General features: G+C 62.4%; 382 protein-coding genes, 2 tRNA genes, 1 rRNA gene and 14 pseudogenes (2 of these 399 running past the window's edge). 236 read left to right on the forward strand and 163 right to left on the reverse strand.

Annotated elements, in window-relative coordinates:
* The 16 genes from GV035_RS02285 to GV035_RS02360 all read left to right on the forward strand — a co-directional run.
* Positions 1-730: the 3' portion of an FAD-dependent oxidoreductase gene (locus GV035_RS02285; protein WP_159832988.1), read on the forward strand. Its footprint begins 950 nt before the window's first position; only the last 730 of its 1,680 coding nucleotides appear in the window; its start codon lies off the left edge, out of view; its stop codon occupies positions 728-730.
* Positions 727-1,632 carry a fumarylacetoacetate hydrolase family protein gene (locus tag GV035_RS02290; RefSeq protein WP_159832990.1) on the forward strand — a complete coding sequence of 302 codons (906 nt, stop codon included), beginning with the start codon at positions 727-729 and terminating at the stop codon, positions 1,630-1,632. The genes GV035_RS02285 and GV035_RS02290 overlap by 4 nt, the downstream gene beginning before the upstream one ends.
* A gap of 47 nt (positions 1,633-1,679) precedes the next feature.
* The gene (locus tag GV035_RS02295; protein ID WP_159832992.1) at positions 1,680-2,618 is read left to right on the forward strand and encodes a cupin domain-containing protein; all 939 of its coding nucleotides are present in this window, start codon (positions 1,680-1,682) and stop codon (positions 2,616-2,618) included.
* Positions 2,619-2,642: 24 nt separating this feature from the next.
* Positions 2,643-3,785: an acyl-CoA dehydrogenase family protein gene (locus tag GV035_RS02300; protein ID WP_159832994.1), complete on the forward strand. Its 1,143-nt coding sequence runs from the start codon at positions 2,643-2,645 to the stop codon at positions 3,783-3,785.
* A 32-nt stretch (positions 3,786-3,817) separates the two neighbouring features.
* Positions 3,818-5,317: an aldehyde dehydrogenase family protein gene (locus GV035_RS02305; RefSeq protein WP_159832996.1), complete on the forward strand. Its 1,500-nt coding sequence runs from the start codon at positions 3,818-3,820 to the stop codon at positions 5,315-5,317.
* A gap of 30 nt (positions 5,318-5,347) precedes the next feature.
* Complete coding sequence (locus tag GV035_RS02310) at positions 5,348-6,214, forward strand: enoyl-CoA hydratase-related protein (protein ID WP_159832998.1); 867 nt, start codon at positions 5,348-5,350, stop codon at positions 6,212-6,214.
* Positions 6,211-7,374, forward strand: a complete 1,164-nt coding sequence (locus GV035_RS02315; protein ID WP_159833000.1) for a CaiB/BaiF CoA transferase family protein — start codon at positions 6,211-6,213, stop codon at positions 7,372-7,374. The genes GV035_RS02310 and GV035_RS02315 overlap by 4 nt, the downstream gene beginning before the upstream one ends.
* Positions 7,375-7,401: 27 nt before the next feature.
* On the forward strand, positions 7,402-8,640 hold the full coding sequence (locus GV035_RS02320) for an NAD(P)/FAD-dependent oxidoreductase (protein ID WP_201303887.1): 1,239 nt from the start codon (positions 7,402-7,404) through the stop codon (positions 8,638-8,640).
* Positions 8,641-8,664: 24 nt separating this feature from the next.
* The gene (locus GV035_RS02325; protein WP_159833002.1) at positions 8,665-8,976 is read left to right on the forward strand and encodes a 2Fe-2S iron-sulfur cluster-binding protein; all 312 of its coding nucleotides are present in this window, start codon (positions 8,665-8,667) and stop codon (positions 8,974-8,976) included.
* An 11-nt stretch (positions 8,977-8,987) separates the two neighbouring features.
* Positions 8,988-9,860 carry an acyl-CoA thioesterase gene (locus tag GV035_RS02330; RefSeq protein ID WP_159833004.1) on the forward strand — a complete coding sequence of 291 codons (873 nt, stop codon included), beginning with the start codon at positions 8,988-8,990 and terminating at the stop codon, positions 9,858-9,860.
* Positions 9,861-9,959: 99 nt separating this feature from the next.
* The gene (locus GV035_RS02335; RefSeq protein ID WP_236572396.1) at positions 9,960-11,558 is read left to right on the forward strand and encodes an ATP-dependent acyl-CoA ligase; all 1,599 of its coding nucleotides are present in this window, start codon (positions 9,960-9,962) and stop codon (positions 11,556-11,558) included.
* Positions 11,559-11,723: 165 nt separating this feature from the next.
* Entirely contained in the window at positions 11,724-12,419 is a 696-nt protein-coding gene (locus GV035_RS02340; RefSeq protein ID WP_159833006.1) for an SDR family NAD(P)-dependent oxidoreductase, read from the forward strand.
* A gap of 87 nt (positions 12,420-12,506) precedes the next feature.
* Complete coding sequence (locus tag GV035_RS02345) at positions 12,507-13,682, forward strand: cytochrome P450 (protein WP_236572397.1); 1,176 nt, start codon at positions 12,507-12,509, stop codon at positions 13,680-13,682.
* 43 nt (positions 13,683-13,725) lie between these two features.
* On the forward strand, positions 13,726-13,986 hold the full coding sequence (locus GV035_RS02350; RefSeq protein ID WP_159833010.1) for a ferredoxin: 261 nt from the start codon (positions 13,726-13,728) through the stop codon (positions 13,984-13,986).
* The gene (locus GV035_RS02355) at positions 13,973-15,217 is read left to right on the forward strand and encodes an NAD(P)/FAD-dependent oxidoreductase (RefSeq protein WP_236572398.1); all 1,245 of its coding nucleotides are present in this window, start codon (positions 13,973-13,975) and stop codon (positions 15,215-15,217) included. The genes GV035_RS02350 and GV035_RS02355 overlap by 14 nt, the downstream gene beginning before the upstream one ends.
* A gap of 23 nt (positions 15,218-15,240) precedes the next feature.
* Positions 15,241-16,428, forward strand: a complete 1,188-nt coding sequence (locus GV035_RS02360) for a CaiB/BaiF CoA transferase family protein (protein ID WP_159833014.1) — start codon at positions 15,241-15,243, stop codon at positions 16,426-16,428.
* Positions 16,429-16,433: 5 nt separating this feature from the next.
* Here GV035_RS02360 and GV035_RS02365 read toward each other — a convergent pair whose 3' ends face one another.
* From GV035_RS02365 to GV035_RS02375, 3 genes are all read right to left on the reverse strand, one after another.
* Positions 16,434-17,393 (reverse strand): LysR substrate-binding domain-containing protein, encoded by a 960-nt coding sequence (locus GV035_RS02365; RefSeq protein WP_159833016.1) that lies wholly within the window; start codon positions 17,391-17,393, stop codon positions 16,434-16,436.
* Positions 17,394-17,468: 75 nt separating this feature from the next.
* A complete protein-coding gene (locus GV035_RS02370) occupies positions 17,469-17,633 on the reverse strand; it encodes a hypothetical protein (RefSeq protein ID WP_159833018.1) in 165 nt (54 codons plus the stop codon).
* 14 nt (positions 17,634-17,647) lie between these two features.
* Entirely contained in the window at positions 17,648-18,445 is a 798-nt protein-coding gene (locus tag GV035_RS02375; protein WP_159833020.1) for an SDR family NAD(P)-dependent oxidoreductase, read from the reverse strand.
* A 144-nt stretch (positions 18,446-18,589) separates the two neighbouring features.
* Between GV035_RS02375 and GV035_RS02380 the strand changes: the two genes are divergently transcribed.
* The 4 genes from GV035_RS02380 (at position 18,590) to GV035_RS02395 (ending at position 22,365) form a co-directional block, all read left to right on the forward strand.
* Positions 18,590-19,522 (forward strand): AraC family transcriptional regulator, encoded by a 933-nt coding sequence (locus GV035_RS02380; protein WP_159833022.1) that lies wholly within the window; start codon positions 18,590-18,592, stop codon positions 19,520-19,522.
* 167 nt (positions 19,523-19,689) lie between these two features.
* A complete protein-coding gene (locus GV035_RS02385) occupies positions 19,690-20,697 on the forward strand; it encodes a 2-dehydropantoate 2-reductase (RefSeq protein WP_159833024.1) in 1,008 nt (335 codons plus the stop codon).
* Positions 20,694-21,851 carry a CaiB/BaiF CoA transferase family protein gene (locus tag GV035_RS02390; protein ID WP_159833026.1) on the forward strand — a complete coding sequence of 386 codons (1,158 nt, stop codon included), beginning with the start codon at positions 20,694-20,696 and terminating at the stop codon, positions 21,849-21,851. The genes GV035_RS02385 and GV035_RS02390 overlap by 4 nt, the downstream gene beginning before the upstream one ends.
* A 37-nt stretch (positions 21,852-21,888) precedes the next feature.
* Positions 21,889-22,365, forward strand: coding sequence for an acyl dehydratase (locus GV035_RS02395; protein WP_159833028.1), 477 nt, complete (start codon positions 21,889-21,891; stop codon positions 22,363-22,365).
* 474 nt (positions 22,366-22,839) lie between these two features.
* On the opposite strand, the gene GV035_RS02400 is transcribed toward GV035_RS02395, so the two are convergent.
* From GV035_RS02400 to GV035_RS02435, 8 genes are all read right to left on the reverse strand, one after another.
* Positions 22,840-23,664: a 3-keto-5-aminohexanoate cleavage protein gene (locus tag GV035_RS02400; protein WP_159833030.1), complete on the reverse strand. Its 825-nt coding sequence runs from the start codon at positions 23,662-23,664 to the stop codon at positions 22,840-22,842.
* 126 nt (positions 23,665-23,790) lie between these two features.
* Positions 23,791-24,852 carry a maleylacetate reductase gene (locus GV035_RS02405; protein ID WP_159833032.1) on the reverse strand — a complete coding sequence of 354 codons (1,062 nt, stop codon included), beginning with the start codon at positions 24,850-24,852 and terminating at the stop codon, positions 23,791-23,793.
* Between the two features lie 77 nt (positions 24,853-24,929).
* Positions 24,930-25,820 carry a sugar phosphate isomerase/epimerase family protein gene (locus GV035_RS02410; RefSeq protein ID WP_159833034.1) on the reverse strand — a complete coding sequence of 297 codons (891 nt, stop codon included), beginning with the start codon at positions 25,818-25,820 and terminating at the stop codon, positions 24,930-24,932.
* A gap of 113 nt (positions 25,821-25,933) precedes the next feature.
* Complete coding sequence (locus GV035_RS02415) at positions 25,934-27,286, reverse strand: amidohydrolase family protein (RefSeq protein WP_159833036.1); 1,353 nt, start codon at positions 27,284-27,286, stop codon at positions 25,934-25,936.
* Positions 27,287-27,367: 81 nt separating this feature from the next.
* Positions 27,368-27,946 carry an NADPH-dependent FMN reductase gene (locus GV035_RS02420; protein WP_159833038.1) on the reverse strand — a complete coding sequence of 193 codons (579 nt, stop codon included), beginning with the start codon at positions 27,944-27,946 and terminating at the stop codon, positions 27,368-27,370.
* A 115-nt stretch (positions 27,947-28,061) separates the two neighbouring features.
* Complete coding sequence (locus GV035_RS02425; RefSeq protein ID WP_159833040.1) at positions 28,062-28,358, reverse strand: YciI family protein; 297 nt, start codon at positions 28,356-28,358, stop codon at positions 28,062-28,064.
* 54 nt (positions 28,359-28,412) lie between these two features.
* Positions 28,413-28,781, reverse strand: a complete 369-nt coding sequence (locus GV035_RS02430; protein WP_159833042.1) for a Dabb family protein — start codon at positions 28,779-28,781, stop codon at positions 28,413-28,415.
* Positions 28,778-29,662 carry an intradiol ring-cleavage dioxygenase gene (locus tag GV035_RS02435; protein WP_159833044.1) on the reverse strand — a complete coding sequence of 295 codons (885 nt, stop codon included), beginning with the start codon at positions 29,660-29,662 and terminating at the stop codon, positions 28,778-28,780. Before GV035_RS02435 ends, GV035_RS02430 begins: the two co-directional genes overlap by 4 nt.
* A 113-nt stretch (positions 29,663-29,775) precedes the next feature.
* Here GV035_RS02435 and GV035_RS02440 point away from each other — a divergent pair, with 113 nt between their 5' ends.
* The 16 genes and pseudogenes from GV035_RS02440 to GV035_RS29900 all read left to right on the forward strand — a co-directional run.
* Complete coding sequence (locus tag GV035_RS02440) at positions 29,776-30,696, forward strand: LysR family transcriptional regulator (RefSeq protein WP_159833046.1); 921 nt, start codon at positions 29,776-29,778, stop codon at positions 30,694-30,696.
* Between the two features lie 312 nt (positions 30,697-31,008).
* The gene (locus tag GV035_RS02445; protein ID WP_159833048.1) at positions 31,009-31,725 is read left to right on the forward strand and encodes an SDR family NAD(P)-dependent oxidoreductase; all 717 of its coding nucleotides are present in this window, start codon (positions 31,009-31,011) and stop codon (positions 31,723-31,725) included.
* Positions 31,726-31,872: 147 nt separating this feature from the next.
* Complete coding sequence (locus GV035_RS02450) at positions 31,873-33,036, forward strand: Gfo/Idh/MocA family protein (RefSeq protein ID WP_159833050.1); 1,164 nt, start codon at positions 31,873-31,875, stop codon at positions 33,034-33,036.
* Positions 33,037-33,238: 202 nt separating this feature from the next.
* Positions 33,239-34,162, forward strand: a complete 924-nt coding sequence (locus GV035_RS02455) for an ABC transporter substrate-binding protein (RefSeq protein WP_159833052.1) — start codon at positions 33,239-33,241, stop codon at positions 34,160-34,162.
* Positions 34,163-34,253: 91 nt separating this feature from the next.
* Entirely contained in the window at positions 34,254-35,798 is a 1,545-nt protein-coding gene (locus tag GV035_RS02460; protein ID WP_442859512.1) for a sugar ABC transporter ATP-binding protein, read from the forward strand.
* A gap of 120 nt (positions 35,799-35,918) precedes the next feature.
* Positions 35,919-36,842, forward strand: a pseudogene (locus tag GV035_RS02465) (ABC transporter permease subunit); the annotation flags it as partial.
* 430 nt (positions 36,843-37,272) lie between these two features.
* Complete coding sequence (locus GV035_RS02470; protein ID WP_159833058.1) at positions 37,273-38,457, forward strand: porin; 1,185 nt, start codon at positions 37,273-37,275, stop codon at positions 38,455-38,457.
* Positions 38,458-38,611: 154 nt separating this feature from the next.
* Positions 38,612-38,932, forward strand: coding sequence for a DUF4148 domain-containing protein (locus tag GV035_RS02475; protein WP_159833060.1), 321 nt, complete (start codon positions 38,612-38,614; stop codon positions 38,930-38,932).
* A 250-nt stretch (positions 38,933-39,182) separates the two neighbouring features.
* On the forward strand, positions 39,183-39,611 hold the full coding sequence (locus GV035_RS02480) for a hypothetical protein (RefSeq protein WP_159833062.1): 429 nt from the start codon (positions 39,183-39,185) through the stop codon (positions 39,609-39,611).
* 147 nt (positions 39,612-39,758) lie between these two features.
* Entirely contained in the window at positions 39,759-41,258 is a 1,500-nt protein-coding gene (locus GV035_RS02485; RefSeq protein WP_159833064.1) for an aldehyde dehydrogenase family protein, read from the forward strand.
* 89 nt (positions 41,259-41,347) lie between these two features.
* Positions 41,348-42,289, forward strand: coding sequence for a helix-turn-helix domain-containing protein (locus GV035_RS02490; RefSeq protein WP_159833066.1), 942 nt, complete (start codon positions 41,348-41,350; stop codon positions 42,287-42,289).
* Between the two features lie 184 nt (positions 42,290-42,473).
* Entirely contained in the window at positions 42,474-43,922 is a 1,449-nt protein-coding gene (locus GV035_RS02495; protein WP_159833068.1) for an APC family permease, read from the forward strand.
* Positions 43,923-44,047: 125 nt separating this feature from the next.
* Positions 44,048-45,232, forward strand: coding sequence for a porin (locus GV035_RS02500; RefSeq protein WP_159834925.1), 1,185 nt, complete (start codon positions 44,048-44,050; stop codon positions 45,230-45,232).
* Positions 45,233-45,328: 96 nt separating this feature from the next.
* On the forward strand, positions 45,329-46,630 hold the full coding sequence (locus GV035_RS02505) for an NAD(P)/FAD-dependent oxidoreductase (protein ID WP_159833070.1): 1,302 nt from the start codon (positions 45,329-45,331) through the stop codon (positions 46,628-46,630).
* A 29-nt stretch (positions 46,631-46,659) separates the two neighbouring features.
* Positions 46,660-47,028 (forward strand): cupin domain-containing protein, encoded by a 369-nt coding sequence (locus tag GV035_RS02510; protein WP_159833072.1) that lies wholly within the window; start codon positions 46,660-46,662, stop codon positions 47,026-47,028.
* 560 nt (positions 47,029-47,588) lie between these two features.
* Positions 47,589-47,744 (forward strand): annotated as a pseudogene (locus GV035_RS29900) (ISNCY family transposase); the annotation flags it as partial.
* An 817-nt stretch (positions 47,745-48,561) separates the two neighbouring features.
* Here the strand turns inward: GV035_RS29900 and GV035_RS02520 are convergent.
* Together GV035_RS02520 and GV035_RS02525 are read right to left on the reverse strand one after the other, a co-directional pair.
* Positions 48,562-48,843, reverse strand: a pseudogene (locus tag GV035_RS02520) (transposase); the annotation flags it as partial.
* Between the two features lie 99 nt (positions 48,844-48,942).
* Positions 48,943-50,460, reverse strand: coding sequence for an MDR family MFS transporter (locus tag GV035_RS02525; RefSeq protein WP_159833076.1), 1,518 nt, complete (start codon positions 50,458-50,460; stop codon positions 48,943-48,945).
* 344 nt (positions 50,461-50,804) lie between these two features.
* On the opposite strand from GV035_RS02525, the gene GV035_RS02530 reads away from it, so the two are divergent.
* The 7 genes from GV035_RS02530 to xth all read left to right on the forward strand — a co-directional run bounded on the left by GV035_RS02530 (position 50,805) and on the right by xth (position 57,887).
* A complete protein-coding gene (locus GV035_RS02530; RefSeq protein WP_159833078.1) occupies positions 50,805-51,170 on the forward strand; it encodes a hypothetical protein in 366 nt (121 codons plus the stop codon).
* Between the two features lie 96 nt (positions 51,171-51,266).
* Positions 51,267-52,460, forward strand: coding sequence for a DNA polymerase IV (dinB, locus tag GV035_RS02535; RefSeq protein WP_159833080.1), 1,194 nt, complete (start codon positions 51,267-51,269; stop codon positions 52,458-52,460).
* Between the two features lie 112 nt (positions 52,461-52,572).
* A complete protein-coding gene (locus tag GV035_RS02540) occupies positions 52,573-53,469 on the forward strand; it encodes a TauD/TfdA dioxygenase family protein (RefSeq protein WP_159833082.1) in 897 nt (298 codons plus the stop codon).
* Positions 53,470-53,511: 42 nt separating this feature from the next.
* The gene (locus GV035_RS02545) at positions 53,512-54,531 is read left to right on the forward strand and encodes an ABC transporter substrate-binding protein (protein WP_159833084.1); all 1,020 of its coding nucleotides are present in this window, start codon (positions 53,512-53,514) and stop codon (positions 54,529-54,531) included.
* A 111-nt stretch (positions 54,532-54,642) separates the two neighbouring features.
* Positions 54,643-55,467, forward strand: a complete 825-nt coding sequence (locus GV035_RS02550; protein ID WP_159833086.1) for an ABC transporter ATP-binding protein — start codon at positions 54,643-54,645, stop codon at positions 55,465-55,467.
* A complete protein-coding gene (locus GV035_RS02555; protein WP_159833088.1) occupies positions 55,464-56,348 on the forward strand; it encodes an ABC transporter permease in 885 nt (294 codons plus the stop codon). The genes GV035_RS02550 and GV035_RS02555 overlap by 4 nt, the downstream gene beginning before the upstream one ends.
* A 738-nt stretch (positions 56,349-57,086) precedes the next feature.
* The gene (gene xth / locus GV035_RS02560; protein WP_159833090.1) at positions 57,087-57,887 is read left to right on the forward strand and encodes an exodeoxyribonuclease III; all 801 of its coding nucleotides are present in this window, start codon (positions 57,087-57,089) and stop codon (positions 57,885-57,887) included.
* 13 nt (positions 57,888-57,900) lie between these two features.
* On the opposite strand, the gene GV035_RS02565 is transcribed toward xth, so the two are convergent.
* From GV035_RS02565 to GV035_RS02575, 3 genes are all read right to left on the reverse strand, one after another.
* Positions 57,901-58,527 carry a phasin family protein gene (locus tag GV035_RS02565; protein ID WP_159833092.1) on the reverse strand — a complete coding sequence of 209 codons (627 nt, stop codon included), beginning with the start codon at positions 58,525-58,527 and terminating at the stop codon, positions 57,901-57,903.
* A gap of 184 nt (positions 58,528-58,711) precedes the next feature.
* Complete coding sequence (locus tag GV035_RS02570) at positions 58,712-59,545, reverse strand: alpha/beta hydrolase (protein WP_159833094.1); 834 nt, start codon at positions 59,543-59,545, stop codon at positions 58,712-58,714.
* Positions 59,546-59,570: 25 nt separating this feature from the next.
* Positions 59,571-60,950, reverse strand: a complete 1,380-nt coding sequence (locus GV035_RS02575) for a nucleobase:cation symporter-2 family protein (RefSeq protein WP_159833096.1) — start codon at positions 60,948-60,950, stop codon at positions 59,571-59,573.
* Between the two features lie 395 nt (positions 60,951-61,345).
* On the opposite strand from GV035_RS02575, the gene GV035_RS02580 reads away from it, so the two are divergent.
* The 11 genes from GV035_RS02580 to GV035_RS02630 all read left to right on the forward strand — a co-directional run bounded on the left by GV035_RS02580 (position 61,346) and on the right by GV035_RS02630 (position 73,201).
* A complete protein-coding gene (locus tag GV035_RS02580; protein WP_159833098.1) occupies positions 61,346-62,263 on the forward strand; it encodes an STAS domain-containing protein in 918 nt (305 codons plus the stop codon).
* Between the two features lie 52 nt (positions 62,264-62,315).
* The gene (locus GV035_RS02585; protein ID WP_159833100.1) at positions 62,316-62,675 is read left to right on the forward strand and encodes an STAS domain-containing protein; all 360 of its coding nucleotides are present in this window, start codon (positions 62,316-62,318) and stop codon (positions 62,673-62,675) included.
* A gap of 22 nt (positions 62,676-62,697) precedes the next feature.
* Positions 62,698-63,138: an anti-sigma regulatory factor gene (locus GV035_RS02590; protein ID WP_159833102.1), complete on the forward strand. Its 441-nt coding sequence runs from the start codon at positions 62,698-62,700 to the stop codon at positions 63,136-63,138.
* The gene (locus tag GV035_RS02595) at positions 63,123-64,196 is read left to right on the forward strand and encodes an ATP-binding SpoIIE family protein phosphatase (protein ID WP_159833104.1); all 1,074 of its coding nucleotides are present in this window, start codon (positions 63,123-63,125) and stop codon (positions 64,194-64,196) included. Before GV035_RS02590 ends, GV035_RS02595 begins: the two co-directional genes overlap by 16 nt.
* A complete protein-coding gene (locus GV035_RS02600) occupies positions 64,196-65,950 on the forward strand; it encodes an ATP-binding response regulator (protein ID WP_159833106.1) in 1,755 nt (584 codons plus the stop codon). The genes GV035_RS02595 and GV035_RS02600 overlap by 1 nt, the downstream gene beginning before the upstream one ends.
* Positions 65,947-67,860: a hybrid sensor histidine kinase/response regulator gene (locus GV035_RS02605; protein WP_159833108.1), complete on the forward strand. Its 1,914-nt coding sequence runs from the start codon at positions 65,947-65,949 to the stop codon at positions 67,858-67,860. Before GV035_RS02600 ends, GV035_RS02605 begins: the two co-directional genes overlap by 4 nt.
* 637 nt (positions 67,861-68,497) lie before the next feature.
* The gene (locus GV035_RS02610; protein ID WP_159833110.1) at positions 68,498-68,845 is read left to right on the forward strand and encodes a DUF4148 domain-containing protein; all 348 of its coding nucleotides are present in this window, start codon (positions 68,498-68,500) and stop codon (positions 68,843-68,845) included.
* Positions 68,846-69,225: 380 nt separating this feature from the next.
* Positions 69,226-69,564, forward strand: a complete 339-nt coding sequence (locus GV035_RS02615) for a glycosyltransferase (protein WP_268892224.1) — start codon at positions 69,226-69,228, stop codon at positions 69,562-69,564.
* A gap of 78 nt (positions 69,565-69,642) precedes the next feature.
* Complete coding sequence (locus tag GV035_RS02620; RefSeq protein WP_159833114.1) at positions 69,643-71,109, forward strand: oligosaccharide flippase family protein; 1,467 nt, start codon at positions 69,643-69,645, stop codon at positions 71,107-71,109.
* Between the two features lie 52 nt (positions 71,110-71,161).
* Positions 71,162-72,847: a hypothetical protein gene (locus GV035_RS02625; RefSeq protein ID WP_159833116.1), complete on the forward strand. Its 1,686-nt coding sequence runs from the start codon at positions 71,162-71,164 to the stop codon at positions 72,845-72,847.
* A 90-nt stretch (positions 72,848-72,937) separates the two neighbouring features.
* On the forward strand, positions 72,938-73,201 hold the full coding sequence (locus GV035_RS02630; RefSeq protein ID WP_159833118.1) for a hypothetical protein: 264 nt from the start codon (positions 72,938-72,940) through the stop codon (positions 73,199-73,201).
* A 75-nt stretch (positions 73,202-73,276) separates the two neighbouring features.
* Here GV035_RS02630 and GV035_RS02635 read toward each other — a convergent pair whose 3' ends face one another.
* A complete protein-coding gene (locus GV035_RS02635; RefSeq protein WP_201303888.1) occupies positions 73,277-74,485 on the reverse strand; it encodes a carboxylate--amine ligase in 1,209 nt (402 codons plus the stop codon).
* A gap of 614 nt (positions 74,486-75,099) precedes the next feature.
* Between GV035_RS02635 and GV035_RS02640 the strand changes: the two genes are divergently transcribed.
* The 10 genes and pseudogenes from GV035_RS02640 to GV035_RS29235 all read left to right on the forward strand — a co-directional run.
* Positions 75,100-75,984, forward strand: a complete 885-nt coding sequence (locus GV035_RS02640) for an aldo/keto reductase (RefSeq protein ID WP_159833120.1) — start codon at positions 75,100-75,102, stop codon at positions 75,982-75,984.
* A gap of 65 nt (positions 75,985-76,049) precedes the next feature.
* Positions 76,050-76,484 carry a hypothetical protein gene (locus tag GV035_RS02645; RefSeq protein ID WP_159833122.1) on the forward strand — a complete coding sequence of 145 codons (435 nt, stop codon included), beginning with the start codon at positions 76,050-76,052 and terminating at the stop codon, positions 76,482-76,484.
* 1,199 nt (positions 76,485-77,683) lie between these two features.
* The gene (locus tag GV035_RS02650) at positions 77,684-79,543 is read left to right on the forward strand and encodes a sulfatase-like hydrolase/transferase (protein WP_159833124.1); all 1,860 of its coding nucleotides are present in this window, start codon (positions 77,684-77,686) and stop codon (positions 79,541-79,543) included.
* Positions 79,544-80,078: 535 nt separating this feature from the next.
* Positions 80,079-81,782 (forward strand): alpha-amylase family glycosyl hydrolase, encoded by a 1,704-nt coding sequence (locus tag GV035_RS02655; protein ID WP_159833126.1) that lies wholly within the window; start codon positions 80,079-80,081, stop codon positions 81,780-81,782.
* A 593-nt stretch (positions 81,783-82,375) separates the two neighbouring features.
* Complete coding sequence (locus GV035_RS02660; protein WP_159833128.1) at positions 82,376-83,251, forward strand: tyrosine-type recombinase/integrase; 876 nt, start codon at positions 82,376-82,378, stop codon at positions 83,249-83,251.
* 8 nt (positions 83,252-83,259) lie between these two features.
* Positions 83,260-84,447, forward strand: coding sequence for an IS91 family transposase (locus GV035_RS02665; protein ID WP_159833130.1), 1,188 nt, complete (start codon positions 83,260-83,262; stop codon positions 84,445-84,447).
* Between the two features lie 527 nt (positions 84,448-84,974).
* Positions 84,975-85,851 (forward strand): annotated as a pseudogene (locus GV035_RS02670) (tyrosine-type recombinase/integrase).
* 20 nt (positions 85,852-85,871) lie between these two features.
* The gene (locus tag GV035_RS02675) at positions 85,872-87,038 is read left to right on the forward strand and encodes an IS91 family transposase (protein WP_159833132.1); all 1,167 of its coding nucleotides are present in this window, start codon (positions 85,872-85,874) and stop codon (positions 87,036-87,038) included.
* Positions 87,039-87,458: 420 nt separating this feature from the next.
* Positions 87,459-88,322: pseudogene (locus GV035_RS02680) on the forward strand (IS110 family transposase); the annotation flags it as partial.
* Between the two features lie 284 nt (positions 88,323-88,606).
* Positions 88,607-88,807: pseudogene (locus tag GV035_RS29235) on the forward strand (IS110 family transposase); the annotation flags it as partial.
* Between the two features lie 320 nt (positions 88,808-89,127).
* Here the strand turns inward: GV035_RS29235 and GV035_RS29240 are convergent.
* Complete coding sequence (locus tag GV035_RS29240) at positions 89,128-89,379, reverse strand: hypothetical protein (RefSeq protein ID WP_268892234.1); 252 nt, start codon at positions 89,377-89,379, stop codon at positions 89,128-89,130.
* 385 nt (positions 89,380-89,764) lie between these two features.
* Entirely contained in the window at positions 89,765-90,856 is a 1,092-nt protein-coding gene (locus GV035_RS02690) for a lipopolysaccharide biosynthesis protein (protein WP_159833134.1), read from the reverse strand.
* 1,102 nt (positions 90,857-91,958) lie between these two features.
* Here GV035_RS02690 and GV035_RS02695 point away from each other — a divergent pair.
* From GV035_RS02695 to GV035_RS29680, 4 genes are all read left to right on the forward strand, one after another.
* Positions 91,959-92,150 carry a hypothetical protein gene (locus GV035_RS02695; RefSeq protein WP_159833136.1) on the forward strand — a complete coding sequence of 64 codons (192 nt, stop codon included), beginning with the start codon at positions 91,959-91,961 and terminating at the stop codon, positions 92,148-92,150.
* A 269-nt stretch (positions 92,151-92,419) separates the two neighbouring features.
* The gene (locus tag GV035_RS02700) at positions 92,420-93,115 is read left to right on the forward strand and encodes a phosphatase PAP2 family protein (protein ID WP_159833138.1); all 696 of its coding nucleotides are present in this window, start codon (positions 92,420-92,422) and stop codon (positions 93,113-93,115) included.
* Between the two features lie 339 nt (positions 93,116-93,454).
* Positions 93,455-93,733, forward strand: coding sequence for an HU family DNA-binding protein (locus GV035_RS02705; protein ID WP_159833140.1), 279 nt, complete (start codon positions 93,455-93,457; stop codon positions 93,731-93,733).
* 679 nt (positions 93,734-94,412) lie between these two features.
* Positions 94,413-94,535, forward strand: coding sequence for a hypothetical protein (locus tag GV035_RS29680; protein ID WP_268892225.1), 123 nt, complete (start codon positions 94,413-94,415; stop codon positions 94,533-94,535).
* A gap of 2,113 nt (positions 94,536-96,648) precedes the next feature.
* Here GV035_RS29680 and GV035_RS02710 read toward each other — a convergent pair.
* The 3 genes and pseudogenes from GV035_RS02710 to purF form a co-directional block, all read right to left on the reverse strand.
* A complete protein-coding gene (locus GV035_RS02710) occupies positions 96,649-98,547 on the reverse strand; it encodes a potassium transporter Kup (RefSeq protein WP_159833142.1) in 1,899 nt (632 codons plus the stop codon).
* 327 nt (positions 98,548-98,874) lie between these two features.
* Complete coding sequence (locus GV035_RS02715; RefSeq protein WP_159833144.1) at positions 98,875-99,498, reverse strand: ParB-like protein; 624 nt, start codon at positions 99,496-99,498, stop codon at positions 98,875-98,877.
* A 258-nt stretch (positions 99,499-99,756) separates the two neighbouring features.
* Positions 99,757-101,299, reverse strand: a pseudogene (gene purF / locus GV035_RS02720) (amidophosphoribosyltransferase).
* Positions 101,300-101,539: 240 nt separating this feature from the next.
* Between purF and GV035_RS02725 the strand changes: the two are divergent.
* Positions 101,540-102,832 carry an NRAMP family divalent metal transporter gene (locus tag GV035_RS02725; protein ID WP_159833146.1) on the forward strand — a complete coding sequence of 431 codons (1,293 nt, stop codon included), beginning with the start codon at positions 101,540-101,542 and terminating at the stop codon, positions 102,830-102,832.
* A 578-nt stretch (positions 102,833-103,410) separates the two neighbouring features.
* On the opposite strand, the gene GV035_RS02730 is transcribed toward GV035_RS02725, so the two are convergent.
* Positions 103,411-104,586: a glycosyltransferase gene (locus GV035_RS02730; protein ID WP_159833148.1), complete on the reverse strand. Its 1,176-nt coding sequence runs from the start codon at positions 104,584-104,586 to the stop codon at positions 103,411-103,413.
* Positions 104,587-105,046: 460 nt separating this feature from the next.
* Here GV035_RS02730 and GV035_RS02735 point away from each other — a divergent pair, with 460 nt between their 5' ends.
* Entirely contained in the window at positions 105,047-105,916 is an 870-nt protein-coding gene (locus GV035_RS02735; protein ID WP_159833150.1) for an ATP-grasp fold amidoligase family protein, read from the forward strand.
* Between the two features lie 318 nt (positions 105,917-106,234).
* Here the strand turns inward: GV035_RS02735 and GV035_RS02740 are convergent, their stop codons facing one another.
* A complete protein-coding gene (locus GV035_RS02740; RefSeq protein ID WP_159833152.1) occupies positions 106,235-107,665 on the reverse strand; it encodes a tyrosinase family protein in 1,431 nt (476 codons plus the stop codon).
* A gap of 1,103 nt (positions 107,666-108,768) precedes the next feature.
* Here GV035_RS02740 and GV035_RS02745 point away from each other — a divergent pair.
* The 3 genes from GV035_RS02745 to GV035_RS02755 all read left to right on the forward strand — a co-directional run bounded on the left by GV035_RS02745 (position 108,769) and on the right by GV035_RS02755 (position 110,327).
* Positions 108,769-109,029 (forward strand): hypothetical protein, encoded by a 261-nt coding sequence (locus GV035_RS02745; RefSeq protein ID WP_159833154.1) that lies wholly within the window; start codon positions 108,769-108,771, stop codon positions 109,027-109,029.
* 159 nt (positions 109,030-109,188) lie between these two features.
* Complete coding sequence (locus tag GV035_RS02750; RefSeq protein ID WP_159833156.1) at positions 109,189-109,602, forward strand: CidA/LrgA family protein; 414 nt, start codon at positions 109,189-109,191, stop codon at positions 109,600-109,602.
* On the forward strand, positions 109,599-110,327 hold the full coding sequence (locus GV035_RS02755) for an LrgB family protein (protein WP_159833158.1): 729 nt from the start codon (positions 109,599-109,601) through the stop codon (positions 110,325-110,327). Before GV035_RS02750 ends, GV035_RS02755 begins: the two co-directional genes overlap by 4 nt.
* Before the next feature lie 350 nt (positions 110,328-110,677).
* On the opposite strand, the gene GV035_RS02760 is transcribed toward GV035_RS02755, so the two are convergent.
* Together GV035_RS02760 and GV035_RS02765 are read right to left on the reverse strand one after the other, a co-directional pair.
* On the reverse strand, positions 110,678-111,457 hold the full coding sequence (locus tag GV035_RS02760; RefSeq protein WP_236572399.1) for a spherulation-specific family 4 protein: 780 nt from the start codon (positions 111,455-111,457) through the stop codon (positions 110,678-110,680).
* Positions 111,458-111,501: 44 nt separating this feature from the next.
* Positions 111,502-112,044: a GAF domain-containing protein gene (locus GV035_RS02765; RefSeq protein ID WP_159833162.1), complete on the reverse strand. Its 543-nt coding sequence runs from the start codon at positions 112,042-112,044 to the stop codon at positions 111,502-111,504.
* Positions 112,045-112,213: 169 nt separating this feature from the next.
* Between GV035_RS02765 and GV035_RS02770 the strand changes: the two genes are divergently transcribed.
* On the forward strand, positions 112,214-114,019 hold the full coding sequence (locus tag GV035_RS02770) for a methyl-accepting chemotaxis protein (protein WP_201303889.1): 1,806 nt from the start codon (positions 112,214-112,216) through the stop codon (positions 114,017-114,019).
* Positions 114,019-115,500, forward strand: coding sequence for a chemotaxis protein CheW (locus GV035_RS02775; RefSeq protein ID WP_159833164.1), 1,482 nt, complete (start codon positions 114,019-114,021; stop codon positions 115,498-115,500). The genes GV035_RS02770 and GV035_RS02775 overlap by 1 nt, the downstream gene beginning before the upstream one ends.
* Before the next feature lie 483 nt (positions 115,501-115,983).
* Here GV035_RS02775 and GV035_RS02780 read toward each other — a convergent pair whose 3' ends face one another.
* Together GV035_RS02780 and GV035_RS02785 are read right to left on the reverse strand one after the other, a co-directional pair.
* Positions 115,984-116,727 (reverse strand): SDR family oxidoreductase, encoded by a 744-nt coding sequence (locus GV035_RS02780; RefSeq protein WP_159833166.1) that lies wholly within the window; start codon positions 116,725-116,727, stop codon positions 115,984-115,986.
* Positions 116,728-116,855: 128 nt separating this feature from the next.
* On the reverse strand, positions 116,856-118,010 hold the full coding sequence (locus GV035_RS02785) for a GGDEF domain-containing protein (protein ID WP_159833168.1): 1,155 nt from the start codon (positions 118,008-118,010) through the stop codon (positions 116,856-116,858).
* A gap of 194 nt (positions 118,011-118,204) precedes the next feature.
* Between GV035_RS02785 and GV035_RS02790 the strand changes: the two genes are divergently transcribed.
* Entirely contained in the window at positions 118,205-120,361 is a 2,157-nt protein-coding gene (locus GV035_RS02790) for an EAL domain-containing protein (protein ID WP_159833170.1), read from the forward strand.
* A gap of 328 nt (positions 120,362-120,689) precedes the next feature.
* The gene (locus tag GV035_RS02795; protein ID WP_159833172.1) at positions 120,690-122,276 is read left to right on the forward strand and encodes a sensor domain-containing diguanylate cyclase; all 1,587 of its coding nucleotides are present in this window, start codon (positions 120,690-120,692) and stop codon (positions 122,274-122,276) included.
* A gap of 528 nt (positions 122,277-122,804) precedes the next feature.
* Here GV035_RS02795 and GV035_RS02800 read toward each other — a convergent pair.
* Positions 122,805-124,019, reverse strand: a complete 1,215-nt coding sequence (locus GV035_RS02800) for an MFS transporter (protein ID WP_159833174.1) — start codon at positions 124,017-124,019, stop codon at positions 122,805-122,807.
* Between the two features lie 109 nt (positions 124,020-124,128).
* Here GV035_RS02800 and GV035_RS29250 point away from each other — a divergent pair.
* Positions 124,129-124,221 (forward strand): annotated as a pseudogene (locus GV035_RS29250) (metal-sensing transcriptional repressor); the annotation flags it as partial.
* A gap of 60 nt (positions 124,222-124,281) precedes the next feature.
* Positions 124,282-124,624: pseudogene (locus tag GV035_RS02810) on the forward strand (CDF family Co(II)/Ni(II) efflux transporter DmeF); the annotation flags it as partial.
* A 1,663-nt stretch (positions 124,625-126,287) separates the two neighbouring features.
* Here the strand turns inward: GV035_RS02810 and arsB are convergent.
* From arsB to GV035_RS02830, 4 genes and pseudogenes are all read right to left on the reverse strand, one after another.
* On the reverse strand, positions 126,288-127,358 hold the full coding sequence (gene arsB, locus GV035_RS02815; protein ID WP_159833176.1) for an ACR3 family arsenite efflux transporter: 1,071 nt from the start codon (positions 127,356-127,358) through the stop codon (positions 126,288-126,290).
* 21 nt (positions 127,359-127,379) lie between these two features.
* Positions 127,380-127,568, reverse strand: a pseudogene (locus GV035_RS02820) (hypothetical protein); the annotation flags it as partial.
* The gene (locus GV035_RS02825; protein WP_159833178.1) at positions 127,516-127,776 is read right to left on the reverse strand and encodes a hypothetical protein; all 261 of its coding nucleotides are present in this window, start codon (positions 127,774-127,776) and stop codon (positions 127,516-127,518) included. The pseudogene GV035_RS02820 and the gene GV035_RS02825, both read right to left, overlap by 53 nt.
* On the reverse strand, positions 127,764-128,087 hold the full coding sequence (locus tag GV035_RS02830; protein WP_159833180.1) for an ArsR/SmtB family transcription factor: 324 nt from the start codon (positions 128,085-128,087) through the stop codon (positions 127,764-127,766). The genes GV035_RS02825 and GV035_RS02830 overlap by 13 nt, the downstream gene beginning before the upstream one ends.
* A 1,104-nt stretch (positions 128,088-129,191) precedes the next feature.
* Here GV035_RS02830 and GV035_RS29255 point away from each other — a divergent pair.
* From GV035_RS29255 to GV035_RS02870, 10 genes and pseudogenes are all read left to right on the forward strand, one after another.
* A complete protein-coding gene (locus GV035_RS29255) occupies positions 129,192-129,752 on the forward strand; it encodes a CYTH domain-containing protein (RefSeq protein WP_236572400.1) in 561 nt (186 codons plus the stop codon).
* Positions 129,753-129,807: 55 nt separating this feature from the next.
* On the forward strand, positions 129,808-130,332 hold the full coding sequence (locus GV035_RS29685) for a CHAD domain-containing protein (protein WP_268892226.1): 525 nt from the start codon (positions 129,808-129,810) through the stop codon (positions 130,330-130,332).
* Positions 130,284-130,736, forward strand: a complete 453-nt coding sequence (locus tag GV035_RS29690) for a CHAD domain-containing protein (RefSeq protein ID WP_268892227.1) — start codon at positions 130,284-130,286, stop codon at positions 130,734-130,736. Before GV035_RS29685 ends, GV035_RS29690 begins: the two co-directional genes overlap by 49 nt.
* Before the next feature lie 408 nt (positions 130,737-131,144).
* Entirely contained in the window at positions 131,145-133,934 is a 2,790-nt protein-coding gene (locus GV035_RS02840; protein WP_236572401.1) for a bifunctional YncE family protein/alkaline phosphatase family protein, read from the forward strand.
* 103 nt (positions 133,935-134,037) lie between these two features.
* Positions 134,038-136,236: a TonB-dependent receptor gene (locus GV035_RS02845; protein WP_236572402.1), complete on the forward strand. Its 2,199-nt coding sequence runs from the start codon at positions 134,038-134,040 to the stop codon at positions 136,234-136,236.
* Positions 136,237-136,892: 656 nt separating this feature from the next.
* Positions 136,893-137,069: pseudogene (locus GV035_RS02850) on the forward strand (IS3 family transposase); the annotation flags it as partial.
* Positions 137,070-137,073: 4 nt separating this feature from the next.
* Positions 137,074-137,187: ribosomal RNA gene (gene rrf, locus GV035_RS02855) — 5S ribosomal RNA — on the forward strand.
* Positions 137,188-137,351: 164 nt separating this feature from the next.
* The gene (locus GV035_RS02860; RefSeq protein ID WP_159833184.1) at positions 137,352-137,996 is read left to right on the forward strand and encodes a hypothetical protein; all 645 of its coding nucleotides are present in this window, start codon (positions 137,352-137,354) and stop codon (positions 137,994-137,996) included.
* A gap of 47 nt (positions 137,997-138,043) precedes the next feature.
* Positions 138,044-139,042 (forward strand): LacI family DNA-binding transcriptional regulator, encoded by a 999-nt coding sequence (locus GV035_RS02865; RefSeq protein WP_159833186.1) that lies wholly within the window; start codon positions 138,044-138,046, stop codon positions 139,040-139,042.
* Between the two features lie 104 nt (positions 139,043-139,146).
* Complete coding sequence (locus GV035_RS02870; RefSeq protein ID WP_159833188.1) at positions 139,147-140,931, forward strand: IlvD/Edd family dehydratase; 1,785 nt, start codon at positions 139,147-139,149, stop codon at positions 140,929-140,931.
* Positions 140,932-140,940: 9 nt separating this feature from the next.
* Here GV035_RS02870 and GV035_RS02875 read toward each other — a convergent pair whose 3' ends face one another.
* The gene (locus GV035_RS02875) at positions 140,941-141,207 is read right to left on the reverse strand and encodes a hypothetical protein (protein WP_236572535.1); all 267 of its coding nucleotides are present in this window, start codon (positions 141,205-141,207) and stop codon (positions 140,941-140,943) included.
* A gap of 401 nt (positions 141,208-141,608) precedes the next feature.
* Here GV035_RS02875 and GV035_RS02880 point away from each other — a divergent pair, with 401 nt between their 5' ends.
* Positions 141,609-142,694 (forward strand): MBL fold metallo-hydrolase, encoded by a 1,086-nt coding sequence (locus GV035_RS02880; RefSeq protein ID WP_442859513.1) that lies wholly within the window; start codon positions 141,609-141,611, stop codon positions 142,692-142,694.
* A gap of 76 nt (positions 142,695-142,770) precedes the next feature.
* On the opposite strand, the gene GV035_RS02885 is transcribed toward GV035_RS02880, so the two are convergent.
* From GV035_RS02885 to GV035_RS02900, 4 genes are all read right to left on the reverse strand, one after another.
* Positions 142,771-142,932, reverse strand: a complete 162-nt coding sequence (locus GV035_RS02885) for a DUF1328 family protein (protein ID WP_008352793.1) — start codon at positions 142,930-142,932, stop codon at positions 142,771-142,773.
* Between the two features lie 225 nt (positions 142,933-143,157).
* Positions 143,158-143,325 (reverse strand): hypothetical protein, encoded by a 168-nt coding sequence (locus tag GV035_RS02890; RefSeq protein ID WP_159833192.1) that lies wholly within the window; start codon positions 143,323-143,325, stop codon positions 143,158-143,160.
* A gap of 305 nt (positions 143,326-143,630) precedes the next feature.
* On the reverse strand, positions 143,631-144,245 hold the full coding sequence (locus GV035_RS02895) for a LysE family translocator (protein WP_159833194.1): 615 nt from the start codon (positions 144,243-144,245) through the stop codon (positions 143,631-143,633).
* 96 nt (positions 144,246-144,341) lie between these two features.
* Positions 144,342-145,370: an aldo/keto reductase gene (locus tag GV035_RS02900; RefSeq protein ID WP_159833196.1), complete on the reverse strand. Its 1,029-nt coding sequence runs from the start codon at positions 145,368-145,370 to the stop codon at positions 144,342-144,344.
* 130 nt (positions 145,371-145,500) lie between these two features.
* Here GV035_RS02900 and GV035_RS02905 point away from each other — a divergent pair, with 130 nt between their 5' ends.
* The 3 genes from GV035_RS02905 to GV035_RS02915 all read left to right on the forward strand — a co-directional run bounded on the left by GV035_RS02905 (position 145,501) and on the right by GV035_RS02915 (position 149,320).
* Complete coding sequence (locus GV035_RS02905; RefSeq protein WP_159833198.1) at positions 145,501-147,894, forward strand: VTT domain-containing protein; 2,394 nt, start codon at positions 145,501-145,503, stop codon at positions 147,892-147,894.
* Positions 147,891-148,649 (forward strand): endonuclease/exonuclease/phosphatase family protein, encoded by a 759-nt coding sequence (locus tag GV035_RS02910; RefSeq protein ID WP_159833200.1) that lies wholly within the window; start codon positions 147,891-147,893, stop codon positions 148,647-148,649. The genes GV035_RS02905 and GV035_RS02910 overlap by 4 nt, the downstream gene beginning before the upstream one ends.
* A 203-nt stretch (positions 148,650-148,852) precedes the next feature.
* Positions 148,853-149,320 (forward strand): HU family DNA-binding protein, encoded by a 468-nt coding sequence (locus GV035_RS02915; protein ID WP_159833202.1) that lies wholly within the window; start codon positions 148,853-148,855, stop codon positions 149,318-149,320.
* An 86-nt stretch (positions 149,321-149,406) separates the two neighbouring features.
* On the opposite strand, the gene GV035_RS02920 is transcribed toward GV035_RS02915, so the two are convergent.
* Positions 149,407-150,309, reverse strand: coding sequence for a LysR family transcriptional regulator (locus tag GV035_RS02920; RefSeq protein ID WP_159833204.1), 903 nt, complete (start codon positions 150,307-150,309; stop codon positions 149,407-149,409).
* A gap of 131 nt (positions 150,310-150,440) precedes the next feature.
* On the opposite strand from GV035_RS02920, the gene GV035_RS02925 reads away from it, so the two are divergent.
* On the forward strand, positions 150,441-151,184 hold the full coding sequence (locus tag GV035_RS02925; protein WP_159833206.1) for an SDR family oxidoreductase: 744 nt from the start codon (positions 150,441-150,443) through the stop codon (positions 151,182-151,184).
* Here GV035_RS02925 and GV035_RS02930 read toward each other — a convergent pair.
* Positions 151,181-152,749 (reverse strand): 3'-5' exonuclease family protein, encoded by a 1,569-nt coding sequence (locus GV035_RS02930; RefSeq protein WP_159833208.1) that lies wholly within the window; start codon positions 152,747-152,749, stop codon positions 151,181-151,183. The genes GV035_RS02925 and GV035_RS02930 overlap by 4 nt on opposite strands.
* A 192-nt stretch (positions 152,750-152,941) precedes the next feature.
* On the opposite strand from GV035_RS02930, the gene GV035_RS02935 reads away from it, so the two are divergent.
* Positions 152,942-153,811: a proteasome-type protease gene (locus GV035_RS02935; protein ID WP_159833210.1), complete on the forward strand. Its 870-nt coding sequence runs from the start codon at positions 152,942-152,944 to the stop codon at positions 153,809-153,811.
* 4 nt (positions 153,812-153,815) lie between these two features.
* On the opposite strand, the gene GV035_RS02940 is transcribed toward GV035_RS02935, so the two are convergent.
* From GV035_RS02940 to GV035_RS02950, 3 genes are all read right to left on the reverse strand, one after another.
* A complete protein-coding gene (locus tag GV035_RS02940) occupies positions 153,816-154,778 on the reverse strand; it encodes a glycerophosphodiester phosphodiesterase family protein (RefSeq protein ID WP_201303891.1) in 963 nt (320 codons plus the stop codon).
* Between the two features lie 159 nt (positions 154,779-154,937).
* Positions 154,938-156,125 carry a porin gene (locus GV035_RS02945; RefSeq protein WP_159833212.1) on the reverse strand — a complete coding sequence of 396 codons (1,188 nt, stop codon included), beginning with the start codon at positions 156,123-156,125 and terminating at the stop codon, positions 154,938-154,940.
* A 309-nt stretch (positions 156,126-156,434) separates the two neighbouring features.
* Positions 156,435-157,739, reverse strand: coding sequence for a YihY/virulence factor BrkB family protein (locus GV035_RS02950; RefSeq protein ID WP_159833214.1), 1,305 nt, complete (start codon positions 157,737-157,739; stop codon positions 156,435-156,437).
* 336 nt (positions 157,740-158,075) lie between these two features.
* Here GV035_RS02950 and fdnG point away from each other — a divergent pair, with 336 nt between their 5' ends.
* The 9 genes from fdnG to GV035_RS02995 all read left to right on the forward strand — a co-directional run bounded on the left by fdnG (position 158,076) and on the right by GV035_RS02995 (position 170,216).
* Complete coding sequence (gene fdnG, locus GV035_RS02955) at positions 158,076-161,144, forward strand: formate dehydrogenase-N subunit alpha (protein WP_159833216.1); 3,069 nt, start codon at positions 158,076-158,078, stop codon at positions 161,142-161,144.
* Between the two features lie 10 nt (positions 161,145-161,154).
* Positions 161,155-162,087 carry a formate dehydrogenase subunit beta gene (gene fdxH, locus GV035_RS02960; RefSeq protein WP_159833218.1) on the forward strand — a complete coding sequence of 311 codons (933 nt, stop codon included), beginning with the start codon at positions 161,155-161,157 and terminating at the stop codon, positions 162,085-162,087.
* On the forward strand, positions 162,074-162,724 hold the full coding sequence (locus GV035_RS02965) for a formate dehydrogenase subunit gamma (protein ID WP_159833220.1): 651 nt from the start codon (positions 162,074-162,076) through the stop codon (positions 162,722-162,724). Before fdxH ends, GV035_RS02965 begins: the two co-directional genes overlap by 14 nt.
* 217 nt (positions 162,725-162,941) lie before the next feature.
* A complete protein-coding gene (gene fdhE, locus GV035_RS02970; RefSeq protein WP_159833222.1) occupies positions 162,942-163,967 on the forward strand; it encodes a formate dehydrogenase accessory protein FdhE in 1,026 nt (341 codons plus the stop codon).
* Positions 163,968-163,972: 5 nt separating this feature from the next.
* Complete coding sequence (gene selA, locus GV035_RS02975; protein ID WP_201303948.1) at positions 163,973-165,415, forward strand: L-seryl-tRNA(Sec) selenium transferase; 1,443 nt, start codon at positions 163,973-163,975, stop codon at positions 165,413-165,415.
* Complete coding sequence (selB, locus tag GV035_RS02980) at positions 165,412-167,337, forward strand: selenocysteine-specific translation elongation factor (protein WP_159833226.1); 1,926 nt, start codon at positions 165,412-165,414, stop codon at positions 167,335-167,337. The genes selA and selB overlap by 4 nt, the downstream gene beginning before the upstream one ends.
* Before the next feature lie 43 nt (positions 167,338-167,380).
* The gene (locus tag GV035_RS02985; RefSeq protein ID WP_159833228.1) at positions 167,381-169,384 is read left to right on the forward strand and encodes a VTT domain-containing protein; all 2,004 of its coding nucleotides are present in this window, start codon (positions 167,381-167,383) and stop codon (positions 169,382-169,384) included.
* A 43-nt stretch (positions 169,385-169,427) separates the two neighbouring features.
* Positions 169,428-170,048, forward strand: a complete 621-nt coding sequence (locus tag GV035_RS02990) for a DedA family protein (protein ID WP_159833230.1) — start codon at positions 169,428-169,430, stop codon at positions 170,046-170,048.
* 72 nt (positions 170,049-170,120) lie between these two features.
* Positions 170,121-170,216: transfer RNA gene (locus GV035_RS02995), tRNA-Sec, on the forward strand.
* 190 nt (positions 170,217-170,406) lie between these two features.
* On the opposite strand, the gene GV035_RS03000 is transcribed toward GV035_RS02995, so the two are convergent.
* A complete protein-coding gene (locus GV035_RS03000; protein WP_159833232.1) occupies positions 170,407-171,702 on the reverse strand; it encodes an NRAMP family divalent metal transporter in 1,296 nt (431 codons plus the stop codon).
* A 530-nt stretch (positions 171,703-172,232) separates the two neighbouring features.
* Between GV035_RS03000 and GV035_RS03005 the strand changes: the two genes are divergently transcribed.
* The 3 genes from GV035_RS03005 to GV035_RS03015 all read left to right on the forward strand — a co-directional run bounded on the left by GV035_RS03005 (position 172,233) and on the right by GV035_RS03015 (position 174,325).
* Positions 172,233-173,324, forward strand: a complete 1,092-nt coding sequence (locus tag GV035_RS03005; protein ID WP_236572404.1) for a peptidyl-alpha-hydroxyglycine alpha-amidating lyase family protein — start codon at positions 172,233-172,235, stop codon at positions 173,322-173,324.
* A 94-nt stretch (positions 173,325-173,418) separates the two neighbouring features.
* Complete coding sequence (locus GV035_RS03010) at positions 173,419-173,622, forward strand: hypothetical protein (protein ID WP_159833236.1); 204 nt, start codon at positions 173,419-173,421, stop codon at positions 173,620-173,622.
* A 181-nt stretch (positions 173,623-173,803) separates the two neighbouring features.
* The gene (locus GV035_RS03015; protein ID WP_236572405.1) at positions 173,804-174,325 is read left to right on the forward strand and encodes a histidine phosphatase family protein; all 522 of its coding nucleotides are present in this window, start codon (positions 173,804-173,806) and stop codon (positions 174,323-174,325) included.
* Between the two features lie 6 nt (positions 174,326-174,331).
* On the opposite strand, the gene GV035_RS03020 is transcribed toward GV035_RS03015, so the two are convergent.
* The 4 genes from GV035_RS03020 to GV035_RS03035 all read right to left on the reverse strand — a co-directional run bounded on the left by GV035_RS03020 (position 174,332) and on the right by GV035_RS03035 (position 177,827).
* Positions 174,332-174,892, reverse strand: a complete 561-nt coding sequence (locus tag GV035_RS03020) for a DUF4337 domain-containing protein (protein WP_159833240.1) — start codon at positions 174,890-174,892, stop codon at positions 174,332-174,334.
* 480 nt (positions 174,893-175,372) lie between these two features.
* Positions 175,373-176,149, reverse strand: coding sequence for a MipA/OmpV family protein (locus GV035_RS03025; protein WP_159833242.1), 777 nt, complete (start codon positions 176,147-176,149; stop codon positions 175,373-175,375).
* On the reverse strand, positions 176,146-177,027 hold the full coding sequence (locus GV035_RS03030; RefSeq protein ID WP_159833244.1) for an alpha/beta hydrolase: 882 nt from the start codon (positions 177,025-177,027) through the stop codon (positions 176,146-176,148). Before GV035_RS03030 ends, GV035_RS03025 begins: the two co-directional genes overlap by 4 nt.
* 2 nt (positions 177,028-177,029) lie before the next feature.
* Entirely contained in the window at positions 177,030-177,827 is a 798-nt protein-coding gene (locus tag GV035_RS03035; RefSeq protein WP_159833246.1) for a DUF4118 domain-containing protein, read from the reverse strand.
* Between the two features lie 759 nt (positions 177,828-178,586).
* Between GV035_RS03035 and GV035_RS03040 the strand changes: the two genes are divergently transcribed.
* The 3 genes from GV035_RS03040 (at position 178,587) to GV035_RS03050 (ending at position 184,626) form a co-directional block, all read left to right on the forward strand.
* Positions 178,587-179,702: a YncE family protein gene (locus GV035_RS03040; RefSeq protein WP_236572406.1), complete on the forward strand. Its 1,116-nt coding sequence runs from the start codon at positions 178,587-178,589 to the stop codon at positions 179,700-179,702.
* Between the two features lie 349 nt (positions 179,703-180,051).
* Positions 180,052-181,698, forward strand: coding sequence for a methyl-accepting chemotaxis protein (locus GV035_RS03045; RefSeq protein ID WP_442859543.1), 1,647 nt, complete (start codon positions 180,052-180,054; stop codon positions 181,696-181,698).
* 288 nt (positions 181,699-181,986) lie between these two features.
* The gene (locus GV035_RS03050; protein ID WP_201303892.1) at positions 181,987-184,626 is read left to right on the forward strand and encodes an excinuclease ABC subunit UvrA; all 2,640 of its coding nucleotides are present in this window, start codon (positions 181,987-181,989) and stop codon (positions 184,624-184,626) included.
* 246 nt (positions 184,627-184,872) lie between these two features.
* Here the strand turns inward: GV035_RS03050 and GV035_RS03055 are convergent, their stop codons facing one another.
* Positions 184,873-185,241, reverse strand: a complete 369-nt coding sequence (locus GV035_RS03055; protein ID WP_159833254.1) for an NUDIX hydrolase — start codon at positions 185,239-185,241, stop codon at positions 184,873-184,875.
* Between the two features lie 243 nt (positions 185,242-185,484).
* Here GV035_RS03055 and GV035_RS03060 point away from each other — a divergent pair, with 243 nt between their 5' ends.
* Positions 185,485-186,396 (forward strand): CHAD domain-containing protein, encoded by a 912-nt coding sequence (locus GV035_RS03060; RefSeq protein ID WP_236572536.1) that lies wholly within the window; start codon positions 185,485-185,487, stop codon positions 186,394-186,396.
* 321 nt (positions 186,397-186,717) lie between these two features.
* Here GV035_RS03060 and GV035_RS03065 read toward each other — a convergent pair whose 3' ends face one another.
* On the reverse strand, positions 186,718-187,779 hold the full coding sequence (locus tag GV035_RS03065; protein WP_159834932.1) for a DMT family transporter: 1,062 nt from the start codon (positions 187,777-187,779) through the stop codon (positions 186,718-186,720).
* A gap of 118 nt (positions 187,780-187,897) precedes the next feature.
* On the opposite strand from GV035_RS03065, the gene GV035_RS03070 reads away from it, so the two are divergent.
* From GV035_RS03070 to GV035_RS03080, 3 genes are read left to right on the forward strand one after another with little or no spacing between them, the layout of a single operon-like run.
* Positions 187,898-188,878, forward strand: coding sequence for a chromate resistance protein ChrB domain-containing protein (locus GV035_RS03070; RefSeq protein WP_159833258.1), 981 nt, complete (start codon positions 187,898-187,900; stop codon positions 188,876-188,878).
* Positions 188,879-188,896: 18 nt separating this feature from the next.
* Positions 188,897-189,937 (forward strand): YncE family protein, encoded by a 1,041-nt coding sequence (locus GV035_RS03075; RefSeq protein ID WP_159833260.1) that lies wholly within the window; start codon positions 188,897-188,899, stop codon positions 189,935-189,937.
* 39 nt (positions 189,938-189,976) lie between these two features.
* Positions 189,977-190,336, forward strand: coding sequence for a COG4315 family predicted lipoprotein (locus GV035_RS03080; RefSeq protein ID WP_159833262.1), 360 nt, complete (start codon positions 189,977-189,979; stop codon positions 190,334-190,336).
* A gap of 87 nt (positions 190,337-190,423) precedes the next feature.
* Here GV035_RS03080 and GV035_RS03085 read toward each other — a convergent pair whose 3' ends face one another.
* Positions 190,424-191,755: a cytochrome-c peroxidase gene (locus GV035_RS03085; RefSeq protein ID WP_159833264.1), complete on the reverse strand. Its 1,332-nt coding sequence runs from the start codon at positions 191,753-191,755 to the stop codon at positions 190,424-190,426.
* A gap of 235 nt (positions 191,756-191,990) precedes the next feature.
* On the opposite strand from GV035_RS03085, the gene GV035_RS03090 reads away from it, so the two are divergent.
* A complete protein-coding gene (locus tag GV035_RS03090; RefSeq protein WP_159833266.1) occupies positions 191,991-193,553 on the forward strand; it encodes an acid phosphatase in 1,563 nt (520 codons plus the stop codon).
* Positions 193,554-193,813: 260 nt separating this feature from the next.
* Here the strand turns inward: GV035_RS03090 and andR are convergent, their stop codons facing one another.
* Complete coding sequence (gene andR, locus GV035_RS03095; protein ID WP_159833268.1) at positions 193,814-194,773, reverse strand: anthranilate 1,2-dioxygenase regulatory protein AndR; 960 nt, start codon at positions 194,771-194,773, stop codon at positions 193,814-193,816.
* A gap of 167 nt (positions 194,774-194,940) precedes the next feature.
* Between andR and andAc the strand changes: the two genes are divergently transcribed.
* Genes andAc through catA form a run of 7 tightly spaced genes read left to right on the forward strand, consistent with a single transcriptional unit; the run spans position 194,941 to position 200,679 of the window.
* Positions 194,941-196,212, forward strand: a complete 1,272-nt coding sequence (andAc, locus tag GV035_RS03100; protein WP_159833270.1) for an anthranilate 1,2-dioxygenase large subunit AndAc — start codon at positions 194,941-194,943, stop codon at positions 196,210-196,212.
* A gap of 15 nt (positions 196,213-196,227) precedes the next feature.
* Positions 196,228-196,701, forward strand: coding sequence for an anthranilate 1,2-dioxygenase small subunit AndAd (gene andAd, locus GV035_RS03105; RefSeq protein ID WP_159833272.1), 474 nt, complete (start codon positions 196,228-196,230; stop codon positions 196,699-196,701).
* Positions 196,702-196,710: 9 nt separating this feature from the next.
* Positions 196,711-197,034 carry an anthranilate 1,2-dioxygenase ferredoxin subunit AndAb gene (gene andAb, locus GV035_RS03110; RefSeq protein WP_159833274.1) on the forward strand — a complete coding sequence of 108 codons (324 nt, stop codon included), beginning with the start codon at positions 196,711-196,713 and terminating at the stop codon, positions 197,032-197,034.
* Positions 197,024-198,247 (forward strand): anthranilate 1,2-dioxygenase system ferredoxin--NAD(+) reductase, encoded by a 1,224-nt coding sequence (gene andAa / locus GV035_RS03115; protein ID WP_159833276.1) that lies wholly within the window; start codon positions 197,024-197,026, stop codon positions 198,245-198,247. The genes andAb and andAa overlap by 11 nt, the downstream gene beginning before the upstream one ends.
* A gap of 15 nt (positions 198,248-198,262) precedes the next feature.
* On the forward strand, positions 198,263-199,399 hold the full coding sequence (locus GV035_RS03120) for a muconate/chloromuconate family cycloisomerase (RefSeq protein ID WP_159834933.1): 1,137 nt from the start codon (positions 198,263-198,265) through the stop codon (positions 199,397-199,399).
* Positions 199,400-199,412: 13 nt separating this feature from the next.
* Positions 199,413-199,703, forward strand: a complete 291-nt coding sequence (catC, locus tag GV035_RS03125) for a muconolactone Delta-isomerase (protein ID WP_159833278.1) — start codon at positions 199,413-199,415, stop codon at positions 199,701-199,703.
* 40 nt (positions 199,704-199,743) lie between these two features.
* Complete coding sequence (catA, locus tag GV035_RS03130) at positions 199,744-200,679, forward strand: catechol 1,2-dioxygenase (protein WP_159833280.1); 936 nt, start codon at positions 199,744-199,746, stop codon at positions 200,677-200,679.
* A gap of 62 nt (positions 200,680-200,741) precedes the next feature.
* On the opposite strand, the gene GV035_RS03135 is transcribed toward catA, so the two are convergent.
* From GV035_RS03135 to GV035_RS03165, 7 genes are all read right to left on the reverse strand, one after another.
* Positions 200,742-201,917, reverse strand: a complete 1,176-nt coding sequence (locus tag GV035_RS03135) for a porin (protein WP_442859515.1) — start codon at positions 201,915-201,917, stop codon at positions 200,742-200,744.
* Positions 201,918-202,135: 218 nt separating this feature from the next.
* Entirely contained in the window at positions 202,136-203,371 is a 1,236-nt protein-coding gene (locus GV035_RS03140) for a dienelactone hydrolase family protein (protein WP_159833284.1), read from the reverse strand.
* Between the two features lie 25 nt (positions 203,372-203,396).
* Entirely contained in the window at positions 203,397-204,119 is a 723-nt protein-coding gene (locus GV035_RS03145; RefSeq protein WP_159833286.1) for an SDR family NAD(P)-dependent oxidoreductase, read from the reverse strand.
* A 22-nt stretch (positions 204,120-204,141) separates the two neighbouring features.
* A complete protein-coding gene (locus GV035_RS03150) occupies positions 204,142-205,266 on the reverse strand; it encodes a cupin domain-containing protein (protein WP_159833288.1) in 1,125 nt (374 codons plus the stop codon).
* A gap of 130 nt (positions 205,267-205,396) precedes the next feature.
* Complete coding sequence (locus tag GV035_RS03155; protein ID WP_159833290.1) at positions 205,397-206,542, reverse strand: aminotransferase class V-fold PLP-dependent enzyme; 1,146 nt, start codon at positions 206,540-206,542, stop codon at positions 205,397-205,399.
* A gap of 9 nt (positions 206,543-206,551) precedes the next feature.
* The gene (locus GV035_RS03160) at positions 206,552-207,853 is read right to left on the reverse strand and encodes an MFS transporter (protein ID WP_159833292.1); all 1,302 of its coding nucleotides are present in this window, start codon (positions 207,851-207,853) and stop codon (positions 206,552-206,554) included.
* A gap of 50 nt (positions 207,854-207,903) precedes the next feature.
* On the reverse strand, positions 207,904-209,292 hold the full coding sequence (locus GV035_RS03165; protein WP_159833294.1) for a M20 family metallopeptidase: 1,389 nt from the start codon (positions 209,290-209,292) through the stop codon (positions 207,904-207,906).
* A gap of 120 nt (positions 209,293-209,412) precedes the next feature.
* Here GV035_RS03165 and GV035_RS03170 point away from each other — a divergent pair, with 120 nt between their 5' ends.
* Complete coding sequence (locus GV035_RS03170; protein ID WP_159833296.1) at positions 209,413-210,351, forward strand: LysR family transcriptional regulator; 939 nt, start codon at positions 209,413-209,415, stop codon at positions 210,349-210,351.
* A gap of 26 nt (positions 210,352-210,377) precedes the next feature.
* On the opposite strand, the gene GV035_RS03175 is transcribed toward GV035_RS03170, so the two are convergent.
* Entirely contained in the window at positions 210,378-211,415 is a 1,038-nt protein-coding gene (locus GV035_RS03175) for a LacI family DNA-binding transcriptional regulator (RefSeq protein ID WP_159833298.1), read from the reverse strand.
* A 169-nt stretch (positions 211,416-211,584) separates the two neighbouring features.
* On the opposite strand from GV035_RS03175, the gene GV035_RS03180 reads away from it, so the two are divergent.
* Positions 211,585-213,012, forward strand: a complete 1,428-nt coding sequence (locus GV035_RS03180) for an MFS transporter (RefSeq protein ID WP_159833300.1) — start codon at positions 211,585-211,587, stop codon at positions 213,010-213,012.
* A 110-nt stretch (positions 213,013-213,122) separates the two neighbouring features.
* The gene (gene gudD / locus GV035_RS03185) at positions 213,123-214,472 is read left to right on the forward strand and encodes a glucarate dehydratase (protein WP_159833302.1); all 1,350 of its coding nucleotides are present in this window, start codon (positions 213,123-213,125) and stop codon (positions 214,470-214,472) included.
* Positions 214,473-214,496: 24 nt separating this feature from the next.
* Here gudD and hmpA read toward each other — a convergent pair whose 3' ends face one another.
* Positions 214,497-215,711: an NO-inducible flavohemoprotein gene (gene hmpA, locus GV035_RS03190; RefSeq protein ID WP_159833304.1), complete on the reverse strand. Its 1,215-nt coding sequence runs from the start codon at positions 215,709-215,711 to the stop codon at positions 214,497-214,499.
* Between the two features lie 261 nt (positions 215,712-215,972).
* Between hmpA and GV035_RS03195 the strand changes: the two genes are divergently transcribed.
* Complete coding sequence (locus GV035_RS03195; protein ID WP_159833306.1) at positions 215,973-216,365, forward strand: cupin domain-containing protein; 393 nt, start codon at positions 215,973-215,975, stop codon at positions 216,363-216,365.
* A gap of 202 nt (positions 216,366-216,567) precedes the next feature.
* Positions 216,568-218,163 (forward strand): histidine kinase famiy protein, encoded by a 1,596-nt coding sequence (locus GV035_RS03200; protein WP_159833308.1) that lies wholly within the window; start codon positions 216,568-216,570, stop codon positions 218,161-218,163.
* Positions 218,164-218,222: 59 nt separating this feature from the next.
* On the opposite strand, the gene GV035_RS03205 is transcribed toward GV035_RS03200, so the two are convergent.
* From GV035_RS03205 to GV035_RS03215, 3 genes are all read right to left on the reverse strand, one after another.
* Positions 218,223-218,771: a carboxymuconolactone decarboxylase family protein gene (locus GV035_RS03205; RefSeq protein WP_159833310.1), complete on the reverse strand. Its 549-nt coding sequence runs from the start codon at positions 218,769-218,771 to the stop codon at positions 218,223-218,225.
* A gap of 109 nt (positions 218,772-218,880) precedes the next feature.
* Positions 218,881-219,717 carry a helix-turn-helix domain-containing protein gene (locus GV035_RS03210; protein WP_159833312.1) on the reverse strand — a complete coding sequence of 279 codons (837 nt, stop codon included), beginning with the start codon at positions 219,715-219,717 and terminating at the stop codon, positions 218,881-218,883.
* Positions 219,718-220,171: 454 nt separating this feature from the next.
* A complete protein-coding gene (locus GV035_RS03215) occupies positions 220,172-220,375 on the reverse strand; it encodes a hypothetical protein (RefSeq protein ID WP_159833314.1) in 204 nt (67 codons plus the stop codon).
* Between the two features lie 207 nt (positions 220,376-220,582).
* Between GV035_RS03215 and GV035_RS03220 the strand changes: the two genes are divergently transcribed.
* The 3 genes from GV035_RS03220 to GV035_RS03230 all read left to right on the forward strand — a co-directional run bounded on the left by GV035_RS03220 (position 220,583) and on the right by GV035_RS03230 (position 226,176).
* Entirely contained in the window at positions 220,583-221,617 is a 1,035-nt protein-coding gene (locus GV035_RS03220; RefSeq protein WP_159833316.1) for a methyltransferase, read from the forward strand.
* A 241-nt stretch (positions 221,618-221,858) separates the two neighbouring features.
* The gene (locus GV035_RS03225; protein WP_159833318.1) at positions 221,859-224,027 is read left to right on the forward strand and encodes an ATP-binding protein; all 2,169 of its coding nucleotides are present in this window, start codon (positions 221,859-221,861) and stop codon (positions 224,025-224,027) included.
* Positions 224,028-225,084: 1,057 nt separating this feature from the next.
* Entirely contained in the window at positions 225,085-226,176 is a 1,092-nt protein-coding gene (locus GV035_RS03230; protein WP_159833320.1) for a lipopolysaccharide biosynthesis protein, read from the forward strand.
* 72 nt (positions 226,177-226,248) lie between these two features.
* On the opposite strand, the gene GV035_RS03235 is transcribed toward GV035_RS03230, so the two are convergent.
* Complete coding sequence (locus GV035_RS03235; protein WP_236572407.1) at positions 226,249-227,205, reverse strand: ATP-grasp fold amidoligase family protein; 957 nt, start codon at positions 227,203-227,205, stop codon at positions 226,249-226,251.
* Between the two features lie 704 nt (positions 227,206-227,909).
* Here GV035_RS03235 and GV035_RS03240 point away from each other — a divergent pair.
* The gene (locus tag GV035_RS03240) at positions 227,910-228,830 is read left to right on the forward strand and encodes a glycosyltransferase (protein WP_236572408.1); all 921 of its coding nucleotides are present in this window, start codon (positions 227,910-227,912) and stop codon (positions 228,828-228,830) included.
* A 272-nt stretch (positions 228,831-229,102) separates the two neighbouring features.
* Here GV035_RS03240 and GV035_RS03245 read toward each other — a convergent pair whose 3' ends face one another.
* Positions 229,103-230,293, reverse strand: coding sequence for a GGDEF domain-containing protein (locus GV035_RS03245; protein WP_159833324.1), 1,191 nt, complete (start codon positions 230,291-230,293; stop codon positions 229,103-229,105).
* A gap of 427 nt (positions 230,294-230,720) precedes the next feature.
* On the reverse strand, positions 230,721-231,740 hold the full coding sequence (locus GV035_RS03250) for an alcohol dehydrogenase (protein WP_159833326.1): 1,020 nt from the start codon (positions 231,738-231,740) through the stop codon (positions 230,721-230,723).
* 519 nt (positions 231,741-232,259) lie between these two features.
* Here GV035_RS03250 and GV035_RS03255 point away from each other — a divergent pair.
* The 8 genes and pseudogenes from GV035_RS03255 (at position 232,260) to GV035_RS03290 (ending at position 243,232) form a co-directional block, all read left to right on the forward strand.
* The gene (locus tag GV035_RS03255; RefSeq protein WP_159833328.1) at positions 232,260-233,348 is read left to right on the forward strand and encodes an HlyD family secretion protein; all 1,089 of its coding nucleotides are present in this window, start codon (positions 232,260-232,262) and stop codon (positions 233,346-233,348) included.
* 10 nt (positions 233,349-233,358) lie between these two features.
* A complete protein-coding gene (locus GV035_RS03260) occupies positions 233,359-234,933 on the forward strand; it encodes a DHA2 family efflux MFS transporter permease subunit (protein WP_159833330.1) in 1,575 nt (524 codons plus the stop codon).
* Between the two features lie 7 nt (positions 234,934-234,940).
* Positions 234,941-236,380, forward strand: coding sequence for an efflux transporter outer membrane subunit (locus GV035_RS03265; RefSeq protein WP_159833332.1), 1,440 nt, complete (start codon positions 234,941-234,943; stop codon positions 236,378-236,380).
* Between the two features lie 196 nt (positions 236,381-236,576).
* Entirely contained in the window at positions 236,577-237,683 is a 1,107-nt protein-coding gene (locus GV035_RS03270; RefSeq protein WP_236572409.1) for a glycosyl hydrolase, read from the forward strand.
* A gap of 241 nt (positions 237,684-237,924) precedes the next feature.
* Complete coding sequence (locus tag GV035_RS03275; RefSeq protein WP_159833336.1) at positions 237,925-238,227, forward strand: DUF4148 domain-containing protein; 303 nt, start codon at positions 237,925-237,927, stop codon at positions 238,225-238,227.
* Between the two features lie 1,010 nt (positions 238,228-239,237).
* Positions 239,238-241,337 (forward strand): annotated as a pseudogene (locus GV035_RS03280) (two-partner secretion domain-containing protein); the annotation flags it as partial.
* Between the two features lie 804 nt (positions 241,338-242,141).
* Positions 242,142-242,420: a hypothetical protein gene (locus tag GV035_RS03285; protein WP_159833340.1), complete on the forward strand. Its 279-nt coding sequence runs from the start codon at positions 242,142-242,144 to the stop codon at positions 242,418-242,420.
* A gap of 119 nt (positions 242,421-242,539) precedes the next feature.
* A complete protein-coding gene (locus GV035_RS03290) occupies positions 242,540-243,232 on the forward strand; it encodes a phosphatase PAP2 family protein (protein WP_159834935.1) in 693 nt (230 codons plus the stop codon).
* A 46-nt stretch (positions 243,233-243,278) separates the two neighbouring features.
* Here GV035_RS03290 and GV035_RS03295 read toward each other — a convergent pair whose 3' ends face one another.
* The 5 genes from GV035_RS03295 to GV035_RS03315 form a co-directional block, all read right to left on the reverse strand.
* Positions 243,279-244,157, reverse strand: coding sequence for a c-type heme family protein (locus tag GV035_RS03295; RefSeq protein WP_159833342.1), 879 nt, complete (start codon positions 244,155-244,157; stop codon positions 243,279-243,281).
* Positions 244,158-244,214: 57 nt separating this feature from the next.
* Positions 244,215-245,168 carry a hypothetical protein gene (locus GV035_RS03300; protein ID WP_159833344.1) on the reverse strand — a complete coding sequence of 318 codons (954 nt, stop codon included), beginning with the start codon at positions 245,166-245,168 and terminating at the stop codon, positions 244,215-244,217.
* A 186-nt stretch (positions 245,169-245,354) separates the two neighbouring features.
* The gene (locus GV035_RS03305) at positions 245,355-246,389 is read right to left on the reverse strand and encodes a caspase family protein (protein WP_159833346.1); all 1,035 of its coding nucleotides are present in this window, start codon (positions 246,387-246,389) and stop codon (positions 245,355-245,357) included.
* A 137-nt stretch (positions 246,390-246,526) separates the two neighbouring features.
* Positions 246,527-246,871 (reverse strand): effector-associated constant component EACC1, encoded by a 345-nt coding sequence (locus GV035_RS03310; protein WP_159833348.1) that lies wholly within the window; start codon positions 246,869-246,871, stop codon positions 246,527-246,529.
* A 630-nt stretch (positions 246,872-247,501) separates the two neighbouring features.
* Positions 247,502-248,629 (reverse strand): aminotransferase class V-fold PLP-dependent enzyme, encoded by a 1,128-nt coding sequence (locus GV035_RS03315; RefSeq protein ID WP_159833350.1) that lies wholly within the window; start codon positions 248,627-248,629, stop codon positions 247,502-247,504.
* Between the two features lie 670 nt (positions 248,630-249,299).
* Here GV035_RS03315 and GV035_RS03320 point away from each other — a divergent pair.
* Positions 249,300-250,154: an oxidoreductase gene (locus tag GV035_RS03320; RefSeq protein WP_159833352.1), complete on the forward strand. Its 855-nt coding sequence runs from the start codon at positions 249,300-249,302 to the stop codon at positions 250,152-250,154.
* A gap of 28 nt (positions 250,155-250,182) precedes the next feature.
* Here GV035_RS03320 and GV035_RS03325 read toward each other — a convergent pair whose 3' ends face one another.
* Positions 250,183-251,790 (reverse strand): hybrid sensor histidine kinase/response regulator, encoded by a 1,608-nt coding sequence (locus tag GV035_RS03325; RefSeq protein WP_159833354.1) that lies wholly within the window; start codon positions 251,788-251,790, stop codon positions 250,183-250,185.
* 1 nt (position 251,791) lies between these two features.
* Positions 251,792-252,460 carry an MEDS domain-containing protein gene (locus GV035_RS03330; RefSeq protein ID WP_159833356.1) on the reverse strand — a complete coding sequence of 223 codons (669 nt, stop codon included), beginning with the start codon at positions 252,458-252,460 and terminating at the stop codon, positions 251,792-251,794.
* Positions 252,461-253,136: 676 nt separating this feature from the next.
* Here GV035_RS03330 and GV035_RS03335 point away from each other — a divergent pair.
* The gene (locus GV035_RS03335) at positions 253,137-254,489 is read left to right on the forward strand and encodes an MFS transporter (RefSeq protein ID WP_159833358.1); all 1,353 of its coding nucleotides are present in this window, start codon (positions 253,137-253,139) and stop codon (positions 254,487-254,489) included.
* Positions 254,490-254,524: 35 nt separating this feature from the next.
* Here the strand turns inward: GV035_RS03335 and GV035_RS03340 are convergent, their stop codons facing one another.
* On the reverse strand, positions 254,525-255,589 hold the full coding sequence (locus GV035_RS03340) for an Ldh family oxidoreductase (RefSeq protein WP_159833360.1): 1,065 nt from the start codon (positions 255,587-255,589) through the stop codon (positions 254,525-254,527).
* Positions 255,590-255,726: 137 nt separating this feature from the next.
* On the opposite strand from GV035_RS03340, the gene GV035_RS03345 reads away from it, so the two are divergent.
* On the forward strand, positions 255,727-256,677 hold the full coding sequence (locus tag GV035_RS03345; protein WP_159833362.1) for a LysR family transcriptional regulator: 951 nt from the start codon (positions 255,727-255,729) through the stop codon (positions 256,675-256,677).
* A gap of 16 nt (positions 256,678-256,693) precedes the next feature.
* On the opposite strand, the gene GV035_RS03350 is transcribed toward GV035_RS03345, so the two are convergent.
* Positions 256,694-258,997 (reverse strand): PAS domain S-box protein, encoded by a 2,304-nt coding sequence (locus GV035_RS03350; RefSeq protein ID WP_159833364.1) that lies wholly within the window; start codon positions 258,995-258,997, stop codon positions 256,694-256,696.
* A gap of 672 nt (positions 258,998-259,669) precedes the next feature.
* On the opposite strand from GV035_RS03350, the gene GV035_RS03355 reads away from it, so the two are divergent.
* From GV035_RS03355 to GV035_RS03375, 5 genes are all read left to right on the forward strand, one after another.
* Positions 259,670-261,112, forward strand: coding sequence for a toll/interleukin-1 receptor domain-containing protein (locus GV035_RS03355; RefSeq protein WP_159833366.1), 1,443 nt, complete (start codon positions 259,670-259,672; stop codon positions 261,110-261,112).
* 75 nt (positions 261,113-261,187) lie between these two features.
* Entirely contained in the window at positions 261,188-261,664 is a 477-nt protein-coding gene (locus tag GV035_RS03360; RefSeq protein ID WP_159833368.1) for an RT0821/Lpp0805 family surface protein, read from the forward strand.
* Positions 261,618-262,436 (forward strand): S1 family peptidase, encoded by an 819-nt coding sequence (locus GV035_RS03365; protein ID WP_236572411.1) that lies wholly within the window; start codon positions 261,618-261,620, stop codon positions 262,434-262,436. The genes GV035_RS03360 and GV035_RS03365 overlap by 47 nt, the downstream gene beginning before the upstream one ends.
* An 87-nt stretch (positions 262,437-262,523) precedes the next feature.
* The gene (locus tag GV035_RS03370) at positions 262,524-264,470 is read left to right on the forward strand and encodes a hypothetical protein (RefSeq protein WP_159833372.1); all 1,947 of its coding nucleotides are present in this window, start codon (positions 262,524-262,526) and stop codon (positions 264,468-264,470) included.
* Positions 264,467-264,889 carry a PGDYG domain-containing protein gene (locus GV035_RS03375; protein ID WP_159833374.1) on the forward strand — a complete coding sequence of 141 codons (423 nt, stop codon included), beginning with the start codon at positions 264,467-264,469 and terminating at the stop codon, positions 264,887-264,889. The genes GV035_RS03370 and GV035_RS03375 overlap by 4 nt, the downstream gene beginning before the upstream one ends.
* A gap of 49 nt (positions 264,890-264,938) precedes the next feature.
* On the opposite strand, the gene GV035_RS03380 is transcribed toward GV035_RS03375, so the two are convergent.
* Complete coding sequence (locus GV035_RS03380; protein ID WP_159833376.1) at positions 264,939-267,338, reverse strand: hybrid sensor histidine kinase/response regulator; 2,400 nt, start codon at positions 267,336-267,338, stop codon at positions 264,939-264,941.
* 367 nt (positions 267,339-267,705) lie between these two features.
* Between GV035_RS03380 and GV035_RS03385 the strand changes: the two genes are divergently transcribed.
* The 4 genes from GV035_RS03385 to GV035_RS03400 all read left to right on the forward strand — a co-directional run bounded on the left by GV035_RS03385 (position 267,706) and on the right by GV035_RS03400 (position 271,503).
* Entirely contained in the window at positions 267,706-268,680 is a 975-nt protein-coding gene (locus tag GV035_RS03385; RefSeq protein WP_159833378.1) for a sulfonate ABC transporter substrate-binding protein, read from the forward strand.
* Between the two features lie 65 nt (positions 268,681-268,745).
* Entirely contained in the window at positions 268,746-269,894 is a 1,149-nt protein-coding gene (ssuD, locus tag GV035_RS03390) for an FMNH2-dependent alkanesulfonate monooxygenase (RefSeq protein WP_159833380.1), read from the forward strand.
* A gap of 8 nt (positions 269,895-269,902) precedes the next feature.
* Complete coding sequence (ssuC, locus tag GV035_RS03395) at positions 269,903-270,697, forward strand: aliphatic sulfonate ABC transporter permease SsuC (RefSeq protein WP_159833382.1); 795 nt, start codon at positions 269,903-269,905, stop codon at positions 270,695-270,697.
* A gap of 5 nt (positions 270,698-270,702) precedes the next feature.
* Positions 270,703-271,503 (forward strand): ATP-binding cassette domain-containing protein, encoded by an 801-nt coding sequence (locus GV035_RS03400; protein ID WP_159834936.1) that lies wholly within the window; start codon positions 270,703-270,705, stop codon positions 271,501-271,503.
* Positions 271,504-271,516: 13 nt separating this feature from the next.
* Here GV035_RS03400 and GV035_RS03405 read toward each other — a convergent pair whose 3' ends face one another.
* Complete coding sequence (locus GV035_RS03405) at positions 271,517-272,203, reverse strand: NAD(P)H-dependent oxidoreductase (protein WP_201303894.1); 687 nt, start codon at positions 272,201-272,203, stop codon at positions 271,517-271,519.
* A 146-nt stretch (positions 272,204-272,349) separates the two neighbouring features.
* The gene (locus GV035_RS03410) at positions 272,350-272,664 is read right to left on the reverse strand and encodes a DUF4148 domain-containing protein (protein WP_159833386.1); all 315 of its coding nucleotides are present in this window, start codon (positions 272,662-272,664) and stop codon (positions 272,350-272,352) included.
* Positions 272,665-272,974: 310 nt separating this feature from the next.
* Between GV035_RS03410 and GV035_RS03415 the strand changes: the two genes are divergently transcribed.
* Complete coding sequence (locus tag GV035_RS03415) at positions 272,975-273,175, forward strand: hypothetical protein (protein ID WP_159833388.1); 201 nt, start codon at positions 272,975-272,977, stop codon at positions 273,173-273,175.
* Positions 273,176-273,238: 63 nt separating this feature from the next.
* On the opposite strand, the gene GV035_RS03420 is transcribed toward GV035_RS03415, so the two are convergent.
* Positions 273,239-274,150 carry a sterol desaturase family protein gene (locus GV035_RS03420; RefSeq protein ID WP_159833390.1) on the reverse strand — a complete coding sequence of 304 codons (912 nt, stop codon included), beginning with the start codon at positions 274,148-274,150 and terminating at the stop codon, positions 273,239-273,241.
* Positions 274,151-274,371: 221 nt separating this feature from the next.
* Here GV035_RS03420 and GV035_RS03425 point away from each other — a divergent pair, with 221 nt between their 5' ends.
* The 3 genes from GV035_RS03425 (at position 274,372) to GV035_RS03435 (ending at position 278,338) form a co-directional block, all read left to right on the forward strand.
* A complete protein-coding gene (locus GV035_RS03425; RefSeq protein WP_159833392.1) occupies positions 274,372-275,595 on the forward strand; it encodes a PepSY-associated TM helix domain-containing protein in 1,224 nt (407 codons plus the stop codon).
* Between the two features lie 207 nt (positions 275,596-275,802).
* Positions 275,803-278,001: a TonB-dependent receptor gene (locus GV035_RS03430; protein ID WP_159833394.1), complete on the forward strand. Its 2,199-nt coding sequence runs from the start codon at positions 275,803-275,805 to the stop codon at positions 277,999-278,001.
* A 118-nt stretch (positions 278,002-278,119) separates the two neighbouring features.
* Complete coding sequence (locus GV035_RS03435; protein WP_159833396.1) at positions 278,120-278,338, forward strand: hypothetical protein; 219 nt, start codon at positions 278,120-278,122, stop codon at positions 278,336-278,338.
* Between the two features lie 86 nt (positions 278,339-278,424).
* On the opposite strand, the gene GV035_RS03440 is transcribed toward GV035_RS03435, so the two are convergent.
* Positions 278,425-278,501 (reverse strand) — tRNA-Val (locus GV035_RS03440).
* Positions 278,502-278,707: 206 nt separating this feature from the next.
* Between GV035_RS03440 and GV035_RS03445 the strand changes: the two genes are divergently transcribed.
* On the forward strand, positions 278,708-281,101 hold the full coding sequence (locus GV035_RS03445; protein ID WP_159833398.1) for a putative bifunctional diguanylate cyclase/phosphodiesterase: 2,394 nt from the start codon (positions 278,708-278,710) through the stop codon (positions 281,099-281,101).
* Between the two features lie 35 nt (positions 281,102-281,136).
* On the opposite strand, the gene GV035_RS03450 is transcribed toward GV035_RS03445, so the two are convergent.
* Entirely contained in the window at positions 281,137-281,901 is a 765-nt protein-coding gene (locus tag GV035_RS03450) for a ParA family protein (protein ID WP_159833400.1), read from the reverse strand.
* A 989-nt stretch (positions 281,902-282,890) separates the two neighbouring features.
* Between GV035_RS03450 and GV035_RS03455 the strand changes: the two genes are divergently transcribed.
* Positions 282,891-283,655 carry a bestrophin-like domain gene (locus tag GV035_RS03455; protein WP_159833402.1) on the forward strand — a complete coding sequence of 255 codons (765 nt, stop codon included), beginning with the start codon at positions 282,891-282,893 and terminating at the stop codon, positions 283,653-283,655.
* Between the two features lie 60 nt (positions 283,656-283,715).
* Here the strand turns inward: GV035_RS03455 and GV035_RS03460 are convergent, their stop codons facing one another.
* On the reverse strand, positions 283,716-284,468 hold the full coding sequence (locus tag GV035_RS03460; protein WP_159833404.1) for an SDR family NAD(P)-dependent oxidoreductase: 753 nt from the start codon (positions 284,466-284,468) through the stop codon (positions 283,716-283,718).
* A gap of 119 nt (positions 284,469-284,587) precedes the next feature.
* On the opposite strand from GV035_RS03460, the gene GV035_RS03465 reads away from it, so the two are divergent.
* Positions 284,588-285,538 carry a LysR family transcriptional regulator gene (locus tag GV035_RS03465; RefSeq protein ID WP_159833406.1) on the forward strand — a complete coding sequence of 317 codons (951 nt, stop codon included), beginning with the start codon at positions 284,588-284,590 and terminating at the stop codon, positions 285,536-285,538.
* Between the two features lie 45 nt (positions 285,539-285,583).
* Here GV035_RS03465 and GV035_RS03470 read toward each other — a convergent pair whose 3' ends face one another.
* Positions 285,584-287,206, reverse strand: a complete 1,623-nt coding sequence (locus tag GV035_RS03470; protein WP_159833408.1) for an acyl-CoA synthetase — start codon at positions 287,204-287,206, stop codon at positions 285,584-285,586.
* Positions 287,207-287,493: 287 nt separating this feature from the next.
* Between GV035_RS03470 and GV035_RS03475 the strand changes: the two genes are divergently transcribed.
* The 3 genes from GV035_RS03475 (at position 287,494) to chrA (ending at position 290,383) form a co-directional block, all read left to right on the forward strand.
* Positions 287,494-287,964 (forward strand): ribonuclease, encoded by a 471-nt coding sequence (locus GV035_RS03475; RefSeq protein ID WP_236572412.1) that lies wholly within the window; start codon positions 287,494-287,496, stop codon positions 287,962-287,964.
* 330 nt (positions 287,965-288,294) lie between these two features.
* On the forward strand, positions 288,295-289,059 hold the full coding sequence (gene arsH, locus GV035_RS03480) for an arsenical resistance protein ArsH (protein WP_159833412.1): 765 nt from the start codon (positions 288,295-288,297) through the stop codon (positions 289,057-289,059).
* Between the two features lie 76 nt (positions 289,060-289,135).
* On the forward strand, positions 289,136-290,383 hold the full coding sequence (gene chrA, locus GV035_RS03485) for a chromate efflux transporter (protein WP_159833414.1): 1,248 nt from the start codon (positions 289,136-289,138) through the stop codon (positions 290,381-290,383).
* Positions 290,384-290,505: 122 nt separating this feature from the next.
* Here the strand turns inward: chrA and GV035_RS03490 are convergent, their stop codons facing one another.
* The 8 genes from GV035_RS03490 to GV035_RS29015 all read right to left on the reverse strand — a co-directional run bounded on the left by GV035_RS03490 (position 290,506) and on the right by GV035_RS29015 (position 304,157).
* On the reverse strand, positions 290,506-295,530 hold the full coding sequence (locus tag GV035_RS03490; RefSeq protein WP_159833416.1) for a cellulose synthase subunit BcsC-related outer membrane protein: 5,025 nt from the start codon (positions 295,528-295,530) through the stop codon (positions 290,506-290,508).
* Positions 295,524-296,675 (reverse strand): cellulose synthase complex periplasmic endoglucanase BcsZ, encoded by a 1,152-nt coding sequence (bcsZ, locus tag GV035_RS03495; RefSeq protein WP_159833418.1) that lies wholly within the window; start codon positions 296,673-296,675, stop codon positions 295,524-295,526. Before bcsZ ends, GV035_RS03490 begins: the two co-directional genes overlap by 7 nt.
* Position 296,676: 1 nt before the next feature.
* Positions 296,677-299,166 carry a cellulose biosynthesis cyclic di-GMP-binding regulatory protein BcsB gene (bcsB, locus tag GV035_RS03500; protein WP_159833420.1) on the reverse strand — a complete coding sequence of 830 codons (2,490 nt, stop codon included), beginning with the start codon at positions 299,164-299,166 and terminating at the stop codon, positions 296,677-296,679.
* The gene (gene bcsA, locus GV035_RS03505; RefSeq protein WP_159833422.1) at positions 299,166-301,382 is read right to left on the reverse strand and encodes a UDP-forming cellulose synthase catalytic subunit; all 2,217 of its coding nucleotides are present in this window, start codon (positions 301,380-301,382) and stop codon (positions 299,166-299,168) included. The genes bcsB and bcsA overlap by 1 nt, the downstream gene beginning before the upstream one ends.
* Positions 301,379-302,167: a cellulose biosynthesis protein BcsQ gene (gene bcsQ, locus GV035_RS03510; RefSeq protein WP_159833424.1), complete on the reverse strand. Its 789-nt coding sequence runs from the start codon at positions 302,165-302,167 to the stop codon at positions 301,379-301,381. The genes bcsA and bcsQ overlap by 4 nt, the downstream gene beginning before the upstream one ends.
* On the reverse strand, positions 302,164-302,856 hold the full coding sequence (gene bcsP / locus GV035_RS03515; RefSeq protein ID WP_159833426.1) for a cellulose biosynthesis protein BcsP: 693 nt from the start codon (positions 302,854-302,856) through the stop codon (positions 302,164-302,166). Before bcsP ends, bcsQ begins: the two co-directional genes overlap by 4 nt.
* Positions 302,857-302,978: 122 nt before the next feature.
* The gene (gene bcsD / locus GV035_RS03520; protein ID WP_159833428.1) at positions 302,979-303,434 is read right to left on the reverse strand and encodes a cellulose biosynthesis protein BcsD; all 456 of its coding nucleotides are present in this window, start codon (positions 303,432-303,434) and stop codon (positions 302,979-302,981) included.
* Positions 303,435-303,851: 417 nt separating this feature from the next.
* Positions 303,852-304,157 (reverse strand): hypothetical protein, encoded by a 306-nt coding sequence (locus GV035_RS29015; protein ID WP_201303895.1) that lies wholly within the window; start codon positions 304,155-304,157, stop codon positions 303,852-303,854.
* Positions 304,158-304,207: 50 nt separating this feature from the next.
* Here GV035_RS29015 and GV035_RS29020 point away from each other — a divergent pair, with 50 nt between their 5' ends.
* Positions 304,208-304,567 (forward strand): molybdopterin cofactor-binding domain-containing protein, encoded by a 360-nt coding sequence (locus tag GV035_RS29020; protein WP_201303896.1) that lies wholly within the window; start codon positions 304,208-304,210, stop codon positions 304,565-304,567.
* Between the two features lie 17 nt (positions 304,568-304,584).
* Here the strand turns inward: GV035_RS29020 and GV035_RS03530 are convergent, their stop codons facing one another.
* From GV035_RS03530 to GV035_RS03550, 5 genes are all read right to left on the reverse strand, one after another.
* Complete coding sequence (locus GV035_RS03530) at positions 304,585-305,445, reverse strand: ATP-grasp fold amidoligase family protein (RefSeq protein WP_159833430.1); 861 nt, start codon at positions 305,443-305,445, stop codon at positions 304,585-304,587.
* Between the two features lie 141 nt (positions 305,446-305,586).
* Entirely contained in the window at positions 305,587-306,864 is a 1,278-nt protein-coding gene (locus tag GV035_RS03535; protein ID WP_159833432.1) for a glycosyltransferase, read from the reverse strand.
* A 251-nt stretch (positions 306,865-307,115) separates the two neighbouring features.
* Entirely contained in the window at positions 307,116-308,435 is a 1,320-nt protein-coding gene (locus GV035_RS03540; RefSeq protein ID WP_159833434.1) for an SUMF1/EgtB/PvdO family nonheme iron enzyme, read from the reverse strand.
* A gap of 138 nt (positions 308,436-308,573) precedes the next feature.
* Positions 308,574-309,296: a helix-turn-helix domain-containing protein gene (locus tag GV035_RS03545; protein ID WP_159833436.1), complete on the reverse strand. Its 723-nt coding sequence runs from the start codon at positions 309,294-309,296 to the stop codon at positions 308,574-308,576.
* 103 nt (positions 309,297-309,399) lie between these two features.
* Positions 309,400-309,873: a universal stress protein gene (locus tag GV035_RS03550; protein WP_159833438.1), complete on the reverse strand. Its 474-nt coding sequence runs from the start codon at positions 309,871-309,873 to the stop codon at positions 309,400-309,402.
* Between the two features lie 298 nt (positions 309,874-310,171).
* Here GV035_RS03550 and GV035_RS03555 point away from each other — a divergent pair, with 298 nt between their 5' ends.
* The 3 genes from GV035_RS03555 to GV035_RS03565 all read left to right on the forward strand — a co-directional run bounded on the left by GV035_RS03555 (position 310,172) and on the right by GV035_RS03565 (position 314,398).
* Positions 310,172-311,689, forward strand: coding sequence for an MFS transporter (locus GV035_RS03555; protein ID WP_159834937.1), 1,518 nt, complete (start codon positions 310,172-310,174; stop codon positions 311,687-311,689).
* Positions 311,690-311,801: 112 nt separating this feature from the next.
* Positions 311,802-313,379, forward strand: coding sequence for an aldehyde dehydrogenase (NADP(+)) (locus GV035_RS03560; protein ID WP_159833440.1), 1,578 nt, complete (start codon positions 311,802-311,804; stop codon positions 313,377-313,379).
* Positions 313,380-313,459: 80 nt separating this feature from the next.
* On the forward strand, positions 313,460-314,398 hold the full coding sequence (locus GV035_RS03565; protein ID WP_159833442.1) for an SMP-30/gluconolactonase/LRE family protein: 939 nt from the start codon (positions 313,460-313,462) through the stop codon (positions 314,396-314,398).
* Here the strand turns inward: GV035_RS03565 and GV035_RS03570 are convergent.
* The 3 genes from GV035_RS03570 to GV035_RS03580 all read right to left on the reverse strand — a co-directional run bounded on the left by GV035_RS03570 (position 314,395) and on the right by GV035_RS03580 (position 316,024).
* The gene (locus tag GV035_RS03570; RefSeq protein ID WP_159833444.1) at positions 314,395-314,820 is read right to left on the reverse strand and encodes a GNAT family N-acetyltransferase; all 426 of its coding nucleotides are present in this window, start codon (positions 314,818-314,820) and stop codon (positions 314,395-314,397) included. The genes GV035_RS03565 and GV035_RS03570 overlap by 4 nt on opposite strands.
* 49 nt (positions 314,821-314,869) lie before the next feature.
* Positions 314,870-315,469, reverse strand: a complete 600-nt coding sequence (locus GV035_RS03575) for a short chain dehydrogenase (protein WP_159833446.1) — start codon at positions 315,467-315,469, stop codon at positions 314,870-314,872.
* Between the two features lie 87 nt (positions 315,470-315,556).
* Entirely contained in the window at positions 315,557-316,024 is a 468-nt protein-coding gene (locus GV035_RS03580) for a hypothetical protein (protein ID WP_159833448.1), read from the reverse strand.
* 171 nt (positions 316,025-316,195) lie between these two features.
* On the opposite strand from GV035_RS03580, the gene GV035_RS29025 reads away from it, so the two are divergent.
* Positions 316,196-316,351, forward strand: coding sequence for a hypothetical protein (locus GV035_RS29025; protein ID WP_201303897.1), 156 nt, complete (start codon positions 316,196-316,198; stop codon positions 316,349-316,351).
* A gap of 42 nt (positions 316,352-316,393) precedes the next feature.
* On the opposite strand, the gene GV035_RS03585 is transcribed toward GV035_RS29025, so the two are convergent.
* Entirely contained in the window at positions 316,394-316,987 is a 594-nt protein-coding gene (locus tag GV035_RS03585) for a DUF3005 domain-containing protein (RefSeq protein WP_159833450.1), read from the reverse strand.
* 280 nt (positions 316,988-317,267) lie between these two features.
* Here GV035_RS03585 and GV035_RS03590 point away from each other — a divergent pair, with 280 nt between their 5' ends.
* Both GV035_RS03590 and epsC read left to right on the forward strand, forming a co-directional pair.
* Positions 317,268-317,501, forward strand: a complete 234-nt coding sequence (locus tag GV035_RS03590; protein WP_159833452.1) for a hypothetical protein — start codon at positions 317,268-317,270, stop codon at positions 317,499-317,501.
* A 164-nt stretch (positions 317,502-317,665) separates the two neighbouring features.
* Complete coding sequence (epsC, locus tag GV035_RS03595) at positions 317,666-318,661, forward strand: serine O-acetyltransferase EpsC (protein ID WP_236572414.1); 996 nt, start codon at positions 317,666-317,668, stop codon at positions 318,659-318,661.
* A gap of 47 nt (positions 318,662-318,708) precedes the next feature.
* On the opposite strand, the gene folE is transcribed toward epsC, so the two are convergent.
* The 3 genes from folE to GV035_RS03610 all read right to left on the reverse strand — a co-directional run bounded on the left by folE (position 318,709) and on the right by GV035_RS03610 (position 320,370).
* Entirely contained in the window at positions 318,709-319,359 is a 651-nt protein-coding gene (gene folE / locus GV035_RS03600; protein ID WP_159833454.1) for a GTP cyclohydrolase I FolE, read from the reverse strand.
* Between the two features lie 112 nt (positions 319,360-319,471).
* Positions 319,472-319,924 carry a VOC family protein gene (locus GV035_RS03605; RefSeq protein WP_159833456.1) on the reverse strand — a complete coding sequence of 151 codons (453 nt, stop codon included), beginning with the start codon at positions 319,922-319,924 and terminating at the stop codon, positions 319,472-319,474.
* Positions 319,925-319,947: 23 nt separating this feature from the next.
* Complete coding sequence (locus GV035_RS03610; protein WP_159833458.1) at positions 319,948-320,370, reverse strand: YybH family protein; 423 nt, start codon at positions 320,368-320,370, stop codon at positions 319,948-319,950.
* Positions 320,371-320,500: 130 nt separating this feature from the next.
* Here GV035_RS03610 and GV035_RS03615 point away from each other — a divergent pair, with 130 nt between their 5' ends.
* From GV035_RS03615 to GV035_RS03635, 5 genes are all read left to right on the forward strand, one after another.
* Positions 320,501-321,136: a TetR/AcrR family transcriptional regulator gene (locus GV035_RS03615; RefSeq protein ID WP_159833460.1), complete on the forward strand. Its 636-nt coding sequence runs from the start codon at positions 320,501-320,503 to the stop codon at positions 321,134-321,136.
* A 119-nt stretch (positions 321,137-321,255) separates the two neighbouring features.
* Positions 321,256-323,133, forward strand: coding sequence for an ABC transporter permease (locus tag GV035_RS03620; RefSeq protein ID WP_159833462.1), 1,878 nt, complete (start codon positions 321,256-321,258; stop codon positions 323,131-323,133).
* Positions 323,130-323,915 (forward strand): ABC transporter ATP-binding protein, encoded by a 786-nt coding sequence (locus GV035_RS03625; protein ID WP_159833464.1) that lies wholly within the window; start codon positions 323,130-323,132, stop codon positions 323,913-323,915. The genes GV035_RS03620 and GV035_RS03625 overlap by 4 nt, the downstream gene beginning before the upstream one ends.
* Positions 323,912-324,619 carry an ABC transporter ATP-binding protein gene (locus GV035_RS03630; protein ID WP_159833466.1) on the forward strand — a complete coding sequence of 236 codons (708 nt, stop codon included), beginning with the start codon at positions 323,912-323,914 and terminating at the stop codon, positions 324,617-324,619. The genes GV035_RS03625 and GV035_RS03630 overlap by 4 nt, the downstream gene beginning before the upstream one ends.
* Positions 324,620-324,650: 31 nt before the next feature.
* Positions 324,651-325,856, forward strand: coding sequence for an ABC transporter substrate-binding protein (locus GV035_RS03635; protein WP_159833468.1), 1,206 nt, complete (start codon positions 324,651-324,653; stop codon positions 325,854-325,856).
* Here the strand turns inward: GV035_RS03635 and GV035_RS03640 are convergent, their stop codons facing one another.
* Positions 325,857-326,441, reverse strand: coding sequence for a DNA-3-methyladenine glycosylase (locus GV035_RS03640; protein WP_201303898.1), 585 nt, complete (start codon positions 326,439-326,441; stop codon positions 325,857-325,859). It abuts the gene before it with no gap.
* A gap of 487 nt (positions 326,442-326,928) precedes the next feature.
* On the opposite strand from GV035_RS03640, the gene GV035_RS03645 reads away from it, so the two are divergent.
* The 16 genes from GV035_RS03645 (at position 326,929) to GV035_RS03720 (ending at position 342,214) form a co-directional block, all read left to right on the forward strand.
* Positions 326,929-327,123, forward strand: a complete 195-nt coding sequence (locus tag GV035_RS03645) for a Flp family type IVb pilin (RefSeq protein ID WP_159833472.1) — start codon at positions 326,929-326,931, stop codon at positions 327,121-327,123.
* Positions 327,124-327,183: 60 nt separating this feature from the next.
* Positions 327,184-327,693: an A24 family peptidase gene (locus GV035_RS03650; protein WP_159833474.1), complete on the forward strand. Its 510-nt coding sequence runs from the start codon at positions 327,184-327,186 to the stop codon at positions 327,691-327,693.
* A gap of 12 nt (positions 327,694-327,705) precedes the next feature.
* A complete protein-coding gene (cpaB, locus tag GV035_RS03655; RefSeq protein WP_159833476.1) occupies positions 327,706-328,668 on the forward strand; it encodes a Flp pilus assembly protein CpaB in 963 nt (320 codons plus the stop codon).
* A gap of 47 nt (positions 328,669-328,715) precedes the next feature.
* Positions 328,716-330,281, forward strand: coding sequence for a type II and III secretion system protein family protein (locus GV035_RS03660; protein ID WP_159833478.1), 1,566 nt, complete (start codon positions 328,716-328,718; stop codon positions 330,279-330,281).
* Between the two features lie 10 nt (positions 330,282-330,291).
* Entirely contained in the window at positions 330,292-330,666 is a 375-nt protein-coding gene (locus GV035_RS03665) for a CpaD family pilus assembly lipoprotein (protein ID WP_159833480.1), read from the forward strand.
* A 46-nt stretch (positions 330,667-330,712) separates the two neighbouring features.
* Positions 330,713-331,933: an AAA family ATPase gene (locus GV035_RS03670; RefSeq protein ID WP_159833482.1), complete on the forward strand. Its 1,221-nt coding sequence runs from the start codon at positions 330,713-330,715 to the stop codon at positions 331,931-331,933.
* A 1-nt stretch (position 331,934) separates the two neighbouring features.
* Positions 331,935-333,338 (forward strand): CpaF family protein, encoded by a 1,404-nt coding sequence (locus GV035_RS03675; RefSeq protein ID WP_159833484.1) that lies wholly within the window; start codon positions 331,935-331,937, stop codon positions 333,336-333,338.
* Positions 333,335-334,315 carry a type II secretion system F family protein gene (locus tag GV035_RS03680; protein ID WP_159833486.1) on the forward strand — a complete coding sequence of 327 codons (981 nt, stop codon included), beginning with the start codon at positions 333,335-333,337 and terminating at the stop codon, positions 334,313-334,315. Before GV035_RS03675 ends, GV035_RS03680 begins: the two co-directional genes overlap by 4 nt.
* Complete coding sequence (locus GV035_RS03685; protein WP_159833488.1) at positions 334,312-335,274, forward strand: type II secretion system F family protein; 963 nt, start codon at positions 334,312-334,314, stop codon at positions 335,272-335,274. The genes GV035_RS03680 and GV035_RS03685 overlap by 4 nt, the downstream gene beginning before the upstream one ends.
* A complete protein-coding gene (locus GV035_RS03690) occupies positions 335,271-336,128 on the forward strand; it encodes a tetratricopeptide repeat protein (RefSeq protein ID WP_159833490.1) in 858 nt (285 codons plus the stop codon). Before GV035_RS03685 ends, GV035_RS03690 begins: the two co-directional genes overlap by 4 nt.
* Positions 336,125-336,607 carry a TadE/TadG family type IV pilus assembly protein gene (locus GV035_RS03695; RefSeq protein WP_159833491.1) on the forward strand — a complete coding sequence of 161 codons (483 nt, stop codon included), beginning with the start codon at positions 336,125-336,127 and terminating at the stop codon, positions 336,605-336,607. Before GV035_RS03690 ends, GV035_RS03695 begins: the two co-directional genes overlap by 4 nt.
* A complete protein-coding gene (locus tag GV035_RS03700; protein WP_159833493.1) occupies positions 336,604-337,293 on the forward strand; it encodes a TadE/TadG family type IV pilus assembly protein in 690 nt (229 codons plus the stop codon). The genes GV035_RS03695 and GV035_RS03700 overlap by 4 nt, the downstream gene beginning before the upstream one ends.
* 11 nt (positions 337,294-337,304) lie before the next feature.
* Positions 337,305-339,116 carry a TadE/TadG family type IV pilus assembly protein gene (locus GV035_RS03705; RefSeq protein ID WP_236572415.1) on the forward strand — a complete coding sequence of 604 codons (1,812 nt, stop codon included), beginning with the start codon at positions 337,305-337,307 and terminating at the stop codon, positions 339,114-339,116.
* A 66-nt stretch (positions 339,117-339,182) separates the two neighbouring features.
* On the forward strand, positions 339,183-339,848 hold the full coding sequence (locus tag GV035_RS03710; RefSeq protein ID WP_159833495.1) for a methyltransferase family protein: 666 nt from the start codon (positions 339,183-339,185) through the stop codon (positions 339,846-339,848).
* Between the two features lie 61 nt (positions 339,849-339,909).
* Complete coding sequence (locus tag GV035_RS03715; protein ID WP_159833497.1) at positions 339,910-340,413, forward strand: DUF6496 domain-containing protein; 504 nt, start codon at positions 339,910-339,912, stop codon at positions 340,411-340,413.
* Positions 340,414-341,080: 667 nt separating this feature from the next.
* The gene (locus tag GV035_RS03720; protein ID WP_159833499.1) at positions 341,081-342,214 is read left to right on the forward strand and encodes a succinylglutamate desuccinylase/aspartoacylase family protein; all 1,134 of its coding nucleotides are present in this window, start codon (positions 341,081-341,083) and stop codon (positions 342,212-342,214) included.
* Positions 342,215-342,245: 31 nt separating this feature from the next.
* Here GV035_RS03720 and GV035_RS03725 read toward each other — a convergent pair whose 3' ends face one another.
* Positions 342,246-344,237 carry a glycoside hydrolase family 28 protein gene (locus GV035_RS03725; RefSeq protein ID WP_159833501.1) on the reverse strand — a complete coding sequence of 664 codons (1,992 nt, stop codon included), beginning with the start codon at positions 344,235-344,237 and terminating at the stop codon, positions 342,246-342,248.
* Positions 344,238-344,542: 305 nt separating this feature from the next.
* Here GV035_RS03725 and GV035_RS03730 point away from each other — a divergent pair, with 305 nt between their 5' ends.
* From GV035_RS03730 to GV035_RS03745, 4 genes are all read left to right on the forward strand, one after another.
* Positions 344,543-345,436 carry an alpha/beta fold hydrolase gene (locus GV035_RS03730; protein WP_159833503.1) on the forward strand — a complete coding sequence of 298 codons (894 nt, stop codon included), beginning with the start codon at positions 344,543-344,545 and terminating at the stop codon, positions 345,434-345,436.
* Between the two features lie 177 nt (positions 345,437-345,613).
* Entirely contained in the window at positions 345,614-351,424 is a 5,811-nt protein-coding gene (gene uvrA / locus GV035_RS03735; RefSeq protein ID WP_159833505.1) for an excinuclease ABC subunit UvrA, read from the forward strand.
* Positions 351,424-351,828 (forward strand): ACT domain-containing protein, encoded by a 405-nt coding sequence (locus GV035_RS03740; RefSeq protein ID WP_159833507.1) that lies wholly within the window; start codon positions 351,424-351,426, stop codon positions 351,826-351,828. The genes uvrA and GV035_RS03740 overlap by 1 nt, the downstream gene beginning before the upstream one ends.
* 40 nt (positions 351,829-351,868) lie before the next feature.
* On the forward strand, positions 351,869-353,149 hold the full coding sequence (locus GV035_RS03745) for a DUF445 domain-containing protein (RefSeq protein ID WP_159833509.1): 1,281 nt from the start codon (positions 351,869-351,871) through the stop codon (positions 353,147-353,149).
* 2 nt (positions 353,150-353,151) lie between these two features.
* Here the strand turns inward: GV035_RS03745 and GV035_RS03750 are convergent, their stop codons facing one another.
* Positions 353,152-354,429: a hypothetical protein gene (locus GV035_RS03750; protein WP_159833511.1), complete on the reverse strand. Its 1,278-nt coding sequence runs from the start codon at positions 354,427-354,429 to the stop codon at positions 353,152-353,154.
* 537 nt (positions 354,430-354,966) lie between these two features.
* On the opposite strand from GV035_RS03750, the gene GV035_RS03755 reads away from it, so the two are divergent.
* The 5 genes from GV035_RS03755 to pdxR all read left to right on the forward strand — a co-directional run bounded on the left by GV035_RS03755 (position 354,967) and on the right by pdxR (position 362,268).
* Complete coding sequence (locus GV035_RS03755; protein ID WP_159833513.1) at positions 354,967-355,443, forward strand: nuclear transport factor 2 family protein; 477 nt, start codon at positions 354,967-354,969, stop codon at positions 355,441-355,443.
* A complete protein-coding gene (locus GV035_RS03760; RefSeq protein WP_159833515.1) occupies positions 355,440-357,356 on the forward strand; it encodes an amylo-alpha-1,6-glucosidase in 1,917 nt (638 codons plus the stop codon). Before GV035_RS03755 ends, GV035_RS03760 begins: the two co-directional genes overlap by 4 nt.
* An 88-nt stretch (positions 357,357-357,444) precedes the next feature.
* Positions 357,445-360,180 (forward strand): MGH1-like glycoside hydrolase domain-containing protein, encoded by a 2,736-nt coding sequence (locus GV035_RS03765; RefSeq protein WP_159833517.1) that lies wholly within the window; start codon positions 357,445-357,447, stop codon positions 360,178-360,180.
* Between the two features lie 141 nt (positions 360,181-360,321).
* Positions 360,322-360,753 carry a hypothetical protein gene (locus GV035_RS03770; protein WP_236572416.1) on the forward strand — a complete coding sequence of 144 codons (432 nt, stop codon included), beginning with the start codon at positions 360,322-360,324 and terminating at the stop codon, positions 360,751-360,753.
* 63 nt (positions 360,754-360,816) lie between these two features.
* Positions 360,817-362,268, forward strand: a complete 1,452-nt coding sequence (gene pdxR / locus GV035_RS03775) for a MocR-like pyridoxine biosynthesis transcription factor PdxR (RefSeq protein ID WP_159833521.1) — start codon at positions 360,817-360,819, stop codon at positions 362,266-362,268.
* 9 nt (positions 362,269-362,277) lie between these two features.
* Here the strand turns inward: pdxR and GV035_RS03780 are convergent, their stop codons facing one another.
* The 3 genes from GV035_RS03780 to GV035_RS03790 all read right to left on the reverse strand — a co-directional run bounded on the left by GV035_RS03780 (position 362,278) and on the right by GV035_RS03790 (position 367,735).
* Positions 362,278-363,396: a TAXI family TRAP transporter solute-binding subunit gene (locus GV035_RS03780; protein WP_442859544.1), complete on the reverse strand. Its 1,119-nt coding sequence runs from the start codon at positions 363,394-363,396 to the stop codon at positions 362,278-362,280.
* A gap of 135 nt (positions 363,397-363,531) precedes the next feature.
* The gene (locus GV035_RS03785) at positions 363,532-365,535 is read right to left on the reverse strand and encodes a zinc ribbon domain-containing protein (RefSeq protein WP_159833525.1); all 2,004 of its coding nucleotides are present in this window, start codon (positions 365,533-365,535) and stop codon (positions 363,532-363,534) included.
* Between the two features lie 616 nt (positions 365,536-366,151).
* Entirely contained in the window at positions 366,152-367,735 is a 1,584-nt protein-coding gene (locus tag GV035_RS03790; protein WP_159833527.1) for an aldehyde dehydrogenase (NADP(+)), read from the reverse strand.
* A gap of 150 nt (positions 367,736-367,885) precedes the next feature.
* Here GV035_RS03790 and GV035_RS03795 point away from each other — a divergent pair, with 150 nt between their 5' ends.
* The gene (locus GV035_RS03795; protein ID WP_159833529.1) at positions 367,886-368,821 is read left to right on the forward strand and encodes a LysR family transcriptional regulator; all 936 of its coding nucleotides are present in this window, start codon (positions 367,886-367,888) and stop codon (positions 368,819-368,821) included.
* A 7-nt stretch (positions 368,822-368,828) separates the two neighbouring features.
* On the opposite strand, the gene tam is transcribed toward GV035_RS03795, so the two are convergent.
* Positions 368,829-369,632: a trans-aconitate 2-methyltransferase gene (gene tam / locus GV035_RS03800; protein WP_159833531.1), complete on the reverse strand. Its 804-nt coding sequence runs from the start codon at positions 369,630-369,632 to the stop codon at positions 368,829-368,831.
* A gap of 229 nt (positions 369,633-369,861) precedes the next feature.
* Here tam and GV035_RS03805 point away from each other — a divergent pair, with 229 nt between their 5' ends.
* Positions 369,862-371,091 (forward strand): sensor histidine kinase, encoded by a 1,230-nt coding sequence (locus GV035_RS03805; protein ID WP_159833533.1) that lies wholly within the window; start codon positions 369,862-369,864, stop codon positions 371,089-371,091.
* Between the two features lie 68 nt (positions 371,092-371,159).
* Here the strand turns inward: GV035_RS03805 and ahpF are convergent, their stop codons facing one another.
* Entirely contained in the window at positions 371,160-372,746 is a 1,587-nt protein-coding gene (gene ahpF / locus GV035_RS03810) for an alkyl hydroperoxide reductase subunit F (RefSeq protein ID WP_159833535.1), read from the reverse strand.
* Between the two features lie 150 nt (positions 372,747-372,896).
* Entirely contained in the window at positions 372,897-373,460 is a 564-nt protein-coding gene (gene ahpC, locus GV035_RS03815; RefSeq protein ID WP_159833537.1) for an alkyl hydroperoxide reductase subunit C, read from the reverse strand.
* A gap of 197 nt (positions 373,461-373,657) precedes the next feature.
* On the opposite strand from ahpC, the gene GV035_RS03820 reads away from it, so the two are divergent.
* Together GV035_RS03820 and ribA are read left to right on the forward strand one after the other, a co-directional pair.
* Complete coding sequence (locus GV035_RS03820) at positions 373,658-374,353, forward strand: NADPH-dependent F420 reductase (protein WP_159833539.1); 696 nt, start codon at positions 373,658-373,660, stop codon at positions 374,351-374,353.
* Positions 374,354-374,495: 142 nt separating this feature from the next.
* Positions 374,496-375,164: a GTP cyclohydrolase II gene (gene ribA, locus GV035_RS03825; RefSeq protein ID WP_159833541.1), complete on the forward strand. Its 669-nt coding sequence runs from the start codon at positions 374,496-374,498 to the stop codon at positions 375,162-375,164.
* 18 nt (positions 375,165-375,182) lie between these two features.
* Here the strand turns inward: ribA and GV035_RS03830 are convergent, their stop codons facing one another.
* The 3 genes from GV035_RS03830 to GV035_RS03840 all read right to left on the reverse strand — a co-directional run bounded on the left by GV035_RS03830 (position 375,183) and on the right by GV035_RS03840 (position 378,895).
* Positions 375,183-375,944 carry a 2OG-Fe(II) oxygenase gene (locus GV035_RS03830; protein WP_159834940.1) on the reverse strand — a complete coding sequence of 254 codons (762 nt, stop codon included), beginning with the start codon at positions 375,942-375,944 and terminating at the stop codon, positions 375,183-375,185.
* A 91-nt stretch (positions 375,945-376,035) separates the two neighbouring features.
* Positions 376,036-376,527 (reverse strand): hemerythrin domain-containing protein, encoded by a 492-nt coding sequence (locus GV035_RS03835; protein ID WP_159833543.1) that lies wholly within the window; start codon positions 376,525-376,527, stop codon positions 376,036-376,038.
* Between the two features lie 58 nt (positions 376,528-376,585).
* On the reverse strand, positions 376,586-378,895 hold the full coding sequence (locus GV035_RS03840; protein WP_159833545.1) for an ATP-dependent DNA helicase: 2,310 nt from the start codon (positions 378,893-378,895) through the stop codon (positions 376,586-376,588).
* A 98-nt stretch (positions 378,896-378,993) separates the two neighbouring features.
* Here GV035_RS03840 and GV035_RS03845 point away from each other — a divergent pair, with 98 nt between their 5' ends.
* Together GV035_RS03845 and GV035_RS03850 are read left to right on the forward strand one after the other, a co-directional pair.
* Positions 378,994-379,131, forward strand: a complete 138-nt coding sequence (locus GV035_RS03845; protein WP_159833547.1) for a hypothetical protein — start codon at positions 378,994-378,996, stop codon at positions 379,129-379,131.
* 69 nt (positions 379,132-379,200) lie between these two features.
* A complete protein-coding gene (locus GV035_RS03850) occupies positions 379,201-379,575 on the forward strand; it encodes a DOPA 4,5-dioxygenase family protein (protein ID WP_159833548.1) in 375 nt (124 codons plus the stop codon).
* Between the two features lie 12 nt (positions 379,576-379,587).
* Here the strand turns inward: GV035_RS03850 and GV035_RS03855 are convergent, their stop codons facing one another.
* Entirely contained in the window at positions 379,588-380,163 is a 576-nt protein-coding gene (locus GV035_RS03855; protein ID WP_236572418.1) for a phasin family protein, read from the reverse strand.
* Between the two features lie 545 nt (positions 380,164-380,708).
* Here GV035_RS03855 and GV035_RS03860 point away from each other — a divergent pair.
* Positions 380,709-380,888: a helix-turn-helix domain-containing protein gene (locus GV035_RS03860; protein WP_236572419.1), complete on the forward strand. Its 180-nt coding sequence runs from the start codon at positions 380,709-380,711 to the stop codon at positions 380,886-380,888.
* Positions 380,889-380,915: 27 nt separating this feature from the next.
* On the opposite strand, the gene GV035_RS03865 is transcribed toward GV035_RS03860, so the two are convergent.
* Complete coding sequence (locus tag GV035_RS03865; protein ID WP_236572420.1) at positions 380,916-381,779, reverse strand: DMT family transporter; 864 nt, start codon at positions 381,777-381,779, stop codon at positions 380,916-380,918.
* 86 nt (positions 381,780-381,865) lie between these two features.
* Here GV035_RS03865 and GV035_RS03870 point away from each other — a divergent pair, with 86 nt between their 5' ends.
* Positions 381,866-382,126: a hypothetical protein gene (locus tag GV035_RS03870; protein ID WP_159833556.1), complete on the forward strand. Its 261-nt coding sequence runs from the start codon at positions 381,866-381,868 to the stop codon at positions 382,124-382,126.
* A gap of 34 nt (positions 382,127-382,160) precedes the next feature.
* A complete protein-coding gene (locus GV035_RS29265; RefSeq protein WP_236572421.1) occupies positions 382,161-382,385 on the forward strand; it encodes a hypothetical protein in 225 nt (74 codons plus the stop codon).
* A 19-nt stretch (positions 382,386-382,404) separates the two neighbouring features.
* Here the strand turns inward: GV035_RS29265 and GV035_RS03875 are convergent, their stop codons facing one another.
* A complete protein-coding gene (locus GV035_RS03875; RefSeq protein WP_159833558.1) occupies positions 382,405-382,890 on the reverse strand; it encodes a hypothetical protein in 486 nt (161 codons plus the stop codon).
* 282 nt (positions 382,891-383,172) lie between these two features.
* Between GV035_RS03875 and GV035_RS03880 the strand changes: the two genes are divergently transcribed.
* Complete coding sequence (locus GV035_RS03880) at positions 383,173-383,556, forward strand: hypothetical protein (RefSeq protein WP_159833560.1); 384 nt, start codon at positions 383,173-383,175, stop codon at positions 383,554-383,556.
* Between the two features lie 11 nt (positions 383,557-383,567).
* Here GV035_RS03880 and GV035_RS03885 read toward each other — a convergent pair whose 3' ends face one another.
* Positions 383,568-383,735 (reverse strand): hypothetical protein, encoded by a 168-nt coding sequence (locus GV035_RS03885; protein ID WP_159833562.1) that lies wholly within the window; start codon positions 383,733-383,735, stop codon positions 383,568-383,570.
* Positions 383,736-384,387: 652 nt separating this feature from the next.
* Here GV035_RS03885 and GV035_RS03890 point away from each other — a divergent pair.
* Both GV035_RS03890 and GV035_RS03895 read left to right on the forward strand, forming a co-directional pair.
* Positions 384,388-384,635: pseudogene (locus tag GV035_RS03890) on the forward strand (type VI secretion system baseplate subunit TssF); the annotation flags it as partial.
* A 216-nt stretch (positions 384,636-384,851) separates the two neighbouring features.
* A complete protein-coding gene (locus GV035_RS03895; protein ID WP_201303899.1) occupies positions 384,852-385,739 on the forward strand; it encodes a hypothetical protein in 888 nt (295 codons plus the stop codon).
* A 306-nt stretch (positions 385,740-386,045) separates the two neighbouring features.
* Here GV035_RS03895 and GV035_RS03900 read toward each other — a convergent pair whose 3' ends face one another.
* Entirely contained in the window at positions 386,046-386,885 is an 840-nt protein-coding gene (locus GV035_RS03900; protein ID WP_201303900.1) for an acid phosphatase, read from the reverse strand.
* A gap of 229 nt (positions 386,886-387,114) precedes the next feature.
* On the opposite strand from GV035_RS03900, the gene GV035_RS03905 reads away from it, so the two are divergent.
* Positions 387,115-387,630 (forward strand): hypothetical protein, encoded by a 516-nt coding sequence (locus GV035_RS03905; protein ID WP_159833564.1) that lies wholly within the window; start codon positions 387,115-387,117, stop codon positions 387,628-387,630.
* A gap of 432 nt (positions 387,631-388,062) precedes the next feature.
* On the opposite strand, the gene GV035_RS03910 is transcribed toward GV035_RS03905, so the two are convergent.
* The 3 genes from GV035_RS03910 to GV035_RS03920 form a co-directional block, all read right to left on the reverse strand.
* Complete coding sequence (locus tag GV035_RS03910) at positions 388,063-389,097, reverse strand: S1C family serine protease (protein WP_159833566.1); 1,035 nt, start codon at positions 389,095-389,097, stop codon at positions 388,063-388,065.
* Positions 389,098-389,167: 70 nt separating this feature from the next.
* Entirely contained in the window at positions 389,168-390,064 is an 897-nt protein-coding gene (locus tag GV035_RS03915) for an ATP adenylyltransferase family protein (protein WP_159833568.1), read from the reverse strand.
* Between the two features lie 701 nt (positions 390,065-390,765).
* Complete coding sequence (locus tag GV035_RS03920; RefSeq protein WP_159833570.1) at positions 390,766-391,296, reverse strand: Lrp/AsnC family transcriptional regulator; 531 nt, start codon at positions 391,294-391,296, stop codon at positions 390,766-390,768.
* Positions 391,297-391,430: 134 nt separating this feature from the next.
* Here GV035_RS03920 and mdeB point away from each other — a divergent pair, with 134 nt between their 5' ends.
* A complete protein-coding gene (gene mdeB / locus GV035_RS03925; RefSeq protein WP_159833572.1) occupies positions 391,431-394,145 on the forward strand; it encodes an alpha-ketoglutarate dehydrogenase in 2,715 nt (904 codons plus the stop codon).
* Here mdeB and GV035_RS03930 read toward each other — a convergent pair.
* On the reverse strand, positions 394,142-394,789 hold the full coding sequence (locus GV035_RS03930; RefSeq protein WP_159833574.1) for a phosphoribosyltransferase: 648 nt from the start codon (positions 394,787-394,789) through the stop codon (positions 394,142-394,144). The two genes, mdeB and GV035_RS03930, sit on opposite strands and share 4 nt — an antisense overlap.
* 631 nt (positions 394,790-395,420) lie before the next feature.
* The gene (locus GV035_RS03935; protein ID WP_159833576.1) at positions 395,421-395,618 is read right to left on the reverse strand and encodes a hypothetical protein; all 198 of its coding nucleotides are present in this window, start codon (positions 395,616-395,618) and stop codon (positions 395,421-395,423) included.
* Between the two features lie 437 nt (positions 395,619-396,055).
* Here GV035_RS03935 and GV035_RS03940 point away from each other — a divergent pair, with 437 nt between their 5' ends.
* Positions 396,056-396,670, forward strand: a complete 615-nt coding sequence (locus GV035_RS03940; protein ID WP_159833578.1) for an NAD(P)-dependent oxidoreductase — start codon at positions 396,056-396,058, stop codon at positions 396,668-396,670.
* Positions 396,671-396,704: 34 nt separating this feature from the next.
* On the opposite strand, the gene GV035_RS03945 is transcribed toward GV035_RS03940, so the two are convergent.
* From GV035_RS03945 to GV035_RS03970, 6 genes are all read right to left on the reverse strand, one after another.
* Entirely contained in the window at positions 396,705-397,169 is a 465-nt protein-coding gene (locus GV035_RS03945; protein WP_159833580.1) for a DUF3331 domain-containing protein, read from the reverse strand.
* Positions 397,170-398,477: 1,308 nt separating this feature from the next.
* Positions 398,478-399,866 carry an FAD-binding oxidoreductase gene (locus GV035_RS03950; protein ID WP_159833582.1) on the reverse strand — a complete coding sequence of 463 codons (1,389 nt, stop codon included), beginning with the start codon at positions 399,864-399,866 and terminating at the stop codon, positions 398,478-398,480.
* Positions 399,867-400,018: 152 nt separating this feature from the next.
* Complete coding sequence (locus tag GV035_RS03955; protein WP_159833584.1) at positions 400,019-400,903, reverse strand: anti-sigma factor family protein; 885 nt, start codon at positions 400,901-400,903, stop codon at positions 400,019-400,021.
* Positions 400,900-401,418: a sigma-70 family RNA polymerase sigma factor gene (locus GV035_RS03960; RefSeq protein ID WP_159833586.1), complete on the reverse strand. Its 519-nt coding sequence runs from the start codon at positions 401,416-401,418 to the stop codon at positions 400,900-400,902. The genes GV035_RS03955 and GV035_RS03960 overlap by 4 nt, the downstream gene beginning before the upstream one ends.
* A gap of 28 nt (positions 401,419-401,446) precedes the next feature.
* Positions 401,447-402,142: an anti-sigma factor family protein gene (locus tag GV035_RS03965; protein WP_159833588.1), complete on the reverse strand. Its 696-nt coding sequence runs from the start codon at positions 402,140-402,142 to the stop codon at positions 401,447-401,449.
* A gap of 97 nt (positions 402,143-402,239) precedes the next feature.
* Positions 402,240-402,551, reverse strand: coding sequence for a DUF4148 domain-containing protein (locus GV035_RS03970; RefSeq protein WP_159833590.1), 312 nt, complete (start codon positions 402,549-402,551; stop codon positions 402,240-402,242).
* Between the two features lie 155 nt (positions 402,552-402,706).
* Between GV035_RS03970 and GV035_RS03975 the strand changes: the two genes are divergently transcribed.
* Positions 402,707-403,786: a catalase family peroxidase gene (locus GV035_RS03975; RefSeq protein ID WP_442859516.1), complete on the forward strand. Its 1,080-nt coding sequence runs from the start codon at positions 402,707-402,709 to the stop codon at positions 403,784-403,786.
* Positions 403,773-404,315 carry a cytochrome b gene (locus GV035_RS03980; protein ID WP_159833592.1) on the forward strand — a complete coding sequence of 181 codons (543 nt, stop codon included), beginning with the start codon at positions 403,773-403,775 and terminating at the stop codon, positions 404,313-404,315. Before GV035_RS03975 ends, GV035_RS03980 begins: the two co-directional genes overlap by 14 nt.
* Before the next feature lie 30 nt (positions 404,316-404,345).
* On the opposite strand, the gene GV035_RS03985 is transcribed toward GV035_RS03980, so the two are convergent.
* The 5 genes from GV035_RS03985 to xylA all read right to left on the reverse strand — a co-directional run bounded on the left by GV035_RS03985 (position 404,346) and on the right by xylA (position 411,169).
* Positions 404,346-405,491, reverse strand: coding sequence for a 3-deoxy-D-arabino-heptulosonate 7-phosphate synthase (locus GV035_RS03985; RefSeq protein ID WP_328698903.1), 1,146 nt, complete (start codon positions 405,489-405,491; stop codon positions 404,346-404,348).
* A gap of 314 nt (positions 405,492-405,805) precedes the next feature.
* Positions 405,806-407,008 (reverse strand): sugar ABC transporter permease, encoded by a 1,203-nt coding sequence (locus GV035_RS03990; RefSeq protein ID WP_159833596.1) that lies wholly within the window; start codon positions 407,006-407,008, stop codon positions 405,806-405,808.
* Positions 407,005-408,576: a D-xylose ABC transporter ATP-binding protein gene (xylG, locus tag GV035_RS03995; RefSeq protein WP_159833598.1), complete on the reverse strand. Its 1,572-nt coding sequence runs from the start codon at positions 408,574-408,576 to the stop codon at positions 407,005-407,007. The genes GV035_RS03990 and xylG overlap by 4 nt, the downstream gene beginning before the upstream one ends.
* A 62-nt stretch (positions 408,577-408,638) precedes the next feature.
* Positions 408,639-409,667: a D-xylose ABC transporter substrate-binding protein gene (gene xylF, locus GV035_RS04000; RefSeq protein WP_159833600.1), complete on the reverse strand. Its 1,029-nt coding sequence runs from the start codon at positions 409,665-409,667 to the stop codon at positions 408,639-408,641.
* 185 nt (positions 409,668-409,852) lie between these two features.
* Entirely contained in the window at positions 409,853-411,169 is a 1,317-nt protein-coding gene (xylA, locus tag GV035_RS04005; RefSeq protein ID WP_159833602.1) for a xylose isomerase, read from the reverse strand.
* 222 nt (positions 411,170-411,391) lie between these two features.
* Here xylA and GV035_RS04010 point away from each other — a divergent pair, with 222 nt between their 5' ends.
* Both GV035_RS04010 and GV035_RS04015 read left to right on the forward strand, forming a co-directional pair.
* Positions 411,392-412,579 (forward strand): XylR family transcriptional regulator, encoded by a 1,188-nt coding sequence (locus GV035_RS04010; RefSeq protein WP_159833604.1) that lies wholly within the window; start codon positions 411,392-411,394, stop codon positions 412,577-412,579.
* A gap of 22 nt (positions 412,580-412,601) precedes the next feature.
* Positions 412,602-413,696 carry an aldose epimerase family protein gene (locus tag GV035_RS04015; RefSeq protein ID WP_159833606.1) on the forward strand — a complete coding sequence of 365 codons (1,095 nt, stop codon included), beginning with the start codon at positions 412,602-412,604 and terminating at the stop codon, positions 413,694-413,696.
* 6 nt (positions 413,697-413,702) lie between these two features.
* On the opposite strand, the gene GV035_RS04020 is transcribed toward GV035_RS04015, so the two are convergent.
* The 5 genes from GV035_RS04020 to GV035_RS04040 form a co-directional block, all read right to left on the reverse strand.
* Positions 413,703-415,505: an alpha/beta hydrolase gene (locus GV035_RS04020; RefSeq protein WP_159833608.1), complete on the reverse strand. Its 1,803-nt coding sequence runs from the start codon at positions 415,503-415,505 to the stop codon at positions 413,703-413,705.
* A 191-nt stretch (positions 415,506-415,696) separates the two neighbouring features.
* Complete coding sequence (locus GV035_RS04025) at positions 415,697-416,194, reverse strand: hypothetical protein (protein WP_236572422.1); 498 nt, start codon at positions 416,192-416,194, stop codon at positions 415,697-415,699.
* A gap of 645 nt (positions 416,195-416,839) precedes the next feature.
* Positions 416,840-417,241 carry a DUF427 domain-containing protein gene (locus GV035_RS04030; protein WP_159833610.1) on the reverse strand — a complete coding sequence of 134 codons (402 nt, stop codon included), beginning with the start codon at positions 417,239-417,241 and terminating at the stop codon, positions 416,840-416,842.
* Between the two features lie 128 nt (positions 417,242-417,369).
* Positions 417,370-417,699: a DUF4148 domain-containing protein gene (locus GV035_RS04035; protein WP_159833612.1), complete on the reverse strand. Its 330-nt coding sequence runs from the start codon at positions 417,697-417,699 to the stop codon at positions 417,370-417,372.
* A gap of 90 nt (positions 417,700-417,789) precedes the next feature.
* Positions 417,790-418,683: a ketopantoate reductase family protein gene (locus tag GV035_RS04040; RefSeq protein WP_159833614.1), complete on the reverse strand. Its 894-nt coding sequence runs from the start codon at positions 418,681-418,683 to the stop codon at positions 417,790-417,792.
* Positions 418,684-419,107: 424 nt separating this feature from the next.
* On the opposite strand from GV035_RS04040, the gene GV035_RS04045 reads away from it, so the two are divergent.
* Together GV035_RS04045 and GV035_RS04050 are read left to right on the forward strand one after the other, a co-directional pair.
* Entirely contained in the window at positions 419,108-419,818 is a 711-nt protein-coding gene (locus GV035_RS04045) for a FadR/GntR family transcriptional regulator (RefSeq protein WP_159833616.1), read from the forward strand.
* 97 nt (positions 419,819-419,915) lie between these two features.
* Complete coding sequence (locus tag GV035_RS04050) at positions 419,916-420,389, forward strand: ferritin-like domain-containing protein (protein WP_159833618.1); 474 nt, start codon at positions 419,916-419,918, stop codon at positions 420,387-420,389.
* Between the two features lie 61 nt (positions 420,390-420,450).
* On the opposite strand, the gene GV035_RS04055 is transcribed toward GV035_RS04050, so the two are convergent.
* Positions 420,451-421,107, reverse strand: coding sequence for a peroxiredoxin (locus GV035_RS04055; protein ID WP_159833620.1), 657 nt, complete (start codon positions 421,105-421,107; stop codon positions 420,451-420,453).
* 330 nt (positions 421,108-421,437) lie between these two features.
* Here GV035_RS04055 and GV035_RS04060 point away from each other — a divergent pair, with 330 nt between their 5' ends.
* Complete coding sequence (locus GV035_RS04060; protein WP_159834945.1) at positions 421,438-422,946, forward strand: amino acid permease; 1,509 nt, start codon at positions 421,438-421,440, stop codon at positions 422,944-422,946.
* Here GV035_RS04060 and GV035_RS04065 read toward each other — a convergent pair.
* From GV035_RS04065 to GV035_RS04075, 3 genes are all read right to left on the reverse strand, one after another.
* Positions 422,943-424,973: an acyl CoA:acetate/3-ketoacid CoA transferase gene (locus tag GV035_RS04065; RefSeq protein ID WP_159833622.1), complete on the reverse strand. Its 2,031-nt coding sequence runs from the start codon at positions 424,971-424,973 to the stop codon at positions 422,943-422,945. The two genes, GV035_RS04060 and GV035_RS04065, sit on opposite strands and share 4 nt — an antisense overlap.
* A gap of 111 nt (positions 424,974-425,084) precedes the next feature.
* A complete protein-coding gene (locus GV035_RS04070) occupies positions 425,085-425,804 on the reverse strand; it encodes an anti-sigma factor family protein (protein ID WP_159833624.1) in 720 nt (239 codons plus the stop codon).
* Complete coding sequence (locus tag GV035_RS04075) at positions 425,794-426,429, reverse strand: RNA polymerase sigma factor (RefSeq protein ID WP_159833625.1); 636 nt, start codon at positions 426,427-426,429, stop codon at positions 425,794-425,796. The genes GV035_RS04070 and GV035_RS04075 overlap by 11 nt, the downstream gene beginning before the upstream one ends.
* A gap of 199 nt (positions 426,430-426,628) precedes the next feature.
* On the opposite strand from GV035_RS04075, the gene GV035_RS04080 reads away from it, so the two are divergent.
* Together GV035_RS04080 and GV035_RS04085 are read left to right on the forward strand one after the other, a co-directional pair.
* Positions 426,629-427,609, forward strand: a complete 981-nt coding sequence (locus GV035_RS04080; protein ID WP_159833627.1) for a metallophosphoesterase family protein — start codon at positions 426,629-426,631, stop codon at positions 427,607-427,609.
* Positions 427,606-427,977: a cupredoxin domain-containing protein gene (locus GV035_RS04085; protein WP_159833629.1), complete on the forward strand. Its 372-nt coding sequence runs from the start codon at positions 427,606-427,608 to the stop codon at positions 427,975-427,977. Before GV035_RS04080 ends, GV035_RS04085 begins: the two co-directional genes overlap by 4 nt.
* A 24-nt stretch (positions 427,978-428,001) precedes the next feature.
* Here GV035_RS04085 and GV035_RS04090 read toward each other — a convergent pair whose 3' ends face one another.
* From GV035_RS04090 to GV035_RS04100, 3 genes are all read right to left on the reverse strand, one after another.
* On the reverse strand, positions 428,002-429,111 hold the full coding sequence (locus tag GV035_RS04090; RefSeq protein ID WP_201303901.1) for a 4-hydroxyphenylpyruvate dioxygenase family protein: 1,110 nt from the start codon (positions 429,109-429,111) through the stop codon (positions 428,002-428,004).
* A gap of 140 nt (positions 429,112-429,251) precedes the next feature.
* Positions 429,252-429,500, reverse strand: coding sequence for a hypothetical protein (locus tag GV035_RS04095; RefSeq protein WP_159833633.1), 249 nt, complete (start codon positions 429,498-429,500; stop codon positions 429,252-429,254).
* Positions 429,501-429,511: 11 nt separating this feature from the next.
* Positions 429,512-430,042 (reverse strand): lecithin retinol acyltransferase family protein, encoded by a 531-nt coding sequence (locus GV035_RS04100; protein ID WP_159833635.1) that lies wholly within the window; start codon positions 430,040-430,042, stop codon positions 429,512-429,514.
* Positions 430,043-430,428: 386 nt separating this feature from the next.
* Between GV035_RS04100 and GV035_RS04105 the strand changes: the two genes are divergently transcribed.
* Positions 430,429-430,719, forward strand: a complete 291-nt coding sequence (locus tag GV035_RS04105) for a hypothetical protein (protein ID WP_159833637.1) — start codon at positions 430,429-430,431, stop codon at positions 430,717-430,719.
* 79 nt (positions 430,720-430,798) lie between these two features.
* Complete coding sequence (locus tag GV035_RS04110) at positions 430,799-431,569, forward strand: PP2C family protein-serine/threonine phosphatase (RefSeq protein ID WP_159833639.1); 771 nt, start codon at positions 430,799-430,801, stop codon at positions 431,567-431,569.
* A gap of 11 nt (positions 431,570-431,580) precedes the next feature.
* Here the strand turns inward: GV035_RS04110 and GV035_RS04115 are convergent, their stop codons facing one another.
* From GV035_RS04115 to GV035_RS04160, 11 genes and pseudogenes are all read right to left on the reverse strand, one after another.
* Entirely contained in the window at positions 431,581-432,882 is a 1,302-nt protein-coding gene (locus GV035_RS04115) for a sigma-54 interaction domain-containing protein (protein ID WP_159833641.1), read from the reverse strand.
* The gene (locus GV035_RS04120; protein ID WP_159833643.1) at positions 432,879-435,938 is read right to left on the reverse strand and encodes a peptidase domain-containing ABC transporter; all 3,060 of its coding nucleotides are present in this window, start codon (positions 435,936-435,938) and stop codon (positions 432,879-432,881) included. Before GV035_RS04120 ends, GV035_RS04115 begins: the two co-directional genes overlap by 4 nt.
* A 15-nt stretch (positions 435,939-435,953) precedes the next feature.
* On the reverse strand, positions 435,954-436,706 hold the full coding sequence (locus GV035_RS04125) for a peptidylprolyl isomerase (RefSeq protein ID WP_159833645.1): 753 nt from the start codon (positions 436,704-436,706) through the stop codon (positions 435,954-435,956).
* Between the two features lie 17 nt (positions 436,707-436,723).
* A complete protein-coding gene (locus tag GV035_RS04130) occupies positions 436,724-438,097 on the reverse strand; it encodes an HlyD family efflux transporter periplasmic adaptor subunit (RefSeq protein WP_159833647.1) in 1,374 nt (457 codons plus the stop codon).
* On the reverse strand, positions 438,075-439,481 hold the full coding sequence (locus GV035_RS29810; protein ID WP_328698914.1) for a hypothetical protein: 1,407 nt from the start codon (positions 439,479-439,481) through the stop codon (positions 438,075-438,077). Before GV035_RS29810 ends, GV035_RS04130 begins: the two co-directional genes overlap by 23 nt.
* A gap of 483 nt (positions 439,482-439,964) precedes the next feature.
* Positions 439,965-440,588: pseudogene (locus GV035_RS29815) on the reverse strand (FHA domain-containing protein); the annotation flags it as partial.
* Between the two features lie 195 nt (positions 440,589-440,783).
* Entirely contained in the window at positions 440,784-442,187 is a 1,404-nt protein-coding gene (locus GV035_RS04140) for an efflux transporter outer membrane subunit (RefSeq protein WP_159834946.1), read from the reverse strand.
* Positions 442,188-442,420: 233 nt separating this feature from the next.
* Positions 442,421-442,699, reverse strand: a complete 279-nt coding sequence (locus GV035_RS04145) for a hypothetical protein (protein ID WP_159833651.1) — start codon at positions 442,697-442,699, stop codon at positions 442,421-442,423.
* A 35-nt stretch (positions 442,700-442,734) separates the two neighbouring features.
* Positions 442,735-443,019 carry a hypothetical protein gene (locus GV035_RS04150; protein ID WP_159833653.1) on the reverse strand — a complete coding sequence of 95 codons (285 nt, stop codon included), beginning with the start codon at positions 443,017-443,019 and terminating at the stop codon, positions 442,735-442,737.
* A gap of 215 nt (positions 443,020-443,234) precedes the next feature.
* Positions 443,235-443,693, reverse strand: coding sequence for a DUF4399 domain-containing protein (locus tag GV035_RS04155; RefSeq protein WP_159833655.1), 459 nt, complete (start codon positions 443,691-443,693; stop codon positions 443,235-443,237).
* Positions 443,694-443,755: 62 nt separating this feature from the next.
* Positions 443,756-444,193: a DUF4399 domain-containing protein gene (locus GV035_RS04160; RefSeq protein ID WP_159833657.1), complete on the reverse strand. Its 438-nt coding sequence runs from the start codon at positions 444,191-444,193 to the stop codon at positions 443,756-443,758.
* Positions 444,194-444,456: 263 nt separating this feature from the next.
* Between GV035_RS04160 and GV035_RS04165 the strand changes: the two genes are divergently transcribed.
* A complete protein-coding gene (locus tag GV035_RS04165) occupies positions 444,457-446,247 on the forward strand; it encodes an SUMF1/EgtB/PvdO family nonheme iron enzyme (RefSeq protein ID WP_236572423.1) in 1,791 nt (596 codons plus the stop codon).
* Between the two features lie 6 nt (positions 446,248-446,253).
* On the opposite strand, the gene GV035_RS04170 is transcribed toward GV035_RS04165, so the two are convergent.
* Complete coding sequence (locus GV035_RS04170) at positions 446,254-448,098, reverse strand: DUF3857 domain-containing transglutaminase family protein (protein ID WP_236572424.1); 1,845 nt, start codon at positions 448,096-448,098, stop codon at positions 446,254-446,256.
* Between the two features lie 189 nt (positions 448,099-448,287).
* On the opposite strand from GV035_RS04170, the gene GV035_RS04175 reads away from it, so the two are divergent.
* The 3 genes from GV035_RS04175 to GV035_RS04185 are packed head-to-tail and all read left to right on the forward strand — an operon-like array spanning position 448,288 to position 451,665.
* Positions 448,288-449,433, forward strand: coding sequence for an HPP family protein (locus GV035_RS04175; RefSeq protein ID WP_159833661.1), 1,146 nt, complete (start codon positions 448,288-448,290; stop codon positions 449,431-449,433).
* Positions 449,434-449,455: 22 nt separating this feature from the next.
* Complete coding sequence (locus tag GV035_RS04180) at positions 449,456-449,866, forward strand: MarR family winged helix-turn-helix transcriptional regulator (RefSeq protein WP_159833664.1); 411 nt, start codon at positions 449,456-449,458, stop codon at positions 449,864-449,866.
* A gap of 29 nt (positions 449,867-449,895) precedes the next feature.
* On the forward strand, positions 449,896-451,665 hold the full coding sequence (locus GV035_RS04185) for a chloride channel protein (protein ID WP_159833666.1): 1,770 nt from the start codon (positions 449,896-449,898) through the stop codon (positions 451,663-451,665).
* On the opposite strand, the gene GV035_RS04190 is transcribed toward GV035_RS04185, so the two are convergent.
* Positions 451,662-452,909, reverse strand: coding sequence for a glycosyltransferase family 9 protein (locus tag GV035_RS04190; protein ID WP_159833668.1), 1,248 nt, complete (start codon positions 452,907-452,909; stop codon positions 451,662-451,664). The genes GV035_RS04185 and GV035_RS04190 overlap by 4 nt on opposite strands.
* 256 nt (positions 452,910-453,165) lie before the next feature.
* Between GV035_RS04190 and GV035_RS04195 the strand changes: the two genes are divergently transcribed.
* From GV035_RS04195 to acuI, 7 genes are all read left to right on the forward strand, one after another.
* Positions 453,166-453,732: a hypothetical protein gene (locus tag GV035_RS04195; RefSeq protein WP_159833670.1), complete on the forward strand. Its 567-nt coding sequence runs from the start codon at positions 453,166-453,168 to the stop codon at positions 453,730-453,732.
* 246 nt (positions 453,733-453,978) lie between these two features.
* Positions 453,979-454,332, forward strand: coding sequence for a winged helix-turn-helix domain-containing protein (locus GV035_RS04200; RefSeq protein ID WP_159833672.1), 354 nt, complete (start codon positions 453,979-453,981; stop codon positions 454,330-454,332).
* Positions 454,333-454,399: 67 nt separating this feature from the next.
* The gene (locus tag GV035_RS04205) at positions 454,400-455,335 is read left to right on the forward strand and encodes an aldo/keto reductase (protein ID WP_159833674.1); all 936 of its coding nucleotides are present in this window, start codon (positions 454,400-454,402) and stop codon (positions 455,333-455,335) included.
* Positions 455,336-455,359: 24 nt separating this feature from the next.
* Positions 455,360-455,782 (forward strand): DUF1810 domain-containing protein, encoded by a 423-nt coding sequence (locus tag GV035_RS04210; protein ID WP_159833676.1) that lies wholly within the window; start codon positions 455,360-455,362, stop codon positions 455,780-455,782.
* Between the two features lie 59 nt (positions 455,783-455,841).
* Complete coding sequence (locus tag GV035_RS04215; protein ID WP_159833678.1) at positions 455,842-456,057, forward strand: DUF2945 domain-containing protein; 216 nt, start codon at positions 455,842-455,844, stop codon at positions 456,055-456,057.
* Between the two features lie 130 nt (positions 456,058-456,187).
* The gene (locus tag GV035_RS04220) at positions 456,188-456,625 is read left to right on the forward strand and encodes a PRC-barrel domain-containing protein (RefSeq protein WP_159833680.1); all 438 of its coding nucleotides are present in this window, start codon (positions 456,188-456,190) and stop codon (positions 456,623-456,625) included.
* Positions 456,626-456,711: 86 nt separating this feature from the next.
* Positions 456,712-457,695 carry an acrylyl-CoA reductase (NADPH) gene (acuI, locus tag GV035_RS04225; protein WP_159833682.1) on the forward strand — a complete coding sequence of 328 codons (984 nt, stop codon included), beginning with the start codon at positions 456,712-456,714 and terminating at the stop codon, positions 457,693-457,695.
* A 640-nt stretch (positions 457,696-458,335) separates the two neighbouring features.
* Here acuI and GV035_RS04230 read toward each other — a convergent pair.
* Entirely contained in the window at positions 458,336-460,036 is a 1,701-nt protein-coding gene (locus tag GV035_RS04230) for a methyl-accepting chemotaxis protein (protein WP_159833684.1), read from the reverse strand.
* A gap of 235 nt (positions 460,037-460,271) precedes the next feature.
* On the opposite strand from GV035_RS04230, the gene GV035_RS04235 reads away from it, so the two are divergent.
* On the forward strand, positions 460,272-461,373 hold the 5' portion of the coding sequence (locus GV035_RS04235) for an aminotransferase class V-fold PLP-dependent enzyme (protein ID WP_159833686.1). It continues 158 nt past the right edge of the window; the window shows 1,102 of its 1,260 coding nt (coding positions 1-1,102); the start codon lies at positions 460,272-460,274; the stop codon falls past the right edge of the window.

Consider the following 461,373-nt stretch of genomic DNA (forward strand, 5'->3'; position numbering starts at 1 on the left):
CTTCGGCATGAACATGGGGATTCAGGACGCCGTGGACCTCGGCTGGAAGCTGCAAGGCATGGTCGAAGGCTGGGGCGGTCCGCATCTGCTCGATACCTACGAATTCGAGCGCCGGCCCGTTGCCATCCGCAATGTGAACGAGGCGACCAACAACCTCAAGCTGATGCTCACGCCGCGCAAGAACCTGAGCCCTGCCGTCTTCGAGCCGGGCCCAGAAGGCGACGAAGCGCGCCGCATCTTCGGCGATTCTTATACCGCGATGATGAAGCGCGAGTGGTTCACGATCGGCATCCATCTCGGCTTTCGCTACGAAGGTTCGTCGATCGTCGTGCCGGACGGCACGCCCGAACCCGAAGACACAGTCAGCACGTATGAGCAGACGTCGCGCCCCGGTCATCGCGCACCGCACGTATGGCTCGCGCCGGACCGTTCGACGCTCGATTTGTTCGGCCGCGGCTTCGTGTTGCTTCGCTTCGATGCATCGCTTGACGTGGACGCGGTGCGTGATGCGGCGAAAGCGGCCGGCGTCCCGTTCACGGTGGTCGACATTGGCAACGACGCGGCGCGTGCCGCTTACGAACGCGCACTCGTGCTGGTCCGTCCCGACGGACACGTCGCCTGGCGTGCCGACGCCGCGCCTGAAGACGCGCAGGCGCTCATCAACGTGATCCGCGGCATGTATCCGGTGAAACCCGAGGCGGCCGCCACCGCGGAGGTGCTCACGCGATGAAACTCGTCACTTTCGACCAGGGCCGCATCGGCATTGTGAACGACGCTCGCGTGATCGACATCACTGATCTCGCGGGCGCACAGCCGGGAACATGGCCGCCCGTCGGCATGGTTCGGCTAATCGCGGACTGGCAGCAGCGGCAGCCCGCGCTGCTCGACGCCCTCGCCACGCGTAAAGGCGTCCCGCTCGGCGATGTGCGGCTGGAGGCACCGGTGCAGTGGCCGAACAAGGTCATCGCGTTTCCCGCGAACTATCACGCGCACATCGATGAGATGAAGCATGGCACCGCCAGCGGCGTGATCTCGACCTTCAAGGCCAGCGGCCAGGGCTTTTTCCTGAAGGCGAGTTCGAGCCTCAGCGGTCCGGCGGACGACATCGTGTTGCCGCCGCTCGCTGGCCGCGAGATTCATCACGAGTGCGAGCTTGGCATCGTCATCGGCAAGCGCGGTCGCGGCGCTTCGCGTGCCGAACACCGCGACTACATATTCGGCTTCACTTGTCTGCTCGACATGGTCGTGCGCGGCAAGGAAGAGCGCGTGATGCGCAAGTCGTTCGATACTTTCTGCCCGACCGGACCGTGGATCGCGACCTCAGACGAAGTCGCTGATTTCGGCAATATCGACATGCGCCTTTTCGTCAACGGCGAGGAACGGCAGCGGGCCTCGACGCGCGATCTGATCGTCGATATTCCCGAGATGATCGCGATGTCCTCGGCCGTAATGACGCTCGAACCGGGCGACATCATCGCGAGCGGCACACCGGCGGGCGTGGGGCCGGTCGTGGATGGCGACGTGCTGGAGATCGTGATTGACGGCATCGGGTCGATGACGCTGCGCGTGCGTCAGGGCGAAGTCGGCGCGCATGCCGTGTGGGACGAAGCAAAGACCGGTCTCGCGGTGTGACGCGCGCCATGCAATCGGACCAACGGACCAACGAACAGAGGACAGCAATGTCACACACGCTCACTCAGACGCCCGCCGCGCCTGAAGGTTACTTCGAGGAACTGCAGGCCCGCGCCTTGTCGCCGGGCTGGGCGAAGAAGGTGCCGCAGATGTGGCCCACGCCGCGCCCGCGCTACGTGCCCGCCGTGTGGCGTTATGCCGATGCGCGCGCCGCGCTCGATGCCGCCTGCGATTTCGTCTCGCCGGAGCATGCGGAGCGGCGCAATCTCATCATGGTCGATCCGATTGCGGACAACATCTATCCGACCTGCCGCAACCTCGTCGCCGCGTATCAGCTCGTGTTGCCGGGTGAGACCGCGCGTTCGCATCGTCATTCGCCCAATGCGCTACGGCTCATTCTCGATGCGGGCGAGCGCACCTTCACCATCGTCAACGGCGTGCAGATCGATGTGGCGCCCGGCGATGTCGTGTTGACGCCATCGTGGCACTGGCACGGCCACAGCAATTTCGGCGATGAACCGGCCTTCTGGATCGACTTTCTCGATGTGCCGCTCGTGCAGAACCTCGAATGCATGTTCTTTGAGGACCATCCGCAGCGCAACGAGCCAGTGACCGCACATGAGCCCGATTCGCCAATGCGCCACAAGGGCGCCGATCTCGAACACGCCGCGCGCGAACAGGGCACGTTCGACGTGGCCGCGGATTGCCTGAAGACCATCGGCGTGCAGTCGAACGGCCTCAAGCGCGGTTCGCCGCACGCGCAGCCGCCGCGCATCGACAACAACCTGTACACCGTGATGAGCGGCCAGGTGCGCCTGACGGTCGAGCCGCTCGGCACCATCGAGATGACGCGCGGCGATGTCGTCGCGGTGCCGTGCTGGCATGCGTTCGAGTTCGAGAGCGTGTCGGATGCAGCGCAACTGATTCGCGTAAGCGACGAGCCCGCGATGCGCGCGCTTGGCTTTTGCGACGTGACGCGGCTCTGACGCGCCACCTACGAGGAGAACGAAGTGAAGTTCAGCGAAGAACAGGAGATGTTGCGCGACATGGTTCGCCGCGTCGCCGACGAACAAGTGCGGCCGCTGGTAGCCGAGATGGAGGAGACGCGCGATTTTCCGGAGAGCCTCGTCGAGGTGTTCGGCGATCTCGGCCTTCTGCAAATGTGGGTGCCCGAAGAATACGGCGGTCCCGGCGGCGATCTGACGTCGGTGTGTATTGCCAAGGAAGAGATCGGCAAGGTGTCGCTCGCGGCTTCGACCTTGTGCGCGAACAATTCGATCGGACTCATTCTGCCGCTGCTGCACTTTGGCACCGAGGCTCAGAAGGCGCGCTATCTGCCGGAATCCGCGAAGGGACGCACGATTTCCTGCGTCGCGATCACGGAGCCGGAAGCAGGATCGGATGTCTCCGCGATCCGCACGACCGCGCGCCGCGACGGCGATTCGTATGTCATCAACGGGCAGAAAAGCTGGATCACGTGGGCCGCGCAAGCGCACACCATGCTCGTTTTCGCCCGCACGGCGGAAGGGCGCGGGCATGAGGGCATCAGCGTGTTCCTCGTCGATACCAACACGCCGGGCCTTCAGGTCGGCCGCAAGGAAGTGAAGATGGGTCGGCACGGCTCGCCGTCCTATCAGGTGTTCTTCGAAAATATGCGCGTCGATGCCGACTGCCTGCTCGGCGAGGAAGGCAACGGTTTCAAGGCCTGCATGAAGATTCTCGATCTGAACCGGCCGTCCGTCGCGGCGTCGTCGCTCGGGCTCGCGCAGGCGGGGCTGGACGAGTCGGTGCGCTATGCGAAGGAACGCCGCCAGTTCGGCAAGCGCATCGGCGATTTTCAGGCGATCCAATTCAAGCTCGCCGACATGGCGATGAAAATCGAGGCCGCGCGCACGCTGCTCTACACGAGCACGCAGGAGATCGACGCGGGCGACACGAGCCGCCTCACGCTGCTGTCGTCGATGGCGAAGTGCTACGTCACCGACGTCGCGATGGAAGTCGCGCTCGAAGCGGTACAGGTACACGGCTCGTACGGCTACTCGACCGAATATCCCGTCGAACGTTTCATGCGCGATGCGAAGCTCAATCAGATTCTCGAAGGCACGAACGAAATTCATCGGCTGATCATCGCCCGGCAACTGCTCGGCAAGTGATGCGCGATCACGACATTGACAAGGAAACTGACATGACGACGAATTTTCATCCCGCGCTGGGCGAAGCGGCGAGAGGCTTTCTGTCGCGCGAGCATCAACTGCTGATCGACGGCCAGGGCGTCGCATCCGATGGCGAGAAGCGCACCGACATTCTCGATCCCGCGACAGGCGACGTCATTGCGACCGTCGCAGAAGCCACGGCAAGCGATGTGGATCGCGCGGTGGCGGCGGCTCGGCGCGCGCTCGAAGGGCCGTGGAGCAAGGTCACGCCGTCCGCGCGTACGCGGATGATGCTGCGCTTCGCAGATCTCATCGAGGCGAACGGCGACGAACTCGCGCAACTGGAATGCATCAACAGCGGCAAGCCGTTGCCGTTCTGCCGCAATGGCGATGTGGTCGGCATTGCCGAGATGCTGCGCTACATGGCCGGCTGGACCACGAAGATGGGCGGCGAAACGCCGAACGTATCGCTTCCCGGCGAGTGGCACGCGTACACGGTGCGCGAGCCGGTCGGCGTGGTAGGGCAGATCATCCCGTGGAACTTCCCGCTCAACATGGCGATGTGGAAGATCGCGCCCGCGCTCGCAGCGGGCTGCGCGGTCGTGATGAAGCCGTCCGAGCAGACGCCGTTGACTGCGCTCAGACTCGGCGAACTCGCGCTGGAAGCGGGCATTCCTGCGGGCGTGCTCAACATCGTGACGGGCTTCGGCAATCCGGTCGGCTCGGCGATCGCGGCGCATCCGGGCATCGACAAAGTGGCGTTCACCGGCTCGGGCGAAACGGGGCGGCGCATCCTGCAAGCGGCGAGCGGCAACCTCAAGCGCGTCTCGTTGGAACTGGGCGGCAAGTCGCCCGTGATCGTTTTTCCCGACGCAAACCTCGAAGCCGCCGCCGCAGGCGTGTGCTCGTCTATCTTCTTTCACGCGGGGCAGATTTGCGCGGCCGGTTCGCGGCTATACGTTCATGAGCGCGCGTTCGAACCGCTGCTCGAACTCATCGCAAAGCGCGCGAACGGCATGAAGATGGGCCACGGTCTCGATGCCGGCACCGACATGGGCCCGGTCATCTCGCGCCGCCAGCTCGACCGCGTGGCCGGCTATATCAATAGCGGGCAGGAGGAAGGCGCGAGGCTTTACGCCGGCGGCGGCTCGTCGGGCGAACACGGGTTCTTCGTGCAGCCCACCGTGCTCACGGGCGTGAAGCCCGGCATGAAGGTACACGACGAAGAGATCTTCGGACCGGTGCTTTGCGCGATGTCCTTCGCCGACGACGACCTCGACCAAATCGCGGCCACCGCGAACGCATCGACCTATGGACTTGCGGCGAGCATCTGGACGAAGGACATCGGCCGTGCCCACAAGATGGCGCGCCGCATGCAAGCGGGCATCGTCAATGTGAATGCGCTGTCGTCGCCCGATGCGACCTTGCCCTACGGCGGCTACAAGCAGTCGGGTTGGGGCCGCGAGCGCGGCTTCGAGGCGATCGAACTCTATACGGAAGTCAAGGCGGTTGCGATCAACCTGAACAACTGACGCGCACGGCTCGAACACAGGAGACGGGACATGACAGGCAGCATCGATTATCTGGCGAAGGATGGCCGGGCGTATATCACGATCAATCGTCCGGAGAAGAAGAACGCGATGACGAGCGCCATGCTCGATCAACTCATGGACGGCTACGATCGCGCGGAAGCCGACGACGACGTGCGCGTGGTCGTGCTGCGCGGCGCGGGCGAGGACTTCAGCACCGGACATGATCTTGCCGAGGTCGGCACCGAATACGGCGCAACGACCATCGACGAGAAAGGCCGTCCGCGCAAGCCCAGTCAGCGCGCGCGCCTGTTGCACGACAAGCGTTATATCGAACGCTTCGAGCGCATCTTCAAGTTTCTCAAGCCGACGCTGTCGCTCGTGAAAGGCTATTGCCTCGGCGGCGGCTTGTATCTGGCCGAAGCCTCGGATCTCGTGATCGCGGCCCACACCGCGAAGATGGGGCATCCGGAGCAGAAGCTCGGACTGTCCGGCGCCGCCTATTTCGCCGCATGGGAAATGATGACGCTCGGTCCGCGCAAGGCGCGCGAACTGCTGCTGATGGCGGACGTCTGGAACGCAGAGACGTGTCTCGCCAATGGCCTCGTCAACAAGGTCGTGCCGCGCGCATCCCTCGACGAGGCGGGCGAGGAGTGGGCTGAGCGCATCGTGCGCTTGCCGCGTGACGGCATCGTGATGGGGAAGGCCGCCACGAACCTGGCGATGAATGCACTCGGTATCGACGCGCAATTCTCGTACGGTCACGTTCTGCATGCGCTCGCGACAAACGTGCGCTACGAAGCGGACGAATACAACTTCATGAAGCAGCGCCGCGACAAGGGCGTGCGCGCGTCGAATCATGAACGCGAGGCGTTCTACACCGATAAGGAGAAAGCATGAAGGCCGCGCTGCAAGGTCTGAAAGTGCTCGACTTCACGCAGATGATGACGGGCCCCTTTGCCACGATGATGCTCGGCGATTGCGGCGCGGACGTCATCAAGGTGGAGCAGCCGGAAGGCGATCCGTTTCGTCGCTCCGGTGAGACGACGCTCAACGGCGACGGCGCGTTCTTTCTCGGCGTGAATCGCAACAAGCGCGGCATCGTGCTCGATCTGAAGACGGAGCAGGGGCAGGCCGCCGCGCGTGCCCTCGCCGCCGAAGCGGACGTGCTGGTCGAGAACTTTCGGCCGGGATTTACGGAGCGCGTCGGCATCGGCTACGAGGCGCTGCGCGAACTGAATCCGCGTCTCGTCTATTGCTCGATTTCCGGATTCGACCGCAACGGACCAGACCGCAATCGCCCCGCGCTGGACATGATCATTCAGGCGATTTCAGGCGTCATGCAAGTGACGGGCACGGAGGAATCGGGACCGCTCAAGACGGGCTTTCCGTTCTCGGACCTCGTGACCGCGCTGCTTGCCGCCATCGGCATGCTCACCGCGTTGCAGGCGCGCGAACGCACGGGCGAAGGCCAGCGCGTCGATCTGTCGATGCTCGACGCGAGCATTTTCAGCCAGGTGCCGCGCGACGTGTACTTCGATCTGACGGGAAAGACGCCTTTGCGCATGGGCAATCAGCACTGGGACATCGTGCCGAACAACACGTATGCGACGTCCGATGGCCGCGACATCATGATCATCACGATCAATGACAAGTTCTGGCAAAAGCTCTGCGACGCGCTGGACGCGCCCGAACTGAAAACCGATGAACGTTTCGCGACCAAAGCCGCGCGCCTTGCGAATCGCGCGCTTGTGAACGAGCGGCTGGCCGAAATATTCGCGACGCGCGACCTCGAAACGTGGGAGCAGGCGCTCTCGGCAGCGGGCGCGATCTACGGCGCAGTGCGGACGTGGCCCGAAGTGTTCAGCGACCGGCACGTCGTCGATCATCTGCTGAAGACGTTGGTGCATCCGAAGGGCGGCGAGTTCAAGATCATCAACAACCCGCTGAACTTCTCCGGCACGCCCACGCGCATCGACCGCTCGCCGCCCATGCTCGGCGAACACAACGAAGAAGTGCTCGCGCGCCGTGACGGCGCGTGGCCGGTGGCGCGCGCCTGACGCAGTTGAGGAACAAGGAGAGGCATCGTGGAGCGAACCTGCATCATCGTCGGCGCGAGCCATGCGGCGGCGCAACTGGCGCCGAGCCTGCGGCAGGAAGGCTGGGACGGGCGCATCGTCGTGATCGGCGATGAACCGCACTTGCCTTATCACCGGCCGCCGTTGTCCAAGGCGTACCTGCTGGGCGAAAAGAACAGCCATGACCTGCTGATCCGCACGGAAGACGCGTATCACAAGGTCGGCGTCGAATTTTGTCTGGGCGAGCGGGTCATCGCCATCGATCGCGCGTGCAAATCCGTGACGTTGCAGGACGGCGCGACGCTCATTTACGACAAGCTCGCGCTCTGCACCGGCACGCGCGTGCGCACCGTGGCGCTTCCGGGCGCGCAGCTCGAAGGCGTGCATTACCTGCGCGGTATCGCGGACATCGATCGCATTCGCCGGCACGTCCAGCCGGGCGCACATGCGGCCATCGTTGGCGGCGGCTACATCGGACTCGAAACGGCGGCGGTGCTCAGAAAGCTCGGCATGCACGTCACCGTGTACGAAATGGCGCCGCGCGTGCTCGCGCGTGTCACCGCGCCGGAAGTCTCCACGTTCTTCGAGCGCGTGCATCGCGAAGAGGGCGTCGATATTCGCACCGGCGTGGCGGTCGCGGGCTTCGAAGGCAATAAGCACGTCGAGCGCATCCTGCTCGGCGACGGAACGGCGCTGCCCGCGAGTCTCGTCGTGGTCGGCGTGGGCGTGTTGCCGAACGTCGAACTCGCGCAAGCGGCGGGGCTCGAGGTGGACAACGGCATCGTCGTCGATGCCTGCGCGCGTACATCTGATCCGGACATTGTCGCGGCGGGCGACTGCACCATGCATCCGTCGCCGTACTACGGCCGCATCCGCCTGGAATCAGTGCCGAATGCGACCGAGCAAGCGAAAGCCGCCGCGGCTGCGGTGTGCGGGAAGGACAAGCCGTATCGCGCGTTGCCGTGGTTCTGGTCCGATCAGTTCGATATCAAGCTGCAGATCGCGGGCCTCAACGCCGGTTACGACGAAGTGGTCGTGCGCGGACCGCGCGACACGGGCCGCAGCTTCAGCGTGTTCTATTTGAAGAGCGGCCGGTTGCTGGCGGCGGACTGCATCAACCGCGCGCAGGAATTCATGTTGTCCAAGCGTCTGATAGCGGAGGGCGTTCCAGTCGATGCCGAACAGCTGTCGGACGAAGCGTTCTCGCTGAAGTCGTTGTTCGATACGACCCGGCAGCAATCCGTTTGATCCGAAGTCAGAGAGAGGTGTGAAATGCCAGTCATCAAATACGTTCAGAATAGCGGCGAAACCACGGAAGTCGATGTGCCGCTCGGCAGTTCCGTCATGCAGGGCGCCGTGGACAACATGATTGCGGGCATCGTCGCGGAGTGCGGCGGTGCGTGCAGTTGCGCGACCTGCGAGGTCTATGTCGATGAAGCGTGGATCAGTGCTGTCGGAGAAGCATGCGATATCGAGCGCGACATGCTCGAAGGCATGGGCACGCCGCGCAGCAACAGCCGCCTCAGTTGCCAGATCGAGATCACGCCGGAACTGGATGGCCTCGTCGTCGCGATTCCCGGCTGATGGGAGGGCGCATGGCACTGACGGTGAATGACCTGCTGTCGGTCTTGCGCGTGCGCGAGGAGCGTCGTCACGTATTCACGGGCGAGTCGATCAGCGACGGCGCGCGCCGTATTTATGGCGGGCAGCTTCTCGCGCAGTCCATCATGGCGATGGGGCGCACGGTGCGCGATTCTCATGCGCTGCATTCGATGCAAGGCTATTTCGTCCATCCCGGCGATGTGACCAAACGCATCCGCTTCGATGTGCAGCCAGTGCGCGACGGCAAGACCTTCAGCACGCGTCAGGTGACCGTCATGCAGGAGGAGCGGGTCGTGTTCATCGGCGCGGCTTCGTTTCAGGCGGCCGAGGGTTCGCATGAACGTCTTGCGCCGATGCCGCCTGTTCCGCCGCCCGACGACATGCCTGCCGAAGCCGATTTCTTCGCGCACGAGGCGCATCTGCTGGAAAGCCGCCGTTCGCATGTATCGACGATCATGCAGCTATTCGAGCGGCGCAGCGACATGTGGCGGCCGTGGCTCGACCCCGGCGTCACGCCGCCCGTCAACGGGCTATGGTGCCGTTTGCGCGCGCCATGCGGCGACGACCCGCTGCTTTGTCATGCCGTGCTCGCCTACGCGTGCGATCTCGACCTGATGACCACGGCGATGCGTCCGCGCGGCCACGGCACGATGGATCGGCGCGCGCGCTCCGCAAGCCTGGATCATGCGATGTGGTTCCACGCAGCCGTGCGCCCCGACGACTGGTTCTTTTACGACATGACCGGGCCATGCGCGGTGAACAATCGCGGACTGGGCGCGGGCGCGCTGTATCAGGATGGCCGGCGCGTCGCAACCGCGATGCAGGAAGGGCTGATGCGCGTCGTCGATGATGAAGGTCTCGCGTGACGCCGTCGCGCGGCCGAACGCCGAATCAGGGTGAGCAACACGATGGGTCAGTGGAACGACAAATTCGAACGCGCGGCACGAAGATGGTCCGAGTGGACCATGCATGACTATGCGCAGACGGATCGCGTGATTGGGAAGATCATCGAGGACAAGGCCCGGCGTCATCCGCATCATGAGGTGTTCCGCTTTCGCGATGAAACGATCACCTTCGAGGCGCTGAACGCACTGTCGAACCGTGCGGCGAACGGCTTTCGGACGCTGTCTGTCGGCGCGGGCGACAAGGTCGCCCTGATGTTGTCCAACCGTGTGGAGTTTCTGCTTGCGTGGTTCGGGTTGAACAAGATCGGCGCGGTGTGCGTGCCGATCAACGTGGCGTTAAAGGGCGATGGCCTTGCGTACCAGATCGATCACGCCGATTGCGTTGCGCTCGTCGTCGAACAGGCTCATGCGGACGCGGTGGGTGCGGTCGCGGATCGGCTGCCGCAAGTGCGTCACACCATCGTGCTCGATGCCCGCACGCTGCCGCTGCTTACAAGCTGGCCCGGACGCGAAGCCCTGCATTTCGACGAACTCATGTCACGCCCGGAGACCGCGCCCGGCGTGACGGTCGACTTCAGAGACTTATCGACCATTTCGTACACGTCGGGCACGACGGGGCGCTCGAAAGGCGTGCTCATCAGCCATCACTACTGGTACGAAATCTGGTCGCAGGCGGTGATGTACGCGCGCTATACAGACGAAGACGTGCTCTATACCGGCCTGCCGTTCTTTCACACGAGCGCGCACGGCACGACTGGTCCAGCCATGCTCGCGGGTGCGCAGGCCGTGTTCGTCGAACGTTTCTCGGCGAGCCGCATGCTCGACGACTGCCGTAGATGGAACTGCACATCAGCGAAGTTCATTGGCGGCATGTTGTCGATCCTGATGAAGCAGGCGCCTTCGCCGCTCGACGCCGACAATCCGCTGCGCCTGATGGTGGGCGCCGCCGCGCCGCCGCATCTGTGGCATGCGTTCGAGGCGCGCTTCAATACGCGGCTGCTCGAGCTGTACGGCATGACCGAATGCAGCAGTTGTCTCGTGAATCCGTACGAGGACCGTCGCGCGGGCGCGTGTGGCAAGGCGATCACGGGTTACGACGTGCGTGTCGTCGATGACTACGACAACGAAGTCCCGCGCGGGCAGACTGGCGAACTCATCGTCAGGCCGCAGCGGCCGTTTCTCGGTACGAGCGGCTACTACAAGAATCCTGAGGCGACGCTAGAGCTCGTCCGCAACCTGTGGATCCACACCGGCGATCTCGCGAAGCAGGACGACGACGGCTATTTTTATTTCGTCGACCGCAAGAAGCAGGCGTTGCGAAGGCGCGGCGAGAACATCTCGTCTTTCGAGGTCGAGGCGGTGATCGGATCTCACCCGGCCGTGCTTGAATCGTGCGTGGTCGGCGTGCCCTCCGAACTCGGCGAAGACGAGGTGAAGGCCGTGATCGTGCTCAAAAGCGGTCAACAGCTTTCGGAAGTCGAGCTTATTCGCTGGTGCGAGCCGCGTCTCGCGTACTTCGCCATTCCGCGTTACGTCGCCTTCCGCGAGAGCTTGCCTAAGACGCCGAGCGAACGGGTCGAGAAGTATCGGCTGCGTGCGGAAGGCGTGACCAGCGACTGCTGGGACCGCGAAAGCGCGGGCATCGTCGTCCAGCGTTGATGCGTCCCTGACGGCCTCAGCAACGATAGGAATTTGGTCTCACGATCCAGCAAAACAGTATTGGACCTGCGCTTCGAACCGCGCGAATCTTGAGCCTGAGACGCTCGAACAAAGCGAGCATTCAGATGATCCGGTTCAAGACCATATCGTGAGAAGAGGTGACGCATGACAACCAACGTTGCAGTCGTAACGGGCTCGAACGGGCTGACGGGCCAGGCCATTTGCAAGAACCTGAGAGAGCGCGGCTATACGGTCGTCGGCCTCGACGTCGCGGAGTCCGGCAAGGGCGACTACGCGTATCGCAAGTGCGACGTGACCGATATCGAGCAGATTCGCGCCGCCGTTGAGGATATCGACGCAAAGTACGGCACGATCCGCGTGCTCGTCAACAACGCGGGTGTCTGGCACGGCAAGACGTTCTTCGACATTTCGCCCTCCGACTACGACTTCACTTATGGCGTCAACGCACGCGCGCCGTTCTTTCTCAGCCAGGAAGTGGCAAAGCGTCTCGTGAAAGCGGGCGGCGGCGGTGTCATCGTCAACCTGGCTTCGATCGTGGCGACGACGGGCAGTGGCGTGACCGACTACGGTGGCTCGAAAGCGGCCGTCATTAATCTCACCAAGAGTCTTGCCAAGCCGCTGGGGCCGCATGGCATCCGTGTCGCGGCGGTGTCGCCCGGCACGATCAATACGGCGATGGGCGAAAAGGTGCCGAAGGAAATCCGCGACAAGCTGATCGCTGGTTCCGGCCTGCAACGCGCGGCGGAGCCCGAAGAAATCGCATCGGTCGTCGGCTTCCTCGTGAGCGACGATGCCCGCTACGTGACGGGCGCGACGCTCGACGTCAACGGCGGTCTGTGAGATTCGCCCCGACATGAACTCGATCATTCAACGGGTATTAGGGGAGGCATGATGTCTGGGTGTCCTTTTAGCAAGCCGACGTTTCCAATGCCGCGCCAATGTCCGTTCGTTCCGCCGGCCGAATATCGTGATTTCCAGGCGCAGCCGGGGCCGGTGAAGGTGCAGATGTGGGACGGCAAGGATGCGTGGCTTTTCACGCGCTACGACGACGTGCGCGCCGTGCTCGGCGACAACCGCTTCAGCGGCGATCCGCAGGTGAGCGGCTTTCCGAGCCTGTCGCCTGCGCGAAACGCGGTGCTCGATCTCGAACCCGCGTTCATTCGCATGGACCCGCCTCAGCACGGCCACTATCGCCGTATGTTGACGAAGGAATTCATGATCAAGCGCGTGAGCGAAATGCGTCCGCGTATCGAATCGATCTTCAACCGGCTCATCGACGAACTGATTGAAAAAGGTCCGCCCGCCAATCTGGTGGAAGACCTGTTTCTGCCGCTGACCTCGGAAGTGATTGCGGGCTTGCTTGACGTACCGGCGTGCGATCACGGGTTCTTTCAGGAGCAAAGCCGCCTTAAGGTTCTGCTCGATGTCGATCCGTCGATTCCAAAGGAAGCGTCCGATCGCATCCTGTCGTATCTGGACCGCTTGATTACGGAGCGCGAAAAGGACGCCGAGAACCGCACCGACCTGTTGAGCCGGTTGATCGTCGAGCAGGTAAGGCCGGGGCATCTCACGCATCGCGAACTGGTCATCATGGCCGAGCTGTTGCTGATGGCCGGCCACGAAACGACTGCCAATCAGATGGCGCTGGGCGTCTTCAGCTTCCTGACCAATCCGGACCAGTTGCGCTTGTTGCGGGAGACGCCGACGCTCTTGCGCAATGCCGTGGAGGAGATGCTGCGTTTTCATACCATCGTGCATTACAACGCGTTCCGCGTGGCGACGGAAGACGTCGAGGTCGCGGGACAGGTGATTCGCAAGGGCGAAGGCGTGATCGCGCTGATATCCGGCGCGAATCACGATGTCACGGCGTTCGAGCATCCGGAACGCTTCGACATCACGCGCAAGGCGGATCATCACGTCGCGTTCAGCTACGGCATTCACCAATGTCTTGGACAACCGCTTGCGCGCGTCGAGTTGCAGGTGGTGTTCGGGACGCTGTTCGAACGCATGCCGAATCTGCGCTTCGCCGTTCCGGTCGAACAGATCAAGGGCAAGGGCGATCACTTCGTGCAGGGCCTCGAAGCCTTGCCGGTCACCTGGTAATCAACGGCTGCGCGACTCATGCAGCGATGAAGGAGAGTAGGGCATGGCAAACGGAAACTTCAAACTGCGCGTGGCCGTCGATCAGGATGTGTGCGTCGGTGCTGGCCTGTGCGTGCTGTCGACGGCTGAGGTATTCGATCAGCGCGACGAGGACGGCGTGGTCAAGCTGCTCACGTCAGAGCCGGACGAGACCCAATACGAGAAAGTGCTCGGCGCTGCGCGCAAGTGTCCCGCGAAGGCCATCAAGGTCGAGAAGATCATGGACGATGCGCCGGCGCAGGAGAGCGGCAGTGAGCACGCCTGAAACCATTGTGATCGTGGGCGCGGGGCAGGCCGGGCAGCAGGTCGCGGCTTCCCTGCGCGACGAAGGCTACACAGGCGCGATCCGGCTTATCGGCGATGAAGCGAGCCTGCCGTATCAAAGGCCGCCGTTGTCCAAGAGCTTCCTGACCGGCGACGTTTCGGCGGACGAACTGACGCTCGAAGAATCGCCCTGGTTCGATGCCGCGCAGGTCGAGCACATTGCGGGCGAAAGCGTCGGCGCGATCGATCGCCGGCGGCAGCGTCTGTCGCTCGCGTCAGGTCGGATTGTGCCGTACGATCGGCTCGTGCTCGCGACGGGTTCGCGCAATCGCGTGCTGCCGTGTCAGACACAACCGATGCACGGCGTCGTGTCGCTGCGCTCTGTGTCCGATGCGCAGTTGCTGAAGACATACCTTTCGGAAGCGCAGCGCGTGGTGGTGGTCGGCGCGGGCTTCCTCGGTCTGGAAGTGGCCTGCATCGCTGCCGCGCGCGGATGCGACGTGCATGTGGTCGAATCCGTCGATCGCGTGATGAAGCGCGCGATCTCGGCCGAGATGTCGTCGGCGTGCACGGCGCACCATTGCACGGCGGGCATTCGGTTTTCTTTCGATGCACGCGTCGAACGTATCGTGGGAGAAGGCGATCGTGTTCGCGCGGTCGAACTCGCCGACGGCACCCGTCTTGAGGCAGACGTTGTGCTGGTCGCGGCTGGCGTCGTGCCGAACAGCGAACTCGCGGCCGCGTGTGGCTTGTCCGTGTTCAACGGCGTCATCGTCGATGCGCTCCTGCGCACGTCGGACCCGGCGATTTTCGCCATCGGCGATTGCGCGGCATTCCCCTACGCATTCGACGGCGGCGACATGCTGCGGCTAGAGTCCGTGCAGAACGCCGTCGATCAGGCGCGCCACGTCGCGCGCGCGCTGCTCGGCGATGCGACACCGTATGACCAGACGCCCGTGTTCTGGAGCGATCAGGGCAGCGCCCGTTTGCAGATAGCGGGCGTGGCGCGCAGGCTCGACAGCAGCGTCGTGCGGGGCGATCCGGCGTCCGGTGCGTTCTCCGTGTTCCGATACCGGCATCATCGGCTGACGGGCGTGGAGTCGTTCAATCGCCCGGCCGATCACATGGCGGCGCGCAAGCTGCTGCAACGGCGGATCAGTCCGTCTCGCGAGCAGGCCGCCGATCCCACGTTCAATCTGAAGCTATTGCTTACGCTCGAAAAAGCGGTTTGATACCCGCCGCGGGGACCTGACTCATGGCTGCATCGGCGATTCTCGACGGCGTGCGTATTCTCGATATGACTTCGGTGATCTTCGGTCCGTATTGCACGGCGACGCTGGCCGAGATGGGCGCGGACGTCATCAAGATCGAGCCGCTCGCAGGCGACGAGATCCGGCGCGTCGGGCGGCCCGCGAAAACGCGCGGCATGGGACCGGCGCACATGACGCTCAATCGCGGCAAACGGTCGGTCGTATGGGACTTGAAGACGCCGCGCGGCAAGGCGGCGCTGCTGCGCCTGCTTGGACGCTGCGACGTGTTCATCCATAACCTGCGGCATGATGCCATCGAGCGGCTCGGGCTTGGCTACGATGCCATTTGCGCTCAGCATCGTCGGCTCGTGTATGTGCATTGCACGGGGTTCGGCGAAGAAGGTACTTACGCCGGCCGTCCCGCTTACGACGACATCATTCAGGCGGCATCCGGTGCCGCGAGTCTGTTGCCCCGGACCGATGGCAATCCCGCGCCGCGCTATCTGCCGATGGCGATGGCCGACAAGGTCGCAGGACTCCATGCGACGTATGCCGTGCTCGGTGCATTGTTGCATCGCGAACGGAGCGGGCAGGGGCAGTCCGTCGAAGTGCCGATGTTCGAGAGCTTCACGCACTTTCTGTTGCAGGAACATCTGTATGGACGTGCGTTCGTTCCGCCGACCGAACCTGCGGGTTATCCGCGCCAGCTCGATCCAGACCGTCAGCCGATGAAGTGCCTCGACGGTTACATCGCCGTTGCCCCTTATACGGACGATCGCTGGGTGCGCTTTTTTCAGGTAACGGGTCACGGAGATTTCCTCGAACGCGAGAGACTGAGCACGGCGCGCGAGCGGTTCAATGCGCTGGACCGGATGCACGCGGAGATGGCACGCATTGTGGCGAGCCAGCCGCTGCAGTACTGGCTGATGCTCTTTGCCGAATGCGATATTCCGGCTTCCGAGGTGCGCGATCTCGAAGGCGTGCTCGCGGACCCGCATCTCGCATCGGTGGAATTTTTTGAGCGCAGAACGCATCCGTCGGAAGGCCACTATTTGCAGATGCGTCTGCCGGTGCGCTTTCACGGCGCGCGGACGACAGAGATGCGTCCCGCGCCGCTGCTCGGCGAGCACAGCGATGAAGTCGAGGGCTGGTTATCGGATGAACGCGCGAACGAACCCGAAAAGCCGTGCTGAGTCGATCAGGCCGCCGCCGCTTCGAGATGCTGCGACGTTGAAGTATCGATGAAATATTGCGGGTGGCGTGCGATCAACTGCGCCGCGTTGGCGCGCGCGGCTTCGCGCCACGCGTTGAGCAGCGGCGGCACGCGATCCTTATGCCAGGCAAGCGACAGCGAAACGCCCGGCGTGTCGGCTGCCAGCGGCCGATACGCCACGCCGTGCGGCTGCATCAGCTGCATGATCGCCGGCACGACCGCCACGCCCACGCCCGCCGCGACGAGACACGCGGACGTGTGCATGTCGTGTGCCTCTTTCGCGACGTTCGGCCGCAGGCTGGCGTCCTCGAATATGTCGAGAATTTTGTCGCCGTAGCCGCGTTCCGTTGCCGTGCCCCTCGCGACCGCGATCAGCGGCCATTTCGCGAGATCTTGAAGATTGACCGGCCCCGGAACGTCATACTCGCTTCCGGCTGGCACGGCCACCACGAGCAATTCGCGATACAGCAACTCGGTCACGATGTTGTGATCGAAGACGTGCCCGCGCACAAGTCCCACTTCGATGAGCCCTTCCTTGAGACCGGCGATCTGCTGCGAGATCGTCATCTCCTGAAGACTCACATCAGAGTTGGGGGCGAGCGCGTTGAACAGCCGCAGCGTGTTGGGCAGGAAGCAATAGATCGCCGTATAGATGGAGCCGACGATGAGATGCGCCTGCGCGCCGCGTCCCGATGCACGCACCGCGGCAATCGCCGCCGACGCCGTGTTCAGTACGCGCTGGGCGTGCTCGACGAGAATTTCGCCGGCTGGCGTCAGCAGCACCTTGCGCTTTTCGCGCGTGAAAAGGGCCGTGCCGAGTTCGTCTTCCAGCGCGATGATTTGCGCGCTCAATGCGGGCTGCGCGATGTTCACCCGTTCCGAGGCGCGCGTGAAGTTCAGCTCGGCGGCCACGGCGAGAAAGTATTGAAGTTGGCGCATGTTCATGGTTGCGATCCTCCTATGCTGTTTGCGTGAAGCCGCCTCGGAGACGGGCCTGCGAGGTTGATTCCTGTCTTTGGCTCAGACGGCGCGGTCCGTGCCCGGCGAAGTACGTGGCTGCGTTGTGCCCGAATACTCGGCAATGAGCCGCGTATCGGCGGCGTAACGAATCGGGTCCGTCATGTAGAGCGCGAGGAGCACGATCTGCGTCCAGTGGCGTCTGAGCTGCTTTGTTCTGGCGGACATGGCGTCACCGCGATTCAGTGAACACCGCGCCAAGCAAGCGTGCCGGCATCGATGTGGAAGACGCTGCCGGTTGAAAAAGACGCTTCTTCGGATGCGAGAAAGCAGACAAGCTTCGCCACTTCCTCTGGCCGCCCGAGACGTTGCAGCATATGGGTGCCCCATAGACGCCTGCGCGCCTTCTCGCGGTCGGGCGCATTGTCGACACTGTGGCTCAGCATCGGGGTGTCGATCGCGCCCGGCGCGTAGGCGTTGCAGCGAATGCCTGCATTGGCGAGATCGAGCGCAGTGGCCTTGGTCAGCATGACGACGCCGCCCTTGCTCGCGGCATACGCGGGCAAACCCGGATACGCGACGCTGCTCGCAACCGACGCGCCGTTGACGATGGCAGGGCTTTTCGTGGAACGGCGCAGCCAGGGCGCGGCGAATTTGCTCGCCAGCCACATCGCCTTGAGGTTGACGTTCATGACCGTGTCCCAGACTTCCTCGGGCAGGTCTTCGATGGTCGGCGCGCGATGGGTGAGGCCGTCGTCGGTAACGCCTGCGTTGTTCACGAGCAAGTCGATGCCGCCCGCAAGGCGCGCGGTTTCGTCGATCATGCGGCGAATGTCGCTCGACGAAGACAGGTCGGTACGGATAAAACGGCTTCTGGCGCCGGCCTGCTCGACCTCGTTGGCAACGTTCGCGCCTTGATCCTCTTTGATGTCCGCGACTGTCACCCAAGCCGCGCCCTCACGCGCCGCTTCGATCGCAATCGCGCGACCCATGCCCTGCGCCGCGCCGGTGATCACGACGATTCGTTCCTTCAGCTTCATGCATGTCTCCGATCTTTTACCCGTTTGGGGCGTCTTCGCCGGCTTGAACTGCTGAATCCCAGACCGGCTGATGACAATAAGGTAATCCGCGGAAACGAGTTAATCTATACGGCGTCGTCTCAAAAACTTTACCGATCGTCTCTAATGGACATTCTGACCGATATCATCAGCCTCATGCGACCGCGAGCAATTAGCTGGAGAACGGTCGAAGCGCACGGGCGATGGGGGATGAGCGTGCCTTGCCGCGATATTCCCGTGTTCTGTCTCGTTTTGGCCGGTCAATGCTGGTACGTGCCGATGCATGGGGCGCCGCTATTGTTGAAGCAGGGTGACTATCTGCTCATGCGTGCAACGGCTCGTTACTGCCTTGTCAGCGATCTCGATGCAAGCGGCACCTTGCGCTCCCTGGAAGCCGGCGTTGCCAACGACGAGTACGTGCGCTGGGATGAAGGTGCCGGCGGAGAGGAAACCCGGTTGGTCGGTGGATATTTCGAGATCGGACCGGAACATTCAGCACTGTTCCTGGAGATGCTCCCCGACTTCCTTCATATTCGATCATCGGACGAAGAGGCGGGTCGCCTCACGCGCCTTATTGCAATAATCGGCGAGGAGTCAGGTTCCGATCTTCCGGGCCACGATCTGGTGATGAGCCGGCTTGTCGAAGTCATGCTGGTAGAAGTGTGGCGGCGTCCGCTTAACGGAATTGATAGCCGCGAGGTCGGCTGGTTTAGCGGTATGGCCGATCCACACATCCATCTTGCGCTGCGCAGAATGCACGGAAATGTTGCTTATCACTGGACCGTTGATGGCCTTGCAAAGGACATCGGCATGTCACGAGCGGCCTTTGCGCGGCGCTTCACAGAGCGCGTGGGGGTGGCGCCCGGAACATACTTGTCCAATTGGCGCATTGCGCTTGCGAAAGAAGCGTTGATCAATAGCGAACGTTCGATTGCAGACATTGCGCTTTCCATCGGCTATCTCTCAGACAGTGCCTTCAGTACGGCTTTCACTCGCGTGGTTGGCGTTGCGCCTGCGGCGTTCCGACGTACGTGCCGTAGCGGGCAACGTAAGACGTGAATCTGACGCTTCTGCTATACGCCGATCCGCTTGAATAATCGTTTTTTAGTATTTCCCTACTTGCCGGGGTCACCCGTATCGTGTGCCCATCCCGAACGCTTTTTGAGCGTCGGCGTTAAGCGGTGCATGAAGCGGGGCACTCATCCAGTTTGGCAAGAGAGCGCAATATGCTAAAGGTATGTATTTTCGGAGGCGGGGCGATTGGCGGCTATCTTGCGGCGCACCTGGCACGTGCCGGTCAATGCGACGTCAGTGTCGTCGCACGCGGCAGGACGCTGAGCGCCATCCGTTCCGACGGCCTGCGTGTCAGAACCGCCAGCGAAGATTTCAGCGTGCCCGTGCGGGCGACTGCGAATACCCGCGAGCTCGGCGTACAGGACTACGTATTCATCACGCTCAAGGCGCATCAGGTCGATGCCGCTCTCGATGACATTGCGCCTTTGATCGGCCCGCGGACCACAGTGCTGCCGCCGACAACGGGCATTCCCTATTACTTCTTTCACGCGTTTCCCGGACCGTTCGAGGGCAGACAGTTGCCCGCGCTCGATCACGAAGGACGGCAATGGCGCACCATTCCGCCAAATCAGGTGCTGGGTTGTGTCTACTGGATTGGGGCGCATACGAGTGGACCCGGTGTGGTAGTGCAGGACGGCGCGAAGGCCGGTTGTCCGATTGGCGAGCTCAACGGCAGCGACTCCGAGCGGGTGCGCACGCTCAGTGAAGTGCTATGCGCAAGCGGCATCGACGCGAAGGTGAACAAAGATATTCGCTCGGCCATCTGGGTGAAGTTCGTCAACAGCTTGTCCTTCAATCCTGTTGCGCTGCTCACGCAGGGAACGCTTGGCGAAATGGCCACAGCGGAGGGCGTACTGCCTGTCGTCAAAGCCATGATGCTGGAAGCGGATGCCATTGGTGCCCAATTAGGGCTTGCGATCGGTCCGACGCCCGACAAGCGAATTGCAATGACCGTCAGCGCGGCGCATCACAAGATGTCGATGCTTCAGGACCTCGAAGCTGCACGTCCGCTCGAACTCGATCCCTTGAGCCGGTCGATCCGTGCGCTGCGTGAACTGACGGATGTAGCCACTCCAACGCTTGACGCAGTGCTTGCGATGGCCCAACTGCGCGCATCGACGGCAGCCCACGCAATTGAAAAACAGGAGCAACACGTATGAAAGACGCATCCACGACGGCCACGCAAAACGATGAAGACACGTTCAAGCGCCCGCTCGCAGGCGTGAAGGTGGTCGAAGCGTGCAGCTATATTTCGGGGCCGTTCGGCGCTCAGATGCTCGCCGATCTTGGCGCGGATGTCATCAAGGTGGAACCGCCGACAGGCGATCCGTATCGCAACTTTGGTCACGCGTGGGAAGGCGTCGGAACGGTCTGGACGAACGCGAATCGCGGCAAGCGTAGCGTCGCGCTGGATCTCAAGTCCTCCGACGACCTGGCCAAGTTCAGGACGCTTTTGCGCGATGCCGACTTGTACATCGAGAACTGGCGTCCGCACGTATCGGCGTCGCTCGGCCTGAGCTTCGAAGCGGTGAGCGAGCTCAATCCGCGCATCGTTCAGCTCTCGATCACGGGATATGGACCTGACGGCGATCTCGCGGCTGAGCCCGCCTTCGACGCGCTGATTCAAGGACGAACCGGCTTACTCAGCTACGAGGCAGCCGGGGGGACGCCGCGCGCAACGAATACGTTTGTCGCGGACAAGGTCGCAGCGTTGTTTGCCGCGCAAATGGCATTGTCGGGACTGATTGCGCGGGACCGGGAGCAGAAAGCAATCCATCTGGAAACGTCCATGCTGGATATGCTTTCGTATTACAACTTTCCGGACATGTTCCACAACCGCGCATTTGTCGACGATGACTCGCCGCCGACCCTCGCTCCTCAACCTGTGCTTGCGACGCGCGACGGCTATCTCGTCGTCTCGCCAGTGTCGGGTAAGCAACTGAGCCGCACTCTCGACGCGGTCGGTCATCCCGAATGGAAGGAAGAACTCAAGAAAATCACCAGCAAGAAAGAAATGACGCACACATTCTTCGAGCGCATTGCGGAGCCGCTCCGCGAGAAGACGACTGAACAATGGCTGGCTCGATTTCGCGAACTCGACGTACCTGCGGGTCCAGTCAACCCGCCAGATGCACACCTGAACGACCCGCAGGTAGTGCATAACGAACTATATTCGACACTCGAAACACCGACGGGCACAATCCGCGCGGTTCGCTATCCGGCTCGCTTCAATGGCCATCTGCTCAAGCCTTTGCAGTCGGCGCCCGCGCTCGGGGAAGGCAACGCACATTTCTTTCGCCATGAGTCCCGGTAGCAGACGCTTAGTCCGATAGGAGGAGAAGGTGCCAATAATGTTGAATGGCGTGCAAGGCATTCGCGCATGTCTTGGCCTCTATCTCGGGCATAGCGACTGGCTTGAAGTCGATCCTGCAACGATTAAGCGGTTCGAATCGTTGCCTGACGCTGACTTCGGCGAGCAAGCCGATGCCTTCGGCTCCGACGTTATCCCTAGTCGTGTCGCATTGGGGTTAGTGGTTCACCTGGTTCAGCAGGTGTATGTACTGGAAAATGCCAGCAATGTCGCACACCACGCAGTCCAGTGCATCGAACTCCTATCCCTGCCGACGATAGGTTCTGCCGTGCGCGTAGGTGCGACAGTGAAGGGACTGCGACCAATAGGTGAGCGGTGGGAAGTGCAACTGGCCTGCGTAATGGAGTGTGACGCGACAAGCGAACCGGTGCTCCGAGCGGATGTGCTTCTGCGATTCAAGCCGAGACCGGAATCAAGCGGTTCCAATCTAAGACTCGTCAGAAGCTGTCTGCTCTGATTGAAGTTTTCTGCGCCTTCGCTGCCATGCAATGCATGTCTAGTCGATAGAGCGTTTCAGCGCGGCGCGGGCCCTCACCTGTCAGCCGAAACACGGAGCCAGAGACTAAATGAAACCACTAAAACCGAGACGTATCCTTATCGACATCAATTCGATGTTCGATTCGTTGGTTATTTTCTTTGCGAACTTGGCTGACACCGCATGGTAGCAGCCTGTTTCCAAGGCTGACCAACATTGCGAAAGCTAGAAGAGCAGTCCACGGTCCGTGCAAGATGCGCTGTCTTGCTTACCAGACGACAGGCAAAAGGAATGCAGGGAGCAGTACGGCGATCGGCGCCGACGTTACCCATCTCCGTCTGCGCCCTGAAGGGTGGCGACATGTGCCTTACAACCGCACAAAGGCGCGATTGGCGCAGTGAAATGCCGACGGTGGCCACCGACACACACCGTCCGCTTTACCTGAGGAAATGCTGTTTAACGCAAACTTAACATCTCGCGAGCTTGAGCCGCCGTTGCGACCGGGCGACCATACTCCTCGCATAGATCTGCAACCTGGCGCACAAGCGCGGCATTGGACGGGGCAAGGGTTGCCTTGTCCATCCGCACGTTGTCCTCCAAGCCGGTGCGGCAGTGCCCCCCGAGTTCGAGGGACCAGCGAGCCATGGTCAGTTGATTGCGACCGATGCCGGCCCCGGTCCATGTCGCGTCCGGCGAAAGGCGCTTGAGCGTACGAACGTAGAATTCAAGGACTTCGCGATCGACAGGCATTGCATTCTTGATGCCCATGACAAACTGAATGTGCAGAGGACCGACAATCTCGCCCGTCCGTTGCAGATCGGCAGCTTGGAAGATCATCGATAAGTCAAAGGCCTCGACTTCCGGCTTGATGCCGTAAGCTTTCATCTCGGCGGCGAGCCAGTGGACCAGGTCCGGCGGATTGTCATAGACCCGGGTTGGGAAATTGACCGAGCCGGTTGCCAAGGACGCCATGTCAGGCCGAAGCGACAGCATGGCACCTCTCTCATTGCCTGCCCCGGAGCGACCGCCGGTAGAGACCTGGGTGATCATGCCCGGCGCGTGCTTTCGAATGCCTTCAAGCACCAGTGCGAAGCGATCGGGATTTGACGTGGGAGTTTCATCGTCGTTACGAACGTGAAGATGGACCAGAGTGGCCCCGGCTTCGAATGCAGCATGCGTCGACTCTACCTGCTCGTTCACCGTGATCGGAACAGCAGGATTGTCTTTCTTGCGCGGCAGTGATCCCGTAATCGCAACAGAAATGATGCAAGGCTTATTCATGCTCGTTTCACTATGTTATGTAGGTTCGTGCCGCAGTTGGCGAATACTGCCGCTTTTTCACCAGATTATCGCTGCATCAGCGACCGCCGGTCCGTCGTCGGTGATCTGGTTTCGCGAAGGCAGCAATCACACGCGGGGCGGTTGTCCATTCCAGGCATCCTGCAGTAAAGACCGAAGCGGCTCGCGTTCGATCGGGCGTGGATTCCAATACGGGTTAGACAGTGCGATGTCGCATGCCCGGTCGAGATCGGATTCTTGCATCCCTATCTCGCGCAACCCGGACGGAATATTCAGTTCGCGTCCCAGTTCGAAGACTCCGAGCGCGGCGTTTTCGCTTCCGAGTGCTCGTGCGATTCGCATCATGGCATCCGGTGCTGCGCCACTGTTGTACGCCAACGCGTGCGGCAAGACGATCGCATGTGTCTCCGCGTGGGGGAGATTGAAGCTTCCTCCCAACGTATGGCAAAGCTTATGGTGGAGCGCCATTCCGACATGGCCCAGTACGCTGCCGCACAACCATGCGCCGTAGAGACAGTCGCTGCGAGCCGAAAGGTTTTGTGGATCCTTCTTCAGGCCCCTCAGCCCTGTCGCCAACGCGCGGATTCCGTCCTCCGCCATGAGCGACATGACGGGATTGCCGTCGCGCGCATACAGACCCTCGGCCGCGTGCGCGATAGCGTTGAGGCCGCTCACGAACGACAAGCCGAGCGGCAGGCTCGATGAAAGCATGGGATCGTAAATAACGGTCTTTGGCAGCACACGCGCGTCGCGGCCGGTGCGCTTCAATCCATCCTCGGTGAGGCCATAAATCGGCGTCATCTCAGAGCCGGCGTACGTCGTCGGAATCGCGATGATCGGCAAGCTCGATTCCAGAGCGATGGCTTTACCCAGGCCGACGGTGGATCCTCCGCCTATCGCCACAGCGCAATCGGCACCAACGCTTCGTGCATGGTCACGGGCGCGTCTTGCCGTTTCAATTGGAACGTGCATCTTCGCTTCGGCGAAGACACCTGCGCTGAGCGGTCCCAACAGTTCAGATACAGCCGTTGCTTGTGCTTCTTGCTCCGGAGTGCACAGAACAAGGGCCTTTTCTGCGCCGAGTGCGCGAACTTCTTCGCCGACGCGGGCAAGTGCGCCAGCGGCGAAGATCACTTTCGAAGGCTGCGAGGTGTAAGTGAAGTCGTACATCGAAGGATCCTTACCTATCGGTATGCGCATTGGGTGTCGGACGTGGGTTATCCGATCTGCCCGTGTCTCGCGATGGTTCAAGCACTGACTTTTTGTCGCCGTGCTTCAACGTCGCGGAACTGCTGCATGGTTGTTTCGAACGAACTGATGGCCATTTGCTCCAGCGGCAGCTTGCGATATTCGGTCGAGATGATTTCAACGCCGTACCATTCGCCATTGAATCCCGCTTCCTGCACCGCTTCTATGAAGCCCGGACAGTCGAATTCACCTTCACCGCAAAGCTTGCGTCGAAAGACGGTGTCTTCCAGCAAGGTTCCCTCGATGGTCGAACTGGCGTCGTCAAGTTCAATCGCTTTGATGAATTGCGGCGGGACCTTTGCAATTTCACTGAAGTCGATTCCTCCGCGAACCATGTGCCAGATATCGAGGAGGAGGCCACCGTTTGGCTGGTTCGCCTTCTGAACAATGGCGAGCCCGTCCTCAAGCGTTTTGATGATAGAGAACGGCATGACTTCGATCGACACGTTCGAACCGACCTGAGCCGCCTCCTGGCATAGCGTGGCGAATTCATCCGCCATTCGAGCGAAGTCTGGCGTTCGCTGATCCAACGCGCTGGCGGCGATCTTCACGTTCTTCATGCCAAGCTTCGCCCCTAGCTCAAGAATCACGCGACGAGCACGGTCGGACACCTGGCGCTCTTTGCCGTCCCTGTACCAGTCAACGAGAAACTCAAGCTCAAAGTGTTTGATGCCGTTGTCTTCGAGAATGTGCTTGACCGTATCCAGGCCGATCTTCTCGATGGTCGCAACCAGATCCTCATGGATGACGCCAATGCCTCGCCAGCCTGCTTTCGAAGCCGCTTCGACGCGAGCTTGAAAAGAGTAAGGACTGATCGAAGGCTGGAGCGGATCGACGTCTCCAGCAAGGGTCCAATAGGCGGCCAGCAGGTCAATGTCAGGGTTGCTCAATTGGTGTACTCCAGAAGCACTTCGAATCTTTGATAGAGCGACTTTAGCGAGGCTCTCAGAAAGTGCAGAAGCAAGAGCCGCCCGAGTGTGTTTGTCCACGCGACAGAGAACGGTTAGGCAGGAGCGATCTCTGCAAAACGCTCGCTGATACGGCGGCCGGATGCATCCAGTTCGTCAAGCCGTTGCTCCAGATTCCGATAGAGCAGCTTTCCGTCTCGCTTCTTGAACTCGCCTGCTACCAACACCGTATCGACGTTAGCTGCGCTGGCCTGCATCAGCACGGCCGACACCGGATCATGTACGGGCCGCATACTCAATCCGTCTGCGCGAATCAGAACGACATCGGCTTGCTTCCCCGGCGTCAGCGAGCCGACGCGGTCCTGAAGGCCCAACGCCTCTGCACCGCGGATCGTGATCCAACTGAGCGCATCCGATGTCGATATCGTGGAACGAGCCGGCAACTGTCCGGTATCGGCGCGGGCTTGCGCGTTGTCCAACGCACGTTGCGACGCCAGCGCGACCCGCGCCACTGTGAACATATCGCCGGCAATGGCCGACTCTAGATCGACGCCGAGGGAAGGCGCGCTGCCCGCGTCACGCAGACGGCCAGTAATTGGATGACCGTGCCCTTGCGTCATTTCGGTCTCGGGCGCCACGGAGAATGTCACGCCGCGATCGACCATCATCCGAAGCTGAGTGTCGGTCAGGTTGTTCCCATGCACGATGTTGGTCGTCTTGCCTAGCAAGTTGCGCTCGGCGAGACGTTCCCACCCATCCGGTGTCTTCGGCTCCAGTCCCGCACAATGCATGCTGGCGATCAAGCCGAACTCCGCAGCCAGTAGGAAGTCATGCTCGGACACTTCGTAGGTGGAGTAATGCGGCCCGAGAATCGCCATCCCAAGCGTGACCTTGGCGTCGCGGCTCGGGAATCTGTCCTTCAGTAATCGCTCGATCTCGCTACGAGGATGGGGAATCTCGCTGAAGTGCTTCTGTCCGGGCTTGGGATCCGGCTTGGGAGAGCCGTGGAAATAAACTGCACGAATACCGGACTCGACAAGTCCGTCGATCGCGCGATCCGTGTAGTCGGGCGCTGGATTGTTGTGACACCAGTCGCCGAGCGTCGTAGTCCCGAGGTTCAACTGGTTCAGTGCGCCCACCAGCGTACCGATGTAGAGATCATTCGGTTGAAAACATGTCGCTAATCCCGCGTGAACGCTGCGGAAGTAGGTAGGCAATGTCCAGTCCGCCGTCACTCCGCGCAATGCGGTCTGCCACGTGTGCATGTGCGCGTTGATGAGGCCCGGGATGACAATGCAGCCGGACGCATCGAGCTGTTGTGCATCGTGTGCCTGAACATTGGGTCCCACCTCGACGATCCGGTCGTTCTCAATCAATACGTTGAAGCGGCCATTGCCGATGGCCGGATCCATGGTAATGACTTGACCGCCTGTGATCAGCAGCTTCATCAACGCATCTCCCTTGTTATGTATGGAATGCCTGGTCGTCGAAGGTCATGCGTCTCACGTTCCCGCGACGTTGAAGCGAGATTACTTGTTCAGTAGTTTGCGCTGCTGGGCGAAAAGCGCGAACGCCTTCAACTGCGCGGAGACGATCTCGCGGGTTTGCGGGTCGGTGATCGTTTTGCCTTCAACATCGACCTTGCTCGCAGCGCCGCCAACCATCACTTCGGGCTTGTTGAGTACCTGTGCATCGAGGAACACCATGCTTTGACGCAGATGATATTGCGCGCGGGCGCCGCCGAAAATGCCGGGCGATGCGGACTGAATCGCAACGGGCTTGCCAACGAAAGGCGGCGTCGGAAGGCGCGAAAGCCAGTCCAACGCGTTCTTGAGCACACCGGGAACGGAATAGTTGTACTCGGGCGTCACGATGATGACGCCGTCTGCTTCGCTGATCGCATTGCCGAGATCGAGCACCGACTGCGGGAAGCCTTCCGCCTGTACATCCGCGTCATAGTGGGGAAGCAGTCCAACGGACGGCAGCTTCGTCACGCGCACGTTCTCAGGCGCGAGTTCCTGCAGCGAGTCTGCGATTGCCGCATGGAACGAAAGACGACGCAGGCTGCCGACGAGCGTAACGAGGCGCAGCGAGTTTTGATCAGACATGAAATTTCCTTTGAAAGTTGTTTGTGCGGCGGTCGAAAGACCGTCTAGACCTAAAGTCGTTTAGCGTGCTGCATCACCGTTGGCGGGGCGACTAGCACTGGCGTCGTACATTTAATCAAGCGGGCGCGCTCAAGGTATCGACGCGCTTCAAGAACTGTTGAACATCGACGGTTTTCCAGATCCCGGCTTTGTTGAACGGGTCTTCGTTGACGAAACGGAGAAGCACACCGTTATCGTCGGCTTCGTACAGAAAGAAGCTGCCGATCATCGTTTCGCCGTCGGAGTCCAACAACGGGCCGGAAATGAGCGTCTTGATCGGGGCTGTCTTCAGATAAGCCTTGTGATCGTCGTAGTGCTGTAGACGACGCTCAACCATGCCCGGATGATCGAGGCAATAGACGGTGAAATGCATGCAGCCTCCTGCCTACCGCCTGAAGACGGCACTGAAAGTTGTTACGAACCACGCTCAAACGCTCGCTTGGCGCAATCCTTGGCCTGCTGCAACGCTGTCTTGCGTTTCGGAGTCGGCTTGCGCGTCAACCTGGTAGTCAACCTGGAAGCGCGCTGTCCTGATGTTGCCGAGTCTCTCTCGCACTCGCAGGTGCTCGGGATGAGTCGCATACCCGTCGAGCGCGGCTTGCGAGTCGAAGTCTGTAACTAACACGACGTCGCAGGCGTAGTCCACCGCACTCGAATCAAGTCCTACTTCCAGGTTGAGCATGCCGGGGATCACGCCACGCAGCCCTTCGAAGCTCTGTTTGACGAGATGGCGTGCTTCGTGACGTTCGACCGGTGTCTCGCCGCGGACTCGCCACATGACGATATGTCGGATCATGCAGTCACCTCGGCCGGATTCAATACGAAGTCGTACTCGAGCGAATAGAACGGTGTTCCCATTTTCGAACCGTCAGGAGCGACACCGCTATCGTGTTTGACCCATTGGGTGATCAGCGTCGAACGCACGCCAAACACCGCGTCCGAATCGAGATACTGATCGCCATCGCGGAATACATGAGTGATCAGCGTCTCGTATCCCGGCGCCTTGATCAAGAAATGCAGGTGAGCGGGACGCCAGGGATGACGGCCGAGCGCCTCAAGCATGCGTCCCACGGGTCCGTCGTGAGGAATCGGGTAGGCTTCGGCGAGAATTGAGCGGAAATGAAACCGCCCGTCGCGATCGCTACGCAGTCGTCCACGCGCCTGAGGCTCCGAGGCGCCCGCGTCTTCTGACGACTTCTGCACGTCGTAGAACCCGTCCTCGTCAGATTGCCAGACGTCGATCTGCGCGCCGGCCAGCGGCGTGCCGTCCAGGCCGCGGATCTGACCGCTCACGAAGCAGGGCTCGCCACGCGCGCCGTTGGCGATGTCGGCGCCGTTCTCATACTCGGGCGCACCTTCGACATAGAAAGGACCGAACACCGTTGCCTCGGTGCATTCGGCCGGCTTTTTGTTGTTCTGCGCCATCACGAGCATCGAAAGGCCAAGCGTGTCGGACAGCAGGATGAACTCCTGTCGCTTGTCGTCAGTGATATGCCCGCACTCCGTCAAGAACTGAATGGCCTTGAACCATTCGTCCTCGGTGAGCTTGACGTCCCTGGCAAAACTATGGAGATGCTGCACCAGGCTGGTAAAGATGGTGCGAAGTCGTGGATTGCAGCGATCGTCCATTGACGCAAGTACCGCTTGCGTAATGGTGTCTTCGTTGATGTTGCGCATCGCTCTTGTCTCCTAGTGCGCGTATGCATTAGACGACAGAGTAATAGGCCCGCTAAAGGAAAAAAATGCGCTATAGTGAAATGACATTTCCGCTAGGTGGATAAATCGCGAGCATGGACCGCTGGACTCAGATCGAACTTTTTGTCCTGACGGCTGAACTCGGCAGCCTGTCGAAGGCAGCGGAACAACTCGATATGTCGAACGCCGCAGCGAGCCGTACCTTGAGCGCGCTCGAGGAACGGCTAGGCACCCGCCTGATTGAGCGCACCACGCGCAGGCAATGGCTCACGGACGCGGGTGAGGCGTACCGGCGCAGCTGCGTTGCCGTGCTCTCGGAGATGGCCGAGGCGGAGGCGGCGGCAAGCGATGCGACGCTGCGGCCAAGCGGGGTCTTGCGAGTGACCAGTTCCGTCTCATTCGCGACCATGCACATCGCGCCATTCCTCACCGAATTCAATCGACGGTATCCGAGCATTTCCGTGCAGGTCATCGCGGCGAACCGCTACCCTGATTTCATTGAAGCCGGGATCGACATTGCAATTCGCACGCGGGAGCACGAAGGCGATTCGGGAATCACGGTCCGTAAGCTGGCGGAAACCTCCCGTATTCTTGCTGCGTCCCCGGCTTATCTCACCGAGCACGGCCGCCCCGCTAAACCAGAGGATTTATGCCAGCATCGCATGCTGGTGTACAACCTCGCTGTCGATCCCTACCTCCTTCATTTCCGGCGTGGCGAGGAAACGTCTGACGTTGCCATTACCAGTGTGCTGGATTCCAATGAAGGCCAGGTGATCGTCGCTGCGGGCCGGGCGGGCTTAGGGATCGTGATTCAGCCGCTCTATATCATTCACGATGACATCGTGGCTGGGCGTCTCGTGCCCGTGCTCGAGGACTGGCAGTTACCCCGCCTCACCATCAATCTTGCTTATCAAAGTCGCCGCTATCAGCCGGCGAAGATAAGGGTATTCACCGAATTCCTTATCGAATGGACCGAGAGGCGACAACTCGCGGCCAAGTGGCGCGCGGTCCGATAGCAAGCGAGCTATCTCCCTCGAAAAACTGCCATATCAGCGGCCCGTTTCGGGGAAATTCCTTATGGACTTTTCCGGTCGGCGTCGCCCCGTAAAGCATATTTCCGCCTACTGGAAATATGATTTCGCGGAGGCGCATATTTCTTTAGGGCGCGTTCGAATAGTCTACAGCCATGACGTGATCGAGAAGACGCTGAGCGCCGATGATCAAACGGTAAGCGCGGGCTTCAGGCTGAGACGTTGACGGCATTCGTGTTATCGGCGCCCGACCCGCGAAGTAAAGCAGCGAGAGCAAATACTAGATAGGAGATAGCAATGGATCGACTCAAAGGAAAAGTCGCTTTGATTACCGGAGCCGCACAAGGCATCGGATTGACCGTAGCCCAAACGTTCGCACGCGAAGGCGCGACGGTTATCGCGGCTGACATCAAGGCGAGCGACTCGAAAGAATTCGACATTGAACAGCTTGATGTCTCGTCCCCGGCGGACTGGTCGCGTGTCGTCGAATCGGTCATCGCCAAACACGGGCGCATTGATGTGCTCGTCAATAACGCGGGCATCGTCTACTGCTATGAAACGCTGGATGGCACTGACCTGGATAGCTGGCAGAAAGTGCTGTCGGTGAACCTCACGGGAAGCTTCCTCGGCATCCAGGCCGTGCTGCCCTCGATGCGCGGCATGCGCAAGGGTTCCATCATCAACTTCTCGTCGATGTGGGGCATCGTAGGGACGGCCGGCGCAGCCGCATATGCAGCAGCCAAGGGCGGCGTGCGCAACATGACCAAGAACGCGGCCGTGACATACGCGCCCGAGAACGTCCGGGTCAATTCCGTGCACCCTGGCTTGATCAGAACGCCGCTCGTGACGAGTCAGTCAGACGATCTGAACGGCGAGATCATCGCCAAGACGCCGATGGGACGCATGGGCACGCCCGAGGAAGTCGCGAACGTGTGCCTCTTCCTGGCCAGCGACGAATCTTCGTTCATGACAGGTGCGGAACTCGTGATCGACGGCGGATATCTGGCGCAGTAAGCCCGCGCAAACAGTCGCGCTGAACGCGCAGCCCAGTCTTCAGAAAGCGCAGTGCCTCTATCGACGCCAGCCGGTGCATTCTGTACGCGGTTGGTGAAACTCCAAACAGCCTCAGCTCGTTCTGCAGGCGCAAAGCAGGTGAAACGCATGTCTACTGACCTTCTTTCCCAATTCGGCCGACGCGTGCGAGTGGGCCTTGTCGGCGGCGGAAAAGATTCCGTCATCGGTCGCACCCATCTCATTGCCATGCGAACCGACGGACTTTACGACGTTGTCGCTGGCGCGATGTCGATCGATCCCGAGATCGCGAAAGCCTCAGCGCGGGCCGAGTTGATCGACGAAGACAGGGCCTACACCGATTTTCGGGTCATGGCAGAACGTGAAGCAGCGCGCGAAGACCGCATCGACGCAGTCGTCATCGCCACGCCCCCGCAGTTGCACTACGAGGTGGCGCACGTCTTCATGGAAAAAGGAATCGACGTCATCTGCGAGAAGCCGCTGACGCGCGATCTCGCCGAGGCGCAACGCCTCAATGATCTCGTCAAGCAACATGACCGGCTTTTCCTCCTCACGCATTGCTACACCGGCTACCCGATGGTCCGGGAAGCGCGCGCGCTCGTCGCGTCGGGTGCCCTTGGCAAGATCCAGTGCATTGAAGGCGAGCTGTGCGCGGGATTCGTGGTTGACCCAGCGAACCCTGATCGCCATTGGCGCTTCCGCGAATCCGCGATGGGCAAGGGCGTTCTCCTGGGCGAAGTCGGCTCTCACGCTCACCACATCGTTTCGTACATCACGGGGCTTCGCGTCGAGCAAGTGTCCGCAGAGATGAACACGTTCGCTGAAGGCCGGGAAGTGTACGACAACGCCTATCTGACGGCACGCTTCGAGGGCGGCGCTCGCGGCCGCTTGTGGGGAAGCTACGTTGCAACCGGCAACGATCACGGCCTGTCTTTCCGCATCTTTGGCGAAAAAGGCAGCCTCACCTGGGTTCAGGAAGAACCGGAAGTGCTCTGGTTCAAACCGCCGGGCGCGCCGGCCCAACGTCTGGCTCGGGGCTATGCAAGCAACTCTCCGCAAGCAGCTGCTGCAACGCGCTTCACGGCCGGACACCCGGAAGGGTACGCCCTCGCTTTTGCGAATCTGTACTCCGATTTCGCAAAGGCCTTGATGGCGAAGCGTCTTGAGTTGCCGTATCAGTCGTACCTCGACGGCATTCCGGGCATTGCGGATGGCGTGGACACGATGTCGTTGATCGACGCCGCAGTGCGTTCCGCGGAACACGACGGCGCCTGGACTACCCTCACTCGGTAGATCGCTCTTGAATAAAGCTGAGTTCGGATCGCGTCCACGATCCGAGCTCTATTGAAACCCATTAGGGTTCCTTATTGAAAGGCACGAACAACGCAATCTGACTGCCCAAAGGCAGTTCGTTCGCAAGCTTTTCGAATCCGACGCGCGCTTTCGTGCGACGCCCCCGGTTCACAGTGTTTTCATATCATAATTGGAGACAGTAATGCTCAAGAAAATCGTGCTTGGCCTTGCAGCAAGCGGTCTGTTGGCAAGCGCCGTATCCGCCAAGGAAGTCAACTCCGTCGGCGTCGCAATTTATTCGCTCGGTGATCCGTTCCAGAACGCCATCTCCAAGGGCGTGACGGATCGCGCAAAGCAGAACAATCCGAACGCCAAGGTCATGACCGTCGCGTCGGACTACGACCTTAACAAGCAATTCTCGCAGGTCGACAATTTCATTTCTGCGAAGACGGATCTCATCATTCTGACCGCTGATGATCCGAAGGCGATCCTTCCGGCTATTAAACGGGCCGACGCAGCCGGCATTCCCGTCATCGCAGTGGACGTTTCGGCGGACGGCGCGGCGGCCACCGTGCAGACCAACAACTTCAAAGCTGGCGAGATGGCATGCCAGTACATGTCCGACAAACTCGGTGGCAAAGGCAAGGTCGTCATCCTGAACGGACCGTCTGTTTCGTCGATTCAGGATCGCGTCAAGGGTTGTCAGTCGGTTTTGAGCAAGGGCAAGTTCGAGATCCTCTCCGACAATCAGAACGCAAAGGCGACGCGTGAAGGCGGTCTGACGGTCATGCAATCGCTGTTGACGCGCTTTCCGAAAGTCGACGGCGTCTTCACGGTGTGCGACCAGGAAGCCATCGGGGCGGATTTGGCCGCAAAGCAGTTCAATCGGAAGGACTTCCTGATCGTCAGCGTCGACGGGTCGCCCGAAGTGACGTCGCTTTTGAAGTCGCCGTCGGCGATTCAAGGCACGGTTGCGCAGAGCCCGTATTCGATGGCGCAAACCGCATTCGATATCGGCAACGACATGCTGTCGAAGGGAAAGAAGCCTGCGAACCCCGTGATCCTGCTCGACCCGAAACTGGTCACGCGTGACAACGTTAGTTCGTACAAAGGCTGGGGTGGTTGAACTCGCGCCACGATGAATGCAGCGTAAATGATGCAGCAGTGGGGCGCGTACCGCATCCGCGTGCGCGCCCGCGAGCAGCACATAGGGAGACATGATGGCTACAGATGATCGGATTCCGCTTCTCGAGATGCGCAACGTCAGCAAGACGTTCGTCGGCACCAAGGCGCTCGATAACGTCGAACTGCGGGCGTGGGGCGGTGAAGTGCTCGCCCTTATGGGAGAGAACGGCGCAGGCAAGTCGACGCTGATGAAAATTCTATCGGGTGCCTATGAGGCCGACGCGGGTAGCGAGATCCTCATCGACGGCCAGCCGATAACCATCGGCGATCCGCTAGAGGCGAAGAGATACGGTGTTTCGATTATCTACCAGGAGCTGAGCCTCGCACCCAATCTCTCCGTGGCCGAAAACATCTATCTGGGGCGGGAGCTTTCCGTTCGCGGCGTGGCGAATCGGCAGGCAATGTACGCCGGCTGTCGAGAGGTACTGGAACGCCTCGACGTTCCTTTCACTGCCCGTACCCTCGTCGGGACGCTTTCCATCGCGGAGCAGCAGTTGGTGGAAATCGGCCGGGCACTGCACGCAAAGTCGAGGATTCTGGTACTCGACGAGCCCACCACGGCGTTATCGTCCCGGGAAAGCGAGCGGCTATTCGCGTTGATCCGTCAACTGCGCTCGGAAGGTATCGCCATCATTTACATCAGTCACCGAATGGAAGAGGTCTATGACCTGTCCGACCGTGTGTCCGTGCTGCGAGACGGTCGGTATGTGGGAACCATTGACCGCGCCGAGCTCTCTGCTCAGGCGATCGTGAAGATGATGGTTGGCCGGGACCTGTCGACGTTTTATATGAAGGAACATGACGCGCACGGCAGCCGCGGTCCTGTCGTCTTTGAAGCGAAGGACATCTCCGATGGCGACAAGATCAAACCGTGCAGTTTCCAGGTCCACCAGGGCGAGGTACTGGGCATTGCGGGCCTCGTCGGATCGGGACGCACTGAGTTGGCCAGGTTGATCTATGGGGCCGACGAGAAGGCGAGCGGAACGGTCTTCATCAACGGTCAGGAAGTGAACATTCGCCAACCGTCCGACGCCATCAAACACGGGTTGGCTTATCTCACGGAAGATCGCAAAGCACTGGGCCTCTTCCTCGATATGTCGTGCGCCGAAAACATCAATCTGGGCGTCATTGTCCCAGATGCACGCCCGGGCGGCTTCCTCAACTTGTCGAAAGGCAAGAAGCGCGCGAGCTCCGCGTTTGAGCAACTACGTGTGCGGGCGGCAAGCCCTATTGTCAACGTTGGGAGCCTTTCCGGCGGAAACCAGCAAAAGGTGCTGCTGTCGCGCTGGCTCCAGATTGGCCCAAAGGTGCTGATTCTCGACGAGCCCACCCGAGGTGTTGACATCGGCGCTAAATCCGAGATTTACCGCCTCATCGACGACTTGGCGCGTCAAGGAATCGGTGTGGTCGTGATTTCCAGCGAACTCGCGGAAATCATTGGAGTCTGCGATCGCACACTCGTCATGCGTGCAGGCCAGATCGTCGGCGAAGTCGGCGGGCCCAACAACGACGCAATTACGCAAGAAAACATCATGGCTCTCGCGGCAGGAGCGGATGCAACCCTCGATGCCGCTTGATAAACAGATTTGGAGACAATCATGGACAAGTCAACGCTTCGTAGTCCTGTCGTAAAGGGAAAGACAAACGACGCGGTCGGAATGTCGGCGCATAAGGTGCATGTCCGTCGGCTGATTAGTGCAATCGGTATGCTGCCGGTGCTGATCCTGCTTTCCGTCGCATTCAACTTCGCTACTCAAGGAACGTTCTTCACCGGCCAGAATATCTCGATCGTCGCACAGCAGGCCGCGATCAACACAGTCCTGGCTGCAGGGATGACGTTTGTCATTCTGACAGGTGGCATCGACCTGTCGGTGGGTTCAATGCTGGCGACTGCGGCAATGACCTCGATGATCTGTTCACTCGACCCCTCGTTCGGTGCCTTCGCGCTTCCGGTCGGGCTGGTGACGGGCATCGTTCTCGGCGCGATAAACGGCCTGCTCATCGCGTACCTCAGGCTTCCGCCGTTCATCGTCACGCTTGGATCTCTTACGGCAGTGCGGGGCCTTGCACGCTTGATTGGAAACGACGGTACGGTGATGAACCCCAATCTGGGATTTGCGTGGATCGGCAACGCGAGCGTCCTCGGGGTCCCGGTTTTAGCGATCATCGCGCTCGCCGTCATCGTGATTTCGTGGATCGTCCTTCGCCGTACTGTGTTGGGCATCTGGATCTATGCAATGGGTGGAAATCCGGCGGCCGCGCGTCTTTCCGGCATCAAAGTCAGCCTCATTCTGCTGTTTGTTTATGCCGTTTCCGGTTTGCTTTCCGGCCTCGGTGGTGTGATGTCTGCCGCCCGACTTTATGCCGCGAACGGTCTTCAGATCGGCATGGGATATGAACTGGACGCGATTGCCGCAGTTATTCTCGGCGGCACGAGCTTTGTGGGCGGTGTTGGCTCGATCTGGGGGACTCTGGTCGGTGCGTTGATTATCGCCGTGCTCTCGAATGGCCTTGTCATTCTTGGCGTCTCCGACATCTGGCAGTTCATTATCAAGGGCCTCGTGATTATCGCCGCCGTGGCACTCGATCGTTTCCGTCGCAGTGGTGAGAATCGCACCTGATCACCAATATCTGTAGTGGAGCGCAACAGTAGCTCGCGTTTCCATTCTTGTCTTATCCCGCTCCGGTCGACGCGAGTCTTAGCGGAAGCACAGCTAGCGTCGACTAATGAGTGCAGCAAGCCAGCGCGCATGACGATCCTGCTCATTGAGCGGCGCGTACGGCCGACCGAGAAGTGTCTGGTTTCTAGCGAAGACCGTTACGACGCGACGCTAATTCAACCTAGCGCGTTGGTGTCTGCGCGCCTATGAGGCGTATCAATTCAGACGTGCAGGGAAGCGCCATCCGCCCATGCCGTCGTATTGATGTGGTTACTGCATCAGACCAGGACAATGCAGAATGAGTAAGCCCCACGAACCTGAGATTTACGGGTCGTTAGCATGACGAAACGCGAATAAGTTTTGAATCACGATTTGGAGATAGGAGAAAACAATGAAGCGGATAATTCTGGGATCGGTGGCAATGGGTTTTGCCGTTGCTGCGAGCGCACAAAGCAGCGTTACGCTGTACGGCCTCGTGGATAACGGTGTGCAGTTCGAGACTGGCTTGCCGAAAGGTCATCGCTGGGCGGCCGAGTCAGGCAATTGGGCTGAATCGCGGTTTGGTTTGAAAGGACTCGAGGACATCGGCGGCGGCACCTTCGTGACCTTCCAGTTAGAGTCTCGACTCAACACGCAGAACGGAACGTACGCGAACGGGTCGTTCTTCGAGGGGCAGGCGACCGTCGGAATGAGCAACCCGACTTACGGGTCATTCAGAATGGGCAACTTCGGAGCGAGTGAACTGCTTCAGTACGCCGGCATTCTCGATCCTCAACAGACGCAGAAGTACTCGTTCGGCACGCTTGTAAGAGGCCGCATGTTCCCTCAGGCAGCCAACGGATTCGAGTATCTATCTCCGAGCTTTGGCGGATTCACGGTGCAAGGTCAGTACAATCTGACGAACTCGACGACGTGGAACGCAGGTAACCCCGGCAGTGCTCCTAGCCAACTCGGAACAACGGCGGGACTGGGAAGTTCGCAGGGCCGGGATGACGGCATCAAACTCGAATACGCCGCACATAACCTCGATGTGCAAGCGATTTACGACGAAATCCGCGATGGCAACGGTAAGTTCAGCAACGTTTATCTTGCTTCACGTTCCATCTTCACGGGCGGCTCTTACGTCTGGGGTCCGGTGACGGTCTACGTGGGATATCAGCACTTGAGCGCGCCAGATGCGTCCAACGCAGGCTTCTACGGCACGGCGAATGCTTCGGCGTTGCCCGCAGGCGTGTCCTTGCCGACGAAGGTCGATCATGAGTGGGCCGGCGCGCGTTGGGCGGTAACACCGGCGACGTTCCTGACCGGCGCGGTGTATCACGCCAACGCGAACAACGGAAATGGGAACGCGACGTTGTACACGCTTTCCGGGGCTTACCAGCTTTCGAAGCGCACTCGCGTTTATACCGAACTCGGCTATTTGCATAACAGTGCGACATCCAACCTCGGTCTAAACGGTGGACTCTACGGGGCAAACACGAACGACGATCCGATAAACGGCAATCCGGCCAGCACGAACCCGAATTATGGCCACAGCCAGTTCGGTGCTTTCGCCGGCATCGCAACGCAGTTCTGACGTCGCGGATTAACGGCGGCGGCACCCGTGAGCGCCGCCGTGGAACTTTTGCGAACAACGCCCGGGCCTGGTCAGGCGTTTGCCGACAAGCGCGAGCGAAAGCGTTGCGCGCACCGGACTATTCCCGATCATCATCAATTTCTTGGAGACGCAAATGACTTCTGGACGAATCAAGGCGCTTTCATTGGGCTTGACCTGCTCACTCTTCCTGCTTTCGGTCGCGCAGGCACAGCCTGCCAGCGATCAAGCGTCAACGATGGACGATTCGAGCACGTCCAAACAAGCGCAGAAGGCAACAAAGAAGGCGGAGCGGAAAGCGCGCCATGAAAAGAAAAATGCCGAGTTGAACAAACTCGAGAAGAACGGCTACAACCCGTCTGGCGATCAACTTCGATACCCGCAGAACGTTCAGAACGCAGAGAAGAAAGCCAACCCCCAAGGCCCCGGCGTAGCGGTGCCTGCTTCAGCACCTTGAGGCTTGATTCTGGCATCGCTGAAGTCAACACGACGCTGGGTTGGCAACAGCGATCTTGCCAGCATTGGGAGCGCACACTGGCGGGATCGCTCGCCATGAGCGGCATCGCATTGCTCGCGGGCGTGCGCTCCAGCGATCCCAAGGCGCCCTGACACGGACGCTTGCTGATTCGTGCTATCGGCCGAACGCGGGCATCGCCTAATCTTGCTCACAATCGAGCCGTCACGGGCTCAGTGCGAGGAGACAGGCGATGACCGAAGCTGTTGCTGCCGACGAGACAAGACTGGGCCCAAGCAGTGGCGAAATGCTGCTGTTCGCGCTCGCCGCCATGCCAGTCGAGCGCGCGCCCCGAAGCGGCTGGTTCCAGCCCGAACGCCTCGCGACGGCTCGCGTGATCTCCCGCACCGAAGACGTGTCCGACGTCTTATTGCGCTTGCCGCAGAGCTGGAACATCGTCGAAGGAGCGCGCTGCATCGGCTTGCATGACGATGAAGACATCATCACCGCCGATCCGCGCTTTCATCGCGGCTTCGATCCGCGCAACTTCGCGATCGTGGGGCAGGGGGGCGGCGAACGCTTCGCGCTGCTCATGCTCATCAACGCCGCCGAAGCGGCGCTGTTGCCGGAGCGGCTTTTTGCCAGGAACCAGGCGTTCGAACGCTGCGTGTTCGCTGCATGACGCATGCAGCATGCAGCATCCACGTATACCCGCGCCTTCGAGCCGGCTGCCAATTTGCGCTAACGCTGCCACACCTCGCTCCATAAAGTCGATACGACGAGCCGGGCATGTCGCATCGGCTGAACACGAGACAAGCGAGTACGGACTATGACCAGCGAAACGAAGATCGAAATCGATGTGCGTGTGCGCGCCTTTCTTGACCGTGAACTCGGTCTCTTTATCGACGGTGCCGCGCGCCCGGCGCATTCAGCGCGGCGGCTCGATGTCTTCGATCCCTCGACCGGCGAGGTCCTGACGACCGTGCCCGATGCCGATACCGCCGACGTCGATCGCGCGGTCACGAACGCGCGCGAGACCTTCGACCAGCGTGTCTGGAGCGGCTTGCGTCCCGCGGAGCGCGAACGGATCCTCCTGCGTCTGGCCGATGTCATCGAGGCGCACGGAGAAGAACTCGCGCAACTGGAGACGCTGAATCAGGGCAAGTCGATCGACATCGCGCGGGCGATCGAGGTCGGCGCGACCGTCGAGTACGTGCGCTACATGGCCGGCTGGGCGACCAAGATCACCGGCGAGACGCTCGACGTGTCGATCCCGTTTCCGCCCGGCGCGCGCTATACCGCTTTCACGCGCAAGGAACCGGTCGGCGTCGTGGCGGGCATCGTGCCGTGGAACTTTCCATTGATGATCGCGGTGTGGAAGCTCATTCCCGCGCTCGCGGCGGGCTGCACCATCGTCATCAAGCCGTCGCCGGAAACGCCGCTCACGGCATTGCGTCTCGCCGAACTCGCCGTCGAAGCGGGCGTTCCGGCGGGCGTGTTCAACGTCGTGACGGGCGGGCGGGAATGCGGCGCGGCGCTGGCATCGCATACGGGCATCGCGAAGATATCGTTCACGGGTTCGACGCCAACGGGCAAGCTGATCGGCGCGGCCGCCGTGCAGAACATGACGCGCTTTTCGCTCGAACTCGGCGGCAAGAATCCCGCCGTGATGCTCGCCGATGTCGATGCCGATCAGGCCGTGCAGGGCGCGCTGGCGGGCGGCTTCCTGAATCAGGGGCAGGTGTGCGCGGCGGTGTCGCGCATCTATGTTCATCGCAGCAAGTACCGGCAGATCGCCGACGGACTCGCCGATATCGCGCGCTCGATGACGCTCGGCCCCGGTCTCGATCCGGCCGCGCAGGTCAATCCGCTCGTGTCGGCGCATCATCGTGCGCGCGTCGAGGAACATATCGCCCGCGCCAAAGCCGATGGTCTGCGATTTCTCGCGGGCGGCTCGCCCGTCGAAGAGAAAGGCTACTACGTGAAGCCGACCGTGATCGCAGACGTGCCTTTCGATGCCGCGCTCATCCGCGACGAAGTCTTCGGCCCGGTGCTGGCACTCGTTCCGTTCGACGACCCGAAGGAAGCCTTGCGCCTCGCGAACGATTCGCCCTATGGCCTCGCCGCGAGTCTCTGGACCAACGACCTGCGCGCTGCGATGAACCTCGTTCCACAAATGGAAGCAGGCACGGTCTGGGTCAACTGCCATGTGCCGCTCGATCCGTCGATGCCCTTCGGCGGATACAAGCAGTCGGGCATCGGCCGAGAGTTCGGCAAGTATGCAGTCGAGGGCTTCACTGAAACGAAGTCCGTGTGCATCGCGCATTAGTGAGGCACTGCGCACGCGAGCGATGTTTCTGACACAAGCCCCCGACACTGCGATCTTGCTCTAAGATTCACCAGATCAGGAGAGAGTCGATGGACTTCATGGTCAGCTCGCTCGCCGATGTGCACGACCATTCGCTTGCCGTCGCCGGCTGGGAGCAAATCTACCGGCAGATGACGCCCGGACGTTTCGAGAGCAGGCTCGTGCAGGCGAAGTCGGCCGAGTTTCAAATCTTTCGCGAATCGACCAACCGGCGCATCGTGCAGGCAGGCGTTTCGCCGGCCGGCTTTGCGTCGATCGCCGTCCCGTTGTCCGCACCGCTTGCGGCCACGTTCCAGGGACACAAGATCGACGACTACGCGCTCATGCTCCTGAGCCCCGGCGAAGAATTCCGCTTCCATACTCCCGAGGCCATGCAGTACGTCGGCGTGAGCCTGCCCGTCGATGCAATGCGCGAACTCGTCGCCGCCACCGTCGGGGAAGAGGGCGTGCGGCAGTGGAAGCGCAACGTGCTGCCGCTTTCGACCGAAGCCGCGCTCGTTCTTCAGCAGCGTCTCGTTCCTTTGCTCGATGCCGCCGAATCTAGTCCGGCCGCGTTGCGCGAGCCCGCACCCATCAAGCGATTCCAGGACGAGGTGTTGAGCGTGCTGCTCGGCCTGCTCGAAAGCGCGACCGGTGCAGCGGACAAAGACCTCACGCATGCCACCTACAGCGATATCGTCAGGCGATGCGAACGCATTGCCAGCGAGACCGCGCTCGAACCCGTTACCGTGCTCGATTTATGCCGCACGCTGCGATGCAGCCGGCGCACGTTGCAAACGAGCTTCCAGCGTGTCGCGAACGTCACGCCCGTCGAATACTTGCGCGCGCTCCGGCTCAATGCAGTGCGACGCCTCTTGCGTTCCACGAGCGCGGACGAACTGCTCATCGGCGACGCAGCGGCGCGCCATGGCTTCTCGCATCTGAGCTACTTCGCGCGTGAGTATCGCGAGTTGTTCGGCGAACTTCCATCCCAAACGCGGCGGCTTTTCTGAGCGATCGCTTTCAGTTTCCTTTTGATTCGATGCGCAATGACGGCATCGCATAGGCACATACCCTAGCGCGTCTGCGCGTTGCCAATTTGTGCTGCCGGTCCGCTATTTTGGCTTTCTAAATTCTCCAGTAACACGAGGCCGCGATCCGCGGTCCGGCCAATGCCGCAACATCTGGAGAGAACCAATGAGCGTCGCCATGGAACCCACGCCCTCGACCGAACTGCGCAAGGGCGCGCTAGGACTGGGCTTTATCGTTTTCTTCGTCATCTCGGCGGCGGGACCGCTCGTCGCGATCGCGGGCGGCTATCCGCTCGGCATCATGCTTGGCAATGGCGCTGGCACGCCCTCGCTGCTCGTCGCGACCGTCGCGATTCTCTTGCTATTCGCGGCGTGCTACACGGCCATGGCGCGCCACGTGACGAACGCGGGCGGGTTCTACGCGTTCACCGCGCGCGGACTAGGCGGGACGGCGGGCGGGGCGGCGGCATGGATCGCGCTGCTCGGCTACAACACGATGCAGATCGGGCTTTACGGCATGTTCGGCGCGGTGTCGGCCGGCTTCATGTCGACGCACTTCGGCATCGATGCGCCGTGGTGGGTGTATTCGCTCATCGCGCTCGTCAGCATCGCGGTGCTCGGTTACCGTCAAATCGACCTGTCGGCCAAGGTGCTTTCGCTGCTCGTCATGGGTGAGTATGTCGTCGTGCTGCTGCTCGACATCGCGATCCTGCGCAGTGGCGGGGCGCACGGTATCGACCTGACTTCTTTCTCGCCGCGCGTCTTCACGAGCGGGACGCCGGCAATCGGCTTTCTCTTTTGCTTCGCGACGTTTATCGGCTTCGAAGCCACCACGATCTACAGCGAAGAAGCCAAGGATCCGCAGCGCACCGTGCCGCTTGCAACGTATATCTCCGTGCTGCTGATCGGCGCGTTCTACTGCTTCTCCGTGTGGTGCATGATCGTCGGCGCGGGCGCGAACGATATCGTCAAGACGCTGACCGCACTCGCCGATCCGACGACCTTTCTCTACTCGCTGTCCGATCACTACGCGAACCATGCGCTGACCACGGCCATGAGCGTGCTGTTCATCACGAGCGTCTATGCCGGGCTGCTCGCGTTCCATAACTCCGCGTCGCGTTATTTCTTCGCAAGTGGCCGAGAAGGTCTGCTGCCGAAGGCGCTGGGCCGCACGCATGTCCGTCACGGCAGTCCGCATATCGGGTCGATCGCGCAGTCGGCGGTGGCGCTGGTTGTGGTGGTCGCGTTCATCGTGCTGCGCGCGGACCCGGTGCTCACGCTCTTTTCATGGCTCACCAATGTCGCGACGCTTTGCATCATCGCGTTGATGGCGCTTTCGTCCGCAGCGGTGTTCGTGTTCTTCAAGCGCCTGCCTTCACGCGATGAAAGCGTGCTGCGCGTGGCGGTGTTTCCGGTGATATCGGGCCTCGCGCTTGCCGTCGTGCTGGTATTGGCCATTGTGAACTTCCCGCTGCTGACGGGCGCGGGCGCGACGCTCTCCTATGCGTTGACCGCGCTGCTGCCGATCTTCGCCGTCGCCGGCATTCTCGCTGCCCGGAGCCTCAAGCGCCGCGACCGCGCTTCGTACGAGCGGCTTGGCAGTTCCCGCATCTAACTCTCCGCTCAACCACAACCCTCTGCTTGACCCGCATGTTGGCACGCGGTCGGGCAACGCATGTCCATAGAAAACACATCATGAGAAAGAACCGGTACTTTCAGTGCACCTGTTTGACGGCGGCGATGATCGGCGCGGGCTTGATTCACGCAACCGACGCCCGGGCGCAAAGCAGCGTGACGCTCTACGGCACCGTCGATGCAGGCGTCGTCTATACGACGAATCAGCAGGTCACGCAAGCGGGCGGCACCGTGACGAGCGGCCACGCCGTCCAGATGAGCGGCGGCAACCTCGTGCCCTCGCGCTGGGGCTTGATTGGAACCGAAGACCTGGGCGGTTCGCTCAAGGCGGTCTTCTATCTTGAGAATCAGTTCCTGACGGGCACGGGGACCATGCTGCAAAGCGGCGCGCTCTTCAGCCGTCAGGCGTGGGTCGGCATGCGCGACGATCGCGTCGGTACCCTCGGCTTTGGACGCCAATACGATTCGTACTCGGACTTCCTGGGCGTGTACGCATCCAGCAATAGCTGGGCGACGATGTTCGGCGCGCACTTCGGCGACGTCGACAACCTGAACGAAGCCTTCAACATGAACAACGCGATCAAGTTCACGAGCGCGGACTTCAGTGGCTTCACGTTTGGCGGAACTTTCAGTCTGGGCGGTCAGGCGGGCAATTTCTCCACGCGGCGCGGCTATGCAATGGGCGCGGCTTACGCCCGTGGTCCGGTATCGATCAGCGCGGGCTACATGACGCTCAACGATCCGCTCAATGCCGCGCTCGGTGGATCGACGGGCTACATCGGCGACTTCGCTTGTTCCAATCCGTCCGCGAACTACTGTCAGCTTCAGAACGCACGGACGATCAAGACGTATGGCGCAGGCGGATCAATCGCGTTAGGCGATGCAACCATCGCCACCGTCTACACGCATACGAGACTGGAAGGCAGCCAGTATTTCGCCGATGCAGCATCGCCCGGCGGACGCGACGTGTCGTTCGATATCGCCGAACTCAACGTGACGTATGCGCTGACGCCTTTCTGGAACCTCGGCCTGGCCTACATCTATAACAACGTGAAACCGAGCGGCAGCGCGTCGACGCATTTTCATCAGATGAATCTGGGCGCCAACTATCTGTTGTCGAAACGCACTGCGCTCTATGCGCTGGCCATCGCGCAGGAAGCGGGCGGCGCCGGGCTCGGCATCGATCCGGCGAGCGGCGGCAGCGCGAACTACGCTCAAATACCCAACCTCGTGAACAGCAATTCGAATCGGCAACTGGCCGTATTGGCGGGCATCAGAGTGAACTTCTGATGCTTTGCCGATCCGTGCTCACGACGACTCGACAAGCGCACGGACAATCAAGACTCGGCAATCGTTCGCGATTGCCAAACGAATCAAGGAACGACGATGCACGCGGACGAAACGGCTACGTACTACACCGCCACGAAAAAGTACGACCTCAGCTTTCCTTCTCTGGAAGAGCATGTGAATGCGGATGTGGTGATTATCGGAGGCGGCTTTTCTGGCATTCACACCGCGCTCGAACTCGCGGAGAACGGCGTCACGGATGTCGTCGTGCTCGAAGCGCGCTATCTCGGCTACGGCGGCACCGGGCGCAACGGCGGTCAGGTGATGGCAGGAATCGGTCACGACCTGGACGCCATCAAGAAGGATGTGGGCGAAGAAGGCTTGCGCGCGATCTTCGCGCTGAGCGACCTCGGGCCGCAGATCATGCGCGAGCGCATCGAGAAGTACGACATCGATGCGGACTTCTGCAGCGGCTACGGCTATATGGCCTACAACGCGCGTCAGGCGAAGACCCTGCGAAGCTGGGAGAAAGACTTCAAGTCGCTAGGTTCGCCCTATGAGATCCGCTACGTCGAAGGACGCGATGTGCAGCAGCTCGTCGGCAGCGAGGTGTATCACGCCGGTCTGCTGCATATGGGCGGCGGGCACGTGCATTCGCTGAACCTGTTGCTCGGCGAGGCGAAGGCCGTTAGCGAACGTTATGGCGTACGTATCTTCGAGTACAGTCCTGCACTGGATATTGCGTATGGCGATCGCATCCGCGTTCGCACAGCGAAGGGCAGTGTGACGGCGAAGAAACTCGTATGGGCCTGCGACGGTTTCAATAACGGCATCGAACCGGAACTGCATCGCAGCACCATCAACGTGTATGCGTTCAACTCGATGACCGAGCCGCTAAGCGACGAAGTCATTCGACGCATTAGTCCGATTCACGGCGCGTATAGCGACATTCGGCCCGTCATCAACTACTACCGGGTGACGAACGAAAACCGTCTGCTGTTCGGATCGTCCACGTCGCTTATCGAGCATATTCCGAGCGACCTCAAGGAGTGGAACCGTCGCCTGATGGTCGAAGTGTTCCCGTATATGAGCGACGTGAAAATCGATCTGGCGTGGGGGGGCCCGATGGCCTCCACGCTCAATCTGTTCCCGCAGATCGGCACGTTGCCGGATCGTCCGAATGCGTTCTTTGTGCAAGGGTATTCGGGCTTCGGCGTGACGCCGAGTCAGATCATCTGCAAGATTCTCGCGGAGGGCGTCCTCGGAGGCTCGGAACGCTATCAGTTGGTCAGCTCTATTCCTCGCGCGACCATTCAGGGCAAGGACAAGTATCGCAACGTGCTCGTCACGCTCGGCAAGGTCATGCATCAAACGTCCGGCTATTGGCATGGACGCCGCTAATTCTCTGACTCTTATTGGGAGCATTACTCATGAGCCTTACTGCAATTCAATTCGGCACGACGCTTTCTCAACTCGATTCGTGGGGCAGTTTGACAGGCATCGGAGGAGAGATTCTCGAGGGCGGCGACGTGCAGGCCTTCGGCAAGATGACGCACGGCGCGCCTACCGACGCTGTTTCGGCTGGCTACTTCGGCACGCCTAAGGGCAAGTTCAGGCTTGTTTATCCCTTCAGCGAGCAGGCGACGATCGTGACCGGCGAGGTGACGATCACCGATGAATCGACAGGCGAATCGCGCACGTTCAAAGCGGGCGATACGTGGTTCGTGTCGAAAGGGACGGCGACCGTGTGGGACGTGGCGGGCGAGCAGGTCGTTAAGCACTATCTCGCGTTTGCTTGACAGCGGTACCGAGCAGAGAGGGCGTAATTAGGTCGAGGTTGTAGCGTTCCACATTGCTAGTGACTTCTCGAGTTAGCGCGACGGCGACGTTGCCGGACGCGGCAATGGCACGGTCAATCTCCTGCTCGCGGCTCATCGCGAGCATACATAGCGTCAGGATCGCCACAGTCGCACTAATCACGCTGCCAAGCCAGCCAACGAGCATGGGCGTTCTCGCGAACGACCGGACGTACACTAGTGCATGAAGTGACCAGAAATCGATGAAGCGGCGTTGCATCAGGGTTGGCTTCCTTATTAGCAGGAAGAGTCAGCCCTATGTGATTCAGCCGTTCACCGTGGAGGCCGATTAATGCAAGCGAGAGTGCATTCAAAAGACCTGTAAGCGACGAGGCTTACTGACGGGTGCGAAGGCAGCGTCGTGATCCCTACTTGACATAAAGCTAATTAGCGCATTCTATGTATGTAGCGGCTATATCCTAATGTCGTGTTCTGGCTATTTACAGATGTCGGGTTTCAACCGGTGGCAAGCTGGCAGTTGGTCATCCAGCGGGAGCTCAGCCATGTCACCGAACCCACCTGTGAGCTTGACCATGCGCGAATGGGACAGACTGAAGGTTATCGAAGCGATTGTCGAGACGGGTTTGAAGCCCGGACGCGCCGCTGAGCGCTTGGGTCTGACGGTACCCCAGATCGAGCGGCTGGTGGCGAGCCGTCGGCGAGCGTCGCGCCTTTGTGCCGCTAGTGCTTACGGAATCCGAGTATGCCTGCCGGAATCTCGTGGAAGCGTCGAGCTCAGTCATAGTCGACGCTTCCGGGTACGCAAGGAGTGCGTTACCGTGTGTGTTTGGCGCTGTTAGCGCCAGGCGACCGGTGTCCGCGCGAACGTCGCGCTGCGCAACCTTCGGTAAAATCGCCCGCGCCTCATCGTCAAACTCCGCGTGACCGCTGAAAATCACATGAATTTCTAGGCTGATAGGCATATCGTTGAACCACAGCGGACGTCGCGCTGTGCAATGCAAGTGCAAGGAGTTAGCCATGAAGCTCTCTATCATGACAGCGGCAGTAGCATCAGCGGCGCTGTCGCTCGCAGGCTTGGCGCAAGCTCAACAGTCCTCGGACACGTTGCAGTCCATGCCCCCGCAAGCTCAACAAAGTGGACAGACGTCGCCTGGAGATACCGCATACGGTGGCGCGGTTTCCACTGGCGTCGCGAGCGGAAGGTCGTCGACGCTGCCGACGAATTGCTCGCCGCAGCCGTTCTGCAACATCTACTCGGGAGGGCAATAGGCCGAGGCATCCCGCGGCCGAAGGCTCCGGCCTACGTCCGCTCTGCCCTGACCGCAGGGCCCAACGCGCGAAAAGCCGCGTAGCAGCATTCGGAGTCCCGTTGGTTTTCACGAACGGGACTCTTTGCGTTCTGGACCACGCGAGCAGCGATGGGCATGTTGCACGCGCAGTCCACGCTCGTCCCGCTCAGCATCACTTGAAATGGACCTGTCCGAAATCTTGTGTGCCGAGGCCGGTTAAGAAATCTCAGCTGATGGCGCTGGTGAATCGCTCGCCAAACAGAATAGCGAATTGAGCAACGGCTTGTCGCCAGGTGATAGGTGGCATCTTCCAGTCCTTCTCGATGTTGCGCAAGGCCAGATACAGCAGTTTGCTGGCCGCCTCGTCGCTCGGGAAGTGGCCGCGGTTCTTGACAATCTTGCGCAGCTGCATGTGCATGCTCTCGATCGCATTGGTTGTGTAGACGATTCGACGCACCTCGGGCGGATAGGCGAAAAAGGGAATCACCTGTTCCCATTGGCGCTGCCACAGCGGGGACGCGAGCGTATCCAGGGACAAGCAGGATAGCCCGCTCATTCAGGCGCAGGACTAAGACTGAGCGCGCCATGCATCGACGCTTGCGCAGATTCAAGCGTCGATGCCGATATGCTTCGAAGCTTCGTTCGCACCGACCGTCTCCACGGTCTGACGCACCCGCCCGATCTCGACAGCAGGCATGAACAGCATCGAAATCACCGCGCCCAGCGCGATCACGAACATCGACGTGAACGTCAGATGCAGGGCATGGTGCAACGCCAGACGAATCTCCGCGTTGCTCTCGAAGTGACCGGGCACCGCCGATAACAGGCGCTTCAATTGATCCGCGCTGACAGCGGGCAGGCCGCCGCTCGCATGCGTCAGGCCATAGTTCTGCACCGCGCCGAACACCGCAGCGCCGAGCGTGTTGCCGAGATTGCGTGCGAAGAGATTGGACGCCGTGGCGCTGCCGCGCTCCGACACCTTGACGATTTCCTGTATGAGGATAAGGCACGACACGCTCAGGATGCCCATGCCGAAGCCCATGACAGCCGATCCGACGCCGGCCCATACGGGACTGGCTTGCGGCGTCAGCAACACGAAGGGAATCGCGCCGAGCGGAATGAACACGGTCCCGCCGATCAACAAGCGGCGCAGTCCGATGCGGCTAAACGTGCGCGATGTGAACGTGGCGCCGCTGGGCCATCCGAGCATCATCATCGTGAGTGTGAGTCCCGCTTCGACCGGCGAGCGATGCATGACGCCTTGCACATACATCGGCAGGAACGTGGTGAGTCCCATCAACGCCATGCCCGCGAGCAGCGTCGCCGCGTTGCCGGCCGCGATCGGGCGATGCGCCCACAAGCCGAACGAAATCATCGGATCGGCGGCGCGCTTTTCCTGCATGACGAAGAGCACGCCCGCCACGATGCATATCGCAATTTCGACGCCGGCGCGCGTGCTATTTGCGCTGCCTGCATCGGTCAGCGCCATCATCAGCGAAGCGACGGCCGCCGTGAAAAGGAGCGCACCGGCAAGGTCGATCGCCGGGCGTTCGTGACGCTTCTCCTCGTGTAGGAAGAGCACGAAGAGTATCGCGGCGAGCACGCCGATCGGTACGTTGATCCAGAAGATCCATGCCCACGAAAGATGGCGGATGAGCAGGCCGCCGACCATCGGCCCGAGTACGGCGGACACGGCCCATACGCTTGCAAGGTAGCCCTGCACCTTGCCTCGTTCGCGCGCCGGATAAAGATCTCCGACCACCGTCAGCGCAACCGGCAGGATCGCTCCCGCGCCGACGCCCTGCACCAGTCGAAAGACGATCATGGCGGGCATCGACCACGCAAACCCCGCGAGTATCGACCCGAAGAGGAAGATGGCAATGCCGGCCAATATCGCGGGCTTGCGGCCATACAGATCCGCGAGCTTGCCGAATACGACGGTGAGCGCGGTTTGCGTCAGCAGAAATGACGAGAACACCCAGCTATAAAGATTCAGGCCGCCGAGCTGAGTCGCGATTTGCGGCATGGCGGTCGAAACGATGGTGGCTTCGATTGCCACCATGGCCATGGACGCCATGATGGCGGCGATGACGAGGGGACGGACGGTTTGCTTGAGCTGCGGCATGCGATTGCGGGGTGATGAGAAGGATGCCACCCGCAGCGTCAGTCGCCATGCGGAAGACCCGTCATGGTATCCCGGCGCGTGAAACGCTGCTTGCGTCGCCGTTTTCGCGGATTCTTCCTTGACGCGTTTGGAGCATGTGTCGACTCTTCTGCACCCGATATCGCTCATGCAAGCGAAGGCGTGAGGAAAGCGGCTTCAATGCGTTCGTCAGCACACGATGCCTTCTTCGACATGCACTGCCGCGGCGCACCATCCCGTGCTATCGTTGTTTCATACGGATTTCATACGCAACGCAGCGCGTCTGCTTCCGTATCTCTCGTCGAACGTCTTTCGTGAGCGCCGCCATGAACGATGTGCCTCGTATTCTCAGTGCTCGTGATCGCGTCGAGTTGCTTTGCTGGCTGACATGCGGCAGCCTCGGCGCGTTCTATCTGAATGGTGATTGGCCGGCGGCGGCTTTCCATGTGCAGGCAGCGCACAAGTGGCTCGACAGGCATGAACGGCTCGCGGACTGGCTAACGGTCGCGAAGCTCGCTGCCATTGCGCGTGATCTCGCCGCGCGTCATTGCGCGCTGCTGGAGGCGGATTGGGCACGCGATGCCGTCGAAGAAATTCTCGACAGTGAAGACCTGAATTATCAGTCGGACATCGTCAGGCAGGTCTTCGACGATTGCCGTCGTGCATTAGCGGAAAAGCGCGCGGCGGAATAGCCGCTCAAGGCTCGGTGGCGAAACTCACTGTATGGATGTACAGTAACCCATTTTCGACTTCGGCCCGGTGCGCCTGGCGCCCGCCTTTCGCCGTCGATGGACGCTTCACTACCTTCATCGCTTGCCGCTCACCACGCGCCGCGCCGCATCGCGCATCTCGACATGGATGCGTTTTTCGCGTCGGTCGAGCTTCTGCGCTACCCCGAGTTGCGCGGCGAGCCCGTGGTTGTCGGCGGCGGGCGCAATGCCGCGCCCGAGACGCTTGCGGACGGCACGCGCCGTTTCAAGCGGCTGCGCGATTACGCGGGCCGTGGCGTCGTGACGACATCCACTTACGAAGCGCGCAAGTTCGGCGTCTTTTCCGCCATGGGCATGATGAAGGCCGCGCAACTCGCGCCCGACGCCATTCTCTTGCCAACGGACTTCGAGTCTTATCGGCATTATTCCCGTCTCTTCAAAGCGGCCATCGCGACATTCACCGCGCAAATCGAAAATCGCGGTATCGACGAGATTTATATCGACGTCAGCGACTTGCCCGGCAATTCCGCCGATATCGGTCAGCGCATGAAAGACGCGGTGCGTGACGCAACCGGACTCACCTGCTCTATTTGCATCGCGCCTAACAAGCTGCTTGCGAAAATCGGCTCGGAACTGGATAAGCCCGACGGCCTCACCATTCTCACGATGGACGACCTGCCCACGCGCATCTGGCCGCTGGCGGCGCGCAAGGTGAACGGCATCGGGCCCAAGGCGAACGACAAGCTCGCGGCACTCGGCATCGTGACGGTGGGCGACATCGCGGCCGCCGACCTCGGGCTCTTGCAAACGCACTTTGGTCCGACTTATGCCGCGTGGCTCGCGCGCATTGCGCAAGGGCAGGACGAGCGGCCTGTCGTCGTGAGTTCCACGCCCAAGTCGATGAGCCGCGAGACCACGTTCGAGCGCGATCTTCATCCCAGGCACGACCGAGCGACGCTGTCGGCGGAATTCACGGGTCTTTGCAAGCGCGTCGCCGACGATCTTCAACGCAAAGGCTACGTGGGGCGCACGGTCGGCATCAAGCTGCGTTTCGACGACTTTCGCACCGTCACGCGTGACCTGACGATTCCCGTCGCCACCGCCGATGCATCCGAGATCCGTCGTGCAGCCACCGAGTGTCTCAAGCGTATCGTCCTCGACAAGCGGCTCAGGCTGCTCGGCGTGCGCGTGAGCGCGCTCGAGTCCGCTGACGAAGCCGGCGGTTTCGTGACGCCGGTACAGGTGGAACTGCCTTTCGATGCGGTCGAGTAATAAGCGGCTCACGCCTTAGCGTCGCGGCAGATAACCAAATCGCGCATCGTTCGTTGCCGCGCGTGCGGCGCGGGCGTAGATTATTCGTCTCTCTGCCGCTTCTGACCACACCGTGACCCTTCTTTCGCCGACTCACGACGCCGCCGAGGCCGTCGGGCAACACATCGTCATTCGTCCCTTCGACGGCCCCCTTGGCGCGGAAGTCCTCGGGCTAGACCTGTCGCAACCGCTGTCCAAAGCGGAGTTCGCGCGCATTCATCGCGCTCATCTCGATCATCACGTCCTCGTGTTTCGTGAGCAGCACATCACGCCCGCGCAGCAGGTCGCCTTTAGCAAGCAGTTCGGGCCGTTGCAAATCCATGTGCTGAATCAGTTCGGACTTGCCGGTTATCCCGAAGTGCTTGTCGTGTCGAACATCATCGAAAACGGCAAGCCGATTGGACTCGGCGACGCCGGTCATTTCTGGCATTCGGACCTCTCGTACAAAGAGAAGCCGAGCCTCGGCTCGATGCTTCACGCGCAAGAATTACCGTCGACAGGCGGCGACACGCTGTTTGCGAATCAGCATCGTGCGTGGGACGCTCTGCCGGCGCATCTGAAACGCGCGGTCGAGGGGCGCTTCGCGGAACACACCTATCTCGCGAGATACGCTGAATTGCAGAAGCGAAGCCCGTGGCGTCCCAACCTCACGCCGGAGCAGATCGCGCAAGTGAAGCCCGTCGTGCATCCCATCGTGCGGACGCATCCGGAGACGGGCCGCAAGTCGCTTTTCGTGAGCGAGCACTTCACCACGCGTATCGTCGACATGCCGGACGACGAAAGCCGCGCATTGCTCGACGAAATCTTTGCGCACAGTGTGCAGCCCGAATTCGTTTATCGCCATGCATGGCGCGATCACGACATGGTGTTCTGGGACAACCGCTCGGTCATGCACTTGGCGGCGGGCACGCCGGACGATCAGCGCCGCAGGCTGTATCGCACGACCATCGAAGGCGATACGCCTTTCTAAGCCAAGTCAAAACACAGACAGCCTAAAAACACGGGGTTTTTGATGCATTCTCGGAAAGGGAAGGGCGCTTTGCGCGCGTTAATCGGTGCTTTAGTGCTTGCGCTCGGCGGCACCGGCAGCGCCTTCGCGGAAGGCACGATACGCATCGCGGAGCAATACGGCGTGGTTTATCTGCTGCTGAACGTGGCGCGCGACCAGAAGTTTATCGAGCAGGAAGGCAAGAAGCAGGGCATCGATATCAAGGTGGACTGGGCCAAACTCTCCGGCGGCGCAAGCATCAACGATGCGCTGCTTTCCGGTTCCGTGGATATCGCGGCGGCGGGCGTGGGACCGCTACTCACGATCTGGGACCGCACGCACGGACGTCAGAACGTGAAGGGCGTCGCTTCGCTCGGCAATCTGCCGTATTACCTGATATCGAATGATCCGCGCGTGAAGACGATTGCCGATTTCACCGAGAAGGACCGCATTGCCGTGCCTGCGGTGGGCGTCTCGGTGCAATCGCGCATTCTGCAATATGCGGCTGCCAAGAAGTGGGGCGACAAAGAATACGACCGCCTCGACAAACTGACGCAGGCGGTGCCGCATCCGGATGCAGCCGCCGCGATCATCGCGGGCGGAACGGAAATCGACGCGCATTTCGCCAACCCGCCGTTTCAGCAGCAAGAGTTGGCCGGCAACGCGAAGGCGCACATCGTACTGAGCTCTTATGACGTGCTCGGCGGACCCAGTTCGGCGACGGTGCTTTATGCGACCGAAAAATTCCGCAACGATAATCCCAAGACCTATCGCGCTTTTGTCGATGGGCTTGCCGACGCCGCGCGCTTCGTCACGCAGCATCCCGACGAGGCCGCTGATATTTATCTGCGCGTCAATCAGGCGAAGATAGACCGCGAGTTGCTCGTCAAAGTCATCAAGGACCCTTCCGTGCAGTTCAAGATCGCGCCACAGAACACCTTCGCGCTTGCGCAGTTCATGCACCGCGTGGGCGTCATCAAGAACGAGCCCAAGTCGTGGCAAGACTATTTCTTCAACGACCCTGCCACGCGTGACGGCAGCTAAATGCATAAGACGCGCGCTTATCCGCGATGCTGCATTGGATATGCGCATTCATTGGTTAGTCGGCGAAACGCGCGCCGGTATGGTGGTGGTTTGCACTCAAGCATTGCAACCATGGCTGCCAATCCTCATGTGCTGTATCCGGTCGAAAGCAACAGGTCCGTTGCAACGACCAGCAAGCTGCTCAGCGCGCGCAACGTCACGCTCGAATACCGTACGCCCGAGCGGCTGGTGCGCGCGACGCATGACGTCAGTTTCGATGTCTACGGCGCTGACCGCTTCGTGCTCCTCGGGCCTTCGGGCTGCGGTAAATCTACCTTGCTGAAGGCCGTCGCGGGATTCATCGAGCCGGTGGCGGGCGACATCGAAATAGACGGGGAGCGCGTGAGCGGGCCGGGCGCCGACCGCATTGTCGTGTTTCAGGAATTCGATCAGCTTCCGCCCTGGAAGACGGTCCTGCAAAACGTCGCGTTTCCGTTGCGAGTCGCGCGCAAGCTGAGCCGCGCCCAAGCGCGTGAACGGGCGCTGCACTATCTGGACAAGGTCGGCCTTGCGCACGTCCCTGACGCCTATCCTCACACGCTTTCGGGCGGCATGAAGCAGCGCGTCGCCATTGCGCGTGCGCTTGCCATGCAACCGCGCGTGCTTCTCATGGACGAGCCCTTCGCCGCCCTCGATGCGCTCACGCGCCGCCGCATGCAGGAAGAATTGCTCCGCCTCTGGAACGACGAACGCTTCACGTTGCTGTTCGTGACGCATTCGATAGAAGAGGCGCTCATCGTCGGTAATCGCATCTTGTTGCTGACGCCGCATCCCGGCCGCGTGCGCGCGGAGTTGAACAGTCATCAGTATTCGCAGGAAAGCGTGGGTCGCGGCGACTTTCAGCAAAGCGTCGCGCGTATTCATCGCCTGCTGTTCGAAGAGGAGGCCGCGCAATGAGCACGCCGCAGTTGATCGAGCCGCCGGTGCGGCCGGAGTTCGAACGGATGCCGCCCGCGCCCGCAGCCGACGCTAGGCGGCACGATGCGACGATACCGCTTGCAAAGCGTGTTCTAGATGACGCGTGGCTGCGCAAGACGCTGATTGCGCTCGTGCTGATCGCGTTATGGGAATGTGCCGCGCGCATGGTCGATAACGACTTGCTGCTGCCGACCTTTAGCGCGACGTGTGTCGCCTTCGTTCAAGTCGTTGTTTCTGGCGAGTTGATCGAGAAGACCGCGATATCCCTGTCCGTGCTGCTGCGCGGGTATCTGCTGGGCGCGGCGCTTGCGTTCGTGCTGACGTCGCTCGCTGTATCGACACGCATCGGTCGTGACATTCTTTCGATGCTCACAGCCATGTTCAATCCCTTGCCGTCCATTGCATTGCTGCCGCTCGCCTTGCTATGGTTCGGGCTGGGGACGGGCAGTCTGCTTTTCGTGCTCGTGCATTCGGTGCTGTGGCCGCTCGCGCTCAATACCTATGCGGGCTTTCAGGCGGTGCCCTCGACGCTGCGCATGACCGGCCGCAACTATGGGCTCACGGGATTGCGGCACGTCGTGCTGATTCTCGTGCCCGCCGCGTTGCCTTCCATTCTTGCGGGCTTGCGCGTGGGTTGGGCGTTTGCCTGGCGCACGCTGATCGCCGCAGAACTCGTGTTCGGTGCGAGTTCGGGCAGGGGCGGACTGGGCTGGTACATCTTCCAGAACCGCAACGAACTCTATACGGACCGCGTTTTCGCGGGGTTGGCCGCGGTGATCGTGATTGGTCTTGCGGTCGAGCATCTCGTCTTCGATACGATCGAACGCGTGACCGTGCGGCGCTGGGGCGTTCAGTCGTAACGCGCGGCGTGCGATAGCGAAGTATCTGAGCTATGCGCCGCTTTAAGCCGCTCGCGAGCGGCTTCTGTGACATGACCGATGTATGGCGCGGGGGTGAATTGGTTGCGGCGGCGTCGGGCGCGCTATGACGCACTATGGTCATGATCGCGGCCCGGTCCTATACCCGTCTTACAGCGCCGCGCCATCAGTTGCGCGTCGGTTAAACCAACGTCTGCGGACAACGCAACGCAACGAACAATACGCCCACGCGCGGCACGACGAGTCTTCCCGCCATTATGCGATGCGACGCTTAGGCTCTGAGATTCGCCGACGCCTCCGGTCGCCCGACGCGCTACACGATGCCGATGAACGACATCGTGATCGCGGTGCCAACGCTCGCGCGAATTAACATGGGCTTTCGCCGAACCTATCCGCGAACCGTTCTTGAAGCGGCGCCTCGATCCGCCGCAACCAAACTCCCGCCGAACGCAACGCGAAACCAGACTGCGCATCTAACTGCTACAGGTGAAGCGGCACGAACAGCAGCAGCAAGGTCATAGCCATGATCGTGGCGAACAAGCCAAAGACGCACACGTAGCCATCACGCTGTCCACGAACGCAGCGTTCTACGTATGGCGAGGCAGAAGGAAGCGACGCGCACACGAATCGACTGGCACACGTCATCACGAGGCGGCACGCATCCTGCATTGCGTGTACGATCGACGGCGATCAAACGCCATGACCGATGGAGACCGCAGAATGAAAATCGCGACCTTCAATATCAACGGCATACGCTCGCGTCTCGATGCCTTGCTTGCATGGCTCGAACGCGAAGCGCCGGATGTCGTCTGCTTGCAGGAACTCAAGGCGACCGACGCCCAGTTTCCCGTTTCGGCCATACGAAGTGCAGGCTACGGCGCGGTCTGGCACGGACAGGCATCGTGGAATGGCGTGGCGATTCTGGCTAGAGACACGGAGCCGGTCTTGAGCCGTCGCGGCTTGCCCGGCGGCGAGGACGACACGCATAGCCGTTATATCGAAGCGGCGGTGCATGGCATTCTGATCGGCTGTCTCTATCTTCCTAACGGCAATCCGCAGCCCGGCCCGAAATTCGACTACAAGCTCGCATGGTTCGAACGCTTCAACGCGCATGCAGAGGCGCTGTTCAAAAGCGGCCATCCGGTGGTGCTCGCGGGCGACTATAACGTCGTGCCGACCGACGAAGACATCTATAACACGCGCTCATGGCTGAAAGACGCGCTGCTTCAGCCCGAAAGCCGCGCCGCTTACGCGAAGCTGCTCGCGCAGGGCTGGACGGATGCGCTGCGCAAGAAACATCCCGATGAACGCATCTACACGTTCTGGGATTATTTTCGTCAGCACTGGCAGACGAACTCCGGGCTGCGCATCGATCACCTTCTGCTCAGCAAGGACTTGGCGACTCGACTTCAGGATGCCGGCGTCGATAAATGGGTGCGCGGCGAGCCGCACGCGAGCGATCATGCGCCCGCGTGGGTCGTATTGAAGGAGCCGCGCACGAAGAAGAAAGCCGCCGACTGATACCTGCTCGTCCCTAGCTCTGGCGTCGCGACGACGAACGCGGCGCCTTGACCGGCGCGCCTTCCGGATTGTCCGCAGGCAGAATCAGGGGCTTCGCTTGGTCGGCGGACTCGTTGGTGGACTGTTCAGCGGACTCCTTGGCCGTTTCGTTGGCAATCTCGCCGCTTGCATCGAGAATCACGCCGCTCGTGTTCTCCGCTGCTTCGCTCGCCGTTTCCGCGAGATTGGTGACGACGAGGCTCGTCGTTTCCGTCGTCTCTTGCGTCGCCTGCGCGCCGCTATCGGCCAAGCCCTTCAGCGTGATGCCGTTGCGTTCATATTGACTCCGCACTTCGCCGATGATGTCCGCTTCGGTCGACGTGATGATCGACAGCACGTGCTGACTATAGGAAGCCGCCTTTTGCGGCAACTGCGCGAGCATCACGGACTGCCAGCCGAGCACCACGCCGGGGGTCGTATCGTCGCCGGTGCGCAGCAGCGTATTGCTTTCCTCGATGACTGTACGCACGGTCTGCACATTCAGCTCTGTCAGCGCGTGCAGGGCGCTCGCGAAACGTTCGCTGGCGTTCAGGAATGCCTGAAGATTGGCGCGCGCGATGGACGGCATCTGATAGGCGATGAAACCGGGATACTGAAACATTGACCGCTCCTTTCGTAAGCCGAATGACTATCGGTAAATGACGAACGCGGGGCGGGCAAGCCACACACTCATTTCGCATTCAGCGCGAAGTGAAGCGGCGCGGCCCGCGCCTTATGAGTTGATTCAGACGAAGCAAAGGTATCCCGGTTCCCATTGAAACCCCGAATTTTTCAAGCACGACCGGTCACGTCGCGCTGTACATCTTTGCCGGTCGCGCGTGCTCAAGCGACGCCAAAAATTGCATGACGTGCGCGCGTCCCCCGTTGCGCCACGCGTCGAGATGATCGGCGTCTTCGATCATCGCAAGATGCTTGTCGCCTCGGGCAGCATCGAAAAGACGCTGGAAATGGACCGGCGGCACCACGAAGTCCCGCGTTCCGCCGTAGATGAGCACGGGCGCGCGCACGCAGGCGATCTTCGAAAGATTGTCGTAGCGGTCGCGAGCCAGGGCGCGAACCGGAAAGAACCGAAAGCGGGCCGCCGCGACATCGACGATGCTCGTGAACGGCGCTTCAAGTATGAGCGCATCGATGCGCGCTTCGCTTGCAAGCTGCACGGCCACGCCGGAGCCCAGCGAATAGCCGTGCAGCACGATAAACGGCGAGCGCGCGGCGGCGTAGGCGTAGGCGGCGCGTGCATCGGCATAGAGCCCTGCCTCGTGCGGCTTGCCGGGATTGCCGCCATAGCCGCGATATTCCGCAAGCAGCACGCCGTAGCCGGCTTCGATCAGTTCCAGCGCAATGTGCCCGCGTTGCGTCAGGTCTTCTCCGTTGCCATGAAAAAGCAGCACGGTCGCTGAATGCGCGTCAGGCGGCGCGCGATAGCGTGCCTGCAATCGCAAGCCGTCTTGCGTGTCGAGCGTAATGACGTCGGTTCTATCTTCCAGCGTCGCATCGACGAAAGCCTGTATCTGTTCCAGCGGATACACGAGCCGCCCTTGCAGCCAGTACAGTGCGGCGAGTGCAAAGAGATAGGCCAAAGCGACGGCCGCAAGAAGAACGCATAGTGCTTGAATCATGAGTGGCCGCAACGCATGTCGTTCCTCATTCGCGCGGGCGGATGCCGGCGTCATCGCCTTGACGCAAGCTCAAAGGCATTTCCGCCGCTATTTCGCGCTGTACGTGGTCCGTGGATTGTCCGCGATTGAAGAGCGCGTTCAGGCAAATCGCGAAGATCGCGGCCAGTGTAATGCCGCTATGCGTAAGCGGGCCGGCCCACGCGGGCATTTGGCTAAAGAATGTCGGCGCCGCGAGCGGAATGACGCCCACGCCAAGACTGATCGCAATGATGAGCAGGTTGTTTTTGCTTTCGAAGTCCACCTTGCTCAGAATCTTGACGCCTGTCGCCGCGACCATGCCGAACATCGCGATGCCCGCGCCGCCCAATACGACGACCGGTATCGACGCAATGAGGTTCGAGAGCTTCGGCAAAAGCCCGAGCAACATCAGGATAACGCCCGATACCGCGACGACCCAGCGGCTTTTTACACCCGTGATGCCGACGAGCCCGATGTTCTGCGAAAACGACGAATGCGGAAACGTATTGAACACGCCGCCGATGACCGTGCCGAGTCCGTCCGTGCGCAGGCCGCGCGTGGCATCGGCGCGCGTGACGGGGCGCATCGTCAGATCGCCGAGCGCGAGAAACATGCCGAGCGATTCGACCATGATCACGATCATCACGAGGCACAGCGACGCAATGGCCGCGATGTCGAAGGTCGGCAAGCCGAACGCGAACGGGCGCACCGGCGCGAACCATGCGGCACGCCCGACGCCCGAAAAGTCCACTACGCCCATCGGCAACGCGACGAGAAAGCCGATCGCCATGCCGAGGAGCACCGAGATATTCGCGATGAAGCCCTTCAGATACTTGTTGATGAGGAGAATGGCCAGCAGCACGATGCCCGCGATCATCAGGTTCTTCGGCTCGCCGAAATGCGGTGCGCCGTGTCCGCCGCCGGCCCAGTTGATCGCAACGGGAAAGAGTGTCATGCCGATGGTCAGGATGATCGTGCCGGTCACGATAGGCGGGAAGAAGCGCATCAGCCGCCCGAAAAACGGCGCGATGAGGATGGCAAACACGCCTGCGGCAATCGTCGCGCCGAATATCGCCGGCAGCCCCGCGCCTGACGATGCCATGGCGACCATCGGCCCGACCGGGGCAAAACTCACGCCCATGATGACGGGCAGCCGGATGCCGAACTTCCATATGCCGATGCACTGAATCAGCGTGACGATGCCGCAAGCAAAGAGATCCGAACTGATCAGAAACGCCACCTGATCCTTCGGCAGCTTGAGCGCCGCGCCGATAATGAGCGGCACGGCGATTGCCCCCGCATACATGACAAGCACGTGCTGAATGCCGACGGCGAGCATCTGTCCTGAGGGCAGCACTTCGTCGACGGGATGGTGGGTTTGTGCCATGTGCGCTCCGGGCAATGTGATCGCGTGATGTGCGACCGAGTATTGCACCCGCCGGCGCGCAAAAAAATATTCGTGCCGCTATAAGCGGGATCGCATCTCAGCGATTCTTGGCAAGGACATATGACCGCTTTTTGTCCATCCACCGACGAACGCCCGGCATATTTTCCCGCGCCCTAAATAAAGGGCAGTGAATCTTCGCAAGAATCGCGATAACTCTTGCGACGCAAGGCCAAGCGTACTGTTGAATTTCAAGATGGCGTGCTACATTCCGAGCGCCTTTGTGTTGCGCGGGGACGGGCGCGGCCTGCGCGCCCTCATGCTTTCAACGCAAAGGAACAGCGACATCCGGGGCTTTTGGCGCCCATAAAAATCATCATTCGCACAGGGATCTCGGCATGGAAATGGTCGGCGGAACGCGACTCGCCCAACTCTTCACTTCGAATCAGGCGGAACTGCTCGCCGAATGGATCACCCAGCAGCATGCAATCGCGTCGCGGCGCGGGCTTGTCGGGGAAGCCGAGCTTCGCAATCAGTTCGGACAGTTCGTCTCTTTGCTGCTTGCCGCGCTCGCAGCGTCGGATCGTGTCGATTTCAAGGCGTCGAACTGGCAGGAAGTGCGCGCATTTCTCGCGGATATGTCGGGGCAGCGCGCCCGTCAGGGTTTCTCGCCGGTCGAAACCGCCATGTTCGTGTTCTCGCTGAAGCAACCGCTCGTCGCGCGTCTGCGTCTGCAACTGGCGAGCGACCCGGTCGCGCTCGCGGATCTCACGTGGACCGTCAGCTCGCTCTTCGACGAACTCGGCCTTTACACCACCGAGGTGTTCCAGGCGAGCCGCGAGCAGGTGATCGTGCGCCAGCAGCAGGAACTGCTCGAACTCTCGACGCCGGTTGTGCAACTGTGGGACGGCATTCTCGCGCTGCCGCTCATCGGCACGCTGGATTCCGCGCGCACGCAAGTCGTGATGGAGAACCTGCTGCAGAAGATCGTCGAGACCGGCGCGGCCATCGCGATCATCGACATCACGGGCGTGCCGACCGTCGATACGCTCGTTGCGCAGCATTTGCTCAAGACGGTCGCGGCGGCGCGGCTGATGGGCGCGGACTGCATCATCAGCGGCATTCGTCCGCAGATCGCGCAGACCATCGTGCATCTGGGCGTGAACCTGTCGAACGTGACGACGAAAGCGTCGCTCGCGGCGGCGTTCATCGTCGCGCTGCAACGCACCGGCAAGTCGGTGACGGCGGCAGGCGCGCAGGAAAACGCTGCGCGCAACGGCGTCGGCGGCATGCACGATTCGTCGCAGCCGGAATGACGGCGCGCGAGATCTTCAACCGCATGCACCGCGACTGAACAGGGCCCAAGCGATGGATCGCATTCCAATTCTCACGATGGGCAAGCTGCTGCTCGTCACCATTCAAGTGGACATGCACGACCGCCTTGCGCTCGCGCTGCAGGACGATCTGACGAGCCGCATCGTGAAGGACGGCGCGAAGGGCGTCTTGATCGACATTTCGTCGCTCGACGTGGTCGATTCGTTCATCGGACGCATGATCGGCAACACGGCGGCGATGGCGCGCGTGCTCGACGCGCAGACGGTCGTCGTCGGCATGCAGCCTTCGGTCGCGATCACGCTCGTGGAACTGGGGCTCACGCTCTCCGGCGTTCGCACGGCGCTCAATGTGGAAAAAGGCATGGCGCTGCTTACCGGGGGCGGCGCGGGCTGACGGCCGCGAAGCGAACCATTCCATGATCACCTTCGATTCCTCGGCAGCGCGCGCTGCCTCTTCACCGGCCGAGACGCTGCCGATCCGCTCGGACGAGCAGATCGTGCGGCTGCGCCAGTTCGTGCGCGAGAAGGCAGTGGCGCAGGGCTTGTCCCTCATCGATCAGACCAAGTTCGTGACGGCGGCAAGCGAACTGGCACGCAACACCCTCATCTACGGTGGCGGCGGCGACGTGCATTGCACGCTCGTCGAGCGCAATGGCCGCCGTGGCCTCAAACTGGAATTCGTCGATACGGGGCCGGGCATTCCCGACATCCCCCGCGCGCTCTCGGACGGCTACACGTCCGGCAGCGGCCTTGGCCTCGGCCTCGGCGGCGCGAAACGCCTGTGCGACGAATTCGATATCCGCTCTGCGCCGGGTGAAGGCACGCACGTCTCGATCACGAAATGGAAACCGTTCTAAAGGAGTCGATGGCGGCGCAACAGCGCCACGAGATCGCCGAGGCGACCCAGATTGCCTCTGCGCGACGCTCCATCGGCGAGCTTGCGCGCGGGCTCGGTTTCAACGAGACCATTGCGGGCGAGCTCGCGATCGTCGTCACCGAATGCGGCACCAATCTGCTCAAGCATGCCGGCAGCGGCGAGCTGCTCGTGCGTCCGCTCATGGACGCGGGCGAGCGTTACGGCATCGAGATTCTGTGCGTCGATAGCGGGCCCGGCATCCACGATCTGTACCGCTGCTTCGAGGACGGCTACACGACGGCGGGCAGCCCCGGCAACGGCATGGGCGCGATCCGGCGTCTCTCCGGCGAACTCGACATCTGGAGCATGCCGCAACAGGGCACCGTGATGCGCGTCGTCTGCTGGAACCGCGCGGCCGCGCCTGTCGCCGCCGATCCCGCCGCGCCTGCGCGCGTGACGTATGGCGTCGTCAACCTGCCGCTTCGCACCGAGACCGTCTCCGGCGACGCGTGGTCCTGCAGCGCGGGCGATAACGGCTTCACCGTGCTCGTCGCGGATGGCCTCGGCCACGGACCGCTCGCCAACGTCGCGGCGGTCGAAGCGGCGCGCGTGCTCGGCTCCCACGGGGACGCGCCGCTCGAACGCATCATGGAGATCGCGAACGAAGCCTTGCGTCCCACGCGCGGCGCGGCGGTCGGCATCGCGCGCATGCCGACGCTGGCGAGCACGGCATCGGCGAGCGGCGCGAAGGTCGCGTTCACTGGAATTGGCAACATCGCGGCGAGCGTGTGGACGGAAAGTTCGCACCGGCATTTGGTGTCGCACAGCGGCATCGTCGGGCATGGCGCGCGGCGCGTGCAGCAATTCGACGTGCCGTATCCGCCCAGTGCGCTCGTCGTGCTGCACTCGGATGGAATCGGTTCGCGCTGGGATCTCGCGCGCTATCCGGGCCTGAGCGCGCGGCATCCGGCGCTCGTCGCAGCGGTGCTGTATCGCGACTTCTCGCGTGGCCGCGACGACGTCACCGTGTTCGTCGCCCGCGCGGCCGGGGGCGCGTGATGAGCTTCTCGCTCTACTCGATGCAGATCGACGGCGAGCGCGATATCGTCGCGGCCCGCCGCAAGGCGCGCGAGGCGAGCGCCGCGCTCGGCTTCTCGGCGCAGGACCAGACGCGCATCTCCACGTCGGTGCTCGAAGCCGCGCGCACGGTGCTGACCGCCGGCCCGCACGCGCGGGCGGATTTCCTGCTGGACGACGCGACGTATCCGCCGCGCTTCGTCGTGCGTTTTCTGGCGTGCGCGAGCGCGGGCGAGCGGCTTCGCGCGATAAAGAACGACGATTCGCAAGCCGCGCTCGGCCTGCTCGCGGCGCAGCGCCTGATGGACCAGTGCGCGATCGCCGACGAAGCGGGCGGCGGCACGGCCATCTCGCTCGCGAAGGCGCTGCCCGACAACGCGCCGTTCGACGCGAACGCGGCGCAGGCCATTTCCGCGACGCTGTCGAGCCAGGACAGCGAAGATTCGACGACCGAACTGGCGCGCCAGAACCGCGAACTGATCGGCGCGCTCGCCGACTTGCGCGAGCGGCAGGAAGAACTGACGCGCCTCACGCGCGAACTGGAAGACACGAATCGCGGCGTCGTCGCGCTGTACGCCGAGCTCGACGCACGCGCGGATCATCTGCGCCGCGCGGATGAATCGAAGTCGCGGTTCTTGTCGAACATGAGCCACGAATTTCGCACGCCGCTTTCGTCGATCCGCGCGCTCTCCAAGCTGCTGCTCGACCGCATCGACGGCGAGCTAACGGAGGAGCAGGAAAAGCAGGTGCGCTTCATTCGCAAGGCGGCGGAGGATCTCTCCGAAACGGTCGACGACCTGCTCGACCTCGCGAAGATCGAAGCAGGGAAGATCGAAGTGCGCGCCGCGCAATTCGAAGTCGATACGCTTTTTTCCGCGCTGCGCGGCATGCTGCGTCCGCTCACGCCGGGCGGCGCGGTGGAACTGATCTTCGATTCGTGCGAAGGTCTGCCCCCCGTTTGCACCGACGAGGCCAAGGTCGCGCAGGTGCTGCGCAATTTCGTGTCGAACGCGCTCAAGTTCACCGAGCGCGGCGAAGTGCGCGTGTCGGCGAGCTATGACGAAGTGCGCCGTCTGATCACCTTCTCGGTGACGGACACCGGCATCGGCATTGCGCCCGAGCATCAGCACGTCGTGTTCGAAGAGTTCGGACAGGTCGAGAACCGGCTGCAGCAATATGTGAAGGGCACGGGACTCGGCCTGCCGCTGTGCAGAAAACTCTGCAAGCTGCTCGGCGGCGATGTGTCGCTAGAGAGCGAACTCGGGCGCGGCTCCACGTTCATCGCGACGATTCCGGCGGTCTATGGCGCCTCCGACAGCGCGCAGGCCGCGGACGGCGACGCGCGCCCGATGGTGCTGGTCGTCGCGAGCAATCCGATCGAGCGGCTCGATTGCGAAGCGGCGCTCAAGGCTTCGCCGTATCGCACGGCGAGCGCCGCGACGCTCGAGGAAGCGAGCCGTGCGCTCGCACGCACGCCGCCCGCCGCGCTGCTGCTCGCGGTGCGGCCCGCGGCGTCCGAAGCGTGGATCTGGCTTGCCGCGCTGCGCGCGCAGGCCGCGACGCGCAATGTGCCGGTCGTCGTGCTCGGCGAGGCCGAGGATCGCAATGAGGCCGAGGCGCTCGGCGCTGCCGCGTTCATCCAGAAGCCGATCTCCGGCGGCGAGCTGGCCGGCGTACTCGAAATGGTGTCGAACGCGATGGACGGCTTGCGTCGCGGGGAAGGGCTGGCGACATGAGAAGCGACTGGAGCGAGGTGCTGATCCTCAACGTCGACGACAACGACGGCGCGCGCTATGCGAAGACGCGCATTCTGTCGCGCGCGGGCTTCAACGTGATCGAGGCGGGCACGGGCACGGCGGCGCTCGAACGCGTGCGCGCGGAATCGCCGGATCTCGTGCTGCTCGACGTGAAACTGCCCGATATCAACGGCCTCGAAGTGTGCCGGCAGATCAAGGCGTCGGCGGAAACGGCGGGCACGCTCGTGCTGCAAACATCGGCGGCGGCAGTGCATAGCCTCGATCGCATTCGCGGTCTCGAAGGCGGCGCCGACAGCTATCTGACCGAGCCGGTGGAGCCAGCCGAACTCATCGCGCACGTGCGCGCGCTGTTGCGCGTGCGGCTTGCGGAAAACGCGCTGCGCGAAAGCGAAGAGCGATTCCGCCAGCTTGCCGAGAATATCGACGACGTCTTCTGGATGCTCGATCCCGCCGCGAACCGCCTGCTCTATGTCAGTCCCGCTTACGCGCGGCTCTGGGATTCGGACGAAAGCGCGGCGACGCCCCAGCCGGGCCCGGATCACTGGTCGGGCGACATTCATCCGCTGGATCGCGAGCATGTCGCGGCGGCGTATCGGCAATTGCTGGCGAGTGGCGCGCCGTATCAGGTGGAATACCGCATCGCGCGCGCGCAGGGCGAGCCGCGCTGGGTGGCTGAACGCGCGTCGCTGGTGAAAGGCACGCAGGGGCGGCCAGCGCGCATCGCGGGCATCGTCAACGATATCTCCGAGCGCAAGGCCGCCGAGATACTGCTGCGCGACGCGGACCGGCGCAAGGACGAATTTCTCGCGATGCTCGCGCACGAACTGCGCAATCCGCTCGCGCCGATTCGCAATGCCGTGGACCTGCTCGACCCCGGGCGCGCGCCCTCGGCGCAGCATTTCTCGACCGTGCGCGCGATCATCGACCGGCAGGTGCGGCATCTCAGCCGGCTCGTCGACGATCTGCTCGACGTCGCGCGTATCACGCAGGGCAAGATCACGCTGCGGCAGGAAGCCGTGGATATCGCGGCGGCCGTGGAAGCGGCTATCGAAACGGCGCAGCCCGCGCTGGAAAGAAAGCGCCATCGCCTCACGACGAAGTTCGCGGATAAGCCGCTCTTTATCATCGGTGACAGTGTGCGGATCGCGCAGGTGTTTGGCAATCTGCTGTCGAACGCATCGAAGTACAGTCTCGAAGACGGCGAGATCGCCATCGAGACCGAGCAGGCCGGCGACGAAGTTCGTATTACCGTGCGCGACAAGGGCATAGGCATCGCGGCGGACATGCTGCCACATATCTTCGATTTGTTCGTGCAGTCGGAGACATCGCTCGAACGCTCGGAAGGCGGGCTCGGCATCGGCTTGCCGCTCGCGAAGACGCTTGTCGAATTGCAGGGCGGGCGTATCGACGCGCATTCGGCGGGACCCCAGCAGGGCAGCGAGTTCGTCGTGTGGCTGCCGCTCGCGAAGGAGGCGGAGGTTGCGCCGCGTCCCGTCGAGCATGTGCCGGCCCACGTGAGCGGCGGCAAGCGCGTCTTGCTCGTCGATGACAGCGTGGACGCCGCCACCGCGATGTCCTTGCTCCTCGAAGCCGATGGCTTCGATGTCCGCACCGCGCACGATGCGACCACCGCGCTCGCGATCAGCGATATGTTCGCACCGCAGATCGTTCTGCTGGACATCGGACTGCCGGGAATGGACGGTTACACGCTCGCGGCCGAAATGCGTTCGCGTCCCGCCACGCAGGATGCGCTGATGATTGCCGTGACCGGATACGGGCAGGCGAATGATAGACAGCGATCCAAGGAAGCGGGCTTCGATCATCATCTGGTGAAGCCGGTGGCGTTCGCGGAGATTCTGAAAGCCGTGCTCGGCCGGTTTGGGGCGTAGCGGTTCTTTGTCGTGTGCGGTTTGCGTTGCGTGGGCGCTTGTCGGCGTTCGGGCTGCTGGTAAGCGATCGGTGCATCGAGCACGTCGAGAAGCGTTGCGCCAGATCGTTCGAGCGCGGCGTGTTTGCTCACTTGTAGCGACGAGCCGACGACAAAAAAATTGCCCTAGAAGTGGGCTTGGAAAGAAGGCTTGTCATCATGCGACCACGCTGCTGACAGCGTGGTCAAGCGACCTTAATAGATTGGATTACTAATTAAAAGAAGATGGATTGCTCCGTTGGTTCCTCTTGATTGGTAACGTGTGAGTTCGTGCCAATACGAAGCGTCGAGGCTTTGGGCAACGTGGTGACTATCGCAACAGTGGGCGTGGACACGTCGGTGCGTTGAAGCCAGCCCGTAAGCGACGCGGTCGCATAGGCGGTTAGCGTTCGCGGTTGGACATGCGAAGCATTAAGTGACACATGTACATCGTGCGCCGGTTCTACGAACGCCCGTTTCGCTCTGACGACTCATGGAATAGAACGCCATGTGTCGCGGTTAACCATTCGAAGCCTCAATGCTTGGAACCCGGGCCGAGCGAGGTTTGCGGATCGGAATCGATCCATGTCAACCTAATCTCGTCGGAGTTTGCATTCACCATGAATACCATCGCTAGCGTTGTACTGTCGGTCGCTGTTGCTATCGCGCCGACGGCTGTGTTCGCGCAGAACGAGGGCGCCCCGCTGACTCGTGCGCAGGTCAAGGCCGAACTCGTCCAGCTGGAGAGAGCAGGCTACTCGGCGGCATCCGGGGAAAACGCGACCTATCCTGCCGACCTTCAGGCTGCGGAGGCCAAGGTGGCAGCGCAGAACTCGCAAGAGGCGTATGGCGGTATGCAAGCGGGAGCCGCTGCGTCCGGGGCCGTGCAGCGCGGTGGACCGTCGGGTTCGGTTGCGTCGAACTGCGTCGGGCCGGCGGCGTTTTGCGTGCCGTACTTCGGGAACTAAGCGCCGGCATAGAGTTGGCGGCGGCGCGCCATGCAGAGTGCTCGCATTGTCTCTGACGCACCGGCGCGCTTTTCCTCTGCTCTTTTTCCGGCGTTCATCGTCAGAAAAAATAATTTCGAAAAGGGGTTGACCCAAGTGTATTGCGCCAGTCATAATTCGCCTCCCGTTGAATGACGGCGCGCAAGAAAGCAAGCGAATAAGCGAAGCGAACCTTGTGCGATGCTCTTTAAAAACTAACAGCCGATAAGTGTGGGCGCTTGATGGCGAGTGCGGTTGTGGTGCTTAGGCGCTGCAGCAAAAGCAACAGTATCAAGAGTCTCACACGAAGTATCAGAGGAAGGTTTTTTCATCTTAGGATGGAATAAATCATCGTCAGTACGTTGAGTGAGCGACCGGTTTCTAACGGAACCGAAAACAGTAACGGCTTACCGATAGTCGAGAGCATGGCTTGCGGAACCCCGGTTGTGACGTCGAACTGTACGGCAATGCCAGAAATTGCGGGCGGCGCAGCCATACTCGTGGATCCCGTATCTGTTGAAGAGATTTCGATGGCAGCAAAGCGGCTTTTGGAAGACTCCCAACTGCGTCGCACCCTTGCCGAGAAGGGCGTAATTCGCGCTAAGGAGTTCAAATGGTCAGACGTTGCGGCAAAGGTCGAAACCGTTCTGACGATGCTAGATGTAACAGCCGAACTAGCGCAAGGTCACCGCGTGTCATGAGTCGGCGAGCGCATCATTCGTCGCCCAACGGCATGAGCCCAAAAATGGTTGTACTGCCGAAAAGCAAGTCCTTATTCCATGGATAGCCGCATCGTCAAAAACACGGCGATTAATTTCGCAGGCCTGTTGCTGCCGACGTTTGTATCACTTGCTACCGTGCCAGCGTACGTGCATCTGCTAGGGCTGGAACGCTTCGGGGCTGTCGCGCTGATATGGGTGCTAATCGACTATTTCAACGTCCTAGGCTTTGCGATGAGCGTGGCGACGCAGAACCAAATTGCTCCAGCTTTTTCAAGTGATGACCTAGTCACGTGTCGCGACCTGCTCTGGAGCGCCTTCTGGTCAAACCTTGCAGCCAGCCTAGTGATTGGCATTGCGGTATATATCTGCGGATGGGCCTATAGCAGGTACTGGATGGATCCAACCGCAACGCTAACGCAAGAGGTGAGAAATAGTCTGCCTTTACTGGCGTTAGCTGTTCCTGTCGCGAGTGGTTCTTGCGTCTTCTCGGCCGCTTTAGCTGGCGCTGAGCGCTTTACCGCGTTCAACATGATTCAGACTTCTGGCACCATTTTATTTCAGCTGGTTCCGCTTTTTTCAGTGTGGTTATTCGGTCCGACTGTCGGGATTGTTCTGGGTTCGGCAATGATTGTTCGCTCGCTGACAGGTCTGCAACTCCTTGTCGAATCGTCCCGTGTACTCAAGTTTCGCAAGATGTGCCGGCCAAGGTTGGACACCGTTCGGCGATTGTTGAATTTCGGTGGTTGGATGCTCGTAACGACAGTCGTAACTATGGTGACGGATTCGATTGATCGGCTTGTCGTTGGGGCGACATTTGGAGCTCGGACCGTCGCCTGCTACACAGTGCCTAAGAACCTTGTGACGCGGCTAAACATCGTGTCGATCGCGCTCGGGCGGACTTTGTTTCCGCGGCTCTCGGCAGCGAGCCGAGATCAGGCGAGGATTCTCACGCAACAGTCCCTAGGGCTCCTTGTGGCAATATTCACGCCGCTATCGATAATGGCGATGACTGCGGTCGGCCCGTTCTTGCAGGCATGGGTGGGCGGCGACCTAGCCTTGATTGCGGCTCCTATTGGGCGCGCACTGATCATCGCTATGTGGTTAGGCGGCCAAGCGGACGTCACCCGAATTCTCATCCAGTCGCAGGTCAGTGCAGCCAGCGCCGCAAGAGCATCGCTTCTGCAATTATGTCTGTACATGCTCATCCTTTATATCGCGATCAATCGGTTTGGGCTGATGGGGGCGGCCGTCGCAGCGGTATTGCGAGCCATGTTTGAATATCTCCTCTTGGTTTACGTGTCGCGCGTGCAAGCATGGCCTACGATACTTTGCATGCTTTCCCAGTTCCCGTTTTTGTTGGCCGATCTATGGCTTACCACTTTATCGCTTGGAAACTTAATGGAGCTGGCGTTGGGCGCAGTACTTGTTGCGGCCAGCTTCGGGCTGTCCTTTAGCACATCTTTGACGTTTCAAGGTTTTGTGCGGTCCTCTTGGCAACGGCTGTCGCCAAGAAGCGGACTATGACTCAGAGGAATGCTGCCATCATCTCCCCGCGAACCAATGAGCGACTATTCACATGAGGCAACTCAAAGAGTCGAGACGCAGGCTGCTTGCCTCTCTGAAGGCGACCGCCGCATTCGCAGTGTTATCAAGCGCTGGTATGCGAATGCGCGCCGCGCCCACGAATGGCACAAACGCCGTTCGGGCACCGGCCGTGCCAGCGGCGTTCGGAGCGATAGCCGATGGACTATCGCATCCATTGTCGACGCGCTTCGCCACACTCGCTGCCGCACGTGCGGTGTACCCATTCGCAAGCGGACTACACCATGAGATCGACTGGTGTGCCATTCAAGCCGCCATCATATCGGGCACGCCGGTTAGACTGGCGGCTGGCCATTATCGCATTGACGATACGCTGAGACTCAAGAGCGGCAGTACGTTGGTAGGGGCAGGGGACGCTACCGTTCTCCAGTGGACTAAACCAGTTCTCGGCACAGTCTTTTCAATTTTTGCGGCCGAACGCGTTGCGGGTTTCCGACTCGAGAATTTCTCTGTTGTCGATTCGAGCGGCTCAATGACTGGATACGTACTCGCCGGATATAACGTGAAACAGGCATCCGTCGCACGGCTGTCGGCCAAAGGAATAGCGATCGCCGCGTTTTTGCCTGCTCGAGAAGCCGACGATAAATACCATCGAGTAACCATAGAGCCCAGCGATGCCGCATTCAATGGTAGTGCCTATTTGAGCGTCACTGGATGCACCGCAGAAGATGTGGCGTCGAGCCCAGACGCGCGAGCGGCCGTTCTCTTTAGGTATTGCGTGCACTGGTCAGTGACGGATTGCAGCTTTGCAAACGTTCCGTTCGGAGTGCAATGGTGGGGGGGCGATTCTGACCCTGCAGTCGACGGTGCGATAGGGAACCGGCGCAAGTGTATAGATGGAAAGGTAACGAACGTCAAGGCGGTCAACTGCATCGCGGGGGTTTGGGGTTCCATGGGCGACGACGTCCACGTCGTGAGGTGCGAGGTTGATGCCGCCTCGGATGTTGGTATTGACTTTGAAGGATGCGTCGACTGCTCGGCAAGTCAGAACCGAGTGAGCCATTGCAAGAACGGCAACTTGACAATCTTTTGGTGGAACGTGGGTATCTCGTTCGTCGAAAATCTATCTCGACAGGCTCGCGCAGACTATCCGCATGTTCGCGTATACAACGCTGCTCAGGACATTGAGAATCGATCCCTCATTGTCAAGAGCAATAAATTTTCGACTGAAGGCGCAATAGGCGTCATCGATACTAGTTCGGGATGTGTCGAATCGCTGACGTTCGAAGGGAACGAGCTCCTTGACACTCGCATCAATTTTGTCGCAAATAATCTTCGGTACGTGAACGTAATGAGCAACAGCACCGTATTTACTCGCCCGCTGTTACCGCCCTATTATGCCATGCAGATCGGGCAACTCCACAACGGCGGCCGAGCGGTGGTAGCTGCAAATACTTTGGTAATGACGGTTGACCAAAGAAGCCTGTCTATTGCGATCTACTTGTGGTCAGATGACTACAATTCGGACGCAAAGTTCACCGTTGTGGACAATTCTATACAAGGATTCCGGATTAGCCTCGCGACGGACAACTTCGGTAGGAATCCGGGGAAAACGAGCATCTTTATGATCGAAAATAATGATTTCGGGTCGGGCGTTTATAGGAAGTTGGATCACGGTTCAAGGGCGAGTCAATCATTTTTGCGCGGCAACCGTCCGTGAACGGCTAGGCACCCCCATTCCCGTCACGGGTGATGCAATGACATCGGTTCGACCTGCTCGAACCTCCACTTAAGCATACGGAGCGCTGACATGCATGCAAGACCGAAACCGAAACCTTCCGAGGAAATCTGTGTCGAACGCGTCAATGCTTTGGTCGAGCGAGCGGACGCGTTGCGAATGCACTTTGCAGCTGTTCCGGTAAAGGACCTTGTTATCATCCTGAGAACGTATCAAGCCGCCCACAAGCAAGTCAAAAGGGTGCCCGTGGGAGATCCCGGTATCCCCGCTGCTACCGATGAACCGGACGTCGAGGACGTCGCTATGCCGCGCGAGATGAGCAGTTCCGATTACTAAACCGTCGCTGCTAATGAGATGCTCTCGTGAAGCGCCTCACCTGCGCGGAACGTTCAGCGTTCGTCGTAGCTTCTGCTAACCGGCGACCTTTCTGCCCGGGCTATCGCCGGATGGATCGAAACCTGTCTTGCTTTTCCATCGTTTCAATATATGACGGATTGGGTTGACCAGGCAGTAGTGCTGCAGAGCGGGCAGCGGATCGTCCCACCGGAAATACCCGTCGAAGACTCGCATGGGCCCAGTTCGCAAGTGACGAGGGACGCGGTCGGCAATTGAAGCGCGCCAAGCCACACCTGTTACTTCCGCGTCATCCCGCGCCGGCGGCAAGCCGACTTCGTGCCTGAAGGCGGCTGCGGGAATATTCGTGCCGCAAAGCGTGGCAATTTCTTCCTGCCAATCCGTCCTTCCGACCGTGGGCTCGATCATCATGAATTTTTTGTAGTTCTCGTCCCACTTGTATTCCATGCTTCCCATGCCTTCGAAACCGGCGCGTTCCGCAAAGTCCATTGTCATTGGTTCGAGCATTCTACGGACTTCAGGTGCCCCCACACATACGGCCGTGCTTCCGACTTGACGAGGATAGCTAAGCAGCTTACGGCCCGTGAAGGCAGACACATTCCGTCCGCTAGCGCCCCGATAGAAAAGGGTAAAGTATATGTTCGAGTCGGGTCCCTCAATCCATTCCTGGGCGATTACCTTGATCCCAGCGGTCAAGGTCGAGCGCGCCTGCTCCTGAGCGTCGACCAAGGAGGACGCAAGCACTGCCCGGTCTACACTTCCCACCAGAACTTTGCGCTTGTCGTCAGGCTTAAGGACGCAAGGAAACTGTAGCTGCGATAGCTTTTCAAGGTCGTTCTCCGTCTCAAGGACAACGGAGCGTGGGACTGGAAAGCCGTGTCCGGAGGCGAACTCGTGAAATTTGGACTTGTCGCTTAAAATCTTGACGGAGTGATCGTCGGGCAGGCGAATGCGAAACCATTTAGACAGCCGTTCGCGACCTTCTGACACTGGATGGACGCACTCTTCAAGCGTCAAAAAAAGGATGGGGCGGCGAGTGAACGTCTTGCCTAGTTCGATCATATCCTCTATGAACGGCTCGCCGGTAAAGCCTCTGATGAGATGCGCTGAAGCGTGACGAGACCATAGCGCGGCACCAGTGTATCTGGTGCCGACCGCGGTAACATTTATGCCGGCACGTACCAAGGAACGAGCGACACCAAGTCCATTGAGCGAACATCCCACGACTACGGCCTCTGTTTCGCCTGATTTCGTCACTGTTCGCATGGATGTCCGTAGGGTTGCTTATAATGTCGGTAGGTCGAATAAACCTGTTGGCATGCTTGACCGCATCGTCATGCGGTTGAAGCACGGCGCCAACGAGGTTTCAAGAGCATGTTGACATTGTTAGGGGATGACTTCTGCAGGCAATTGCAGAGGCCTTCTGCATAAGCCATGACTGATCCGGGCAGTTACCGCGCCATCCCGGGGGAGAGTGGTACCGGAATGACTTGATAGGAAGACTATGCGAAAAGAGACTGACGGTGTGGGACGTACAACTCGCTATGTGGCGTAGCGCACATGCAGTGCAAAGGCCATCGCGAAGGCTGCGCCCGCGCATATGTCTTCCGGCGCCTGAATTTCGACACCGTGATAGAGCGATGGTTGATGCAACTCAGTGCCCTCTGCTGACCAAAGTTTGGTCTTGCGCGGGGGCATGGCTCGACGACTAGTTGCCGCGCCTGTAACGTTAGCATCTGCGATGCCGGCCTCGACAGTTGCGCATGATTGTTAGATAAAGGCTGCTCACGCTGCGCTAGTGATGGGGCTTGAGCGCGACAGTGAGAAATTCGCGTCGGGAAATGACAAACTCATCAAGCGACTTTGGACGAAGGATGACCATGTCTGTGGAATTGCAGAGAGCGGTCTTGCCACTCAAGCATGGATGCGGTGACATGCCCGTTGTTGGTTTCGGCCCACTCATCGCTGGTGCATCCTCGACCAACAGCGCGATCCGCGAAGCACTCAGCGTGGGCTATCGGCACTTTGACTGTGCGCAGCGATTTCAAAATGAGCGTGGGGTGGGTAGGGCGTTGCGTGACAAACTGTTGGGCACAGAGGTTCGTCGTGAAGAAATCTTTATTACGACGCGAGTTTGGACTCGCCGGCGACAGCTCATCCGACCGGCAATCGACGCGAGTCTTGGAAGATTACAGGCTGACTATCTCAATCTGTACCTTATGCATCTTCCGTTCGCTGGTCTTCCGGCAGGTGAGCAGCATCGGCGGGATCCAACCGGGAAGATTCTGCTGTTCAGGCACGCGATGCTGCACGACGCGTGGAGAGGGATGGAAGACCTGGTCGACAGCGGGAAATGCCGTGCGATCGGTCTGTCCGACATCGGTCTTGATGAACTGAGGCATCTTTATGAGTCGGCGCGGATTAAGCCGGCGGTCGTTCAGGTCGAGGCCCACCCGTATCACCCGAGGACCGAACTTTTGGCGTTTTGCAAGGCGCACGAAATCGCTTTGCTGACATCCTCGCCGTTAGGCCGCGGAGTCAAACCGGGTCCGCTGGACGACGGCGTCATACGCGCCATCGCCGCCCGATTGAACCGGACGCCCGCTCAAGTGCTGCTTGCCTGGGCTGCCCAACGAGGTACGGCATTCCTAACAACGCCTGAGACTGGACAGCGGGCAAAAGAAACCTGGACCAGTGCGGTGCTCCCGAACGAGGCATTTGAACAAGTAGACGCTATCCACATGAGCCTAAAAAACGCGCGTTGAGCGTTTGGTGTTGGCGTTTCCGGCGGGGCACTGTCAGTGTGTTGGCTCCCATCGCACGCACTGTCATGGTCATGCTGTATCGCGACGAACTGCGCCGTTATAAGCCGAAACTATTGGTGGATAACGTCCAAGGCCAGACGCCCATCAATCCAGCAAATGGTTTGCCGATGTTAGGCGGCCATGGGAGCGTCGACGTGCACGTAACACGTACGGTACAAATACCAACGACTTTCACGCGCCGATGCAACAAAGCGGATTTGGAGACCCCAACAGCGGGTTCTAATTCTTTTGAATCACCCGGCCGACATGCCTCGCATGTCGGCTTTCTTATCGGTTTTGAAAAGCCTTGGTTGCGGGCTTTAGCTCGTACGATCGATCGAGACTCTCCCACCAACGCTGCGCCCGGGAGGGAAGTTATGGATTCTGGCGGCGAACTTGCCACGTTCTTGAACGACAATCCGGAGCTCGGCATTGACGCGGGAATTCTCGAACGCGCATAGCGGCCTGAGAATCTTGCAGCGTTGGCCGCCGCACGGGATGCAGGGATTGCATCTCTGGTCCACGATCTTCCCGAACTTACGAAGGACACCTAGGCCGTGCGAGAAAAGCATGCGTCGGTGCACGCGGCGCGCCGCCGAACTGGCGAAGGCGATCGCTGCCAGCTAATATCACCTCTCACTCAGCTGTTTAAGTCGGGACGTCATCGGCCAAACACCGTCCGATCCGGTGAAGGTTGCAATGCACGTGGCGAAAGTCGGCACCCGACCCACCGCGGTCAGACGGCTCTCCACGAAGCGGTCACTCAGTCGAATCGAGGTTTTGCGAACCGGCGTGCCATAAAGGGCTGTTGGCGACCTCACCCAATCGGCCATAACCAGGCGTTCGAGATATGTACTGCGCGACCATTCCCCCGTCAGCAGCACCTCGCAAAGCGGTCTTCCGATGAATACTGTTACTAACGTTCCGCGGACTCAAGGTGACGACCATGCAGCGTTCCGCGACGACTTGCGTTGTACTTCCCAGCCTGAAGGCTTCGGCGTTTCGTTGTTGTCGGTCATACCGGTTTGCACTTCAAGACGTCGGGGGCCAAGGGCAGGCCGAACAATTACCGGGACGATCAGGAGCGGCACGCCCTGTGCCGGACGACCCAGACTATGTCCTTGATAGGAGCGTTCAGCGTTCGGCGCGGACAGACGCCCCCGCGAGGCTACCAGCGGCAGACTGACTGGCAAGTATCCGCTAACCAGTCAGTGGCTGCACGCCGCTTTTTGCTTCAAAGACGCGCTAGCGCGGCGACGCAGATATGTTGCCCACCGAACATTCGCGCTGAGGAAAGATAATCCGCGATCTGCCGATCGCCTATAAATAGGTGGCCTTGAAAGAGCCTGGGGCCGGCATCAGGACAACTTTTGATCTCCATCATACAAGGGGGAAGGCGAAAGTTCAGTATCGTCCCTGTCGCCCGACACTCCGGTGTCGCTCCTTAAAAGCGCTGTCGACATCAACCGAGCCGCCGTGGACTTGATGCCAAACTTGTGTCGCTCTTTATCGATGACTAGCGAGCACACCGATCACTATTTCGATGTCATGGACGACTGACTACAGTAAATCAAGGTGGTTAGCCGACAATTACCTTCCAGAACGCCGCACCCCCTAAAACAAACGAGTCACTTTACCACATTCCATTAGGAGAACTACAGTGGATAGGCGGAACTTTATCAAAAAGACAACGGCTGTCAGTGCGGCCATCGCATCGACAAACTTGGCCGCGCGGAATACCGGGAGCCCTCATGGCGGCAAGCCGAACATCTTGTTTATTCTTTTGGACGAAATGCGCTTTCCCCGCGTTTTCCCGGAAGGCGTTCGCGATGCGGGCGAGTTCCTCAAGGCATTTATGCCCGAAACATTCGATCTGTGGAAACGGGGAGTCAAGTTCTCCGCCCACTACACCGCTGCCTCGGCATGTAGTCCGGCGCGCGCCGCTCTCATCACGGGGCTCTACACTCACCAAAATTGGCTTCTTACCACCATTCTGGACTCGCCGGATACCAAGGTTTCTATACAACCGGTGCTGAACCGCCAGTTTCCAACCTATGGCAAGATTCTGCAGTCACTCGGCTATATCACGCCGTATATAGGAAAGTGGCACCTGTCGATCGTGCACAAAGGGCCGAGTCCCCTCTCACTATATGGCTTTGAAGCGTTGACTTACCCCGACCCCACTGGCAGTAATCTGCAGGGCACGATCGGAGATCCGGGGCAAGGCTACTTGAGCGACACGAACATTGCCGATCAGGCAACCCAGTGGTTGGAGCGGCGCAGGCCGACTGACTCGCCGTGGTGCCTTACTGTTGGCTTCATCAACCCGCACGACAAGGAGTTCTTTCCTGCGGGCACGGAGTTTAAGCGCTTTACCGACCTTTTTCAATCGAGCAAGTACAACCCGAACGGCTATTCGCAGTGGATCGATTACACGGCAGGGCCACCTACCTACAACTGGGAGCTCAATCCTCTGCGACACCCGCCGCGGTACGGATATCCGGCAACTGCGCCGAATTGGGAGTCTGGTTCGCAGCTCTCGGCCAACAAGCCGCCGATGCAGACTTTCAACCGCACGATCCAAGAAGCGGTTTGGGGTGGCGTGCAGGACACGCCGGGTACGGATTTCCAAATCTCGGCGTATCCGGTCAATCCGAACTTGCCGCCGCCTTCCGACACGAAGGGCATCGCAAAAGCGCCTTTCCATTACTGGAGGCGCGGCCTTGACTCCTATACGCAGATTATGTCGCTAGTCGATGCGAAGATAGGAGCCGTTGTAGATGCGTTGCCACCCGAGGTCGCCAAAAAGACGATCATCGTGCTGAGCGCGGACCATGGGGACTACGCGGGCGCCCATGGCATGATTTCGGGCAAGACCGGGACCTGCTACGAGGAGGCGTTCAACGTCCCGCTCATCGTCGTCGATCCCACCGGCGAGTACGACGGAGATCGCGAAGTGGTTCGCTGCGGGCTGACCTCGTCAGTCGACATCCTTCCGCTGTTGGCGACTATCGCTAACGGAGGCACCCGGAGCTGGATGATCGGAGACTATGTCCAGATGTACGGGAATCGCCATGATTTGCTCCCGATGCTGAAGAGCGCGAGCGCGCCGGGCCGACCCTACGTTGTTTTCGCGTCTGATGAAACCGTGCCTGACGCATTCAACTTCAATTCGTCGGCATCGCACATTATTGGCGTAAGAACCGACGACGGCAAGCTCGGGACGTACTCCGACTGGGCGCCATCGACGACGAGCATTACCGGCAGCAGCGACCTCGAGTACTACGACTATGCAACCGAGCAAGGTAGGCTCGAATTGGACAACCGGTATCGTTCGCCGGCCGCGCAGAGCATGTATGAGCGAATGATGACGGACATCATTCCAAATGAGCTGCAGGCTCCATTACCGGGCAATCTCGTTGCGGCTCAAGATACGGCGCAGGCGCGTTATTTGGAGTATGTCAGGCTGATCAATAGCGGAGGGGATTTTGAGCTGCCGTTCAGGATAGGCGACGTCTGAGCATCGGCGGTAGGGCGGTGATGAAAGCAAACGCCGGCGACGCGCGACCGAATGCCGCGAAAGAATCTTGCGAGGATCACTTGCGCGCGTCATACCTGTTACCGTATGCAAAGACGGAAAGGCGTCTTGCCCATGAATCACCTGCCGAAATACATTGCAGTTGCCGCAGCGCTGGGCGCCGTCAGCGGCGGTACGCTCGCGAGGGGACCTGGGATGTCTGTGGGTGAACTGCCGGAACGACTCGTGAGAGTGCCCCGAGATTTGGCAAAGCTGAATCGCTAGAATTTGCCGAGCTCGGTGCATGAATGTCCGAGCTCGTCACTTTCCGCCGAGGGTTCGCTTCTTTGTAGTCGGGCGCTGCCAAGCTCAATTAGGGCAGCGCGTAAAGGAAACTTCGAATGTTACGGGCGCTTGCTAGCCGCATCAAGGAATGTGAACCTTGCTTGCTGCAGCCGACGCACTACTGGCGAACGCGAAGCTGACCGGCGGGCGTGTCGGTCGCTCACTTTGCACAGCTTGATAAGCGGCGAGGCCGATGATGCGATACATATATGTTCGTTTGGGCTCGGCCATCCTCGCCGCGATCGTAAGCTGCTGCATTTCTGCATGCGGGTCTTCCGACAGCTCAGATCAACTGGCTCTTCAAGTGCCCTCGCCGGAGTGGCAGGACCAGATCATCTATTTCATCCTGACCGACCGCTTCAATGACGGCGATTCGAGCAACGATAATCAGGGCGCGGGAGAATTCGATCCGACAAATAATGCCAAGTACAGCGGCGGCGACATTCGCGGCATCGAACAGAAAATAGCTTATATCCAGGGGTTGGGGGCGACGGCGGTCTGGTTGACGCCGCCAGTCGCGAACCAGTGGTGGGACCCGCTTGTGAACTACGGCGGGTATCACGGCTACTGGGCTTCGAATTTCGAAGAGGTCGACAAGCATATGGGCTCCCTCGACGACTATCGGAAGTTGTCGAGCGCCTTGCACAAGGCCCGGATGTATCTGATACAGGACATCGTCGTGAACCATACCGGCGACTTCTTCGTTTACGACAAAGCATGGAACGCTAACAATCCCGCGCTCGGCTGGTCGCGCAATTCTGCGTCTGTTCCGGTGACGGCGCCGACGCAATCACCCTTCAATATGGACGACCCAACGGATCCCACGCAGCGTGCTGCGGGTATCTACCATTGGACTCCCGACATTAGCGACTTCGGCAATGCTGACCAGTTGTTGAACTATCAGCTCTACGGGCTTGATGATCTCAACACAGAGAATCCAGTCGTGCGCGAGGCGCTGAGAAGCAGCTATGGATATTGGATCTCAACGGTCGGCGTCGATGCGTTTCGCATCGACACAGCTTTTTACGTGCCGCAGGCCTTTTTCAGCGATTTCATGTACGCAACCGATCCTTCAGCTCCCGGGATCCGTCAGGTGGCGCTTTCGAAAGGAAAAGCTAGCTTCCTCGCGTTCGGCGAGGGCTTCGTCACAGACGCCCCCTATCAAAACGCAAGTTCTGTAAAGATCGAGTCATACATGGTCGATCCGAGCGGCGCGGACGTCCTTCCTGCGATGCTCAACTATCCGCTGTACGGCACGCTCTGGGACGTCTTGACTCAGCAGCATCCCACGGCGGAACTCGGCTATCGGATTCAGGACATGATGCAGGTGTTCAAGCGCCCGTATCTAATGCCCACCTTTCTTGACAATCATGACGTTGACCGCTTCCTCGCTCATGGAACGATCGCCGGGTTGCAGCAAGGGCTGCTGCTCATCATGACCTTGCCGGGCATACCGGTAATCTATTACGGGACTGAGCAGGCTTTCACGGAGCAACGAGGCGCAATGTTCGCGAACGGCTATGCATCGGGTGGCGACGACCATTTCGATACAGCCGCGCCGCTCTATCAGTTCATCGCGCAGATGGCCAAGTTGCGCAAGAGCAACAAGGTTTTCTCGCGCGGCACGCCGGCAATTCTGGACCAGAACAGTGCAGGGCCAGGGGCTTTCGCGTACAAGATGTCGTATCAGTCGACGGTTGCGATCGTCGCCGTTAATACCTCGGACACGGCCGCTGCGACGAGAACTTTCGCCACTGGTTTGCCTCAGGGGACGATGCTTAAGGGTTCTGCGTCGGTCGGCGCATCGTCTCCGCCCTCGCTCGTGGTCGGCGCGGATCGAACCGTGACAATCGTTATGCCGCCGCGCTCTGCTTTTGTGTGGCTGACACCGACGTAGTCCGACTGCGCCCGTCGAGGCTCGGGCAAGGAAGCTGAGCGTCGCGACGCGATACCGGTGCCCTGCGCCGCCCGACGCAGGAGCGCGAGCCCAGAGGGCTATCAAGGCGTCCGAGACCGGAGCCGGCGGGGTGCCGTCTGTCGACGCTTGGTGCGCGCATCAGCTCCCCCGGGCTTGCTCGCCGCTTGACTGTGCGCACTGTGAGTGGAGCGCTATTTCGAATGACGACGCCGTTGCACGCGCCTGACGTATAACGACGTTTCCCAATGGCAATAGACCGTTCACAGTTCCATCGGCCGGCGGTCCAGGACTTAAGACGCGTCCGCGCTGCTGAGCCGACGTCGCCGGCATCGCATCGTCAACGAGGCAAGCTGACATCCAGCGGCCGCACGGCGCGTAGCCCAGGTGCGTGCGCTGCGGCCGAGGACGAGGCGATAGCTGAAGGTTCGGTATGTCCAATCCACTCCATGGGACTAAACCGCTCGCGCGGTATGTGCTCCGTTCAAAGTTATTGGTTGGGAAAGGGTAAGACTCTCAGTTTCCTATGTTGAGTGATGAGGCGATCCGCCTCGTTACCCAGGAGGAACCGGGCCATGACATCCCCCACCCAGGTTATTAGTCCGTTGCGTCAGCGCATGATGGACGACATGCGCATGCGCCGCCTCGCACCAACCACACAAGCTAATTATCTTCGTGTGGTACGAGAGTTCACCATCTTCCTCGGACGCTCACCCGACACTGCCACTGTCGAAGACCTGCGTCGCTATCAACTGCATCTGGTTGACCACGGCGTGTCGCCAGTTTCTTTGAACGCAGCGATCACCGGCCTGAAGTTCTTCTTCGGCACGACGCTCGCTCAAGACGCGTTGATGGCTAAGATGCGACCGATCTATCTCCCGCGTACGTTGCCCGTCATACTCAGCCGCGAAGAAGTCGGGCGGCTGATCGCTGCGGCGACCAACCTGAAGCATCAAACGGCGCTAGCGCTCGCCTACGGAACGGGATTACGCGCCAGCGAGGTAACTGCCCTTAAGGTCGGTGACATCGATAGCGAGCGTATGACGCTGCGCGTTGAGCAGGGCAAAGGCCAGAAGGACAGATATGCCATGCTCTCGCCGATCCTGCTCGAGCGTTTGCGGGTCTGGTGGCGGGTCGCACGAGCCCAGGGCAAGATGCTCGACGGAGGCTGGCTGTTTCCCGGACTTAACCCGATCGAACCGCTCAGCACCCGCCAGCTCAACCGGGCGGTTCATGCTGCCGCCGAGGCTGCGGGAATCGACAAGCGCGTGTCCATGCAGACCTTGCGGCACAGCTTTGCCACGCATCTGCTGGAACAGAAGGTCGATATCCGGGTGATCCAGGTCATGCTCGGGCACAAGAAGCTTGAGACCACAGCGCTTTATGCCCAGGTTGCCACTGATATTCTGCGCGAGGTGGTCAGCCCTCTTGAGAGTTTGCGTACTGAGTAGCTCTCATCGTGGCGCATTGCGCGCTTGAGATCGCAGACGTCTTCCGCTCCCTTGGTCCAGCGTGGCATCGATCCGCTAACCTGAGCCTCGGGCAACTGAAGGTCATGTCCGCAATCGAACAGTGCCGCACCGCGGCGCTGGGAGGGCACCTGCTGCGCTGTGAAGGATGCGCGGCGATCGAAGTCGCCTACAACTCGTGCCGCAACAGACATTGCCCACGGTGCCAGGCTGGCGCGGCGCGTCGCTGGCTGGAAGCGCGTGAGGCCGATCTCCTGCCCGTAGAGTACTACCACGTGGTCTTCACGCTACCCGCTGCGATCAGCGCGATTGCGTATTACAACAAGGCCGTTATCTACGGACTGCTGTTCAATCTCGCGGCCGAAACGTTGCGCACTATTGCCGCTGATCCGAAGCATCTTGGAGCGCAGATCGGCGCCACGCTCGTCTTGCATACGTGGGGCTCGGCGCTCACGCATCATCCCCATGTGCACGGCATCGTTCCCGGTGGCGGTTTATCGCCGGACCGAAGCCGGTGGATAGCCTGCAGGCGAGGCTTCTTCCTTCCGGTGCGCGTACTCTCGCGGCTGTTTCGCCGGCGCTTCCTCGAAGAACTTGAAGCGACCTATCACCGAGGGCAGTTGCGGTTCTTTGGCGAATACGCCGAGCTCAACGATCTCGCAGCCTTTGCCAAGTGGCTCGCGCCAATGCACGCATCCGAGTGGGTCGTGTATGCCAAACGCCCGTTTGCGGGGCCTAAAGCGGTGCTCGCCTACCTGTCGCGTTACACCCACCGCGTCGCGATCTCCAACCAACGCCTGGTCGCGCTCGACGAAGACGGCGTTACCTTCCGCTGGAAGGACTACCGCGTAAACGGACGCACCCGCAACAAGACCATGACCCTCGAAACAGGTGAATTCACGCGTCGCTTCCTGTTACACGTATTGCCTGGCGGTTTCCACCGCATCCGCCATTACGGCCTGCTCGCCAACCCATCGCGGCGCGCGAATCTCGCGAAGATACGCGAGTTGCTGGGCGCAGCGTCTGCCACTATCGGCTGCAGTGCGAACGATCTCGCTACAGTCGCAGCGTCGCCAGCGTTCGTTTGCCGGCACTGTGGCTCGCCGATGATCATCATCGACCTACTCCAGCGCAGCAGACCTATCCGGGCACCGCCTGTTGAGCGAGCCCACGCATGAATGCCATCGCGTCAGGATGCACACATCAACTGTCGGCTCTTCGGCAAAGAGAGCTCATAGGGGACGCTTGCGCCTACGACTCCCGACAGGCAGTCTGGTGCTGGTCGGCCCGGCATATAGCAACGCCTAGAAGCGTCGCTGATGCGATCGCGGTAGCCCAAGCTCTGATTCGCCCGCGTTTATTTCCGCCGTGCCTTCGATGGGACTGAACGAATCGCCATAGCGGTGAAAGGTTCAGGCCACGTCGGCGCACTCCGCGGTTTCCTCCCTTGGGGCTTGTAGGACGCCTGCCCGCTGGCGTCTGGGGCGAGTTGACACGCGATGGATCGGGGCAGGCGTCCTACAACCCTAAACAGTAGCTGCCGTTGGAAGCGCGACAATCGACAGGCAGCAACGGGTCGCAGAACGGAAACCGCTCGCGCGGTAGGGGGCTACGGCCCGACTAGGCAGGCCTTGAGAGGGCTGCGGCGCGATTCCGTATGTTGATGGTCGGGGCAATCCGCCTCGTTCATCAACGGAGCCGCATCATGACCTCCACTCAACCGGGCGTCAGCCCTCTGCGTCAGCGCATGACGGACGACATGCGCATGCGCCAGCTTTCTCCCGCAACTCAAGCAGGCTATCTGCGCATTGTGCGTGAATTTGCTCGATACCTTAAGCGCTCGCCCGATACGGCGACTGTCGAAGACCTGCGAAAGTACCAGTTGTATTTGGTCGATCGCGGAGCGTCGCCCGCTTCCCTCAATGCCGCGATCACTGGGTTGAAGTTATTCTTCGAGATCACGCTTCAGAAGCCGGAATTGATGGCTCGAATGCAGCCAGTGCGTGTGCCGCGCATACTGCCGGTTATCCTTAGCCCCGACGAGGTCCGGCGACTGATCGCGGCAACCGGTAATTTAAAGCATCAGACGGCGTTGTCGCTCCCCTACGGCACCGGGTTGCGGGCCGGCGAAGTGGTCGCGCTCAAAGTAGGTGACATCGATAGCCAGCGCATGACGCTGCGTGTCGAACAGGGCAAGGGCCGTAAGGATCGTTATGCGATGCTCTCACCGGTGCTGCTCAAAGCGCTTGCGGGTCTGGTGGCGCGTGGCCCGTTCGCAGGGCAAGATGCCGGATGGCGGCTGGTTATTTCCGGGACTCGATCCGGTCGACCCGCTGACTCCGCGGCAACTCAATCGCGCGATTCGCGCTGCGGCCGAAGCCGCACAAATCGACAAGCGCGTATCGATGCATACGCTGCGCCACAGTTTTGCCACGCACCTGCTCGAACAGAAGGTAGATATCCGTGTGATTCAAGTGCTGCTTGGGCATAAGAAGCTTGAAACGACAGCGCTTTACGCCCAGGTCGCCACCGATTTGCTGCAAGAAGTCGTCAGCCCGCTGGAGCGCCTGCGTACCGAGTAACACGCGCGCGGTCAGAGCCGATGTTACAGGTCGCGGACATCTTCCGCGCCTGCGGGGCCACGTGGCGACTCACGGTAGCACTGAGCCTCGGGCAGCTGAAGGTGATGTCGGCCATCGAACAGTGCCGCAGCGCGGCGCTGGGTGGACATGTGTTGCGGTGTTCGGGCTGTGCACGAACCGAGATCGCCTATAACTCATGTCGTAATCGCCATTGCCCGAAGTGTCAGGCTAGTGCCGCACGCCGCTGGCTCGAAGCGCGCGAGGCTGGTCTGCTGCCGGTCGAGTACTATCACGTCGTCTTTACGCTTCCCGCACCGATCAGTGCTATCGCCTGGTATGACAAGCGCGTCATCTACGGGTTGCTATTCGACATCGCGGCCGAGACGCTACGCACCATCGCGGCGGACCCCAAACACCTAGGCGCCGACATTGGCGCCACGCTCGTGCTGCACACATGGGGCTCAGCGCTCACGCATCATCCGCATGTGCACGGAATTGTCCCTGGCGGCGGCCTGTCAGCCAACGGCGAACGCTGGATCGCCTGTCGGCCGGGCTTCTTCTTGCCCGTGCGCGTGCTTTCGCGCCTGTTTCGCAGACGCTTCCTCGAAGCGCTCGCCGATGCTCATCACCGTGGACGCCTTCAGTTCTTTGGTGAGTACGCGCAGCTCGCTGACCGAGCGGCTTTCGCACAGTGGCTCGCGCCGCTGCGCGCCTCGGCATGGTTCGTGTATGCCAAGCGTCCGTTCGCGGGCCCTGAAGCGGTGCTCGCGTACCTGTCACGCTATACCCATCGCGTCGCCATCTCCAACCAGCGCTTGCTCGGCTTCGACGAGCGTGGCGTGAGCTTCCGTTGGAAGGACTACCGCGAGAACGGTCGCACCCGCCACAAGGTCATGACGCTCGAGCCCGGCGAATTCATGCGCCGCTTCCTGCTCCACGTGCTGCCAGTCGGGTTCCATCGAATCCGGCATTATGGGCTGCTCGCTAACCCGGTGCGCCGCGCAAATCTAAGAAAGATACGTACGCTGCTCGGCGTGAGCCCCGAAGTCCGCCCAACACCGCACGACACGGTCATCGTCGATCGACCAACCTTCATCTGTCGGCACTGCGGCGCGCCCATGCTCGTCATCGACATTCTGACGCGCACCGTACCGATTCGCGCTCCACCGGAGGGAACACGGCAATGAATGTCTCGCTCCTATCTAGCGCCCAATCGTCGGCTTTGCGTCAACGCGGCCGAAGAGTGGACGGTTGTGCCTTCGACTTCATACTCACCTGTATAGCCCGATTCCGAACTCCCAAGCGAACGCCGCATCGCCTCCAGTCCCGCATCGACGTCTCTTCTAGTGCTCGCATCGCTCGACGTCGACCTGCAACACACGCCGGACAGACTGATCAATCACCATAGCGGAGACGCTGGCCGCCTCGGACCACTCCGCGGTTTCCTTCCTCGAGGTTTATTCAACGCCTGCCCACACGCGTGGTCGTTGGCTCGTACGCCTTTGGTCGAGGGCAGGCGTCGAACAAACCTAAACGGGATGCGGCAGTCGGCTCTCCGAACTCACCCCCGGAAAGCAATGGGATGGACGCCCCCACCCGAAACGACATCGAAGCCGGGAGATCGCGTAAAAACGGACCGTCGCGACGCGATCAAGCTGGTGCGTTCGCTACGTGCTGGAGACCTCTCTGCAGTACATGTGCCATCGATCGAAGACGAATCGTTCCGGGACCTGGCGGGCGCCTGGTCGGATGCCAGGGAGGATCTGAAGGCCGCACGCTGCAGGCTCAAATCGTTTCTGCTTGCCCACGGCATTCATTACTTTAGTCGCCCTAGCTGGGGGCCCACTCACCGACGCTGGATAAGCACGTTCTCGTTCGACAGTGCATGGCAACAGCTGGCGTTCAATGAACACAGGCGCACGATTGAAGATTGGCTCGCGCAATGTGAGAGGCTGGAGCTGGCATTGCGTGAGTCGGTCATCAGCTGGCAGTTTTACCCGGTCGTACTCGCATTGCAAGCTATGCGCGGGATTAACTTCACGTCGGCGATCGGCCTGGTCTCCGAGCTAGGTGACCTGTCGCGGTTCGAGCATCCGCGACAGTTGATGGCGTGGCTCGGCGTAACGCCTTCTGAACACTCCTCAGGCGGAAAACGGCGGCAAGGAAGCATTACCAAGACAGGCAACAGTTATGCGTGAAAACTATTGGTCGAATCCGCCTCGAGTTACCGCCATCCTGCCCGCGTGAGCATCGACATACAGCGCCGGCATGAAGGGCTACCCAAGCCCATAGTCGACCGTGCCTGGGACGCTCAACTAAGGCTGTGCCGACGATATCGTAAGCTCGTCGCCAGAGGGAAGTCCGCGCACGTGGCCATCATCGCAATTGCACGCGAACTGGCAGGTTTCATCTGGGACGTCGGCCGATTGGGAATGACGCTGGCGTTACCGCCAAGCGCGCAATCTGCATGAACAAAGGGCTGTACGTAAAAAGACCATTCAGTACCAAGAGTTTCCTGAAGGCGGCGCAGCCCGGTATTCGAGTAATCCGCGACCGCGTTTGGCAACGACATCAGTCGACTTGCGTAGCAAGCAAGCGGCAGGCTCATGAGACGGACCTCTGTAATGCGGCAACCAACCCGCGAATATCAGCGTGATCCACCGTCGAGTTTTACTGTTGCGCCGCCCTCAGGAAATTTGCGCTGACAACAGAGTTAGCGATGAAAACCGATCCCGATTGACACCGGGAGTCATATCAGCGCGGCGATTGTTATCTCCGGACGTTGCTGATTCACTGCGCGCGTTCAGTGATCTTCTCCTCCCAACGCAAGGGGACGCAGCAAGGTTGGATACATGAGCTGATACAGCGACGCAACCACAACGTAGCGGCCGTTGCGCTGGCCAACAAGATTGCCCGAACTGTCTGCGCGCTGTGGGCCCACGATAGGGAATTCTAGGCTGACCCTGTACTGCCATCACTTCATGATCGCCTAAGCAATCGGAGGAATCTCCTGCTTGCCCTTTGTGTGTTGCGTGCAGCTAACAGCCGGGCTGACTAGGCGGCCGCGCTAGCGGGTGTGTACCTTCGAGTGCGTCAAAGCGACGGGGAACCGACCAGCGAAACCCATCAGGGACAGCGGCGCTGCCGCAGCGAAAGTCCGAATGTACGGTTGCAATCTACCTTCCAGTCATCGCGTAGTGAAAGCCTGGCAAAACCAGGGGCGTCCATGTACGGCCATTGCAACCAGGCCGCCGATAAGAAGCGCGCGGACACGGTTCAGCAGAGCTTCGGCGCAGTCGCGCCCGGTTGTCGTAGCGTCGGAAACCGTGCCGGAAGACTTGAAGCGTCCGGCCGACATGCTGTTATGCCGCAGCGCCTAGAAACTCTTCGGCTCGCCCGCACCACGGGGAAACGGTCGGCTAACCGGCTGTCCGCGCTGCCCTCGCCCACAGCATAGACTAGCTGGAAAGACGGGTGGCTTGCGATGAGACGCATCGCCTCACCACCGCCAAAGCCGCTAATCCCCACAATCCCAACTTGAACGCTCAATAGTGCCTGCTATCGGAGTAATCGAAGAGGCTTATTCTATGGCAATGAGGGACCCGGGCAAGACGGGCCGAGTCTTCCCGACATCGCGGTGCTCGACATCAATGCCGGACTGACTGCTGAGAACAAGCGCAAAATGCTTCGGCGAAAACTGTTGAGTTCGTGAGGAATGCGACTGGTGGCGCGCCTGTCTCTCGCTAGCGAAGCAATGCATCGACCGCAGCCGCCTCGGACTGCCGCCAACGCAGCACGGTCATTTGCATCGTGTACCGTGCAAGGCATCGGGAGCGAAGGACTCGGCGCCTTGCCGACAAGCCGCGCCGCTACTCCTACGCGGAGCCTTTATTCATCCCACGCCCGCTCGTCTTTACTTAGGGTGGGCAGCAATGAAGCTCTTGACCGCAGCGTAAGCAGGCTTTTGCGTCACGCCGTCGCTTTGAATCAAACCGTAGGCACCCTCACTATCGTCGTAGAGCTGAAAAGCTTGGATCGACTGGATGTTGTACTTTGACGCATCGTTGTAGTACTCCTGCATCATGAGATTACCAGTGATGTACGACGCAATCGAGGTCGTTGTGCCGTAAGTAGGACGCACGCCGTATTCGTTGATCCACACCGGCTTGCCAAACGAACTGATGATGCCCAGAACGTCATGGCATCCGCTGCCACCGCATGCGTTCGTCATGTCGCCCATGTCCGAGTACCAGTGCCACGCCGTGATGTCCCAACTCACGGTCGGGTGGCCGTGTGTGCCATCGGGCTGCGAACCGTCCGCGAGCATCTGGAAGAAGGCGATGTGCTTCCATGTGCCATCGACGACGATCTTCGCGGAACTGTCGACCGACTTCACACCGGCAATCATGCCGCGAATCACCCCGCGCGCGATCGTGAAAGGCTGATTGCTGTATTGATACCAGATGTTGCCGTCGTAGTTGCCGGCTAGTGCGCCCGAATCGAGCTCGTTGGCGACTTCGTAGTAGCTGTACTTGTACGTCTGCGCCGTCTGCTGGCCCATCGTGTAGCCGGCGTTGTAGGCAGCCTGCTCGCTGTCGTACCCCAGACCGAGCAACATCACCGGATAGACCTGAACGCCGCCTGCCGCAAACTGCTTGGCAACTGTCGCGAGTACCTTGGCGGACGCGAGGTTGTAAACGTCGTTGCGGAAGATCTTCACGCCCAGGTCCTGCAGCTGCAAGAGCTGCGTGGCGTACGGCGTGGCGTCGTATGCGCCGCCATTGGTGATGTGGCCGTTCATGCCATAGAAGATTGAAGTCGTCGTCGACGCTTTCGCGGTCGCGGCCGGCACTTCGGCGGACTTGGCCGCTGCCGCATCAACGGCACTTTCGCTTCCGCCGCCGCATGCGGCAAGCAAAAGGCTCGCGACGGATGCCGCGGCGGCGGACAAAAGGCGGCGACCATAACGATTGAACGGCAGGGCGGTCTTTTTCGTGTTATTCATCATGGCAGTAAGGAGTACGTATTTTATGGGGGTTGCAGGCGGCGAAGAACGATCGGCTATCCGTGCTTGGGCGTCGAGATCACTGGCCGGCTACTTCGGTGGAAGCTTGATGCAACGGTAGTGATGGCGACCGGCGCCAGCACCTAGGCGCTTGCCGCTCGGTGGCAATCCGGGCTGTGCCAGCAGGTCATCACGTTGAACGCACGACTTGATTGCTCCGAGACCACGGTCGGCGCCCTGTATTAGCTTTTACGGCGAGGGATGCGGACCTCTTGAGGGGAAACAGCGAAAAAGTGACCTAGTTGAGATATGCGGAGGTAACAATTGCTAGATCAGCAACTTGGCGGCACAAAGGAGCCGCACCGTTTGCGGCTGCGCGTAGACCTAGGCAGCGACCAGCTAGCTAGATGCGCGGCCGACACATCATCGGCAGTAGCAGGCGAGGTCTGCGGCGTCTGCGTCGCACGACGCGGCGGCCACCTGCTGCGGCGGCGTTGCACGACTAAGGCGACGCTGTTCCGCATAGAACGATCCGTCCGACACGGCGTGGCCGCGAACGGCTAACCGCACCCGATCACGGGAACGGTGGGAGTCGCGAAAGCGCCACACTCACGATCACCGATAATTTCGTCGTGGCTGTGCCGCGTGCATGGGGCTGTATCGGCACACGAAGGGAATCATCAACGCCGCAGGCCGTTTGGCGGTGTGGCCGGGCGGCGCCATTCTCGGTGACGTACAGCCCGAGCCTACCCGCTGAACCTAACGCCAGTCTTCCCCGCAGACGTCACCACGGATCGGGAGGGAACCGACGAGTATCAGAGCTTCAGCAATGCCGCACTGAAGTACAACATGTCCGTCGATTTGGCTGCCTCCGCGTTTGATCCGTCTGTCGTGATGCAGAACAACTTGATCCGTCGATATGGTGCACGTGCTTGCACTCATCGATGATTTCCCGCAAGCGGTGCGCCAACGGGTGTAGCGAGAAACAACTCGTTCCTCTTCAAGCAACTTCCGCTGACACGAACCGCATGGTGATTGCGTCTCACAGGACTTACGATGTATCGGCAGCCTGTACGCTCGACTTTCGGGCAGGTTCTGCGGCGTGACCGACATCACAACGATCCAGTCGCGAATCTTCGACGGCACGAGTGCGGGCAATCCGCGATTGCCGAGCGTCATCAAGGAGGCTCCCGCAGTCGTCAGTTTCTATGCGGCGCCTCCGGCCGATCCGCAGAGCGACACCGAACGTCTGACGACGACAAAGCGGCAGACCAAGGCTGTCAAATTGTTCTGATCATGGTTGTTCACGACTGCCGTCTTCGCCGCCGCGCAGTGGGCATGCCGCGACGAATTCAATGGGGTCGCCCGCTGTTAAGCATTTGATAAGCACCATCGCCGGAACATGCGTCGCCGGAAAGCAGGGCGTCCCTCTGCCCACCTTGCGGCTGGTAACAGACAGCGCAGCCAGCGGACGGGCGTGGCGTCGCTACCTCGTCGCCCCGTGGCACCGAACCCGGAAGCAGCTCGTTGAAGGAACTCGACTTTACATAGGATAAGCGGCTTGTGAACGCATTCGATACATCGATTCAAACCTATCTCATCCATATCGCCCCGTCATCCGACGTGTTTACTCACGCGGTCCGCGTCCTTGCCGATTTCTATGTGTTCAAAGGGGTCCTTCCGCTCGCGATCCTGTACGCGATGTGGTTCAAACCGGGCAGTTCGCTCGCCTACCGCCGAGAGATGGTCGTCGCAATTCTGTCCTCCGCGATGGTCGCTTTCGTTGTTGGACGGCTTCTTGCGCTTCTCTTGCCGTTTCGTCTCAGACCCATCTACGACGCGAGCCTCGGCTTGGCCTTCCCGGGCGCAAGCGACGCTAGCAATCATCTCCGGCTATGGAGCTCGTTGCCGAGCGACCATGCCGCGCTGTGGATGTCGGTAGCGGTGGGGATCTTGCTTGTGTGGCGCTGGATCGGCGTACTGGCGGTCCTGCACTGCGCACTGTTCATCTGCTTGCCTCGGGTCTACCTAGGACTGCACTATCCGACGGACGTCATTGCGGGCGCCGTGATTGGCGCAACGGTCGTCGTGTTACTGACGCGAGATGGCTTGAGAGCGCGATTCGCGCCGTGTATCGTGGGGCTGATGGACCGCAGCCCGGCCGTAGGCTACACGGCAGCTTTTTTATTTTTCTTTGAACTCGCCACTATGTTCGATGAGCCCCGACTACTCGCGATATCGCTGTTCAAGGTGCTCTAGCAGGTCTGCACCGTTGTCGCGTCAGCGCGCACGCCGCCCGTCAACACGCCTCCCGCCCGCGTAGGCAACTTTGAGAGGGCGAGGGGCCCTCTCGTCAATGCCGCGATGCGCGAGAGCTAACCGGAGCGCCGCTAACCGGAACCAATGGCCTAGCATCTGTCAAATCTGGAAACGAACAAGTCGCCTTCGCAAAGACCGGCCTTCACCATCAGGTTCGCCAGCGAGAGGTCGTCGACCGCACGGCGTTTGTAGCGCCATAGCAGTGAGTTCGACGGCTCTTGATGTGCCGTCGCTCAATGTCTTTCGGTATGATGGCGGTTCGTTAGCATTGGAGGGGCAATGAACAAGCAAGAATTGATCGACGCTGTTGCATCAGATGCCGGCACCACAAAGAATGAGGCCGAGCAGACGATCAACGCGGTCCTTGCCACAATTTTGAATGAGGTGGCTGCGGGTCGGGCTGTCCAACTGATCGGGTTCGGAACATTTGGAACCGGCGACCGCTCTGCGCGTACGGGGCGCAATCCTGCGACTGGCGAGACTCTCCAGATTGCTGCCGCTAAGACAGTCAAGTTCACGGCGGGCAAAGCGTTCAAGGACGCCGTCAACCAGTCCTGAGATAGCTGGCGAGCCCCCCGGACCAGACCGATCGGCTATCCAATGGCAGCAGGTTCGTTAGCTTTACCGCAGCGTTGTTCCCGCCCACATGGAGCGGCGAGAGAAGCTGCGTCATCTGTCGGCTTGGCGTTCTGTGCGTTAAACGCCAAGCGCAAAGATGGCCAGACACGCGCGACACTTGCCGCTAGCTTCCCGAGCGTTCTGGCAGCTGTAGTGCTTTTCCGACGTTTGCGACGCTGTCCGGACTTTTACCTCGACCGGGCTTCGAGCAACCTTAGTGGGTTCGTACCTCAAGGACGGGCGGAATGCCGACCGGTCTGACTATGTGGTGTTGCCGAACAACCTGAAAGTCCGTTAGCGCCTTCGCACGCGTTTCTTGGGCACGCGTGGCGACCGTAGCACCGTCGCTTTCTCCGCGGATGCCGGGGCGACGCTTAAGGCGCTATTGAAGGGACATAATAACGACGTGGTCGGCCTGGCGATCGGTTACGCGGAGATCGGTCGCATGTGCGTCGCGCAGTGCGGAGACCGTGATCGAAGCGACCTTTCGGTACGAAGTGACGCCCTAGCGGCTGCTACAGGCCGACCCCCACTATTTTCTAGGCCATCGGCTGGGCCTGCGGCACGTCGATGCGCAAGACAGCGGGCGGCTCTTCTAGGAAATCGAAGCGTCTTCCAGTTGCGCCGCACGAAGAGCGGCAGTTACAGCCTGCCGTACATCGACGGCGACACGAGACAGTTGCTCGGCCTCGACCTCGCGGCGCTGGCCGCCGATCCGACGAGCATCCGTTCCCCAACTTGACACGCCGACGACCCGCATCGGCGCTGAGTTCGTTGTCGGCCTCAGGACAGACATCGTTTCCAGGGACGTCGCTAACGGCGACGTTGTCGAATCGGTTGTCCAATGGGGAACTTCGCGACGATGCACGAAAGTGGCAATGCATCAGCCGTCGTCGAGATCCGGATCAATCAGCTCTGGATGCAGTTCAACGTATAAGAGAACCAGCCAGCGCCGCGCGCAGTTTTGTGAGATGTAGACAAGGCGGGGCGGTGCCCCCACTGTGCCGACTTGGCGCGTCTTAACGGCTGCGGAAAAGGCGCCCCTCGCGTCACCACGCACCCAGACGTACGCCATCAAGAGCGTCAGCGTTCCAAACGCCGCGAAGATAGTCTCAGGCACTTCCTCCCCGTTTTTTTGCGCGCACCGCAACCCAAAACAGCGATGTGACCGCGAGCGTGAGAAGCTGTGCGGCTAGTGAAGTAACCAGATGGGCTTTGAGCCGCATTTTCCCGCTCTTCTTCATGTGATCTCTTTGCTGTTCACAGCTAGCAGTATTGTGTGCCGAACAGAGCCGCGATTAACGTCAGGATTTCGATGCACCGAGGGGGAAATACTCATTGCGACGGCGAGTTGAGTGTTCGGGGCTCCCACTGCAACAAGCGACGTTGGCGGAGCACGAAGCCACTATATGCATGGGGGCTTCGTCATCGCTTACAAGAGCGTTGGTCCTAGACTAGCCCCGATGCTCAGTTTCCGCCCGTGGTAACCCCCGCAAGGGCGCCTATGGACACCGCCTGCTTGCCCACGCGCACGAGGCCGTCGCTTGCGGCTCCGTGCACTCTTTCGCAGGTCGCAGCGAATCGAGTGAGTCGGTACAACGCCGAGAGTGCTAGAACATGCGCCGCAAAGCGTCGCTGCGAGCCAACGATCGACGACGACGCCGACACGCGACAAGCAGAATAAACAGGGCCAACAAAGCCCAGGCGAGGCAGCAATGAGCCTCGCTCAACGCCTCCTTCAGCACAACGTCTCTAGGCGCAATGAGGGGGTAGTACATTAGACCGAACAGTCTGACGAACCATCCCCGAGACGAAGCATCGGCCCACCCTGTGATCGGCACAGCGAGTAGAAGGCTATAGACCGCCGCGCGAGCGAGGTAAGCATAATGGCAGGCGGGTGTGAAACAGCCGAAGCGTCCGGCTCGTAGATCGCTCGTGAGACAGTGTGAATGAGCTCCAGCGCGATAAATGCTGCACCGACCGACAGGTGCCAGCCCATCAGTTCAGTCGGTGGTCCGCTGTCAGCTTTCGGCATGACGCACCCGAATATGAATGCGATACAAGCAAGCAGCACGGCCAGCCAATTTAGAAGCCGTATCACCGGAGGGTAGCTGGATTGTGAAGCGGTTTGGACCACTTGACGTTATCGATGAGGGAAATAGACGTAATGATGCTCTTGCAAAAATGATGAAACGCTTAAGCAGCTCGCGGACTCTGGACGGCCGCGGACCTCCGGTGAGCACTCGCAGTCCTGCACAAACGGCGGCATACATACGCGCGCCGAGCGCCTGTCGTTGACAGTCATTCGGTTCATCCGCAACGCTAATTCCTGTGCCGGGCCGCGACTGCACACCGTGAAGGATTCACCGCAATGCGTCCACTGTGGCGCGATGGCTCCGTCGCCGTGAGGGCGTGCGGAGTAGTACGGTGGTTGGACTGGTCGCGCGCAACGTCGGTGGACGGGTCAACATCGCCTCCCGACACGACGCGACCTGGCGGAGGTCATCCCAGTTCACCTCTTCATCTGCTGCTGATTTAATGCACCGCATGCGGCTTCCACCACATTTAACGGGTGCTGCCGGCGGTGGTACCAATGGCCGAAGATTGTCGAGACCGCTCCGTTTGGGTTCGCCTGCAAAGTTGCATAGGTCATTACCAGCGACCGACGCGACGACGGTCGGCGCTGCGAAATGCCGCGGGACAACGGCTGCCATCGAAAAACTTCCCGTGCAGCCGTTGTCGCGCTCTCATTAGGCGTGCCGCACACTAATTCGCCCTTGATGCGCCTGTAGATACTACGCCCCGGGCTTGCCGTGTCTACCATTCGTCGAAGCTTTCCGTCAAGCCAGAATGGGTTAGAGATTGATCTGACCACCCATTTCGACCACGCGGTTCGCAGGCAGACTGTAATACTCGGCTGCCTGTGCAGCGTTCCTAGCGAGGAATGCGAAGAGCCTCTCGCGCCAAAGCGGCATCGCGTTGCTTGCGCCCGTCGCCATGACCGTATCCCGCGCAAGGAAGAACGACGTCTCAGCCGGCTCGTAATGCCAGTCTGGCATCTGTTTCTGCGCCAGTTCAAGAATCGCCGGCACGTTGGGGATTTCCATGAAGCCATGATGGACCGTGACGGCATAGCATTCGTGCCCTAAGTTCTTGACGACGACCTTCTTGTCGTCTGGTACGTGCGGAACGTTGTCGGTGGTGCCCGCCAGGAAGATATTAGTTTGATGCATGACCGCGTTGTGCTTCAGGTTATGCAGGAACGCGGACGGCGCCATGTCAACGACCCCGCCCGGGAAGACCGCGGTGCCGTTGACCCGCGGCGGCGGATTGGCGCCGTCACACAGGGAACGAATAAGTCCCGCCAATGGAAGGTTGTCGTTTGTCATTCGCTCAACCACGGTCTGACGCCCCTTATGCCAGGTCGTCATCACGGTGAACAACGCTGCGCCGGCGAGCAGGGGAAACCATCCGCCCTCCACAATCTTCGAAAAGTTGCTTGAAACGAACACGGCATCGACAAGGGCCAGCGGGCCAATAACGGCGAAGGTCGCAAGCGGCTTCCAGTTCCACAGGCAGTGCGTGATGAAGTACATCAGCAGAGTTGTCAACAGCATCGTCGAGGCGACGGCGATGCCGTAGGCAGCGGCAAGATTGTCGGATGACTTGAAGAAGACGACAAGGAACACGACGGCCGCGTACAGCGAAACGTTGATGAAAGGAACGTAGACCTGTCCGATCTCGTGGGTTGACGTGTGGACAACCGGGATGCGCGGCAAGAAGCCTAGCTGGACCGCTTGCTTGGTCATCGAGAAAGCGCCCGATATCACGGCCTGAGAGGCGATGATCGTTGCCACGGTCGCGAGCACAACGAGTGGGATGAGCCCCCAGCCTGGCGCGGATTGGAAGAACGGCTGAGCTACCGCGGCGGGATTCTGTAGAACGAGCGCGGCCTGACCGAAATAGTTCAGTACAAGGCTTGGTAGCACCAGAACAAGCCACGCTAGCCGTATCGGCAGTTTTCCGAAGTGACCCATGTCAGCGTATAGCGCCTCCCCGCCGGTCAACGCAAGAAACACCGAACCGAGCACGACGAACGCCGTGGCGGGCGCGTGGGCGAGAAACGCGATGGCATAGACGGGCGATACGGCGCGCAGGATTTGCGGATGCGGAATGATATGCGACAGGCCTAGCGCGGCCAACGTCAGGAACCACGCGATCATGACCGGGCCGAACACCTTGCCTACCGCACCGGTGCCGCGTTTTTGCAGCTTGAAAAGCCCGGTGAGAATGACCAGAGAGATAGGAACGATCCATTCGGTGAGGTGAGGGTCAACAAGCGTAACGCCCTCAACGGCGGAGATAACTGAGATGGCTGGCGTGATCATCGAGTCGCCGTAGAACATCGCCGCGCCGAACACACCAAGCGTTAGCAGTAACTGGCGCAGGCGCGCAGGCGCGACGCCTGAAGCCAGTGCCGTAAGCGCGAGAATTCCGCCTTCCCCGTCATTGTCTGCCCGCATGACGAAGCTGACGTATTTGAGCGTGACGACGATTATGATCGCCCAGAGTATGAGCGAGACGATGCCGAAGACGTTGGCCGGGGTGACACCGCCGGCAGCCTTCAGGCACTCCCGAAGTGTGTAGAGGGGACTGGTTCCTATGTCGCCGAAGACTACGCCGATGGCGCCCATCACCAGCGCTGGATTAACCTTAGAGGCAGCATGAGACGATGGAATGGCTGGTGAAGTCATAGGCTCTCGTAACGTGATCGTAACCCGCGCTATGACATAGTCGCGGACTCAGGCGGCCATCGCTCCATGAGTCGATGCGCCGGCCGCGAGTGATACCTTTTCCGCGCATCGTCTCATGTAAGCAACTGCCAAGCGCAGACGTCGGGTGGCTTGGAGGTGCCCAAGTACGCGGCCGAGACTGAAGTCATCGTGGCGCACGCCGTGGCAATCGCGAGGTGTTGCCGCTAGTCCTCCAGACCTTGCGAAACGTCGCAGTTGGCTGCGCCCAAAGAGAGTATGGGGGGCAATTCCTTACGCCGGACTTATGTCGCTCGTCGGCGAGCGCTTTCACGCCCCGTCGCCGGATTTGGCTGTTGGTGGCCGCTTGAACCCAGGAAGCGTTCGTGCATCGGGACTGCAGGCAAGATGAACACCTTGGTCGACGGCTGCCCTAAACTGGAAGGAATCGGCCCACATCGGAATGCGAGTCCGGTAAAACGCCGCCCATTGAAATTCGGCAAATGGTTCAGGCGTCTTCACGTAGCCGCCCGCGCTACGCACGAATGCAGCAAGGCTGCGGTAAGGATCGTCCCTGAGCCCTGCGATCTGGTCGGGAATAATCGAAAGTGCGCGCAAGATGCCCCGTTCGTCGAAAGGGTGTACCCAGCGGCGCTCGATCACTGCGTCCCAGAAGTCATCCTTGGATAGCGTCGAGAGATCCTCGACGACATTCACGAAGGCGTGGGTGACCGAGGCATCTGACAGGGCGCGCGCGAGGTGATGGTGGTCGATGACGTAGTGCAGGTCGTGTTTCCCAAGCACAACTGGAATCGGCGCCTCAATTAGGAACTGCTTCAGCGCCTTATCGTCGAGAGACACGACGTGCTTTCGTTTCTCCTCGACCTCCAACGAACCCACCGTTGCCTGAAGGGGGCGCAGATGCTCGATTTTTATCTTGATAGGCTTGGTCATTTGAGGACAGGTTTCTTTGTTTTCTGGGATAACGGACAGAGGACCTTGCAGCGCGCGTAAAGGGTTAGAGGCTTTCCAAAGCAACTAGCAGTCCCGTCCCCCGACACCGCGCCGCAGAACTCGAAAACTCGAAGATATGGCTTTGGTGGCTACAGATGGCCGGCGCTCCTTGCACAAAGTCGCCCCTTATTAGTCACGCGCTTTATGTTTGCCTGGGTGGTCTATGCGCTTACACCCGAACAACCGTCTATGTCTTTGCTACGCGCCGAAGCTTTGGAGTCTGGAGCGCGCGGTTGCGCCGTCCAACGCCTCTTCCGCCGCATTGCGGTCCGATTGGGACGACGGCGAGAGCCGTTCGGATTCAAGCCGGTCGAGATACTCAGGGGTGACGTCGCCGGTGACGTATCTTCCGTTAAAACACGAGGCCTCGAATTTCTCGACTGCGGGATTGGTGTCGCGGACGGCCTGTTTCAGAGCATCGAGATCTTGATAGATGAGATGATCAGCGCCGATCAAGTGCGCGACTTCCTGGTCTGAATGCCCGTGAGCGATCAGTTCGCCGCGCGTCGGCATGTCAATGCCATAGACGTTCGGGAACCGCACTGGCGGCGCTGCTGAGGCGAATATCACCTGCGTCGCGCCGGCGCCGCGTGCCATCTGCACAATCTCTCCCGAAGTGGTACCGCGCACAATAGAATCGTCGATGAGTAAGACGTTTTTCCTTTGAACTCGATGTTCATCGCGTTGAGCTTTTGGCGCACGGATCTCCTGCGCACTGCCTGGCCGGGCATGATAAAGGTGCGGCCGACGTAGCGATTCTTGATAAACCCTTCCCGATACGCCACCCCAAGCTTCGCTGCGACCTGCATCGCCGCCGGACGAGCCGAATCTGGAATCGGCATCACGACGTCGATGCGAGTGTTGATTGGTAGTTCTCGCAGTATCTTTTCGGCGAGATAGTACCCATGCGGAGTCGCGCATCATAGACGACAACGCCGTCCAAAATGGAATCTGGCCTGGCCAAATATACGAGCTCAAAGAGGCAGACGTTAAGACTGGTGCTCTCGGCGCACTGCTTGGCGTGAACGTTGCCTTCAAAGTCGATGAAGATGGCCTCGCCTGGCGCGACGTCTCGTATGAACTCGAAGCCGGTCCCGTCGAGCGCCACCGATTCAGACGCCATCATCCAGTCGACACCCGACTCGGATTGCCGCCGGCCGATGCATAGGGGACGAATGCCGAACGGGTCACGAAAGCCGAGAAGACCGAAGCCAGCGACGAGGCTCACGATCGCATAAGAGCCGCGTCCCCGACGATGCACGCCAGATACGGCTGCGAAAAGCATTGCTTCACGCGCCGGTTCGCTCGCGCTGGCCCTCTGCAGTTCATGTGCGAACACATTCAGAAGGACTTCGGTGTCTGAATTCGTATTGATATGGCGCCGGTCAACGCCGAATAACTCCTCTTTCAGCTCTCTCCAGTTCGTCAGATTCCCGTTGTGCGCGAGGATGATCCCGAACGGCGCGTTCACATAGAACGGCTGTGCTTCCTCTTCGTTGCGGGATGAACCGGCCGTGGGGTAGCGGACCTCGCCAATGCCGCTTGTACCGGGCAGGCTGCGCATGTTCCGCGTGCGGAAGACGTCGCGGACCATGCCGTTCGCCTTATGCATATGGAACGTGTTGCCATTTGCCGTGGCAATGCCCGCTGCATCCTGGCCGCGATGCTGTAGAAGCAGCAAACTGTCGTAGACAAGCTGATTGACTGGGGATTCAGAAATGACGCCGACGATGCCGCACATGGAGGATCCTTCTCTGTTGATCGCAGAACTGGCGTAGGGCATGAACGGGCACCGTGCGCTCCCGGATGCAATGCGCCTTCGCGGGCCACATCACGCTCTCACCAGCCGCACGCTGCGGTAGTGCCGCAGCGAACTTGGGTGATGCCAGCATCTATGAGCAACGTTTTCGCCACCGCCGCCCGCGCTGGCCTCGCTGCCCGACTGGCCTGGGACTTGCTGATGCGCCGGAAGGAGGCATCGATGAGCGATGACGATAATCTTGAACCTGAAAGTGCGGTTAGCGACCCCGTCGAGCGATCGTGGGTGAAGCGGCTCGGCCCGGGCCTGATCACAGGCGCTGCGGATGACGATCCCTCTGGCATCGGCACGTATTCGCAGGCAGGCGCCCAGTTCGGGTTCGATCTACTTTGGACGCTGCTGCTCACGTACCCGCTGATGACAGCGATCCAGCTGGTCAGCGCGCGCATCGGCCGCGTGACGGGAAAAGGCTTGGCGTCCAACATGCGACTGCACTACCCGAGTTGGTTGCTTTACAGCGCGGTGGTCTTGCTGGTACTTGCCAACGTTATCAATATCGCGGCCGATCTTTCGGCAATGGGCGCCGCGGTTGGACTGCTGCTCCATGGACCGGAGCATTTATACGTGGTCGTGCTCGGCGCTCTCTCGGTCATGCTGCAGATCGTTGTTCCTTATGACCGGTACGCTCGCCTTCTCAAATGGATCGCACTGGCGCTGTTAGCGTATGTCGCGGTCGCGCTCATCGTGCCCATTCAATGGGGCGACGTCGCTCACGCGATCGTGTTGCCCCACGTGTCACTAAAGTCGGACTACCTGACGACGATTACCGCAGTGTTAGGCACGACCATCAGCCCATATCTTTTCTTTTGGCAGGCTTCGCAGGAAGTGGAGGAAATGAGGGCGGGCGCTAGTCATAAGCCGCTGCGCGTTGTACCGCATCAGGCGCCAGCGCAATTGCGTCGGATCAACTTCGACACGTGGGTAGGCATGGGCGTATCAAACGCCATCGCATTCTTCATCGTGCTGACGGCGGCTGCGACGCTGCATTTGCATCACGTCGAGGTGAAGACCTCGGCCGACGCCGCGCGCGCGCTTGAGCCGCTTGCCGGACGTTTCGCATACGTACTGTTCGCGCTCGGCATCATTGGCACCGGCCTGTTGGCGCTGCCCGTCCTCGCGGGCTCGGCCGCATACGCCGCAGCAGGAAGCTTCCGCTGGCGCAGCAGTCTCGCGCTTCATCTGACGCTCGCGCGCGAATTCTATTCGGTGATTGCCTTGGCGGTCGCCGGCGGAGTAGTAATCACCTTCATGCACTTTGATCCAATTCGCGCGCTCTACTGGAGTGCGGTCATTAACGGTGTGGCCGCCGTCCCGATCATGGTAATCATGATGCTGATGGCGGGCAGTAGACGCGTCATGGGGGACTTCGCGGTAAAAGGAATCCTGTCGTGGGGCGGTTGGATCGCAACACTCGCCATGGCGATCGCCGCAGTCGGCGTATTTATGCCAGGTTGATACCGCTGCCTGCCCCTGGGCCGCGAGGGCAGGCACGCCCCTTTTTGCAAGTCCATAGTGCGGCGCCTTCCGAGCTACAGGCTAGCGTCCATGCCGTTGCGCCGTGACAAGTGCTCAGGCTGGCGGCAATTATGACTTTATGATGTCTCACTACTTCAATCGGGGAACAATTATGAAAGTGAAAGCTGCAATGAAGGTTCGCTGTCGGTGGCGTGGTCGGGCACTTTGTAGGAAAGGGGCACGCCGTTCTGGGAGCTGCAGGGGGCTGCCTGGTCGGTCGGCACATTGCCAACAAGAAGGCGAAGGAAAGCGCGGCGGCCCAAGCGCAACAGCAGCCCGCTCCTCAAGGTGGTGAGCAGACTGGCAGGAGCGTTAGTTCGCCGCAATAGCCACTAAGAAACGGTTTCATAACGACGGTCGCTGCCCGATTTACGGAGCGTTTTATAAATGTCGGCTCGACGGTCGGAGCGAGCAGCACGGTATAAGGGGAAAGATGCAGACGCGTCGATTCTCCGATCGTTCGCGCTCGCCGCATCGCTGGAATGATTCGCTGCGCGGCGTTTGCGTGATCATGCGTCTCATGTTTGCGTCTTTGTGAGATCGAACGCGTCTGATTCCGACGGCGCAGTGGCTATCACCTTCTGCGCTTCGGCTTCGAACACTTCACGCGAGAAGCGTCGACGGAAGTCGCTCGCCAGCGCGCCCATCGGGACATTCGGCGCAGCGAAGATGCGTTCGATGAATATATTGGCATCGTCGGGAGGAAAGAGCAGCGCATCCGGCAAGTAGGAATCCAAGCCGGACACGCGCGAGACGACGATCGGCCGCTCCGCCAGCACTGCTTCAATCATCACAAGCGGCACGCCTTCATACGCAGACGGCAGCACGAGCGTATCGCTGGCGATGATATAAGGCAGCACATCGCTTTGGGACCCGACCAGACGCACGCACGAAGACAAGATCGGGCTTGCCTCAACCATGGCCGCAAGACGTGACGCATCCGGCCCTTCGCCAACGATGAGCACAAGCGCACGCTTGAACGCCTCGGGGTTGCGCTGGATCGCACCCATTAGAAAGTCCTGGCGCTTCTGACAGAAGTTGATGCGGCCGATCTGGGCGATAATGGTTGTGCCGTCATTAGGCAAGCTCAATGCCGATCGCGCCGCATGTTTCGTAAGCCCTGAACGGCTGAAGCGGTCGTCCACATAGTTTTCCAGGATCATCGCTCGCGTATGCGGCGCAAGCCCTGAGAGCTTGCCTTGGAGGTGCTCGTTAAGCGTGATGAATTCGCTTGGCGCCCGATAAAGCACGCGCTTGATGATCCACTTCGCCTTTCCCATCACGCCGGCGCCTACCGGCGGGTCGTCGACGAGTGGCAGATAGCTCACTGTCGGCACGCGGGCATAGCGGCCGGCGAGCAAACCGGCGATTCCCGACACAATCGTACCTTGCGCGACAATAAGTTTCGTGAGTTTCAGTTTCCGCATTGTGGCTGCGGTTGACCGGATCGACCGAACAAGGGTTAAGCGATTCCCTCTGAACGACTCGGAGGTGAAGGGCAGGGCGACTGCGTGGACCTTAGCGTGATCGCCGGCCATCGCGTTGACATAGCGGTACAGAGCCGCGTTCGTTGTCGAGACGAGGATGTACAAGGTCTCGATTCGCTTACTGGACGCAAGGACCTGCATCAGTCGCTTGAGCATTTCTTCGTGGCCACCGTTGATACCTGAATCGCAATAAATCCCGAGATGCATTACCGCCGTCCTTGCGATTAAAAGTCAGACAAATACCCTAGCAATTTGAAGCATCCCTCTGCGCCCTTGCCATTACCAAGTCGCTTGAGCCTGATCAAGTGGCCCGCCCGCGAGTATGAACCATCGATCGCACGATAAGTCGTATAGAAGCATGGCACATGCGCAGACATCGCACCGGTCAAGCCTCCCGGTTGCCGAGCACTAGCTGACTCGAGGAATGCACGGTACCAGGGCTGGTCCGCCGGTCCGGTTTTGGACCCGCCGCGAAACAGCAATCGTTAGGCCGCAGCACATGCGTGTCGTCCTTTGCAATTGCCGGCTGGCGATCTGGTAGTTTCGGGGCTCCGCCCCAGCAAACGTGACATGACGGCGGAACGGCGCCCGCGCGTGGCGTCACAAGTATCATCGTCGAAGAGCGTTGTCCAGACGACATGTACAGAAACAGAGAGGAGAACGGCGGATGCCGCTTCCAAAAACCTTGGTCGACGGTGCAAAGGCGTGCCTGCCTGACAAAATGATTATGAGTTTAGTCCACCGCAGAAGGATTGGACGGTTCCCAGATCTGCGCCAGCCAGTTACGTTTAATGAACAGATCCTGCGCCGCTGCCTGTGTCCCGACAAGAGATTTGCAAAGCTAAGCGACAAGCTCGCCGTGCGCAATTTCGTCGCAGGACGAATAGGTCCGGAACATTTGATCCCGGTGATTGCTGAGCCGAGAGGATTTACGCAGGCGGTGTTCGAAGGCCTCCCTTCCGCCTTCGTGATGAAAGCGAATCATGGAAGCGGATTCGTGGAGGTCGTGCCATCACAAACCTCTTTCGACAAGCTTTCGGTACTGGCGCAAGAGTGGCTATCGACCGATTTCTACCGAATCGCGCGGGAACGGCACTATCGCGAAATCGAGCCGCGTATTTATTTTGAATCCCTGCTGCTTGATGACACCGGCGCAGTGCCAGCGGACCTGAAATTTCACGTCTTCAATCCGAGGTCGGGAGATCCGATCATTTATGTCCTCGTCATCTCGGATCGTTTCGGACCTGCGCCGCGAGGCGATGTCTTTGACGCGAACTGGCAAGTTCAGGACATCACCTTTGGTCAATACAAAAGAAGCCCGACAGCCTTGCCTCGCCCTGAGAATCTTGATGAGTTGCTTGCGACAGCAGCGGCGCTCGCCCGGGACTTCGACTACGTGCGCGTCGACATGTACACGTTGCGGAACAAGATCTATTTCAGTGAACTGACGTTCACGCCCGGTGCAGGCGTACTACGGTTGCGCCCGGACAGCGTCGACTACGAATGGGGCCGTCTTCTGGATCTTGCTCGCGAGTAACCAAACAACGACTTCCGCCGAGTAGCCGAGCACGGACCTGTAAGCCGCCACGAAGATTATCTGTTAAAGGCCGCCTTGTACTGTGCGGATTGGTGCCTGGATTGGCTGCCCGAAAGCCGTCCACGCTCGTTTCCGGCGTATCGTCTGCGAAAGAAGCGGGTGGCCACGAAAGAAAACGTGGGCGCCGGCTTCTTCCATGGGCGGCATAGGAAGGCAGCGCGAATCGCTTCCGATGACGACGGTGACGATTCGCGGGGGCAGTGACTTCTCCGCTCGCAAGGCATTCCATCCGCGAGCCCGCCCGAAGACGCTTCCGTATCAGGGCGCGTCCGTGCCTAATTCAACCCGCATCTCCCCGATCGACACCACCGTGCCCTGTGCAGCGTTCAATCCGTTGATACGGGAAAAGCTCACGACCAGTTGGCTCAGATCGAAAGAGCCGAGACTCGCCATCAGGTACGTGATATCGAGGTCCTTCTTACCGCCCATGTGATGCTCGGCCACGGAAACTTCGAATGCGCCGATGGTCCCGGCAAAATGCATGGGGCTGACCGCATCGACGTCGCCAGTGGGAGGCAGATTGACGTAGATGTTATAGAAGTAGCCGCCCGCCTGACCCGCTGGCGATGCGCTCAGGCCATCCAGCACGAGCTTGACGTACCGGCCTGCGTTGTTGGTCTGCCCGCCCCCTTGGCTGTCAGCCGCAGGGGACGCGGCGAGCGCGTCACGCAGGGCATTCGCGCTTGAGCCTTGCAGCGGGATGCGCGCGCTCATCGAACTGTTGTCTAGCGGGATGCCCGTCACGCCGCCGAGCGACAGCCGGTTTGACGAAACGGTGCGGGCGGGGGTTGTGGGAAAGCTGCGCAGCGTTGGCCGTATGTGGAGGGGCGTGGTCTGCGCCTGCACCCGGATAATGCGTCCCTGCTGCGCTTGCGGCGGCAAACTAGTCGGCAGGGTGTCGTTCGCGTAGTCATAGTACAGGCCCGCGACCGTGCGCGTCAGCGACCTATTCATCGTGAGGTTGCTCGCATAGGTGAAGTGGCCGGTCCAGTAGGAGTTGGTCGCCGCCGGCACCTTACTCGTCGAGCGGAGGGACCACGCGTTCCACAGGCGATCGATGTTGGAATGATGGAGATAGAAAAGCGGATCGAGCGCCGCAGTGGCGATATTCGCCAGATAGCCCCCGATGATGTCATGTACCGGGTCGTGCGGCGCGTTCTCGAGATCGGTCTCGAACGCATTGTTCAGGCCGAACTGAAAGTTGGTCACCCCCGTTCCGAAAGGAGTTAGGCTCAGTGCCGCCCAGGCACTGGTGTTCACGCGCGGCGTGTAAAGTGGGTTGCCGGTTGCACTGTCAGTGAATTCAGACGGAATGATGGGGTAGGTGTAGTAATCCCAGTACGGATGCGCGATTGTGCTGTCGCCAGATGCAGCGCGAAGTTGCTTTTCGTAAAGCGAGAGATAGCCCCGATGCCATGCCAGAAAGTACGCTTTGTCGTGCGGACAATAGTTCGTATGGATATTGGCCCAATATTGCCAGGAGCGGTTGTCAGTCGAGTTGGTATAGCTTTTGATCCGTTGGATAGCAGATAGATACGATTGATACTGCGGCATGGTTTTGAATGCCTGCCATTCAACCCGGATAACGGTCGGTGTCTGGGCAACACTGAATCTTGGTAGAGATGCAAGCGCCAGCGCCGCCGACGTTCCTTGAACGAACGCGCGGCGGCTGGCTGAGGTGGTGGCCATGGGTAGCCTCTCGTGCAAATGGAAAGGCCAGACTTTATGCGGCTGGCCGTCCGCGACATCGCCGCGATGACTGCAGGCGGTTTCGGGCAGTTAATCCGGGATGCGTGCGTGAAGTATTGCATTAAGCCGGGAAGTGATTACCGCAACACTTCGCAAAACGAATGAAATCATGTGCGCTCGCGAACAGACGATTTTACGGTACGTTCGTTCGCCAGTCATGTTCGACCGAAAGACGCGTTTTCGGAAACAGTATCGGGTGCTCAAAAAGGCAAGTGCCCGTGCCGTCGGCCCTCAACGCATTGTGATCAGGTGGGGGTCCCAACGGCCAGACGCGAGCGATCCCAAAATCGACCTGGTAGCAGACCACCGGCCACATTTTGGCCGAGGAGGCAAGGGACCTGGTGTAGGTCCATTTGGCCTGCTCCGAGCGCAACAACATATGTCAGCCGTCTACCCGTAAATTACTTGCGGGCCTCTGACCTCTCACGAAGGTTACGTCCAACGATTCGGAAAAGTCACCTATCGACCAGTAGAATGGACCGTGCGCCGCGCCACATATCCGCCCATCTCCTTCAGGCGGGTTATCGCATCAACTGGTACCGGTAGCTCGAACGTTCGCAATCCTCTTTCGAGCAGACAACTCGCTATCTAGCATGGGCCCGCGGCGCAGTTGCCTAAATGATTCGCGCTACTAAATCTACATGGCACACAACGCCGAGTTGAGCGTCAGATATTCCGCCAAAACATGAAGCCTCGGTCGGCAGTAGCGGGGCCATCCAGCCCCCTCTTTTGGAGGTACGGCCGTCCCTCATAATTCGGGCTATTTTATTTCAGCGCGAGCTCTATATTTCTAATCGTGCATCGACCTTGTATGGTGCACCGAGGACCCTTCGGCTGGTTCTTTAGGCAATCCCAACGCGCCCCGAACAGCCCCGCGCATCGCCAACGGCATCGCGCACCCGCAGCTCCGAGAAGAAACCGTCTGACTCGCGCTGATGTTGTCTGACACGGCCCCACGTTCCATATCCTTTGGCCCCCGTAACGCTGGGCACCGCCGCCTGGCCGCCTAAGCCTGTTTCTTTTGTTTAACGAAGGAGATTTTCATGTCCAAGAACCTGCTTCTTGCCGCCGCTTTCATAACTGGACTGGCGGCGAGCGTCGCGCATGCACAAGAAGCGCCGACTACTGACGCCCCATCGGTATCTCAAGCAGATCCCGGTGCAATGTCGTCCGCCGATGCGTCGAGTTATGGCGGAACGCGGGCACGGTCGGCTTCCGGCGCGATGACCAGACAGCCCGGCACGCAGCAACCGGATTGCGTCGGCCCGGCGTCGTTCTGCAACGTCTTCATGGGCGGTCAATAAGCCTTCACAGTCTAGATTAACGGGCTTCGTCAGGCGCAGCCCCGGGACGAAAGCCTGCTGAAGGGAACTGCTTTCCCGGTGAAGCACGCGCGAAGGCGTTTCTGCTCGTATCTGCACGACAGCATGCTGCGCCGTCGCGCTAACCCAGTGAGGCCTCTCATGATCAAGGCCCTTGCAGTACTGCTCCTCTTTCAATGTCTCGGCGAGACAGTCTCCTTTGCGTGGAACATCCCGGTCCCGGGGCCCGTCATTGGAATGCTGCTTTTGCTCGCTGCCCTTCGACTCTCTAAGGCTACCCAGAGCACCGTCGAAGAGCCGTCTCTTGCTTTTCTCAAGCATCTCTCGCTGCTGTTTGTTCCAGCCGGCGTAGGCATCGTCGTGTACGCGGGAAGGGTGGAGAGCGATTTGGTTCCCATTGCCGCGACCATCTTGGTCGGGACCGCTCTGACGGTCTGCATAACGGCAATCACCGCACAAGCGTTGCACAGGATCACTAGCTCGCATGTAGCTGGTTCGCCCCAAAACGTCATTCAGGCGGCCACGGCTGACGGCAAGCAAGGAGAAGTGTCATGAACAGCTCAAACCATCTGCCGCTCGTCTGGGCATACCTTGGACGCACTCCCCTGCTGTGGCTCACCGCAACCGTCGTGGTCTACGTGGCTGCACAATGTATCTATGAAAGGCTCGGTAAGCGCCCATTGGCAAATCCGGTGCTTCTTTCCGTCGTGACGGTTATCGGCCTCCTTAGTGCCACCCACACCGAGTACAAAGCATATATGCAGGGGGCGCAATACATCCACTTCCTTCTGGGCCCTGCGATTGTCGCGCTGGCGGTTCCCTTAAGCAGGCAACTGCCGAAGCTGCGTTCGATGCTGTTGCCACTGACCGGCGGTCTCATTGTCGGGGGGCTGAGCACAATAGCCACGACCGTGCTGCTTGCTCGCCTATGGGGTGCGTCCGCTCAAACCGTGGCCTCCATCGCACCACGAAGCGCGACGACTGGTATTGCGATACGCATCTCAGAAAAGATTGGCGGCGTCCCATCGCTCACGGCAGTTCTAGTGGTTATGACAGGCATCACGGGTGCCATCATCGCGGTGCCCATCCTACGGCTCTTACGCGTAAAGCGCGCGGAATTTGTGGGCCTCGCTATGGGAATGGCTGGTCACGGAATAGCGACCGCAAGGGCTTTGCAGATAAGCGAGGAGGCCGGCGCATTCGCTGGGCTTGGCATGTGCCTCAATGGAGTGCTCACGGCCTTTTTTGTGCCATTGCTTTATCCGATGTTGACGCACTGATTCAAGAGCCGTCGAGTTCTATCGCGGCGACCGCGCGGGCCTTGCCGGCAGAACTGTTTGTCGCTGAGGCCCCGTCTGACGACGCGGCGGCCAGCACCGCCGTCATTGTTATTCACGCAATCTGCGCAACGACGGTCCCGCCGGTGCAAATCCTGCCGGGCGACGCCTACGGGCAGCCATTGCCTGACGGAGCCATCCGGGTCAGCGCGGTCAGCCTCAACGGGCGGGGACGGCTCTAAGGGCTTTCCGCGCCTGCCGCCGTGGCCGCGATGGCATCGATCAGAGGAACAGGTTGGGCGACGTCGTGAAGGTTGGCGCCAGTCAGAATTGCAGCAATCGGCGTTATCGCTCTAGTGCTTGGAGACAACCCGAACCTCGCTTTGCCAGTACGAGGGAAGGGCACTGTAGGGGTTGGGGCCGCTTAGCGACGTAACAAATATCCCTCCTGCGCCGTGCAGTTTCGCGGACTTCACCACGCCGGGCATTTGGGCGGCGCCCACGTTGTACACGATGTGCACGAAGCGGTTCGTGGAGTAAGACGCCTGCCACTGCATCGGGCGATACGCCGCGTAACTCGTCGCGTCGTCCTCAAATACGACAAAGCGATCGGCAGTCGGCAAACTGGCGTAAAGCTCGGGAATGTTGGTGCCGGGGTTTGCAACGACGGAGTAGCTCGCCTTCAGCCCTTTGACGTAGTTGTAGATCGACTGGTAGAACTGAATGTCGGACAGCTGATCGTCAGATGTCATCTCGTCGATAAAAAATCCATCGACTGCGTAAAAAGAGACGTATCTGTTTATGTCTGCAACGATATCCGAGAGCGGTCGCTTGGCGTATGCGGTCGAGACGTAGCCGAGCACGTGGCCGCCGGCGGCTCGCAACTGGCTGACCGCTGCGACGAAAGCGGGGTCTTCGCTAGTTCCAGGGCCGCTGTCCGGATTCAGGATCGCGGTAGTCGGTGCCTTCAGCGCGGCCTGCGTGAGACTATCCCAGTACGCGACGTTTGCCGTCGCATCGAAATACGCAGGTACAACGAGGCTAACGCCCGTCGCCGCATCGCTCGCCGCAGCCGCATTGGTCACGGCTGCACAGCAGCCAGCTCCCAACAGCAACGCTATGGTCAGGCGCATCACATGTTCATTTATCATCGGCTGGCACAAGTTTAAAGTGAAGCTTAGTAGTTAAGCCCGAGACGAAGGCCGGACCGCGCGTCTGTTGCGGCGATTTCACATTCAGCGACGCGCAAAACGTCGCCAGCACACCCGGCAAGATCCTCGAATAACCGTCGCTCAACGGGCGACAGCGCTCGGGCAACCGTGTCGATAACGCACAAGGTCCCAAGCCGGTGGCCGGCTGCTCCGGTGAGCGCGATCCCTGCATAGAATCGAATCCCCGGATCGCCCGTCACGAGCGCATTCCAACGGAAGCGATCATCTTTGGTTGCATCTTCGACCACGAAAATGCTTGGCTCAACGAGTGCATAGTTGCAGAAAGCGACATCCCTAGGCGTTTGCTTAGCCACGAGCCCGTGCCGCGACTTGAACCACTGCCGCTGCGCGGCGACGATCGAGATAAGGGCGATCGGACAGGCCGTTACATAGGCGGCAAGTCTCGTTATCCGATCGAGTCTCGGATCGTCGGATGTATCGAGCAAGCCGCATTGCGCCACCGCATCAAGTCTGTCTTCTTCGTTGTAAAGAACCGGAAAGTCGGACATCGTCGCTCGCGAGAATATGAAAAAAGGGTTGGACGATATCTTGACGGCTGGATCCGACTATTTCTTGAGCCCTTTCCACCATCCTGTTCCACTAAAGATCGCTCGTCTATTGCCGCTAATCAGTGCTCAGCCTCTGGCAGCCGATCCGAGGCGCAATGGAAAGACAACAATGATGAACGAGACCGCCGAAATTTCCCTTGCCGTACGCAATGCATCTACCGCGGCAGCAGCCAGTCAGAAGCCGCTCGATGAATTGCGCTCCTTGTGGGCGACTACGGAGAAAGAGCGAGCCGTCGTTGAATTCTCACCGGACGGTGTAATTCTGCGCGCGAATGCCAATTTCCTAACCCTGATGGGGTATCGCGCCGAGGAGGTGGTCGGATTGCATCACCGCATCTTCTGCGACGCCGCCTACGCCAGTAGCCAAGCCTACCAAGACTTCTGGATCATGCTCGCGTCGGGACGCGAGGCCAGCGGCGAATTCCGCCGTATCAACAAGGCACGCTCGGATGTATGGATTCACGGTTCGTACACGCCAGTTCTTGATGAACGCGGGAATGTGCAGAAGATCGTCAAGGTCGCGGCGGACATCACTGGCGCGCGCACGGTCGCTGATGACCACGCCGGAAAGGTCCGCGCAATTGAACGCGCACAAGCTGTCATCGAATTCGACCTGCGTGGTCACGTGCTTGCGGCGAACGAGCTCTTCCTTCAATTGATGGGCTACGGCCTCGAAGAAGTGGAGGGCCAGCATCACCGGATGTTCTGCGACCCGTCCTACATAAATACGGACGGCTACCGCACTTTCTGGGAGAAGCTCGGGCGCGGGGAATACGACGCCGGGCAATACAAGCGAATCGCAAAGGGCGGCCGGGAAGTATGGATCCAGGCGACGTACAACCCGATCTATAGCGCTGACGGCCGGCTCATCAAGATCGTCAAGTTCGCGTCAGACATTACCGAATTCAAACGTGGCGTCGCGGAAAGAGATGGCCGTCTGGCCGCCATTGACCGGGCCAACGCGGTAATCGAGTTCGACCTCGAGGGCAACGTCCTCGGCGCCAACCAGAATTTCATGGATGCGATCGGCTACACCCTGCGGGAGATTGTCGGAAAGCACCACAGGATGTTCTGCGATCCCGAAACTGCAGCGACGGCCGAATATCGCGACTTCTGGGCGCGACTGAGCCGCGGCGACTACCAAGCCGGGCGTTTCGAGCGCGTATCGAAGCACGGGTACCGCGTGTGGCTGCAGGCCACCTACAATCCCGTGTTCGACGAGTCCGGTCGGCCTTATAAGATCGTGAAGTACGCCAGCGACATCACGGCACAAGTGGAGCGTGAGCGCCGGATGCAGGCGAGTCTCGTCGCAATGAGCGAGAAGATCGACGAACTGTCGCAGTCCATTGACGGCATCGCTCGCAGCACGCGGGAGGCGACCGCAGTTGCGACCGAAACGCAGACCGAGGCAGATACGGGCGGGCGCACACTGGCTGAATCGATGTCGGCGATCAAGGAGATTGAGCAGTCCTCCGCCGGTATCAGTGAAGTCGTGAAGGTCATCAGTGAAATCGCAACCCAGACCAACATGCTCGCCTTCAACGCAGCCATCGAGGCGGCACGCGCGGGCGAGCATGGGCTGGGGTTCTCGGTCGTCGCGAGCGAAGTGCGCCGGCTGGCGGAGCGATGCTCTCAGGCGACCAACGAGATTCGCCGACACATCGACGAGTCCGTGCACCGGATCAAGACAGGCAGTGAGACGTCCGGACGCGCAGCCAATGGGTTCGACCGTATTCGAGCCGGTGTGAACCGGACGACCGAGACCATCGCGGCCATTCACCAGGTAACCGACAGGCAGGCAACCGCGACGCGCACGGTCTCCGAGCTTTTGCGCGAGCTTACTCTGGTAACCGGGGGCGAAGCAGCAGTGCGCTCATCCTCTACCGTCACCGCGCTGACGCGCCAGACCCAATAATGGACTCGTCAACCTGCGTTGTCGGCGTCGTGCAGGTCGGAGCGACCCGTTTCGGGTTGCCTGTAGAGCACATAGTAGAAGCGGTGGAGGCGCCCTGTGCCTACCAGCAGATACCGGGGCAGCCGGCCAGCATGAAAGGCTACTTTCTGCTGCGTGGCGACGCTATCGCTACGCTCGATACAGGCCGGCTGATCTACCCCGAGCAATCAGTGGGTGAGCCAGCGAAGCAGGTTGTCGTCCTGCGCTACGGCGATGCGGTGTTCGGCATTGAAGTCGATGCGGTCGGCAAAACCGAGGCGATTGACCGTCATGGTTTGATCGCGCTTGCGCCAAGCGCTGAAAGCGGTGCAAGCTTGTTTCCTGTGTTGGCTGCGCTGGGCGACCCGTCCTCGCTGATCGGCATTGCCAATGTCGAAAAGCTCTATAAAGCAATGGCGGGAATGGCTGCTCGCAAGCCGGTTCGCCCGCGCGACACCCCAGCGGCCATACTTGCAAGCTCCGGAGCGCGCTCGAGCGAAGATGAGAAGGCGAGACGTAGACAGCATGCGATAGTGCGATGCGGTGAGCATCTGCTTGGCGTCGACGCGCTTAGCGTCCGATGCGTGGTTCCAATGCCTGAACTGCAGCAACCGAGCCTGAGCAACAAGACCTTTCTTGGAGTCGCGCATTGGTCGGGGGCGGACTTGGCCGTCATGGAGCTGCCTGGCGTACTGGGCCTTCCCCAAAGCGAAACGGGGCAAGGCAAGTATATGCTGGTGGTCGCGCACGGTGACAGTCTGGCCGGTTTCGCCGTTGACGAGCTTTCGGAGTTGGTACTGGTAGCGCCAAAGGACATACGGCAGGTGTCTCCCGTCGCGTTCGTCGAACCCGGCTTTTTCCTCGGTGCTATCGCTACATCTCAAGGTGGAACGGCGCTCGTCTTGAACTCGCAAGCGCTTTCAACAAGCGGACGTCTGATGCATCTACCGCGCCCGACAACAACCCCGCAGAAGGGTCCGGCGAAGGGCAATTCAGGAGCGACATACACCGCCTCCTACATCGTTTTCTCGGTGGCGGGACGTCCGTTTGCGACGAACATTGAGCACGTGGCCGGCATTGTGACAAAGCCTAACGTGGCGGTGCGTGGGGGCGTAGACCAAGCGAGCCTCGGACTGATCAATTGGCGGAACGACTTTGTTGAGCTCGTAAAGTTAGACTTGGCGGCGGGCAGCGACGCGGATGTTTCGGAGCCGGGGCAAGCACTGGTGGTCGTGGTGAACGGGCTGACGCTTGCATTTGCGGTTGACGCTGTGCTGACGATGTCAGGGCCGACCGAAGCCACGCAGGTCTCCCGCGCCTTCGACCCTGAGACGGGCGGCGCCTACCAGATTGTCACGATGGCCGAACCGAATCGGATCAGCTATCGACTCGTTGAACTGGCGCAGAGGGTGTCTGAGCGGTTCGGCTGCCTCGCCCACGGAGGCCAAAATGTCGCTGCGTAGCTGGCTGTGTTGCTTTAAGAAAGTAGTCTGTAGCACCGATGAAGACAGTGAGCGGCGAAAAAACGAACGTCATAAAAGGTCGCCAAGAAAATCAGAGGCGCTTGGCGTCGGCAGTGCATGTCGGGTGCGCCCTACCCGAGACGGGCGCGCCGCAGCGCGGCAGCGGCCAGGCCCGTGATCATGTTGGCGCGCTTCGAGAGCGACTCCCACCCGGTTCCTTCCCTCGTGCTTGCGGCATAACGGGCGCTGTCAGCGCGTGCGGGGACTTCTTCAGGGCGGTCATTGCAGTAGGCCTGCGTCACGCTGGCAGAAAACATCAGCGCAACCGTAGTGGGGTAGCAGTCCTTTGCCGTCACCGGCGGAATCGTCTCAAGTATCCAATCAGGCACCACTTTGGCTCTTTCGGCTCACGCCGACCGGCTATCGCGCAAGGCGCTCGCCGTCGCGACTGCGCCGGCCTACGCGGTAGCGGCGGCATCAAGTTCAGTGAAGTTCGCGGACATCCGCGGTCGCTACACCGCCGAAAGCATCGCTCAGCAGATAATCGACGAGCTTCTGCGCCGACTGCTCCGGCGTCGAAAGTTGCCCTTCGCGCTTGAGCGCGTCGAAACTCTCGCGCAGCGGGAAACGGTCCAGCGCGGCACTGCGGATTTCGGCTTGCATATCCGTATCGACGACGCCAGGCGCGACGCTGCAGATTCGCAAGCCGCCGTTGTCGTCGAGCGCGACGGCGCGGGCGTGGTGATCGAGCGCGGCTTTCGTCGCGCAGTAGATGCTCCAGCCGGGATACGCGTTGCGCGCCGCGCCGCTCGAAACATGGACGACGCGCCGGTCCGCCGCATGCGCGCTCGCGGCGGCGAAAGCTGCGGCGAGCATCAGCGGCGCCGCGACGTTCAAGCTGACCGCGCGGGCGACGGCACCCGCATCCTGATCCGCGAGCGGTCCGACCGGCGCGAGCATTCCCGCATTGTTGATGAGCAGCACGCGCTCCGCGCGAGCCAGAAAGCGGCCGAGCGCGCCGTCCGCGAGCCAGACGCCCACTGCGGGGAAATCGGCGAGATCCAGTTCCACCTCGTGCAGCCGGCCGGGATACCGTGCCGCAAGCCCGGCGTTGCGTTGGCGCGAGATGGCCAGAACATCGGCGTCTCGCGAGAGTAGCGTGTCGGCCAGCGCCGCGCCGAGGCCGCGCGTATGACCGGTGACGATGGCGAGAGTCTTGTGTGGCATGTAAATGTCCGGTGCGTAAAGGAGTCGATGCGGTCCGATTCTATCGGCCCGCACCGCGTGACGCCTCTCGCGCCCCACTAGGGTCGAAAAACGGACTTGGGAAGGACTCGCGATCGTGAGCGTCGATGTCAAACGCTATCCGGACTCCTATCAAGGGGCCACTCTTCATGAGAAACTTCGACCCGGTTCCTTCCCGCGTGCTTCGCGGCGTAAAGCGCCTTGTCCGCGCGTGCGAGTACTTCTTCCGGGCGGTCATTGAAGTAAGCCTCTGCCACGCCTGCAGAAAACGCTAGCGCGATGGTGGCGGGCTGGCAATCCTTGACCGTCACGGGCGGAATCGTCGCGAGTATCCGATCAAGCACCACTTTGGCTTTCCCGGACGTGATGCCGGGAAGGAGGATCGCGAACTCCTCTCCGCCGAGCCGGCCCACCACGTCCGCAGCGCGTACAGACGAAACGCAGTGCTTAGCGAAATGACGCAGGACGATATCGCCGGTCTCGTGACCGAATGTGTCGTTGATCGTTTTGAAGTGGTCGAGATCCAGCAGCGCCACACTGAGATGCGTCATCTCGCTTCCGACGCTTTTCAGCATGCCGCCAAGTTTCGATAAAGTGAACCGACGATTTGCCACCCCCGTCAACTCATCGACCTGGCTGAGCGTCAGCGCACTGTCGCGCGCGGCGGCCAGCTCCCGTTCTGTTTGCTTGAGGGAGGTGATATCGGAGCCGATGAGAACGATCCAGCCGTTGGGCAGCAGCGTTTCGGTACACCAAAACCAGCTTCCGTCCATGAAGTCGACCGGGAAAGAACGCTGGCGCGGCATCGAAGGAGATGGACGGCGTCTGAGCTGTGCGTCGGCGATAAACGAGATCGGGTCTTGCGCATCGATGCGCACGCCCGTCGTGTTTCGGAAGCTTCCGAGGATGATGCTTTCAAATGTGGCGACTTCGCCTAGTTTCACGTTGAACGCCCGCAGGAAGCCGTCGTTCGCATAGCGGACGTGATCGCTGTCGTCGTAGACCGCGACGAAGGCGCTGCCGATCGCCCAGGCTTGCAAAAATGCAAGGAGGTCGCCCGTTTGGCTAGTCAACCCGCTCAGGGCGGCGACCGTAGGAGCACTGCCCATGGTGCTTAAGCTCGTTTTGCCGGCGTCGTAATGTAATGCGCCGCCCAAGCAGACGCCGTTGTCAAAGGCGGTCGCCCCATTGATAACGGCAGACCGCTCGAATGCTTGAATGGTCGAGACGACGGTAAAGATTCCCGTTCTCGTGCCGTTATGCACAGTGGCGGTAAAGACTGACCGCTGGCAGCCGTATTTTCTTTTCGTCTCCGGTCTGCAAGGCACCATAATGCTGCGGAACCGGTTTCAATGTAAATGACGGACCCGCGTCTGCGTTGGCCTCCCAGTGCGCTGTTCTGGGAGAGCGACCGAGCGGCTCAGTAAGACCTGACAGTCGGCATAGGACCGCTTTATCAATGTTCGCTCCGCCAAATCCATCGACCGACAACCCTGACCGACAAACCGCCCAACCGTACGGGCGTGACTCCCAACACGCGATGGCGGCGCTTCATTGCGAAGCACGAAAGATCGTTGGACGTGTCATTGATGAGTCGCATCGCAAGCTTTCAAGGCTGCCCAAGCTTGCCCGAATTGTCGCAAGCCTGTCCGCCGATGAACTTATCGAATTCAAGACGGAGCAAGCGAGCGAACTCGTCGCGCTTACATCCCCGACGCTGACGGCGGGAGATCATGCCCGGCATGCGCGCGCCAGCGGCATGCGAAACGCGATGCTCGGTGTGAGTGCTGATGAGTTGGCCGACAGCCTCGACATGCTCATGTTGTCGCTGCACGACTGCCTTGATTCGGGCGCACACGCGGCGGCGTTCGCGACGCTCGGGCAACGCATGCTGCGCGAGTTAGCCCTTCAATTGCAGGTATATGGCGAGCTCCAAGCCGCTAGATCCAATTTGCTCAAGCGAATCACGGAGATTGCGTGGACCGCCGACACGTACACAGACCTAATCAAGAGCGTTACGCACATCGTTGGTGCGCATGTCGAAGTGGTTGGCTGTTGCGTCGGACGTCCCGACGCTCAGGGCATCTTCCGGTATGAGTCGGTTTCCGGGCCCCAAACGGAGGACTACATCGCCGGGCTCGACCGCAAAGCGGATCAACACATCAGGGTTGGTGACCAGCCACAGGGCAGAGGACCGACCGGGCGGGCGTGGACGCATCGTCGTATCGAGTGCAGCGTCAATGTTGCTACCGACCCCGATGTCGCAACCTGGCGGACGAGCGCGCTAGCGGCGGGATTTCGTTCGAGCGTAGCGATTCCAATATGCAAGCCCGGCGAGGAGCCTCGCGCCGTCATGACGGTCTATCGTGGGCTGCCGGGAGGGCAATCGAAAGAGCAAGTCGCCTTCACTGAACAGTTGCAGTCCCTGCTTGCGTTCGCGCTCGGGCGAATCGAGCAAAGGAACGGCCCCAGTCGCACGATCCCCTATGCGACTCGCAAACAGTGGGGTGTGTTGTTGCGCTCGGGCTGCCTCGAGATGCACTACCAGCCGATTCTCGACCTGTCGACGGGCGCCATCACTTCAGTCGAGGCGCTGGCTCGCCTGCGCGATGGCGACAGGCTGGTCACGCCGAACGAATTCCTTCCCGCGCTGACATCGGAGGACCTGCTCATACTATTCGTAGAGGGCCTGCAACAGGCAACGGATAACGTGTGCAGGTGGCGCCAAGCGGGGTTGTCGCTGAAGGTCACGGTCAACCTGCCGCCTAGCGCTTTGGCAGACCCGCGCTATTTCGAGCATACGCGCCACACGCTCAAAGCCACTTCGTGCCGGCCCGAGTGGGTGATGTTCGAGATCCTGGAGACCGATGAGGTTCCAACGTGCGTCGACGTCGGTCACGAACTGCGCAAGTACAAGGAACTGGGGATAGTTCTCGCACAAGACGATCTCGGCGCTGGCTATAGCAGTCTTTCCCGCTTGCGGGACTTGCCGTTCGACTGCATCAAAATAGATCGAAGCATTGTCGCGAGAGGCGACAATGACGAGGTGGATATGCTGAGGTTTGCTAGCCAACTCACGCGGCTTGCGCATTCGATGGGCAAGTGCGTCATTGTCGAAGGCATCGAAGACCTGGCTCTTCTCGAGGCCATGGCGATACTTGGGGCCGATCGCGTGCAGGGATTCGCGATCGCACGGCCTATGGCGGCACGGCAACTCGATGCGTGGCTTGAGAACAACATGCAGCCAACGTTGCCGGATCTCGCTCGCCCATCGAGCCGCCTGGGCAAGCTCGCACAACTGCTTGTCTGGGAAGAAAGCCTGCTTACGCTTGCCATTGCCATGTCCGAGACCAACAAGCTAGCCGCGATGCCGGTGCCGCACGACACGCCATCGATGTCCTCGGCCGCTGCATCGAACGCGAGTGATCCGGAATCTCCCGTCGATGCGCTATTGCGACAACTGTCGAACAGCCTTCCCAACGTTGCGGACGACAGGACCCGCGCGAACCTTTCGTCAGCCGCAATACATCATGGGCTCCGAAGCCCAGAGTATTCAGACGCTCTCTCGGACTTGCTGAGTCGTATCGCTGATGACGCCGCAGCCAGCAGATCTTAGCTGGCAGTTGAAGTCCCGATCCCCGTACGAAGTGCACGCGCAGGCGTGAGCGGCCCTTGCCAACGCTTGTCGATGCTTTCTTGTATGTGTCGATCTTGCGGTCTGCCGCCAGAAACAGCGCTGCGCAGCAGACCGGGCGATCCCTGCAGATCCGACGGAAGCGGCTGTCGGCCAACCGTGAAGCGGACGTCGAGAGCGCCGTCACCTGCATTCGCCGCCGCTGAAACCCGCGTGACTCAACAACTCAAGAAACGCGCCCGTCGCGCCGTAATCGGTAATGCTATGGCAACTCGAGGCCCTACGCATCTCTCACAGGAAGCCGACACCGATGCGACGCCCCTTCACCGATTTTTCGTTACTTCACGCACCGCCGTGCGCTCAGTGGTTCGCCCGACAACCCGTGCTCGCGGGCTGGGTTGGTACCCTGATCAGCATGAGCGTGTTCGTCCTCACGCTAGGTATGCTGGCAACGGGCCGCCAGCAAGAGATCGACCGCGCGGTTGCCACGTCCGGCAATGTCGCGGTCACCCTGAGTCGGGAAGTTGCTCGCAACGTCGAGCTGTACGATCTGTCGTTGCAAGCGGTCGCTGAGGGAGCGGCAGACGAGCGTGTGAAAGCTCTCCCAAAAGATATGCGACATAGGGTCCTGTTCGACCGCTCCACCGCCGCTCGCTATGTCAGCGGCGTATTCGTCGTCGACCCTACAGGACACATCGTTGAGGGGCGGGACGAGACGGCCGTACACGCCTACGTGGGCGACCGCGACTACTTCTTGGCGCACGTATCCCCCAGCAGTCCAAGCCGCGGCCTCTTTATCTCCCGTCCATACAATTCAAGAGCACGCGGGGGCGCGCCCTCAATCGCCTTGAGCCGTCGCATTTCCTTGTCGGACGGCAGCTTCGGCGGGATCGCGTCGCTTGCGGTGAACATTGATTATTTCCAGGCGATGATGGAAGCACTGGCGGTCGGCCCGCACGGCACAGCGCTGATCCTGGAGACCGATGGCACGGTTGTCGCCCGCAATCCTTCGCTGAAATCGGACGAGCCGAAAAACGTCGCGCACTCTCGTACGTTTGCCAGAATGCTTGCTGCCAAGCAGGGCTACTACGTTGCGGATTCGCCCGTGGACGGCGTGAAAAGACTGTATTGCTTCGCGCGGGTGCCGGACACCAACCTAATAGCCGTCTTTGCGCCCTCCTACGACGACCTACTCGCCGGCTGGCGGCGCCGATCCTACGTGATTGGCTCACTTGCCCTGTTACTGAGCGCTGCGTTCGCGTGCGTCGTATGGGCGCTTGTCTTCGGCCTGCGGTACCGCATTGCATTGCAGGCAACGATCAGCCGGCTTGCCGACATTGATCCGCTGACTGAGGTGTCAAACCGGCGTTCCCTGCAACGGCTACTCGAGAACGCATGGCGTGCCTGTCAAGCTTCCGGTGAGCCGATGTCCATATTGTTCGTCGATGCCGACCACTTCAAGGATTACAACGATCAGCATGGGCACGCGGCTGGCGATGCAGCGCTAAAAATCATCGCGGAATGCCTGACGCGCCAAACGCGAGCGAACCACGATATTGTCGCCCGTTATGGCGGCGAAGAGTTCGTGGTCGTGCTGCCTGGAGCCGCGCTCGCTGATGGTGTACGAGCCGCCGAAGCGATACGTGACTGCGTTTATCAGGGATCGGTACGCCCTTCGCCGGAGGAAATGGCGCCGTTCACCGTCAGCATCGGATGTAGTGTCATACTGCCAACAACCGCTGTGACGCCAATGACCGGCCTGCTGGCGGCTGATAAAGCGCTCTACGCCGCAAAACTGCGCGGTCGTAACCGCGTGAGCGTCGCAACGGCCCCGATGTATGAACGAGCGAAGGACAAACGCGTGCAAAGCACCTCGGCTGCAGATCTTGCCTGTTGAGATAACCCGCTCCAACGTACCCCGGCAGTCCACACGGACGTCACCTTGGCGCGTTCCCAAGCTATTCTCGGTCGACCGATAACCCACGCCGGGTTCCTGAGCGCCATCGAAAAGCCAATCTTGAACGCGGCCCCCGCTGAATCATGGTTGGCCATGACGATGTCTGCCGGGCGGATCAGGTCGATTTTCGCGTTATAAAGCAATCGCGCGGCTTCCTTGCCTGTGAAGAGACGAGGGCAACTGGCGATTGTGTCGGTCGCTTTTTGCCTTTCCAGAAGCACAGTCGCGGGTCGCTGGACAAGTTTCACTGAATTGTCGTATTGCGCCGCCGATGAACATTGATGCTTCCATTCCGCGCGAGTTGACGTGCCGACGTATCGGGGCAGGCATCCAACAACCCTAAACATGAAGGGACGTTCGGAACACATGCACACAGGGTCCGATTCCAATGCGACACCGGCCATCCACCCCAGAAATATATGGAGCATCGACCCGTCATGTCACAACGTCAGCTCTTGTGTGCCTTACTCACGACGTTCCAGGCAGGCGACGCAGCCTAACGAAGGAAAGTAGCAAGATTGCCGCAACGCAAAACACCGCACCGACGTAGAAGGTCGCTGCTGGATTAACGCGATCCCAGATTACTCCAGCCAGTGCACTAGATAACAACGTGACGCCTCCGCTGAACAGGTTGAAGAACCCAAACGCGGTTCCACGGGAGCCAGATGGCGCAGCGTGTGCAACCATGGTGGAGAGCAGGCCCTGTGTCATGCCCATATGCATCCCCCAGAGGGCGACGCCGGCCAAGACGAAGCCCCAGTGTGCTCCCTGCGCGAGCACAAGGTCAGCGGCGATAAGAACGCCAAGGCCGCCGATGAGCAGCCGCGTTTGGCTGAATCGGTCTGCGAGTTTGCCGAACGGGTATGCGCAGAACGCGTACACGACATTCATCGCAACCATAACGAGTGGAACGAGTGCCGGCGGCACGCCACTTCCCATCGCTCGGAGAATAAGAAACGCTTCGCTGAAGCGCGCCAGCGAAAAAACAGCGCCAATGGCGACGACCCACCAGTAGCCGCTGCCAAGTTCGACGAGCTTTCGCCAGCGAACCGGCCCCGCGCCTCTCGAGCCCTTAGTCTTCTGCGTGTGCGTCGGCTCCTTGATGCCGGTAGCGAGCAGCGCGACCGCGAACAAGCCCGGTATGACCGCGAGCCAAAACGCGAGTCGATATTTGTCGGAGAACGCGAGCATAACGCCGACAGCCACCAAGGGGCCGACGAACGCGCCGACGGTGTCGAGGGACTGACGCAATCCGTACGCAGCGCCGCGCAGGTGAGGGGGCGTGACGTCCGCAACCAGCGCATCGCGCGGCGCGCCTCTGATGCCTTTCCCTACGCGATCCAGTACACGCGCGCTCACGACGACGCCGATTGTAGGAGCTATCGCAAAAAGCGGCTTGCTCAAAGCTCCGAGGGCATAGCCCGTGACGGCGAGCCACTTTCGATTCCGGAGATAGTCGCTTAGCGCGCCCGAGAACACCTTGACGATGGGCGCGGTAGCCTCGGCAAGGCCTTCGACGAGGCCGATGGTGGTAGCACTAGCGCCCAGGCTGGCAAACATGAACATCGGAAGCAAGCTATGGATGATCTCTGATGACACGTCCATGAGCAGGCTGACACACCCGAGAACCCAGACGCTTCGCGGTATCTGGCGAAGGATGCTTAGTCGCTGCTGGCTTTCCATTTTCCTTGATGGTGGGTGGTGGTTCGTATCGCATGGCCGTGTACGCCCCATATAACTGACATTGTCATACGACCAACGACAAAGCGCCTCTGGGTGCGGGCGAGTACAGATTCGAGAAAAACAGAAGCCGCTAAATCGCATTTGCCGAATAAAGGGGCAGGTCGAAGCTATTGAAAGGGCATTGGAGGACAAGGGCGGTTGCATGGTCTGCGCTCGTTTTCCTCATGGGTGCGCCCCGGAGGATGGGGTCGTGTGCCGCTAGCACGAGCACGACGCAACGTCGGCCGAAACCCGCGACCACAATATCCGCTCTGCCTACATACACGTCATCGCCGACGCCGCCGTTCCGGTGCTGGCGATCATCGGCTTGCTGCTGGGCGCGCGCGTTCGGATGCGTCTGGATGGACCCGTTTGCGCGCGTAATCGGCTCGCTGGTGATTGCAAATTGGTCGTGGGGCTCGATGCGCAATACAGGCGGCATTTTGCTGGACATGAATCCGGATAGACGCATGTCGGAAAACGTCCGTCATATCATTCAGGACAACGGCGACACCGTGCTTGACCTCCATGTCTGGCGCGTCGGTCCAGGGCATATGAGCGTGATCGCATAAAACCAGAAAACCCGTCTTTCGTTCAGCTTTTCGCTTGGCGACTCGTATCGAGTGTCGCCTTGTGCGCATGTCGGCGGCCCGTCTCATCGAGAACGTTACGGAGCCAATGGTCCGTCGTGTTCCTCGATGACCTCGATGCATGGCGTTTCAACTGCCATCGCTCACGCCACTGCGCGAGTTGGCTTCACTTCTACCGTCACATGCGACAGTCCCTTAAAACGCTCCGGTGCTGCGCGGTAGGAGCCCGGATTGCGGCGAGCCTCACTCGTCGCCACCGAAAAGGTCCTGCGCATCATCAACCAAGACTAAGCTAAATTGGGTCGCAGAGGCCGCTACCCGCGGCGCGGGACCTGGTCTACCGTTCACTTCGAGCGGTCGATTCATTGCGCCGCAACGGCCTGCATAATTCGCGGGCTCTCACGCGGGTCAACCGACCCATCGAAGTTTCAACGGTGAGAGTTTGATACGGTGTACGAACGGCTGGCTGGCCTGATCCCTTATTCGTCGAGGTGGTCCGGCACCAAACACTCGAATGTCTGCCCCGCCCGCTCCTTGATAGCCGCCAAACTCGTCTTTAAGAAATGGCAACAACCTGGAGAAAATTATCCGCACGGTTGCGATTGCGGCTGCCATCATATGGAGTAAGCGAATATAACAAATGTTCTCATAAGAAATCTGCGGTAAGCGAATGCTAGGATTAGCACCCGCTCTGCTATTTGGCTGCTGACATGGACAATAGGGACGTCTTTGTGAGGTTGAAAGAACGGGTCGAGCGTCAGATTGAACAGCGAGAGGCGGAACTCATTCCCTTTCACGAGTATGTCCACTCGCTGGAGACAGCGGGCTACGACAGCACAGCGGCTCGCTATGTTTTGGGCTGCATGGAGCACGAGCTAGCCGCGTGGGCCGAGGTGTACGAGGGAATGAACTCGTTTGATCCCGTTGTGCCCGTGCGCGCTCGTGCGCAACGCGTACGAACCTAGGACGGGCCGGGATTGCGCGCGGCTGCTCGCTGCTCCCTCGGCCACGACATCGGCTCCAAGTTGAAAACGGAGCGGCATTCGGAACGCTCTAATAATCCACAGGCCCCGGCTATCCGCTGCGTTCCACCGGATTGCATCTCGTCTAGGGTCTTGCAGCGGCGTCAAGAGGGGATATCGCCGCCGTCCGGCCGCGCAGAACCAGCCGAGCCGGTTCTATGGGCGTCGAACGGCGGGTTGAGCCAAACCGGTCTCCGCACCCCGCAAAGGCAACATGCCAAAAAGAGCGCCCCTCAAGCACATTAGGTTGTCCTCGGTGGCCGGCCATTCGCCGGCGCGCGTCTTGCAGGATTCGGTCCCTGAGCGGTCAGACAACTTTCTCGGAACCGGTCAGTCACCGGATTCATGTTTTGCGGTCTGGAGCGCCGATCAGCAGCCGCTGGCGACCTGACCCAGTGGCCAACGTCCGACCCGCCACACGCGATGGACTTCAATGGCCCGTCTGGGACAAGGAAATGGGGCAAGTGCTCCGCAACGCCGACCGCAGGCAAATCATTGGCTTCCGGTAGCGCCTCGACAGCGGCGGGGTGCGCGTGGCCGCCGATCGAAGTTTGCATTGCAAGTCCTTCTCGCCAGCGAGCCTCAAAGGCCACAAGATCCGTTTGATTCCGAATGACTCAGGCGCACTCGTACCAACCTTTTGAGCGGTTGACGATACGCACCACGAGCAGCATGACGGGCACCTCGATCAGCACGCCCACGACCGTGGCGAGCGCGGCTCCTGAGTTGAATCCGAACAGGCCGATTGCCGTTGCGACCGCCAGTTCGAAGAAGTTCGACGCGCCAATCAGCGCCGACGGACACGCAATGTTGTGCTTCTCGCCGACTGCCCGATTGAGCCAGTAGGCGAGCGCCGAATTGAAGAATACCTGGATCAGAATCGGCACGGCGAGCAGCACGATGACGAGCGGCTGCTTCAGGATCGCCGCACCCTGGAACGCGAAAAGCAGTACCAGTGTCGCCAGCAACGCGGTGATGGACCAGGGGCCGATTTTTGCCATCGTTGCATCGAACACCGCCTGCCCCTTGGCGAGCAGCGCCTTTCGCAGAATCTGAGCGAGGAGGACGGGAACCACGATATAAAGCAAGACGGACGTGAGCAGCGTCGCCCACGGCACGGCAATCGCGGAAAGACCGAGAAGCAGGCCGACGAGCGGCGCAAAGGCGACGACCATGATGCTATCGTTTAGCGCAACCTGGGAGAGCGTGAACAGCGGATCGCCACCGGTCAAGCGACTCCACACGAACACCATCGCTGTACAGGGCGCGGCCGCAAGCAGGATCAGGCCCGCGATGTAACTGTCGAGTTGATCTGCAGGCAGTATCGGTGCGAACAGGTGCTTGATGAAGAGCCACGCGAGCAACGCCATCGAGAATGGTTTGACGAGCCAGTTCACGGCGAGCGTGACGCCGATGCCCTTAACGTGGTGGCGCACTTCATGTAGCGCACCGAAGTCGACCTTGACCAGCATCGGGATAACCATCACCCATATCAGCAGGCCGACAGGCAGGTTGACGTGCGCATATTCCAACTGCCCGATCGCCTGGAAGACTCCAGGCAGGGCCTGCCCAAGCAGAATGCCAGCGACGATGCACAGCGCGACCCAGACGGTCAGGTATCGCTCAAAGAAGCTGATGGCCGGTCCAGCGGCCGACTTCCGAGAAGCGGCAACATTGGGAATGTTCATGGGTGACTCGATAGAAGGGATTCAGCTCGAAGGCTTCAGATGCTCGCTGTACCACTGGAACGGGATGTCATGCAGCGCCTGCTGCAGTTCGGCGTTGTCCAGACGCATGCGGTAGCCGATTGCTTCGCGCGTGAGTTCGAACGCGTGCCGCTTGCCTTCATCGTCGCCCGGTGCGTTTGACGGATCGGCGTGGCCCCGGTAGACCTTGACAGAGATAAACCGCGCCGGCCTTCGCGCCGCGCGTTGAAATCGCGAAGAAGTTCACGCGTAAATCGTCCAGCATCCATTTTGCGTAGTCCGCCTGCCCGCGCCCCCGCCCTGCGGCGAACAGTTTTGCATAGGAGGCGATACTGGCTGCAACGTCATCAACGTGGTCGGGGATGTAACCTTCAGGGTGGTCCTCCTTCAGCATTTGCATGAGTCGGCGCCTGGATCAAGGCAAGGTTGCCCCTGGCAGCAATTTTCGGTCAGAAAGCCGAGCACCGCGCTCATGCGGTCATATGCGGCTCGATAGATCAGGCTGCGCCCGTCGCGCTGCTGCGTGACCAGCCCCGCGTGCATCAGCTCCTTGAGGTGAAAGGAGAGCGTCGCGTTGGGAACATCGAGCTGCTCGGCAATGGCGCCCGGCGTCAATCCGGTCGGACCAGCGACGACCAGCATGCGGAACACATGCAGACGTAGCTCGTGGGCGAGCGCGGCGAGGGCCCGGACAACTTCCATGGTTTCCATATTTCCAATATAATAGAAAGACTGCGCGAAAGCAAGCCGCTGCGGCGGGGCAATGAAGGCTACCGCTTTGCAAGTGGACCTAGTCGAGACGATGGGTCAAAAGGCAGTCCGGGTCGGGTTGCGTCAGCCCCGTTCGGCGAATCTATTGCCGCAAAGCGGCCAGTGAAACCTGAGCACGCACAGTAGCCGGACGTCATTGCAAAGTCACAATGCGCGCTCCAAATGCCCGCCGGCTCGATGTACCCGTCCCTACCTGATGTGTTCCTGGAAAAGCAATGCGTTCTCTTAACACCCGTTATCGGGGATTCCGACTAGTCGCGTCCGCCCGGGCGGACTGCGATGGCCTACACGCCGCTAGTGTCATCATTCGAAAACACGGCCATCCGGCTCGTAGCTTCAACGACCTCGACCTCTTCCACGACGATTTTGACGCCCTCCAATACGCAACCACCTGGGGACGCATCTGGATAGAGGCGAACGTGCGATCTCCCGCATTGTCGCAAGCTGCTAGCGACCGGTAAGCCGAAGCGCCACCGGCATCGCACTCCCGACCTTTTCCTCTTTTATACGAATCCGCTTCGGACAACGCACCGCGCGGCAGGTCTGAGCATCTTGCCGCAGCCCGAACGCGGGGATCTCGTCGCACAGGCACCCGGCCTGTTCCGCCAGCGGACGCGGACACCGGCACGACGAGCGCGGGGCGTGCGTCGTCGAAACCGGCAAACATCAGTCTGGGTCAAGGTCAACATTGCGACTAATCCGTTGGGTTGCGGCAGCGCTTTGCCGGCAGCAAGGCCTTCTGATTGTGCGGTTCGGTGTTTTTAATAATGAGGTTTTCTAACTAAAAGGAACAGTGCTTCTCGGGCGCATACGCCGTCAGCAACGTGCCCATCGGGGATAAGCGTGATGAGCTCTCTCCTGCTTGGACCGTCGTCGGAGCCGTACGCAACGAACCGCACCTGCAGGAGATTGCGTTCCAACACAGCCTGGGCGTGACGCCCAGCGTTTCTCGGCATTGGATCGCCCAGCTACCGGAGTTCCCCTGCAAGCAATTACGAATGATGCTACATCACCGTTTGACTGTCTTTTCGGGACGTACGCGCCATGGAAACACAACTCAAGCTGTTGGTGACCTCTGGTAAGGCAAGCCAGGTTATGCATGCCCCGGCGGTCAGCCGACTGTTGAACGGCCCGGTAGATGCGACCGATCTTGTGAGCACTTACTTCGACACGCCCGAGATGCATCTTCGCAAGCACGGCGCATCCTTACGAGTGCGTGTCGTCGGCGAGCAACGCCTCCAAACGCTTAAGATGCAAGGGTCGACCGCTGCTGGCCTGTTCGTGCGCGATGAGTTCGAGTGTCCGGTGAACGGAGATGGCCCTGACCTTGACGCGTTGCTCGCGCTGATTCCGAAAACCTCCGAGGCCATCGATATTTTGTCCGTGCCTGACGTCGCCGGGCGCCTCGAGCCACTTTTTCTAACCGCATCAATCGGTGCGTCGCGACATTGCACTTGCCCGGCGGTACCGAGGTTGAGGTTGCGATGGACGATGGTGCAGTCGAAGCCACTGCGGGTGGGTCGGCTCCGATCCACGGTATCGAGCTTGAGCTCAAGAGCGGGGAGCCAGAGCAGCTTTACAACTTCGCGCGTCCTTACTGCATGACGTACCGCTTCGCATCGATCATCTCAGCAAGGCCGACCGTGGTTATAGTCTCCTAGTGCAGGAGCAAAGCGCTCCCGTAAGAGCGCAGCCACTGGAGTTCAAGAAGCGCGTTTCGGTCGAAGATGGCTTTCATGCGATCGCCAGAAACTGCCTTGCTCAGGTTCACGGCAATGAGCGAGGCGTCATATTGGGGCAGGATCCGTCTAGCGTCCATCAGATGCGAGTCGGACTCCGCCGCCTGCGCTCGGCGCTAGACCTCTTTGCGCCTGTAATCCTAGCACCGGCTCATTTCGATAACGAACTGAGGTGGATCGCCGGCGAGCTCGGGCAGGCTCGCGACTGGGAGGTGCTTTCTGGCACCACACTGAAAAAAGCGTTCGATATCGCGGCAGATGATGCCGACGTCATGGCCGTCCAACACGCGGCGCGCAACATCGCGACGGAGAACCGGAAGGCCGCCGTTGCCGCAGTCAACTCCGTGCGCTACACGCGCCTAATGATCGAATTCGCACTCTGGATCGACCAGAAGGGGTGGCGGACGAATCAATCAATCAATCAGAGGAAGTTCTCGACGCGCTGAAAGGCCCCATCGCCAGCTTTGCGACTGAGACGCTGAGGCGCCGGCACAAGAAATTGCTCAAGCGAGGCCACGGCCTTGCCGAACTTGATGATGAAACGCGCCATCGCGCGCGTATCGCAGCCAAGAAATTGCGCTATGCGACAGAGTTCTTCGCAAGCCTCTTCGAGCGTCGGGCGGTCAAGCATTACATTAGCGCACTGAGCGATCTGAAGGACGACCTGGGCTGGCGTAACGACGTCGTCGTCGCGAGTAGACTGCTCCGGTCGTTAGGAGAGACCAAGCCTGAAGCCGCAGCCGGTGCCGGTTTCGCGCGAGGGTTCCTCGCTTCCCGAGCGGCGGATGATCGCCATCCGATGAAGGCGCTTTGGAAAACATTCAGTCGTCTTTCTGTGCCGCAACACTAGGCCATTGCCCCTCTATTAGCAGCAGGCTCTCCCTTGCAAGCGCGTGTGAAGCTTCTAATTGCGAATCAATTTGATCTAGAAGTCGCGTCCAATCCTTCACCTTCGCATCGCCGCGCGGAAAACATCGAAAGTAACGAGTATGAGTCACGTCGCTGACATGTGCGAAAGCTAGTTTCTTTCGGATGTGCTTAAAAAGCGCCCCACGGTGAAGTTCGTTTGCCGTGGATTTCAACAAACAAGCGCAACACCCGGTGCCTCCGTGCCGGGGTACACATCTCAGCCCCGCGGTCTATTGGAGAGACGAGAATGAAAAGCTTCAGCCTGGTTAGATCTCGCATTACGTTAGGGTTACTGACTGGCACTATCCTGCTCCCCGCCTTTCAAGTGGCCGCTGCGCCTGAAAGCAAAATGGAACTACTGCCGACAGGTCAGTTCATCTCCCCGCGAGTGATTCCGGGCGCCGTTCAGCAATTGCTCAATCCGAACATTGCGGCGAAGCCTCAGCAGCTCGTGAGCGGCGCCATCAAGTCGCAGCTCAGCCCTGACGGCAACACGCTCGCCGTCATTACCGCCGGCTACAACACCGTGTACACAAGCGCGAACAACGCCACCCTGGACACGGCCGATTCGACCCAGTACATCTTCATCTACGACGTATCGGGTGCGAACAAGGCCGTACCGAAGTTGATGCAGGCCATACATCAGACCAACGCGTTCGACGGTCTGGTGTGGAAAGGCAATGAGACTTTGTATGGGACGGGCGGCGCCGATGACAAGGTGTATGTGTACGGCCGTCCATCGGCGAGTCCGTCGGCCCAATGGTCGCAGACGGGCGCGATCGCGCTCAATCACACTTCCGGCATCGGTGCAAGCGTGAAACCAAACGCGGGCGGTCTCGCATTGTCCGCAGATGCGCGCACGCTCGTGGTCGCGAACAACTACAACGACTCAATCTCCATCATCGACACGTCGTCGAATACGGTCGTGTCCGACTACGATCTGCGCCCTTTCCACACGTCCGGACAAAACGGCGTAGCGGGCGGCGAATATCCGTGGGCCGTGTCGCTCAAGGCCGATGGCACCGCGTTCGTCTCGTCAGTGCGCGACCGAGAGATCGTCGTGCTGAGTCTGGCCAATCCGGCCTCGCCGCAATTCATCAAGCGCATACCGCTAAACGGCAACGCTTATGGCATGGCATTCTCGCCCGATCAGGCGAAGCTCTACGTTGCGGTATCCAATGCAGACGAGATCGCCGTTATCGATACCGCAAGCCGCAACGTCGAGCAAACAATCGACATTGCCGCGCGCACCGAAGAGGGACATGAGCATCACGAGCACGGCAGGGGCAAGTATAGCGGCCGCGATCCGGTCAACGTCACCGTCTCGAAGGACGGCAGAACGCTGTACGCCGTGAACAACGGCGACAACTCGATCGCGGTGATTTCGCTCGACGGCGAACGCGGCTGTCAGGTAGACGGCCTGATTCCGACTGCCTACGCACCGAAGGACATCACGCTGAGCGCCGACGGCTCGCAGATGTACATCATCAACGGCAAGTCGGTCACGGGCCCGAATCCCCTCTACACGCCGGGCGGCAGCACGGCGCAATACCAGTTCGGCCTCGAAAAAAGCAGCCTCGTGAGCGCACCCGTGCCGCGCCGGGAAGTCCTCGAACGCCTGACCAGTCAGGTGAACGAGAACAATCACTACTCGGTGAGGGAACCCGAACACGAGCGCGAAGTGATGAGCTTCCTGCGCCAGCGTATTCGCCACGTGATCTATATCGTCAAGGAAAATCGCACCTACGATCAGATTCTCGGCGATCTGGGCAACGGCGCGAACGGCGATCCGACGCTTACGATGTACGGGAAGGCCACCACGCCGAACTTCCACGGCATTGCGAGCAACTTCGTCACGATCGACAACTTCACCGACCCGGGCGATGGCTCCATGGATGGCTGGTCCTGGGTGCAGCATGCACACGTCACGCCCACCGAAGAAGTGTCGCAGCAGGAAAACTATGCGGGCGTGAAGCGCGGCATGGCGTATGAATCGGAAGGCGCAAATCGGGGCGTGCCCGTCGGTCTTGCAACCACCGCATCGCGCGACGCGGCGACTAACGGCGCATATACGACGGCGACGTCGTCACTGCCAGGAGGCCCGGCTAACACGTTGCCCGGCATCGCCGACGTTTCGGTGCCGGACGCACCGTTCGGCTACCAGCAGGCAAATATTTACGATGCAGTGCTGCAGGCCGGCGGATCGGTGCGCAACTACGGCGGCATGGTGAACAATGTCGGCACCATCGGCACCATCGCCAATCCGCTGATCGATCCCGCGGGCGCGAATATCGTGCAGGCCAATCCGCTCAAGCCGACGCTCGTCAATCTGACCGACCATTACTATCGCGGTTTCGATCAGGCGTATCCCGATACCTTCCGCGAACTGGAGTGGAATCGCGAGTTCCAGCAATACGTCGCGAACGGCCAGTTGCCGTCGCTCGAATTCGTGCGGATGGGCTCGGACCATACGGGCAGCTATACGACCAACGTTGGCCAGATGGGCTCGGCTGAGCAGGAACAGGCGGATAACGACTTCGCGGTTGGCAAGCTGATCGAAACTGTCGCGCATAGCCCTTATGCGGCGGATACGTTGATCGTCGTGGTCGAGGACGATTCCCAGGCGGGCTCCGATCACGTCGACTCGCATCGGTCCACCGCTTATGTCGTGGGTCCGTATGTGAAGAAGCATGCGGTCGTCAGCACCGCGTACAGCCAGGTCAACGCGCTGCGTACCATTGAGGACTTGCTGGGCACGCAACATATCGATCTTAATACGGCCTACGCCCGCCCGATGTCCGATCTCTTCGACACCCATTCGGACGGACGGTGGACCTACACCGCGGTCGCATCGACGATCCTCAAGAATACGAATGTTGGCAAGGTGGTGAACAGCGGTGGCAATCAGTTCGCGCAAGGCGAGGACATTCATCCCCTGCACGATGCGACGTACTGGGCCGACGCCACGAAGGGCTTCGACTTCTCGAGAGAAGACCGCGTTCCGCCGGAGTTGTTCAACCACGTGTTGTGGAAAGGCGTGATGGGTGACCGGCCGTATCCGCAACCCCATTCTATCTACACGAATGTCGCGCCTGATGGCTCGAAGACGGTTGCCACCGCTGAAGACGACGATGACTGACCACATCGTCTGAAGCAGCCGAAAATGTCGCTGCGGCCGGCCGCCCATGACGGTGGCTGGCCGCCGATTTCCACGTCCTCCCCAACGACGCAAACTATCCCGCGTGAAATCACACAACGCCTTTCGGCTGGGAACAGTCATCGGCGCATCGGCGCTGCTCTGCGCCTTTTGCGACATCCGCGCTGCGCAGGCGCAGGAGACTCAAGCGCGGCCCGACGTCATGCTCACGCCGGTCACTGTGAACGCCCGGACGGCGACGAGCGCGCCCGATCATGACGTCAACGATCCATATCAGACCACAGACGTCAGCAAGACCGGCACGGCACTGGGCGACCTGCCGATGAGCGTGCAGGAAATCCCGCGCGGGCTTCTGGACGAGCAAGGCGCAACGCGGCTCGATCAGAGCGTAGCCAATGCGAGCGGCGTGAACGTGGGCGGCCCGGATGCAAAGGGCTTTTTCGATCACTTCCTGATTCGCGGCCTGCAGGCGCAGGTCTATACCGACAACTTCACCGACGGCGACCAGGTGAATGGTGTCGTGCATTCGCTCAACGGCGTCGAACGTGTCGAGGTACTCGAAGGGCCGGGCTCGGCGCTCTTCGGTAGCGGACCTCCCGGCGGCACGATCAACATCGTGCATTACACGCCCTCGCCGGTGCTTCACTATGGCGCGAGCGTGCAGGCCGGATCCTTCGGCACCGTGAACGGCAGCGCGTATGTGACCGGCCCGACGGGCGTTTCCGGTCTCGACTATCGCATCGACGTAACCGGTGCGCGCTCGGACGGCTATCGCGATCTTGCATACTGGAACAAGGAAGTACGCGCCGCGCTCCGTTTGAAGCTTGGGCAGCATACCTTTGATTTCTCAATTGAGGCTCAGGATACGCGCTCGACGCCAGACTCGTACGGCATCGCCTATTTGAACGGAACGCCGATCAGCAGCGTATCGCGAGACGCCAAATACTCGACGCCATTCGCCTATGCGCGCTCAAATTACGTGCGTCCGACGCTCACGGACGCATGGCGCATCAGCGACATACTGACCATCTATAACCGCCTGTCGTTCCTGCATCGCAGCCTCGACTTTTACGGCAACGGGGACAGCGCGAGCACGAAGGTAGTCGGCGAGGCGTTCACGCATCGGCAATTGCGTGACCAGAACGATTCGGACAATACGCTCGACTATCAGCTCGAGCCAGTGTGGAAGTTCGCGATGGGACCCGTCGGCCATACGCTGCTTACGGGCTTCGAATATCTGCATCAGACGATCGACACCGATCGCGCGACAGCGGACCTGCCGAACATCCCGGACGTGTTCTCGCCGATACCGCCCGAGACCTCGATTAGTGCGCTCAGGTTCCAGTGCGATTCCAAGCATTCGTGCGACAACGATCATCTCGTCGGCAACTTCTACAGCGTCTACGCGACCGACCAGATCGACGTGACGAAGCAACTTGCGTTGCGCGCGGGCGTTCGCAAAGACTGGTGGGATACATCGCTTACGCCGAACATCACGGTGCCGGGACGCATCGACAATCAGGGCGAGCCGATCGTCGCGGGACAAGCCTATACGCGCCGCGATGCGCCTGTCAGCTGGAACATCGGCGCGCTGTACAGGCTCACGCCGTGGATGTCGCCGTATTTCGGCATTTCGCGCAGCTATCTGACGAACTTCAACTCGGAAAACACGCAAACGGGCGTCGGCGAACCGGAGTCGGCGCTGCAGTATGAAGTAGGCGTGAAGTTTTCATTTTTCGACGATCGCTACGTGCTGGACACCGCGCTATTCGATGTATCGCGCACCAACGTGGCATCGCCGCTGACTGTGAGCGGCATCGAGAGCGTTGTGTTCGACAGCCAGAAAACGCGCGGCGCGGAGGCGTCGCTCGATGCCAGCATCACTCAGCAATGGCACGTGATCGCCAATTTTACGGCGCAACGTGCGTATGTGACCAACAATCCGCAGGGTGTGAGCGCCGTTGGCAATAATCCGCAGGACGTGCCCGCGTACATGGCCAACTTGTGGACCACCTATGAGTTCTCAATTTCGGGCTTGCCCGGCTTCCATGTCGGCGCGGGCGTTAACTATATGAGCCACGTCTATAGCGACATCACGAATGTGAACTCGGTGCCGTCGTACGTCATTGCAAATGCGGCTTTCGGCTATCGCGCGCGGCATTGGGGCGTAGACCTCAATGTGCACAATCTGGCGAATCGACGCTATTACATCGCGGCAAATATGGCCGGTGCGTACCTCGGCGAGTCGTTGAGCGCGTACATCCGCTTGCACGCAGACTTTTGATGTTGCATCTGTTTAGACGTCCCATCGGTGGGCGAAGGTAGCCCGCCGTCGGTGAGGGTACGCGGCACCTTGCGGTTGCGAACGCGTGCCCCGCATTCAACGTGATCGCAAGAACTTGTTAGCCAATCAGCCCTTTGGCTTGCATCCCTCCGACTATTTAGATATTGCGACCGGAGTTCACGTCGCCCGCCTGGACGCGCAGCTTCGTGAGCCGCCGAGATTTGAGAGGCCGAAATTGCAGTGTGACGCGACGCCCGAATGTCCGACTCACGATGCAAGGCAATGGCGCTTCAAGGCCGGTTGGGTGAGGCCGCCAACGGCCGTTTTATGGCACTCCAGTTCGCAAAACCTCGATTCGACTGACTGACCGCTTCGGGGACGGCCGTCTGACTGCAGTAAGTCGATTACGGACCTACTGCTCTAGATGGGGCCCGTGCGGCCCGCATGCCGTACGGTATCCGGGGTGCCGCATGTCCTCCGCCGGTCTTCAATCCCAACGCGCCCTTGAGCGGGTTTGGTCCGAAGACGCGCGGCAGAGGGCGAACCGTCCTAGGAGTCGCGAACAGCGGCCTGTAAAGCGCCCTATAGCCTGACGGTCCGGCCATCTGAACCGCACCGGATTTTGTGGAGGCTCCAACTCTTGAGACAATGGAGCCATGAACAAGAAGGTAACGAAATTTTCCCCAGAAGTTCGCGAGCGTGCGGTACGTCTGGTGCGCGAGCAGCGTAGCGAACATCCGTCAATGTGGGCAGCGATCGAATCGATTGCACCAATGATCGGCTGCACGCCGCAGACGCTGCACGATTGGGTCAAGCGCGGTCAGATTGATGCCNATGCCTGATGACCATAGCGAGTCGGTCCCACCCCTTCCCATCCCGAACAGGACCGTGAAACGACTCCACGCCGATGATAGTGCGGATTGCCCGTGTGAAAGTAGGTAATCGTCAGGCTCCTCATGCCACAAACAAAAACCCCACCCCATAAAGGTGGGGTTTTTGCGTTGGGGCGCGATATTAAGCAAAACTCCTGACGCCGACGCTTCCCGGACCCGACAAATCTGTCGGTAGAATGGCATTGGCAGGTGTACCACTACGCCGATCCTACCGGAGCGCATATGAGAACGAGCCTGATGATCGCCGCTGTCAGCGTCGTGCTGTTGGCTGCGGCCTGTGGCAAGAAGAATGATGCGAGCGAATCCACGTTGGGCGACGCGATTTCGGCCGACATGAAGACCAACCGCGGCTTGCTATGCCTGAACCGCAGCGGGCGTGGTCCGTTCACGTTTCCGTCTACCTATAGCAATCGCGATCTGAACGAGTATTCGGCGGCTGCGTTGCGCGAGCAATTGGCCGCGCTGGAAAAAAGCGGCTTGATCGCGCGGGCCGCATCCACGCCGGCGAACGCCAGCGCAAAACAGGATGGAATCGCGTATAGCTTGACGGGCGAAGGCCAAAAGTATGCGGTCGAAACCGTGCGACAGGCGGGCGATCCCAACGCCACGGCGGACTCTCACGCATCGATGATCTGCTACGCACACGTCAAACTCGACAAGGTGACCGCGTGGACCGAACCGGATCCGAACACGCATCGGTCTGACGTGACGTACACGTATAAGCTCGACAACGTCGCCCCTTGGGCCGACGACCGCGACATCAAGCGCGCATTTGCCGATCTCACCGCTGCCGACCGCGAAGCCGGTGAAACGAAGCTGCACATCACGCTCGAACAGCGCCCGGACGGCTGGGTCAGAGTCGATTGAGCAACGTCTCCGGTTGTCCCGACGATCTGCCCCGCGTCCCTCCACGCATGTCGGACGTTGCGCGGCTCGCCGGCGTCTCGAAGATGACGGTGTCGCGCGTGTTGGCGGGCCATAGCGTCGCGTCGGCGACGCGCGAGCGCGTGCAGAACGCCATCGACGAACTCGGCTACGTGGCCGATGCCGCCGCGGGCGCGTTGTCGTCGGGGCGATCGGAGTTCGTCGCGGTCATGGTGCCCTCGCTCGCCAGCTCCAACTTCTCCGATACGGTGCGTGGCCTCGCCGCAGCATTGGAACCGCACGGCCTGCAATTGCTGATCGGCGACACCGACTATCACCTCGACCGCGAGGAGAGCTTGATACGTTCGATGCTGCGCCATCAGCCGCGCTGTATCGCGCTGACGGGCTCGCGCCACACTGAGGCAACGCGCGCGTTGCTGCGCCGCTCCGGCGTGCCGATCGTCGAAATGTGGGACTTCCCGAGCGATCCTATTGACGCCGCCGTCGGCTTTTCCAACGTCAACGCCGCGCGCGAAATGGTGCGGTATCTCGCGAAGCGCGGACATGAGCGCATCGGCTTTCTGGGCGGGGCGAGCGAACTGGATCGACGTGGCCTCGACCGGCTCAAGGGCTTTCGCATGGAGATGAAGGCGCTCGGCCTCGACGCCGAACGCGTGGTGCGCCTCGGCGATTCGCCGATCACGATGAGCCATGGCGGTCCCGCCATCGCGGCGCTACTGGCAACGTGGCCCGACACGCAAGCCGTGATGTGTGTCAGCGACATGTCGGCCTTTGGCGCGATAATGGAGTGTCACCGGCGCGGGCTTTCGGTTCCTGACGATATCGCGGTGGCCGGCTTCGGCAACTTCGAGGTGGCCGCGTGCTGCACGCCGTCGATCACGACCGTATCCGTCGATGCGTACGGTATCGGCCTGCGCACGGGCGAAGTGTTGCTGGCCGCGCTCGAAGAACGCGAACGGGGCACCGTCAAGCGAGCGAGCAAGCGCGTCCGGATCGCGTATCAGGTGCTGGCGCGAGAGAGCGCCTGAGCGCGGACGTCACCTGAATGCGTGCTACCATGCCTTGATGTTACCGGTAACTATACGGTCCCAGCAGCACAGGGCGAGAGCAAAACCTCACGGAGAGAGACACCATGTCGCAAGAGACACCCCGCCGCCTGCGCAGTCAGGAATGGTTCGACGATCCTTCGCACGCCGACATGACCGCGCTCTATGTCGAGCGATTCATGAACTACGGTCTCACGCGCGAAGAGTTGCAGTCGGGACGGCCGATCATCGGCATCGCGCAGACCGGCAGCGATCTTGCGCCGTGCAATCGTCACCACATCGAGCTTGCCGCGCGCACGAAAGCCGGTATTCGCGATGCCGGCGGCATCCCGATGGAGTTCCCTGTGCATCCGCTCGCGGAGCAGAGCCGCCGCCCGACCGCCGCGCTGGATCGCAATCTCGCGTATCTCGGTCTCGTCGAAATACTGCATGGTTTTCCGCTCGATGGCGTCGTGCTCACGACCGGATGCGACAAGACCACGCCCGCATGTCTGATGGCGGCGGCGACCGTCGACATGCCGGCCATCGTGCTGTCGGGCGGACCGATGCTCGACGGCTGGCACGAAGGCAAGCGCGTCGGTTCCGGCACGGTCATCTGGCACGCGCGCAATCTGCTCGCGGCGGGCGAAATCGACTACGAAGGCTTCATGCGCCTGACGACGGCTTCGTCGCCTTCCATCGGGCACTGCAACACCATGGGCACCGCGCTTTCAATGAACAGCCTCGCCGAGGCGCTCGGCATGTCGTTGCCGACGTGCGCGAGCATTCCCGCGGCGTATCGCGAGCGCGGACAGATGGCGTACGCAACGGGCAAGCGCATCGTCGACATGGTGCGTGAGGACATGCGTCCGTCGAAGATCATGACGCGCGATGCGTTCATCAACGCAATCGTCGTTGCGTCCGCGCTCGGTGCGTCGACCAATTGCCCACCGCATCTGATCGCGATTGCGCGGCATATGGGCATCGAACTGAGCCTCGAAGACTGGCAGCGTTACGGGGAAGCGATTCCGCTCATCGTCAATTGCATGCCGGCGGGCGAGTATCTCGGCGAGAGCTTCCATCGCGCGGGCGGTGTGCCTGCGGTGCTGCGTCAACTCGATGCAGCGGGGCTCTTGCGGCGCGATTGCCTCACCGTGTCGGGCCGCATGATCGGCGAGATTGCCGACGATGCCCCCGTCGCCGATCGTGAGGTCATTCGCACTGCTGATGATCCATTAATGCACGGCGCGGGCTTCATGGTGCTGTCGGGCAACTTCTTCGACAGCGCGATCATGAAGATGTCGGTCGTCGGCGAAGCGTTCAGGAAGACATATCTCAGCGAGCCGGGCGCGGAGAATGTGTTCGAAGCGCGTGCGATCGTATTCGATGGTCCGGAGGACTACCATGCGCGCATCAACGATCCGGCGCTCGATATCGACGAGCACTGCATTCTCGTCATTCGTGGCTGCGGCACGGTGGGTTATCCGGGAAGCGCGGAAGTGGTCAACATGGCGCCGCCCGCGGAACTCATCAAGCGAGGCGTCGACTCACTGCCGTGTCTGGGCGATGGCCGGCAAAGCGGCACGTCCGCGAGTCCGTCCATTCTCAACATGTCGCCGGAAGCCGCCGTCGGCGGCGGCCTTGCACTTTTGCGCACCAACGACCGCATACGCGTGGATCTGAACGCGCGCTCCGTCAACGTGTTGCTCGACGAAGCCGAGCTGCAAAGCCGCAGCAAGGACGCGGCTTTCGCCGCGCCAGTGGCGCAAACGCCGTGGCAGGAGCTGTATCGGCAGACGGTGGGACAGCTATCGACAGGCGGATGCCTCGAGCCCGCGACGCTTTACCTCAAGGTCATCGAAACGCGCGGCAATCCGCGTCATTCGCACTGAACGGCGGCGTTACAGGCGCGCGTCGCGAGCGCGCGCGCTGTGTGGCGTTGTCTTGAGCTTCGGCATCTTGCCGTTCTCGATGTAGCCCTGCACGGTATCGGCTGCGTCGTAGTAATCGCGTTCATCGAGCCAGTGCCACACGGCCGCGAGAAAGAGGCCCAACCCCGCATGTCCGCAATGCGCGATGACGTCTGCGATACCTTCTGCAAGCGCCTGGTCGCGTCCGGTCGCCGTGAAGGCGCTTGCAATGTGCGACGCGCTGCGTGACACGAGCATCGCGTGCATGGGCTGAAGGTGTGGATTGAAAGCGCGTGAAGCGAGACTTCTGTATTTGCTGCCGCCCATGGGGCCCCCCGTGTATTACTGGCGTACTGCGCACTGTCTCGTCGCGCCGCCGTTGATTGTTTGAGTCGCTGAAACCAGCGCCGGCAAGCATAGGCAAGAAGCGGGCCGAGGGCGCGCATTTTGCTGAAGAGCCTCTATTCGCGGGGTTATTGGACGTCCGCGTTGCTCGCATCGACGCAATGCAAGGCTGCGCGACGCGCCCCTTTCTACATTCCGTATGAACGAATGTGCAATGCCGAAGGTCACCACGGGACTACGCCATGCGCCGCGCTCACGCAGCAATAAAACAGGTTCGACCCTATGCGCGCGTTGCGGTCTGTGCGGTCGCGCTCGTGACCGGATGCTCGGCCGGAGGACAGGCTGTCAGTGATGCAACGCCTGCAACGTCGAGCGAGCCGCAGCCATTGCATCACGCGAGGTACACTTCGTCCGGCTTCGAGAACAACTACGAGAATTCGCCGCGCGGATCGTTCTGGAAATGGCAGTGGGAACGCTTGACGCAAGGACTGCCGAAGCCGCCGGCCAACGGCTATCGGTTTCAGATGGCGCATCCCGACATCGCGTTTATCAAAGCGAACCGCAGCGTCGATACGCTCACGTGGATCGGTCATGCCACCGCGCTCGTGCAGATAAACGGCGTGAACGTCCTCACTGATCCCGTGTTTTCCGAGCGTGCTTCGCCGTTCACGTTCATCGGGCCGAAGCGCAAGACACCGCCCGGGCTTGCGCTCGATCAGCTTCCGCACATCGATATCGTGCTGATCTCCCACAATCATTACGATCACCTCGACATAGCGAGCGTGCAAGCGTTGAACCGGCAGGCGGGCGGGCCGCCGCGCTTTCTCGTGCCGCTGGGCGTCAAAGCGTGGATGACGAGCGCCGGCATTGCGAACGCAGAGGAACTGGATTGGGGCGATGAGTCCCACGCCGCCGGCCTCGATATCTGGTTCACGCCGGCCCAGCACTGGTCTGCTCGCACGCCGTTCGATCGCGCAAGGACGTTGTGGGGCAGTTGGGTCGTCAAGACGCCGCCGGGCGCGGCGCATCCTTTTTCGTTTTTCTTCGCGGGCGACACGGGCTATTCGCCCGACTTCCGCGACATAGGCGCGCGTTTCGGCGGCTTCGATCTCGCGCTGATTCCGATCGGCGCATACGACCCGCGCTGGTTCATGCATGCGCAGCATGTCGATCCGGAAGAGGCCGTACGCATCTTCGAGGACATTCACGCAAAGCGGGCCATCGGCGTTCACTGGGGTACGTTCGAACTCACCGACGAGCCGCTCGACGAACCACCGCGCCGTCTTTCAGACGCGGTCCAAAAAGCGGGTCTGCCTGCCGATTCATTCACGGTACTCATGCATGGTCAAACGATTCGTCTAGACACGCCGGTAACGAAGCAAACGATAAGCACACCGTAACATTAGAGACGAATGAAAAACGCGCGGGCCGTCGAGCCCGCGCGTTCCGATTGCAACAGATGCGATGAAGCGATCGTCATCGCCTGAACACGCCGAGCAGCAGAGTCGCGAGAAAAATCACAATGAAGATAAAGAACAGGATCTTGGCGATTTCCGCCGCGCCCGTTGCGATACCGCCAAAGCCGAAAACCGCGGCGATGATCGCGATGATGAAGAATATGACAGCGTAACGGAGCATGAGGCCTCCTACGGGGATCGGTTGGTAGTTCGATTTGCATGCGGACTGAAACCGTTGCCGCCTTCGCTCATCGGTCGTGCCGCGCTCTTGTTCAGGGTCTGGCGGCATGGAGGGTCAAAGCAACCGCTGTGCCTAATTCCGCGCATGCGTTCCCCGCGAAAACGAAAACGCCGCAATAACCCGTCGCGAACGGGTCATTGCGGCGTGGGCGCGCGGTTCTGGAGGCTAGCGGCTTGAGGTGCGATCGGAGTCGTTGTCCTCGTCGTCCTCTTCGTCATCGACGTGGCTTTGCGCATCCAGCAGGTGGTTCTCCAGTTCGTCGCGCTCGATCTGATCGGCGAGGTCGAGTGCTTTGCGCGTGGCGGGACCGGATGGGCGGTTGGCTCCAGACATGGCGTACTCCTTGAACGGATTTCGAGGCCGCGCCAGCGAACGTGGCGCGAAATAACGGCAGACGGGGCGTGCCGCGTCGGGCAAGGAAACTGCCGATCCAGGCTGCCTTAAAGGATCGCTTAAGGGACGTTGGACGCGCGATCGTCGTGGGCAGACTGACAGAGACGCGGAAAGAAAAATGCCGTCCCATTCTTGCAAGCAGGACGGCAAGTTTTGCCTGGCCGGCGCGTACGCCGAGTATGCGCCGGTCCTGCGTCGCGGCAAAGTGCTTTATCGACACCGTGCAGCGCGTTTCTTGACGAGCATCACTCGAAGAAATGCGCGACGATCGGATACAGCGACAGAAGAAGCAACGCGGCCATCGTCAGATTGAAAGCGCGCAACAGACGCGGATTCGCAAGGAAGCGCCGCAACGATACGCCGAAAGCCGCCCACGCCGTGATGCACGGCAGGCCGACCGCGATGAACACCAGCGCCATGATCGCCGCGTTGAGCGAGAGGCTCGCGTGCAGATGAATGGTCGTGGCGGCGGTCAGCACCATCATCCATGCTTTCGGATTGACCCATTGAAACGCGACGGCTTCGTAGAAGCGCATCGGGCGGCGCTCGCCGTCGCGCGTCTGCACGGACGACGACGTGCCGATCTTCCACGCAAGGTACAGCAAATAGGCCACGCTCGCGGTTTCCAGCACGGAATAGAGCCACGGCAGATGCCCGAACGCTTCGGCGAGACCGAGGCCGGCGGCAAGCATCAGAAGCGCCACGCCGGCGCTAATGCCGAGAACGTGAGGCACCGTGCGCCGCAGACCGAAGTTCACGCCCGAGGCGAGCAGCATGGTGTTGTTGGGTCCGGGCGTGATGCTCATCACGAGCGCGAGGAGCGCGGCTGCGGGCAGGGCGTTGAGCAGGGTGGAGGTCATGGTGCAATGCGAGTGGAGGATCGATCGCTGCCAGTGTACGGGCGCGCATCTGTACAGTACCGATACAGATGCGCATTTGAATCCCGGTACGGCGCCTCAGACCGGAAACGGATTCCGCTCCGCGAATCCTTCCTGATGCCAGTACGGATAAGCGGGGCGCACCTTGCTCGCCTCGTCGAGCCGCTTGACCTGCTCGGCGGTCAGGTTCCAGCCAACGGCGCCGAGGTTCTGTCGCAGTTGCTCCTCGTTGCGCGCGCCGATCAGCACGGTGGCGACCGTCGGACGTTGCAGCAGCCAGTTCAGCGCGATCTGCGGCACCGTCTTGCCCGTTTCCTCTGCGATGGCATCGAGCGCATCGACGACGCGGTACAGATACTCGTCAGGCACGGGCGGCCCCACGTCCGCCGTCTTGTGCAGTCGGCTCGATTCCGGCAGCGGCTGCCCGCGCCGGATCTTGCCGGTGAGACGCCCCCAGCCGAGCGGACTCCAGATGACAGCGCCGACGCCCTGATCGAGACCGAGCGGCATCAGTTCCCATTCGTAGTCGCGGCCGATCAGCGAGTAATACGTCTGGTTCGCGACGTAGCGCGGATAGCCATGACGGTCCGCGACATCCAGCGATTTCTGCAAATGCCAGCCCGAGAAATTGGACACGCCCGTGTAGCGGATCTTGCCCGCGCGCACGAGATCGTCGAGTGTGGAAAGCGTCTCTTCCACGGGCGTTTTCGCATCGAAGCCATGCAACTGGAACAAGTCGATATAGTCGGTTTGCAGCCGCTTGAGCGCATCGTTGACCGCGTTGATGAGATGAAAGCGCGATGAGCCGACGCTGTTGGGATCGTCCGCATCGAAACGAAAGGTCGCTTTCGTCGAAATGATGACCTTGTCGCGCCGGCCTTTCAGCGCCTCGCCGAGAATGGATTCCGACGAGCCGCGCGAATAGATGTCGGCGGTGTCGAACATCGTGACGCCCGCATCGAGGCAGATGTCGACTAGCTGGCGCGCTTCGCTCACGTCTGTCTCGCCCCAGGCCTGAAAGAATTCGCCCTTGCCGCCGAACGTGCCGGTGCCGAAGCTGAGCACGGGAACCTTGAAGCCCGAAGCGCCTAAGTGTCGATATTCCATTGCGTATCCTCTGCATTGAACGCTGCGTTGAAGAAGGATGTCGATTGACGAGACTACCGCAAGCGCGGTTCGCGCGCAGCACACGCGGTTCGAACGCGGGCATGGGCCTTGCAAACGCCTTGCGCAACGTATGTCACATGCATTCCAACATGGAGAGCGTTTGAACGACACATCCACGGGCGTTTCCCGTGCGAACGCCGCGACGACCGACGACCTCGGCGAATCCTTCTTCCAGCCCGAACGCAACTGCGCGAGCGTGCGTCATGCGGACCGCTTCAGCCTGCTCATCGACGGGTCGGATTATTTTCGCGTGCTGCGCGAGGCGATCACGCGCGCGGAGCGAACGGTGTTCATTCTCGGATGGGACATCGACAGCCGCATGAAGCTCACGCCCGAAGGCGCGAACGACGGCTATCCCGACGCGCTCGGCGACTTCCTGCATGCCATCGCGGCGGAAAAGCGCCGCCTGCGCATCTACATCCTCGCGTGGGATTTCGCGATGCTTTATGCATTCGAGCGCGAATGGCTGCCCGTGTACAAGATGGGCTGGCGCACGCATCGGCGCATTGCGTTTCAGATGGACGGCAAGCATCCGCTCGGCGGTTCGCAGCATCAGAAGATCGTCGTGATCGATGACCGCCTCGCGTTCGTCGGCGGCCTCGACTTGACGCGCTCGCGCTGGGACACGCCCGCGCACGCGCCCGACGATCCGCATCGCCGCGACGCGAACGGAGCGGCGTATCAGCCGTTTCACGACGTTCACACGATGTTCGACGGCGACGCCGCCCGCGAGATGGGCCTCCATGCGCGGGAGCGTTGGTCGCGGGCATGCGGCAGACGGCTCGCGATTCGCGCGCATCGTGCGGCATTGCAAGGCGATCCGTGGCCGCCTTCGCGCGCCGCCGATATCGAAGATGTCGATCTCGCCATCTCGCTCACCGAGCCCGCGTATCTCGGCCGCCCCGCGGTGCAGCAGATCCGCACCCAATATCTCGATGCCATTGCGCGCGCGCGGCGCAGCATCTATATCGAGAACCAGTACTTCACGTCCGGTTCCATTGGGGCGGCGTTGTCCGATTCGCTTGCCCGCGAGGACGGTCCCGATCTCGCCATCGTGGTGCCGCGCAATCAGAGCGGCTGGCTTCAGGAAGTCACGATGGGCGTGCTGCGCGCCCGTCTCCATACGCTGCTGAAGCAGGCGGACCGGCACGGGCGCTATCGTCTGTTGTGCCCGACGGTGCCTGATCTCGGCGAGCACATCGTCAACGTGCATAGCAAGCTGATGATCGTCGACGACGACTTGCTGATCGTCGGCTCGGCGAATCTGAACAATCGCTCGATGGTGCTCGACAGCGAATGCAACGTGTCGATCGATGCGGGCGCCGATGCGCGTATCCGCCGCGCGATTGCGAAGATGCGCGACACGCTGCTGGCCGAACATCTCGGCTGCGAAGTGACGGACGTCGTGCGCGAGCGCGAAGCGCGCGGCGGCCTGAACGCGGCGATCGCGGCGCTTTCGCGCGATCGCGACGAACACCGCACGCTGGTGCCGCTCGATCCCGTGGTGTCGCGCGAACTCGATCAGCTCATTCCGCCCGATGCGCTCATCGATCCCGAAACGCCCATCGCCGCCGACGAACTCGTCGATCAGTTCGTGCCTGCCGAGAAGACGCGGCCGCTTATCGGCCGCTTCGCGCTGCTCGGCGTGCTCGCGTTGATGTTCGTCGGCCTCGCTGCGGCGTGGCACTGGACGCCGCTCGGCGATTACGTCAACCTGAAGTCGCTCACGAGCGCCACGCGGCGCATCGACGCGTTGCCTTTTGCGCCGTTATGGATCGTGTTGTGCTTCGTGGCCGCCGCCGTCATTTCGGTGCCCGTCACGGTGCTGATCGCGACGACGGGCCTCGTCTTCGGCGCGGGATGGGGCAGCGTGTATGCCTTCACGGGAGCGATCGCCGCTGCTGCCGTCTCCTATCTGCTGGGCTTCTGGCTCGGTCGCGATGCGGTGCGCAAGCTCGCGGGCGCGCGCGTGAACCGGCTATCCGAGCGTGTCGCGAAACGCGGGATCGTCGCCGTCGTCGTGTTGCGGCTGCTGCCGGTCGCGCCGTTTGCCATCGTGAACATGGTGGCGGGCGCGTCGCACATTCGCATGCGGGACTTTCTCATCGGCACGCTGATCGGCATGGGTCCGGGCATTCTGCTGACGGTCGCGTTCGCGCATCAGCTCGTGGCGTCGCTGCGTCATCCGACGGTCGGCTCGTTCGCGGTGCTGATCGGCGTCGGTGCCGTGTTGATCGCGTTGTCGATCATGCTGCAACGCTTCCTCGGCCGCGCCCATCCGCATGAAGACGTCGCGCATGAAGGCGCGCCGAGCGACGAAGACAAAGCACGCGCCAGCGAGGAAGCGGCTCGCGCGAGCGTCTTGCGCGATCGCAACGCGATACCGCGCGACGCGGCGCCGAACGCATCGCCGAACGCATCGCCGAATGCATCGCCCCGCAGCCACGACGAGGTCAGCCCATGACGTTGATGCACGACGCCGGAATTGACATTGCACGTGCGAGCGCAGCGCGCGCCGACGAACTTCGCATTGCGACGTACAACGTGCATGGCGCGGTCGGCATCGACGGCAAGTTCGCGCCGGAACGCATCGGCGAAGTGCTCGCCGAGATCGATGCCGATATCTTCGCGCTTCAGGAGGTGCCGCTCGGCGGCCGCACGGCGCCCAACGTGCTCGACGTGCTGCAACGCATGACGAACCTGCACGCGGTTCCCGGTCCGACACTCGATACACGCGAGCGCCGCTATGGCAACGCCGTGCTCACGCGCTTTCCGGTGCAGTCTGTCCGCACGCTCGATCTTTCGTTCGGCAGCCGCGAGCCGCGCGGCGCGCTGGATGCAGACATCGATTGCGGCGGCGAGACATGGCGTGTCGTGGCCACGCATCTGGGTCTCGCATCCAGCGAGCGGCGCGCGCAAGTCGAACAGGTGCTGCAGAGCTTCGACACGCCCGCGCTTCCCGTGATCCTGCTCGGCGATCTGAACGAATGGTTCGTCTATGGCCGCACGCTGCGGCGCCTCGTCACGCACTTTCATCGCGCGAGCGCGCTGCGCACGTTTCCGACGCGCTGGCCGCTCTTCGCGCTCGATCGAATCTGGGTGCATCCGGGCGAACGGCTCATGCGTGTCGACGTGCATCGCACGCAGCTTTCGCGCATTGCATCCGACCACTATCCGCTCATCGCGCATATCGCGAACGCTTCAACGAACGGCGAGTGATACGCATCCCGAGCAATGCGATGAAGAGATAAGCGATGCGCGTGTCAGCATCACGCCACGCAGCATCAAGAAAAGCCCTGAAAAAACGATATAAAAACGCAAAAGACTCGCACGAACGCGTCCGGCGTATGTAGAATCCGGCGTAATACGCACGCATCGGTGCGGACGTATTCGATATCAACGACCAAACAGGTAGGAGAAACATGCCGACTTCCGCAAAAACCGCTGCTAAGAAAGCCACGGCCAAGAAGGCCACGGCAAAGACCGCCGCACCGGCCAAGAAAGCAGCCACCAAGGTTGCCGCGAAGAAAGTAGCCAGCAAGACCGTTGCCGCCAAGAAGACCCCGGGCAGCTTCGCGCCGGTCAAGGACACCTTCACGAAGGCATCGCTCGCAGCGCATCTGTCAGAGCGCGCCGAAGTGGATGTGAAGGCAGTCAAGGCCGTGCTGGTCGCGCTGGAAGACACGATCCTCGGTTCGGTTCACAAGAAGGGCTCGGGCGAGTTCACGCTGTCGGGCCTGCTGAAGATCTCCGCGCAAGCCGTTCCGGCCAAGAAGAAGCGTTTCGGCAAAGATCCGTTCACCGGCGAAGAACGCTGGTTCCCGGCAAAGCCCGCAAGCGTTCGCATCAAGGCACGCGCGCTGAAGAAGCTGAAGGACGCCGCAGCCTAAGCGGTATAGTCGCGCTCGACGTTAGCGTCGGTGCCTGAAGAGGCCCGCTTTCCGCGAGGAAAGCTGGCCTCTTTTGCATGGGTTGATTAGCTGTCGCGTGCGTTGGTTGCGTCGAAGACGGACGCCACCCAATCCACGAAAACCCTGACGCGCGCCGATAATTGACGGCTATGCGGATAGAGCACCGAGACGGGCATCGGCGGTGGCGGGAAGGCGGGCAGCATGCATTGGAGCCGGCCGACCGCGAGCGCATCGTCGATGTGATAACGCGGCACCTGCACGATGCCGAGGCCCGCAAGCGCCGCCTGCGTGTAAAGCTCGACGCCCGTCACCGAGATAGCGGACGCAAGCTCGACCGTTTCAATGCTTCCGTTCACCACGAATTCCAGCGGCACCGCGCGACCCGTCGCGCTCGATATGTAGTTGACCGCGCGATGCGATTCGAGCACGCGCAAGTCATCCGGCGCGCCATGCCGCGCGAGATATGCCGGACTTGCCACGGTCACTTGTTCGAGCAACGCGACGCGTCGCGCGATCATCGACGAGTCCTGTAACGTGCCCGCGCGCAGCACGCAATCGACGCCTTCGCGCACGAGATCCACGAGCCGGTCGTCTTCGCCGACATGCAGTTCGATCTGCGCATACCGTTCCAGAAATGCGGGCAGCGCCGGCACGATGAAATGTCGCGCAAGCGTGCCTTGCAGGTTCACGCGCAAAAGCCCTTTCGGTTCGGCATGCCGAAACGAACCTTCCGCTTCTTCCAGGTCTTGTATCAACCGTACGCAGCGCCGGTAATGCGTTTCGCCGTCGGGCGTGAGGCGCACCGTGCGCGTCGTGCGTTCGAGCAGACGCGCGCCGAGGCGTTCCTCGAGACGCTTCATCAGATTAGTGACGGTAGCGCGCGGCATCTGCAAATCGTCGGCGGCTTGCGTGAAGCTGTGGCGCTCCGCAATGCGTACGAACACCTGCATCTCCTGGAAGCGATCCATGTTCCGGGCCTTTCGTTTTGCGTTGATTGTTGAAGCAACTGGAACGATGATACTAAGCCGCGCCCGATGATCGCTTAAGCGGAATGATCCATCATGCATCGCATCCATCAGCTACTTTCAAGGAGCGAGTCATGAGTCAGGCACAAGCGAAACGTGTGGCCGTCGTCACGGGCGCATCGCGTGGTATCGGCGCGGCGATCGCGCGGAGGCTCGCGCGCGAGGGCTTCGCGATCGCGGTGAACTATGCGTCGAGTGCAGAAGAAGCGGATGCCCTCGTCGATGATTTGCGCGCGGCGGGCGGCGCGGCCATCGCGGTCAAAGCGAACGTCGCGTCATCCGGCGACGTGCAGCGCATGTTTGACACGGTCGAAGCCGAACTCGGCAAGGTCGATGTGCTCGTCAACAACGCGGGCGTGCTGAAGCCCGCACCGCTCGCCGATACGAGTGACGCGCTCTACGACCGTACGTTCGACATCAACGTGCGCGGCACCTTCAATACGCTTCGCGAGGCGGCGTCGCGCATGAACGACGGCGGGCGCATCGTGAACTTTTCGAGCACGACGCTCGCGCTGAACATGCCGGGTTACGCCGTCTACAACGCGACGAAAGCGGCCGTCGAAGCGTTCACGCAGGTCTTTGCGAAGGAGTTGCGCGGGCGGCGCATCACGGTGAACGCGGTCGCGCCGGGACCGGTCGCGACCGCGCTTTTTCTGGACGGCAAGACTGACGAGCAGGTGGCGAACTTCGCGAAGATGCCGCCGCTGGAACGTCTCGGTCAGCCCGACGATATCGCGTCCGTCGTGGCATTTCTCGTCGGCGCGGATGCAGGTTGGGTCAACGGCCAAGTGGTGCGCGCGAACGGCGGCGTGGCCTAGACAGACAACGCAAGTTGCCCCGCGCCTGCATTCGGCGTTGCAACGGCGCGGCGGCGCGGCGCGGTCCGCTTCTCATGCGACGCCGCCGGCAAGATGAGTCCTTGCTGCACGACGAGGCTGAAGGCGGGACGCGCATCGCAGGCGATCCATTCGAGTTGTCCCGATGCGAATCGTTTCGCGAGCAGGCTGTACACATCGGCATCGAATGGACGAAGCTCGGGCGCGCTCGCGAGTAGCGCGGCGATGTCGTCCCGCGACACGCACGTGCCGACATAGCACCAGCGATCGATCACGTGCCATGCTTCGCGGCCGGTCTGCGCATCGCGCTCGGCGATCGCAACGGGGCCATCGTGAGGCCAGCGCACGATGCGCGACGCGTCGAGTGCTTCGCGTGCGCGCGCCGCGTGATCCGCGAGCGTTTCGACGCCCGCGCATGCGCCGAGGCAATGCTTCACCTGAAAGCCGAAGCAGCCGCGCGTCCTTCCTGTCGGCGCTTTTTCCAGACCGAGCGTCGCGTGACAGAGATTGTGTTCATCGGCGAGATGACGCATGAAACCATGCGCCTTGCCGCGCGACGCGAACACGCCGAAGAGATGCGGTTCGCGCGAGAGATCGCGCTTGTCGGCGCGCAGCAGCACCGGCGAAGGCGCGCCCGGCAGCCATTGCCACGCGCATGCCGGCGACGCGCGCTTGAGCAGGCGATTGTGGACCGGCCGCAGGTCTTTCACGAGCTTCGCTTCGAGCAGCAGCGCCCCGAGTTCGCCGACTGTCTCGCGATATTCGATGCGCCGTATCGCCTGCGAGATCGACAAGTCCTTCGCCAGCCGATGATCGCCCGAAAAGTGCGCCGTCACGCGCTGCTTCAGGTTGATGCTCTTGCCGACGTAGAGCGTCACGTCGTCGTCGCCGTGAAAGAGATAGACGCCGGGCGTGGACGGCAGCGCGTCGAGTGCGCCTTCGGGCAACGCGGCGGGCAGGCTCGCGCGCTTCACGAGCGTCTTCACGGCGGCATCGATCAAGTCTTGCGAGTACAGCGCGTGAATTTTCAGCCAGAACTGCCAGAGCAGGTCGGCATCGGCGAGCGCGCGGTGGCGTCCTTGCGGCGCGAGGTCGAGCCGCGCGATCAGCGCATCGAGACCATGCCGCTCGACCGACGGAAATAGCGCACGCGACAGCCGCACCGTGCAGAGCGTGTCGGCGCGAAACGCGATGCCCGCGCGACGGAATTCGTTCTTTAGAAAGCCGTAGTCGAAGCGCGCGTTGTGCGCGACGAAGAGCTTGCCGTGCAGCCGCTCGGCCAGCGCCGGCGCGAGCGATTCGAACGTCGGCTGGCCGCGCAGCATGGCGTCGTCGATACCCGTGAGGCGCGAGACGAACGGCGGCACGGGCACGCCCGGATCGACGAGCACGCTCCATTGCTCGATGCCCGCTGTGCTCGCCTCGACAACGCCGATTTCGGTGATGCGGTCCACCGTGGCATCGCTGCCCGTGGTTTCAAGATCGACGAACACGATCGGGCGCGCAAGCCCGGCGAGGAGGGTATCGGCGAGGGAATCTTCTTGCATGAAAGCGGCGTGGACGAAAGGCGCGAACGAAAGAGGCTGACGTGCGCCGAGTCTAGCGCGAAAACGGCACGCGCACCCGCGCTAAAGCCGGCGTACAGGCGTGCCGTTAAGCAAAAACCTGCACGCACGATGCAGCGCGCAGGCACGATCAGTACAATGGCGGTCTGGTTTTTTGTTTTCGGAAATATCAACATGACTTACTGCGTGGGCATGTGCGTGGACGAGGGCCTCGTGTTCCTGTCCGACACGCGCACCAACGCCGGCGTCGACCACGTCAGCGCCGCTCGCAAGATGGCCGTTTTCGAGCAGCCCGGCGAGCGCGTGCTCGTGCTGCTCGCGGCCGGCAACCTCGCGCTCACGCAAGCGGTGACGCAGTTGCTCGCCGAGCCCGCCGATCACGACGCGCCGACGCTCTATAGCTGCGCCACGATGGCGGAAGCCGCGCGCATCGTGGGTGATGCGGTGCGCGAAGTGCATCGGCGCGATGCGCTGTCGCTCGCGGAATTCAGCGTCGACTTCAATTGCAGCTTCATTCTCGGCGGTCAGATTCACGGCCAGGGTCCGCGCCTTTTCATGGTGTATGCGGCGGGCAATTTCATCGAATCGACGCGCGTGTCGCCGTACTTTCAGATCGGTGAATCGAAGTACGGCAAGCCGATCATCGACCGCGTGATTACTCCGGCGTCGCCGCTCGACGAGGCCGCGAAATGCGCGCTCATTTCGATGGATTCCACGCTGCGCTCGAATCTCTCGGTCGGTCTGCCGCTCGATCTGCTGGTCTACGAGAAGGACGCGCTGCGCGTCACGCGCTTCGCCACGCTCGACAACAACAGCGCGTATTACCAGATGATCAACCGCACATGGGGCGAGCGCCTGCGGCAGCTTTTCGGCGAGATTCCAAACCCGACGTGGACCGACCTCGCCGACGTGCCGCTGCGCCGGCGCGAGGCGGGCAACACGGTGCCGCGGCTGGTGATTGGCGACCTGCCCGCCAGTTCCGACGCGCCCGCGCAGACGCTCGCGCAGGACGTCGAAGGCGCGGGCAACGCCCCCCAGCAGTGAACGTTCAGCGGGCGTTCGCGCGGCATTGCAGCGGCATCGCGATGCTCGACCTGATCGCCTGCATCGTGCGCGGCGAGTCCGCCAGCACGGCGTCGATGCCGAGGCACGCGGCGGCGCGGTAATCCTCCGCGTTGTCGATGCCGATAGCGAGCACATGCGCCTCGCCGCGCGCCCGGAAGCATGCGAGCGCCTGCGGTGTCCACAGTTGCGCGATCACGGGCGAACGCGCTTCGCCGAGCGTGAAGGTCTCGACCAGTTCCATCTGCCTTTTCCACTCGAATGCGGCCCACGTGCCGGGCTGCGGCGGCTCGGCGCACGTATGCGCCAACGCGACGCCCGCGAGCCGTCCACGCGTCGCATCGCGCGATTCGAAAAGCCGCGCGCGCGGATAGGCGGCGAATGCGCTCTGATACACGGCGTCGGTGGAATAGATCAGCACGCGTTGCCATGCGTTCGCCCGATCCAGCACCCGCGCGACGGCCGCCGCTTGCGGCTCGGCGGGCAGCGCCTTCATGTCGAGCATCACGGGCACGGACGCCGGAATCGCGGAAAGCGCGTCTTCGAGCGTCGGAATGCGCAGCGGATGCGCGCGATACGGATACGTTCGCGCGCCCATCGCATCGACGCGTGCGAAATTCCAGCCGGCGTTCAGACGTTGCAGGGCCGTCAGGCCGAGGTTCTCGACGGCGCCTTTGCCGTCCGTGTTCGCGGACAGATCCGCCGGGCGATAGAGCACCGGCACGCCGTCGCGCGTGAGCTGAACCGAAAGCCAGATCGCGTCCGCGCGATGTTCCAGCGCGCCCGCGATGGCGAGCAGCGTGTTCTCGGGAAAGTCCGCCGTGCCGGCGCGGTGCGCGACGATCATCGGCAGCGCGGGCGGTTCGTCCGCGAACGCATGCGCGACGCCGCTCGCGAAAAGCGCAGCCAAAGCGATGCAGCGAAAGAGGGCGAACGCGCGGGCGACCATCAATTGAGCTCCGTGAACGGCGGTATCGAAACGCGATTTTGCATGGAAGCGGCCACGCGACGACCGCGCAAAAAAAACAGCCATCGGAGAACCGATGGCTGTTCGAGATACCGCTTGTCCGATGACGCGGCACTCGCGTGCCACGCCAACCGGTTGTTATTAGAACTTGTGACGCAGGCCGATGAGGACCAGTTCCTGGTGGCTGCGGCCGCTTTCGAAGCCGAAGTCGCTGATCGAAGCCGTCGCGCCGACCGTCGAAGTCGACGTGCCGTTCGCGTTGTTCACGCGCTGCGTGCCGCTTGCGTGCTGATACGCGCCAACTGCGTAGACGTCCGTGCGCTTCGACAGCGAGTAATCGGCACCGATCGAAGCCTGGTGATACGTTGCCGACGTGTCGCCGCTGCCGTGCGTGTACGTGTAGCCGAGACCCAACAGCGTAGCCGGCGTCAGCTGGAAGTTCACGTAGCCGTTGCCGATGTTGAACTTCTCTTGCTGCGAGAACAGCGAGTTGCCGTCGTTCTTGTACTGCGCGAAGCTGTACGACGCGCCGACCGTGAACGGACCGAACACGTACTGGCCTGCGCCGCGTGCGATGCCGACCGCGTGAGCCGTCGAGTAGCCGCCGTTGATGACGGTGTTGAACAGCGAATCCGACGACGGGCTGTTCCAGCCGGTGTTCGTTGCCGTCAGCGGCGTGCGGCCTGCGCTCGGGTTGTTCACCTTGAGGTAGCTGGCTGCCAGCGAGAACGGGCCGTTCGCGTAGGTTGCCGCGCCGCCCCAGGTCATGCCCTGGCCGGTCGCGCCCGCCAGGTTGCTGAAGCCGTAGATGCCTTCGAACTGGAAGCCCGAGAACACCGGCGACACGTACTTGACGGCGTTGCTCACGCGCAGGCTGTTGTCGTAGTTGTCGACGTCGCCCGGGGTTGCAAACGCTGCGCCCCAGTAGTTGTCAGCCGTGAGGCCCTGGACCATGTCGACCGACGGGTCATATTGGCGACCCAGCGTGACCGTACCCCACTGATTGCCGCTCAAACCGACGAACGCCTGACGACCGAACTCGCGGCCACCCTGGTTCAGACGGCCCGTACCCGGATCGAAGCCGCTTTCCAACTGGAACAGTGCCTTCAGGCCGCCGCCGAGGTCTTCCTGACCCTTCAAGCCCCAACGCGGGCCGGACAGCGTACCGTTGACCATGCCGAACAGATGGTCGCCCGCTGCGTTGGCATGGCTGACATAGGCAATGCCCGTATCGATCACGCCATACAGCGTCACGCTCGTTTGTGCCTGTGCCGCGCCAGCCGCGCCGAGCAGGGCCAGCGAGAGGGACGTCAGTGCGAATCGTTTCATCGAATTCTCCACGCGAATGATTAAAATCGTTGTTACCGGCGCAGAGAATAACGCAACGTTTCGTTACGTTAGAAACGAAAAAAAAGACTGTCTCTAAAAAGACACAGTGCGGCAAGACGCCCGCCCACACAGGGTTTGCGGCGGTTCCACGAGAATTCGGCTGATGACCATATCGGCAAAGAAAAGTTCCGCGCGTAGTTGAACGCGCGCGTCGCAGTTTGAAGCGCCGCAGCGATTGATGTTGAATCGGACAATAAACGACGTCGGCTTCGCCCGTTTTTTCGATTCACGCGAAAGCCGGCGATTCGTTCAACTGTCGCGCGAATGCCCGTCGCCGTCGCGCTTGGACAACAACGCCACCGCCATGCCCGCCGTAGCCGCAACCAGCACGGCCCGCCACGGGTGTCGCTTGACGGCGGCATTCGCCTGCGACGCCTTGCGCCCCGCGCCGACCATCGCGACGGCCGTGGCGCGCGTGGCGGTCGATTCGGCGCGCGCCACCTTCCGCGAAAGCTCGATCGCGCGCCTGAGCGCAAGGGCGGCCTGGCGCGTGCGGCTATCGCTCGGAAGCCTGGCGTATCGCGTGGGAACGCTGGCCGCGCGGCCGCCGCGAACGTCGGTTTTGGTCGTCGTCGGTTGCCGCCAGTCTTCCGCCATGTCGACGCGCGTGGAAGCCGCGAGCATCGAACCGATTTTCGCGCGGCTGCCCGGCGGCACGTTTCCGTTGCTTTGCACGCCCCACGCGCCGCGCGGATCGTGCAGGCGCGCGCGCGCCGCCGAAAACTCCGCGCCGAGCAGCAGCACCGCCGCCGAGAAATAGAGCCACATGAGCAGCACGGCGAGCGATCCCGCCGCGCCGAACGCGCTCGCCGTGCCCGCGTGCGTGAGATAAAAGGCGAACAGCTTCTTCCCCACCGAAAAGAAGATGGCCGCCACCACGCCGCCGACGAGCGCATCGCGCCATTGGACCGGCGCATCGGGCAGAAACTTGAGGAGCGCGCCGAACGCGACGGACAAAATCGCGAGCCCGGCCACCAATTGCACGATGTCCCCGATGATGACGAACGGCGAATTGCCCCAGAGCCACATGCCGACGGCCTGAATCGCGGTATCGAGCACGAGCGAGACGATCAGCAGGAACGCGACGCCCAGCACGAGCCCGAACGACACGAGCCGCACGCGCACCATCGCGAAGACGCTGGAACGCTGCTCGCCTGTCAGCGGCCAGACAATGTTCAGCGCCGTGTTGAGCGATGAAAACGTCGCCGAGGCGCCCACGGCCAGCAGCACGAACGAGATGATGGCGGCGAGCCCCGTTCCGCCGCTGCGATGCGCGTTCTCCACGATGCTCTGCACGCCCGCCGCCGCCTGATCGCCGATCAGCCCGTTGACCTGGTGAAAGAGCTGGCCGCGCGCCGCTTCCGGGCCGAACACCCAGCCGGCCACCGCGATCACCATGACGAGCGTCGGCGCGAGCGAAAACGCGGAATAGAACGCGATGCTCGCGGCCATCGCGGCGCAGCGGTTCTCGGAGAATTGTTTTAGCGCGCCGAGCGCCCACGACGCATCTTTTTTGACGGCGGTGCCTATTTTTTGCGTGGAAACGGAGCTCATGACGAATGTCTCGGTTCGATCGAACGGTGGCGGCGCGAGCCGAAAGCGCAAAAGCGCAAGAGCGCATTGCGCGGACCCGCGGCGGGCGGTCATTGCGACCGATCGAGCAGGTTCCGTTCCAACACACGCCGGAACGGACGAAGCGCATAAATAAGAACGTTGTTATGATCGCGCCTGCCGCGACGGGACGGTCGTTCGCTTCGCGCGGCAAAGCGCCTCGCCGCAGGACGGCGGCACCGGCGGCCCGATGTAAAGCGGCGGGCAGGCGGACGGCGAAGCCGAACGCGCGCCCCTATACTCTAGAACACCCCACTCCAACGACGCGCCGAGGACATCATGCTTCAAATGTCACGGCGACAGTTCCTCAAGGTTTCCGCGAGCACGCTCGCCGGATCGAGCCTGGCTGCACTGGGCTTCTCTCCGGCACCCGCACTCGCCGAAGTCCGGCAATACAAACTGTCGCGCACCACTGAAACGCGCAACACCTGTCCGTACTGTTCGGTCGGGTGCGGCATCCTCATGTACGGCCTGGGCGACAACGCCAAGAACGCGAAGGCCAGCATCATCCATATCGAAGGCGATCCCGACCACCCGGTCAATCGCGGCACGCTGTGCCCGAAAGGCGCATCGCTCATCGACTTCATCCATAGCCCGAGCCGCCTGCTGTATCCCGAATATCGCGCGCCGGGCTCGAACGAGTGGACGCGCATTTCGTGGGACGACGCGCTCAACCGCATCGCGAAGCTGATGAAGGAAGACCGCGACGCGAACTTCGTCGAGACGACGGCGGACGGCAAGAAGGTCAACCGCTGGCTGACGACGGGCATGCTCGCCGCGTCGGCGGGCAGCAACGAAGTCGGCTATCTGACGCACAAGACTGTCCGCAGTCTTGGCATGCTCGCATTCGACAATCAGGCGCGTGTCTGACATGGCCCGACGGTGGCAGGTCTTGCCCCGACGTTTGGCCGTGGAGCGATGACGAACCATTGGGTCGACATCAAGAACGCGGACGTTATTCTGGTGATGGGCGGCAACTCGGCCGAGGCGCACCCGTGCGGCTTCAAGTGGGTGACCGAGGCGAAGGCGCACAGGAAGGCGCGCCTGATCGTGGTCGATCCGCGCTTCACGCGCACGGCGTCGGTCGCGGATTTCTACGCGCCGATTCGCACCGGCACGGACATCGCGTTCCTTGGCGGCGTCATCAACTATCTGTTGACGCACGACAAGATTCAGCACGAGTACGTGAAGAACTACACGGACATGTCGTTCATCGTGCGCGAGGACTTCGCGTTCAAGGACGGCACGTTCACGGGCTATGACGCCGAGCATCGCAAGTACGACAAGACAAGCTGGGACTACGAGCGCGGCGACGACGGCTTCGCGAAGGTCGATCCGACGCTGCAGCATCCGCGCTGTGTCTACAACCTGATGAAGCAGCACTACGCCGCCTATACGCCCGAAATGGTGACGAAGGTGTGCGGCACGCCGACCGACAAGTTCCTGAAGGTCTGCGAGATGCTCGCTTCGACGGCGCAGCCGGACCGCGCTGGCACCGTGCTGTATGCGCTCGGCTGGACGCATCACTCGGTCGGCGCGCAGATGATCCGCACCGGCGCGATGGTGCAGCTTCTGCTCGGCAACATCGGCATCGCGGGCGGCGGCATGAACGCGCTGCGCGGCCACTCGAACATCCAGGGGCTCACCGACCTTGGCCTTATGTCGAACCTTCTGCCGGGCTACATGACCCTGCCGATGGAAGGCGAGCAGGATTACGAGGAATACATCACGAAGCGCGCGACGCAGCCGCTGCGGCCCAACCAGTTGAGCTACTGGAAGAACTACCGCGCGTTCCACGTGAGCTTCATGAAGTCGTGGTGGGGCGACAACGTCACCGCCGAGAACAACTTCGGCTTCGACTATCTGCCCAAGCTCGACAAGTCCTACGACCTGCTGCAAGTGTTCGAGCTGATGGCGCAGGGCAAGATGAACGGCTACATCGCGCAGGGCTTCAATCCGCTTGCCGCCGCGCCCAACAAGGCGAAGATCGGCCTCGGCTTGTCCAAGCTGAAGTGGCTCGCCATCATGGATCCGCTCGCCACGGAAACGTCGGAGTTCTGGAAGAACCACGGCGAGTTCAACGACGTCGATCCATCGAAGATACAAACTGAGGTGTTCCGTCTGCCGACCACGTGCTTCGCGGAAGAGCGCGGTTCGCTCGTGTCTTCTTCGCGCGTGCTGCAATGGCACTGGCAGGGCGCGCAGCCGCCGGGCGAAGCGAAAAGCGACATCGAGATCATGTCGGGGCTGTGGCTGCGCATGCGCAAGGCGTATCAGGAGCACGGCGGCAAGTATCCCGATCCGATACTGAAGATGTCGTGGCCGTACGCCGACCCGGAAAGCCCGACGCCCGAAGAGATCGCGATGGAGTTCAACGGCCGCGCGCTCGCCGACGTCACCGATCCGACGGACAAGACCAAGGTGCTCGCGAAGAAGGGCGAACAGCTGTCGAGCTTCGCCCTGTTGCGCGACGACGGTTCCACCGCGAGCGGATGCTGGATCTACTGCGGAGCGTGGACGCAGGCGGGCAATCAGATGGGCCGCCGCGACAACAGCGATCCGACGGGCATCGGCCAGACGCTGAACTGGGCGTGGGCGTGGCCGGTGAATCGCCGCGTGCTGTACAACCGCGCATCGTGCGATGTGAGCGGCAAGCCGTTCGATCCGTCGCGCAAGCTGATCGGCTGGAACGGCCGGGCGTGGACCGGCGCGGACATTCCGGACTTCAAGGCGGACGAACCGCCGGAAAACGGCATGAATCCGTTCATCATGAACCAGGAGGGCGTCGCGCGTTTCTTCGCTCGCGACGGCATGAACGAAGGCCCGTTCCCGGTTCACTACGAACCGTTCGAGACGCCGCTCGGCTACAACCCGTTCTTCCCGGACAACAAGACGGTGACGAGCAATCCGGCGGCGCGCGTGTTCCCGGACGATCGCGCGGCGTTCGGCACTGCCGATCAGTTCCCGCATACGGCGACGACCTATCGCCTGACCGAGCATTTCCACTACTGGACCAAGCACGTGAAGCTCAACGCGATCGTGCAGCCGCAGCAGTTCGTGGAAATCGGCGAGGATCTGGCGAAGGAAGTGGGCGTCGTCGCGGGCGATCGCGTGAAGGTGTCGAGCAATCGCGGACACATCATCGCGGTGGCGCTCGTCACCAAACGCATCAAACCGCTGACCGTGGAGGGCAAGAAGGTGCAAACCGTCGGCCTGCCGCTGCATTGGGGCTTCAAGGGCCTGACGCAGCCGGGCTATCTCGTCAACACGCTGACGCCTTCCGTGGGCGACGGGAACTCGCAGACGCCTGAGTTCAAGTCGTTCCTCGTCAAAGTCGAGAAGGCATAAGGAGACGAGAATGGCTCTGCAATCGCTGGATATCAAGCGCGTTTCCGCCACCACCACGCCGCCGCCGCAAGTCCGCGAGCCGGTCACGGGCACCGTCGCGAAGCTGATCGACGTGTCGAAGTGCATCGGCTGCAAGGCGTGCCAGACGGCGTGCATGGAGTGGAACGATCTGCGCGACGACGTCGGTCATACGACGGGCGTCTACGACAACCCGCGCGATCTCACCGAACATTCGTGGACGGTGATGCGCTTCACGGAGTACGAGAACCCGAAGGGCGACCTCGAATGGCTGATCCGCAAGGACGGCTGCATGCACTGCGAGGACCCGGGCTGTCTGAAGGCGTGTCCGTCGCCGGGCGCGATCGTTCAGTACACGAACGGCATCGTGGATTTTCACGAGGAAAACTGCATCGGCTGCGGCTATTGCGTGACGGGCTGCCCGTTCAACATTCCGCGCATCTCGAAGGAAGACAACCGCGCGTACAAGTGCACGCTCTGTTCCGATCGCGTCGCGGTCGGGCAGGAGCCGGCGTGCGTGAAGACGTGTCCGACCGGCGCGATCATGTTCGGCACCAAGACGGACATGATCCAGCAGGCGGAAGACCGCGTGGAAGACCTGAAGGAACGCGGTTTCGAGAACGCGGGTCTCTACAACCCGGCCGGCGTGGGCGGCACGCACGTCATGTACGTGCTGCATCACGCGGATCAGCCAGGGCTGTATCACGGGCTCGCCGCGAATCCGCGGATCAGCCCGCTGGTGTCGGTCTGGAAGGGCGTGACGAAGCCGCTCGCGGTCGCGGGCATGGCGCTCGCCGCGCTCGCCGGGTTCTTCCACTACACGCGTGTCGGTCCGAACGAAGTGAGCGCGGAAGAGGAAGCCGAGGCGCAGCGCGAGGCGGAAGAGGCACGCAACGAAAAGGAGCGTTCGAATGAAACACGATAGCGAATTGCGCGACGTGCGAGGCAACCGCCTGATCGTGCGCTACACGCCGAACGAGCGCACGAACCACTGGATCACCGCGATCAGCTTCGTGCTGCTCGCGCTGTCCGGCCTCGCGATGTTTCATCCGTCCATGTCGTGGCTCTACGCGCTTTTCGGCGGCGGGCAATGGACGCGCATCCTGCATCCGTTCGTGGGCTGCGTGATGTTCCTGTCGTTCCTGGTGCTCGCGCTGCGCTTCTGGCATCACAACTATCTGGACAAGAGCGACGTCCAGTGGATGAAGCAGATCGACGACGTGCTCGCCAACCGCGAAGACCGCCTGCCCGAGATCGGCAAGTACAACGCCGGTCAGAAGCTCGTGTTCTTCGTGATGGTGGCGAGCCTCTTGTTGCTGCTGGCTTCCGGCGTCGTGATCTGGCGCGCGTACTTCACGTTCTACTTTCCGATCACCGTCGTCCGGCTCGCCGCGGTCGTGCATGCGGCGACGGCCTTCGTGCTCATCGTGTCGATCATCATCCATATCTATGCGGGACTGTGGATCAAGGGATCGATCAGCGCGATGGTGCGCGGAACTGTGACGTATGGATGGGCGCGCAAGCACCATCCGCGCTGGTTCAAGGAGATCATCGGGAAGTAGGCGGCGCGGCTGTTCCGCGAAACGCCAGGGCAGTGATCCCAACCGCTCGCGCCTCGTTCAGGCCGGGCGGTTCTTCTTTGCGCAGAACGGTCCGCGTGATGCCGCGCGTCTCCATTTGCGCTGTCTGAACGCTATCCGACAAGCTGTTATTCTTCTTTTCAATGCGCCGCTCTTGCGCCGCACTCAAAGCACCAAAGCATTTCGAGGACAAACTCAAGTGGTTCAACGCATACTCGAATCCGCTGCCTCGATCGAAGCACTCGATCAGTCGGCCATTCCACGGCTCCGCATGCCTGAACGCGCAACGGTGTTCGGTGCGCGCGCCGCGCGCCTGCGCCAGCTTGCCGAGGCGAGTCACCCTATTGCGGGCTATCTGCGTCTCATGGCCGCGCTCGCCGACGCGCAGCAGCGGGTGCTCGCCGATTTCAGCGCGCCGATGCCATCGCGCGAGTCCATCGCGCTGAATCAGCAGCATTCGATGCCGATCGTCCCCGCGCTCGCCGCCGATGAGCGCGATCCCGCGTGGCGCGATGTGCTCTTCATGCTGCTCGACCGAATCGAAGCCGCGGGCGCGCTGACGCCGCCGCTCGCGCAACTCGTCGCGCATCTGCGATCGATGCCCGCCGCCGCGCTCGACGCGCAGGCCGACGCGATTCTCGCGCTGCGTTTCGCCGAGATCGAGCCCGCCGCCGCGCCGTTCATCGTCGCGGCGTTGCAGGTGGTGTGGACGGATATCGCGAGCCGCATCGGCAGCGCGCAAGTGCCGTACATGGACACGTCGGGCGTGTGTCCCGTCTGCGGCACGATGCCGGTCGCGAGCGTCGTGCGCGTGGGCGGCGTGCACGAAGGGTATCGCTACGTGCAGTGCGGTTTGTGCGCGACCGAGTGGCACGTCGTGCGCGCGAAGTGCTCGAATTGCGACTCGACGAAAGGCATCGCCTATCACGCGATGGACGACGCGGAAGCGAGCGCCGCGCAAACCGCTGAAGACGAGCAAGCCCGCGCCGAACGCGCGAGGAAAGCGCCGCTGAAAGCGGAGTCGTGCGACGAATGCGGCACGTATCGCAAGATCGGTTATCAGGAGAAAGCGTACGATTTCGAGCCGCTCGCGGACGATCTCGCGAGCCTGACGCTCGATCTTCTGATGGGCGATGCAGGCTTCAGACGCCCCGCGCCGAATCCGTGGCTGTGGCCCGAACACAGCGCATCGGACGAAGCCGACGAAGCGGGCGAAGCGCAATGAGCGACGTGACCGGCGGCGACGGCAGCGAACTGCGCGCGCTGATGGCACGCGTGCCGTCGGTGGAGCGCGTGCTCGCCTCGGCGCTGTTCGAGCCGCTCATCGACGAATACGGGCGCACGCAGACGCTCGCGGCCCTGCGCGCGACGCTCGATGTGTGGCGCGCCGACGCGCAGGCGGGCCGCGCATCCGTCGATGCGCTCACGGAAACCATGCTCGGCCACGCCGTCAGCCTGCGGCTCGCGAGCCGCGCGCAGAGCCGCGTGCGGACCGTGTTCAACCTGACGGGCACCGTGCTGCACACGAATCTCGGCCGCGCGCTGCTCCCCGACGAAGCCGTGCGCGCCGTCGCGGACGTGCTCACGCGCCCCGCGAACCTCGAATTCGATCTCGATACCGGCGCGCGCGGCGATCGCGACGACCTGATCAACGCGCTCATCTGCGAGCTCACGGGCGCGGAAGCGGCGACTGTCGTGAACAACAACGCGGCGGCGGTGCTGCTCACCTTGTCGGCGCTGGCGTCACGCAAGGAAGTGATCGTGTCGCGCGGCGAGCTGGTGGAAATCGGCGGCGCGTTCCGCATTCCCGACATCATGAGCCGCGCGGGCGCGAAGTTGCGCGAAGTCGGCACGACGAACCGCACGCATCTGAACGACTACGGCGAAGCGATCAACGCGAAGACCGCGCTCTTGATGAAGGTCCATTGCAGCAACTACGCCGTGACCGGTTTCACGAAGGAAGTCACGACAGCCGAACTCGCGCCGCTCGCGCGTGAACGCGGCTTGCCGGTCGCCGTCGATCTCGGCAGCGGCACGCTCGTCGATCTGACGCAATGGGGACTGCCGCGCGAAGCCACGGTGCGCGAGACCGTGGAAGCCGGCGCGGATCTCGTCACGTTCAGCGCAGACAAGCTGCTCGGCGGACCGCAGGCCGGGTTGATCGTCGGGCGCAAGCATCTCATCGCGAAGATCAAGAGGCATCCGCTCAAGCGCGCGCTGCGCGTCGGCAAGCTCACGCTCGCGGCGCTCGAAGCGGTGCTGCGTCTGTATCGCACGCCCGAGACGCTGCAAACGCGCCTCACGACGCTGCGCCTGCTCACGCGTCCCGCCGACGCCATGCGCCTCGCCGCAGGGCGCATTCAGCCCGCGTTGCAGCGCATGACGGGCGACGCGTTCGCCGTGACGACCGAGCCGATGTTCAGCCAGATCGGCAGCGGCGCGCTGCCGGTGGACGTGCTGCCGAGCTACGGCCTCGCCGTGCGGCTCGCGAACGGCAAGCGCGCGGGCGGCCAACTGAACCGCATCGAGCGCACGCTGCGCGCGCTGCCGCGCCCGGTGATCGGGCGCATCGCGGACGGCGCGCTCTGGCTCGATCTGCGCTGTCTCGAGGAAACCGACGAAGCCGCGTTCATCGCGCAACTGGACGGCCAGGGCCGGAGCGAACGCGCATGATCGTCGGGACGGCGGGGCATATCGACCACGGCAAGACCACGCTCGTGCGCGCGCTCTCCGGCGTGGACACGGATCGCCTGAAGGAAGAGAAGGCGCGCGGCATTTCCATCGAACTGGGCTACGCGTATGTGCCGCTCGCGGACGGCGGCACGCTCGGCTTCATCGACGTGCCCGGCCACGAAAAGCTCGTGCACACGATGGCGGCGGGCGCGTGCGGCATCGACTTCGCGATCGTCGTCATTGCCGCCGACGACGGCGTGATGCCGCAGACGCACGAGCATCTCGCGATTCTCGAACTGCTCGGCGTGAACACGGGCGCGGTGGCGCTGACGAAGACCGATCGCGTCGACGAAGCCCGCGTGCGCGATGTCCACGCGCAAATCAAAACGCTGCTCGCGCAGACGCCGCTGCGCGACGCGCCGATCTTCGATACCAACGCCACCGCCGCCGACAATCCCGGCGTGGCGGCACTCGACGCCCATCTGCGCGAGGCCGCCGCGAAATGGCGCACGCGCCGCGACGACGGTTTTTTCCGCCTGGCGGTCGATCGCGTGTTCACGCTGTCGGGGCAAGGCACCATCGCGACGGGCACGGCGTTCGCGGGGCGCGTCAACGTCGGCGACGTGCTCGCGCTCGCGCCGCGCGAATCGGCCAGCGAGGCGCGCGTGCGCAGCATCCACGCGCAGAATCGTCCGGCGGACGCGGGCCGCGCGGGCGAGCGGTGCGCGCTGAATCTCGCGGGCATCGACAAGGACGCGCTCGCACGCGGCGACTGGATCGTCGATGCGCGCATCGCGAAGGCGTCGGAGCGGCTCGACGTCGAACTGACGCTTCTCGCCGATGCCGGGATCACGCTTGCGCACTGGACGCCGCTGCATGTGCATCTGGGCACGACGCATCGCGTGGCGCACGTCGCGCTGCTGGACGCCGACACTCTCGCGCCGGGGCAGTCGGCGCGCGTGCAACTCGTCTTCGATCAGCCGGTGTGCGCGCTGCCCGGCGACCGCTTCATCGTGCGTAATGCGCAGGCAAACCGGACCGTGGGCGGCGGCCGCGTGCTCGATCCGTTCGCGCCCGCTCGCAAGCGCCGCACGCCGCAGCGCCGCGCGTGGCTCGATGCGCTTGCCGCATGGCTCGACACGAATCGCGCCGATGCGCTTTTCGACCAGTCGCCCTACGGCTTGCCGCGCTCGCTCGTGGAGCATCTGTGCGGGCGGACGGCGGCATCGGTCGCGCTGCCGGACGGCCTGCGCCGCGTGCCCTTGCCCGACGACGCGCTTTTCATCGCCGCTGCGCATTGGCATGCGCTCGCCGCGGGTCTCACGGACGCGCTCGCCGCTTTCCACGAACGCTTTCCCGACGAGCAAGGCCCCGACGCCGCGCGTCTGCGCCGCATGGCCGCGCCGCTCGCGCCGGATGCGCTGTGGCGCGCCTTGATCGACGATGCCGTGGCGCGCGGGATCGTCGCGCGCAGCGGACCGTGGCTGCATCTGCCGTCGCATACCGTGGCGCTGGATGCAGCGGAGGAGGCGCTCGCGCAGGCGGTGCTCGCGTCGATCGAACGCGGACGTTTCGATCCGCCGTGGGTGCGCGATCTCGCGCGCGCGCACGGTGCGGGCGAAGACGACATGCGCCGCCTGCTGCGCAAGCTCGCGCGGCGCGGCGACGTGTTGCAGGTCGTGCGCGATCTCTTCTATTCGCCAACGGCCGTGGCCGAACTCGCGCGGCTTGCGGCCGACCATGCGCGCACGCGCAATGGCGCGGCGAGCGCCATCGGCGCGGCGGAGTTTCGCGATGCAAGCGGTCTGGGCCGCAAACGCGCGATTCAGGTTTTGGAGTTCTTCGACCGGGTTGGTTACACTCGGTTTCACCGCGACCTGCATCTGTTGCGCACCGACAGCCGCTGGCACGAGCCGGTCTGAGCGGTTCCCGCCACGCCCTTTGCGCTCCGGCGCCAGGCGAACGATGGAGCATTCCTACTACGCGCTGCTGCATCTGCTGTCGGGCCATCCGGAATGGACGCTCGCGGTCGTGCTGCTCGCGTCGTTTCTCGAATCGGTCGCGTTCATCGGCACGTTTGTGCCCGGCAGCACCGCGATGTTCATCGCGGGCGCGCTCGTCGGCGCGGGCGCGCTGAATCTCGGCTGGGTATTTGTCTGCGCGCTCGCGGGCGCGATTGCGGGCGACGCCGCGAGTTTCTGCTTCGGCGCGCGCTATGCCAATGTCATCGCGCAGATGTGGCCGTTCCGCCGCCATCCGGGCGCGCTCGCCGCAGGCAAACGATACTTCCACGCGCACGGCGCGAAGAGCGTCGTGCTCGCGCGCTTCGTGGCGCCGATGCGCGCCGTAGTGCCGGTCGTCGCGGGTCTGTCGGGCATGACGCCCGCGCGCTTTCTCGCCGTCAACGTCGTGAGCGCGCTCATCTGGGCGCCGCTGCACATCCTGCCGGGCGTGGTGTTCGGCGCGTCCATTGAACTCGCGGGCGCGGTGTCAATCCGGCTCGTCGTCATCCTCGTGGCCGTGACGGCGCTTGGATGGCTCGTCTTCAACCTGGCGCGCGTGATCGTGGGGCACGCGAAGGGCTGGACGCTCGCCTCGCGCGCAAGGCTGCTCGCGTGGGCGCAGCGCAGTGACGGCGCGCCCGCGCGGATCATCTCGCGCGCGCTCGATCCGGCCAATCCGGCGACCGCGCTCATCGTCGCGATCTCGGTGTTGCTGCTGGCGTCGGCCATGGCCTTCTTCTACGTGATGTCGAACGTGGCGCGCGGCTCGTCGCTGGTGCAGGTGGATGTCTCCACGTACCGTCTGCTGCAATCGTTCCGCTCGACGTGGGCCGATTCGATCCTCGACGCCGCCGCGGCGCTCGGCAGCACGCCGACGCTGCTCGCGGTCGCGGCGACGGTGATCGTCTGGATGATCTTCGAGCGGCGCTGGCGCACGGTCGCGTACTGGGTCGTGGCGGTCGTGTTCTCGCAACTGCTCGTCGCGGCGATCCGCCTGACGGCGCATCACTCGTTGCCGCTGTCGTTCGCGCCGGTCGAGCACACGTTCCCGAGCCCGCATCTCGCGGCAACGGTCATCATCTACGGCTTTCTGGCGTTTTTGCTGCTGCGGCGCGTGGGTATGCTCACGGGCGTGTTGATCGCGACGGCGACATCGGGCATCGTGACGGCCGTCGCGCTCGCGGGACTCTACTTCGGACGCTTCACGATCTCCGATGCGCTTGGCAGCGCCGCGCTCGCGGCCATGTGGGTGTTCCTCATCGCGCTGACCGCCGTGTGGCGGCATCCCGGCAAGCCGAGGCGCCGTCCGCTGATGCCCTTCGCGATGCTCGCCGTCATCGGCGCGAGCGTCGGCTTGCAGTTGAGCGACGACACGCAGGCGCACAGCGCGCCGCCCGCGACCGTGGTCATCACGCCGATTCAGTGGATGGACACGGTGTGGCGCACGTTCTCGTGCTACCGGTCGAGCATGGACGGCGACCGCCGCGAGCCGATCACCGTGCAATGGGCCGCGACGCCCGCCGAGATTCGCGCGCAGCTTTCGAGCCGGGGCTGGGCGGAAGTCGACGGGCTGACGATGAAAAGCGTGATGTCGGTGGTTTCGCCGAACGCGCCCGCCACCGCGCTGCCCGTGCTGCCGCGCCTGAATAACGGCGAGCCGTCGAAGCTCGTGTTCACGCGCTCGCATCGCGGCACGGACCAACGCGACGTGCTGCGCTTCTGGCCGACCCGCTACGTGGTGAAGGAGCGCGCGGACGCCACGCCGACGCCCATCTGGCTCGGCTCGGTCGTCCACGAGCGGTTGCGCCGTCCGTCGTGGCCGTTCAACGTGCTGCGTCCGGACCGGCGCGTCGATCCGATGGTGCTGGACCGCAGCGATGCTTCATCGTGGCGCGGCATCGAAATTGCGAACAGCGCGGGGTGCGGCAGCGTGCCGGTCATGCTGGTTCAGTCGAGGCCCCAATGAGTTTTCGCAGGAATGGCCGCAGCGCGCGCCGCGGAGGTGGCTCTTGATTCAGATTCCGCCGTCGGCGATTGCGCAATGGGGCGCGGCCGCGGTCTTCGGCAACGTGCTGTTGACGCGGCTGGGCGTGCCGCTGCCGTCGGCGCCGCTGCTCGTCTTCGCCGGATCGATGATCGCGAGCGGGCGGTTGTCGCTCTCGCACGTGATGTTCGCGGCGGTCTGCGCCGCGCTGCTGGGCGACAGCATGTGGTTCTCGGCGGGGCGCATCTACGGACGGCGGCTCGTGGCCGCGCTCGCGCGCCGCTCGTATGCCGTCGATTCGGGCATCCGCACGACGAGCGAACTCTTCGAGCGGTACGGCGCGCCGATCATCGCGATATCGAAGTTCGTGCCGGGGCTCGGACTCGTCACGCCGCCGCTGATGGGCACGACGCATATCGCGGCGCTCGTGTTCTTTCTGTGGGACGCGGCGGGCATTGTCGCGTGGTCGGCGTTCTGGGTGCTGGGTGGCGCGTTGTTTCAGCGGCAGTTGCACTTCGTGCTCGTCGAATTGCAGATGCATGGCGCGACCGTAATCGATCTGCTCGCGTTTCTGGCGTTGCTGTACTGCGCGTATCGTCTCTTGCGACGACGCACGCCCGGCCGTTCTCGCGACGATGCCCGGTGACGCGTGCGGTTCACGTTCCGCCGCTATAATCGTGGGCTTCGTTGTTTCGCCTGATCTTTTCTCTTTGGCCGGGGAAGGCATCCGTATCCGGTGGTGCGGCTGGGCTTCAAACCCAGTTGGGGGTGTCAGACACTCCCAGGTAGGTTCGACTCCTGCTGCCTTCCGCCATCGCGCTTCGTGCGTGAGGGGCGCTGATCATCATCTTCTCGTAGACCGCGCTGCGCGGGACGTGCGCTCGAATCCTCAATTGACTCCGAGGCGTAGCTTTGGCCACTTGTCTTTGAACTGCGTGGCCTTCGCGTCCCCGGTAAGCCGTTTCCGCCGTTTCCAGCCTTCCGCACGGAACGCAGACATATCGTCAAAAAAACTCCAACACCGAATGCGCGATGAGCGCGGCCGCGGTCGCAAGCGCCGCGAGCCAGCTCAGCGCGCGTAACGTCCAGTGCGCAGCGAGATCGCCCACGGCTTCACGGCTCGAACTGAGCAAGACGAGCAGCACGAGAACGGGTGTGACGGTCATGCCGTTCAGCACCGCGCTCCAGTACATCGCTCGCGCGGGTTCGACATGAAAGAAAGTCAGTCCCACGGCGACCGCGATGCCAAGCACGATCGTCCCGGCGAGCAGCCACGCGATGCGGGTATCGCGCCGCTCGCCGCTTTCCCAGTTGAACGAGCTCGCCGCCGCCTGCGCAGCCGAGCCCGCCAGCGGCGGAAGCGCAAGGAGGGCCGATCCGAGAAGCGCGATTGCGAGCACGTGCCCCGCATGGCCATGCGCGAGCGGCTCGAGTACGCGATCCAGTTGCACGAATTCTCCGGGAGGCGTCGATTGCGTGAGATGCAGCGTGGCCGCCGCCGCGATCATCACGCAGACAGAGACTGCATTGGACAGCAGCGTTCGAATCAGTACTTCGCGGCGCATTCCGCCCATTTTCCGATCCAATGCCTGCCGCCGCGAAACCTCGCTCTTCTTGATGTCGCGCGCTTCCTGTTCGGCTTGCGCGAACATCAAGTACGGACTGACAGTCGTGCCTAACACGGCAATCAGCGTCGTCACGTAGTGTTCGGACCAGACGACGCGCGGGATGAGCAGACGCCTTGCGACGGCATGCCAGGGCACATCGACTACGAAGAGAACGCCGGCATACGCCAACATCGCGAGTGTCAGCCATTTGAGGTATCGCGCGTAGGTTTCATAGGCGACGCTCCATTGCAGAACGAGCGACGCGCATCCCGACAGCAGCGTGAGCCAGACAAGCGATCCGCCGCTCAATGCCCGCAGCGCGGTGCCCATGGCGAGCACATCGACGGCAATGTTCAAGGTGTTGGCAATTAGAAAGCGGGCGACGGCGAAGTAAAAAAACGGCGGCCAGTCGTGCTTGCGCATGTTGGCAGTCAGGCCGCGCCCCGTGATCGCGGCGACGCGCGCCGAGATGAGTTGCAAGGCGACGGTCGAAGGATACGACAGCACGCAAATCCATAGCTGGTCGAAGCCATACCATGCGCCCGCGAGCGTGTAAGTGGCGATGCCGCTTGGATCGTTGTCCGACGCGATCGTGACGAGTCCGGGGCCGACGTGCGCCGACCATGAATGCGCGCGGCGCGCGCTTCCTCGTGAGTCGCTGTCCGCTGCCGGCTTCTTATGAGGAATGAACATGGGACACTCGTGGGCGTATTAGCCGACCGTTCGCATGAAGCGTTCCTAGCGCGGACAGGATTCGAACGCAGTCGACGGTTTGCCGCAGCACAACATTTCCGCGCGCTGTGTCGGCGTGCGACTCACGCGGTACTCACTGGCTCGTCACGAAGGTCGACGAGCAATCCAGCCGCTCGCCGGGCGATTGAGCAGGGCCGGCTGCCGTTACGACGGCTTCATCGAGGTGGCTGGCTTACCGAGCGGGTCGGCGATACTCAATTGATCGCCGCGTTTCCTCGTCGGTCCTGCCCGCTGTTTCACGAGGCAACTGACAACGTCGACGAGGCAGCCCTCTCGCCGCATCCGCACGTACCGGCGCAATTCAAAGACCACCGAGCAATTAAGCGTTTTGTGCACTACGATTGCCTCTGTACGTTTCGTAGTTCGAGTGAGTTAGCCAGGCAGCACGCGACATACCACACAGGAGACTGCGGATGAGCGAGCAAAATGGGCTGTTCTGCCCGTGCTGTGGCAGTGCCGAGCATCGGGCAATGAGTCGCCGTACTTTCATGAGTCTGATTGCCGGCACCGCTGCCGTGTTTGTGATGCCTCCGTCGTTCGCGGACACGGAGATGGTGCCGTCGATCGCTTACGACTCGATTGCCGATCCCGTTCGTTTGCCCAAGGACGTGTATTTCGGCGAATGCTCCGGCATCGCGCTTAACTCGCAGGGGCACATCTTCGTGCTGTCACGCGGCAATACAACGGGGCCAGCCTATGGCGCGGCGGCCGCACAACTTCTCGAATTCGCGCCGGACGGACGCTTCGTCCGCGAGATCGGACACAACCTGTATGCATGGTCTTTCGCTCATACGGTCAAGGTCGACCGGCAGGACAACATCTGGGTGACGGACAAAGGCTCCGACATGGTGATCAAATTCACGCCGGACGGCCGCGTCGCGATGGTGTTCGGCCGCAAGCAGGAGGCCGCAGACGAGGAGACCGGCCCGCTCAAGCACCCGAACCCGCCGCTGGCCGCCGAGCCTGGCCGCTTCCGCCAAGTGACGGATGTCGCGTGGGATGCCGCAGGCAATACCTATATCAGCGATGGCTATATCAACTCTCGCGTCGCGAAAGTGGACCGGGACGGCAACTGGATCAAGTCGTGGGGTGAGCGCGGCACTGGGCCGGGACAGTTTCATACGCCGCATAGCATCGCGCTGGATGCGAACGACAACATCTATGTGGCGGACCGCAGCAACCGGCGCATTCAAGTGTTCGATACTGAAGGCCACTTCCAGCGGCAATTCACGATCGACGTTCCCGTGCCGCCGGATGCGCGTCCGGCAATCGGCAACATGCCTGATGAAGCGGCAATCGCGGCCGGCACGTTCGCGCCAGGGTCGCCGTGGGCCATCTGCATCTCGCCGGGTCCGAATCAGGTGCTCTACAGCGCCGACGCATTCCCGGGCCGCATCTACAAGATGACGCTCGATGGCAAGGTGCTGGGCGTGCTCGGCAAAGCAGGCAAGCAGCCGAAGCAATTCGGCTGGATTCATCAGATGGCGTGTCCATCGGAGAACGTGCTGTTCGTCGCCGAACTGCTGAACTGGCGCGTGCAGAAGCTGGTTCTTCACGCTTGATCGGCGCTATGTCGGGATCGGGAAGAATGGATCGAATCGCGAATCGTGGGCCCAGTTGCGTTAAGTCAATGCAGGGAGTCTCTACGCGCACTCGGTGCTGAGCGGCGTCTATAAGCCTGTGGATTACGGCAATTCCGAAACGCTGAGGCTCAAGGCGCAACGAAGGCTGGAAAAAACCGATGCAATGAACAAGGTGCTGCATGCCATGCTCGACAATGGCGCCGATCAGGAAAAGCACTGGCAGGGCCGAATAGAACGAATCGACGCGCAAAGACGGCAGCACGGCTTTATTAAATGAACGAGCGCGGGGCCGTTCTTTCAAGGGGTGCAGGGCTTGTTAGAATCTGCCCGTTCCCTTATCGGTTCTCCAAATGAACGCTCGACACCTTGCATCCGCACTTGCGACGATCGGTCTCGTCGGTGCGGCGTGCGCTCCATTGCGCGCATTCGCCACCGGTGACGCCACGCAAACCATTGTCATGGTTCGACATGGGGAGAAGCCCGACCAAGGGCTCGGACAGCTTTCGTGTCAGGGATTGAACCGGGCGCTGGCTTTGCCGGGAGTGATCGAAACGAAGTATGGCCGGCCAGACGCCATCTTCGCGCCCGATCCATCGAAACAGAAGAATGACCGCGGGACGAAATACGACTACGTGCGTCCGCTCGCGACTATCGAGCCGACGGCCATCTACTTCGGTTTGCCGGTCAACGCATCGCTCGGCTTCAAGGAAGTGGACAAGCTCGCCGACACCCTGCTATCGCCGGGCTATCGCAGCGGCGTGGTGGTCGTCGCCTGGGAGCACGCCCTTATCGAGGAGACGGCGCGGCGCATCGTCAAGCGTTTGGGCGGAGACGCATCGAGCGTGCCGATATGGGCGAGCGCGGACTTCGACAGCATCTATGTCGTGCGCGTCAATCATCGCGACGGAACCTCCGCCGTCTCATTCGCCGTCGAACGAGAAGGGTTGAATGGCCGATCCACCGCGTGTCCCACGCGGTGATACTGCTTAAAGCTGAAGGAAGGCAAAGATCGAAACGCCGACTCCCGCCGCGCCCATGAGCCCCGCCAGCCAGAAAAGCTTGCGGCTTCCCGTGAGCGAGGTAATAGCGGCTAGTGAGATCGCGACACTTAGCCATGCCAGCGCCTGACCGAACAAATGCTGTGGATGCTCTTTCGCCTCGGAGCGTCGATTGGCCTGTTCGACCTCTTTTTCAAGTTCGCGCGCCTTGACCGAAATCTCTGTCTTTCGGTCTTCGTACTTGGCGATCTGATCCCGATAGAACGCTTGCCTCTGCTGAGGCGCCAACTCGGCAGCCAACTCCATCAAGTGACCTTTGCTTGACTGCGCCTGATAGTAACTCCACTGGTCGCTCGCCTTGCTCTGCAAGAGCACGGCATCGTTCTTGAAGATCAGCGCCTGCGTTTGCAAGACGCCTTCCTCGTAATGAAGAAGGCCGGACAACGCAGCAAGAATTGCCGTAAAGACTGCGACCCAACGCGACAGCGGATCGCCGGCATGAGCGGCATGTTCAACGAGATGGTCGTGCGGTGCGTGTTCGTGGGACATGAGTATTTGACGCGGCCGCTAAGAGCGACGCCTTCGGTTGGAGACCTTGCGATGTTATCGCAATGGCTCTCGCGGCATGCGACTTCTCTTTGCTGATGTCGCTTTGTCAGTCGGAACTGTTATAGCAACGCGCGCACGGACGGTCGCTTCGACGGACTTTGAGAAACCAATCAAGTTCCTCTACAGCAAGGGAATCAAATTCAATGAGATCGGCCCTACTCGGTCGAGTCTCGCAGAACGGATCAGGACAACGCTCACGGACCGCCTGCTCCTTATTGGCGAGGCATTGCATGCAGAAGGTAGTGCCGCATGTGAATGTCCCGCCGGCAGATTGCGGCGCGCAACGGACGCCACCCATCATTCGGCAGCGCGTCGCCTACCGATGTCGGCGCTCAACCGCTCCGCGTCCACGCAGCGGACAGCCGCTCCGGGAACAAGGTATACCGTCGCGGCGGACGAAGCACCGCAAATCAGTGCGATTCAAGGATGGTATGAAAGAGACGCCATGCCGTTGACATCCAGGCGCCGCTCAGTGATGGGACTGCCGCCAGCGTATTTTTCTAGGCGTCCGATTCCCGCCGCCACATCGGCGGACCAGTGCGGGTTCATCGCGTAGGTGGCGTTCAGGCTGAGGTGCACATCGCGCAAGCCGGAACGGGTCGCGTATTGAGGCAAACCTGACGCGGCGCTTTCCTGGGCATTGACGCCAAAAAAAGTCCTTGTATAAGCGGCGTTCGCCCACGTGACACCCGGACCGACAGTGACCAGGAGCTTGCCCAACGGAGCCGACATCAGCAGATCCGTCATCGCAGTGAGCCCTTGCCCGGTCCCGGCGATGTCCTGATAAACCGCAGCCGCCCCGGTGAACGCCCACCACGTGTAGTCCGCGAAAAGCCGCAGCTTCGGGCCATAGTGAACGTCAGGCAGGCCCTTCAGCCGCGCGTCGTCCGAAGCCTTTCGAGACTGGAAGTCGAAGCTGAGTGACGCACCGACGTGATAGTTCTCACCGCGTAACGCATTCACGCCGAGCACATCCGGACCTTGCGAGAAGATTCGCTCCTTCCACGATATGTCCTGAACGGGGAACGGCAGCACCTGCAACGTCGCGGAGCCGGGATACTTTGGAAAGACATAGAGCCCAGGCCCGATCGACACTTTCCAGTCACTCGTGGCTTGCGGCTCGTCAGCGTGTGCCGGGCAGGCAATGGCCGCTAGCGCGAAGGCGATGCCTGCCGCCAGCGCGAATGTGTGCGTCATGCTTTTCTCGCAACGGTCGCCAATTGCCGCAAACGGCGGGCGAGGGCGCGAGACACAACGGGCGTCAGCGCATTGTTCGATTCCGACGCTGCCGCGCTTTCGCGCAGAAATAGCGCGCACTCCCGCGCGACAACTTCGCGTTCGTTATCGGACGTAATCATGTGGTACGAATCATCGAGCCAGATAGTGCGCAGGAACGAGGCCCCGACGTTCTTGCCAACGAAGCGGGCGTTATGCGGGCTCGATGTCTCGTCGTCTATGGCGTGAATGATGAGACAGTCCGTGCAGATGCTCTTGAACTCCTTACGCACCGCGTGAGCAAGCCGGCTCGCTTCGTGCAGCGCCGGTACGGTGATGGACGCGGGACCGACTTCGCTCATCTCGCCCTTCTGCATCGCGCGCGCGATCTTCGAGCGCAAAGCCTCGTTACGCAATCCGTATGGCTCGTGTTCGCGATAGCGATAGCGCAAGCGCAGCGGCGTGTAATAGGCATAGTCGAGCAGAAAACGGTACCAGGGTATCGCCCAGCCGTCGTAGTTGAGCGTGATCGACAACAGCAACAAGGCGCGAGCGCCGGGGCGTCGTTGCGCGACCGCTGCGGCGAGCGTCGCGCCCATCGAGAGGCCGCAAATAGAGACGTGCCGGTAGCGCGTGGCGAGCGCGTCGAATTCGTTCAAGGCCGCGTCGATCCACCGTTCCATCGTTTCATGCCCGGTGCCTGCGCTGTATCCGCGCAATTCCGGCGTATGCGTGGCGAAACCCTCGTCGGCTAGAAAGCGCGCGAGGAAACGCAGTTCGAGTGGCGAGCTGGACAGGCCGTGCAGAAGCAGAACGGCGTGGTCGTTGCCATGTGCCGACGAAAACTCAGTCGCGTTCATGTTCAATCTTCTGTTCGCAGAATCAGGAAGTCGCCGGACGGCGTGATGAAGCGTTCACACACGCACTCGACGGGCCGCCAGTCGTCGCGGCCGCCGGAGCGGAAACGAATCCGATGATGCCCGGGGGTCAGGCGGCCACTGACTCGGGCAAGGTCTTCTTCGTGCACGTCGGCATGTTTCGCACCATACGCGACACCGAAGCCGAAAGATGCATCGTCGATCACGCCGTTGCGCGTGGCCGTCGCCGCCGCCACGAGACTGCCAGGCGACACGCCGTTCGTCAGGTCGAGCGCCTTGATGACGATGAGCGAGCGATTGTAGTGCGCAATGTGATGCAGCATGCGATGCATCTCGTCCGTGGCGCGGCGCGCGATCAGCCGCTCGTTGTCGTGACGCAATAGCATCTCGTAGCGCGACTGCGCGACCGCCGCCAGCAGTTCAGCGCGATACTGCGCCCGTCGCAAACGCTCGACCAACGTAATGACGACGATCGTGATGAGCGGATACGAGACAAGCAGCCGGTAGTCGGCCGCGTCGATGACGTCGATGCGCCCATACGGCGGGACGAAAAGATAGTCGGCGATGCAAAGGCCCGTCGCCATCACAAAGAAGGCGGGCGCGAGTCCGCAATAGTATTCAACCAGCACGCCGGCAATCAGGAACGCGGTACCCGGCATGATTTCGCCAAGCAACGGGTGCAACATCATTCTGATAATGCCGGCGGTAAGCAGTGCTGCCGCGGCAATGAGCCATCTGTTTCGGCCGCGCGGCGCCCATCGTCTCGAGTTTCTGACTTCCATGCAATCGACGCAAAGTGACAATCACGCCTGACAAGGGCGATAGAGCGAGAAGGATACCGGCGTGACTCATTCTGTCAACGTGGACGAAGCCTGTGCTTTGTGTTCAACGCGACGATTGTTTCGGTGGCAGTGTGCCGGTCTTGACGGCTGCCTGTCGCCCAAGCTAAGCGATGTCCGCCAGCAAAGGCTTGCGGCTCAAGATCGAGTTCGACAATAAGGAGGCGTATCGATGTTTCGGTGCTCTAGTGAAGCGGCGCAAACTTCGAACGGCGTGCCGTTCCATGAAGCCGTCCTGGACGGACAGTGTGTCGTGGCAGTCGAACGTTGCACGCGTGGTTCTGTGTGAATGGCCGATCAACGGCCTTGCGTATCGTGCGCGCGCCTCACGCGCCGCCCCTCGTGCGTAGGTTCCCGCTTGCAAGCGAAATGCCGCGCGCTCATTCCACTAACACTCAAACCACTCAGCGATAGGAATCGCAACAGTGTGCGTCATCCTGCCTTATGGATCGCTTAAGAGCCGCGGGTTTAATTGACGGGGAAAACGATAGCAGCTTTGTTGCAGGCGCCGTCCCTATGATATATCAGCGTCCAGGCCTTTCACGCGCGGCGCTGCGGCTTATGTTCCAACGTTCAAGGGAGAGAGCGATGCTTAGGTGCAAATGGAAACTTGCAGTAGCGGCATGCGCGACGCTCGCGCTGGCGGCATGTGGCGGACATGACAACAACAACAGCGGACCACGCTACGTTTCAGACATTGCCGTGCCCAATATCAAGGCGGGCGTGAACTTCTCATTCGATATAGGCGCGATCACCGGCAGCCGTTACGTGTTCACCGACCGCAATAACGCGTCTCTCGACGAGATCGACATTGCATCGAAGACGTTCACCAAGGCCATACAGGGAAGCGGCGATCTTGCCTTCGCGGGACTGGGCCCCGGCCCGAATTCGAGCGCCGGTCCGGACGGCGCCACGCCGGTCGGCAACCTCGTCTACGTAGGCGACGTCAACTCGGTCAAGATAGTGGACCCGGCCGCAGGCGCGGTGCTCAGCAAGGTCACCGTGAGCACGACCGGCGTGCGCGCTGACGAAGGCTGCGTCGATGCAACGCATGGCATCTTCATGATATCGAGTCCGGAAGAGCCTGTTCCGTTCGCCACGTTCATCAATACCGCGACGCAGCGCGTCATCGCGAAGGTGACGTTCACCGACAACGCCGGGAAACCGACTGCGGGACTCGAAGCGTGCCGGTACGATCCGGCCAGTGACAACTTCTATGTGAATGTCGACGGCAGCACCGCGAATCCGCATGGGGAACTGGTCAAGCTGCCGGGGGCGGCTATTCGCGCGATACCGAGCGGCGGCACGCAGAACTACACGACGCTCGCAGGCGTGGCGATGTATCCGGAAGGCAATTGCGATCCGACGGGGCTTGCCTTGGGGCCGGGAACGGACATCGCGGTGGGATGCAGGGAGGCGACGACCGGCGCGCCGTTACTCGTGCAGATCATGAACCGCTCTAGTGGCGCGCTCGTCGCGTCGGTCAATGCGGGCGGCGGCGATCAGCTCGAATACGATTCGGCGACGAATCGGTATTACAACGCTGCAAGCCGCTGGACCGCGTCCGGCAATGCGTCCACGAACGGCACATGCTCGACTGCGTCGCCGTGCACGCCGGTGCTGGCTATCATCGATGCTGCAACGCACGGTATCGTCGCGCGGTTGAACGCGGGCAATAACGCGCACTCCGTTGCGGTCGATCCGGCAAGCGGGCTCATCTTCGTGCCGTACTCGTCGGCGACATCGCCCGCAGGCTGCCCGAGCTGCGCGCCGAACGGATTCGTCAACGGCGGAGTGTCTGTGTTCGCGGCGAAGTAACTGTGCTGATGTCATAGCGGTTCATCGGGCAGTGCAAGCGCGCTGTCCGATGACGACCATTTCACGTCATCTAGAAGACCGCTATCTGCCGAGTCTTCAGCACCGTGCGAAGGGCGCACCTCTCGCGCGGGCTTCCCTCACCATCACCTTCAGAATCACGCGCATTCGCCGTTAAGCATGAATCGCGGCGGCTCCTCTCCTGGTAGCTCGTCGCTTCACGTCTGAATGGGAATGTCAGGGAATGAAGTCCAAGTTTTCGATGAGTCAAAAGTTATGGATGACCGTGGGCTTTGTGTGGCTCGCGCTCAGCGTGCTCGCCGGAGCGAACGCCTTGTCCGGGCGCCGCGAAATGCTCAACGCTCGCCAGCAATCGCTCGGGGAACAGGTACAGGCCGCCATTAGCATCGCGGCGCACTTTCAGCAGGCGGTATCGGCAGGAAAGCTGAGCGACGACGAAGCTAAACGCGAGGCCATCGCGGCGCTGAGAGACTACAAGTACGGGACGAGTGGTTATATGTCGATCACGAACTCCAACACCGTTCAATTGCTGCTGCCGACAAAGCCCACGCTCGAGAACACAGACGTCAGTGGCCTGACGGATGTGGATGGCAACCGGATCATCGTGAACATCGTGAAGTCCGATTCGGACGGCACGCATGTGTCGTACTACAAGTGGCCCAAGCCGGGCGAGAGCACCCCGGTGCGGAAGATGACGGTTTCCGCCGTGCTTCCCGGCTGGGAGTGGCACGTCTATACGGGCGCTTATCTGGACGATATCGATGACGCATTCCGGGCCACCGTAGTGCGCTCGCTCGGCGCCGTGGTCGTCATTGGACTTTTGCTGAGCGGGATCATGGCCGTGCTTATTCGTCAGGTGCTGCGCGACCTCGGCGGCGATCCGCAGTACGCCAAGACTGTCTGCCGCCGCATTGCATCGGGCGATCTCAGCACGCCGGCGAACGTCAAGAATAACGACACGTCTAGCTTATTGTTCGCCCTCAGCTCCATGCGAGCCAACCTCGCAGATACCGTCGGTCAAATCAAGCGGTCGGCGGAATCGATCACCACAGCCACCGCCGAGATAGCAACGGGCAACATCGACCTGTCGGCACGCACCGAGGAGCAGGCGGCGTCGCTGGAAGAGACTGCGTCCAGCATGACGGAATTGACCCAGACCGTCCGACAGAATGCGGACAATGCGCGTCAAGCCAATGAACTCGCCGAACGCGCCAGCGTTGTTGCGAGCAAGGGCCGCGATGCGGTGCAAGAGATGGTGGCGACGATCGGCGATATCAGCGACAGTTCCGCGAAGATCTCCGAGATCACGAGCCTGATCGAAGGCATTGCGTTCCAGACCAACATCCTCGCGCTGAACGCGGCCGTGGAAGCCGCACGCGCGGGCGATCAGGGTCGAGGGTTCGCAGTCGTCGCGGGCGAGGTTCGGACGCTGGCGCAGCGTTCCTCGTCTGCTGCGAAGGAAATCAAGGAGCTCATCGAGGCGTCGGTGGCCAAGGTCGCCGACGGCTCGCAACGCGCCCGTCAGGTCGGCATCACGATGGACGAGGTCGATCGATCCATCAAGGAAGTCTCGACTATCGTCAATGAGATCGCTGCGGCATCCGAGGAGCAAAGCACTGGCATCGAACAGGTGAATCGCGCGGTCGTCCAGATGGACGAAGTCACGCAACAGAATGCCGCGCTGGTGGAAGAAGCGGCCGCTGCGGCTCAGTCACTCGAAGAACAAGCGGTTGGACTGAAATCGGCCGTGTCGAATTTTTCCGTCGAAAACAGCGCGCCCGCCGTTGCTTCTGTCAGGACATCGACGGTGGCCGCACGGACGACGCCGGCTGTATCGAAGGCGATGAAGGCGCCGCAAAAGAGTGCGCCCACCGCACGGCCGAGCGTCAAGGCGATTGCGCAACGAGACGTGTCGAAGCAACCGCAGCCTGCAATGGCTGACGCAACGAGTAGCGCGGGCGATTGGGAAACGTTTTGAGCTTCCAAAGGCTGTTTTTAAGTGGAGCGGCAGGGCGCCGAGTGAAAGATGCACGCTTGCGCTGTCCGCTAACCGAACGCGATTGAGTGTCGGCGGACGCAACGTCCGCCGCTTCGGTTTGAAACGGTTGCCACCGTTCGACGATCAAGCTGGCCGGCGCCGACGCAATTGCGCGGGCGTTCTTGCGGTAATCTCTTTTAGATGGCGCAAGACTTGCGTCATGGTCTGCTTTGTCGCCGCGTAATGCGCCTATCCCTGCGCGCACCCGGAAAGCGCGGCAAGGCCCCAATGCCCATGAAAAACGATGCGGGAACCGCCTCCCTGACTGGCTTCGTGCGTGTTCGCGGCGCGCGCGAGCACAACCTCAAGAACGTCGATGTCGATGTACCGCGCGACGCGCTCGTTGTCTTCACGGGCGTGTCCGGGTCCGGCAAGTCATCGCTTGCGTTCGGCACGCTCTATGCCGAAGCGCAGCGCCGCTACTTCGAATCCGTCGCGCCATACGCGCGGCGTCTGATAGAGCAGGTCGGCGTGCCGCAGGTGGAATCCATCGAGGGCTTGCCGCCGGCCGTCGCGCTTCAGCAGCAACGGGGCGCGCCCAACGCCCGTTCCTCGGTAGGCAGCGTGACGACGCTCTCCAGTCTCGTGCGGATGCTGTACTCGCGCACCGGCAGTTACCCGCCTAGGCAGCCGATGCTTTTCGCCGAGGACTTCTCGCCGAACACGGTCCAGGGTGCGTGCCCGGTCTGTCACGGACTCGGACGCGTGTACGAAGTCACCGAAAAGTCGATGGTGCCCGACGATACGCTCACCATTCGCGAGCGCGCCATTGCGGCCTGGCCGCCCGCGTGGCACGGGCAGAACCTGCGAGACATTCTCGTGACGCTCGGCTTTGACGTGGACAAGCCGTGGCGTGACTTGCCGAAGAAGGATCGCGACTGGATTCTCTTCACGGACGAGCAGCCGACGGTGCCGGTTTATGCGGGCCTCTCTCCCAAGGAAACGCAGGCGGCGCTCAAGCGTGGCGCTGAACCCAGTTATCAAGGCACGTTTACCGGCGCCCGCCGTTATGTGCTGCATACGTTCGCGCATACGCAAAGCGCCATCATGAAGAAGCGGGTCTCGCGTTTCATGGTCGGCAAGGATTGCGCAGCTTGTCATGGCAAGCGGCTAAAGCGAGAGGCGTTGTCGGTGACGTTTGCCGGACTGGATATCGCGGAGTTCTCACGTCTGCCGCTCAGCGCGCTGACCGAGTTGCTTGCGCCGATTGCGCGCGGCGCGTGGCCCGAGCACGTTACCGATAAGCGGGTGCTGAGCAAAGACGCGCGGCAGGCGGCAACGGCGAGACGCGTCGCCGCCGGCGGTGCGTCACACAGCGCCGCGCCCGACGTGCGCCGCACGCCCAATCTTTCCGACGAGAAACGCGCGGCCGCCGAGCGCATCGCGGCGGACTTGATGGATCGGTTCGGCATCCTGATGAATCTCGGCCTCGGCTATCTTTCGCTGGATCGCGCGACGCCCACGCTGTCATCCGGCGAGCTGCAGCGCCTGCGGCTCGCGACTCAACTCGGTTCGCAACTCTTCGGTGTCGTGTATGTGCTGGACGAGCCTTCCGCAGGTTTGCATCCGGCCGACAGCGAAGCCCTGTTCGCGGCCTTGCAGCGTTTGAAGTCGGCAGGCAACTCGCTGTTCATCATCGAGCACGACGTGCGTATCATGCAGCGCGCGGACTGGCTCGTGGATGTCGGACCCGCTGCCGGCGAAGCGGGCGGCGAAGTACTCTACAGCGGTCCGCCAGCGGGACTCGCCGCAATCGAGGCATCGCAGACGCGCAGGTATCTGTTTCCGACACACTCGCCATCTCGCCATACGCCCCGCGAAGCACGCGACTGGCTGCGACTGACGGGCATCACGCGAAACAATCTGCATGACGTCGATATTTCATTCCCGCTCGGCTGCTTCACGACTGTCACTGGCATCTCGGGTTCGGGCAAGTCGAGTCTCGTGAGCCAGGCGTTGCCTGAGCTCGTCGCGGAACGGCTGGGTCGCGCGCTGGATGACAGTGAAGAGGAAGAGCAGGACCCGCTGCTCGCGCGCGTCGCAACGCCTGTGGGCGGACATATCGTTTCAGGGATGGCAAGCGTCAAGCGTCTCGTGCGCGTCGATCAGAAGCCGATCGGCCGAACGCCGCGTTCGAACCTCGCGACGTACACCGGGCTCTTCGATCACGTGCGCAAGCTCTTCGCCGATACTCCTGCCGCACGCAAGCGGCGGTACGGCGCGGGCCGTTTCTCGTTCAACGTCGCGCAGGGGCGCTGTCCCACATGCGAGGGCGAAGGCTTCGTGAGCGTGGAGCTTCTTTTCATGCCGAGCGTTTATACGTCGTGCTCGACGTGTCACGGCTCGCGCTACAACCCGGAGACGTTGGAGATTCAATGGTGCGGCCAGAACATCGCGGATGTGCTTGCCATGACCGTCGATAAGGCATGTGAGTTCTTCACCAGTGAGCCCGCCGTGATGCGCGCGCTAAGCGTCTTGCGCGACATCGGACTCGGATACCTGCGGCTCGGTCAGCCTGCGACGGAACTGTCGGGTGGCGAGGCGCAGCGCATCAAGCTCGCGACGGAACTTCAGCGCGCACATAACGCCGACAGGCTCTACATTCTGGATGAGCCGACGACCGGCCTGCATCCCGCTGACGTCGACCGATTGATGACGCAGTTGCAGGGGCTCGTGGAGGCAGGCAATACCGTGGTCGTCGTCGAGCATGACATGCGCGTGGCGGCAGCGAGCGACTGGGTCATCGATATCGGCCCGGGTGCGGGGGAGGACGGAGGCCGAATCGTGGTGGCCGGCGTGCCGGACGTCGTTGCCAGCCATGCCGTCAGTCGAACGGCGCCTTATCTGCGCGAGTCGGACCGTCGTTGATTCGCGGAGACGCTGAGGTGCGTAATCGCATGCGGTCGCGATGTTGCGGAAGACGCCTCGCGGTCGCCTTAGCGCATGAGTCGTGAACGACTCTGCGTCGTCGTCTGCGGCGCCACGACGCTGGCGCACTCCGCATCGCGACATGGAGTTCTGTCACGCCTGAATCTGGCGGAGCATGATCGGCGTTTGTGTTGCACCGGGAACAGGTCACGCTTGCCTGCTTGGCAAATCGGCGCTGGCGACCTGCTACTTTCTGCGTCGTTGACCCATGAGCTTGACGATGTCGTTCGTGGGCGTGCTGGTCGTGAGGCGAGGAATGTCGTCGAGATGGACCCAGCGGCACTTCGCAATCTCGTTGCTCGGACGAGCCTTGGCGCTGGTGGAAATGTCGCAGGCGAACACGTGGTGATGTTTCTGCTTGCCACGAAAGTCGAACAGGTATTTGGCCGACTTCGCGGCCAGCCGTGTCTCTTCCTTGAGCTCCCGAAGCGCCGCGTCCGGGAGATGCTCTCCGCGCTTGAGGATCCCTCCCGGCAACGCCCACTTCGACTGACGACGTGCGACCAAGAGAATTCGCTTGCCTCTGCGACAGATTACGGTGGCACGCTTCTTCAAACCGACCCCCACTTGTCTCTTCCAAGTATTTTTGCAGGCGCGTTCCGCGCGCCTTCGTCTCATATCAGGCTAACCTGGCCGGATATGGTAATACAGCTAAATCGGCGAGCGCAAACGGTGTCTCTCTGCGCACACACGCTGCAATCGGCGGGCTTTTCATCAAACGGTCACGGCTTGCTGCTTGAGAAAAGATCACTGTGGTAAGGTCGGGACCATTATTCGGTCCGACTCGGGGCTTCTATGGTGGATATGGACGCAGACTGGCCGTTACCGCAGCCGGTCAGCTTTCGAAAGGAAGGCGGGCGTGCAGCCGTGGCACCGGAAGAAGGAGCACATTCCGCCGCCGAAACTTTCATCGCGCTGGCGACGCCCGTCGTCGACGATGCCGTCCGACGCGCGCGTGAATTGGCGACACACTGCGACCCGGAAGGGTTTCACCAACTGCGCGTTGCGTTCAGAAGACTGCGCGCTTTGTATTGGGCTTATTCTCCGTATCTCGGTGAGGAAGCGACGTCCCAGGCTACCGAAGAGTTTAAGCGTCTTGCTGCCATAGCTGGCGGAACGCGGGACTGGGACATCGCAAGCGACTTGTTGAAGGATGCACAGGCGTCGCGTGCATCGATGGGTATTCTGGTGACCGCCGCGAAGGAGAAGCGCGCGCAGGCGGTCGCGCACAGCCAGGCGATGATCAAATGCGATGAAGTCGAATCATTCCTGAACGACGTGCTGCTCCGTGCGAGAGTGACGTTGGCGTCGACCTGCCATGATCTGCCTCTTCGAGCATTCGCGGAGGAGCGCGTTCGTCGGGCACAGCGCGCGCTCAAGAAGCGCAGCAGGCTCGCAGCGCGCAGTGAACCGGCTTGTGAAGAGGAACTTCACGATGTGCGCAAAGCCGGCAAGAAGCTGCGATATCTGCTTGAGTTCTTTGAATTCGTCGTCGAAGGCGAACGTGAGCGGAGGATCAAGGAACTGACGTCCGTGCAGAACAAACTCGGGCAGTTCAACGACATTGCTGCGAGCGTGAGCCTCATTCGAAGCGCCTCATTCAACAACGTGCCGCCGGAAGTCGTGGAGGAATCGCTTCATTGGCTCGAAAAGCAGAAGAACCGGCGCATGCAGGCTGCGGCACGACGTGTTCGAGATATTGCCGGGTGAAACGATTGCGTTGCTTGATACGCGCAAGCACGTCTTCTCCGGCGGATCGCGCAGGCATTGCGAGCCGGGTCGATGATGGGAAAGAAGGCCGATGTGCAAATAGGCTCGACCGAAAGCGGCGAAATGAGTGGCTGCGCCACTGCATGCGCTCGGCGTCGGGCGCGTCGCGGGCATAGGCAGGCGTTTGGGAGGCGGAAGTTCGCACGTCGGCAACGCCTCGAGAAGCGGTCATGCAATAGATAAAGCTATCCGCTTGTGTGAGGCTCATGGGCCTAAACGCAGTGCTCGCGCGTAAGCACATGCAAAGCCCTGGCGGCACGATCAATGCCTGTGTCGATGGTGAATGTCTGGATAGTGAGCATGCGAGTGCGTGATAGGTAGATGGACGTGCGCATGGGTATGCGGCTCATCGCCCGAATACGGGAAGTCATGCGAATGCTGATGATGCGCGTCGTGACGATGCCGATGCGTATGTTCCAGCATTTCGTGAGTGTGTTCATGCTCGTGATGCTCCCGCACATGCAGCCATACTCCGAGCGCCATGAAGATGGCGGCAATCCAGAACGACCCCTCGGGCAAGTGAGGCCATATCGCCAAAGACACTGTGACGCCGAAAAGCGGCGCCACCGAGAAGTAAGCGCCGGTGCGCGCGGTTCCGAGATCGCGCAACGCTAGGACAAATAGAACGAGGCTAATTCCGTAGCCGGCGAGTCCGGTCAGCATGGCCAGGCCGGCAGTCATCGCACTGGGTGGCGATGAACCCATCGCAAAGGCGATCGCAAGACTAACTGTACCCGCAACGAGCCCTTTAGCGCATGCAATGACCATCGCGTCATTCGTGGATACCTTGCGAGTCAGATTGTTGTCGATGGCCCAACAGAAGCAAGCTCCCGCAATCAACAGCGGTCCGAGAGAGATGCCTGCCTCGCCCGGCCCCTGCCACGAAAGCATGACGCCGCCCGCGATGATCGCCACCATTCCGAGAAAGACTCGTACGTCCACGTTCTCGCGAAAGACGACCCACGCGATCAAGGCAGTTAGGACACCTTCTAGATTGAGTAACAGTGATGCGGTCGCCGCCGGCGTGCTAGTGAGCCCGAGCATAAGTAGCGCCGGGCCTGCAACACCGCCCGCTGCGATCGCTCCGAGAAGCCACGGTATCTCTGTGCGCTTGATGCGGTGAGTGGACGCCTGCGCGCCGCGCTTTCGAAACGCGCGCGCGGCAATGCCGACGCCTAAGCCAACGCCGCTGCCTAAGTAAAACAAGCCCGCCACCATGAAAGGCGACAGGGTGCCCAGAAGAAGCTTGGCGATGGGAGTGGCCGCTCCAAAGAGCGCGGCAGCGGCGAGTGCGGTGGTAATCGCTCTGGTCTGTCCATTCATTCGTCGGATGGCCTCTAGTTCAGGAAACAGGAGAATGGCGAGCAGAGTGCGTGCCGCCGCATCGACGGCGCAAAAAGCTAACTTGTAGACGTCGAGACGCAGACGTAACATACATTACATGACCGAGCTTTCGACCTGGTCTCTCCTTGTTCTGACATTGCCTACAGAGAACGCCACCGCGCGTATGCGCTTCTGGCGTGCGCTCAAGGCGAAGGGGTGCGCTGTGTTGCGCGACGGTATCTATTTGCTGCCGTACACGGCTGACCGCGAAGCGGCGCTGCGCGAACTGGCTACTGCAATTGGTGAGAGCGGCGGCACGGCGCATCTGCTGCGAGCGCCCAGCCTGGATCAGGAGCAAGAGGCGGAGTTTCGCGACCTCTTCAACCGGTCCAGCGACTACGACGCCCTTATTGGCGCGCTCAGTACGGCGCGCAAGACCGTTTTCGGACAGGCAGAAACGGAGCTCCGGCGCCTGATGCGGCGTCTGCGAAAGGACTACGAAAGCATCGTTGCGATCGACTTTTTCCCCGCTGAAGGCGCGACGCGCGCGCAAGTCGCCTGGCAGGATTTCGTTGCGCACGTCGACACCGTCATGTCACCCGGTGAGCCGCACCCGGCTGAACGCGCGATCCGAACGCTTGCACTCGCGGACTACCGGGGGCGCACGTGGGCGACCCGGCAACGCATCTGGGTCGACCGGTTGGCGAGCGCGTGGCTCATCCGGCGCTTCATTGATCCCGACAGCCGGTTCATCTGGCTGACCTCGCCCGATGCTTGCCCGCCTCATGCGTTCGGATTCGACTTTGATGGCGCAGCGTTCACGCATGTCGGCGAACGCGTCACGTTCGAGGTCTTGATGGCGAGCTTCGACCTTGAGCGCGATCCGGCGCTGCTGCGCCTCGCCGCAATGGTCCACGCGCTGGATGTGGGTGGCGCGCCCGTGCCCGAGGCGGCCGGCTTCGAGGCCGTCATGGCGGGCGCTCGGGAACGCGCAGTTGACGACGACGCATTGCTCGATGAGATGAGCCGCGTGCTCGATTCCATGTACACGCACTTCGCTGCGGTTGCGAAAACGGCAGAGCAGGGAAGCCGATCATGAGCACGACGGAGACCCGTCATGAAGCCATTACGACACAGTAGGCGTTTTCGCTCGCTAACCGGCGCAGCACTGCTGGCGGCATTCATAGTGCATGTCCTGCTGCCTCGCGTCGCGGCAGCAGCGGAACCGGACAATGCGACGCCTCTTCCGCTGCAACACGTTGCGGACATTCCAATGCCGGGACGCACGTCTCGTTTCGATTACGAAAGCGGCGATCCCGAACGTCATCTGCTGATGATTGCTCACTTGGGAGATGGAGAAGTCGTCGCCTTCGACACGCACGATGCACGGGTCATCTCGACGATCAAGAACGTCTCCGCCGTGCATGGCGTGCTCGTTGTTCCGGAGTTGTCGCGCGTGTTCGCCTCGGCGACCGGGACCAATGAGATCGTTGCAATCGACGAGAAGACGCTGACGGTCGTCGCGCGGATGCCGGGAGGCGCTTATCCTGACGGCATGGCCTATGCGCCCGACGTGCACAAGCTTTATGTCTCCGACGAGACGGGAAAGACCGAGACCGTCATCGATGTTTCATCTAACCGGCGCGTGAAGACCATTGCGCTGAATGGTGATGTCGGTAACACGCAATACGACCCGGTTTCGCGGCATATCTTCGTCAACGTGCAGACGCGGCGTCAGTTGATCGAGATCGATCCGTCGACTGACACGATCGTGACGCGAATCGACTTGCCGGGCGCCGAAGGCAATCACGGCTTGCTGATCGTGCCGCCATCCCGACTCGCATTCGTTGCGTGCCAGGGCAACAACCGGCTGCTGGTGCTCGATATGCACACGATGCGCGTGTCCCAATCGTTCGATGTCGGGCAGCACCCTGACGTGCTTGCGTTCGATGCATCGGAGCACACGTTGTATGTGGCTGGCGAAGCAGGCGTGGTGTCGATGTTCAGAGTCGAAGGGTCACATGTGACGAAAGTGGGCGAGGGCCATCTGGGACCGAACGCCCACGTCGTATATGTCGACGCGTTAACGCATCGATCGTACTTTCCTCTCAAAGATGTCGATGGACACCCGTTGCTACGCGTCATGGCGCCGCGATGAACAAAACATCGCGGCGGAGCATGGAAGAGGAGCACGAACATGAAGACGCTTGTTGGATTCGCGGCGCTGTGCGCCGGTGCCTCGGCGCTTGCCGCGCCACCTCACACGAGCGAGGGCAGGCTCGTGGATGAACACGGCATGACGTTATATGTTTATGGCGGGCAAGGCGCACCGGACGCGAAATCGTGCGAGGGCGATTGCGCGAGCAATTTTCCGCCGGCGCTCGCCGATCCGGGCGATCGTCCGTCGGGCTCGCTTCAACTGGTCGATGCCGGAAACGGCGATCGGCAATGGACGTATGAAGGAAAGCCGCTTTATCGCGGGAAGATGGACAAGAAGCCCGGTGATCGTGCAGGAGACGGCCTCAATACTGTCTGGCATAGTGTTCAGCCGCGTTAGCTGCTCGACGCGCTACATCAATTTCTCTCTAAGGTTATCTGTCTGCATGAGTTGAGAAATCATTCACACAACTTTCAGGTATGCTTACTACCGTGCTCCGGACACAACGACACCGGCCCCACTGCCGGCGTCTTTCGCGGGATCGTAGCCGTCGGTAAGCGTGTTGAGGAACGCGACCACATCCTTGATCTCCGCTTCGTCGAGCGCGGGTTGCTCGCCCTTCTTGCGATTAAACGGCGCTTCCGTGTTGACGTTCTCCCAGTACAGCTTCGGCAGGTCATTGAACTTCTGTACGACGCCCTTCTTCGAGACCGGATAGAACTTCTCGGGATGAATGTCGCGCTGAACGTAGAAGCGAACCACGTCTTCCAGCGTGTGATAGATGCCGTTGTGGAAGAAGGTCTTGCGCGTCGCCACGTTGCGCAGCGACGGCGTTCGAAAGAGGCCACAGAACTCGTCGCGGCCCTTCAGGTCCGTGCGCTCCGGACCGCATGCGCCGAGGTCGTGAAACGTCGGATCGCGGTTGACGGGCAACGCATTGTTGCGCGGCACGCCGAGGGCGATCAGGCCGAAGTCGCTGAACTGCGGCGGCGTGCCGTCCTTCGCGCGCTGGCTGATGTGACACGACGCGCAGTTACCTTTCTTCTCATCGTTGAAGAGTTGCAGGCCGCGCATTTCGGCTTGCGTGAAAGTCGCATGGCCGGCGAGAACCGCATCGAACTTGCTCGTGTATGGGAAGAAGTTCTGCGGCGTCTGCTCGAACGCTTCGAGTGATTGCAAAACAGCAGCGAAGAGCTTGTCGTCGCTCTCGAACACGTCCGCGCCGAAGGTCTTCCTAAGCGCGTCGGCATACGGCGCTGCCCGCACCGCTGCGGCGACCTTGGCCGGCGTGCTGCCCATTTCGAACGTCGACAGCAAGGGAATGCGTGCCTGGTCCTTGCCGTGGTCCACGCGGCCGTCCCATGTCAGCCCGCCAGTGGGACCGGCATCGACGCTTTCGTCGCCTTCGTCGTCGGAATCGTGGAAATGCTCGGCGAACTGCGGGACGGATTGCAGATACCGGAGCGATGGCACTGCGCGAAAGCCCGTGCGATGCAGGTCGCTTCCACCGAGTTGCACCGACAGGCCGTTCGGCGGCCCGAACGCATGTTGCGGGCTATGGCATGACGCGCACGCGAGCTTGCCCGATCCCGATAGCGACGGATCGAGGAACAGCTTCTCTCCCACCGACTGCATGTTCTTCACATGGGCGAAGACCTCCGCCCGCGACTGCCCTTGTGCCGGTACTGCGGCGGCTGTCTGCATCGTTGCGGCGTGCGCATCGGCTGCGTGCGAATCGCAGCCGCTCAGCATGGCAGACACGGATAACGCGACGAGCGCCATCGAACAGAAAACGAAAGGAAAACGCATCGAAAGCATCAGCGCGGAAAACGGTAATTGAAAGATGCGGAAGGGTATGTCGTGAATGTGTCTTTCACATGACAGCCGGGCTGGCCGGAGCGCGCAGTGACTTTTGGCGAATTTATTTCACTGACCTTTCTGAATCGAAAGCGTTATTTCATGTCGGCGTAAACGTTCGTTGCGACACTTCGCACGCCGGCGAAGAAGGGCGAGCGGGCGACTTACGCGCCGGCTCCAACACAAGAGAGATCTCATGAACAAGAAACTCGTTTGCGCGGTGCCGCTCGCGGCGACCGCTGCATTCGGCCTGTACGCCTGCGGCGGCAGCGACGACCATCACGACATCAACGAAGTGAAGAACGTCGTCGTTATTTATGCCGAGAACCGCAGCTTCGATAACCTCTACGGCAGCTTCCCGGGCGCCAACGGCCTGCAGAGCGTGACGGCCGCGAGCGCACGGCAGCTCGATCGCGACGGCAGCGTGCTCGCGACATTGCCGAGCATCTGGGGCGGCCTGACGGCCACCGGCGTGACGCCGGCCGTCACTGAAGCAATGACGGCAAATCTGCCGAACGCGCCGTTCGCCATTGATGACCCGAACGGCTTCAACGCGGCAATGAACGTCACGACGCGCGACCTGTATCACCGCTTCTACGAGAACCAGATGCAGATCGATGGCGGCAAGAACGACAAGTTCGCCGCATGGGCCGATTCGGGCGGTCTCGTCATGGGTCACTACAACACGACGCCGGACAAGCTGCCCCTCTACAAGATTGCGCAGCAATACACGCTTGCCGACAACTTCTTCATGGGCGCGTTCGGCGGCTCGTTCCTGAACCATCAGTGGCTGGTCTGCGCCTGTACGCCCATCTATCCGAACGCGGATAAGAGCGTCGCAAAGGGCTCGATTTCCGTCGTCGATCCGGATGGCGTGACGCTCACGCGCGCATCGAATTCGCCGGCCTCCGCGCTGACCGGCGCACCGAAGTACGTGAATTCCGGCAACCTGACGCCCGACTTCTACGCGGTCAATACGATGCAGCCGCCGTATCAGCCGTCGGGCAACGCACCGGCATCCGGTGGCGATGCGAACCTGGCCGATCCGTCCGTCGCAACGACGCTGCCGCCGCAGACGCAGCAGCATATCGGCGATCTGTTGAACGCGGCCAGCGTGAGCTGGGCGTGGTACGGCGGCGCGTGGGGCGCGGCGCTCAACGACCGGGCGAACGCGATCAAGTACGGCGTGAACTATGTGCCGAACTTCCAGACGCACCATCAGCCGTTCAACTACTTTGCCGATCTCGCGCCGGGTACGACCGCGCGCGCGCAGCATTTGCTCGACGGCGGCACGAACGGGACCGAGTTCATCAAGGCGATCGACGCGGGCGCGCTGCCGCAGGTCGCGTTCTACAAGCCGCAGGGCAACTTGAACGAGCACGCCGGTTACACGGACGTGGCGTCGGGCGACCAGCACATTGCCGATGTCATTTCCCATCTGCAACAGAGCCCGCAGTGGAAAAACATGGTCGTGATCGTCACTTACGACGAAAACGGCGGCTTCTGGGATCACGTCGCGCCGCCGAAGGGCGACCGCTTCGGTCCCGGCTCACGCGTTCCGGCGCTCGTCATCTCGCCGTACGCGAAGAAGGGTTTCGTCGATCACACGCAATACGATACGACGTCGATTCTGCGCTTCATCACGAAGCGTTTCTCGCTGCCGTCGCTGCCGGGCCTCGATTCGCGAGATGCTGCGCTGGTCGCGAACGGCGGTCAGAAGATGGGTGATCTCACTAACGCGCTGGATTTCAGTCAGTAAGCACTAGCGACGACGCACGAACGAAGGCCGCGGTCTGAACGACGCGGCCTTTTTGTTTGTGTAGGTCGGCGCGGCGCGTGGCGCGCGGAGAATCATTAGTGGTTCCGACGATCGCGATCAGCGGATACTTGACGCGACGCTTCAGTTGCTTGCGAAAGCACTCGTCGGAGTTATCGTTGTCACTTCCCCTACCTTTTTATATATAAGAAGTAGTACGAACGATACGGGTGGCGCGGGGAGCCTGATGAAACAGAAGCGGCTCAGCGAGCGGCGCGCTTGCGCAACGTCTCCGATGGCATTTCCCCGAAAGCCTCCGCATACGCAAGCGAGAAGCGGCCCAGATGAAAGAAGCCGCAAGCGAGCGCGATGTCCGCGATACGCGCGCGCGGGCCTGCGGCCAACAGCGCGGCGCGAGCCTGCTCCATGCGGATCTTGCGCACGCACTGCATCGGGCTCATGCCGCGTGCACGATGAAACTGCTCGCGCAACGTGCGCGGCGAGACGCCGGCCGCGCGGGCAATGTCCTCCAATTGCAGCGGCTCGTCCGAGTGTGCGCGGACGTATTCTTCCGCACGCTTGACGAACGCGGGCGCCAGCGATGACTGCGCCACGGGCGCACTTGGCAGCGAGCACGTCAGCAGATCGATCAACAGGGCTTCCATGTGTCCTGCAATCTGCCCGTTCGAACGCGCGCTTTCGAGCAGCGCCGATGACCCCGTGAGCGCGCGCAATTGCTGCATCCATCCCAGCAAGGCCGGGCTATCGATGGATAGCTGCGGTGACAGCAGCGCGCCCGCTTCGTGGCTCGCTTTTCGAAAGGCATCGGCGTCCATGCGAAGCACGAACTGCTCGCAATCGGGCGATAACCACGCATCGAACGGCTGACCCGGCGCGCACAGCACCGCGTTGTGATGATTCACGTCGAGCGTTGCATTCAGCGTACGCACCTGCGCATGGCCGCGCAGGCAGAACATCAGAAGATAGTACCCGTCGACGGATTCCACATCCACGCGCATGGGCGCGCCGAACGAAATCGCGCCGAGACCCAGCCGGCCAAGTTTCACGAAATCCATGTACGCGGGCCCGCGTTCTCTTCCCGACGGCACCAGGACATGCGGCTGCATCACGCGCGAAATGAGATCGCGCGTCTCTTCGAGATCGCTCGATTCAAAAAGCCGATAGCTGCGTAAGGCGTCGGGCGCGAAGAGAGTCGAGGACATGGTGATACGGGTATACGCAAATTCGCGAGGCCAATAAATAAAACCGCCGTTTCCGGATAGTACGTGAATCGGCGACGCTTTTGGTGGATAGACCCGCCATTCTGTCTCTTCAAAAATGCGATGACACCGTGACGTATCGATTACGGCCCCGCAACAGGAGAACATCCGTGGAAACGGCTGAACTGGTATTTCGCCCTCAAGGTCCGACGGATTCGGATCACGTTCACTTTCCGCGCGAAGACGGCTCGCGCATTCCCTACAAAGTGTTCAGCTCCCAAGCGGTGTACGACCGCGAGCAGGAACGCATCTTCCGCGGCCCGACCTGGAATTTCGTGGCCTTGGAAGCCGAGATTCCCCATGCCGGCGATTACAAGAGCACCTTCGTGGGCGACACGCCCGTCGTCGTCACGCGCCTTGAGGATGGCGGCCTCGCGGCATGGGTGAACCGCTGCGCGCATCGCGGCGCGTCCGTGTGCCGCAAATCGCGCGGCAATGCGACATCGCACACCTGCGTCTATCACCAATGGAGCTTCGACAACAGCGGCAATCTGCTCGGCGTGCCGTTCAGACGCGGCCAAAAGGGCATGACGGGCATGCCCGCCGATTTCGATCCGAAGAACCACAGCCTGCGCAAGCTGCGCGTCGAAAGCTATAAGGGCCTCGTGTTCGCGTCATTCAGCGATGAGGTCGTGCCGCTGCCCGACTATCTCGGCGCAGAGATGCGCCCGTGGATCGACCGCATCTTTCACAAGCCGATCGAGTATCTCGGCTGCACGCGTCAGTATTCGAAGTCCAACTGGAAGCTGTACTTCGAGAACGTGAAGGACCCGTATCACGCGAGCATGCTGCATCTGTTCCATACCACGTTCAACATCTTCCGCGTCGGCATGAAGGCGCGTTCAATTCCGGACGCGACGCATGGCCTGCATAGCATCATCACCGTGACGAAGACCGGCGAAGACACGTCGTCCGCGTACAAGCAGCAGAACATCCGTTCGTTCGATGAAGGCTTCGCGCTCGAAGACGATTCCATTCTGGGCCTCGTCTCCGAATACGAAGAAGACACGACGAACCACATTCAGCCGATCTTCCCGCAACTCGTGATTCAACAGATTCACAACACGCTCGTCGCGCGCCAGTTGCTGCCGAAAGGGCCGAACAGCTTCGAGCTGATCTTCCACTTCTTCGGCTACACGGACGATACGCCCGAGCTGCGCGCGCTGCGCATCAAGCAGGCCAATCTCGTCGGTCCCGCCGGTTATATATCGATGGAAGACACGGAAGCGACCGAACTCGTGCAGCGCGGCACCGTGCGCGATGCGGATGCGACTTCCGTCATCGAGATGTCGCGCGGCAATCCCGATCAGCAGGATACGGTCATCACCGAAAGCCTGATCCGCAAGTTCTGGGTCGGTTATCAGAAACTCATGGGCTATTGAGCGGCGAGGCGACGCATGGAACAGATGAAGCTGTGGTTCGAACTGCACATCTTGCAGGACCAATACATCAACGCGCTCGATAACGACAGGCTCGAAGCGTGGCCGACGCTCTTCACGGAGGACTGTCTCTACGAAATCGTGCCGAAGGAGAACGCGGACATGGGCTTGCCCGTCGGCATTATCCATTGCACGAATCAAAGGATGCTGCGTGATCGCGTGGTGTCGCTGCGGCACGCGAATATCTATGAAGAGCATAGCTATCGGCACATGACGTCGGGGCTTACCGTCACGCGTGATGAAGACGGCGTGATCGAAACGGAAAGCAACTACGTGGTGATTCAGACGCGCAGCAACGGCGAGTCGAACGTCTATCAGGCGGGAAAGTATTTCGACAAGGTCGTACGCACCGCAGAGGGTCTGCGCTATCAGGCCAAACGCGTGATCTACGACACTTCGCGCGTGCAGACGCTGCTCGCCACGCCGATCTAGGGAGCGGACATGGAACAACTGACGAATGCATGGCAAGCCATCGGCCAGCTCGACGATTTCACCGAAGGCGAGCCCGCCGCGGTTGTCGCGGGCGACAAACCGGTGGCCGTTTTCCGTATCGGCGATGAAGTCTTCGCGCTGCACGACCTTTGCACGCATGGTCACGCGCGGTTGTCGGAAGGCTTCGTCGAAGACGGCTGCGTGGAATGTCCGCTGCATCAGGGGCTATTCGATATCCGCAGCGGCGCACCGCGTTGCGCGCCCGTCACCGAAGCGGTGCGCAGCTATCCGATTCGCATCGTCGATGGACAGGTCGAGATCCATGTCGAGTAAGCCCTATGTGATCGTCGGCGCGGGGCATGCCGCGCGCCGTGCGGCCGAAACGCTGCGTGCGCGTGATGCGGAGGCAGACATCGTCATGATCGGCGACGAAGGCGCGTTGCCGTACGACCGCCCGGAACTGTCGAAAGGCGCGCTGCTTTCGGAGGAAGGCGAGCGCCGCATCTTCATTCGCGATGCCGCGTGGTACGACGCGCAACGTGTCGATATGCGGCTCGGCATGCGTGTCGAGGCCATCGATCGCGCGTCGCGAAGCGTCGTTTTGGGCGATGGCGCGCGTATCGGATACGAGCGTTTGCTGCTGGCGACGGGTTCGCGCGTGCGGCCGTTTCCCGGTCATGTCGACGAGGGCGTGATGCTGCATTACGTCCGCACGGTCGATGACGCCCGCGCGTTGCGCGCGGCGCTTCAGCCGGGCAAGCGCGTCGCGGTGCTCGGTGGCGGCTTCATCGGGCTCGAAGTCGCGGCGTCTGCGATCAAGGCGGGGTGCGCTGTCACGCTCGTGGAGCCTGCGGAGCGTTTGCTGATGCGCTCGATGCCGCGTGAAGTCGCCGAATTCCTGCATGCGTTGCATCGAACGAACGGCGTCGACATGCGGATCGGAAGCAAGCCGTTGGCCGTGAGGCGCGGGGCAGGCCACCCAATCGTCGAGACGGATCGTGGCGATATCGAAGCGGATATCGTCGTGGTCGGTATCGGGGTGGTGCCGAACGTGGAACTCGCGCAAGCGGCGGGACTCGCGGTCAACAACGGTATCGTCGTGGACGAGCAATGCAGGACCGACGATGCTTCGATCTTCGCGGCGGGCGAGGTCACGATGCACTTCAATCCGCTCGTGAAGCGTCACGTGCGCGTCGAATCGTGGCAGGTTGCAGAGAACCAGCCCGCTATCGCCGCAGCGAACATGCTCGGCGCGGAGGAGCGGTACGCGGAAACGCCCTGGCTCTGGTCGGATCAGTACGACTGCAACGTGCAAACACTCGGCCTCTTCGATGCCGCGCATTCGACGGTTCTGCGCGGCGATCCGTCGGCGGGTTCCTTTTGCGTGCTCGCGCTCGATGATGCGGGCGCGCTCGCCGCTGTCGCCGCCGTCAACGCGGGCCGGGACATGGGCGCGTGCAAGCGGCTGCTCGCGGCAGGCAAGCCGCTGGACATCGATACACTGCGCGACACTGCCGTTCCGCTGCGTACGTTGCTGAGTACTTGAACAGAGACAATGATGATTAGTACAGCGAACATTGAACGTATCGAAACCCGTCTCGTCGATCTGCCGACCATACGCCCGCACAAGCTCTCCGTCGCCACGATGCACGGACAGACGCTCATGCTCGTGAAGGTGTTCTGCAGCGACGGCGTCGTCGGCATAGGCGAGGGCGCGACCATCGCCGGCATGGCGTATGGACCCGACAGTCCCGAGTCGATGAAGCTGGCGGTCGATGCGTACCTCGCACCCGCTGCTATCGGCCGCGATGCGACTCGCATACAGGGCTTGATGGCGCACCTCGGCAAACTCGTGAAGGTCAATCACTTCGCGAAAAGCGCGCTGGAAACGGCGTTGCTCGATGCGCAAGGCAAGCGCCTCGGCGTGCCGGTGAGCGAACTGCTCGGCGGACGCCGCCGCGATCGTCTGCCGGTTGCATGGACGCTTGCTTCGGGCGATACGGCGCGCGATATCGCCGAAGCCCGAGCCATGCTGGAAGCGCGACGCCATAACATCTTCAAGCTGAAGATCGGGGCGAAGTCGATCAAGGACGACATCGCGCACGTTGCGGCCATCAAGCGCGAACTGGGCGATGCTGCGGCCGTACGCGTCGATGTGAACATGGCATGGAGCGAGACGCAGGCGGCCCGGGCTATCCCCGCGCTCGCGGACGCAGGGTGCGAACTCGTCGAACAGCCTGTCGCATCGGCCGCAGCGATGGCAAGGCTCACGCGCCGCTTTCCCGCGGCATTGATGGCCGACGAAATACTTCAGGGACCGGAGAGCGCGTTCGAGATTGCGAAGAACGACGGCGCTGACGTGTTCGCGATCAAGATCGAGCAGAGCGGCGGCCTGTTCGCGGCCCAGCGCGTGGCCCATATCGCCGATGCCGCGGGCATCGAACTGTATGGCGGCACGATGCTGGAAGGCGCGTTCAGCACGGTGGCATCGGCGCATCTGTTTTCGAGCTTCGCGAACCTGCAGTGGGGCACGGAACTCTTCGGGCCGTTGCTGATGACCGAAGAGATCTTGACGAAGCCCCTCGATTACAGCGATTTCGAACTGACCGTACCCAACGGACCGGGCCTCGGTATCGAACTCGACGAAACCGTGGTCAAGCGTTTCACGCGCGATGGCCTGATGAAATCCACCCGTTGAGAGGATAAGAGCGATGCTGTTCCATGTTCGAATGGATGTGAACATTCCCGCTGACATGCCCGTTCATGTCGCCGATGAAATCAAGGCACGAGAGAAAGCCTATTCGCAGGCGCTTCAGCGCAGCGGCAAATGGCGTCACATCTGGCGTCTGGCCGGACAGTACGCGAATTTCAGCATCTTTGATGTCGAGAGCAATGCCGAGCTGCACGAGATTCTCACTGCGTTGCCGCTCTTTTCGTACATGAAGGTTTCGGTGACGCCGTTGTGTCGCCATCCGTCGTCCATCAGAGACGACGACGCTTAAGCATCAAAGCCAAATCCCCATACGAACGGAGACATGAATCATGAGCGTCAAGGTATTCCAAAGCGAAGATGTCCAGGGCTTGTTGAAGGCTGCGGCGAATCTCGCCGGCGACGCTGGCAATGCGCGCACGAAGCAGATCACGCATCGCCTGCTGAGCGATTTGTTCAAGGCGATCGACGATCTCGACATGACACCCGACGAAATCTGGGCGGGCGTCAACTATCTGAACAAGCTGGGCCAGGACGGTGAGGCCGCGCTGCTTGCAGCGGGCTTGGGCCTCGAAAAATACCTCGACATTCGCATGGATGCCGAGGACCGTGCGACCGAGATGAACGGCGGCACGCCGCGCACCATTGAAGGTCCGCTGTATGTCGCGGGCGCGCCGCTGCGGGATGGCGTGACGAAGATCGACCTCGACGCCGACGAAAACGCCGGTCCGCTCGTCATTCGCGGCACGGTCACGGGACCGGATGGCAAGCCGCTCGCGAACGCGGTCGTCGAATGCTGGCACGCCAATTCAAAGGGCTTCTATTCGCACTTCGATCCGACTGGCGCACAAAGCGACTTCAATCTGCGCGGCGCGGTAAAGACGGATGCCGCGGGCAAGTATGAGTTCCGCACGCTGATGCCTGTGGGTTATGGATGCCCGCCGCAAGGCTCGACGCAGCGTTTGCTCAATGCGCTTGGCCGACATGGCAACCGTCCTGCGCACGTGCATTTTTTCGTGACCGCTGACAATTGCCGCAAGCTGACGACTCAGATCAACATCGAAGGCGATCCGTTGATCTGGGACGACTTCGCCTACGCGACGCGCGAAGATTTGATCCCGCATGTCGTCGACAAGACCGGTGGTCGGGAATTGGGTTTGAAGGCCGACGACTATAAAGAAATCGAGTTTGACTTCAGGCTGACGCCGCTAGTTCAGGGCAAGGACAATCAGATCGTGCAGCGGAACCGCGCTTCCGTTGCGGCGTAACCGACTGATAAGAACCCCCGCCTTGCGCGGGGGGTTTGCTTTTTGCAGCGGGCGATGATGCATCAGAACTTATGTCGCATGCCCACTTGCACGAACGTCTGACGATCCGACGACGAGGCCGTCAACGCATTGAGCGTGGCTCGCGCGGGTCGTCCTGTCGAGTCGGTGCCGCTCGCGAACTGGGTGCTGCTGATCACATAGACATCGGTTCGTTTCGAGAGGTAATAGTCAAGAGACAACGACACGGTGTTGTAGTGTGAACTGCCGATGCTTCCCACGCCCGAACCGTGCGTATAGCTGTACACCAGTTCGCTCAGCAGAGCGGGGGTCCAGTAATAGGTGGCGTTCACTTCAGCGGTATTGAACTTCGCGGTGCCTGACAGTTGCAACGGATTCGATCCGGACGAAGTATCCCCGAGGCCCTTGAACTGCACGTTGCTGTAGACGAGGCCGATGGTTGCCGGGCCGAACGTATAGCGGCCTGCCGCTGCTATCGCCTGATACGTGTGCGACGAGGCATAGCCGCTATAAATAGGGCTCGCCGTCATGTTGTTGACGTTAGCGCCCGGCACATTAGTCGGCGTCGCGGTGAAGAACGACTGATTGGGGTTGCGCACGTTCATGTACGCGGCACCCGCCGAGAAATTGCCGTAGTCGTAGCCGATGCCGGTCGACCATATCTGGTTGCGCGAGAATTCGCCGGCCTGTCCGCCGAACCCATAGACGCCGCCGAACGTAAAGCCGCCCAGAACCGGGCTCGTGTATTTGACCGAGTTGTTGACGCGCTTGCTGTTGTTCAGATTGTCCAGATCGCCCGGATGCGCCGTGGTGCCGCCGCCGTAGTTGGACGAGTTCATGCGAGTCTCGACGAACGTCACGAGCGAATCGTATTGGCGTCCGAGCGTGACCGTGCCATACGCATCGCTGGATAGGCCGATCCATGCTTGTCGGCCGAACAGTGTTCCGCCTTGCAATGATTTGCCGGTGCCGAGATCGAAGCCGTCCTCGAGCTGGAAGATGGCCGAGAGACCGCCGCCCAGGTCTTCGTTGCCTTTGAAGCCCCAGCGCGAGCCCTGCATGATGCCGCTCGATCCGCCGATCACGCGGCCGCCGCCACTGTTGCTCTGATAGTTGACGCCGTAGTCGATGAGCCCGTACAACGTGACGGACGCGGCTTGAGCCTGCCCGATGCCGCATACGGCCAAAACCGCCGCGCAGGAAATCGCTTTTCTGTTCATTGGCATAACGAATGATATTGGATTGTGGGATTCTGCGGCCATACGGAACGTATTCTCGCTTCCGTCATGCAACAGTACCCAGCCTTGATGAATCGCGTATTCGCAATCTATCAACGCGGGTTTGCAAGAACTGCAAAGCTCGCGGAAGCGCCCACGCATAAAAAAAACGCGCTGCCCGATGGACAACGCGCTTCGTTCACGCATCGTTGCTCTACGCTTCAGACCGGCTTGCCCTCGCTCGACTGCCAGTTGCGCATCAGCGTGTTGGACGGCAACGTCTCGTCGATCATCTTCTTCGCCGTCTGAATACCCGCGACCGGAAGCCCTGTCGGATCCAGCACGCCGATCTGTACGAGCACTGACGCCTGATCCCAATAGATATGCTCGTTATAGAGCTTGTCGCCGCGAAAGCAGACGACCGCGAGCATCGGCACCTCGAAGTACTTGCCCGTCGGCTCGAGGCCGGGCAGAAGCCAGTCGATCTCGCGGTCGTGCGTTGCACAGAAGACGAATTCATCGACGATGCGATCCGCGCCGATCGTGCGCGATACCGGAATCAACCGCGTATCCGCTGGATTTGCGTCAACGAAGTGATAGTTGTAGAAGCGTTTGAGTTGATCGTGGCCCACGCCGCCCGTCATCGTCGGAACGTGGTTGACGTAGGGCTGCGCGACCATCGTCGGCATGATCGCGTCGACGTCTCGCGTGGCGAACTCGTAGTAGCAGTGGCGTTCCCAAAGTGCGTCGAGATCGTGAATGGGACCAAGCACATGGCGCAGCAGCGCGACGGTACGCGAATAAGCCATCGTCGCGGCGGGCTTGTCGTAGTGCGGCCGTTCGGGCGTGGCGAACGCGTGATCGCAGCCCGGGTAGACGTGCGCGGCGATGCGCGGATTCTGCGCGAACGCTTGCAGCAGACGCTCGCGCGCATCCGGAGGACAAAATGCGTCGTTGCCCGCGAAGTGAAACAGCATCGGACAGCGTATGCGCGGCACTTCGTCAATATAGGCATCCAGTCCCACGCCGTAGTAACTCGTCGCGCAGTCAAGGTCGAGGCGCGCGGCGGCGAGCATCGCGAGCTTGCCGCCGAGGCAATAGCCGATCGCGCCGACCTTGCCCGGCTGCATCGGCAACGCGCGCAGTGCGGCGAGCGTTGAGCCGATATCGGCAATGGCGAGGTCGAGGTCTAACTTTTCGTTATAGCCGAGTGCCTCATTGAAGTCGGCTTCGCTGTAACCCAGATCGACGCCCGGTTTCATGCGCCAGAAGAGATCGGGAACGAGCACCACGTAGCCTTCTTCTGCGAAGCGGTCGGCCATCGCGCGCATGGTGCCGTTGATGCCGAAGATCTCCTGCAGCAGCACGAGACCCGGACCGGAGCCTTGCGCGGGCACGGCCTGATACGCGCGAAAGCGCCGGCCGTCGTGACTGTCGATATCGATGTAGGAACCCAAAGTCGTCTCCGTCGATGAAACGCCACTAGAGCGTGGCAAGAAGCTGTGCCTGTGTCGCGGCGCGATCCGTGGCGAGCGCCGCAGCAAGATCCCTCGCCATCGCGCCGATATAGATTTCGCTTGCGCTGCTCGAAGGCGCGTCGAGGGCGTCGAGCGCGGCGTCGGCGACTTCGGCGGGCGACAGCTTCGGGCCTTCGAAGCCGCGGCTCATGTCCGTATCGATGGCGCCGGGAAGCGCGGCGATCACGCGAACGCGATAGGGCGCAAGCTCGCCACGCAGCGATTCGGTCAGGCGCAAGGACGCTGCTTTGGACGCGCACAGCGAGCCCATTGCACGCAGGGTTGCGCGCGCCAGAATCGAAAGTACATTGATAATTGCGCCTTCGTGTGTCTTCAGTGCAGGGGCAAAGGCCCGGCACATGCGAAGCACGCCGAAGTAATTGACGTCGAGTTCGGCGCGCGCGTGCGCGATCGCGTCTTCGGCGAGGAACGCGGATTGCCGATTGACGCCCGCGTTGTTGATGAGGAGCGTCGTATCACCGGCGATGCTTGCGGCGCGTGCCACGCTCGCGTCATCGGTGACGTCGAGCGTGACGGGGACGACGCGTGCATCGAGAACCGTCGTATCGCCCTGACGCGATGCGGCATACACCTTGCCTGCCCCGCGTGCCAGCAGGCGCGCCACGAACTGCGCGCCGAGCCCGCGATTCGCGCCTGATACGAAAGCAACGGTCGTTTGATCGATCATCAGCGTCATCCCTCGATTCAGGTCAGGCGAGCGAAAAATCCGCGGGCAGGGTCACTTCCAGTAGCTCCAGATCTGCGCTGCAGTTCGCGAACGTGTAGCGCAATTGGCCGGGTATCGCGATGCTGTCGTCCGCGACGAGATGCCATTGCTGATCGTTCGCGCTCACATCCACGCTGCCCGCGAGCACGAAGAAGATGCAGAACTCGGTGTCGTGCATGCGCGCGGCATGTTGATTTTCGTCCAAGGGACGAACGACACGCACGCCCGCAAGCCCCTTCGTCGCGTGACCGATGCCGGTATCGGTCACAACGAAGCCCGGCGATTTCCACGCCGTCCAGTTCGCTTGCCTGGCGATATGGCGCACGAAGGTCTGACCGTTGAAGTCGTGCGCGGCATCGTAGCGTGCGCTGGGCAAGGTCATGTCGTGATCGGCCATCGTGATGTGCTCGGCAGGGCTGCCGAGTTCGATGACTTCCGCTCCGGCCGAGCTTTCGAGCACGCGATGACGGATCTCCGGCGGCTGCAACACGCAATCGCCTGCTTCGAGAAGGAACGGCTCGCCCTGGCCTTCGTATGCGAGACGCACCCAGCCTTTGCGGCAAAAGATGACCTGAAAGCGAATCTTGTGAAAGTGCACGTAATCGGGCACCGGGCCGCCTTCGAGAATGCGGATGTGCGAGGCGATGAACGCCCCGCCATGACGCTCGGGCAACAGATCGCGATAACGCATGCCTGCGCGGCCAACGCTCCAGTCCGCGGCATCGCCTGCGTGCGACAACACGAGTTGCTGGCGCGTCTCGGGTAGATGCATCGGCGGATTCGCGTGTACGAGTCGCACGACGACGCCGTTCGGCGCAATGATTTCGCGCGTTTCGCCGGGCGTTTTCGTGGGATCATCGCAGAGCACTTGCAGCGTTTGCAGGCCGTCTTTCACGTCGAGACCGAGGCGGATCTTGAAGGTGCCGCGCGAGAGAATCGCGGTGCGCGGTCCATCGGCGGGAAAGATTGCGTCGAGACGAAAGTTCAGGCGCGAGATGAAAAACTGCATCGTCGCGGGAAGGTCGGTGCAGCGCATCGGCACGACGAAGCCTTGCACGCCTTCTATCGCGGCGTCAGTCAGAATGGATGCTGGAACGGTTGAGTTCATATCGGATCGCGTGAGGTGTGAGGTGTGAGATCAAAGGGCGGCGCATGGCAAATGACGCCGGCCGGTGGACCTGTCAGCACACAAGCGATTCCGATGCGTCGCGGCGCGCGCGAACGAAGGCTGGTCGTTTTCATCTCGGCAGACATTGCGCGAGCCGGTCCAGTCCCGCGCGCGTCGTGCAGACGCCCGGAGAAAAGCGCAACGTGCGGCCTCGCGAATCGACGAATACGCCCGCTTCCTTCAGTTGCACGACGAGCTGTGCGGCGTCGAGATGAGCGGGCGCCTCGGCCATGATGCTGCCGCCGCGCTCATCGTCGGGCCGTGGCGAACGGAGGCGATAGCCTTTCTCATCGACCATCGCGATGAGTTCATGCGCGAGCGCGAGATTGTGCCCGCGAATGCTGCCTGCTGGCTGCGCGCGCAGCCACGACATGCCCGGCTGCGATGCGATGAAGGGCAGCACGGACGGGGTGCCCGTGTCGAAGCGACGTGCACCGTCCGCATAGGAGAACGAATCGATGTCCCAGTTGAACGGGTCTTCCTGGCTGAACCATCCACGTACGGCAGGGTTCGCATTGCCGCGCAACCCATGCGCAGCGATATAGCCGAGCCCCGTGCCGGGTGCTCCGCATAGCCACTTCAGCGTCGATCCGCATACGAAGTCGAACGGCGTCTCCCGGAGATCGAGCGGCAGAATGCCGATGCCTTGCGTCACGTCGAGCGCGACCAGACTGCCGCGGCGTCGCGCGTGCTCGCACATCGCGGGCAGATTCACGCGCTTGGACGTCAGCGAGGATACCCACGTGACGAGCGCCAGCGCCACATCGTCGTTCCACGCTCCGAGAAAGTCTTCGTCGCGTACATACGATTCGCCTTCGCGTACGCGCACGGTGCGCAGTTCGAAGCCGCGGCGCTTTGCAAGACCTGACAGCAGGAAGTGCAGACTCGGGAAGCAATCGGCGGCGACGAGCACGGTGCGGTTCTTCAGCGTCTCGTCGGCGAGGCCGTCGAGATAGCGCGCGAAGGCTTCGGTGACGTTCTGCGCGCCGAACACTTCGTCATCGTTCGCGCCGATGAGCGCGGCCCAGTCACCGAGCAGGCGCGCGCGGGCGGCGAGTGCCGCGTCCCAGCGGGTATCGTCGGCGGCGCACCAGGTATCGGCGAATGAAGCGAGGGCTTCTCGCATGGCCTCGCGATGTCCCGGATAGACACCTACCGAGTGATACATGAGCCAGCCGCTGAAGTCGTCGTTCTGATTGCGAAGGTCTTGGGTCATGGTCGTCGTTCAGATATGCTTAACGAGTTTGAAGTGATAGATCGCTATGCACGCGAGGCTCAATGCCGCGCAGGCCATCAGATAGAGCGCAGGCGAAAGCGGATTGTGCGTGGCGCCGATCATCGCGGTGACGAGCCAGGGCGTGAATCCGCCGAACGCCATGACACCGATGTTGTAAGTGAAGCCGAGGCCCGTGCTGCGAACCGAAGTCGGGAACAGAGAGGAGAGCACGGCGGCGAGCGGCCCGAAGTAGATCGCCTTGAGCGCGCCGGCCAGCACCATGATCGCCAGGAGCACCGCGAGCGACGGGCTCGACAACAGCCATGCGAAGCACGGATAGATCGTCGCGAAGGTGACGGTCGCGGAGAGCACCATCATGCGGCTGCGTCCGTAGCGATCCGCGAGATGCCCCATCAACGGCGTGAAGAACATCAGGATCGTGCCTGTCACGACGGTCGCCGCGAATCCCGTCGATGCCGGCAAATGCAGTTGCTTCACCGCGTACGTCGGCATGTAGAGAATCATCAGATAGCTCGCCGCAGTGGACACGGCCATGATGCCGGCCGCCAGAAGAATACGGCTCTTGTAGTGCGCGAGCAGATCGCGAATGGGCGCGGCTTTCTGCGTGTGCTGCGTGTTCTGCGAGGGAGCGGGCAACGTGTCGTCGATATGCTTGCGGATATACAGACCCACCGGCGCAACGAGAAGACCGAACACGAACGGCGCGCGCCATCCCCATGTCTCGATCTGCCCCGGCGTGAGCATCGTGCTCAACGCGAGTCCCGCGCACGATGCCAGCACCGTGCTCATGCCCTGACTCGAAAACTGCCAGCTTCCGAGGAATGCCTTGCGCTTGCTCTTCTGCTCGATCATCAACGCGGTGCCGCTGCCGAACTCGCCGCCGGTCGAAAACGCAATGAGAATGCGCGCGGTCATCAGGCCGATGGGCGCGGCCACGCCGATTGCCGCATACGTTGGGATCAAGGCGCAGACCAGCGTGCCGATGGTCGTCAACGCAAGCGATACGAGCAACGCAGACTTGCGCCCTCGCTGATCCGCATAGCGTCCGAGTACGAGGGCGCCGAGCGGGCGAAACACATAGGAAAGCCCGAACGTGCCGAAGGTCATCAGTAGCGACACGGTCTCGTCATGCGCGGGAAAGAAGAGCTTCGACAGCGTGACCGCGAAGAAACCGTATGCGGCGAAATCGAACCATTCGAGCGCATTGCCGATACTCGTCGCGACGATGAGCCGCCGCAACGGTTTCGCGCTTAGGGGCCGCGAGCGATTCTCGATGACAGTCGAATCCATGGTGTGCGTTCCGATTCAGGAAGTGGAGCTTCGAAAACTGCGATGTGAGTTCAGCGCGCGCCGGGAACAGCGGGCTCGCCCAAGTCCCAGAAGACGCCGGTCATCAATTGCAGGGCTTCACGCATCACGGGCGCGAGAACGTGTTCGTCGGGCGCGTGCTGCCGGCAGCCGGGGTACGAATGCGGAATCCAGATGGTCGCGAGATTCAGCGTATCGGCGAAACATTCGTTGGGTATCGTGCCGCCGAGGTTTGGCAACAGGGTGACGGGCTTGCCGGTCGATGCCTCGATCGAACGCTCGGCGAACGCGACCCACGCATCGTTCGGATCGAGGCGCGTCGCGGCGCCCGATGCTTCGATCGTGACTTCGATGCCGTCGAAACCTTCACGCGACAGATGCTGCTCGATGAGTTCTTTCGCGCGCAGCCAGTCGGTGCCGACGACGAAGCGCAACTGACAGACCGCTTCCGCTGCGCGCGGAATCGCGCTAACAGGATTCGCGATGTTGCCGGAATTCATCGCGAGCACTTCGAGCGTGTTCCATGCGAAGACGCGCTCGGCAGGCGTGAGTCCGGGTTCGCCCCAATTCGACGACAACGCCGGGTCGCCATCCTCTCCGCCGACCACGAGCTCTGCGACACGGGCGCGGACTTGCGGCGGAATCGGCGGCGGCAACAGGCCATTGATGCGAATGCGCCCGTGTCCATCGACAAGACTGGCAATCGCATTCGCCAGCACCGTTGCGGGGTTCGCGAGCACGCCGCCCCAGTTGCCCGAGTGACGCGCGCCGGCCGGGTTGTTCACACGCAAGCGGAAATGCAGGGCGCCGCGCGAACCGAGAAAGATGGTCGGCGACGCGGCGCGCTGGCGCGGTCCATCGGATGCGATCAACAGATCGGCGGACAGCCGTTCGCGCAAGTTCTCGCAGATGGCATCGAGCCCCGGCGAGCCGACTTCCTCGCCCATCTCGAAGACGATCTTGGCGTTGAAGCCGAGTTCACCGCGCTCGGCGAAGACCGTCGCGAGCGCGGCGAGATTGATCGAGTGCTGCGCCTTGTTATCCGCGATGCCGCGTCCAAACCAGCGATCGCCTTCGACGCGGACTTGCCACGGTGAACGATCGTTCGTCCAGTGGGACGCGTCGCCATCGATCACATCGCCATGGCCGTAGAGCAGCACCGTCGGACGGTTCGGCGATTCGATGCGTTCGCCCACCAGGAACGGCGGCATCCCCGCGACAGGGTTGTCGAGGATCTCGCAGGCGAAGCCCATTTCCATGAGCGTGCTTTCGATTTCTTCGCTCAAATACCGGCGCAGGATCGGTGCCGCGTCGGGGCGCTGGCTTTCGGTGGCGAGCGCGACGCGGCGGCTCAGCGTGGCGAGGAAATCGCCGCTGTCGAAGTGCGAACGGGCGAGGGCGAGGGCGCTTCGTCGGGACATGTCGTGGGGTGTTGGGGTCAGCGTGGAATCAGGTTAGCCTTGCCGAAGCATTTTTGTATTCGCAATCAATCAAGGTACATTTGCGTTTTACTCAAACCTCCGGCCTTGCCGATATCCGCCATGCGCAAGCTGCTCGAGCCCTCGCTGTACTACTTCTCCGTGGTTGCGCAGGCCGGATCGCTGAGTTCGGCGACCGAGAAGCTCGGTCTGACCGTTTCGGCGCTAAGCCGGCATATCGCCAAGCTGGAGGGCGATCTGGGCGTGCCGCTCTTCGAACGCCATGCGCGCGGCATGGTGCTGTCCCATGCGGGCCGGCTCTTGCTGCGACATGCGCAACGCACGCTCGCCGATGCCGAGTCTGTCTTCGAGGAAATTCAGGGTGAAGCGCGGCGGCGCGCGCGCACGCTCACGATTGCCTGCACCGAAGGTTTCGCGTTCGACTTTCTGCCGGTGTCGCTCGCAACCTTCTGCGGCAAGCATTCCGACGTCGCGATCCAACTGGAAGTGGTGCCGTCGGATCGGACGAGTCAGATGTTGCTGTCGGGCGAGGCGTCGATTGCGCTCGCGTTCAGCTTCAAACCGGAGGCGGGCGTGGTCGTGCAGTTCACGCAGCGGGCGCCGGTGATGGCGCTGATGCACCGCGAGCATCCGCTGGCGCAGCATTCCAGGATCGCGCTGAAGGAGTTGACCGGGTATCCGGTGCTGTTGCAGGACAAAGGGACGACGAACCGGCAGCTTTTCGATATCGCGTGCAATGTGGAGAGCATCGAAATCCTGCCCGCCATGACGAGCCGATACGTGGCGGCGCTCTATCGCTTCGCGCAGGTCGTGCCCAATGCGATCATGCCGTCGGGCTATGTGTCCGTCGCCAAGCGCCTCGCTGCCGACGAACTGACCGCTATACCGTTCCAGAACCCGTTGCTGACGCAGCGCCGCCTGCAAGTGCTCTCGCTCGCGGGAAGACAGCTCGGTCCGCTCGCGGAAGAGTGTCTGCGCTGGATCATCGACGATCTGGAGCGGACTTCGTCTGAACAGCCCGAGTTGACCGGGAAGGCTTGAGCAAGCACGCGATGCTGCGCGTTCATTCAAGCACTCTCGCGGTCGATGATCGCGAAGCCCGTGTCCACTCTCAATGCCGGCTCGGCGCGCTGCTTCGCGTCCAGCCTGCCCAGGAGCGCCTCGGCGGCCAGCCTGCCGATCGATGCACCGTCGATCCGCACCGTCGATAGCGACGGATGAACGTGCGCCGCCGTGCTCAGGTCGCCGAAGCCCATGACGGCCACGTCGCGAGGAATGGCGATGCCGCGCTTCGCCGCCTCCGCGAGGATGCCCTGCGCGAGCGTGTCCGTGCTGCACACGATGACATCGGGCAAGCCTTGGTCGAGCAGGCGCACGAACCCTTCGCGCCCTGTCTGCAGCGTGGCCGGGGCGGGCACCACCTGCATCGGCACGTCGTCCATGTCGTGGCGTTTCAATTCGTCGATCAGGCTCGTGCTTCGCCGCATGCCGCGAGGATCGTCAGCCGTTAGGATGGCGAAACGTCCATAACCCTTCGACAGCAGATGACGCGCGACCGCAATCCCAACCGCCTCATGTGAGAAGCCGATGAGCATGTCGATAGGGTCGTCGGTGAGATCCCATATCTCGACGATCGGCACCTTCGTCCTGCGCAGCCGCTCGCGCGTGAGCGGCGAATGCTCGGTGCCGGTCAGGACGATGGCGTCCGGCCTTCGCCCGAGCAGTGTGCCGACAAGCTGTTCCTCCCGCTCAGGAAGATAGTCGGTCAGGCCGAGCAAGGTTTGATAGCCGGCCGGTGCGAGCGTCGTCATCAGGCTCTGCACCATGTCCGTGAAGATCGATGTCGCGATGGTCGGCAGCAGCAAGGCGATCAGATGGCTCTTGTTTGTCGCCAGCGCGCCCGCCAGCAAGTTCGGCACATAGCCCGTGGCTTGCACGGCGTCCATCACTCGACGGCGGGTTTCCTCGCGGACAAGCTCGGGACGTTTGAGCGTGCGCGACACGGTCATCGCGGTGACGCCCGCGAGACGCGCGACATCTTCCAGCGTCACGCTGTCGTTCGCCTGTGGTGGTTGGCCGCTTGCCGGCGCGTAGGTCTCTTCCATTCCCGCTCCCTTGTCACGCTCGATTGTATCGATACCTGCGCAGCCGCTGAAGGCGCCTTAACGTCAGACGTCATATCTCCAACGAGCGGGAAAACCCGGATTCACGCTATGTTTGCGCTAACATAAGCTTCGTAACCGTGAGACATCGCACAACTTGGCGGAGACGATGATGGAGAGAGGCGTACAACGAACAGCAAGCCCGATCGCCGGGGGCAAGGCAATCGACACGGCGGCGAGCGCGGACGGCCATGCAGCGCGCTACGCGGGACGCAGCAAGGCGCGCTTCCTGATCGTCTTCATGCTGTTTCTCGTCACGACGATCAATTACGCGGACCGCGCGACCATCTCCATCGCCGGTTCGTCGATTCAAAAGGCACTGCATATTTCGCCGGTCGAGATGGGCTATATCTTCTCGTCGTTCGCATGGGCATATGTGATCGCGCAGATTCCGAGCGGCTGGCTGCTCGACCGCTTCGGCTCCAAGCGCGTCTACGCGTGCAGCATCTTCTTTTGGTCGCTGCTCACGGCGGTTCAGGGCTTCGTTGCCGCGCTGCCGGTTGGCGTGGCGTTCGCGACGCTCTTTCTGATGCGCTTTCTCGTCGGCGCGGCGGAAGCGCCGGCCTTTCCGGGCAATGCGCGCTTGACGGCCACCTGGTTCCCGACGGCCGAGCGTGGCACGGCGTCGGCCGTGTTCAATTCGGCTCAGTACTTCGCGACGGTGCTTTTCTCGCCGATCATGGGCTGGATCACGCACGCGTACGGCTGGCCGCAGGTCTTCTACGCGATGGGCGCGCTTGGCATCCTCGTTGCCGCCCTGTGGGTGAAGACCATCTACGCGCCGCGTCAGCATCCGCTCGCGAACGAGGCGGAGCTTCGCTATATCGCCGACAACGGCGCGATGGTCGATCTCGAAGACCGGCAGGTCGCGAAAGAACGCCGCGCCGCACAGACGCATACGAAGAACAGCGGCACGCATGGTCGTCATGCGCTCGCGCAATTGCTGAAGAGCCGCATGATGCTCGGCGTGTTCATCGCGCAGTACTGCATCACGACGCTCACGTATTTCTTCCTGACCTGGTTCCCGATCTATCTCGTGCAAGAGCGGCATATGTCGATCCTGAAGGCGGGCGTCGTGGCATCGATTCCCGCTATCGCCGGCTTTCTCGGCGGCCTGCTCGGCGGCGTGGTGTCGGATCGGCTGATGAAGCACGGATTCTCGACGAGCACCGCGCGCAAGGTGCCGATCGTCGTCGGCCTGTTGCTCTCGACGTGCATGATCGCGTGCAACTACGTCGATAACCAGTGGCTCGTGATCGGCATCATGGCGGCGGCGTTCTTCGGCAAGGGCATCGGCGCGCTGGGCTGGGCCGTCGTGTCCGATACCGCGCCGAAACAGGCGAGCGGCCTGTGCGCGGCGCTCTTCAACACCTTCGGCAACACAGCGGGCATCACGACGCCGATCGTCATCGGCTATCTTGTGCAGGGAACCGGCTCCTTCGCGGCGGCGCTCGTCTTCGTGAGCGTGAACGCTTTGATCGCGATCATCTGTTACCTGTTCGTCGTCGGCAAAATCGAACGGTTCGAGCTGGCCGAATGAACGGTTGCAAGGTGGCGTAATATGTATTAAAGCTTAGGAAGCCGAAGAAAAGTGCCGTCACATCGAAACGACGCGCGCATTGTTCACATCAACCCGATGGTATTTCGCTCATGTCCATGACCTCGACTCGCGTCAACGCGACGCCCACCGTTACCGAATTGCGCGTGATTCCCGTCGCGGGCCGCGACAGCATGTTGATGAACCTTTCGGGCGCCCATGCGCCGTTCTTCACGCGCAATATCGTGATTCTCAAGGACAGCGCGGGCAACACGGGCGTCGGCGAAGTGCCGGGCGGCGAGAACATCCGCAAGACGATCGACGACGCGCGTTCGCTCGTCGTCGACGAGTCCATCGGCAACATGCAGGCGGTGCTGAATCGCGTACGCACGCAGTTCGCCGATCGCGACGCGGGCGGTCGCGGTCTGCAAACCTTCGACCTGCGCACGACCATTCACGCCGTCACCGCGCTCGAAGCCGCGTTGCTCGACCTGCTCGGTCAGCATCTCGGCGTGCCGGTCGCGGCGCTGCTCGGTGAAGGCCAGCAGCGCGACGAAGTGGAGATGCTCGGCTATCTGTTCTACATCGGCGATCGCAACCAGACCGATCTGCCTTATGCGTCCGGCGAAAACGGCAAGGACGAGTGGGAGCGCCTGCGCACCGAAGTCGCGCTGACGCCCGAAGCGGTGGTGCGTCTCGCGGAAGCCGCGCAGGCCCGTTACGGCTTCAACGACTTCAAGCTGAAAGGCGGCGTGCTGTCCGGCGATGCGGAAATTGAGGCCGTGACGGCGCTCGCCGAACGCTTCCCCGATGCGCGCGTCACCCTCGATCCGAACGGCGCGTGGTCGCTTGCGGAAGCCGTTCGCCTGTGCCGCGACAAGCACGACGTGCTCGCCTACGCGGAAGACCCGTGCGGTGCGGAGAACGGCTACTCGGGCCGCGAAGTGATGGCTGAGTTCCGCCGCGCGACGGGTCTGCCGACCGCAACGAACATGATTGCGACGGACTGGCGTCAGATGGGCCATGCCATTCAATTGCAATCGGTCGATATTCCGCTGGCCGATCCGCACTTCTGGACGATGCAAGGCTCCGTGCGCGTCGCGCAGATGTGCAACGACTGGGGTCTCACGTGGGGCTCGCATTCGAACAACCACTTCGATGTGTCGCTCGCGATGTTCACGCACGTGGCGGCCGCCGCGCCGGGCAAGATCACGGCGATCGACACACACTGGATTTGGCAGGATGGGCAGCGCCTGACGCGCGATCCGCTGCAGATTGTCGGTGGCAAGGTGAAGGTGCCGGCCACGCCGGGTCTGGGCGTCGAACTCGACATGGACGAGATCGAGAAGGCGCACGCGCTTTATCTGGAGCACGGGCTCGGCGCACGCGATGACGGCATCGCGATGCAATATCTCATTCCCAACTGGAAGTTCGACAACAAGCGGCCTTGCCTTGTGCGCTAACGCGCGTCAGCACGCGAGCCTGCATCATTCCGCGAAGAGGTCAGGACCGAAGACCTCGTAGTGGATTCGCGTCTCGTCGATGCCGAGTGTGCGCAACGCATCGTGCTGCAAGCGCATGAACGGAATCGGACCGCAGATGTAGTAATCGGCTTCAGGAAGAAGAACCTCGTCCTTCAGCTGACTGAGATCGATAAAGCCTCGCCGGTCATAGTCTTCGCCTTGCACATCCGTAGGCAAAGGGTCGTCGTAATAGACCACGGCCTTGAAGTTCGGCTGAGTCGCCGCGGTTTGCTTGAGCCGGTCGCGCATGGCATGAACCGCGCTGTTACGCGCGCCATGCACGAATACCACCTGCCGATGCGGGTTCTGAATCGCACGCTTGAGCATGCTGACCATCGGCGTGAGGCCCACGCCGCCGCTTATCAGCACGATGGGCGTCGTTGCGTCCACATCGATATGAAACGTGCCGTAGGGCGCGGCGATCAGAATCTCGTCGCCGACCTCGACGTGACGATGCAGCAGCGACGACACATAGTCGGGCGGTCGCGCAGCATCGCCGTCTTCACGCTTGACTGAAATGCGATACGTCCGTCCGTTCGGCATATCGGACAAACTGTACTGGCGGATCTGACGCAATTTGAGCGCGGGCACGTCCACTGCGACGCTCACGTATTGCCCCGGCTCGAAGTTCATGGCGGCCTGACCATCGGCGGGTTCAAGAACGAATGACGTAATCACACTGCTGTCTGGACGCTTCTCTTTCACGACGAAGCGCCGCCAGCCCGTCCATCCGCCCGCAGCCTCCGACGACTTTTCGCGCAGCGCCTTCTCCATCGCGATCAACACGTCGGCAAGGTTCTGGTAAGCCTGCGCCCATGCGCCGATGATCTCGTCCGTCGCGGCATCGCCCAGCACGTCCTTGATCGCGCCTAGCAGATGCTCGCCGACGATCGGGTAATGCTCGGGCCGAACGTCGAGGCTCGCGTGTTTGTTCGATATGTTCCTGAGCACGGCCGCGAGGCTCTCCGGATTCTCGATGTTCTCCGCATACGCGTAGACGGCGCGCGCCAGCGCCGTCTGCTGCTCGCCTTGCTCTTGATGCGCCATGTTGAAGACGTTCTTCAACTCCGGATGCGCTTCGAACAACCGGATATAGAAGCGTTTAATGATCGGCAAGCCGTGTTCGACGAGCACAGGCGCGGTTGCCTTGACAATGTCTTTCGTCTCTTGGCTGAGCACGTTGTGTCTCCTGTCGATCGTCCGTCCACCTTTGCGCAGCAACTGGCATACCGCGTTTAGTCTTCCATCGGGCTTACAGGGGCGCGACGGACGCGCTTTCGAGGCGCTTGCTGAGCACTCGCGTCTTCTGCTTTTCTGGATAACACCAAAGCAGAACTCTCGGCATTAATCGAATGAGTTTGTGTTGGGAAAGTCATTGCCTTATGCGCTAAAGTCGGCCTCGTCGCTATCCGCGTTTGTCTTGTTCACCAGGGGATGATCATGTCTGTCCTTCCATTCGCCGAATCATTCGATCTCGAAGCCTCTTTTGGCGACGTACATGAATACTGGTCGCCGAGAGTCGTCGCGCAGGTGAACGACCAGTATGTGAAGGTCGCGAAGGTGCGCGGCCAGTTGGCGTGGCACGACCATGCGAACGAGGACGAGTTGTTCTTTATCGTACGTGGCAACCTGAAGATCGAATACGAAGGCGGCCGAGCCGTCCACTTGCCCGCCGGGTCATTGCATGTGGTGCCGCGCGGCACACTGCACAATCCCGTCGCCGATGAAGAATGCTGGATCGTTTTGATCGAGCCGGTACAGACGAAGCATACGGGAGACGTGCAATCGCCACTCACGAGGACGATCGAGGAGCAGTTGGGGCAACGGCCCTAAGCGAATATGAGGTTCGGCACCTCATGATTCACTGACGACAATGACTGCCTCCGAAGTAATAGAACGACAGACACCCTCAATCGATGCGTTCAATACAACATTCTTCCGTGCCGCACGCTAAAATCCTGCTCGAAAAATAACCGCGCTTCGGCGGTCCTCGAGTGCCGCCTAACGGCGGCTGCGGCTAAAACGAGGACAAAAATTGAACATCGAACGCCCCACCGTAAGCAACGTCCGGCCTTCCTTCAGCGACCATTCGAACGATATTTTCTTCGCGGCAGTTTCCACGACACGCATGCCGATGCTTGTCACCGATCCGAATCAGCCCGACAACCCAATTGTGTTCGTCAACTCCGCATTCCTCAATCTGACGGGGTATAGCGTCGAGGAATTGATTGGTCAAAACTGCCGCCTTCTGCAAGGGCCGGAAACCAGCCGGGCCACAGTGTCAGAGATTCGTGACGCCGTCCATCAGGGCCGCGAGATCAATATCGAGGTGCTGAACTATCGCAAAGACGGATCGACATTCTGGAATGCGCTTTTTGTCTCTCCGGTCAGGAACGAAGCGGGCGACATCGTCTATTTCTTCGCCTCTCAACTCGATATCAGCCGCCGTCGCGATGCAGAAGAGGCGCTGCGGCAATCTCAGAAAATGGAAGCACTCGGGCAATTGACCGGGGGCATCGCGCACGATTTCAACAACCTGCTGCAAGTGATGAGCGGCTATGTCGATGTGATGAAGCTCGGCATCGAGCATAGGTTCGATCTGAGTCGGTTCGTCATGCCCGTGGAGCGGATGCGCGATGCAATCACGCGCGCGTCCACGCTTACCCAGCAATTGCTTGCGTTCGCGAGAAAGCAGGAATTACGCGGTCGAATCATCAATCTCAATTCGCGGCTCGCCGACATCAGAGAGCTTGCGGAGAACACGTTCGGCGACAGCGGGGCCTTGAACTTCGTCCCGGATCCAGCACTGCGTAACTGCCAGCTCGACGCTTCTCAGTTGGAGGTGGCTGTGCTGAACCTTCTCTTGAACGCTCGCGACGCCCTTCACGGGAAGGACAACCCTCAAGTCACGGTGCGTACCGGTAATCTGTCATTGACCGACCGCCGGCCTATCGGTTTCGCGCAACTCACGCCCGGCGAGTATGTCTGGGTGTCGGTGAGCGACAATGGCACAGGCATTCCTCCCCATATTCTCGCGCACGTCATGGATCCTTTCTTCACGACGAAGGAAGAAGGAAAGGGAACTGGATTGGGACTGTCGATGGTCTATGGTTTTGCCAGGCAATCGGGCGGGGCGGTCGACATCTACTCGGAGCCGGGCCACGGCACGACTGTGAGACTCTACTTTCCCGCAGTGGCGGCGGAACCGTCGCTGGAGCAGCGGCAAAGACGTGCTGCTGAATCGGCGGCTAACGAGACGATCCTGGTTGTCGATGACCGGCCCGACGTGGCGGAAGTCGCAGCAATGATTCTGCATCAGGGAGGGTACGAGACCCTCGTCGCACACGGCGCGCATGACGCTCTCGAGATACTCGGCCGAGATCCGAAGATCGAGTTGCTCTTCACGGACCTCATCATGCCCGGCGGCATGAATGGAGTGATGCTCGCGCAAGAGGCGAAGCGGCGCAAGCCACAGTTGCGCGTCTTGCTGACCACCGGATACGCGGATACGTCAATTGCAAGAAACGACATAGACGGCACTGAGTTTCCGGTGCTTCACAAGCCCTATCAGGCCATCGAACTGCGTGCGGCGATATCACAGGCGCTGCACAATCCGGGCACGGATAGTTGACGACGTCTCTGCGTAGTCGCGTCGCTATGCCCGTTCTGCCGCCGCTTGCAGTGCTCGCATTAAGGCGTCCACGCGTGCTGCTGGAAAGCTTCTTCGAGCGGCGGATGAGTGACGCTTGCGGTGTAGTTCGTCATGGTCGACGCAGCCACGATAAGAATGACGTCGAGCACCCGTTCCTGTTCGAAACCCGCGCGAGTGAAATACGCGACTTCTTGTTCCTCCACGCGGCCACGCGTTTGGATCAATGCGCGTGCAAGGCGAGAGAGTGCGGCGAGGTTAACGTCTTGAGGCAGGCGGCCTTCGCGGATAGCCTGCACATCCGCTTCGCTCAGACCTGCCCGCAATGCAAGGAAAGAGTGGAACGCAACCGGCCATGTGGAGCCGTTTGTCACGGCGTTCGTGAGCAGTAAGGTCTGGATCTCCGCTTCCGTGAAGCTGCCGCCATGCACTTGCTCGAACACAGCGGCGAGACCGTTGATGAGCCTGGGCGCGCCGGCCATCGCGCCTGCAATGTTAGGCACCATGCCAAACGCCTTCGCAAGGCCATTGAGCGCGGGCTTCGATTCTGCAGGAGCGGAGTCGAGCGTATGAATGGGAAAGTGAGCCATGTTGTGTCCTCGGACATTGACGATTGACGCCAGAACGATTCGGGCGACACACAAAGCTTAGTGAGGCAAGGGCATCTGGCCAATTACATGGCATGTAATCAGTCCACGGCTATGCGCGCGCGGTTCGTAGCAATGCGATATGCCGCGCTTCGGTTTCCCTGTCGGCGGGAAACATGCACTCGATCCGCAATTCCTGCGCAGCCACTGTCGACGGTGTTCCAACCGTCGTGATCATCGAGAAGTAATGGAGTACTGCGCCGTCTTTGACAAAGCCCATAGGCACGATCGGCAGCGTGGACGAGGACCCCGTCATCGCCTCCGATCGCCATTCGGGGCGCACCTCTGGATAAGCGAGTAGCGCATCGAGCAGTTGCTGCGTACGGAGGTCCACGACATGCCCGACTGTTTCACGATGCACGCGCTGTATCAGACTGCGGGCCACTGTTTCCCAATCGGCGAGATGCGGGCGCATGCCGTTGGGATCGAACATCAGATGCAGGATGTTGCGCGGCCCGGTGCGTGCCGCCATATCGATGAAAGAGTTGAAGAAATGCGGCGTGGCACGGTTCGTCAGGACTACGTTCCAATAGCGATCCATGACGATTGCGGGGAAAGGCTCGTGTTGCTGTAGCATCCGCTTGGCGGCACGCATCACCACCGACATCTCATCGTCGTTCCATCCTGCCTCGGAATACATCGGCGCATAACCGGCGGACAGGAGTAGCGCGTTGCGCTCGCGCAGCGGTACGTCGAGCGATTGGGCGATGTTCATGAGCGTTTGCCGCCCCGGCACACTCCGCCCGCTTTCGATAAAGCTGATCTGGCGCTGAGAGATGCCTGCAATAAGGGAGAGATCGAGTTGGCTGACCCCGCGCACTTCCCGCCAGTGACGGAGCAAGCTACCCAATTCGTTTGATGCCCGTTGGCGGAGGTCCGATGCGCTCATGGTTATCTCTCTGTATTACGGCAAACGTTTTCGGTCTACGCGCGGCGTGTGCTGAGGATAACGACCCGCGACCATTTTCACGCAATTACATCAGATGTCGTTGCGGCCGGTACATAAGGCGTCGAATACCGCAGACGGCATCTCTCGCAGAAGGCTACGGGGATTGGAAACGCTCAGCCGCTCGGATTTGTTCACATGTCATGCGTGACATGACAGCATGCGCGAACCTGCTACAACCCTGACGCTCGCGTTCGAGATGTACTGGAATAGCGGTCCGGTGATCGCACATCGATATCCCGAGCGAGGCATCGCGACGCGGCCGATATCGTTATCGGTGGCGCGCCATGCGTAGTCATCGTGCGCCGTATGCGAAGTGACGACGTGCACTTGCAAATTGGGCTTGACCTAAGCGCCGTCAATCCGCTTCAGACCAGATGCTTAAGCCGGCGTCGCATCAAAACAACTGGCCATCCAGTGGCAGCAGGTTGGCGAGCTTGACGGCGGTGCGACGTTCAGTGCCATCGGCGTGGATCGACCGGATCATGACGCGCTTGCCGCGCGCTTCGCCAAGAACCTCGACGATGCGGTCCCCGTAGCGCGCGAGGGTGCCGCGAGACGGTTTGAGCTTGATGCGACGACGATCGGTGGATGGACTCATGGCGAGAGAGTAAGGGCGTTGCCCGATTATGCCAAGCCGCGTGCGTGGCTGCGGCGCTCGACTCTCGCGTCGAATGACCACGGCGGTCTGCGCGCTCCCCCACATACGCCGCTTGAATGGCAACGCCACAGCGTCTACAGTGAGCTCTGGGCTTTCGAACGGCCTTAGCACCCCTTACGTTAATTGGAATCGAACGAAGGATGCGATATGAACAAAGCGCCAGTTCCCGCCATCATGGATCAGCCTTCTCCTGAGCGACTTTTACAGATAGGCATGGGTTTTTGGGCGTCCAAGACGCTTCTGTCGGCGGTTGAGCTTGGTTTGTTCACCCAGTTGGCCTCTGGTCCACGAGAGGGGGCAGAACTTGCGAAGGCCGTGGGCCTGCACGCCCGTGCGGCTAACGACTTTCTCGATGCCCTCGTCGCTCTCGGCCTGCTCGACCGTGAAGGAAGCGTCTACAGCAATACAGCGGACACCGATTTGTTTCTTGACAGGGCCAAGCCTTGTTATGTCGGCGGACTGCTGGAGATGGCTAACGCGCGACTATATCCGTTCTGGGGCGCGCTCACCGAAGCTCTAGTCACCGGCCTGCCGCAGAACGAAGCAAAGCGCGGTGGCAATCCGTTCGACGCGATCTATCGCGATGAAGCGTCATTACGCGGCTTCCTTCAGGGTATGACCGGCGTCAGCCTCGGAACGGCGCGCGCCATTGCACAGGCGTTTCCCTGGGGCGACTATGGCACCTTCATCGATATCGGGGCGGCGCAAGGCGCGCTGCCCGTGCAAGTTGCACTCGCGCACCCGCATTTGACCGGGGGAGGTTTCGACTTGCCGGCAGTCGGGCCGGTTTTCGACGCATACGTGGCCCAACACGCACTGAGCGATCGTCTGCGCTTCTACTCAGGCGACTTCTTCAAAGACGAATGTCCGTCCGCGGACGTGCTCGTCATGGGGCATATCCTGCACGATTGGGCACTGCCACAAAAGCTCGAGCTACTCAGAAAGTGTCATGCAGCATTACCGCCGGGCGGCGCGCTTGTCGTCTACGACGCCATCATCGACGATGACCGCCGTGAGAACGCGTTCGGCCTGCTGATGAGCCTGAACATGCTGATCGAGACTCCGGGCGGCTTCGACTACACGGGCGCCCAATGCCGCGAATGGATGGGACAGACAGGCTTCCGTGACATACGCGTCGAGCCGCTCGTCGGACCCGATTCCATGGTGATCGGTTTCAAGTGAATGTGTTACAGCGACCGGGTCGGCAAAGAAAGAACGGCCTGCTTCGATCGATGATTCGCTGTCGCGTCCATCGTTTGCTCCAGCAATCGGCGAGCACCGCTTCGACATTGCTCACGACCAACGTCCGACTTCGAAAATCGCTATATATTGGCGTTATCGAAGTGCTTCGCGCGCTTTTGCGGTTCGCGTGGGCAGTGCGTGACGACAGCTCACGCGCGTCCGTGCAAGGACGGATTGCACAATGGACGAAGAAGACGAAGTTCCTCTTGAGCTGCCACCGCCGCATCGAAATTTCGCGGCGACGCGTGCAATCATCGTTCTCTTAGCGGTCATTTCCGTACTCGGGCCCTTGCTTTGCGTGTGCGGCTATGCCTGGTTCGACTATCATCGTCGGCTTTCTGAAGCGTTCGATGAAGTCGATCGCCTGACGCGCGTTGCGGACGAGCAAGCCGCCACCGTGCAGGAGCTCAACGCAGAAGTGCTCGCCCGGATCGCAGAACTCGTTGATGATCAAAAACCGGCATGGATCAGTCGTGAGGAACAGACCGTTCATCAATCGTTGCATGCGATTGTTGGGCGATTCCCGCAGATTGCCAGTGCCTCGATCTATAGCGCAACGGGGCAACTGCTTGCGAGTAGCCGCTTTTATCCCGTTCCCACGCTATCGATCAGCGGAAGCGAGACACTCCAAGCTGCGTCCAGTGCCGGCAGACAGCCGCATATCGCGCTAGCGCAGCCCGACTCTCTTCCCGGTGGCAATGTGTTCACGGTAAGTACTTCATGGGTCGATTCCGCGGGCCGGTCGCTTGGCGTGTTCGCGATCGCTTTACGGCAACAGTACTTTCTTGACTTTTATCGCGAGCTGACAGGCGGCGAGCCCTTCGTGCTGATCGGCCTATATCGAGCCGATGGCGGAATCCTGGCCCGCTTTCCTAATTCGCGTCCTCATAACATGTCGGCTGCGGATTCTGGAGTGAAACAGGCCATCGCGCAGGACGCGCGATTCGGGCATCTCCTCTCCGTCTCCCCGGTTGACGGGCGGGAACGGGTGCTGGCCTACCGACGCGTCGGCGGCTATCCGCTATACGTCACGGCAGGTATTGAGACTGCGTTTATTGCCGCTAAATGGCGCGCCAATTTGATCGCGATCACGATCATACTGCTCGTTCCCTGCATCGTCGTATGGGTGTTGCTCTGGATGTCATTGCGCAGACTCCGCGAAGAGGAAATGGCCTGGCAGAACTGGCATAACGAAGTCAGCAGACGCATGTCCGCCGAAGCATCGAACCGACAACTTCGTCGCATGGGTGCGCTCGGCAACCTCGTGGCCAATGTTGCGCACGACTTCAATAATCTGCTGATGGTCGTGAACGCTAACGTGGAGCTTGCGCGACGCAAGCAGTACACCAACCTGGAGAAGGAAGTATTGGCCGTTCAACATGCGGCGAAAGGCGCGCAAGGACTCGCGCGCCGCTTGATGAGCGTGGCGCGGAAGCAGCCGGTTAAGCTCGAATGCGTGAATGTGTGTGAATGGTTGGAAGGGATGAGCGATCTCATTCACACATCGCTAGGCGAGCACGTTGTGCTCGATCTCCAACTGTCTGGTAACACGAACGCCGTGATGGTCGATCCCGTCGAGCTGGAGGCGGCTGTCATCAATCTTTCCGTCAATGCCAAAGACGCGATGCCTGACGGCGGAAAGTTCACGGTGCGGTGCGCGCCGATCACGCTTTCAAAGAGTGAGTTCGACTTGCAGCCCGGCGATTACGTGCTGCTTCGCTTCACGGACACCGGTAAGGGCATGACGGATGCAGTCGTGCGCCGCGCGTTCGAGCCGCTTTTCACAACGAAAGCGAAGGGCGCGGGCACTGGGCTCGGGCTTGCGCAAGTCATGACGACATGCGAGCAGGCGGGCGGCACCGCGCGCATCGAGAGCGCACCAGAACGCGGTACGACGATAAGCCTCTACTTGCCTCGCATCGAAAGCAAAGAGGGCTGCGAGGATGCCACTGCGGAGGCCGCGCCGGACGCGGCGACGGACCTCCTGGCGCGGGGTGTATCCGTGCTTCTTGTCGAAGACAATCAGAGTGTCGCCGATGGTATCGCAGCGGTCCTTGACGTGTTCGGTTGCACTGTGCGGCATGAACTAACGGCCGATAGCGCCATTGCATTGCTGGAGAGCGGTTACCACGCGGATCTCGTGCTTTCGGACGTTCAAATGCCGGGCAAGCGCGACGGACTCGACCTCGCAGAGTACGTTCGCGACCGTTGGCCGAGCCAGACAATCGCTTTGATGACCGGCTATGCGCAGGAGTTGAGGCGCGCATCGGAAGCGGAGGTTGTCATTCTTGCGAAGCCATTCGACATCAACGAATTGCGATCGTTGGTGGCGAACTGCAATCGGACGTAGTCGGCTGCGAGCGCGGTCTGCTAATGCGTTGCGGTGCATGGTCGGGCGGCATAGCCATCTTCTTCGCTGCCGCGCGTGATAAACGGCGCATTCAGCGACTACGTGGGCGGGCTCCGCATTGATAGTTGTGGAGTCGCGAAAGCGCGTCTCACGTAATTCATGTCGCCGCTACGAAAGCCCGCAACCTGTTGATCAAAAAAGTCGTTCGCAGTCCAAATAATGCGGATGTGGGTTGCCACGGGTTGAGCATTGATGCCGACGGCTGGTACGCCCCGCGGATTGCTCGTACGGACGGCGTCGGACGATTGATCAGTTGCCGAATCGACGCGATAGTCGAGGCTGGCGTCTAGGGAACGACGTTGACCGTGCCGCCGGGCTTGGGGCGCAGTAGCGGCGTGCAAGCTGCGGTCCGCGGAGGTGACAAGAATATCGATAGCGTTCAGGCCGAAAACTGAGACGAACTCACAGCTTCCTACGCTTTGTCGTGTTCCTGGAAGACCAAGCCGCGCCTGCAGCGGGTCAACACGTAGAAACTGCCGAAAATGCGTTGAATGTACTACGAAATGTTTCAGCGTAAGCGCGCTCACCCGTTCGGAGAGCCGATGCGTAGGCATGTGATCGCGGCGCGTCGTCAGTACTAGTGAAAATACGACCGGAATTTTGTTCCTACCAATAAAAAGGACCGCATTTTTTTCTGAGATGCGTGTTTACAGACAACTCCTAAGACGATAACCTTGCTTCCGTCGTGAACGGTTCGGCAAATGATGCCTCTGCGCAGGGGCGACGTGATTCGATCCGGTAATACATACCTGACTGCTTTCGCATCGATCAGAGGTCCGTGCGCGAGGGAGTCCGGCTCCCTCGACAGGCAATCGTTTGCAGCCTCGGCGTCAGCGTTGGCGTGATCGCATAGAGGCATGACTAGACCGCCGGTTCCGCTGTGCATGACCGGCGCGTTTGAGTAAGCGAAATGCATTCTCGGTCGTCGGCACATACTGCCGACAGCCTATTTCAACTCAGCGAGCGATGGCTCGCCCGTTAGTACTGCCAAGTGATCATGAACAACAAACAAGCTTTGCATCCCCTGAAATTCCTGGCTAACACCAAGGCCGCAACGATCGCCGCTGCTGTCGTCGTGAGCGCGTTGCTCGCAGCTTGCGGTGGCGCTGGCGAGAGTGCCGTCGATGCCGCAACGGCGAAGTCGGCCGATACGCCGCAGGCGACCGACAAGGCTGCAACCAGCAGCTCGATCTTTTACGGCGTCAACGGCCACATCACGAACGGCGGTGCTTACGACAGCACGCCCTACGCAACGCAGCTTGCGCAGCTTCAGAGCCTCGGCGTGAAAATCTACCGCAACGACGTGTATAGCCAGGCTTCGGCGAAGGTCGTCGCGACCGTCGCGAAGACGTTTGCCGCAGGTGGTGTACAGGTTTATCCCGTCTTGATGCTCGGCCTGAACTACAACAGCGAGCAGGCCGCCTATAACGCCGGCTACACGATGGGTCAGCAGACGGCGCAGACGTACAACTACACGTACTATGAAGTCGGCAACGAACTCGAAGCGAACACGCTCGCAGGCAATTACGACGGCAACGTCTGGAACCAGTACAACAATCAGCCGTTCACCATCGCGCGCGGCGTGATCCGCGGCATGATCGCGGGCGTGAAGTCGGTCAACAGCTCCGCGAAGATCATCGTCAACGGTACGTGGAAACACACGGCCTTCTTCCAGATGCTCGCAGACGGCTCGCAGCCGGACGGCACACATGGTCACCCGACGGTCAACTGGGATATCACGGCATGGCACTGGTACTCGGACCAGGGTGATATGACGCATGCGTGCGGCAACACGGGCTGCCACGACGTTCTGGGCGTGCTCAATTCCCTCGGCAAGCCGGTGTGGATCAATGAGTACGGTGTGCGTCCGACCTACGGCACGTACTCCGCGATTGCGTCGTACATCACGGGTAGCACGATGATGCAGCAGTTCTATAACAACGCATCGAAGTACAACATCCAGTCGATTCAGGCTTTCGAACTCTACGACGACAGCGAAGGCGCCTATGGCCTGATGCAGAGCGATGGTAAAACGCAGAAGCCTGCCTTTACCGCGGTCAAGAACTTCATCGCAAGCCACCCGAAGTAAGCAAGTCAAAAAGGGCCTCCGGGCCCTTTTTTCGCGTTCGAATGCGCGTGACCGATCGGGCCAGCCGCTCACTCATGGTTGCTCGCAGGCGCGTGCCCGGCCATCGCTGCGGCGGCTGTCGCTCAATTGCTTATGCGTCAGGTCGAGCAAACGGCCCCATTCATAGTCGACCCTATCGGGGCCCATCGGTAGCACGCCTGCACCAGGCGTGAACGTCAATTCCCCAAAATAGATCTTGTCTCCCAACGTGTACAGATCGACGCGCACGTAATCGAAGTCCCGTGCAAGCGCCGCCGCGGTCGCGAGCAACTCTTCCAGGTTGTCAGGACGAGGCACGGGTGTCGGGCTTTTTTTATATTGGCCGAAGGTGATGTCCTGCACCTGCCAGTTCGCGTCGAAGACATCGCCTCGCGGCGTAGGTCCGAAACGATCCGAGATGACGAGGGCATAGATGATCGGCTTTCCCGACCTCGGATTGAAGACATGGAATTTCAGGTCGGCCGGCACGACGCCGGTTTCATCGAGCAGCAGCGTTTCGAAGAAGATGCGCGGCTCGATTTCCCGGTAGTGCCTTTCCCGCGCGATGCGGTAGAAATCGGTCGATAGCCACGCTTGCGCCATTCTCGAAAGCTTGTCGAAAGAGGTTTGGGATTTATCGCGCACGACCTCCACGAATCCGCTCCCGTGATTCGCTTTCATCACGAAAGCTGAAGGCAGACTGTCGAACACCGCTTGCGTGAAACGCGGTGGCTCCGCAAGCAACGGAATGAGATGTTCGTGACCAATCCTTTCGGCAACGAAATCGCGCACGGCGAGCTTGTCGCTGAGTTTCACGTATCGCGGGTCGGGTGAAAGGCAGCGGCGCAGGATCTGTTCGTTGAACGTGACCGGGTGTCGAAGGTTCGGGAAACGTCCAATCCTTCTTCGGTGCATCACGCTCAGAAATAGTTCATCGGACAAAAACGCCTTTGCGCTGTCAATCAACGCTCTTGCAAACGGCATCCGCATTTCTCCATGGGTAGCGGCCATCAATTTCGCTCCGAGGAAGCATCTGAGAAGACAGTACGTTGCTTCTGAGTTCCTTCGTGGTACCCGTAATCGTCTGGGCGACGAGCGTTCGCTGCTGTTCGGCTTCGCACATCCACCGCTATAGAACCGTTTGGGTCGATGCTTCGACGAACGGCAAGCAACGCGCGGGCCTAACAATTGCATGAGTCAGCGCGCATTGGTGGATTGAGTTAAAACGCCCACTGACAGGCGCGGATAGCAAAGCCTCTGCCGCTCTGAAGCGTGCCCCAGATGGCGTTGCAACGAATCGTCCGTGTGCTCTCAAACGTGACGCGGTGGTTCATTCTGACTGCGCGCGTTACACACTTGATATTCGCCGACCCACATGGCTCTAGCGTCGCGCGCTGACGGGCGATTGCGCCGCGTCGTCATAACCATAATCAACTGACGAATCATCGAGGAAGAACTTAATGCGTTTGGGAATCTACTGCGATTCAGGTATCAACGGGGGACACGAAGAGATGCTCAAGCGACTCATGCAGGTCCTTGCGTCTAGTGCGCGAATCGATACCTTGCACATCTTCGTGCCGACGACAAACGCAGTTCTTTACCGCCATGTCAGCGCGCTGGCCGGCGATAACGCTAAGGTCCGGGCAGTCGCGTTGCCCTTCACGTCCGAGTCATTCAGAGGAAATCGCTTGACTCTCGTTCGGACGATCCGGTCAATGGCAGCGACGTTACGCGAGCTGGAACTCACGAAACTCATTGTTGCGCAGGGTACGATCGTGTCGGGACTCGCTGGTTTGCTCGCCGGCCGCCACGCCCGCGTGCCGACAGTGAGCTATCTGCCACTCGTCGATGATCCGCCGGTAGGCGCCGGCATGATTGGAAAGGCGAAGTGGATCATCAAGCGCGTGCTGTATCGAGTGCCACGCGAGTTCGTCACGCTTAACGAGCACCTACAAGACAAGCTCTCAAGGCTTGCGCCGCATGCGCGCTCCATGATCCTGGAAAACTTTGTGGACGACCGCTTCAGCGGCTCAGGGCTCACGAAACATGCGGCGCGCTCGGCATTGGGCTTGCCTGATGACGGCACAACCATCATCGCGCACATCGGCCGCATCAACTTCTATCAGAAGCGCCAGGACTTTCTGATGGGCGCCATCGAGCGCAACCCCGAAGCGTTCAAGCACGCCCTTGTGCTTATCGTTGGGGAAGGACCGGATGCATCGCGTCTTGCGGCCATGGTCGAGGCAAGTCCAATCCTGTCCTCATGCGTGCGTTTAGTCGGGCCTCAGAGCGATGTGCTGCCCTATATCGTCGCCAGCGATACGCTCGTGCTTCCGTCCGCGTTTGAAGGCGTTCCGCTCGTGATGATCGAAGCAGTGTTGGCGGAGCGGCCAATCGTCGTCTCCCGCGTGTGCGGCCTGGATTCGTACATGCCCGATGCGCTGCTCTTTCCTCGCGACGATACCAATGCATTCATCGAGCGCATCTTCGCTGCGCCCAATTTCCCGATGGGCGCGCTGGCGAGCGACTTCCGCCGACGCTTCTCGCGTGAAGTGTTCGAAGCCCAAGCGCAGAAGGTGATAGCGACCGCACCATCGGAGCCGGACGCGTTCGACCTCACCTCGACGCTCACGTGACGTCGCCGCATAGACGACAAGCGATTACTGGCTCAAGGATGCCGTTGCAATGGAAAGCGTGTTCGTCGGGCTTGCTCTGCCTGTGACGGCAATAGAGCCGGACAGGGTGCGGCTACCTGAGGCCCGTGAATGCGACGAAGATGTAGACGAGCGAGACGCTTGCGATGACGATAAATGCGTCGAGTCTACAACGATGCCCGTAACATACGATGCAAACGACTCGCAAAAGTATCCACCGAAGTCATGAACGCCTGCGAGCGAAGTCCATATCCTCAATGCCCCGACAGGACCGGTGAGCCGGCGACATCCGCCACGTCCTGCGCAACCTCGACTCGATTGCGGCCATTGTCTTTGGCGCGATACAGCGCCGCGTCCGCTTGCTTCAACAGCTGCTCGATGGTTGCGTCGGCAGCGTCGACATAAGCAATCCCGATGCTACAGGTATAAGAAGGCAAAGCCGATCCCCCCATGCACGCGATGCGAGATTGCAGGGCATGTGCAAGACGCAAGGGTTCGTCGACGTGCTCGCAGGGAAACAGCACGGCGAATTCTTCTCCGCCCCAACGCGCCAACTGCGCTTCCGGCGGGAGTGCGAGAGCTGCACGTCGCGCGAAGTCCACGAGAATGTCGTCGCCCATCGAGTGACCGTAGGTGTCGTTGATCTTTTTGAAGTGGTCGAGGTCGATGAGCAACAGTGAAAGATATCGCCTGACCTTGCGAGGTGTTTCTCGCGTCAGCGCGTGCGCCCCCAAAAGTGCGCGGCGATTCAGTAGACCAGTGAGAGGATCGATGCGGGATAGTTGTTCGAGGTGAACACGGAGCCGGTTCACTGCTGTGAGCATGAATCCCACGGTAATGCTCAACGACATGAATGCGCCACTGCTCAGGTAAATGAGTTGCATCCGATCGTGAGCGTACAAGCCTTCGTGCGGGGAGCCGGGCCGCAGCAACGTCAGGACCCTGGCGAATGCGATGAGCGTCTCGACGGCAAACAAAGTGCCGACGACCTTCGCGCCGCTATCATCCCGGCCGAACCGGAGCAACTCATACGCGAGGAGCGCGAAAAGCACTGAAAGGATGACATTCGTAAAGAGCGAACGCCCGAAGGGCGTGAAGTCGACCCATGTCATCCAGCTAAGGCTGACGGCATCCAGGACAGTCAGGGCTGCGATAAGGCGGATGAAAGCTGGGCGACCGAGATAGCGTTGGCTCCCTATAAGCCAAAGCCCTATGCTGCCGACGATGCAGGCATTACCGGCGATCACCGATAACCAGTCCGGAAACACATCTCGCAGCGCCATGACGAAGGCGGCAGCGGAAAAGAGCAGCGAGCCCTGCGCCCATTGCGCTACGCCTTGAATCGTTCTGGGGAAAGTTCTGCCTATGGAGAACATCACTAAAGCCATCAGTCCAGGCATCACGGATGCCATCAGAAGGACGGTACGCAAGTCGAACGTGGGCATGATTGGCTTGTCGGTGCGCGATGTACGGGTTTTTCCAAGCGGAGTGTTACCGCTCGAAAGCCTTGCGGCTTGCAAGCGCAGACAAGCGCGGGCGGTGGCTGCCGTTTGCGGAGTTCATGGCGTCGACTTTTGAAACAGGCTGCGCTTTATGAGTCGGTCCACTGACCTCGGTCAACGTCAAATATCGGCGTTCGAACGGAAAACTTTAGGGAATTGCGAAAGAAGCATGGGGCGAGTCGTGCCGGGCGTGGGCGGCATCGCGAGTAAACGTAAAGCATTCTCAAGCGTGCCGATGCGTGGGCCGATCCGAAGATAGACACCATCGAACAAACCCGCGAAGCATTTCGGCCACCGCTGCAGACGCTTGGCCAAGCAGGGGCCGCGCGACGTGCGCGCGGCCATTCAGCGCGAGCCGCCGCGCGCCTGATTACTTTCCAGGCGTCAGCACGACGCGAAACCGCGCCTTGCCGCTCATCATCCGCTCATACGCTTGCGGTGCCTCCGACAGCGGATACTCTTCGATCATCGGCTTGACGCCTGCGAGCGCGCTGAATGCTAAGGTGTCCTGTGAATCGGCTGCTGTTCCAGACGGCCATCCCTGAACCGAGTGGCGGCCCATGATGAATTGCGCGATGGGCACTTCGACGGGCTCCTGAGAGATGCCGACCATGATGAGCTTGCCATTGAGCCCCAAGCCGCCAATGGTCGCGCTCATTGCCTTGCCGCTCGTCGCGGTGGCAAGGATGACGCGCGCGCCGCCGAGCGCCAGCAGTGTTTCCGCGACATTCTGCGCTTCGCTGTCGATGTAGTGGTGCGCGCCGAGTTGCTTGGCAAGCGGCGCCTTGTCCTGTCCGCGAGCGATGGCTACGGTCACGAAGCCCATCTTTCGCGCGTACTGCACGCCGAGATGACCGAGCCCGCCGATGCCGAGAATCGCCACGACTTCGCCCGCTCGCGCGCCGCTGTTGCGCAGCGCATTGAACGTCGTGATGCCGGCGCAAAGCAGCGGGGCGGCGTCGATGTCGGAGAGATCGTCCGGCATGCGCGCGAGTGCTTCCTGAGGCGCGACCATGTACTCCGCGTATCCGCCGTCGTAGCTGATGCCCGGAACGAGCCCGCGTTGGCACAGCACGAAGTCGCCGTGACGGCAGTGATCGCAATGGCCGCAATGCCCGCCATGCCAGCCCACGCCAACGCGTTGGCCTTTCCCCCATCCTTCGACGCCCGCGCCGACCTTCTCGATGACGCCTGCAATCTCATGACCCGGCACGCGCGGAAATTGCAGACCGGGCCATTGTCCTTCGACGGTCAGCGAATCGCTGTGGCAGATGCCACACGCATGCACCTTGATCAGCACATGTCCGTCGGATGGCTCGGGCACCTCTCGTTCGACGACTTCTAGCGGACCATTTGCTTTCGACACCTGAACTGCCTGCATGGATGGCATTGCTCGCTCCTGTTCATGGGATCAGTGCAGCGTGATTCGCACGCCGCACGCGAATGACACGGCTAGCGCCCACGCTGCTGACCGCATCGTCGAGAAAACGTCGCAACGGCGATTGTGACAGCAGTCGAGTAGATTTGCAGACAGGCTTCGTCGATACATTGGCGGGGCCGTTCCACGGCTTGCGCGTTGCCAACGCCGCGCGCTCGCGGTCAGAGCCGCCAACCATTTGATGCCCCGTCGACGTATCGATGCACGTCAAATACGGCGCGCCGCATGTTCGGCTGTTCGCTGCGTGACCATCGGTGTAGGTATCGGCGATGCCGAGGCTAATCGCCGGCATCCGCGCGTATTTGGCGTGGTAGTTGATGAAGTCGAGCGCGATTATTGTCGCCGCGACATTTCTCTCCTGCGGACAGCACGCCTTGACGCCGTGCGTATGCACAGTTAGTCTCTCGGTCGAATGAGGCAGCGATCGCTGCCGCTTTTATACCCCGCGTAGTGCATATGCACTGAAATCCGATGACCACGCCCTCTACCAATCTCCCATCGACGACCGCGCCGGCGCTTGGACGGCCCGCGCGCCGCATACCCTGGATGCCGCTTGCGCTCGGCCTCGTCGCAGTCGTATTGATCGCGGCGGGCGCTTATTGGGCGGTCGTGCTGCGCTTCGTTCAGACAACCGACGATGCCTACGTCGGCGGCGACGTCACCGTGCTCGCGCCGAAGCTGAATGGCTTCGTGACGGACGTGCTCGTACAGGACAACCAGCGCGTGACGGCAGGGCAAGTGCTCGTGCGCCTCGATTCGCGTGATTACGGCGCACGTCTCGCGCAGGCCAATGCGGAAGTTTCGAGCGCACGCGCGGCCGTCGAGGAACTGCGCGCGAAAGATGCGTTGCAGGCCGCAGTCATCAATCAGGCGCAAGCGGAAGTGCGCGCGTCGTCGGCGGAACTCACGCGCAGCGGGCAGGACCGCTTGCGTTACCGCGAACTCGTGAAGGACGACGCGGTGTCGAACCAGCTTGTCGAACGCGCGGATGCCGACTACAGCAAGGCGCAAGCTTCGGTCGACAAGAGCGGCGCATCGCTCGTCGCGGCCAAGCGTCAGTTGTCCGTGCTCGAAGCGCAGATCGCGGATGCACAAGCCCGCGTCGCGACCGCCGAGGCCGCACGTCGCGTCGCGGAACTGAACGTCGAATACACGACCATACGCTCGCCGGTGGATGGCTACGTCGGCAACCGCACGGCGCGCGTGGGCGTGCTCGCGAACGTGGGCACCTCGCTGCTGACCATCGTTCCCGCGACCGGCCTGTGGGTCGATGCGAACTTCAAGGAAGACCAGCTCAAGAAGATGCAAGCAGGCGACGAGGCCGATGTCGCACTGGACGCGTCGAACATTCCGTTAACCGGGCACGTCGAGAGCCTTGCGCCCGCGACTGGCGCAACGTTCAGCGTGCTGCCCGCCGAGAACGCGACAGGCAACTTCACGAAGATCGTACAGCGCGTGCCGGTGCGTATCCGGCTCGACGTGCCCAAGGGCGCCGAATCGGTGTTACGTCCGGGCTTGTCCGCGACGGTGAAAGTGCATCTCGACAAGCACAACGGTTGAGGCGGACATCATGAACCGCAACGTCCTCGTCCATCCCGCCGATGCGCCTGTCCAGGAGCGCGTGTTTGCCTTCGCGCTCATGTGCCTCGGCTTCTTCATGGCGACGCTGGATATTCAGATCGTCGCGTCGTCGCTCAAGGATATCGGCGGCGGGTTGTCCGCAAGTCAGGACGAGCTGTCGTGGGTGCAGACGTCGTATCTGATCGCGGAAATCCTTGTCATTCCGATGTCCGGCTGGCTCTCGAAAGTGTTCTCGACGCGGTGGTTGTTCGCGGCGTCGGCAATCGGATTCACTGTGACCAGCATGCTGTGCGGCCTGGCGTGGGACATCAATTCGATGATTCTCTTTCGCGGCATGCAGGGCGCGCTCGGCGCCGCGATGATTCCCACTGTCTTTACCACCGCATTCGTTCTCTTTCCGGGCAAGCAGCGGCTGATTGCATCGACGACCATCGGCGCGCTGGCCTCGCTTGCGCCAGCGATCGGTCCGGTCATCGGCGGATGGATCACGGATCAATGGTCGTGGCACTGGCTGTTCTATCTCAACCTCGTGCCCGGTCTCGTCGTCGCCGTGCTTGTGCCGAAATACGTTCACATCGATAAGCCGGATCTCTCGCTGTTAAAGAAAGGCGATTACTTAGGCATACTGTTGATGTCGGGATTTCTCGGCTGTCTTGAATACGTGCTGGAAGAGGGGCCGCGCAAGAACTGGTTTGGCGATGACGCGATCTTGATCTGTGCGTGGGTTTCCGGGATCTGCGGCTTTCTGTTCATTGTTCATGCTTTGACGGCTAAAGAGGCCATCGTCGATTTGCGCGCATTGTCCGTGCGCAACTTCGGCATTGGCAGTCTGCTTTCGTTCGTCACCGGTATTGGCATCTTCACGGCGGTATTCCTAACGCCGGTGTTCCTCGGGCGCGTGCGCGGCTTCGATTCATTGCAGATCGGCATTGCCTTGCTGTCGGTCGGATGCTTCCAGCTTGCGTCGATCGGCGTGTATGGCTTCGCGTCGCGTTTCATCGACATGCGCGTGCTGCTCGTCTTCGGCCTGATTTGCTTCGGCCTCGGCTGCTATTTCTATACACCGTTGACCAACGAATGGGGCTGGCAGCAACTTCTCTTGCCGCAGGCGTTGCGCGGCATCGGCCAGCAATTCGCCGTGCCGCCCATCGTGACGATGGCGCTCGGTTCGTTGCCGCCATCGCGTCTCAAGTCCGCTAGCGGCTTATTCAATCTGATGCGCAACCTCGGCGGCGCGATCGGAATCGCGGTAAGCGCGACCATGCTCAACGACCGGCTCAATCTGCACTACCTGCGCCTCGCGGAAAGCGTGACCATCGGACGGCCTGCGATCGGAGACATGCTTGCACGCAGTTCCGCGCATCTCGCGTCGATCGGAGGCGATGCGCTCGATGCGACGCAAGCCGGGCTTGCATCATTGAACGCGATTGTGTTGCGTGAAGCACTCGTGCTCACGTTCGCGGACTGCTTTTACGTACTGGCGCTGTGCTTTCTGGTGGGCATCGTCAGCGTGCTGTTCGCGAAGCCTATTGGCAGCGCGCCGCCGTCATCGGAAGCACATTGAGGTGATGATGAAAAATATATATTTGGCTATCCTGATGACATTTGCGGTCGCCGCCTGTGCGGTTCAGCCCGCGACGCACGCGGATTTGGCCGCCACGGTGCGCACCACGGCGCCCGCTGACTGGGCCGTGGACGTCCCTAAGGCCGACGCCGATCCCGACACCTGGTGGAATCAGTTCAACGATCCCGCGATGCACGAACTCGTCGCATCCGTGCTGAACAGCAATCTCGATGTGCAAGCCGCAGTCGAGCGCGTGAAGCAGGCGCAGGCGTTGACGACACAACGCCGCGCTGCGCTTCTGCCGCAACTCGACGCGAACGCGGGCGCATCCGATGCGCGGCAGAACACGCCGCCGCCGTTGGGCTACGTGCGCCAGGCGGGCTTTGGCCTCGCACTGAACTGGACGCCCGATGTGTTCGGCGGCGAGCGGCTCGAACTGCTTGCGTCGCAGGCGCAACTCGTCGGGCGCGAGCATGCAGCCGATCAAATCCGGCTTGCACTTGCGGCGGATACGGCATCGGCTTACGTCGATTTGCGCTGGGCGCAGGCGGAACGGAAGATCCTCGAGGACAACCTGACCATCCGCGAACGCGCGCTCAAACTCACGCAGCGGCGTTTGCAGTACGGGCTCTCGACACAACTCGATGTCGCGCGCGCGCAGAATCAACTGAGCGATCTTCAGGCGCGCATTCCGCGCACGAACGCGACCATTCAGCACCAGTTGAGCTTGATCGCGGTGTATTCGGGCCGAACGCCGGAATCGGTCGACAAGCTCATGCTCGCCGATGCAGGCGCCGCGCCCGCCATTCCTGTCCCTGCCGACGACGCTCCGCAGATGTTGCCTTCCGGCGCGCTGCTGCGTCGTCCGGACGTGCTCGTCGCTTATGCGCAGGTTCAGCAGCGCGCGGCGGAAGTGGGCGTGGCGCGCGCCGAGCGTTATCCCAAGTTTTCGTTGCGGTTGACGGACGGCTTGCTCGCATCGTCGTATCTGGGCTTGCCGACGCTCGCGGACAATCTGTTCTCCGCCGCGCTGAATGCGACCAGCCCAATCTTCAACGCAGGCCGCATTACCGCCGACATCGAGCAAAACGAAAGCCGCATGCGCGAGTCGGAACTTAATCTGCGCGAGACGATGCTTCAGGCGTTGAAGGATGTCGAAGACACGCGCAGCGACCTCGTGAGTACAACCGATCAAACAGCGCGTCTGACCGATGCCCTCGCCGCTTCCGGAAAATCGCTCGCGCTTTCCACGCAGCTCTACAAAGGCGGCGCGGCCAGTTTTCTCGACGTGCTCGACGCGCAGCAAGCCTATCTGCGCGATGCCGATGCGCTCAACCAGTCGCGCCGCGAACACGCGCTGGCAGCGGTGGCGATGTATCGCTCGCTCGGCGGTGGGTGGAGCGCGACGAACGACGATGATTCTGTCCGGACAGCGATGGGTCGGTAAAACCGTCATGTGTTATCGAAACTCTCTGAGTGTCAGCGCAAAAAGCGGCTAAAGGGGCAACGTGGCAGCGCCGTAAACGCGGGCATCAACGCCCTCTTTTTCGGCCATGCAAGCTCACGACGACGCTTCACTCTTTGCGCCTCGCCGCGTTTCGAGCAATCCCGCCCGGGCCCTCGATCGCCGGACATTTCTCGCGATGATGCTGGCTTCGGCCGGCAGCGCCGTGCTTGCCGGCTGCGGCGGCGGAGGCGGGGGAGCCAGCGAAGCACCGGTTGCGGGCACAGCCAGCGCCGCGACGAACTCGACAACGCCGACGTCGGCTGGAAGTACGTCGAGCGCCAACACGGCCACGCAGCAAAACACGTCCGCATCGCGCGGTCTGTTCTACGGCATCAACGGCCACATGGCGTATGGCGACGGCATCTACCGGACCATGTCGCCCGCCGCGCAGCTCGCCATTTTGCAAGACCTCGGCGTGACGAACTATCGCTGCGACATCGCGGGCGGCGGCATGGCGGCGACGCTCGCCAACGCATTGAAGGGACCATTCGCGAACAGCGGAGTGTCGATACTGCCGGTCTTGAATCCACTCTCCGCGCAGTGGAATCCGCACAGCGCCGAAGCGGCTGCGTACTCGCTCGGTTATGACATGGCGGTGCGTTGCACGCAGCCGCTGAAGGGGCTCGTGAAATACATCGAGTGCGGGAACGAACTCGACGTGCCGCTGAAAATCGGCGGCGACGGCAGTTCCACGGCGGACTGGAGCCCGGCCTGCTGGCCGTCGTTTCGCGGCGTGCTGCGCGGCATGATCGACGGCGTACGCTCTGTCGATCCGGCGATTCAGTGCGGCGTGAACGTCGGCATTCCAATGGCCTACCGCGCGTTGCAAATGCTCTGGAACGGCATTTCGCCCGATGGCACGGCGCAAGGCGTGAGCGGCGCGGCATCGCTGAGATGGGACTTCACGACCTATCACTGGTACGAAAGCTCCGGCGACATTCAGTGCGGCGGCCGATATCACGCGTGCGTCGACGTGCTGCAAGTGCTCAAGGACTCGTTCAATGTGCCGATCTGGCTGACAGAGTGGGGCTGGTCCGGTGCGAACGACACGCCGCAGCAAGCCGCGTCCTATACCGGCCGCGCGCTGGCGCAATATCACGCGATCAAGGACAAGTACAACATTCAGTCCATCATGATGTACGCGGTGATCGATTCCGATTACGGCCTCATTCAGGCCGATGGCGTGACAAAGAATCCGGCATACGGCGTGTTCAAGGATTTCGTGGCGGCTAACCCGGTGTGATGTCGTGTGGTGCCTGTTGGTCCATAAGCGAGCCAGTTCAGGAAGATCCCCGATCCGCAAACAAGTGAGGACGCGCATGCGCGCCGAGCCATCGGGCGTGCAACGTTCGTACCCGGTAGTTTGTGGAGTGTGGCGTCGGTGCGCCTATCGTGGATGCGTCGGGATGCGCGCCGCGTGCATCAAGTCCCGCGACTGCGGTCCGGCGATTGCTCGATAAGGCCATTCATACCGGAGCCCTGCTATGAGGCGCATTCTCACCGTTGTACGTCGAGTCGCATGCGGCCTGGCAATCGCCATTCCGATCAGTTCGCTCGCGCAAACATCGACTCAGCAAGTACCCATGACTCGCGCGCGTGCCCAATGCGAGCTTCGCGAACTGGAGAGCGTGGGATACAGGCCGTGGGAGGAAGACTTCTACTATCCGCGCAATCTGGAGTTGGCGCAGGCGCGGCTGGCAGCGAAGAAGCGCGCAGAAGGGCTCGAAGGTGTGGATACGTGCGGGGGCGGGCAGGCGTCTGGTGCGAGCGTTGGGAAGACGCAGTGAGCATGGGGCGACGCGGCCTTTTGATCGCACCGCCATTGATCCTGAACGGGAGTCGCACAAGTCATTCAGAATCGCGTAGCGGGCTAGCCGGCTGATTACGCGGTCTGCGCTCGACATATAGAGCGGTCTTTGCCAGAGCGATATTGGCATCAAGCGCGAGCGGATGATGCATATCCCGGCGGTTCGTCGGGAGGCAACTTTTTCGATTTATCGATCGTGGATGGGCGCGATGGTCGATCGATTCCGCGCAATGCCGACGCCGAGCAGCCCGGGCGGCTCGCCTGCAACGCGTCTTCGACAAAGCGGTTCGAGCTTGAACTGCGCAAACGGTCGCCATAACCCTTTACCGATGTGAACGGCGAACGCATGCGGCATGTGTAGCCAAATCATCGTTGGCACCGCTGCGGCATCGACCATTAAGGTCGTTCGTGCAACGCCTACAGCGAGGCGAGTTCTGGTCGCCCAACTGCCATTGATTCACTCGCGTCACCGGTTGAGTTCTCGCGCGTTTCTGAAGCAATGAATTGCAGTCGTCGTGGGCTGGGCTTGTAGATGATGTTTCTTTCGTCATCTCGGACCGCGAAGGACACGCTGTGGTCATGACCGTCCATAGCCAGCATTGCGACGCCCTTGTCGTGATGTCGCCGTCATACACCCAATCGCGTACCTCGTCAGGTCAGAATCGCTGACATTCGTGGTTATCGCGGCGCTCTGCGTCTCGCTCGACGTCTCGAACGTCCCGCGTCAATGACATCGCAATCAAGAAAACCACGAGCAACCGGCAAACAGCGCGACCCGGATCTTTTCTTCGCAATGCACTGCTTCTTTCAGCACTGACGTCCAAATAGCGCACATCTGCAAAAAACCGTCTGTCATCGCGGCGCGACAGCGCGCTCGAACTCGGACAACTCCCATATTACGAGATGTTGATCGCGGGAAAACTTTCAGGTCGTTTGACGCGGGCATGCGCTCGCGTGCCTGACACCTAGAAAGAAGCGAAGCATCGAATAATGAATAACGGGATTTACAAACTGGTGTTTAGCCGCGTGCGGCACATGATGGTAGCGGTCGCCGATTTCGCCACGGGACAAGGCGCGCAAGGCGGTAGCGCGACGCAACGCGCGTCGGTCGCCTCGCTCCAAGACATCGGATTGAGCCTTCCCATGCGTGCCGTGTCGTTCGCCGCGATGCTGATGCTCGGTACTGCTATGTCGATATCGCACGCGCAGATTGTCGCAGCACCCGGGTCGGCTGCGCAGGTGATTCAGACGCAGAATGGACTCCAGCAAGTCAACATCGCCAAACCGTCTGCTGCCGGCGTTTCCCTTAACAATTATTCACAATTTGACATTCCGTCGAAGGGCGCGATTCTCAATAACTCGCCGACGCTCGTGCAGACGCAGCAAGCGGGGTACATCAATGGCAACCCGAATCTCTCACCGGGACAATCGGCGGGGATCATCGTCAACCAGGTGTTGAGCAATTCGCCTTCGCAACTGAACGGCTATCTGGAAGTGGCCGGGCAGCGCGCGGAAGTCGTCATCGCCAACTCGAACGGCTTAGTGGTGAACGGCGGCGGCTTTATTAACACCTCACGCGCCATTCTCACGACCGGTACGCCGAACTTCGGCGCCAATGGCAGTCTCGCGGGCTTTAGCGTCAATGGCGGCAACATCACCGTGCAGGGTGCGGGACTGAATGCGACGAACGTCGATCAGGTGGACTTGCTCGCACGCGCGATTCAAGTCAACGCGGCCATCTATGCCAACAATCTGAACGCGGTCGCCGGCTCGAATCAGATCGACCACAACACGCTGGCGGCAACGCCAATCACAGGCAATGGTCCTGCCCCATCGGTTGCCATCGACGTGAGCGCGTTGGGTGGCATGTATGCGAACCGCATTTATCTCGTATCGAACGAGTACGGCGTCGGCGTTTCGAACAAGGGCGTGCTGGCAGCACAAGCGGGCGACCTAACGCTCCAGTCTAACGGCCAACTCGTGCTCGCCGGAACCACCAACGCGAGCGGTTCGATCAGCGCGAACGCCGGGCAGGGCATCAATAACATCGGCACGACCTACGCGCAAGGCAACGTCGTGGCCACGACGAGCGGCGCGCTCACGAACAGCGGGACGATTGCTGCGCAGAATAGTACGACGATCAACGCGGGCAGCGTCGCCTCGACGGGCACGCTTGGGGCGGGCGTGAACAACAGCGGCGCGGTCGGCAACGCGGGCGACCTCAACGTATCGGCGAGCGGCCAGTTGACTGCGACGGGCCAGAACGTGGCCGGCGGGAACGATACGCTTTCGGGCAGTGCGGTCACGCTCGACAACAGCGCAGGAACCACACAAGCGGCGCAACTGGCGCTCAACGCCACGAATCTCGTCAATCATGCGGGAACGATCACGCAGAGTGGCGCTGCCGCGATGAACGTCGCGGTCTCGGGCACGCTCGACAATTCGGCGGGTGGCACGCTCCAGACGAACAGCACCGACCTGACCTTGTCGCCCGCCACGCTCGACAACGACGGCGGCACCATCACGCATGCCGGTAGCGGCACACTGACAGTCAATGCGGGCAACGGCACGGGCGCGCTTTCGAACGCGGGCGGCACGCTTCAGAGCAACGGGCGGATCATCGCCCAGGCGGGCAGTCTCAACAACGCGGCGGGCGCGATCATCGGGCAGAAGGGTCTGGCTGCCACCGTCAGCGGGGCGCTCAACAATACGAAGGGCAAGCTGCTGTCGAACAACGACCTGAGTCTTGCGAGCGGTGCAGTGACCAACGATGCCGGACAGATCGGCGCTGGCGCGAACGAAACGATCGTTACCGGCTCTCTGACGAACAACGGTGGCTCGATCGTCGCGCCGAACCTCGCGGTGACGACCGGCGGCACGCTCGATAACAGCGGCGGCGATATCGAGGGCAACCAACTCGCGCTGGCTGCAACCGACCTGCTGAACCATGGCGGCACGATCACGCAATACGGTGCGTCATCGATGGGCATGAACGTCAGCAACGCGCTCGACAACTCGAACGGCGGCACGATTCAGACGAACAGCACGGACCTGACCGTCAACAGCGGTGGCGTGATTACCGGCAACGGCAATGTAGCCGTCGGCACGTCGGCGCTCGTCAATACGCAGAACGGCCAGCTGAGCGGGTCAAACGTCGAGGTGCAGGCCGATACTGTGGACAACAGCGGCGGGCAGGTTGGAACCTTTAGCGGCTCAAATGGCGACATCGCGATCACGACGACCGGCGCAGTTACCAACGCGAACGGACAGATCGGCGCAACACATAACCTCTCGGTGAATGCGGCCACGCTCACGGGTGGCGGCAGCTACAGCGCGGCCAATGACGTGGCGCTCACCGTACAAGGCGACTTCGCGCCGACGCCGGCTTTCCAGTTCAGCGCCGGTCATGACCTGTCCTTCACGCTGCCGGGCACGTTCAGCAATGGCGCGCTGTTGGAGGCGGTGAACAATCTCGGAATCAACGCGGGAGATATTCAGAACAGCGGAACGATGATGGCGGGCGGCACGCTCAGCACGCACTCGAGCACGCTGGAGAACACCGGCGCACTGGTCGGTGGCAGCGTTTCGCTGAACGCGACGCAGAACGTAATCAGCGTGCAGGACACGACGGTGTACGCGGGCATCGACTATGGACACGTGTTCGGACCGAATACAGCCTTTCTCGCAGGGACACAGCTCGTCGGCGCGGTGATCGGCATTCGCGGCGGCGTGCCCTCGAAGTACGCCGGTTTCAGCTACGACTTGTTCGCCGGCACGCCGCTCTACAAACCGGCGACGTTGGATACTTCACGCGTGACCGTCGGCTTTCAGATGACTGCGCAGTTCTAAGGAAGTTTGAGTAATGGTGGTCGTGCCGGCGGCAGCACAGCAGGCGTGAGCAACGCGAGCGGCGCATCGGTCAATGGCGCAAGCAGCGCGTCGACTCAAGCGGCGAGTGGCAACGGCGCGACCATCAACGCGCCGCAATCGGTCGCGGGACCGGCGGGCGCGTTGAACATTCCGTTGCCGACGAACGGGCTGTATCACTACAACACGTCGCCGAACGCGGCGTATCTGATCGCCACCGATCCGCGCCTGACGAGCTACACCAGCTTCATCTCGAGCGACTACATGCTCCAGGCGCTGAACCTGGCGACGACAAACCGTTGCTGAAACCACGAGACAAAGATTAACGCAAAAGAACGCGCCACTGAGCGTAAACACCTAAAAGACAGATCATTGAGTAAGTTATCCTAGCGTCGATACGACTCGCTCGAGAATATTGCAATATGATGAACAGCTTCGATTCGGCTATCGAAACCTATTTGTCGAACCTTCACCTCGGTCACTTCGCAACGGTATTCATAGAAAACGTCGCCGACCTTTCCCTGTTCAAAGGGCTCGTGCTTATCCCCGTGCTCTGGTGGATGTGGTTCCAACAGGACGAACGCCGCGAATGGCGGCGAGAAATGGTTCTCGCGACGCTTATCAGCGGCCTCGTGGCCCTAATGGTCGGAAGGCTGCTTAGTCAATCGCTGCCGTTCCGAGTGCGCCCCATCTACAGTGCCGAACTGCATTCGCACTTCGCAGCGAGCGATATCAAAGACGCACAGCTATCGAACTGGAGTTCATTTCCAAGCGATCACGCCATGCTCTGGATGGCCATCGCGACCGGCATTTATCTCGTGTCCCGTGTCATCGGTGTGGTGGCGATTCTCTATACCCTCGTGTTCATTTGCGTGCCGCGCGCCTATCTCGGCTTTCACTATCCCACCGATTTGCTCGTCGGCGCCGCTCTGGGCATCGCAATTACCTACGTCTTGACGCGCGATGCGATCCGGGTTCGCTACGCGGCGCCCGCGCTGCGATGGATCGAACGGTGGCCCGGCCCTTCGGCAATGTTGGCCTTCATCGTATGCGTCGAACTCGTCACGCAGTTCGACGAACTACGCAGGCTGGCGGGCAGTGTGCTCAAGCATCTTTAAGCAGGCGTTCCGGTGCGGGGCTGCGAGCATGTCGGTGGTCGGTTCGTCATGGTTTGTGTGTCGTCATCGCTTCGATGAGACGGGCTCTCATCCGGCCGAAAGAATGTGCGAGCGATGCGATCTCGTCGCCGCCGCTGCTCGGGAACGTGGCGACGTCAACATCGCTCAGGCTCGCGCGGTCCGCAGCACGCGACAGCGCAGCGAGCCGCCTCGTCACCATGAAGTTCACCAACACATTCAGCGCGATTAGAGCGCAGGCAAACACGGCGGCGAACGAAATCATCACCGTGCGCCAGACGCTTCTTGCCTGTTCGAGCGGCAGCGACATCGGCACCGAGACGAACTGCGCGCCGATCGTTTCATGCAAGGGCCAGCCAAATCCGTTCGCCGGTCCGTATTTGTCGAGCACCGTGCGCGGCGCTTCCGAAGGCGTGCTGTGGCACTGAAGGCATGCACCGGAGTCGATGCGCGTGGGGCGCGCGATGTACAGGCTGAGACCGAGCGGTGTAGCGCGCTCGCCGGTCACCTCATGCAACTCGGGATGGTCATGCAGCCGACGAATGACATCGTTTTCCCAGTCGGTCGCGCGGTCGCGCGGATTGGTCGGATTGAGCATCGCATGCTTGTAAGAGAACCCCGGCAGTTTCTTTTCCAGCGGAAGCAGGCTTTCTATCGCCGAATAAGCAGGGATTGACTGCGGCACGAACGCATATCGGATCTGCGTCGACAGCAGCGGTGTCACCTGCTCGGCCGTGTAGTTGTGTACCGCAGTGGCCGCTTCGATCATCAGGCTCGCGTCTCCGATCGTCGTCTGCGCGGCACTGTTCTGCAACGCCCGGTCGACCAGAATTCCGGTCACGACGTATCCCGCGCCAAACACAGCCAGGAAGGCGAGATTGAATTTCGCGGTCAGAGAGAGATTCATGACTGCTCCACACGATCGATCTGCAAACGCGGCAGTGCTTTTTCGCGCATAGGCGCTTCATTGCCCATGAATGTCCTCCGTTGCCGGATCATCGTCATGGCGCAACGCGGTGTCGCTTTCTTTGCGCGATGCAGGCAGCGTCTGAGCATGGGCTTTGTGCCGTGTCGCCGGCGCCTGCGGCGGCGGGTGAAGAATCGGGCGCCATTCGGGCAGAGTATTCAAATGTGCATCGATCTGCGCGCGAAAAGACGCCGACTTGAGCCGGGAAGCGAAGCGTGTGACGAACGTCTTGCGCTCGCTCACGTCGCTCGCGAGCCAGTCGGAGACGTCGTCGTAGTCCACGGGGCGCACAGGTGCCGCAAGGTCTTGTCTGCTCGTGATGTGGTCCGATAGGCCGACGAGGGCATCGCGGAAAGGCGGAGGCAACGCACCGACGAATTCTGCCGACGGGCGCGCTTGCGTGCGCAGCGATGTGTCCGCATCTCGTTCGACGTACTGGCCAGCGCCAAGCGTCTGCATGAACTGGCTGCCGCGGACTGTGCGCTCGATTGCGTCGTCGCCGATCTCGGCGAAGAGTGCGATGCGTTGAGCCGTGGCCATCGCGACAAGCGTCCACGCACCATCGCGTGTGGGCCGGATGTTTAGGCCCGGAAGCTCGATCGAAACCGGCTGTTGCCGCGCGATGCTGACCATGCAACTCGTCTTGAGCCAGCCGGATAACATCGAAATCCGCGTTAATCCTGCCGGCGCATGTTGCTGCATCGAACGGCTTGTCAGAAGAAGTTGTGTCTGCGGGCCCAACGCAATGAGCGTCCCCGTGCCGTCCTCGATTTGCGCCGCCTGGCCGGTGTCCGTCTTGACGATGTCGCCGTCGCGCAGCTTCACGCCCGCGCCCGCGCGATACAACGAAGCGCCACGAATGACCGACACGGGGTTTTCGGCAAATGTGATCAGAATGTCCGCACGAGCGAGCGAAACCGCGCATGTCATGATCGCCAATGCACCGCTCATGCCTGCGCGCCGCACTGTGGCCGCGCATATCAGAGAGAAACGGCATTCGAATGGCATTGGCAGCGTCCGTTGCGACGGTGTTTTCGACATGATGTACCGCATACCGTTTGCTTCAGTGTCTCGCTGACCATAGCCGCTGCACAGTGAATTCGCGTGGGCGCGAAGCTTCCTGACTGACGCCGCCCGTTACAAATGCCCGCTGAAAAAAACAATGTACAGCATGGCCAGTACGATAAATAGTACAACTGAAAGAAGGTTGAGCAAGAGCTTCGAGCGAGCATCCTTTTTGACCCCGGGCGCATCGTTTACGTGCGACGCGCCATACGCATGCGCCTCCGGTTTCACCAGTTGATGATCGTTCGCAGGTGCAGCGTCGTGTTCCTCGTGAGCGGGTTCGCGCGCCTCCGATTCATGAACGCTTCGCTGTTCGACGTCCACGTCGCGCTTCACTTGCTCGCGCGCCGCCGCGTCTGCCTGCTCGCTGTGCGTTGCCGCGTCGAAGTGAAACGCCCGGTTGGGGAAAACCTTGACGCGCGTGAGATCGCCCTTCCGCGCATTCACCTGATGCAGGACAGGACGCGGCGCGTTGGCGCCGAAGCCAATGACCATCTTCTCGAAGGCGGCATCGCGGATATCCGCGAACGATAGCTGCTCGGCATATCCTTCCGCGCCTTCGCGAAGCACTTCGAGTATGGCACCCGAGAACAGCGTGATCTTGGCATTGGGAGGCCCGATGGAAACCTCTCCCACCGGGCTTGAGCACATCAGCAATGTGCCGCGACTCGGTTCTTCGTCCGATAGGTCCTTCGCGGCGGTCGCAGCAACGGCCTGATCGAGTGTCGCCGACATGCCAATGAATTCCCGCGCGGCGGCCTCGGAAAAGCAGCAGTCGAGCACGACGATACGGCGCTGCTGCGGCGCGGCGACCTTGAGTACACGGGCGAGATCCGATGCCCGGATGCCGGTCTCCGACTCCATGCCCCGGTGACTGCTTCGCACGAGAAGCGAGAGATGGCCCTGATCGTCGGTCTGACCATGCCCGACGTAGTAGACGAGGACATCGGCGACGGGGCGGCCTTCGTCGCGCCGTTCACGCAGCAGCACATCGAACGTGTCTCTGAGGCGTGCGAGTTGTTCGCCGGCGGGCGCGGGGTCGTCGAAAAGATCCAGCACGAGACTGGGATCCAGCCCCAACCCGGCGCTGTCGATCAGGTAACGCACGAACTCCTTCGCCGCATGCAGGAAAGCGGGAGCGCGTCCCAGTCCGGCGCCGGTCCAGTCGTGTGAGCCGAGAACGACTGCTGCGGTCGATTCAGAGGCAAGGAAGTGGGACGCCTGCACGATGCGAGTCTCCCGCCTCAACCCCGGATGATCTCGGCGATTCGCACGGCAGCTTCCGCGTCGACGCCTGCGACCACGGCCTTGACGCTGCCGACGCTCTGGTCCAGTTCGATGGTGATGGACGCGCCTTTTCGCGCCCGCAGCCAGCCCGCAAGACCTTGGGCGATGGCGAGCGTGGCGCCGGATGTCGCGATAGCGTTGACGATGGTGCCCAGATCCATGGTCGCCTCGTCCGCCTTCTGGCGATCGACGTCGAGCACCGGATCGAGTTCTCTGAGCATGTCCGCCAGCGCCTGACTCGCTTGACCTGCCGTGGCCTGATCCTCAGCCGAAACGGTAAAGCGGTAACGTTCCTTGTCCATGCCTACTCCCTTCGACGGTTGAAAAGAGCTACGTTTGCAGCATTGAACGCTATCTGCGCCAGGAATCGCCCGTTGAATCCATTGTTCACGCTTGATCGACAGTTGTCCATACATGTTCTTACGTGGACGTGTGCGAAAGCGCAGTGGGTCCAATCAACGCAATGCGCCGCGACGTCCTTATGAACGCGTGCGGTTAATCAGTCAGGAATGCGTCGCGTTTTCGCGGAGAATCAGCGTTTCGAATGGTCGCTGTGTGATTGCGGCGTATCAGGGGCGGCCGATTGTGGTGGCGTGCTGGATATCGTCAGACGAACGTTGATCGATAGCTGCGCCGGAGGGTCCTTCGCTCAGTTCGCCATGGCTTCGCGGCTAAGCGACGGCGTCGAATATCGAGGTGCAGACGACGCGTGGAATTCGCACGCTGGAAGCTTGCTCCGTTCGTCTAGCTGACTCAAGACGCCCCGTGCGCGAACGTTCGATGAAAGCGGCTCAACCGCGCGACTTATTGATGCGAACGCGGGCCATGTGACTCGAAAGAAAGCGCGAGATGCACCTCGCAGCGGCGATGATCTCGACGACGCCAATGCGAGTGCATTGGCGTCCCGCCCGCACATCCTTCAAGGCATGGCCTTAGAGAATGCGGTCCAATGCCTTCGCGACTCTGGCCACCGCTCCATCGACATCATGCAATTTGTCCAGGCCAAACAGCCCGATGCGAAAGGTCTTGAAATCCGCGGGCTCGTCGCATTCGAGGGGAACGCCCGCCGCCACCTGCAAACCTGCATCGGCGAACTTCTTGCCGGATCGAATGCCGTCATCGTCCGTGTAACTGACAACGACGCCCGGCGCCTCGTAACCTTCGGCTGCCACGCTTTTGAAGCCTTTCTCAGCCAACAGCGAGCGGATGCGCTTGCCGAGTTCGAGCTGCTCCGCTCGCACCTTGTCGAAGCCGTATGTCTCGGCCTCCTTCATGGCGTCGCGCAGCGTCGCGAGACTGTCCGTGGGCATCGTGGCGTGATACGCGAATCCGTCCTTCTCGTAGGCTTCCATGATCTGCAGCCACTTGCGAAGGTCGCACGCGAAACTCGTGCTCGTCGTCGCTTCGATTCTTTCGCGGGCAAGGGGACTCAGCATCACGAGCGCGCAACAAGGCGACGCGCTCCATCCTTTCTGCGGCGCGCTGATGAGGACATCGATCCCACTCGCCTGCATGTCGACCCAGACGGTGCCCGAGGCGATGCAGTCGAGTACGAACATGCCTCCCACTGCATGAACCGCGTCGGACACCGTGCGCAGATAGCTATCCGGCAGCATCACGCCGGATGCCGTTTCGACGTGCGGCGCGAAGACCAGATCAGGCTTGTGCTGATGGATCGCCGCGACCACGTCTTCAATGGGCGGAGGTGCATACGGGGCCTGCCTGCCTTCTCGCACCGGACGCGCCTTCAGCACGACCGATTCGGACGGAATGCCGCCCATGTCGAAGATCTGCGACCAGCGGAAGCTGAACCAGCCATTGCGAATGACGAGACATTTCTTGCGCGTCGCAAACTGCCGCGCCACGGCTTCCATGCCGAACGTCCCGCTGCCCGGCACGACAACGGCTGAATGCGCGCGATAGACCTTCTTGAGCACAGCGGAGATGTCGCGCATCACGGCTTGAAACCGCTGCGACATATGATTGAGTGATCGATCGGTGAAAACGACCGAATATTCGAGGAGTCCCTCGCGGTCGACATCGGGAAGTAAACCTGGCACGCTCGCCTCCTGCAATGGCAGAAAAGAAGGATCGAAACTCATTTTAGCGATAACCGCGCGCGGCGGCTTCATGCGCTGGCCGCCGGGCCAACGCGGACCGCGCTTTCGATGCGCTCTCGGCGGCGGCTATCGACTCGTCATGAGGGCTACCGCAATAGCAATGCCCTGACCCGGTGCCGCATCGTCAAGCCTTCGAGGATACATCCATCGACGGCCGTGTTCATGCTGACGCGGATTCCGTGTCACTCTGGTCGAGATGGAGGATTGCGACCATTGGATTCAGCATGAACAGACCGAAGGGTTCAACGAGATCAGTACCGGGCTTATGAGGATTCCTGAGCATATTATTAAATGCAGCGTATTGCTCTTCCCGCTCTTGCCATGACAAACGCGACGTGCAGCACAAAGCAGCGCCTTTTTGCCTCTCGTCGCTCTTTCGTCAGTTGTGTCCAGACTCATTTCCCGATATGTGAACATCCGCAAGATCCGCTTCACGCGCCAACCGCCGGACGCTTATGCTTATGCCGCCCGGCACAATCCCTGCGACCCCGTCACTCGCTGCGTTGACTGGCTTCGACCGCTAGAATGAACCGGCTCTGGCCGAATGCACTCGACGAACCGTCGCCATCAACGCTTGATCGAAAGCTTTCCATACGAAAGGAGTCTGGACATGATGAATCGGGAAAATCCCGTGTGGCTGATTACCGGCTGCTCGACGGGCTTTGGCCGCGAGTTGGCGAATGCCGTGCTTGAGCGCGGCTGGCGCGCAGTGGTCACGGCACGCGACCCGTCGAAAGTGCAGGACATCATCAAGGGACACGAAGATCGCGCGATCGTCTTGCCGCTCGACGTGCAAAAGCGCGACCAGATCGCGAAGGCCGTGGAGCAATCGATGCAACGCTTCGGCCGCATCGACGCGCTCGTCAATAACGCGGGCTACGGCTATCTCGCGGCGATCGAGGAAGGCGAGGACGATGTCGTGCGCGACATGTTCGAGACCAACGTGTTCGGTCTCGTCGACATGACGAAGGCGGTTCTGCCGGTCATGCGGGCGCAAAAGAGCGGCATCGTCATCAATGTCTCGTCGATCGGCGGGATCACCAGTTTTGCCGCGACGGGTTACTACCACGGCACGAAATACGCGGTAGAAGGCATATCGGAGTCGCTCGCGACGGAACTGAAGCCGCTCGGTATCGATGTGCTGATCGTCGAGCCGGGTCCGTTTCGAACCAATTGGGCGGGGCCGTCGATCAAGTCGTCGGCGACCGAAATCGCCGACTATGCCGCGACCGCCGGCGAGCGCCGCAAGCAGACCGCCGCGCGCAGCGGCAATCAGGCCGGCGACCCGGTGCGCGCGGCGCACGCCATCATCGAAGCCGCTACTGCCGATACGCCGCCGCTGCGCCTGCTGCTAGGCAAAACCGCGCTGGAGCTTGCGCGCAAGAAACTGGATCTGCTCAAGCGCGACTTCGACACATGGGAAAAGACGACGATCGGCGCGGACTTCCCGGAAAACGAAGCGTAATCCGCTTGCCCGCAGCGGGACGCGCGCCTCACTCGATCAGGCTCAGCGCCTCCGCCAGTTCCATGAGCGGCACGGGTTTGACGAAGTGACGTTCGAACCCGGCGTCCGCCGAGCGTTTCCGGTCGTCGGCCTGGCCGTAGCCGGTCAATGCGAAGAGCCGGGGCGGGTCCGCCCGATGTTGCCGCTGCAGCGCGTCGGCCAACTGGTAGCCGTCCATGCCCGGCAAGCCGATATCCAGCACGGCAAACGCCGGGCAAAATTGCGCCGCGACTCTGAGTGCCGTCTCCGGCAGGCTCGCGGTCGCCACTTCGAAGCCGAGTTCGGTGAGAAAGGCTTCCATCGCCAGCAGACCGTCCTCGTTGTCGTCGACGAGCAGCACGCGAACGCCGTTGCCTTCGGGAAGCGATTGCCCGTGCGGCGGCGCGTCCGCTGGCACGAGCGCATGCGGTGCGGTCGGCAGCGTCACGACGAAGGTGGAACCCTTGCCCGGCCCGTCGCTCATGGCCGTGACCGTGCCGCCGTGCAGTTCGACGAGATTCTTCACCAGCGCGAGGCCGATTCCCAATCCACCCTTCGCGCGATCGATGGTGGTCCGGCCCTGCTCGAAAATCGTGAAGAGGCGGGGCATCAGTTCATCGCTGATGCCGGCGCCGTTATCGGACACCGACACGACCATATCGGTCGCGCGCGTCACGGCGTCCACGCGGATGTTTCCGCCGGGATCCGTATATTTCGCCGCGTTGTTGAGCAGATTGCCGAAGACCTGCGTGAGCCGCGTGAGGTCGGCGGAGATCAATGCGCCGTCGTCCGTCACGCTAAGCGACAAGGTCTGTCCGCGTTGCTCGATCAGCGGACTCGCGGCCTCGATCGCGCGCGTCAGCACCGAGCCGATCCGCACGGGTTCCAGATGTAGTTCGATAGACCCGCGCGTGATGCGGCTCACGTCGAGCAAATCCTCGACGAGGCGCGACAGGTGCGACACCTGCCGCTCGATGATGTCGTGATACTTGTCCGCCGTTCCCCCGCGATGTTTGCGGATGAGACCGAGCGCGGTGGTGATCGGCGCGAGCGGGTTGCGAAGCTCGTGCCCCAGCATCGCGAGAAATTCGTCTTTTGCCCTGCTGGCCGTTTCGCGTTCGTGCGTGGCGCGCGCGGCCTGTAAGCCCGTCGCCGCAAGCGATGTCGCCGCGCGCAGGAACGCGAGGTCCGTCACGGAGGGAAACGACGGTTCCGCCGAGCCGAACCAGACGCTGCCCTGTCCGGCGGTGTATCCCATGCTCATGCGCACGAGTCTTCGCGCGCCGGCGGGCGTCGCCTGAAGCACCGGACGAGGGCCGATGGGCATGTACTGCCACGCTTTGATCGCCGGCTCCCACGCAAGGCGCGTATCCGCGTTCGCCTGCGCTTCGCATAGGCGCAGGCTGTCGAATGCGGGCGCGTCGGGAAGCAAGGGCACGTGCGCGTAGCAGATATCCAGACGCACGATCCGCTCGACGGCTTCGATCATCAGTTCGATCACCGTGCGGCCATCGCGTCCCGCCCACAATGCGGGCAGCGCCAGAAGGCCCATTAGGTCGCGCAGGCTGCGCTCCGGGGCATCCCGCGAGAGCGCCTCGAAAGCCGTGTCAGCGGTCATGCTATTCGACGTTTGCCTGCGAACGGCTCGCCGCCGCAGCGCCTTGGCTGGACTCGACGGAGCGACGCCGTTTGAGCTCTTGAATCATCTCCGATGGCGGCGTGAAGAACGGATTCTCCTGCACGACCCCGTTGATCAGCGTCATCGGGTGCGTGCGCAACAGGTCCATCAGCATCGCGCCCGAGAGCTTCGCCATGTCATACACGCAGATGGCGGGCTGCCGATTGCGTTCGAGCACCTCGTTGACTTCCGCTTCGTATTCGATCAGCTTGGGCGCGACTTCGATATCGCCGAACACCCAGTCCATGTTCCCCATGATCCGCACACGCGAAAAGCCCGCTGCGTGACCCCGGCCGGTCAAATCATCGACAGCGGCGAGCATCCGGTCTTTGTCGAACGCGCCATCTTCGTTGAGATAGGCATCGCGCCACGAGACGACTTCGAGTTGACCGCAGGCCTCGCAATGCGCGGCATCGATGCCCGATGCCGTCAGCCGGGCGCGATGGTCCGTCAGCAGCGCGGGATCCACAATATGCATGACCTTTTCGCCGCTATCGACCGCCTCCTTGAAGAAGGGATTGAGCGTTGCGTACTCTTCGTCGCGGCTGTTGAAGAATGCGCAGACGTGATACGCGTCGAGCGGCGTACCGGCCAATGTTGGCGGATGCATGAAAGCCTTATCGTGGAAATGTGAGTTCGCGGCAATGATACGCTAGTGCAAGACGTCGTTCATTGGCACGCTGTGCACGTTCAGATGCGAGTGTTAGATGGAGTAAATCTGACCGATACCGACCGATGTGGCCGCCAATCAGCCCGAATCCAAGGGGGCGTCGCGATTCCCGCGTGATGCAGTCGGCCGGTGCTGAATAAGTGACGCACTCTGTCCAAATTCGTTTGAACTACTAATGAATGAAAAATGGACGGTCAGACCCGGCGCGCGATTCGCAGGTCCGTGAAGATCAGTTGCGACATCGCGGGCCACACCGATCGCATTGCTGATCGCGCCCATCACGCCGCAAATCATCTGATGCGAACCGATGCACGACATCCGCGAGTACACCGGAATCGGGAGTGAATTTACTTGCGGCGGGGCGGCCCGGTGCCGTCCGAGGATTAGGCGAATCCATTGACCCGCCAGAGAGACCGAAAGCGCCTGAAAGAGAAGAGGCACATCATGCGCGGGTTTGCCCCTACCGCGCGATAAACAAATGGAATTGCTTTCCGACGAAATGTGATTGGATTTTTAGCGGATGCCGACTTATGGTGCGTCAGTCCAATGCCGCAACGCGCGCGTTGGAATCGCCAAACGGCCTCGCCGATAGAAAAAATATCCAGGAGACATACCCATGGAGCAATCCTCCACGGCGCCGCGTGTGCCGGAGTCGGACGCCAGCGGCGCTCAGACCATCGCTTCGGCGGACCGCGCTTCGCCACGAGTGCGGCGAATCCAGCGCACCGCGCTTGCCTTGCTCCTGCTGAGCGGCGTCATCAACTACATCGATCGCGCGACGCTGTCCATCGCCAATCCGTTGATTCGGCACGATCTCGGGCTCTCGGTCGGCGAAATGGGCTTGCTGCTTTCGGCGTTTCTGTGGGCGTATGCGTTCGCCCAACTGCCGGCGGGCGCGCTGGTCGATCGCTTCGGCGCGCGCATCATGCTCGCCGTCAGCCTGGCGACCTGGTCGGTGGCGCAAGCATTCGGCGGCGTCGTGACGAGCTTCGGCCAGTTCTTCGCCGCGCGCATGGTGCTCGGAATCGGCGAGGCGCCGCAGTTCCCGACGAGCGCCAAGGTCGTCCGCGACTGGTTCGGCAAGAAGGAGCGGGGCGCCGCGACCGGCATCTGGAACAGCTCGTCGACGCTCGGCACCGCGATATCCGCGCCGCTCCTGACGGTCGTGATGTTGACCGTGGGCTGGCGATGGATGTTCGGCATCATGGGCATCGCCGGGCTCGTCGTGGCGCTGTGCTTCTTTCTCGTGCATCGCAACCCGCATCAGGTCGCGTTGACGCCGAGCGAGCGCGCGTATCTGTCCGATGTCGAGGGCGAAGTGCAAACCCGTCCGACGTGGCGCGAGTGGCGGCGTCTCTTCGAATTCGGCACGACGTGGGGCATGCTGCTCGGCTTCTTCGGCACGATCTACGTCCTGTGGCTCTATAACGCATGGTTGCCGACGTATCTGCAGATGGAATTCCACCTGACCATCGCCAAGTCCGGCTGGGTGGCTGCGGTGCCTTATCTTTTCGGCGTGATCGGCAGTCTCTCGGGCGGGAAGATTTGCGACGTGCTCGCGCGGCACGGCGTATCGGCGGTCAATAGCCGCAAATATCCGATGGCGGCGTCCCTCTTCGGTGTCGCCGTGTTCACGGTGCTGACCGGCCTCACGCACAGCGCGGCGCTGGCCGTCGTGTTCATCTCCGTGTCGATGCTGCTGCTGTATGTGTCGAGCAGCGCGGCCTGGGCGACGGCCTCAGTTGCGGCGCCCGCGAACTGCACGGCGTCGATCGGCGCGATGCAGAACTTCGGCGGCTACTTCGGCGGCGCGCTGGCACCGGTGGTTACGGGCTTCATCGTGCAGCAGACGCACTCGTTCCAGCCCGCGCTGTTCGTCGGGGCGGGCGTGGCTGCGGTCGCGTTGATCGGCTATTGGGTGCTCGTGCGCGGCCCGATTCCGCCCGCCGCGCTCGACGAAGTCGCATAACGGCAACGAACCGCCGCGACTCGCTCTCTCGTTAGTTAGTCAGTGAGTCCGGCGGGAAACGCAATCTCATAACGCTGCGCAGCGGCTTCGAGCGCCGGCGCAATCGTCGGATGCAGCATGACGCCGTCGCGCAGTTGCTCGCGCTTCAGGCTCAGTCCGCGATCTCCCGGCATCCGCACGCTCGACGTTCCGGGGCGCGGCGGATTCTCGCGGCAGGCGTCGCCGAGCCAGTCCATCTGCCGCGCGAATGCGTCGGGACCGCCGAAGGCTGCCGGATCGTACAGCGACAGGAAGACGGTAGCGCCCCAGCCATCCGGGGCATCGGCCCGGCCGTGTCCTGCGAGACCGCCTGTCATCGCCTCGATCAGCAGCGCGAGGCCGAACCCCTTGTGTCCCCACGTCATGCCGCCAACCGGCAGGATCGATCCGGGAGGCTCGGTTGCGAGCACGGCCGGATCGCGGCTGGGGTGGCCTTCGGCGTCGAGAAAGCAGGCCTCATCGAACAGCTCGCCTGCTTTATGCCGGCGCGCGGTCATGCCGTTCGTGACGGTCGATGCGGAGATGTCGATGAGAAACGGCGTGCCCGACGTGGGAATGCCCGCCGCGATCGGATTCGGCGTGAACACCGACCGCGTGCCGCCGTGAGGCGCGACGCTCTGCACGGCAGGATCGGAACTGGCGAGCACGATCATGAAGCCGTCGGCCGTGGCTTTCTCCAGATAACTCGCCAGGCAGGCGATATGGTGGCTGCGCCGGATCACCAGCGTCGCGCTGCCATACTCTCTCGCCCTCGGCGCGAGCGTTTCGATCCCGCTTAGAACCAGCCACGGGCCGGGAAGACGACGGCCATCCCACAACACGCTGGCGCGGCGGTCCGACACGACCTCCGGCTCGCCGGAGCAGGTCATCGCGCCGTTCTCGATCTCGCGGATATAACCCGGCAGCAACGCGAGGCCGTGCGTGTCGTGACCCATCAGGTCGCCGTCCACGAGCGTGCGGGCCACGGCTTGCGCCTTCGCGTCGTCCAGTCCGGCCTTGACCAGGAGATGGTGCGCGAAGCTTAGCAATTCATCGGCGGAGTATCGGACTCGTGTATTCATCGTGATGGCGTCAGTGAGGGTGAGCGTTGGAGGACAGCGGGGCGCTTCGAATTGTCCGATGCGCTTTCGATAAGCGTCCAATCGCGAATTGAGTAGAATCAATTCCATTCGGTTATGAGTCGGCGCGTGTTTACCCTATGTCGCAAGATTCCACCCTCTCCGCTGCCCAGGTGCTGACGAAGCTGCGGTTCAGGCATCTCCAGTTGCTCGAACTGCTGGGGCGCACGCGCAATTTGCGTATCGCGGCCGAGCAGATGCACATCACGCAGCCGGCCGCGACAAAGATCCTGAGCGATCTCGAAGCCATGTTCGATGCGCCGCTCTTCGAACGCTTGCCGCGCGAAATGCGGCCGACCGATCTCGGCACGCTCTCCGTGCGCTACGCCAGCACGACGCTTTCGAATCTCGGCAAGTTTTCCGGTGAGTTCGCGACACTGAAGAACGGCGGCTACGGCCATCTCACGGTAGGCATCATCGCCGCTTCCGCCGCGCAACTCGTCACCGCGACGATCAAGGAGATTCAGCGCCGACGTCCGCGGCTCATCATCAAGCTGGTCGAGCAGAGCAGCGATCAACTCGCGGCGTGGCTCGAAGAAAGGCGAATCGATGTGATGGTCGGGCGGCCAACCGAAGCACGGCACGAAGCCCTGTTCCATGTGGTAAATCTTCTGGCGGAGCCGGTGCGTGCGGTCGTCGGGCAACATCATCCGTTGCTGCGCGAGCGGCGCGTGGAGATGACCGGCCTCGGCCAATGGCCGTGGATTCTGTATCCGCAAGGCACCGCCATGCGGCGGCTATTCGAGGAGACGTTCGCGGCAGCCGGCATGGTCGCGCCGGTGGGCATCGTGGAAACACCGTCGATCTTTTCAACGCTGGAGTTGCTGCAAGCCACCGACATGATCTCGCTTCAGCCACAGGCCGCGATGGACAAATACGTGAAGCACGGCCTTCTCGGTTATCTCGACGTGCCGATACGGCGGACCCTGTCGAACTACAGCGTCATCACGCGTAAAGACGAAGCGACCTCGCAGGCGATGGACGAATTCGTCGGCATTCTGTTGTCGATCGCCGCGCAGTGCGAGCGTTGATGGCGAACCGCGCGCGCTATTCGACGATGGACGCCGCCAGCCGATAACGGTTCCTGCCTTCGCGCTTCGCCTCATACATCGCGCTGTCGGCGGCGGCGAGAAGCGCATCCGGCGTCGTCCGCGCCTGCGCGCCGCAGACGACGACGCCCACGCTCGTCGCGATCGTCACCTCGACGCCGGCTAGACAGAATGGCCGGTTCAACGCACTGCAAATGGCGTCGGCCATGCGCGCGGCGGTGGCATCGTCCGCGACACCGTGACTGACGATGACGAACTCGTCGCCCGCGAGACGGCTCGTGAAATCGCTATGCCGTACCGTCTCCCTGAGGCGAGCGCCGACCAGCCGCAGCAACTCGTCGCCCGCTTCGTGACCGTATTCGTCGTTGACCGGCTTGAACTCGTCGAGATCGAGAAAGAAGAGTGCGAGCGCCTGCCGTGCGGGCGCCTCGGATGCGATGTTCTGCGCGAGATGCAGCAGCAACGCACGCCGGTTCGGCAGGCCGGTCAGCGGATCGCGCATCGCTTGCGCCCGTAGCTGGCGCTCCGCCTGCCTGCGCGACGTCACATCCTGCGCCATCATGTAGAACCCGATCACCTCACGCCCGCGCATGTCGGGCACGAGCGACACGCTCCACGTGCGCGGATCGGCTTCGTGATCTTCCACATCGTCGTGTTGCAGACGCTCGCCCGCGAGCGCGCGCTGAAACGAAGGCGCGAGCGTTCGATACAAGCCAGGCGGCATCGCCGATGCGACCGGCTTGCCGCGCATGGACGCCGCATCGCGCCCGAGCAGCCGCCGGTAGCCGTCGTTGTTGAACTGATAGTGCAACTCGCGATCGACATAGGCGATCAGCACCGGCATGCTGTCCGTGACCTTCTGTATCGCTTCGCGGCTTTCGATGATCTCTGCTTCGACGCGCTTGCGCTCGCTCACGTCGGTGATGAAAGCGAAGAGCGTCTTGCCGTCCGCGGTCGCGGCGGTGGAGATACGCAGCTCCGCCGGAAAGATGTCGCCGGAGCGGCGCAGCGCCGTCACTTCCGTCGCTTTCGCGAGAATCGTCGCGACGCCTGTGCGAAGAAAGCGGCGCATGCCCGCCTCGTGCGCCGTGCGCCACGCGGGCGGAATGATGGTCTCGGCCATCGACAGGCCGATGACTTCGTGCCGGCCCCAGCCGAACATGTGCTCGGCGGCGTCGTTCCACTCGATGATGTGTCCTTGGTTGTCTATTGCGATATACGCGTCCTGCGCGTTGTCGATCACCGCCTGAAGATGCTGGTTCTGCGCGCGCAGCGTCGCTTCGATCGTCTCGCGCCGCGCCACCTCGCCGCGCAATTGCGTGTTGGTCGCGCGCAGTTCGGCGGTGCGCTCGCTCACTTGCTCCTCCAGTGCGACGCGATGCTCGCGCTGTAGCCGCTCGTTTTCCTTGCGCGCCTGAATGTCCTCGACGACCGCGATGAAGTGCAACGGCTCGCCATTGGCCTGCCGCACGAGCGCGACATGTAGCTGAACCCACAAATGCGAGCCATCGCTGCGCAGATAACGCTTTTCCATCGCGTAAGTCGGAATCTGTCCCGCGAGCAGTTGACGCAGGTTTTGCAGATCGCTATCCAGATCTTCGACGAACGTAATCTGCTGAAAGGTCAGCGCCACGAGTTCGTCCGCGCGATAGCCGAGCATCTCGCAAAGACGCGCATTGACCTCGATGAAGCGGCCATTGAGCGCGACAATCGCGGCGCCGGTCGGCGTCTGCTCGAAGATCGTGCGAAACCTCGTTTCCGAGAGACGGATGGCCTGCGTGTCCGCATGATGCAGCACCCGCGCCGAATACGTGCTTTCGCGCGATAGCAGCTCGCGCTCCACGATGGCGGCAAGATCGCGCATGGCCGCGCCGTCCTCGGGCGATAAGCGGCGCGGCACCGTATCGATGGCGCACAGCGTGCCGATTGCGTGGCCGTCGGTCGAACGCAGCGGCACGCCCGCATAGAAGCGCACGGACATCGGGCCGGCGACGAGCGGGTTGTCGCAAAAGCGCGGATCGTTGCGCGCGTCCTCGATGACGAGCATCTCTGCTTCGTGCAGCGCGTGCGAGCAGAAAGAAACATCGCGCGATGTCTCGCATGCTTCGATCCCGAGCCGCGACTTGAACCACTGGCGATGCTCGTCGACGAGCGACACGAGCGCGATCGGCACCGCGAGCAGCCGCGCCAGCACGCGCGTCACGCGATCGAACGCCTCTTCGGCGGGCGTGTCCAGAATGTGCAGGCTGCGCAATACGCGCAGACGTTCGATTTCGTCTTCGGGCGGGGCGGCTACTTGCATGGATGCGGTTTTGGAACATGAACGCGGATAGGACGGTTCATTCTAAACGGCAGCGGCGTGTGCGCTTTCCGCGTTCTCAGAGGCGGCGTGGCAACGCGCGCTCAGGCTCGAGTTCGCGGTGCGATGCGATCCAGGAGGACAGTGCAATGCTGCCATCGATAAACAGGAGCGCACTCGGCGGCAGTAAGGCGTCTGTATGCATTGGACAGCCGCTCGATAGGCGTGGGGGTGATCGTTCAAAGCAAAGGGCCAGCACGCCCGTGCATGGCAGAGCCGCGTCCCGCACGCCCGCATGCAACATTTGTTAGGGTGACGAATCAGCGTACGAATCGTCGTGCTGCTGTGTGCGCGCGACAACGCGGCGCGTGCTGCGCTTCTTGCCAACAGGCGGGGGATTGCCTATACCTATAGGGTCCCACGGCAAGCCCTGTTAAGACGTGACCGATTCCGCGCAAAGGATTTTTCCAGGCCGGGTTCCGAGACCCGGCCATACGTTGAGGAATCCTTCGCAAGTATCCGTCGGATGAAGACATCTTCCGGCAGGTCCGGCACGAGCGTTGAATTCTCCAGTCCGAACGGCGGGAGGCCCAGCGGCATGAGCATCGCGAGGTTCATCGGTATCCGTTAGCCGTAGAAAAATAAACGCCGCTTTGCTCATCGGAGCAACCGCACATGTCGAACCCCGTGGGTTTCTGGAGCTACGCTCGCAGCGACGACGCGCATAGCGATGGTCATCTGAGCCAGCTACGCACTATCGTGGGCAAGGCGATCGCCTTGCAGTACGGTGCGGACATCACGATCTGGCAGGACATTCAGGCCATTCCGCCGGGAGCGGACTGGGCGGCTTCGATCGAACGTACGATTGGCCAGACCGTGTTCTTCATGCCCATCGTCACGCCGCGCTATCTGAAAAGCACGAATTGCCTCGCCGAATACCAGTCGTTCCGTTATCGCATGCTCGAACTCGGGCGTGACGACCTCATTTTTCCGATTCTTTACGTCGGCGTGGACCAGCTCACCGCCGAAGACACCGCGTTCGGGCCGGACCTCGCAACGCTGCGGCGGCATCAGTGGATCGACTTTCGACCGTTGCGTCATGCCGATTGCCGATCACACGAAGTCTGGACGTGGGTCGACGGACTGGCGGAAAACATTCTGAAAGTGGCCGTGCCGGTGTCGAAGGCGGAGCATGCCGCGGCCGCAACCGGAACCGACGCGAGCCAGCAGCGCGAGGCGGCGAGGGCGGCCGAGAAAGCGCGACAGCAGGAAGAGGCAGCGAGGGCCGCGAAAGCCTTCGAGAACGCGCGCCAGCAAGACATGGCCGCGCGGGCGACGGAGAAAGCACGGCAGCAAGCGGCCGTCGAGCAGGAGCGTCAGCATCAGGCGGCGGCGCGAGCGGCCGAGCAGGCGCGGCAGTGGGAAGCCGCGCAGACGCCGCTCGAAGATCCCGGCCGGCCAGACGTGATCGACGCCCGCCCCGACCTCATTTCGTCGGTCGGACCGTCCGGCAACGCGCTGGTGGCATCGCACGTCGTCCGAACCCGTGCGGTTCCGGTCCCCCAAAGGCGGCTCGGCATGCTGGCGGTCGCGGCCGGCGGGCTCGTCATCGTCGCGGCAGGAGCGATCGTCGCGGTATTCCAGCGCCTCGAATTGCCGCAAACGCCGAAGGTCGTTCCGGCTCCGGTCCCGATGATCAGACCGCCCGCGTCGACGGTCAGTCCGCCCACATCGACGACGACTTCGCCCGCATTCCCGGCGCCCACCGCAAAGGACAGCACCGCGCCGGCGGCGAAGGCCCCGGATCTCGAAGGCAGCGTCGATCAGGTCCTCGACTCGGCGGGGTTCATCGTGTCCGGGAAGATCGTGAATCTCTACGGTATTCGCGGAGAAGACGGGCGTCCTGCCCGGGCGATGCAACGCTATCTGCAGAGCGAAGGAAACATGCTCCGGTGTTTCGCGCACGATGAGGCCTATCAATGCTTCGCTAACGGGCACGACGTCGCTGTCCACGCGGTTCGCCTGGGATGGGCGCGCACGCGGGAAGGCGCGCCGCCGCAATACGCGGCCGCCGAAGAAGACGCGCGGCGCGCACGCGCCGGCGTCTGGAGCAAGTAAGCCGCCATCGGCCACCACGGTTGTTGCAGGAGACAAGCGATGAATAGGTATCTGTCCGCAGTGGCTTGCGCAAGCGTGGCGACGCTGATCGCTTCCGGGTGCGCCGATAACGGTTCGGGTTCGGGATCGGGCTCGGGCTCGACCGGCATGAACAAGACTACCTCGGGCGCACTGCTCGGCGCCGGCGCTGGCGCGGCACTCGGAGGCATCTTTGGTCATGGAAAGGCCGGCGCAATCGTCGCGGGCGGGCTTGCTGGCGGATTGCTCGGCGGTGTCATTGGTCATGAAATGGATGAGCGGGATCGCGAGGCGCGCGACCGGGCGCTTCAGGAGGCGCTGCAAAGCACGAAAAACAGCCAGCCAAAGCACTGGCACAACGCGAAGACCGGCAACTCGGGGACCATCAAGCCGCTGAACGGCTACACGACGGCTGCGAACGCGCAGACATGCAGGGATTTCACCGAATCCTACGTCAAGGAAGGAAAGACCTATGAGCAGACTGCGCATGCGTGCCGCAACTCGAAAGGGGAGTGGCAACTGGCCGACAAGTGATGTCCTTGCACTGCGGCGCGGTGGACGGCTGAGGCGCTCGTCGCTGCTGTGTACGATCGTCGCGGCGGGCGTGCTTGCGGGTAAGGCCGGGCACGGAGCGCGCGACGAAGTCGATACCGCGCAGGTTCGCCCCATCAAAGCGGACTCGATACCCTTCGGCACCGACAGCGAACGTTCCGCGCGTCTTCTTCGCAGTGGCACCGCCTTCTTCGTGACGAAAGCGGGCGAGTTGCTCACGAGCGGCCATATCGTGCGCGGCTGCCGGCGTATCGATGTGTGGACTGACGACGGCGCGAGGCTCGCCGCGTCGTTGACGGCGATCGATGCTCGCATGGATGTGGCTCTGCTCACGACGCGTCAGCGCGTGAGCCTGATCCCCGTGTTCAGGGAGGGACCGCTTTCGAGACATGAGCCGGTGTTCACCATCGGCTACGGTCTCACGGCGTCGACGCCGTTGCAGCCGGTCATCACACGGGGCCGCGTGAACGGCACGGTCGACGAGAAGTCGCGCCGCCTTCTCGTCATGCAGGCGGCGCTTTACGAGGGAAACAGCGGCGGTCCGGTCCTCGACGAACACGGGCTGCTGATCGGCATGGTTGCGGGGCGCTACGCGAACGAGCCCGATCTCGGCGTCGCGATTCGCGCGGGCGACCTGGCGCGATTTCTCGATGTGAGCGCCGTGATGCCGCAGCCGTCAGCGGACCGCCCGCCCGGTGCGGAATCCCGACAGACGTTGCGCAAGATCTCCGCACTCGTTCAGTGCGCGGACTAGCCGGCACGAAGGCCGCCACAGGGCCTTTCGATTCCTTCAGAGCGTTCGCTCGTCGTAGCACCCCGGCGCGCTCGACTCACGACAGCCATGACCACCGATACGCCAACCAGCTTTCCTCTTCTGCCGCGTTCGATTTCGGTGATGGTGTCCGGCCATCGGCGCAAGCGGAAGTTCCTGCCCTTTCGCACCGATCTGCATCGCGCGTTCGCGACCCTCGACACCGTGCTCGAGAAGTTCGCCCAGATTCAAAATGACGGAGCGCGGGCGGATGCCTCGTTTCCGCCCGAGCTTTACGATCGCGGTCCGACGACGATACGCGTGATCACCGGACATGCGGACCGCGTCGATCGACACGCGATTCGGAAGGCTGGCGATCTCGACTTGCGGGTCAACTTGATCGTGCCTGACGAGTTCCATGGCATGACTCCGGACAAGCCGGAACGGTCGGTTTCCTTCGGGTGCCCGCATTCGGTATCGGAGAAAGACAACGCGCCGTTCGCCACGCGTGACGAATTCGCGCTCAGTTACGCGGATATTCTTGTCGTTGTCTGGGACGGCGACACGCCTCCCGGTGCGCCGGGCGGCGTGGTGTGGCTGATCCAGCAGGCGGTGGCGATGGGCTTGCCTGTGCTGTGGATCGATCTGCAGGGGCACGTCAGTACCATTGCCGATCATCGCGTCACCGAGCTATGGCTTCACAGGCTGAAGCGCACGACCCTGGAGCAGGGGCTGCTCGCGGGCCTGTTCGAAGCGTATGACATCGATAATGGCGTGTTGATCGATTCTCTGCGGCGTCGGCTCAATCCGTTCGACGCGGGCCTCGTCTCGCCAAGTCTGCAAACGGATGTGCTTCGCTCGTACGCCACCGAAACGCACGGTTCGCCGTTGATGGAAGCTCGCGTGGGCTGGTTCGAGCAATTCATGACGTCGCTTTTCCGTGTGCGGCCCTGTGACTTCGTGAATAGTCTGTCGAGGCTGGTGCTGGGAACGCGCACTTGCAAACAGAAACACGAAACGAGTGAAGCTTCGCATTCGGGTCCGCTTGCGGCTCGTTTCGACTGGAGCGATGCGCGGGCGAACGTTGCGGGACGCAGGCATGGCAGCGCCACTTGGCTGCTATATATGCTTTCTTCGGCGGCGGTGTTCGCTTCGGTCGCCGGAATCGAGCAGTTTGGTCGGGGGAGGTGTTTCTGGTTCTCGCAATGCTCCGGCGACGTTAAGACGGTCTGGCCGTGGATCGAGCTAGCTCTCGTACTGATTATTCTGTACTCGTTCGTCCGCGCGGGGCGCCTGCACTGGCACCGGCTTTGGCTCGGACATCGCTTCGTGGCCGAGCAGATCCGGTATTTGCAGATGCTCGAACCCTTTCTCGCAGTTCCCGCGCCGTTCAACGAGCCGCTCATCACGTACCATCAAGGTCACTACCGGCTGCGCAATGCCGAACTGTGGCTATTGCAGCGATCTTTGAGCGCGGGCGGCTTTCCGGCGCTCTACGAGACTTACCGCCTTGCATCGCAAAGCGTGCCCGAACGGGGCAGGCGGCTGGAAGAAGCAGTGGAACTCCAGTTTGTCTTTCACAGGAAGAAGCATAAAGCTGCGCACAGCTTGCACAGGCGCATGGAGCTGTGTGCCACGGTCTTGTTCGGTGTCGCCGCGCTTTGTACAGTGAGCCACATCGCGGCGCATCTCTGCGAGTCGTGGCCGGTCTGCACCGATCGGTTCGAGGCGTTGCTGCCGCGCGACGAACGCTGGCTGTCGCTCTTCAGTGCATCGCTGCCTGCGCTAGGCGCCGCACTGCATGGCGTTATGACGAAGCTGGAGTTCGGACGTATCGCGGAGCAATCGAACAAGGTGCAAGCGAGGCTCGAGGTGTTGCTCAGCGAGGTGCGTTTCACCATGACGAGACCGGATTTGAGCGGCTGGCAGCCGATGGCCGATCTACGCCACGACGCCTGCGAGATCGCCGAGCTGCTCGGCGACGAAAACGTGCAGTGGCGCGATCTGATCAACTACCAGAGGACGGAGCTTCCATGAGCGACGAGCTTTCGATGCCGGACCTCACGCGTGATACGGAGGCGCGGCGGGTGATCAAACGCCCCGTTCCCGTCACGGTGCGGTTTGCGGATAGCGACGGAACGTGCGAGACGCTCGAAGGCCCCGTACGCTTTCGCGCCGGCGACGCGATCGTGACCGGAACCTTGAATGAAGAGTGGCCTGTCAGCAGGGACCGCTTCGAAGAGACCTATGAACGTGTAGCGGAAGGCGTGTATCGCAAGCGTCCGGTCGTGGCGTACGCGCTTCTTTTGAAGTCGCCGGTGCGTGTGCTCGTCGGGGCTCAAAGCGATGTGCTCGAAGGGCAACCGGGCGACTGGCTGATCCAGTATGACGAGGGCGAGTACGGCATCGTGGACGCCGAAGTCTTCGCGCGTGTCTATGACGTGGTGCAGCAGTGAAGGAGCGACGCGCATCCGTCGATACAGACGCCGAATTGCCGAAAACGTCTCACTCCCGCCGCTGCCGCGACGCAATCTCCCCGAGCAGCGAGAACAGCTTGCCCACGTCGAGCGGCTTGACGAAGTGGTGATCGAAGCCTGCGGCAAGCGCCTTGTCTCTGTCCTGTTGCAAGCCGTATCCCGTGATCGCGACGAGAACCGCATCCGCCGTGCGCGGCTGACTCTTCAGTAGCGACGCCAACTGATACCCGTCCATGTCCGGCAAGCCGATATCGAGAAGACACACGTGCGGAACCCAATGCTCCGTTTCGTGCATGGCGCTGATTCCGTTCCCGGCCACGCGTACTTCGTTGCCGAGCGTCTCCATCAACATGGCGAGCGTCTCCGACGCGTCGGTGTTGTCGTCGACGATCAACACGCGCAGGCGAGTGAGGAACGGCGCATCCGGCGAGTCATCCGCTTTCGTTTCACGTTGCGGCGCAATCACCTCGGCGTGGGGAAGACACACGACGAACGTGCTGCCCTTGCCGGGGCCGGCGCTATACGCTCGGACGGTCCCGCCATGCAGCGCGACAAGGCTGCGCACGAGCGCGAGCCCTATGCCGAGTCCCCCTTGCGTGCGATCGGAGTTGCGTTCCGCCTGCGAAAACAGATCGAAGGCGCGCGCCGCGACGTCGGGCGTCATCCCGATGCCGTTATCCGCCACCGTCACCTTGATGAACTTGCCTTCGGCCGCGACGGAGAATTCGATGTCGCCTTTATCGGGCGTATATTTGGCCGCGTTGTTGAGCAGGTTGACGAAGACCTGAGTCAGCCGCTTTTCGTCGGCGCGAACCAGCGCAGCGGACGACAAGGTATGCAGCGACAGGCGATGCATTTTCCGTTCGATGATCGGCCTGACCTGCTCGATGGCGTCAGCTGCGATGCGGTTGGCATCGAGCACTTCCATGTCGAGCTTGATGAGCCCTTGCGTCACGCGGGAGACGTCGAGAAGATCGTCGATCAGGCCGGTCATGTGCTTCACTTGCCGCGAGATGATCTCGCACGACTTGCTGACCCGGCGTGCGTCGCTGGGCGCGGCGCGCATGAGTTGCGCGGCGCTGGCAATCGGCGATAACGGATTGCGCAGTTCGTGCGACAGCATCGCGAGGAACTCGTCCTTGCGCCTGTCGGCAAGACGCAGTTCCTCTTCCGCGTTGATGCGATCGGTGATGTCCAGTTGCGCGACGACTGCGCCTATCACGCCTCCATGGTCGTCCCTGATCGGCGCGCCCGTGCTCAGTATGGTGCGCCGATTGGGCGGATCGTCGAAGCTTTCGATCGAAACGATGTCGGTCGTCGCGGCACTGCCTTGAAGCACGCGCGCAATCGTCCAGTCGTGAGCATCGAGCAACTGGCCGTGCTTGTCCGAATGATCCGCCCAGCGTCCCTTCCATTGCCTGAAATCGTCGATGGTCGAGGGACGGGGATGCGCCTCGCCCCATAGCTGAACGAAAGAACGGTTCACGCGCTCGATGCCGCCATGCTGATCGCAGACGACGATGCCAATGGGCGCCGCTTCAAGCACCGCGTCTAGGCGGCGCGTCACATCGACTGCTTCACGCGCGGCGGCCCGCGCGCTTCGCTCGCTTGCGAGAAGCCGCTCCTCGCTCGTGCGCTGCTCGGTGATATTCGAGAACAGCACGCCGACCTGATTCGGTGTGGACGCGTCAGGGCGGAACGCATAGATATCGAACCAGCGGTTGAGCTTCGAGGCCTTCACCTGCGCGTGGATCGGCACGCCGTTCTTGGCGACCGAGCCGTAGATTTCAAAAAAATGTCGGTCATGGCCGGGCACCAGTTCCGACATATTTCTTCCCACGGCGTTGGTCACGCTCGTCTGTGCTTCGAATGCCGGGTTCACGGTCAGGAAGCGGTAGTCCACGGGCTCTCCGCTTTCATCGAATGCCATCTCCACGACGCAGAATCCCTGATTGATCGCGTCGAAAAGAGTGCGGAAACGTTGTTCGCTTGCGGCCAGAGCCTTTTGCGTCAGATGCGCGGCGGTCACATCCGTGGTCGTGTGAGAGACGCAGAGGAGCGCGCCTTCCGCATTGAAGATCGGCGTGTTCACCGCGCTCCAGAAGCGTTCCTCGTAACGCGTCGTGCCGTCTTCGGCGGTCACCCAAAGAGGGAACCGCTGCAACGGCAAGTGGTCGGCGCGTCCCGTTTCTCTCGCCCGCGCAATCGATTGGCGCAGCGCCTCGACGCCCGTGTCGTTCGTGTCGGCTTCGTTATGAGGAAAGATGTCGAAGAGACTCTTGCCCACCATGTCTTCGCGACGCAGCGTCGAGACTTTCAGGAACGCGTCGTTCACTGCGAGAACGATGGCTTCCGGAGTGGGAGAGAGCAGGTAGCTGCCGACGGGGGCGGTGTTGAAGATTTCTTCGAATATCGAAGGCAAAGCCATAGGCACGGTGGACGCAGGCTGACACTGCGTCGCAATTTCACATGGACAAGCCTACGCTTTCGCAACGACCGTGCCGGGTGTCCGCGCACATGCCGCGAACGGTCTAATGCTGCGGTGCGCCTTCATGCGGGCAGCGTCGCGCCGTGATAGACGGTCAATATGGCCGAAGCGGTGCCCTCGGTTGAAAGAGACGTGATGCTAGAGGCCCGCTACCCGCACCGCCAAGAATATCGAACGCTATCCATATCGAGCATGCAGCGTGCAATGCATATCACGATTTCTTGCTTAGGCCGCGCGTGGACCGTTGTTACGATGACCGGCAACACGGCATCGACGATGCCATCGCCCATCGCCTGAGGAATCACGAATGTCATATCGAAACGCGCCCCCGTCATCCACTCGCAGACGCGCGCTCATCACGCTCGCGGCGCTCGGCGCGACGGTGATGGCGCCGCATGCCGCGCGCGCCGGCGATGCGGGCAGGACGCTGCGCATCGGCTATCAGAAGTATGGCAACTTCGTCGTGTTGAGGGCGCGCGGCACGCTCGAAAAGCGCCTCGCGCCGCAAGGCGTCAGCGTGCAGTGGCTCGAATTTCCGGCGGGACCGCAACTGTTCGAAGGGCTCAATGCGGGCGCCGTCGATATCGGCACGGTCGGCGAGACGCCGCCGATCTTCGCGCAGGCCGCGGGCGTCGATTTCGTCTATGTCGGTAATGAGCCGTCGGCGCCGCGGGCAGAGGCCATCGTCGTGCCGAAGGACTCCGGTATCCGTTCGGTCGCCCAACTGCGCGGCAAGAAAATCGCGCTGAACAAGGGCTCGAATGTGCATTACCTCTTTGTCGAGGCACTCAGGAAGGCGGGGCTTTCTTACGCAGACATTCAACCCGTCTATCTCGCGCCCGCCGACGCCCGCGCGGCATTCGTTCAGGGCAGCGTCGATGCGTGGGTGATCTGGGATCCGTATTTCGCCGCCATCGAGCGCCAGGCCAATGCGCGACCGCTCGTCGACGGCACCGGGCTCGTGCGCAACATTCAGTTCTACGTCGCGGCGCGAAAGTATGCGGCAGAGCAGCCGCAAATCGTGCGCGCGGTGCTCGAAGAACTCGATCATGTCGATCGCTGGTCGCGCGACAATCTCCCGGCCGTCGCGGCGCAACTGTCGCCGCTCGTCGGGCTGGACACGGGGACCATCGAGCACGCGTTGCAGCGCACCGCGTACGGCATTGAGTCCATTTCGCCCGCGACGCTCGCGTATCAGCAGCAAATCGCCGATACGTTCACCACGCTCAGGCTGATTCCGAAGAAGCTCGACGTGACCGAGGCGCGCTGGAACGTCGCCTGACGAACGATGCACGCGAATTCGTTTCGACATCCTGAATATTTGCACTTCGCGAGAAAAGTCCAAGCATGAATGTCTTCTGGTTCATCCCGACTCATGGCGACAGCCGCTATCTCGGCACGTCGCAAGGCGCGCGTGCCGCCGATTACGATTACTTCCGCCAGATAGCCGTTGCCGCCGACACGCTCGGCTATGAAGGCGTGCTGCTGCCGACGGGCCGCTCGTGCGAAGACGCCTGGGTGGTCGCGTCGAGCCTCATTCCCGCGACGCGGCGCCTCAAGTTTCTGGTCGCGATCCGGCCGGGGCTGAGTTCGCCGGGCCTCTCGGCGCGCATGGCGTCCACCTTCGACCGGCTCTCGAACGGGCGCCTGCTCATCAACGTTGTGACGGGCGGCGATCCGAACGAACTTGCCGGCGATGGCGTCTTCGAAAGTCACGACACGCGCTACGAAATCACGGACGAGTTCTTGAGCATCTGGCGCGGCCTGCTCGAAAGCTCGCATGAGAAGGGCAATTTCGACTACGCGGGCAAGCATCTGCGCACGGAAGGCGGCAAGGTGCTGTATCCGCCGGTGCAGCGGCCGCATCCGCCATTGTGGTTCGGCGGTTCGTCGCCAGCGGCGCACGAGATCGCGGCGAAGCACATCGACACGTATCTCACGTGGGGCGAGCCGCCCGCCGAAGTCGAGAAGAAACTCGCTGACATCCGCCGCCGCGCAGAGGCGCAAGGGCGCACGATCCGGTTCGGCATCCGCCTGCATGTGATCGTGCGCGAGACGGAAGTTGAAGCCTGGGCCGCTGCCGATAAGCTCATCAGTAAGCTCGACGACGACACCATTCAGCGCGCGCAGGCGCAATTCTCGAAGATGGATTCTGAAGGCCAGCGGCGCATGGCCGCGCTGCACGGCGGCAAGCGCGACAAGCTCGAGGTGTATCCGCATCTGTGGGCGGGCGTGGGGCTCGTGCGGGGCGGCGCGGGAACGGCGCTCGTCGGCAATCCGCAGCAAGTCGCCGGTCTGATGAAGCAATACGCCGAACTCGGCGTCGAGACGTTCATCTTGTCGGGCTATCCGCATCTGGAGGAGTCGTATCGCTTCGCGGAACTCGTGTTTCCGCTGCTGCCGCGCGCTCAGAAAGCGCGCGCGTCGGGACCGCTATCTGGGCCGTTCGGTGAAGTGGTCGGCACGTCGGAACTGCCGAAGGCCGCGCAAGGCTGAGGATCACGATGAACCCGACTTCGACTTTTCGGCGTGCCGGCGCACGCTTCTTGCCGTGGATCGTGCCGCTTCTCATTCTGCTTGCGTGGGAAGCCGCCGCGCGCACGGGCGGCCTCTCGGCGCGCGTGTTGCCTGAACCGCTCGCAGTCGCGAAGGCCGCGTGGTCGCTGATCCAGTCGGGCGAACTGTGGACCGACGTAAGAGTGAGCGCGTGGCGTGCGCTCGCCGGCTTCGCGGTCGGCGGCGGCATCGGCTTCGTGCTCGGGCTTGCGACGGGGCTTTTCAGGCCCGCCGAAGTCCTGCTGGATTCCACCGTGCAGATGATCCGCAACATTCCCGCGCTCGCGATGATTCCGCTTCTGATTCTCTGGTTCGGTATCGGCGAGGAGGCCAAACTCGTGCTCGTGGCGCTGGGCGTGTTTTTTCCCGTGTACGTGAACACATATCACGGCATTCGTTCCGTGGACCGCGACCTGATCGAAATGGCCCGAAGCTACGGCCTCTCGGGCTTCGCGCTGTATCGGCACGTGATTCTGCCCGGCGCGCTGCCGTCCATTCTCGTCGGCGTGCGCTTCGCGTTGGGCCTGATGTGGGTCATGCTGATCGTCGCGGAAACCATATCCGCGCAATCGGGCATCGGTTACATGACGATGAACGCCCGCGAGTTCATGCAAACGGATGTCGTCGTGCTGGGCATTCTGCTTTACGCGCTGCTCGGCAAGCTCGCGGACATGGGCGCCCGCGCCATCGAGCGCGCCAGCCTGCGCTGGCATCCCGCTTATCAAAACGAGGGCCTTTCGTGAATACCATTTCCGTCGATACGCTCGATCTCGCGCAGCGGCCGCAAGCGCCTGAATCGCTGCGCGCGGAGCCGCTTGCCCGAGCGCGTTCCGGCCGGGACGTCGCTGTCTCGCTGCGCGGCGTCGAAAAACGCTTCGGCGAGCGCCGCGTGCTGGCGAACCTGGACTTCGCCATCGAGCGCGGCAGCTTCGTGTCGATCGTCGGGCGCAGCGGCTGCGGCAAATCCACCTTGCTGCGGCTGATCGCCGGTCTCGACCAAGCGTCGGGCGGCGTGGTCGAACGCAATGCACCGACGCCGGGCGGCGCGTTGCAGGTTCGCATCATGTTTCAGGACGCGCGGCTCTTGCCGTGGAAGAGCGTCCTCGACAACGTGATGATCGGTTTGCCGGGCGAGCGGCGCGACGAAGCGCGTGCGACGCTCGCCGAAGTAGGGCTCTCCGAGCGCGAGAAGGACTGGCCGTCGCGGTTGTCCGGCGGTCAGCGTCAGCGCGTGGCGCTGGCGCGTGCGCTGGTGCATCGGCCGGATCTGCTGCTGCTCGATGAACCGCTCGGCGCGCTCGACGCGTTGACGCGCATCGAAATGCACGGCTTGATCGAGCGGCTGTGGCGCGAGCACGGATTCACGGCGCTGCTCGTCACGCATGACGTGCAGGAAGCGGTGTCGCTCGGCGATCGCATCGTGTTGATCGAGCAAGGGCGCATCACGCTGGATACGCTCGTTGCCCTGTCGCGGCCGCGTTTGCGCACGGCACAGGGATTCGCCGAACTCGAAGAACGCGTGTTGTCGCGCGTGCTGCGTCCGGCGTGATCCTGCGATGGCGCTAGCTCTGCGCCACCGCCACTTCTTGCTCCGCGACAGACCACGCGTCGGGCCGATGCGCGCCGAACGCGTGCGTGAAGCTCGCGGCTTGCTGCCCGACCGTGCGAAGCTGCGCGACGACCTTCGGGTCCGAGCACGTATCAGCGGACTCGAAGCGCGTCTCGAGCGTGTTGACCGCTGCGCCGAACGGCGTCGGCCAGCCGCGCAGCGCATGCACGATCGAGCGCAGCGACGTCAGCACCGTGCCCGCTGCCTGCCAGCCGTAGGCGGTGACGATGCTGCCGACCGCGCGTCCATCGAGATACGGACGCTCGTCGAGCCGCAGTTCCTCGAGCGTATCGAGCGCGTTCTTCACGAGACCCGAGATGCCGCCGTGATAGCCGGGCGTCGCGATGACGAGTGCATCCGCGGCGCGCACAGCTTCGATGAGTTCGTGCTGCTCGTCGGTGAGTTCGCGCGATTCGGGCGCGTAATGCGGAAGGCTGTGCAGGAACGCGCCGCCGAACAACTGCACGCGTGCGCCGGATTCCTGCGCGCCCTTGAGCGCGAAGGCCAGCGCGCGTTCCGTGGATGAAGCGGGCCGCGTCGTGCCGCCGATTCCGACGACGAGCGGACGGCGCGATGTTTCGGTTCGGGTCAAGTGCGATGCTCCTGCAGAGTGAACGGTGCGAACCGTCGGATCGGTCATCATAGCCAGCGGGGGTGCTTCGCGGAACGCATGAATTTCGCTAAGGATATGCGGCGGTGGAAGCAACTGATCGAAGCAGCAGTATGTGAACGGGTTAGCCAATCGCTCTTCGGCGATTCCAAGGCCATCTAGACCGCAGGTTTGATTCAATCCGCCTGCCGCGCGGCGGGCGGGCAGTCGGTCCTGAACCAGACATCGATCTGACGCTGCGCCGCCTGGAGATCCTCCGGATAGTACGGATCGAACCATCGCGACGGGTCGTAGCCCGCTTGCCTGAGCGCCGTCAGTTCGCTTGCGTTCCGCTCGCGGTTTGGCGGCGCGTTGTTCCGGATGGCTGCGAGATCGCGGCATTGCGTCGGAGTCAGATGCGAGGTGTTCTGCGGCGGGCTGCCGGCGGCGCAGCCCGCGAGCAGGCATGCCCATGCCGAGAGCATCGGCCAGTTGATCGGCACAGTTTTCATGGCGTGTGTTCCGTGTTTGTCGCGAGGCATCGCAGATGGAAGCAAGGCGGATGCCTCCACGCTTGACCATAACCATCTTCCACCCGATGCGTGACGCGAACCGTGCTCAGGGTCAGCGATTCCGCTGATACGAATGTTTGCATGCCGAATGCGTGCCTTTCGGAAAATATAATTAGGACATTTGATGAAGCGCGCGAGACCGCAGGCGGCATATGATGTCAGCCACCGACCCCGCGCCATCGACGCACGCGAACCTCGCGTCGCGGATCGCGGTCAATCGGTGCATCTCAATCGAAAGAGGATATCGACAATGAACAAAATCGACCGCAACGCACTCGCGATTGCACAGCTCGCCGGCGGCGCCGCCAAGAGCACGAGCGGCACGGGCGGCACGTCCCCGGCTGGCGGCTCGACCGTCCCGTCGGGCGGCACCAGCACGCAGACCGGCACGGCCACTTCGGTCATCACCGTGAACGGTCAGCAAGTCATCAATCAGACGGTCACGTTCTGATATTGCGTGAAGCACGAAAGGCGAACTTCGGGTCCGCCTTTCGTGCTGTTGAAGCGTTCGGAGTCAGGACGCTTCGATCGTTTTGCTGCCGCTTTGCGAGCGCTTTTGCAATGCTTCGGTCGTTTCGCCTTCGCCGTCAGGCAGCCAGCCGGGCGGGCGCAGCACGAAGCCGATCGCCTGAGACACGCTCTTCGCGCGGAACACGTCTTTCGCGAGGCTCGCCCAGTGCTCCGTCTGGACGACGATCGGGTTGTGCGACGTGGTCGGCGTCGTGAGTCCGTACCGGCAGGGTTCATCGGCGCGTTCCTCGACATACGTGCCGAACAGTCGGTCGAAGATCACCAGCACGCCACCGAAGTTGGCATCGAGATAAGCCGCGTTCGATGCATGGTGCACGCGGTGCGCCGACGGCGTGTTGAACACGTATTCCAGCCAGCCGAGCTTCGGAATCCACGTGGCATGAAGCCAGAATTGGTAGAGCAGGTTGATCGAGAGCGCGGCGAGCACCACTTCCGGCTTGAGGCCCAGCCATACGAGCGGCGTGAAGAACAGCGCGGCGCCCGTGATTTTCGAAGTCCACCCCAGCCGATACGCTGAAGAGAGCGTCAACTGGTTCGGCGAATGATGGACCGCGTGCGTCGCCCAGAAAAAGCGAACCGTGTGCGACGCGCGGTGATACCAGTAGTAGCAGAACTCCATGCCGATGAAGAGCAGGAACACGGTCAGCGGCGTATTGGCCGTCACCGTGTGGATGCGGTGTTCCCACGCGAACGCGAAGAACGGTGTCGCGAGCGAGAGCGGCACGAACGCCAGCAATTTGCGGCCGACGAGATCGGTGAGCGAGATCCAGACCTCGTGCCAGTCGAACGCCTTCTTCGTGCCTTTGTGTTTGCGGCTCAGCCAGATCGCTTCGATCATCGACGCCGCGAGCACGATGACCAGCACATACAACGATACCTTTCCGATCAGTTCCATGATGTTCGCCGTTGGTGGGTTGCGTATGTGCCCAATGTAGCGACGCGTCCTGTTTAAAACCACGCGCAACTTATTTCACGGAATGTCATGCGCCAAAGACGCAATGCGAGGCGCTTGCCCTTGCACGACACCGCCGCTACAATTGCGAACGATTCCCATTTGCACGAAGCGCGATTCATGGCCCGAGCCGCACGCATCATCGTTTTCCAGGCACCCTCGGCATGAGGCGCGTGCTGGTGCAACTGCATCGCTGGTTCGGCCTGGCGACCGCGCTGTTTCTTTTCGTGTCGGGGCTGACAGGCGCCATCATCGCGTGGGATCACGAAATCGACGCACTGCTCAACCCGTCCTTCTTCCATGCGCGTAGCCAGTCCGCGCCGCTTGAGCCGCTCGAACTTGCGCGTCGGGTAGAAGCGGGCCATCCGCAGGTTCAGGTCACGTATCTGCCGCTCGGCGTGGAGCCGGGGCATACCGTGCAAATGATGGTCGTGCCGCGCACGAATCCGGCGACCGGCGCGGCTTACGCGATCGACTACAACCAGATCGCCGTCGATCCGGCAACGGGCGAGGTGCAGGGGCGCAGGATGTGGGGCGCGCTGTCGCTGGCGCGCATCGACGTGATGCCCTTTCTGTACAAGCTGCACTACACGCTGCATCTGCCGATCATCGGCGGGTTCGACACCGGGACGTGGCTGCTCGGGATCGTCGGCATCGTATGGCTGTTCGATAGCGGGATTGCCCTCGTGCTGTCGTTTCCGCGCGTGAAGGCGTGGCGCAAGTCGCTCGTGTTTCGCTTGAGGCGCGGCGGCTACGCGCTGACGTTCGATCTGCATCGCTCCGGCGGCGTGTGGATCTGGGCGCTGCTCGCGATGGTCGCGCTCACGTCAGTGTCGATGAATCTGGGCGCTCCGGTCGTCCGTCCGATCGTCTCGCTGTTCTCGACGCTCTCGCCGTCGCTGACCGAAAACGCCGCGCTCGTGCGCGCGGCTCCGGCGGGGCGCGCACTCGCGACGCGCGAGCAAATTCTCGCCGCCGCCGTGACCGACGCGAAGCGCGAGCACATCGCGGCGCCGATGGGCGCGCTGTACTACGTGCCCGCGTTCGAAGCGTACGGCGTGGGATTCTTCGCGCCGGGGCAGGACCACGGCGACGGCGGGCTCGGCAACCCTTGGCTTTACTACAACGGTCACACCGGCACGCTCGCGGGCTCGTCGATTCCGGGGCGCGGCTCGGCGGGCGACGTCTTCATGCAGGCGCAGTTTCCGCTGCATTCGGGGCGCATCGCGGGCGTCGCCGGGCGCATTGCCATAAGCGCGGTGGGGATCGCCGTCGCGGTGTTGAGCGCGACGGGTTTGATTATCTGGATGCGAAAACGCGCGGCGCGTCGCCATTCGGCGGCTGCGGCGAACGCGCGGGCGGCGCGCGGCCGGTCGGTGGCGTCCTGATCGCCTCGCCCTGAGAAGCGTGCGACGTTGCGTCTCGAACGAAACGTCGCCGGCTTTAATGATAATGAATCGCATTTACGCTAAAATCCGCCGCTGCATGCAAACCGTCGCCGAACGCGACGCGCAACGCAAATAAAACCACGCCGCCCGGATTCCTTCAGACGCCCCGGGACGGGAGACCGACCATCACCGACGTTTTTCCGATTCATGCCCGCTTTCCATCGACAATCCTCGCATTCCGTGCCTGCCAACGCGCTGGCATCGCGCGCCGCCATCGTCGCGGCCATCGCAGCTGCTTTCTCCATCGCCGCCCACGCGCAATCCACCGATACCGGCAGCACTGATGCGGCGGCGACGAGCACGCTTCCGGCCGTGAAAGTGCAGGCGTCGAAAGAGCCGTTGCCGGGCGAACTCGCGCCGACGTTCGGCGGCGGACAGGTCGCGCGCGGCGCGGACTTCGGCGTGCTCGGCCAGCAGCGGGCCATCGACGTGCCCTTCAGCATGACGACCTACACGTCGAAGCTGATCGAGGACCAGCAGGCGCGCACCATCGGCGACGTGCTCGCCAACGATCCGGCCGTGCGTACCGCGTATGGCTTCGGGAATTTCGCGGAGACGTACATCATTCGCGGGTTCGAGTTGCAGGGCGACGACGTCTCGCTCAACGGCCTCTACGGAATCACGCCGCGTCAGCTCGTCGCGACCGATGCGCTCGAACGCGTCGACGTGTTCAAGGGCGCGAACGCGTTTCTGAACGGCGCGTCGCCGAATGGCTCGGCGGTCGGCGGCGGGCTGAATCTGCAGTTGAAGCGCGCGGACGACAAGCCGCTTACGCGCGTGACGCTGGACGGCACGGCGTCGGGCGAGATAGGCGCGCATGTGGACGTGGGCCGGCGTTTCGGCAGCGAAGGGCAGTTCGGCATCCGCGTGAATCAGGCGAATCATGACGGCGAAACGAGCATCGACGGCGAACATCGGCGCGACAACACAACGGCCGTTTCCCTCGACTGGCGCGGCGACAAGCTGCGTCTCTACGGCGATTTCCTGTACCAGCGAGAGCGCGTGAACGGCGGCCGGCCGACCGTGAACGTCAGCGGCGACTTCATTCCTGCAACGCCCTCGGCCACCTACAACTACGCGCAGACGTGGACGTTCAGTTCCATCGAGGACACGGTCGGCATTTTGCGCGCCGAATACGATTTCCTGCCCGGCTGGACCGCGTATGTGTCGGGCGGCGTGCGCCACACGGACGAGCATGGCGACTACGCTTCGCCGACCGTCGGCAACACGGGCACCACGTCGTTCCGTCTGGGCGTGCCGCATCAGGAAGACGGCAGCTCGGCCGAGGCCGGCGTGCGCGGCCACTTCAACACCGGGCCGGTGTCCCACTTTGTCACGGCGGGCGCCTCGATCGTGCGCGTCGATTCGCAATCGGCCTACACCTTCAGCGACACATTTCCGACGAGCCTCTACGCCACGCCGCAAGTCCCATATCCGGCGACGACCTTGTCCGGCGGCAACCTCGCCGACCCGCAGATGACCGCGCTGAATCTGATGCGCAGCGCGTCCGTGTCGGATACGCTCGGCTTCCTGCATGACCGCGTGCTGTTCACGGTCGGCGCGCGCTATCAGGAACTGCACAGCAATACGTTCGATTACACCGGCACGCAGACGCGCGCCTACAACGATTCGATCACAACGCCGCTTTTCGGGCTCGTCGTGAAGCCGTGGGAGAACGTGGCGTTCTTCGCGAACCGCAGCGAGGCGCTGACCATCGGCGAATCGGCGCCGAACACCGCGCTCAACTTCGGCCAGCAGTTGCCGCCCGAGAAGTCGAAGCAATACGAGATCGGCGCGAAGTACGACAACGGCAAATACGGCGCGTCCGTGGCGCTGTTCCAGATCGACAAGCCGCTGACGTACACGGACGCGGCGGGCTTCTTCCTCGATAACGGACGCGAGCGGCATCGCGGCGTGGAGGCGTCGGTGTATGGCGAGCCTGTGCGCGGCGTGCGCCTGATCGCGGGCGCGACCTACATCCACGGCACGCAGCTCGATACCGGCGGCGCCGCGACGGACGGCAACATGCCGATCGGCGTGCCGGCCTTCATGTTCAATGTCAACGCGGAATACGACGTGCCGCTCGTCAACGGCCTCACCGTGACAGCGCGCTGGATTTACACCGGCTCGCAGTATCTGAACGTGACCAACACCCTCGCGATTCCGCACTGGGATCGTTTCGACCTCGGCGCGCGTTACGCCACCGTGCTGTTCGGCAAGCCGACGACCTTCCGTGCGAGTGTGCTGAACGTGGCGAACAAGTCGTATTGGGCATCGACGATCGGCGGCTATCTGACGCAAGGCGCGCCGCGCACGGTGCTGCTTTCCATGACGACGGATTTCTGATTCGCGCCTTGTTTCTGTTCGGACGCGAGGCGGGAGCCGTCGGTATATCGCCGCCATGCGTCTGCCGACGGTATAAAATCAGAAGCACCCGCCTCGCGTTTCGTTGCGCATGTCAATCATGGAACCCACTCAAAGTAAGGAAGCGCCTCGCAAGCGCCTGTCGACGCGATCGCTCAATGTGCTGTCCGCGATGGTCGGCATTACCACGCTCGCGCTCGGCGTAGGCTGGCTGATCTACAGCTGGACCGTGGATCTGGAGGTGCCGTACTTCGCAATTCCGCTCGTGCTCACCGTGCCCGTGATTGCCGCTGTGGCGTTCCGAAACATGTGGGACTAGCGTGTCGACCGACGGACGGTTCAATGTGAGGGAGAAAAACAAAAACGCCGCGATAAACGCGGCGTTTTTGCTTGATGCAGATGCGTTGGTAGGCTCGATTGGACTCGAACCAACGACCCCCACCATGTCAAGGTGGTGCTCTAACCAGCTGAGCTACGAGCCTGTGAAGCCGCGCATTATAGAGACCCTTGCCGCGATGCACAAGCCCGGCGGACCGATTTCTGCGCACACCGGGACGCGGGCGAGGCGCGAAGCGCCTCGGTCATCGCGCTAAAGCATTTTCGCGGATGGACGTAAACAAGAGGTAAGTCATCTCCATCGCGGCCTCGCCCGCTGCTCGTTCATCCAAGCCTTCGCTTCGTGACGCCAATGTCTCATCACACCGCCTCCAGCCCCACCGGCGCCGCACGAACGAGCCACAGCTCCGCCCTGAATCAAGGGTTCCTGTCTTTCTTTCTGGACGCCTGCGCGAAGCACGCGGGCGTCTCCTGGCGCGACATGGGCGCGCCTCTGCTCGCGGCCGTGGGCGCGTACGCGCTCGTCCATCTGGCGCTGGCTTCCGTTTCGAAAAGCGCCGCAATCGGCGGCGGCGTCGCGGCCGGCGTTGTCGTCTATGCGCTCAGCTTGCGCCACGCGCTTCGCGTGGCCGCGCGTCAGCACGCGACCGCCGCGCTCACCAAGGCGCTGCTCGACGCGAACCGCGAGTGTCTGAAGCTGCTCGACTCCGATGGCCGTCTGCTTCGCATCTCGGAGTACGGCGCGGAACTGATGCGCGCGACGGGCCCCGAGCAACTGGCCGGTGCCGACTGGCTCGGCTTCTGGAGCGGCGGCGAGGCGCTCGCGGCGCGCAAGGCGTTCGACGGCGCGCTGCAAGGATCGCGGACATCGTTCACGGGGACGTGCCTCACGACCGTCGGCGAACCGAAGGTCTGGCAGTCGAGGCTCATACCAGTCGAGAAGCCCGGCGGGGGCATTTACGGCGTCCTGTGCGCGTCGCTCGATGTGACCAAGGAAGCCGAACTCGCCGCCGACCTGCGAGCGAAAGAAGCACTCATGTCCGAAATGGAAGCGCACATCGGGCTCTGCTTCTATTCGTATAGCGCGGATTTCAGCTACTTTCATCACATCAGCGCGGGCTGCGCGTCCGTTTTCGGGCTGGACGCGGCGACGCTTCGCGAGCGCCCGGAAGCGTGGATGGAAGTCGTGTTGCCGGAAGACCGGCCGCGCGTCGAGTCGGCCATGCACCAGATTGCCGAAACATCGATCGGTGGCCGCACGCAATATCGCATCCGGACGAAGGGCGGCGCGATCCGCTGGGTTCAAAGCACGGCCTACCCGATACTCGACGCAGCCGGGAAGGTGGCGCGCATCATCGGCGTCACCGAGGACGTGACGGCGGAGCAGGAACGGCTCGTCGAACTGGACCGGCTCGCCTTCACCGATTCGCTCACCGGACTCGCGAACCGTGGCGCGCTCGTGCGCGGCATCGAGGAGCGTTGCCGGCAGGACGCCACGTTCGCGTTGATGTTCGTGGATCTCGACCGCTTCAAGGTGCTCAACGATACGCTCGGTCATACGGCGGCGGACCGGCTGCTCAAATCGCTCAGCGAGGACATTCAGGCCTCGCTGCCGGCGGGTGCCTTCCTCGCGCGGCTCGGCGGCGACGAGTTCGCCGTGCTGATCGACGGCGCCGAAGACAAGGCCCAACTCGCCAGCATCGCCAAAGGCATTCTCGGTGCGTTGCGGCAGACGGGCGAGCCTACCCCGGCGGGCACGTTCGTGACGGCATCCATCGGCATTTCGGTTTTCCCCGAGAATGGCGCGGATCACGAAACGCTGCTGACGAGCGCGGACATTGCGATGTACGCGGCCAAGAAAGCCGGGCGCAACGGCTTCCGTTTCGCCGATCAGGTCGCGACGGGGCGTATCGTCGACTTCAGGCTGGAGCGCGACGTGCCCGCCGCGCTCGCCGACAACCAGTTCGTTCTGCACTATCAGCCGATTCATCAGCCGCACTCGCTCGAAGTGTGCAGCGTCGAGGCGCTGATTCGCTGGCGGCATCCCGCGCATGGTCTCGTACCGCCGGACGTGTTCATTCCGATCCTCGAAGAGAGCGGTTTCATCAACGAAGTCGGCGCGTGGGTGATGGACGAGGCGTTGCGACAGCTTGCGCAGTGGCGGCGAAGCGGGGCGCATGCGCTGGGCGTATCCGTCAATGTGTCGGCGCGACAGTTGCGCGACGCGGCGATCGTCGAGGTCGTGAGCACCGCGCTGCGGCGGCACGGGCTGCCGGCGTCGAGCCTTCAGCTGGAATTGACCGAGAGCGCGTTGATGGAAAATCCCGAACTCGCGCAACGCACGCTGCGCGCGCTGAAGGAACTGGGCGTTCGCATTGCCATCGACGATTTCGGAACCGGATATTCGAGCCTGCGCTATCTCGCCGATTTTTCGCCGGACACGCTGAAGATCGACCGCTCGTTCATCGCGCGGCTGGAAAGCGACTTCGCCATTCACAAGATCGTGCGCGGCATCATCCATTTGTCGCATGCGCTGGGCGTGACCGCCACTGCCGAGGGCGTGGAATACCCGCCGCAGCTTCGGATACTGCGCGACGCGCAATGCGATTTCGTGCAGGGCTACTTACTGAGCAAGCCGGTCGCGCCCGAGCAGGTTTTCGGGCTGTCGGTCGTGGGAAGCGGTTCTGCGGTCATGCGCGATCCGGTCGCGCAAAGACATGCGGGGCCGGTCCCGCATACGGCCTGAGCCGACCTTCTGTCTTTGAAGAACGTCTGTCCCGTTCAGCCGTTCAGTTCGTCATGCAGCGCGACGTATTCCTGCGCGAGCTTGTGCCGGGGCTCGAGATAAATCATCGGCCGCGCATGTTGATGACTTTCGCGAATCTTAACGGACGAAGAGATGTGCGAATCGAGCACGGGCAACTCTTCGGCGCGCAGTTCATCGACGAGCTTTTGCGGCAAGCTCGCGCGCGGCTGAAACTGATTGATGATGATGCCTTCGACCTTCAGGTCAGGATTGTGGTCGTGACGGATTTCCTGCACGTTTTCCAGCACGGAATACAGCGCGCGGCGCGAGAAGTCGTCGCAATCGAACGGAACGAGACAGCGTTCCACCGCAATCAAAGCGGAACGCGTGAAGAAATTGAGCGCGGGCGGCGTGTCGATATAAACGGCGTCGTAATTCGTCAGCCCTTTGAGCGCGTCACGCAGCTTATAGATCTTGTAGCGCGATTCCAGCTTGCTTTGCAGCGTGTCGAGGCTCGCGTGCGACGGCGCGATATCCAGATCCGCGAACGGCGTGGCATGAATGAACGAATCGAACGCCGGTTCGCGAAAGCTGTAACTCAATGCCGATTCGAAAAAGTTGACAAGATTGGGCTGCGCGTCCTGAGCGCCGGCGCCGAGCAAATACTGGCTTGCGTTGCCTTGCGGATCGAGATCGACGACGAGCGTGCGCAAGCCGCGCGATGCACTGATCGCGGCGAGATTGCAGACAATGGTGGACTTTCCCACGCCACCTTTTTGATTGAAGACGACACGTCGCATCGACTGGGCTTCTCCTGAATGTGAACGGGCGTTCGCGAAAGGACAGCATCATGCGCTGCATGCGCGAGCCCGGGGCGCAGCGTTATCGCCACGCGTGATAGTAGCGCATAGGTGTTTCGAGCCGGAAAAGCACCGCCTGGGCGGACAGCGCATTTGCGCATTTTCAAAGCCATCGGCAGCCGACTACACTAGATTAGCGGTGTCTCTGCCGCAGAAGGAGGTCGCGATGAAACTAGTCGACATGTTCAAGCGCGCAAGGCGGGGCGTCACGGTCAGTCACGCCAGCGACGCGGAGCCTCATCACGAGGAACACTCTGGCTCCATGCAGAAACAGGCCAGGAAGCTGTGGGACGCAGTCGGCCGCAGGCGCCATAAGAGTGCGAAATGGCATTAGCCACGGATGCGCCGGCGTCGTCGGATTGCATCTGCGATGCCGGTGTTCTCCTGTTCGTTACGCGATGCGGTTTTGCTCACCAACGCGCAACTTCCTGGCAGGTCAAGAACGCGGAAGTCATGCGCTCTGGGCGACCTTCCGCGCGCGACTTTCCGAATACCTCGCGATCAAGCCTCCGAGAAGTGCATTTTGCGTCGACGCGCGCAAGTTGGTGAAGCAAGCGCGTCCAATGGTTGCGTTGCGGTGTTGATCCGCTAACACTGCCCCCGCACCCTGCAGATCGATTCACTCCGGTCCCGCGATCTTCGCGCTCAACCCGGTTCAACAGCGCATCGGACTTCAGGCGCGCTTTCCGTCGCGCATACGACACCGCGCCGTAAAAGTATCGACCTAAATTCATAGGCAACTCGGAATGTCTTAACGCTACCGAGGTTTATAGCCCGAATCCTCACACACTGTAAGGCTGCTTGGCACCGACGCCAATCATGCCTATAACTACGTTTCAAGTGAAGTCGAAGGCCACAGGCAGAAGCCGATGCTTCGTGATCCACAGGCACGTTGAAGTGGTCAGCAGTAACCTGAATGGAGAGATTGCATGGCGGCACTCGTCGATCACCCCGCGATACTCTTTGCCGTGCTGCTTTTTATATTCATCGTCGCTATAGCCTCTGGCCTATTCGTCCTCCGGCGTGTTTCGCCCATGCGCGATGAGGAACGCGATGATTTCAACGTCGTCCAGGGAGCGACGCTCACCTTATTGGCCTTGATAATCGGCTTCAGCATTTCCATGGCGGTCAGCCGCTATGATCAGCGAAAGACGCTGGAAGAAGCCGAGTCGAATGCAATCGGCACCGAATACGTGCGAGCCGACCTCGCGGATCCGCATATCGGCAACATGATGAAGGCTGCGTTGATCCGCTATACACACTTGCGTTGGACGGAGTTCCAGACGCGTGATAGAGATGCGAGGAGACGTCTCGATGCCGAGACATCGGCGGTTCAATCGGAACTGTGGCAACTGGCGGCGCAGGTGGCAAAGGCTCAACCGACGCCTATCGGATCGCTCGTCGTGGCCGGCATGAACGACGTGCTGAATTCGCAGGACTATTCGGAGGCAGCGCGAATCAATCATATTCCGCTCGGCGCATGGGCATTGATGGTCTTGATCGCGCTGCTCGGATGCGCCGTTCATGGTTATGGCGCGAAAGGCAAGCGCCGCACCGTGCTGCTCATGACTATTCTTCCCGTGACGATTTCATTGTCGCTGGCGCTGATTGCCGACATCGATAGTCCTCGTGGCGGGATCATTCGCGTTCAGCCGCAGAACCTCACGCGGCTGCTTCATTCGCTGGAGAAGTGATAGACGGAATGAACCTGCGACAGCGGCGTTTTCGCGCCGCTGTCTCTCATACACTCGCGCTCACACTTGCGCCTGTCCGCCATCGGCAAATAATTCAGCACCGTTGACGAAGCTCGCGTCGTCCGAAGCGAGGAAGAGCGCGGCGGCGGCGATCTCGTTCGGGTCGCCGACGCGGCCCATCGGGATGCGCGATGCCAGGTAGTCCAGCAAGCCTTGCTGCTGCGTCGCGTCCGGGCCTGCGAGCTCGACGAGTCCGGGCGTCTTCGTCGCGCCGGGGCTGATGGTGTTCACGCGAATACCGCGATCCTTCAGATCGAGAATCCAGCTTCGAGCGAAGTTGCGAATCGCTGCCTTGGAGGCCGAATACACGCTGAATGCCGCCGTGCCTTCGATGGTCGTCGTCGATCCCGCCAGAATCACCGATGCGCCTTTCGACAGCAAGGGCAGTGCTTTCTGCACCGTGAAAAGCGTGCCTTTCACATTGCGGTCGAAGGTGTCGTGATAGTGCGCCTCGGTGATCTCGCCAAGCGGCAGCATGGAGCCGCCGCCTGCGTTGGCGAACAGCACGTCGAGCCGTCCTTTCTCGCCGCGAATCTGCTCATAGAGCGCGTCCAGCTGATCGAGCTTCGACGAATCGACGCGAACGCCCGTCGCGTTGTCGATGGACGCGACTGCTGCATCCAGTTCGGCCTGACGGCGGCCCGTGACATAGACGTGTGCGCCTTCTGCGGCGAAGCGTTTCGCGGTAGCGAGGCCAATGCCGCTCGTTGCGCCGGTCACGAGAGCGATCTTGCCTTCGAGCTTGCGTGCCATGATGTTTCTCCTTGTCTGCGTTCGGTTGAGTGTCGAGTCGTGAAGCGATGTGAGGAGAATATCGACGCACACGTCATTTCGAAATAGACTCGCCTGCAAACCATCCTTGCAGGAATGACATGACGAAATTTCCGGACTTCGAGGGACTGGCGATGTTCGCCAAGGTCGCCGAGGAAGGCTCGTTTGCGGCAGCGGCGCGGGCAATGGGCGTGTCGGTCGCAACGGTCTCCCGCGGCGTGGCGAGGCTGGAAGAGCGCCTTGGCGCACGGCTCTTGAATCGAACGTCGCGTCAGCTTGCGCTCACGGAGTTCGGCGGCACGATCGCGGAAAAGGCCGGCGACATCTATCGGCAAGCGGAGGAGGCCGAGAACGCCGCACGCGAAATGTCGGTGCAGCCGCGCGGACTCATTCGTCTCGCGGTGCCGATGTCGTTCGGTTTGCGATGGGTCGCGCCGCTGCTGCCGCAATTATTGCGCGCGTATCCCGAGATATCGGTGGATTTGCACTTGTCGGATGCGACGGTCGATATCGTCGCGCAAGGATTCGATGCGGCGCTGAGAATTGCTGCTTTACCCGATTCGTCGCTCATTGCCAAACGCCTTTGTGCGGTATCGCAGATGGTCGTCGCGTCTCCGGATTACCTAAGCCAATTCGGGCGGCCGATGCATCCGAGAGACTTGATCGGCAGACCGTGTCTCTCTTATGCTTATCGGGCGGGCACCGAGGTCTGGCGCTTCGTGAACGATGCGGGCGACGAGGAACCCGTCACGCCGGTCGGCCCCTTGCGCGTGACGAATTCCGATGCGCTGCTGCCAACGCTGCTCGATGGACTCGCCATCGCCGAGCTGCCCGAATTCATCGCGGGAGAGTATCTCGCCGATGGGCGGCTCGAAGCGATCCTCACCGATTGGCACTTGACGCGAGGCGGGCTGTATTTCGTCACGCCATCGGCGAGGGCGCGCCCCGCGAAGGTGACGGCCCTTGCCGACTTCTTTGCCGAACATCTCGCCGAACCTGCCTGGCTTTCGCCCCGAAACAAGGCGTCGTCGGAACCACGCACAACTGCCTGAATAACGAGGCTCAACGCGGACGTACCGTGCCGCCGTCGCCACTCATCAGCGAGTCCTCAACTCGCGCCTGATGAGTTTTCCAGTCGATGTCATTGGCAACGACTCGCGGTATTCGATGACGCGCGGATATTCGTGCGCCGCGAGACGCGTACGGACATGGTCTTGCAGTGCTTTCGTCAAGTCGTCGCTCGGCGCAAAGCCGTCGCTCAGGACAACACACGCCTTCACGATTTCCGTCCGCTCGGAGTCCGGCACGCCGACAACGGCCACTAGCCGAACGGCGGGGTGCCCCAACAAACAATCTTCGATGGGTCCGGGCCCGATGCGATAACCTGCGCTCGTGATGACGTCGTCGTTGCGACCCACATAGTGAATGAAGCCCTCGGCATCCATTCGGCCGAGATCGCCTGTGAGCAGATAGTCGCCCGCGAACTTCTCCGCTGTCGCCGAGGGATTGTTCCAGTAGCCGAGGAACATCACAGGGTCCGGCGCCTTGATCGCGATATTGCCGATCTCACCGACCGGCTGCACGATGCCGTGGTCGTTCACCACGCGCACGTCATGTCCCGGCGCCGCGCGTCCAATCGCGCCGGGGCGAGTCGCAAACCAGTTGCCGCATGACGAGACGACCATATTGCACTCCGTCTGGCCGTAGAACTCGTTGATCGTGATGCCCAATGCGTCCCGGCCCCACGTCAAGAGCTCGGTGCCTAAAGACTCTCCTCCGCTTGCGACGGACCGCAGTCGCAGATTCCATTGTTCACGCGGCGTCTTCTCCGTACGCAGCATCTTCAGCGCCGTGGGCGGCAGAAATACGTGCGTCACGCCGTGACGACTCATCAGGTCGAATGCCGCTCGCGCATTGAATTTGTCGAAACGGCGCGAGACGACAGTGGCGCCGTGATGAAGCGCAGGCAGGAGGACATCGAGCAGACCGCCGATCCATGCCCAGTCCGCGGGCGTCCAGAACACGTCCGTCTGACTTATCGTCCCTCCATGCGACATCTCGACACCCGGAAGATGCCCGAGCAGGACGCGATGCGCGTGCAATGCGCCCTTAGGCTTGCCCGTGGTGCCTGACGTGTAGATGATGACGGCGGGATCATTCGCTTGAGTGGCCACGGGCTCGAATACGTCCGTTTCCGCTGCAAGCGCCGCGTCGAAGCTCTCCGCTGCGGCGCTCGCATCGGGCTGCGCGCCCGTGACGAGCACGGTGCGCAGGGCCGGCAACCGGTCTCTGATACCGGCGATCTTTTGCGCTCCGGCTGCATCGGTGACTAGCACGCTGGCTCCGCTGTCCCGCAGACGAAACTCCAGGGCTTCTTCCCCGAAGAGCGCAAACAGCGGAACAGAGGTCGCGCCGAGCTTGAACGCTGCGATGTGCGCGATCGCCGTCTGCGGCGACTGCGCGATGAGAATGGCGACTCGACTGCCTTTCACGATGCCACGCGCGCGAAAGCAGTTTGCCGCCCGATTGCTCTGGCTGCGGAGTTCGGCGAAAGTCATTCGTTCGATGCTGCCGTCGCGATGCTCGTGGATCAAAGCGGTGTCGTCGGGACGTGAAGCCGCCCACTTGTCGCATACGTCCACGCCGATGTTGTAATGCTCCGGAATAGCCCAGCGAAAGCCACGGACCGCAGCTTCATAACTGGAATCGTTGGACAGCATGGGCGGGCTCCTTGAAAGTGTCGTTGTTATGACGTGCACGGTTCACACATCCGATGCGCGCACGTGTTGCGATGCAGCGAACGGGACCGCGTTGTCGCGTGCGTCCATTCTGCCAGCGTATCGCACCGTGTCGAAGCATGAGTCACATCGAGCGATGACGCTTGCTCGCGAAGCGGCGCACACCGAGCATCAAAAGATTTGCGCGCGTTGCATTGATGCACCGTGTCACTAGCGATATGCTTGAACCGTTCGCGGTCGTCGAATGCAAGTCAACCGGAGACAACGGCTTGGTCAAGCGCGCATGGATTTACTCCTGCTTGTTCGCCTTGAGCGCGGCGCTTTGGGGGTGCGGCAAGAACGGCTCGCAAAACGCGACTCAAGAATCCGGCTCGGCCGCGAGTCAGGCGCCTGCGCAAGCCAGCGGCGCGAGCGGGACTTCGGCTGCATCGGGCGCGCAAGAGCACGGCACGTTGCAGACCATCACGAAGGCGCAGTTGCCGAGTGAAGCCGCCGAGACGCTGCGTCTGATTAAAGCGGGCGGCCCCTATCCGTATCGCGACGACGGTGTGCTGTTTCGCAATAGCGCGTCGTTGCTGCCGCAGCAGGCACGCGGTTACTACCACACTTACACCGTTCGCACGCCGGGTTCGGCGGATCGCGGACAACGCCGCATCGTGTGCGGCGGCGCGCGCAGGCAGACGGGCGAGTGTTATTACACCGACGATTACTACGCGAGTTTCAAACGGATCTCGGAGTGACGCGAGGCAATTGCAAGCGTCGCGGTGCGTGGGGAGAGGTCCGGCTATGCTCTCTCATAGGTGGTTTGCGCATTTATATTTGGAAGTACGAATCAATATCGGGCGATATGTTCGGACCACGGTTAATAGGTTCGCCCGCTCCGCCCAGCAGTAAGTTCGAACGCGCGGGCCGCACCATGAATGTCTATGCAGCGCACGCACTGAGGAAGAAATAATGATGATAACTTTATATATGCCGATGCCGCGTAACGTGTTTCCGCTGATCCGCAACGCGCGCATTGAGCAAGACGGCGAACGAGTTATCGATGCCGCTAGCCGGAGGATTGATTGATGTCGTCCGATCTGCCCAATGTCACGCTTTCATTACTGGACACGCCGGACCTGGACAAGCTGGAGCCGCGCGCCGTTTCGACCCATGCGCCGCGCGTATTGCTGCTCTATGGCTCGTTGCGGCCGACTTCATACAGCCGCCTGCTGACGCTGGAAGCCGAGCGCATTCTTCAGCACTTCGGTGCGGAGACCAAAGTCTTCGACCCGCATGATCTGCCGATCGCCGACAGCGTTCCCGGGGATCATCCGAAGGTGGTCGAGTTGCGCAAGCTGTCCGAGTGGTCCGAGGGGCAGGTCTGGTGCAGTCCTGAGCGGCATGGCACGTTGACCGCCGTGTTCAAGAATCAGATCGACTGGCTGCCGCTCGAATTCGGCGGCATCCGTCCGACGCAGGGCCGCACGCTTGCCGTGATGCAGGTCTGCGGCGGGTCGCAGTCGTTCAATGCGGTCAACGCGCTGCGCGTGCTCGGCCGCTGGATGCGAATGGTGACGATCCCGAACCAGTCATCGGTGGCGAAGGCGTATCAGGAATTCGATGCGGATGGGCGCATGAAGCCGTCGCCGTACTATGACCGCGTCGTGGACGTCATGGAGGAGTTGTTCAAGTTCACGCTGCTCGTGCGCGACCGTTCAGAGTACCTCACGGACCGCTATAGCGAACGCAAGGAACGGGCGCCCGCAGTGGCCGCGACGCTCGCCAACGCCGCGATGAACCACGAGCGCGATGCGAAGACCGCAGACAGCGACGACGGCGAAGTCGAATAAGCGCGCGGGCAGGGCGCTGCGGGAAAGCTGTTATCGAGGCGCTAGCGCGCTTCTTGTCCGCCCTCGATCAAGACTCATGCAAACAGACATGAACTCGCCGGCCTCAGGTCGACAGCGCACCGCAACCGAGATTTTCGCCGTATTCCTCAAGCTGGGACTGACGTGCTTCGGCGGTCCGATCGCCCATATCGGCTATTTCCGGCGGGAATTCATCGAGCGGCGGCGCTGGCTCGATGACGAATCGTTCGCGGACCTCGTGGCGTTGTGCCAGTTCCTGCCGGGACCGGCGAGCAGTCAAGTGGGCTTTTCCGTCGGGCTGCTTAGAGGCGGGTGGCGCGGAGGACTCGCGGCGTGGTGCGGTTTCACGCTGCCCTCGGCGCTCTTGCTCGTTGCGTTCGCCGCCGTCGCTCCCGATCTCGGTGGCGCGGTGGGCGCGGGTTTCATGCATGGGCTGAAACGGGTGGCGGTTGCCGTGGTGGCGCAGGCTGTCTGGGACATGGCGCGGCGTCTGTGTCCGGACCGCCGTCGCGCGGCTATCGCACTCGCGGCGATGGTCTTGCTGAGCGTCCTGTCGACCGTCTACGCGCAATTGATCGTGATCGCGCTCGGGGCGGGGCTCGGGTTCATGTTCTGCCGGAACACATCGTTGCAGAACGCCGCGAACAGCCCGCAAGCGCACGTGCGGGGATTTCGCGTGTCGCGCACGGCAGGCGCCGTCGCGTTGACGCTTTTTTTCGTGCTGCTCTTCGGCCTTCCGGCGATCGTGCGTTTAGGCGCGGGCCACGGCGTGAGCGTGTTCGACGCGTTCTACCGGTCCGGCGCGCTCGTCTTCGGCGGTGGACACGTTGTCCTGCCGCTTCTGCAACAGCAGACCGTCGCGACAGGCTGGGTGAAGTCGAATGATTTCCTGGCCGGCTACGGCGCCGCGCAGGCAGTCCCCGGCCCGATTTTCACGTTCGCGGCCTTCCTCGGCTGGATGATGGCCGAAGTGCCGAACCACTGGAGCGGGGCGCTATTGGCGACGGTGGGCATCTTCTTGCCGGGGCTGTTGCTGGTCGTCGCTGCGTTGCCCTACTGGCAGGCGATGCGCGCCCGTCCGTCGATGACGGCAGTGCTTTCCGGCGTGAACGCGGCGGTCGTCGGCTTGCTGGCGATGGCGCTTTACTCGCCGGTGTGGATCAGCGCGGTGAAGTCCGGAAGCGATTTCGCCGTGGTCAGTGTGGGCTTTCTCTTGCTCACGCGGTGGAGGGTCGCGCCGCTGGCGGTCGTCGGGTTGTGCGCGCTGGCGGGTGTTGGTGAAGCGGTGTTGCGCGGCGGCGCGTGAAGGGAGGCGCGGGGCGGCAAGCGACCATCACACTGACGCGCCGCCGGTGCGCGTTCAACCAGCCAGCACTTCGCCGATGCCGCTCCCGCGAGCCTCAGCGAAGCCCCTTCACGCCCACGCCCTCAATTCGCCAGCGACAGATACGGCGAACTGAACGCCTGCGGCGGGAAAACCGCCTGCACGCCGCCCTGACGCGTGAAGCTGTAGCGCACATAAACGGCGGCGAGCCATTCGCGATACTGATACGCGTTGCCGAACGATGCCGTCGCGCCGAACGCGAGCTGCGGCGCGAGCTGATATTCGCCCGTCGCGTTGAGCGAGTACGACACGCCCGTCTTGCTGGAACCGGGATAAACCGCGCCCGCGTCCGGATTGAGCGGCGAACGCGCAGCCGCTGACTGCCGCGCGCCGTCGGTCGGGAAGTAGTTCGACGCATCCTGCCGGTAATGCTGCACGCCGATCGATCCCTTCACGTCATAACTGAACATCCCGAGCCGGCCCATGTATTCGACCGGAAAGTTCAGGATCACGTACTGCTGCGGGCTGAAGTAGCCGCCCTGTCCGTAGGTGAAGTACGAGAGGTTCTTGTCGTAATGCATCAGCGTGGTGTTCGCGCCGATGGTGAGCGTCTGATCGGCATCCTTGATGATGCGCGTATAGATGCCGCCGCCACCCTTCACCGCGTTGTTCGTCGCGACGTTCTTGCCGTCGATGAACTGGTAGGCCGCGTTCACGTAGACGCCGTTCGTGCTGTCGTCCCAGCCCAGCGCGGCGCGCGCACCGCTCGATGTCACGCCGCCCCATTCGAGCGCCGCGCCTGCATCGCGGGCGCCGGCATAGGACAAGAGGCTGTCGGTGACGGCGCGCCGCGCGATGGCGAGCGAGTACGACACCTTGTCCGTGATGGCGTTCTGATACTGCAGCCCGCCGACGACGTTCGTTTCGCGAAATCCGAGCGGCGTCGTGCCAACATCGGCCTGAATGTTGCGGGTTTCATAGCCGACGGACAGGCCCACGCCCGACGCCGTCTGCGAGCCGAAATCGTTGGTCAGATTGACGATGTTCGTCGCCGTGCTCGGGTTGTTGCTCGCGCCCGCGCCGAATCGCGCGAGCGCGTTGTTTGTGCTGCTCGCCGTGCCGGCATCGAGCGTGGCGGGCGTCGCGCGCACGACGATATGTCCGTTGCCCGCCTTGATGCGGCCTTCGATCGGCGCCTCGATGTCGGTCAGGTTCGATAGCCCGTTCTCGCCGTCGCGATTGCGGAACAGCACCCCGCCCGTGATCGTGCTCGCCTGCTCGCGATTGATCGCGGCCAGTTCTTCCGCGACGCCCACGGTCTGCGGATTTACGATGGGCGCGGGCGATCCCGAGGCGCCCATCGATGCCGCCGTCGCCGCGCGCTGTGCGCCTTGCGGCTGCGCGGGATAGTAGGGCTGCGCGTAGCCAGCGGGCGGCTGCGGAACGTAGGGCTGCTGGGGGTACTGCTGTTGCGGGTACGGTTGTTGATAGGGCTGCCGATAATCCTGCTGTCCGTACGCGTACGGATCGGCGCGACGCACGTTGTTCGCCGCGCTCTTTCGCGTCGCAGTGCGCTTGCCGGCCGGGGCGCTCGCGGCTGCTTGCGGTGCGTAGGCGCTGGCTTGCGCATCGCGGGCGGCGGGGGACATCGGCCACGGCGAGCTTTCGTAGCCGTCCGGCGCTGACTGGTAAGCGGGAGCCTGCTGCGCATACGGCTGATACGCTGGCGCTCGCTGATAACTCTGCGCGGGATATCCGGGCGCATCCTGTCCGGGATACGGCTGAAGCGGCGCGCCCGATTGCGCCGCGCCGTAGCCGTCGGGTCCGTAGCCGTTGCCGTAAGCCGGTGCTTGCGGCACGTAGCGAGCACCCGATTGCGCCGCGGCGTAGCCGTTACCCTGAGCCGATGCGGGCGGCGCGTAGTAAGCGCCCGACTGCGCCGCGCTGTAGGTATCGGGGCCGTAGCCGTTCGCGTAAGCAGGTGCGGGCGGCGCGTAGCGAGCGCCCGATTGCGCTGCGGCGTAGGTATCCGGCCCGTAGCCATTCGCATAAGCCGGTGCTTGCGATTGCGCCGCGCCGTAACCGTTGGCGTAAGCGTGTGCGGGCGGCGCGTAGCGAGCGCCCGATTGCGCCGCACCGTAGCCGTCAGGGCCGTAGCCATTCGCGTAAGCCGGTGCGTTCGGCGCAACATAAGCGCCCGACTGCTCCGATCCATAACCGCCGCCGCCATATCCGCCGCTCTCGCGCCGTCCGCCCGCTTGTCCTGTGCTATCCGATGCACCGCCATAACCGCCGCTCGTCGCGGAGCGAGGCGCGCCGGACGGTGCGCCGGGTGTCATCGACGGAACCGCATTCGGAACGGCATAAGGCGCTGAATAAGGCGCGACATAAGGCGCAGGATCAGGCTGATTGGGCGGCGGATAGGACGGCACGGCTTGCTGATAGCTCTGAGTGGTGACGGGCCGATACGCGCCTACGTTGTTACCGATGCGCGGCGACGAGACCGACGCCGCCGCAGTCGCAACGACGGCGGTCTTGCCCTCGAACGGATTGGTGCCCGGCAGCGGCATCGAACCGATGCGGTTCATCGCGGCCTGCCAGTCGCGCGGCACGCGATCGCTTTGACTTGCCGCGCGCGCCATCGCAGGCGTGCTGGCCGCGACGAGTGAGCGTTGCAGGAACTGCGCGGCGAGGTCGAGCTTGCCTTCTGCGCGATACATCCGCCCGATGGCGGCAAGCACGCCCGGATCGTTCGGCGCGGCCTCGTACGCCTGATGCGCGAGCGATTCCGCCAGCTTGAAATCGCGCACGCCGCTGGCCGCCGACATCGCCGAGGTCTGCAACGCGACATCGTCCGGCCGACGCGCGAGCGCGCTTCGATAGCACGACAACGCATTGCGGTCGTCGCCCGCCGAGGTGTACATGCGGCCAAGCGCCGCTTGCAGATCGGGGTTGTCGGGCGTCGCGGCGAGCCACGGCGCGATCACGTCGTACGCGGCGGCGAGGTCGCCCTGCTTGCGCACCGCATCCGCCTGCGCGATCACGATTCCCACGTTCAGATCATCGAAGTCGCGCCGCTGCTGCGTGCTGAGCTGCGTCGCGGCGAGACGGCGCATGACGAAGCCGAGTTCGGCATCCTGATGCGTCGCCGACAGAACGCCCGCGTATTGCAGTTGCAGGCCGACATCGCCCGGCGCATTGGCCGTCGCGCCGCGAATCAGCGACAGCGCGCGCGACGGATCGCCCGCCTTCACGTACGCCGACGCCACCGCGCCCATCAGTTCCGCGTTGCCCGCCGCGACCGGCTCCGCGCGGCGCAGGATCGCGAACGCCTGCTGGGTCTGACCGGCAGCGGCGGCGCGCGTCGCGAGTTCCGCCTGCTGATGCACCCACAGGCGATGCTGTAACGCCGTCATCGCGGACGTGCGCTTCGCCTGCGGCACGCGATCGAGCTGCGCGAGACCGGCGGACCAGTCCTGCGTTTCGGCGGAAAGCAGCGCGCTCGCGTAGAGCGCGTCGGTCATGTCGGGATGCGTGGCGAGCAGGCCATCCATCATGCTGCGCGCATTGCCGACCGCGCCCTGACGCACGTAGATGCGCGCGAGGTCGAGCCGCAGCCACGGATCGTCGGGCAGGTTGAGCAGCGCGTCTTCGAAAAGACTGCGCGCCGTGCCGAGATCGCCGCGCGCTTCGGCGGCGCGCGCCTGCGCGGCCTGCGCTTGCCCGCGCAGCGTGTTGATGCCGCCGGCCTTCGCCTGCTGTTCCGTGTTGAGCTTGTTGGCGAATTCGAGCGCCTCGTCGCCGCGGCCTTCCGCGGCCAGCGCGCCGACCAGCCCGCGAATGGCATCGGGATTGTCCGACTGGCGGCGCAGCGCCATGCGATACGCGGCTTCCGCGCCGCGCGGATCGCCGTTCGCAAGCAGCATTTCGCCGAGCAGCACCTGGGCGGTGACATCGGACGGATTGATCGCGATGGCGCGCTCGAACAGCGCCTTCGCCTGCGCGATCTGGCCATTGCTGCGCGCGCCGATGGCATCGCTCGTATAGGTCCAGTACGTCGCGCTCATGAGCGCGTCCTTCCAGCGCGCCGCATTGCCGGCCCGCGATGCGCGTTCGAGGTACGAGCGCGCTTCCCCGAAATGCTCCTGCTTTAGCTCCGCGACGCCCGTGCCGCCGAGCGCGTCGGCGTCGTTCGGATCGCTTGCCAGCACCGACGAAAAGCGCGCGCGCGCCGTCACGAGATCGCCGCGATCCAGCGCGGCGAAGCCTTCCGCGACAGTGCGCCCGCGCGCATCGACGGCGGCGTCGGCCTGTGCGCGTTCGCGGGCGGACTTGTCCTGCTGCACCATCGAATCGAAGCGGGCCTTCACGGCGGCATCGCCCGGCGAGACTTGCAGATACGCCTGATAAAGCGGCGCATCCGATGCACGCGCCCCGAGCCACAACAGCGCCTGCCGCCAGCTTTTTTTAGCCTCCGCGCCGACCGTACTGTCGCCCGACAGCTTCGCGAGCCGTGCGATGCCGTCGCGCCGCGTCGTGTCGCGGTACGTCAGATGCTGCGCATACGCGAGCTGATAGCGCGGATCGTCGGGATTCTGGCGCGCGAGTTGTTCGAGGCCGCGACGCCCCTCGTCCCAGCCTTGCGGCGTGGCGGCGAGCGCCTGGTAATACTCGAGCTGCAATTCGGGCGTGGCGGGCTTGCCTTCGATCGCGCGCTTGTATTCCTGCACCGCCGACGCGCTTTGTCCGCTTTGCGCGAGGCGCCGCGCGTCGTTCACGGTCTGGTCGCGAGAACTGGTTTCGCCGAGACGCCGGCCCAGTTCATCGATATTCGGATAGTTCGGCGCGGCCTGACGCAACTGCGCGAGGTATTGCTGCGCGCCGCTGCCGTCCTTGCGGTCGGCGAGCACCATGCCCATGCCGAACAGCGCATCCGGCTGCTTCGGATTGATGCGCAGCACTTTCTGCCACGCCTGCTCCGCGAGGTCGCCGCGCTTGTGCGCCTGCCAGTATTTGCCCTGATCGATGAGCACGGTGAGCGGATCGGTCGTCGCGGCCTGCGCGAGGGCCATCGCCGGCGCGGCGCACAGGAGCGCAGCGATCACGCGTTTGCGAGTCCGGATCAGCATGCGCTTCTCCAGGTCGGCACGAGCCGGCCGTTTTCGTCGAAGCGATAGCGCCCGTCGATGAAACCGCCGCCAAAAAGCCCAAGCACGCGGTCGTAGTAGACCGGCTCGCGGCCCGCGCCCGGCGGCGCGGCCAATGCTTCGAGATGCGTGCGCGCGAGCCCGAGGCCGCGTTCGTCGTTCAGCGCCTTGAAGTACGGCGCGAGCGCGCCCCAGTACGAGAGCGGACCTTCGCCGCTCGCCGCGCCGCTCATGGTCGACACTTTCTCGGGCGCAAAGCCCGTTTGCGCGACGCTTTGGCGCATGCCGCCGAGCGCGTCGAGCCACGGACGCGCGAGCGGATCGCTCATCGACGCCATGCCGGCCCACAGATAGACGCGGATCGCATCGTAGCTGCCGACATCGCCGTTCTTCGGATCGACGACGAACTGGCCGTTCGCGCCTGCCTGATACGCCGCCCAGTCCGGCGCATAGCCGCGCGGCGACGTGACCCGGATCATCTTCGCGGCGTTCTGCGCGAGCTTCGTCCACGGGCCGTCGGGCATCTCATGCGCGAGGCCGCGCAAGACCGGCAGCGGCAGATAGCTCGGATTCAGGCGCGTGACATTGCCCGTGCGAAAGCCTTGCGGTCCCGGCAGCAGCATCGGACCGAGGCCCGGTAGATCGACGACTTCCTGCTTCACGATCTGCGTCGCGAGTGCGTAGGCGAGCTTCGTGTACGCCGGCTCTTTCCAGAGGCGGCCGGCCTGAAAGAGGTCGTAGGCGATCCACAGGTCGGAATCGGAGGCGGAGTTCGCATCCATCACGCCGAACGAGCCGTCCTGCCGCTTGCCCCATTGCCACCCGGGCAGGCGCAGGCTGGCCGCATCGAACTGGTTGGCTGACAGGTTCGTGCGCGTCCAGTTGAGCACGCGGTCGAACGTCGCGCGGTCGTTCGCGACGAGCGCGAAGAACATCGCGTAGGACTGTCCTTCGGACGTGGTTTGCTGCGTGTCGGTCGAGCGGTCGATCACGCGGCCGTCGGCCTGCACGACGCGCTCGACGAAGAGGCGATACGCGGGCCAGTCGCACGGCTGCGCGGCCTGCGCGCCGGTGGCCGCCGCCGCGACGACCGCGCCGGCGCAGAGTTTGGCTGTCGATAGCCGCATGTCAGTCCCTCAGACGCCGCGCGGCGATGGAGCGCAGCGCGCGATAGAACAGGGCGGCGATGATGAGCGAGGCCAGCAAGCCCGCGACCACCAGCAGCAGCGGGTGCGACGACAGCGCCCAGCGCATGTAATGCATCGGCGACAGATGGCCGACGTAATACGCTTCGCCGTTCGACGTGACCGTCACCGTGCGGCCGTGGATCACGGCCATCGCGCCTTGAATCGACGGCAGCAGGTCGTTGTCGAGCAGGGCGGCCGAGAGATCGGCATCGGACTGGCCCGCCGCGCTAATGAGCGCCACCGCGCTGCGCCCGCTCTTGAGCGGCGATTCGAAGCCGGTCAGGAGCGCGTCGCCGCTCGAACTCACGAGCGAAAGGTCCGCCCGCGCGGGCGAGCGTTCCGGGCCTTGCTCGCCATGCCACCAGTCGACGAGCTTGAACGCGACGTCCGACAACTGGAAAGTGCGCGCGTCGCCGTCGCCCGAGAAGGGCATCTGCTTGGCCCAGCGTTGCAGCAAAGGCTGGCGGCCCGGCGAGCCGAGGATCAGCAAGTCCTTGTCGGCGAAGCGGTCGACATCGTTCGCGCTCGTCACGGTCACGCCCGTCACCGGATAACCCGTCGATGCGCCCATGCGGCCCATTTCGAGCAGATACAGGCTGTAGTCGGCGGAGTTCGGCTCGTTCGGCAGCACGACCGCCGTCTCTGAAAGGTCAGCCATGCGCGTGAACGGAAAGCCGCCGTTGGCGAACGCGGCCAGATCGGGCAGCGCCATGTAGTGCGGGAAGCCGGACAGGTCGATGGTCGAATTCGGATCCACCGCGCCGACGACGTTATCCAGCACGCGGCCCTGGCATTCGCCGGTCTTCGGAATGTCGTAGTAGAAGTGCAGGCGCAACTGCGCGCGCGGCGTGATGAGGAGCGGCGGCAGAAAAACCTCGCGGCGCGCGGCAACGGTCTTGTCCGGCAGCACGCGGCTGAAATACGTGGCGAGATCGAACGTCGACGTGGACACGGCCGGAATGCGCAGCGACTGCACGAAGCCGTTGTTCACGCTGATATTGAGCGACGAACGGTCCGGCGCCGGCCGCACCGTATAGCGATAGCGAAGATCGACAGGCACGCCCTTCGTCTGCCACATGAAGAGATCGGGCGGCACGCGCAGGTTCACGCGCACGGCGTCGGCGTCGTAGCCTTGCGCGGTCAGATCGCGCGCTTCCGCCAGTTCGCCGAAACGCACGGGGCGTTCCGTCGGCAGCCAGTTCGGCGCGTCGTACGGGCGGCGGGGTTGCAGGTCGTTGAACTGCGTGATGGTCGCGCTCGTGCCGGAGAGCGCGTTCTGGCCGACGCCCAGCGCCTTCGCGGCGGTCTTCAGCTCGTTGTCGTCGCGCCCGAGCACGAGCAGCAGACGCCCACGCGCGTTCGCGTCGCGTTCGACGAGCGCGATCGTCGGACCGGAGACCGGCGGGATAGCAACGCCCGCGACTTTCGCATCGCCGACGGCGAACACGACGGCGTTACCCGACAGCGGCACGTTGTCGGTCTGCGCCGGGAAGATCGCGCCGCGATAGCCCGCGAGCGAGCCGAAGTACGACGCGACCATGCCTGCCGACTCCAGCGCGGCGAGACTAGGCTTGCCCGCGAACACGAACGGCAGTTCGAGGCGGCGCACGTCGCGGCGGTCGAAAAAGGGCAGCGGCAACGCGGCGAGATCGGGCTTGCCCGCAATCGACGCATACGTGAGATCGAGCGAACTCGCGTTGCTGACGGTCGCCCACAGCGTCGAGTTCGACGGGTCTTCGCACTGCTGCGTGTAATGCCCGATCAACTGCACGTTCAGGTGATTGAACTCGGTGATGAAACGCGGATCGATCGCCACGTCGCGCGCGACGAGCGTGCCCGCCTGATCGTGCGGCACCGGCAGCGTCGCGGCCACTTCGCCGTTGATGAGCACCTTCAGTTGCGAGATCGACGGCAACAGCGACGGCGAATAGCTGTAGATCAGATGCAGGATCGCGCCGGTCACGACTTCATCGCCGCGCACCGAGAACGCGATGCCGTTCTGGCCGTCCGTGCCGCGCAGTTGCAGCGGATCGAGCGCGCCGTAATCGGCAAAGGTCAGCGTCTGGCGGCGGCCGCCGGGCACCAGCGTGCCGGGATCGGCGGTCGTCGGGATGCGCGAGGTGAGCGGGTTGTCGGGCCTGCCGGAGAACGCGGGAACGGGCATCGCGAGCGCCGGCTGCTGGATCGCGGCGGGGTTGTAGACGACGGCCGGACCGGGCGCGGGGACGGCGCCAACGCCGGTCGCCTGCTGCGTGCCGCCCGCCGGCGATGTGCTTTGCGCAGCCGCCGCGAGGGACGCGAACGGCGCCGCGAACGCGGTCTGCAAGGCCACGAAGACGGCCAATGCACGCGCGAAACGGGTTTCGCAAAAACGCGGCGCGCGCTCGCCCGTGTGTTTTTCGACGCGGAACTTCGACATACCCATGCCCATTATTGGTCTTTGGTTTTCAGCTTCTTCACATCGACTGGGCGCTTGTCCATCCAGCTACGAAGGTCGCCGTACAAATGCTCGAACAATCCCGCGATGCCGCGCGTGCCGACCAGCAGCACATGCGAGAGGCCGCGCAGCGGTGTATCCGGGCGGCGTCCCTCGGACCAGCCGGTCCAGGCATCCGCGCGCGCGAACGTCGTCTTGACGAAGTCGTATTCCTGGTCGCGCGTCAGTTCGGAGAAGCGCAGGCCGACGCGGCCCGGCTCGGTATAGCCGACGGTCGCGGGGAACGCGTATTCCTCGTCGCCGCGAAAGAGGGAAACGGTCACGCGCTCGTGCATCGGCACTTCGATCTTTGCCGGCAGCGCGACGCCCACGCCGCCTTCCGAATAGTCGATGGTCTCGCACGCGAGCGTGCGCCCGGTCGAGAACTTGAGCATGACGGGCATCTTCATCGACACGCGATGCGTCGCGCGCACCTGCTTGCGCTCGCTCGCCGCCGCCACCGACGCACCGAGAATCAGCATGTTGTAGATCGTCCAGCAGAGGTTGAGCAGCGTCGTGTTCACTTCGCTGCGCACGTGCCAGTTCATGCCTATATGCACGATGCCCGCGATGAAGCCGAGCAGGTTCAGCAGCAACAGAAAGAGATACGGCCGCGAGATGGTCCAGTCGAAGTAATCCTTCGCGATCTGGCCGCCCTTGGCCGTCACGTTGAACTTGCCGAGCTTCGGGTTGATGACCGCGAGCAGCGTCGGCGCGGTGATGTAGGACGCCAGCACCGACTCGTACACCTCGGCCCAGAACGAATGGCGGAAGCTGCGCTGCATGCGCGAATTCGTGATGCTCGCGTGCATCATGTGCGGCAATGCGAAGATGGCGATGGTGCTCGCCGCCGCTTCGATCACGTGCGCGCCGAAGAAGAGATACGACAGCGGCGCGGTGAGAAACACGAGACGCGGCACGCCATAAAAGAAGTGCAGCATGCCGTTGAGGTAACAGAGCCGCTGGCCGATCTTGAGACCCTTGCCGGTGAGCGGATTGTCGATGCGAAAGATCTGCGTCATGCCGCGCGCCCATCTGATGCGCTGCCCGATATGCCCGGACAGGCTTTCGGTGGCGAGGCCCGCCGCCTGCGGAATCGCGAGATACGCGGTCGTATAGCCGAGCCGATGCAGCTTGAGCGCGGTATGCGCGTCTTCCGTCACGGTTTCGACCGCGATGCCGCCGATCTCTTCCACCATCGAGCGGCGCAGCACCGCGCACGAGCCGCAGAAGAAGGTCGCGTTCCAGAGATCGTTGCCGTCCTGCACGAGGCCGTAGAACAACTCGCCTTCGTTCGGCACCTTGCGGAACGTGCCGAGATTGCGCTCGAACGGATCGGGCGAGAAGAAGTGGTGCGGCGTCTGCAGCATCGACAGCAGCTTGTCGCGCAGGAACCAGCCGAGGCAGACCTGCAGGAAAGAGCGCGTCGGAATGTGGTCGCAGTCGAAGATCGCGAGAAATTCGCCCTTCGTGATCTTCAACGCCTCGTTGATATTGCCCGCCTTCGCGTGCCGGTTATGCGTGCGGATCGTCCAGTTGACGCCGGCTTCCTCGCAAAACGTCTTGAATTCGGGGCGGCGGCCGTCGTCGAGCACGTGGATCGCGAGCTTGTCCGCCGGATAGTCGAGCGCAAGCGCCGCGTAGATCGTCGGCTTCACGACCGAGAGCGGCTCGTTGTAGGTCGGGATGAAGACATCGACGGTCGGCCACTGGCTGCGGTCGGCGGGCAGCGGCAGCGGCTTTCTTTTCAGCGGCCACGCGGTCTGAAAGTAACCGAGTAGCAGCACGAGCGACGCGTAGACTTCGGCCGCGACGAGCAGGAGGCCCCACGCGGCGTCGAGCGGGCGCTCCCAGTACGTCGTTTCGGTGAGACGCCAGAACATGTAGCGGCCCGACGCGACGATCGACAGCATGATCATCACGAGCGTCGCGTATTGGCCTTGCAGGCGCCGAAAGCCGAGCGCGCAGGCGAAGCAGAGCGTTGCGAACGCAAGCTGCTGGCCGAACGCGAGCGGCACCGTGACGACGAAGTACAGAGCGAACGCGGCGAACAGCGTGAGCGCGACGACAAGAATGCGGCTGCCCCAGATGCCTGCATCGACGAAACGTTCGAGCCGCGAAGTCGCGACGCTGACCTCGGTTTCAGGCGACGGGATCTTGGCGAAACTCATGCGAGCTTCCTCGACGAAGCGGCCATCGCATCGACGGCGGCAAGCAGCCAGTCGCCGCAGGCGCGCAGATCGGCGGCGGCTTGCGACAGCGGATCGTAGTGGATGGCCGTCGTGTCGCACGCGAGCGATTCGGACACGCCTTCGTCCTGATGGATGACGCCCGGGAACAGCTTCGCGCCGAGCATGTTGCGCAGCACCTTGAGCACGTCCTTGCTCAACTGCCGCGACTGATCGACCTGATTCACGACGTAGCCCTGACCCGCGAAGTCTGGACGCGGCGCGGCGTAGGCATCGACCATGCGCTCCATGCCGGGGATCGCCGCGTACGATGCCGCGTCCGCCAGCACCACGTTCAGCGCGAAGTTCGCCGCCGTGAGCGCGGTGCGCGTGTAGACGGACGAGCCCGGCGGCGTATCGACGATCACGATGTCGTTTGCATCCAGCGCGAGCGCATCGAGCGAACGCGCGAGCCACGACGGATCGCTATCGACGAGCGCCTCGAAGCGGCGGCGGTCGTCCTCGGTCACGGCGCCGTAGGGCAGCACGGTGACGCCGTCGACGCCGTCGAACATCACCGTTTGCCACGGATCGCGGCTAAGCGTCGCGCGCGAAATGCCGTCGATGCTGTCGAGCGGAATGCCGAAATGCAGACGCAGCGCGTTCTGCGGATCGAGGTCGAGCACGATCACGCGGCGATTGCGCGCGGCGAGCACCGAAGCGAGATTGGCGGCGAGCGTCGTCTTGCCGACGCCGCCTTTCGCGGAAACAACCGTGATGACTCTCATAGGCGTGGGAGGCGGCCGGCGCGCGTCGCGTGGCCCGCGCTTGCCTGCGTGTTCGTAGGTTCGTTGGCCGGGCGGCCGGCGTGGCGCAGGCGCTCGAAGACGGCATCGAGCGAATCCGCGGGTGCGTTTGTCGCGGGCCCGGCTTGCGGCTTGAAGAGCTTGCCGAGGATCGACTGCGGCGCGGCGGGCGCGGGCTTGGGCTCGCTCGGCGGCATGTGAGCAGGGGCGCGCCGCGCGGGTTCCGGCCTGAGCGTCGTGGCTTCGTGCGACGTCGGCGGAATCGGCGCAGCGGTGACGGAGGTTGAATCCGGAATCATTCCTGTCTCCGGCGACGCCAAATCGGCCGTCGCCGAGAAGCGAAATGCGCTCAGCGATTCCGCGGCGGGCGGATTGACGGGCGGAATCGTCCGGCGATGCGTACGCATGAAAAGCTGCCGCTTGCCGGGATGAATCGGCGTCGATGCGGGCTGAGCGTGGGCCGGTTCGCCCGACGGTCCGTTCGACAGCGCCGGCGCGTCGTGGCGTCGCGCGATCTCGGGAATCGCCGGCTGCGCGAAGTCGAGCGTCGCGAGCAGCGGCCAGCGGGTCCGGGCCGACTGCGCCTCGTTCTCCCGGCCGATTTCCTGATAATCGCCTGCGTTGCCGCCGAAATGATCGAACAGCTTCTCGATGTCGCGCGAATTACTCATGATGCCGCTTCCTCGTCGTGCCTTTCGTGATGCCTGGCCGGTCCTGCTTGTTTTGATCCGCCGATCAGGGCGGTCGATGCCGCTGCATCGTGGCAGCGGTCATAAGTACTGCGACGCTAGGCTCAGAACGTGGCGCGCGCGAGCCTGAATTCGATGGCGGCGTCGTCGCCGAATTCGCTGGCCTGCCGGATGGCGAGCCCTTGCGCGCCGAGCCCGGCGAGCCACTGCTGATACGCGCCTTCGAGGAACGCGGGCGTCCATGCGAGCGCGCTTTCGCCGAAAGCCGGCAGCGGCGCGCAGTAATGCACGATGCGCAGATGGTCGCGCTCGTCGGAGAGTTCGACGAAGCCCCAGTCCGTGTCCCGCCAGAGCGCGTTGAGCGCGTCCGCGAGCGCGGAGGTCGAATCGCAGCGCGGCAGGGCGTGAGCCTCGGCGAAGCGGCTGCCCACGCGATGCATCAACTCACGCAATTCGGCATGGCCGATCTGCGCTTCGAACTCGGCCGCGAGCGCGGCCAGCACGCCGCGCCATTGCCTGGAGATCTGACTGTCCAACAGGTACTCGAAGATAGCGGCCATGTTTTTTCGTTAGGCAGGCGCAAGCGACAGCGCGTGGGATGCTCGAACTCGTTGTCGTCCTCGCGGGAGATTGCTTTAGCGTGCGAGCACCGATTCGGGCGTCTGTCCAGGCGCGATTACCCGCCAGAACTTACTTCAATGCGTTTTTTTTCGCCAGTGGAAAGACTAGCGGTTGTTTTTGTCGGCTCCGCGAAAAGGCGTCGCGAACCGCGCGTTCGGAAAGTCGCGCACTCGTTGCCTGAACGTAAGTTGAACAAACTCTCTCTATGAACGGCTGGACGTGCGCCGGGCTTCGCGGCGGCGGCAGTGTACCATCTCGTTAATGGGCCGAACTCACGCGCAGCGGGTGTTATTTCATACCGATTGACCTAGGCGGCATTAATTACTCGGGCTTGGCGAACGATAGTTTTATCGTCGTCACGACTGAAAAGGCGCCCAGGGCGGAAGCAGGCGCGACACGCTCGCGCGTGCGCTGGCCGGGCCGCTGATGGGCCGCGACCCGCAGTGCATGGCGTTCGCGTTGACCGTCTCGTGGCCGGCGACGCCTCCGAGCCCTTGCACGATGCGGTCGTGCGTATGGGCGGCGAGATCGTCATCGCCGAAAGCGCGCACATTCCGCACGGACTCGAGCCCGACGCGATGGACACGCTGCGCGCGGGCAAACTGCCGATCCTGCGGGGCCATCAGCGCGACGACGCCACGGCGTATGCGTTCGGCGCGCATTTCGTGGAAGTGCGCGTGCATCGTCCGACGCGCGAGATCGCGTCGCGCGCATGGTGGGCGCGTTCGCGTCGGGCACCATCGTCAATCCGCTCACGGCGCATAGCCAGTACATGGGCGGCATGATCTGGGGCTTCGGCGCGGCCTTGCTCGAAGCGACCGAAATCGATGCGCGGCATGCGCGCTATATGAGCGACAACATCAGCGAGTATCTGATTGCGGCGAATGCGGATGTCGGCGAGATCGACGTCATCATGCTGCCGGAAACCGATACGCAGGTGAATCCGCTCGGCGTGAAAGGGCTGGGGGAAATCGGTATCGTCGGCGTGAACGCGGCTATTGCCAATGCCGTGTGGCATGCGACCGGGCGGCGCGTGCGCGAATTGCCGATCCGTATCGAGGACTTGCTGTGAGCGAAACGCCTTTCGAGTTACATCAGGCTTCCCCACTCGTAGTCCACGCTGTCGGGCGTCAACGGGAACAATCCGGCTCCCGGCGTGAACGTTAGTTCGCCGAAGTAAATGGTATTGTCTACGTTGTAGAGGTCCACGCGCACGAAGTCGAAATCGCTCGCCAGAGTGCGCGCGACCCATAGCAGTTCGTCGAGATTCTCTGGAGGCGGCGCGGGCTTCTCGCTGCGCCCGTAGTGGCCCATTTTGATATCGAGCCGGTTCCACTGCGCGTCGTAGATATCGCCGCGTGGATGTCCTTCGAAGCGATCCGAGATGACGAGAATGAAGATCTGCGGATTGGCGGCATCCCGATTGAAAACATGAATCTTGATATCGGGCGGCACCTTTTTCTCCGGGCCCAGCAGGAGCTTTTCAAAAAGAATGTGCCGCTCAATGGGTTGATAGTGCCGTTCTCTCGCCACCGTGAAGAAGTTCGTCGATAACCAACGCTGCGCCAGCGCATCGAGCGCCTCGAATGAAGTCTCGCGTTTGTCCCTGACGATCTTCACGAAGCCGCAGCCGTGATTCGCTTTCATCACGAAGGACGACGGAAGCGCGTCGAATTCGCGCGGCGTGAAAGACGACGGCGCGGCGATCAGCGGAATCAGATACTTTTCACCGATTTTGCCGGCGACATAGGCGCGGACCTTGAGCTTGTCGGAGAGATCGGTATAACGCGGGTCCGGCGCGAGGCAGCGTTGCAGGACTTTCTCGTTGAACGTCGCGGGATTGCGCAGATTCGGAAAGCGGCCGATTCGGCGACGATGATAAAGGCTCAACAACACCTTGTCGGGCAAACAATATTTGAGACCGTGAATGAGCAATTTTCTGGCGGTCATTCATTTGCCTCCATCATCAGCGGTCGATCGAAACGCTCGCTCACTTCGGATCGCAACGCACGATGACGAATCTTGGATTTTTGACCCGACGCAACGCGGCAGCGAAGCTCGACGCGCGATGGTTCAGACCGGAAACAGAAGCTAGGTGGGCGGGCGGTCGCAACCGATTGCGAGTTTGTCGCAATGCAATTCGCGCGTTTTGCCGTTAGCAGACATTGACCACCCAAGCGTTCGAATGAGAAGTCGTTCGAGGTCAGCATCGAGCGTTCGACCGTTGAAGTCGTTCTCGACCTTGCGACGGGCGTTGGTCCGGATCGCCTCGATATCGACCTTGCCCTCGACGATCGCGGAGAGCGCATCCGCGATGCCGGTCGCGGAACGCTCGTCGACAAGAAGACCCGTCTCGCCGTGCGTCACCAGTTCCGGTATTCCACTATGCCGGGTCGCGACGACGAGTACACCCATCGCCATGGCTTCCATGATCGACACCGGGATGCCTTCCATGTCGCCGTTGCTTGCCACAACGGATGGCAGCAGGAAAACGTCTGCCGTCGCGAGTTCCTCGAAGACGCGTTCGTGCGTGCATTTTCCGAGGAAGTTGATCTCGTTCGCACTGGACGAAGCGGCGCGGCGCAGCTCGCTTTCGAGCGGTCCAAAGCCGATCAGGTTGAAATGCACCGGATGCTTGCAATCGCGCACGCCTTCGATCGCGTACGCGAGTCCTTTTTTTTCGGTGAATCGGGCGACGCTCAATACCTTCAGCGGCCGATGAACAGGCCGGTCACTCGCCTGCGCCGTCAACCGATGCACTTCGACGCCCACGTGATGAACCTTGGTTCGCGATTCGGGCGCTCCCCATTCGATCAGCCGGTTTCTCCAGAGGTTACTGATCGGAAGCAAAAGCGGGCTCTGACGAAAAAGGCGCCGGTAATGCGGCAGCCATCGATCGACGACCGCCTGTTCGCTCATATCCGCGCCATGAAAGATGGTGACGATGGGGCCGCTCAAGAGGCCCGCTTCCTGCAGATACATGGCGCGCACGCCGATCGGGCCGAAGTGCGCGATCACGACATCGAAATCGACGCCTGCGGTATCGCCGCCCGACACGATGTCGATGAACGCGGAGCGGCAGCCGGTCGCCGCCGCGCGAAGGGCGACGGACAAGCGCCTGCGCCCCTTGTCGTCGATGCACGCGAGCGCGCCGAGTTTCGCGCATAGCATGGAGTGGCGCAGCATGCTGACGTCTTGCCGGAAGACACGTAACGCCACGCGTCCACGCATGGGATTGACTGCCGAATCGTCGTACTTCGCCGCGAGGACGGACACTTCGTGCCCACGCTCTGCGAAGCCTTGCATCTGACGAAGAACGAACGTTTCGGAAGGTACCGGCAACTTGTCGACGATAAATGCGATTCGCATCGGCTACCCTTGGTCGTGTGGTCACGCAAGGCGCACTCGCTTCGCATGACGATGAATGTCATGCCGATAAACGATAAACACTGCGCTTTGCTTCCGTTCGTCTTGCCGATGGTAGACCATCGAAAACGGAAATGCACCCTCTGCGTGCCACGGGCGACCACGCTATTCTTCGCACGAAAGGCGTCGAGCGTTGAATAGCACAGGCAATCGATACGTTCAACGAACGAGGTGCTACGCCTCAGCCAATGACGTCAATGGCCGCTCACGCAGCGGAACCCGGCATAGACATACTGATAATGCCCCTGGAACCAGTTGCGAAAGCTCGGGCGCAACATGCAGGCAGCCGTTCGCGGCGAGCCGCCCTTGATGACGAAGTGCTTGCCGTCGAAGAAGTTCGCGGAATAGCCGAGATAGAAGGGAAACGGCTCGAAGCCGTCGAGCGGGCCGAAGGTCGTCGAGGTCCACTCCCAGCCGTTGCCGAATTGCCCTTCGACGCCGAACTCGCTGCGGTTCTCCGGGTGCGCCTGCACGGGCGTCGGGTCCCAGCGGCGGAAGTCGAAGTTGCCTTTCGCGACGTGCGGCGCGCCAATGGCCGCGCGCTGCCACTCGGCTTCCGTCGGCAGCCGCTTGCCGGCCCATCGGGCATAGGCGTTTGCTTCGGCATGACTCACGTACACCGGCCAGTCGAGCGGAAGGGGAATCTCCTCGAACATCGTGCGCAGTTTCCAGCCGGATTCCGGCTCATGCTGGCTCTCGATGGCCTCGTCGCTCCGCAGCCAGAACGCCGGATGCGCGATGCGCTGCTGTTCCTTCCACGCCCAGTCGTCGTCGTTCCAGAGGGCGCGGTTCCAGTAACCGCCCGCGTCAATGAAGCGCAGATAGTCGCCGTTCGTCACCATGTAACGGTCGATGTCGAACGCCGGCACATCCACGCGGACTTCGCCGAACTCGTTGTCCCAGCCGAACCGTTGGCTTTCGCGCGAGAGACCGAGCGTCACGCTGCCGGCCGGCACGTGCACGCTTTCGTGCGCGAGCGCGCGGTCCGATGTGCGTTCGGACCGCGCATCGGCCGGTGCTTTTTTTCTGTCGACCGGTAATTGATGCAACATGTACGCGAGCGTTTCCGCATGCATGAGCCGATGCTCGATGGCGACTTCCAGCAGCTTTGCGGGCGAGTCGTCGGCTGAAATGGGGGCAGGGACGAGCGTGATGGGATCGAAGCGGGCGTCGATGTCCGCGCGCACGCGCGTCCTGTAGGCGTGCACCTCGTCGAGCGACGGCCAGTCGCCGGGTTCGTCGGTGGGCAGACCGCCGTCCACCGGATCGATGCCGAACGCGAACAGTTGATCGTAGGCGGGGTGCGCGTTCGGCAGATGAAAGAGGCGCTTGTCGAACAGATTGCGGTCGAACGCTTCGAGGTGCCCGATATAGAACACGATGCGGTGCCGCTCGGCGATCGGCCGGTCGTACAGATGCTCGCGCTCGACGATGTCGAAGAGTTCGTCGGTGACGCGGCGCGCTTCGGCGAGCCGGTCGAGCAGCGGATGACGCAGGGATGGTTCGCGATTCATGTCGCTCGGTCTCCGTGGCAGGCCACAAAAGACTAATGCCTAGCGAAGCGCGTGCCAAGCCGATAATCGGCGGCGTTTGTTCAGGCGCGGACAACAAAGCGGCGTGAAACCGCGCCGGGCGGGGCCGCAGGCGAAGTGTCAGATATCGCGCAGGCCGTCGAAATCGCGGATGCGGATCGATTTGCCGTGCGCCTCGATCAGTCCGAGCTTGTCGAAGCGCGACAGCGTGCGGCTCACGGTCTCGAGCGTCATGCCGAGATAGCTGCCGATGTCGTCGCGCGTCATGCGCATGGTGAACTCGGTCGGCGCATAGCCGCGCCGCGCGAGCCGCGCCGACATGTCGAGCAGAAGCCGCGCGACGCGTTCGTCGGCGCGCAGCATGCCGAGGCGCACGACGTGATCGGTTTCGCGGTTGATCGCCTGACTCATCATGCGGTGCATGCGCCGCTGAAGGGCGTCGGTTTCGCGGCACATGCGCTCGAAAAGCGCGTACGGCACGACGCAGACGGTGCTGTCTTCCAGCGCCACCGCGTCGCACGTGTGCCGTCCGTCGCCGATGCCGTCCAGACCGAGCGCGTCGCCCGCCAGCAACAGGCCGATGACCCGCTCGCGTCCGCCGTCGCGGCTGCCGTCGTGCGTAATCAGCGTTTTCAGCGAGCCGGAGCGCACGGCGTACAGGGAATCGAACGCGTCGCCGGTGCGAAACAGCGCCTCGCCGCGCCGGATCTTGCGCGTGGCCGAAATGATGTTCTCGAGCCGCGAGACGTCGTGGGCGCCCAGGCCCTCGGGCATGCAGAGATGACGCATGGCGCAACTCGAACAGTGCGCTGCGTGGCGCCGCATGGAAGTCGGATCGGACATGGCGGGCTTCGTTTTTTGATAAATGACAAAACGATTCTCCCATAGCAGACGGTGCCGACGCCGTGAAAAAATGCCGCGCCCCGGCGCCTTGCCAACTCTGACGTCATGGCGTACCAGCGGCGTCCGATGCGCCTGCCGCAGACGGAATCAGCAGCACCGGAAGCTTGGCCTGACGCAGACACCGTTCCGCTACGCTGCCGAGAATCAGCCGTTGCATGCCCTTTCGGCCGTGCGTGCCCATCACGAGCAGGTCGGCATTGAACGTGCTGGCCGCCGAGAGGATGAGCGCGGCGACGTCGTCGCTCGCGGTGGCGTCGGCGGTCACGACGCTGCCCGTGATGCCGCGCGCCTTCAAGGCGTCGCCGGCTGCGCGGGCGAGCGTCGCGCCCTGCTCGGCGAGGCCGGCCTGCAACTGCGACGGATCGTAGCCGGGCACGTCCATATAGAGGGGACCGCTTTCGATGACGTAGAACGGCTGGAGGACGGCTTCGTGCAGCACGGCGAGATCGAGCGCCGTCTGAAAGGCGCGTTGCGAGGTGCGGCTGCCGTCGATAGCGACGATGATGCGTTTGAACATGGCGTGTGCTCCATTGATCGATGTCGGGATTCGGACGGTGTCTCGCCGTCCCGCAGGTCCGCGGGCGTGGCGAAACGCACAGGCAGCATAGCGCGCGAATCCCGGCGGCCGACCGCGCAATTTTGCGATGAGTCGATCCGCCGCATGCAACGCCGTACAATTCGTGTTTCCACCGACTAAGCGCCCGCTTAACACCGACCGCATGACCGACGCCCGCACGACCGACGCCCGCACGACTGACGCCCGCACGACCGACGCCCCTTCGCACGCACTTGCGTTCCGCACGGCTCTTTACGCGATGCTCGGCATCGGCCTCGTCAACATGCTGGTCGCGCTCGATCAGACGGTGGTGAGCACGGCGCTGCCGTCGATCGTCGCGGAACTGCACGGCTTCGAGTACTACGCGTGGATTGCCAGTGCTTGTCTGCTGGCGTCCGTCGTCACGGTGCCGGTGTTCGGGCGGCTCGGCGATTACTTCGGGCGCAAGCGTTTCGTGATCGCGGCGGTGATCACGTTCACCGTGGCGTCCGTGCTCTGCGGACTCGCGCCGAACATGCTGTTTCTGGCGCTGGCGCGCGGGCTGCAAGGCGTCGGCGGCGGCATGATGGTCGGGACCGCGTTCGCCGCGATTCCCGATCTTTTCCCCGATCCGCGCACGCGCGTGCGCTGGCAAGTGGTGCTCGCGGCGGCTTACGGCATCGGCACGGCGGCGGGGCCGTCGCTCGGCGGATGGATGAGCCAGCACTGGGGCTGGCGTTCGACCTTCCTCGTCAATCTGCCGGTCGGCGCGGCGGCGCTTTACTTCATCTGGGCGCATCTGCCGAATCTGCACCGGCCGCGCGAAGGCGCCGTGAAGATCGACTGGCTGGGCGCGGCGCTCGTCGCGCTGGTGCTGGGCGGCTCTCAGTCGCTCATCGAGTCCGTGCCGAAGTCGGGTCTGTCGGGCGGCAATATCGCGCTCGGCTGCGTGGTCGTGGCGGGCGCGGCGGCGCTCCTGATCTGCGAGCGGCGCGCGACGCATCCGATCCTCCCGCTCGACATCTTCCGCGATCCGCATCTCGTCACGCTGTTCACGCTGTCGTTTCTCGCGGGCTTCGTGATGTTCTCGCTGATCTTCTTCGCGCCGCTCCTGTTGCAGGGCGGCTTCGGGCTTTCGCCGCAGGACGCCGGCCTGTTGGCGACGCCGATCGCCGCGTGCATCGCCATCGGCAGCTTCGTCAATACGCGCATCGTCATACATCTGCGCAAGCCGACGAAGATTCTGACCATAGGCTTCTCGCTGCTGCTCGCGGCGTCCATCGCGCTGACCTTTGCCCGCGCCGCGACGCCGCACGTGTGGATCGAGCTGCCGATGGCCGCGGTCGGCATCGGGCTCGGCTTCGTGCTGAACAACATGAACGTGTTCGGACAGGAAATCGCGGGCCGCGAGCGGTTCGGCATCACGACCGCGCTCCTGCAATCGACGCGGATGGTCGGCGGCATGCTCGGCACGAGTATCGTCGGGACGATCGTCGCGCATCATTACGCGAGTGTCGTGACGCGCACGATCAGCGTGCTCGGCGCGGGCGCGGCGGCGCAGTGGCAGCCGCGCTTTGCGGACCCGCGTATTCTCGTCGACGAAGCCCTGCGCGACACCGTGCTGCGCGAACTGACGGCGGCGGGGCTGGACGCGCCCGCGCTTTTTGACGCCGCACGCGATGCGCTCGTGCAGTCGGTGCATATCGGCGTCATGCTGACGGGCGTGGCCGCGCTCGTCGCCGCGCTGCTGGTGCGGCGGATCGGACATATCACGTTCCGGCGGGCGGGGAAGGGCTAAAACGGCTAAAACGGGCTGCGCGGATAAACGCGCGGCACGCGTCATGCGTCCCCCGCACGTCACACTCGTTGGCGCCCGTGACGGGCGGCAGCACCAGCACGGAGGAGTCACCATGATGATTACCGGAGAAATGCTGATCGGCGCGACGGCCGTGCGGGGCACGGACGCCACGCTGCGCGCCTTCGACCCGGCGCGCAACGCCGATCTCGAACCCGTGTTCGGCGGCGGCGGGGCGGCCGAAGTCGCACGCGCCTGCGAACTGGCCGACGCCGCGTTCGATCCGTACCGCCACGCGCCGCTGGAGACGCGCGCGCTGTTGCTCGAAGCGATCGCGGACAACATTCTCGGCATCGGCGATGCGCTCATCGAACGCGCGCAGGCCGAATCCGCGCTGCCGAAGGCGCGGCTCGAAGGCGAGCGCGCCCGCACCGTCGCGCAGTTGCGTCTTTTCGCATCCCTCGTGCGCGAAGGGCGCTGGCTCACCGCGACGCTCGATTCCGCGCAGCCGGACCGCAAGCCCGCGCCGCGCCCGGACTTGCGCTTGCAGAAGATTCCGGTCGGACCTGTCGCCGTGTTCGGCGCGAGCAACTTTCCGCTCGCGTTCTCGGTCGCGGGCGGCGACACGGCTGCGGCGCTGGCGGCGGGCTGTCCGGTCGTCGTGAAGTCGCATCCGGCGCATCTCGGCACGTCCGAAATGGTCGGGCGCGCGGTGCAGAAGGCCGTCGCCGAAACCGGCTTGCACGAAGGCGTGTTCTCGCTCGTCGTCGGCGCGGGTAATGCGATCGGCGAGGCGCTCGTCGCGCATCCGGCGATCAAGGCAGTCGGCTTCACGGGCTCGCGGCGCGGCGGGCTGGCGCTCGTGGAGATCGCGGCGAAGCGGCCGGAGCCGATTCCCGTTTTCGCGGAAATGAGCAGCGTCAACCCGATTTTCGCGCTGCCGGGCGCGCTCGCCACGCGCGCCCAATCGCTGGCGGCGGGTTATATCGACTCCGTGGCGCTCGGCGTCGGACAGTTCTGCACGAATCCGGGGCTCGTGTTCGCGCTCGCGGATGCGAAGCTCGAGGACTTCGTCGATCACGCGACGGCCGCGCTGGAAAAGAAGGACACGCAGACGATGCTCACCGCGGGCATCGCGGCGGCGTATGAAGACGGCATCCGGCATCGCGACGGCTCCGGCGCGCAGCGCATCGCGACGGGCAAGGCAACCGAGGCGGCGAGCGGCGCGCTGCCGGCGCTGTATCGCGTGAGCGCGGAGCAGTTTCTCGCGACGCCGCAACTTGCCGACGAGATCTTCGGGCCGACGTCGGTCATCGTCGCGTGCGAGGACGAGGCGCAGTTGATCGCGGTGGCGCGTCAGCTCGAAGGCCAGTTGACCGCGACGCTGCTGATGGACAACGACGACATCGAACTCGCGCGGCGCCTCATGCCGGTGCTCGAACGCAAGGCCGGACGGATTCTCGCGAACGGTTTTCCGACGGGCGTCGAGGTGTCGTACGCGATGGTTCACGGCGGCCCGTATCCGGCGACGTCCGATGGCCGGTCGACGTCCGTCGGCGCGATGGCGATCAAGCGTTTCCTGCGGCCGGTCTGTTATCAGGACTTGCCGGCGGCGCTATTGCCCGAGGCGCTGGCCGACGAAAATCCTCTCAACCTGTGGCGCTTGCGCGATGGCGAGCTGGGGCCGAACTGACCTGCAATCGAAGCCGCACAGACGCGCGATGCCACCGCGCGTTCGTGCCAGCGCCCGTTTAACGCTCAATTCTCAAACTCATGATCCCTGCCGACCGCCGCTATCCCGACCCCGCCGTGCGCGTGCTCGATCCGCGCTTCAACGCCTTGCGCATCGCGTCCGCGTCGGTGGAATGTCTCTATCAGGGCGCGCGCTGGTCGGAAGGGCCGGTCTGGTTCGGCGACGGCCGTTATCTGCTGTGGAGCGATATCCCGAATAACCGCATCCTGCGCTGGGACGAGGAAAGCGGTCAGGTCGGCGTGTTTCGCAAGCCGTCGAACAACGCGAACGGGAACACGCGCGACCGCGAAGGGCGGCTCGTGACGTGCGAGCATCTGACGCGGCGCGTGACGCGCACGGAGTACGACGGCTCCATCACCGTGCTCGCGGACCGCTACGACGGCAAGCCGCTCAATTCGCCCAACGATGTCGTCGTGAAGTCGGACGGCTCTATCTGGTTCAGCGATCCGACCTTCGGCATCGACGGTTTCTACGAAGGCGAAAAGCAGCCGCCGCAACTGAAGCCATGCGTGTACCGCGTCGACGGGCAGAGCGGCGAGATCACCGTCATGATCGACGATTTCATCGGCCCGAACGGACTCGCGTTCTCGCCGGACGAATCGGTGCTGTATGTCGTCGAATCACGCTCGACGCCGCGCAAGATCATCGCGTTCGACGTGCTCGACGGCGGGCGCGCGCTCGGCGAGCCGCGCGAAGTGATCGACGCGGGCCCCGGCACGCCCGATGGCTTTCGCGTCGATATTCACGGCAATCTGTGGTGCGGCTGGGGCATGGGCGACGCCGAACTCGACGGCGTGCGCGTGTTCACGCCGCAAGGCGAGGCGATCGGCCATATCGATTTGCCCGAGCGGTGCGCAAACGTCTGCTTCGGCGGACGGCATCGCAACCGGTTGTTCATGGCCGCGAGCCACGGGCTTTACTCGCTCTACGTGAACACGCAAGGACTGAAGGGCGGCTAAGCCTTCGCGATCTTCTCCATGATCCGCTCCGGATGCGCGCTGGCGCGAAAGCCGAAGCGCGCGTAGAGCCCGTGTGCGTCGGACGTGACGAGCATCATGCGGCGCAGGCCCTGCAAGTCGGGATGCGCCATCACGCATTCCACCATCCAATTGCCGAGACCCGCGCCCTGATGCTCGGGCAGCACGAAGACATCGGCGAGATAGGCGAAGGTCGCGGTATCGGTAATCACGCGGGCAAAGCCGATCTGCCGCGCGCCTTCGAACAGCCCGAACGCGAGCGAATGACGCGCCGCGCGCTCGACCGTCTCGCGCGACACGCCCGGCGACCAGTACGCCACTTCGCTCAGATAGTGGTGAATGACGTCGAAATCGAAGGTTTCGATGTCCGTCGTCACGCGGTATTCGCCCCGTGTCCACTGCATCGCGCGGCTCCATGTCCGATGAAGCGACGAGCATAAGCGAACGGCGCGCTCAGTGCACGGCGTACACGCGGCCGGTTTCCGCGCCTTCCACGCTGCGGCTGTAGGCGAGCGCCACGCGCGCGCCGCTCGCGGCCTCGAAACCACGAAAATACGGACCGAAGCTCTCGCGCGCTTCTTCCAGCATGGTCGGGCTGACGGCGTTGATGCGCAGGCCGCGCGGCAGTTCGATCGCCGCGCCGCGCACGAAACCTTCGATTGCGCCGTTGACCGCCGCCGCGCTCGCGCCTTGACGGATCGGCTCGGCGCCGACGATGCCGCTCGTGAGCGTGAACGAACCGCCATCGCTCAAATAGTCGCGCGCCGTGAGCACGAGGTTGACCTGGCCCATGAGCTTGTCGTCGAGGCCGAGGCGGAACTGCGCGGGCGTCATTTTGACAAGCTCGCCGAAGTGGACATGACCGGCCGTAGCGACGATCGCATCGACGCGGCCGATGGCATCGAACAGGCGCGTGATGCTGTCGAGATCGAGCAGATCGACGCGATGCGCGCCGCGCGTGGCGCCGATTTCGATCACTTCGTGACGCGGTTTCAATTCGGCGCAGACGGCTTGACCGACCGTGCCGGTCGCGCCGATGACAGCGATTTTCATGAGCGGCCTCGCATGCGTTGCAGTGGAAGAACGGCAACGCATTGTGCGCGCGCGGCGGCGCGTTGAAAAGCCGCCGCAAGACAGGCGTCAGACGGCTTTGCGCGCAGGCATCGGCGAAAGCAGGAAGATCGATGCCGCGAGCCGGCACGCGAGCGTCAGCCCCGAGACCACGGCCGCCGCCGGAAACACATGCCATTGCAGCGCGAGCGTCGGCGCAACGAGCGCGACGGTGACGAAGCCGAGCGCAACCGTCAGCCAGCGCGCCCATTGCAGCCGCGAGGCGACGCACAGATACAGCAGGCCCACCAGCACGCGCGAGACGATGGACGCGGCAACCGGATGGCTCGCCGCGTCGCCGGGCAAGCCCACGGCGAGCGCGAGTCCGAGTTCGGCCCACGACAGCGCGTACGCAGCGCCGAGACACGCCAGCGCCGACCTGAACCGAAGCCGCGCCGCTGATGCTCTTTCGGGCGCGGCGGGGCGTGCTTCCGGCAGCGCCGCTTCGCCGGTGTCATCCGTGGCGGTGAGGCCGTCGTAGGTTTGACTCGTGCTCATCGTCTTCCCCTTTCTTCGAATGTATGCGGTCCCGATTTTTTGTGCGCTCTCATGGAGCACGCGATCAACCGCAATCCGTGTGCCCGCTCTCGCCCCACGTGGAACGGCCCTTGCTGCGGTTATTCACGACGTTTCCGCTCGCCAGCCGAGCCAAGACAAAAGGAGCCAACGATGAGCAACACGAAAGAGCAGAACCCGCATTCCGAGCGCGATGAAGATATCGTCGATAAGGCCGTCGAGGACACGTTTCCGGCCAGCGACCCGCCTGCGACGGGCGGCGTGACCCGCATCGAAACCGAGGACGAAACGGAAGAGAAGAAGAAATAAACGCAGGTTTGGGCGAGCCGCCTGCAACTGGCGGCTCGCCGTCTACGACCGCTCGATCACGATCAGCCGCGAGGGCCGCATGTGATTCAGCGCGTAGTGATTGCGGCCCCGCAGCGTATGGCCGTGCGCGTCGCGCGACTCGAAGCGCACATGTTCCTCGATCTCAGGCAGCGCGGGCGCGACCATCCCCCGGTCGATGACACGGCAGCCGCTCGACAGCGCCAGCGCAAAACCCTTCTGTGGGCGACGGCTATCGAAGCCAGCCAGCACGCCGCTCGGCTCCGGCACATGGTTGGAAAGCGTGGCGTTCGAGAAGATCACCGAGTCCGGCTCGCGAGCCAGCATCTCCGCTTCACGCTTCGCGTGGATGTTCTTGGCGTCCGTATCGACGGTGTCGTCGAGCGTGTCGTCGTTGAGCACGTCGATGCCGCGCGGGCGGCGCGTTGAAGCATCCGTCACGGCCGTCGCCGCCGATGCGGCGCGCGGCGCATCCGCGCTGGCATCGCGGCCCGATTCCGCCGCCTTCGCGTCGCTCATCCGGATATGCGCGGTTTCGGCCGCCGGCGTCTTGATGGGACTATCGGCCGCGCGTTCGTTCTGCTTGCCTTGCGGCTCGTTGGATTCAGCGTTGTTCATCGTGCGTTCCTCCTTCAGGCGAAGAAAGGCTTCGGCAAGACTCGTTCCGGCTATTTAGCGACGGAACGGCCGCCCTCTACCGATGGGCATGGTCCCGAACGCCCAAAATTTCGCGGGCATTTTTCGAGACTCAGGGCTTTCACTACCAGTATTATTTGTAGCTTGTCGGCAGCAAAGCGCAATACGCGGGACGCGAGCAATAGGAGGGCGCGTTCAGTACCGCGGCCGGCGGACGAGCAATGCCATTCGAAAGAGCAGGGCACTTTAAGACGGGTGACTCATGCAACACGATGCCGCCTTTTCGCATAGAGGCTATCTGCTGAACTGCGCGCCCGCCCGGACCGCAGAAGGCACGTATCAACCTTACGTGGTGATCTCGCGATCGAGCGACGGCGAACTCGTCGCGAACCGCTTCTTTCCATCGGACCTGCGTTTTCGCAACGAGGACGAGGCCATCGCGCACGCCCGCGACTGGGCGGTGCGCTGGATCGACGCAAGCCACGTCACCGTCTAGCGGCCCGTTGGAAGGCGTGGACCGCAAACGGTTGCGCGCAACGCACGCGGCAGGCCGGCGCGACGCGTTGCGGCATGGTCGGTCGAAACCGGGTACGCTTGGCGTTTATCCGTCGTGCGCGCCACGCCGGTTGTCATCATCGCTTCGAGGTTGAGACGCAGAACATGGATTCGCCCAGCAAATCCGTGCCGCCCGGCACGTCGCCCGATCCTCTCGATGCCGCAGCCGGCCACGCGCCGCGCGAATGGGGCTTGTCGCGCATCGTCGCTCAGTTGCGCGAGTCGCGCGAAGAACTGCATCGCACGAGGCACCCGCTCGGCATACGCGAGCTGCCGTCGCGCGATGCCATCGTGAAGATTGTCAACGGACTGCGCTCCGCGCTGTTCCCGACGCATTACGGCACGCCCGACCTGACCGACGAAAGCGTGGATTACTACGTCGGCCAGACGCTCGAAACCACGCTGCGCCTGCTGCACGAGCAGATTCGCCGCGCCTTGCGCTTCCTGCCGGAACATCGCGATACGAGCGATGACGACTTGAGCGCGCGCGCGTTCGCGACCGCTCGCGAATTCGGCGCGCAACTGCCCGCGATTCGCGCCTTGCTGGTGTCTGACATTCTGGCCGCGTTTTCGGGCGATCCCGCCGCGCAGCACATCACCGAGATTCTGCTGTGCTATCCGGGCGTGTGGGCCATGACGCATCATCGGCTCGCGCACGCGCTGCATCGTCTGGGCGTGCCACTGCTTGCGCGTTTCATCAACGAGATCGCGCATTCGTTGACGGGCATCGACATTCACCCGGGCGCGACCATCGGTCCGAGCTTTTTCATCGACCACGGCACGGGCGTCGTGATCGGCGAGACCGCGATCATCGGCGAGCGCGTGCGCGTTTATCAGGCGGTGACGCTCGGCGCGAAGAGTTTCCCTGCCGGCGGCGACGGTATGCTCGTGAAGGGCAATGCGCGCCATCCTATCGTCGAGGACGATGTCGTGATCTACGCGGGCGCGACCATTCTCGGGCGCGTCACCATCGGCAAAGGGTCGGTGATCGGCGGCAACGTGTGGCTCACGCACAGCGTTCCGCCGGGCAGCAATGTATCGCAGGGCAAGGTGCGCGAAGGCACGGGCGCGGATGCGCCGCAAAACGGCTTCGGCGCATGAAACGCAAAAGGGCCGCGACGCGGCCCTTTTGCGATTTCAGTAGCTTCTCAGGTATTCGACACGCTAAAGCCGGACTGCTGTCCGACGATAGCGAGAAACTCGCGTCGCGTCGAAGGGTCGTCGCGGAACGAACCGAGCATGCGCGACGTGACCATCGACACGCCCGCTTTATGCACGCCGCGCGTGGACATGCACTGATGCGCGGCTTCGAGAATGACGCCGACGCCGAGCGGTTGCAGCACTTCTTCGAGCGTATCGGCGATCTGCGCGGTCATCTTCTCCTGAATCTGCAGACGCTTGGCGAAGGCGTCGACAAGACGCGCGAGCTTGGAAATGCCGACGACGCGCTTGTTCGGCAGATACGCGACGTGCGCGCGCCCGATGATGGGCACCATGTGATGCTCGCAATAGCTTTCGAAGCGAATGTCCTTGAGCACGATCATCTCGTCGTAGCCCTGCACTTCGGCAAACGTGCGCGCGAGAATGTCATGCGGATTTTGCGCGTAGCCCGCGAAGAACTCCTCGTAGGAACGCACGACGCGCGCCGGCGTGTCGAGCAGACCTTCGCGGCGCGGATCGTCGCCGGCCCAGCGCAAGAGCACGCGCACGGCGGCTTCGGCTTCTTCGCGAGTCGGACGATCGGCTGATTCAGCGGGCATGTCCGAGGCGGTGAGAGGGTGTGTGTGCGGGGCGCTCATTCAAAGCTCCTGTCGGTCCATTTTCAATATCAGCCGACATTGTTCCACGTTTTCGAAGGCCCACCTGCGTGTCGGGTCTTTCGGGCCTTCGCGCCCCGCGTTCTCACCACAGTCAAGCGGGATGGTGCTCCACGCCGCCGAGCACCATCCACGAGACGCCAAATTTGTCCTGAACCATGCCGAAGCGTTTGGCGAAGAACGTCTGCGTCATCGGCATCTGAATCTGGCCGCCGTTTGCGAGCGCATTGAAGTACTTCTCGGCCTGCTGCTCGTCGCTTGCCGTGAGCGACAGCGACACGCCCTGGAAATTCGGCTTGCCGCTGCACATGCCGTCGGACGCCATCAGCACGGAATCGCCGATGGTGAATGCGGTATGCATCACTTTGTCTTCCGAGCCGGGCGGCATGCTGCAGCCACTCGCCGCTTCGCCGCCGCCTTGCTTGCCCGCGTCGGGATTGTCTTTGAAGCGCATGGTCATCTGCACCTGTGCGCCCAAGTGCTCGCGATAAAACGACACCGCTTCTTCACACCGGCCTTCGAAAAACAAATACGGTTGCACTGTCATGTCTGCTCCTTGGGTTGGGACTGTCAGGACGCTTCGTCGGGGTCCATGTCCATCATGAGCGGCACCGACGCGTGCTCGTGCACCACGCGCCAGTCGCCGTCGATCTTTCTGAAACACACGGTCGCGCGCACGATGTCGTCGCGCCCGCCCGCCGCCACGCGATTGAGCGAGTACGCATACGCGAGTTCGCCGCTGACCGCGACGTGCATGTCCATGATGTCGAACGCGAGCGGGCCGCTGATGCTGTCGAACCAGCGTTGCCAGTTCTCGCGATAACGCTGCACGCCGGTCATGGAAGCGGGCGGCACGACATCGAACACCACGACATCGGGCGCGTAATGCGCGACGAGCGCGGCTGTGTCCTTTGCGAGCACCGCTTGCCGCCATGCTTCCGTCAGCTCGCGAATGCGGGCTTCGTCATGCGGACTATCGTTCGTGAGGCTCATTCGGTTCTCCATCATGGACGCATACGATGACGGATTTATTTCCACTTGTGTACACCGTCCACAAAAAATAGCAGAGATAATGGACAGTGTCCACATGCAAACTGACTGCTTCGGCAGAACAAGAATACCAATGACGAAAGCGAAGCCGCGAAACACTTACAGACATGGCGACCTTCGGCGCGCGCTCATCGACGCTGGCATCGAACTCGCGCGAGAAGGCGGTCCGGATGCGATCGTCTTGCGCGAAGCAACGCGCCGCGCGGGGGTCGTGCCGAATGCGGCGTACCGGCACTTCGACAACAGGGATGCGCTGCTGAGCGCGGTGCGTTCGGCGGCGTTGTCGTCGGTGGCGGAGGCGATGGAAGAAGAACTGGCGGCGCGTCCGAAAAAGCGTCGTCGCGCGGATGCGGCCCGCGCGGGACTGCGCGCTATCGGAGCGGGGTATTTGCGTTTCGCGCAGGCGGAGACGGGACTCTTTCGCACCGCGTTCGCCGCGCCACAGGCAGAGTGGATCGAACATGAGGCTCCGTACGGCACCGGCCCGAGCGGTCTGGACCCGTTCCAGCTATTGAGCCGCGCGCTCGATGAAATGGTGGAAGCCGGCGCACTCGACGCGCGGCGCCGGCCCGACGCGGAATTTCTGGCGTGGAGCGCAGTACACGGCTTTGCGCTGCTACTGATCGAAGGGCCGCTGCAAGGGCTGAATGCCGACAAGATCGAGCCGCTTGCCGCGCGGCTTTTGACGATGGTGGAGAGCGGCCTGTGACTCAAGCCGCCTGAGTTCGCGCGCCGAAAACGAAGCCGGCGCGCAATTCGCCGATAATGTCGCCTCGTCGTTGCATGGCTCCTTAAGCCCTTAAGCCCTTCAGACACCAAACGCGCCCGATGTTCGCCAACCTGCTCGTTCAACTCGTCAATGGCCTGGCCGATGCCTGCGCGCTTTTCCTCGTCGCGTCGGGGCTCTCGCTCATATTCGGCGTCACGCGCATCGTCAACTTCGCGCACGGCTCGCTGTACATGTTGGGCGTCTATGTCGCGTACAGTCTGACGAGCCGGTTCGGCGCCAGTGTGCTGGGATTCTGGGCGTCGGTCGTCGGTGCCGCGATCGTCGTGGGGACGTTGGGGGCGCTCATCGAAGTGAGCGTGCTCAGGCGCATTTATCGCGCGCCCGAGCTCTTTCATTTGCTTGCGACTTTCGCGCTGGTGCTGATCGTGCGTGACGCCTCGCTCTATCTGTGGGGACCGGACGACCTGTTCGGTCCGCGCGCGCCGCATCTCGCCGGTGCCGTGCAATTGCTCGGCCATGCGTTGCCCGTCTATAACGTGGTGTTGATCGTCGCCGGTCCGCTCGTGCTGCTTGCGCTCTGGTATGCGCTGACGCGAACGCGTTGGGGGACGCTTGTCCGAGCGGCAAGCGCGGATCGCGAAATGCTCGGCGCGCTAGGCGTCAATCAGGCGTGGCTGTTCACGAGTGTCTTCTTTGCGGGCGCATTCCTCGCGGGCCTCGGCGGCGCGCTGCAAATACCGCGCATGCCTGCGAGTCTCTCACTCGATATCGACACGATCGGCAATGCGTTCGTGGTCGTGGTCGTCGGTGGAATGGGCTCGATTCCGGGCGCATTCGTCGCGGCGTTGTTGATCGCGGAAATCAAGGCACTGTGCATCGGCATCGGACAGGTGTCGCTGTTCGGCGTCGATTTCTCGCTGTCGAAGTTCACGCTCGTCGCGGAGTTCGTGTTGATGGCTGTCGTGTTGGTGCTGCGTCCCTGGGGCTTGTTCGGACGCGCTCAGAGCATTGCCCGATCCGCCGCGCCCGCCGACAGGCCGCTCGTGCCCGCATCGCGCCGCGTGAAAATCGGCTGGACTGTCGTCGTGTTGCTGCTTGCACTCGCGCCGTTGGCCGCCGACGCTTGGCCTTACATGCCCGTCTTGCTCGTCGAGATTCTTATCGCCGTTCTGTTCGCCGCGAGCCTGCATTTCATCATGGGCCCGGGCGGCATGCATTCCTTCGGCCATGCGGCTTATTTCGGCCTCGGCGCATACGGCGCGGCGCTGTTTTTGAAGGCGCTTGCCTTACCGATGGAAGCGGCCCTCGTGCTCGGGCCGCTTCTGGCAGGCTTCGGCGCGATCGTGTTCGGATGGTTCTGCGTGCGGCTGTCCGGCGTGTATCTTGCGATGCTGACGCTCGCGTTCGCGCAGATCGTATGGTCTATCGTCTATCAATGGGACGCGGTGACAGGCGGCAGCAACGGCTTGCTCGGCATGTGGCCGTCGCCCTGGCTTTCATCGCCCGTTGCGTTCTATTACGTCACGCTCGCTGCGGCTATCTTTGGCGTATGGCTATTGCGACGCATGCTGTTCGCACCGCTCGGACTCGCGATGCGCGCGGGCCGCGACTCGCCGTTGCGCGCGGAAGCGACCGGCATCGGCGTCGCGCGGGTGCAATGGGCCGCGTTCGTCGCGGCCGCGCTGATATGCGGGCTCGCGGGCTCGCTATATGCCTTTTCCAAAGGGAATATCTCGCCCGAAGTCATTAGCGTCGGGCGTTCCGTCGACGGACTCGTGATGGTGCTGCTCGGCGGCATTCAGACGCTTGCCGGACCCATTGTCGGCGCTGCGGTTTTCACATGGCTGCAAGACACCGTCGCGCGGCAGACCGACTATTGGCAAGCGTTGCTCGGGGCCGCCATTCTGGTGCTCGTGATGGCGTTTCCTCAGGGCATTGCGGGCTTCGTGCGCGACCGGTTCACGGAGGCGCAATGACGCTCTTGCGCATCGACAACCTGTCGAAATCGTTCGACGGCGTGAAGGCCGTGGACGATGTTTCTTTCTCGCTTGGCGCAGGACAATTGCTTGCACTGATCGGCCCTAACGGAGCCGGAAAATCGACGTGCTTCAACATGATCAACGGGCAACTGAAACCCACGTCAGGCACGATCCATCTCGACGGCCGCGACATCACGGCCAGGCGTCCGCGCGATATCTGGCGGCTCGGCGTCGGCCGCACGTTTCAGGTCGCGGCCACGTTCAATTCAATGACCGTTCTGGAAAACATGCAGATGGCGTTGCTCTCGCGCGAGCGGCGCGTGTTCAATGCCTTCTCGCGCGCCGCATCATGGCGTGAGGATGAAGCAATGGCCTTGCTCGAACTCGTCGGCATGGCGGAGCACGCGCGGCGCACTTGCGCGGTGCTCGCTTACGGCGACGTCAAGCGCGTGGAACTCGCGATGGCCTTGTCGAACCGCCCGAAGCTGCTGCTGATGGACGAGCCCACTGCGGGCATGGCGCCCGAGGAGCGCAACGCGCTCATGGCGCTCACCGCGCGCCTTGCCAAAGAGCGCAACATCGGCGTGCTGTTCACGGAACACAGCATGGACGTCGTGTTCGAATATGCCGATACGCTGATCGTGCTGGCGCGAGGGCAACTGATCGCAGAAGGCGATGCCGATGCAATCCGCAACGACGCCCGAGTGCGCGAAGTGTATCTGGGCACGGGTGCATCGTATGCGCCGCGCGCACTGTCGCTCGACGGAGCAGTGCGATGACCCTGCTCAAAGTCGACGCGCTCAATGCCTTTTATGGCCGCGCGCAAATCCTTTTCGACGTTGCGCTCGAAGTCGGGCGCGGCGAAGTCGTGGCGCTCATGGGGCGCAACGGGGCGGGCAAATCCACAACGATGAAAGCCGTGATGGGTCTTCTGCCGCGTGTGACCGGCACGGTCGAATTCATGGGCGAAAGCGTATCGGGCATGGCGCCTTATCGGATCGCGCGTAAGGGGCTTGGCTATGTGCCCGAAGATCGCCGCGTCTTTGGCGACCTCACCGTGATGGAGAACCTCGATACCGGCCGCCAGCCGCCGCGCGAAGGCGCACCGCTATGGACGCCGGACAAGCTCTTTCGCGTCTTTCCGAACCTCGGCGAGATGCGTCACCGCCGCGCCAGTCGCATGAGCGGCGGCGAACAACAAATGCTGACCGTCTCGCGCACGCTGATGGGCAACCCGCGCGTCGTGCTGCTCGATGAGCCATCGGAAGGCATGGCGCCGATCATCGTCGAGCAAATGGCCGATATGATTCTCGAACTGAAGCGTGAAGGGCTCGCCATCTTGCTCTCGGAACAGAACCTGCATTTCGCCGAACTCGTCAGCGACCGCGTGTATGTGCTCGAAAAAGGCCAGGTTCGTTATGCGGGAGCGATGAAGGCATTCGTTCAGGACGATGCCGCGCGGCGCGCTTATCTCGGCGTTTGAGCGTGAAGATTTCTTTAGAGGAGTAGCATCGATGACTCATCAAGCAGTGAACAGGCTGCGCCTGAGCCTGGCCGCCCTCGGGGCCGTCACGGCTTTCGCCGCTCACGCGGACACCATCAAGATCGGGGAAATCAATAGCTATAAAGCGCAGCCCGCGTTTCTAATGCCCTACAAGGACGGTTGGAACCTGGCGCTGGAGCAGATCAACGCGGCAGGCGGCGTCAACGGCAACAAGCTGGAGGTCGTTTCACGCGACGATAACGGCAACCCGGGCGATACCGTGCGCGTCGCGCAGGAACTCGTTTCGCGGGAACAAGTGAAGCTTCTGTTCGGCGGGTATCTGTCGAACACCGGACTCGCGTTAGCGGATTACGCCAGGCAGCGGCATATCTTTTTCCTCGCAGCCGAGCCGCTGACCGACAAGATCGTCTGGCAGGACGGTAATAAGTACACCTACCGTTTGAGGCCATCGACCTATATGCAGGTGGCCATGCTCGTCCCCGAAGCGGCCAGGCTCAAGAAGAAACGCTGGGCGCTCGTCTATCCGAACTATGAATACGGCCAGTCGGCGGTGGCGACATTCAAGCGTCTGCTCAAGGCGGCAGAGCCCGATGTGGAGTTCGTCGCGGAACAGGCGACGCCGCTCGGCAATGTCGATGCAGGCGCTGTCACGCAGGCGCTTGCCGACGCAAAGCCCGATGCCATCTTCAACGTTCTCTTTAGCGCGGACCTCGGCAAGTTCGTTCGCGAGGGCAATACGCGCGGTCTTTTCAAGGATCGCGCAGTCGTGTCGCTTTTGACGGGCGAGCCGGATTATCTCGATCCGCTCGGCGCGGAAGCCCCCGTTGGCTGGATCGTCACGGGCTACCCGTGGTATGCCATCGATACGCCGGCTAACAAGCAGTTCGTCGCCGCGTATCAAGCGAGATATCACGACTATCCGCGCCTGGGCTCCGTTGTCGGCTACACGGCGATGATGTCGCTCGCCGACGGCCTCAAGAAAGCGGGCAGCACGGACGCGGACAAGCTCGCCGCCGCTTTCAAGGGCCTCTCGGTGAACACGCCGTTTGGCCCGATCGTCTATCGCAAGCAGGACAATCAATCGACGATGGGCGCTTATGTCGGCGTCACCGCGCTGAAAGACGGCAAGGGCGTGATGAGTTCGTTCCGCTATATCGACGGTGCAAGCGTGCAGCCTTCGGACGAAGAAGTGAGGAAGCTGCGTCCCGCGGACTAATCAGCCTTTGGGAAAGGGCTTGCTAACGAATTTCGACCCTGCAAGCCCGAAGCGCCAGGGCACATCCATCGCCTTGCTGATGCCGATGCGCGGACCCGTGACGACATCGAATGCTTTGTCGGGCGGCTCGATACAGAAGGGCGCTTCGAGCAGCGACGCGCCGTTATCCTTGTGCGTGATGCCGAGCGCCTGCGCGAGCCGGCCTGGCCCGGAGCACAGCAGCTTGACCGGTTCGACCCCGCGCCGCTGGCGCATGACGTCGATGCCCGTCAACGGCTCGATTGCGCGAATCAGCACGCCGGCGCCGTGGCCGGCTTCGCGGCATACGAAGTTCAGGCACCAGTGGATGCCATAAGAACGATAGACGTAAGCATGGGCGGGCGGCCCGAACATGACTGCGTTGCGCGGCGTGGGGCCCGAGAAGGTATGCGACGCGGGATCTTCACGGTCGTAAGCCTCCGTTTCCACGATGCGCCCGCCGACGCCGTCCACGGTGAAGCGTGCGCCGATGAGGCGCCGCGCGACTTCGTCCGATGCGGCCGAGAAGTCGATGAAGGGATGTTTGATTTTGGCGTTCACAGGCATCATTCTAATCAAGGATGCGCATAGGGGACGCGGCAAAAGAGCGTGATGATTCCGGCACGTCGAATCGATAAAAGCGCGTTAGCAGAAGCTTTCAAATGACGTGACAAAAGCACCGATGTGCGTGTAATCTTCGCGGGCTCGCAAAGCAAAGGCCGCCAAGCAGCGGTCCGAAGAAAGCGTTCCACTTTCCTGAGCCACTCCGAGCCTCAGCAAACGTTCTCCGTGAGCTTGCACCTGCAAGCCAGCGCGACTCGAGCCGGGCGATTTCATCGCCTCGCGCTCAAAAAGAAATATCTCTCTCTCTCAAGTTTTCCACGCCGCTGCCGATAGCAGCGTTGCGCGTCGTCACTTAAGCCTCGAATTGAAGCCATTTTCGCCCTCTAAAAGGCGAACTTATTTCTGGCTCGTTTGGCTACGATGTGCTTCGCCCGGTCCTCCTTTTTGCCGGGTCCACACCTACCTCAACTCGTCCTCTAAGGAAATTCAAATGCGCAAGTTCATTAAGGCGTTCGTCCGCGATGAGCGCGGCGTCAGCGCGATGGAATACGCGATTCTGGCCGGCATCATCGCGGTTGCTCTCGGCGCCCTCGCCAGCAGCTTCTCGACCAACATCCAGAGCTGGTTCACCGACCTGAACAGCCGCGTTACGTCGGCTAAGTCGGCTGCAAGCAGCGGTAGCTAACGCAACGCCAGATCCGCGCGCCGCGCGGATCTGTTTTTCTCCACTTAACCGGTCCGAAAAGTGCAGCTCGCTTCCCTTGCCATCCGCCTTGGCGTGCTATGCGCGCTTCTCGTGCTCGCGGTCATCGACGTGCGCGCGCGTCGCCTTCCGACAGGCATCGTGCTGGCGATCGGCTCGCTGTTCTTTATCGACGCATTCATCGTCAAGATGCCGCTCGATCAGATAATTTCGCATCTGACGCTGGCGGTCGCCGTATTCGCGGTTTGCGCCGCGCTGTTCGCCGCGAAGATGCTCGGCGGCGGCGATGCGAAGCTCGCGGCAGTCATTTTCCTGTGGTCGGGCCTGAGCCTTTCGCTCCCCGCACTCACCCTCATTTCCGTGATCGGGACGCTGGTGTCCCTGATCAGTCTCGCCACGCGCAACATGAACGCCGACCAACGCTCGGCGCCGATGCGCGCGCTGGCCATGTTTTCCGGCGCGCGCGGCGTGCCTTACGGTGTGGCGCTCGCGCTCGGCGGCGGTCTCGTGATCGTGCTGCCGGCCGCGCTGCCACTGATTCTGTCGCATTGAGGCGGCGCTCCCATGTCCAACATCATCAAGTTCGCCGTGCTGCTCGTCGGCGCTTTGCTCATCGCCATGATCGTGCGCGTGGTCGTCGCCAGCGCATCGAAGCCATCGACGCCCGTCATCACGACGGAGAAAGTGCTCGTCAGCGCCGCCGCGCTGCCGCAGGGCCTCTTGCTGCGCGATGAAGACATCACCTGGAAGTCGATGCCGACGCCCGACGTTCCGGCCAACGCCATCGTTGCCGGTGCGCCGGATGCGCCCGATCTGAAGGGCGCGCTGCTGCGTCATCCGGTAAATCAGGGCGCAGTCCTGATCGCCGACGACGTGATCCTGCCGAACGCGCCGGGCTTTCTGGCCGCGACGCTCAAGCCGGAGATGCGCGCCGTATCCGTCGCGGTGGACGACGTGTCGGGCAATGCCGGCCTGATCCAGCCGGGCGATTATGTCGACCTTCTGCTCACGCAGCAGATGGACCGCCGCACCGATTCGCCGGACATGGCCGTATCGAGCGAAACCGTGGTGGAGCATGTGCGTGTGCTCGCCGTCGGTTCCGAAATCAAACGCCCGAAGGCGAACAGCGACGCGACGGACAGCGGTATCCGCGCGCGCACCGTCACGCTCGAGGTCACGCCGCGCATGGGCGAAGTCGTCGCCGTGGCCGCGCGTCTGGGCAGCCTCTCGCTCGCGTTGCGCTCGTTCGCCACCGTGAGCCGCGATCCGGCCGCCGCCGCTGCCGCCGCGAGCACCACGGCCGCCGAGCGTCCGCCGATCTGGGCGGGCGACATCTCGCGCGCCGTGCGTGATCTGCCGCGCAACCGGGCGCAACCGGGCGCGCCGGCAGCCAGCGTCGCGCCGCCCGTGCCGCGCACCGTGGCCATCTATCGCGGCTCGGAAAAGAGCGATGGCCAGAGCGTCGCGCAGGCCGGCAACGTCGCCGGCACGCCGCCGCTGCCGACTGTCCCCGTGCTGCACAACTGATCGCGCGCAAGCGGCCGGTGCATCCGGCGACCAAGGAAACGAATGTCATGAAGAAGCAGTTCAATGCGAAAGCCAGTCCGGCGCTGCCGGTTGCTCGCGGCGTGTTCGGCGCGCTGGCGTGCGCCGGGCTTTTCGGCGCAGCGGCGGCGCAGGCGGTCGAGCCTCAGTTGATTCCGATGCCGTCGTCGGAGTCACAGTCGCAGCCGCAGCCCGCGCCGCACGCGGTGCGCGTCGCCGCGCGCGCGGGCAGTCCCGTCAACGCGCAGCGCGGCGTCGTCACCTCGGACGCCTCGCCCGGCGTGCTCGCGCTCGACGCGGGCAAGGGCTCGATGCTGCATCTGCCCGAGGATGCCGTGTCGGTGTTTGTCGCCGATCCGGCCGTCGCGGACGTGCAGGCGCCGTCGCCGCGCGCCTTGTTCGTCCTCGGCAAGAAGGCCGGCTCCACGACGGTGTATGCGCTCGGCGCCAACAACCGCCCGATTTTCCAGCGCACGGTGGTCGTCAATCGCGACATGGTCTCGCTGCGCGCGATGCTCAAGGCGCGCTTTCCGAATATCGATGTGAACGTGAGCGGCGCGCAGGGCTCGCTCGTGCTGACCGGTCAGGCACAGGATTCCGCCGATGCCGACGCCATCGTGCAGGCCGTGTCGTCGCAGCTTGCGGACAAGGAAGTGCTCGTCAACCGCATGACGGTCGCGCGCCCGTTGCAGGTGCAGTTGCGCGTGCGAATTACCGAAGTGGATCGCAATGTCACGCAGCAATGGGGCATCAACTGGCAGGCGATCGGCAATGCGGCGGGCAACTGGTACAGCGGCATCTTCAGCGGCCGCCAGATCTACAACTACAACAACCCCGTCACCGGCTCGAACGGCTCGGTGACTTACCCGGTGAATCTGGCGAGCAACAACGCGTTCTCGCTGCTGACTGGCTTCAGGACCAACAACACGGATATCCGCGCGCTGATCGACGCGCTCAACCAGGAAGGTCTCCTGACCGTGCTGGCCGAGCCGAACCTCGTCGCGCTGTCCGGGCAAACGGCCAGCTTCCTCGCGGGCGGCGAGTTTCCGATCCCCGTATCGCAGACGAACGGCGCGATCTCCGTCGAATTCAAGCAGTTCGGCGTCAAGCTCGATTTCACGCCGACGGTCTTGAACGACCGCCGCATCAGCCTGAAGGTGCGCCCCGAAGTGAGCCAGATCGACTCGACGGCCAGCGTGACGACGGGCGGCGTGACCGTGCCGGGCCTGTCCGTGCGCCGCGCCGACACGACGGTGGAGCTCGCGAGCGGCCAGAGCTTCGCGATCGGCGGGCTGCTGCAGAGCAACACCAGCGACGTCGTTTCGCAGGTGCCCGGCATCGGCTCGTTGCCGATTCTCGGCAAGCTGTTCTCGTCGACCAACTACCAGAACAACAAGACCGAGCTCGTCATCATGGTGACGCCTTACATCGTCGAGCCGACGGATCCGGCCAAGCTGCGCTCGCCGATCGAATCGCTCGTGTCGCCCGCGAGCGACGTGGAATACGCGTTGGGCCGCGGCTTCGGCGCGCCGGAAGGATCGCGGGCGGCCGCGGGACAGCCTCGTCTGGTCGGCGCCGCCGGCTATGTCTATTGAGATCGACGCCATGACTCACCTTCGCCTCGTTTCGCTTCTCGTGGTGGGCGCGTGCGCCGCGCCGCTCGCCGGCTGCATCAAACCGCCCGCCGGCATGCCCGACGCCCGTGTGATCGGCTATGACGGCCACAACGCCGTGCCGCCCGACTGCGACCAGCTCCAGCGCGCCTCGCTTTTGACGGACAGCGGCGTGCGCCGCCCGGCGATGCAATGGGGCTGCGCCACGTACACGAACCTCGCGGCGCAACTCGCGCGGCCGGAGGACGCCGCGCATCCGCAGACGCTCGGCCCGGCCGATGCCGCGGTCGCCGCGAGCGCGGTCAACCGCTATGAGAACGGCCGCGTGATTCCGCTCGACACGGCCACCTCGCGCAGCAGCAAGTAAGCGCACCGCACCGATAACCAGTGACAACCAAGCGATACCGAACGCCATGAGCACAACAGAGTTCACGCTGATCAAGGGCAAGGGTTCGGTCCGGGCCGCCGACTTCATCGCGTTCGTCTCGGACCGTCAGACCGAACAGGTCTTGAAGAGCTTCGTGCTCGAACAGGCGATGCCGCACGCGCATGTCGCGCTCGGCAATCTGGACGATGCGATCGCCTACGTGAGCCGCCTCGAGCGTTCGCCGCAATTCTTGCTCGTCGATCTGCAAGGCTCGGTGATGCCGCTGTCCGACCTGAACCGCCTCGCCGAAGTGTGCGAGCCGTCGGTGCAGGTGATCGCTCTCGGTGAGCGCAACGACGTCGGCCTGTTCCGCAGTCTGCTGAAGATCGGCGTGCGCGACTATCTGGTCAAGCCGCTGACGGTGGAACTGCTCAAGCGCACCATCAACGTCGCGGAGGGCAAAGTCAGTCCGGTGACGCTGGCGCGCGCCGGCAAGACCATCGCGTTCGCAGGCGCGCGCGGCGGCGTGGGCGTGACGACCGTCGCGCTCAATCTCGCGCGCCATCTGGCCGAGGACACGCATCGCCGGGTGGCTTACGTCGATCTGAATCTGACGGGCGGCGCCGCGAACAGCATGCTCGGCACGCAGACGAACGGCGGTCTCGTGGACGTCCTCCAGAACGCACACCGTCTCGATCCGCAATATGTGGAACGCACGCTCGTCGCCAACGGCGGCCGCCTGTTCCTGCTGACGGCCGATCTCGAATACGGCACGCAACGCACGCATCCGCCGGGCGCGCTCAAGCGCGTCATCGAACTGCTGTGCGACAGCTTCCACTACGTGATCATCGATATCGGCCATTCCGGCGATCCGCTCGCGCAGGAAGCATTCGATCAGGCCTCGCGCGTCTATCTCATCACGGACCGCTCGGTACACGCGACGCGCGAAACCATTCGCCTGCTGCGTTTCATCGAAGACCGCGACAACAATCCGCCGACTTCGCTCTTGCTGAACAACCCGAACGCGGCGAGCGCGGGCAAGGTGCAGACGACCGATTTCATGCAGGCAGTCGGGCGCACGGTGCTGCATGAAATCCAGTTCGAGGCCAAGGCGCTCGCCACGGCGGAGAACCTGGGCGAAGCGCCCAGGGAAAAGGCGGCGAACGGCTTCAATCAGGCCATCGTGCGGATTGCGAGCGACCTGACCGGGCAGCACGCGACGGTTGAACGCTCGCTGCTCCAGAAGTTCAGACTGAGGAGAAGCTGACATGTTCGGCCAGAAACAGGCCGCCCGCACGCCGCTGCAAACGGTCGAGGCGGAAGCCGAGAACGCGCAGCCGCTGCCGGCTGCCGCGCCGGCGCCGTCTCAGGCGCCCGCGCCGGCGCCTGCCGCGGACGCCAACGACACGCTGGTGCGTTCGGACCTGTTCAAGTCGATTCGCGCAGGCGTGTTCTCATCGATGAACGCGTCGGCGGTCGTCGGCAAGTCGCGCGAACAGATGAAGCCCGGTATCGAGGCGCTGGTGATGGAAGTCGCCGAGCGCGAGGGGCTCAACATCACGATCTCCGAGCAGGTGCAGATCGTCGGCGAACTGCTGAACGACATGTACGGACTCGGCCCGATCGAGCCGCTGCTCGCCGACGAAACCATCTCCGACGTGCTCGTCAACGGTCCGGATCAGGTGTACGTGGAACGCCACGGACGGCTGGAGCTGACCAACTGCAAGTTCCGCGACAACGCGCACGTCATCAACGTGGCGCAGCGCATCGCGGCAGGCGTGGGGCGGCGCGTCGACGAAAGCTCGCCGATGGTCGATGCGCGTCTTGCTGACGGCAGCCGGGTCAACGTCGTGCTGCCGCCGCTCGCGATCCACGGCGCGTCGATCTCCATTCGTAAGTTCTCGAAGCGCAATATCACGCTGCATCGCATGGCGCAGCAGGGCAACATGTCGCCCGCGATGGCGACCGTCCTCAAGCTCGCCAGCACCTGCCGCCTCAACGTGATCGTGTCGGGCGGCACGGGCTCCGGCAAGACCACGCTGCTCAATGCGCTGTCGCACTTCATCGGGCACGGCGAGCGCACGGTGACAATCGAAGACGCGGCGGAACTGCAGCTCGTGCAGCCGCACGTCGTGAGCCTCGAAACGCGCCCCGAGAACGCCGAAGGACTCGGCGCGGTGACGCAGCGCGACCTCGTGCGCAACGCGCTGCGGATGCGCCCGGACCGCATCATCCTCGGCGAAACGCGCGGCCCCGAAGCGTTCGACGTGCTTCAGGCGATGAACACGGGCCACGACGGCTCGATGACCACGATTCACGCGAACACGCCGCGCGACGGCATCACGCGTCTCGAATCGATGGTGATGATGGCCAACGGCAATCTGCCGCTCTTGTCGATCCGCCGCCAGATTGCGAGCGCGGTGCATCTGATCGTGCAGATCGAACGCATGCGCGACGGCATGCGCCGCGTGACGCGCGTGACCGAACTCGTCGGCATGGAAGGCGACGTCATCATCACGCAGGACCTGTTCACGTTCCGCTACGACGCGAGCGCCTACAGCGAAGAAGTGAAGGGCGTGTACGAATCCGCCGCCGTGCGGCCCGCGTTCTCGCAGCGCGCGCAGTACTACGGCCTCGAAGAGGCGCTGCTCGAAGCGATGAAGCCGGCATGAACATCAACCTGCTCACCCTCTGCACGTTCGTCATCGCGATTCTCGCGGGCGTCATGTTCTTCGTCTTTCAGGACATGCGCAAAAGCCGGCCGCACGCACGCATTCAGGCGCGCATGCAGGCGTCGTTCGCGAGCCACGGATTCATCGGCGCGCGCGAGCGCAACGCCGGCCAATTCGACACGGACCTCTTCAAGGTCAACAAGCACGACAACGCCTTCACGCGCTTCTTCGGGCCGAAGGTCTCGCGCCTCAAAGCCGTGGCGGGCGCGAGCGGCATGCGTATCGTGATCGTCGCGGCGCTGCTCGGCCTGGTGATCGCGCTCGTCATGTCGAAGCTGATGCCGCTGCCGGGCGCCGTGAAGCCGCTGCTCGTCCTCGGCCTGCCGGTCTTCGCGACGATGAAGAGCTACACGTTCCTCGTCGCGCGCTTTCGCCGCCGGTTCCTCGACGGCTTTCCGGATGTGATCGACCTGATCGTGCGCGCCGTGCGTGCGGGCGTCCCGGTGACGCACGTTATCAGCACGGCCGCCGACGAATGCCCGGAGCCGCTCAGAAGCGAGTTCAAGCTGATGAGCGATTCGCTGCAAGTCGGTCTCGATCTCGAAGAAGTGCTCGCGATGGCGATGCAACGCATCGAGATCGCGGACTTCTCGTTCTTCTGCGTGTGTCTCTTGTTGCAGCGCGAAACCGGCGGGCAACTGGGCGAAACGCTCGAAAACCTCGCGGGCATCGTGCGTACGCGCCGCGAAATTCGCACGAAGGCGAAGGCGCTCACGGGCGAGGCGCGCATCACGACCAAGATTCTGGCGGCGGTGCCCGTGTGCATCATCGGCAGCATGTTCTTTCTCAACCGCGATTACGCGATGGTGCTGTTCGAGACGGAAGCGGGCAAGAAGCTCATGACGTTCGGCGTGATTTCGATCGCGATCGGGCTCACGGTCATCAACAAGATTTCGAAGCTGGATACCTCGCGATGAAGCCGAATCAGGTCGAGACACTCATCAATCTGCTGATGCTGCTCGCGCTGTTCGCGGGCCTCGCGATCTGGTGGATGACGCGCCACGGTGGCCAGCGCGGCCGCATCGCGGAGCGTGCGCGGCTAGCTGGCGCGAACCTGCGCACGACCGCCGGCAACGCGGACGAGGAAGAGGACACGCACTTTCGCAAGCGCCTGATGCGGCGTCTCGCGCGCATCGGCGACAAGCTGCCGCTCTTCGACGCGAAGTATCGTCTCAAGCTGCAACAGGAGTTGATCAAGAGCGGCTACCGCAGCAACCTCTCGGTGTCGGTGCTGCTCGCCTCGAAGTTCTGCGTGGGGCTGGTCGGCGCGACGCTCACTGTCATGCTCGGATCGCGCATTCCGGTGCTGGGCCATTTTCCCGCCGTGCGCGGCGTGGCGATGCTGGCCGCGTTCATCGTCGGCATGATCGTGCCGGAATACCTCGTCAGCTTCATGGCGCGCCGCCGCCGCGCCGCGATGGCCAGTTGCCTGCCCGACGCGCTCGATCTGCTCGTCATCTGCACGAATGCGGGCAACAGTCTCGGCGTGTCGATTCGCCGCGTCGCCGACGAAATGAAGACGATCTGTCCGCCGCTGTCGGACGAATTCGCCTTTACCGCCGACGAGCTGAAGCTCTCCGGCGACAGCACGCGCGCACTGCACGGACTCGCCGAGCGCATCGACCTGCCGTCCATCCGCGCGCTGATTTCCACGCTCACGCAGTCCATGCGTTACGGCACGCCGATTACGCAGGCGCTGCGCACGCTGTCGCGCACCGAGCGCGTGCAACACATGGCGTCGCTGGAAGAAAAGGCCGCGCAGCTCGCGCCGAAGATGGTCGTGCCGATGATGTTCTTCATTCTGCCCGCCATCATCGCGATCGCCGCCGGCCCGTCCGTGATCCAGCTCCTCGCTTTCATCGACAAGACAAAATGAAGACTTCTCCTTCCTTCGCCCGACGCGTTTCGTTCCTGGCCGGCTGCGTCGCATTTGCGCTCGCCGCGGGCGGCTGCTCGACGACGACCACCACGCACGCGTCCACGGACCTGCGTCCGGTAAGCAGGAACGGCTCGCCCAGTGCGATGAGCGAACTGCGCATCGCGCAATCGGCGCTCGAGTCCGGCAACATGGACATGGCGACGACGCTGTACGAAAAGATCCTGCAAGGCAATCCGAACTCGGTCGAGGCGCTGACCGGCCTTGGCAACGCGCTCTACACCGTGGGCGACTTCACGCGCGCGGGCGTCTACTACAACAAGGCCAGCGCGATCGACAAGTCCGCGCCGGCGCCGCTGATCGGCGCTGCGCGCGTGGCGATCCATCAGCGACGCTTCGACGATGCCATCGCCACCTGCCACCGCGTACTGACCGAAAGCCCGGATGATCCGCTCGCGGCGGCGGGCCTCGGCGCGGCGCTCGACCTTCAGGGCAAGCACGACGAAGCGCAAACGGTGCTCACCGAAGCGTTGAAGCGCAATCCGGGCGATACGTCGCTGTCCATCAACCTCGGGCTGTCGCTCGTGATGTCGGGCAAGCCGCGCGACGGCGCGAACGTGCTGCTCGACGTGACGCGCTTTCCCGCCGCGCCGCCGCAGGCGCGTCAGGACCTCGCGCTCGCCTATGGCCTGCTCGGCAACGACGACGCAGCCGCCGAAATTCTCGGCCGCGATCTGCCGAAGTCGACGGTGCAGGACAACTTGCGTTTCTATGAAATCCAGCGTCAGCGCATGAGCTCGAACGACGCATCCGTGACCTCGGTGACCGCAGTGACCGCGGTGAGCGCGAGATGAGCGCCGCACGCCGTCCGTTCTGGCGCCGCTGCGTGCGCGACGACAGCGGGCTCTCGACGATCGAGTTCGCGATCATCGGGCCGCTGTCGTTCATCCTCGTCCTGATGACGATGGAGCTGGCGCTCGACATGTGCGTGGATGCGACGGTGCAGATCGCGGCGCAACAGGCATCGCGCACCGGGCTGACCACCGTCAACCCGACGACCGGCACGCGCTCGGATCAGGCGAAGGCGATCATCAACACGATTCTCGGCGGCTGGACGAATATCGGCGCGACCATCGCGATCGACACGGTGAGCTACGGCGCGTACGGTGCGATCGGCACCAGCAGTTCCACGGACGGCAGCCTGGGCGGTTTCGGCGATGTCGTGTCGTACAACATCACGCTGACGATGCCGCCGTTCACCGGCATTCCGAAGCTCGTCGGCATCAACCAGCTGGTGTTCCAGCGCAACTACATCGTGCAGAACGAGAAATGACATTCGCACGCCCCTTGCTGCGCCTGCTTGCGCGCTTTTCGCTACGCCTGTTGCGCTCGAACGTCGGCAGCGTGACGGTGGAATTCGTCATCATCACGCCGCTGATGTGTCTCGTGCTGTCGGGCTTCGCCGAGATCTATCTGTACATGCGCGCGGCGAGCACGCTCGAACACACGGCCTTCACGCTCGCGGATTCGATCGGCCAGTTCTCGCAGATTATCGACAGCAACACGACCGCGAACGCGAACAATCTCGGCGCGTTGTGGGCGGCCGCCTCGTTGCTCGCTGCGCCCACCGGCCTCCAGACCAACGGCGCGGTGTTCATTACCGCCGTGTGCGACCTGAAAGGCACGAGCGATTGCAAGATGCCGGGAACCTCCGACGTCAGCGCGGCGGACCAGACCGATCTCACCAAGACCGGCACGCCGTACCGAAGCTGGCAGCGGGCCGCGCCGTGGAACGCCTCGGGGCTTGCGTCGCAGATCGGCACGACCAACATGCTGCCGGCCACCTGGCCGTTCCGTGTGGGCGACTCGGCCGTCATCGTCGAGATTCTCTACAACTACGATCCGTGGGCGGCGACGCGCGCCTTCTGGAGCAGCGCGCCCGGCACGCGGACGATCTATCAACGCATCTACGTGCGTACGCGCAACGGGTTGCCGCTCAGTCTGTCGGCGTCATCATGATGAAAAGGTCCGTGTCTACCACCCGCCCGCGCGCTGAAGCGAAGCCCTCGTTCTTCGCCAACTTCGGCGGCCCGCGCGCGCCGCGCTCCGTGGCGAACCTCGTCATGGGCGAAGAGGGCGCGCTCACCGTGATGTTCGCGTTGACCGCGAGCATGATGATCGGCACGCTCGCCACCGCGCTCGATACCATCGACGTGGCGAATTCGTCCTCCCGCATGCAGATGGCGCTCGACGTGGCGACCCTTTCGGCGGGCGCGGATCTCGCGCATTACAGTTCGACGTCCGGCTCCAGTCTCGCGCAATGGCAAGCCGACGCCCGCGCGTATTACGACGCCAACATGCCTACCGGCTACCTTGGCCTCACCATGCCGAACTCGAATTTCACGGCGAATGTGACCGGCTCGCCCGCGACCGGGCAGACCATCCAGCTTTCGGCGTCCGGTTCCGTGCCGCTCTACGCGGCGTACATTCTCGGTCCGGCGAGCACCTCGACCTCCGGCTCGACCGGCGGTTCGGGAACGACCCAGCCGGACCAGCAGACCATCAGCGCGAGCAACTCGGCGCTGCGTCTGCCGAAGAGCACGCTGGAACTCGCGCTGATTCTCGACAACACCGGCTCAATGGCGGACGCCGCGAACGGCACCACCATCTCCTCGAGGAATCCCGCGCAGACCAAGCTGCAGGGCCTTCAATACGCCGCGAACACGCTCATCGGGCAGATTCTCGGCGTCACCGGCAACGACTCGTATATCGGACTCGTGCCCTTCACGACGATGGTGAACGTCAAGGGATCGCTCAGCACCAGCGGTTCGTGGATGCAGCAAAACACAAGCAAGTGGCTCTACAACTCGAGCGGCGTGAGCATGACCAAGTGGAGCGGCTGCGTGGTCGAGCCGCACGACGCGAGCGGCCATATCGAGCCGCAAGCCTATGCGCCGAAGAATTCGCCGGGCTTCACGCCGTGGTACTTCAACGTGCCGCCTTCCGGTTTCTCGATCAAGTACTACTCGACCAGTTGCCGGCTCTCGACCAGCACGAGCCCGAATCCCGCCGTCATCACGAGCGTGCCGCTTTCGTACTATCGCGGCAGCTATGGCTCGGCGACGCTTTGTCCGGGCGACACCGCGACCTCGCCGAACAGCGGCTGGTCGCAGATGACGACCAGCACCAACATCACGTACGACCAGAACGGCAGCGCCAGCGACTTTCAGCCGTGCTCGATTCAGCCGACCGTGTTCCTCACGAAGGACCAGAGCACGCTCACGAGCGCCGTCAACGCGATGAAGGCCTACGGCTCGACGATGATCCCCACGGGCCTGCTCTGGGGCTGGCGCATGTTGTCGTCGGACTGGTCGCCGGCGGTGGCGGGAAGCAACAACGGCTGGACCTCGTCGAGCGATACGACGCTGCCGCGCCCCGAGACGACGCAGGGCTTGCAGCGCGTCGCCATCGTGCTGACCGACGGCGTGAACGATCCGGGCACGACCTCCGGCACTTTCCCGATGCCGTACTTCAATCAGCTTTCGCTGGGCGACCAGAACCTGAAGTCGTTGCAACTCGGCCTGAATGGCGCGACCTCCAGTTCCGACGACCTCAATACGTTCCAGTTGGGCGTGTGTTCGGCGATGAAGAAGAGCGGTATCACCATTTATGCGATCACGTTCGGCACATACGGCACCGACAGCACGAGCGTGAAGGCGCAGCAGACCATGCAATCGTGCGCGACGCCAGGCAACTATTACCACGCGCCGGACAACACCGCGCTCAACCAGATTTTTCAGCAGATTGCCGGAAACCTGGGTGTGCTCCGGCTCACGCAGTGACGATAACCCGGAAGAGGCGCGCGATCCGTGTGCGCCGTCTCTTTCCTCCATGCAGCAGGTGACGTGATGAACACAAACACAGCAGCCCGCGTGAATCCGGTGACATGCTGGCTCCACGCGCACGCCGAATTTCTCGTGGAAGCGGCGATTCGCATGCTCACCGTCGCGATGCTGAGCCTCTTTTTGTACGGCGCGCTCGTGCAGTTCTGGCGTGACCCGTCGCGGGTCACGGTGCTGCTGATGGTGACGTCGGAAGTCGTGGCTATCGCGCTGTCGATGATCTCGCGCGTGCCGAAAAAGCGCGACTGGAACGTGCTGTCCGTGGTGGTGTCGAGCGTCGCGACGTTCTACTTCCTCGCCTTCGACATCAGGCCGGGCATCCATCTGATTCCGGAATGGATCGCGGCCTGTCTCCAGATGATCGGCATGTCCATCCAGATCAGCGCCAAGCTCTCGCTGCGCCGCTCGTTCGGCATTTTGCCGGCAAACCGTGGCGTGGTCGTGCACGGGCCGTACAAGCTGATTCGCCATCCGATGTACTTCGGCTACCTCATCAAAGATGCGGGCTTTCTGCTGCCTAACTTCGGCTTGCAGAACGTGATCGTGCTCGCTCTGCACTGGACGTTGCAGGTGACGCGCATCGTTCGGGAAGAGCGGCTGCTGTCGGAAGACGACACGTATCGCGAGTATGCGAAACGCGTGCGTTATCGCCTGATCGCGGGCATCTTCTGAATACCGCCGGGCACGGGCGTTGCTCGCCTTCCGGTGCATCCTCAACCCAAGGAGCACCGACATGCCCGAGAAGAAAACCATCGAGCGCGCCGAGAAGGCCAAGCGCGCAGGGAAGTCCGCGAGCACGCAGGCGGGCGCGTTTGTGAAGGAACAGATCGACCACATTCGCGAAGGCAAGCACGGCGCGAAGTCGGCCAAGCAGGCCATCGCGATTGGCTTGTCCGAAGCGCGGCGCGCGGGCGTGAAGCTCAAGACGCCGAAGAAGGGCGAAGCCTCCGATGGCACGCGCAAGAAAGCCGCGCAGGACACGAAGGCCGCGCATCGCAAGACCAAGAGTCCGAGCACGGAGTCGAAGGCCAAGCGATCTGCCACGTCCACGCGCGTGCTCAAGCGCGAAGGCACGAAGGCCGCGTCGCACAAGTCGCTGTCGAAGCAGGCGCATGCCAGTGCGAGCCGCCGTTCCGCCGCCGACCGCTCCGCCGCTGCGAAGAAGGGCTGGGCCACGCGGCGCGCGCAGGCTGCGGGCAAGAAGTCGGGTTCGGCTTCGCGTCACGCTTCGCGGTGAGGTGGCTTGGGCGGTAGCGTCCGCGCGAAGGAAATGGCCATTGATGCGAACTCTTGCGCCGCGGGCGTCAACGCGACGTCCGGGCGGCGCAGTATGCAGAGCGGCGTCGGTGCGGCGCGATCTTGGGGTGGTCGCGAGAAACCCCTGCTGCGCGAGGCTCGCCGGTTCAATCGCAAGATAGTCGCTGGCGGCGAAGCAGTGCATCACGTCGAACTCGGCCTCGGTCGTCGCGGCGATGCAAGGCGGTAGGGTCGCCTCATCGTAGAGCGCGAGCAGCCTGTTGCCGCGCTACTGCTTGTGCCGCTTGCTGACGCATTGGGTATCGCGCAGATCGGCGAGCGTGCGCCCACCTGCGAGCGGACATCCGCGCCGCGCGTCACGGCGACTTCCGAATCGAACAACCGTATGATCTCCATGTCGCGCACGTCGTCATCCGGCGGAATGAGCGCGAGCGCATAGTCGAGACGGCCTCCGCGCGCTCACGACGTGAGCACGCGCGAAGTCGCGCTCGTCGGATAGGCGTCGATGCGCCAACACCGCTCGCGAAAGCTATGGCTTCGGCGGCGAGCCGGAGCGACACGCTGCCCGTGAATCCGCGCGGCAGCCATCAAACATCGCTCACGACGTCCATGTCGAGCGATCCCACATTCATGCGGATAACTAAGCAATGCACATGAAATGCACGCCACTCGTCCCGGCATCCCTCGGCACGACGCGCGAACTCGTCAGCTTCCATTTCGGCGCATCCACCGCATCCGGCGCGCAAGAAAAGGGTTATATACAGGCATCGCTTCACGCCGACGAAACGCCCGCCATGCTCACCGCGTGGCGGCTCAAGCAGCGGCTCATCGAACTTGAAGCGAGCGGGCGCATGCGCGGGGAAGTCGTGCTCGTGCCGGTGGCCAACCCCATCGGTCTGTCGCAGCATGTGCTGGGCCAGTTCATCGGACGCTTCGAGAGCAACAGCGGGCATAACTTCAACCGCAACTTTCCGATGCCGCCCGCGAGCGCGCTGATCGAGCGCATCCGGCCGCGCGTGTCGCATACCGATGCCACGCACAACAAGCTGCTTCTGCGCACGGCCGTGCGCGACATGCTCGGCGAGATGACCGCGCGCAACGAATTCGAATCGTTGCGGCTTGCGCTGCTGAGACTCGCATCAGAAGCGGATATCGTGCTCGATCTGCATTGCTCGCTGGAAGCGACGATGCATCTCTACACCAGCCCGGCGAGCTGGCCGGCCATCGAGCCGCTTGCCCGCTATCTCGGCGCGAACGGCGTGCTGCTCGCCACGGACTCGGGCGGTCAGTCCTTCGACGAAATCCATGCGTTGCTGTGGAACGAAGTGCGCGCGTTGCTGGGCGAACGCGTGCCGCTCGGCGCGCCGAACATCGCGGCGACGCTGGAGCATCGTGGCCAGCGGGATGTGGATTACGAGCATGCATCGAACGATGCAGACGCGATCGTCGACTTCCTGATCGCGCGCGGCGTGATCGAAGGCGAGGCGCGCGAGTTGCCGCCGCTCGCGCAGGCCGCGACGCCGCTCGCGGGCAGCGAGCAACTGACCGCGCCGGTGAGCGGTGTCGTCGTGTATCGCGCGCAAGTCGGCGCGATGCTGAAGACGGGCGACGCGGTCTTCGACATCATCGATCCGCTGACGGATGTCGTGACCACCGTGACCACGAAGAATGACGGCGTGTTCTACATGCGGCGCGCCATTCGCTTCGTTCACGCGGGCGCGCCGATCGGAAGAATCACGGGTGCGCAGGCATTCAGGACCGGCGTGTTGATCGGCGCGTGACGCGTTGCCAAAGCGCGTCGCGCGCCTGCCTTCACCGCGCGTCGGTGACGGTCTGATTCAACGTCTTGCCCGCGATCACCGTGTTGTTGAGCACGATGTCGTGCACGTTGTACGCGTAGATCGGCCCTGGCGTCGTCGCCGTTGCCGGACCGGCCGCGACAGGCGTGCCGAAATCGCAGTTGGTGATCGTGACGCCGGCAATCGCGGGAATCGCGGGCGTCGGCGCGGGGCCGTTGTAGTCGAACGCAACCGGTCCCTGCGCGACGATCGCCTGAAAACACGATGCCGTGACGCCGTTCAGGCTGACGTTGCTCGCCTTCACGTTCGAGATATTGACGTTCTGGACGAGCGCGGGGCGCGTGCGGATCGCGTCCTTCGACGGCTGGTAGTCGCAGTCGAACGTGATGATGCCGCCCTGCGCCGCCGACGGATTCGCCGCGTTCGCCGTCACCACGCCGAGCGGCACGGTCGCGTTGATCGGGCTGCCCGCGAGCAGACTGCTGCCATAGCCCGATGGCGTGAGGCTCACGCCGTTGGGCAACGTGACGTTGTCGACATAGAAGTTCTTCACGAAGCCGCCGCGATTCATGTTCGTCTTCACGCGAATGGCGATGTTGAGCGAGTTCGTCGCCCAGAACTTGTTCAGCATCTGGAGATTGCGCGCGTAGATGTTCTGCACGCCGCCGCCCATTTCGCTGCCGAGCGTGATGCCGCCGTGGCCGCTGTTCATCGTGCAGTTCTGGATGACGTGGTTCTGCGCGGGGCCGTATTGCGTGTCGAGGTCCTTGCCCGACTTGATCGCGATGCAATCGTCGCCCGTGTTGAACGTGACGCCGTCGCACAGCACCATGTCGCAGGCATCGGGATCGAAGCCGTCGTTGTTCGGCCCGATGCTGTCCACCGTCACGCCGGTGATCACGACGTTCTTGCAATGGGTCGGATGATGCTGCCAGAACGGCGTGTTGATGGTGCGATAGCCCTGCATCAGAACGTTCGTGCAGCCGATGAATTCCACCATGCTCGGCCGCAGATAGTGGCCGATGCCGAAGATGCGCTTTTCGATTGCCACGCCGGCTTCCGACAGCGCGGGCAGATAGTTCTGGTCTTGCTGCCAGGGCGTCGCGGGGTCGGTCAGCTTCGCGTACAGCGCAGCTGAAATGCCGGGCGCGGCCGTCTTCAGATCGACGTTGTTCGGATTCGCGAAAGCCTGCGAGGGCGTCGACGAGCCCGCGTAGCCGTACGCGCCGCTGTTGCCTTTATAGGTCCACCAGCACGTCGCGGTATTGCCGCTGCCGGCAAACGGCGTCATGGCCTGACCATTGAGCACCGATGTATCGCCTTCGCCGGTGATCGCGATGTTCGTCTGATTGCGCGCGTAGACCGGCGGGCCGAAGTTGAGGCAGTCGTTGGCCTGCCAGCGGCTGTAGTAGAGCTTGCCGTTCGCGCCGCAGTCGATCGGGCCGTCCTTCGCGTAGTCCGCCGGATTCTGGCTGAAGAAAATCTCGCAGTTGGCGCTCAAGTGGAAATCGACGTTCGACTGCAAGATGATCGGGCCGGCGCAATACCAGTTGCCTGTCGGCACGACCACGCGCCCGCCGCCCGCCGCGCTGCATGCCGCGATGGCCGCCAGGAACGCAGGGCGCGAGTCGAAGGAGCCGGGCGCCTGCGTCTGGTCCGAGCCGGTGCTGACCGGCGACTTGGCGGGATCCGTGTACGGACTCGTCGCGGCGACGATGGCGCACGGCTTCGCGCCGTAGTCGGTGACGAGGAACTGGCGGCTCGGCACCATCGACGTCGAAACGTTTTTCAGCGCGTTAATGATTTGCGTCGCGGAGCCGGACGGTCCCCAGATCGGGTCTTCCGGCGTGCTCGGAGAACTGGAATCGTGATGCCCGCCGCCGCAGCCGGCGAGCACGCTCAGGCTGCCAAGGCCGCCGATGAGCGGCGCGCTTGCCGACGCGCCAGCAAACTTGAGAAGCGTGCGGCGGCGGGTCGACGCGGGGGCGGTGGGGCGCTTTTTCATGCTTGTCTCCATTCCGGTGTGTCCGGTTGTAATGTGGGGGACTTCAAACGACGTCATACGACTTCATCTGCGAGCGCAGATAGCGGCCGTTAAAGAAATCGTTTTCCCGAGTGACGATAGCGAGCCGGAACACGGCGCGTCAAGCTTCGCATCGCCGCATAACGGTCGGGACTTTCCCGTAAGGAAGCGATTACCCGCGCGCCGCGCATCTCATACGACATCATGTGTCACATTTGCCGCAAGCGTCCGACACCGATTCCGATGCCGCTCTAGAATTGACGCTTCGCTTCCCGAATGGAGGAGCCATGTTGACCTTCGAACTGCACGCAGCGACGCCGACGCTCGATATCGCCTACGCCGACGCCGGGCCCGCCGGCGGGCCGCCCGTCATCCTGTTGCACGGCTGGCCGGACGCGGCGCGCGCCTGGTCGAACGTCGCCGCGCGGCTGAATGCAGCGGGCTACCGCACCATCGTCCCGGAACTGCGCGGCGCGGGCGGCACGCGCTTTCTGCGCGCGGGCACTGTCCGCGATGGCTCGGGCGTCGCGCTGGCGCAAGACGCGGTCGATCTGGCGGATGCGCTCGGCATCGCGCGTTTCGATGTCGTCGGGCACGACTGGGGCGCGCGCGCCGCCTACACGCTCGCCGCGCTCTTTCCCGAACGCGTGCGGCGCATGGCCGCAATTGCGCTCGCGTTCCAGCCGCGCGGGAAATTCACGCTGCCGGCGGACTTCGCGCAGGCGCGGCGTTTCTGGTACCAGTGGTTCATGTCGCTCGACGACGCCCCGGACGCCGTCGCCGCCGACCCGAAAGGCTTCGCGCGCATTCAATGGGACACGTGGTCGCCGCCCGGCTGGTTCGATGAAGCCGAGTTCGCCGCCACCGCGCGCGCCTTCGAGAACCCGGACTGGGTGCCGATCACGCTGAACGCCTATCGCCGCCGCTGGCGCAGCGACGAGCCGTCCGACCCGGCGCTCGAACCTCTGCACGAGCGGCTCGCGACCGTCGAGCGCATCGGCGTGCCCGCGCTGATGATGCAGGGCGGCTCGGATTTCTGCGACGATGTCTCGACATCCGAAGGGCAGGAGGGCTGCTTCACGGCGGGCTATCGGCGCGTGGTGATCGACGGCGCGGGCCACTTTCCGCCGCGCGAAGCGCCCGATGCCGTCGCCGATGCGCTCATCGCTCATCTTGGCTGAACGCGACCGGGCGAGCTACTTGCAAGTGGCAGGCGAACGCGCTCGCCCGCTTTTGGCGGCGGCTACTGTATGGGTGTACAGTACCGTTCGCTGCGGCAGGCGCCTGCCGCCGGACCTTCGCGCGGCGCCGCCCACGGCCGTGAACGGCCGTCCATCTCATTGAACCGGTTGGAAAAATTGGCATCGAACAACGCAATACGCATTCGCGGCGCCCGTCAACATAACCTCAAGAATCTCGATCTCGACCTGCATACCGGCCAGATGACGGTCGTCACCGGACCGTCCGGTTCGGGCAAGTCCAGCCTCGTCTTCGACACGCTCTACGCGGAAGGCCAGCGCCGCTACGTCGAGACGTTCAGCGCATACGCACGCCAGTTTCTCGACCGGATGGACCGCCCGCAAGTGGATCGCGTGGACGGCGTGCCGCCCGCCATCGCCATCGACCAGACGAACCCGGTGCGCAGTTCGCGCTCGACGGTCGGCACGATGACCGAGCTGAACGATCACCTCAAGCTCTTCTACGCGCGCGCCGCCGAGCTTTTCGACAGAAAGACCGCGCACCGCGTCAGGCACGACACGCCCGAGACCATTTACGCCGAACTGCTGGAGCGCACGCGCGACGGCGATCCGCGCCTCGCGGTGACGTTTCCCGTCGAACTGCCCGACACCACGAGCGACGACGAAGTCGCGCAGTGGCTTTCCGCGAGCGGCTACACCCGCGTGCAGGCCAAGCGCCACATGCAGACGGAAGCGGGCGCACGGCAAGTGCTCGATGTGGTCGCGGACCGGTTTCGCTTGCACAACACCGAGCGTTCGCGGGCGCTGGAGGCCATCGAAGGCGCGCTGCTGCGCGGCAGCGGACGCGTGAACGTCTACGTGCTGAAGGACGAAGGCGAGCCCGATATCTGGCGCTTCTCGACCGGCCTGCACAGCCCGGAAAGCGACTTGCGTTACGCCGATCCGCAGCCGGCGCTGTTCTCGTTCAACTCGGCGTATGGCGCGTGCGAGACCTGCCGCGGCTTTGGGCGCGTGATCGGCGTGGATTACGGCCTCGTCATCCCCGACGAGAAGAAGACGCTGCGCGAAGGCGCGGTCAAGACGCTGCAAACGCCCGCGTGGAAGGAGAATCAGGACGACCTCGTGCGCTACGGCGCGAAGGCGGGCATCCGGCTCGGCGTGCCGTGGAGCGAGCTGACGCAAAAAGAACGCGACTGGGTCATCCACGGATCGCCGGACTGGACCGGCAAGTGGGGCAGCCAGTGGTACGGCGTGCAGCGTTTCTTCGACTATCTGGAGTCGAAGGCGTACAAGATGCACATTCGCGTGCTGCTGTCGAAATACCGCAGCTATACGACGTGCCCCGCCTGCGCGGGCGCACGGCTTAAGACGGAATCGCTGCTGTGGCGCCTCGGCACGAAGGAACAGGCCGACGCCGTGCTCGCGCCCGCCGACCGCTTCATGCCGAACGGCGTCGACTGGACGCGCGATCAGCTTGAAACCCCGGCCGGCCTCACGGTCCACGACCTGATGCTGATGCCGATCGAGCGCATCCGCCGCTTCTTCGATTCGCTCACGCTGCCGTCCACGCTGCTCGACGAGGCGCTCAAGCTGCTGCACGCCGAAGTCCGCACGCGCCTCAAATATCTGTGCGACGTGGGGCTCGGCTATCTGACGCTGGATCGCCAGAGCCGCACGCTTTCGGGCGGCGAAGTACAGCGCATCAACCTGACGACCGCGCTCGGCACGTCGCTCGTCAACACGCTCTTCGTGCTGGACGAGCCGAGCATCGGGCTGCATCCGCGTGATCTGAACCGCATCGTGGAGGCCATGCATCGTCTGCGCGATGCGGGCAATACGCTCGTCGTCGTGGAGCACGATCCTTCGGTGATGCTCGCGGCGGACCGCCTGATCGACATGGGACCGGGGCCGGGCGAGCGCGGCGGGCAGATCGTCTACGACGGCAGGCCCGACGACATCCAGTCCGGCGACACGCTCACCGGTGCGTATCTCGGCGGCCGCAAGCACGTCGCGCATGCGTCGAACTGGACGCGCCGCGCGGTCGATGCGAACTCGCCGCGTCTCGTCCTCGAAGGCGCGAGCGATCACAACTTGCAGGACGTGACGGTCGAGATTCCGCTGGAGCGCCTCGTCTGCGTGACGGGCGTCTCGGGCTCGGGCAAATCGACGCTGATCCAGGACGTGCTCGCGCCCGCGCTGATGCGTCACTTCGGCAAGGCGACGGAAGCGCCCGGCGCGTTTCGCGCACTGAAGGGCGCGGATCAACTGAGCGATGTCGTGTTCGTCGATCAATCGCCGATCGGTCGCACGGCGCGCTCGAATCCGGCGAGCTATGTCGGCGCGTTCGACGAAATCCGCAAGCTCTTCGCGAAAGCGCCGCTCGCCGCGCAGCGCGGCTATGGCGCGAGCATGTTCAGCTTCAACTCGGGCGATGGCCGCTGCCCGACGTGCGGCGGCTCGGGCTTCGAGCACGTCGAAATGCAGTTCCTCTCCGATGTCTACCTGCGCTGCCCCGACTGCGACGGCCGCCGTTATCGCGCCGAGATTCTCGATGTGAAGATCGAGCGCGGCGGGCGCGAACTGAGCGTCGCGGATGTGCTGGACCTGACCGTGAGCGAAGCCGTCGAGTGCTTCGCCAAAGACGCGGACGTGCTGCGCGTCCTGCAGCCGATCGTCGATGTCGGCCTCGAATACGTGAAGCTCGGCCAGCCGGTGCCGACGCTCTCGGGCGGCGAAGCGCAGCGCCTGAAGCTCGCGGGCTTTCTGGCGGAAACCGCATCGCCGAATCAGAAGGCGCGGCTTTTCATGTTCGACGAACCGACCACGGGCCTGCATTTCGACGACATCGCCAAGCTGATGCAGGCGTTGCGTCGTCTGCTGGAGCGTGGGCATTCGCTGATCGTCATCGAGCACAATCTCGACGTGATCCGCGCGGCGGACTGGATCATCGATCTCGGTCCGGAAGGCGGCGACGGCGGCGGGCAAGTGGTGTGCGTCGGCACGCCGGATGACGTCGCGGCCTGCGAGCAGTCGCACACAGGCCGCGCGCTGCTGGACTACGAAGAAGCGATGGCGCCCGGCGCGGCGGAAAAGCGCGCGGGCGTGCCGCTGCAACTCGCGGCGGAAGTGGCGAGCGCGCGGCGCGCATTGCAGGGCGAGGATGTGGTGCGTATCGTCAATGCGCGCGAGCACAACCTGAAGTCGCTCGATGTCGATATCCCGCACAACAAGTTCAACGTGGTGACGGGCGTATCCGGCTCGGGCAAGTCGACGCTCGCGTTCGATATCCTGTTCCACGAAGGCCAGCGGCGTTACCTTGAATCGCTGAACGCGTACGCGCGCTCCATCGTGCAGCCGGCGGGCCGTCCAGAAGTCGATGCGGTTTATGGCATTCCGCCGACGGTTGCCATCGAGCAGCGGCTGTCGCGCGGCGGGCGCAAGAGCACGGTCGCGACGACCTCCGAAGTCTGGCACTTCCTGCGCCTGCTGTATGTGAAGCTCGGCATTCAGCACTGCATCCACGACGGCACGCCGGTTCAGGCGCAAAGCTCCGAGCAGATCGCTGCGCAGATTCTGCGCGACTTCAAGGGGCAGCACGTGGGCCTGCTGGCGCCGCTCGTCGTGAACCGCAAGGGCGTGTACACCGATCTCGCGAAGTGGGCGAAAGCGCGCGGCAACACGCATCTGCGCGTCGACGGCGAGTTCCTGCCAGTCGATCCGTGGCCGAAGCTCGACCGCTTCCGCGAACACACGATCGAACTGCCCGTCGCGGATCTCGTCGTGTCGGCGGAGAAGGAAGCGGACCTGCGGCGTCTGCTCGATGAAACCCTTGAAATCGGCAAGGGCGTGATGCATCTCTGCGCGCCGCTCGACGGACTGCACGGCGCGCTGTCGAGCGGCAAGCGGCGCGGCGCGGAAGAAAGCATCGTGTTCTCGACCAAGCGCGCGTGTCCGGTCTGCGGCACGAGTTATCCGGAACTCGACCCGCGCATGTTCTCCTACAACAGCAAGCATGGCTGGTGCAATACGTGCGTCGGCACGGGCGTCAAGCTGACGCGCGAGCAGCGTGCCGCCTTCGACGACACAGTTTTCGCGCAGGATGATCGCGGCCGCGAGCAGAGCATCGGCTCGGTGGATCAGGAACCGGACGATATCGTCGATCAGCCGTGCCCGGACTGCGAAGGCACGCGCCTGAACGACGTCGCGCGTGCCGCGACATTCGGCAATTATCCGATCACCGAAGTCGGGCGCTGGACGGTGACGGACACGCGCGAGTGGGTCTCGTCGCTCAAGCTCACGGGCCGCGACGCGGACATCGCCCGCGACGTGGTCAGCGAGATCGAAGGGCGCCTTCAGTTTCTGGAGGAAGTCGGGCTCGGTTATCTGAGCCTCGACCGCGCCGCGCCGACGCTTTCCGGCGGCGAAGCGCAGCGCATCCGTCTCGCCGCGCAGCTCGGCAGCAATCTGCAAGGCGTCTGCTACGTGCTCGACGAACCGACCATCGGCCTGCATCCGCGCGACAACCTGATTCTCTTGAGCGCGCTCAAGAAGCTGAACGACAAGGGCAACACGCTCGTCGTCGTGGAGCATGACGAAGACACCATCCGGCGCGCGGATCACATCATCGATATCGGGCCGGGCGCGGGCAAGCGCGGCGGCACGGTGGTCGCGCAGGGCAGCGTGACGGACCTCGCGGCGCACAAGGCGTCGCTGACCGGCCAGATGTTGGCGAACCCGATCGTGCATCCGTTGCAGCCGCGCCGCGAAGTGCGCGCGCCCGCCGGCAAGCGCCCGGCCGTGCCGGAGCAATGGCTCACGGTGGAAAACGCGACGCTGCACAACCTGCGCAACGTCACGGCGAGCGTGCCGCTGAACCGGCTCGTCGCGATCACGGGCGTTTCGGGCTCGGGCAAATCGACGCTCGCCCGCGACGTGCTGATGACGAACCTGCTCGACGCCGTTGGCCGCTCGGTGCTGTCGTCGCCTGCGGTGCGGCGGGCGCGCAAGGCGGCGCAGGCCGACGCTCCGGCGGCGAAATCGCGCGCCAGCGTGCTCGCCCGCGAAGCGCCGCGCCCGAAGTTCGATGTCGTCCACGCATGGCAGGGCTGCTCGGGCGTCACGGGCTTCGAGGCGATCGACCGCGTGCTCGAAGTCGATCAGACGCCTATCGGCAAGACGCCGCGCTCGTGTCCGGCCACCTACATCGGCATGTGGGACACCATCCGCAAGCTCTTTGCCGACACGCTGGAAGCGCGGGCGCGCGGTTATACGCCGTCGCGCTTCTCGTTCAACACCGGCAACGGGCGCTGCCCCGCGTGCGAAGGGCAAGGCGTGCGCACCATCGCGATGAACTTCCTGCCGGACGTCAAGGTGCCGTGCGACGTGTGCCACGGCCAGCGGTTCAATCCCGAAACGCTGGCGGTGACGTGGCGCGGCAAGAACATCGGCGAAGTGCTGACCATGGAGATCGACGAAGCCGTGGAGTTCTTCGCGTCGATGCCGAGCATCGGGCATCCGCTGCAACTCATGAAGGACGTGGGCCTCGGCTATCTGACGCTCGGCCAGCCGTCGCCGACGCTCTCGGGCGGCGAAGCGCAGCGCATCAAGCTCGTGACCGAGCTGTCGAAGGTGCGCGACGACATCACGCGGCGCGGCCAGAAGCCGCCGCATACGCTCTACGTGCTGGACGAGCCGACGGTCGGCCTTCATATGGCGGACGTGGCGAAGCTGATTCGCGTGCTGCATCGGCTGGTGGACGGCGGGCATAGCGTGATCGTGATCGAGCACGATCTCGACGTGATCGCGGAAGCCGACTGGGTGCTCGATCTCGGGCCGGAAGGCGGCGTGAACGGCGGGACCATCGTCGCGGCGGCGGACCCGGACACGCTCGCGAGCCATCCGCGCAGCCACACGGGCACGGCGCTGCGGCCGGTGCTCGGCAGAACGCGGCCCGCCGAGGATGCGGCCTGATGACGCCGGCTGCCGTCTCGGATCTCCGCACGCTGCTCGCGTCGATGCAGCCGGAGCTTCAGCCCGGCGTCTACGTGTTCGCGTCGCTGCCGGGCGATGCCGCGCCGGGCGGCGCGGGCATCGTCGCGACGTTTCGCGAACGCGAAGGCTGGACCGTCGTCATGGAAGAGGGCGCGGCGCAAGCCGCTGGCGTCACGCCGCTCTTTCGGGCGGCATGGATCACGCTGACCGTGCACTCCGACCTGAACGCCGTCGGGCTGACCGCCGCATTCGCTCGCGCGCTCGGTGAGGCGGGCATCAGTTGCAATGTGATCGCGGCGGCGTACCACGATCACATCTTCGTGCCGGTTCAGGCCGCCGGCCCCGCGATGGACGCGCTCTTGAAGTTGCAGCAAGGGCGTTGATATGCTTGCGCGCTTCGATCACCTCTATACCGACAAGTAGATGGAAACGCAGGATAAAGCCGTAGCCCTGAAAAGGATGAAGTGGTTCGCCGCCGCCTTGCTCGTCGGCGCGGGCGTGTTGTTCGCCATCGCGAAGAGCCAGCACGACGCAGGCGCGTGGGCGTGGGTGTCCGCTTTCGCGGAAGCCGCGATGGTCGGCGCGCTCGCGGACTGGTTCGCGGTCGTGGCGCTCTTTCGCCATCCGCTCGGGGTGCCGGTGCCGCACACGGCCATCTTGCCCGCGAACAAGGCGCGCGTCGCCGACAATCTCGCCGTGTTCGTGCGCGACCGCTTTCTCGGCACGGATGCGCTCGTCGCCCGCGTGAATGCGTTCGATCCGGCGAGCCGCCTGTCGATCTGGCTCGCGGAGCCGAAGAACGCGGAGCTGCTCGGCAATCGCGCGGTCGGGGCGGTCGGGCAGTTGCTTTCCTTCATCGACGATACGCGCATCAAGTCCATGCTCTACGATGCCGTTCGCCGCCGCGCCGATGCCTTCGATCTCTCCGCCGCCGCGGGCAGCCTGCTTTCGACGCTCACCGCCGACCGGCGCCATCAACTGCTGCTCGACGAGGGGCTCAAGCACATGGCGGCGTGGCTCGACAAGCCCGACGTGCAGGAGATGCTCGCGGCGCGCATCATCGCGGTGGCGGGCGAGGAATATCCGAAGCTCATCGGCATGCTCGGCTTCGTCGGGCTGGACGCGGGCGATCTCGGCAACAAGTTCGCGGCGGGCCTCGTGCGCGGCGCGAACCAGTGGCTGCACGACGTGACGAGCGACCCGGAGCACGAACGCCGCAAAGCCTTCGACGCAACTGTGGAACGCTTCGTCGAGCGTTTGAAGTCCGATCCCGCGTTCAAGGCGCGCATCGACGAGCACAAGCGCGAATGGCTGGATCGGCCCGAGTTGCGCGGCTACGTGGACGGCCTGTGGGACGAGTTCACCGCGTGGCTCGGCGCGGACCTGAAGCGCCCCGATTCCGCGCTGCACGCCAAAGTGGTGGAGGTCGCGGCGGGTTTCGCGCAGGCGCTCGGCGGCGATCCGCTTCTGCGCGACTCGATCAACGAGCACATGCGCGACGCGCTGAAGGCGCTCGCGCCCGAACTGCGCGAAGGCATTGCGAAGCACATTGCCGCGACCGTCAAGCAATGGGACGACGCCACGCTCGTGCGCGACGTCGAGCTGAACATCGGGCGCGACCTCCAGTTCATTCGCGTGAACGGCACGCTCGTGGGCGGCGCGGTCGGCCTGCTGATTCACGCGGTCACGGTGTTCGCCGTCTGACGCTATCTGCGCGCGACGGTCAGGCTTCCCGCATCGAGCGGCGTGTCGCTGCCCACGATGCCGTTGACGGTCACGGCCAGCCCGCCCGTCAGCGCGAGCGCGAGCAGCGGGCCGCGTCCCGGCTGGCCCCGCGCGAAGGCGGGCACGGCCCATTCGTCGCCGTCGGGCGTCGCGAGCACGTAACGGGTGTCGGGGCCGAGCGCATCGGAATCGATCATGCGGACGATGCTTCCGGTCTCCGTCTTTGGAAAGCGCGTCGCCTGGCAGTGAAACGTCGGGCTGCCCCGGTGCGGCAGACCGACCGACACGCCGGTGATGACCGAGTTCGCGTCGGCGGTGATGCTGACCGGCAGGTGCAGGGCGAGCGCCGTCATCAACATCTGATGCCGGCTCGCGTGTTTCGTGGTGTTCATCCGCGCGCAATAGTGCGCGCCGTCCGGTGCGCGCAGCACGTAGCGGATCTCGTCGAGCGCGTCGGCGTCGATGATGCGCAGGACCGACCCCGTCTGCATGCCCGTCAGTTTCTGCCCGAACAGGATCATGGAAGGCGCAGCGTCCGCGGACAGCGCGCCGACAGCGATGCCGGTCACGTAGTGCTCCTCGTTGGCGCTCACCGTGACCGGCAGGCCGGAGCGCAACGCGAGCATCGCCAGATGGTGGCGGTTCGCGTGCTCCTGACGGTCCATTCGCACGTGGTAGCGCGTGGCCTCCGGCGTCTTGACGACGACGCTTAATGCGTCGGCCGCCTCGGTGTCGATGATTTCGTCGATGAGCCCCGAACGCGGCGTCGTCGAAATGAAACCCGGCGCGCAGTTGATATTCGGACCGAACGCTCTCGAGCCGACCGAGAGCGCGGTTAGGAAGTAATCGGGATCGCCCGCGACGGTCACGGGCAGCTTGGCACGGAACGCGGCCATCAGCAGCGCCGTCCGGTAGCCGCGCTCGTTCGGGCACACCTGGACGCAATGATGCGAACCGTCCGGGCTGCGGATGATGTACGCCAGGCTGCCGAGCATATTGGCGTCTTCCGCTTGCACGACCGCGCCCGTGCGCACGTCCTCCAGCAGACGCCAGGTATGCCCGAGCGCCGGAAGCGGGACGACATTCGGCAGAGTCGCGGCGACGTCGGTGATATGGTGCGTGGCGTCCGCGCGAAGCGTGACCGTCAAACCCAATTCGAGCGCCGCCATGAGAATGGCATTGCGCGCCGGATGCTCCCGATAATCCAGTTGGGCGCAATACTGCAATCCGTCTTCGGTTCTAAGGACATAGATAATCATATCCGGCGATTGAGGGTGAATCGCGCGGGTGATTATGCCGGTGCGTAAGTCCGTCAAGAAATAATCGGCAGACGCCAGAGAAAGGGTACTGATTCGAGGCCTGATTCTCATGTTGCTTTATGCGGCCTTTAGCGGGCGCTGACTGTTCAAGGTTATGGCGATGGCGGCGCGCGCGCGTGCAACGCCGCGCCGCCTCGATACGCGCCGGTCAATTAATGAATCGAACGAGCGTGCGCTAAATCTAGGTTAAGAATTAACCGGCGTCAATTTATATCCGCGAAATGCAAACCGGCGATTAAGAAACGTCCTAAACCGAATAAGACTGTCTTAAACCGTTGCGCTGAAACTCTTATCATTCAGATGCGCAGCGTCGTCTGTTTAATAAACCCGTGCAATTCGCCGTGAGATTGTCTAAACAAGGAGCGCGGCATTCGAAATCGACCGCTATGAAGCAAACACGCGCGACACGCTGCAAACCGGCCGCAGTCGCGCGAAAATGCCAACTTCCGCGCGGCGCGATTCCCCTTGCAAACACCCATGCCAAACTCGAACGCCGAACTGATCGAACGCTTCTACCTTGCCTTCCAGCGTGCCGACGCCGATGCCATGGCCGCGTGCTATGCGCCCGACATCCGCTTCGAAGACCCTGCGTTCGGTCTGCTGCACGGTCGCGAAGTCGGCGACATGTGGCGCATGCTGCTGGGTCGCGCGACCGACTTCACGCTGACGTTCGACGCCATCGCCACGCTCGGGCAGACCGCGAGCGCACACGCCGTCGCGCGCTATACGTACTCGGCGACCGGGCGCGCGGTCGTCAACGAGATCGCCACGCGCTTCGCCATCCGCGACGGACTGATCGCCGAACAAACCGATACCTTCGACCTCTGGCGCTGGAGCCGGCAGGCGCTGGGCGTCTCCGGCTGGCTGTTCGGCTGGACGCCGCAGATGCAGAGCGCCATCCGCACGAAGGCGCGGCACGCGCTCAGCGATTACCGCAAACGGGCGGCAACATGACGGCGATCGACGTGGCGCGGATCGAGGACGAATGGCTGGAAGCGGACGCGCACGGCGGCTTCGCGTCCGGCACGGTCGGAACCATGCGTACGCGCCGTTATCAGGCGCTTTTGCTTGCCGCGACGCAGCCGCCTGCGGGTCGCGTGGTGCTCGTGAACGGCATCGAGGCGTGGGTCGAGATCGGCGGCGACCGCTTTGCGCTGACGATGCAGCACTACGCGCCCGACGTGCTGTATCCGGACGCTCGCGCGAGCCTCGTTTCCTTCGATACCGCGCCGTGGCCGACGTGGCGCCATCGCGTCGGCGACGCAGAGACGGTCGTGGCCGAAGTGTTCGTCGCGAAGGAGAGCGGCGAGACCGTGCTGCGCTGGCGTCTCGACGCTGCACAGCGCCCCGAATCGGCGACGCTGCATGTGCGCCCGCTGCTGTCAGGGCGCGACTATCACGCGCTGCATCGCGAGAATCCGGCGTTTTGCTTCGACGCCACGACGGACGGCGAGCGCGTCCATTGGCGGCCGTACGCGGACTTGCCGGCCATCGGCGCGACGGCGAACGGCGCGTATCGGCACGCGCCCGACTGGTATCGCAATTTCGCCTATGCGCGCGAGCGCGAGCGCGGGCTCGATTTTATCGAAGACCTCGCGACGCCCGGCGTGTTCACCTTCGATCTGACCGCCCGCGAAGCCGTGATGGTGCTGCATGCCGATATCGCCGCCGACGCCGTGCCCCACGAAGCCGACGCGCTCACGTATGCATCGCGGCTCGCGGCCCGCGAGTCGGAGCGCCGCACGGCGTTCGCATCGCGCCTCGCGCGTTCCGCCGATGCGTATGTCGTCAATCGGAAGCAGGGACGCACGATCATCGCGGGCTTTCCGTGGTTTACCGACTGGGGCCGCGATACGTTCATCTCCATGCGCGGCCTGCTGATCGCGAGCGGGCGTCATCAGGATGCCGCATCGATTCTGCTCGAATGGACCGACGCGCTCTCCCAAGGCATGCTGCCCAACCGCTTTCCCGACAGCGGCGGCCAGCCCGAGTACAACTCGGTCGATGCGTCGTTGTGGTTCGTGATCGCCGTCCACGACTATCTGGCGACCGGCCACGCGTTGGCGGCGACGGCGAGCCGCCTGCAACGCGCGGTCGATACGATTCTCGAAGGCTACGCGGGCGGCACGCGCTTCCACATTGCCGCCGATGACGACGGCCTGTTGCGCGCGGGCGTTCCGGGCGTGCAACTCACGTGGATGGACGCCAAAGCCGGCGATTGGGTGGTGACGCCGCGCATCGGCAAGCCGGTGGAAGTGCAGGCGCTCTGGATCAATGCGCTCGCGATCGCCTCCGCGTGGAACCCGCGCTGGCAAACGCTGTGCGCCCGGGCGCGGCAGAGCTTCGCGGCGCGCTTCGTCGATTCCGAGACGCACGCGCTCTACGATGTCGTCGACGCCGATCACGAAGCGGGCAAGCTCGACCGCTCGATCCGGCCGAATCAGATTTTCGCGGTCGGCGGGCTGCCGTTTGCGCTCGTCGAAGGCGATATCGCGCGCGCGGTGCTCGATGAGGTCGAGGCGCATCTGCTGACGCCGCTCGGCCTGCGCACGCTCGCGCCGTCGGACCCGGCGTATCGGCCGCGTTATGCAGGCGGCGTGCTGGAGCGCGACGGCGCCTATCATCAGGGCACGGTCTGGCCGTGGCTCATGGGACCGTTCGTCGAGGCGTGGCTGCGCGTGCACGGCGCGGCGGGCGTGCGCGAGCGGTTTCTCGCGCCGCTCGAAGCGCATCTGGACCACGACGGGCTCGATCATCTCAGCGAAGTCGCGGACGGCGACGCGCCGCACACGCCCGGCGGCGCGCCGTTTCAGGCGTGGTCCCTCGCGGAACTGCTGCGCATCGAGATGCTGCTCGGCGCGGCCTGAGGGCGTCGATCGTGCGTCCTGTCTCAAAAACGCGCTAAATTAGCCGTTTCCCGCAAGACGCACCGAAGGCCGCATCCAGGAGACGCCCATGGCGAAAACGCGCACCGTCAATCAGATCGACACCGTGGAGGGAGCGCGGCTGCATTCGGGCGACTGTTCGCGCTGGCAGCGTTGGGGGCCGTATCTGAGCGAGCGTCAGTGGGGCACGGTGCGCGAGGATTACAGCGAGTTCGGCACCGCATGGGAGTACTTTCCGCACGATCACGCGCGCAGCCGGGCGTATCGCTGGGGCGAGGACGGCATCGCGGGCTTCGGCGACGACAAGCTCAACTGGTGCATCTCGCTCGCGCTCTGGAACGGGCGCGATCCGATTCTGAAGGAACGCCTCTTCGGACTCACGAATCAGCAAGGCAATCACGGCGAGGACGTGAAGGAACTGTACTTCTACGTCGACGGCACGCCGACGCATTCCTATATGCGTATGCTCTACAAGTATCCGCACACGGCGTTTCCTTACGCCGATCTCGTCGATGAAAACGCGCGGCGCGGCGCGGATGTGCCCGAGTACGAAGTGCTCGACACCGGCGTGTTCGACGACGAGCGTTACTTCGACGTGCAGGTGGAATACGCGAAGCACACGCCCGACGATATCGTGATGCGCGTGACCGTCGAGAATCGCGCGGCGTATCCCGCCGCGCTCGACGTGCTGCCGCAGATCTGGGCGCGCAATACGTGGTCATGGAAGCCGACGCCGGCCAAACCGTCGCTCGCGCTGCAAACGGCGCGCGGCGTGACGCAGGTCGCGGCCGGTCATCACGGTCACGAGCCGATGATCGTGACGGCGTGGTCGCCGGACGCGGACGGCATCGAATGGCTGTTCTGCGAAAACGAGACCAACGTGCGGCGTCTGTTTCAGATGGAAGGCGCGGGTCCGTTCAAGGACGGTTTCAACGACTACCTCCTCGCGGGCGATGAAGACGCCATTCGCCGCGATGCCGGCACGCGCGCCGCGGCCCGCGCGCGTCTCACGCTCGGGGCCCATGCGACGGCCACCGTGTTTCTGCGCTGGCGCCCCGAATCCGCGCCCGACGCCGTGCCGCTCGACGTCGATGCGCTCTTCGCGCGCCGTATCGCGGAAGCCGACGAGTTCTACGGCGCGCTTCAGCATGACGTCGCGGGCGCGGATCAGCGGCTCGTGCAGCGGCAGGCGCTGGCGGGCATGTTGTGGTCGAAGCAGTACTACCAGTTCGATGTCACGCGCTGGCTCGACGGCGATCCGCTCCAGCCGAAGCCGCCGAAGCAGCGGCGCTCTGGGCGCAACGCGGACTGGCGGCATCTGTGCAACGCGGACATCGTCTCGATGCCGGACAAGTGGGAATATCCGTGGTACGCGTCGTGGGATCTGGCGTTTCATGCGGCGGCGTTCGCGCTCATCGACCCGGCGTTCGCGAAGCGGCAGTTGCTGCTGCTCGTGAAGGACCGCTATCAGCATCCGAATGGTCAGTTGCCGGCTTACGAGTGGGCGTTCAGCGACGCCAATCCGCCCGTGCATGCGTGGGCGACGTGGCGCGTCTACGAGATCGACCGCGCGATCACCGGCAAGGGCGACCGCGACTTTCTGGAACTCGTGTTCCACAAGCTGCTGCTGAACTTCTCGTGGTGGGTGAATCGCAAGGACGCCGACGGCCGCAACATCTTTCAGGGCGGTTTTCTCGGGCTGGATAACGTGGGCATCTTCGATCGGTCGTCGCCGCTGCCGACGGGCGGCCATATCGATCAGGCCGACGGCACGGCATGGATGGCCGCGTACGCGCTCGACCTCATGCGAATCGCGCTGGAACTCGCGTATGCGAACCCCGTGTTCGTCGATATCGCGGTGAAGTTCTTCGAGCACTTCCTGTATATCGCCGAAGCGGTCAGTTGCGAGGACGGCTGCGATACGGGCCTCTGGGACAGCGAAGACGAGTTCTTCTACGACAAGCTGCGTCTGCCTGACGGCTCCAGCGTGCCGATGCGCGTGCGCTCCATCGTCGGGCTGATCCCGCTTTTCGCGGTGCACGTGCTGGAGCCGAGCGTGTACCGCGCGTTGCCGGAGCTGCGCGAGCGGTTGCACTGGTTTCTCGAACATCGGCCGGATTTGTCGCGGCTCGTGTCGCGCTGGAATATCGCGGGGCAGGGCAATAGCGTGCTGCTGTCGCTGTTGCGCGGGCATCGCATGAAGGCGCTTTTGCGGCGCGTGCTGGACGAGTCCGAGTTTCTCTCCGACCACGGCGTGCGGGCGCTGTCGCGCGTGCATCGCGACGAACCGTTCGTCTTCTATCACAACGGCGAGAGCTTCTGCGTGCAGTATCAGCCGGCGGAATCGACCTCGCGGGTGTTCGGCGGCAATTCGAACTGGCGCGGGCCGGTGTGGATGCCCGTGAACTATCTGCTGATCGAATCCATCCTCGAATTTCACCGCTATTACGGCGACGATTTTCGCGTGGAGTATCCGACAGGCTCAGGGCAGACATTCTCGCTTGCGGAAATCGCCGATGAACTCGCGCGCCGCGTGACCACTCTCTTTCTGCTCGACAAGAACGGCGAACGCCCAGTGATGGCGGCGTATCCGCTCTTGCAGGCCGATCCGCGCTCGCGCGATCTGGTGCTGTTCCACGAATATTTTCACGGCGACAACGGGCGCGGCATCGGGGCATCGCATCAGACGGGATGGACGGGACTTGTCGCGCTCTTGTTGCAGCCGCGCGCGTCCGGGCCTTCGGGCGTCGTCCCGCTTGCCGGCGAAGCCGATGCGGACGTACAGGAGTTCGCCGGCGCGAAGTAGTCTGCCAACAGGCAGTTTTCCGGCGGCAAAGAGGGGCCCGCTTTGTTCGGATAAGTCTTATATCGCTGTTCTCTCCATCTGCGTAATTTGTGCGGACGCAGATGTTTGGCGCTTGAATGTGCCGCTTGGGAGAGCAAAAAGATGAACCGATCAACGAGTGCTTACGACATGAGACCCGCCGTGGCGGGGTGCGGCTCGCGGCCCGTTTGCCGCACCGAGCACGAGGAAAGTCCGCCGTTCGGACTCATCATGCTGGTCTTCGCGGCGGCGATGTGCGGCGGCGCATGGGTCACTTGCGCGTTCGACAGCATCGCAGCCGGCTGGATCGCGGGCGTCGGGATTCTGGCCGCGCTCGGCGGCGCGATCGACCACTGGTTCTGCGGCGAGGCGGCGCTGGAGCGCCGCCTCGAGGCGCGCTCGCGGGCGCGTCAGCACGCGGTCCAGAAGTCGGCGTCCAAATGCGGCTTCACGGCGCGGCGCCGCGACCGCTCGAACGCGACGACGCGGGAATGGACGTCGATCTCGGCGTATCGCCGATATCCCTTTCCGAGTTCGCTTGACGGGTGCAGATGACAGCCGGCGTGCATGTATGTTAAGTAGTGGCGCTTCACGCCGCTTTGACGACATCCACGCGCCTTGGACATTCACATCACTCTGCACGGCCGTCGCGACCTGACCGGCCAGATCTACGGCCAGTTACGCGCCGGCATCATCGAAGGGCGGCTCGCCGCCAACGCGCGCCTGCCGTCCACCCGCGATCTCGCCGCGCAGCTCGGCGTTTCCCGCAAGACCACGCTCGACGTTTTCGACCGCCTGATCGCGGAAGGCTTTTTGCGCACGCGCGCCGGCGACGGCACGTTCGTCGCCGACGGACTCGCGCGGCTGCCCGGCGCGAGGCGCGAGCCCGTGTCGGCGCGCGCGCGGGCCACCGGCATCTGGCGCAAGATGCCCGAGCGCATGACCATGCCGATGCCGGTCGCCGGCGAACCGCTCGACTGCGACTTCAAAGGCGGCGTCACCGACAAGACGCTCTTTCCGTACGACGCCTGGCGGCGCTGCCTGAATCAGGCGCTGCGCACGCAGGCTCGCGCGGACGGCGGCGTGGCGTCGTATCGCGACCCGGCGGGCGAGCAGGCATTGCGGCTCGGCATCGCGCGGTATCTCGCGTTTAGCCGCGCCGTGGTGTGCAACTGGCAGGACGTCGTGGTGACGCAGGGCGCGCAGCAGGCGCTGGATCTGCTCTCGCGCGTCGTCGTCCAGCCAGGCGATGTCGTGGCGGTCGAGGAGCCGGGCTATCCGCCCGCGCGGGCGCTTTTCACGGCGCGGGGCGCGCGCATCGCGCACGTGCCGGTGGATGCCGAAGGCATCGTCGTGAGCAAGCTGCCGCGCAACACGCGGCTCGTCTATGTGACGCCGTCGCATCAGTTTCCGCTCGGCATGCCGATGAGCCTCGACCGGCGCGTCGAGCTGCTCGAATGGGCGGGCAAGCGCGGCGCGGTCATCGTCGAGGATGATTACGATGGCGAATACCGCTTCGAAGGCCGGCCGGTCGAGTCGCTGAAAAGTCTGGATCGCGCCGGGCTCGTCGCGTACGTCGGCACGTTCTCGAAGACGATTTTTCCGGATCTGCGGATCGGCTACGTCGTGCCGCCCGCGACGCTCTGCGAACCGCTCTGGCACGCCAAGCAGATCAGCGACTGCCACACCTGCATGCTGACGCAGACCGCGCTCGCCGCGTTCATGCTGGACGGCGAATACGCGAAGCACCTGCGTCGCATGCACAAGGCGTATGCGGCGCGCCGGGCCGCGCTGCTTCGGCGCCTGACGGGCGATCTCGCGCCGTGGTTCGAGCCGCTGCCCGCGACGGCCGGCATCCACCTCGTCGCGCGGCTTGCCTCGCGGTGGCGCGAGGAACGCGTGGTCGCGGCGGCGCGCGAGGCATCGATCGGGCTGACCGGCATTCGCCCGTTCCACGCGGGAAAGGCGCTCACGGAGGGCGTGCTGTTCGGCTACGGCGGAACCTCCGTCGAGACCATCGAGCGCGGCATGACGCGGCTCGCCGCACTCATGCCGACGCTTGGCGACTAGCGTCGCGTTCTACTGATCGCAGAGCAGCAGCAGCTTTTCTTCTGCGGTGCAGGTGGACTTCTTCTTCTGCCCGGCGGCGTCCGCGCCGCGCGCCGACACGGTCTGCGCCGAACCCTGCGATTGCGCGAGCGCCGCGCGCTTCGCGATGCACGCGCGCAAGTGCTTTTCCATCGGCGGATAGTATTTCCAGCCGCGCGTGAGCGGCGGCAGTTCGAGATGGACCTGCTTCCATTTCGGATGCCCGCTCGCCTGCAACGTGTCGAAGTTGGTGCAGAGCGAATCCGCGAACTTCGAGAGCGCGCCGACCGTGCCGCGCAGACCGTAGTCGTACGTGACGAGGAACGCCTTCACGGTGAGCGTCGGGGTGTCTTCCTGAATCCAGTTCGGATAGCTCGTCGTGCGGATGGTCGCAGGGAAATAGGTCTGCTTGGCGCGGGCCGTTTCGGGCGCGGACGGATCGAGGCGCAGCAGCTTGATCTGCTGGAGCAGCTCGGGGTTCATGTCCTGAAAGAGCTTGGCAGGCTGGCCGGCGACGATCACCGCGACATCGATCTTGCGCACGATCAGCTTCGCGAGCGCGTCTTCGTTGTTGAAGTGCTGCTCGTTCGCCTCGGGAATCGGCTCGCCGAACATCAGCCGGTACAACGTTTCCGCCGATTGCGCCGTGCCGCTGCCGATCGGCCCGACGCTGATGTTCTTGCCTTTGATTTCGTTGATGTTTTTAAGCGGCGAATCCGAGCGCACGACGAAATAGATCTCCTCGTCGTACAGCGGCATGATGAGCCGCAGCGGCTGAATGATCCGGCCGGCCTCGGCGTTGCCGGAGTTCGCCATGTCGAGATACGCCTGATACACGTCCGACTGCACCAGCGCGAACTTCACGCCCGGCTCGTAGCGCATGCGCTGCACGTTTTCCGCCGATCCCTTGGACGGCAGGACTTCGAGGTCCATGCCGGCGGGCTCGGCCACGTACTTCGACAAGTCCTGACCGATCTGGATATACGTGCCGCGTTCCTGGCCCGTCGTGATCTTGTACGGCACGGGATCGGCGGCGTAGCCCGATTGCGCTGCGCAGGCGAGCCCGACGAGAGCGCACAGGGCGAGCGCCCCCCGCGCGGCATTCCGCATGAATTGGCTGGAGACCATGTTTGACCCTTGAGTCGAGTGGGACGGGTTCTTCGAAAATCACGCGATGCGCGGGCATCGCGTGAAACGGGTGATGCGGTAATGCGTGAGTGATGCGGGGGTGATGCGAATAAGCGGTCAGCGCGCGGGCGCGGGCGTCTGGTTGCCGCTGCTCCAGCCGTACTGTCTGATGGCGCGCTCGACGTCGTCGGACTTGTCGGCGTCCATGCGCGCCGTCACGCTCGATGCCGCGAACGGGGTCGCCGCGCGCGCGGTGCCGCTGACGGGCGCGGTCGGCAGCGGGCTCAGGGCGGCCGTGGCTGGCGTGACTGCCGTGGCGGTCGCGACGGCGGGACGCTCGATGCTCGCGGGCCGGACGGCTTGCGCGCCGGACGGCAACGCGTGCGCCGCTGGCGGCTGTGCCAGTGCGGTCTGTGGCAAGAGCGGCGGCATGGAGGACTGCGCGCCGGCGGGCGCAGTGTGCGGGGCCGGCGCGGGCGTCGGCGCGGGCGCCGGCCGTGCCGCAGGCGCGACGTACATGCCGTTCGAGGACGGCGGAGCCACATACATTTCGCTCTGCGCGCTGCTCGGCGCGACATACATGCCGTTGCTGTTCGGCGGGCTCGGCGCGACGTACATGCCGTTATTCGATTCTTGCGCGTGTGTCGGCGCTGCCGTCGACGGCTTTGGCGTTGCCGGTGCAACCGGAGCAGCTGGAGCAGCCGGCGCGGCCGTGACAGGCTCGGTCGCCGCGGGCGTGGCTGGCTTCGCCGTGGCTGCCACGGTCGGCGATGGCGTCAGAATGGTGGCCGCCACCATCGCGTTAGTCGCGGCTTGCGCACGGGCGATCTTTTCCGCGCGCGACGTGTATTCGGCTGCGGCGCGGGCGTCGTCGAGCGCGGCCTGACGCGCCGCCGCCGCAGCAGCCGCGGCGACTGCCGCGTTCCCGTTGTGTTGCGCGGTGCGCTTGTCGGGCGCGGGTTTCGCGGCCAGCGCGTCCGCCTTGTCGGCTTGCGGCGCCGATGCAACGTTTGCCTGCGCAGGAACGGCAGCGGGCGGGGTCGCGACGGCCGCAGGCGCCGGCGTGACGCTGCCAGCGGCCGCCGTGCCGTTGTTCGTGTCGTCGGTTCCATTGCCGGCGGTGGCGCCTTTTTTCGCGCCCTGCGGCGTCGCGACGAGCCAGCCGGCATGGGTTATCACGCGTTCCAGCATGGCTTGCGACTCGGCATTGCCGCCATCGAGCGCGAGCGCCTCGGCCGCGTTCTGCTGAACGCACGACCACGCGGACGTGCGTTCGCAGGCGCGCGCCAGTTGCAGCGCGGCGTCGCGTTGCAGTTCGTGTTTGACGAGCTCGTCTTTCAGCGCGTCGAATTCGGGGCGCGCTTGCTGGCCAGCCGGAAGCGCGTTCATCCGGGCGCGCGCCAGTGTGAGATCGTGCTGATCGAGCGCCGCGCGCGTGCCCGAGAGCGGGTCGCCGGAGGCGAGCGTGAGCGGGCCGGATTTCGGCGCGCTCGGCGCCTGCTGCGCTGACGCGTCGGTGGACGGCGTGGCGTCGGTTCCGTCCGATGTATCCGCCGCGCCTCGTCCGAGCGCGCCGAGCTTCGGATCGATCGTGCCGGAGGCGCTCAGATCGGCGGCAGGCGCGCGATCGTCCGCGCTGTATCGCATGTAGGCGACACCGGCTGCGACGAGCGCCAGCGCGCACGCGCCGGCGATGAGCGTCTTCTTGCCGCCCCATCTGTCGGTGCCGGGCAGGGCGGCCGGATCGTTGCTCGGATCGGCGTAGGCGTTGCGCGCGGATTCCTCGACGCGCTTCGCCCGGTGCTCGGCCGCTTTCTGCGCGATGCGTTCACTCGCGCGCTTCGGGTCCCAGCCGCCCGGCCACTTCGAGCGCATGCCCGGTTCGCCGTCGTCTGCCGGGGCGGACGCGGACGCCGACGCGAGCGGCGGGTTCGACATCTGTTGCTCGAACATGTTGGCGCGCGGCCGTTCCGCCGCCGCGCCTGCGCGTTGGCGGCCGAAGGCCGCGCTGCGGTCGGCGCCGCAGTTCGGGCAACTGTCGGCGTTCTTGCGCACCGTGCTGCCGCAGCGTTGGCAGACGACGGAGAACATGGATGCGGGAAACGTCAAACGCGTGGTCATGCTGAAGCCCTCGAAGGACATATGCGAAAACGTGGCCGCCGTGCGCCCGGCGTCGCGCGGCGAGCACCACGGCGTCTGGGCGGCAGCAATCCTTCGTATTGTTTCCTCACCCGGCGATGCGCGCCGGCGCGAGGCGAAATCCGAATATGGCGTCAACCATCGCCGGACGTCAATTGCATTTCGCCCCTACTTCGCACCTGCCTCGCACCTGCCTCGGGCCGCTCGACGGCGGCGGCTACGCGAATGCCCCGGTGTTGCATGTTGTCGTGCGCCGGCCGGTGAAACGGCGGCGCGTGGCCCTGGTCGGATGCGAAAGCGGGATCGATGCAGCCGCGACACCGTTTTGGTGCGCGCAGAGCGCCACGTTTCTCTACTCTCGTCGGGATATTTTGGGCGCCGGGCGGCGGTGGCGAGACGCCATTCTTTAGCCGATAACCGACAAGGGCCGGCGGCCGCGCGCTAACCCGCTGATGCGAAAGGTGTTCCGGTGCGCCCGCCGTGTTGTTTTTCCATCGCCTCGGGCGCGGCATATGCTGGCCGGAGCGAATAAATAGGACTTCGAATCAACTCGCGCAAACAAAGCCGGAGCGCCCCGAAGGGCGTCCCGTTGAAACGATCAGCTTGCCAGTTGCAGCTTGCCGTCGATACGGCGGTTCAGGCCGAGCGGATTATCCGTCTTGACCGCATCCGGCAGCAGCGCCTCGGGAAGATCCTGATAGCTGACGGGCCGCAGGAATCGGTTGATCGCGAGGCTGCCGACGGACGTCGAACGGCCATCGGCGGTCGAGGGATACGGGCCGCCGTGAACCATCGCGTGACCCACTTCCACGCCCGTGCCGAAGCCGTTGACCAGGATGCGGCCGGTGCGGCGTTCGAGCGGGGCCACGAAGCTGCGCGCGTCGGCGTAATCGGCTTCGTCGATTTGGAGCGCGGCCGTGAGCTGGCCTTCGAGCGATTCGATCAGCTCGCGCATGGTGGCGAGGTCCGGGCAGCGCACGACGAGCGACGACGCGCCGAAAATCTCGTCCTGCAAGGCGTGGTTCTGGCGGAAGGCATCGGCGGTCGTGACGAAGAGCGCCGCCTGACCCTGATTGCCGCCTTGCGCCGGCAGGCCGCGAGCGGCCGTCTCGACGCCGTCGTGGCCGGCGATCTTATCGACCGCGCCTTCGTAGGCTTTGTGGATGCCCGGCGTGAGCATCGTCTGCGCGGCGGTTTCTTTGAGCGCCGCCGATGCCGTTTCGATGAAGGTGTCGAGATCGGGGCCGTCAACCGCCAGCACCAGGCCGGGATTCGTGCAGAACTGGCCCGCGCCCAGCACGAGCGACTGCACGAAACCGCGTGCGATGGCGTCGGCGCGATTGGCGAGCGCAGCCGGGAACAGCAGAACCGGGTTGATGCTGCTCATTTCGGCATAAATCGGAATCGGCTCGGCGCGTTCGGCGGCGAGCTTCATCAGCGCCGTGCCGCCGCCACGCGAGCCGGTGAAACCGGCTGCCTTCACGCGATTGTCCTTCACGAGCCCTTGGCCGATGTCCCGGCCGCTGTCGAACAGCAGCGAGAACGTGCCTTCCGGCATGCCGCAGTCCTTCACGGCCTTCTGCACCGCGCGTCCGACGAGTTCCGCCGTGCCCGGATGCGCCGAATGCGCCTTCGCGATGACCGGGCAACCCGCGGCCAGCGCGGAGGCCGTATCGCCGCCCGCAACCGAGAACGCCAGCGGGAAATTGCTCGCGCCGAACACGGCGACCGGCCCGACGCCGATATGACGCAGACGCAGATCCACGCGCGGCATCGGCTTGCGCTCGGGCTGCGGCGGGTCGATGCGCACGCCGAGGTAATCGCCGTTGCGCACCACATCCGCGAACATGCGCAACTGGCCGACCGTGCGGCCGCGCTCGCCTTCCAGACGCCCGCGCGGCAGACCGCTTTCGATCATGCAGCGTTCGATCAGGTCGTCGCCGATATCGAGAATGTTCTGCGCGATCGCTTCGAGAAACTTCGCGCGGGCCTCCGGCGCGGTTTCGCGGTAGACGTCGAACGCGGACCATGCGAGCGCGCACGCGCGGTCGAGATCGTCGAGCGTCGCGCCGCCGAATCCCGGTTCGATGGCCGCGCCCGTCGATGCGTTGACGGCCTTGATTGTGCCGTTCGTGCCGCGCACCGCTTGCTGGCCGATGAGCAGGTTGCCTGTGAGTTCCATGGTGTCTCGTCCTTCCGTGGTATGGGTCGCGACGCTTCCTTGAGCGAGCGTCGTGCTGCGCCGACTATACGGCTGCGCGGGCGCGGCTGTATAGTGAAAGCTTTCCATCGCTTGATCGCTTTTCGGAATCACCCGCGCTCTTTTCGCACGATGAAGACCACCCTCGATGTCCTGATGTCGCGGCTGCGCATGAAGCAGCTTCAACTGCTGATCGCGCTCGACGATCACAAGTCGCTGCACAAGGCGTCGAGCGCGATGGCGATGACGCAGTCCGCCGCGAGCAAGGCGCTCGCGGAACTCGAGTCGATGCTGGAAGCGCCGCTTTTCGAGCGCGCGAAGACCGGACTCATTCCGAATCCGTTTGGCCGCTGCGTGGTGCGCTATGCGCGCGTGCTCGCCGCCGACTTGTCCGCGCTGTGTCAGGAAGTCGCGCAGATTCGCGCGGGCACGGGCGGACGGCTGACCGTCGGGACGATCATGGGCGCGGTGCCCGGCGTGGTCGCGCCGATGGTCAACCAGATGCACGCGAAGCATCCGGACCTCGCCATCGAAATCGTCGAGGACACGAGCGCCAACATGCTCGCGATGCTGGACGACGGCCGCGTCGATCTCGTGATCGGCCGCGCGAGCGTGTCGGATCAGCCGTCGAAGTACCACTATCAGCCGCTGACGGACGAGCCGCTTTCCATCGTGGCCGGACGCGCGCACGGCGACGGCCAGGGGCGCGAAGTCGGGTTAGGGGACTTGGCAAAACGCCGCTGGGTGACATACCCGAGCTATCTGCCGATGAGCGCGCTCCTCGAACGCGAACTCGATCTCGCGGGCCTGCCGATGCCCGCGAACCCCATTTCGACCGCGTCGCCCTTCGTCACCGTGACGCTGCTGCAAGAAAGCCCGGAACTCGTGTCGATTCTCCCGGCGAGCGTCGCGCGCGTGTTCGAGCGGCACGGCATGCTGCGCGTGCTGCCCATACGCATGAAGCTGAAATCGCAGACCTACGGCGTCGTGACGAGGAAGGGCGGCGCGCTTTCGCCGGCGGCGCGTCAGTTCGTGCAGATGTTGCGGGACAACGGCCGCCCGCAGTAACGCAGCATCAGCGTATCGCGACGATGAAAAGGCGCGGGAACGGCAGCAGCACGGCGCCGTCGGCAAGAACCGTATAGGCCGATCGCAGCGATTCGCGGTATTGGTCGAGAAAGGCGGCGTGTTCGTCGGCGTCGAGTTTGGCGAGCAGGGGCCGCAGCGCGCTGCCCTTGAACCATTCGATCACGGCGTCGATGCCGCCCGCGAGCGGATGATGATACGTGGTGCGCCACACATCGACGCGCTCGCAGTGCGGCTTGAGCCGCGCGTAATACCACAGCGCATCGTGGCGAAGCGTGCGCTCGGTGCCTGCGAGCCGCTCGCGCCACGGCCCGTTTGCCGCCACTTCGCGCATGAGCCGGTGAGCGGGCTCGTCGAGGTTGTCGGGCATCTGGATCGCGAGCCGTCCGCCGGGCGCGAGCGTGCCGACAAGACGCGGCAGCAGCGTCTCGTGATCGGGCACCCACTGCAAGGACGCGTTGGCGAGAATCAGGTCGTAAGGGCCGCCTTCGTTCCAGGCCGAAATATCCGCCAGCTCGAAGCGCACCTGTGGCAGACGCTTGCGCGCGGCATCGATCATGTCGGCGGAACTGTCGATGCCGACGACGCTCGCCCCCGGCGCATACGCGAGGAGCGTTTCGGTCGAATTGCCGGGTCCGCAGCCCAGGTCCACCGCCGCGCGAACGGTCGCGCCTTGCGCCGCGTGCAGAAGATCGCGGACCGGCCGCGTGCGCTCCGCTTCGAAACGACTGTACTGATCCGCTTGCCAGCCCGCCGATGAGGTCATTTTTCGCTCCTGCAATTCCAGCGTCATTGAAACCGGCGCAATCTTGCACCATCTTCCGGCCACCGGGCAGCATGAAGCAAACGCCACAGGTAAAGCTTGACGCGCAGTGCCCGAAGAGATCGGTCGGATTTGCACTGAACGCCGAGCCGCCGGCCTATACTGCGATGTATCCGCCGCACTGTCGCACCGCTGCCCCTCCGGTCTAACGGCCGGTCCTTCAGCGCCGTCTCGGCGCACGGAAATCGGAGAATCGCACATGCGCGACATTCCCGCCGACGGCATGAACGGTCTCGTGGCCGCGCTGCGAGATCAGCAGACCGCGCTGACCGAAAAATGGATGAAACTCGTGTTCGGCGACAACGAGGTCGAGCATTCGGATCAGCTCACGTATCGGCAGCTCGCAGACCATCTGCCGAGCATTCTCGACGAAATCTGCAACGTGCTCGAATCGCGCAATCTGAGCGGTCAGGAAGGCGCGCTGGAGCACGACGCCCGCCAGCACGGTCAATGGCGCTGGCAGCAGGGTTATCGCATCGACGAGCTGGTGCGCGAACTGGACCTTTTCCGGCAAGTCTTGTTGGCGGCGATCGGCGAGTACGCGGCATCGCATGAAGAACTGAGCCGCGCCGACGAAGAATACGCGCGCCTCATGACGGACGAAGTGCTGAGCCTCGTCACGCTGGCGTCGGTGCGCGAAGCCGTGAGCGAGCGCGACCGCAAGATCGACGAATACACCGGCATGCTGGAACGCGCGAACTACGAGCTGACGCTGCGGCAGGAACTCATCAGCGATCTTTACGAATCTCGCATGCAGGTCACGCGGCGCGTCGCGCACGACCTGCGCAATTTCCTGAACGTGTTCTCGACGGCGCTGCAACTCGCCGCGCGCTCGCCGACCAGGCGCGATACGGCGCTCGGCCTCGCGAACCGGCAGGTCGTGGACATGGCGACGCTCGTCGACGAGATGGTCGAATATTCGAAGCTGCTGAGCGACGATTCCATGCTGACGGTCGACAGCTTCGATCTCGTCGGCCTGTTCGACGAACTGATGCAGTCGAGCCGCGTCGCCACGGAGGCGAAAGGGCTCAAGCTGATCGGGCACCTGGACACCGCGCTGAGCACGGTGGTCTCGAATCGGCTGAAGATCAAGCAGGTCGCGCTGAACCTGCTGTCGAACGCGGTCAAATACACGGCGTCGGGCGAGATCGTGCTGTCGATCACCGCCGCACCGGACGATCGCTGGCGCCTGCGCGTGGCGGATACGGGCGTCGGCATCGGCGAAGCGGATCAGGAGCGCGTCTTCGAAGAGTTCGAGCGCGCCGCCGCTGACGACATCCCCGGCACGGGACTCGGCCTTGCCATCGTCAAGGAACTGTCGCGCGCGCTCGACGGCGAACTGCGTTTTCACTCGTCGAAAGGGCACGGAAGCGTGTTCGAAGTCACGTTCCCGCTGGTTTTGAAGCCCAAGACGGCAAGCGCGGACTGACTCGGCGCGCGATTGAAAAAAGGCGAACGGATCGCTCCGTTCGCCTTTCGTGCGTGGTGAACGCCGGATTACGCCGCGACCGCTTCCTCGGCCTGCGCTTCGTCTTCGACCGATGCGCGGATCAGGTGATCGAACGCCCCGAGCGATGCCTTCGCGCCTTCGCCGACCGCAATCACGATCTGCTTGAACGGCACCGTCGTCACGTCGCCGGCGGCGAACACGCCCGGAACGGAGGTCGCGCCCCTGGCATCGACGACAATCTCGCCGTGCTTCGACAGCTCCACCGTGCCCTTCAGCCATTCGGTGTTCGGCACGAGACCGATCTGCACGAACACGCCCTCCAGTTCCACGCGATGGCTCACGCCCGTCGCGCGGTCCGTGTAGTTCAGGCCGTTGACCTTCTTGCCGTCGCCGGTGATGTCCGTGGTCTGGGCGCTCGTCACGATGGTCACGTTCGGCAGGCTGCGCAGCTTCTTCTGCAGCACCGCGTCGGCACGCAATTCCGCGCCGAACTCGATCAACGTCACCGCCGACACCACGCCCGCCAGGTCGATCGCCGCCTCGACGCCCGAATTGCCGCCGCCGATGACCGCGACGCGCTTGCCCTTGAAGAGCGGGCCGTCGCAGTGCGGGCAGTACGCCACGCCGCGTCCGCGATACTCACGCTCGCCCGGCACGTTGATTTCGCGCCAGCGCGCGCCGGTCGCGAGCACGATGGTCTTTGCCTTCAGCACCGCGCCGCTCGCGAGTTGCACTTCGTGGATGCGGCCCGGCACGAGCTTCTCGGCGCGCTGCACGTCCATTACGTCGACTTCGTAGCTCTTGACGTGCTGTTCGAGCGCGGTGGCGAATTTCGGTCCTTCCGTTTCCTGAACCGAGACGAAGTTCTCGATCGCCATCGTGTCGAGCACCTGACCGCCGAAGCGTTCGGCAACGACGCCCGTGGCGATGCCCTTGCGCGCGGCGTAGATCGCCGCTGCCGCGCCAGCCGGGCCGCCGCCGACGATCAGCACGTCGAACACCGGCTTCTTCTCCAGTTCCTTCGCGGCGCGCGCGGCCGAACCGCTGTCCAGCTTCGCGAGAATTTCCTTCACGCCGCTGCGGCCCTGGCCGAAGCTTTCGCCGTTCAGGAACATCGTCGGCACGGCCATGACCTGACGCTCTTCCACTTCCTTCTGGAACAGCGCGCCGTCGATCGCAACGTGCTTGATGCGCGGATTGATGATCGCCATCACGTTCAGCGCCTGCACGACTTCGGGGCAGTTCTGGCACGACAGCGAGAAATACGTCTCGAAGCGATAGTCGCCGTCGAGATTGCGAATCTGTTCGATGGTCGCGTCGTCGAGCTTGATCGGATGGCCGCCGCTTTGCAGCAGCGCCAGCACGAGCGATGTGAATTCGTGGCCCATCGGAATGCCCGCGAACTGAATGCCCGCAGCCTTGCGCGGCTCGCCGATGGTAAACGACGGACGACGCGCCAAAGCGTCCTCTTTCTCGACGACGCTGATCTGCGTCGACAGCGAAGCGATTTCGTCGAGCAGGCTTTTCAGCTCACGCGACTTGTCGCTGTCGTCGAGGAAGGCGACGAGCTCGATGGGCCGGGTGACCTTTTCCAGATAGGCTTTCAACTGATTCTTGAGGTTGGCGTCCAGCATGGCGTTGTCCGTTCCGTGGCGTTGTTCTTGGGATGTGGCGGACACGCTCCGACACGACGTGCGAAGCGCCGCATCGGAAACGTGTTTGGAGCTCGGACCTGCCGCCGAAGCAGCGGCAAGGTCCGTGATGCGCTCGTCGAAAAACGAGGCTTAGATCTTGCCGATGAGGTCCAGCGACGGCGTCAGCGTTTCAGCGCCCGGCGTCCACTTGGCGGGGCAGACTTCGCCCGGGTGCGCTGCGACGTATTGCGCGGCCTGCACCTTGCGCAGCAGTTCGCCCGCGTCACGGCCGATGCCGTTGTCGTGGATTTCGCACAGCTTGATCTCGCCTTCCGGGTTGATCACGAACGTGCCGCGCAGCGCGAGACCTTCTTCCTCGATCAGCACGTCGAAGTTGCGCGAGATCGCGAGCGTCGGGTCGCCGATCATCGGATACTTGATCTTGGCGATGGTTTCCGACGTGTCGTGCCATGCCTTGTGCGTGAAGTGCGTGTCGGTCGAAACGCCGTAGACTTCGACGCCCAGCTTCTTGAATTCTTCGTAACGATCAGCCAGATCGCCGAGTTCCGTCGGGCAGACGAACGTGAAGTCGGCCGGATAGAACACGAACACGGACCACTTGCCCTTCAGGGTTTCGTCGGTGATCGTCACGAAATCGCCGTTGTGATAAGCGGTGGCCTTGAACGGCTTGACTTGGCTGTTGATGATCGGCATTGAGCAGATTCCTTTTGGCTGTGGTGTTGAAGGAGTAGATGAAGTATGAACTAAAACTATCAATCCTTGGAAGTGGATTGATTTTATCATTGTAATTGATCTGGCCTATGACGTCGATCGACGTCCATTCCCCGTTGCTGCGCCACGGCATCCGGCTTGCGGAGAAGGCCCGTTACCATCGTTAGAGAGAGGTGTTCATGAAGATCGGGATCATTGGAGCAGGAAACATCGGACAAGTTCTGGCCGAGCATTTCACGAGGTGCGGACACGACGTGAGCATCGCCAATTCGCGCGGGCCGAATTCGCTGCGCGACGTCGAGCGCACCACGGGGGCGACCGCCGTCGAAACGCGCGACGCGGTGAAGGGCGCGGAACTCATCGTCGTGACGATTCCCGAGGCGAAGGTGCCGGGCCTGCCGAAGGATCTGTTCGCGGGCGTGCCGGCGAGCGTGGTCGTGGTCGACACCGGCAACTACTATCCGCAGCAGCGCGACGGGCGCATCGCGGATATCGAAAAGGGCATGCCGGAAAGCCGCTGGGTCGAGCAGCAGATCGGCCGGCCCGTCGTGAAGGCATTCAACAATATCTACGCGGCGCATTTGCGCAAGAACGGCAAGCCGGCAGGCACGCCGGGACGCATCGCGCTGCCGGTGTCGGGCGACGATCATCGCGCGAAGAGCATCGTAATGAAGCTGATCGACGAGATCGGCTTCGATGCGGTGGACAACGGCGAAATCGACGATTCGTGGCGTCAGCAGCCCGCCACGCCCGTCTATACGGCGGACCTCGACGCCGCAGGCCTGCGCGAGGCGCTGAAGAACGCCGATCCGGTGCGCAAGCCGGAATGGCGCGCGACGGATCGGAGTCCGGGCACGTTCGAGAATCCGGCGTAAGCATCGGATAGGGGAAAGGAGTAAAGCCGGCGCGCGCCGTGCGACAATCTGCAAACTTTCCCGATGGGCCTTACCATGACATGCCGGGCGCGCGGGCCGCATCCGCCCGCCCTCTCCGGCATCATGGACTCGCTGATTGACTATGAAAACCGCTTCTCCCTCGCTGGACGTGCAGCACTCTCAACACCGCTTCGGCGAATGCGCCGAATGCGCCGACGTCGAACTGGCCGCGACCGCCACCATTCCGACGCGCTACGGCACCTTCGGTTCGTACGTCTATCGCGTGAAGGAGACGGATGTCGAGCACATCGCGTTCGTCATGGGCGACGTGAGCAACGGCGAATCGGTGCTCACGCGCCTGCATTCCGAATGCGTGACCGGCGACGTGTTCGGCTCGTACCGCTGCGACTGCGGCGAGCAGCTCGACCTCGCGCTGCGCTATATCGCTGCGGAAAATCGCGGCATTCTGCTGTATCTACGCGGACACGAAGGCCGCGGCATCGGCCTCGCGAACAAAATCCGCGCGTATGCGCTTCAGGAGCAGGGGCTGGATACGGTCGATGCCAACCTGCACCTCGGCCTTCCCGACGACGCCCGCGAATACGATTCCGCCGCCGCCATTCTCCGTGCGATGAACGTAAAGTCGGTGCGGCTGATGAGCAACAACCCGTCGAAGTTCGACACGCTTTTGCGTCACGACATTCCCGTAAGCGAACGGGTCGCGCTCGCCATTCCGACGCGCGAAGAAAACGAACGCTATATCAAGACGAAGCAGGCGCGCTTCGGGCATTACTTCGACGAAAACGAATAAGGCGCCGGTGCTCGCTGTTCAGCGAGCATCGTGAAATATCACGCCCAGCATGTGCCGCCTGCCCGAGCGCAAACGGCTCACGCCGTGCCGCATGTTCACGCGATACGCCCCGCGCGTGCCGTTCACCGGCCGCTGATGCACGGCGAAAAACACCGCATCGCCTTGCGCGAGCGGCACTACTTCCACGCGCGACTGCATGCGCGGCCGCTGTTCCGTCATCACGAATTCGCCGCCCGTGAAGTCGCGTTCGGGCGCAGAGAGCAGGATCGCCATCTGGATCGGAAAGACGTGTTCGCCGTATAAATCCTGATGCAGACAGTTGTAATCGCCGGGAACGTAGCGAAGCAGAAGCGGCGTCGGGCGCGTCTGGCCCGCGCGATGGCATCGCTCGATGAACGCGGCGTGATCGTCCGGGTAGCGCGTGTCGATGCCCATCACCTCGTTCCAGCGATTCGCAATCGGCGCGAGATGCCGATAAGCCGCGCCGCGCACGGCGTCGAGGACGGCGGGCAGCGGATACGCGAAGTATTTGTATTCTCCGCGCCCGAAACTGTGCCGCTCCATCACGATGCGGCTGCGAAAGCGCGCGTCGTCGTCGTACAGCGCGGCGAGCGCCGCGCATTCGTCGCGCGAAAAAAGGCCCGGCGCGGTGGCCGAGCCTTGGCAATCGAGCTGTGTTTCGAGCCCGGCCCAGTCGAGCGCGTCGATGCGCTCGCCAATATCCGCCCTTGCGTCCGCGCTCGCGTCCGCGTTTGCGTGGTATGCGAGCGCGCTGTCCATCGCCTTCATGTGATCACTCCGGATGTGCGTGTGCCGAATCCCACTTTGCGCCGCACGCGCTGCTCGCGCACTCCGGGTCTTGCTGCGCCATTCAGCGCGGCGTCGCGACTTCGGTGATCCGGTTCTGCAGTTCCGTCTTGCGCGCCACGATCTTCTGGCCGAGCGCCGCGACGTCGAGCTTCGTCTTGCGGATTTCCTTGAACAGCTCCGATTCCTCTTCCTCGACGTGATGCATCACGTTTTCCTTCAGCACGCGGAAAGTCGCGTCGAAGCCTTCGTCGCCGGCCTTCAGTTGCGTGAACTTCTCGATCAGCGTCTTCACGAGAAAGTGCTCCACGTAGGCTTCCTCGACGTCGATCTTCTCATCGTCGCTGCCGAAGGCTTCGCGCGCGGCCGGATAGAGCAGTTCTTCCTCGACGATTGCGTGGATCGTCAGTAACTCGCAGGCGCGCTGCACGAGCGTCGACTTGCGTTCGAGATCGTCTTTGGGCGCGCGGTCGAAGGCTTCGAACAACTGTTCGACGTCGCGATGGTCTTCTTCGAGAATCTTGAGCGCGTCGAGCGGGGTTTGTGCGGTGGACATCTGGCTTCTCCTTATGGGTGGCCCGGGCTTCGGATCGCCGCAGGCGCATGGGGTGCCGTCATCCAGCAAGAGCGATGCCCGCCGCGTCCCGTTCGCGAAGCAGCTTGATGTCCCACCACGCGGGCAGAAGCCGCCGCACGTCGGCGCGGGCGAAGCGGTCGTCGATCAGAAACAGCACGCCGCGGTCTTGCGGGCCGCGAATCACGCGCCCGGCCGCCTGCACGACCTTCTGCAAGCCGGGAAAGAGGTACGCGTACGCGTAGCCGTCGCCGAAGGCGGCATGCATGCGCGCCTTCAACTGCTCGTTGACCGCGTTCAGTTGCGGCAAACCGAGCGTCGCGACGAATGCGCCAATGAGCCGCGTTCCCGGCAAATCGATCGCCTCGCCGAACGCGCCGCCCAGCACCGCGAAGCCGATGCCGCGCCCATCCGCTTCGAAGCGCGCGAGAAACGCCTGCTGTTCCGCTTCGCTCATCGCGCGAGATTGCTGCCAGCACGCAATCGACGGATGGCGGCGTTCAAGCGCCGATGCAACCTGCGCCAGATAGTCGAAGCTGCTGAAGAAGCTCAGATAGTTGCCCGGCGCGCGCAAGTACTGCGCCGCGATCAGATCGGCGATGCGGTCGACGGAGCGTTCGCGGTCGCGAAAGCGCGTCGATACATCGGCGACGGCGCGCACATCGAGCTGATCGGCCGAAAACGGCGATTCCACGTCGACGCGCACGCTGGTCGCGGGCAGGCCGAGCGTATCGGCGTAGAAGTGCGCGGGCGTGAGCGTCGCAGAAAAGAGCGCGACGCTGTGGGCGCGGGCGAAGCGCGGCGCGAGATGCGGGCCGGGAATCACGTTGCGCAGGCAGAATACCGCGCGGCCTTTGCCCGCGAGCGTGATGTCGAACAGGGAATGCGCGCCGAAACGCTCCGCGATGCGCGTGAAGTGAAGCGCGTCGAAATAGAAGCGCAGCACGTCGGGCGTGAATACGTCCGGTTGCTCGGCCATCGTCTCGGTCAGCGCGGACACCGCCTGTCCCAGCGCGCTCAACAGCGCGGCGGGCGGCTCGTCGTGGGCCGCGTAGTCGATCCCCGCCGCCGACTGATCGCGGCTCGCGCCGCTGAATCCGCGGGCGACGCGCGCCAGCGCTCGCTTGAAAACGGGCGGTGCGCTGCGGCGCATCGCGTTGAAAGCGGCCTGATCGAGCGACGCCGAATACATGCCGCGCGCCCGTTCGACCAAGTTATGCGCCTCGTCGACAAGCACCGCCACGCGCCAGCGATTCGCCTCCGCAAGCGCGAAAAGCATCGCGCTCGTATCGAAGTAATAGTTGTAGTCGCCGACGATCACATCCGCCCAGCGCGACAGCTCCTGACTCAGATAGTACGGACAGACGGCATGTTCTCGTGCCGTCTCCGCGACCGACGCGCGATCCAGATGCGCCCGTTCCAGCGCGGCGGTGCGCGCAGCCGGCAGACGATCGTAGAAGCCGCGCGCCAGCGGGCACGATTCACCGTGGCACGAACGCTCCGGATGCTCGCACGCCTTGTCGCGCGCCACGAGTTCGAGCACGCGCAGCGGCCGGCGCGCGGACGCGGCCAGCGTCGAAAGGGCGTCGAGGGCCAACTGGCGGCCGGCGCTTTTCGCGGTCAGGAAGTAGATCTTGTCGAGTTGCTGGGCGGGCCACGCCTTGAGCAGCGGAAAGAGCGTGCCGATCGTCTTGCCGATGCCGGTCGGCGCTTCCGCGACGACGCATCGACCGGAAACCGCCGCGCGATACACCGCTTCGGCGAGCGCGCGCTGGCCGGGCCGGAACGCGCCGTGCGGAAAAACGAGCGCGGACAGCGACGCATCGCGCGCCGAGCGGTGTTGCAGTTCCTGTTCCGCCCACGCGATGAACCGCTGGCATTGGGCTTCGAAGTGTTCTTTGAGCGCGTCGGCGGTTTGCGTCTCCGTGAGCACGCTTTCGGTTTGCTCGACGATATCGAAATACACCAGGGCAATCTCGATGCTGTCGAGCCCGAGCTTGCGGCACATTAAATGGCCGTACACGCGCGCCTGCGCCCAATGCAGATGCCGGTGGTTCTGCGGCATCGAATCCAGCTTGCCGCGATGCGTCTTGATTTCTTCGAGCCGGTTCAGCGCCGGATCGTAACCATCTGCCCGGCCGCGCACGCGCAGCGAACCGTAGTCTTCGGACAGCGCAATTTCCTTGAGATAACCCGCCGGCCGGCGGCTCGTCACCGTGACGTGGCCCGCCACGCCTTCCTGCGCCGTGGGCGTCGGCGTGAAGCGCAAATCGAGGTCGCCTTGCTTCGCCGTGAACTCGCATAGCGCGCGCACGGCGACGGTGTAGGCGGGCTCGGAAACTGTACGCATGTACAGTAGTCTAGCACGCGGAATAACGTGCTTCGGCGATGCGTTTAATGGATGCGGCGTCGCTCGTGGCCGCCGTCGAACCCCAACGGAGGCATTCCATGAAGCTCGCAAGAATCGCCGTGGTCGCGCTGGCACTGCTCGCCGCGACGCTCGCCGGCTGTCAGACGGACGGCGGCGGCGCGTCGTACAACCGCTCGTCCAGTGGCAGCAGCAGCGGAGGCGGCGGCGCGTATTGAACCGGGCGCGGCGCGGACCGTTTCGCTAGAATCGGACGTGTCTCAATATTGCCGCGGATGGATGAAACGATGGAATCAGAGAACGCGTCTACAGTATCGGGCTGGCACGCGCACGTTTATTTCGACGCCGCGAGCCGCGACGCGGCATGGCAGTTCAGGCAGGTGATCGCCGAGCGGTTCGCACGCGACATCGAAAACGGCGCGCTGACGTTGGGGCGCTTTCACGAACGTCCGGTCGGACCGCATCCGATGTGGTCTTTTCAGCTCGGCTTCGGCAGCGAGCGATTGACGCCGATGCTCGAATGGCTCGCGCTCAATCACGACGCGCTGGACGTCTTCATGCACCCGAATACCGGCGACGATCTGCGGGACCATCGCGATTCGGCGGTTTGGATTGGCCGCTCGCACGAACTCGTGCTCACGGCCTTCGATCGCTCGACGTGAGGCGGACCGCGTTTACTTCTTCGTGCTTGCAGGCTTGCTGGAGACGACGCGCACGGCCGGCGGCGTCGGCGCGCTGGCGGTGGTCGCTTCGGTCTGCGCGGCCTCGACGACCTGGCGCGTAGCGGTGCGCGCCGCTTCATACGCGGAATTCGCAGACTGCGTGGCCGAGTCGATGGCGGATTTCCACGCCGACACGACCGCTCCGCCGCCGAGCGGCGCGCTCGAGACGAAGCTTTCGACGAACGCCTGCGCGTTGCGCTGCGACTTGTCCAGTTGATCCTGCGCGGCCTGCACGTAGGCGCCACGCACGCTCGTCGCGATTTCGTTGACGTCCTGCCAGTATGCTTGTGCGCGCTGGGCATTCGCTTGCATCTGCGCGTTGTGGAACGCGAAAAACTGCTGAACGTCCCGCACGGCCAGGCTCTTGCCGATGAATTCCTGCTGTTCCGACAGCGCGGTCCTCAACGTCCGCACGTTCAGGTCGATCAGTTTTTCGAAGCCCTGAACCGCCTGCGTGGCGAATCCGAAGGTGGCATCCAAGCCGGCCCGTTGGGTTGCGAGAAAGTTTTCTGGGGCAAGACTGCTCATGCTCGACTCCATTAGAAGTTGCCTCTCGACTGCGGCGCGATGGTGCAGTGCAGCGAAGAAGTCATTCTAGACAAAACATAATCGATGTCAATTGCGATTTCCCGGGTTGACTTAATGCGCGCATTTTTAGCAAGCTGAATAAGCCGTGCATTTGTACTGAATTAAACGCTAGCGTAGGAGCAATGAGAAATTTAGTCGAACGTTCGTCCGTCCGCTTTGTGAGGCGATGAGAAAAGGGTAAACACTTAAACCATATCGCGCGGATGCGTTGTTTCCCCACTTGACGCTGATCCCTGCGCTTTGTAAGAATTCGGGCCTGCGGTTTCGCAAACGCAGGCGCAGCGGATTCATTGTGTCATTGAGCCGTCATCGTGACTTCGTATGATTCCGACCTGCGCAAATATCAGCCGGCGCTGAACGGCGAAAATATAAATCGAGAGAGTTGAAGCAGAATGGGCCGACATACCCAAACCATTGGACACCTTGAACGCAGTCACGAAGACAACGCCCTGCGGCGCGCAATGGCCGCACGGCTCGACCGCGCGATGCAACGCGCCAACGTCAGTTCCGCGAAAGCGGCCAAGCTGGTCGACGTGAGCGAAGACGACGTTCACTTCTGGCGGCGAGGCATTACCGTGCCGCCGCTTCACGCATTCAGACGCATTGCCAACGCACTCGATGTCGATATGCATTGGCTCTGTACCGGCCAGAGCCACGCGGCCTGACGGCTCGCATCAGCCCGCTTACGGGCGTCAGGCTTCCGACGCCTTGCGCCCGTGCAACAACACCGTTCCGATGCCGCTTGCGGCAATCACGCACATCCCGGCTGTCATCCACCCGTCCGGCGCCTGCCCGAACAGCAGCCAGCTGAAGCACGACGCGAACGCGAGCTGCGCGTACGAAAAGGGCATCAGCACCGCGAGCGGCGCGCGGCGCAGCGCCTGAAGCATCAGCAATTGCCCGCCGGTGGCCATCGTCGCCATGAACGCGACGAGCAGCCAACTGCCTGCGCCGACGCGCGCCAGTTCCGGCAGAAGCCGCGCCTGATCCGCCCACACGAGCGCGCACAGCACGAGCGTCGCGACGAGCGCCGTCAGGAAGTTGGTCGTGATCGCGTCGTCCACGCGCGACAAATGGCTCGATACCACCTGAAAGCACGCGAACGTCGTCGCCGAGCCGATCGGCAAAATGACCGACCATGTGAAGTCGCTCCCGCCCGGCCGGACGATCAGCAACATGCCGATGAAGCCGAGCACGACCATCGCCCATTTGCCGCGCGAGACGTGGTCTTTGAGCACAAGCGCCGCGAGCAACGTCGAGATGAGCGGCGCGAGCATCGCGAGGGACGTGGTGACGGGGAGCGGCAAGTACCTGAGGCCCGCGAACGTGCAAGCCGAGTTCGTGAGCAGCAGCAGCGCGCGCACGATTTGCAGCTTGAGGCTGCCGGTGTGGAAGGTGCGAAACAGGCCGAACGCGCCGCGTCGCGCCTGCCAGACGCCGAGCACGATCATCTGAAAGAGATAGCGCACCCAGAGCAGCGCGACCACCGGCACGGCCGCGCCGATCAGCTTGACGGTGGAATCGCTCGCCGCGAATGCCGCCGTGGTCAGGATCATGACCGCGATGCCGGCGCCCGTGTTATCGGTACCTATCGCGTATCGCGCTTTTCCCTCTAAGGTCGCCATCGAGTGTCTACCGGGTTATGAACCGCGAATCCAGGACGGCGCTTTTAAGCCGTTGCTTGCATTCTGCGGACATCGACACAGGCTGGCAAGGCGGCAGTAATCTTCTGCGCGATGCTGTTGTGCGCGCGTCACGTCGATTGAAATGTACTAGACGGTTCGCCCAAAAACCATTTGGCGCTGATTATTTTTGCGTCTCGCTGCTGCGTAAAAAGCTGAACGCCGCGCGTGATTATTCGCGTGAAAGGCTTTGCCATCGGCGGTTTGCCGCCTACACTTAAAGTAGTTTCTCAGCGCTGCGGAGCGGAGGCGACGATGAGAGCGAGACCGAGAGAAATGGTACGTCTGCTCGCCACGCTGCGGCGGTCCGCGCAATGCCGCGCGATGCGCGCAGCGGCGGCTCAGGACGCGATGCGCCTGGCTCAACAGGAAGGGGAAGAGGAAGAAGCGAGCAAAGCCGAGCGCGATGCCGAGTCCTCTGACTCTTGCAGCGAAACCGAAGCGCTATGCGCCGGGGCGGCGCATCGGCGCATGCATTAAGGCGAGAAAGCGGCGCGTGTCAGGCGCGTGCGTGATTCCGGTAAGGCGAAAAGCGCCAGTGGCCGGCCGGATCTTTCACGGCAATCGCGCCGTGCTCGTGCAGCATGTCGCCGATCGCGCCGGGTTTGATATCGTCGGTCATCCTGATGACGAGCAACGTCCGCTCGCGGCAACTGTCGTCGGATGCGGAAGGCGCGGGCGAGCGCGGAGCGATCGGCGCAAGCGGTGCAACCGGCTCGCGCGCGCTGAAACGATTGTGCGCGCCGACCACGCCCTGATGTTCGCCGTGCGCGACGTATTCCGCCTCGTCCTCTTCATGCGAAGGCATCGGAAACGCGTCGAGCGCCGCGTCGCCCTGGCCGGCGCGATACAAATGCGCGTCGTCGCGCGAAAGCCCCGCCTCTTGCAGCGCCCGCAGCGCCTCGTGTCCATCGCGATACGACTCGAACACGCCCACGATCACCTGATTCGTCTGCTTTGCCGTCTTGTTCACCGTTTGATTCATCGTCGTCCTCCGCCGGCCCGCCTGCGCGGGTCGCGTGTCGCGCTCCGTTGTCGCGGGCGGTGTCGCTGACCGATGATCGATGATCGAACGACGGCGCTCCCGAAACATGGCGCGTGTGTTGATCGTCATAACAAAGCAGCAACGCGCGTTCCCGTACGAGCGGACGCGACCGTTCGGCGTACTCGGAATGGCCGGGTTGCGACCCCAACGCGGATCGCCTAAAGTGTCTACCTTCGTTTAGAAACTGCGTGCCGTGAGCGGCGCGCTCTCCGCGAGGCTGGAATGACGGCGAAAGCGTGCGCGTGGATCTTCGTGCTGTTGGCAGCCGGCGCGAGTCCGGCCTGGGCGGCGCCGTGTTACAGCGACGGTGACGTCGTCACGCTCGAAGGCACGGTGACGCGCCAGGCGACGCATCAGACCGACGCGACCGCGAAGCCGGCGTCGGTGCTGGCGCTGGCGAGTCCGGTCTGCGTGATCAGCGAGACTGCGGGGCAGGGCGGACGCCAGCAGTCGAATGTGTCGGCAGTGCAGATCATCGACGCTGAACTTCCCGAAAGCACGCGCGTTCAACTCACGGGCAAGCTCGTAACCGGCAATGTGAGCGCGTACTACGCCGTGCCGACGGCAATCTGGGTGCTCAGACAGCGCGTTCTGTCAGGGCAGTAACGAACAGGGCGTCACGCGGCTTTCGCGCGGGCCCGGCAGTACTGGGCAACGACCCATTGCAGCGGGCGTTCGTCGAGCTTGCGCTCTTCGGCGAACCGCATGATGGCATCGAGTTGCTGGCCGCTGCAACGAAAGGCTTCGCGGCGCGGTACTGAACGGTTATTGATGTGCTTGGTCATGGCAATCCCTTTTTGCTTGGTTCTCAACGGACCTTGGGACCTTCCCCGGAGGGCAGGCTGGCCGAACGGTGACCCGTTCGCGCGCCTGCTGCTTTCGACATTAGGCCGGATCGCGGCGGTCCTGACAGGCTGCTAGCGCACATAGTCACCAGAACGCTTGACATTACGCAAAGCGTGGGCCTGAAGACCGCGCGTCAGTTTGCGCGCGTGGAATAACACATTGCGCTCAAGCGTTTAGCACTGCACGAGGACGACGAAGATGCCATCGCGCAGCGTGCGACTGCCGAGGGATGAGAGCAGGCGCGGGAGACCAGAAGCGGGGAATAAGGGCGCTCGGAAGGGGCGGACATCGCAAGGTGGTTCGCCCCGGCGCTCGTCAGGGTGGACAGTGACGCCCGGCCCACGTCTTCATCATGCGCGGCGCTAACTCCCATGTCGATGCGGAGTCTGAAGCGGCACGCTCGGGTCGGCTGACTACGAACACCGCGCGGACTAGTTCGCACTTCGGAGCGGGCTGCAGGGACGGACCTTCGGGTGCGCCTCAATCAACTTCGAGCAGGCCGGCAGAGAAATCCGATTGATTCAGCTCAGACTGCATGCCGACTCTCAATGGACTGAAGCTGCCGCGCGCGTACACCAGCGACTCGTCTTCATGCGCGACGGCACGGGCGAGTAAGCGTGGCTTCTTCCTAAAGGCGCCCGGCGCTTAGGACTGCAAGCTGGCGAGGTGGCGGACCCGTCTGTCGAGCGCCGGATCAACTCCTTCTGCGTGGCGGCTGCGCGGATACAACTCAAGGTCGACGCTGAATTTCGCGCTTCACGCAGCGTGTGCTCGAAGTCATCTACCCGAACTACGTCGCCCCGACCGCGTCGATGACTGCGGTGCGCGTTTATCCGAGCGGGATTCCATCTGCGGCGCGGCACGCCCTTCAACGCACGAGAGACTGATGGCGAGCCAAGGGCGGCACGACGCGTACGCCTCTTTGCTATATTGAATGGGCGAAGGCAGAACGAAGTGTGCGATTTCTTGAAAAAATCGTCACCTTGGTTGCAGACTAACAACGCGAACTGAAGAGTACGCGAAGCAGCAATGTAATTGATTAAGGCGGCAACAGAATGAGCGAAACAACGACACTGAGCTATCTAAAACCAGAACGCATCTCGCTGAAAAACCATCCCGAGTTCGGCGAGCGCTGGATTCAGGAGCGCATTGTAGAAGATCCATCGATCCTGGGACTTGGTGATCTGGTGGTCAAAGACAAGGAACGAATACATCGCGGGGCGGGCCGACTGGACATTCTCTGTCAGGATGCCGACGAAAGCCGCCGATACGAAATTGAAATCCAGCTAGGAAAGACGGACGAATCGCACATCATACGCACGATTGAGTACTGGGACATTGAGCGCAAGCGATACCCTCAATATGAGCATGTCGCGGTCATTGTTGCCGAGGACATAACCAGCAGGTTTCTCAACGTGGTGAATCTTTTCAACGGATTCATTCCGCTGGTCGCCGTGCAGGTGAACGGGTTCCGATTCGGGACGAACATCTCTCTTGTTTTCACGACCGTACTCGACGAGAGGAAACTCGGACTGGTTGATGAAGACGAAGAAGTTTCTGAGACAACGGACCGAGCCTATTGGGAGAAACGAGGTAGCAAGTCTACCGTCGGCCTTGCCGACGAAGTGCTCAAGTTGATTAACGAGTTCGATTCGGGACTCTCACTCAAATACAACAAGTTCTACATCGGTCTCGCCGATAGGAACGGGCGGCCCGACAATTTCGTTGCATTGAAGCCGAGAAAGAACTGGTTAGGGGTGCTTATCCGACTTCCGCAGAGTGAGGAAATCCAGGCGAAAATTGAAGAGGCGGGGCTCGACGTTCTCGAATACAGCACCAAGGAACGTCGTTACAAGCTGAGGCTCAGCAAGAGCGATCTCGAACAGCACCACGCGTTTCTTTCCGAGCTTCTCAAACTCGCGCAGGGCGACATCGAAGACTGAAGCTTAAAGTCTCCGTATGACCGTTTACTGCGCGACCGGAACGGCATATCGGATGCTAAGCGCGATGCGGTGAAAACCGTCCTGCTCGGCCGCACGGCGTGCGACCGCAAGCTCGATGCCCCAGCACCATTGCCGGCGAGACCGATCTGTGATGATCGCGCAAGATGTCGCGAGCGCAATCCGTGGCCTCGGCGAGCGGGACGCACCTTTAGCTTAAAGACCGCCGGGTCGCGGGCGAGGCCGATCTGATCGACGCGAGCGACACCTCGCAGAGCTCCACCCAAAGCCGCCGCATCGCTCCGTCACTCATGGAGCCGGTATCTTGACCGCCAGTGCCGCCGCCTCCTCGGCACAGTCGCGTGTCGGCACGTTGCCCTTGACCCGCTGCGACTGGACTTCGCTCCTGGCCGCTTTCATGTCTGCCATGAATTCCTCACTGCCGTGTAGTCGGGCCACGGTGGCGGCGCCCATCAGACGGCCTGCTTCGATGTCGCTCATCCAATGCACGTTACAAATCGCTCGGCTTTCGCCATAACTCAACCCGCGCGTGAATAACGCGTTGGATTGACCAGGCGACAGCTCACTGAGCATCAGCGCCCAAGCCCAGCCGATCGCGGCATGGCCGGAAGGATACGAACCGTCCCGCCGAAGCGAGGCCTCTTCGCGCGGCGTGCAGGTAGACTCGTTTGCGACGACGAATGGACGCGACCGGTTATACGTGTTCTTGGCCCGGTAAGTCGAAAGGCCGACGTCCGTCAGACTGCGACGCAACAACTGATAGAGAAAGGGCGTTTCAGCATCGTCGATGCGGGCCCCGAGGGCACAGGAGAACGATTCGGCGGCGGTAGGAAACGCGAGTTGAGCATCCGCTGTCGCCAGCCGGATTCGGTTGGGGTCGCGAATCTCTCGACTCGCGTGGCTGAAAGCGCCATCGGCCTTTTCTGCCGCAGAACCTTTGGCTGGCGGCGGAGCCAAGAGGCTCAGGCTATCAGGCAGCTCGCTGGTGGCGAGATAACCGCTCAGGTAGCCTGGCCGGATTTCCTTGACAGGAGCGGGATGTGCCTCCTGAGCCCAAACGCTCGATGCGTATGTCAGCACGCCACTATAAAGTAAAGCGGCAATCGTGATTATTCGTTGGATTTTCATCTTAATGCTCGTTCGAGATTGCCCGGTATAAAGCAGGGTTGACTCCCTGATACTTCAGGTATGCGACAAAACGTCGGTTCCGACCCGCAGAATATGGCTATGCTTCGCTCATCGCCCCGTCAGGATGCAGTCTAAAAGTTCAGCTTGTTCGCAGCCACCCCTCAAACCGGGTGGGGAAATGAAACGGCTCTTGTGCCATTGTTGTGTGGCCTGGGCTAGAGAAGAATAAGTGAGCACAGCATATGATCGATACCTGATTGAACGGTTCGAAGGGGAGGTCGAAGGCGAGGAATTTTTTATCAGAATGTCGGAATTCTCTAGCAATGGACCTGAAAGAGACAAGTGGAGCATCTTAAGTCAACTCGAAACGCAAACGAAAGAGCGCATCCGAAAGGAATTGCTGTCACTGGGTATAGACGTCGTTGAGTCCAACATGTGCGTGGAGCGAGGACGCAGTCTTGCGGAAAGTTTCAGGCATGTGCCGTGGATTGACTTCATCGATATCTTTCGGAAGTCGCTGGAAAGATTCGTAGCCGACTTCGAGGCGGCCGAGACAATGGTGCCAGCAAAGAGTCGAGCGCGCGAATTGCTGCATTACATCACCGAACACGAGAGGGCGTTGCTGGAATTCTCTGTGCGGGAGGCCGAAGGACGTGGGGCAACGTCGCTTGCCGCCGTGACGGCGTTGCTTGAGCGGCCACGCCAAGGCTTTGCTGATAAGCAAAAAGTGTGGCAGGCCGAATAGTTTTTCCGGATGCCCAATAAGCCTCGGACCACCCTATCGAGGACTGCGTTGTCCGCTCTATCCTCATGCGGGTTCGCTCACCTGTGGACAAGACATGCCACGCACACGACCGTCTGTCTTGATCGACGACGGGGTGCTGCAACTGCTTGATCGCGCTGGACTGTGCCTACACCCGGTCGTGATCGAGGCGATGCGGTTGATCGCTTGGGGGCGACGCGGACGGTGCCGGTCCGATGAGTGCATCAACCTCACGACGAAGCTCGAGTGGCTGTGCGAGGTGGGTCATGCGTGGCACGCACAGCCGGCATCGATTTTGACCGGCACGTGATTTCCTGCATGTGCCTACGTGATCAGGCCAGGCGCCAGTGTTTGCCAGTTGGCAAGAATGACGGGTCGTGACTGATGAGCCGGCCCGTCGCCCGCGCCCAGAAATTAGCCGGTCTGTTCGACCGGCGTCACGTCGAGATCCAGCATCTGCGCCCCGCGCAGCACCGCGACCTTAACCGCGCGCTCGATGCGCGACGCGTCCAGCGCGCGCTGCAAGCCATCGACGCTATCGACGCTCACGCCATCCACCGCGACGATGCGATCGCCCGTGCGCAGTCCGCCCAGCGCCGCCGGACTGCCCTTGACCACTTCCATGACGTGGACCGCGCTCGCCGACGTGAGGCCGAAGAAACGCTGCACGCGCCGCGACACGGGCGCGGTCGTTCCCGCGACGCCGATGTACGCGCGCCGCACGCGTCCATGCGCGAAGATCTGCATGATGACCCACTTGGCCGTGTCGATCGCGGTCGCGAACGAAATCGCCTGCGCGCCCGAAATGATCGCCGTGTTCACGCCGATCACCTGCCCCGCCGAATTGATGAGCGGGCCGCCCGAATTGCCGGGATTCAGCGCGGCATCGGTCTGGATCACGTCGTAGATCATGCGGCCGGACGTCGAGCGCAGCGACCGCCCGAGCGCCGACACCACGCCGGTCGTCACCGTCTGCGCGAGCCCCAGCGGATTGCCGACCGCAATCGCGATCTGGCCGACGCGCAGACTCCCCGATTCGCCCAGTTCGACGTGCGGCAGCGGCTCCGGCGAGCCGATGCGCAGCACCGCGAGATCGCTGCCGGGATCGTCGCCGACGAGATCGGCGTGAAAATGCGCGCCGTCGGCAGTTGTCACGGTAATGCGCGTCGCGCCGTGAACCACGTGGCTATTGGTGAGCAGATAGCCGTCGGGCGTGAAGATGAAGCCCGACCCGGTGCCGCCTGCGTGGCGGCGCGCGCCGCGAGCGTCAACCAGCTCGCGCTCGACGGCGATGAAAACGACGGCCTGCTGCACGCGCTCGAGCGCGCCGATCACGGTGCGCGAGTACGCATCGAGCAGCGCGGTGTCATCGAGCGGCTGGGGCTGTTGCTGCGCGGCGTCTTGCGAGCCGCGCGCAAGATCGTCGATGAATTGAGGTCGGCTTCCCATGCTGGACTCCCGATGTTCGAGAGCCGACATGCGGGCCGCCGCCGCGCTTTTCAAGGCCGCCCGGCGGCGCTCAGACCGTGCGCGACGCGCGCGCGAGCAGCGTCATCGGACCGAGTGTTTCGACGATGCCGCGTTGCGCGTCGTCCCGCACGAACAGCGAGCCGGCGAAGCCGAGCGAATTGATGGCGATGCCCTCGACATCGGCGACCGTGCGCGGCACCGCGAGCATCCAGCGGCGCGTGACGAGCAGGTTGTACGGCGCGGACTGATGCGTGGCGCCGGCGACATCGAGCGGTTCGACGCCGATCGCGTCGAGCAGCTGGCGATACGTGTCGTGCGCGCGCTGCGGCGTGATATCGGACACGTCGCCGAGCCAAGCCGCCGCGTGACCGAACGCGAGGCCCGGCACGCGAAAATCGGCGCTCTGCCGAGCGGTTTCGATCAATGGCTCGATGGGCGCCGCATAGCCGTCGAGCGGCAGCCGGACCAACTGCATGTGCTTGTGCGGCTGGCTTGATCCCGCGACCGCGCCGCCGTTGTAGAAACCGAGGCCGTCGAATTCGTTCACGCACGCGAGCAGCGCGGCGAAGTCGTCGGGTTCGAGCAGGGCTTCTTGCGGCTCGAACTGCGTCGTCACGATCAACAGATGGTACGGAAGCACGTTGAACTTGTTCAGCAACAAGAAGTGCCGTTCGCCGATATCGCCGACGCGCAGCGCGTCCTCGCACGGCGAAAACGGATCGCGCCACGCGCTCGCCGCATCGGTGGCGGACTTGGCGGCGAGCTTCGCTGCCTCTTCCTTGCGCGCCAGATTCGCGGCTTGCCGCACGAGAAAGCGCACGCCTCCGTCTTCGATGACATGCTGCACGGTGTCGAACGGACGCAACGCGCCGCACGCGAGCGCGCGCCCGGTTTGTTCGACGACGGCTTGCCACGAAGGCGCGCTTGGCAATGGTGTTGGGTTCATGTGTCGGACGAGTGATTGCCGGAACGAGCATTTTGCTGCTTTTGCGCACCGTGTGTTCCAAAGTTGTTTGGCGAATGGCTGCTTTACCTGCGCGGAATGTGTGAATGCCCCGATAGTTCGGACTTTTCAGCGTTCAATTCGGGCGTCCAGTTGGATAGACTTCCTGCCACTCGGTCGTTCGCAGATGCAGTTATCCATTCGGTATGCTTAATGAATCGACGATATGACTGAGCGCGTCGCACGGTGCGCGACGCTGCGAGGGGGCCGCGCACGAGGCGCGGATCTCCTTTCCGGCGTATCACCTTTTTTCCCTTTATTTCTAGCGAGAGCCACTCTCATGCAAAAAATCGACCGCGCTGCTCTGGTTCAGGCAAACATCGCTGGCGGCGCCGCCAAGGCAACCAGCACGTCTTCGTCCAACACGAACGTTTCCGTCACGATCACGGCTTAAGGCCGCGACGTTGGCAGCATAGAACCATCGTTTCAACCACACTTCACAAAGGTATTCACATGCAAAAGATCGAACGCGCCGTTCTGGCTCAAGCAAACATCGCTGGCGGCACGGCCAAGGCGTCGAGCTCGTCGTCGACCAACACCACCGTGGACATCACCATCTCCGCGTAAGGTTGCGGCTCTCCTCGTGAGAGCATGACCATGTGTGCAAAGGCTCCCGCTTCAGGGAGCCTTTGCCGTGGCGAAAGTCACGCCCAATCTTCCTCTCCGCGCTTCGACTCGGGCAAGGTCAAACCCGACGCCGGCAGCGGCAACGCTGTCTTGTAGCGCACCTGTTTGAGCGCAAAGCTCGAACGGATATTCGACACGCCCGGCATCTTCGTGAGCCGTTCGAGAATGAAGCGTTCGAGTGCCGCCACGTCGGGCAGCACGACGCGCAGCAGATAATCCGCATCGCCCGTCATGAGGTAGCACTCCATCACCTCGGGGCGCTCGCTGATGGCCTGCTCGAAACGCGCGAGCGCGTCCTTGATCTGCTTTTCCAGACTCACCTGAATGAACACGTTGATGCTCAAGCCAAGCGCCTCCGGACTGAGCAACGTGACGTGCTGCCTGAACAGCCCCGCTTTTTCGAGCGCGCGCACGCGATTGAAGCAGGGCGTCGGCGACAGGTTGACGGCGCGCGCCAGTTCCGAATTCGTGATGCGCGCGTTCTGCTGAAGCGCATTGAGAATGCCGATATCGATGCGGTCAAGCCGCTCTTTCGCTTGCGAGCTCATAGTTGGAAGATTCCTGTTTTGCGCCTCTTTGCAGAATAAACACACTACCGCAAAGCGCGCGCGCAGCCAAATGAGATGCACATTCTGCCCGCGACTGGTTATCCTCGATTGATCCCAGCCAGCGGAGTCGCGCCATGACGGACTTGTCGAACGGAACCACTCAGCTTCTTTCTCTCGCGCGGGGCCGCGAAGACGCGGACCCCGGCGAAACCGCCGAATGGCTCGACGCGCTCGATGCGGTAGTCGCGCACGTCGGCAAGGAGCGCGCGCAGTACCTGTTCGACCGCCTGGCGGAGCACGCGCTCTCGGTCGGCGTCGAATCGGCGCGGGCGCGGGCGACGCCTTACGCGAACACGATTCCCGTCGAACAGCAGCCGCCGTATCCGGGCAATCTCGACATCGAAGAGAAACTCGCGGGCGTGCTGCGCTGGAACGCGCTGGCAATGGTCGTGCGGGCGAACCGCGCTTACGGCGAACTCGGCGGTCATATCGCAAGCTACGCGTCCGCCGCGGATCTCTTCGAGGTCGGCTTCAATCATTTTTTCCACGCGGCGGGAGACGGCCACGGCGGCGATCTCGTCTACTTTCAGCCGCACTCGTCGCCGGGGGTGTACGCGCGCGCGTTCCTCGAAGGCTTTCTCGACGAAACGCATTTGCAGCATTACCGGCGCGAAATCGCGGGGCCGGGACTGTGCTCGTACCCGCATCCGTGGCTGATGCCTGACTTCTGGCAGTTTCCGACCGGTTCCATGGGCATCGGGCCGATCAACTCTATTTATCAAGCGCGCTTCATGCGCTACCTGCAGAACCGCAGCCTGAAACAGACGGAAGGGCGCAAGGTCTGGGGCTTTTTCGGCGATGGCGAGATGGACGAACCGGAGTCGATCGGCGCGTTGTCGCTGGCCTCGCGCGAGCGACTCGACAACCTCGTGTTCGTCATCAACTGCAATCTGCAGCGGCTGGACGGACCGGTGCGCAGCAACGGGCGTATCGTCGATGAACTCGAAGCGCAGTTCACCGGCGCGGGCTGGAACGTCATCAAGGTGCTGTGGGGATCGGACTGGGATGCGCTCTTCGCCCGCGACCGCACCGGCGCGTTGCTGCGCGCCTTTGCGCATACGGTCGACGGCCAGTTCCAGACGTTTTCCGCCAACGACGGCCGCTACAACCGCGAACGCTTCTTCGGCCAGAATCCGGAACTGGCGGCGCTCGCCGCGCATCTGTCCGATGAGGACATCGACCGCTTGCGGCGCGGCGGCCACGACGTGCGCAAGCTCCACGCGGCGTACGCGAAGGCGCTGGCGCACACGGGCCAGCCGACCGTGATTCTCGCGAAAACGATGAAAGGCTTCGGCATGGGCACGGTCGGGCAGGGCCGCATGACGACGCATCAGCAGAAAAAGCTCGATCTCGACGACCTGAAAACGTTTCGCGACCGCTTTCGCCTGCCGCTCTCCGATGCCGACGTCGAGGCGCTCAAGTTCTACAAGCCCGCCGACGATGCCCCGGAAATGCGCTATCTGCGCGAGCGTCGCGCCGCGCTCGGCGGCTATCTGCCGAGGCGTCGGGCGAAGGCGTCGGAATCGCTCGTGCCGCCCGCGCTCGGCACCTGGGCGCAATTCGCGCTCGATACGGCGGGCAGGGAGATGTCCACGACCATGGCGTTCGTTCGCATGCTCGGCAGCCTGATGAAGGACGCGACGCTCGGCCCGCGCATCGTGCCCGTGGTCGCGGACGAGGCGCGCACGTTCGGCATGGCGAATCTCTTCCGGCAAGTCGGCATCTATTCGCCGCTCGGCCAGCTTTACGAGCCGGAAGACATGGGCTCGATGCTCTACTACCGCGAGGACACGCGCGGGCAGATTCTGGAAGAGGGCATTTCCGAGGCGGGCGCGATTTCGTCGTGGGTGGCGGCGGCGACGTCGTACAGCGTCCACGACTTGCCGATGCTGCCGTTCTACATCTATTACTCGATGTTCGGCTTTCAGCGCATCGGCGATCTGATTTTCGCGGCGGCGGACCAGCGTTCGCGCGGCTTTCTGATCGGCGCGACGTCCGGGCGCACGACGCTCGGCGGCGAAGGCTTGCAGCATCAGGACGGCACCAGTCATCTGACGGCATCGACCATTCCGAACTGCCGCGCTTACGACCCCGCGTTCGCGTACGAAGTGGCGGCGATCGTCGACGAAGGCATGCAGGAGATGATGGCGCGCCAGCGCGACGTGTTCTACTACATCACCGTCACGAACGAGAACTACGCGCAGCCGTCCGCGCCCGGCAAGACGCTGGATGCCGCGACGCGCGAAGGCATCCTGCGCGGCATCTACCGCATTACAAGCGATGACGAGGCGAGCGGCGCCCAAGTGCAATTGCTCGGCTCCGGCGCGATTCTGAACGAAGCCATCGCCGCCCGCGCCATGCTCCAGGCCGACTGGAACATCGAGGCGGCCGTGTGGAGCGTGACCAGCTACGCGGAATTGCATCGCGATGGCGCGGCGTCCGAGCGCCTCGACCGTGTATCCGGCGATGCCCCGGCGCCCTATGTGACGCGCGCGCTTCAAGCGTCGCGCGGGCCGGTGATCGCTGCGACCGACTACGTGCGCGCGCTGCCCGAGCTGATTCGCGCGTACGTGCCGCGCCGCTACGTGACACTCGGCACGGACGGGTTCGGGCGCAGCGACACGCGACAGTCGTTGCGCGCGTTCTTCGAAGTGGACCGCGTGGCGATCGTGCTGTCGGCGCTGAAGGCGCTCGCGGATGACGGCGTGATCGAGCGCGCGGTGCTGTCGCGCGCGCGCGAAAAGTACGGCGCGACCCAGGCCGAACGCGAGGCGCCGTGGATGCGCTAGGCGCGCAGACCGAGCAGCGCGCGCACTTCGTCGTCGCTCGTCTGGTCGAAGTCGATGTAGAACTGGCCGACGCCCATGAAGTGACGGGGCCGAAGCGCGCATACGAACTCGTCGGCGACATCGGTGAAGCGCGTATCGGCATCCAGCGGGGCGACCGGTAGCGCCGCGACCACCCGCGCGGGCGGCGCGTTGCCGTTGCGCAGCGACATCGCGGCGGCGCGCAGGGTGGCGCCGGTGGCCATGCCATCGTCCACGACGATCGCCACTTTGCCGGCGCTATCGAGCGGCGGGCGCGATCCGCGGTACATCGCCTCGCGCCGCGCCAACTCGGCGCGCTCGCGTTCGATCACGGCGTTGAGTTCGGGCTGGCTGACGCCCGCATAGTCGACGATTCGCTCATCGAGGTAGAAGGCGTCGCCGGATGCGATCGCGCCCATCGCAAGCTCCGGCTGATACGGCACGCCCAGCTTGCGCACGACGAGCACGTCCAGCTTCGCGCCGAGCGCGCGCGCCACTTCGAACGCGACCGGCACGCCGCCGCGCGGCAGGCCGAGCACGATCACGTCGTCGCGGTTGGCGTAGCCCGAAAGCAGCGCGGCGAGTTCGCGGCCGGCCTCGCGCCGGTCCCTGAAGACGGAGTTCATGTCGCATGCGTCCTGCCGACGCGTGTGGCTTCGTGCGAGCCGGCCGCTTGCGGGAGGACGGCGGCTGCGCGTTGCCGGGCGGGTTACCTCAGGCGCGCGCGAGACAGCGGACGACGCCCGCGTTGGTAGGCGTTTGCCTTGTGCTGCATGGCGTTCGCTGATGCGGTCGTTTTTCGCGCCCGCGTGTGATCGGCAAGCCGCTGCCCGCATCCGCCCGTTGTGCTGTGCGTCTTGGCGATCTCTACATCGTAGGCGAAAAGCGTCGCGTGTCCCATCGGATCGACGCGCTCGGAGACTGGCGCACCGAGGCGCCGCATTCTCGCCGCGCGCGACGGCGCTTGGTTGCAACTCCCGATCGGCTGAGACACATTCTGGTGGCGTATTTGCCGCGTCCGCAGCGGGAAGGAAGGCGAACGGGTCGAAATTCGGTGCATGCGCGCCGTTGCTGATCTCCGCGCTTTTCGCCCATGCGATCGCGGTCGCGCCGACATCTACAGAACCAGTCGCCGCCCGACTACGCCCGTCGGTGATGCCGCGCATTGAGGCGCCGCCCGTATCGCGGCGACTTTTTATGAGACCGGCGAAAAAAAGGCGCCTCAACCGGGCGCCTTTGCACGAGGGATTCGAACGCTCAGAGATTGGCGCGCACGGCGTCCCTGAGAGCGTCCATCACGATGCCGTAATTGAGCGGAATGTCCAGCGAATCCGAATAGCCCGTTTTCTCGGCTGACTCGGCGGGCGCAGCGCCGACCGGAATCGGCTCGTAGGCAGTCTCGCCTGCCGGATTGTTGCGTCCTTCGATGGCACTCTGCAATTGCGGATTCTTCACGATTAACTCCTTCCGGTAATGGAGCGGCGAGGACCTGCAAGTTAAACCAGTGTCATGACAACTTGACGACTTCGATTGAGCACTCATCCGAAACATAGGCGTCCGGCGCGCCGGGATTCGCCGTGATGACGCGTTTTCAAAGAGCGCGGGGGCTCTAGTGTAACGGCGGCGCGCGTCGGCCGAAGCGTGTTTTTGTTATGACGCCCGCGCGGCGGTATCGGACCCGCCGCCAAGAAAGCGGCGCGGAAATTGCATCGCTGTCGTGCTGAACGCGATGCGGACGATCGGCGTCACGGTCCGATCCTCCTCACGAACGGCTGTTCGCGGGAAGGAATCCCAACGATCAGGACCGCTCTCACGCTGTTCGTCCCCCGCATCCGGCCTGAGAGGCGCACGCGACGACGACGCGCACGTAGCGAAAACAAGGAGAAATAAGCATGAGCAAGATCGCGATTATCGGAGCCACCGGCCATGTCGGAAGCCGGCTCACGCACGAAGCGTTGCGGCGCGGACACACGGTGACGGCGCTCGCCCGCGATACGTCCACGCTCGATGCGCGCGAAGGCGTGACCGCGCGAAACGTCGATGCGCTCGATCCCGACGCGCTCGCCGATGCCGTCGCCGGCCACGACGCCGTCTTCAGCGCGACGCGGTTCGCGACGGTGCCGGAAAGCGCGATCGTCGGCGCAGTGAAGCGCGCGGGCGTGCAGCGGCTGCTGGTCGTGGGCGGGGCGGGCAGTCTGTACGTCGCGCCGGGTCAGCGCGTTCTCGACGCGCCGGACTTTCCCGACGCCTATCGCGCCGAAGCGACGGCGGGGGCCGCGTTTCTCGATGCCCTGCGCCGCGAGCGCGAACTCAACTGGACGTTCGTGTCGCCGTCGGCGGAGTTCGTGAGCGGCCCGCGCACGCAGAGATTCCGCACGGGCGTCGACGAACTGCTCGTCGACGCCCACGGCAGAAGCTGGATTTCGTTCGACGATTTCGCCATCGCGTTCCTCGACGAATTCGGACGCGGGGCGCATATCAAGCAGCGATTCACGGTCGGATACTGACGCTGCGCGGCCGCGAGGCCGCCGCTTCTTGTCGTCAGCCGTGGACGTCGGCTTCGGCTTGCTCGGTCTTGGGCATCGCGGCGGCGAGGATCATCGCCGATGCGTTCTGTGGCTTCGGATCGCGCTGCGACGGCCGGTAGACCTGATCCCCGCGATGAACCGGCATGCCCGAGAGCGAGCACACGCCGTCGGCGGACGCCGTGGTGGCGCGCCACCCCTGATAGCCGTAATGGCACGTGCCGGGGTCGGACCAGTATACGAGCGCAGTGGCGCTGCTCGGGCGCTCGATCACGCGCACGATGGCCTGCGGAAACGGCAGCCGGTCGTGCGACTCACGCGGGTGCGTGCGATTCCAGTCGCGCGTCAGGCGTTCCAGGAACGCGCTCTCGGCGCGAGCCGTCTTCTGCGACGGCGCGCTGCGGCCCGTTTCGACGGGCGCAGTTTCTAGTTGGTGGACGGTCTGTGACCACGGGTCCGCTCTTTTCGAAAAAGCTGTCATGGCATTGTTCCAGGCTTTGACTCGACCTAGAACGTACGTCATTCAGCATATTCCGATAAATACGGTATAGGTGAAAACACTGTCCCGCTGTCACGAATAATCCGAGGTTGCGGCGTGTGAGAGGTCATCGCTGGACCGCAGGACAGTGTGGTGGGGCAGCGCGGAAGGCCGCAGCGCAAGGCTTTGCGCCGGTCTTCGCTATGCCCCTCGGACTGAACCGCGTTGTCTTTTTGAGTCGCGAAGGGGCGAACAAAAGCTGATTCCGTCCGATCGCGCGACGTCGCGACGAAGGGGTGGAGCGGCTTGGCAGCGTCGACCACCGCGCTGGTTGACGGAAGCGGCGTCCGCTGCCGCTGCGAATTCGTGGCTGCGGCTTTCACGGCGTCGGCCGGACAGCGGGGTGTGACTCGGTCCGGCGCTTATCCGAAGGCGGCGTTTCGCAATGCACCGTGGAACGAGGCCGCCGTTTGATACTCAACGGCGGACGGCGTGCCGAGCGGTGCGTCCGGAGGCGGGCTGCATGCCGCGCCGAAGACAGGAGCATGGGCAGCGACGCCGCGCACACGCCGCTTAGAAGTCGACGCGGTCGCTGCGGCAGTGCGGTTCGCAGGGCAACTGGCCCATCATTCGAATGAGCGACGTAGAGGTGATCGGCGCGTCAGCGCGGGAGGCTCGCACCGCGGTAATGTGCCGAGAAGTGTGCAGAAAGTTCGGAGGCAGGAAGATGCCGAAGGAAGGGGTGGCCGTGGTGTAAGTTGATGAATGTCGAGTTCGTCAACCTGCCCTCGGGAGGGCTTACGCCATGGCCGCATCGGCACGGCGCCTTCGCGCACGCATCGCGGCGCGCAGGCGCGCACGCCGCAACGGGCGCCCGGCACGAAGAAACAGCGCGAACTCACGCAACAGGACCTGGAGGCAACGATGATGGCGTTACACGAACGAAAGCGCGGCGCACAGCCATCCAAAAACCGCTCAGCGGTCAGCAAACGATGAAGTCCATGCACCTGCGCCCTGCCCGTTCAACCGTGCGTCTTCAACACTACGTGAGGGTAAAACCCAAGGACAGATACGACATCTGTATTTAGCCCGCACCCCGACATTTAAATCTGGCCATGACAATATAACTGCTGCGTAAAGACCCTGTACGTGCACATTGCGCGCACACGCGGCTCCGACGCATCCGCGGGCTATCCTGCGCCAGCGACGCGACGGGCTTGATTGAATGGCTCCGCGGCGCGCGACGTGTTCTTCGGGCCCGTGCAAACGAGCCCGCCAACCAGATTCGCTGTTCCCGTTCGCACGAGGGTCTTAGACGACCTTGCCCGGATTCAAAATCCCGAGCGGATCCAGCGCGCTCTTGATCGCACGCATCGCGTCGATGTCCGTCTCCCGACGGCTTTGCGACAGGAAATGCCGCTTCTTCACGCCGATGCCGTGCTCCGCCGAAATCGAGCCGTTCAACTCGCGCGTGACGTCGTAAATGACGCGATCGATATCGTCGTGTCCGTGCTTGTCCATGCGCGGCACGTCCACGACGATATGAATGTTCCCATCGCCCAGATGCCCGTAGATCATGACGAGCGCCTGCGGCCAACGCTCGCGCAAACGTGCCTCGCAGCGCGCGGCGGCCTCGCCAACCTGCGCGATCGAAAAGCTCACGTCGTAGGCCGCGTGGTTGGGAATGAACCGCTGATACTCGCCGGGCGCATCGCGGATGGCCCAGAACGCGAGCGCATGCGCCTCCGACGAGGCAATCGCCGCATCGGTCACGATGCCCTCTTCCAGCATCGCGCCGAGAAACTCCTCGAATCCTTCGCCGTGGCGCACGGGATCGGTCCCGACGCTTTCCAGCAAGACATAGAACGGATGAGCTGACCCGAGCGGCGCGCGCAGTTGCGGCAAGTTGGCGAGCACGGCATCGTGATAGCCCGCCCACATGACCTCGAACGCCGACACGCCCGGCGCGAGCCCCGCCTGCGAGCGCGCGAGCAACGTCGTGACGGCATTGAAGTCCGGCAAGCCGCACCAAGCGGTCGCCGTCGCCGTGGGCTTCGGACGCAGCCGCAGCACCACGCGCGTGATGACCGCGAGCGTGCCTTCGCTGCCGATCAGGAGATGCCGCAGATCATAGCCGCTGTTGTTCTTGATCATCTTGTTGAGATCGCCGACGATGGCGCCGCTCGCAAGCACCGCCTCCAGCCCGAGCACCTGATCGCGCATCATCCCGTACTTGATGACGCGATTGCCGCCCGCGTTGGTCGCGAGATTGCCGCCGATCGCGCAACTGCCGCGCGCGCCGAGATCGAGCGGAAAGTAGAAGCCCGCCGCGTTCGCCGCTTCCTGCACGGTCTGTAACGCGGCGCCGGCCTCCACCGTCATGGTGCCGGAGACGGTGTCGATCTCGATGATGCGATGCATGCGGTCGAGGCTCAACGCGACTTCGCCGCCGCGCGCATTGGCGCCGCCGACGAGACCGGTCAGTCCGCCTTGCGTGACCACCGGCTGGCGAAAGCGCGAGCAAATCGACAATGCCTCTGCGACCTCTTCAGTGGTACGCGGACGAATGAGCGCGAGCGGTATTTCGCCCGGCAGCCCGCTCCAGTCCACGACGCGCCGGTCGCCGAATTCATCGGGAAGCGCGACCACATCCGCGCCGAGGGTGTCGCGCAATGCGCGTACTGCTTCTGTTGCCGTCATGTGCCGCGTGTCTCCATTGTTCGTTGCGGCATCGCTTTCCCGGATGCGCGCTCTCGTCACGATATACCGCGTCGCGCTGCGGCGGCAAGAGCACGCGCGTATGCGGCCGGGTGTCGAGCGGGCCGACGCGAGCGGCCACGCACCGCCTGCGGTCATTGTGCAGCCGCGCCCTGCCCGTTTCTCGCGGTCAGTTGTTCATACACGTCATGCGAAACCTGGAGCAATTGCGGGCGCGGGATCGCACCCGATACCGCATAGCCGAAATCGCCATCGACCCAATAGAACACGTTGACCGAGCCATCCTGATACAGCTTGAACGCGGTCACGTCACGGCTCACCTTGCGATGCGACACGTTAAGCGTGATGCGTTCGCCATTGGCATCGTGATACATGAATTGCGCGATCGGGCCTTCGTCGCCGGGCAACAGCCGTCCGCCCATCAGATTGAAGCCCACGCGTGTGAGCACGGGTGCATGCACGTCGGTGCCGAGCCGGTTCGACAGCCACTTGACGAGTTCCTCTTCCTGGTCCGCGCCGACTTCGACAGGACGCGTGACCATCGGCGCATACGTGACATACGCAATCGCCGATTGCCGAGCGAACGATTCGTCCCGCGTGAGGCTCGCATGGCGAAGCGTTGCATTGTCGTCGCCTGAAGCCAGCATGTCGCGCGCAGGCGGACTCATCATGCCGCCCACGCCGATGCAAATGCCAAGCATGAGCGCCGCTGCCATGCCTGCATATTTCGCCCAGTTCGCGGCGGGACCGCGGCTCGCATCCAGCTTTGCGGCGCGCTCCATGCTGGCATCGGGCGCGTCGACAGCCATCGTGAGGCGCTCCGGCAAGGGCTCCTGCAACACGCGATCATAGCGATCATGGAGCATGGTGTTCAACGCAAAATAATCGCTCACGCGGCTTGCGAGCGCATGGTCCGTTTCGAGCAATCGATCGATTTCCGCGCGTCGATGTTCCGCAAGCGCGCCATCGACATAGGCTTGAATATCGTCTTCGCTGATGGGAGTCGTTTGTTGGTTCATCGCACCACCTTCAGTTGCACGCCTTCCTGCTTGCCCGCCATGAGCGCACGCAATCTTTCTCGCCCGCGCGAGAGCCGCGACATTACCGTGCCGAGCGGAATCTCGAGCGCGAGCGCCACTTCCGCATACGACATTTCTTCGAGGCCGACGAGCAGCACCACCTGGCGCTGTTCAACCGGCAGCCGTTGAAGCGCGTAATCGAGGTCTCGCATTTCGAGCGACTGCGTGTCTCGGCTCGCAACCGCGAACTGGCTTTCGTCGAGCGGATCCTCGTCGACCGAGAAATGCACTGCACGCGCATCGGCGCGCCGCGCCTGATTCGCGAAGACGTTATGCATGATCGTGAAAAGCCACGCGCGCAAATCGGTGCCCGACTGGAACTTGTCGGTGTGCCTGAGCGCGCGTTCGAGCGTGTCCTGCACGAGATCGTCCGCGAGTTCCTGATTGCGAATCAGCGCGCGAGCATAACGACGCAAGCGCGGCAGATGGTCCATCAGTTGTTCCCGCACGCTCATCGGTACACCGTGCGCAGGCATCTTGCGTTCATGGTTCGTTCCTTTGCATGTTCTGGTGCACCATCAACAAATCCGCGGCAAGCATGAGACCGGGCGTGCCGGCGCGCGAGCCTATGATCGTGCGAACGCCCGACATTGAGGTCCATTCGATCAGACGCGCCGTTCCGATTCTATGCGCGTGCCACGGCGAACGCATGGATGCGGGCGGCGCACACGTCGAGAGCAGCACGAGCGGGTCGTTGTTCGCATTCCGATACGCGATGACCTTGACGGTCGAGAACGCGCCGAGCGTGATGCTTCTCACATCGACCGCGTGAAAGCCCGCCGACGACAAATCGGGCGCGTCTGCAAGCTTCGTGTCTGCGTCAGACTGCGTTGACTCCATCGCCAGCGCGGACAATGCTGCGCGTTCGAACGCGGCGTCGGGTACGCGCACCGTGGCCCCTATCCCCGCAATGACCAACAGAAGGCATGCGACGATGGCAGTCCACAAACGCAGCCGCAATCCCATTTGCCGATGACCCGGCATCGGCGCAACGCTCTCGTTGTCGAACATCGAGCGCAGTTGCGTATTGAGCCGGTCATAGAACGCGACTCTGCGCGCCTCGTCCGGCCTGCTCGCCAGATAGGCATGCAACGACTTGGCGCGTTCCGACGCAAGCAGGCCATCGGTGAAGGCCTGCACGTCGGCTTCGGAAAGGCGAATGTCAGGATGCGGGTCCACGGTCGTGAGTCCAGGGCGCTGGGAATGTCGTTTCACCGGTGCTAACAACGGCGCGAGCGATCTATTCCCGCAGGCGCCGATTTATTTTTTGCAGCCATCAAGAACCCGAGTAAAGGTGACAAAAGCTGTAGGGGCCCACGCAGTCCGACATGTTCAATGGCGCACTCCCCGACCCGGTCGCGGCTTTCGTGCCGCCATAAGCGCCGCTCGCGGGCGCGTTCATGCGCGCTGCCTGACTCTGATAGATCGGGCTGACGTCCGGATACGACGCATCCGTCACAAGACGCGAGCCGCTCTCCTCGGCCTGCACGAGTTGCGCGCGGACATCGTCGCGCGTGAGGCTTTGCGCGAATGCGCCCGTTGAAACGACCAGTGCAGCGGATACGGCAATCAGTTTGGCGATGTTCATGTTCGACTCCTTGAGGAAGTTGTTGGGCTTGCATCAAGGCAAACCGCGCCAGGACCCGATGTATTCCATGGAATTCGCTTCGACATGTAGATGGAATAAGCGTGCAAAGACTCGTGTTCGCGTCAACTGATCCATTGAACAGCGAGAAACACGCCATGAAACAGTCACCGTTCTCACTCATGAGGCTATTACGGAACCCGCGTCGGCATGCTGCTGAACTGACGAAACTCGCGCTCATTGGCGCCAGCGTGCTCACGATCAGCACTGCGTTCGCTTACGTGGCGGGCGTCGGTGCCACGCATAGACTGACATCGACGAAGATCGTGGATACGCTGGAAAGCGTGAGCGGCGTGCACGCGGGATACCGGCGCAATCATGCCAAGGGCGTGTGCGTCGAAGGCTGGTTCGACGGCAACGGCAACGCGTCGTCCCTCTCCCGTGCCGAAGTGTTCGCACGCGAGCGCACGCCGGTAACGGGACGTTTCGCGATACCCGGCCCGAATCCCTTTGTCAGCGATTCAGGCAACCCGGTGCGCAGCCTCGCCTTACAGTTCCGTTTGCGCGATGGTGAACAGTGGCGTACGGCAATGAATAGCACTCCTGTTTTCATCGTGAACAGCGCGCGAGGATTCTATGAGCAACTGGTCGCATCGCGTCCCGATCCGGCGACGGGCAAGGCGGACCCGGCGAAGCTCGCCGCCTTCCTTTCCGCGCATCCGGAAACCATGCCGTTTCGCGATTGGGTCAAGGCGCACGCGCCTTCGTCGAGCTTCGCCAATGCGGCGTATTACGGCATCAACGCGTTCCGCGCAATCGACGCATCGGGCGCGACGCATGTCGTGCGCTGGTCGCTTGTTCCTGACGCCAGCTACGAAGCGGTATCGACGAGCAACACCGGCCGTCACGACTTCTTAGACAATGAATTAAGGGGACGCCTCGCGCACGGCGCACAACGCTGGCACCTGATATTGACGGTCGCGCAGCCCGGCGACATCACCAACGATGCAACGAAAGCATGGCCCGACGACCGGCAGCACATCGACGCGGGCACGCTGGTCATCGACCGCGAGCGCGCACAAGCCGACGGCGATTGCCGCGACATTAACTTCGACCCCACGATATTGCCCGCTGGTCTCAAGGTTTCCGACGATCCGTTGCTGGCTGCGCGTTCGTCCGCGTATTCGGTGTCGTTCAACCGCAGAACGCATGAGGAAGCGCACAATGAAGCGCACTGATTTGAAGCACTTCAGCCTTGCGGCGCGCTCGATTCACTGGCTTATGGCTGTGCTCGTGGTCGCCATGCTCTTTATCGGCATCGGCATGGTCGCGACGCTTTCGTCGTGGCATCACACTTTGCTCGCGATACATCGGCCTCTGGGTATCGCGATCCTTCTGCTGGCGATAGTGCGTCTTGCCGTGCGCATCACGCATCGGACGCCCGCGCTTCCCGGCGACATGCCGCGATGGCAGCAGCGCATCGCGCACGGCTCGCACTGGCTCTTCTATGCGCTCCTCTTAGCGATGCCGCTCGTCGGATGGGCGATGCTATCGGCTGCAAGTTATCCCATTGTGATGTTCGGCGGCGCGCATCTTCCGTCGATAGCACCCGTAGACGTGCGCCTCTATGCGCTTCTCAGGAGCGCGCACACGTACCTCGCGCTGCTCTTGTTCGCGACCTTCGTGATGCACTTCGCCGCAGCCCTGTTTCATGGCCTGATTCGTCGCGACGGCGTGTTTTCGAGCATGGCGCGTAGTGGCCGGTGAGGGCGTCGCGCACGCGCGCCAGCTGCGTGCTCATTCGGCTTGCGTGCGCGGCATTGCGTCACGCACTGAGACTTGATCGATGGCACTTAGCAAGTCTTCCGTGTGCACCATCAGCTCGCGTACCCGTCGCAGCGTCTGATATTGGTCGAGCACGCCGCGCCAGCGGGGCGATTTCAGCAAGTCATTCCATACAGGTTCGAGCGTTCGCGCATCGGCATGTTCCTGATCCTGCACCGTCGCGGCAAATTCAAGGCTGGCCTGCGCGGAGAGCAGTTGCATCCGGCTGCCAGCGCCGAGCAAACGCTGAGCGGCTTCGAGAGGCGCATCGCAGCAGTAAAGCACGGTGCTTTGCAAGCTGGCGTCGTCAGTGGCCAAGGCGCGTAGCGAAGAACCGCGCAAGCGCACGGCGCCCTGACCCGTTTCAAACACGTACGCGACGTTTTCTTCAGCCTGCGAAAGAAGCGCGATGCCTCGAAGAAGCCGCGAGAGATCGGTCGTTGCGGCATCGACAGAAGCCTTCGATTCGACAAGCAGACAGACGTCCCATGACGGCGCATCATCATCGCAGTCTGACTGTCCGAGCAACACGGCATCCCACTCGCTCTTGGCGCGCTCGGCGCTTCCCGGAATAGACGCGGGAACGTGCATCGCGGTCACGACGCGATACCTTCGACCGTTAGCTTCGTCCTGATTGAGACGGTCCGCCATGACTTGCAACGCGTGCGCCGCCCGCGCTTCAGCCGCAGTGCCGCGCTTTTGCGAGGCGTTCCCTTGCGCAGCGGCTTGCGCGCTGCCGGAACGCGGACCATGCCGATCCCATAACGCCACATACTCGCGCACTCGCTCATCGTCGAGCAGGGCTTCGATACGCTGCAACCGCATCAACGAAGGACTCTCGAGCAGTAGCGTGAGACCTTGCATGAGCGGCGGTTCGCCCGAAATTTCGGGAATGGAAAGCAGACTTTGCGCGGTATCGGCGAGGCCGGAACAGTATGGCGATGACGCGCAAGCATGCAATAGCGCGAACGCTTCGCGCTGCCGGTCAGATGCGCTTCGCTGCTTGCCGGGGTGCGCCATTGCGTTGACGCTGGTGCGAAGGGATCGACGATCCTGATTCGCGTGCGCTGACAGCGACACGTATTCGCGCACCGCTGCCGCGCGGTGCCTGATCAACATCGCCTTGAAGACAGAATCGCCTGAATCGCTGCTTATGGCTTCAGCGATCAAGCGTGCGAGCCCTTCGACAAACGCATGCCTCATCGAAGCCGTCGGTGTTTCACCGCGAGTTATTGCGCAGCGCGCCTGCTCGATGACGATTGCGAGCGCGACGGCGGGATGCGCGTTGCGGGAATCATCGGATGCCGCAGGAAGCGCGGGCAAGCGATAGCGCCGCGCAACGACGCGGAGCGTCTCTTGAAGCAAGAAGGGAACAGGCATAAGAGTACGAGGGATGACGCGTAGCCTCGTACTTTACCCCGTGATGCCGATCGTTACCGACGCGCCGTGCCCGACACCACGTCGATCCACACCGCGAGCACGAGGATCGCGCCTTTGACGATCATCTGCCAGTAAGAGTCGACGTCCAGCATCGACATGCCGTTGTCGAGGCTCGCCATGACGAGCGCGCCGATGATCGCGCCATATACCGTGCCCGAACCGCCACGCATCGACGTTCCACCGATAAAGCACGCTGCGATGGCGTCCAGTTCGCCCATCGATCCCGCCGACGGCGAGCCCGCAGCGAGACGCGCGGTATTGACGAGGCCGCCGAATGCGCACATCAAGCCCATCAGCGCGAAGATGGCGAGCTTCACGCGATCGGTGTTGATGCCGGACAGACGCGTCGCTTCCAGATTGGAGCCTACCGCATAGATGCGCCGTCCGAACACGGTCTGCGTCGCGATGTAAGTGAACACGCCAAGCAGCGCGAGCAACACCAGCACCGGAACCGGAATGCCGCCATAACGGTTGAGCGTCGCGACGAAGGCGAAAAGAATGACGCCCGCCGCGACGATCTTCACGCCGTCCTGCCATGGCGCGACGACCGGCAAGCCATAACGCTGACGGCTGCGTCGCTGGCGCAGCGTCAGGATGGCAAGCAGCGCAAAGAGCGCGATGGCAAGCGTATCGCCTGCAATTCGCGGCAAATAGCCTTGCCCGATGAACACGAGCGAATCCGACACTGGCGCAATGGTAGAACCGCCGGTTATACCCAGCAGAACGCCACGATACGCGAGCATGCCGCCGAGCCCGACGATGAACGAGGGCACTCTTCGATACGTGGACCACCAGCCATTGAAAAGGCCGATCGCAACTCCGAGCACCATGACCACCGGCAACGTCACTGCGATCGGCCAGTGATACGTGACATCGAGAATGGCCGCCACGCCGCCGAGGAGCCCTAACAGCGAGCCGACCGACAAGTCGATCTCGCCGGAAATGATGACGAACACCATGCCGCATGCAAGCATGCCGGTAATCGACATCTGGCGCAAAAGATTGGAGAGATTGCGCGGCGTAACGAACGCGCCATCCGTCAGCAGCGAAAAGAACAGCCAGATGACGGCCACCGCGAGCAGCAGCGCAAGCAGCTTATAACGTGTGAAAAGCTGCTTCATGCGCTGGCTGGCGGACTGCGGCGCGCCCTTCTCGTCTTTGCTTTGCTTGGGCGTGGAAGTGAGATCGGGAGTCATGCGAGGCTCGCTGAAACGATTGAGTCAGTGTCTTGCCGCGTAGCAATCGCGGCGGAGAGAATGTCTTCCTGCGTGAGGCCGTCGTTGATGAAGTCACCTCGCAATTCGCCTTCTCCGATGACCAGCACACGGTCCGCCACGCCGAGCACTTCCGGCAATTCCGACGACACCATGACGATGGATACACCGCGCCGCGCAAGCTCGAACATGAGCTTGTAGATTTCGTACTTCGCGCCGACATCGACGCCACGCGTCGGTTCATCGAGAATCAGCACTTCCGGATTGGTCAGCAGCATGCGCGTGAGTACCGCCTTCTGCTGATTTCCCCCGGACAGGCTCGCGATGGACAGCATCGGATGCGCCGCGCGCACGGAGAGCCGCTTCATCTCGGTGTGAATCGTATCGAGTTCCGCTGCCGTATCGATGCGTCCGCCCTTAGCGAAACGCCGCAGCACCGCAAGCGTGATGTTATGGCCGACGCCGAGCTGAGGAACGATGCCGTGACGCTTGCGATCTTCGGGCACCATCGCGATGCCGGCCGCAATCGCGTCCGCCGGTGTGCGAATGGCAATGGGCGTGCCTTTCATGATGACCTGCGCGGAACACTCGCCTGCATACGCGCCGAAGATAGCCTGCATGAGTTCTGTGCGCCCCGCCCCGACAAGCCCCGCAACGCCGAGGATTTCGCCTTTTCTTAGCGCGAAGGACACATCGTCGACGCGCTTGCGATTCGGATTGGTGATATCGAAACAGGTGACGTTGCGCGCTTCGAAGACCACCTCGCCGATCTCATGCCGGTCCTCTTTGGCAGGACGCGGGAAGAGATTCGTGATCTCTCGACCGACCATCATCGCGATCACGCGGTCCGTGCTCAGGCCGCGCATCGATTGAGTCGCGACGTGCCTGCCGTCGCGAATGACCGTGACCGTATCGCATACGGCTTCGACTTCATCCAGCTTGTGCGAGATATACACGCACGCCACGCCGCGCCGCTTCAGGTCCCGCACGATATCCAGCAGAATCTGCGTCTCGGCCGCGGTCAGCGATGAAGAAGGCTCGTCGAGAATCAGGAGCCGCGCCTTTTTATTGAGCGCCTTGGCTATTTCGATCAGTTGCTGATGACCGCCGCCGTAATTCATCACCGGCTGCGCGACATTGATCCCTTGTATGTTGAGCTCGCCGAGCAATTCGCTTGCGCGCTGATACATCGCCGGATAATTCATGCGCCCACCAGGGAGCGTGATCTCGTTGCCAAGGAAGATGTTCTCGGCCACGGACAATTGCGGCACGAGCATGAGTTCCTGATGGATGATGATGATGCCCGCGCGCTCGGTGTCGCGAATGCTGGCCGCCTGAAGCGGCTTTCCGTCCCAGCGTATTTCGCCTTGCCACGTGCCATACGGGAAGACGCCCGACAGCACCTTCATGAGCGTCGACTTGCCTGCGCCGTTTTCGCCGCAGAGCCCCACGCATTCGCCCTGATTCACGACAAGATCGATGCCGTCGAGCGCCTTGACGCCGCCAAAGGACTTGGCGATGCCACGCATCTCCAATAGCGCCTGTGCCATGCTTATTGTCCTGACTGTGCTGAACGAAGCGGACATCGCCCATGGCGATGTCCGCAGGACTTTTAGTTGCCGGCCAGTTGCGCTTGCGAATAGAAGCCGTCCTTGATGACGACATCCACGTTGGACTTGGTAAGCAGCGTCGGCTGCAGTAATACCGTATCCACCTGCTTCTTGCCGTTGTCATACTTCGCGTTGAACGCGGGCTTGTCGCCCTTGGCGAGATCGACGGCGAGCTTGGCGGCATCGCCCGCTATGAGCTTGAGAGGCTTGTAGACCGTCATGGTCTGCGTGCCCGCCACGAGGCGCTTGACCGCGGCAAGGTCCGCGTCCTGCCCCGATACCGGCACCTTGCCCGCGAGCTTTTGCGCGGACAGGGCCTGAATCGCGCCACCCGCCGTGCCATCGTTGGATGCGACGATGGCATCGATCTTGTTGTTGTTCGCGGTCAACGCATCCTCGGTGATGCGCAGCGCGGTGGAGGCGCTCCATTCCGGCACCCACTGCTGACCGACGATCTTGACGTCGCCGCGATCGATGGCGGGCTTCAGCACTTTCATCTGCCCTTCTCTGAGCATCTTGGCGTTGTTGTCGGTAGGCGCCCCGCCAAGGAGAAAGTAATTGCCCTTGGGCTGTGCGTTATACACGCCCTGCGCCTGCAATTCACCGACCTTTTCGTTGTCGAATGAGATGTAGGCATCGACGTCGGCATCGAGGATCAGGCGGTCATACGACACGATCTTAATGCCCGCTTTATGCGCCTCGGCCACCACGTTGCCAAGGGTCTTCGAATTGAACGGCACGATCACGATGACATCGACGCCGCGCGAAATGAGGTTCTCGATCTGCGAGATCTGGCGCGCTTCGCTTGCGTCGGCGGACTGCACGGACACTTTCGCGCCGAGCTTCGTTGCAGCCGCGACGAAATAGTCGCGATCGCGCGACCAGCGTTCAACACGCAGGTCGTCGATGCAAAAGCCAATCTCGGGCTTGTCCTTGCTTGCATGCGCAAGCGGCGCGACCATCGAAAAGCCTGCACACATGGCGGCGCAGACGAGCGAACTCAATACGGAACGGCGAATGGCTGATTTCATGTCTCACTCCTGTTATGGATGACGGCCGGCGCGGTCGTGCGAGAGAACGCGCGGCGTTTCATTCAGTGCGCCGCGAATCCATGTTCGCAAGCGTCGCTATGATTGTTTGGTTCGAAGAGTGGGCGTTATCCGCTCACACCGCAATTGTGAAATCGACCGCCTGCGCTAACGTTTTTTAGCGCCGTTCAACCGTAGATCGCGCGGTTGACGATGTTCTCCAATCGCTCCTGCTGGCCGCTCACATGCCGCGGATCGATTTCGCGCGAGAGCGCATCGGTCGCTAGCGTGTCGAGCGAATAACCGCCCGCAAGTACCTTTTGCCCGAATTCCGCATTCCAGCCGGCATAGCGGGCCGCTTTCAGCTCCGCGAGTTGATCCTTCTCGACAAGCGTGGCCGCGCGTTCGAGCGCCACGGCAATCATGTCGATGGCGCCGATGTGGCCATGCAAGAGGTCTTCGGCATCGATGCTTTGTCGTCGCACCTTGGAGTCGAAATTCATGCCGCCGGTTGTAAAGCCGCCGTTGCGCAGAATTTCGTAGAGCGCGAGCGTGAGTTCTTCGACGCTGTTGGGAAACTGATCGGTATCCCAGCCATTTTGCGGATCGCCCCGATTCGCGTCGATGCTGCCGAAGATGCCGAGCGCGAACGCGGTTGCGATCTCATGGTGGAACGAATGCCCCGCAAGCGTTGCATGATTCGCTTCGATGTTGACGCGAAACTCGTCTTGCAGGCCGAATTGCATGAGAAAGCCGTGCACCGTTGCGACGTCGTAGTCGTATTGATGTTTGGTCGGCTCTTGCGGCTTCGGCTCGATGAGCAGTGCGCCCTTAAAGCCGATCTTGTGCTTGTGCTCCGCAACCATCGCGAGAAGGCGCGCAAGCTGCTGGCGCTCGTGCTTGAGGTCCGTGTTCAGAAGCGTCTCGTAGCCCTCGCGTCCGCCCCAAAGCACGTAGTTTTCGCCGCCGAGATCGAGCGTGGCTTGCAGCGCCTCGCGCACCTGCGTGGCGGCGAAGGCGAATACGTCCGGATTGGGATTCGTGGCGGCGCCCGCTGCATAGCGCGGATTGGAGAATAGATTGGCCGTGCCCCAAAGCAGCTTGACGCCGCTTGCTTCCTGCTTGCGCGCCAGATAGTCGCGCATGCGCTTGAAGTTGTCGACGTATTCGCGAATGCTTGCGCCCTCCGGCGCGACGTCGGTATCGTGGAACGTGTAGAACGGCGTGCTCAGCCTGGCAAAGAATTCGAAGGCGGCATCGGCCTTCATGTGCGCCATCTCCATCGCGTCGTCCTGCTTGTGCCACGGGCGATCGAACGTACTCGCGCCGAACACATCCACTCCCGGCCACACGAACGAATGCCAGTAACACACGGCAAGCCGCAGATGATCGGCCATACGCTTGCCGAGGACCATCTTGTCGGCATCGTAGTGGCGAAAGGCGAACGGATTGTCAGAGCCGGGGCCTTCGAAACGGGCGGCTGGAAGATGTTCGAGCAAAGGCATGATGTCTCCTGGTCTTGAATGCGCGGAGTCTAGGCGCGCTATACAGTGACGCCATGCTGCCAGCCGTGCGCCCGGTGCTTCAATTGCGAAATTCGCCAGTGCCGCTATCGATTCTTGGCAAAGGCCGAAGTTGTGCGGCGCATGCAATTAGAATGAAGCGGCTGCATAGCTTGCAGCCAGGCGTCACATATGGAAAACCCTTAAGTCCGCTAAGAGATTTTCATGAACCGTCCGCATCGCATCGCGCTGCTCTTCAACGCGAACAAGGTCTACGACCGAGAAATCATCACGGGTATCGGTCAATACCTGTTGTCCACGCGCGTGGCGTGGGACTTGTTTCTGGAGGAGGACTTCAGGGCGCGGCTGACGGGCATCGAACGTTTCGATGGCGATGGCATCATCGCGGATTTCGATGACCCTGCCGTATGCGATGCGCTTGCCGATTGCCCGCTTCCGGTCGTCGCCGTGGGCGGGTCGTATCACGACGCGGCTTGCTATCCTGCATCCCTGCCGTACATCGCAACCGACAACGCCAAGCTCGTTTCACTGGCCTATACGCACCTGATCAGCGCGGGGCTGCAACGCTTTGCGTTGTACAGCCTGCCCGAATCCACTGAAAATCGCTGGGCTCAGGAGCGCGAACGCGCGTTCCAAACACTGGTGAAGACGGACGGGCTGGACGCGGAGATACATCGCGGCTTGCCGACGAGTGCGCCGGTTTGGAGTCAGGCGAGCGCCGATCTCACTTCGTGGCTGCAAAGCCTTGAAAAGCCGGTCGGCATTATCGCCGTCACGGATGCGCGTGCGCGGCATCTGCTGCAAGCGTGCCTCATCTCGGGGATTGCGGTGCCCGAACAAGTCGCGATCATCGGTATCGACAATGACCCGCTGACACGCTCGCTCACGCGCATCGAGCTTTCGTCGGTCATACAGGGGACGGAAGAAATGGGACGAACGGCTGCGCACCTGTTGCATCAGATGCTCGGCGGCGCCCGCTTTGCAGGACGACGCATCCTCGTGCCGCCTGTCGGTATCAAGGTGCTCGAATCGACGCGGCATCAACCCGTGGCGAGCCCTTATGTGATGCGCGCACGTCATTACATTCGTCAATATGGATGTCAGGGCATCAAGACAGAACAAGTGGCGGACTATGTCGGTGTATCGCGTTCGTCACTCGAAGATCACTTTCGGCGCGAGCTTGGCTGCACGGTGCATCAGGAAATCCTGAGCCATAAGCTACAGGTGGCGAAGCAATTGCTTGCCAAGCAAGATATCCCCAGCGCGGAAGTCGCGATACGCTGCGGCTTTACTTCGCTACAGTACATGTACGCTGTTTTCAGGCGCGAACTCGATTGCACGCCGCGCGAATATCAGGAACGGCTTCAGGCCGCATCTTCGCAAACAGCCTGACGCGAACGAAGGTTATCGACTCATGAATATCGCCGACACCGAGGGCGCCGCCCAGACGCATACCGACCGAATCGCCTTCGAGCGGTGGGGCAGCTTGCCGGGCGGCGACAGCGTGCATCTTTATACGCTGCGCAACGCGCACGGCATGCGCGTCGCGATCAGCGATCTCGGCGCGACGCTGGTGTCCTGGCATACAGCGGATCGCGCGGGCCGCATAGCGGATGTTCTGCTCGGCCACGACACACCCGAAGCGTATTTCAAGGGCCGCGCTTATATGGGCGGCATCATCGGGCGATGGGCCAATCGCATTCGCGATGCGCGCTTCGTGCTGGATGGTCTCGCCTACTCGCTCGATCGCAATGAAGGCCCGCATCATCTTCATGGCGGTGCAACGGGTTTTCATCGCGCGGTATGGAGCGCGCGAGAAAGCGACGGCGCGTTGCTGTTCACGCATGAGTCGCCCGAAGGAGACGCAGGCTTTCCAGGCAAAGTCATGGCGACAGTGCGCTATTCGCTCGACGATGAGGGTGCGCTCACCATTCAATACGACGCTATTGCCGACGCGCCCACGCCGATCAACATGACGAATCACGCGTACTTCAACTTGTCCGGCGATGGTTCGCCCGGCTCGTTCGACATACGCGGTCACGTGATCGCGATACACGCCGACACCTTCTTCGAAACAGACGACGCCATGATTCCCGTGGCGCGCGCGAACGTGGCAGGCAATGCATTCGATTTCCGCGCGGGCGCGCCAATAGGCGCAAGGCTCGACTGGCCCGATGCCCGCCTTGCCCGCGCCGGCGGCTTCGATCATTGCTACGTCTTGCCTGACTCGGACGATGGCGTCATGCGCCAGGCCGCCGTGCTATACGATCCTGCAAGCGGAAGAGAACTCACCGTATCGACCGATGCGGCCGGATTGCAGTTCTATACGGGCAATCATCTCGAAGGCGTGCCCGGCCGCGAGGACAAGCCGTATCGCATTCATGCGGGGCTTTGCCTCGAAGCAGGCGCGTTTCCCAATCAGATCAATATGCCGGAAGCGTCGCGCGTGGTGCTCAGGCCCGGCGAGCGTTATAGCCAGACCACGCGCTATCGCATCGGCGTTCGATAGACTCGCTCAGGAAACAGCAGGTGCGCGCATGCGCACTGTCTCCTCTCGTACCGGCGCGTTCGTTTCCTTGATGACGCTCTCACACAGCGAAATGATCTGCGCCGAGCTGGCCGGATTGAACAGCGAATGATCGACATCCGGAAAAGTCACGACGCGAACGTTCGGGTAACGTGACAAGCGCACGCCCATTTTGCCGCAGTGCGCCGCGAGAAGATCGAGACCTGCGTCATAGCTGCCATAGACGAGCAACGTCTTGACGCCCTTGGCATCGAGCACGCGAGCGATTGCTTGAGGCGTCGTGGCCTGCTCCGCCGAAATAGGTGTGACGCTATCGAGCCGAAGCATGTCCGCGATACGCGAACGCACGCGCGTCCCAACATAACTCGCGATAAAGCCGAGCACGCGAAGCAGGTTTTTGTCGCCGCGCAGTATCGCTTTCCATTTATCGACCTCCAACATCGACGCCGCATAGCCGGCCATGGAATTGCGCGTCGACTGACGCATCTCGTCTGCCGACTTGTCCTCGGGCTGCTTGAAGGTCGGAATGTTCACCGCAATCACGCCGGTAATGGCGGCTTCGGACGCGGCTGCCTTGAGGGCGTGATAAGCGCCGGAACAGATGCCGAACGAGAAGATCGATTTATAGCCTTGACGCGAGAGCCATCGTGCAGCGGCCGCTGTATCCTGTGTTGCGATGGGATTGTAGATGCGGCTGTACGGCGTGTCCGATTCCGTCACGCCGGGCGCAGCCGGACTATCGCCCCGGCCTCGGGCATCGAAGCGCAAGGAAGCGACACCGCGTCTGGCGAGATCTCGGGCAATGCGCACCGAGAGCCGGCTATCGCCCACACGCGAACTCGCGGCGGTATTGGTGAGCAAGAATGCGGCCCCACGCGACACCGGGCGGCGCGGCTCGCACAGGATGCCGACGAGCCCTTCTTCGCCGATGCTCACGGGCCGCTCGATGGCCTCGACCGTTTCGATGCTCAGGTCTTCCGGCCACTCGAATGACATCGCTGGCGCGTCGCATGACTCCTGTGCGTCGGCGGCAAGCCATTGCACCGCTTCGTCGAAAGCAGCGTGCGGCATGACGGTGAAGGCAGACTCCTGAATAAACCCAGTGAGGTCGTCGAAGGCCCGAGTCTGCACATCGACGCCAAGCGAGGCGAGTGCATCGCGCAAAGGATCTTTAGACCCGACGCGTCCATGCATCAGCAAGACCCGGCGCGCGGGCGCAACGCCCGACTGTTTAACGCTGGCCGCCAAATCGACGGCTTCGAGCTCACGCCTGAAGTCCTCGCTATATGTCTGACCAAGAACGTTGAGCGGGCCTTCTTGTGGCTGCACTTCGCGCAACGGAGCGGCAAGCTTTTCAAGCCAGGTCTTGCGCGTGACGCTTAGTTCGCGCATGTACGTGCGCCCGCTCACGACGGGCGCAAGGAGCAAGAGCTCGTCCACGGGACGCCGCAGGGCCGCATGCAGCGCGAAAGCAGCGCCCACGCGAAATCCACAGAGCGACACGTGTTCGACGCCTGTCTCTCGTTTCAGAAAATCAATGGCGATGGCAATGTCTTCGACTGACGACTCGAACTGATCCGGCGCGGCGTCGTCGCCGCCGGAATCGCCGGTACCCCTGTAGTCGAACCGCAAGACCCAAAGCCCGCGGGCTGCGAGCATGTCTGCCAGCAAACGGAACCCGCTATAGGTCCAGACATACTCATGGCCATAGGTATTGCAAAGCACGACGCCCCGCTTACCCGTTCCTGCATGCAGCCACCCCAATCGCCCGCCGAATACAACCGGTTTCATTGTTTTGTCCTCGCTCTGGCGACGTCCATGATCCATGAGGGATGCCCCGGCTCCCTTTTGCTCGCGCTTTGCCGCGGGATTCATCGTGTGAGATCCGCAGCGATGGTGTGCTGTTCGTCGCGATTATATTGAGCGAGTTGACGCTGTAAGGTCGTCTCCTAACATAACGAGCTAGATAAGCGATTAATTGATCAGGCAGCCATCGCCGGATCGAGGGCATCTTGCGCGGCCCCACGCGCATGCGCGTAGACGCGAGCGCGTTCACGCGCGACGAGCGCCTTCTTAGCGGCCACAGTCTGTCGCTGAAATTTTGGATCGCCCATCGTCGCTATATATTCGCCGCGGCGGTAACGCAAATAACGCTGAAAGAACTCGGCGCCAGGCAGGCCGCTGTCGAGTGCAAGAAGCACGCCATAGTCGATATCCTCAACATCGCCTAGCGCCTTTACAGCGGACTCCAGCGCGGCATAACGCTGCGCAAGCGGCACGGTCTTGTCGCACAACGCATGAAAACGCTGATAAGTGAGTAAGTGCCGATGCGACGCGCAACGTCGCAATGCCTTCGCAAGTTTCAGACTTAGTTCGGTTTCCACTTTCCCTCCCGCGATATCACCGGATGGCAGGCGCGCGACGGTGCCGGCATCCGCTAAACGGATGTCGGTCGCTACTTGCCTGGTTTCACCTGTCAAAGCAAAGAGAAATGCCGGTATTCACAGCCATGCCTTAAACGACTGTCACGGCGTATAAGTGCGTCAACTCGCTAAGAAGCGTCAAGACGTGATTAAGTTATGCGAGGCCCTCATCGACATTGCATCAATGCCGAGTACGCTGGCTGTCAGCGCGAGGACGTTCTTGGACGCATATTTCTGCCAGCGAGGCGGCGATGATTCGCCCTATCGCTTGGCGTTTACATGCTAGCAAACATATCGCGCGTAACCAAGAAGAGTTTGCTCGCCTTTGGCCGGATTGTCGTTCGTGAAATTGTCGGCCGGTATTTCTTCCTTCTTGCGTTGCTGCATTCGGTGGCAGCCCCTTTTTCATGTGCATGAGGAGATCAGCAGCATAAGAGATTATCTTTATTACGCGCGTTGATTAAGCATTGTGATAAAACGGACGTTGCTAAAAACTGCATCAATGCGGCACGTTCCGCCCTGCAAGCCTTAAGCGTGGTTTAAGCGTTGAAGCCTAAAACGGTCATGCGGTCGAGGTAGTCCGACGCCTTGGCGGCACGTCCACGCGGATGGTCGACCCGAATGACACGGCACGCGCATGCAATGGCGCTGTCGTGCAGGCGATGACCGTCCATTCGGCCCGGCAGTCATGCCGGGCCTTTTTTACGCCGAACTGCTGGCGCTATCGCTGCGATCCTCGTAGGTTTCGATCGAATCGACGCGATCGGGATAGAACGCAAGATGATCCTTGATCTGCGCGACGGCGTCGTACGGGTTCTCGTAACACCATACGGCGTTCACGCTCTTGTCGCCGCCGGAAACGATGCTGTAGTAGCTGCATTCGCCCTTATAGGGGCAGTACGTCGTGTGCGACGTGCGCGCGAGCTTCGACATGTCGACATCCGCGCGAGGCACATAGAGCACCTCCGGATACGACGCTTCGCGCAGAATCAAGGCATGAGTTGAGTCGGCTACCACGCGGCCGCCACCTTTGACCGTGACGCGCAACGAACTGCGCTCGATGTCGATGGGATGATCGGGGCCGGGAATCTTGACGGGACGCATGGGGGTCTCCCTAAGGGCTATAGCGGCCGCCCATGCTAGCGCGCCTGTGCATTGCGCGCAGAACTCGCCCGTTAGGCAAGGCGTGAGCCCTCAGGACGTCACGCCTGAAACCACACGGGACATCAGGCTCAGTGCCCGAAATACACCGGCTTGTTCGCGTCGTTCATCGGTCGCATTGCACGAATGCCTGCCGCTGACGTACCGCTGTCGACGCCGCCGTAATCGCTGTTATCGCCCGACATCGCACCATTTTGCTTGGACACGCGGCTTTGCGCGTTCTGAACATCACGCGGATAGGCCGTGCGATCCGACTGTCCCGGGTTGTAGCCTGCGGCTTCGACCTGCCGCAGATCCTGCTGCACCTGGCCACGTTGCACCGCAGAGTCGGTTTGTGCGAAGGAAAGCGCCGGTGCGACGAGCACAGCGGCAACAGCGACTGCTTTGACGAACGATTTCATGACGATTTCTCCGTAGTTGGACGGCGCGCCGGCAATTCCGCGCCTGCTCCCTACATTCAGCATCGCCCGTTCCCGCGCTGCCGCGGCGCTTTAGTCCGCTTTGTTTTCGACCAGTTTCACCAGCACGTGAAGCATGCGATTAGCCGGTGTCGGCACACCGACCGCTTCGCCGCGTCGAACGATCAATCCGTTCAAGTGATCGATTTCGCTGCGCTTGCCGCGCGCAAGATCTTGCGCCGTTGACGAGTATTGATTCGGCATGGTCTGCGCGATACGACGCACTGCGGCATCGACATCACCTGGAATCGTCACGCCGTCGGCCCGAGCGACGGCAAGGCACTCGTCGATGACATCGCGCATTGCACGCGTGACGCCTTCACCCTGCACCAATCGTCCATACGGAACCTGTGCAATGGCCGAAAGCGCGTTGTATGCACAGTTAAGAATCAGCTTGGCCCACAAGGCGCCGCGCACGTTGTCGGATATCTCAGTGGGCACGTTCGCAGCGGCGAACGTCCGCGCCACGTCTTCGCTCATGCTCGACGGTTCGATCACCAGTTCGCCCCGGCCATGATGACGAATATGCCCGGGCCCGGCCATTTCCGCCGCGACATAGACCACCGCCGCCGCGACTTCCTGCGATAGTAATTGCCTCAGGCGCTCGGCATTCTCGACACCATTCTGCAGCGACAACACTAAAGTCCCGGAATCCAGATACGGCTCGAGCGCCTGCGCCGCGCTGTCCGTATCAGTCGACTTGACGCAAAAGAGCACGACCTGCGCACCCTTCGCAGCGCTCGCCTCTGTGCTGGCGATGACGCGAACGTGCTCGTCGAAAGTCTGTGTATCGAGCCTCAGGCCATCGCGCTGAATGGCCTCGACGTGTTGCGGCCGGGCGATGAACGCGACGTCGTGCCCTGCCCGTGCGAGCATGCCGCCGTAATAACAGCCCACTGCACCCGCACCCATGACGGCGATCTTCATGTTTCGTTCCTCGTGGTGACTGCATCGCTTGAAGCCGCGTTGCTTTGGAACGGGAAAATAACACAACACCGCTCAAGCCCTTGGCGCATGCGATAGCCGCAAACGCTTGCGCTACCGCATGGTCGCGCCCTTTGTGGGACGACGCACGATAGTCAGTCGAATTAACAGTGAACCATATTGTTAAAGCATGGCACGGGGAGATACGCTTGCTGCAGCGGATAGACGGCGCCTTTTTAAAACCATGACCGACCGCTATGGGGTACGTGCTGCAAGCCTTTCTGTACAAAGGGTGTCGGAAAGGAAGGCAACATAGGGAGACCAACTTACGGCGCGCCGAGGCGCCGCACAGGCAGCAAAAAGCGGTAGCGGCCCGGCAACGGGCAACGCGCGGCCGGAGCGTGGGGTGTTTTCACGAGAACAAAAAATGAACCATGGATATGAAGCATCGCTCGTCAAGCGCGTGGTGAACCAACTCGTCGCGGGCATTATCAACGGAGAATACAAGGACAACGTTCTGCCGCCTCAAATCTTGCTGTCCCAGAAGCACGGCGTATCGCGCACCATCATGCGCGAAGCATTGAGCATCCTGATTTCGCGGCGCATGCTCGATGTGCGGCCCAAAACGGGGACGCGCGTCCGGCCGGCGCACGAGTGGCTCATCATCGATTCAGAAGTGGCCGAGTGGCGCTTGCGTGCATCGCCCGATCCCGAATGCCTGCGACGGCTCGTCGAATTTCGCGCGCTGGTCGACCCGCCCGCAGCGGCGCTTGCGGCGGCGCGTGCGAACAGGCATCAGCGCATCGGCATCAATGCCGCGTTTCAGCGGCTCATGCATGCCAGCCCCACCGAGAGCTTTCAAGCTGCGGCGGAAGAAGCGTTGCTGACCGCTATCGTCGATGCGAGCGGCGATGAGATGCTGCGCCAAATGGGCAGCGTCGTGCGTGTGGGCGTAAGGACGATCAAGGCTGCATTGCGGGCTCAGCCTCAAGGGCGGGTACGCATGCCCGAGTCTCAGATCAGCGATTACGGCAGAGTCGTCCGCGCCATCGATACAGCGGATGGAGAAAGCGCACGTTCGGCGATGTCGCAGACCCTTGAGCGTACCGCTTCGATGTGGGTCGAAGAAGCGGTCTGATCGCTCTGCCTCTTTCAATGCGGGCCAAGGAATCAATGACTACAATGGTCAATGATTCAGTGTCGCCAACGCTTGGCATTGAGACTCGGAGGCAGAGATGGCAGAGCTCGACAAGGAAGAGGTCGTCGCCGTATTGAACCGGATTCTGGAATCCGAGCTGGCTGGCGTGGTGCGGTACACGCACTATTCGTTTCTCGTCTTCGGGTTCGGTCGCATACCCATCATCTCGTGGCTACGCGCACAGGCGGACGAATCGTTGATGCACGCGCATCAGGCGGGCGAATGGATAACCACGCTCGGCGCGTATCCCTCGCTTGAAATCGGCCCGCTGCTCGACACTCACACCTTCGATATCGCGACCATTCTGCGGGAGTCGCTGCAAGCAGAAAGAGTCGCGCTAGACCTTTATCGCGAGCTGCTCAGGCTCGTCGAAGACCGCTCGGTCGCACTCGAAGAATATGCGCGGCAGATGATTCAGACAGAAGAACTGCACGCGGGAGAAGTGGACAAGATGCTGCGCCGTCCCGGCGAGGTCGACACGTCGCCCGAGAGACGTACCGGGCATAGCTGAAACATACGCTGACCGCAGATCGCGGTCAGCGTATGCCGTGTCGTGTCGTGTCGAGCGCCGCTTACTTCGGCTGCGCGACCGTGCGCAGATAAGGCTTGAGCGTCTTGAAGCCCTCCGGATACTTCTTCTGCGCGTCTTCGTCGGAGACCGAGGTCGGAATGATCACGTCATCGCCCGGCTTCCAGTTCACCGGCGTTGCCACGGAGTGCTTGGCGTTCAGTTGCAGCGCGTCCAGCAAGCGCAGCACTTCGTCGAAGTTGCGACCCGCGCTCATCGGGTACGTGAAGGTCGCCTTCATCTTCTTGTCCGGACCGATGATGAACACCGCGCGAATAGTCGCATTGTCGACGGCGGTGCGCGGGCCGCCGCCGCTCGCATTCGGGTGAATCATGTCGTAAAGCTTGGCGACGGTCAGATCGGCATCGCCAATCATCGGGTAATTGACCGCCGTGCCTTGCGTTTCCTCGATATCCTTGGCCCACCTCGCATGGTTGTCGACCGGATCGATGGAAAGGCCAATGATCTTCGTGTTGCGCTTTTCGAACTCGGGCTTGAGCTTCGCCATATAACCGAGTTCGGTGGTGCAGACGGGCGTGAAGTCTTTCGGATGCGAGAACAGGATTGCCCATTTATCACCGATCCACTCGTGAAAGCGAATCGGGCCTTCGGTGGTTTCTGCGGTGAAATCGGGGGCTTCATCGCCAATGCGGATGGACATATATGATCTCCACGTCAAGGAATAAACGGACAGCGTTGCCTCTTTGAGCAACGGTTCCCGGCTGCGAAAAACGAAACCGACACGCCGATTATAGTGCCGGCCCGCGCCTGAGCGGACGACCTCCATGAATGTCCCCGTCGAGCACGCGGTCTTCGGCATGGGGAATGCTAAACGAACGGGCGTTTCATGGCCCGAAGCGCGCTGGCAGACGCGGCTTAAGCCTCGTATTCCTCGGCAAAATCTGCTATCACGAAACTGCAACACGACAGGCGGCGAAGCGCCGTCGCACAGCAACGTCTTGCTAAGAGACCGGAGGTGATCGTGGCCGTCATGCGCAGAAAGACCGTCGCTGCATTGCAGGAAGAGGCGTCGCAGACCGATGAGGCTGTGCAGGAGCAAGGCGGCCATGCGTTGAAACGATCGCTCACGGCGCTGGATGTCGTGTTGCTCGGCATTGGCTGCATCATCGGCGCGGGCATTTTCGTGCTGACCGGCCATGCTGCAGCCGCGAACGCGGGTCCGGCCATCGTCATATCGTTCGTGCTTGGCGCGATTGTATGCGCGCTTGCAGGGCTTTGCTATGCGGAAATGGCTTCGACCGTGCCCGTATCCGGCAGCGCCTATACGTACGCTTACGCGACGATGGGCGAACTGATTGCATGGCTGATTGGCTGGGACTTGATACTCGAATACGCGGTCGGCGCGACGACGGTGGCCATCGGCTGGTCCGGTTATGTCGTGAGCTTCCTGCATTCGCTGCATATCGACATACCCGCGCAGCTTTCACAAGCGCCCTTTGCGTATGACCCCGTCAAAGGATGGAGCCATGCGGGCGCCATCCTCAACGTGCCGGCAATGGTCATCGTCGGGCTCATCACGATTCTGCTTGTAATCGGCATCCGCGAATCGGCCCGCGTGAATAGTTTCATCGTCGTGATCAAGGTGCTGATCGTGCTTGCTTTCATCGTGGCAGGCATTGCCTATGTCGATACGAGTCATTGGATCACCGCGAAGAATCCCACGGGCGCTTTCATTCCACCGAATACGGGTGAATCCGGTGTGTACGGCATGAGCGGTGTGCTGCGAGGCGCGGCGGTCGTCTTCTTTGCGTATATCGGCTTCGATTCTGTATCGTGCGTGGCCCAGGAAACGCGCAATCCACGGCGGGATATGCCGATCGGCCTGCTCGGCTCTCTGACGATCTGCACGATTCTTTATGTGCTCGTCTCATACGTGCTGACGGGCATCGTGTCCTACGACAAACTGAACGTCGCCGACCCGATTGCCGTCGGCGTGGATGCCATCGGCATGCGCTGGCTCTCGCCCATCGTGAAGCTTGGAGCGATCTTTGGCCTGACATCGGTGATTCTCGTTCTGTTGCTCAGCCAGCCGCGCATCTTCTATTCGATGGCGAAGGACGGATTGCTGCCGCCTTTCGCGTCGAAGATCCACCCGCGTTTTCATACGCCGTACATCACGACGATCGTCACTGGTCTGATCGTCATGGTCCTTGCCGGCCTACTTCCCATCGGTCTCGTCGGCGAACTCGTCAGCATCGGCACGCTGTTCGCATTCGCGGTAGTCTGCGTGGGCGTCCTGGTGTTGCGCATCAAGCAGCCGGAGTTGAAGCGCGCGTTCAAGACGCCCGCGGTCTTCATCGTGGCGCCGTTAGGCGCGATCTCGTCCGTGTTCCTCATGTCCGGCTTGCCCGCCGATACATGGATACGGCTGATCATCTGGATGGCGATCGGCATCGTCATTTACTTCGGCTACGGCATACGCCATAGCCGTTTGCGGGCGGAGAACCAGACGACCCCGGCTCAGACAGCAAGAAGCTAGGACTGCCGGGAACGCCGCGCGCCGTGCTCACGCGCTTCCTGCGCGCTTTCGTAGATATAGGGCGCGACGCCGCGGCGCTTGAGCGCGTCGCCGAGCTTCATGCGTAGAAAACTGCTGGTGGTATAGCGCGTGACACCGTCATAGAACTCGCTCACCAGCCGGGTGACCATCTCCGAATAGGCGTCGAGCATGCTTGGGCGAATCGAGAAATTGTCGTAATTGACGATGGCGTGAGGCTTGACGCTTACCCCTGAGAGTTGCTTCTCGACTTCGAGTCGGATCGCTTCGACATCATGCAGGCTCGCCACCTCGTGCCCCTCGAAGTTGATGAAGAAAAGGTTCTTCTCAGCGTCGTAGCTGAATCGCTCTGACAGATCGAGGCCAAGCAATACCTTTCGCAAGCCGATAGGCCCCTCCCGGAAGATGCGCTCATCCATCACGCGCGGCGCGGACGGCATCACGGGCCTGAAGTCCATCTGCGCGACGATATCGCGCTCGACATCGATGCCGGGCGCGACTTCCTTCAACACGACTCCCTCGCTCGTCAGCTCGAATACGCAACGCTCGGTGATATAAAGCACCGTTTGACCGCGCTCCACGGCATAACGGCCGCTGAATGTGCGATGCTCGACCGCATCGACGAACTTTCGGCAATTCCCTTCGCGGCGAATGGCAAGCTTGCCGTCGTCGATGACGAGATCCAGTTTGCCCGCGTTGAACGTCCCGACGAAGACGACCTTCTTCGCCGACTGACTGATATTGATGAACCCGCCTGCACCCGCCAGCTTGGGGCCAAACTTACTCACGTTGAGATTGCCCTCGCGGTCCGCTTGAGCAAGCCCGAGAAAGGCGATATCCAGCCCACCGCCGTCATAGAAATCGAACTGATAAGGCTGGTCGATGATCGCTTGCGTATTCGTCGCGGCGCCGAAATTGAGGCCGCCTGCGGGGATTCCGCCGATTACGCCCGGTTCAGTCGTCATGGTGAAGAGGTCGATCACCTGCTCTTCGTTCGCCACGCTCGCAATGCCTTCCGGCATGCCGATGCCGAGATTCACCACGCTATTGGCCATCAATTCGAACGCAGCGCGTCGCGCGATCACCTTGCGTTCGTTAAGCGGCATGGGCGCCATCGAACTCGCGGCGACACGCAGTTCGCTGGAAAACGCCGCGCTATATTGTTCGCCGAAGGTCTGCCAGTGGTTTTCGGGTCGGGCCAGCACGACACAATCCACCATGACGCCGGGTACTTTGACTTGCCTCGCATTGAGCGTGTTCGATTCGGCCAGCCGTTCCACCTGTGCAATGACGATGCCGCCAGAGTTGCGTGCCGCCATCGCAATGGAAAGTGCTTCGAGCGTCAGTGCCTCCTTTTCCATCGTGATGTTTCCGTTCAGATCCGCTGTCGTACCACGCACGATTGCGACGTCGATGGGAAAGGTTTTGTAGTACAGGTAGTCGATGCCGTCTATCGGCATGAGACGCACGATGTCCTCGGTCGTGCGTGCATTGAGTTTTCCTCCGCCATTGCGCGGATCAACGAAAGTGCCGAGGCCGACGGTCGATAACTGTCCGGGACGATGCGCCGCAATGTCGCGAAAGAGTTGAGAGATGACGCCTTGCGGCAAGTTGTACGCTTCGATGCGGTTTTCGATGGCAAGCTTCTGCAAGCCCGGAACCAGTCCCCAATGGCCGCCGATGACGCGCTTGACGAGCCCTTCATGCGCGAAGTGATTGAGGCCCTTGCCTCGGCCATCGCCCTGACCGGCCGCATAGACGATGGTGAGATCGGCAATCGGCTCATGGCCTTCCGCATGGCCTGCGGCGTTTGCCTCGAGAAAGCGAGCCTCAAGCGCGATTGCCACCTCTTCCGCGAAGCCGATGCCCACGAAGCCGCTGGTCGCAATGGTGTCTCCCGAACGAATGAGGCGTACCGCCTCACGCGCCGACACGATCTTTCCCCGCTCGACAAGCCGCGCCGATGACAGAAATGACGGGTGACGAGGCGGTGCGTTGCTGGCGTTCATGGCGTCTCCTTGTTCGTTTCGGGCAAGGTAACACCAAATGCGCGCAGCAGGAACCATGCGTCGCCAGGAGCGAAGTGCGCTATCTTCAGCAGATAAGGCGGCGTGTCGAACTCAGCGCGGCGTACCCGCCTCGATTGCTTGCACGAACTGATGCAGCACCGCTGCCGACGCATCGGTCACGGCCCAGAACGTCATGCCTTGATCACTCCAGCGCGCAAGCGCATACCCATCGTCGGAGCGCGTGACGATCGCCTTGGCGTCTTTTTGCGGCACTGCCGACGTTTTGTCGGGGAACACGTAGACGTCGATCGGGTGCTTGAGATAGCGATACACGACCACGGCCACCGGCCGATGCCCGATGTAATCGAGTCTTCCGCCGACCAGTGCGAAGCCCGGTCCCGCCGGGTCGATGACAGGCGGCGCATAGTCGATGCGGCCGTTGAACCATGGCTTCACCGTGTGTTTGTCGCTGGACAGGACGTCGATCGGCCGGTCCGACATCAGTGACCGCACGTGGCTCGACACGATCTCTTGTGCAATCGGCGAATCGGCCGGTATATGCGCCGCGGTCTGCATCCACAGCACAGCGCCAAGCACGACCGCCGACAACGTCGCGCCCGCGAATGCGCCGCCAAAGAACGGCCACGGCGCCGCGAAAGGCAGGTGCCATGTGTTTCGCCTGCTACGCGATTGCGATAGTCGACGCTCTTCACGAGCCGCCTCCTCGCGCACGCGTGCAAGCACTTGCGCGGGCAAATGCGCGGGCGCGTGATGATAAAGCGAGCCATCGGTCAGCCTCGATTCGAGCGACGCGGTATCGTTATTGTCCATTGCCCGATTCCTCAGAATGACCCGTATCCGACTTGCGCACGAGCCGCACGCTCGGTCTGTCGCCTTGCGCTGCGCGCACGGCTGTCGCGAGCATTTTTCGTCCACGCGCGAGCCTCGACATCACCGTTCCTATCGGCACACCCGTGATGGCGGCCACTTCCTTATAGCTCATGTCTTCCAGTTCGCGCAGCACGAGCACCTCGCGAAAGACGAGAGGCAACGCATCCAGCGCACGATGCACGAGTTGCACTTCGTCCTTGCGCACCACGAGCGTCTCCGGGCTCACGCCTGCGTCGTCGGACCATCCGGGCAGTGCCTGATCGCCGGCGATCTCTTCATCATAGGGCGTCGCGTCCGCTGACTGAACCCGACGACGCCATTCCGTGAACCACGTATTGCGCACGATAGCGAGCAGCCAGCCCCGCGCATTCGACTCATCGCCGTCTTCGAAGCCAGAAAAGAAACGAAACGCGCGCAGGTAGGCTTCCTGCACGACATCATCCGCATCGCTCGGGCTTCCAGACAGCCAGCGCGCGAGGTTATAGGCGGCATCGAGATGCGGCATGACCGTCGCTTCGAAGCGTGCATGCGGGGACTCGTCTACTTTCGACCTGCTTCGCCACATCGCGCAACTCTCCTGGAGCGAATCCAATTCCGACAACCAAAGCCGCGCATTGATGCGCGCCCACAGTCCCTTTACTTCGGCTCTCGCCGATTTATTCCTTCGCAGCTCGAGCGCGATTAGAAAATGTTTTCTCGGGAATATCGGAGGCGTTGCGCCGGTTCGATGGACGCTGGATACATCACTTCCTCAAGGAGCCGTCATGCATACCGAACACACTCCCTTAGCGCCTATTGACGAACTCGACAGTCACGGCAAGCGCCGACGCACGGCTTTGTCATGCATGGCGTGGGCCGGCGCGGGCGTCCTCTGGACCATCAGCGGGGGCGTGCCCCGCTCGCAACTGATTTCGTCGGCACAGGCTGCCGAAACGACACGCTCTTTTAGTTTCGTGCAAATCAGCGATAGCCATATCGGATTCAACAAGGACCCGAACACCGAGCCGACAAGCACGCTTCAGGAAGCCATCAGCCATGTTCGCGCAATGCCGCAGCGCCCCGCGTTCATGATCCATACCGGCGATATCACGCATCTCTCGAAGCCCGCCCAATTCGATACGGCCATGCAGATCATCAACGACGCGGGTATGCCGGTCCATTACGTGCCCGGCGAGCATGACGTGCTCGTCGAAAATGGCGATTCGTTTTTCGCCCGCTTTGCGGATCAATACGGGAACGGCGCCGCGCGCCACTGGTATAGCTTCGACGAAGGCGGTGTTCATTTCATTGGCCTGACGAATGTGATAGACCTCAAAGGCGGCGGCCTCGGCTTTCTCGGCGATGCGCAGCTTGCATGGCTCAAGCAAGATCTGCAAGCAAGAACGAGCAGTACGCCGATCGTCGTCTTCGCGCATATTCCGCTTTGGGCGCTATACCCGCAATGGGGCTGGGGCACCGACGACAGCGCACAGGCGCTTGCGCTCTTGAAGCGTTTCGGCTCTGTCACCGTGCTGAATGGCCACGTGCATCAGGTCGCGCAAAAAGTGGAAGGCGACATGCGATTCTATTCCGCCATGTCCACGGCCTTTCCTCAGCCCGCGCCCGGCTCGGCAGCCGGCCCTGGACCCATGAAGGTGGGCGCTGACCAGTTGCGATCCATGCTCGGCCTGCGCGCCGTCACGCATATAGCAGGACGCGAACAACTGGCTATCGTCGATACGTCGCTTGCGGGAGCACGAGCATGAATGCATCCTTCGCCGGACGATGCGTGCGTCAGCTAACGGTGGCGATCATCGTCAAGGGACTCTTCGGCATGATGCCTTCGGCTTGCGCGAAAGAGCCCGTCCAACAACTCGCTGCAGTGGCCTCGCCGACCATCACCATCGACAACTTCGCGTTCAGCCAGCCGACGCTCACGGTGCCTGTCGGAACGAAGATAACGTGGATCAATCGCGACGACATGCTGCATACGGTCGTGGATGAAGCGAAGTCATTCAAGTCCGACCCGCTCGATAGCGGCGACAGCTTCTCGCATGTGTTCGATCAGCCGGGTACTTACACTTACTTCTGTTCGTTGCATCCGCACATGACGGGGACCATCGTCGTGCGGTAATCGGTAGAAAAGAGGCGCGCGCGCTCAGCGTTGCGCCTTCGCTATCGCATCGAGATTACCCTCGCCAAAGCCATGATGCCCTCGTCTCTCGACAATCTCGAAGAACATATCGCCGGGTCTGCGTTCAAGAAACGTTTGAAGAAAGAGTTGCGGCGTGCCATCAGGAAGTATCTCGCCATCGACGAGAATGCCGCGTGTTCGTAGCTGCTCGATATCGAGCCCATGCCCGGGCAAGCGGGCATCGATCTGGTCGTAATAGCGCGGCGGAGGCGTGAGAAAGCGCACGCCACGCGCCCGGAGCGCATCGACCGATGCAAAGATATCCGCTGACGCCAGCGCGATATGCTGCACGCCCTCGCCTTCATGGTCCGGCAAATACTGCTGCATGAGGTCCGTGCGATACGTGCCCTCTTCATACACGGGGATGCGAATGGAGCCGCACGGCGAAACGGTAACGGCCGAATCTTGCGAGACATGCCAGTCCGGGTGGATCTGGTGAATCTCTTCGAAATGAAGCACTTCGCGATAGAAATCGAGCCACTCTTTGATGCGGCCCGCGCCGACCGTCTGGGTGAAGTGATCGACTTCGAGCAGACCCGTGCCGCCGAGGCCACCGCTCGCATGATTCAACGGCCGGAAGTCGATATCGTAGATGGAGGCTTCGCCGCTGTTCTTGCCCGGCCAGTGATCGACGAAATAGATATGCGAATCGCCAATGCCCTGAATGGCGGGAATGGCGAGTTCGTTAGGGCCTATTTTTTCGCCCTCGAAGTCCCATGCGCCGTAATCGACAGCGCGCTCATGCGCGACCTGCGCGTCCAGCACGCGAATCCCGATCGCCGCGATGCCGACCCCATGCGATTGCGCAAACCGCGTCGCAAACGAATCCGGCTCCGCGTTGATCAGGAAGTTCATGCTGCCTTGGCGGTAGAGCGTCACCGCCTTGCTGACGTGCTGCGCCACCGCGACGAAGCCGAGCCGCCCGAAAAGCGCGGCAAGTCCTTGCGGATCGGGACTCGAGAATTCGACAAACTCCAACCCTGCGATGCCGAGCGGATTGCGCCCGGCGTCGGAATCGGGGATCGCGCTGGCGGGCAAGGAAAGGTCAGCGGATTGGGGCTGGGTCATGGGCATTACCTCGACATGTACGAGCTGGTTCACGGACGCAGAAACTACCATGACAGCCGCATCGTACGCCACATCCGGCGCAGCGGCGCTTGCAGCTAGACTAGCGGCACCGAGGTCCCCGTGTCAAAGCCGTCGCGCCGCTTGCCCTATGCAGCGAGCCTTGCCGCATTCATCGACGGGCGGCGTGCCTGAGGCGGAAATACATTCCATGTGCCGTCGTCGTGGCGAAAGAAAATGATGCCGATCAGTTCGCCGCCATGCCAGGCCTCGACGCGCACATAGCGCATGCCGGTGATGTGCGAGCGGCACAGTTGGGCGACTCGCGCAGGGCGCGTCGCGGTGGGCGCAAGCCATTTATCGACGGCGCTGTGCAACGAGCTTGCGGGGGCTTGCATGATGGTCTCCTTCAAATGGCGAATGCGACGCTCGGCGCGCCGCAGCCGATGAGTGCGCTCGCGCGACGGCGGCGTTGTGCGGCGATATAGGCGCTAAAGAGCCCTCTCACCGCATGCATAGCGGCGCGAGGATCAATGAGGCAGGCGCGCACCTGCGTGCTGCGCGCCTCGCCGAAAAGGCACCACGAGACGAAGTGCTCGCAGTTATTGGTCAAGAGGCGATAGCGGTTTTCGCCGAGGCGGCTGTGCGCCCGGCGCACCGCTTCCAGGCCGACAAAGGCGGCTGCCGGATGAAGCCGCACGATCAGGTCATGGCCGTCTGCGAATTGCGCGATACTGACTTCTTCCACGGGACCGCGATGCAGCGATTTGGCAAAGCCCGCATAGTGAATCACTGTGCCGTTGCCCGCGTAGATGCCATGGTGCTCATAGCCGCAGCGACGCGTGACGAGTTCGCTGCCGAGCGGCGGCTCGTCGTCGAATGAAAAGCCGCGCGCTGCGGCTGATTCATCGCTCCTGCTTGTCGCTTGCTTGCTTGACATGGCTCGCTCCGATTCTTTTCTTGGCTTGGCGCGAAGTGTTTGTTTCGCGCCCGGTTGCGTTGCCATTTGCATCTTTCCTGCCAGTTGCCGCTGAGCCTTGATCCAGTGGGCTTTCGCCTAAATTCGGATGCGTTGCTGAGCCGCATCTGTTGAGGCTGGACCAACGCTTTCTGGCCTGATTTGTTGGGCCCAAAGCATCAGTTACCGCGCGACGGGCGGTGTCGGTTTCCACCTTGCTCAATGGCTCCAAGTGTTGGCGAGCTTCCAACTTCCTGACCGCGCGCAAGCTTGGAAAGGCCCACTATCAACGGCCTGCCGGGCGCGGGGCAATCGGCACGCGCCTTGCATTCACTTCGCGCATTCTCACGGCTATATTGGAGAGGCACATGGCCACCCTCACCGTCACCGATCTCGATTACGACCGCCCACTCGACCGCACGGCAATGTCGGCCATTGGCGGCGGAGGCGGCGCGCCCTGGGTGTACGGCTGGATCACGCCGTTCATAGCAGACCGTCAGTCGAATTTCGGCGGTGTCGTCAACATCTACGACATCACGAACAATTTCACGGCCGGACAAATGATCAATCAGTTCCAGTCCGTCGACGTCCGCAATTCGGGCGATGGAGCGAATCTCACGGTGACGCCGAATGCCATATCCGCCAACCGTGCAGGCTGACGTCGCATGGCGTGAGAATGCACCGCTCAAGCGCCCGACTGTCCAAGCGCAAAACCCTTAGTGCATGGAGGAGGTTGGCGTGACCTTCCCGACTGAGTTTCGATGGACATCCGCTGCCCGCTCAGACGTCGGCTGCGTGCGGCTGGTCAACGAAGACGCAGTGCTGAACTCGCCCGAGCGTGGTCTCTGGGCCGTGGCCGATGGCATGGGCGGACACGCTGTGGGCGATCTCGCGAGCGAAATGGTGATCCAGAGTCTGTCCACCGTTTCGAGGTCCGACGGGCTCGCAGGCGTGATCGCCGAGGCGCGCGAACGGCTCCTGCATGTCAATGATGAACTGCGAGCGGAAGCATCACGACGCCAGGTATCGCGCATAGGCAGCACGGTCGTACTGCTTGCTGCGCGAGACGGCGCGTGCGCTTATCTTTGGGCGGGCGATAGCCGCATTTATCTATTCAGGAATGGGCGTCTTGCGCAATTGACGCGCGATCATAGTCATGTGGAAGAACTCAAGGCACGTGGTCAATTGACAGCGGAAGAAGCGTTGCATCATCCCGCACAGCATCTGATTACGCGTGCGGTGGGCGCGCTTGATACGCTCGATCTCGACGAAAGCAGCGTCGCCCTGGCCGACGGCGATACGTTCCTGCTGTGCAGCGATGGTCTATCGAACGAAGTGAGCGAAGCAGAGATAGCAAGCGAACTCGCGCCGGGCAATTGCGAAATAGCCGCGCAGCGGTTGCTGGAGATCGCGCTGGAACGCGGCGGGCGAGACAATATCTCGATCGTCGTCGCCCACGCCGAAGATGTCCTTGCATCGGACAGGACGCAGGTCAATCCGACCATCTGAATAACGCTTTCTCACTGCTTGTTTCTTTGCGCCGCCTGCCTGAAGTCCTTCGAATGAAGCCCGTGCTTTTTCAGAAGCATTTGCAGGTGCGAGCGATTCATCTCGTAGCGGCGCGCAAGCTCGGCCACGGTGCCGCCTACTTCATGCAAGCCCCGTTCGAGAAAGGCGCGCTCTGCTTCGTCGCTTGCCACACGCTTGGCTTCGCTAAGCGAACCGGCTGTCGCGATTGCGTCACCGCTCGCCGAAGAACTTCCTATTGCGATGGAAAGCGAAGACCGGGGCCGAATGTCCACCGGCAAGTGCTCAATGTCGGCCATATCGCCCGCCAGGCAAGCGAGCCGATACACCACGTTGCGCAGTTCGCGGATATTGCCCGGATAGTCGTAGCTGCGCAGAAAGTCGCGAAGACGCGGCGATATCTTCACGGGCCGCCGCTTGAGCGCAGCCGCCGCCTCGTCGCCGAAATAGGCCAGCAGAAGCGGAATTTCATCGCGACGCTCACGCAATGAAGGCAGCGTCAAATGAATGACGCTCAAACGATAGAACAGATCCTCGCGAAAGCGCCCTTCTTCGCACCACCGCCGCAAGTTTCGATTCGTCGCGGCGACGATCCGCGTGTCGACGGCAATAGGCTCGTCCGAGCCAACACGCTGTATCTCATGTGCTTCGAGCACGCGCAGCAGTTTTACTTGCCCCGACAGCGGCAACTCGCCAATCTCGTCGAGAAAGATGGTCCCGGTATGCGCGCTCTCGAATTTTCCTTTGCGGTCGTTTGTCGCGCCCGTGAACGCCCCCTTGCGATGCCCAAAGAGTTCTGACTCAATGAGATTCTCAGGAATTGCGCCGCAATTCACGGAGATATACGGCTTGTCCGCACGCGATCCGTTTGCGTGAATGACCTTCGCCATCAGCTCTTTGCCGGTCCCGCTCTCACCGTCGATCAAGACCGGGAGATCGGTCGGCGCGGCCTTCTCGGCAATCTCGAGCGCCTCCAATAGCTTCGGATTGTCTCCAAACGTCCCCTCGAAAATGAAGCTGCGTTCCATGAGTGCCTGTCGGCGCGCTCCCGCCGAAAGATCCCGCCTGGGCTCGGCGGCAGCGGCCTGTACGAAACGCTCCTTGTGCGAAAGCTGCATGACCTCATCGCGCAGCGCGCTCGCCTGACGCAGCAGCTTTTCGATCTCGGGCCGCTCGAGGCGCGACGTCCATCGCAACGTCGAGCGCAATATTTCGATTTTCTCGATGACACCCGCGTACGATATCGCCGATGCAGGTACACCGCTGTCGCTTTCGGGTTGGTCGAGTATCTTCATGCTGCGCTCAATTGCTTTTGCACCAGTTGGTAATACATGCCTTTTCTCGCGACGAGTTCATCATGTTTTCCTTGTTCCACGATGCCGCCTTCGTAAAGCACGAGAATCTTGTCGGCGCGCATGATCGTCGACAGCCGATGCGCGATGATGACTGCCGTGCGCCCTTTCAGGATTTCCTGCATGTTGCTCAAAATATTGCTCTCGGATTGCGTATCGAGCGCGGATGTCGCTTCGTCGAATAAAAGCAGACGCGGGTCGTGATAGAGCGCGCGCGCAATGCACAGACGTTGCATTTGACCGCCCGAAAGCCCCACGCCCCGTTCGCCGACCACTTGCTCATAGCCTAGCGGCATCTTGCTGATGAAGCCATGCGCGTCGGCCATCTTCGCCACTTCCTCGATGCGCTTGCGATCCGGCGCTTCATCGCCGCTCGCGATGTTGTCGGCGATGGTGCCGGAGAACAGCAGGTTGCTTTGCATCACATAGCCTATCTGCGCGCGGTAGAAACCTTTGTCGATCACATTGATGTCATAGCCATCGACCGTCATCTTTCCTTCGCTCGGCGCATAAAAACCGACGAGCAGTTTAGCGAGCGTCGTCTTTCCCGAACCGCTGCGTCCAACCACGGCAATGAGTTCACCCGGCTTGATATCGAAGCTGATGTTCTCCAGCACGTAAGGCGCGTCGCCGTCGCCATAACGGAAATAGACGCCATTGAAGCTGATGTCGCCCTGAAGGTCAGGCAGCATCACGCGTTGCTGCATCTCCGATGGCTTCTGCTCGGGTTCGATGTCGAGCACATCGCCCAGACGCTCCATGGCGACGCCGGCGTCGTTGAGCAGACTCCACAGATTGATAAGGCTCATGAGTGGCGACAACACGCTTCCCATGAAGGCATTGAACGCAATCAATTGGCCGATCGTCAACTCGCGCGCGAGCACCAGATTGGCGCCGGCCCATAACACCGCAATGGTCGTCGCCGCATTGAGCAGTTGACTGCACAAGCCCACGGCGATATTGAAACGCTGAGACTTGTACTGAATCTCGAGTGACTTCGCGTACTTCTTTTCCCACTTCAGGCGTACGGCCCGCTCTATACCCATTCCCTTGACCGTCTCCACGCCGCCCAGTGCTTCCATCAGATAGGAGCGGGCATCGGTCCCAGACGAAAACATCTCACGCGCGTTCTGCTTGATACGGGGCGTGGCGAGCACGGTCAGCGCCATCAGCGGAACAATGAACGCTATCAGCAGCAACGTCAGTTTGACGTTGTACAGAAACATGATCGTGAAGTAGATGAAGATCATGAGAAGATTCAGCACCGTCGTCACGGTGGATTCGGTCAGAAACGCGCGGATCGTGTGATTTTCCTGAAAGCGCGCGAATATGTCGCCGGTCTTGCGCTTGGCGAAGAAGCTGAACGGCAACGAGAACGTATGCTTGAAGAATTGCGACATCATCGCGAAGTCCATGTTGCGCATCATGAAGTTCGCCAGATACGCGCGTATCGTGGACATCAACTGCGAAAACACGTTCGAGATGATGAGTCCCGCAATCAGCACATGCAGCAATCCGACGTTCTGATGAACGATCACGCCGTCCAGAATGTTCTGGATGATGAGCGGCGGAACTACGCCCAGTACTTGAATCACGAATGTCGCGAGAAAGAGATGCAGCAAGATCATGCGATACGGCTTCATGTATCCGACGAAGCGTATCCACGGCGAATTGGACACCGCCTTCTGCACCAGATCGTGCGCCGGCGTAAAGAGCAGACAGGTGCCGCTCCAGCCTCGCTCGAACTCGTCCACCGTCATCTTTCTAAAACCTATGGCCGGGTCCGCAACCCACACGTTTCCCTTCGAAATGCCGTAGACGATGATGTAGTGATAGCCCTCCCAATGCGCAATGAACGGCAACTCGAACCCACGCAACGATTCATACGTGCATTGAACGCCGCGCGTCGTGAAACCGAGTGCCTCGCCGGCGCGCGCCAGGCTGTCGAGCGTCGCGCCTTGCGTCGTCACGTTAGCCAGTTCGCGCAGCTTGCCAAGCGTCATGCCGATGCCGTAATGCCGGCAAATCATCGCAAGGCACGCGGCGCCGCAATCCATCTCCTCGGCTTGTTGTACCCATGCAAACCGCTTGATCACGCGTTCGCCCAGTTCGGGCTTGCTGTGCAGATCGAGCATCGAGGGAAGACTGCGGCGCTCCGCAACCTTCTTTTGCCGCTGTAATTCGCGTTCGCTAAAGCGGATGCGCTCTTCGAGCACTTCGCGCAGTCTGACGTTGCGCTCGATAATGAAATGCACCGTCTTTTCAGGAATCACGAGCAAGCGCGTATCGGCGCTCGCAATGGCGGACGCCATCTGCTCCTGACGCATCACGCAGGCTTTCTCGCCGAAGATCTCGCCGGGGCCAAGCGTTGCCAGCACGTATTGTTGACCGCCCTCTTCGCGTATAACGCGCACTTCTCCCTGACGCACCACATAGAGACGCCTGTCATCGCGAGAGTCCTGTTTGAGAATCTCCTTGCCTTCACTGACTCGCTTGACCCCGACGCTGCGCACGCATTCTTCGAGTTCCGCCTTATCGAGCTTGCCGCGCAAGTCGAAGAGCTTGGCCACGAAGCCGCCCGCCGAAGCAATGGCGACATAACTCGTCACGAACGCGAGCGCCGCGGGATTCTTTGCAATGACGGGTTCGATTGCGCGACGAGGAATGAACAGGAGCTCGGTCTTGCCTGAAGAACGCACGGACGACTCATGCCGATAGTCCCGCAACATCGCGATATCAGCGAATGTCTCACGCTCTTTCTTCAGCCCCATGCTGATTTCTTTGCCGTGCTCCTCGGTAAATATTCGCACCGAGCCTGCCTTGATGACATACAGGCCATCGGCTGCGTCGCCCGCATTGCACACGGTCTCACCGAACCCATAGCGGCGCGACTCGGCGTGCTGAGCCAACCGCTCGATTTCCTCGCGTGAAAGCGGCGAGAGTATCTCCACAGTCGCAAGAAAATCCGCGGGCGAGTCAAGGTTCGAAGGCGCGTCCATGTCGGTCGAAAAGCCTTAGCGCGCTTCGATCACGTGTTCCTGCGCTCTTGCAAGCAGCCATTCCTCGCGCAAGAGTCGACGGATCTCAGCGGTCGTGTCATCGTCCAGTTGTGCCGGGTGCTTGCACGTCACCGCGAAAATCTCATACGAGGCGCCGTCAGCCGAGACGAAAGGTCCGAGCAGATCGCCCGGCTCCGCGTTGAAGACTTTCGCCTCGATATCCGCCCGCAGCTGACCGCGCATCACGCGACCGATCAGGCCGCCCGCGTCACGCGTATCGGCGAGGGAGTGCTCACGGGCCATATCGGCAAAGCTCTCGGGGTCGTCGGTGAGATAGGACATCATTTCCTTGGCGCTTCCTTCCGAATCCAGCACGATGTGACGCACTTCGATGCTGTCGAACCGCGGTGAATTCAGTTGAAAGAACGCTTCTATCGCGCGTTGCGTGCCCACCTGCTCCAGCATCTTCTCCTGGTAGATCGTATCGGTGATATACGCTTCGAATTCGTCGAGGCTTACATTGAGCGCATCGAGATAGTTGTTCATGTCCGCCGCGCGATGCAGCCCACGAATGCGCCTGAATTGATCGGCGCGCGTCTGTATTTCGTCGGCCGTGGGTGCGACGCCCGCCTTCTTCGCCGCGCACACCGTCAGCTTGTCGCGCACGAGTTGCTCGACGAGGCCATCGAACTGACCGTTGAGCTTCAGAAGCCTGAGGAATTCACCGACATCGACTACTTCGTCGTCGATACGCACAATCGCCGTCATGTTGTTCTCCACTCGGTTTATCCCGCTACGCTTCGGAACGGATCGAGGCCCAGGTCGATCAGCCGCCGCTCGCGCACCACGATTTCAGCCGAAGCCGTCATGCCATAGCGAAGCGGATATTTCGTATCGGCAATCCGGTAATAGTCACGATCCAGCGTGACGCGCCCTTCATAGATCGGTTGCTTGCTCGTCGCGCTCGGCTTCGTCGCTGGCGAAATGAAGGCCAGCGTGCCGTCTATCACGCCATAACGCTGATAAGGAAACGCATTGAACTTGAGCTTCACGCGCTGCCCTTCGCGCAGAAAGGCGCGGTCATGCTCGGCAATCTCTATCTTCAACACCGGGCGCGCATTCGCCGGCGCGATGCCGCCTAGCGGCGTATTGGCCTGGATCTTGTCGCCCGGCTGTGTCGATGTGACGTCCGTGACCACACCCGACACCGGCGCGAGGATCAGCAGAAAATTGTCCTTGTCGATGTTCTCGAAGCGGATGCGCGCGGCGGCGTCCGCGACGAGGCGCGCTGTCTGCAATTGCAGACGGAGCTTGTCTTCCGTACTCGTTACTTCGCGCATGGCGGACTCGTATTGCAGTCTGAGACTCGTCGCTTCCTGACCGCTCGTTTCGAGTTGCGCCTTCGCCTGCTTGAATTCGTGGCTCAGGCGAAAATCCAGTTCCGCGAGTTTCGCCTGCTCGACGCGGTATGCGCCATCGGCTTCCTGATACACGTTGCGCTTCGCTTCCACTTGCGACTCCGACACGCCGCCACCGCCCGGCAATGCAAAGAGCCGCGCGAAGCGATCCAGTTCGTTCTTTGCCGCGTCGCGTGCGCGGCGTGCATTGTCCAGCGTACTGCGCTGTTCCTCTAGCTGTGCCTTCTGGCCTTCGGCGAGCTTGCTCGTGCCTTCGCTTACGCGTTGCTGATGCTGATGTTCCTCGACTTCCATCTGATCCTTGAGCGCCGCGATTCGCCGCTCCATCAGCATCTTCTTTTCGGGGAACTGCTTCCAGTCGCGCTCGGCGTCGTCGAGTTTGAGTTGAGCTTCGAGTGCATTGGTGGCCGCTTCGATCGCTCCGCGTGCGTTGAGCCGCGCGACCACATCGTCCTTGCGCACCGGTTGCCCTTCCGCGATATACAGATCGGCCAGTTCGCCGTCGATCGGTGCATAGAAGCGCCGCACCTCCGATTCGGGCGCAAGCGTGCCTTGCGCAGTGACGATGACATCGGCATGACCGACGAACGACCACCCCAGCGCGGCCACGACGAGCGCGACCATAGCCACTACGACGGCCTGCGTCAGCTTGAGCGGCTCGGCGGTCAGAATGGCGATGCCTTCCGCGCCGTGATCGCCGAGCGCCTCGGAGAATGGCCTAAGGGGCGCGTTGCGTTTCACCGCTCGTTCCTCCGATCAACGTCAGTTTCGCTCGAAGCAGTGACGGTTCGAGCACCATGCGCAGGTCTTGCAGGGAGCGCCGTTGCAGATCGGCCTCGTCATCGATCTCTTTGCTCAGCGCGGTCCATTTGCCTTGACCGGCTGCGTCATTCAACTTGACTTGCTTGAGCATCCGCATGCCGCGCGTGGATGCGTCCTGCGCCTCCGACAAGCGCCGCGCCTGCGAACGGAAGCTGTCCGACACGCCGGCTTCGAGCCGTTGCGATCCGCCTATTCCGCCGTTCGTCCGATACTGCTCCCAAAGCGACTGCGCTTGAGTCATCAACGCTTGACCGCGCGCGACCGCTTTGCCGTTGAGCGCCGCAATATCCGGTGCGACGGCATGCACGAAATAAGTGTCGCTCTGTACGTCCAGCGTTTCATAGAACGAAAGCAGCGCGTCCTCATAGCGTTTCGAACCGCGTGTCTTCTGCAATTCATTGAATTGGGCGACGACTGCTTTTTTGTGACCCAGTTCGCTTTGCAGGGCCGGCGACCAGTTCCCTTGTGGAATCTTTTGCAGGCCATCGATGGCCTGAGCACTGCGTCCATTGCGCCAGGCATCGGACACAGCGGCGTATTGCGTCATTACAGCGGCAGGCGGCAACTCATGCGCACTCAGTTCCGCCCATCTGCGCTCGAAGGGCGGCGTGGAGAACTTCGTCGTTCCAAGCCATTGCGCAAGCGGTGCGAGGCTTTTGGCGGCCATCGCGCGCTCGAGGCTTGCGTAGGCATTCGCGTCGGCACGCACGCGATCCAGACCGCGAAGACGCGGATACCGCTCCGCATAGTCTTTCAACATCGCCGTGATCGCGTCGAGGTCGCCGCTCGCGAGACTCTTGACGATATTCGCATTCAACCGGTCGATTGCGGCGAGATACACCGAATCGTCGCTTTGCAGCTTGCGTAGATGGCTTAGCGCGAGCGCGTAGGGATCGCGGAATTCGGGAACGTATCCCGCGATGCGATCGAGATCCCGCTGATGGCCCGCCGCGTCCGACTCCCAGTGTTTGAGGATGTCTGCAATGCGTGGCTCGTCGGCGTACATCTGAATGGGCGCGTCAGGGCCGCCACGGCTCATCACGAAAAGCTCCAGCTTGCCGATCCAGCGCAATTCATCGAGCATCGAACCGACTTCCCGATTGTGCTGACTCAACGCTTGCATCTGCGTGATGATGCGCTCCGCGTTCGCATAATCGCCTTTGCGCAGCGCGGCAAGCCAGCGAGGGACATCGGCCTTGAGCACGGCTTCCGTGTTCATCGATGCGAACGGCGCATCTTGCGGGTGCGTGCGCAGATAGTCGTCGCTTAGCGCGGCGGCTCGGGCATAGTCGCCGCTTGCCATCCGCGATTTTGCTCGACGTTCCATTGAGCCGCTATGGAACAACGCAAAGCCGGCAACCACGAGCAAGAGAACCACGCAGACAATGACGATGCGCGCGCGCCGCGCGGCGCGTGCATCGTCGCTGGCGAATGCCTTGCGCAATTCACGCACGAAAAGGGCCAACCTTCCGCGCGAGGCACGCTCATCGCCATCCTGCTCCTTGCGATGCGAGGCAACCTGCGCGTCCGCGTTGATCTCGTCATCGCGCGTTGCGGATTGATCGACACAGAAAATGTCGAGAAACGAATGCGCGGAGCCGACGAAAGTGGTCTTGTCGCTGTCGCGCTCGTGGTGCGCGCCGGGCTGCGTTGCGGCGACCATTTCGGTCAGCGTGGATTCGCTCTCGTCGCCATTGAGACTCACGCGGTAGGCGAAATGCGTGCCGCCGAACGCCAGTGTGTCACCGTCTTTGAGCGCGATAGCGGAGTCGCCGATGCGTTGTCCATTCACGAAGGTACCGTTCGTGCTGCCGAGGTCTTCAACGTACGGCGCACCGGCCTTGACGAATATGTGCGCGTGACGCCGCGATACATAGTTAACCTGATGCGGATAACGCGGTCCATAACGCGCGAAGATGTCATCGGTCTTACTCACCAGAAATGGAAACTGAGTGAGTTCGACAGGCTCGAGACCGAGTTCTTCGCGCAGTGGAACGAGCGTCATCGCAATCTGCTTCGCCACATGCGCGCGACGTCGGCGCGGTGCGAATTCCACGCGATAAGCGAGCCGGCTGCCGAACGAAATCTTGTCGCCGCTTCTCACGCGAGCGGGCACGTCCCGTACGGGCGTGCCATTCAAGGCCGTGCCGTTCTTGCTTCCGAGATCGGCGATATACACGCAGCCGTGCTCGATGAACAAGCGCGCATGGCGGCGCGACAGTTGCGCCACGGCTTCTGGCGGGCTTTCATCGAACGGCGCTTCGGCGCGGCCAATGGCGAAAAGGTCCTCGTCGATGCGAATCTCGCTCAACGCATGGGCCGGATCGCCACGCCATGCCGGCTTGAGGACGACATCGAATGCTTCGTCCACGCGCGGCTGCGGTTCCGCTATCGGTTCGCCTGGAGCCATGTCAGTTCACAGCATGCGTCCGGCGCTGCACAGCGAGCGGCGTCGACGAGAAGGTTTGCACCGTCGGGCAGCTACATACACTGACGGGCTGATGAAAGTTTAAGTCACGCATTCTCTTAGTCAATCGGGCGGTGGCATCGGCAAGCGCCTTATTCGCGGCATCGCGTGTTTTGCGAACGGTCGTTTTACGCAACGTCAGTACTTCTTCTCAACGGCGGCACTCTGCACGTCGACCGCAGGCCAGCCGCCTCCTAGCGCCTTATAAAGCGTGACGGTGTCGGACAACATCTGCTGATGATTCGCGAGCAAGGCGAGTTGCGCGGCAAGCAACGTGCGTTCAGTTTCGAACACTTCCAGTTGCGAAATCACGCCTTCCTTGAGTTGCGCGTCGATCTGCGCCGCAACGATCGTCAGATGCGCGACCTCCTGCTGCAATTGCTCGCGCTGCTTCGTATGCGAATCAAGGTTGACGAGCGCATTCTCGACTTCTTCGAACGCGCTCATCACGGTGCTGCGATACTGCTGCTCGGCCACGGTGCTTTGCGCTTCGGTCGTCTTGACGTGCGCGCGCACGCTCGGGTCGAGAATCGGGATATTGATGCTCGGCATGAAGCTGAACGTGAAGGACTTCAATAAGTCCGTCAATGCGAAACTCGCCGTACCGCCGCGCCCGGTCAGGCTGATGGTCGGCAATTGCGCGAGCTTGGCTTGTCCCACGAGATCGTACGATTCGAGAACGCGATACTCAGCGGCAATCAGATCGGGCCTGCGCGCCAGCAATTGCGACGGCAGGCCGGACGGCACGGGCGGAATCTGCACACGTTTTTGCAAGTGACCGTCCGGCACCTTGAACTCGCCAGCGGGAACGCCCGTCAAGGTCGCGAGCGCATTGTCCGCAAGATCACGGGAACGGCGCAGTTCCAGCAGCTCACGCGTGAGCCGATTCAATTCTGCGCGCTGCGTCAGAACTTGCGTGTGCGGCACGAGGCCGTTCTTTTCCATGCCTTCGAATATCGTCAGGATTTTTTGGTTCGTCGCGATCGTCAGCGTTTGCTGCGCGATCTGATCGTCGAACTGAAGTATTTGGAAATACGTGGTGGATACGCTGGAGACGAGTTCGAGATAGCCCGCGCGCCAGTCCGCTTCGCTCGCGCGATATTCGGCCCTTTGCGCCTGCACGCCCTTCTCCACTGCACCCCATATATCGATGTCCCAGTTCACTTGCGTGGCCAGGTTGTATTGCCTGGTGAACGGCTGGCCCGTCGTCTTCTCGAAGCTCGCGCCTGCGCCGACATCCATCGAAGGCAACGCCCCTGCGCGAGCCTCGCCGATCTGCGCGCCCGCCACCTGGATGCGTGCCGCAAGCACCTTGATATCGAAGTTTCCGTTGATGGCCTTGTCGATGAGTCCGTCGAGATACGGGTCCTCGAACTGCTTCCACCAGTCGGGACGAATGGTCTCGGCGGGAGCGGTCTTCGGGGCGCTGATCGAAGTGAATGCGGTCTTTTCCGGTGTATCGGGGCGCTTATAGACAGGCACGCTGACGTCGATGCAGCCCGCAAGCAGCGCCGCGGCGCAAAGGCTCGCGAATCCGGTCATGAGGCGCAACGAGGGGAATGAGGCTCGCACGATCTGCTCCGACGATCACGCTAGTTCGTTGAATGCGCGTCACTCAATAGCCGCGCTCGAGTGCGGTTCGCTCGCCGTGTCTGGAACAACGAGCGAACCGCGCCGCCAGGATGCAGGCGGGTGATGCAGCGGAACTCCCCGTGCTCCGCTTTTGCTGCGAACAACAGAAGCTCTACCGTGCCGTTATTCGGCTTATTCCTGCATCACAACGCATACGGCGCAAGCACATTGATGTCGCTCGCGTTATCCGCCTTCTGCTGGGGCGCAACGCGCGACGTGTTGTACTCCGAGAAAGCGTCGTTCACGCCGTTTGCGTTGAGCGTGTTCTGCGCCTGGTTAGTCAACTGCTGCGTAGTGGCGCTCAGATCGAAGCTCGACTTGTAGCTCGGGAAATAGAAGCTCGTGCCGCCGCGCACCGCGGACATTTCATGGCGGCCGAGTTCGGCGTGGTGGACGAGATCGCGGATAGTCAGCGTGGACATGATGAAGGTTCCTGGCGTGAGTGGACGTGAACGGGTCAGAGGGGCAATAAGCCCGTTCCGATGTTGATCGTGCTGTGGTTGGTGGCCGTCTGTTTCGGCGCGACATTCGACGAGATGTCGTGACCGAACGCCACGTTCACGCCGTTCTGGCTCTGCGTGTTCTGCGTCTGACCGATGAACTGCTGCGTGTCGAACGAAAGGCTTACCTTCGAAACGTCATAGCCGGGAAAGTAGAACGATGTGCCGCCGCGTACAGCCGACATCGCGCGGCGGTCGAGTTCTTCGGTGACGGGAATGTCGAGGATCGTCAGCGTCTTCATGGTGGTTCTCCTTGGGGCGCATTGCGCGTCGGGTGGGTTCGAGCAAACTGTTTGCTCGGTTAGCACAATGCACGGCCTATGCCATCTTGGTGCTGATTCCTGCATCGCCTTGCTGGATAAAGCTTTTAGCGCCTGCACTTCAATTCCGCTTCACGGTTCCTATCGGTCGGCGACAAACACTTCGTAGTCCGACTGTTTGTTTTAGACCGACACGCTCACCGCACATAAATCGTGATCTTCTTCGAATAGACGGGCGGGTTGTGCGGGATGTGCCGGTCGTCGCCGAGGAGAAGTTGAAGCGTGTGCTTACCTGGCGGCAATTCGAGCATGGTCTCCGTCTCCCCTGCGCCGTAATGCAGATGATTGCGATCGGACGGAATCTCCTGGTCCAGCGGTGGCAGGTCCGTATCGATCAACAGATGGTGATGCCCGGTATTCGGAAACTTCACACCGCGCGGCGCGACGCCCATGAACCGCAGCCCGAACCACACGCGAAAAGGCTTGCCCGCAGGAACCGTCTGACCGTCATTGGGATAGCCGATATACGCATGCGCGTTCGCGGGCGCGGGCGTTGGTCCGCCTTCTGCATGGCTCACACTGAACGGCGCGGCCAACGCGGCGGCGAGCAGGATCGAACGTGCGCGCCAAAGCGCGCCAGCAGTACGTTGTTTCATGTCATATACCCTTGGCAAAGGCGCGGGGACGGTGCACGCATCAATCGAAGCGACGCTCCGGCCTATTTCATCGTGACCGTGATCTTCTTCGAATAGACGGGCGGATCATGCGGTACATGGTTGTAGTCGCCCATGAGGAGTTGCAGCGTGTGCTTTCCGGGCGGCAACTCCACGCGCGCATCGGTTTCGCCCGCGCCGTAGTGCAGATGATTGCGATCCGACGGAATCTCCTGATCGAGCGGCGGCAGGTCCGTATCGATCAGCAGATGGTGATGCCCGACGTTAGGCATGTCGATGCCTTTCGGACACACGCCCATGTTGCGCAGGCCCATGCGCACCCACAGCTTGCCGCCTGAGAGCACCGCGCCGTCCGGCGGCCAGATGATGTACGCCTGCGCGTTCGCGGGTGCAGGCGTGCGGGCACGCCCGGCAGAAAACGAAGCGTCAGCGGCGAGCGCCGCAATCGAAGCGAGCGCGCCCAGTACAGTTCTTCTCAGCATGTTTTGGATGCCTCTTCAAAGACAGGCCGTTCAAAGGCCAACGATCAGGTTCCGCTTTCAGATTAGGACGTAACGATTTAAAAAGATACGTGCGCAGGGAGGGACGCGGACACTGCATCGGAGTACCTCCTTTTAGGGGATTAAGTAGTCATCCACAGCGTGCTATCGTTGTTTGTGCTGCACACGTGCTTCTCCCTCAACGCCATACGGAACAGGGTGTGAATATGTGGCGGACTATCTTTATCGCAGGCGTGTTCGTCGCCATGAGCGCGGCATTCGCGCAGTCCGCAGGGGCGTCCTCTGCAGCAATTACGCACGATAGCGACCGAGGGCACAGCGTCGCGCTTGTCATAGGCAACGACGCTTATGACGCGCATCCTCTGGCAAGCGCGCAAAGCGACGCCAAAGACATGAGCGCGGCATTGTCGGCGATGGGCTTTACGGTGACGCGTCGCACGAATATGAATAGCAATGCGATGCAGCAAGCAATCCAATCGTTCATCACTGACTTGGGTCCGCGCGATACCGCGTTGGTTTACTTCGCAGGTCACGGCGTACAAACGGGCGGCGACGCGCTTCTCTTACCGATCGATGCGCGCGGCACGCATCCCGCCGCGTTACTGAAGCAAGGCATCGCGGTGCAGGACATCGCCGCGCGCATGGCGCGTGCGAGGCCGCTCGGTACGAACATTGTCGTGCTCGACATGTGTCTCGACGATCCATTGGGCCGCGCTCAAGAAGAAGCGTTGAAGCTGCCGCCGCGCACGCTCGTCGCATTCGCGGCGCAGCCCGATAGCGGCGCAGCCGAAGATGCGCGCAACGGCCGCTACACCGCGGCGCTCTTGCGCGCATTGGCCGCGCAGAAGCGCATCACGTCCGGTTCATTCGATACCGCAGCTTCCGACGTTGCCCGCGCCTCGGGCGGCATGCAGCGGCCCTGGGTTTCATCGACATTGGACGGGTTCTCGACGTTCGGACGCGGCACCGTGAACCTTCCGCTGATGGCCGAATCCGCCCGTATCGATGGCGGAGAAATCCGCATGCGCGGCATTCTTCCCAAGGACAGCAGCGAGCAATACGAACTGGCGTTCTGGGAATCCATCAAGGACAGCACGTATCCGAGCGACTACGAGGCTTATTTGAAGTCCTATCCGAACGGGCGTTTCGCTGCGCTTGCGAAGGCGCGCATCGACCGGCTGAAGGCAACGGCGAGCGCGAGGCCGTCCGTTGCGGCGTCGCCCGCGATCGCGGCGCCCGCGTCCGCTCCCGCCAAGGCGGCTGGCACAGTCACCAGTACAGCTCCGACCACCACCCCTAAACCAACCGGCAACGAAATCAAGGACTGCCCGCAGTGCCCGTTAATGATTCCCATCGTGCCCGGAACGTTCATGATGGGCAGCAATAACGACGATCCCGGCGAAAAGCCATCGCACCGCGTGACGCTTGGACGGCCGTTTGCCATCGGCAAATACGAAGTGACCGTCGAGCAATGGAACGCGTGCGCCGATGCAGGCGCCTGCACCCGCATCGCGCCGGACAGCAACGCCAGCGCCCCGCCGCCCGCCAATTCGCCGATGCGCAATGTCAGTTGGGACGATGCGCAGGTCTACGTGAAGTGGCTCAGCAAAGTCGGCGGCAAGCCGTATCGTCTACCGAGCGAAGCCGAATGGGAATTCGCGGCGCGCGGCGGCACGCAAAGCACGTTCTGGTGGGGCGATCGAATGAAGAAAGGCACGGCCGACTGCAAGGATTGCGGCGAGCCGTATCATCCGGACGCGCCCGTGCCCGTCGGTTCATTCAAGCCGAACGGCTATGGTCTGTACGACATGAACGGCAGCGTGTGGGAATGGGTCGCCGACTGCTGGCATAGTTCGTACAAAGGCGCGCCCGCCGATGGCCGCGTGTGGGACGAACCTTCATGTTCGGTGCGCGTGATTCGCGGCGGATCCTGGCGCGAAGGCGGAGACTATATGCAGTCGGCGACGCGCTTCAAATACAGCGCGAGCGTGCGTCAATCGCAGAACGGCTTTCGCGTGGCGCGCGACACGCAGTAAGCGCGCTTATCGCGCGGACGCCTTGACGATGATCTGCGCCTGCGTATCGCGCTCGATCTTCTTGAGCACCGGCAGCGCCGCCGCGAAATCGTCAGGCGAACAGACCTGCTTGCCGAAACGCGCCTCCAGCGTGCGCGATACCTGAATCACATTGCTCGACGCGTCGAAGACATAGCGCGAGCGATAGCGAAAAAAGCCGCTCGTCAGGTCGAGATCGTCGGGCACTTCGACCACACGCATCGTCTTCGGTAGCGCGATGTGCGATACCTCGTCGTAAGCGCCGCCCACGCACAAGTACGGCTGCGTGCGCGTGCGCTCCGCAAGCCAGTTCCGCGTCTGCGTGGCGATGCCGCCAGACAGGCTCGTGAGGGCGGGCAACGCGGTCGTGCCGGTCGGCCACACCACATCGTCGAGCGTGCCGCGCAGCGTCGTCGCAAACGGGCCGCTGGTGGCATCGACATCGGTCGTCGTTAGCGCGCCCGCGCCGCGCAGATTCGTATAACGCAAGCGGTCCGCCGCGATCTGATCGCGCCGTTGCGCGCCCGCGAGCCGCAAGTTCATGCGCTCCAGTTCGGCGCTCCATCCCGCGTCCTCGACCCAATAGGCGAACGTCGCTTCGCCTTGCGGGGCGACGTCGATCTGCAGACGCGCCGTGCGTGACACGTCCTGCGTGGCAGGCGTCCGGGACAGCGCGCCGGTATCGACAAGCAGCGTTGGCCGGTCCATATCCGCCAGCGGCAGGAAACCGAACTCGACGCTCGCCGCCGTGCTGTCCGCATACATGCCGAAGTCCGGCAGGTACGTGACGATGTGATTGATCGCGCCCGCGCCGTAGCCCGGCACCGACGGCAGCGAGTAGACCGAGCCGAGCCCGATCAGCGCCGGCTCGTTGCGAATGCCGACCGCGTCGAGCAGCGCGCCGTACAGCGCGACGTGATCCTTGCAGTCGCCGTAACGGTTGGCGAGCACGTCGGTGACGCGATGCGGCACGGCCGGACTCTGCCCGATGAACATCGCCACATAACGGATCGTGCGGCGCACCCAGTCGTACAGCGTTCGCGCCTTCGCGCGGGCGTCGGTGTCGCTGGCCGTGAGCGATTGCGCGAGCGCGCGCACGGCGGCATCGCTCGCGCTGGCATCCGCCGCGGACGCGCGATAACTCGCCGAGAAGCTCGCGTAATCGGGAAACGTCGACACCATCAGCCGGTCGCCGTATTGCGCATAGCCCACCGAGCCGCTTTCGATACGCGCAATCCGCTCGCGGCGGTAATCGAACACGTAGCGCGTGCGGCCATTCGCGGTGACGGGCGCACGCGCGACATAGCCGCGCGTATCGGCGTAGAGCGGTTTCGTCGCGGGAAGATCGAAAACGAGCCGCTGTTCCAGCACCGGCCGCTGTCCCGACTCGACGTAATAGTCGAACTGGCCCGGAATGACCGGACTCGCCTGACTTTTCCGCGAATGCAGATGCACGGTCGAACCGACGCCCACCGCCGGAAAAATCACCGCGCGCAGCTTCGCGTCCTGAAACGTCGGCGCGCCCGCCGAGCGCGGCTCCTGAATGTCGCGGATCTGATCGGGCGATACGTCGTGACGCGCGCCGTTCGCATCGACCGAATACGCCTCGACGATCTCCACGTTCGACACGCTCCGGTCGTACCACACGTAACGCTGCGCGATCTCGTCGACGCCCGCCGGCGTGTTCGCGCGCAGCACGGTGCGGTCGTCCTCGGTGACGGCGCCGTCGTCCGCGACGACGAACGCGTGCACGTCGCTCACGATGGTCGATGGCTCGTCGGCGTCCGGCGCCGGCCCCGCCGCGCCCCACGCGGACAGGGCGACGAAGCACATGGCCAACGCGCACGGAAATCGCATGAAGAACCGGCCCATGTTCGGCTCACGAGGAAACGCGCGAACGTTCATCGTACAGGAGCGCATGGTGCTGCGACATTTTGTATCACGTTGAGATATAATTTCACGCTTCGCCGCGTTTCCATAGCGCGATTCACTGACCTTCCCACAAGAACTTTCGCAGAAAACGTGTCGCGCACCGTCCTCTTCCGCTGGTTACATGGTTTCCTTCCCGCTCCTGTCACGCTCAGATGGACCGAACGGCTGCGCGCCGGCGCGGGCGCGCTGATCGGCATTGCGCTCACGGGCGGCATCGCGCATTTGCTCGTGGGCGATACATCGGCGATTCCCTGGCTGATCGCGCCAATGGGCGCCTCCGCCGTGCTGCTCTTCGCCGTGCCCGCGAGTCCGCTCGCGCAACCGTGGTCGATCATCGGCGGCAATCTGGTGTCGGCGATCGTCGGCGTGACGTGCGCGGCGCTGATCCACGATCCCGTCGATGCCGCCGCGCTGGCCATCGCGCTCGCCATCTGCGGAATGTTCGCGCTGCGCTGCGTGCACCCGCCTTCGGGCGCGGTCGCGCTGACGGCGGTGCTCGGCGGCCCGTCGATCCATTCGCTCGGCTACGGCTTCGTGCTCGCGCCGGTGGAAATCCAGTCGGCGGCGCTGCTGGGCTCGGCCATCGTCTTTCACGCGCTGACGGGGCACCGCTACCCGCACGTCGCGCAGGCGTCGCCGAAGACGCCGGACGGCGGCGGCTTCACGCGCGCCGATCTCGAAGCCGTGCTCGCGCGCCGCAGCGAAATGCTCGACATCGACCCGGACGATCTGGAGGCGCTGCTGCGCGAAACGCAATTGCAGGCGTACGCGCGCCGCTTCACCGAATTCAGTTGCGCGGACATCATGTCGCGCCGCGTGGTGTCCGTGACGCCCGACACGGCGGTCGACGACGCACTTGCGCTGCTTGCGCGGCATCGCGTGAAGGCGCTGCCCGTGATCGACGCGACGCGCCGCGTGCGCGGCATCGTCACGCGGGCCGACCTCGCGCCCGCGCAACGCCTGGCGCCGCGCGATGCCTTCGCGCGCGCCGTCGAACGCATCATGCGCGGGCCGGTGCAAGCGCCGGCGCGCGTCGGCTCGCTGATGACCACCGATGTCTGCACGGTCGACTCGCGCACCGCCATCGCGGAACTGGTGCCGATGTTCGCGGACTTCGGCCATCACCACATTCCGGTGGTCGACAAGGACGAGCGGCTGCTCGGCATGATCACCGAGACCGATCTGATCGCCGGGCTGTATCGCCAGAGCTTCGCGGGCGAGCGCCAAACCGCCTGAGCGCCCGGCGCCTGGAAAACGAATGAAAAACACACGCACGCTCGCCAAGCCCGATTTCGAGCAGTTGTCGGAATTCCGTTATCAGATGCGCCGCTTCGAGCGGTTTTCCGAGCGCGCCGCGCAGGAAGAAGGCATCACGCCGCTGCAATATCTGCTGCTTCTGCATATCAAGGGCTTCCCCGGCCGCGCGTGGGCGACGGTCGGCGAGCTGGCCGAGCGATTGCAGTCGCATCATCATGGCGTCGTGGCGCTCGTCACGCGATGCGAGGCACTCGGGCTCGTGCGGCGTGAGCAGAGCGCGGAGGACCGGCGGCAAGTGCAGGTGCATCTCGAAGAGGGCGGCGAGCAAGTGCTCGCGCGGCTCGCGGCGCTGCATCGCGCGGAGTTGAAATCGCTCGAAGGCGCGTTTCGCGTGCCGCAAATCGATCTATGAGTCTCGCGGAGTTTTCTGGAGTGACAGGCATGAATCATCATAAACGCGACTTTTCCGTGAACGATCGGCTGCTACGCATCTGCGGGCTCGCGGCGATCATCGGCGCGATCAGCACGCTCGCGGCGGTCTTGCTGCTCGCGCTCATCCATCTGTTCACGAATCTGTTCTTCTTCCAGACGTTCTCCATCGAGGACCGCTCGCCCGCGCTGAATACCCTCGGGGTCTGGGTCATCGTGATTCCGGTGATCGGCGGGCTGATCGTCGGGCTCATGGCGCGCTTCGGCTCCGAGAAGATTCGCGGCCACGGCATTCCCGAAGCCATCGAAGCGATCCTCTTCGGCAAGAGCCGCATGTCGCCGAAAGTCGCGGTGCTCAAGCCGCTCTCCTCGGGCATCGTGATCGGCAGCGGCGGGCCGTTCGGTGCGGAAGGCCCGATCATCATGACGGGCGGCGCGCTCGGCTCGCTGATCGCGCAGTGCATCGACGTGACGGCCGCCGAGCGCAAGACGCTGCTCGTCGCGGGCGCGGCGGCGGGCATGACGGCGGTGTTCGGCACGCCGGTCGCGGCCGTTCTGCTCGCGGTGGAACTGCTGCTTTTCGAATGGCGGCCGCGCAGCTTTCTGCCGGTCGCGCTCGCGTGCGCCGTGGCCGGTTTCGCGCGGGCGTTCGTGTTCGGCACGGGCGCGCTCTTTCCGATGCAGACGCAGCCGCCGCACATGATCTCGCTGCTGTCGTGCCTCGTCGCGGGCCTGTTGTCGGGCGTGCTCGCGTCGGGGCTGTCGGCCGCGCTGTACAAGCTCGAAGATCTGTTCGCCAAGCTGCCGCTGCATTGGATGTGGTGGCCGGCCATTGGCGGCGTCGTGGTCGGCATCGGCGGATTTCTGGAGCCGCGCGCACTCGGCGTCGGCTATGACGTGATCGGCGATCTGCTGCATCAGCACATCGCGATTCAGGTCGCGCTGGCAATCCTCACCGTGAAAGCGGTGATCTGGGTCGTGGCGCTGGCATCCGGCACGTCGGGCGGCGTGCTCGCGCCGCTCCTGATGCTCGGCGCGGGCCTCGGCACCGTGCTCGGCGCGGTCCTGCCGGGCCACGACACCGCGCTCTGGCCGCTCGTCTGCATGGCCGCGACGCTCGGCGCGACACTGGGCGCGCCGCTCACCGCCATCGTCTTCGCGTTCGGCCTGACGCACGACAGCAATGCGCTCCTGCCGCTGCTCGCCGCGACGCTCGTCGCGCACGGCTTCGCGACCGTGGTCATGCGCCGCTCGATCATGACGGAGAAGATCGCGCGGCGCGGCTATCACATCTACCGCGAGTACGGCGTGGACCCGCTGGAGCGGCATCACGTGGACGAAGTGATGACGCGCGATGTCAACACCATCGACGCCGCCACGCCGCTCGCCGATGTGCTCGCGCGGCATTTTGGGCCTGAGCAGGCGCATCGGGCGTATCCGGTCGTGCGCGATGGCGCGCTTCTCGGCATGCTGGATCGCGCGGGGCTGGCGGCGCTCGCCGGGGCGTCGCAAGCCGGCACGATCGGCGAGGCGCTCGCGCAAGAGAGCGACGCCGCGCCCGCCGTCGCGCTGCCCGGCGAACCATGCCGTCTCGCCGCGACGCGGCTTGCCGTGCATGAACTGGAACGCTTGCCAGTCGTGACGGACAAGGAATCGATGCGGCTCGTCGGCATCGTCTCGCGCAGCGATCTCGTGAAGCCCGCGCGCGCCCATTTCGACGAAGAGCACCGGCGCGAACGCTTCCGCGGCTTCCGGCGCACTCAGCCCTTGCGCAAGCCCTAAGCGCGCGTCGAAGCGGCGAAGCGGGCGAGGTCCGCACGCAGCTCCGCCAGCGGATGCGACCAGTCGCCGAGATGCGTCTGCCGGTAGAGACGCATCGACGGATACCAGGGCGTGAAGCGCGCGCAGTCGTACCAGCGGCAGTCGCACGCTTGCGCGAGCAGCACGCAGACCGGACGATTCAGCGCGGCGGCGAGATGCGCCGGACCGCTGTCGATCGAAACGATCAGATCCAGCGCCTCGAAGACGCGGCCCGTGTCGCCGAACGTGTGCAGATGCGGCGCGATGTCGGTGACGCCGTGCGTGTGCAGCAGCGCGCGTTCCGCCTCGCTCAGTTCGCCGACTTGCAGTGAGAAGAACTGGCAATTTGCATCGGCGAGCTTTGCAAAGAGGTCGCCGAGTTGTATCGACCGATAAGGCTCGTGCCGCGCACCGCTCGCGCTGCGCCAGATCAGGCCGACCTTCGGGCGCGCGCCGTCCGCCTGCAATAACGCGCTCGCCTCGGACGGCAGAGGCTTCGCGGCATCCAGGCCGATCAGCGCCGCCGGATTCTCCTGCGGCGCGTAAGGCGACGGCTGATAGCGCGCCCACAGATTAAAGACGGTGGCCACGCGATCGCAGCGTTGCGCTTCCTCGGCGCGCGCTTCGACGGTCGGAACCGCGTGACGGACGCGCGCTCGCGGACACACGGCGTCGCGCCAGAAATCGAACAGTTCGATCACGACCTCACGCGCGCCGTCGCGCAGCAGGGCATCCACGTATCGCGAGAAGAGCACGAAATCGCCGAATCCGCCTTCGACGAGCAGCAGCACCGACTTTCCGGCGACCGGTTCGTCCATGCCCAGCATCTTGGGCAATAGCCGCTCGATCCACGCGCTGTCGCCCTTGAATAGCGTGTCGAGGAGCGCCTCGGCGCGCCCGATGTCGCGATTGGTTCGACGCAGTTCGTGCGCTTCGTGATACTTGCCGCGGCTCAGTAGCACCATGATCAGCTCTTCGGTGAGCTGGTAGCGGATCACGTCGGGCAGCGGTTCGAGAAGACCGCGCCTGAGCCACGCCTCCGCTTCGGCGAACATGCCGAGAAAGTTCATATCGATGCCCATCTGCCCCGCCCAGACGCCGCCGGCATCGGGCAGCGCGGCAATCTGGCGGAGCATCGTCTGCGCTTCGGATGCGCGCCCTGCCACGCGTAACGCGCGGACGGTGTCGATATGAATGGGCAATTGGGCGTCGGATTGAATGTGCATTTTTTGAAACGGCGCAAATGACGGCGCATGATGCTAATGCGAGCCGATCTTTTAATGTAATAAAAGGTGCCGATTCAATGATAGGCGCAGTTTGCACGTAATCGACCAATAGACCGACGTTTATTATTCGCGATTCGCGCGCATAGTCGCGCCAATTAATGTCGCCGTGCGACAATCGCCGCCGCCGCCGTGTTAGAGTCGCGCCGCGTCAGCGGCTTACACGCTCGCGCCGATGTCTCACCGTCCCGAACATGCCATGCAATACCTTCGTCAACGCGGCCCGATCATCGCGGGCACGGCCGCGCTTTTTCTTGTCACGCTCGTCGCGAATGAACTGCTGTTTCCGCATTCTGAATATGTGCCGGGCGCCAACTGGATTTATCTGCCCGCCGGCATGCGCTTGCTTTGCACGCTGCTTTTCGGTGAAGCCGGCGCAGTAGGCATGTTATGCGCCGCCTGGGTCAGTTGCGTTTTTCTGTATTTTCCAGACGATCCGGTGCGCTCGCTTTTCTACGGCACGATTTCCGCACTCGCGCCGTATCTCATTTATCTTTTCGCGACCGGCGTGCTGGGATTACGCACATCGCTCTCGAATCTGACGGCGAAGCGTCTTCTCCTGCTCATCCTGCTGTATTCGATCGCCAGTCCCGCGCTTCATCAGATCTGGCTCGCCATGCATGGCGAAGCCGCGGGCGCGGGCAGGCGCTTCGTGGTGATGGTGGTGGGAGATTTGACTGGCAGTCTGATCGTCATCTATACGATCAAGCTGGCGTTGTGGCTGATGGTGACGGTGGCGCCCTTGCGGCGGCGCCTCAGCGAATGAAAAAAAACGCCGCCCGGCAAAAACCGGGCGGCGTCTGTCTCACTGCCTCTCTCATTTCTCTCAGGTTCTCGCGTAAGCAATCGGCTATTTCGCTGCGATTTCATTGCCAACTCGATTGCTTCGCATGATAGCAGTTGCTTATCAGATTGATAAGTTATTTTTGTATACGGAACGTCAGACGCGAACGAGTATGATTCACTGCACCACGTTGACAATTTCCCTGGGCGCTGGAGCAAGCGCAAGACAATGACGAAAAAACCGCTCGTCGACGCTTACTTTCGCTTTCTGAACCTCGCGCAGGCGGTTCAGGCTTTGCCGTCCGTGCCGAAGCTCGACGCGGCCGAGGAACGGCTTCTCGAAGCACTGACCGCGGCCTGGCACGCCGGGCGCACGCTGACGGTCACGGAAACCATGGCGCTGTCGGTGGCCGGTGCGCCCGCCACCGTGCATCGCAAGCTGACGCGCCTGAAACAGCAAGGGCTCGTCACGCTCGACGAAAGCGGCGCGGACCTGCGGACGAAATCGGTCGTGCCGACCGCGAAGGCGCTCGCCTACTTCGAGAAGCTCGCGGCCTGCCTGGAAGAAGCGAAAAAGAAGTAGCGCACGCGCGCCCGACGCGCGGTTTATCCTGTGGCTCCCTGCCTTACCGAAGCGGAAGCCGCACACCATGAAGCTTTTCCAGCCGGACCGCGCGTTCGGCCGGCGCAGTTTTCTGCGCGCGGCCGCCGCCGCGCTGTCCGCGCGCGCCGTCGGCGCATTCGCAGCGGACGCGACCATCGAACCGATGCACAAGCGCCCGATTCCCTCGACCGGAGAAGCCTTGCCCGTCGTCGGATGCGGAACGTGGCGCACCTTCGATGTCGGCGATGACGCCGCCCGCCGCCGCGAACTCGCCGACGTGCTGCGCGTGCTGTTCGCGGCGGGCGGCTCAGTGATCGATTCCTCGCCGATGTACGGCACGTCCGAAGCGGTCGCCGGCGCGCTGCTCACCGAACTGCATGCGCGCGACAAGGCGTTCATCGCGACGAAAGTCTGGACCGAAGGCCGCGAGGAAGGCATCGCGCAGATGCAGCAGTCGATGCAGCGCCTCGCCGCGCCTCGCATCGACCTGATGCAGATTCACAATCTTCTAGACTGGCGCACGCAGCTCGCCACGCTGCGCGACTGGAAGGCCGCCGGGCGCGTGCGCTACATCGGCATCACGCATTACACGTCGGGCGCGTTCCCGCAGGTCGAAGCCGTGTTGCGCGCCGAGCGCGTGGACTTCGTGCAGATCAATTACGCCGCCAACGACCGCGACGCCGAAGCCCGGCTTCTTCCGCTCGCGGCGGAGCGCGGCGTCGCGGTGATCGTCAACCAGCCGTTCGGCGGCGGGTCGCTGCTGGCCGGATTGCGCGGCAAGCCGCTGCCGCCTTTCGCGGCGGAACTCGGTTGCACGAGCTGGGCACAGCTTCTGCTCAAATTCGTGCTGGGCAATCCGGCGGTCACGTGCGTCATTCCGGGCACGGGCCGCCGCGAATACATGATCGACAACGTTCACGCGGGCATCGGCGTCTATCCGGATGCGGCGCTGAAACGGCGAATCCAGCAAGCCGTCGCGTGACGTGCAACGGGAGAGAGGCGATCGATGGGCGATCCGTTCAACCTGCAACGCTTCGTGAGTGCGCAGGAAAGCGTCATCGATGACGTGCGCGCCGAACTGTCGGCAGGCCGCAAGCGCACGCATTGGATGTGGTTCGTGTTTCCGCAGATCGCGGGGCTCGGGCACAGCCAGATGGCGCAGCACTACGCCATTCAATCGCTTGCCGAAGCGCAGGCGTATCTGGCGCATCCGGTGCTGGGCGCGCGGCTCGTCGAACTGACTGGCATCGTCAATGGCGTCGAAGGGCGCAGCATCGAGGACATTTTCGGCTATCCGGATCACATGAAGTTTCATTCGTCGATGACGCTTTTCGCGCGCACCGCGCCCGACGAGCCGATCTTCGACGAAACGCTGCGCCGCTATTTCGACGGCCAGCCGGACGAAGCGACGCTCATGCGCCTGCGCTGATTCGCGGCGACAGGCATGGCCGTTGCAGCGTTCAAACGACCATTTCACTGGAGCCCGACATGAGCCGATCGCTGAAAGTCCACGACCACGTCAGCTGGAACACGCCGCAGGGCGAGACCACGGGCCGCGTGGTGCGCGTCATTTCCGAGCGCACGACGCTCGACGGACACACGGTCAACGCGTCGAAAGACGATCCCCACTACGAAGTGGAGAGCGACAAAAGCGGCAAGCGCGCGGTCCACAAAGGCAACGCGCTCAAGCACATATCGCACTGACTGGCGGAAAAAGGACAAACAAGCGGAGACGCGGTTCATGCAAAAGCCCCGGGAAACGGTCAAACTGCTCCCGCGCCGTCATTGGCGCGTTTTCGCCGAACCGTTTTGCCAAATCTTTTGAGGAATCGATATGAACTTGAAACTCGTGGCATCGCTTCTCGCTTCGTCGGCCATCGGCCTTGCTTCCACGTCTTCGTTCGCGCAGGTCGCGGGCGCCCAGCCGCTCGGCGTCTCCGTCCAGGTCTCGACCGCGATCATCGACGGCTGGAGCGTCAAGAAGTCGATCCTGAACAAGCCCGTCGTCAATGACGAAGGCGCGCGCGTCGGCGTGATCCACGACATCATCATCGCGCCCGACCATTCTGTCTCGTTCGCGATCATCGCGGCCAATCAGTTCCTCGGCGTGTCGCACCACGATGTCGCCATTCCCATCGAACAGTTTGACGTGAAGAACGGCAAGCTCGTGCTGCCGGGCGCGACCAAGGACGCGATCAAGGCGCTGCCCGAATTCCAGTACTCGAAGGTGAAGTCGACGCCGGTGGCGCGCGCCGATTCCGAACATCACTGACCTGGCGATGTAAGCGATAGGAGCGATGCAGCGGCGCGCTTGCCGCTGCATCGCGCGGGTTCATCTCACTGTTCGACGGGATTACCATGTTCAACGCGCTGCTGCTCGACAAACAGGACGACCACACGGTTGCGTCCATTCAGTCAATCGACGAGTCGCGTCTGCCGGCGGGCGACGTGCTTGTGCGCGTCGACTATTCGACGCTCAATTACAAGGACGCGCTCGCGATCACCGGCAAGGGGCCGGTCGTGCGGACGTTTCCGATGGTGCCCGGAATCGACTTCGCGGGTGTCGTCGAGCAGAGCACGCACGCAGATTACCGGCCGGGCGATCTCGTCGTGATGAACGGCTGGGGCGCGGGCGAAACGCATTGGGGCGGCCTCGCGCAGAAGGCGCGCGTGCCGGGCGGGCATCCGATCCCGCTGCCCGCCGGCATCACGACGCGTCAGGCGATGGCCGTCGGCACCGCGGGCTACACGGCGATGCTTTGCGTGCAGGCGCTGGAGCGGCACGGCGTCGCGCCCGGCGACGGCGATGTGCTCGTGACCGGCGCGAACGGTGGCGTCGGCAGCTTCGCGGTGGCGATTCTCGCGAAGCGCGGCTATCGCGTGGTCGCATCGACGGGGCGGCCCGAGGAAGCGGCGCGGCTGCGTGAGCTCGGCGCGGCGGATATCGTCGATCGCCAGACGCTGTCCGCGGCCGGCAAGCCGCTCCAGAAAGAGCGGTTCGCGGCGTCGGTGGATTGCGTCGGCAGTCACACGCTCGCCAACGTCTGCGCGAGCTTGCGATACGGCGGCGCGGTCGCGGCGTGCGGGCTTGCGCAAGGCATGGATTTTCCGGCGACGGTGGCGCCCTTCATCCTGCGCGGCGTCGCGCTGCTCGGCGTCGATAGCGTCTATGTGCCGCGCGAGCGGCGTATCGCGGCGTGGAAAGCGATCGCCGCCGATGTGCCGGTGGAAACCATCGAGCGCGTGGCGAGCGCGATTTCGCTTGCGGACGCGCCGGAAAGCGCGGCGAGTCTGCTGCGCGGTGAGGTTAAGGGGCGGGTGATCGTTGATGTGAATGCGTGAGCGTGGGGGGCATAGAACGCGGTTGTCGTTGACGTGCAGGTTGCGGCGACCGAGCGCGGTGGCGCTTGTGGACGCGCCGGAACCTGCGGTCGAGTCTGCTGCGCGGGGCGGTCAGAGGCCGCGCTACCGTCGATCCGAATGCATAACGAGGGCGGCATCGAACCGCGGTCGCCGCTGACTTGCTGATTGGGACCATGCAGCGCGTCGCACTCGCGGACGCGGACGAAAGCGTCGCGAGTCTGCTGCGCCGCGAGATAAACGTCCGCGCTATCGTCGATTCGAACGCATAACGAAAGCGGTATCGAACGCTGTCGCCGCTGACTTGCCGGTCGCGGCCATCGTGGCGCCGCGAGCCTTCATCGCCGCGAGATTGAAGACCGAGGCTTGGTCAATGTGAACGCGTCAGCGGGGGCGGCATGGAACGCGGTCGCCGCCGACGTGCCGATTGCGGCCATCATGAGCGCCGCGAGCCTTCATCGCCGCAAGATTGAAGGCCGCGTCATAGTCAATGTGAATGCGTGAGCGCGGGGCGGCATGAAACGCCGTCGCCGACTCGCCGGTTGCGGCCATCGTGATTACCGCGAGCCTTCATCGCCGCGAGATTGAAAGGCGCGGCGCACCGCCGCGCGCTTCGTCGCGATCAGAACGTGCTCCACCCGCTGGCATCGCTCGCGGCGACACTCACCGCTTCCTTACGCACCGGCCCACTTCCTGGCCCCTTGCGCCCGACAGCCGGCGCTGGCGCTGGCGCAAACGCAGCCGCCTCAACCGCAGAACCACCCGCTTCAACCGTAAAAAACGCCATCACTTCGTTCAGCTTGCGCCCCTGCTCTTCCAGCGCCTGCGACGCAGCCGCCGCTTCCTCCACGAGCGACGCGTTCTGCTGCGTCACTTCGTCCATCTGCGTGATGGCCTGATTGATCTGCTCGATGCCGCGTCCCTGCTCCGCCGACGCCGCCGCGATTTCCTCCATGATGTCGGTCACGCGCGCGACGGCCTGCGTGACTTCGCTCATCGTCGAGCCCGCCTCGCCCGCGAGCGCGGAGCCGTCGCGCACCTTGTCGACCGAATCCGCGATCAGCTCCTTGATTTCCTTCGCCGCCGTCGAGGACCGTTGCGCCAGGCTCCGCACTTCGGTAGCGACGACCGCGAAGCCGCGTCCCTGTTCGCCCGCGCGCGCCGCCTCGACCGCCGCGTTGAGCGCCAGAATGTTCGTCTGAAACGCGATGCCCTCGATCATGCCGGTGATTTCCGCGATGCGCGCAGAGCTATCGCTGATGCCCTGCATCGTCGACACGACACGGCCGACGACATCGCTGCCCTTGCGCGCGACCTCGGACGCATTGGAGGCCAGCGTGCTCGCCTGCTGCGCGTTGTCCGCGTTCTGACGCACGGTGGACGTGAGCTGCTCCATGCTCGCCGCCGTCTCCTGCAACGACGCCGCCTGCTCTTCGGTGCGCTGGCTCAGGTCGGTATTGCCCATCGCCAGTTCCTTCGCCGCGCCGCCGACCGCCCCGCCGCTTTCGCGCACGCGGCTCACCGTTTCGGTCAGGCGCGCGTTCATCTGGGCAAGCGCGCGAAGCAAATCGCCGGTTTCGTCCTTCGATTCGGCGACGATCCGGCTGCGCAGATCACCGCGCGCCACGGTCTGCGCGATCCCGACTGCTTCAGTGATCGGCGCCGTGATCGAGCGCGTGACCGCGATGCCGGCGCACACGGCGAACAGCCCGCCGAACACGCACAGCGCGAGCAGCACGTTGCGCTGCGTCCGATAGTTCGCCTCGAAATCGCGCACGATCTCGTCGCGGCGCACGCTCGTGTACGTCGCGTAATCTTCGGTGGCTTTCACGAGGCGCGCGAGGAGCGGCCGGCAGTCGTCGTCCAGCTTGACGATGGCCTCGTCGTGACGGCCCGCGAGCGCGAGCGCCTCGATGGCGGTCGCCACGGGCCCGTAGAGCGCCTCGACCCGCGTCATCTCGGCGACGAGGCTGCGCGCCTCCTCGCTCGCATCGGTCGCGGAGGCGATCATGTCCTGCAATTGCTTGAGGCGCGTCTGCACGTCCTGGTGCGCCCGTTCGACGTCCGCTTTCTCCAGTTCGAGATCGGCGGGCTTCGTGACCAGCACGAGATTGCGCGCCGCGATCGCGCGGCGGTCTACGGCGGCGCGGATCTGCGCGGCCACGTCGGCGCGCGCGTTGATGCCGTGCACATAGTGCGCGAAGCCGTCCGTGGTGGTGGAGAGGGCGCGCAGCGACATGCCTGCGACTAGTACGAGCAGCACAGCGAGCAGCCCGAAGCCGGCGATGAGCTTGTTTTTGATGGTGATGTTGCGGAGATTCACGGTGGGCTCTCTCAGGTCCGGAAGAATCGTTGTTTGCTTGCGACTTCACGCTCTTCGGCGCGAAAAAAGCACGCGCGAACGTTTGCTTTCCGTCGCGTCGCGGCGCTCTGGTTCTTGATTACGGCGCAGCGGCCGCGCGTCTGAAGGGCTGGACCGGCTTATGGTCGATATTCTGTTCATGGGATGCCGGTTGCGCGATTGGCGATAATGACGCCTTTCTTCCTCCACTTCGCCCATGACCGATCCGCTCGATATCCGCACGCCTGAATTCGACGCTGCCCTGCGTGCGCTGCCCGCCGCGCCCGCTTCCCCCGACGTCGCCACCGACGAGACCTATTGGGACGCCGTGCGCGGACTGTATCGGCAGACGGATGCGGTCATCAATCTTGAGAACGGCTACTGGGGCGCGATGGCCGAGCCGGTGAAATCGGTATTCCATTACTGGATCGACCGCCTGAATTACGAGACGACGACGCTCGTGCGCCCGCATTGGGGCGCCATTCACGACGGCCTGCGCGCACGCGTCGCAGCGGCGATGGGCTGCGGCGTCGAGGAAATCGAACTGACGCGTAACGCGACCGAGGCGCTGCTCGCGCTCATCAGCGGCTATAACCGCCTCGCGCCGGGCGACACCGTGCTTTACAGCGACCTCGACTACCCGTGCGGCAAGGACGCGATGGAATGGCTGCGCGAGCGGCGCGGCGTCACGCCGGTGCGGATCACGATTCCCGAACCGCACGAGCATGACGACTTCCACCGAGCGGTGATCGAGACGTACGCCGAGGCGCTGCGCGCGCACCCGCGAACGCGGCTCGTGCTGCTCTCGCACGTCTGCTTCGCGACCGGCCTCGTGATGCCGGTGGCGGAACTGTCGGCGCTGGCTCGGCAGGCAGGCGCGGACGTGATCGCCGATGCCGCGCATTCCTGGGGCGCGCTGGACTTCGACGTGCCCGCGCTCGACGTGCCGTTCGCCGCGCTCAATCTGCACAAGTGGATCGGCGCGCCGCTCGGCTGCGGCGCGATCTACATCCGCAAAGGACACCTCGACGCCGTCGATCCGTATCTCGGCGACCGCACGTGGCCTGCCGACGACATTCGCTCGCGCGTGCATACCGGCTCGCCGAACTTTGCCGCGTGGCTCACGGTGCCGGCGGCGTTGGATTTACACGCGCGCATCGGCGCCCATGCGAAGGAAGCGCGTCTGCGGGCGCTGCGCGATGCGTGGGTGAAGCCGGCGCGCGCGCTGCCGGGCGTGCGTATCCTGACGCCGGACGATCCGTCGATGACGGCCGGCATCACCGCTTTCCGGGTCGACGGCCACAGCGCCCGCGCGACGT

Source organism: Burkholderia sp. 8Y (genome assembly GCF_902506145.1).
Taxonomy (GTDB): Bacteria; Pseudomonadota; Gammaproteobacteria; order Burkholderiales; family Burkholderiaceae; genus Caballeronia.

Excerpts from the sequence above, each read along its gene's own strand:
- GV035_RS02555 (WP_159833088.1), top strand. The coding sequence starts at position 55,464 with ATGAGCACGCCGCAGTTGATCGAGCCGCCGGTGCGGCCGGAGTTCGAA.
- GV035_RS03005 (WP_236572404.1), top strand. The coding sequence starts at position 172,233 with ATGAGTCGCCGTACTTTCATGAGTCTGATTGCCGGCACCGCTGCCGTG.
- GV035_RS03050 (WP_201303892.1), top strand. The coding sequence starts at position 181,987 with ATGCCCATGAAAAACGATGCGGGAACCGCCTCCCTGACTGGCTTCGTG.
- GV035_RS03025 (WP_159833242.1), bottom strand. The coding sequence starts at position 176,149 with ATGACGCACACATTCGCGCTGGCGGCAGGCATCGCCTTCGCGCTAGCG.
- GV035_RS02795 (WP_159833172.1), top strand. The coding sequence starts at position 120,690 with ATGCGACGCCCCTTCACCGATTTTTCGTTACTTCACGCACCGCCGTGC.
- GV035_RS02890 (WP_159833192.1), bottom strand. The coding sequence starts at position 143,325 with ATGTCTGGAGCCAACCGCCCATCCGGTCCCGCCACGCGCAAAGCACTC.
- GV035_RS03830 (WP_159834940.1), bottom strand. The coding sequence starts at position 375,944 with ATGGACAGCGCGCTCGCATACCACGCAAACGCGGACGCGAGCGCGGAC.
- GV035_RS02920 (WP_159833204.1), bottom strand. The coding sequence starts at position 150,309 with ATGGATCGCTTCCAGGAGATGCAGGTGTTCGTACGCATTGCGGAGCGC.
- GV035_RS03880 (WP_159833560.1), top strand. The coding sequence starts at position 383,173 with ATGACGGCGAAAGCGTGCGCGTGGATCTTCGTGCTGTTGGCAGCCGGC.
- xth (WP_159833090.1), top strand. The coding sequence starts at position 57,087 with ATGAAAATCGCGACCTTCAATATCAACGGCATACGCTCGCGTCTCGAT.
- GV035_RS02620 (WP_159833114.1), top strand. The coding sequence starts at position 69,643 with ATGGATAGCCGCATCGTCAAAAACACGGCGATTAATTTCGCAGGCCTG.
- GV035_RS02455 (WP_159833052.1), top strand. The coding sequence starts at position 33,239 with ATGCTCAAGAAAATCGTGCTTGGCCTTGCAGCAAGCGGTCTGTTGGCA.
- GV035_RS02765 (WP_159833162.1), bottom strand. The coding sequence starts at position 112,044 with ATGTCCGACTTTCCGGTTCTTTACAACGAAGAAGACAGACTTGATGCG.
- GV035_RS03325 (WP_159833354.1), bottom strand. The coding sequence starts at position 251,790 with ATGACCGCTGACACGGCTTTCGAGGCGCTCTCGCGGGATGCCCCGGAG.
- tam (WP_159833531.1), bottom strand. The coding sequence starts at position 369,632 with ATGACGCTGGAATTGCAGGAGCGAAAAATGACCTCATCGGCGGGCTGG.
- GV035_RS02870 (WP_159833188.1), top strand. The coding sequence starts at position 139,147 with ATGTCGCAAGAGACACCCCGCCGCCTGCGCAGTCAGGAATGGTTCGAC.
- GV035_RS02400 (WP_159833030.1), bottom strand. The coding sequence starts at position 23,664 with ATGAATAAGCCTTGCATCATTTCTGTTGCGATTACGGGATCACTGCCG.
- GV035_RS03380 (WP_159833376.1), bottom strand. The coding sequence starts at position 267,338 with ATGGCTTTGCCTTCGATATTCGAAGAAATCTTCAACACCGCCCCCGTC.
- GV035_RS02830 (WP_159833180.1), bottom strand. The coding sequence starts at position 128,087 with ATGGAAACCATGGAAGTTGTCCGGGCCCTCGCCGCGCTCGCCCACGAG.
- GV035_RS03035 (WP_159833246.1), bottom strand. The coding sequence starts at position 177,827 with ATGGAAGTCAGAAACTCGAGACGATGGGCGCCGCGCGGCCGAAACAGA.
- andAb (WP_159833274.1), top strand. The coding sequence starts at position 196,711 with ATGGAACAACTGACGAATGCATGGCAAGCCATCGGCCAGCTCGACGAT.
- GV035_RS03955 (WP_159833584.1), bottom strand. The coding sequence starts at position 400,903 with ATGAACCAACAAACGACTCCCATCAGCGAAGACGATATTCAAGCCTAT.
- GV035_RS02440 (WP_159833046.1), top strand. The coding sequence starts at position 29,776 with ATGGACCGCTGGACTCAGATCGAACTTTTTGTCCTGACGGCTGAACTC.
- GV035_RS04085 (WP_159833629.1), top strand. The coding sequence starts at position 427,606 with ATGAATGCATCCTTCGCCGGACGATGCGTGCGTCAGCTAACGGTGGCG.
- GV035_RS03580 (WP_159833448.1), bottom strand. The coding sequence starts at position 316,024 with ATGAGCACGAGTCAAACCTACGACGGCCTCACCGCCACGGATGACACC.
- GV035_RS03860 (WP_236572419.1), top strand. The coding sequence starts at position 380,709 with ATGCAACGCGCCAACGTCAGTTCCGCGAAAGCGGCCAAGCTGGTCGAC.
- GV035_RS03550 (WP_159833438.1), bottom strand. The coding sequence starts at position 309,873 with ATGTTCAAACGCATCATCGTCGCTATCGACGGCAGCCGCACCTCGCAA.
- GV035_RS03450 (WP_159833400.1), bottom strand. The coding sequence starts at position 281,901 with ATGCGACGTGTCGTCTTCAATCAAAAAGGTGGCGTGGGAAAGTCCACC.
- GV035_RS03850 (WP_159833548.1), top strand. The coding sequence starts at position 379,201 with ATGGAATCAGAGAACGCGTCTACAGTATCGGGCTGGCACGCGCACGTT.
- GV035_RS02490 (WP_159833066.1), top strand. The coding sequence starts at position 41,348 with ATGGACTTCATGGTCAGCTCGCTCGCCGATGTGCACGACCATTCGCTT.
- GV035_RS02800 (WP_159833174.1), bottom strand. The coding sequence starts at position 124,019 with ATGGAAAGCCAGCAGCGACTAAGCATCCTTCGCCAGATACCGCGAAGC.
- GV035_RS02930 (WP_159833208.1), bottom strand. The coding sequence starts at position 152,749 with ATGCAAGAAGATTCCCTCGCCGATACCCTCCTCGCCGGGCTTGCGCGC.
- GV035_RS04145 (WP_159833651.1), bottom strand. The coding sequence starts at position 442,699 with ATGTCCACGCTGACTATCCGCGATCTCGTCCACCACGCCGAACTCGGC.
- GV035_RS03805 (WP_159833533.1), top strand. The coding sequence starts at position 369,862 with ATGCGCGACATTCCCGCCGACGGCATGAACGGTCTCGTGGCCGCGCTG.
- GV035_RS03720 (WP_159833499.1), top strand. The coding sequence starts at position 341,081 with ATGCACATGAAATGCACGCCACTCGTCCCGGCATCCCTCGGCACGACG.
- GV035_RS03915 (WP_159833568.1), bottom strand. The coding sequence starts at position 390,064 with ATGAACCCAACACCATTGCCAAGCGCGCCTTCGTGGCAAGCCGTCGTC.
- GV035_RS04125 (WP_159833645.1), bottom strand. The coding sequence starts at position 436,706 with ATGACGGCGATTGTGCGTATCGACGACGAAGTAGTCGATGTCGGTGAA.
- GV035_RS29015 (WP_201303895.1), bottom strand. The coding sequence starts at position 304,157 with ATGCGCGCCGAACGCATACGCCGTGGCGTCGTCGCGCTGATGGCCCCG.
- GV035_RS03910 (WP_159833566.1), bottom strand. The coding sequence starts at position 389,097 with ATGGGAAGCCGACCTCAATTCATCGACGATCTTGCGCGCGGCTCGCAA.
- GV035_RS02770 (WP_201303889.1), top strand. The coding sequence starts at position 112,214 with ATGATGAACGAGACCGCCGAAATTTCCCTTGCCGTACGCAATGCATCT.
- GV035_RS03160 (WP_159833292.1), bottom strand. The coding sequence starts at position 207,853 with ATGGATTCGACTGTCATCGAGAATCGCTCGCGGCCCCTAAGCGCGAAA.
- GV035_RS03845 (WP_159833547.1), top strand. The coding sequence starts at position 378,994 with ATGAAGCTCGCAAGAATCGCCGTGGTCGCGCTGGCACTGCTCGCCGCG.
- GV035_RS03695 (WP_159833491.1), top strand. The coding sequence starts at position 336,125 with ATGAGCGCCGCACGCCGTCCGTTCTGGCGCCGCTGCGTGCGCGACGAC.
- GV035_RS03170 (WP_159833296.1), top strand. The coding sequence starts at position 209,413 with ATGCGCAAGCTGCTCGAGCCCTCGCTGTACTACTTCTCCGTGGTTGCG.
- GV035_RS02415 (WP_159833036.1), bottom strand. The coding sequence starts at position 27,286 with ATGAAGCTGCTGATCACAGGCGGTCAAGTCATTACCATGGATCCGGCC.
- ssuD (WP_159833380.1), top strand. The coding sequence starts at position 268,746 with ATGAATGTCTTCTGGTTCATCCCGACTCATGGCGACAGCCGCTATCTC.
- GV035_RS04035 (WP_159833612.1), bottom strand. The coding sequence starts at position 417,699 with ATGAAATCGTTCGTCAAAGCAGTCGCTGTTGCCGCTGTGCTCGTCGCA.
- GV035_RS03610 (WP_159833458.1), bottom strand. The coding sequence starts at position 320,370 with ATGAGCCTCACGAACGATAGTCCGCATGACGAAGCCCGCATTCGCGAG.
- GV035_RS03970 (WP_159833590.1), bottom strand. The coding sequence starts at position 402,551 with ATGAACATCGCCAAACTGATTGCCGTATCCGCTGCACTGGTCGTTTCA.
- GV035_RS03230 (WP_159833320.1), top strand. The coding sequence starts at position 225,085 with ATGAACAACAAACAAGCTTTGCATCCCCTGAAATTCCTGGCTAACACC.
- GV035_RS04210 (WP_159833676.1), top strand. The coding sequence starts at position 455,360 with ATGGGCGATCCGTTCAACCTGCAACGCTTCGTGAGTGCGCAGGAAAGC.
- GV035_RS02330 (WP_159833004.1), top strand. The coding sequence starts at position 8,988 with ATGGCACTGACGGTGAATGACCTGCTGTCGGTCTTGCGCGTGCGCGAG.
- GV035_RS04015 (WP_159833606.1), top strand. The coding sequence starts at position 412,602 with ATGAATATCGCCGACACCGAGGGCGCCGCCCAGACGCATACCGACCGA.
- GV035_RS04075 (WP_159833625.1), bottom strand. The coding sequence starts at position 426,429 with ATGTGGCGAAGCAGGTCGAAAGTAGACGAGTCCCCGCATGCACGCTTC.
- GV035_RS02905 (WP_159833198.1), top strand. The coding sequence starts at position 145,501 with ATGTCACATGCATTCCAACATGGAGAGCGTTTGAACGACACATCCACG.
- GV035_RS03470 (WP_159833408.1), bottom strand. The coding sequence starts at position 287,206 with ATGCTGTCCAACGATTCCAGTTATGAAGCTGCGGTCCGTGGCTTTCGC.
- andAd (WP_159833272.1), top strand. The coding sequence starts at position 196,228 with ATGGAACAGATGAAGCTGTGGTTCGAACTGCACATCTTGCAGGACCAA.
- GV035_RS03215 (WP_159833314.1), bottom strand. The coding sequence starts at position 220,375 with ATGAGTCCATCCACCGATCGTCGTCGCATCAAGCTCAAACCGTCTCGC.
- GV035_RS02715 (WP_159833144.1), bottom strand. The coding sequence starts at position 99,498 with ATGACCAAGCCTATCAAGATAAAAATCGAGCATCTGCGCCCCCTTCAG.
- GV035_RS02945 (WP_159833212.1), bottom strand. The coding sequence starts at position 156,125 with ATGAAACGATTCGCACTGACGTCCCTCTCGCTGGCCCTGCTCGGCGCG.
- GV035_RS03165 (WP_159833294.1), bottom strand. The coding sequence starts at position 209,292 with ATGTCCCGACGAAGCGCCCTCGCCCTCGCCCGTTCGCACTTCGACAGC.
- GV035_RS03665 (WP_159833480.1), top strand. The coding sequence starts at position 330,292 with ATGACTCACCTTCGCCTCGTTTCGCTTCTCGTGGTGGGCGCGTGCGCC.
- GV035_RS03895 (WP_201303899.1), top strand. The coding sequence starts at position 384,852 with ATGAGCGAAACAACGACACTGAGCTATCTAAAACCAGAACGCATCTCG.
- GV035_RS03645 (WP_159833472.1), top strand. The coding sequence starts at position 326,929 with ATGCGCAAGTTCATTAAGGCGTTCGTCCGCGATGAGCGCGGCGTCAGC.
- GV035_RS02485 (WP_159833064.1), top strand. The coding sequence starts at position 39,759 with ATGACCAGCGAAACGAAGATCGAAATCGATGTGCGTGTGCGCGCCTTT.
- GV035_RS03335 (WP_159833358.1), top strand. The coding sequence starts at position 253,137 with ATGGAGCAATCCTCCACGGCGCCGCGTGTGCCGGAGTCGGACGCCAGC.
- GV035_RS02910 (WP_159833200.1), top strand. The coding sequence starts at position 147,891 with ATGACGTTGATGCACGACGCCGGAATTGACATTGCACGTGCGAGCGCA.
- GV035_RS04205 (WP_159833674.1), top strand. The coding sequence starts at position 454,400 with ATGAAGCTTTTCCAGCCGGACCGCGCGTTCGGCCGGCGCAGTTTTCTG.
- GV035_RS03790 (WP_159833527.1), bottom strand. The coding sequence starts at position 367,735 with ATGGAACTCACAGGCAACCTGCTCATCGGCCAGCAAGCGGTGCGCGGC.
- GV035_RS02305 (WP_159832996.1), top strand. The coding sequence starts at position 3,818 with ATGACGACGAATTTTCATCCCGCGCTGGGCGAAGCGGCGAGAGGCTTT.
- GV035_RS04055 (WP_159833620.1), bottom strand. The coding sequence starts at position 421,107 with ATGTCCATCCGCATTGGCGATGAAGCCCCCGATTTCACCGCAGAAACC.
- GV035_RS04190 (WP_159833668.1), bottom strand. The coding sequence starts at position 452,909 with ATGCACATTCAATCCGACGCCCAATTGCCCATTCATATCGACACCGTC.
- GV035_RS04080 (WP_159833627.1), top strand. The coding sequence starts at position 426,629 with ATGCATACCGAACACACTCCCTTAGCGCCTATTGACGAACTCGACAGT.
- GV035_RS02610 (WP_159833110.1), top strand. The coding sequence starts at position 68,498 with ATGAATACCATCGCTAGCGTTGTACTGTCGGTCGCTGTTGCTATCGCG.
- GV035_RS02530 (WP_159833078.1), top strand. The coding sequence starts at position 50,805 with ATGAACGATGTGCCTCGTATTCTCAGTGCTCGTGATCGCGTCGAGTTG.
- ssuC (WP_159833382.1), top strand. The coding sequence starts at position 269,903 with ATGAACCCGACTTCGACTTTTCGGCGTGCCGGCGCACGCTTCTTGCCG.
- GV035_RS03590 (WP_159833452.1), top strand. The coding sequence starts at position 317,268 with ATGCAACACGATGCCGCCTTTTCGCATAGAGGCTATCTGCTGAACTGC.
- GV035_RS02585 (WP_159833100.1), top strand. The coding sequence starts at position 62,316 with ATGGATCGCATTCCAATTCTCACGATGGGCAAGCTGCTGCTCGTCACC.
- GV035_RS02340 (WP_159833006.1), top strand. The coding sequence starts at position 11,724 with ATGACAACCAACGTTGCAGTCGTAACGGGCTCGAACGGGCTGACGGGC.
- GV035_RS03220 (WP_159833316.1), top strand. The coding sequence starts at position 220,583 with ATGAACAAAGCGCCAGTTCCCGCCATCATGGATCAGCCTTCTCCTGAG.
- GV035_RS03930 (WP_159833574.1), bottom strand. The coding sequence starts at position 394,789 with ATGAACTCCGTCTTCAGGGACCGGCGCGAGGCCGGCCGCGAACTCGCC.
- GV035_RS03745 (WP_159833509.1), top strand. The coding sequence starts at position 351,869 with ATGGAAACGCAGGATAAAGCCGTAGCCCTGAAAAGGATGAAGTGGTTC.
- andAa (WP_159833276.1), top strand. The coding sequence starts at position 197,024 with ATGTCGAGTAAGCCCTATGTGATCGTCGGCGCGGGGCATGCCGCGCGC.
- arsB (WP_159833176.1), bottom strand. The coding sequence starts at position 127,358 with ATGAACATTCCCAATGTTGCCGCTTCTCGGAAGTCGGCCGCTGGACCG.
- GV035_RS03210 (WP_159833312.1), bottom strand. The coding sequence starts at position 219,717 with ATGAGCGCATCGGACCTCCGCCAACGGGCATCAAACGAATTGGGTAGC.
- GV035_RS03415 (WP_159833388.1), top strand. The coding sequence starts at position 272,975 with ATGAACAAAATCGACCGCAACGCACTCGCGATTGCACAGCTCGCCGGC.
- GV035_RS02295 (WP_159832992.1), top strand. The coding sequence starts at position 1,680 with ATGTCACACACGCTCACTCAGACGCCCGCCGCGCCTGAAGGTTACTTC.
- GV035_RS04140 (WP_159834946.1), bottom strand. The coding sequence starts at position 442,187 with ATGACCGGATTCGCGAGCCTTTGCGCCGCGGCGCTGCTTGCGGGCTGC.
- GV035_RS04020 (WP_159833608.1), bottom strand. The coding sequence starts at position 415,505 with ATGAAACCGGTTGTATTCGGCGGGCGATTGGGGTGGCTGCATGCAGGA.
- GV035_RS04150 (WP_159833653.1), bottom strand. The coding sequence starts at position 443,019 with ATGAAGACGCTGACGATCCTCGACATTCCCGTCACCGAAGAACTCGAC.
- GV035_RS02325 (WP_159833002.1), top strand. The coding sequence starts at position 8,665 with ATGCCAGTCATCAAATACGTTCAGAATAGCGGCGAAACCACGGAAGTC.
- GV035_RS03290 (WP_159834935.1), top strand. The coding sequence starts at position 242,540 with ATGAACAGCTTCGATTCGGCTATCGAAACCTATTTGTCGAACCTTCAC.
- GV035_RS02675 (WP_159833132.1), top strand. The coding sequence starts at position 85,872 with ATGTTACAGGTCGCGGACATCTTCCGCGCCTGCGGGGCCACGTGGCGA.
- GV035_RS03150 (WP_159833288.1), bottom strand. The coding sequence starts at position 205,266 with ATGAACTCAACCGTTCCAGCATCCATTCTGACTGACGCCGCGATAGAA.
- GV035_RS03565 (WP_159833442.1), top strand. The coding sequence starts at position 313,460 with ATGATCCCTGCCGACCGCCGCTATCCCGACCCCGCCGTGCGCGTGCTC.
- GV035_RS03820 (WP_159833539.1), top strand. The coding sequence starts at position 373,658 with ATGAAGATCGGGATCATTGGAGCAGGAAACATCGGACAAGTTCTGGCC.
- chrA (WP_159833414.1), top strand. The coding sequence starts at position 289,136 with ATGCAAACAGACATGAACTCGCCGGCCTCAGGTCGACAGCGCACCGCA.
- GV035_RS02575 (WP_159833096.1), bottom strand. The coding sequence starts at position 60,950 with ATGGCACAAACCCACCATCCCGTCGACGAAGTGCTGCCCTCAGGACAG.
- GV035_RS03000 (WP_159833232.1), bottom strand. The coding sequence starts at position 171,702 with ATGTTCATTCCTCATAAGAAGCCGGCAGCGGACAGCGACTCACGAGGA.
- GV035_RS02335 (WP_236572396.1), top strand. The coding sequence starts at position 9,960 with ATGCATGACTATGCGCAGACGGATCGCGTGATTGGGAAGATCATCGAG.
- GV035_RS03680 (WP_159833486.1), top strand. The coding sequence starts at position 333,335 with ATGAACATCAACCTGCTCACCCTCTGCACGTTCGTCATCGCGATTCTC.
- acuI (WP_159833682.1), top strand. The coding sequence starts at position 456,712 with ATGTTCAACGCGCTGCTGCTCGACAAACAGGACGACCACACGGTTGCG.
- GV035_RS02750 (WP_159833156.1), top strand. The coding sequence starts at position 109,189 with ATGATCAAGGCCCTTGCAGTACTGCTCCTCTTTCAATGTCTCGGCGAG.
- GV035_RS03900 (WP_201303900.1), bottom strand. The coding sequence starts at position 386,885 with ATGAAAATCCAACGAATAATCACGATTGCCGCTTTACTTTATAGTGGC.
- GV035_RS03885 (WP_159833562.1), bottom strand. The coding sequence starts at position 383,735 with ATGACCAAGCACATCAATAACCGTTCAGTACCGCGCCGCGAAGCCTTT.
- GV035_RS03535 (WP_159833432.1), bottom strand. The coding sequence starts at position 306,864 with ATGCGAATCGCATTTATCGTCGACAAGTTGCCGGTACCTTCCGAAACG.
- GV035_RS03030 (WP_159833244.1), bottom strand. The coding sequence starts at position 177,027 with ATGAACGCGACTGAGTTTTCGTCGGCACATGGCAACGACCACGCCGTT.
- GV035_RS02730 (WP_159833148.1), bottom strand. The coding sequence starts at position 104,586 with ATGCATCTCGGGATTTATTGCGATTCAGGTATCAACGGTGGCCACGAA.
- GV035_RS03205 (WP_159833310.1), bottom strand. The coding sequence starts at position 218,771 with ATGGCTCACTTTCCCATTCATACGCTCGACTCCGCTCCTGCAGAATCG.
- GV035_RS03180 (WP_159833300.1), top strand. The coding sequence starts at position 211,585 with ATGGAGAGAGGCGTACAACGAACAGCAAGCCCGATCGCCGGGGGCAAG.
- GV035_RS03730 (WP_159833503.1), top strand. The coding sequence starts at position 344,543 with ATGTTGACCTTCGAACTGCACGCAGCGACGCCGACGCTCGATATCGCC.
- GV035_RS03195 (WP_159833306.1), top strand. The coding sequence starts at position 215,973 with ATGTCTGTCCTTCCATTCGCCGAATCATTCGATCTCGAAGCCTCTTTT.
- GV035_RS03365 (WP_236572411.1), top strand. The coding sequence starts at position 261,618 with ATGCGTGCCGCAACTCGAAAGGGGAGTGGCAACTGGCCGACAAGTGAT.
- GV035_RS02935 (WP_159833210.1), top strand. The coding sequence starts at position 152,942 with ATGACTTACTGCGTGGGCATGTGCGTGGACGAGGGCCTCGTGTTCCTG.
- GV035_RS03175 (WP_159833298.1), bottom strand. The coding sequence starts at position 211,415 with ATGGAAGAGACCTACGCGCCGGCAAGCGGCCAACCACCACAGGCGAAC.
- GV035_RS03070 (WP_159833258.1), top strand. The coding sequence starts at position 187,898 with ATGACCGAGCTTTCGACCTGGTCTCTCCTTGTTCTGACATTGCCTACA.
- GV035_RS03490 (WP_159833416.1), bottom strand. The coding sequence starts at position 295,530 with ATGCTGATCCGGACTCGCAAACGCGTGATCGCTGCGCTCCTGTGCGCC.
- GV035_RS03785 (WP_159833525.1), bottom strand. The coding sequence starts at position 365,535 with ATGACCACGCGTTTGACGTTTCCCGCATCCATGTTCTCCGTCGTCTGC.
- GV035_RS03855 (WP_236572418.1), bottom strand. The coding sequence starts at position 380,163 with ATGAGCAGTCTTGCCCCAGAAAACTTTCTCGCAACCCAACGGGCCGGC.
- GV035_RS03455 (WP_159833402.1), top strand. The coding sequence starts at position 282,891 with ATGGCGGCACTCGTCGATCACCCCGCGATACTCTTTGCCGTGCTGCTT.
- GV035_RS02380 (WP_159833022.1), top strand. The coding sequence starts at position 18,590 with ATGGACATTCTGACCGATATCATCAGCCTCATGCGACCGCGAGCAATT.
- GV035_RS04030 (WP_159833610.1), bottom strand. The coding sequence starts at position 417,241 with ATGCGTCCCGTCAAGATTCCCGGCCCCGATCATCCCATCGACATCGAG.
- GV035_RS02545 (WP_159833084.1), top strand. The coding sequence starts at position 53,512 with ATGCATTCTCGGAAAGGGAAGGGCGCTTTGCGCGCGTTAATCGGTGCT.
- GV035_RS02735 (WP_159833150.1), top strand. The coding sequence starts at position 105,047 with ATGCCGCTTCCAAAAACCTTGGTCGACGGTGCAAAGGCGTGCCTGCCT.
- GV035_RS04100 (WP_159833635.1), bottom strand. The coding sequence starts at position 430,042 with ATGTCAAGCAAGCAAGCGACAAGCAGGAGCGATGAATCAGCCGCAGCG.
- GV035_RS03835 (WP_159833543.1), bottom strand. The coding sequence starts at position 376,527 with ATGTCCACCGCACAAACCCCGCTCGACGCGCTCAAGATTCTCGAAGAA.
- GV035_RS02445 (WP_159833048.1), top strand. The coding sequence starts at position 31,009 with ATGGATCGACTCAAAGGAAAAGTCGCTTTGATTACCGGAGCCGCACAA.
- GV035_RS03260 (WP_159833330.1), top strand. The coding sequence starts at position 233,359 with ATGAACCGCAACGTCCTCGTCCATCCCGCCGATGCGCCTGTCCAGGAG.
- gudD (WP_159833302.1), top strand. The coding sequence starts at position 213,123 with ATGTCCATGACCTCGACTCGCGTCAACGCGACGCCCACCGTTACCGAA.
- GV035_RS03135 (WP_442859515.1), bottom strand. The coding sequence starts at position 201,917 with ATGAACAGAAAAGCGATTTCCTGCGCGGCGGTTTTGGCCGTATGCGGC.
- GV035_RS03275 (WP_159833336.1), top strand. The coding sequence starts at position 237,925 with ATGAGGCGCATTCTCACCGTTGTACGTCGAGTCGCATGCGGCCTGGCA.
- GV035_RS02375 (WP_159833020.1), bottom strand. The coding sequence starts at position 18,445 with ATGAAGCTGAAGGAACGAATCGTCGTGATCACCGGCGCGGCGCAGGGC.
- GV035_RS03350 (WP_159833364.1), bottom strand. The coding sequence starts at position 258,997 with ATGCAAGTAGCCGCCCCGCCCGAAGACGAAATCGAACGTCTGCGCGTA.
- GV035_RS03235 (WP_236572407.1), bottom strand. The coding sequence starts at position 227,205 with ATGGCCGCTACCCATGGAGAAATGCGGATGCCGTTTGCAAGAGCGTTG.
- GV035_RS02570 (WP_159833094.1), bottom strand. The coding sequence starts at position 59,545 with ATGATTCAAGCACTATGCGTTCTTCTTGCGGCCGTCGCTTTGGCCTAT.
- GV035_RS03980 (WP_159833592.1), top strand. The coding sequence starts at position 403,773 with ATGAAGCGCACTGATTTGAAGCACTTCAGCCTTGCGGCGCGCTCGATT.
- GV035_RS03615 (WP_159833460.1), top strand. The coding sequence starts at position 320,501 with ATGACGAAAGCGAAGCCGCGAAACACTTACAGACATGGCGACCTTCGG.
- GV035_RS03920 (WP_159833570.1), bottom strand. The coding sequence starts at position 391,296 with ATGAGCTCGCAAGCGAAAGAGCGGCTTGACCGCATCGATATCGGCATT.
- GV035_RS03045 (WP_442859543.1), top strand. The coding sequence starts at position 180,052 with ATGCTCAACGCTCGCCAGCAATCGCTCGGGGAACAGGTACAGGCCGCC.
- GV035_RS03430 (WP_159833394.1), top strand. The coding sequence starts at position 275,803 with ATGCCCGCTTTCCATCGACAATCCTCGCATTCCGTGCCTGCCAACGCG.
- GV035_RS03675 (WP_159833484.1), top strand. The coding sequence starts at position 331,935 with ATGTTCGGCCAGAAACAGGCCGCCCGCACGCCGCTGCAAACGGTCGAG.
- bcsB (WP_159833420.1), bottom strand. The coding sequence starts at position 299,166 with ATGGGCATGGGTATGTCGAAGTTCCGCGTCGAAAAACACACGGGCGAG.
- GV035_RS02745 (WP_159833154.1), top strand. The coding sequence starts at position 108,769 with ATGTCCAAGAACCTGCTTCTTGCCGCCGCTTTCATAACTGGACTGGCG.
- GV035_RS03660 (WP_159833478.1), top strand. The coding sequence starts at position 328,716 with ATGAAGAAGCAGTTCAATGCGAAAGCCAGTCCGGCGCTGCCGGTTGCT.
- GV035_RS02470 (WP_159833058.1), top strand. The coding sequence starts at position 37,273 with ATGAAGCGGATAATTCTGGGATCGGTGGCAATGGGTTTTGCCGTTGCT.
- GV035_RS04160 (WP_159833657.1), bottom strand. The coding sequence starts at position 444,193 with ATGCTGAGAAGAACTGTACTGGGCGCGCTCGCTTCGATTGCGGCGCTC.
- ahpC (WP_159833537.1), bottom strand. The coding sequence starts at position 373,460 with ATGCCGATCATCAACAGCCAAGTCAAGCCGTTCAAGGCCACCGCTTAT.
- GV035_RS02705 (WP_159833140.1), top strand. The coding sequence starts at position 93,455 with ATGAACAAGCAAGAATTGATCGACGCTGTTGCATCAGATGCCGGCACC.
- bcsQ (WP_159833424.1), bottom strand. The coding sequence starts at position 302,167 with ATGAGAGTCATCACGGTTGTTTCCGCGAAAGGCGGCGTCGGCAAGACG.
- GV035_RS02790 (WP_159833170.1), top strand. The coding sequence starts at position 118,205 with ATGTTCGCTCCGCCAAATCCATCGACCGACAACCCTGACCGACAAACC.
- GV035_RS02865 (WP_159833186.1), top strand. The coding sequence starts at position 138,044 with ATGTCGGACGTTGCGCGGCTCGCCGGCGTCTCGAAGATGACGGTGTCG.
- GV035_RS02635 (WP_201303888.1), bottom strand. The coding sequence starts at position 74,485 with ATGCGAACAGTGACGAAATCAGGCGAAACAGAGGCCGTAGTCGTGGGA.
- GV035_RS04215 (WP_159833678.1), top strand. The coding sequence starts at position 455,842 with ATGAGCCGATCGCTGAAAGTCCACGACCACGTCAGCTGGAACACGCCG.
- GV035_RS02390 (WP_159833026.1), top strand. The coding sequence starts at position 20,694 with ATGAAAGACGCATCCACGACGGCCACGCAAAACGATGAAGACACGTTC.
- GV035_RS04105 (WP_159833637.1), top strand. The coding sequence starts at position 430,429 with ATGGCCACCCTCACCGTCACCGATCTCGATTACGACCGCCCACTCGAC.
- GV035_RS03015 (WP_236572405.1), top strand. The coding sequence starts at position 173,804 with ATGGTTCGACATGGGGAGAAGCCCGACCAAGGGCTCGGACAGCTTTCG.
- GV035_RS03090 (WP_159833266.1), top strand. The coding sequence starts at position 191,991 with ATGAACAAGAAACTCGTTTGCGCGGTGCCGCTCGCGGCGACCGCTGCA.
- arsH (WP_159833412.1), top strand. The coding sequence starts at position 288,295 with ATGTCGTCCGATCTGCCCAATGTCACGCTTTCATTACTGGACACGCCG.
- GV035_RS02645 (WP_159833122.1), top strand. The coding sequence starts at position 76,050 with ATGGTCATGCTGTATCGCGACGAACTGCGCCGTTATAAGCCGAAACTA.
- dinB (WP_159833080.1), top strand. The coding sequence starts at position 51,267 with ATGGACGCTTCACTACCTTCATCGCTTGCCGCTCACCACGCGCCGCGC.
- GV035_RS02425 (WP_159833040.1), bottom strand. The coding sequence starts at position 28,358 with ATGCATTTCACCGTCTATTGCCTCGATCATCCGGGCATGGTTGAGCGT.
- bcsD (WP_159833428.1), bottom strand. The coding sequence starts at position 303,434 with ATGGCCGCTATCTTCGAGTACCTGTTGGACAGTCAGATCTCCAGGCAA.
- GV035_RS04090 (WP_201303901.1), bottom strand. The coding sequence starts at position 429,111 with ATGCCCATGACCCAGCCCCAATCCGCTGACCTTTCCTTGCCCGCCAGC.
- GV035_RS03770 (WP_236572416.1), top strand. The coding sequence starts at position 360,322 with ATGAACCGATCAACGAGTGCTTACGACATGAGACCCGCCGTGGCGGGG.
- GV035_RS02895 (WP_159833194.1), bottom strand. The coding sequence starts at position 144,245 with ATGACCTCCACCCTGCTCAACGCCCTGCCCGCAGCCGCGCTCCTCGCG.
- GV035_RS03710 (WP_159833495.1), top strand. The coding sequence starts at position 339,183 with ATGAACACAAACACAGCAGCCCGCGTGAATCCGGTGACATGCTGGCTC.
- GV035_RS02600 (WP_159833106.1), top strand. The coding sequence starts at position 64,196 with ATGAGCTTCTCGCTCTACTCGATGCAGATCGACGGCGAGCGCGATATC.
- GV035_RS02370 (WP_159833018.1), bottom strand. The coding sequence starts at position 17,633 with ATGTCCGCCAGAACAAAGCAGCTCAGACGCCACTGGACGCAGATCGTG.
- GV035_RS03555 (WP_159834937.1), top strand. The coding sequence starts at position 310,172 with ATGCTCGGCATCGGCCTCGTCAACATGCTGGTCGCGCTCGATCAGACG.
- GV035_RS03240 (WP_236572408.1), top strand. The coding sequence starts at position 227,910 with ATGGCAGCGACGTTACGCGAGCTGGAACTCACGAAACTCATTGTTGCG.
- GV035_RS02550 (WP_159833086.1), top strand. The coding sequence starts at position 54,643 with ATGGCTGCCAATCCTCATGTGCTGTATCCGGTCGAAAGCAACAGGTCC.
- GV035_RS03950 (WP_159833582.1), bottom strand. The coding sequence starts at position 399,866 with ATGACGGCAACAGAAGCAGTACGCGCATTGCGCGACACCCTCGGCGCG.
- GV035_RS02395 (WP_159833028.1), top strand. The coding sequence starts at position 21,889 with ATGTTGAATGGCGTGCAAGGCATTCGCGCATGTCTTGGCCTCTATCTC.
- GV035_RS03460 (WP_159833404.1), bottom strand. The coding sequence starts at position 284,468 with ATGGCACGCAAGCTCGAAGGCAAGATCGCTCTCGTGACCGGCGCAACG.
- GV035_RS02725 (WP_159833146.1), top strand. The coding sequence starts at position 101,540 with ATGAGCGATGACGATAATCTTGAACCTGAAAGTGCGGTTAGCGACCCC.
- GV035_RS04010 (WP_159833604.1), top strand. The coding sequence starts at position 411,392 with ATGAACCGTCCGCATCGCATCGCGCTGCTCTTCAACGCGAACAAGGTC.
- xylF (WP_159833600.1), bottom strand. The coding sequence starts at position 409,667 with ATGAAATCAGCCATTCGCCGTTCCGTATTGAGTTCGCTCGTCTGCGCC.
- GV035_RS02525 (WP_159833076.1), bottom strand. The coding sequence starts at position 50,460 with ATGCCGCAGCTCAAGCAAACCGTCCGTCCCCTCGTCATCGCCGCCATC.
- GV035_RS03690 (WP_159833490.1), top strand. The coding sequence starts at position 335,271 with ATGAAGACTTCTCCTTCCTTCGCCCGACGCGTTTCGTTCCTGGCCGGC.
- GV035_RS02605 (WP_159833108.1), top strand. The coding sequence starts at position 65,947 with ATGAGAAGCGACTGGAGCGAGGTGCTGATCCTCAACGTCGACGACAAC.
- GV035_RS03940 (WP_159833578.1), top strand. The coding sequence starts at position 396,056 with ATGAGCAAGATCGCGATTATCGGAGCCACCGGCCATGTCGGAAGCCGG.
- bcsZ (WP_159833418.1), bottom strand. The coding sequence starts at position 296,675 with ATGCGGCTATCGACAGCCAAACTCTGCGCCGGCGCGGTCGTCGCGGCG.
- GV035_RS02780 (WP_159833166.1), bottom strand. The coding sequence starts at position 116,727 with ATGCCACACAAGACTCTCGCCATCGTCACCGGTCATACGCGCGGCCTC.
- GV035_RS02950 (WP_159833214.1), bottom strand. The coding sequence starts at position 157,739 with ATGAGCTCCGTTTCCACGCAAAAAATAGGCACCGCCGTCAAAAAAGAT.
- GV035_RS04050 (WP_159833618.1), top strand. The coding sequence starts at position 419,916 with ATGGCAGAGCTCGACAAGGAAGAGGTCGTCGCCGTATTGAACCGGATT.
- bcsA (WP_159833422.1), bottom strand. The coding sequence starts at position 301,382 with ATGAGTTTCGCCAAGATCCCGTCGCCTGAAACCGAGGTCAGCGTCGCG.
- xylA (WP_159833602.1), bottom strand. The coding sequence starts at position 411,169 with ATGCCTTTGCTCGAACATCTTCCAGCCGCCCGTTTCGAAGGCCCCGGC.
- GV035_RS03375 (WP_159833374.1), top strand. The coding sequence starts at position 264,467 with ATGAGCGACGAGCTTTCGATGCCGGACCTCACGCGTGATACGGAGGCG.
- GV035_RS02825 (WP_159833178.1), bottom strand. The coding sequence starts at position 127,776 with ATGCAAATGCTGAAGGAGGACCACCCTGAAGGTTACATCCCCGACCAC.
- bcsP (WP_159833426.1), bottom strand. The coding sequence starts at position 302,856 with ATGAGTAATTCGCGCGACATCGAGAAGCTGTTCGATCATTTCGGCGGC.
- GV035_RS02580 (WP_159833098.1), top strand. The coding sequence starts at position 61,346 with ATGGAAATGGTCGGCGGAACGCGACTCGCCCAACTCTTCACTTCGAAT.
- GV035_RS04200 (WP_159833672.1), top strand. The coding sequence starts at position 453,979 with ATGACGAAAAAACCGCTCGTCGACGCTTACTTTCGCTTTCTGAACCTC.
- GV035_RS03300 (WP_159833344.1), bottom strand. The coding sequence starts at position 245,168 with ATGAGCGGTGCATTGGCGATCATGACATGCGCGGTTTCGCTCGCTCGT.
- GV035_RS03425 (WP_159833392.1), top strand. The coding sequence starts at position 274,372 with ATGAGGCGCGTGCTGGTGCAACTGCATCGCTGGTTCGGCCTGGCGACC.
- GV035_RS04065 (WP_159833622.1), bottom strand. The coding sequence starts at position 424,973 with ATGAACGCCAGCAACGCACCGCCTCGTCACCCGTCATTTCTGTCATCG.
- GV035_RS03635 (WP_159833468.1), top strand. The coding sequence starts at position 324,651 with ATGACTCATCAAGCAGTGAACAGGCTGCGCCTGAGCCTGGCCGCCCTC.
- GV035_RS03700 (WP_159833493.1), top strand. The coding sequence starts at position 336,604 with ATGACATTCGCACGCCCCTTGCTGCGCCTGCTTGCGCGCTTTTCGCTA.
- GV035_RS03310 (WP_159833348.1), bottom strand. The coding sequence starts at position 246,871 with ATGGACAAGGAACGTTACCGCTTTACCGTTTCGGCTGAGGATCAGGCC.
- GV035_RS03605 (WP_159833456.1), bottom strand. The coding sequence starts at position 319,924 with ATGACAGTGCAACCGTATTTGTTTTTCGAAGGCCGGTGTGAAGAAGCG.
- GV035_RS02310 (WP_159832998.1), top strand. The coding sequence starts at position 5,348 with ATGACAGGCAGCATCGATTATCTGGCGAAGGATGGCCGGGCGTATATC.
- selB (WP_159833226.1), top strand. The coding sequence starts at position 165,412 with ATGATCGTCGGGACGGCGGGGCATATCGACCACGGCAAGACCACGCTC.
- GV035_RS03295 (WP_159833342.1), bottom strand. The coding sequence starts at position 244,157 with ATGAATCTCTCTCTGACCGCGAAATTCAATCTCGCCTTCCTGGCTGTG.
- GV035_RS02625 (WP_159833116.1), top strand. The coding sequence starts at position 71,162 with ATGAGGCAACTCAAAGAGTCGAGACGCAGGCTGCTTGCCTCTCTGAAG.
- GV035_RS03250 (WP_159833326.1), bottom strand. The coding sequence starts at position 231,740 with ATGCCATCCATGCAGGCAGTTCAGGTGTCGAAAGCAAATGGTCCGCTA.
- GV035_RS29020 (WP_201303896.1), top strand. The coding sequence starts at position 304,208 with ATGGTGGGCGCGTTCGCGTCGGGCACCATCGTCAATCCGCTCACGGCG.
- GV035_RS03435 (WP_159833396.1), top strand. The coding sequence starts at position 278,120 with ATGGAACCCACTCAAAGTAAGGAAGCGCCTCGCAAGCGCCTGTCGACG.
- GV035_RS03575 (WP_159833446.1), bottom strand. The coding sequence starts at position 315,469 with ATGAAAATCGCTGTCATCGGCGCGACCGGCACGGTCGGTCAAGCCGTC.
- GV035_RS03960 (WP_159833586.1), bottom strand. The coding sequence starts at position 401,418 with ATGAGCGTGCGGGAACAACTGATGGACCATCTGCCGCGCTTGCGTCGT.
- GV035_RS02590 (WP_159833102.1), top strand. The coding sequence starts at position 62,698 with ATGATCACCTTCGATTCCTCGGCAGCGCGCGCTGCCTCTTCACCGGCC.
- GV035_RS02885 (WP_008352793.1), bottom strand. The coding sequence starts at position 142,932 with ATGCTCCGTTACGCTGTCATATTCTTCATCATCGCGATCATCGCCGCG.
- GV035_RS03245 (WP_159833324.1), bottom strand. The coding sequence starts at position 230,293 with ATGCCCACGTTCGACTTGCGTACCGTCCTTCTGATGGCATCCGTGATG.
- GV035_RS04165 (WP_236572423.1), top strand. The coding sequence starts at position 444,457 with ATGAGCGCGGCATTCGCGCAGTCCGCAGGGGCGTCCTCTGCAGCAATT.
- GV035_RS02505 (WP_159833070.1), top strand. The coding sequence starts at position 45,329 with ATGCACGCGGACGAAACGGCTACGTACTACACCGCCACGAAAAAGTAC.
- GV035_RS03780 (WP_442859544.1), bottom strand. The coding sequence starts at position 363,396 with ATGCGGAATGCCGCGCGGGGGGCGCTCGCCCTGTGCGCTCTCGTCGGG.
- GV035_RS03155 (WP_159833290.1), bottom strand. The coding sequence starts at position 206,542 with ATGACCCAAGACCTTCGCAATCAGAACGACGACTTCAGCGGCTGGCTC.
- GV035_RS04185 (WP_159833666.1), top strand. The coding sequence starts at position 449,896 with ATGAATCATCATAAACGCGACTTTTCCGTGAACGATCGGCTGCTACGC.
- GV035_RS03355 (WP_159833366.1), top strand. The coding sequence starts at position 259,670 with ATGTCGAACCCCGTGGGTTTCTGGAGCTACGCTCGCAGCGACGACGCG.
- GV035_RS03740 (WP_159833507.1), top strand. The coding sequence starts at position 351,424 with ATGACGCCGGCTGCCGTCTCGGATCTCCGCACGCTGCTCGCGTCGATG.
- GV035_RS02900 (WP_159833196.1), bottom strand. The coding sequence starts at position 145,370 with ATGGAATATCGACACTTAGGCGCTTCGGGCTTCAAGGTTCCCGTGCTC.
- GV035_RS04040 (WP_159833614.1), bottom strand. The coding sequence starts at position 418,683 with ATGAAGATCGCCGTCATGGGTGCGGGTGCAGTGGGCTGTTATTACGGC.
- GV035_RS02775 (WP_159833164.1), top strand. The coding sequence starts at position 114,019 with ATGGACTCGTCAACCTGCGTTGTCGGCGTCGTGCAGGTCGGAGCGACC.
- GV035_RS03840 (WP_159833545.1), bottom strand. The coding sequence starts at position 378,895 with ATGCGTACAGTTTCCGAGCCCGCCTACACCGTCGCCGTGCGCGCGCTA.
- GV035_RS03670 (WP_159833482.1), top strand. The coding sequence starts at position 330,713 with ATGAGCACAACAGAGTTCACGCTGATCAAGGGCAAGGGTTCGGTCCGG.
- GV035_RS02500 (WP_159834925.1), top strand. The coding sequence starts at position 44,048 with ATGATCGGCGCGGGCTTGATTCACGCAACCGACGCCCGGGCGCAAAGC.
- GV035_RS03765 (WP_159833517.1), top strand. The coding sequence starts at position 357,445 with ATGGCGAAAACGCGCACCGTCAATCAGATCGACACCGTGGAGGGAGCG.
- GV035_RS03725 (WP_159833501.1), bottom strand. The coding sequence starts at position 344,237 with ATGAAAAAGCGCCCCACCGCCCCCGCGTCGACCCGCCGCCGCACGCTT.
- GV035_RS02405 (WP_159833032.1), bottom strand. The coding sequence starts at position 24,852 with ATGTACGACTTCACTTACACCTCGCAGCCTTCGAAAGTGATCTTCGCC.
- GV035_RS02345 (WP_236572397.1), top strand. The coding sequence starts at position 12,507 with ATGCCGCGCCAATGTCCGTTCGTTCCGCCGGCCGAATATCGTGATTTC.
- GV035_RS03255 (WP_159833328.1), top strand. The coding sequence starts at position 232,260 with ATGACCACGCCCTCTACCAATCTCCCATCGACGACCGCGCCGGCGCTT.
- GV035_RS03085 (WP_159833264.1), bottom strand. The coding sequence starts at position 191,755 with ATGCTTTCGATGCGTTTTCCTTTCGTTTTCTGTTCGATGGCGCTCGTC.
- GV035_RS02510 (WP_159833072.1), top strand. The coding sequence starts at position 46,660 with ATGAGCCTTACTGCAATTCAATTCGGCACGACGCTTTCTCAACTCGAT.
- GV035_RS02565 (WP_159833092.1), bottom strand. The coding sequence starts at position 58,527 with ATGTTTCAGTATCCCGGTTTCATCGCCTATCAGATGCCGTCCATCGCG.
- GV035_RS03465 (WP_159833406.1), top strand. The coding sequence starts at position 284,588 with ATGACGAAATTTCCGGACTTCGAGGGACTGGCGATGTTCGCCAAGGTC.
- GV035_RS03320 (WP_159833352.1), top strand. The coding sequence starts at position 249,300 with ATGATGAATCGGGAAAATCCCGTGTGGCTGATTACCGGCTGCTCGACG.
- GV035_RS03225 (WP_159833318.1), top strand. The coding sequence starts at position 221,859 with ATGGACGAAGAAGACGAAGTTCCTCTTGAGCTGCCACCGCCGCATCGA.
- GV035_RS03750 (WP_159833511.1), bottom strand. The coding sequence starts at position 354,429 with ATGATTATCTATGTCCTTAGAACCGAAGACGGATTGCAGTATTGCGCC.
- GV035_RS02430 (WP_159833042.1), bottom strand. The coding sequence starts at position 28,781 with ATGATCCGACATATCGTCATGTGGCGAGTCCGCGGCGAGACACCGGTC.
- GV035_RS03345 (WP_159833362.1), top strand. The coding sequence starts at position 255,727 with ATGTCGCAAGATTCCACCCTCTCCGCTGCCCAGGTGCTGACGAAGCTG.
- GV035_RS03420 (WP_159833390.1), bottom strand. The coding sequence starts at position 274,150 with ATGGAACTGATCGGAAAGGTATCGTTGTATGTGCTGGTCATCGTGCTC.
- GV035_RS04070 (WP_159833624.1), bottom strand. The coding sequence starts at position 425,804 with ATGGACAATAACGATACCGCGTCGCTCGAATCGAGGCTGACCGATGGC.
- GV035_RS03865 (WP_236572420.1), bottom strand. The coding sequence starts at position 381,779 with ATGATCCTGACCACGGCGGCATTCGCGGCGAGCGATTCCACCGTCAAG.
- GV035_RS03020 (WP_159833240.1), bottom strand. The coding sequence starts at position 174,892 with ATGTCCCACGAACACGCACCGCACGACCATCTCGTTGAACATGCCGCT.
- GV035_RS02985 (WP_159833228.1), top strand. The coding sequence starts at position 167,381 with ATGGAGCATTCCTACTACGCGCTGCTGCATCTGCTGTCGGGCCATCCG.
- ribA (WP_159833541.1), top strand. The coding sequence starts at position 374,496 with ATGAAAACCGCTTCTCCCTCGCTGGACGTGCAGCACTCTCAACACCGC.
- fdxH (WP_159833218.1), top strand. The coding sequence starts at position 161,155 with ATGGCTCTGCAATCGCTGGATATCAAGCGCGTTTCCGCCACCACCACG.
- GV035_RS04115 (WP_159833641.1), bottom strand. The coding sequence starts at position 432,882 with ATGAAGATACTCGACCAACCCGAAAGCGACAGCGGTGTACCTGCATCG.
- GV035_RS02690 (WP_159833134.1), bottom strand. The coding sequence starts at position 90,856 with ATGAATAACACGAAAAAGACCGCCCTGCCGTTCAATCGTTATGGTCGC.
- GV035_RS02435 (WP_159833044.1), bottom strand. The coding sequence starts at position 29,662 with ATGCGCAACATCAACGAAGACACCATTACGCAAGCGGTACTTGCGTCA.
- GV035_RS03080 (WP_159833262.1), top strand. The coding sequence starts at position 189,977 with ATGAAGACGCTTGTTGGATTCGCGGCGCTGTGCGCCGGTGCCTCGGCG.
- GV035_RS02460 (WP_442859512.1), top strand. The coding sequence starts at position 34,254 with ATGATGGCTACAGATGATCGGATTCCGCTTCTCGAGATGCGCAACGTC.
- GV035_RS02710 (WP_159833142.1), bottom strand. The coding sequence starts at position 98,547 with ATGACTTCACCAGCCATTCCATCGTCTCATGCTGCCTCTAAGGTTAAT.
- GV035_RS03145 (WP_159833286.1), bottom strand. The coding sequence starts at position 204,119 with ATGATCGATCAAACGACCGTTGCTTTCGTATCAGGCGCGAATCGCGGG.
- GV035_RS03075 (WP_159833260.1), top strand. The coding sequence starts at position 188,897 with ATGAAGCCATTACGACACAGTAGGCGTTTTCGCTCGCTAACCGGCGCA.
- GV035_RS03385 (WP_159833378.1), top strand. The coding sequence starts at position 267,706 with ATGTCATATCGAAACGCGCCCCCGTCATCCACTCGCAGACGCGCGCTC.
- GV035_RS03985 (WP_328698903.1), bottom strand. The coding sequence starts at position 405,491 with ATGTTGATCAGGCACCGCGCGGCAGCGGTGCGCGAATACGTGTCGCTG.
- GV035_RS03945 (WP_159833580.1), bottom strand. The coding sequence starts at position 397,169 with ATGACAGCTTTTTCGAAAAGAGCGGACCCGTGGTCACAGACCGTCCAC.
- GV035_RS03330 (WP_159833356.1), bottom strand. The coding sequence starts at position 252,460 with ATGCATCCGCCAACATTGGCCGGTACGCCGCTCGACGCGTATCACGTC.
- GV035_RS02875 (WP_236572535.1), bottom strand. The coding sequence starts at position 141,207 with ATGCTCGTGTCACGCAGCGCGTCGCACATTGCAAGCGCCTTCACGGCG.
- GV035_RS03795 (WP_159833529.1), top strand. The coding sequence starts at position 367,886 with ATGAAGACCACCCTCGATGTCCTGATGTCGCGGCTGCGCATGAAGCAG.
- catC (WP_159833278.1), top strand. The coding sequence starts at position 199,413 with ATGCTGTTCCATGTTCGAATGGATGTGAACATTCCCGCTGACATGCCC.
- GV035_RS03265 (WP_159833332.1), top strand. The coding sequence starts at position 234,941 with ATGAAAAATATATATTTGGCTATCCTGATGACATTTGCGGTCGCCGCC.
- GV035_RS03445 (WP_159833398.1), top strand. The coding sequence starts at position 278,708 with ATGTCTCATCACACCGCCTCCAGCCCCACCGGCGCCGCACGAACGAGC.
- GV035_RS04095 (WP_159833633.1), bottom strand. The coding sequence starts at position 429,500 with ATGCAAGCCCCCGCAAGCTCGTTGCACAGCGCCGTCGATAAATGGCTT.
- GV035_RS03545 (WP_159833436.1), bottom strand. The coding sequence starts at position 309,296 with ATGTCCGATCCGACTTCCATGCGGCGCCACGCAGCGCACTGTTCGAGT.
- GV035_RS03570 (WP_159833444.1), bottom strand. The coding sequence starts at position 314,820 with ATGCAGTGGACACGGGGCGAATACCGCGTGACGACGGACATCGAAACC.
- GV035_RS02595 (WP_159833104.1), top strand. The coding sequence starts at position 63,123 with ATGGAAACCGTTCTAAAGGAGTCGATGGCGGCGCAACAGCGCCACGAG.
- GV035_RS02360 (WP_159833014.1), top strand. The coding sequence starts at position 15,241 with ATGGCTGCATCGGCGATTCTCGACGGCGTGCGTATTCTCGATATGACT.
- GV035_RS04180 (WP_159833664.1), top strand. The coding sequence starts at position 449,456 with ATGAAAAACACACGCACGCTCGCCAAGCCCGATTTCGAGCAGTTGTCG.
- GV035_RS02420 (WP_159833038.1), bottom strand. The coding sequence starts at position 27,946 with ATGTCTGATCAAAACTCGCTGCGCCTCGTTACGCTCGTCGGCAGCCTG.
- GV035_RS02660 (WP_159833128.1), top strand. The coding sequence starts at position 82,376 with ATGACATCCCCCACCCAGGTTATTAGTCCGTTGCGTCAGCGCATGATG.
- GV035_RS03875 (WP_159833558.1), bottom strand. The coding sequence starts at position 382,890 with ATGAATCAAACGGTGAACAAGACGGCAAAGCAGACGAATCAGGTGATC.
- GV035_RS03405 (WP_201303894.1), bottom strand. The coding sequence starts at position 272,203 with ATGACCGATCCGACGGTTCGCACCGTTCACTCTGCAGGAGCATCGCAC.
- GV035_RS02385 (WP_159833024.1), top strand. The coding sequence starts at position 19,690 with ATGCTAAAGGTATGTATTTTCGGAGGCGGGGCGATTGGCGGCTATCTT.
- GV035_RS29265 (WP_236572421.1), top strand. The coding sequence starts at position 382,161 with ATGAGAGCGAGACCGAGAGAAATGGTACGTCTGCTCGCCACGCTGCGG.
- GV035_RS03270 (WP_236572409.1), top strand. The coding sequence starts at position 236,577 with ATGATGCTGGCTTCGGCCGGCAGCGCCGTGCTTGCCGGCTGCGGCGGC.
- GV035_RS04060 (WP_159834945.1), top strand. The coding sequence starts at position 421,438 with ATGCGCAGAAAGACCGTCGCTGCATTGCAGGAAGAGGCGTCGCAGACC.
- GV035_RS03560 (WP_159833440.1), top strand. The coding sequence starts at position 311,802 with ATGATGATTACCGGAGAAATGCTGATCGGCGCGACGGCCGTGCGGGGC.
- ahpF (WP_159833535.1), bottom strand. The coding sequence starts at position 372,746 with ATGCTGGACGCCAACCTCAAGAATCAGTTGAAAGCCTATCTGGAAAAG.
- mdeB (WP_159833572.1), top strand. The coding sequence starts at position 391,431 with ATGACGGACTTGTCGAACGGAACCACTCAGCTTCTTTCTCTCGCGCGG.
- GV035_RS02915 (WP_159833202.1), top strand. The coding sequence starts at position 148,853 with ATGCCGACTTCCGCAAAAACCGCTGCTAAGAAAGCCACGGCCAAGAAG.
- GV035_RS03715 (WP_159833497.1), top strand. The coding sequence starts at position 339,910 with ATGCCCGAGAAGAAAACCATCGAGCGCGCCGAGAAGGCCAAGCGCGCA.
- GV035_RS03065 (WP_159834932.1), bottom strand. The coding sequence starts at position 187,779 with ATGAATGGACAGACCAGAGCGATTACCACCGCACTCGCCGCTGCCGCG.
- GV035_RS02495 (WP_159833068.1), top strand. The coding sequence starts at position 42,474 with ATGAGCGTCGCCATGGAACCCACGCCCTCGACCGAACTGCGCAAGGGC.
- GV035_RS02755 (WP_159833158.1), top strand. The coding sequence starts at position 109,599 with ATGAACAGCTCAAACCATCTGCCGCTCGTCTGGGCATACCTTGGACGC.
- GV035_RS04220 (WP_159833680.1), top strand. The coding sequence starts at position 456,188 with ATGAACTTGAAACTCGTGGCATCGCTTCTCGCTTCGTCGGCCATCGGC.
- GV035_RS02365 (WP_159833016.1), bottom strand. The coding sequence starts at position 17,393 with ATGAACATGCGCCAACTTCAATACTTTCTCGCCGTGGCCGCCGAGCTG.
- GV035_RS03685 (WP_159833488.1), top strand. The coding sequence starts at position 334,312 with ATGAAGCCGAATCAGGTCGAGACACTCATCAATCTGCTGATGCTGCTC.
- catA (WP_159833280.1), top strand. The coding sequence starts at position 199,744 with ATGAGCGTCAAGGTATTCCAAAGCGAAGATGTCCAGGGCTTGTTGAAG.
- GV035_RS04170 (WP_236572424.1), bottom strand. The coding sequence starts at position 448,098 with ATGTGCTTCGTCGCCCTGTCCGCGTGGGGCGCGGCGGGGCCGGCGCCG.
- GV035_RS02940 (WP_201303891.1), bottom strand. The coding sequence starts at position 154,778 with ATGGTCGCCCGCGCGTTCGCCCTCTTTCGCTGCATCGCTTTGGCTGCG.
- GV035_RS02860 (WP_159833184.1), top strand. The coding sequence starts at position 137,352 with ATGAGAACGAGCCTGATGATCGCCGCTGTCAGCGTCGTGCTGTTGGCT.
- epsC (WP_236572414.1), top strand. The coding sequence starts at position 317,666 with ATGGATTCGCCCAGCAAATCCGTGCCGCCCGGCACGTCGCCCGATCCT.
- GV035_RS29025 (WP_201303897.1), top strand. The coding sequence starts at position 316,196 with ATGAGCAACACGAAAGAGCAGAACCCGCATTCCGAGCGCGATGAAGAT.
- GV035_RS02315 (WP_159833000.1), top strand. The coding sequence starts at position 6,211 with ATGAAGGCCGCGCTGCAAGGTCTGAAAGTGCTCGACTTCACGCAGATG.
- GV035_RS03625 (WP_159833464.1), top strand. The coding sequence starts at position 323,130 with ATGACGCTCTTGCGCATCGACAACCTGTCGAAATCGTTCGACGGCGTG.
- GV035_RS03760 (WP_159833515.1), top strand. The coding sequence starts at position 355,440 with ATGACGGCGATCGACGTGGCGCGGATCGAGGACGAATGGCTGGAAGCG.
- GV035_RS04155 (WP_159833655.1), bottom strand. The coding sequence starts at position 443,693 with ATGAAACAACGTACTGCTGGCGCGCTTTGGCGCGCACGTTCGATCCTG.
- GV035_RS03370 (WP_159833372.1), top strand. The coding sequence starts at position 262,524 with ATGACCACCGATACGCCAACCAGCTTTCCTCTTCTGCCGCGTTCGATT.
- GV035_RS02760 (WP_236572399.1), bottom strand. The coding sequence starts at position 111,457 with ATGCGCCTGACCATAGCGTTGCTGTTGGGAGCTGGCTGCTGTGCAGCC.
- GV035_RS03620 (WP_159833462.1), top strand. The coding sequence starts at position 321,256 with ATGTTCGCCAACCTGCTCGTTCAACTCGTCAATGGCCTGGCCGATGCC.
- GV035_RS02640 (WP_159833120.1), top strand. The coding sequence starts at position 75,100 with ATGTCTGTGGAATTGCAGAGAGCGGTCTTGCCACTCAAGCATGGATGC.
- GV035_RS29810 (WP_328698914.1), bottom strand. The coding sequence starts at position 439,481 with ATGGCAAGCGGCGACTATGCCCGAGCCGCCGCGCTAAGCGACGACTAT.
- cpaB (WP_159833476.1), top strand. The coding sequence starts at position 327,706 with ATGTCCAACATCATCAAGTTCGCCGTGCTGCTCGTCGGCGCTTTGCTC.
- GV035_RS29255 (WP_236572400.1), top strand. The coding sequence starts at position 129,192 with ATGGAAACACAACTCAAGCTGTTGGTGACCTCTGGTAAGGCAAGCCAG.
- GV035_RS02925 (WP_159833206.1), top strand. The coding sequence starts at position 150,441 with ATGAGTCAGGCACAAGCGAAACGTGTGGCCGTCGTCACGGGCGCATCG.
- GV035_RS02480 (WP_159833062.1), top strand. The coding sequence starts at position 39,183 with ATGACCGAAGCTGTTGCTGCCGACGAGACAAGACTGGGCCCAAGCAGT.
- andR (WP_159833268.1), bottom strand. The coding sequence starts at position 194,773 with ATGTCCTCGACTCTCTTCGCGCCCGACGCCTTACGCAGCTATCGGCTT.
- GV035_RS03530 (WP_159833430.1), bottom strand. The coding sequence starts at position 305,445 with ATGACCGCCAGAAAATTGCTCATTCACGGTCTCAAATATTGTTTGCCC.
- GV035_RS03975 (WP_442859516.1), top strand. The coding sequence starts at position 402,707 with ATGAAACAGTCACCGTTCTCACTCATGAGGCTATTACGGAACCCGCGT.
- GV035_RS02655 (WP_159833126.1), top strand. The coding sequence starts at position 80,079 with ATGATGCGATACATATATGTTCGTTTGGGCTCGGCCATCCTCGCCGCG.
- xylG (WP_159833598.1), bottom strand. The coding sequence starts at position 408,576 with ATGGCACAGGCGCTATTGGAGATGCGTGGCATCGCCAAGTCCTTTGGC.
- GV035_RS03540 (WP_159833434.1), bottom strand. The coding sequence starts at position 308,435 with ATGAATCGCGAACCATCCCTGCGTCATCCGCTGCTCGACCGGCTCGCC.
- GV035_RS04120 (WP_159833643.1), bottom strand. The coding sequence starts at position 435,938 with ATGGACGCGCCTTCGAACCTTGACTCGCCCGCGGATTTTCTTGCGACT.
- GV035_RS02475 (WP_159833060.1), top strand. The coding sequence starts at position 38,612 with ATGACTTCTGGACGAATCAAGGCGCTTTCATTGGGCTTGACCTGCTCA.
- GV035_RS02350 (WP_159833010.1), top strand. The coding sequence starts at position 13,726 with ATGGCAAACGGAAACTTCAAACTGCGCGTGGCCGTCGATCAGGATGTG.
- GV035_RS02740 (WP_159833152.1), bottom strand. The coding sequence starts at position 107,665 with ATGGCCACCACCTCAGCCAGCCGCCGCGCGTTCGTTCAAGGAACGTCG.
- GV035_RS03630 (WP_159833466.1), top strand. The coding sequence starts at position 323,912 with ATGACCCTGCTCAAAGTCGACGCGCTCAATGCCTTTTATGGCCGCGCG.
- GV035_RS02290 (WP_159832990.1), top strand. The coding sequence starts at position 727 with ATGAAACTCGTCACTTTCGACCAGGGCCGCATCGGCATTGTGAACGAC.
- GV035_RS02840 (WP_236572401.1), top strand. The coding sequence starts at position 131,145 with ATGGAACTACTGCCGACAGGTCAGTTCATCTCCCCGCGAGTGATTCCG.
- GV035_RS03755 (WP_159833513.1), top strand. The coding sequence starts at position 354,967 with ATGCCAAACTCGAACGCCGAACTGATCGAACGCTTCTACCTTGCCTTC.
- GV035_RS03870 (WP_159833556.1), top strand. The coding sequence starts at position 381,866 with ATGAACCGCGAATCCAGGACGGCGCTTTTAAGCCGTTGCTTGCATTCT.
- GV035_RS03410 (WP_159833386.1), bottom strand. The coding sequence starts at position 272,664 with ATGAAAACTGTGCCGATCAACTGGCCGATGCTCTCGGCATGGGCATGC.
- GV035_RS02450 (WP_159833050.1), top strand. The coding sequence starts at position 31,873 with ATGTCTACTGACCTTCTTTCCCAATTCGGCCGACGCGTGCGAGTGGGC.
- GV035_RS02630 (WP_159833118.1), top strand. The coding sequence starts at position 72,938 with ATGCATGCAAGACCGAAACCGAAACCTTCCGAGGAAATCTGTGTCGAA.
- folE (WP_159833454.1), bottom strand. The coding sequence starts at position 319,359 with ATGAGCGCCCCGCACACACACCCTCTCACCGCCTCGGACATGCCCGCT.
- GV035_RS03585 (WP_159833450.1), bottom strand. The coding sequence starts at position 316,987 with ATGAACAACGCTGAATCCAACGAGCCGCAAGGCAAGCAGAACGAACGC.
- GV035_RS04195 (WP_159833670.1), top strand. The coding sequence starts at position 453,166 with ATGCAATACCTTCGTCAACGCGGCCCGATCATCGCGGGCACGGCCGCG.
- GV035_RS03340 (WP_159833360.1), bottom strand. The coding sequence starts at position 255,589 with ATGAATACACGAGTCCGATACTCCGCCGATGAATTGCTAAGCTTCGCG.
- GV035_RS03990 (WP_159833596.1), bottom strand. The coding sequence starts at position 407,008 with ATGACTCCCGATCTCACTTCCACGCCCAAGCAAAGCAAAGACGAGAAG.
- GV035_RS02965 (WP_159833220.1), top strand. The coding sequence starts at position 162,074 with ATGAAACACGATAGCGAATTGCGCGACGTGCGAGGCAACCGCCTGATC.
- GV035_RS03640 (WP_201303898.1), bottom strand. The coding sequence starts at position 326,441 with ATGCCTGTGAACGCCAAAATCAAACATCCCTTCATCGACTTCTCGGCC.
- GV035_RS04045 (WP_159833616.1), top strand. The coding sequence starts at position 419,108 with ATGAACCATGGATATGAAGCATCGCTCGTCAAGCGCGTGGTGAACCAA.